Origin of the sequence: Shimia sp. R9_3, from assembly GCF_017743755.1 — a bacterium.
Classification (GTDB): Bacteria; Pseudomonadota; Alphaproteobacteria; order Rhodobacterales; family Rhodobacteraceae; genus Shimia.
In genome coordinates, this window is the sequence record NZ_JAGHRP010000002.1 from 55,918 (window position 1) to 515,576 (window position 459,659).

The window sequence follows — 459,659 nt, forward strand, 5'->3', positions numbered from 1 at the left end:
GGCCACACCGACAGCCGGGCGAGCGATTCCTACAACATGCGCCTGAGCTACAACCGCGCCAATGCGGTGGCCAAAGTGGCCCGTCAGAGCGGTGTGCGCGTTGCGGATGTGCGCGGTTATGGCGAGCGCCAGCCCCGTGCCACCAACAGCACTTCGGCGGGTCAGGCGGAAAACCGTCGCGTCGAAATCATCTGCCTGCGCTAAGGGGAGCGAATATGAAACTGATCAAAGGTGTTCTCCTTCTTGGGCTGGCCGCGAGCGTGTCTGCCTGTGTGGAGCCAAAAATTGACAAGACCGTGGACAATGGCCGCGACTCCGGCCACCTGAGCAACCTTGTTGCCGGTGTCTGGGTGGATCCAAACGGCTGTGACCACTGGATCATTGATGACGGTGTGGAGGGCTATCTGTCCCAGCGTCTTGACCCCTATGGCAAGCCGGTCTGCTCCGGTGCAGCCCCTCCCGGCGTTGCAACCGGGCCTTATAAAGAAGGCTCCGGCTTTGGCGATTGGATCTGATCGCAGCAAGCTGACATAATGAAATGGAGCGCCGTCTGCGGATTGCAGGCGGCGTTTTCTTTTGCGCGAGGAGGTTGGCAACGGCGCTGGCAGGTGGCGACACAGCGAGGTCAGCCGGTTGCGTTTGGGGTTTCAGCGCCTGTGCTGAAATTTGCCTGCGTCATGGAAAATTCATTGGCCTGCGCTTGCACGTGGCCGCGCAACTTGGCACGATAAAGACAGACCCTTCGCTACAGGAGATGTGATTGCCCACCGGCACCAAGTCCCAACCGCCCGCCGCCACCGCACCCAAGCCAACTTCGGTGGAGTTCCCAGACAACCGTTTGTTGATCGAACTCTGCGGTGAATATGATCGCAATCTCGCAGACATTGAGCAAAAGCTTGGGGTGCAGATCCTGCGCCGGGGCAATCAGCTTGATATTCATGGCGAAGAACCTGCCCAGGCGGAGGCCGTTGAGGTTCTGACCGGGCTTTACACACGTCTTGAGAGCGGAAAATCCGTGGATCCCGGCGATATTGACCGCGAGATTCGCATGGGACCTTCTGAGGCGGAAACCGGTGCACGGGATGGCGACCAGCTGGAGATGTTCAAAGGCGGCCCGGTTGAGATCAAGACCCGGAAAAAACTGATTGAGCCGCGCACAGACGCACAAAAAGCCTATGTTCTGTCGTTGTTTAACAACGAGCTGGCCTTTGGCATTGGCCCTGCGGGCACTGGCAAAACCTATCTCGCCGTGGCTGTCGGTGTAAGCATGTTTATCTCCGGTCAGGTGGACCGGATCATCCTTTCCCGCCCGGCGGTGGAGGCCGGTGAAAAGCTCGGCTATCTGCCCGGTGACATGAAGGACAAGGTCGATCCTTACATGCAGCCGCTTTATGATGCGCTGAATGATTTTCTGCCCGGCAAACAGCTCGCCAAGCTGATTGAGGAAAAGAAGATCGAGATCGCGCCGCTGGCGTTTATGCGCGGGCGCACGCTGTCCAATGCTTTTGTGGTGCTGGATGAGGCGCAGAACGCCACCACCATGCAGATGAAGATGTTCCTCACCCGTCTGGGCGAAGGCTCGCGCATGGTGATCACCGGCGACCGCAGCCAGATCGACCTGCCGCGCGGCGTGCCGTCCGGCCTGAAAGATGCGGAGCGTCTGCTCAAAGGCATTCCCAACATCAGCTTCAACTATTTCACGGCTGACGACGTGGTGCGCCATCCGCTGGTCGCGGCCATCATCAAGGCCTATGACGCCGATGCGGTGCGCGCTTTGGCGGAAAAAGAAAAGAAAGCATGAGCTCTTCTCATTCTGAAAATATCCACGGGGGTGCGGGGGCAGTCAGCCCCCGTGCGACGCCTGCATGCTGACCGACACCATCCTGGAAGACCCGCGGTGGGACACGCTTGATTTTGAGACCCTTGCCGAAACCGCCGCGCAGGCGACCTTGGCGCATCTTGCGCTCAAGGCGGAGGATTTCGAGATTGCGGTGCTGGCCTGTGATGATGCGCGCATTGCGGTTTTGAACGCGGATTTTCGCGACAAGGACAAAGCCACCAATGTGCTGAGCTGGCCAAGTGAGGAACGCGGCGCGGAGACTGACGGGGCAGATCCGCTGCCACCGGAGCAGAGCCTGCCGGGTATGGCGGAGGAGCTAGGCGACATCGCGATTTCCTATGACACCTGCCTGAGAGAGGCGGATGCGGCGGGCAAACCGCTGGCCGATCACTGCACACATCTCGTGGTTCATGGCGTGTTACATCTTTTGGGCTATGATCACATTCGTGACAAAGATGCCACTTTGATGGAAGGTCACGAGGTGGCCATACTTGGCAAACTGGGTCTGCCGGACCCATATGACGACACTTAAGGGGCAGAAAGCCTCCAGACACAGACCAATGACACCGATCATCGGAAAGGACAGATGGGCGACAGTATAGACGGGTCTTCTAACGCAGCGCCCCGCGCGCAGCCGGAAGGCCAGAGAACCGCGTCAAAAGGCTGGCTTGGCCGCCTCTTTGGCTCAAATGACACCGCAGAACCTGGTGCAGAGCGCCCGGTCGCCCCCTTGGCACCTGCTGGGCAGGTGCATGGCATGGTCAACCTGCGCCGCATGCGCGTTGAGGATGTGGCCGTTCCCAAGGCAGATATCATCGCGGTGCCCAACACCATCACCAAAGCCGAGTTGGTGCAGCTGTTTCGCGACAGCGGCCTGACGCGTCTGCCGGTCTATGACAACACGCTGGACACGCCGGTGGGCTTTGTCCATCTGAAGGACTTTGCCCTGCGTCACGGCTTTAACGGCAATGGCGACGGCGATTTTGACGTGACCCGCGTGCTGCGTCCGCTGCTGTTTGTGCCGCCTTCGATGACCATTGGCGTGCTGCTCACCAAAATGCAGACCGAGCGGCGACATATGGCGCTGGTGATTGATGAATATGGTGGTGTGGATGGTCTGGTGACCATCGAAGACCTGATTGAGCAGGTGATTGGCGACATCGAAGACGAACATGACATCGAGGAGGCGGACCTTTTTGTGGAGGAAAAGCCCGGATGTTATCTGGCGCTTGCCAAAACCCCGCTGGAAGATTTTGAGGCCGCCATTGGCCGCTCGCTGACCCACCACGAAGAGGTAGACCGCGAAGAGATCGACACCTTGGGCGGGCTGGTCTTTATGCTGTCTGGTCATGTGCCGGCGCGCGGCGAGGTTGTGGAAAGCCCTGACGGTGTGGAGTTTGAAGTGGTGGACGCGGATCCACGCCGGATCAAACGCCTGAGGGTCTTTGTGCCAAGCCCGTCGGTGGTTGTGCAGGATGGCTGACACCAACAGCTCGGAGGGGCGGCGCGGCTGGCGCGCTGTGCCCTTCCGAATTGCCGCGGGCGGGGCCATGCTTGGCTCCATGGCCGGGCTGGGCCATCCCCCCTTTGATCTTTGGTGGGCAACCCTTCTGGCTTTCGCGGCGGTCTTTTACCTGCTGCATGAAGTGCAGCGCGGACGGGAGACCGTCTGGCTCGGGCTGGGGTTTGGCACCGGCTACTTCGCCATGTCCCTGCATTGGATTGTCGAGCCGTTTTTTGTCGACCCATTGCGCCACGGCTGGATGGCGCCATTTGCCATTGTCTTTATGGCGGTGGGCCTGAGCCTGTTCTGGAGTGCGGCCTTTTGGCTGGCCAAGCGGTTGCATCCTTCAGGCTGGCCGGTTGTGCTGACACTGACCGGGGCGGAGCTGTTGCGGGCCTATGTGCTGACGGGCTTTCCCTGGGGAATGCCGTCTTATGCGCTGGTGGACCGGCTGGCAGGGCAAGGCGCGGCCTTTGTGGGGCCGCATGGGCTGAACCTCATGTTGTTTGCTGTGAGTTTGGCGCTGGGGCTGGCGGCGGTGGCAACACGCGGGCGTTTGCCATTGGCGGCGCTGGGCGTGAGCGGCGCAGTGGCTTTGGCCTTGCCGATGGCTTCGGCGGAGCCTGAGGCGCAATCGGAGCAGCCTCTGGTGCGTCTTGTGCAACCCAATGCCCCGCAGCATCAGAAATGGGATCCGGAATACACTGGCCTTTTCTTTGAACGGTTGGTGCGCGCCACGGCAGCGGGCGCGCAGCGCCCTGAACTGATCGTTTGGCCGGAAACAGCGGTGCCGGTTCTGTTGAATTACTCCGAGGAGACGCTGCAGATCATCAGCCGGTCGGCTGCAGGTGTGCCGGTCGTGTTGGGCATCAACCGTTTTGAAGGCACGCGCATCCACAACGCCGCGATCTTGCTGGATAGCACCGGTGAGGTTGCCGCCACCTATGACAAACATCATCTTGTGCCGTTTGGCGAATATATCCCGCTTGGCAATCTGATGGCGCGCTTTGGCATCACCGGTTTTGCAAGTCGCAGCGGGGACGGGTTCTCGCCGGGGCCGGGGCCTGCGCTGATGGATCTGGGAACGCTGGGCAAGGCGCTGATGCTGATCTGCTATGAGGCGGTCTTTCCGCAGGATGTATTTAACGCACCGGAGCGCCCCTCGTTCATTCTGCATCTGACCAATGATGCGTGGTTTGGCTCTTTCTCCGGCCCGTTTCAGCATCTGGCGCAGGCACGGATGCGGGCGATTGAGAGCGGCTTGCCGGTGCTGCGCGCGGCCAACACCGGTGTGAGCGCTGCGATTGACGCGCAGGGGCGCGTTTTGCAGGCGCTGGAGCTCAATACCGAAGGGTATCTGGACGTTGCCTTGCCCGCGCCGCGCCCACGCACGGTTTATGCGCGCAGCGGGGATTGGCCGATCATTGCAGTGGTGTTCTTGCTGCTATGCGCGACAAGCTTAACCCTGTGGCGTAAAAGCAATTGACCTGACATTTTTGCTCGGGTAGGGCGGAGGCCTATTTGTCGTCACAACGGCTTCCTGACGTGGCGATTGATCTTCTATTGGAGCATTTCATGACACGACAGAACTACACGTTTACTTCCGAAAGTGTTTCGGAAGGGCACCCAGACAAGGTCTGTGACCGTATCTCGGACGCCGTACTTGATGCCTTTTTGGCGGAAGAACCGGAGGCCCGGGTGGCCGCAGAGACCTTTGCCACCACCAACCGCGTGGTGATCGGCGGGGAGGTGGGCCTGTCAGATCAGGACAAGCTGCACGACTATATGGGCAAGATCGACGAGATCGCGCGCGCCTGTATCAAAGACATCGGCTATGAGCAGGAGAAATTCCACCACGAGACCGTGGAAATCACCAACCTGCTGCATGAGCAATCCGCCCATATCGCGCAAGGCGTGGATGCAGCCGCGGACAAGGACGAAGGTGCCGGGGATCAGGGCATCATGTTTGGTTATGCCACCACGGAAACCGAAGCGCTGATGCCCGCCCCTATTCAGTATTCCCACGCGATCCTGCGCCGTCTGGCGGAAGTGCGGAAATCCGGTCAGGAGCCAACTTTGGGCCCGGATGCGAAGTCTCAGCTTTCTGTTGTCTATGAAGGCGGCAAGCCGGTGGGTGTGAGCTCCATCGTGCTCTCAACCCAGCATCTGGATGAGAGCATGACCAGCGCCGATGTGCGCGCCGTGGTCGAGCCTTACATTCGCGAAACCCTGCCTGAGGGCTGGATCACGGATGCCACCGCATGGCACGTGAACCCGACCGGCAAGTTTGTGATCGGTGGCCCGGATGGGGACGCAGGTCTGACAGGCCGCAAGATCATCGTGGACACCTATGGCGGCGCTGCCCCACACGGCGGCGGTGCTTTCTCTGGGAAAGACCCAACGAAAGTAGACCGCTCGGCGGCTTATGCGGCGCGTTATCTGGCGAAAAACGTGGTTGCTGCGGGCATGGCGGAGCGCTGCACCATTCAGCTGTCTTACGCGATTGGTGTGTCTGAGCCGCTGTCGGTCTATGCTGACACCTTCGGCACCGGTGAGGTCGCCCCGGCGGACATCGAAAAAGCGATCCGCAAGGTGATGAGCCTGACACCGCGCGGCATTCGCGAGAAACTGCAGCTGAACAAGCCGATCTATCAGCGCACGGCAGCCTATGGCCACTTTGGCCGCACACCGGATGCGGATGGTGGCTTCAGCTGGGAGCGCACAGATCTGGTGGACGATCTGAAAAAAGCGATCTGAGCACTGCTTTGATCTGAAATTTGAAAAGCCCGCCGGTGATTTCGGCGGGTTTTTTTGTCGCGCTCCGGGGCAGGCAGGGGCCTGTGCAGCAGCTCTTCTAAGGAGCGCATTGGTTTTGCCGCGTTTTTGTGCGAGTTTTGCAAAAAACGAGGGAGGACAAAGGGATGCTGTTGGAAGTGGCACTGCCGCTGGCGCTGGCCATTATCATGTTTTCGCTGGGCTTTGGTCTGACTTTTGCGGATTTTGGCCGGGTGTTCAGCCTGCCGCGCGCGGTTTTGACGGGCATTCTGATGCAGGTGGTGGCCCTGCCTGTGGTGGCCTTTGTGTTGGTCAGCCTCACCAGCCTGCCGCCCGGTCTGGCGCTGGGGGTGATGATCCTGTCGTTCTGCCCCGGGGGCGTGACCTCCAGTATTCTCACCAAGCTCGCGGGAGGGACGGTGGCCCTGTCGATCACGCTCACAGCGGTGGTCAGCTTGCTGGCCGTGCTGACAGTGCCTGCGCTGGTGGGCTGGTCCACCCACTATTTCCTTGGCAGCGCGGCGCCGGAGCTCAATGTCACGGCGATTGGCATGAGCATGTTTGTCATCACGGCGGTGCCGGTGATGATTGGTGTGCTGTTGCGCTTTGTCGCGCCTGATTTTGCCGACCGTCACGAGGGCAAAGTTTCTTTGGTGGCGCTGGTGCTGTTTGTCATCATGGTGGCGGCGGCGCTGGCGGACAATTGGGCGATGTTTGCCGCCAATGTGGGCACGCTTGCGCCAGTCCTGATCGGGCTGAATGCGGTGCTGTTGCTGTTGGGCGTGGTCGTGGCGCGGGTGGTTGGCCTGTCCGGTGCGGACGGCCTCTGTATCTCGGTGGAGATGGCGGTGCAAAACGCGACACTTGGCATCACCGTGGCTGATATGGTGGCCGCGGTGGCAGGCATCCCGGAATATGCGGTGCCCTCGGCGGTTTACGGCATCACGATGTTTGTGGTGACCATCCCCGGTGTGTTCCTTTTGCGCCTGATCTTCGGCAAAACTTGACCTTTGGCGCGGCTTTGGGCAAAGGCTGCGCGCAAAGATCGAGGATCACGCTGCCATGTCTGACGACACCAAACCCACCAACCATCCCTCAGGCGCGCCCTGGCGCAACTTCTATGGCCGCTTCAAAGGCAAGGGGCTGCGCCCCAGCCAAGAGGCCTATCTGGATGAGGATCTGGCGGCTCTGTCGCCGGGCAAGGTGAGCTGGGAAGAGAACCCGGAACGCGCGCATATCGACTTGAAGGCGCTGTTTGGCGACAAAGACGTCTGGCTTGAGGTCGGCTTTGGCGGCGGTGAGCATATGGTGCATCAGGCGGTGCAGAACCCCGATGTGGGCATCATCGGCTGTGAGCCTTACATCAACGGTGTGGCGATGCTGCTGGGCAAGATCCGGCAGGCGGGGGCAGACAACATCAAGGTGCATCCCGGTGATGCGCGCGACATGTTTGATGTGCTGCCCGACCAGAGCCTCAGCCGCGCCTTTCTGCTCTATCCTGATCCATGGCCCAAGAAACGCCACCACCGCCGCCGCTTTGTGACACCTGACCATCTGGAGCCGCTGTCGCGCAAGCTCAAGCCCGGTGCGATTTTCCGCGTGGCCACAGACATTGAGGACTACGTGCGTCAGACGCTTGAGCAGGTGCCGCGCCATGGCTTTGAATGGCTGGCGGAAAAGCCCGCAGATTGGCGGGAGCCATGGGAAGATTGGATTTCCACGCGTTATGAGCAGAAGGCGTTTCGCGAAGGCCGCAAGCCGCATTATCTGACTTTCAGGAAGGTGTAAGGGGGCCAGCCCCCTCAGCCTGCGGCTTCACCCCCGGGATATTTTTTGAATGAGAAAGCCCCGTGCATTTACGGGGGGGCTTTGTTGCGCTAACAGCTTTGGCAACTGAACAAAGGATGACGCGCATATGTCCGGCCATGGCACCCCGATCCCGATGACTTCTTCCCCCTGCGGCCCGCTTTTTGGTGAGGCGCATGTGCCCGGTGACAAATCCATCAGCCACCGCAGCCTGATCCTTGGCGCGATGGCGGTGGGGGAGACCAAAATCAGTGGTTTGCTGGAAGGCGAAGACGTGCTGGACACCGGCAAAGCCATGCAGGCTTTTGGCGCGGAGGTGATCAACCACGGCGAAGGTAACTGGTCTGTGCATGGGGTGGGTGTTGGCGGTTTTGGCGAGCCGGACACGGTGATTGACTGTGGCAACTCCGGCACCGGCGTGCGCCTGATCATGGGGGCGATGGCCACCAGCGACATCACGGTGACCTTCACCGGAGATGCGAGCCTCAATGGCCGTCCGATGGCGCGTGTGACCGATCCGATTGCGCTGTTTGGCGCCACCTCAGTGGGCCGCTCCGGCGGGCGTTTGCCCATGACCATTGTGGGCGCGCATGATCCGGTGCCGGTGCGCTATGAGGTGCCGATGCCGTCGGCGCAGGTGAAATCTGCGGTGCTGCTGGCCGGGCTGAATGCACCCGGACAGACTGTGGTGATTGAGAAAGAAGCCACCCGCGATCACACCGAGCGGATGCTGGCAGGCTTTGGCGCGGAGATTACGGTTGAGGAAACCGATGAGGGCCGCGTGATTACCCTGACCGGTCAGCCGGAGCTGAAGCCGCAGACCATTGTGGTGCCCCGTGATCCAAGCTCGGCGGCGTTTCCCGTCTGTGCCGCGATCATCACGCCCGGCTCGGATGTGCTGGTGCCCAATATTGGCCTGAACGCAACCCGTGCGGGGCTGTTTTATGCGCTGCAATCCATGGGCGCGGATCTGACCTTTGAAAACGAGCGTGAAGAGGGTGGTGAACCTGTGGCGGATCTGCGCGCGCGGTTCTCGCCTGACCTCAAAGGCGCTGAGATTGACCCCCTGCGCGCGGCCAGCATGATTGATGAATATCCGGTGCTGTCTGTTGTTGCGGCCTTTGCCGAAGGCGACACGGTCATGAAGGGCGTAAAGGAGCTGCGCGTCAAGGAGAGCGACCGGATTGACGCCATGGCCAAAGGGCTGCGTGCCAATGGCGTTGAGGTGGAAGAAGGGGACGATTGGTGGATCGTCAAAGGGCGCGGCCATGGCAATGTGCCGGGTGGGGCGACCTGCGAGAGCTTTCTGGATCACCGCATTGCGATGAGCTTTATGGTGATGGGCATGGCCACACAGAAGCCGGTGAGCGTGGATGACGGCAGCCCGATTGCCACCTCGTTCCCGATCTTTGAGCCGCTGATGGCTGGGCTGGGTGCCGCAATCAAGCGGAGCTGAGGCGCGCGCACTGGCGCTCTACATTCGATAAGACACAAAAAGCGGCTCGGGTTTGCCGGGCCGCTTTGCATTTGGGATGTTTGCGTGAGGGCTGAAAGGCGAGGTGCCTGGCGTCAGCTTTCAGGCTCGTTCAGCATATTGTCGATCATGGTGAGATGATCGCTTTTGAGGGGCTTGTTGATATAGCCGCGGACAACCGGGAAAGATTTCGCGCGCTCCATATCGGCCTCAGAAATAGAGGTGGTGAGCATGATCACAGCGGCGCGGGCAAAATCATCGCCGAATTCTTGGCTGGCGGCTTCGAGGAATTCAAAGCCGTTCATGCGGGGCATATTGATGTCGAGCAGAATGGCGTCAGTTGTGATGCCATTTTTGGAGCGCAGGAATTCCAATGCGGACTCCGGCTCATAAAACTGTTCCAGCGAGCCGACGATCTGCGAGCGCTCCACAATTTTCTGATAGATTTTTTGTTCGACTTTGCTGTCGTCGATCATCATCAGATTGTTGATCATCTTAGCTTTCCTTAATGCGCACCCGGAACTGGCTGCCCTCTCCAAATTCGGACGTCACCTCAATTTTGCCGCCATGGTTCATCGCTATGCGTTGACATATCGCAAGGCCAAGTCCAGAGCCAGCATAGTCTTCTTGCGCATTAAGTCGTGTAAAAGGCGTAAATATCCGCCCCTGAAGCTCACTTCGCATGCCAATACCGTTGTCTGTGACTGTGAAAGCCACTTCGCCGCGCCGGGATCTCTCTGTGGTGACAGAGATTTTTGGGATCCGGTCGGGGGCACGGAATTTGATCGCATTGCTGATCAGATTTTGCAGAAGCTGCCGCATTTGTGCAGGGTGGGCGTTGATCTTGGGCAGGGGTGCGCGCTCGATTTCTGCACCGCTTGCGATGATGTCGGCTTTGAGGTCATCCAGAACCTCGCTCAGCAGCACATCCATATCCACCTCGGAGCGCTTCATCTCGCTGCCGATCGCGTTGGTGTATTCCAGCACATCGTCGATGAGCTGTGCCATGCGTTGGTTGGTGGCGGTCAGGTCTTCAAACATCTCCGCGTCATCTTCCGACATATGCGGGGCAAGGGCCTCACCCAGTTCAGAGATGAGCAGAGAGGTGGTGTTGGTGGGCGCCTTTAGATCGTGGGAGGTGGCATAGGCAAAGGCGCGCAGCTCGGCGTTGGCGGCACTCGCGAGGCTCACCTGCTGAAGCAGTTTGGCATTGAGGTTGCGGATTTCGGTCAGCTGGCGGCGGTCCTCTGAGACATCCGCGTAAGTGAGCAATGTACCGTCAGCGCCAAGAGGCAGCGTTGTGCGCACATAGGTTTTCCCGTCGGAGAATTTGAACTCATTGGTGCTATTCAGTTGCAGGCCGTCGTTGGATAGATGCCCCAGAAATTCCGTTTTTGTCCTGCCTTTCAGCGGTACGGTTCCGTTATCAATCAACGTTTCAACAACTTTCTGGAAGTTGTTGCCACGCTTAAGCAGGGCATGTCCGTTTGGCGCGCGGTCTTTGGCAAATTGATTGGCAAATTCGATCGCACCCTGTGGGGATACCAAAACGATGCCGAGCTGTATTTGATCCACCAGCGTTGAGGCGAATTTGCGGCGGGCCTGCGTGGTGCGTTTTTGGCGCCAGCGCGCCCAGGCAATAAAGAGGACCAGAATTGAGGCGGCACCAATGAGCAGCGCGTTTCGGACGAATGTGATGCGGCTGTCTGTCCAGAACACAGGCGTGCCGAAATATTCTTCGCGGATTTGAGTGTCCATGGAGGAGGCCAGATAGCCGGGGATCACCGCGTTGAGGCGCTCCCTTGTCTGACCGAGACCAAAGCGCAGGGCGATGGCGCGGTCGACGCTGTGGATCGGGGTTTCGATTTCGCGGATCTGATCCTGAACGCCGAGACCGGCTGCGGCCACGGTGATGGCGTGCCTTGGGTACAGGATTGCATCGACCTGTCCGACCAGAAGGCCATTTAGCAAAGCGTCGGGTCCGTCAAAGATGCGCAGTTCCAGACCTTCATGATTTTCCGCCAGTTGTCGGGCAACGCCAACGGCTTCGACGCCAAGCCGCGAGCCCACCAGGGAATAGAGGTCGGAAATTTGGCGACCTTCGCCAACGCGCGTGAAAACCGCAAAGGAGGCCCGATCAATCGGCGCGGTGAAGTCCATACGCAGGCGGGCTTCTTCGTTGATCGCTGCTTGAGGCAGAAGGTCATAGCGATCCGGCGCTGGACCAAGGGCGAGGCCCTCCTCGTCAATTTCAACAAACTCGATGGCGATCCCGGCGGATTTTGTAAGGTGGCGGATGGTGTCGACGGAAAACCCGGAAAAGGTGCCATCCGGATTGATCATGGAGTAGGGTGGGGCGTGAAACACACCCACTTTCAGCACGTCAGGCTCTAGAGGCGCAACAGAGACCCGGTTTATGTTGCGCAGCTCCTCAAGGGTGCCATCCGCCTCCAATTCGGCGATTGCCTGGTTGATGGCGGGCATGAGGTCTGAGAACTCGCGGCGCAGGGTGATGACACGGTCAAAATTCCGCAGCGGCGGGCCAACCGCAAGGATGCGGTGATCAAGACGGAGCGCATGGGCGTCTGCGAGCGTGACGTTGTCACTGGCAATCAACGCATCGACCGTACCGCGTAGCAGTTCCATGATGGAATTGGTCGAGACCGGAATTTCTACGGGGATGTTGCGCGCAATAAAGGAGGTGCCTTCGGTGCCAACCGAGACACCAGGAACAGCGATCTTAGCATCAGACATCGTGGCCGGGTTGAGGGTTTCCGCGTCTTCGGTGCGGATAAATATCCGCATATGGGTTTGGGCTATTGGGTCTGAAAAGATGTTGTTCTCAGCCAGCACCGGCAGCGCGGCAATGGCCGGCATCAAGTCGATATCGCCCAGAACTTGCGCCCGGATGAGATCTTCTGCGCGGGAGAATTTTCGAAACGCGATCTTGAAGCCGGCACGTGCCGCCACCTCTCGGATGACTTCGGCGCCGAAGCCGCCTGCGCTGCCATCCGGCTCAACGCGAAAGAGGGGGGCAATTTCAGTCCAGCCCACAACCAAAGACGCTTCAGAATGCTGAGCTTTCGTACGTTCTGCCATGCCAAACATCACCGGCAGCGCGAATACAAGGATCGCAAAGTATCTAGTCATAGTCGCTCTCGTAGTGCGCGAGTGTTCTTGGGAGGTTTAGTCTTTCGGCCGTTTCGCGATTTATTTGGGTAGATGATGTACGATACATGCATCTATCGCGACGATCTACCTTTGGGGGAGGTGTATACAACTTTCGGATAGTGTTGAATATGTCACATTTTTTGAATGGAGGCGCCAAGATTGAGGTTGGCTGCCCTATAGGCATTGATGAAAGGGTCATTGAAAATGGGGCTTATGTTCCGAGCAGTGCATTGAGCGTGGCGAGCAGAAGCGGTTTGTCCTCTTGCCAGTCCGCATCGGGGCAGTGTTGCAGGGTCTGCAGCGTGTCCCACATGTCGGTTTGTCCCAACACAGCGGCGGAACCAGAGAGCTTGTGCGCGGCGTCGCGGTCCGCTTCGGTCAGGTGCGATTTATGTTCAAGGGCTGCAATGAGTTGCGACAGATCTGCGTTCATTTCCGCAAGCGCCTTGGCAAAGCGCTCGGGGCCAAAGCGGGCGAGATATTCGTTTTCCGGCTCAGCAGGCGCGTTGGCGGGCTGATCGGTCAGCCGCATGTCAAAGACGCCCGCGAGGCATTGATGCACTGCGGCGCGGGAGACGGGCTTGACCAGCAGGTTGTGAAAACCGGCGGCGAGGATCTTTTTGTGATCCGCCGGTGCCGCGTGGGCGGTCACGGCGATTGCCGGGAGCGGCAGACCGTCCTCAGCGTTCTCGCGAATTCTGCGTAGGGTCTCGATGCCATCGATTTCCGGCATGCTGATGTCGAGCATCAGAACGTCAAAGTCCTGCGCCTCAACCTCGGCTATGGCATCAAACCCGTTGGAGACAGAGGTGACGGTGGCCCCAAGCTCTTCAAGGATTGCGGACAGGATGTTGCGGTTGATCTGGTTGTCGTCACAGACCAGAGCGTGAATGGCGCGCGGTAGGCTTGTAAGCGTTGACGGGGCGGAAGCGCTTTGCGGTGCGGTTTGCGCATCGGCAACGGGAAGCGGCAGACGCAGGACAAAGAGGCTACCTTCGCCCAAGAGGCTGTCTGCGTCGATGTCCCCGCCCATCTGGGTGATCAAACGCTTTGTGATCGCCAACCCCAGACCCGTGCCGGAGTTGGTGCGGGCAAAAGCGGTGTCGATGGTGACAAACTCTTCGAATATCCGTTCGAGATTTTCAGGAGCGATGCCCACGCCGGTGTCGGCAACGCGGATTTCGACGTCGCCACCTGAGAGCCGTTCGACCTCGACGTTGACGACGCCGTTTTGGGTGAACTTATTGGCATTGCCGATCAGATTGACCAGACAGCGCTGAAGCGAGCGTGGAGCGCCGCGCACATAGCCCAAGTTCTCGGACTGGAACGAGACTGAAAGCGTGTTGTTCTGCGCTTTTGCGCCGGGTTGAAGACTGTCCGTGACTTCGGTGATCAGGGCGCTCAGATCAAAGGTGGCGCTTTCATCGAAATTCGCGTCTGAGGTCAGCTTGGAGAAGTCGAGCACGTCGTTGACATGTGACAGAAGCAGATCGCCGGAGACGGCGATGGCGTTGAGATGCTGTTTTTGCCTGTCGCTCAGTGATGTCTGATCAATCAGGTCGAGCGAGCCGAGGATGCCATTGAGCGGGGTGCGCATCTCGTGGCTCATCACGGTGAGCAGGTTTGATTTGGCCTTCTCGCCAAGTTGGGCTTTTTCCAGCGCATCCTTGAGCGCTTCTTCGGCTTCAAGCTCGGCCGTGATGTCGCGCAGGTAGGAGACAAACACAGTTTCCCCCGCCGCTTGTGACAGGGAAATGGAGAGCTCGACCGGAAAGACCTCGCCGGATTTGCGCAGGCCCTGCAGGCGAACACGGCCCGCGTCGATGACTTTGCGGTCTCCTGTACGCAGGAAACGGGCCATGCCTTCGCGGTGGGCATCGCGCAGGTGGTGAGGCACGATCAGGTCTACCATGTCCTGACCAAGAACCTCTTCGCGTTGATAGCCAAAGACCGACTGTGCAGCGCCGTTAAACTCGATGATGTGACCCTTGGCATCCACAACCAAGACCGCATCAAGAGAGGAGGAAATGGCCGCCTCAAAGCGGGCGCGGGCGATGTCGCTGATCAGGGAAATGGATTTGCCCTGCCGATGCAATCCGATCAGCGTGGCAAGTGCGCCAAACAGCACGGTGATCAGGACAACGATGCCAATGGCAAGGCTGCGCAGGGTGTCAGAAAAGGTTTCGCGACGGGCGGTTTCTTGCGCCGTGAAGCTAGCGATGCCGGAGTGCGCCAGGCTACGCACCGCTGGGGCCAAGGCGGTGATGTCCTGATAGATGCCATCAAGTGCTGCGCGTAAGGCCGCATTGTCCGCGTCGATGGCGGGGGTGGTCTTGTCCAGAAAGTCGGTGGCCATCTTCAACTGGCCGACAATTTCGGGCTCGTCTTTGAAGGATTGATACAGCGCGCTTTGCCGCAGGGTGGTGATGCGGCTGTAGAAGATGTCATAGCGTTTGCGCAGGACATTCAGCTCTGCCTGGGGGCCGTTCAATGCGTCCAGCGTGACATTCTGCAATCGCAGGAGTTCGACCTCCAACTGCGACATACGCCAGCTGACGTCATCGTGCTGCGCGGTGGACAGCACGCGCAGGTCGGTGGTCACAGAGCGGCCAAGCAAGCCGATGATAATCAGACTTGCGATCAAAAGCGCGCCAAGCGCTATGAGTGGCCACCGCCCCAGCATCAAAGAGTGTTGATCGCGTATCGTGCCTACCCCGGATGGTTAATTGGCAACCACTTCAATCTGACTGAGCTGCCATATGCTGCGAGAATAATATTCTTCAGACTTATACGCTGCGTTGCCTGCGAATGGGTAAACGATCCAAAGTGGCCCTTTGTCGCGCAGAGACATTTCTTCGCCGTTGCGCAGATAGGCCACGATGGGGCCATTGGGCACCGCGTCACTTGTCGGGATCGATACAGCATAGTCATTGGCAGCAATGGCAATCAATTTGCCGTTGCTGGCACCGACATGTTCCAGAAGGCTGTGAAGGGGGACGCCCACAAAGGTTTGTTCGCCTTCGGTCCAGATGGTTTCGGTCTGAAAGCTCTCGCTGGGCAGGGTGCGCAGGTCTTCGGCGCTGAAGCTCCAGGCACCGCCATCAGAGGATGTGGCAACATCGCCGTAAACTGCAAGGATGGTTTCGCTGGCCGCCGAAGTGGCAAGGCAGGCTGCAGCGGCGGCAGAGAACAAAACGGATTTAAACATATTCATGGGGCCGACTCCTGTGGATTTCTTACATCGCAGAAGTGTTGTGCCACGGCTTGATTTTGGGCGGGGACGCGCATTGGGTTACGCGACTAACCTTTCGTATAGTCGCCCATACCATTCGCCGCGCGGGCGCACCGGAAGTGTGCCTCGCCATGGCGCAATCTATGCGGGTTTACTCAAACCTATCGAATTTGCGTTGTTTTTGACCTTGGGTCATTAGGGGAAAGGTAAGATTACCATGCCATTTGAATTCTATAAGGATAAGGGAGCGCTCTCTGGTTCTGGCACCGCTTGCGAGTTAGGCTCGGGTCAGGCCAATCACATAGGGCGACCGGTTTCGATGCGAATTTTACTTGCTGATGATCATGGAATGGTTCGGGAAACCATTTCTGCCTACCTCACCTCTGAGGGGCGTGCGGCCGTTGTTGCGGTGTCTGACTACTTTGAAGCCATGAAGGCGCTGGAGCAGAAGGGGACCTTTGATCTCGTTTTGCTGGATTTCAGCATGCCCGGCATGAACGGGCTTCAGGGATTGACCGACGCTTTGGCCAAATATCCGGAACAGCCCATAGCGATTGTCAGTGGCACCGCCCCCAACAAGGTGGCGCAAGAGGCGCTGGATGCGGGCGCGATCGGGTTTCTGCCCAAAACCATGGGGGCCAAATCCTTGGTGAACGCGGTGCGCTTCATGATCGCGGGAGAGAGCTTTGTGCCGCCCAGCGTGATGGCAGGGGGCGAAGCGGATGAGGAAACCGCTTTTGCCAAGCAGTTCAGCCAGCGCGAAAAAGAAGTGCTGACCGGGCTTTGCAAAGGGCATTCCAACAAGGAGATCGCGCGGGATCTGGATCTTCAGGAGGTCACGATCAAGCTGCATGTGCGTACCCTTTGCAAAAAGCTGAATGCGAAGAACCGCACGCAGGCGGCGCTGATCGCGAAAGAGGCGGGCTTTGAGTAGGGGCTTGCGCCCCCAAGCCCACCTCTAAGAGCCTGTCAGAACAGGATGGTGTCATAGAGATCGCCGAGATCGGCGGCCGTGCCGTCCAGCACCAGCGTGGTGCTGTTTGACAGGGAGATCTGCAGATCATCGCCAGAGCTTGTGACATGCGTGGCAAACCATTGCAGATGTTCCGCGTCACTTGCGCCCAACTCCAGGCGGCGGAAGTCCAGACGGTCGCCCTCATCGGTGTCGTAATCCAGAATGCGGTCGGTGCTGCCATCCAGATCATCGCTGCGGAAGATGAAACGGTCAGCGCCGCTGCCGCCGGAGGCGAGGTCTGCGCCAGCCCCGAGGTATAGCCGGTCGCCGCCTGCGCCGCCGTCCAGAGTGTCATTGCCTGACGCGCCGCTGAGATAGTCGCGATCATCGCCGCCATTGAGCACGTCGTTGCCGCTGTCGCCGCGCAGGCTGTCGCGACCCAAGCCGCCGGTGAGCACATCGTCGTTCAAACCGCCGCGCAGATCGTCACTGCCCTCGCCACCATCAAGCTGGTCGTCGCCGGACCCACCCCGGAGGGTGTCTGCGCCATCGTCGCCGTTGAGCGTGTCATCGCCTGATCCGCCCACAAGACTGTCATCGGCTGCGCCGCCTGAGAGTGCATCGTGGCCACTGCCGCCTTCGAGCGTGTCAGCATCTGCGCCGCCGTTGAGGGTATCGTAGCCGGACCCGCCGCGCAGCAGATCACTGCCTGCGCCACCTGAGAGCGCGTCGTCGCCTGAGCCGCCATCTAGGGTATCCGCACCGGTGCCGCCCTCCAGCGTGTCGTCTTGGCCGCCGCCTGACAACAGATCGTCGCCGGTGCCGCCATAGAGGGCGTCTGAGCCGGAGCCGCCAATCAAGACATCATTGTTTGCGCCGCCATCCAGCGTGTCGTGGCCCGCGGAGCCTTCCAGTGTGTCGTCTCCGGCACCGCCAAGAAGCAGGTCGTCATCCTCTGGCAGGAGGTTGCCGTACTGGTCATAGCGCAGCCCGCCGTCGTAGTCGGATATGATGCTGCTTTCATAGTTGGGACCAGCCCCGCCGTGCAGATAGTCGTTGCCGTCGTCACCGCGCAGCGCGTCTCCGGCGCTGCCGCCAAAAAGGGCGTCTGTGCCGATGCCGCCGTTGATGGTGTCATGCCCCGCATTTCCGGAGAGATGGTCATCATAGGTCAACGCGCCTTCGGTGGTGGCCACAAGCTCCAGATCGCGCAGCAGCACAGAGGAGCTGAGATCCACCTCGGCAAAGGGGCTTTCTGCGGTCGGGTCAGCGGCACCATCGTTGGAGTAAGACCGTGGTGCGTTGGTGATCAGATGCAGGGCCGCTTCGCCGGTGTCCGGATCGATGATGACCTGATAGATGCCGCCTGAGCTGCGGGTGCTGTTGTTCATATCGTGATCACCGGAGTTGCCGCCCACATAGAGCGTGCCATCGGCATCCACGATCGCAGCACCAAAGGTTATGGCCGGTGCGCCAGCAAGGGTTTGCCCATCCACCACGGTTGATGTGACCGGAACGGTGGAGAAGGTGGGCTCACCAGAAGAGATGTCCACGACCAGAAGGATGGTGTCTTGACCTTCCCCCGGTGGGCGGGCAACGCCGTAGAATTTCTGGCTGCCGGCATCGTAGGCCACGTCATAGACGCGATGCTGCACCAGAGAGCGGGGCAGGTGATGCACGGTAACCTCAGGGTTGCCGTTTTCGTCAAACGTATCGACGTCGATCACCGCGATGCGGTCCATGCTGGATTCAAAAGACCAGAGATTGCCCTGATCGTCAAAATCCCCAGTCCAGGAGCGGTAAGGCGTTTCACCGATCCGGTAGCTGTGGCCTTCGGCATCGAGCATGATCAGATCAGAGCGCTGAACCGCATTGCCAAGGCTGTCGACACCGTTGCTGACCGCAATCGCATAGAGCAGATCGTCTTCGGCGTTGTAGCCCATGGAGTTCACATTGACCGTGCCTGCGGCGCCTGCGATCTCATAGCTTTGGGTTTCCACGTCAAAGACATGCAGTGTGCCGTTGAGCACCTGATAGAGATTGGATTGGCCATCCGCAAAGGCCGCAACTGTCACTGTCTGCCCGCCGATCTCCATCTCTTTGTCATAGTGGAAAGCAGGGCCTGAGGTGTCGATGACCGGGCCTTGGCCTTCGCCCTGAACCGAGCGGATGGTGATTTCAGGCGCATCGCTTTGTGCCGTAAAGGTGGTCTCGAAAGTGGAGAAGGCCCCGCTTTCTGAAGAGAAGTCGCCGACCACCACTCCGTCGACCAGCACCTCGATTGAGGCGTTGGTCAGGCCGGCAGAGAAGTTGGCCGCGAGATCAAAGCTCAGGCGGTAGACGCCGTTTTCAGCCAGCGAGAGGCTTTGGCTCATGGATTGGTGGCCGCCATCCAGGTCGGTGATGGCCCAGTTGCCGCTGTTGGCATAATCCTGAAAGCCGGAGGCGCCAGAGGTGCCAGACAGCAGGTTTTCCTGAGCGTGATCGCCGTGGATGACATCGTTTCCAGCAGAGCCGGTGAGCGTGTCATCCCCGTCCAGCCCGACCATGAGGTCGCTGGTTTGCGTGCCATCAAAGGCGTCGGACAGAATTGTCCCGATGAGTGTGTTTTCTGTTGGATCAGGCATAGCCGTTCCTTTCCTGTTTCTCGGAGGCGTGTGGGCTTACCAGCCGATGCCGTTTACGGCGATGTTGCGGGGAGCGGTGTCAAAGAGGCGCACCACGTCGATCACCTCGATATCCGGGTGGCGGGTGACGGCCTCGCGATAGGTGTCGCTGGCGTGGCAGACGATCACCGCATCCACAGATTGCATCAGCTGATCGATGTCGTCACACAGCATGTCTTTGAGCTGTGCCGAGAGGGTCGCCAGACCCTGACTGCCATGTTTGGTATAGCTGGCGAGGCCTTCCAAAGGGGTGTCTTTGGTGACGGCGGCGTCATGGGCCAGCAGCTCTACGCCTTGGCCTTGCAAAGTGGCCATGGCCTCAAGGATCGGACTTTCGCGCAGATCGTCGGTGCCCGGCTTAAACGCAAGACCGAGGACGCCGACGCGCCGGGCACCTGTGGCCAAGGCCATTTCGACTGCGCGGTTGATCTGTTCCGCGTTGGAGCTTTCCAGATTGCCGATCATGGGCAGCGACACACCGTGTTTTTCCGCCACATATTGCACCGCGCGCACCTCTTTGGGCAGGCAGGAGCCGCCGTAGGCAAAGCCGGGTTTGAGGTAGTAGGAGGACAGGTTGAGTTTCTGATCCTGAGTGAAAATGTCCATCACGGCGTGGCTGTCGACACCAAGCGGTTTGCACAGACGACCGACCTCATTGGCAAAGCAGACCTTGGTGGCGTGCCAGACGTTGTCGACGTATTTGATGGTTTCCGCCACTTCGATGGTGGTGAGGATCGGATTGTCATCCACAGGGGCATAGATCCGGCGCATGATTTCCGCGGTGGCAAAATCAGTGGTGCCGATCACGGTTTTGGGCGGGTGATGGAAATCAGAGATTGCCACGCCTTCGCGCAGAAATTCCGGATTGAAGCAGATGCCGAAATCGCGGCCCGCTACTTTGCCGGAGACCTCCTCCAGAATGGGGGTCATCACAGACATGGTGGTGCCCGGCGGGATCGAGCAGCGCATGGCAAAGACGTGAAACCCCTCTTTGTCGCGCAGCCCTTCGCCCATCGCGCGGGAGGCAGCCCGGATGTAGGTGTCGTCACAGCCGCCATCAGCTGCGGTTGGTGTGCCAACAGAGACAAAAGTCACATCCGTCTCGCGCACAGCGGCGGTGAGATCGTCGGTTGCAGAGATCAGCCCATCGTTGACGCCCTGTGTGAGGGTTTCGCTCAGATCCGCCTCATGGATCGGGCTTTTGCCGCGGCCGATTTGCGCCACTTTGCCAAGATCCAGATCGACGCCGATCACACGGTGCCCAAGTGCTGCGAGGCAGGCGGTGGACACCGCGCCGACATAGCCGAGACCTACGATGCTGATGCTGGCCTTCTCGCTTGGGATGGGGGTAACAAGCTCAGCTGGTTGGTTTGAAAAATCGCGGAATTCCATAAAAACGTCCTCCTGTTTGAATTGAGCTTAGGAGGAAGCCCGCAGTCTTTTTGCTGGCGTTAGATCAGGTGGGGATGGCTTTGGGTCACGTGGCTATCCTTTTGATAAAATTGGAAATATCTCCAAAAACGACAAAGCCTGCATGAGGGGACATGCAGGTTTGCCGCGTGGGCTGTATTGGGGTCGGCGTTGCCACAACCCACGTTGTGTTATTCACTTTAGGGCAGGGGCGGGCCAAGCGGATTTGCGCGAAAGGATAGGACGCGCCTCAAAACGGCAGCTCGATCAGCCCGACGTATATCATCAGCAAAGTCAGGAAGCCTGCGACCGCTGTGACCAGCTGGAACTTGGCAAAACCGTTGCGCAGCTGCTCCAGAAGACCATCGCCATCGCCTGCGCTTTGATTGCCCCGGTTGGACCATTTCTGCTTGGAGAGATGGAAGATCATGTAGATTTTGACCGACGCGTTGATGACCTGGTTGAGGTAGAGAATGAACGGCCAGGTCATGTCAGCGCGGCGGCTGTAGCCAAACAGGAACATGCAGAGCACGACGCGGGAGAAGATCACCCAGATCAGGCAGTTCCATATGTAGCCGGGGGCCACGATGCTGCCGAGCACGGCCATGAAAGGGCTCACCATCATGGTCCACATGGCGATGCGTTGATCGACCACGCACCACCAGATGAAGAACGGCATCCGGCGCGGGCCAAGCGCTATGGCGCGGCTGCCGTTGCGCAGCATATTTCCGGACCAGCGGCGGAAGTTCTGCACCATGCGCAGCAGGCCGTTTTCTTTGATGACTTCGATGGTGTAGACCGTGGCATCCGGCACATAGGTCATCTTGGCGCCCACGCTCAGCAGCCGGTACCAGGTGGATTTGTCATCCCCTGACAGGAAGCGGAACCGCCCCCAGAGCCAGTGATTGAGGTGGTCGGCTTCAATGGTGCGGATGAACTTCGGATCGACGATGTGGCGGGCGCGAAAAACGCTCATCCGGCCGGTGAGGGTGAGCACACGGTTGGACAGGGCGTGGCTCTGCATGGCGAGGCGGCGCTGGGCAAAACGCATGTCGAGCCATTTGGCGATCCATGTGGGGCCGTAGCAGATCACCTCTTCGTCGGTGGTGAGCGCCTGAAGCTCCGGATCATAGGCAAACATCGACAGGGTTTTCTTGAGCACATCCTGCCCGTAAAACGCGTCGCCATCCATAAAGATGACCATATCGTCGGGGTCCGCACCAGCCCGCGAAATGGCGCGCAGGATCAGCCCGATCGCCATGCGCTTGCCCGGTTGGTTTTGCCGGATAAAGACCAGCTCGGCCAGATCATCGGGGATGTCCTGGGCATAGGTGTTTACGAACTGGCGGATGATGTTTTCATCATAGGCGCTGCCGGTGCCGATGTAGAGCGTGGTGGGAATGCGCTCGCGTTTGATCTGGCCAAGGATGGAGCCAATCACCCGTTTGGTGATCGAAGGTTCCTCGTAATAGGTGGTCATCTGGATGTGCAGGCGCTTGGGGCGCCAGCCTTCCTGCCAGAGCGCATCGGCGCGGGCGCGTATGTGGGGCCACTTCAGGCGGGCATAGATCATGGCGCGCACCGAATGGGTGAACCACCAGCCAAAGCGCCACAGGCCCAAAGCGCCGAGGATCACGGTGATATGCAAAGCGTTGGGATCGACAAAGCGGTTGGGGACATTCACCAGCAGCCAGAGCAGCGCCGCGATCACCGCCATGAGGGCAAGGATATTGGGCAATGTCCAGCGCGCCCAATAGGGTTTGATCGGGGTCTGCAGATCGCGCAGCTTGAGGGTCAGATCCTTGTCAAAGGCGAACTCGGACAACTCACTCATCGCGGCTCACCAGAGATTGAATGCGGGCAATCATGCGCTGGCCAACCGCGCGGCGGGTCTGGATATTAACCGGCGCGTCGCGGCGCAGCAGGGATTTGGTCTGCGCCGGAGTGATATCCTGGGGGGTGACGGTGACGATGATGCCAAATTCGCCGGGGCGGCGGGGATCGGCGCCCGCCCGCACATCGGTGACGGTGCCGGCGATGGTGGTTTTCTGGCCAAGGCTGTTGACGCCGATATGCGCCTCCATCCCGATGAAGATGGCCTCGGAATACCGTTCGGAGACCCAGCCCATGGCCACGCGCGGTGTGTCAGACTCAAAAACAACCGCGAGATCATCGTGGCGGTAAGGTTGCCCCTTGCGCACCAGAACCTCGTGCACCACCCCATCTGAGGGCGCGCGCACGTGGCTCATGGAAATCGCTGATTTGTTGGCGTCGCGGGTGGCGCGCAGGCGGCGCACCTTGGCGTTGTGTTCGAGTTCCAGCTCTACGAGTTTGTCCAGCGCAAAGGCAAAGGGGTCAAAGGCTGTGGCGGCTTCGGGATCATGTGTTTGAATATCGAGCCAACGCTTCCAGAGGGCGTCAAAGCCGCGATCGCCGATGAACTGCGCATAGATCTGAGCCGCAAGTGCGCCCCGCACCTGAAGGGGCTGTGTTTCATCTAAGGCTTCAAGCATGGCGCGGGCTTCAATGACGCGGTCGAGCTCCTTCTCTGCAAGGTTCAGGCGGGCGCGGGTCTGGGACAGTTCTGCCTGTGCGGCCGGATCGCGCAGACGCACCATGACTTCGCCTGCCTCAACCCGCTGGCCGGGGACCACGTGGATGGATTTCACAAAGCCCTCACTGGCGGGGAGGTCTTCGGCGATGGGGGCGACGACGCGGCCGTGCTGGATATTGATGCGGGTGAGGCCGTTGAAGAGGGCAGAGCCAAGCACCGTGGCGATGAGGGCTGCCAGCAGCAGGTAGATCACCACATGGATCACCGCACGCACAGAGCCGGGCATCTTGGATTGCTGGTTGGTGGTTTTCTCTTCTTCGGTCTCTTCCATGGGCACGAGATCAACGGGCGTATCAAGGCTCATGATCACGTCTTCGCTGCTGGCCATGCGACCGGACAGGATGGAACGGTAAAATAGCGCTAGCGTTTCACGCTGACGCCCGCTGAGGCCTTCAAAGGCCACTGTGCCGTCGGCATCCGGTGCCGTCAGACGCACGTCAAAGCGGACATCGACCCCCTGAAAAGGCACGCTGAGGGTGCCGGATTGCGGGGGTGATCCTGCGTCCTCGGGCCAGTCAAAGCCAGCAAGCGACCACGCCTCAATGCGGATTTGGTCGCCGTTCGGCGTGTCCAAAAACAGCGGGGCGTGCACCTTCCAGCTGAGCTGGGCGCTGGGGTTTTCATGGCGGATTTGCACGGGCACTCTCACAGGTTGAATGCCCAGAAGGTAGCTGGCCGGTGGCGCAAGTGCGCGCCGCGCTCAGGTATGGTTGAGGTGGCAAAAGGCAGCGCGACTATACGCAGGTATAGGCCTGCTCACTTTGGTTGCGACAAGGTCGGGTGTTGCGGCTCAGCGGGACAGTCCGGCGTGGGTGTTGAGGAAGAACTGCGAGAATATCGGGCCGCTGGCGGCGCCAATTTCGCGGGCGTCCTGACCCACCACAGCCTCTTCGATGCGCGGCACGATCAGGCCGCGTGTGTCCTGATTGACCAGATAGCGCCGGACCCGCTCCACCAGCTCTTGGCGGACATCGGCGGGAAAAGCGCCGTCGATCAGAATGGCCTCAAAATCGACCACGGAGCAGACCGACAGCGCGGCCTTGGCGAGCTCCTGCGCGGTCTGGCCCAGCCAAGGATCGACATAGCGGCTGAGCACCGACCAGTCTTGTGGCTGGCTCCAGAGCATGTCGGGGTTGAGGCCGGCCTCAATCAGCCGCGTTTCCAGAAGGTGGATCGAGGCCACATCAATGAGCTGGCGGCTTTCGCCCATAGGGCCTGTGGCGCGCATGGAGCCAAGCGCGCCTGCGTTGCCCTGATTGCCCTCAAACACACTGTCATTCATCACGATGCCGCCGCCAACAAAGGAGCCGACAAAGAAATAGGCATAGTCGCGGAACTCTTTGCCACGGCCATAGAGATGCTCGGCGCGGCAGGCTGCGGTGGCGTCATTTCCAACAAAGATGGGCAGGTCGCTGAAGTGCGCCACCTCTTCGGCAAAATCGATGTCTTTCCAGAGCTTGAACTGCTCTGCGGCGGGGCCTGCCAGATCGCTCCATCGCCAGAGCTCAAAAGGGGCGGCGACGCCGATGCCGCAAATGCGCGCGACCTCCTCGGCGCTGAGAGCGGTGAGCAAAGTCTCAAGGCTGTCGTGCAGGAAAGAGAAGACATCTGCGGGCAGCGGGTAGTCGTAGGTGGTGTGCTCTGAGGCACGTACATTGCCCGCAAAATCCAGAAGCAAGAGATCTGCAGTCCGGCGGCCGATCTTCAATCCCAACGCCAAGACCCCGTCGGGGTTGAGAAGCATGGGAATGGAGGGCTTGCCCACCTTACCGCGTGTGGGTTCGCCGCGTTGAAGCAGGCCATCGCTTTCCAGTTTGCGCAGCATGGTGGAGATCGCCGGTGGCGTCAGCCCCATGCGTTTGGCGAGGTCGATGCCAGGCAGGGCGCCCTGCCGCTGCAGGATGGACATCAGAAGGCGTTCATTGTGGTTGCGGACGCGCCGTTGATTCACGCCGCCGCTGAGTGCTCTGATTTTTCCGCCATCCATATGGCTGACCATAAAAGGCTCCTCCCAGCTTTGAAAGATAGGGCGCTTCGATTATTTAATAAAGTTAATTTATTTATTGACAGCTCTTGGGGAATCGCCGTTACCTATGGGGGCATCCTGCGTCACGAATTAGAGGCAGGCCTGGAGCTGGAGGGAGCCAGATCCAAATATTGCGAACCTTGGGAGGACATTATGAAAAAGCTACTTGCGACATCGGCCCTTGTTTTGGCCGGAATGACGGTCAGTGCGGCGGCGGATGTGAGCGCGTGCCTGATCACCAAAACAGACACCAATCCGTTCTTTGTGAAGATGCGCGAAGGCGCGACGGCAAAGGCCGAAGAACTGGGCATCACGCTCAACAGCTATGCGGGCAAGGTGGATGGTGACCACGAAACTCAGGTGGCGGCGATTGAGACCTGCATTGCTAATGGCGCGAAAGGTATTTTGCTGACAGCCTCTGACACCAGCTCGATTGTGCCAGCGGTGCAGCAAGCGCGGGATGCGGGCCTTTTGGTGATTGCACTCGACACGCCGCTGGAGCCGATTGACTCTGCGGATATGACCTTTGCCACCGACAACTTCCTGGCTGGAGAGCTGATCGGAAAATGGGCGGCAGCGGCGCTGGGCGATGAGGCGGCCAACGCAAAGATTGCGATGCTCGATCTGGCGGTGAGCCAGCCCACTGTGGGTGTTTTGCGCGATCAGGGCTTCCTGAAAGGCTTTGGCATTGAGCTGGGCGATCCCGGCAAATGGGGCGATGAGACCGATCCACGCATCGTGGGCAATGACATCACCGCTGGCAACGAGGAGGGTGGCCGCCGCGCCATGGAGAACCTGCTGGCCAAAGATCCGATGATCAATGTGGTCTACACCATCAACGAGCCTGCCGCTGCGGGCGCTTATGAAGCGCTGAAGGCGATTGGCCGTGAAAATGACGTGCTGATCGTGTCTGTGGATGGTGGCTGCCCCGGTGTGGACAACGTCAAGGACGGCGTTATCGGCGCGACCTCGCAGCAATATCCGTTGTTGATGGCGTCCAAAGGCATTGAGGCGATTGCCGCCTGGGCCAAAGACGGCACCAAGCCGCAGGCCTCTGACGGCAAGGAATTCTTTGACACCGGTGTGTCGCTTGTCACCGATCAGCCGGTTGATGGCGTGGACAGCATCGACACCGCCAAAGGCACCGAGCTTTGCTGGGGCTGATCGCGGCCAAGTCGTGTTAACCTGACGCGAGAGGGTGGGGGCAGCCTCACCCTTTTGCACAAGATCAGACAGAATGCCGGGGGAGGGCTCACATGTCTCAGTCGGAGAATTATGAGGCTGTGGTGACAGATTCAGCGTCCGAAGTGGCTCATTTTGACGAGGGCAAAAGGGGGATTGTCGGGCGGTTTCACCACGCCTTGCACACCACGCCCGCGCTGGTGCCGCTGATCGTTCTAGTCGGTGCGGTGGTGATTTTTGGCCTGCTGCTGGGCAGCCGGTTTTTCTCACCCTTCGCGCTCACCCTGATTTTGCAACAGGTGCAGATCGTCGGCATTGTGGCGGCGGCCCAAAGTCTTGTGATCCTGACCGCGGGCATCGACCTGAGTGTCGGGGCCATTGCGGTGATCTCCTCTGTGGTGATGGGGCAATTCACCTTTCGCTATGGCTTGCCACCTGCGGTGGCTGTGACCTTCGGACTGGCATTTGGCACCGCGATTGGCGCGCTTAATGGCTGGCTTGTGGCACGCATGAAGCTGCCGCCTTTCATTGTCACGCTGGGCATGTGGCAGATCGTACTGGCGGCGAATTTCCTCTATTCGGCCAATGAAACCATCCGCTCACAGGACATCGCCGGAGAGGCGCCTTTGTTGCAGCTCTTGGGGGCAAAGTTCAAACTTGGCGGGGCCGTGTTTACGCTGGGCGTGGTCTTCATGGTGCTTCTGGTTGTCGTGCTGGCCTATGTGCTGAAGCACACGGCCTGGGGCAGGCATGTCTATGCGGTGGGCGATGACCCTGAAGCGGCGGAGCTGTCGGGCGTGAATGTGAAGGGCGTGCTGATCTCAGTCTATGCACTGGCCGGGCTGATCTGTGCCTTTGCGGGCTGGGCGTTGATCGGGCGGATTGGTTCTGTCTCGCCGACATCGGGGCAACTTCTGAACATCGAGAGCATCACCGCGGTGGTGATCGGGGGCATATCGCTCTTTGGCGGGCGCGGCTCCATTCTGGGCACATTCTTTGGCGCGCTGATTGTGGGGGTCTTCACACTCGGGCTGCGTTTGGCCGGGGCGGACGCGCAATGGACCTTCCTGCTCATCGGCGCGCTCATTATCGGCGCGGTGGCCGTGGATCAGTGGATTAGAAAGGTGGCGGCATAATGGAACCGATTTTGAAAGGCCGTGGGTTGGTCAAACGCTATGGCCGTGTGACGGCGCTGGATCATTGTGACTTTGACCTGATGCCGGGCGAGATCCTTGCGGTGATCGGCGACAACGGCGCTGGGAAAAGCTCACTGATCAAGGCGGTCTCCGGTGCGGTGATCCCTGATGAGGGCACGGTGACGCTGGAGGGCAAGGAGGTGCGCTTTACCTCCCCCATTGAGGCGCGTGAGGCGGGGATTGAGACGGTTTACCAAACCCTTGCGATGTCGCCCGCGCTGTCGATTGCCGATAATATGTTCATGGGGCGCGAGCTGCGCAAACCCGGCTTTCGCGGCAAATGGATGCGCCAACTCGACCGGCCCGCCATGGAGAAATTTGCCCGCGATAAGCTGAGCGAGCTGGGGCTGATGACCATTCAGAACATCAATCAGGCGGTGGAAACCCTCTCCGGCGGTCAGCGGCAAGGCGTGGCTGTGGCGCGCGCGGCGGCGTTTGGCTCCAAGGTGATCATTCTGGATGAGCCCACCGCGGCGCTGGGCGTGAAAGAGAGCCGGAAAGTGCTGGAGCTGATCCAGGATGTGAAGGCGCGCGGTATCCCGATCATCCTGATCAGCCATAACATGCCGCATGTGTTTGAGGTGGCTGATCGCATCCATGTGCACCGTCTGGGCAAGCGGCTCTGTGTGATCGACCCAAAGGATTACACCATGTCAGATGCGGTGGCCTTTATGACAGGGGCGAAGGCTGCGCCATCGGAGGCGGCGTGACCCGCGTGATGCAGGATCTGGATGCGCTGGTTGCGGCCATAGCGGCCGCGCCGCACAAAGGCGCGCGCCGGGTTGTGGCGGTAGCGGGCGCCCCGGCGAGCGGGAAATCCACGCTGGCAGAAGAGATTGCCGCGCGGTTGCGTGCCGTCGGATCGGCGCCGCAGGTTGTGCCGATGGACGGGTTTCACATGGACAACCAAGACCTCGTGGACCTTGGGCTTCTGGCGCGCAAGGGCGCGCCAGATACCTTTGATGCAGAAGGGTTTGTGGCCTTGGCGGGCCAGCTGTCTCAAGGCGGGGTTCTGGCCTATCCAACCTTTGACCGCGCCCGCGATGTGACCATACCCGGGGGCGGCGCGGTGTCGGCGGATTGCGATACGGTGGTGGTTGAAGGCAATTATCTTCTGTTTGACGCGCCTGTCTGGCGGGCGCTGTCAGACATTTGGGATGTGTCGGTTTTTCTATCGGTGCCAGAGAAAGAACTGCGTCGGCGTCTGGTGGAGCGGTGGTTGACCCACGGGCTGTCACAAGAGCAGGCAGTGCAGCGCGCAGAGGAAAACGACCTGACAAACGCGCGTTTGGTGCAAAGCCAGCGCCTGCGCGCGGATATCGAGTTTCAAAACACCGGCGCTTTTTAAGGCGGGGCCTTAGCCGCGCGGAACGTCATAATCAGAGATCAGGCGGAGCCCGAGATGAGCAGGCGGGGAGCCGACAGCGCATCCACCGCGGGCCGGATCGCGTATCAGATAAGACATCGCTGCGACGTGTTCACCGCCGACAAAATAGGCCGGGCAACGGTCGCGGTCGATACCTTCCTCGGCACCAGCGTAGCATTCCATGGTCCATTCCCAGACGCTGCCATCCAGATCAGCCACCCCCTCGGGAGAGGTGGAAAAGCTGCCTTGAGGTTTCAACGCGCGGGGTGTTGTGCCTTCCGTCAGGTAGGTTGAGGCCCAGGTGAGCGACGGATCAGTGAAGAGCGGATCGGGTTCTTCTGGTAGAACATCGACCGCCATATGTTCCCATTCCGTGGCGGTGGGCAGGCGAAAGCGCTGTCGGGTCTGCGTGTTGAGCCAGCTGATATATTGCTGCACATCTTCGTAGCTGAGGCCTGTGGCCGGTGTGGTCTCGGGCTTTTGGTCCGGCCGCACCCGCAACGACACCGCGCAGCGGCCTTCTGCCGCGCATATGTTCCACTCAGCAACGGAGACCTCAAAGCGCTGCGCAAAAAACCGTTGCCCGTCGGGCATAACAACCGCATGGGCGGCCATCTGCGGCAGTAGTTCGGGCCGCAATGGTGATTTGGGGGCAAATTGCAGGGCAGCAGCCCCCAAAAGAGCCGCCGCCAAGACACCAAAACCGGCAAGACGAAGGGAGGGTCCGCTTGTGAGGTTCGGGCGCTTGGCGGCGGGCATGGGTTTATCCTTTCAGGTCAGGTTTCAAAGTATCTGGGAGCGACCACCTGCTCCATCAGTTCGTTGTTCCATGTGCCATCGACAACAAAGTGGGCCGTGGCACCAAGCATGACACCTTCGATCAGGTTGTGGTTGACGTAGGCATAGACGCCCGGTTGCTCGAACGTATACATCGCTGCCACCGCGCAGCCGCCACGCACGAACCAGGTTTCCATGTCCTGCAAGGGCGCATCGGTGAAGGAACTTTCCCAGACATAGTTGCCGTGCCCGCCGATCAGGTGCGGACGGGAGTCGCGGTTGGCCTGATTGTGGATCATCAGGACCGTTTCACCCACCTCGGCTTTCAGGGCATTTTCGCCGGTCAACGCGCCCACCGCTCCGTTGAAGACAGAGTGCGTCGGGATCAGGGTGCGCATGGCGTCAAGGCTGTCAGAGAAGTCTTCGCCTGCTTGCTCATACTGAATGAAGTCGCCGTTTTCGTCTTGTGGCAGATAGTAGTCCTGCTCCCCGATGTAGGCAATGCGATCATAGCGCAGCGGATTGCCGTCTTTATCCTTCAGCCCGTCTCTTGGCAGCACCATCACAGCGCCGTTCATGCCGTGTGTGACGTGGTAGGGGATCATCGCACCGCCGGGGGCACAGTGATAGGTGAAGCAGCCAGGTTTGGTGGCCTTCCATCGCAGCACAACCTCTTCGCCGGGCAGAACATGGGACAGCCCGCCACCGCCAAGCGCCCCGGTGGAGGCGTGGAAATCGATGTTGTGCTCCATCATACTGCTCTCAGGATTGCGCAGAGTGAGCTCGATCATGTCGCCCTCGTGGCAGATGATCAGCGGGCCTGGCACCGAGCCGTTATATGTCAGCGCCCAGATGCTGGCGCCGGTGTCTTCGTCCACCACCATCAGACGCTCTTCGGTGATCATGGTGATTTCGATGATTTTTGGCCCGCCAGTGGCGACCTGCTCATGTTCCGGTGCAAAGGGCGGCGCGACCAGCTCCTGTTTCACACGGGTGTAGCCGGACAGATCTGCTGGCTTCGCGGTGCTTGCTGTCTCTTGTTTGCCAGCTGTTTTGTAAAGGTGTGTGGAGGTTGCATTGATCGCGTCGATTTTGGGCGCACGTGGTGTCGCTTTTACCGAGGCACCTGCCATAACGGCGGCCCCTGCGAGCATGCTGCCGCGCAAAACATTGCGGCGGCTTGTTTTCATGAGACCGGGATTGATGATTTTGGCCATTTTACCCTCCATGAGGTGGTTGCTTGGCACCGGGTGGTCGACCCATGTGCTGCTTTTGAAAAGAAACGCGCAGTCACGCCTTGAAAGTTTTTGCAGTGTTCAAAGTGGGCTGTGTGTTGCGGCGAGATTTAACGGATTTGAAAATCTGAACTTTGTTCCAGCGCAAAGAACTTTGGTTTTGTCGGCGCGCGGGCCTTGCGGCAGGTGGTCTTCGCCTTGGTGTTCTGGCACAACTCATGCATGGACCGTACGCCGCCGCATAAAACGCTGCCTAGGCTGGATGAAAGCCTGCTCACGCACTTGCCGCCGTTTTCCGAACTTGAAAAACGGCAGATCCGCAGGATTTTGGATCAGGCGACCTCTAAGCGATATGAAGCGGGGGTGGCGATTTTTGACGAAGGCGCTCCGGCAGAGCGCTTTTATATGCTGCTCGATGGGTATGTGCGCGTTGTGCGGATCACGGCGACCGGCGAGCAGGTGACTTCCCTGTATATCCCGTCGGGCCAGCTGCTCGGGATTGCAAAGGCCATTGGGCGCGAAACCTATCCCGCAACTGCAGTGACGGCGACGGAGTCGATTGTGCTAAGTTGGTCGATGGGGCTGTGGGAGAGCTTTGTTTCCGACTATCAAGGGTTTGCCGTGAACACCTATAAGACGGTGGGCAAGCGCGTGGGGGAGCTGAACACCCGTATTGTGGAGCTGGCCACGCAGCAGGTGGAACAACGTTTGGCCAATGCTTTGCTGCGGCTGATCAATCAGACCGGACGCAAGACACCCGACGGCATTGAAATAGACTTCCCGATCACGCGGCAGGATCTTTCTGAGCTCACAGCGACCACGCTGCATACGGTTAGCCGTTTGTTGAGCGACTGGGAAAAGCGTGGGCTGGTGCAGAGCAAACGCAAACAGATCAAGGTGCTTGAACCCAGTGCGCTTGTGGATTTGAGCCAGACTTAAACGCGGCTTTGGCCTTTACTGGCGCGCCTGCGCAATCTGCAGCGTTCTCTTCTCGTCCGACATTTTCTTCGCAGGCATTTGCGTGCTGCGTTTTGAGAGCAGGTTTGCCCCAATAACCGTTTCAAAGGTTGTGCTGGCACAAACTTCCACGTGAGCTGCACCGCTATGACAAGGCCATCCCGAATCCAAGGAGGCCGGCTCATGGCTGAATTTCTGACAAAGTCGCGGGCGCGAAACATCTTCTACGGAGGTTCGATCTTTTTTGTCGTGATCTTCGTGGGGATGACCGTCCAATCGCACAAATACGTGGTGAACACCTCGACCGCCGGAATGGCGCTGAGCGAGGCGGTGATCCACGGCAAACATGTCTGGGAAGAGAACTCCTGTATCAATTGCCACACCCTGCATGGCGAGGGTGCCTACTTCGCGCCTGAAGTGGGCAATGTGATGACCCGCTGGGGTGTGCAGGACAGCCCGGAAGACGCCTTTGAAACGCTTAAGGGGTGGATCGAAAGCCAGCCCAGCGGAATCGCAGGGCGCCGCCAGATGCCCGGCTATGAGTTGAGCGATGAAGACATCCGCGGACTGTCTGAGTTTTTGCGCTGGGCGGATCAGACAGACACGCAGGGCTGGCCGCCCAATGACGCCGGATAAGGAAGCGAAACCATGAAATATCAATCTCAAAAAGTGGCCCTTTACTATTTCGCCGCAGCGCTGGCGCTGTTTGGCGTGCAGGTATTGGGCGGTCTGCTCGCAGGTTGGGTTTACGTTTCTCCCAACTTCTTGGCGGAAATCCTGCCTTTCAACGTGATCCGTATGATCCACACCAATGCGCTGGTGGTCTGGCTGTTGCTAGGCTTTTTTGGCGCGGCTTACTTCCTTATTCCCGAAGAATCTGAGCGCGAGCTTTGGTCACCCAAATTGGCCTATATCCAGCTGATTATTCTGACAGTGGGCGCGCTGGGCGCAGTCGGCTCTTACCTTGTGGGCATCCACGGTGGCCGTGAGTTTCTGGAGCAGCCGCTGTGGGTGAAATTCGGCATTCTTGTTGGGGCGCTGATCTTTCTGCTCAACATCTCGATGACTGTGCTGGCGGGGAAGAAAACCGCGATCACCAATGTGCTCCTGATGGGGCTTTGGCTGCTGTCGCTGTTGTGGGTATTTGCCTTCATCAATCCGGCCAACTTGAGCCTCGATAAAATGTACTGGTGGTTTGTGATCCACCTCTGGGTGGAAGCCACCTGGGAATTGGTGATGGCCGCAATCCTCGCCTTTCTGATGCTGAAGCTGACCGGCGTTGACCGTGAGGTGGTTGAAAAATGGCTCTATGTCATCGTGGCCACGGCACTCTTCAGCGGCATTCTTGGCACCGGGCACCATTTCTACTGGATTGGCTTGCCGGGCTATTGGCAGTGGGTTGGTTCGATCTTCTCCACCTTTGAGGTGATCCCCTTCTTCCTGATGATGTCCTTTGCCTTTGTGATGGTCTGGAAGGGCCGCAAGAACCACCCCAACAAAGCCGCGCTTCTGTGGTCTTTGGGGGCAAGCACCGTCGCCTTCTTTGGCGCGGGGGTCTGGGGCTTTTTGCACACGCTGCATGGTGTGAACTTCTATAGCCATGGCACGCAGATCACCGCAGCTCACGGTCACCTGGCCTTCTACGGTGCCTATGTTGCGCTCAACCTTGCGGTCTTTACCTATGCGATGCCGATGCTGCGCAACCGGATGCCGTATAATCAGGTGCTGAACATGGCGTCGTTCTGGCTGATGACCGGTGGCATGGCCTTCATGACATTTGTGCTGACCTTCGCAGGTACGATCCAGACCCATATGCAGCGCGTGGTTGGCGACTACTTCATGGACGTGCAGGAGAGCCTGTCGGTCTTCTATCTGATGCGCTTTGGCGCGGGTGCCGCTGTGGTGATTGGCGCGCTTCTGTTCATCTACTCGCTGGCCGTTGTGCGTGAAAAAGAAATCATCGCACCGGGCTCTGCCAAAATTGTTGCAGGAGAATGAGTATGAATATCGCAACTGTTCCTTCGCTGCCGTTTTATCAAGAAACCGGCCGTGAGTGCGATCTGTTTGAGACCGCTTATGACAATGGTTTGCCCCTTCTTTTGAAGGGGCCGACCGGTTGCGGCAAAACCCGTTTTGTTGAGCACATGGCCGCCAAGCTGGGCAAGCCGTTTTATACGGTGGCCTGCCATGATGATCTCTCTGCGGCAGATTTGATCGGGCGCTATTTGCTCAAAGGGGGCGAGACTGTCTGGGTCGATGGCCCGCTGACACGCGCAGTGCGCGACGGCGGGATCTGTTACCTTGATGAGGTGGTTGAAGCCCGTAAAGACGTGACTGTGGTGCTGCACCCGCTCACAGACTCGCGGCGCGCCTTGATGATCGATCGCACCGGAGAGGAGCTGGTGGCGCCCAAGGACTTCATGTTGGTCGCCAGCTACAACCCCGGCTATCAGAATGTGCTTAAGCGGTTGAAACCCTCTACACGCCAACGCTTTTTGTCGATCTCCTTTGACTTTCCGGATGCGGAAACCGAAATCTCGGTGGTTGCGCAGGAAAGCCGTCTGGAAGTGGGGCGGGTCGCGCCTCTGGTGCGGCTTGCCGGGCATATCCGAAAGCTTTCCGGCATGGACCTTGAGGAAGGCGTTTCGACCCGTTTGCTGATCTATGCCGCCAGTCTGATGGCGGGAGGCATGGGCGTGGATCGCGCGCTTGAGGCGGCGATCATCGAACCTTTGAGTGATGAGCCAGATGTGCAGCAGTCCCTCAGGGATCTGGTTGCAACGATCTACGGGTGAGCGGAATGCGACTTCTCGATTTGATGGAGCCGGAAGAGACCGTGGGCAACCTCTGGCATGAGATGGCCAGCGGATTGGGTGCGGAGGCACATTATCCGGATGCGGCGGTCACGTTGGCGTCTGTGCGCCCAAGCCTTGCGGTTTTGTTTCGTGCGCTGGGCGGGGATGCTGCGGTGGAGCTGGGGGAGGCACCTGCGACCGTGATGCGGCATCGCCGCCCGCTGCGCCGCAAGTTGGGTGCGGAGCGCGAGAAGGAATATGTGGCGCGTTTTGATGGCGAGCGGTTGGCCCTGCCGCCACAGATCGCGGTCTTTCCCGAGAAGTGGTTGAATCGCGCCGCCTATTTCTGGCTGACCGCGCTGGCGGCCAAGGCAGACATCACCCCAAACACATTCTCTGGCGATGGTACCGCACTTGATTGCGCGCAAATCCGGGCAAATGCGCAGGCCGCAGATGACGCCTTTGAGGCCTGCCCGGGATTGCGCAAGGGCTATGCCCAGATGGCGCGGCATTGCCTGAATATTCGGCCCGAGGTTGCCCGACCCGCGCAGGAGGCCGCCCTTGAGCAGGCTATCCGCGATCAGCTGTGCGGCACGCAGGCCACTCTGGAAGCTGGTGTCGCAACGCGGGGCTATATGCCCTTTGCGCCAGTGCCAATTTGGTTGCGTTTTGCGGCCCCCGGCACAGGTGCGGCGGCTGGCGAGGAAGACGCTGCGGATAAGGCACCGCCAACGGCAGCGGCCTATTCAAAACGCAAAGCTGGTGAGCGCAAAGATCAGGAACAGCAGAACCGCAAGGACAGTTTTATCATTCACCGTTTTGAATCCATCCTGTCCTGGGTGGAGTCGATGAACATCAACCGCAGTGTGGATGATGATGACGATGAAAACGCACAGAAAGCCGCGGATGATCAGGATCGCATCACCCTGTCCAAACAGAACCGCAAGGCAGCGACGCGCTTGCGCCTGCACCTCGACTTGTCCCCCGCGGATGCGGATCATGAGGCGCTTGCGGGCGTGCATACCTATGACGAATGGAACCACCGGGCGCGCAGCTATATGAAGGATCACTGCCGTGTGCTGGAAGCGCCTGCGCAGCCTGACGGCACCCAATTCATCCCCCATGCACGCACAGTGCGCGAGGTGCGCAGGCAGTTTGAAGCCCTGCGACCGCGCCGGATTTTGCAGGCCCGTCAAATCGACGGCAGCGAGCTGGATCTGGAGGCTGTGCTGACGGCGAAGGCGGATCTGGCGGCCATGGGGCGCGGCTCTGATCGCATCTGGCAAGCCGCGCGCAAAGTTGAACGCGATGTCTCGGTTGCCTTCTTGATTGATGTGTCCCGCTCGACTGAGGCAGCGATTGGCGACACCAGCGTGATTGAAGTGGCCCGTCAAGCCATGGCCGCTTTGGCTGTGGGTGTGGATGCTGCCGGTGACCGGATCGGCATCTGGGGCTTTTCCTCCCTGCGCCGGGATCGGGTGTTTTTGACGCGTTGCAAGGATTTTGAGACGCCGATGGCCAGTGCAGTAACCGACAACATAGGCGCGTTGAAGCCCGGCCATTTTACGCGTCTGGGGGCCGCGATACGGCATGTGACCGCGCAGCTGGTTGAGGAGCCGAGCGCGCATAAGCTGTTGATCGTGCTGACCGATGGCAAGCCCAACGATCTCGATCACTATGAGGGGCAGCATGGCATTGAAGACAGCCATATGGCCGTGCGGGAAGCGCGGGACTTGGGGCTGAACCTGCATGGTGTGATCATTGATGAAGACGGCCAGGATTGGTTTGCCCGCATTTTTGGGCGCGGCGGCTTCACGCTTTTGCCAAATCCGATGCGATTGTCGCGCGCCTTGCCCGACATTTACCGCAGTCTGACACAGGAGACTTGAGATGAAACATTTTGTCGCTCTTTTTGCATTGATGGCTTCGCCTGCAATGGCAGAGGCGTTTGACCGCCCGATCCCGCAGGCGCAATCTGCCACAGCGGAGTTCTGGTATGCGCTGGCCTGTCTGACGCTGGTTGCGTCCATGGCTGCGGTGCAATGGCTGGTGTCGCGGCGATGACACAAGCGGGCTGGTCAACACAGAGAATTGCGCTGGCGCTGTATCCGTTTGGGGCAGGGGCCGCAGCAGTGAACGTGTTTTTCCTATCTTTGATCTTCAGCTGGGTGGGTGGTCCGGTGGTATCGACCGGTCTTTCGATTTTGCTTGGCGCGCTGATTGGTGCACCTGCGACATGGTACTTTGCCCGCCACATTCGTCATCTGATGGATGTGGCCGACGGCACGGATGCGCGTTGAGCGCCATCTACCACATAAGGAGGCCGCAACATGGCCCTGTCTTCTTCTGAACAAATGCGCCGCTGGTCGGGACCGGCGTTGCTGAGCTATGGGTTCCGCCCGTTCTTTCTGTTTGGCGCGCTGTGGGCGGCGCTGGCGATGCCGGTCTGGATTGCCGCGCTGAGCGGTGCCTTGGAGCTGCCGTCGCGCTTTGACCCGGTGACATGGCATGCACATGAATTTCTCTTTGGTTATCTTGGCGCGATCTTGGCGGGGTTCCTGCTCACAGCGGTGCCCAATTGGACAGGGCGTTTGCCTCTGGTGGGGTGGCGGCTGGGCGGGTTGTTTGCACTTTGGGTGGCAGGGCGCGTTGCAGTGCTTTTCTCAGCGAGCTTACCACTAGGGTCAGCTGCAGCTGTTGATCTGGCTTTTCCCATCGTTTTGGGCGGCGTGATTTTACGAGAGATCATTTCTGGTCAGAATTGGCGCAACCTGATCGTGTTGGCGATGCTGGCCGTTTTCACACTTGCGAATGGGGTGTTTCACCTTAAGGCGCTGGTGGATGGCTTTGCCGCGCAGGGGCTGGGCCTGCGTTTGGGGCTCGCGACCGCTGTGATGATGATTGTCGTGATCGGTGGGCGCATCGTGCCGTCGTTCACGCGCAACTGGTTGGTCAAACAGGGCAGCGATGTGCGCCCTGCACCTCCGATGCAGCGCTTTGACAAGTTTGCGCTGCTGACAACGGTTGCGGTGCTTCTGCTTTGGAGTTTTCAGCCAGAGAAGGCTGTCGTGGGTGTGCTGTTGCTTGGATTGGCGGTGCTGCATGTGGCGCGCCTCTGGCGTTGGAAGGGCACGCATACGCTGGCTGAACCGTTGCTGTCGGTACTGCACGCTTCCTATGCTCTGATCCCGCTGGGAGCCTTGGCATTGGGAGCCTCCATTCTGGGAGCCGGGGCAGGGCAGGCCGCCGCGCAACATATATGGATGGCAGGTGCGATCGGCGCGATGACGCTGGCGGTGATGACACGGGCGACGCTGGGCCATACCGGGCGCGCGTTGAAAGCGGATGGGCCCACACTTGCGATCTATCTCAGCCTCTTTGGCTCTGTTGTCGCACGGTGGTTGGCGGGCGAAGTCTCTGTATTTCTAGAGATTTCCGCCGTGCTTTGGGTTGCCGCATTTGGCGGATTTGCGCTGTGCTATGGCGCTGCGCTGGTGCGGCCAAAACCGCCCAAAGAAGGGTAGACTCCCTTCCCCCAAAAAGAAGCCGCCGCAGAGGGTGTCTGCGGCGGCTTTGTCTTTCGCTAAGCGCTGGGCTTAGAGGTTCGGGTAGAGCGGGAAGCGTGCGCAGAGATCTGCCACTTTGGCTTTCACAGCCTCTTCCACTTCGCCGTTGCCCTCTTCGCCATTGGCGGCCAGACCGTCGACCACTTCCACAATCATGTCAGCAATCGCGCGGAACTCTTCCTCGCCAAAGCCACGGGTGGTGCCAGCCGGGGTGCCCAGACGGATGCCGGAGGTGACCATCGGCTTTTCAGGGTCAAACGGGATGCCGTTTTTGTTGCAGGTGATGTGCGCGCGGCCGAGAGCTTTCTCAGTGGCGTTGCCTTTCACACCTTTGGGGCGCAGGTCGACCAGCATCACGTGGGTGTCGGTGCCACCGGTGACGATGTCCAGACCACCTTTGACCAGCTGATCTGCCAGTGCCACAGCGTTGGCGCGAACCTGCTTCTGGTAGGCTTTGAACTCAGGACGCAGCGCTTCGCCAAAGGCGGCGGCTTTGCCTGCGATCACATGCATCAGCGGGCCACCCTGAATGCCTGGGAAGATCGCGGAGTTGACCTTCTTGGCAATTGCCTCATCGTTGGTCACGATCATGCCGCCGCGCGGGCCGCGCAGGGTTTTGTGGGTCGTGGTGGTCGCCACATCCGCATATGGGAATGGGGATGGGTGCTCACCTGCGGCCACGAGACCAGCGAAGTGTGCCATGTCGACCATCAGGTAGGCGCCAACGGAATCCGCGATTTCACGGAATTTTGCGAAATCGATCTGACGCGGGATGGCGGAGCCGCCTGCGATGATCAGCTTTGGCTTGTGCTCGTTGGCCAGCTCCTGAACCTGATCGTAGTCCAGAAGGCTGTCTTGCTTGCGCACGCCGTACTGCACCGCGTTGAACCATTTGCCGGACTGGTTCGGCTTTGCGCCGTGGGTCAGGTGGCCACCTGCGTCCAGGGACATGCCAAGGATGGTGTCGCCAGGCTGCAGCAGGGCGGTGAAGACACCCTGGTTGGCCTGGGAGCCGGAGTTTGGCTGTACGTTTGCATACTCAACGCCAAAGAGCTCTTTTGCGCGGTCGATGGCGAGGTTCTCTGCCACATCCACGTGCTGACAGCCACCATAGTAGCGGCGGCCTGGGTAGCCTTCTGCGTATTTGTTGGTCAGCACAGAGCCCTGCGCTTCCATTACGGCCGCAGACACGATGTTTTCAGACGCGATCAGTTCGATCTCGTCGCGCTGGCGGGCCAGCTCATCTGTGATGGAGCCAAACAGCTCCGGGTCGCGGGATGCGAGGGTTTCTGTGAAAAAGCCAGAATCACGGGAGGTGCTCATGGACGTTTGCTCCTGTTGAACGGTTCGTGTTGCGAGTTTCCTAATGGAAACATGCCCGGCTTGAAAGGTCCCAAAGCGACGCAACACCTTGCCTGAGCGCCGCAGATGGTGCAGGGGGTAAACATATGCCGCTATCGGAAACCTTTGGCGGCGCAGGGAAACCTGCTTTTTGGGAGTTGGGAGCATGAGCGACGATGTCTGAAAGAATCGCTTTTATGGCCAGCGATGCGCCAGTTGCGCAGACCGCACGCGCGGCCCTGATCGGGCGTTACGGCAATGTCGCGCCTGAGGAGGCGGATGTGATTGTCGCGCTTGGCGGGGATGGTTTCATGCTTCAGGCCCTGCATATGACACAAGCGATGTCTGCGCCCGTCTACGGCATGAACCGCGGCACGGTGGGCTTTTTGATGAATGCCTATTCCGAAAGCGATCTGCTGGAGCGGCTGGGGGCCGCAGAAGAAGAGATGCTCAATCCGCTGGCGATGCGCGCCACAGCTGCGGACGGATCAGTGCATGAAGCGCTCGCCATCAACGAAGTCTCGCTTCTGCGGGCAGGGCCACAGGCGGCCAAGCTGAAGATTTCGATTGATGGGCGTCTGCGGATGGAAGAGCTGGTCTGTGACGGGGCATTGATCAGCACCCCTGCAGGCTCCACAGCCTACAATTACTCAGCCCACGGACCCATTTTGCCGATCGGGTCGGATGTGCTGGCGTTGACGGCGATCGCGCCGTTCCGCCCGCGGCGCTGGCGCGGGGCGCTGCTGCCAAAATCGGCGGCGGTGACCTTTGACGTTCTGGAGCCGCAGAAACGCCCGGTGATGGCCCATGCCGACAGCCGTGCGATTGAGAATGTGTCGCGGGTTGAAATCCGCTCGGACGCGCAGATCGCGCACCGCATTCTGTTTGATCCGGGCCATGGGCTCGAAGAGCGGCTTATTCGCGAGCAGTTTGTCTAAGGACAAAAGAGGCGCGCGAGCGGGGTGCGCGCCTCTCTGACACGGGTTACGCGGATGCGTAGCCTATGGTTTTCAGGGCCTCGGTGATTTCATCGAGGATGACTGGATCGTCGATGGTGGCGGGCATTTTCCAGTCAGTGCCATCTGCGATGGAAACCATGGTGCCGCGCAGGATTTTGCCCGAGCGGGTTTTTGGCAAACGATCCACCACAACCGCGAGCTTGAAGGCGGCAACGGGGCCGATTTTCTGGCGCACCAGAGCGACAACCTCTTTGACTACCTCGTCATGGGCGCGGTCGTTACCAGCGTTGAGGCAGAGGAAACCGACGGGCATCTGGCCTTTGAGCTGATCCGCCACGCCAATCACCGCGCATTCTGCCACATCCGGGTGCCCGGCAAGCACCTCTTCCATGCCGCCGGTGGACAGGCGGTGGCCAGCGACGTTGATGACGTCATCGGTGCGGGCCATGATATAGACGTAGCCGTCCTCATCTTTCATGCCCGCATCGCCGGTCTCATAGTAGCCCGGGAAGTGGGTGAGGTAGGAGGATTTGAAGCGCTCTTCGGCATTCCACAGCGTGGGCAGCGTGCCGGGTGGCAACGGCAGCTTGATGGCGATGGCGCCAAGTTCGCCCGCCGCGACAGGGTGGCCGCCTTCGTCCAGAATTTCGACGTCATAGCCGGGCATGGGAACGGTTGGGGAGCCCAGTTTGATGGGCAGCTCTTCGATGCCGAGCGGGTTGGCGGCAATCGACCAGCCGGTCTCTGTCTGCCACCAGTGGTCCACGATTGGTACGCCCAGTTGCTCCTGCGCCCAGACGATGGTGTCTGGATCAGCGCGTTCCCCCGCGAGATAGACCTGCTCAAGGCAGCTGAGGTCGTATTTCTTGACGTATTCGCCTGTTGGGTCTTCGCGCTTCACGGCGCGGAAGGCGGTGGGGGCAGTGAAGAAGCTTTTGACGTTATGCTCTGAAATCACGCGCCAGAAGGTGCCTGCATCCGGCGTGCCAACCGGTTTGCCCTCAAACACAATGGTGGTGTTGCCATGGATCAGAGGGGCGTAACAGATATAGCTGTGGCCCACGACCCAGCCCACATCTGAGGCCGCCCAGAACACATCGCCGGGGTCGACATTGTAGATGTTTTTCATGGTCCAGTTCAGCGCGACCAGCTGACCTGCGGTGTGGCGGATCACGCCTTTGGGCTGTCCTGTGGTGCCGGAAGTGTAGAGAATATAGGAAGGATGGTTGCCTTCGACCGGAACACACTCGGCCGGCTCCACGCCATACTGAAAGCCGTGCCAGTTGACGTCCCGGCCCTCGACCAGCTGTGCAACCTCTTGTTCGCGTTGGAGGATCACGCAGAAATCAGGCTTGTGTGTGGAGAGGTCGATGGCGCCGTCGAGCAGAGGTTTGTAGTGCACCACGCGGCCCGGCTCCAACCCGCAGGAGGCGGCGATGATGGCTTTGGGCTTGGCGTCGTCGATGCGCACCGCGAGTTCGTTGGCGGCAAATCCGCCAAACACCACGGAATGGATGGCACCCAAGCGGGCGCAGGCCAGCATGGCCTCCAGCGCCTCGGGGATCATCGGCATGTAGATGATGACGCGGTCGCCTTTCTCAACGCCTTTGGCGCGCAGGGCGCCGGCAAGTGTGGCGACACGGTTGCGTAGCTCAACATAGGAGATTTCGCGTTTGGTGTGGGTGATCGGGCTGTCATAGATGATGGCCGTCTGTTCGCCGCGCCCGGCTTCGACGTGGCGGTCCACCGCGTTCCAGCAGGTGTTGACCTTTGCGTCCGCGAACCACTCATAAAGATGGTCGCCTTTGTCTGTCAGCGCCTTGCTGGGCGGCGTATGCCAATCAATTGCTTCTGCCGCCTGCATCCAGAAAGCTTCCGGATCATTTTTCCAGCGTTCGTATACGTCTTGATATGACATGTGGTCCTCCTCTTCCTGCCAAAAGCCATAGAGGAGGTATTGCCGTGGCGGCAAGTCCGGGGCGAAAAAGCGGGACAGATTATCGCATTTGTCGGGCCAGTTTTCGGGCTTTGAAATTGCAAAGTTTAGTAAAGTCGCCAATTTTTGCAGGAAAAATTGAGAAATTCGGTGTTTTTGCAAATTTGCAAATTTTGCGACTCTGGCTGTTGGCCAGCTCACCTTTTCTCGCAGAAACGTGCAACTCTGTAACGGTTTTCTCTGCCATACTGAGGGGGACTAGCCCATGCGGGACTGTGAACTGGGAGGAAGATCATGATTGGGACATTGGTTAGCGTCAAAGGAAGACGTCATGGTCTTTGGAGTGGATTGCGTGTTTTGGCGGCTGTGACACTGCTTGGTGGGGCTGTTGCGCAGCCCGCGCAGGCGGCACCCGTGCAATATGAGCTTGATAAATCGGCCAGTGTTGTTGGCTTCACCTACTACTTCAATCAGGACGGCACAGAAGGTCAGATGCCGGTTGAGGCGGCGGATCTGCAGTTGGATCTGGGCAATGTCTCCCGCAGCAAAATTGATGTGACCCTGAGCCCCAAGCGGGCAAAGGCTGGGTTCCTGTTTGCCACTGAGGCGCTCAAGGGGGCGCAGGTGCTTGATGCCAGCAACCACCCCACTATCCGTTTTGTTGCGCGCGAGATTTCGGGCACGATCCACGGGGCGAAGGTGCTGGGGGATCTGACGGTGCGGGGCGTGTCGCGTCCGGTGACGCTGGCGGCGCAACTGTTCCGTCAGCGCGGCACCGAGGCCGGAGATCTGGACAAGCTGTCGATTTTGCTGACGGGCAGTCTGGATCGGCGGGAGTTCGGCGCGGATGGCTATCCCGATCTGGTGGGGCCAACCATTGATTTGCGCATCCTTGCGCGAGTGAACCGCTCAGACAGTTGAGCGGTACGGCGGGCTTTGGGTGCCCGCCGTTAAGTGCTTCAAGTTTTATCCGTAGTGGGTGACCGGAGAGCCAGCAATGGCGGCCATGTTCAGCAGGCCGCGCGCCGTGATCGATGGGCTGACAATATGGGCGCGGTTGCCCATGCCCATCAGGATCGGCCCCACTTCCAAGGCATCGGCGCGCATTTTCAGGATGTTACGCACCCCTGACGCCGCATCGGCATGGGCAAAGACCAGCACGTTGGCAGCCCCTTCAAGGCGTGTGCGCGGGAAAATGCGGCTGCGCAGCTCCGGGTCAAGCGCGGTGTCCACGTTCATTTCACCTTCATAGGCAAAATCGCGCGGCTTGCTGTCCAGGATTGCGATGGCTTCGCGCAGACGCTTGCCGGAGCCCTGACGGTGGTTGCCAAACTGGCTCTGCGAGCACAGCGCGATTTTTGGCTCCAGGCCAAACCGGCGCACATGGCGCGCGGCGCCTTCCGCGATGCGGGCGATATCCTCGGGGCTTGGCAGCTCATGCACCTGCGTGTCAGCGATGAAGAGCGGACCATCCTCCAAAATCATCAGAGACAGCGCGCCATGCGGAGAGAGAGTGCCTTTGCCCAGCACCTGTTCAACATAGTTGAGGTGCCAGCGGTATTCACCAAAGGTGCCGCAGATCAGGCTGTCGGCCTCCTCGCGGTGCACCATGATTGCTCCGATTGCCGTGGTGTTGGTGCGCATGATGGCCTTGGCCAGATCAGGCGTGACCCCCTCGCGCTCCATCAGCTCGTGATAGCTGTTCCAGTAGTCGTAATACCGCGGATCGTTTTCCGGGTTCACAATCTGGAAATCACGGCCGGGGCGGATCGACAGGCCCGCGCGTTCACAGCGGGCTTCGATCACCTCGGGACGGCCTATCAGGATCGGGGTTTCGGTGGTCTCTTCCAGAATTGCCTGCGCCCCGCGCAGCACTCGCTCATCTTCGCCCTCGGCAAAAACGATGCGGCGGGAGGCTTTCTGGGCGGTTTCAAACACCGGGCGCATCAGCAATGCGGATTTGAAGACCGATTGATTGAGCTTGTGGACATAGGCGTCGATGTTTTCAATCGGGCGGGTCGCGACGCCGCTGTCCATGGCCGCCTGGGCCACGGCGGCGGACACCACACCGACAAGGCGCGGGTCAAACGGTTTGGGGATCAGATACTCTGCGCCAAAGGTGAGCTGCTCGCCTTTGTAGGCGGCGGCTGCCTCTGCCGACGTGGTGGCGCGGGCCAGTTCGGCAATGCCGTTCACGCAGGCGACGCACATTTCATCGTTGATCTCTGTGGCGCCAACATCAAGCGCGCCGCGGAAGATGAACGGGAAACAGAGGACATTGTTGACCTGGTTTGGGAAATCGGAGCGGCCGGTTGCGATGATCGCATCGGGTGCCACTTTGCGTGCCAGATCCGGCATGATTTCCGGGGTTGGGTTTGCCAGAGCAAAGATGATCGGCTGGCTGGTCATCTTTTCGACCAGTTCAGGTTTGAGGACGCCGGGACCGGACAGGCCGAGGAACATATCCGCGCCGTCGATCACCTCTTCGAGCGTGCGCAGCTCGGAGTTTTGAGCAAACTCGGCTTTTTGCGGATTCATATCCTCTTCGCGGCCCTCATACACGAGGCCGTGGATGTCGCAGAGCCAGATGTTCTCGCGTTTGACGCCCAGCTTCACCAGCATGTTGAGGCAGGCAATGCCCGCCGCGCCACCGCCGGTGGAGACAATTTTGATGCCTTCAAACTTTTTGCCTGCCACGCGCAATGCGTTGGTGGCTGCGGCACCGACCACGATGGCGGTGCCGTGCTGGTCGTCGTGAAACACCGGGATGTTCATCCGCTCGCGGCAGATTTTTTCCACGATAAAGCAATCGGGGGCTTTGATGTCTTCAAGATTGATCGCACCAAACGTTGGCCCCATGGCGCAGACGATGTCCGCCAGTTTTTCCGGGTCTGCTTCGTCCAGCTCGATGTCAAAGCAGTCGATGTTGGCAAATTGCTTAAAGAGAACAGCCTTGCCCTCCATCACCGGCTTGGAGGCCAGCGCGCCAATGTTGCCGAGCCCAAGCACGGCGGAGCCGTTGGAGACCACCGCCACAAGGTTTTGACGCGCAGTATAGAGTGCAGCATTTGCCGGATCGTCTTTGATCTCAAGGCAAGCCTCGGCCACGCCGGGAGAATAGGCACGTGACAGGTCGCGCCCATTGGCGAGCGGTTTGGTCGCACGGATCTCCAGTTTGCCGGGTTTTGGGTTGGCGTGATAGGCCAGCGCCGCCTCGCGCAGGGATTGGTTGCGATTTTCAGACATCGGAGACCTCTGTTTGGCACTTTGGGTGCGGTCAAAAAGAAATTAGTTCAGCCTTAAACCAATTTTCTCCCAGTTGAAATGCACAAATCTGACGCAACGGCACAAGCTTGTATTTTTGACCATTTGGTCTCAATCTCGCGCAATCAAATGAGCGGAGAGTGACACCTTGGAGATCAAAGCCGAATTTCGCCTGCCAACACAGGAATTGCGCGACGATATCCCGTTTTACACCAAAGTGCTGAAAATGCGGATGGACATGATCTATCCCGCGGATGACCCGACGATTGCGGTGTTTTCCGGCCATGGGCTACGGCTGCGGATTGAGAAGGGGGCTGAAGAAGCGCCGGGCACGCTGCGGATCTTGACCGATGATCCGGACGGGTTTGCTGACGGGCAGCGTCATCTTACCGCGCCCAATGGCACAAAAATCGAGATCGAAGAGCTGAACCCGCCTTTGGTGTTGCCCCCTGTGCAGCATTCCTTTGTGGTGCGCCGTCTGGCGGATCAGGCCCCTTGGGTGATCGGCCGGGCCGGAATGCACTATCGGGATCTGGTGCTGGATCGGTTGGGCGGCGCAATGATCGCCAGCCACATCCGCATTCCTGACGGTGGGCCGGTGCCGGATATGGTGCATTATCATAAGGTTGGTTTTCAGCTGATCTTCTGCGTCAACGGTTGGGTTGATGTGCTTTATGAAGATCAGGGGGGCATGCGCCGCCTGAATGCGGGGGATTGCTTTATCCAGCCGCCAGAGATCCGCCACCGGGTTTGCGAGGCGAGTGATGATCTGCAGGTGATCGAGATTGGCGTGCCAGCCGATCATGTCACTGAGATTGATCATGAGATGGAGCTGCCAACACCCCATGAGCGGCCTGAGCGTGAATGGGATGGCCAGCGTTTTGTGCACAATCTGGCAGAAGGTGCGGCGTGGGAGCCGTTCCGCCTGCCCGGGTTTGAATGCCGCGACACCACCATTGCAGCCAACACCAAAGACGTCGCCGGCGTGCAGGTCGTGCGCCGGGGTCAAGGCACGCCGCAGTGGAGCCGCCATGACGCGGATATCCACTTTACCTTTGTGATGAAGGGCACGATGCTTTTGGAAGGGGAGGAGCGCGCGCCATTCCCGCTTGAAGCTGGTGATGCCTTTGTTATCCCGCCGGGCATGAAAACCCGCTACGCCGAGCCAAGCGACGACATTGAACTGTTGGAAGTGACCTTGTCAGGTGCGTTTAAGACGAAAGTGATCGAGACATGAGCCAAGACAAAAGCCTTGAAACCCTCGCCTTTGAGGTGCGTGAAAACGCCTATGCACCTTATTCCAACTTCAAGGTTGGGGCGGCGATCCTGTCTGAAGGTGGCGTGAAATACGCAGGCTGCAATGTGGAGAACATTGCCTATCCTGAAGGCACATGCGCGGAGGCCGGAGCCATTGCGGCCATGGTGGCGGCAGGAGAGACCCGCCTGACCGAGGTTTTTGTGGTGGCCGATAGCAAACAACCGGTCAGCCCCTGTGGCGGATGCCGTCAGAAACTGGCAGAATTTGGCGGCAAGGACACCAAGGTCACTTTGGCCAATCTGGAAGGCGTGCGGGTTTCCATGACCATGGCAGAGCTGTTGCCAGGTGCTTTTGGCACAGACCATATGGACGCTGACCACAAGGACCGCGACTAAATGGACGCGCGGGCGATTATCGCGCATCTGCGCCGCGGAGAGACGCCAAGCCGAGAGGAATTGGCGTGGTTTGCCAAAGGTCTGGCGGATGGCACCGTGTCTGATGCTCAGGCTGGGGCCTTTGCCATGGGTGTTTGCCTGCGGGGGCTTTCGGAAGAAGGTCGTGTGGCGCTGACACTTGCGATGCGCGACAGCGGCGACCGAATGGCCTGGGATTTGCCTGGCCCTGTGTTGGACAAGCACTCTACCGGCGGCGTTGGCGATTGTGTTTCGCTGGTGCTTGCCCCGGCTTTGGCGGCTTGCGGGGCCTATGTGCCCATGATTTCCGGGCGCGGTCTGGGGCATACAGGGGGAACGCTCGACAAAATGGAAGCCATTCCGGGGCTGTACACGTGCCTGACGGAAGAGCGCTTCAAAGAGGTGGTGGCCGATGTGGGCTGCGCCATTGTTAGCGCCACGGCGGAGATCGCTCCGGCTGACAAGCGCCTCTATGCCATCCGCGATGTGACCGCGACCGTGGAAAGCCTCGATCTGATCACCGCATCCATTTTGTCAAAGAAGCTTGCGGCGGGGCTTGAGGGCTTGGTGCTTGACGTCAAGGTCGGCTCTGGCGCGTTTATGAAGTTCGTTGAGGATGCGCAGGCCTTGGCGGACTCGCTTGTCAGTACGGCGAACCTTGCGGGCTGTCCCACAAGTGCGGTGATTTCCGACATGAACCAGCCCTTGGCGGCGTCACTTGGCAATGCGCTTGAGGTTGCGGAATGCATGAAGGTGCTCTGTGGGCAAAGTGGCGGGCCGCTCGCAGAGCTGTCTGTGTCACTTGGCGGCGTGCTCTTGGCCAACGCCGGGTTGGCGGCGGATGCAGAAGAGGGTGTCGCGCGGATGCTTGGCGCGCTGTCCAGCGGGAAGGCCGCAGAGATCTTCGGGCGCATGGTGGCTGCAATGGGTGGCCCGATGCGGTTTACGGAAGAGTGGCAGAGGTTCCTGCCGGAAGCGCCGATCATTCGCGAAATCGTGGCACCGCACGCTGGCGTTGTGCAAGCCATTGATGGCGAGGCGCTCGGGCTGGCTGTTGTTGGTCTGGGCGGTGGCCGTCAGGTGGAAAGCGACGTGATTGACCCTGCGGTTGGCCTGTCGGACGTGGTGCGGCTTGGCGAAACAGTGCAGGCAGGGCAGCCTCTGCTGCGTTTGCATGCGGCGCGTGAGGATGCGGCGGCAGTGGCGGAGGCGGCTGTGCGAAAGGCCATTGTCATTGGCGAGGGAATGCCCGATATACCCCCGCTTATTCATGAGAGGAGCCGGTAGGGCGATGGCACGTGTGTTTCTGGTGGTGATGGATTCCGTTGGCTGCGGCGGGGCAGTGGATGCTGCGCGGTTCTTCAACGATGATCTGCCGGACGCGGGCGCGAACACGGTCGCGCATATCGCGCAGGCCTGCGCCAAAGGGTTGGCAGAGGATGGGCGGTCTGGTCCATTGACCGTGCCACATCTTGATGCGCTTGGCTTGGGAGCGGCGGTGCGGTTGGCCTCCGGCGATGAGACGCCCGGATTGGACGCAACGCCAACTGGCTTCTGGGGTGCGGCCAGCGAGCAGAGCCCCGGCAAAGACACACCATCAGGTCATTGGGAACTCGCCGGTCTGCCTGTGCCGTGGGATTGGGGGTATTTTCCCAAAGGCGCGCCATGCTTCCCGGACGAATTGGTCGCCAAAGTGTGCGAACTGGCAGGCACCGATGCGATCTTGGGCAATTGCCACGCTTCCGGTACGGTCATCATCAGCGAGCTTGGGGCCGCGCACGTGAAAACCGGCGCGCCGATTTGTTACACCTCTGCGGACAGCGTGTTTCAGATCGCGGCGCACGAAGAGCATTTCGGGCTGGAGCGTTTGATTGATCTGTGCCGCGATCTCGCGCCGATCCTGCACGAGATGAAGATTGGCCGCGTGATTGCGCGCCCGTTTGTCGGCAATGCGGAGGAGGGGTTCACCCGGACCACCAACCGGCGCGACTTTGCGATTGCGCCGCCAGCGCCGATCCTGACCAACTGGGTGCAGGACGCGGGCGGTGCGGTGCTGGGAGTTGGAAAAATTGGTGACATCTTCACCATGGCTGGCATCGACAGCTGCACCAAAGGCAGTGACGCGAAGCTGATGCAGGATTTGCATGGGCTGGCCGAGACCGCACCAGAGAGCAGCCTGACCTTTGCGAATTTTGTGGAATTTGACAGCCTTTATGGGCACCGCCGCGACGTGGCGGGCTACGCCCGTGCGCTGGAATGGTTCGACCGGGAGATTGGTGCATTCATCGCGAAGATGCGAGAGGAGGATTTGCTGATCCTGACTGCGGATCACGGCAATGACCCGAGTTGGCCGGGCACAGACCACACCCGGGAGCGCGTTCCAGTGCTCTGTGCCGGTGTCGGCTCCGGAGAGGCTGGATTGATTGATTTTGTGGATGTGGCCGCGACCGCGGCGTCCCATCTTGGCGTGACACCGCCGCGTGGAAGGAGTTTCCTATGACAGTGGCAGACCTGAAAAAGATCGAGCTGCACATTCACCATGAAGGCGCGGCTCCGCCTGCGTTCATCAAGCAGCTGGCGCATGAAAAGAAGATGGACCTGAGCAAAGTCTTCACGGACGACGGTGGCTATGCGTTTGAGAACTTTGTGCATTTCCTCAGCGTCTATGAGGCGGCAACCAGTGTTCTGACCGGCCCGGAAGAGTTTGCACGGCTGACATCTGCCTGGCTTGAGGAAAGCGCAGCGAATGGCGTGGTCTATACCGAGAGCTTTATCAGCCCCGATTTCTGCGGAGGCGGCGATGTGGGCGCGTGGCGTGAATATCTGCACGCCATTGAAGAAGCGGCCAATGCGGCGGAGGCCAAGCATGGCATCACGCTGCGTGGAGTTGTGACGGCGGTGCGCCACTTCGGTCCAGAGAAATCCCGTGCCTCTTCGCTCTGTGCGGCGGAAACGGCGGGCGATTTCATTGTCGGCTTTGGTATGGGCGGTGACGAAGGGCAATTCACGCAAGGCGATTTTGCTTATGCCTATGATCAGGCGCGTGAGGCTGGTTTGAAGCTCACCACACACGCGGGCGAGTTTGGCGGGCCGGAAAGTGTGTGGGATGCGATCAACGACTTGAATGTCGAGCGTATCGGCCATGGCGTGCGCTCGATCGAAGATCCTGATCTGATCAAGGAACTGGTGGCGCGTCAGGTGACGCTTGAAGTGTGCCCCGGATCCAATGTGGTGCTGGGTGTCTATCCTGATTTTGCCTCTCACCCGATCCAGAAACTGCGGGACGCGGGTGTGCGGGTTACTGTCAGTACGGATGATCCGCCGTTCTTTCACACCACCATGCGGCGCGAATACGAGATGCTCGAAAAGGCCTTTGGTTGGGGGGAGGCAGATTTTGCCGAGATCACCAAAACCGCGCTTGACGCCGCGTTCTGTGACGCAGATACGAAGGCAATTGTGGCCAAGAGACTGGAGAAAACCTGATGGATCATTTGACCGTAGTGAACCACCCACTTGTGCAGCACAAGCTCACGATCATGCGGGATGAGGCAACCTCAACGGGCGAGTTCCGTCGCTTGCTGCGCGAGATCAGCCAGCTGTTGGCCTATGAGGTGACACGCGAGTTGCCGATGACAACCAAACGCATCAAGACGCCTATGGTCGAGATGGATGCGCCGACACTGGATGGGCGCAAATTGGCGCTGGTGTCGATCCTACGTGCGGGCAACGGCCTGCTGGATGGCATGCTGGAACTGGTGCCTTCTGCACGTGTTGGCTTTGTTGGTCTTTACCGCGACGAAGAAACGCTGGAGCCGGTGCAGTACTATTTCAAAGCGCCTAGCGAGCTGGGCGAGCGCCTCGTAATTGCTGTGGACCCGATGCTGGCAACCGGGAACAGCTCTGCGGCAGCTATTGATCTTCTGAAGAAAGAAGGCGCGACCAATATCCTGTTCCTTTGCCTGTTGGCGGCCCCTGAGGGTGTAGAGCGTATGAAAGAAGCGCACCCTGACGTTCCAATCGTGACAGCAGCGCTGGATGAGCGTCTGAACGAAAAAGGTTACATCCTGCCGGGTCTTGGCGATGCGGGCGACCGCATGTTCGGCACAAGATAGGCAGAATTTGGGCTTTTCAGTGGTTTACTCACTGTAAAGATTTTGGCTAATGTACCCCTACATCTTGTGGGGGCAAAATGACATTAGGCAAATTTCTTGCGATTGCTGCAATCGCAACCGCTTCTGGATTCGGCGCAGCCCATGCGCAATCGATCAGTGACAGACAAACACCGGCGGAGTTTCCGCCGGCGAATTTCCAGGGCAAGCAGTTCGTTGATAGTCGCGGCTGCGTTTACATCCGCTCAGGTGTGGACGGGGTGACCACATGGGTGCCCCGCGTGACCCGCGACCGCAAAGTGATCTGCGGGTTTAAACCGACCTTTGACACCGCGACCCGCCCGACCAATGCAGCGCCGCAGCTTGATGGCGACGTGGTTCAGATCGAGCCCGCGGCGCCGCCGACAGAGCGGCCTTCGCTGTTTGGCAATGCGCGGCCCACGCCTCAGGCGGCACCCACGACGGCGCCAAAAGCACCAGCGGCGACAGTAGCGGCCCCGGCACCCAAAGCAGCGCCGGTTGTGATCCAGCCCAAAGCGCAGCCTGCGCCCACCAAATCGACCGCGCAGGCTGCCCCCAGCACGGCGAAAGCTGCACCGGCAAAAACCACTGCAGCAGCTGCGGCGCCATCACCTGCGCCTGCAACAACAGTGATTTCAATAACGGTACCGGCACAAACGGAGCGCCGTACCACCGGCCAGGCCCCTCGGGCCTCCGGTATTATCTCGCCCTGTCGCGAAGGCGTGACCCAATACAAAGGGTCCACCGTGCGCTGTGGTCCGCAGGCGCAATCGCCTGTGACGCCCGGTGTCGGCGGCCCGATTGCGACCCCACCGCAAATCAATCTGGAGCAAAGCAGCGCGCTGCCGCGCCCGCCTGTGGGCACTGTGGTGCGCGTTGGTGAAGCGGCGCCGGACGTGCGGATTGTGCCCAAGCATGTCTATGAGGCGCGCCTGACCAACGCGGTGTCCTCCTATGTGCCGGAAGGCTATCGCCGCGCCTTTGAGGATGGCCGTCTGGACACCGAACGCGCGGTGATGACCTTTGCCGGGCACGCACAGACCAACCTGATCTGGACTGAAACAGTGCCGCGCCGTTTGATCCAGGTGACGCTGGAGTCTGATGCGCCGGAGCAGACCACCACCAGAGTGAAAACCGGTGAGCGGGTTCAAACCAATACGGTGTCCACCAGGTCGGAAGCCCCGCAGAAGTCTCTGCGTCTTGCGGGCACACCTTATGTGCAGGTGGCGCAGGCCACTGATGCGGCGCAGGCGCAAGCTTTGGCGCGGGATGTGCGCAAGCTGGGCGTACCGGTGCGGATCGGGCGGTATGAGCGCAACGGCGCAACCCAACGGATTGTGCTGGCTGGGCCTTTTGCCACACAGGCAGAGGCGGCCTCTGCGCTGGCCAAAGCCAAAGGTGCCGGGTTTGGCGGCGCGTTCATGCGCAAGTAAATTGACAGTCTCTGAGATTTGCGGCGGTCAGCTGTCGCAAATCTCCTGAAGCGCCACCCAATAGCGGTCAATCAACACCGGCTCTGGCAGATTGTCTGTGAACGGAGCCGCTTCAATCAGCGCCAGCGTGCTTTCCCCTGATGGGTCTTGGGCCAAAGCATAGGGTTTGAGACGCACGCGCTTTTCCTCAAAGGCAGCAATCAGAGTGTCATCCGGTGCCGCCATTGGCGGAGCGCTGATCAGCTCTTCAATGTGGCTGCTGAGCAGCGTGTCTGGCAATGTGCCGGTGGTGAGCAGGCGCAGGCTTGCGCGAATGCCACCGCTCTCCAGAAGGCCACGGAGCGGGTCTGCGACCGCGGCTTGCGCGGCAATCACATAGCCTGCCGCCACATCCGGCTCCTCAAAGTCTTCCACCGCGTCGCGCCCCAAAAGCACGATGTTGCCGGGCAGGGCGACCGCGTCCCGCAGGGCGCTTGGCACCACGGTGATGGCGCGGACCTGCAGACGTTTTTGAAAGGCATCAAGCGCAGGTAATGCTTGCGGGCCGGTGCAGGCTTTGCCGGTCAGCCGCAGTGCATGGGTCTGCATCTCCTGACCAATTGTCTGGCGGGTCACATTGGGCACAACGCGCAGCGCGTGGTTGACCAACGCATTTGGCAACCAGAACACGCCCAAGGCCACAATTGCGGCCACCGACCCGCCCAGAATGAACTTGCGCAGCCTGCCTGTGGCCTGACCCGGGTTGGCCACCGCTTTGCGCAGCTTCTCGATGGCTTCGACCACCTCGGGGTGATCTGCACCGATTTCCAAGGTCTCGCTTGGGTCGCCGTCCGGATAAAACACGGCAGGCCGTTCGCCGGGGTTGAGCCTGCGCACGGCGGGAAGGGACCAATGGGTCAGCGCCCGATCATTGCTGTCTTTGATCACCAACGTCGCATCTCCCAGCGACACAATCACATCCCTGCGTTGTGCGTCAGGTGTCTCTCGCCACAGGGCTGTGGCTTCCAGACGTTGGAATTTTTCAAGTGCAGTGCTCATGGTGGGTCTGCTCAGGCCTCTGATTGGCTCAATCCCTAGCATGGGCGTAAAGGGCGGGGCAATCACTTGCCCTTTGAAGGCGAGGCATAAAAAAAGGCCCGCGCGCGATGGCGGGCCTTGATGGTTTTTGCTGCTGATCCTGGATCAGAGGATTTTGATGTCCGCCGCTTTGATGTCTGCGAGGAAGGCATCAAGACCTTTGTCGGTCAGCGGGTGGTTGATCATGGATTTGATCACGCCGGGAGGGGCGGTCATCACGTCTGCACCCACCAGCGCACATTGGGTGGCGTGGTTCACGGTGCGCACAGAAGCTGCGAGGATTTCGGTTTCAAAGCCGTAGTTGTCGTAGATCTGGCGGATGTCGGCGATCAGGTCCATGCCATCAAGGTTGATGTCGTCCAGACGGCCGATGAAAGGCGAGATGAAGCTTGCGCCCGCTTTGGCGGCCAGCAGCGCCTGATTGGCGGAGAAACACAGGGTCACGTTCACCTTGTGGCCCGCATCGGTCAGGGTTTTACAGGCTTTCAGACCGTCCCAGGTCAGCGGCACTTTGACGGCGATGTTTTCTGCGATCTCAACCAGCTTGCGGCCTTCAGCGATCATTTCGTCAGCGTCGGTTGCGGTGACTTCGGCAGAAACCGGGCCTTCGACCAGATCACAGATCTCTTTGGTCACTTCGAGAATGTCGCGGCCGGATTTTTTGATCAGGGAGGGGTTGGTGGTGACACCATCCACCATGCCTAGGGCGTTGAGCTCGGCAATGGCGTCGATTTCGGCAGTGTCTACAAAGAATTTCATGTCAGGTCCTTTGCTGGGTTTGACAAGTGCATGGATGATAGGTGCAACTGCGGGATTGCGCTGCGGCTGTGATGGCTTTACCCGATAGAGGGCCGCGCCGAAAGCTGTAATGCGCCATTTGGGCGCAATTGTCGTTAGCGATAACGGCATTTGGTGGGCAAAGCTGGCAAGAGGGTCTGTTGAGCGACGCAGAGTTTTATCCCGAAGGGGCTTTGATTGCGGTTCTGACCACGCAACCGCTGGACCGGGTTTTGGATTACAAAGCGCCGGAAGGGGGCGTTTTTGCGGGCAGTTTTGTCGAGGTGCCACTGGGGCCGCGCAAAGTGCTTGGTGTGGTCTGGGGGCCGGGCAAGGGCGACTATGACATCTCCAAAATTCGCGCCGCCAATAAGGCGCTGGATGTGGCGCCGATGCGGGCCGATATGCGCAATTTCCTGCAGCGCGCGGCCGATTACACTCTGACGCCGCTGTACGCGATGTTGCGGTTGGCAACCCGTGCGCCGGGCCTGAGCGATCCGCCCTCTATGCGCAAAGTCTATCGCCGTGGCACAGGGGAGCCTGACCGTCAGACCGATGCGCGGCGGCGGGTGCTGGCGACATTGGAAGACTACGGCGGGCTTGCCTTCACGCTGGGCGAACTTGGCGAGATGGCGGGGGTCACAAATTCCGTCATCAAAGGGCTGGTGAAACAGGGCGTGGTGCTGGAAGAAGCCGCGCCCCGGGACACACCATATTTGCTGCTTGATCCGGACTACGGCGGCAAAGAGCTGACGGCGGATCAGGAAGCCGGTGCGGCAGAATTGCGCGCGGGTATTCAGTCAGGGGTCTATGGCACCACTCTGCTGCGCGGGGTCACAGGCTCCGGCAAAACAGAGGTTTACCTTGAGGCCGTTGCAGAATGCCTGCGCAAGGGGCGGCAGGCGCTGGTGCTCTTGCCGGAGATCGCGCTGACCGCAGAGTTCCTGACCCGCGTTGAGGCGCGGTTTGGCGCTCGGCCCGCAGAGTGGCACTCCGGCGTGACCATGACCGAGCGTCGTCGCGCCTGGAAAATGGTGGGAGAGGGCGGCGCGCAGCTTGTGGTTGGCGCGCGCTCTGCGCTGTTTTTGCCGTACCGCGATCTTGGTCTGATCATTGTCGATGAAGAGCACGACACCTCCTATAAGCAAGAGGACGGCGTGCTTTATAATGCGCGCGATATGGCTGTGCTGCGCGCAGCGATGTGTGATGCGCAGGTGGTGCTGGCCTCAGCCACCCCTTCGCTCGAAACCTGGGCCAATGCGGAAGCGGGCAAATACAAACGGCTTGAGCTGACCAGCCGCTACGGCGCGTCGGTTTTGCCGGAGATGCGGGCAATTGATATGCGCACGCAGGAATTGCCGGCCAGCCGTTGGATTTCCCCGGCATTGAAACAGGCGGTGGACGCGCGCATTGCCAAAGGAGAGCAGGCGCTGCTGTTCATCAATCGGCGTGGCTATGCGCCGGTGACAATCTGCCGGGCCTGTGGGCATCAGATCGGCTGTGATCATTGTGACGCGCGTATGGTGGAGCACCGCTTTCTCAAGCGTTTGCTGTGCCATCAGTGTGGCGAGACAAAACCGATGCCGGAGGCCTGCCCGAGCTGCGAGGTCGAGGGCAAGCTGGCCCCGGTCGGGCCGGGGGTTGAGCGGCTGGCTGAAGAGGCGCAGGGGCTTTGGCCGGAGGCGCGCCAAGCGGTGCTGAGTTCGGATCTCTTTGGCTCAGCGCGTGCGCTGAAAGAGAGCATTGAGACCATCGCGAATGGCGGCGCGGATATCATCATCGGCACCCAGCTGGTGGCGAAGGGTCACAATTTCCCGCTGCTGACGCTTGTGGGCGTGATTGATGCTGACCTTGGCCTGCAAGGCTCTGACCTGCGCGCAGCAGAGCGGACCTTCCAGCTCATGCGGCAGGTTGCCGGGCGGGCAGGGCGCTCTGAGCGCGCGGGGCTTGCGCTGTTGCAGACCTTCCAGCCGGAGCACCCCGTGATCCGCGCGATCCTGACCGGCGATGAAAACGGCTTCTGGCGGGCTGAGGCGGATGAGCGGCGTCACGCTGTGGTGCCGCCTTTTGGCCGCATGGCCGGGATCATCCTTTCAGGCAGCGATGTGGGGCAGGTGTTTGATCTGGGCAATGCGCTGGCGCGTAATTCGGAGGCTTTGCGGGCGATTGGCGCTGAAGTTTACGGCCCGGCCCCGGCCCCGATTGCGCGTGTGCGCGGACGGCACCGGGTGCGGCTTTTGGTGAAAGCCGACAAATCCGCGCCGCTGCAAGCGGCCTTGGCACGTTGGATTGGCCAGTTCCGCCTCAAGGGTGATCTGCGTCTCGCCGTCGATATCGACCCGCAGAGCTTCTATTAAGCGCAGGGTTTCCTCTTGCTGCCCATATCCCGGAGCGCGAGGCAGAGCCTCGCATCTGTCTTGCGTGCAAATACGCAGCCCAACCTGTGCGTCCATTCGCTCTCGCCTTTTGGGGCGTTTCCCCGTATGCGCTAGGCATGTTCGAAAAAATTGCCATTGATGACGCGCAGGCTTTGCCGTGGTGGCGTCGCCCGATCGCGCTTTTGGTCCTGATGGCGCTGGCCATGCCCATCGCGTTCAACACTTGGAGCGCGCTGCTCAACAACTTTGTGGTTGAGGTGGCAGACTTTGACGGCTCCGACATTGGCCTTTTGCACACTGTGCGGGAAATTCCGGGCTTTCTGGCGATTGGCGTGATCTTCCTGCTGCTCTTCATTCGCGAGCAGGTGTTGGGCATGATCTCCCTCCTGCTCTTGGGCGTTGCAACTGCGCTGACCGCCTATTTCCCCAGCATGGGCGGCATTCTGATGATCACGCTGCTGAGCTCGATCGGGTTTCACTATTATGAAACCGTGAACCAGTCTTTGCAGCTTCAGTGGCTCGACAAAAAGCGCGCCCCCAAAGTGCTGGGCTGGCTGGTGGCTGCAGGCTCTGGCGCAACGCTGCTTGCCTATGGGCTGATTGTGCTGAGCTGGAAGCGGTTTGATCTGAGCTATGAGCTTGTTTACCTCGCTGGCGGCGGCATGACCGCGCTGATCGCGCTCTACTGCATTTTTGCATTCCCGCAGTTTGAAGGCCGCACGCCACAGGCACGCAAGATGGTGCTCAAAAAGCGCTATTGGCTTTATTACGCGATGCAGTTCATGGCCGGCGCACGGCGGCAGATCTTTGTGGTTTTTGCAGGTTTCATGATGGTCGAACGCTTTGGTTTCGACGTGCATGAAATCACCGCCCTCTACCTCATCAACCTTGTCGCCAATATGATTTTTGCCCCGATGATTGGCGCGGCTGTGGCCCGGTTCGGGGAGCGGCGCACCCTCATCTTTGAATACGCAGGTCTGGTGATCGTGTTCCTCGCCTATGGTGGCATCTACTTCTTCGGTTGGGGGCTTGTGCTGGCGGCCACTCTCTATGTGGTGGACCATTTGCTGTTCTCCCTTGCACTGGCGCTGAAGACCTATTTCCAGAAGATTGCCGATCCTGAAGATATGGCACCGACCGCTGCTGTGGCCTTCACCATCAACCACATTGCCGCGGTGTTCCTGCCGGTGCTGCTGGGTTTGCTTTGGCTGGCCTCCCCGGGGGCGGTGTTTGTGCTGGCGGCGTCTATGGCGGCGGTGTCGCTTGGTCTGGCCTGCCTGATCCCGCGCCACCCTGAGAAGGGCAATGAAACCCGCCTGACACGCCCTTTGGCCGCCGCTGCAGAGTAGTTTGCGCCCGTCAGGCTTGACGAAGCTGGGCCAAGACCCTAGGCCCGGCACAAAGTTTCTGGAGATCTGTTATGGCCACATTCACCGCGCTGACCACGCTCGTCGGGAAATCCCAAGCTGAGGCGCTTGGCGAAGCCATGGAGCGTCTGGTGCCGGAGCCCACCGGTGTGGGCGTCTTTGAGATCGAAGACGGCTCTGGTCTCTGGGAAGTGGGCGGCTATTTCACCGAGGCGCCTGATGAGGCGGGCCTTGCGGTTCTCGCAGCTGCTTTTGAGGCAAAGCCCTTTGTGGTGTCTGAGCTTCCGGAAACCGACTGGGTGGCCCATGTGAAGCGCGAGCTGGCCCCTGTGGAGGCCGGTCGATTCTTTGTCTACGGCAGCCATGATGCGGACAAGGTGCCGGAAGGCGCAGAGCCTCTGTTGATCGAGGCGGCGATGGCCTTTGGCACCGGTCACCACGGCACCACGCTGGGGTGTCTGAAAGCGCTGGACCGCCTCGCCAACGAAGGTTTTGTCGGCGAGAACGTTGCTGACATCGGCTGCGGCACTGCCGTGCTGGCCATGGGGGCTGCGCGCATCTGGCCCAACAAGGTGCTCGCCAGCGATATTGACGAAGTCGCCGTGGATGTGGCGAAGGCCAATGCGGTTGCCAATGGTCTGGAAGACAAGCTGATCTGTCTGGAGGCGGCAGGCTTTGGCCATCCGGATCTGGCAGCAAAAGCGCCATATGATCTGGTGTTCGCCAATATTCTGAAAGCGCCGCTTGTGGATCTGGCACCCGACATGGGCGCCAATATCGCGCCACAGGGTCACGCGATCCTGTCCGGTATCCTGAATGAGCAGGCGGATGAGGTGGTTGCGGTCTACGAGGCAGCGGGCTTTGCGGTGCATACGCGCGAAGAAATCGGCGAATGGACCACATTGACCCTGACCCGCAATAACGCAGGCTAACACTTCCAGGCAGATAAGGCGGGTTGAGAAAAATTTCGCAATCAGCCCTTGTCGAATCATGAATAAGGCGTTCCGCGACGGAGCGCCTTTTTTGTATGTTTTTGCGAGATTGTTTGCCTTGCGGGGATAGTCAGGATCGCCGCTCTGCGACTGTTTCCAAATGAGCGTGATCTGTTAAGCATAAAAACAAGTTTTGTCTCGAATTTGCCTTATTTGTCAGGGCTCGCCTTGATTTTAGGGCAATTTTTGGTCAATTTTATTCGAGTTTGGTGGGGGCCAAACCTGAGTATTTGCTATGAGTGAATCCAACGCTGAGTTTCATGAGCGTCTCGCACGGATTTACCGCAATCAAGCGGAAGCCGGGCCCAAGGCGCGTGAGGCAGTTGCTATTGACCGCAATGGCTACGTCATCGTGCGGGGTGCAGGACGCAGACGCACGATCCCGTGGCACGGTCTGAGCATGGTTGCGGTCTCTTTTTTCGTCATCAAAGGCTTGATGATGTCCCAGCTTGGTCCTGACTTCTATTCGCAGGATGTGGCGCGTTTGAGCGGTGGAAACGCCGTGGAGAAAGCCGCAGCCTGGACCATGCGCCCTGATCCGGTGTCGCGCTGGATCGCGCTCAAGATCAATTCACTGGGCTAACACCCTTCTTTTTCATGGATCCCTCCAAGATCCTTGCGGCCTCGGGTTCTCTCCCCCGGGGCCGCGTTTGTTTTGGGCACTAAAAAACCGCAGCCTCCCCAAGCAGGCTGCGGTTTCCGACCCGAAGGCCCGACCATGTGAGTGGTGACTTGCCAGACTCAGCGATAGCGGGGGATGTCGGCACGAGACATGCCGATGTCCTCCAGCTCGCGATCGCTGAGCTGTTCCAGGGCTTTCCGGGTCAAACGTTTCTCGTTCCAGTCTGCAACCTGAGCAGCGAACACAGTGAATGTGTCGCGGATACGGCCAGCAAAACTGGGGGTCGACGTCGTTTCAAAAGAGGCCATATCAGTGTTCCTTCTGCCAATTTGGTATGGTCTATTCTTCAAGATGGACGGCAAATATGGAGGTCGATCAAAGCTCACAAGACGGATTCCGGCATAGGTCCTATGCAGGTTGTGCATGGGTCGGATCGGCTTGGAAAAATGCGCGTTGGTTCGGTTTTTACGACATTTTTGAGGATAAAAACGACCGCTTTGTAACAGTTATGTAACGAGTGCAAGGCGGGGCTGCAGAAATCGCATGCAGCTATTGGAATGGGATTGGCCTTGGCGTTTGTTCTCGTTTCGTGCTACTCCGGAGCACAACAGAACAAAAAGAGCAGAATGGGGCGGCAGATGCGCGTATTGGGAATTGATCCCGGCTTGCGGAATATGGGCTGGGGCGTGATCGACGCTGATGGCAGCCGGTTGAGCCATGTGGGCAATGGAATCTGTCATTCGGTTGGCGAGGATTTGGCCGCGCGCCTGCTGTCTTTGCATGAACAGCTGACGGATGTGGTGGCTCGGTTCCTGCCAGATCATGCGGCGATTGAGCAGACCTTTGTGAACAAGGATGGCGCGGGGACGCTGAAGCTGGGGCAAGCGCGCGGGATCGCCTTGCTGGTGCCTGCACAGGCCGGGCTGATCATCGGGGAATATGCCCCCAACAAAGTGAAGAAAACCGTGGTGGGCGTTGGCCATGCGGAAAAGCATCAGGTGGAGCATATGGTGAAGCTGCAACTGCCCGGTGTGCAGATTGCCGGGCCTGACGCCGCAGATGCGCTGGCCATTGCCATGTGCCATGCGCATTGTGCGCGGGCAGGGGCCGGATATGCGGCCGCATTGAAAAAGGCGCAGGCATGATAGGCAAGATTTCTGGAACGCTGGAATACCGCAGCACGGATCACGTTCTGATCGACGTGCGCGGGGTGGGCTATATGGTCTACTGCTCTGACCGAACGCTGGCGGCGATGCCGGCCGCAGGGGAGGCTGTGGCGCTTTATACCGATCTTTTGGTCCGCGAAGACCTTTTGCAGCTCTTTGGATTTGGCAGCCTGTTTGAAAAAGAATGGCACCGGCTTCTGATGAGTGTGCAGGGCATCGGCGCAAAGGCCAGTCTCGCCATTCTGGGCACGCTTGGGGCGGAGGGTGTCAGCCGCGCCGTGACGCTGGGCGATGTGGCGGCGATCAAGGCGGCCAAAGGGGTTGGCCCCAAAACCGCACAGCGGGTTGTCATTGAGCTGAAAGACAAAGCGCCTGAAATCATGGCGCTGGGCGGCAGTCTCAGCAATGCGATGGCCACAGCAACTGGCGAGACAGCACAGAGCGCGCCGGAGGAAGGTGACGCAGTGCTGGAAGATCCGGCACATGCACCGGTCACGCCAGGTGGCGCTTCCGGGGCGAGCGGCTCGGCGGCAGCGGCATCCATGAGTGTGCAGGCGGACGCTTTGTCCGCACTTGGCAATTTGGGTTACAGCCCCTCAGATGCGGCAACCGCGGTGGCACAGGCGGCGGGCGAAGATCCCGAGGCGGATACGGCAACCTTGATCCGCACAGCCCTCAAACTCTTGGCGCCGAAGGGATAATCTATGGATCAGCCAGACCCGACATTGCGCCCAGAGTCGCGACCTGAAGATGCGGATCGCGCCCTGCGCCCACAGGAGCTTGACGCCTTCATTGGCCAAGCCGAGGCGCGGGCAAACCTGCGGGTGTTCATTGAGAGCGCCCGGCGTCGCGGTGAAGCGATGGACCACACGTTGTTTCACGGACCTCCGGGGCTTGGGAAAACAACCCTCGCCCAGATCATGGCGCGCGAGCTTGGCGTGAACTTTCGGATGACTTCCGGCCCCGTGCTGGCCAAAGCAGGCGACCTTGCGGCGATCCTGACCAATCTGGAAGCGCGCGATGTGTTGTTCATCGACGAAATCCACCGTCTGAACCCGGCGGTGGAAGAGGTGCTGTATCCGGCGATGGAAGACTTTGAGCTTGATCTGGTGATCGGGGAGGGCCCTGCCGCGCGGACCGTGCGCATTGAGCTGCAGCCGTTTACCCTGGTTGGCGCAACCACCCGATTGGGGCTTTTGACCACGCCGCTGCGCGACCGTTTCGGCATTCCGACACGTCTGCAGTTTTACACCGAAGATGAGCTCAACGAGATCGTCACCCGCAATGCACGCAAGCTTCATGTGCCGGCACAGGATGGCGGTGCGCGTGAAATTGCGCGCCGGTCGCGTGGCACGCCTCGGATCGCAGGGCGGCTGTTGCGCCGGGTGGTGGACTTTGCTCTGGTGGAGGGCGACGGCGTCATCACCAAGGCGCTTGCGGACGGGGCGCTGACGCGGCTTGGGGTGGACAACCTCGGACTGGACGGGGCGGACCGCCGATACCTGCTTTTCATTGCAGAGAACTACGGCGGTGGCCCTGTCGGGATCGACACGATCAGCGCTGCGCTGAGCGAGAGCCGCGATGCGATTGAAGAGGTGATCGAACCGTTTTTGCTACAGCAAGGTCTGATTCAGAGGACACCGCGCGGCCGGATGCTGGCGCAGAAAGCGTGGCGACATCTGGGGCTTTCGGCCCCCAAACGCCCGGATCAGAAAGATTTGTTCTCGCCCGGTAAGGGGTAAGAGAGGTCTTTGAGAGCGCGAAGGTGGTGCAGCTGTTCAGATCTGTGGAGTGTGTGAATGAGTGAATTGGATCGACCCACAGGGCGGAGTGTCTCGGATTTGACGGCTCGGGCCAAACAGGTCAGCGACATTTATGCTGAGACCTTTGAGATCACGCGCGACCCTGCTTGGTATCTTGCAAAACTGACGGAAGAGCTGGGGGAGATGCAATCCGCCTATCTCGCGTCCATTGGCAATCAGCGTGGCAGTGGCTCCGATCAATGTGCCAAAGAGGCTTTGGCGGACGAAGCCGCAGACCTGTTTGGGTTTCTAATGGTCTTTGCCCAATGGCAGGGGATCGATCTGGAAGCCGCCTTTGAGCGGAAGTGGGGGAAGTATCTGAGTGGTGCTCCCGGCACGCAGGCTACACCAGATATCCTTCAACCAGCCGTCTGACGCTTGGCTTTTGCCTGCAAGCTCGGAAGCGCTGCGGAGAGCACGCCGGCGCTCAGGATCAGTGCCAGTCCGAGCCAGGTGAGGGTCGCGGGCAAGGTGCCAAACACCACCCATCCAAGTGCCGTAGCGCTCAGCAGTTGAAGGTAGACCAGAGGCGCAAGCTGTGCGGCCTCGGCGCGGCGATAGGCGAACAACAGGAGGAGGTTTCCTCCCATCGAAAAGGCCGCGCTGCCAAAGGTGAGTGCGCTGAACTCCAGTGAGGCGGTGGTCGGCAGATACGGCAGGCCAAAAGGTGTCAGGATCAGAGCGCTGAGCGCCAGTTGGGTGACAAGCAGGTCCGTGGCGCGCACCGTGCCTGAGAGCCAGCGCGAGGCTGTGAGAAAGGCGCCGTAGCAGAGGCCAGCCGCCACCGCGTAGAGAAGACCGGCAGACATGTCGGCGCTTGGCCGCACCACGAGCAGAACACCGAGAAATCCCAGCGCCATCAGAAGGTTGCGGCTGCGCGTTGCGGGCTCTTTGAGCAAGAGAACGGACAAGATGTAGGAAAAGATCGGCCCGATGAAAAACGCGGCAAAGACGTCGGCAATGGGCGCGGTCTGCAGGGCGTTTTGAATGCAGAAGATACCACAGCTCATCAATGCGGCGCGCAGCCAGATCGCCCAATGGCCAAGCGCGCGCAGGGTTGTTGGCCGCAGCAAAGGCAAGGCCATCAACGCGCCAAGTGCAAAGCGGGACCAGGCGACAAATATCGGGCTGGCACCATGGGTCTGCATCATGAGTTTGCCCGCCGTGTCCCCTGCGGGGATCATGGACATGGCGACAAACATCAGGGCAAAGACTTTCCACATGGCACAGCGGTAACATGTTAACAGCCTCACCAAAAGCCCGCTGATTTTTGTATATTTTGTGAAGTCGCACGAGCACTCTGCCGGTTGAACCATCAAGCGGTTCAGAGGTACGGTTGCGACTATGAAAAAGAGCTTCACACGCCGGTCGTTTCTGACCTTGAGCGCCGCCAGTTTGGGGACACCTCTTTGGGCCAATGCGCCGAGCCGATCATTGCGGCCCGTGCTGCGCCCGGATGCGCAGAGACTGATCAACAGTGCGCCTTCTGCAGAAAGCCTGATCCGCGACAGTGGCCTCACTGGCAAGGTGAGCTACGCCGTGGCGCGCGCCGGAGATGGCGGCATTCTGGAAGGGCACAATGCGGCCTCGGGGTTGCCACCCGCCAGCGTGACCAAAGTGCTGACCGCGCTTTATGCGTTGCACTATCTGGGGCCAAACCACCGCTTTCTTACAAGCCTGGTGGCTGTTGGGACGGTGGAGAACGGTGTTCTGAATGGCGATCTTGTGTTGCGCGGCGGCGGGGACCCGACGCTTGACACAAACGGGCTGGCGGACTTGGCAAGAACGCTGAAGGCCTCAGGCATTCGCGAGGTGACTGGCCGCTTCCTGGTGTGGGGCGGGGCGCTGCCATCGGTCAAAAGGATCGACAAGAAACAGCCCGATCATGCGGGCTACAATCCAGCGGTCTCCGGCATCGCGTTGAATTATAACCGGGTCCACTTTGAGTGGAAGCGTGGCGCAGACGGTTATGGCGTGACCATGGATGCGCGCAGCAACAAGTACCGTCCTGCCGTGACCGTGGCGCAGATGAAAATCGTCAACCGTGCGGTGCCCGTTTACACCTATAAATCGGCGGGGCAGACGGATCAGTGGACCGTCGCCAAAGGCGCGTTGGGACAGAGTGGCGCGCGCTGGCTGCCGCTGCGCCAGCCGGAGCTTTACGCAGGTGAGGTGTTTCGTACATTGGCGCGCGCGCACGGCATCGTGTTGCAGGCGCCCAAGGTGGCGCAGGGCGCACCACGTGGCACGATTGTCGCCCGCCAGCAAAGCCCTGATTTGAAGACCATCCTCACCGGCATGCTGAAATACTCCACCAACCTCACCGCGGAGATGGTGGGTCTCGCGGCCTCTCAGGCGCGCGGCGCGCAACCTTTGACATTGAAGGACTCTGCTGCGGCGATGAATGCCTGGGCCAAGGAACAGCTTGGTATGCAGGCGGCTGCATTGGTGGATCACTCCGGTTTGGGCGAGGCATCGCGACTGCGTGCGGATGAAATGGCTTTGATGCTGGCACAGGCGGGGCAACATGAGGTGCTTCAGCCGATCCTGAAAGACATACCTGTGAAAGACGCCAAGGGGCGACCGATCAAAGCCCATCCGGTCAAGGTCCGCGCCAAAACCGGGACGCTGCATTTTGTGAGTGCGCTGGCAGGCTACATCAACGCGCCTGACGGAAAAGTTCTGGCCTTTGCAATCTTTGAGGCCGATGTCAGCGCGCGCCAGCGTCTGATTGGCCCTGACCGCGAACGCCCGAAAGGCGCGCGCACCTGGAATGGGCGAGCCAAGCGGTTGCAGCAGGCGCTGATTGCGCGGTGGGGCACGGTCTACGGGGCGTAGAGCGGGCAGGATTAGCGCTCTCTCTTATATAGGGGGGCTGATGGGGCTCAGAAAGCGTTTGACCGCTATGACGTGGCACACAGCCGCCAAGGCTCTTCTTTGCGTAGTAAAGATCTACGGCGCGTGCGGGCGTATGTAGAAATACGGCGCGTGTTGTATTTGGCGTTTGGTAGCAATAGTTTCGTAATTATTGCTAAGTAAATGATTTTGTACCCATGTTTTGGAAAGGGCTGTTGCTCTAACGTGATGAATACCCCCAGGAAGCCCAGTAATCTCTCGAACCATTTCGCGTTTCTAGACGCGGCTCAGGGTGCGATCTTCGTCTTGGAGGTCGGTGCTGATGGTATGCCGCGCTATGTGAAGGTCACCAAAGAGTGGGAGCGACGCACAGAGGTCGCCGCCAAGGATGCGCTCGGCAAGACCGCCCTTGAGATTTTTGGCGGTTGGAATGGGGAGCGCGGGCTCGCGCTCCATCTTGAGGCTGTCAAGGCGCAGACCGAAAGCGTGCATTTTGTGACCATCCCGTTTGATGATCGTATCGCTGATTTTCGGACGACACTGAGGCCGGTGTTTGATGACGCCGGGCAGCTGACGCATATCGTTGGCACCACAGAAGACATCACCTCGCAGCGGGAGCGTGATCAGGCGCTTGAGCTGAACAAGCTGGCGCGCGAGGAGGCAGAGGAAGCCAATCGCGCCAAAGAACGCTTCTTGGCAAATGTCAGCCACGAAATACGCACGCCGATGAATGGGATCATGGGGATGTGCGAGCTGTTGTCGGAGACGGAGCTGGACGACCACCAGCGCCTCTGCGCCAACACCATCTACAATTCCGCCAACGCGCTGCTGACCATCGTCAATGATGTGTTGGATTTCTCAAAGATTCAGGCGCAGAAAATCTCTCTGACGGATGAGCCGTTTTCTTTGCGGGAGCTTGTGCGCGAGTGCTGTGCGCTTCTATCGCGGCATTCTGATGCCAAGAAGCTGGAGCTGGTCTTTGATTATCCGGAGGATATGCCGAGCAGCTTTGTCGGTGATATGAGCCGCGTGCGTCAGGTCTTACTGAATCTCATTGGCAACGCGGTGAAGTTCACAGAAGTGGGGCGCGTGTCTGTGAAGGTTTCTTTCGCTTCAGGCGCGGATGAGATGCCGCTTAAGATTGCCGTGTCAGACACGGGTGTCGGCATCGATCCGGCCCAGCTCGAGATGATCTTCACAGCCTTTGAACAAGTGCACGAAGATGGCAAATTGCGCGGCAAAGGCACCGGGCTTGGCTTGGCGATCAGCAAGGCTCTGGTGGAACGTATGGGCGGAAAACTCTCGGTTGAGAGTGTTCCGAATGAGGGCACCACCTTCCTTGTGGCCTTGAACTTGACCCCGACAGATGCGGTGACGCCCAAAGTGGGGGCAGGCCAAGAGATCCATTCTGAGCCGACCGAGAACGTCATCTGGGACAGTCGCAAGATTGCCCGAACCGATGCGAGCCTGGCTGTCGGGAAGGGGCCGCTCTCAGGGCGTCAAATCCTAGTGGCGGAAGACAACAAGACCAACCAGATGGTTGTGCGGAAAATGTTGGAGCCTACCGGTGCCGATATGCGCTTTGTGCAGGACGGGTTGGAAGCCTTGGAGTGCTGCCGTAATCAGGTCTACGATGTGATCCTGATGGATCTGTCGATGCCGGTGATGGGCGGGCTACAGGCGACGCGGGAAATCCGTCTCTTTGAGAAGGAAAGCGGGAGAGTGCCTTGCCGTATCGTCGCGTTGACGGCAAATGCGCAGCCCAGCGATACAGAGGCCTGCTTTGAGGCCGGAATGGATGGGTTTCTCAGCAAGCCGTTCCGCAAGCAGGCCCTGATCGACATCCTTCAATAGCCGCGCAAGCGTGTTACCTGCGCAGCTCATGTTGTTACCGGGCTCGGCTTAGGTCATGTGACGCGCGCGCGCACCGCGCTCAATTGCGGCAGCGTGCAGGCGGTCGATGTTCAGCTCATAGCGTATCTCTTCAAGCAGGCGCAGCTCTGGCTCAGCCAGAGTGCCATCCGCAGCCCCAACATCACAGGCCAGCGCATAAGCGGTTTCAAAGAGCCGTTCATCCAGATTGTCGCGCACCAGACCAAACAGCGCGGCGAGACCGTCTTCCTGTTCAAACAGGTCAAACACCAACTGGCTGATGACCTGCATTCGGTCCACATCATATTCCGCAAATACCGGCAGGTGGTTCACGGCCGCCTGAATTTTCACGAGTTCAGCGGTGCGGATGTTCTCGTCAGACGCGGAGACAGCCACCATCACCAACACCAAGCAGTCCTGCGGGGTGAGCGGGTGTGGAATTTCTTGGGTCACTTGCAAATCCTTTGCATTGCTGTGTTGCAGTGCAGAATATTGACTGCCAGTCTCAGGAGCAATAGGAAGCGTCGGATTGTCACGTGCAATGAGGCGCTTGGCATACTTTCGCTGAAACCCGATCCTGAACCGGAGATGGACAATGTCTGACCTGCGCGCAGCAGCCCTCGAATCCAAAGCTTGGCCCTTTGAAGAAGCCCGCAAGCTTCTCAAACGCTATGCAAAGGGTGCGCCAGAGAAGGGCTATGTTCTGTTTGAAACCGGCTATGGCCCGTCCGGCCTGCCGCATATCGGCACCTTTGGCGAGGTGGCCCGGACCACAATGATTAAGGTGGCCTTTGAGGCGATCAGCGATATTCCAACCAAGCTGATCTGTTTCTCAGACGATCTGGACGGGCTGCGCAAAGTGCCTTCCAATGTGCCAAATCCGGAAACGCTTGAGCCTTATCTGCAGATGCCGCTGACCGCGGTGCCCGATCCTTTTGGCACCCATGACAGCTTTGGTGCGCATAACAACGCCATGCTGCGCCGCTTCCTTGATACCTTTGGCTTTGAGTATGAATTCTACTCCGCCAAGGAATTCTACGAAACCGGCCAGTTTGACGAAGTGCTGAAACGCGCGGTCGACAATTATGATGCCATCATGGCGATCATGCTCAAATCCCTGCGCGAAGAGCGCGCCGCGACCTATTCGATCTTCCTGCCGCTGCACCCGGAAACCGGCCGCGTGCTGTACGTGCCGATGAAAAAGGTCTGTGCGGAAACCTACACCGTCACTTTTGACGATGAGGACGGCAAAGAATGGACCGTGCCTGTGACCGGCGGCAATGTGAAACTGCAGTGGAAGCCGGACTTTGGCGCCCGCTGGGCGGCTCTTGGCGTGGACTTTGAGATGTATGGCAAGGAGCACGCCACCAACGAGAAGATCTATGACGCGATCTGCCGTGCACTGGGCGGGCGTCAGCCCAACCACTTCTCCTACGAGCTGTTTTTGGATGAAAACGGGCAGAAGATTTCCAAATCTTCCGGCAACGGCGTGTCGATTGACCAGTGGCTGACCTATGCCTCTACCGAGAGCCTCGCATATTTCATGTACCAGAAGCCCAAAACCGCAAAGCGGATGCATTTTGATGTGATCCCCAAAGCGGTGGATGAGTATCACCAGCAGCTGCGCGCCTATCACACTCAGGACATCAAGGCACAGCTCAACAACCCGGTGTGGCACATCCACGGCGGTGACGTGCCGCAATCCGATATGGTGGTGCCATTCAGCATGCTGCTGAACCTGGCCTCTGCGTCTTCTGCGGAAGACAAAGAAACCATGTGGGGTTTCATCAACAAATACGCACCTGATGCGACGGCAGAAACCCATCCGGGCATGGATGCGGCGGCTGGCCATGCGGTGCGCTATTTCAATGACTTCGTGAAACCGGCAAAGGTCTACCGTGCCCCAACAGAGCAGGAGCGCCGTGCGCTGGAAGATCTGGCCGGCGCTCTGAGCTCGCCTGAGACCGCACTGGCGGTGATTGCGGCCAAGAACGCGCTTGTTGGCAATGACGATCCGCTTCCGGAACCGGATTTCACCGATGAAGAGTTCCTGCAGTCCATCGTCTTCGCGATTGGCAAAAACCACGAGTTCGAGCCGTTGCGCGATTGGTTCAAGGCGATCTATGAGGTGCTTCTTGGGGCGTCTCAGGGTCCGCGCTTTGGCGGCTTCATTGCGCTTTATGGCGTGGAAGAGACTGTGACGCTGATCCACAAGGCGCTTGCCGGAGACCTCGTTTCAGGCGCGTGATCCGCAAATGTGTTTGACGTTTCAAAAGGCTCTGCTCCGGCGGGGCCTTTTCTTTTGGTGGCACCTCTCAATGCATCGGCTCGCCATAGGGTTCCAAAGTCTCCGTGTGATCTGTAGCCCCGCATTGGCCGTAGCCTCCTAAAGGGAGGACGTAAGATGAAGCACGTTTTGCTCGCCTTTGTGGTGGTTTTGGAGTTTGCCCGCTCGGGGGCTGCGCAAGCACAAGAGAGCGCCAAGGCGGAGATCGAAGCCGTGATCAGCGCGCAGATAGAGGCGTTTCGCGGCGACGATTTTGTAACGGCCTTTGGGTTTGCCGCAGACAATATCCAGCGCATGTTTCTGACGCCTGAAAATTTTGGCGCCATGGTGCAGCGGGGCTACCCGATGGTCTATCGGCCTCAAACAGTGCAGTTCGGATCGCAGACTTTGGAAGGCGCGGCTGTTTGGCAGCGGGTGCTGATGAAAGACGCCAAGGGTGTGACCCACGCATTGGATTATCTGATGGTGCCCCAAGGGGGCGTTTGGCGGATTGCGGCTGTGCAATTGCAACCCGCGCTGGATGCTGCGGCTTAAGCGTCGGGCCTGTTGCGGCCTTCGCGCCAAACCAAAATGGCTGCGGCGGTCAGGATGACACCCGCACCAACCCAGCTCACCACATCGGGCAACACCGAAAAGACCAGCGCATCATAGAGCGCGGCAAAGGCCAGCGTGGCGTAAAAGAATGGCGCCACAAAACTCGCATCTGCAAGCCGCATTGCGTTGATGAAGCAGGTCTGGGCAGAGGCCATCAACAGCCCAATCCCGGCAAGGGCTGCCCATTGGGCAAGTGTTGGCACTTGCCAGACAAAAGCGGCGGCCGCCGTGGATATGGCCAGACCAATGGCATTGTTGATCAGCAGAATTTGAAACGGGCGCTCGCGGCCTGTGAGCTTCTTGATGAAGATCAGCTCGCCGCCCATGGCAACGGCGGCACATAGCGCGAGGACCGCGCCAAGCTCCAGCGCTCCGGTGCCGGGGCGGGTCAGGGTCATCGCGCCACAAAACGCCAATGCCGCAGAACTCCAGCGCCAGGGGCCGATTTTTTCACCAAGAAACGGGATCGCCAGCAGCATGCCCACCACGGGGTTCAGAAAGCTGATCGCTGTGGCATCCGAGAGCGGGATGAACGCCGCCGCCGCAAACATCAGCGTCACGCCGCCCCAGCCAAGTGTGGAGCGACCAATATGGAGACCCCAGTGAATGCGCTCAATTTGCGGGCGCAGGATCATCGCCGCAGTGGCAAACCCAATAAAGGCAAAGAGGAAGCGCCCGTGACTGATCTGCAGCGGGTGCAGCGCAGGCCCCAGTGTTCCGGTTCCAAGCGCTTTGGCCAGAAGCGTTGTGCCAGCGGCAAAGGCCGATGCGGCCAATGTCAGCGCGGCAGCAAGTGCGGGATTCGTCTTGGGGGCGGTGATGGGGTGCATAAGAGGGTTATGGGGGCAGTGCTCACGGCTGACAAGCGGCCGATTTACGCAGCACAAAATCCGCCGCGTGTCAGTCCGAAATGATCAAAAACCACAAAAATCATCCATAGTGGAAGTTTGGGGTTCCCATTCGTCGATTGCCGCATTAGGGAGAGGATATGAACAAGTGCATCCATATCTCTTTGCTGCGACGCCGACGCTTTATCGCGTAACAGGCGCGTAAGCCTGTGTTTGTTCTGATGCGTTAGAAAGTGACGCAAACCCCCTCAAAAACATTGACCTAAATGCCTTAAGTGATGCAGTCACTGAGGCTCATGATCTGAAAAAGGAAGATCGCAATGATCCCGTCCATTCTGCCGACATACAACCGTGCGCCTCTCACCTTTGAGAAGGGCGAAGGAAGCTGGATGATCGAGGCGGATGGCCGACGTTTTCTGGATCTGGGCGCAGGCATTGCGGTGAACGTGCTGGGCCACGCGAACCCTGTTCTGGTCAATGCGCTGACGGAGCAGGCTGGTAAGCTCTGGCATGTCTCCAACCTTTACAACATCACCCAGCAGCAGGCGCTGGCGGACAAGCTGGTGGCGCATACCTTTGCTGACACCGTGTTTTTCACCAACTCTGGCACCGAGTGCTGTGAGTTGGCTGTCAAAATGGCGCGCAAGTACTGGAACGACAAAGGCCAGCCCGAGCGAGTGGAGATCATCGCCTTTGAAGGAGCGTTCCATGGCCGGAGCTCTGCGGGCATTGCCGCTGCGGGTTCTGAAAAACTGGTGAAAGGTTTTGGGCCTTTGCTGCCGGGGTTCCATCAGGTGGCCTGGGGCGACGTGGACGCCGCCAAGGCGCTGGTGGGTGATCAGACCGCTGCGATCATCGTAGAGCCTGTCCAAGGTGAGGGCGGCATTCGCCCGCTGCCGGACGCCGACCTGAAGGCGCTGCGGGCCATTTGTGATGAGGCGGGCATCCTGCTGATCATGGATGAGGTCCAATGCGGCGTTGGCCGGACAGGTAAGCTCTTTGCCCATGAATGGGCGGGCGTGACGCCTGACATCATGATGGTGGCAAAAGGCATCGGTGGGGGCTTCCCGCTGGGCGCGGTGCTGGCGACGGAAGAGGCCGCAAGCGGCATGGTTGCGGGCACCCACGGCTCCACCTATGGCGGCAATCCTCTGGCCTGCGCTGTCGGTGGCGCGGTGATGGGTGTTGTGGCGGATGATGCCTTTTTGAGCGACGTGAACCGCAAGGGCGGACTTTTGCGTCAAAAACTTGAGGGGCTGGTTGCGGCGCATCCGGATGTCTTTGAAGAGGTGCGTGGCGCGGGGCTGATGCTGGGGCTTAAGTGCTCCAAAGCAGCCTGCGGCGATGTGGTCGCGGCGGGATATGACCATGAGGTTGTGACCGTGCCAGCGGCCGACAATGTGGTGCGCCTGTTGCCACCGCTGAACATTACAGATGAAGAAATTGCCGAAGCCGTCCAGCGGCTGGAGAAGGCGGCAGCCCAAGTGGGCGCGCAGGCGTAAGGACCAAAAAAAGATGAAACATTTTCTGGATATCCACAAAACCGAAGTCGCCGATTTGCGCGGCATGATCGACAGTGCCAAAGCGATGAAAGATGCGCGCAACGGCCGCCCCAAAGGCGCGCTGGACGATGATCTTCCGCTGAAAGATCACATGGTTGCGCTGATCTTTGAAAAGCCCTCCACCCGGACCCGCGTGAGCTTTGATGTGGGTGTGCGCCAGATGGGCGGGCAGACCATGGTGCTGTCTGGCTCTGAGCTGCAACTGGGCCATGGCGAGACCGTTGCGGACACGGCCAAAGTGCTGAGCCGCTATGTGGATCTGATTATGATCCGGACCTTTGAAGAGGCCACGCTTCTGGAAATGGCGGAAAATGCCACGGTGCCGGTGATCAACGGTCTGACAAACCGCACACACCCGTGCCAGATCATGGCGGACATTCTGACCTTTGAGGAAAAGAACGGCCCGATCGCGGGCAAAAAGGTTGTCTGGTCTGGCGACGGCAACAATGTGTTTGCAAGCTTTGCCCATGCGGCGGGTCAGTTCGGCTTTGACCTCACGTTCACCGGCCCCAACACTTTGGACCCGGAGGCCGTCTTTATCGAGGAAGCGCGCGCCAAAGGTGTGAAGGTGGAGATTGAGCGTGATCCGGTGAAAGCTGTACAGGGCGCGGATCTTGTCGTCACCGACACATGGGTCAGCATGCATGATGCGGTCTCGACACGTGAGCGCCGTCACAATCAGCTGCGCCCTTATCAGGTCAATGAAGAGCTGATGAGCCATGCTGCGGACAATGCGCTTTTCATGCATTGCCTGCCTGCCCACCGCAACGAGGAAGCCACGGATGCGGTGATGGACGGTCCGGCCTCAGTGATCTTTGACGAGGCGGAAAACCGGCTGCACGCGCAAAAAGCCATCATGAAATGGTGCCTAAGCTAACGCTTGGTTCCGCACATTGCATAGGAAAGGCGCTGGCTTCGGCTGGCGCTTTTTTGTTGGGCACCACTGCGTCGTCCGCTTGCGTTTTGGCGCTCGCATGTCTGTTGCCGTAGAATTGCCTCAAATTGTCTATACTGGCAGAGCTGGCGCAACAGGGGACAGAACACATGAGCGATGCGGAACGCAGCGCGATCTATCCACGTATCGTGGTGGCAGGGGCGGGCAGTATTGGCTGTTTTGTGGGCGGCATGCTCGCACGCGCGGGGCGCAATGTGACGCTGCTGTTGCGGGCAGGAACCTTTGAAGAAATCAGCCATCACGGCCTGTCTCTGACCGACTATGACGGCATGGATGAGGCGCTTTCTCCTGACAGTTGTGCCATGCAGACGGATCCCTCCTGCCTTGCTGAGGCTGATATTGTGCTGGTGACCGTCAAAAGCGGTGCAACCGCCCAGATCGCTAATGATATTGCGCGCCATGCCCCCAAAGGGGCGATTGTGGTCAGCTTGCAAAATGGCGTGGAGAACGCAGACACACTGCGCAGGGTCTTGCCGGATCACGATGTGCGCGCAGGCATGGTGCCGTTTAACGTGGTCTGGGTCGGTGGTGGGCGCTTTCACCGGGGCACCAGTGGCCAGATCGCGATCGAGAAAGGGGCAGGGCATGTGGCGCGGCATCTGAGCTGCCTTGGGCTTGAGGTGCATGAGAAGCGCGATATGGCTGCTCTGCATTGGGGCAAGCTGGTGATCAATCTCAACAACGCGCTCAATGCGCTGTCAGGTCTGCCCTTGCGCCAGCAGATCGGCGACATGCGGTGGCGGCGCTTGATGGCGGCGCAGATGTCTGAGGCACTGACGGTTTTGGAGGGGGCAGGGATCACCCCAAGCAATCCCGTTGCGGCCCTCCCCATGAGCGTTGTGCCGCGCGTGCTCAGGCTGCCAACATGGGCGTTTCGCTGGGTTGCCCGCGCGATGCTGTCGATTGATCCAAATGCCCGCAGTTCCATGTGGGAGGATCTTGATCGCGGGCGTCGCACCGAGATTGAAGAGCTGCAGGGGCAGATTGTGCGGCTGGCACGGCAGAACGGTCAGGACGCGGCGATCAACGGGCGCATCGCGGCGCTGATCCGTGCGGCGGAGGCGGAGGGTGTTGGGTCCCCCTGCCTGAGTGCCAAAGAAGTGCAAAAACGCCTGCGGGGCAGATGATCCCCACAGGCGTGTGCTTTTAGCTTGTGATGGCGTTGAGTAGCAGGAAGATCACTGCGGACATGGACGCTGCGGCAGGCACGGTGATGACCCAGGCTGCCACAATCGTCATGAAGTGGCTGCGGCGCACAAGCTTGCGGCGGCGGCGTTCTTCCGGTGCGATGCGCTTGGTGACCGGGCGCTGGCCAGCGTTCTTGCGCAGGCGGCGCTCCGCGTCCCATTCGCGATAGAAGCCGACGCCAAAGATACCGCCCACCGCAATGTGGGTGGAGCTGACAGGCAGACCCAGCCAGGAGGCCACAATCACCGTGATGGCGGCGGACAGAGCCACACAATAGGCGCGCATCGGGTTCAGCTTGGTGATCTTCTCACCCACCATGCGGATCAGTTTGGGGCCAAACAGGAACAGGCCGAAGGAGATGCCAAAGGCCCCGATGATCATGACCCAGCTTGGGACCGCCACTTTGGCTGCGATGTCGCCAAACTCTGCCGCGTGCACAATGGCCGCTAGCGGCCCCACCGCGTTGGCCACATCGTTTGCACCGTGCGCAAAAGACAAGAGCGCAGCGGAGAACACCAGCGGAATGCCAAAGAGCACTTTGAGAGATTTATTACGGTTCTCAAGCCCTTCGGATTGCTTGCGAATGAAGGGTTTGGACACCGCGTAGAGCAGCACGCCCGCCGCCGCGCCGATCAGCAGGGAGGTTTGGATGTCGATCTTGATGATCTTCTTCAGACCTTTGAGCGCTAGATAAGAGGCAAAGGCGGCCGCCATGATGCCAATCAACACCGGCACCCAGCGGCGGGCGGCGGCGATCTTGTCATCCTGATAGATGATCTTGGCTTTGATGAAGGCCAGGAACATAGCGGCAATCACGCCGCCCAGAACGGGGGAAATCACCCAGGAGGCGGCGATTTTGCCCATGGTGGGCCAGTTCACGGCGGCAAATCCCGCCGCAGCAATACCCGCGCCCATCACGCCCCCCACAACGGAGTGGGTGGTGGACACTGGCGCCCCGACCCAAGTGGCAATGTTCACCCACAGCGCGGAAGAGATCAGCGCGGCCGTCATGGCCCAGATGAAAATAGCGGTGTTCGCCATGCCCGAAGGATCAATGATCCCTTTGGAGATGGTGGAGACCACATCGCCCCCAGCCAGCAATGCGCCTGCGCTTTCACAGATCGCGGCGATGATGATGGCGCCGCCCATGGTCAAGGCGTTGGCCCCCACGGCGGGGCCCATGTTGTTGGCCACATCGTTTGCGCCGATGTTGATTGCCATATAGGCACCAAAGCCAGCGGCGGCGATGATGATCATGTTGCCTGAGTCAGCGCCGGTTAGCAGGCCTGCAAGCACAGCGGCAAGCACGATGAACGCCAGCGCAATGCCAAGACCCACCATGGGGCGGGAGACATAGAGCGTGGCGGCTTCGAGGTGAGAGATGCGGTGAAGGTCGCGATCCAGCGTGGACCATTCGTTGCCAGAGGTTGGCGAGGACATAACAGAGAATCCCAGTTTGCTTAGCGCTGGGGCCTAAACCCGATGGCGCTGCAATGCAAGAAACGGGTTATAAAACTGTTACATTTGTCGCAGGAGCGCCTGCAATTCGGGTTCATCGACCATATGCGCGGCCTCAGAGGGGGCCACCCATTTGCGGGTGCGCTCGTCTGCTTCGGGGAAGTCGTCCACCAATTTGGTCACTTCCGCCTCAAACACAGTGACGTCCACACCAACAGCAAGGCCGCCATCAAGCCGCTTGTCATAGGCATAGATGCCCAGAGGCTCGCGATTGATATTGGCGTCTTTCACCCCGGCTTCTTCCCAGGCTTCGCGCAGGGCCGCACCGGCGGCATCCAGCCCGTCAATCGGCCAGCCTTTGGGCAGAACCCAGCGGCCTGTGTCGCGAGAGGTGATCAGCAGAACTTCACGGCCCTGGCCCGATCCGCGCGTACAAAGCGCCGCCAACTGAATGCGGCGGGGACGGCGCCAAAGCGGCGCAATCACGCTGTCGTAAGCGGTTTTCAGGGCGTTGGTCATAGACGTCTGCTCAGCTTGTGGATAAGTCCGTATGGCGGACCTGTTGTTAACTAGGAAGTGTATATACGTTTTCCAAGCAGATAAATCAAGGTTTGGTAAATTTTCCGCTAATTTCCACGTCTTTTGGCGCGTAATGTCGGATCAGCTTGCGTCGGATCTTCGGGCCAGGGGTGCTTGGGATAACGCCCGCGCATGTCCTTGCGCACGTCCGCATAGGAGCTCGCCCAGAAGCCGGGAATGTCCATCGTGGTCTGCACGGGTTTCTGGCCGGGAGAGAGCAGGGTGACACGCAAAGGGGTGTTGCCGACCATCGGGTGGCTGGTTTGTCCGAACAGCTCCTGAAGGCGCAGGGTGATTTCAGGGTGCTCGCCACCGTAGTCGATGGGAATTTTGCGATCCAGTGGCGTGGTGAAATGCGCAGGGGCCAGGCGGTCCAGAAGCTGCATTTGGTTCCAATCCAGCCGTGCGCGCAGAGCGTCCAGTACGTCAAACTTCTTCCAGTGTTCAGCCGTTTTCACGCCGCCAAGATGTGGCAGAAGCCAGTCTTCGATGCGGTCCATTAGGGCATCTGGTGCCATGTCCGGCAAATCATGTCCCGCGTCGCGGATCAGGGTCACACGCGCAACAAAGCGTTGGGCGGCGGGTGAGAGCGTAAGGCCAAGGTCACGCACACCGTCCAGCATGGCATGTGCGATTGCCTCTGAGGGGGCTTCTTTCCAGATGCGGTCGTCCAGTGCGATGGAACCAAAGCGCTCCTGGCGTCGCGCAATTACGCGGCGCTCGCGCTTTGACCATGCGCAGCTGTCGACCCACTCTATATGCGGCTCAAACAGGCTGCGGACCTGTGCTTCGGTGATCTGGATGGCTTGCCGGATGCGGGCTTCACGCGGGTTGCCGTCGGTGTCGGTCACCACGATCAGGCGGCTTCCGGCAAGCGGGTCACCGTCTTCCATCACCGCGCCTTTGCCGCCGGAAAGAACAAAGCGGGGCGCGTCGCCTTTGCGGTGCAACCCGATGCGGTCAGGATAGGCGAGTGCGGCGAGTTCGGCGGGCGCATAAGCGGGCGCGTCTTTGGTCTGGCTCGATTTGGCGAGGCGTTTGGCTTCGTCTTTCAGAGTGTGCAGCGCTGCGCGGTTGACCCCGAAGGGCCGCCGGTCTGTGAAGGTTTTGAGGTCAGTGAGCGCTTCAAGCCGTAAGGCCAGATCTACAGGGGCGCCGCGGGTCAGCGGATCGCGCGCCGCCAGAAGCGCTGCCATTTGAGCGCCCTGCGGCCCGGCGATGGTCAGCATATGCGCAAGGCGCGGATGCAAGGGCAGCGCTGCGATGGCCTTGCCGTGTTCGGTGATCCGGTTGTTGTCATCCAGCGCGTCAAGCATGTGCAGCACGGCCTGCGCCTCAGAGAAACTCCCCGGATTGGGCTGAGACAGAAGCGCGAGGTCGCTGGGCGCTGCGCCCCAAAGCGCAAGCTCAAGCGCGAGGCCGGTGAGGTCGGCCGCTTCGATCTCAGCAGGCGGGAAGGGAAGCAATGCGCCTTCTTCGCCTTTGGTCCAGAGGCGGTAGCAGACCCCTTCGGCCACACGGCCTGCGCGGCCCTGACGCTGGGTGGCTTCGGTGCGGGTGACACGCTCTGTCACAAGGCGTGACATCCCGGAGCCGGGATCAAAACGCGCGCGGCGGGCGCGGCCTGCGTCCACCACCACACGCACGTTCTGAATGGTGAGGGAGGTTTCGGCAATGGAGGTGGCGAGCACTACTCTGCGGCCCTGTTCAGCGGGGCGGATGGCAGCTTGCTGATCCTTGAAGGGCATCGCGCCAAAAAGCGGATGCACGGTGCAATCATCTGGCAGTTTCAGCAAAGACTGCGTGCGCCGGATCTCCCCCTCACCGGGTAGGAACACCAGAACGCCGCCGGTTGTCTCGCTCACCGCTTGAGTGATCAGCCGCGCCGTGGCCTCTTCCAGCCGGGTGCCTTTGGCCAAGGGTTTGTCCAGCCAGCGGGTCTCCACCGGGAAGGCGCGACCTTCGGAGGTGATGATGGGGGCGTCCCCCATAAGCGCGGCCACAGGGGCGGCGTCCAGCGTGGCGGACATGGCTACAAGGATCAGATCGTCGCGCAGGGCCTCGCAGATCTCAAGGCACAAGGCGAGGCCCAGATCAGCGTTGAGAGAACGTTCGTGAAATTCGTCAAAGATCACCGCGCCGACGCCTGCCAGCTCCGGGTCAGACTGGATCATGCGGGTGAGGATGCCCTCGGTGACCACCTCAATCCGCGTGGCTTTGGAGATTTTGCTGTCGCCGCGCACACGATAACCAACGGTTTCGCCCGCTTTCTCGCCCAAGGTTTGCGCCATGCGCTCGGCAGCCGCGCGCGCGGCAAGACGGCGTGGCTCAAGCATCAGGATGCGGCCCTTGGTCAGACCTGCCTCCAGCATGGCGAGCGGTACCACGGTGGTTTTGCCAGCGCCGGGAGGGGCTTGCAGAACCGCGCGGTTGTGGCTGCGCAGGGCAGCGAGAAGCGGATCAAGGGCGTCGTGAATGGGCAGCTGCGTCATGGCGCTGTTATCGGCCAGCTGCGCCCGAGGGTCCAGAGGCTTACTCGCGCCGTATCAGCTTGGCCTTGCCATGTCTTGAGGTGAGCTGCACCTCACTCGCGCGCCACAGATCGCCGCTGCGCTCATAGGTCACCGACAGCGGCGATGTCTTGAGCTCTGCCAATTCTTCCTCGGAGTAGCCGCCAATGCGGTCATAGGTGCCCGAGCAGGTCACGCTGTTGCCCTCTGAGGCGCGGCTTTTCAGAGTGATGCGCACAAGGCGGGTGCCGTCAAACTGGGTCTGTTCGATCTGGCACAGTGTTTGATCCGTCTGGTCGCGCAGGCTCAGCCACATCATGCTCATCGGATCAAGCGCGCCTTTGGTGGCACTGGGCGCAATTGGCGTTGCGGGATCCTGCGCGCCTTTGGTTTTGATGAGCAGGTTGTTTTGCGCCTGAAGGCTGGTTTCAGACACCCGCTTGCCGGTGTTGATATAGCCGTCATAACGCGCGGGGCGCAGGTTTTGTCCCGCCTGCGTGCCTTGGCCTGAGACCGTGAAGCGAATGCTGCGCAGGATACCCGCGAGGCCGGTGGTGCGGAAGCTGCCTGACCCCTCATAAGCTTTGTCCGTTTCGTTTACGGCCAGCGTGAGCTCCCCCACTTTGATGCCAAAAGCATGCACCGACCAGAGCTGCGCGTGGCTTTCTGCCCGCGCTGCAGGTGCCGTCATCGCCGCCGCGCAGATCCACAGAGGCAGCAAATTGAAGCGGCTGACGTATCGCCGGACTAGACAAGACAGGGTGGGGCGCGGCATGTAGTTTTCCAAACAAGAAGCACGGGTTGTCGCCATGGATATCGCAGAACTGCGGGACAGAATACTGAAACAAGACCGCAGGGCTCTGGCGCGGGCGATTACATTGGTGGAAAGCGCACGGGATGACCACCGCGCACAGGCCAGCGCGCTCTTGGAAAGCCTGCGCGGCGCTGGGCGACAATCCTTGCGCATCGGTCTTTCCGGCACGCCGGGGGTTGGGAAATCCACGTTTATTGAGAGCTTTGGCATGATGCTGACCGCGCAGGGTTTGCGCGTGGCCGTGCTCGCGGTTGATCCCTCATCGGCCCGCAGCGGCGGCTCAATTCTGGGGGATAAAACCCGCATGGAGCGGCTGAGCCGGGAGAAAAACGCCTTTATCCGCCCCTCGCCAAGCCAGACCCATCTGGGAGGCGTGGCGCGGCGCACCAGAGAAGCGGTGGCGCTTTGTGAGGCGGCCGGGTTTGATGTCGTGCTGATTGAGACCGTTGGGGTCGGGCAGTCGGAAACGGTTGTGGCAGAGATGTCTGATCTCTTCCTGCTGTTGTTGGCGCCTGCGGGCGGTGATGAGCTTCAGGGCGTTAAGCGCGGGATCATGGAGATGGCGGACGTGATCTTGGTGAACAAGGCTGACGGTGCGCTCAAAACCACCGCCATGCGCACCTGTGCCGATTATGCCGGAGCGCTCCGTCTGTTGCGCAAGCGTCCGCAGGATCCGGAAGGGTTCCCAAAGGCAATGACCGTGTCGGCGCTCGAAGAGGAAGGGTTGCTGACGGCATGGTCTGAAATGACCGCGCTGACAGACTGGCGCAAGTCGGAAGGGCATTGGGATATCCGCCGCGCCACGCAGGCGCAGTTTTGGTTCCACGAGGAGGTGCGTCAGGGATTGCTGGCGCGTCTGCATAAAGAGCAAGCGCGCAAGGACTTGCAATCATTGGATGAAAAGGTGGCCTCTGGTGTCATCACACCGTCTCAGGCCGCGCAGGAGATGCTTGCGCGACTGGCCTAGCTGACGCATGGTTTTCTGAGAAAATTCAATTTTGAGCGCATGTTGGCGTTCAAGATAGAGGCAGAAAACCTATGGGGAAGAGGTCAATTGCACCGGCAAAGCGTCCGGAGCTTGAAAGGTTTGAGTGGCCCCAGCGCCGGTTGGAAGACGCCACCACTGCGTTTTCGCAAATGCCGGATGGTCGCCTTGAGCTGACGGTTGAGCATCAACGGCTGAACGGCATCAGCTGTGAAATGCTGTGCTGGTGGTTCGGTGTATATGCGTTCCTTGAAGTCGACTTGGGCCCGCATGTTGCAAAGGCGTTCTCGGTTTGGCATCCGCGAGATCACATAGACATCAGGCCTTTTCTGGCCACGCAGATGATGCCGAGCAATCCCGGCGATTATATCGTCATGGAAGAGGCTTACGGCGCAGAACCCTCTTATCGCTCCATCGAGAAGTTCAAGATCGTACAGCGGGATACCTCCAAATATGCCATCGAAGTCTATCGCGCTGGGCTTCGGGTGGCCGGACTTGAATATTCCTTTGAAGCCCACCCGGATGGAACGGAAGTGGTCTCCTGCCTTTGGGTCGGCGTTGACAAAGGGTGGTCCCGGATCCTGATCAACAATCTCGTCGTGCCGTTCCTGTTTGATGTGAAAAAGACAGAGGCATGGATGCAGCACAACGTAGAGGAGATTGGCGCCTTGGAGCACCTGCTGCCGATCCTCTATGAGCGGCGCGGCGAAGGTCGTCGCATCACTTGGCCCACGCCAACTGACGGTGTGTTTTAATCCCCCATATCCGCAAGACGACGCAGCGGGACTTTCGGAAAATCTTGCGTGGCTTGCCGAAAATGCGCAGCCTGTCCTGACAAATATCTGTTGTTTTTGTCAGTGGAGAAAGCAGAGGCGGGTTTGGCCTAAGATGAGCTGGGAGGGTGGTGCATGGAGTTTCCTGAGCCGCGAGACTTCGGATGGGACCTCAAGAGTTTTTGACAACGCGTTTTCGACTGTGACGCATCTGTCAGATGGGCGGACCCTATTTGAAATCGAGCACCCACCGGTTCGGGAAGTGACAGCAGAAATGCTCTGTTGGTGGTACGGGGTCTATGCGGATCTTTCTCTGGTGATTGATGGCACGACCTATCCGGCCTTTTTGGTGAGCCACCCCAAGGTCCATATCTCTCTGGAAAGCGAAAAGGCCGACAAAGAACGCCCGCTGACGGCAGGAGACTTTGTCACCATCGTTGAGGGCTATCAGCGCAACCCCGATTTCACGACAAATGAGCGGCTGGAGGTCGTGCGCAGAGATGAGACCCGTTTTGCCCTGCGCGCCACCAGAAGCGGCGTGACGGTTGCGGATGTGGAGTTTCACTATGAGGATGGACCTGAAGGGCTGAAGGTGCGCAATCTCTTGACCGTTGGTGTGGCCAAGGGGATTTTCAAACCGATTGTGAACCGGATGATCATTCCTTGGCTCTACTACGAGGATAAGAATTACGCTTGGCTCTTGCACAGCGTTGAGGAAATCGGCAATTTCGAGAACTTCCTGCCGGAGATCTTTGCCCGCCGTGATCAGGGCATGACGATCAGATGGGATCGCAACAGCCTTCCGTCTAAAAAGCCGCTCAGAGGGCCTTCCCCGGCGGATGTGTAAGGTTTAAACGCCTTTGCAGGCCATCAGAGTCATTATGTGATGTTGAATCACTTGACGGCCCTGCCAATTCCGCCTAATCACGCCAAACAAAATTCCGGGCGCGGCCTAGGCAGCGCCCTTATGCTTTGACGGGGCCGTTATCCCCGTGCACCGTAAAACGAGGATGAACCCATGTCGCGCCGTTGCGAATTGACCGGAAAAGGCCCGATGACTGGCAACAATGTCAGCCACGCCAACAACAAAACCAAGCGTCGTTTTCTGCCTAACCTGAACGACGTGACTCTGCAGTCCGAAACTCTGGGCCGTGGCGTGAAACTGCGCATCTCCGCAGCCGCGCTGCGCACCGTGGACCACCGCGGTGGCTTGGACGCGTTCCTGGCAAAGGCAAAAGACACTGAGCTTTCCGACAACGCTCTGAAAGTGAAAAAAGAGATCGCAAAGGCGCAGGCAGCAAGCGCCTGATCGCACTGATCTTTTTTGAGATTTTGACAGCCTCACCTTCGGGTGGGGCTGTTTCCTTTTGTCGTCTTCACAAAGCTTAGACGCCATGTCTATATGCGGGCATGACGGCAAACTTCCGCGCATATATCTCCGGAGTGCTCGCGCTCGTGCTGGTCCTGACAGGGCACAGCATGGCGATTGCGCGTGGCTTGCCCGGTGTTGCGGGCTATGCGGAATACTGCATCGGCGAAAATCCGGTGATGGTGCCTGTGGATGCTGATGGCAACCCCACAGGCCCGCCGCATCTATGCCCTGATTTTTCGGCGTCTTTGCTGACTTGGATCGCGGTGCCCGAGGTCGCAATAGAAGCCCATTTGGGGCAGGGCCGTATCGCGCGATTGGCTTTGGGCGACCATGTGGAGGCGATTCGCCAAACCTCCCCCAGCGCACGTGCGCCTCCGATTGATGTGTTCATTTTTTAATCTGACACATCAACTCACAGGGACAGGAGACCAATAATGTCCGTTAAAACCTTCACCCTCGCCGCCGCCGCTGCTGTGGCTTTCGCGCTTCCAGCATTTGCCGAAACAACCATTGCTGTGAAAGACGCCTACGCCCGCGTCGCCACCAAGATCTCCAAATCCGGCGCAAGCTTTATGGTGATCGAGAACACCGGCAGCGAAGATGACCGTCTGGTCTCTGTCAGCTCCGATGTGGCCAAGCGCACAGAACTGCACACCCACAAAGACATCGGCGACGGCAAAATGAAAATGCTGCACGTGAAAGAGGGCTTTGTGATCCCGGCAGGTGGCAAACACATGCTGCAACGTGGCGGCGATCACGTGATGTTCATGGGGCTGACCCATGGTCTGGAGCATGGCGACGTTGTGAATGTGACGCTGACCTTTGAAAAAGCAGGCGACATTACACTTGAGGTGCCTGTGGATCTGGAGCGTAAGCCCGCCGCAGGGGCGCATGGCCACGGCGAGATGAAAAAGACCGACGGCTGACCGCCGCGCATTGTTTATGTCTTTACATTGGGCCGCCGGTTGAGGTGGCCCTTATTGTTTGTGTCAGCTGTTGGTGCGGGCCAGCTCGCTCGCCACCCATTGCGGGACTGTTTCCGTGGCGGGGCCAAGATGCACTTCGGCGAAGCGGGATGCCCCGGCAGAGGGCTCCAAATTCAGCTCCACCGTATGCGCGCCAATATAGTCGGCGTGGGACACGAAGTTCGCCGCCGGATAAACCTCTCCTGAGGTGCCAATCGAGACGAATACGTCAGCCGCGGAAAGCGCATGCTCAATGCGCTCCATCTCGTAGGGAATTTCGCCAAACCACACCACGTCCGGGCGTGTCCGAGGCGCAGCGCAGGCCGGGCAGGGGTCTTCCTTGGCCATCACAGCCGGAGCCTCCCAGCGGTGATCGCATGCGGCGCACAGTGCTCCGGCAAGGATCCCATGCATATGCAGCACGTTCTTGCTGCCAGCTTTTTCGTGCAAGCTGTCGACGTTTTGGGTGACAATCAGCAGCGTGCCGTCAAGTTTGGCTTCAAGTTCCGCCAGCGCATAATGCGCGGCGTTGGGTGCCGCCTCCGCCGCATTGGCGCGTCGGGCGTTGTAAAACTCATGCACCAGATCGGGATTGCGGGCAAAGCCCTCTGGCGTGGCCACATCCTCAATCCGGTGCTGTGCCCAAAGTCCGCCTTCGTCTCGAAATGTGCCAAGGCCGCTTTCCGCGCTGATACCGGCGCCGGTCAGGATAACGATGTTGGTGGTCATATGCGCGTCTCGCTGGCTGCTGCTTGTGGTGCCTCTGTGTTGACTGTGGCAAGGTGCCGGGGTGCTGGCAAGATAAGGGGATGATCCGCCATGAAAATTTTGTTTGTCTGTCTGGGCAATATCTGCCGGTCCCCCACCGCCGAAGGTGTGTTTCGCAGCTTTGCACCGGAGGTGGATGTGGACAGCGCAGGCACTGGAGGCTGGCACGTGGGAGAGCCGCCCTATGGTCCGATGCAAGCGGCGGCCAAGGCGCGGGGCTACGATCTCTCAGATCTGCGCGCGCGCCAGTTTGACGTCGCAGACTTCTCGCGTTTTGATCTGATCATCGCAATGGACGGAGGCAATCTCGCCAATATTGAGCGGTTGCGTCCGGCAGGCAACGAAACGCCTGTGCAGCTTTTCACCGACTATGAAGACAGCGCCGCCGATGCGGTGCCTGACCCTTACTACACCCGTGATTTTGACGGGGCCTTGGATCTGATTGAAACCTGCGTGCGTGGTCTTGTTGCCGCGCTTTAGATCTGCGCAAATGGGGCGGTAGTTTCAGGAAAATGAAAAGTAGAGGCTGCTGTTTGCAAAGCAGCGCCGGGGCCTCTTGCTGACATGGGCGGTACCGGCAGACAGTAAAGCCGAAGTCATTTCGGAGCCTGACCTGTGCGGTGCCTATCGGTCCAACACACGAAAATCATCCTCCAGCCACGGGAGTTTCTCGATGGCCGGGGCAATCATGTGGCTGCTCAGCAGGTTGCGCATGGTTTGGGCCACGTCGCGCGGCACTGTGTCAGCCCAGTCTCCGCTTGCCAGAAGGGAAATAGTGCGGCTGAAAGGGGCAAACGGCAGCGGGTGTGCGGTGACGCGATCATGAAAGCGTGTCGCACGCAGGTAGCCCAGAGGCGTGGTGATGGCCCAGCCAATCCCGCGCGACACCATGGCAATGAGCGATGGGTTGGAGCCGATTTCAAACCGTTGCGGAATGTCGAGCTTGCAGCGTTTCAGGTGGGCTTCAATCTGACGGCCAATCAGTTGCTCCTGCCCGTAGCGCAGCATCGGCAGATCGGCCAGCGCCTCCATCACATCGCCTTTTGCAGGCACGCGACCGGCTGGGGCAATCAGAATAAACGGATCGCGGGTCAGCGGGTATTCCGTAATCCCGTCAATGACTTCTCCGGAGGAGGCAGTGATCGCGAGATGCAGATCACGGGCGCGAATGGCTTCGGTGATCTCATGGCTCGGCGCGGTGACAAGGCGGAACTGACAGCGGGTCATCGACTCTGCCAGCGTCGTGACAAGGCGCGGGGTCAGATCATTGTCAAAATCATCAATGATGCCCATGGAGAGCTGCGTCAGGTGGGTGAGGTCCATCACTGCCAGCTCAGACTGCGCCAGCCGCAATTGCGAAAGCACCGCACTGGCACGGATCAGATAAGCGCGCCCTGCAGGGGTGAGCTGCATCGGCCGTTTGCTGTGGTCCAGCAAGTCGGCACCAAGCGCCTTTTCGAGATTTCGGATCTGCTGAGACACCGCCGGTTGGGACAGCCCCGTGATCTCCGCCGCCTGCGCTACGGCCCCGGTCGCTGCGAGCGCTTCAAACACTTCCAACCCTCTGAGGGTGACACCTTTGTTCAACATTTTGGCTCTCCGGCAGATTTGCCTTTTGTGAATAGTCGCAGGGATTGGGTCAAGCCAAGAATAACATCGAGATATGGCAGGAGACTGACATGACTATCACTTATCTGAAGCGGGCAGACGCCACGATTGCAGAGGCCGGTACGGCGGATGCGCGGGACACCGTCGAAATCATGCTGGCCCGTATCCGGCAGGGCGGAGAAGCGACGGTGCGCGAGTATGCGCAGCGGCTGGATCGCTGGGATGGCGAGGTTGTGGTCGGGCGGGACCAGATGGCCGAAGCTGCACAGCATGTCACGCCTGAGCTGCGCGATGCGATCCGCTATGCGCATGACAACATTCGCGGGTTTGCCGAAGCGCAACGCAGCAGTCTCAATGAATTTGAAATCGAGTTGCGTCCGGGGTTGATGGCCGGGCAGCGGGTGATCCCACTGGATGCAGCGGGCTGTTATGTGCCCGGAGGGCGCTATAGCCACATCGCCAGCGCGTTGATGAGCATCACCACCGCGCGTGTGGCGGGGGTCGGGGATGTAACAGCCGCCTCGCCACCACGTCCGGGGGAGGGTATCCCGGCGGCGATCCTCTATGCGATGTGGCTTGCCGGGGCGGACCGTGCTTTGGCGCTTGGCGGAGTTCAGGCGGTGGCTGCCATGGCAGAGGGGCATTTCGGAGCTCGCCGTGCCGACATTCTGGTGGGGCCGGGCAATCAATATGTCGCTGAGGCGAAGCGGCAGCTTTTTGGCGAGGTGGGCATCGATATGTTTGCGGGCCCCACAGATGTCCTGATCATCGCGGATGAGACCGCCGACCCCGATCTTGTGGCCTGGGATCTGGTTGGGCAGGCGGAGCACGGCGGCAACTCTCCGGTCTGGCTGGTATGTGACAATCGGGCGCTGGCAGAGGCTGTGATGGCGCGGATCGCGGATTGCGTGGCACAGCTACCGGAGCCCAACCGAAGCGCTGCGCGACAGGCATGGGTAGAGCGCGGCGAGGTGATCCTCTGTGAGGGGCGCGAAGAAATGGCTTTGGTCTCAGACAGATACGCGCCGGAGCATTTGCATGTGCAGGCGGAGGATCTGGCATGGTGGAAAACGCGGCTGCGCAGCTATGGCTCACTGTTCCTTGGGGCGCGCGCCTGCGTGACCTTTGGTGACAAGGCCGCGGGGCCAAACCACGTGCTGCCCACAGACAGAGCCGCGCGCTACACCGGCGGGTTGTCGGTGCATAAGTTCCTGAAAACCGTGACCTGGCAGCGGGTTGCGGATGAGGCCCTGCCCGAGTTGGTGCGTGCTTCTTCTGTGATTTCACGCGAAGAGGGCATGGTCGGGCATGCCATCAGCGCGGAGATGCGGGAGGAGCATTTTCTGACGCCGCCGAGTCTGAAGCTGGTCAGCGGCGGTTAAGCGCGCCTTAGCGCAGGTGGTTGCAGCTGCGCGTGGCGTCTTCGCCAAAGGCCTTGTAGCGCTTCCAGAAAATCTCATGGCTGCGGCTGTCTGACTGGCGTATTTCCTGCGCCTTATGCGGCTCTTTGATGAAGCTTGCGGCCAGTCGCTGATCCGCACGGGACAGCGATCTGTTCGCCACTTTCTGAATGCAGCGGCACAGGCTGCGGTTGGCGGCGTCACGCTCCGATTGCTGACAGGCGCGGTTCAGCACGCGCGCGTCCGCCTGCTGTGGGATCGACGGGATCAGAAAAGCTGCCATCAGCAGCGCAAAAAGTGCTCGGGTCATTACTGCCTCATGTGTCTGCTCGGGCCCGCGGAAATTTTTTGCTCCGTCATTTGGCCTGTCCGTATTTGCGCCCAGTATGGGCCAGAGGCAGGTTTGTTGCAATCACAAGCGCGTGGGGTGCGGTTGCGTGGCGCAGCCCGACAGGCGCGGCTCTGTGCCGATGCGGCTTTATTCATTGGCCAATCGCGGCGTGGCTGCGCTAAGCTGAGGAAAAGGAAGGAGGAACTATGCCCAAAATCACCAAGGAGGCGGACCTTCAAACCGTCATCACGACATTTGAGATGACCCCCGGCACCTGTCAGGATCTGCTCGATGCGCTGACCGAAGCTTATGATCAGTTTATCTCAAAACAGCCGGGTTTTATCGCGGCTGGGTTGCATGTGAATGATGCGCAGACCCGGATCGCTAATTATTCTCAATGGCGTCGCCGCGAGGATTTTCAGGCCATGCTGCGGAGCGAGGAAATGCGGGAGCGAAACCGGCGCATCCATCAGCTTTGCCGCAGTTTTGAGCCGGTGATGTATGATGTTGTCGAGGCTTTTGATCGGGCCTAGTCTGGTTTGGGTTTCAAAGGCTTGGGAGAGTCACATGTATCAGCATATCTTGGTTCCCGTGGCCTTTGATGATGCGCATGATCCGAAGGAGGCGATTGCGGTGGCACGCCGCTTGGTTGCTGAGGATGGTCAGGTGACGTTGCTGCATGTGATGGCCAATGTACCCAACTATGTGATCAACTATGTGCCAAAGGGCTTTCAGGAAGAGGCGCAGGCCGCCATTGTTGCCAGCCTTGAGGCGATGGGGGCAGAGATGCCCAATGCGCGCGGGGTGGTAACCGAAGGTTCCGCAGGGAAAACCATTGTCAATTGGGCCAAAAACGAAGATGTGGACTGCATCGTCATTGCGTCGCATAGACCCGGGGTTCAGGATATTGTACTGGGCAGTACTGCGGCGCAGGTTGTGCGCCACGCCACCTGTGCGATTCACGTGACCCGTTAACAAGGAGCCCCGGCAAAATGATAAAGACTGTCAAATGGTTGCGCGGAGCCGCGATGGTCGCGGTATTGGCTTTGGCGGGCGCTGTTTCTGCGGAGGAGGACAATGGATTCTCCGAGCATCAAACCAAGCGGGCCGTTGACACGTTCACCTACGGTGCAGAGCAATGCGCCACCCTGGATCCGATCTATCGCGTGGACTGTCTGCGTCAGGCCTACAGCCAGACCGTGCGGGTGGTGGCCAATGCCTCCGTGTATTGGGAGGCCGAGGTTGCCCTGACCCGTGTAAATCGGGGGCTCTATGCCTTTGTGCGCGAGCATCTTGACAAGAATGTCGACCGGGTCCGGGTGAATGGCGGACGCATCAAGGCGGTCACGGCTGACTCCGTGCCCGTTGCGCAGGCGCTTTATGGCGATGGTGTGGACCGGGCCGTGGCCGCAATGCGGGGCGCGTCATCACTGGAAGTGCGCTACTTTGAGCCGATCGCTCAGGTGCTTCTGGCGTCCAAAGCTCTGATGCAGTGAAGACTGAGCAGTAGCGGCGCTCTTTGCATGCGCGCCACAGGCTAAGCCGGGCGAAGCTTCTCCGGCAATTCATCAATGTGAAAATCCACATGCAGATGATTGCCGTCTGGATCTTTGAGATTTACCTGCACAATCGGAAACCCTGGCGGGAAGCCGAGATAATAGTCGATTTTGCGGGATTTTAGCAGGTCGAGAAAAGCCTCCATGCCCGTAGCCCCAAAGGCGGCATGCTCAAGCGCCAGATCGCCATCGGTCTGCGGGCGGCCCTCCACCTCCACAAGATGCACCACCGCCTGCTCCCCCAGATACATCCACGCGCCGGGAAAACCGAAATCCGGTCTGGGGCCTGCCTTCATCCCCAAAACCTCCTCGTAAAAGGAGACCATCCTGCTGAGATTGCCGGTGCGGATGTTTGCGTGATCAAGCGAATGTAGGGGCATAGCTTGACGGTAGGGGCGGGCACGCCATGGGTCAAGCTGGGCTGGATGGCGCCAACATATCAGCCGGTGTCAGCTTGAAAGCTTTGCCAAATCCGCCGTTCAGAAGACCGCCTAAGGCTTCGAACCGCGCAAAGCTGAAATCACCAAAGTCCATATAAAGTCTCGCCTTGGGCCGCTGCGCCAGATAGTGGCTGCGCAGGGTTGTGTGCTCTTCACTGTCGCGTGGCACAAAACAGGCCTTGGCATGAACCGTCAGGCGCGGGTGGGTGAGGGGATCGCCCTTCTCGGCGGGCTCGCCCAGCAACAAGGCGCAGCGGGGATCGGCACGCAACGCTGCCGTGTGGCTGGAGAGGTCGGAAATCAAAGTGAGCGGCGCCGCATCAGGTGCAGTGGCGATGGCGATCCGCGTGACCGAGGGCGTGCCTTTGTCGGGATCTGTCACCGCCAGCGCGGCGAAGCGGGCCTCTGCAATCAACGCGCGTGCCAAGGCACGGGCATCTTCATCGGTCGGGCGGATCGGAGATTTTTCAGTCATGTCAGCACATTGCCAGCCTATGGCCCAAAACAAAAGCGGCGCTGGGGATTTTCCCTTGCGCCGCATTGTATCGCTGGCTTGATCTTTGCTGCCTACGTGCGTGGCTGGCTGTCTGGCTGGACCTGGCGTTTGGCTGGGCCTTGCTGGAGCGCTCGCTTCGTACGTGAGTTGCCGATCTGGCTCGCTGATGTCTTGAGTATTTATCTAGAGTGAGTCGCAGGGAGGTGCAAGAGAAAATCGTTTAAAAACATATAGTTGACTGGTTTTGTCGGAATTATAATTTGAGCGTTTCAGTCGGGTTTGTGCGAAATTTTGCGCGTGTGGCGCTATGTCTTTGCCTGCACTCATGAAATTTGAACGGTGCGTGCCTATCTCTGTCTCAGGAAACATAGGAGGAGTTCTTTGATGAAATGTCCGGTTGATGGCGCGACGCTGGTGATTGCAGATCGCAACGGTGTGGAGATTGACTATTGCCCTGAGTGTCGCGGCGTGTGGCTCGATCGCGGGGAGCTGGACAAGATCATTGAACGCGCAAGCGCCTACAGCCCGCCACCTCCTCCGCCTCAGCAGCAGGCCCCACAAGGCCTTGGCTATGAGAGCCGCGACTATGATCGCGGGCACGATCGCGATTACCACAGCAAACCGCGCAAAAAGAAAAAGATGAGCAGCTTTCTGGATGACATCTTTGATTTCTAAGCGTGCGCTCAGAAGGGATGACAACGGGGGCCAAGTGCCCCCGTTTTTGGTTTAGCCTTCGGGATAGGCCGCGAAGCACTGGTCCGACTGTCGCGCAGCCTGTGTGCGTGCAGCCCGTAGATCCCGGCGCAAGCCGTCGCGCTTTTCCCGCTCTGCCCGAATGTCGATGTCCACCGGCACTTCGACAGTGTGGTATTCCGTTTCATCACAACGATACCAACGCCCGTGTTCGTCGTGACAGTCTTTGGGTACCACAACCGGCTCCTGATACGTATGGATGGCATAGCCGCGCGAGATATTGCCCTCGGCTGTGGCGATGGCGTTCTGCAGCTGCGTCACCCGGCTGTTGGCGGTGTTGAGACAGCGCTCCAGCGGCGTGGCGCAGGCGGCAAGTGCATAAAGGGTGAGCAGGGCGAGGGCGCATTTTGCGTGCATGTGAGACTCCGTTTTTTCGGAGCCATGGCTTAGGGCGCTGTGACAGGCAAAAACGCGGCGGTGTTATCGGATAACGGGTGGCTCAGGAGAGTTGCGCGGCGGCGCAGTCACGAAATTTCTGCACTTCCGGCCCGGCCCCTTTAAGCGAGATTGGAACGGTCTGCGCTTGAGTGAACGCCACCGCGGTGTGGTTGAACTGCAACCCGTCCAGCACATTGCCAAACCCGCTGTCCGCCACATTGAGCGTTTGGTCATTGTCCGACAGCGCATGTTTCGGCGTGGAAATGGTGATCTCATTGGGGCCAAGGAACCGCATGGCGAACCAAGGCGCGGTCTGCCAAGGCGCGGACTTGCGGGTGATTGCGAGGGTGTAGAGCGGTTTGCTTGGATCGTAGGTGAGGTGGACGCGGGTGTCGGTGGTCTCATGCGTGAGGGTGCAGGTTTCGCCGGTTGTGGCCTGCCACGCCGTGGCCGGGGTGGCGAGGGTGACTAAGAAGAGAGGGATGAAGAGGATGCGCATGGGGGGAGGGTAAGAGGCGACTGGCTCTGCGTCGAGTGGGTGGCGCGTCACAAACGCATGATGCAGAGCATCATGCCGCGCCCGACCTCCCCCATGGGAGGGCGCGTTCGCTTCCTCCCGAGGTCGGACGCGGCCTATTCAGATAATGCATTCAATCTGAAGACCGGATCGCCGTAAGCAGCATCGCGGAAAGATGTGCGGTTTCGCCAATAAGGAGGTAATCAAGTTTTTCAGATGAACCATTGAAGGTATGGAGTTGCTTTCGTTAAATATCAAAAATTGAAAAACGCGTTTCGGGGCTTTTGTCAGAGAGAGCTTGATGCATAATCAGGCTTGCCATCTGTGCCTTAAGGCGCGAAAGCTTATTGTTATTTAGGAATAGCTTGATAGCATGGCGTTCGCCGTCAATTTCTAGGCCCATTTCTGGATTAATATGAAGCTTGAATTCATCGCGTGACCAATCTTCTTTTGGTGGATCGAACCAGCTGACTACCTCATTTTTTGAACGCCATTTTGTGTAGCAGTCTATCGTTTCTTGGAAGTTTTTTTGTTTTTTAGGATTTTGTGAATCAACGAAAGCCTCCCAGTCTGGTTCTTGACCTGTCTTCTCATAGTTGACGAGAAGTTGGCGGATTCTACGATGATAGTCCCTTTTGGGATCATAAGGTATGTTGCTTTGACGCCATGCTTGAAGAGCCGTTGTGGCTTTCGGTTCGCCGGTTTGGGCAACAAAATCTAAGAACTTGGTAAAGCTGACCCGTATCATTTATGTCCTCATAGGTTGCTTTGGACAACTTAGGGGTGTGTCTGATTCTTTCCAGTTTTTTTTGGAGGATGCCAAGAAAACACTAGATATACAGCGTATTGTGGCGACCTGCTGACCAAAGAGGTGCGCAAGGATTGCGCACCCTACGTTTTACCGCCCCCGCTTGCTTCTTACATTCCCGCCACGTTGCCCGGCACGGCCTGCCGTAGACCGTCCCTTGCTCTTCACCGCCTCTTCCTCAGCAGCTTTGATGGCGTATTGCCGTGCCATCGGATCATCCGCCACAGCCAGATCCACGGCTTCCAGACGTTTGATCTCGTCGCGCAGGCGCGCGGCCTCTTCGAACTCCAGGTTCTCCGCCGCCTTGCGCATATCGTCGCGCAGACCGTTGAGCACGGTTTCCAGATTGCCGCCGTGCAGCGGGTTGTCGATCTTGGCGGTGACGCGGGACTGATCGGTGTCGCCCTGATAGAGCCCGGCCAGCACATCCTCGACGTTCTTTTTGACCGTCGCGGGGGTGATGCCGTGTTCTTCATTATAGGCGATCTGTTTGGCGCGGCGGCGGTTGGTTTCGCCAATCGCGCGCTCCATGGAGCCGGTCATACGGTCCGCATACATGATCACGCGGCCCTCAGCATTCCGCGCGGCGCGGCCGATGGTCTGCACCAGTGAGGTTTCCGAGCGCAGGAAGCCCTCTTTGTCCGCATCCAGAATGGCCACCAGACCACATTCCGGGATGTCGAGCCCCTCACGTAGCAGGTTGATGCCAACCAGCACATCAAAGGCGCCAAGCCGCAAATCCCTCAGGATTTCAATGCGTTCCAGCGTATCGATGTCGCTGTGCATATAGCGGATCTTGATGCCCTGCTCGTGCAGATATTCGGTGAGGTCTTCGGCCATACGTTTGGTGAGCGTCGTCACCAATGTGCGGAACCCCTCTGCGGTGACCTTGCGGATTTCATCCAGCAGATCGTCCACCTGCATCTCAACAGGGCGGATTTCCACCTCCGGATCAAGCAGGCCGGTCGGGCGGATCACCTGTTCAGAGAACACACCACCGGATTGATCAAGCTCCCAGCCCGCAGGGGTTGCGGAAACAAAGACCGATTGCGGGCGCATGGCGTCCCATTCCTCAAACTTCAGCGGCCGGTTGTCCATACAAGAGGGCAAACGGAAGCCGTGTTCCGCCAGTGTGAATTTACGGCGATAGTCGCCCCGGTACATGCCGCCGATCTGCGGCACCGACACGTGGCTTTCATCGGCAAAGACAATGGCATTGTCGGGGATGAACTCAAACAGGGTGGGGGGCGGCTCCCCCGGCGCGCGACCTGTCAGATAGCGCGAGTAGTTCTCGATGCCGTTGCAGAAGCCCTGCGCCTCCAGCATCTCCAGATCGAAATTGGTGCGTTGCTCCAACCGCTGCGCCTCAAGCAGTTTGCCCTCGTCCACCAGCTGATCCAGCCGCTGACGCAGCTCTTTCTTGATGTTTACAATGGCTTGGTTAAGCGTTGGCTTGGGCGTCACATAGTGGCTGTTCGCATAAACGCGGATCTGCTCAAATGTATCGGTCTTCTCGCCAGTCAGCGGGTCAAACTCGGTGATGCTTTCCAGCTCCTCTCCAAAGAAGGAGAGCTTCCATGCGCGGTCCTCCAGGTGGGCCGGGAAGATCTCAAGGCTGTCGCCCCGCACCCGGAAAGAGCCGCGCTGGAAGGCGGCGTCATTGCGGCGGTATTGCTGGGCCACCAGATCGGCGATCACCTGCCGTTGGTCATATTCGCCACCCGCCTTCAGATCGAGGGTCATCGCGGAGTAGGTCTCCACCGAGCCGATACCGTAGATGCAGCTGACCGAGGCCACGATGATCACATCATCGCGCTCCAGCAGCGCCCGCGTGGCAGAGTGGCGCATCCGGTCGATCTGTTCGTTGATCTGGCTTTCCTTCTCGATGAATGTGTCAGAGCGCGGCACATAGGCTTCCGGCTGGTAGTAGTCATAAAAGCTGACGAAATATTCGACCGCGTTTTCTGGGAAGAAGCCCTTCATCTCGCCATAAAGCTGCGCCGCCAGCGTCTTGTTCGGCGCCAGAATGATCGCCGGGCGCTGGGTTTCCTCAATCACCTTGGCCATGGTGAAGGTTTTACCGGTTCCGGTGGCACCGAGCAGTACCTGATTGCGGTCGCCGTCATTCACGCCTGCGGAGAGTTCGGCAATGGCGGTGGGCTGGTCGCCTGCGGGCTCAAATTCTGTATGCATAACAATGCGTTTGCCGCCTTCAAGCTTGGGGCGGCGAGGGGCGCTGGGATCAGGGCCATTTAGGAGCGGAGCATTGGCGGCATCGGTCATTGTGAATATCCAGGCGCTGGGCAAACGTTCTGCGCGCGCGGGCGCGTCGGCCTCTGATGTTGGTCTCTTTTTGTTCTTATGCAAGGGCGAAATAGCAATTCAAGGGTGGTTGAAGTGCAATGCTGACAATAAGTGACAGGAGGGGAGGTTTCGCGCTTGCAGAAAAACAGCGCGATCTCCGTTTTGGCGCTGCAGCAATTTGGCTCAAATTGACCTTAGGAAAGCAGTCGGTGCGCTCCATTGAGTAAGTCGTTGTGCTTGCTTTTGAAATTTTAGAACAAAATTCCATCACTTTGCGTAATTAAATATATGTTGCACTTGCATATAAAGCGGCATGTTCGATATTCTCATTTCAGCAAGCAACCATGTGCAACGACCGTTTCAATCTGCACTTACACCCCTCGCTCCCCGCAGTTTGGAAAGGCGTTTTGGTTGCTTGCGAGCCTTTCCTTTCCAAAGATTGAATATTTGCAAGCGCTTCTGCGCTATTCTGCCACTTGTCGCAGCGTCCGGAATCCGTGATAAAGCGAACAGTCCAAGGAGAATGCGATGATTGCGCGTATCTATCAGCCAGCCCGGACAGCGATGTCATCGGGCACCGCCAAGACACACCAATGGGTGCTGGAATACGGCCCCTCGGAGGCCAAGGACATTGATCCTTTAATGGGATGGACCGGCTCCGGCGACACGCAGAGCCAGGTGCGCCTGAAGTTTGACAGCAAGGATGCGGCGCTGGCTTACGCGCGGGATCGCGGGATCGACGCACAGGTGGTTGAGCCGCAAAAGCGCAAGCCGAATATCCGCGCGGGCGGTTACGGCGAAAACTTTGCCACCAACCGCCGCGGGCCTTGGACACACTGAGGCAGGATCTGCCAAACCCCGTGCGGAGCTCTTTAGGGAATGTCGTGGGGTGAGTGTTGATGGAGGCGCCTGCGGGCGCCTTTTCTATGTTTGGAGGCCACATGGCTGCACCTGAATTTCTGATCAATCCGGCGGGTAGAGACGCGCCGACCTTTGTTTTTGCACATGGGGCAGGGATCGGCATGGACGCGCCGTTTATGACCACCGTGGCTGAAGGCCTCGCTGCGCGCGGTGTGCAGGTGGCGCGGTTTGAATTTGCCTATATGGCGCAGCGGCGCACGGGCGGTGCGAAACGGCCGCCGCCCAAGGTGGCGCTCTTGCAGGAGGAATATCTCGCGGCGCTTGCGACGCTGGCTGAAAGTGGTCCGGTGGTCATCGGCGGTAAATCCATGGGCGGGCGCGTGGCCAGCCTGATTGCAGATGACCTTTTGGCGGCGGGGAAGATCAAAGGTGCCCTGTGCCTTGGCTACCCGTTTCATCCGCAGGGCAAGCCGGAATCCCTCCGGGTTGCGCATCTGGAGGCGCTGCTGACGCCGACCCTGATATGCCATGGCACACGTGATCCCTTTGGCACCCAAGAAGAAGTTGCGACCTATGCGTTGTCAAAGCAGGTGGAGCTCGCTTGGTTTGAAGATGGCGACCACGATCTGAAGCCCCGCAAACGGGTGACAGGGCTGGATCACGCCGCGCATTTGGAGCGGCTTTGCAAGGTGGCGGCTGATTGGATCAAGCAGGTCTGTGCCCACGAATTAGCCGACGCTAGAGACATGTTGCGGGGACGTTGCGTAGCGACCCAATGCGCTGACTGGCGCAGTGCGAATGCAAGCTCTAGGGTGTCGCAAAATCCTCCTTTCCAAGCCAACGTGAGCGGTGCACATGACGGATCAAGAGATCGAAAACCTCGCTGATTTTCCAAACTCTTACTGGAAGCGGTTTCAGGTCACCAAAGAGGATCTGGACGGGTTTCACCACGTCAACAATGCGGTCTACCTGAAGTGGCTGGACGCCACCGTTTGGGAGCACACGCGCGCGGTTGGGTTGACGGAAGAAGTTTGTCTGAAGATGGAACGCGGCATGGCCGCTGTGCGCCATGAGATCAAATACTTGTCTTCCGCGTTTCTGGATGATGAGGTCGTGGTGTTTAACTGGATCCTGTCAAACGACGGGCGTTTGCGCTGCAGCCGACTGTTTCAGGTGGTGCGCCTGAGCGATCAGAAAACCATCCTGCGGGCGCAGTCTGACTATGTGAGCACTAATTTGACCACAGGCCGCCCTGTTAAGATGCCAGAGATTTTCAAAACCGACTACGCCGTGACTGTGCCGGAAGGGGCCAAGCTGGTCTGAGTTTTCACAGATTTTGGCCATAGAAAAAAGCCGATGCAGGAAGGTCCTTGCATCGGCTTTCTTGTCTTATTTGAAGACCGGTTTGCGCTTTTCGGTGAAGGCTGCGTAGGCCTCTTTGAATTCGTCCTTGTCCAGACCCGCGGCAAAGTCCGACAGCTCGTTGCTGACGCGGTCCCAAAGGGTGCCTTCCAGATCACGACGCAGGAACGCCTTGGTGAGGCGCATGGCTTCCGGCGGCTGTTCGCACAGGGCCTTGAGCGTCGCCTCAACCGTGGCCACCAGATCGGCCGCAGGCAGAACCTGATTGATCAAACCCGCCCTCAGCGCTTCGTCCGCGTCAAACATGCGGCCCAACAGGAGCAGTTCCGCCGCTTTGGCTTGGCCCATCAGACGTGGCAGCACGTAGCTCGCGCCGGCTTCGGGCACCAAACCGAGGTTGACAAAAGGCAGGCGGAAACGGGCGCCCTCGGCCACATAGATCAGATCGCAATGCATCAGCATGGTGGCGCCAATGCCGATTGCGACGCCTTCGACCTCGGCAACAATCGGTTTCGGGAATTCGATCAGCGCTTTCAGGAAAGCAGCCACCGGAGGATTGTCCCCTTTGGCGGTCTGATCAAAGCCAGAGACCACATTGCCGCTGGTGAAGTCATTGTCTGCGCCGCGCAGCCAGACGGCACGGATCTCGGAGTTGACAGCGGCCGCGTTGAAGGCGTCGGCCAGACCAAGGTACATGTCTTTGTCGATGGCGTTTTTCTTGCCCGGCGCGGTCATGGTGATGCGCATCACTTGGCCGAGCTGCTCGGTGAGAACGCCGTTTTCTGGTGTGGTTGTATCGGTCATTTTAGGTCCCCTTACGCTTTGCTGAAGCCAACAAGGCGCTGATTGATGATCTCATCAGCTTCCCGCATGATGCGCGAAATCAGTTCCTCGCAGGTCGGGATGTCGTTGATCAGGCCCGCGACCATGCCGCAGGACCATGCGCCCGCATCCATTTCGCCATCCTGCATAACACGCGGATAGACGCCTGCGACCTCATCAATGATGTCGTCAAACTGGATCGCGTCGCCTTTTTCTTTCTCTTTGGCGAGAACACGTTCCACCGCCTTGTTGGTCAGTACACGCTCGGTGTTGCGCAGCGGGCGCATGACGAGACGGGTGTCAAGCTCCGTGGCTGCAACCAGCGCGTCTTTGACGTTCTGATGCACAGGCGCGTCCTGCGTGGCCACAAAACGGGTGCCGAGGTTGATCCCTGCGGCACCTAGCGCCAGCGAAGCCACAAGCGAGCGGCCGTCTGCCTGACCACCGGAGGCCACAAAGGGGATCTCCAGCTCATCTGCGGCACGCGGCAGCAGGATCATGTTGGGTATGTCATCTTCGCCCGGGTGACCGCCGCATTCAAACCCGTCTACGGAGACCGCGTCGCAGCCAATCTCCTGCGCCTTCAGCGCGTGGCGCACGGAGGTGCATTTGTGGATCACTTTGATGCCCGCGTCCTTGAGATAGGGCATCACCTGCGCAGGGTTGCGGCCTGCGGTTTCCACCACGGTCACGCCGCCGTCGATGATGGCTTTGATGAGTGCGGGATAATCCGGTGCGTTGACGGTTGGCAGGAAGGTCACGTTCACCGCAATCGGCTTGTCGGTCATGTCCTTGCAGCGGGCAATTTCATTGGCCAGATCTGCCGGAGTTTTCTGGGTGAGGCCGGTGATGGTGCCAAGCCCACCCGCGTTGGAAACCGCCGCCGCCATCTCGGCAAAGCCTACATAGTGCATCCCGCCCTGAATGATCGGGTGTTCAATCCCCAACATTTCGGTGATGGCTGTTTTCATGAGAAGCCTCCTCTATCTCTTAAAATTCCGCTTGGCGCCTAACAACCATGGGAGGTACTTGGGATGAAAGCGCTGTTCTTGAAAACGTAGCGTCCTTGATTTTTTCGGCCATTTAGTGTGCCTTAATGGCCGGAAATGACAATTTTAAGGAGGCCGTTGAAGCCTTTATACCGGCGCGTCCGGAGCTGCGGCCATGAACGGCACGAGGCTGTCCGTGAAGGCCTTGATAAAATCAAAAACCAGCGGCGAGGCATTGGCTGTCACCGGGCGCAGAATGGTCAGCCGGTGGTCGATCTGTGGTGAAAAAGGCCGGATGGTCAAACCCTTGTTGCGATATTGCTCCGCGTCCAAGGCACTGACAATCGACACCCCATGGCCTTGGCTGACAATGGTGCAGGCAGCGGTGAACTGGCGCACTTCGATCCAGGATTTGAGCTGCTCGCCATGATCGGCAAAGGCACGCTCCACCCGACGAAAAAACGGGCTGTCGCGGCGCGAGTGGATCAGCTTCTCATCCCGAATGTCGCTGGGCGTGATCACCTGCTTGACGGTCAGAGGGTGGCCTTCTGGCATGATCAGCACGGAGCGGATGGAAATATCGGTCGCCTCCGTCGCCGGATGCCCGGCAAACCCGTCGGTGATGCCACAGTCATATTGCTCCCCGATGATCCACTCCAGAATGCGCTCAGGGCGATCCGGCTCCAAGGTGACGGTCACTCCGGGACGGTCACTGAGAAAGTCCACCAGCACGCCGGGCAGGTGGCTGGTCGCAAATCCGGGAAGGCAGGCAATGCGGATATGCCCCGTTTTCCGCTCGGCAATGTCGCGACGCAGATCATCCAGATGATCAAGCCGGTCCAGAATGCGGGTCACCTCTGCCAGCAAGTACCGCGAGTCGCTGGTGGGCTCGAGCACCCCGCGCCGCCGGTGAAAAAGCTCAAAGCCGACCGACTTGGAAAAGTCCGACATAAGCCGACTCACTGCCGGTTGAGAGACGCCAAGTGCCTCCGCAGCTTTGGTAATTGACCCGCTTTCCGCCACCGCGCGGAAGGCTTCGAGTTGTCTCATCTGAAATTTCACGGCACCCGAACCCTTGGTTTTTCTTATGTTTGTATCGTTTTATCGCACCTATATAACACTGAGTTATGTTTGTGTCTAAAAAGTTTAACTTGCATTATTTCATCTATTTTCGAATGCTTTGCCTGAAATTTGGTCAGTTCAGTGAGGGGACGAGAGAGATGAATTTTACCAAAGCAGCATTTTCCGGCGTGGCAATGGCGAGCCTGATGGCAGGAATGGGCATGGCCCAGACCGAGATCCAGTGGTGGCATGCCATGGGTGGCGCCAATGGCGAACGCATCGACAAGATGGCGGCAGACTTCAACGCCAGCCAGTCTGAGTACAAAGTGGTGCCAACCTACAAAGGCAACTACACCGAGACGATGACCGCTGCGGTCGCGGCTTTCCGGGCCAAAGAGCATCCGCATCTGGTGCAGGTGTTTGAAGTGGGCACCGCAACCATGATGGCGGCAAAAGGCGCGATCTACCCGATTGAGCGGATGATGGCGGATGCTGGCGAAGGCTTTGATAAATCCGACTATCTGCCAGCGGTGATTTCCTACTACCAGACGCCCGAAGGCGAACTGCTGTCGATGCCGTTCAACAGCTCCACACCGGTGCTGTGGTACAACGCTGATGCCCTGAAGGCGGCGGGTGTAGATGCACCCAAAACCTGGGATGATGTGAAAGCCGCCTCTCAGGCGCTGGTTGACAGCGGCATGGACTGCGGCGTGAGCTTTGGCTGGCAATCTTGGGTCATGATCGAGAACTTCTCCGCATGGCACGATCTTGAGATGGGCACCAAAGAAAACGGCTTTGCGGGCTTTGACACCGAATTCACCTTCAACAACGACAAGGTCGCGGCCCGTCTGGACGATGTTGCGGCGATGTCAGACGGCAACCTGTTCAAATATGGCGGTCGCCGCGGCGACTCCCTGCCGATGTTCACCAATGGTGAATGCGGCATGTGGATGAACTCCTCTGCATACTATGGCTCGATCAAATCTCAGGCGGGGTTTGAGTTTGGCCAGACCATGCTGCCGCTGGACACCTCCGTCGCAGACGCGCCGCAGAACTCCATCATTGGCGGGGCAACGCTCTGGGCGCTCGCAGGCCATGAGGCGGATGAATACAAAGGTCTGGCCCAGTTCATGACCTATCTGTCTTCTGCTGAGGTGCAGGCATGGTGGCATCAGGAAACCGGTTATGTGCCGATCACCACAGCCGCTTATGAGCTGTCCAAGGAGCAGGGCTTCTATCAGGACAACCCGGGTACAGACACTGCCATTCAACAGCTGAGCCTGAACACGCCTACCGCCAATTCCCGCGGCATCCGCTTTGGTAACTTCGTGCAGGTGCGCGACGTGATCAATGAAGAAATGGAAGCGCTCTGGGCTGGTGACAAAACCGCGCAAGAGGCACTGGACGCGGCGGCCGAGCGCGGCAACGCCCTGCTGCGCAAATTTGAGCGTGCAGCCAACTGATCAAGGTTAACTCCGGGCGCCTGGCGGTCTTTCATGGCTGCCGGGCGTTTTTTGTCGTTCAAAACGACCACAGGTTTTCAGGGGTGACATGCTCAAACGCGTCCATTTCCCATCCTCTGCGCTGCCCTTCCTTCTGGTGGCCCCGCAGATTATCATCACGCTGGTCTTTTTCATTTGGCCAGCCGCACAGGCGATCTATCAGTCGTTTCTGATTGAGGACGCTTTCGGGCTGTCCACAGAGTTTGTCTGGTTTGAGAATTTCCAGATCCTGTTTCAGGACAAACAGTATCTCGCAACATTCTGGCGCACGCTGTTTTTCTCCGCTGCGGTGGCGATCTTGTCGATGTCGATTGCGCTGATCCTTGCGGCCTTTGCCGATCGTGTGGTGCGCGGGGCGATGGCCTACCGGACGCTCATGATCTGGCCCTATGCGGTCGCCCCGGTTTTGGCGGGCGCGCTTTGGGTGTTCATGTTCAACCCGACGCTGGGCATCTTTCCGTTCCTTCTGGATATGGTGGGGCTGGATTGGAACCACTACCTCAAAGGTAGCCATGCGATGATGCTGGTGATCTTCGCCGCCGCGTGGAAGCAGATCGCCTACAACTTCCTGTTCTATCTCGCCGCCATGCAATCCATCCCGCGCTCGGTGATCGAAGCGGCTGCGATTGATGGGGCAGGGCCGGTGCGCCGGTTCAAGGATTTCATCTTCCCCCTGATCTCGCCCACGACGTTTTTCCTCCTTGTGATCAACGCGGTCTACGCCTTCTTTGACACCTTCGGCATCATCCACGCGGTGACACAGGGCGGGCCCGCCAACAGCACCACAATCCTTGTCTACAAAGTGTTCAACGACGGTTTTGTGGGCCTCGATCTGGGCGGCTCTGCGGCACAGTCCGTGATCCTGATGTTCCTCGTCATCACCATGACTGTGGTCCAGTTCCGCTACGTTGAGCGAAAGGTCGAATACTGATGGTTGAAAATCGTCCCATCCTGACTTTGGTCAGCCATCTGATCCTGATCTTCGGTGTGGTGCTTGTGGCGCTGCCGATCTGGATCACCTTTGTGGCCGCCACCCATGACGCCGTGCGCATGACCCAAGCGCCAATCCCGCTGCTGCCGGGCACGCATTTCTTGGAAAACCTCAAGGCAACGCTCTTTGGCTCTGGCCTCTCCAGTGCGGAGGCCGCGCCGGTCTGGCGTATGCTGCTGAACTCGCTGGCGATGGCGCTGATGATTGCGCTGGGCAAGATCATCATCTCGCTTTTGTCGGCCTTCGCCATCGTCTACTTCAAATTCCCCTTCCGCATGGGCTTTTTCTGGCTGATCTTCATCACCCTGATGCTGCCCGTAGAAGTGCGCATCCTGCCCACCTTTGAGGTGGTGGCCAATCTGGGGATGCTCAACAGCTATTGGGGGCTGACCGTGCCGCTGATTGCGTCGGCCACCGCGACCTTCATGTTCCGGCAGGTGTTTTTGACGATCCCCGATGAGATGCTGGAAAGCGCGCGGATTGACGGGGCAGGGCCGATGCGGTTCTTCATCGACATCCTCGTCCCGCTCAGCCGCACCAACATTGCCGCGCTGTTTGTGATCCTCTTCATCTACGGCTGGAACCAGTATCTCTGGCCGCTGCTGATCACGACGGACAACGACATGACCACGATTGTCATGAGCATCAAACAGATGCTGGAGGCGGCAGAGCAATCTCCGCAATGGAACATCATCATGATGACCGCGCTACTGGCGATGATCCCGCCGGTGTTTGTGGTGATCGCAATGCAGAAGCTCTTTGTGCAAGGGCTGACCGAGACAGACAAATAGGCAAACGACCATGGCATCCATTACATTGAAAGACCTTGTGAAAGCCTATGGCGACACCGAGGTGCTGCATCACATCGACGGCCAGATTGAAGACGGTGAATTTGTTGTGATCGTCGGCCCGTCCGGCTGCGGTAAATCCACTCTGCTGCGCATGGTGGCGGGGCTGGAAACCGTGACTGGCGGGGAAATCCAGATTGGCGACCGTGTGGTCAATAAGCTGGAACCCGCAGACCGTGACATCGCGATGGTGTTTCAGAACTACGCGCTTTACCCGCATATGTCGGTGCGCGAGAACATGGCTTATGGCCTGAAAATCCGCAAAATCAGCAAGGATGAAATCAACCGTCGCGTTGAGGAAGCTGCGGATATTCTTGAAATCCGTCCGTATCTCGAGCGCAAACCGCGCCAACTGTCCGGCGGTCAGCGCCAGCGCGTGGCCATGGGCCGTGCAATTGTGCGCGATCCGCAGGTCTTTCTGTTTGATGAGCCGCTGTCTAACCTCGACGCCAAGCTGCGTGTGCAGATGCGCCTTGAGATCCGCAAACTGCAACAAAAGCTGGGCGTGACCTCGATCTATGTAACCCACGATCAGGTCGAAGCCATGACACTGGGGGATCGGCTGATGGTGCTCAATGGCGGCTATGTGGAACAGTTCGGCACCCCCATTGAGCTCTATGACCGCCCGGAAACCATGTTTGTGGCTGGCTTTATCGGCAGCCCGGCCATGAATTTTCTGCCTGCCGAAGTGGCGAACGGGGTGACGACCCTGTCCAATGGGGCACAGCTTGGCGTTGCTCAGGGGCAGGGCCATGTGGTTCTGGGCGTGCGGCCCGAGCATTTGGAGCCCCAAGAGGACGGTGCAATTGAGGTGCAGGTGCAACTGATGGAACAGTTAGGTGCCAACACATTGTTACATGGCGCACTTAAAGGTACCGACACTGAAATGGTGGTGAGTCTGCCCGGACATGTGACGGCAGCACCCGGCACCGAAATGAAATTTGGTGCGGCGCCGGAGAATATGCACTTCTTTGCGCCGGACACGCAAAAACGGATCGAGTGATGCGTCAATATGGGCAGCTAGAAGGATTTCGCGCGGATGCGGCGGGACCCCGGATTTCCGGGCACCGCGGTGCGCGCGGGGTTTTGCCGGAAAATACCATGGAAGGCTTTGCCTTCTGCCAGCAGATCGGCGTGGCGTCGATTGAATTTGATGTGGTGATGACCAAAGACCGGGTGCCGGTTGTGGTGCACAATCACACGCTGGACGGCGCCTTGGCCCGTGGCGCAGATGGCCTCTGGCTTCCGGATCCCGGACCGCGCGTGGCCGAGATGACCCTGGCCGAAGTGCAGGGCTGCAATGTGGGTGCCGCCAATCGGGACACAGAATACGGCCGACGATTTTCGGATCAGGCGACACTGCCGTCAGCCAAAGCGCCCACTCTGGCCGACGTTCTGGCCTTTGCCGCCAAGCCTGAAAACGCATCGCTCTCGCTGTTGCTGGAGATGAAGACAGATCCGGATGCGCTTGATATGGCGCAGGAACGCGAAGAGATGGTTGCCGCCGTTGCTGCTGAGGTGCGCCGCGCCGGTGTGGTCGAGCGCACGGTGATGCACAGCTTTGATTGGGGCATTCTCGATGTGGCTCGCGCGCAAGCGCCGGAGATGCCGACCTCCTACCTGTCTTACCTGCCCAAGGGCTTCCCGGGTGAAAACGTCGACCGCACTGTGATGCCGCGCTGGAAAGAAATTCCGCCGTCCCTACCCAAAGCTGTTGTGGAGGCCGGCGGCCAAATGTGGTGCCCGCATTTTCTGGATGTGACCGCCGAGTTGGTGGAGGAGGCCCACGGCCTTGGCTTGGTTGTCGGCACATGGACCGTCAATGAGGTGGCAGACATCAACCGCATGATTGAATGCGGCGTGGACAGCATCGTGAGCGATTATCCCGGCCGCGTGCAGGATTGCCTGCTCCGCCGCGCCGCCGCTTAACAAGGCTTCCTGCTGCAAAGAACAAGGGCCGCTTGGGGATCTCTCCAAGCGGCCCTTCTTTGTTTGTTTAAGCAGCGCCGAAGCCGCCGCCACCGGGTGTTTCCATCACAAAGATATCGCCAGCGGTCAGTTCAGCCTGATCGTTCCCCGTGAGCTTTTCTTGGCTGCCATCGGTGCGGACCACGCTGTTGAGGCCCACTTTCCCTGTGCCACCTCCTGCTGTCCCATGGGGCGGGATCACGCGGTGTGAGGACAGCACCGTCACGGTCATCGGCTCATTAAACCGCAGTCGCCGGATGATGCCATCGCCACCTTGCCACTTGCCTTCACCGCCAGAGCCATGCCGGATGGAGAATTCCTCCACCCGCACCGGGAAGCGGGTTTCCAGCACTTCGGGGTCAGTCATGCGGGTGTTGGTCATATGGCTGTGCACCGCACTGGTGCCATCAAATCCGTCGCCCGCGCCGGTGCCACCACAGATGGTTTCGTAGTTCTGATAGGTGTCGTTGCCGTAGACAAAGTTGTTCATCGTGCCCTGGCTGCCCGCAATCACCCCGAGCGCGCCATATAGCGTGTCGGCAATCGCCTGACTGACCTCTGTATTGCCCGAAATCACGGCGGCAGGGAATTTCGGGTTGATCATCGAGCCTTCAGGCACAATGAGCGAGAGCGGTTTCAGACAGCCTTCGTTCATGGGGATGTCGCTGCCCACAAGCGTGCGGAAGACATAAAGCACCACTGCGCGGCAGATTGCCATCGGGGCGTTGTAGTTTGTCGCGCTCTGCTCTGATGTGCCGGTGAAGTCGATGGTCGCGGTGCGGTTTTCCTTATCCACTTTGATCGCGACTTCGATCTTTGCACCGCCGTCCAGCGGGTAAGAGAACGCGCTGTCTTTCAACACATCCAGCACCTGCCGCACGCTTTCTTCGGCGTTGTCCTGCACATGGCCCATATAGGCCTGAACGGTGGAGTGACCGAACTGTGCGGTGATCTTCGTAAGCTCGGAGGCGCCGGTGGCATTCGCGGCAATCTGTGCGGCCAGATCGGCCATGTTTTCATTCACGTTCCGGCAGGGATAACGCCCGGAGGTGAGCAGCTCGCGCGCGGCTGCCTCTCGCAAGCTGCCTTGATCCACCAGAAGGAAATTGTCGATCACGATGCCTTCCTCTTCGATATGGCGGCTGTCAGGCGGGGCAGAGCCCGGCGTTTTGCCGCCAATATCCGCGTGGTGGCCTCGCGAAGCGACGGTGTAGATGATGTTCTCGCCCGCCGCGTCAAACACCGGCGTGATCACCGTCACGTCCGGCAAATGCGTGCCGCCGTTGTAGGGGTTGTTCATCATGAACACATCGCCGGGGCGGATCTTGCCCGCGTTTTCGCGCAGCACCGTGCGCACGCTTTCTGACATAGAGCCGAGATGCACAGGCACATGCGGCGCATTGGCCACCAGATCGCCATTCTTATCAAAGATCGCACAGGAGAAATCATAGCGCTCCTTGATGTTGACCGAATAGGCCGTGTTCGCAAGCGTCGCGCCCATCTGCTCGGCAATCGACATAAAGAGGTTGTTGAACACCTCCAGCATCACCGGATCCACCGAGGTGCCAATCGCCTCCGAGCGTTTGAGCGGCACAATACGCTTCAGCACCAGATTGCCGCCTGTCGCGCATGTCGCCTGCCAGCCGTCTTCAATCATATTGGTGCCGGTTGGCTCTGTCAGAATGGCAGGCCCCGTCACCGATTGCCCAAGCGCCAAAGTGGCGCGGTCCACCAGCGGCACCTCTTGCAAACGCCCGCCTATATAAAGCGTCACATTGGGGGCCGCGCTGTCGGTGCCCTCAGGGGCTGGCATGGTCACCGCTTCGCCGGTCTGCCCAATCGCTTCGGCCACCACCACATCAATGATCAGATCATCGGTCTCCGGCGCAAAGCCAAAGCGTTGCTTGTGGGCGGTGATGAAATCCTCCCGCATGGTTTCGGGAGCGCCAAAGGCAACGGTGAGGCTCTGCTGCGCCCCTTTGGGGCGGATGTGCGCGGTTTGCGACACGCTGATATCCTGATCTGCAACGCCTTGCTCAGCCACTTCCGCATGCGCCGCAGCGGTGAGATCCTGCAAGGCCGCAGCGGCCTCTGGCGCGTCAAGCGCGCAGGCCACTTGGCTTTCCCGCATGGCGCGGATGTCCGCAAGCCCCATGCCAAAGGCAGAGAGGACGCCCGCAAATGGGTGGATGAAGATGCTTTCCATGCCCAGGGCATCGGCCACCAGACAGGCGTGCTGCCCGCCCGCGCCACCAAAACAGTTCATCGTGTATTTGGTCACGTCATAGCCGCGCTGCACCGAGATCTTCTTGATCGCATTGGCCATGTTTTCTACGGCAATCCGCAGGAAGCCCTCCGCGAGATCCTCCACGGATTTCTCGCTGCCAATCTCCGCCTTCAGCGCTTCAAATTTCACACGCACGGCATCCACATCCAGCGGCTGATCGCCGTTGGGCCCGAACACATGTGGGAAATGATCGGGCTGCAATTTGCCCAGAAGCACGTTGCAATCCGTCACCGTCAGCGGCCCGCCGCGACGATAGGCGCAAGGCCCCGGATTGGCCCCCGCGCTTTCCGGCCCCACCTGCATACGGCCATCGCGGAAGCTCAGGATCGAGCCGCCCCCCGCCGCCACCGTGTGGATCGACATCATCGGCGCGCGCATCCGCACCCCGGCCACCTCGGTCTCAAACGATCGCTCATATTCGCCCGCATAGTGGCAGACGTCTGTGGACGTGCCGCCCATGTCAAAGCCGATCAGCTTGTCAAAGCCAAGCTCCGCCGCAGAGCGCACCATGCCAACCACGCCGCCTGCCGGGCCGGACAGGATCGCATCGCGCCCCTGAAACAGTCGCGCATCGGTCAAACCGCCATTGGACTGCATGAACAAAAGCCGCTCACAGCCGCCTTTGGCGGTGTCCAGCGCGGTCGCCACCTGATCCACATAACGGCGCAGGATCGGAGAGAGATAGGCATCCACCACAGCTGTGTCGCCACGTCCCACCAGCTTGATCAGCGGGCTGGTCTCATGGCTCATCGAAATCTGGGAAAAGCCAACCTCCCGCGCAATTTTCCCCAGCGTCTTTTCATGTGCGGGGAAGCGATAGCTGTGCATCAACGCAATCGCCACAGAACCAAAACCCGCCGCATGCGCCGCCACAAGCGCGGCCCGCGCAGCCTCGGCGTTGAGCGCGGTGATCACATTGCCATCCGCATCCAGCCGCTCTTCAACTTCGATCACCTCATCATAGAGCAGCTCAGGCAACACAATATTGAGATCAAAAAGCGCCGGGCGGTTCTGGTAGCCAATCCGTAATAAATCGCGCAACCCTTTGGTGATCAGGAGTGCCGTGCGCTCGCCCTTGCGTTCCAAAAGTGCATTGGTTGCAACCGTTGTGCCCATTTTTACGGCATCGATCGCGCCTCTAGGAATCGCGTCGCCTTCAGCCAGATCAAGCAGCTGGCGGATCCCATGCACCGCCGCGTCTTTGTAGATTTCTGGGTTTTCTGACAAGAGCTTATGGGTTTTGAGCCCGCCATCCGGCGTCTTCGCCACAATGTCGGTAAACGTGCCGCCACGGTCGACCCAGAATTGCCATGCGCTGTCGTGCTCTGTGGTCATCGGTCTCTCCTAGAATCGAATTATTGTTGCTTTATGATGAGAACGCTGACAATTTGTCAACGTTATGTGAGCGTCAGATTCGACGTTCTGCAAAAACAGGGAGCACCAAAACAATGCGCAAAATCACATTTGCCGCCGCCGCCATGGCCTGTGCCACAATGGTCCACGCCGAAGGCTGGGATATGCCAACACCCTATGGCGACAGCACATTCCACACACAGAACATCATGCAATTTGCTGATGATGTACGCGCCGCCACTGATGGCGGGCTGGACATCACCATCCACTCCGCAGGCTCGCTGATCCCGCACGCGGAAATCAAAAACGCCGTGCGCTCGCGTCAGGTCCCGCTGGGTGAATTTTTCCTGTCGCGTCTGTCCAACGAAGATCTGGCCTATGGTCTGGACAGCCAGCCATTTGTCGCCACCAGCTATGATGACGCGCGCGCCCTTTGGGAAGCGCAAGAGCCGGTTGTGACCGAGCTTTTGGCAGAGCAGGGGCTGATGCCGCTCTTTTCCGTGCCATGGCCAGCGCAGGGTCTCTATACCAACGGCGAAATCGCCACCGTTGAGGATCTGAACGGTCTGCGCTTCCGCGCCTATAACGCCGCATTGGAAGAGTTTGCGACCCTCGCAGGTGCCGCGCCTGTTCAGGTTGAGGCGTCCGACATTCCTCAGGCCTTCACCACCGGTCAGGTTGCAGCGATGATCACCTCACCCTCCACCGGCGTGAACTCCACCGCTTGGGATTTTGTCAGCCACTACAGCCCGATCAACGCTTGGGTGCCAAAAAACATCGTTGTGGTGAACAAGCGCGTGTTTGACCGTCTGGATGCAGATGTTCAGGCCGCGGTTCTGGCCGCAGCAGACACCGCCGAAACCCGCGGCTGGGAAATGTCCGCCGCTGAAGCCGACGCCAAAACCGCAGAGCTCGCCGCCAATGGCATCACCGTTTATGAGCCAAGCCCGGCTCTGGTCGAAGGCCTGCAGGGCATCGGTGCCAAGATGCTGGAAAACTGGAACGCAAACGCCTCTGACGCCGCCAAAGCGGCGCTGGCGGATTATTCCAGCAAGTAAGCCCCATCGCGAACCGGCGGTGCATGTCATCGCCGGTTTTCATATGTGGCGAACAAGACCAGACCAAACAGGAGGGCAGGGCGTGAGCAGAGCTTTGGACGGAATTTACCGGGCCGCCGGATATCTCAGTGCCATGCTGATACTGGCGATCTGCCTCTTGGTCAGCGCGCAGATTGTATTGAACGGCATGGGCCGCGTGATGCCCGGCGTCTTGCCTTCCACCATCCCATCCTACGCGGATTTCGCGGGCTTCATGCTGGCCGGCGCCACCTTTCTGGCCATGGCCTACACCCTGCGTTCAGGCGGTCACATCCGGGTGACGCTGTTTGTGCAGCGCATGGGCCGCCGCGCGATTGTCGCGCTCGAAGCGATCACGCTTTTGGTGGCCATCGGCTTTGTTGGCTATGCGCTTTACTTCAGCGGCGCGCTGGTGATGGAAAGCCTGCACTACGGGGATGTTTCCAATGGCATCATTCCGGTGCCGCTTTATCTGCCCCAAGGCGTGATGACCTTTGGCATCGGTATGCTGTTCCTTGCGCTGGTGCAGTCCTTGGTGGAACTCATTGCTACTCGCAAGCCAGTGCTGCACGCCGCGGAGGAGATGTAATATGGCCGATCCAATGATTGCCGCGGTCCTCTTGGGGCTAATGCTGATCTGCCTCGCCGCCGGGCTCTGGGTGGCCATGGCGCTGGGCGTTGTGGCGCTGGTGGCGATGACCGCCTTTTCCAACGCCCCCGCCGGACTGGTGCTTGCCACCACGCTTTGGGGGCACTCCCACAGCTGGGCGCTCACCGCCCTGCCACTGTTTATCCTGATGGGGGAGATCTTGCTGCGCAGCCGCTTGAGCCAGGATATGTTCTCAGGCCTTGCTCCATGGCTCACCCGCGCGCCGGGGCGGCTTTTGCATGTGAACGTCTTTGGCTGCGCGATATTTGCCGCCGTCTCCGGCTCAAGCGCCGCAACTGCCGCCACCATCGGTCGCATGTCTGTGCCCGAACTCACCAAGCGCGGCTACCCCGAGAGCCTGATCATCGGCACTCTGGCAGGCTCCGCCACCTTGGGCCTCCTGATCCCGCCCTCCATCATCCTGATCGTCTATGGCGTGGCCACGGAACAATCCATCGCGCGCCTCTTTGTGGCGGGCATCCTTCCGGGCTTCATGTTGATTGCGCTTTTTGCCGGCTATGTCGCCGTGCGCGCGTGGATGAACCCGGCGCTGATCCCACAAGAGGTGCGGGATTTCCCGCTGCGTGAAAAACTCGCCGCCTCGCGCAATCTCATCCCAGTCGCGCTGCTGATCATCGGCGTGATCGGTTCGATCTACACGGGGCTTGCCTCGCCAACAGACGCCGCCGCCTTGGGCGTTGTGCTGGCCACCGTGCTTGCCTGGGCCTCTGGCAGCTTCAGCATCAAACTCTTCATGGACGCGCTGCTCTCTGCCACCCGCACCAGCTGTATGATCGCCTTTATCCTTTTGGGCGCTGCCTATCTTTCCGTGGCGATGGGCTTCACCGGCCTGCCGCGCAATCTGGCGGCTTGGATTGGCGCGATGGAGCTCTCCGTGCCCGCTCTTTTGGTGGCGCTGACACTGTTCTTCATTGTTCTGGGCTGTTTTCTGGATGGAATCAGCGTGGTGGTGCTCACCACCTCGATCATCATGCCGATGATCTCCGCTGTCGGCATCGACCCGCTGTGGTTTGGCATCTATCTGGTGATCGTGGTGGAGATGAGCCAGATCACCCCGCCAGTGGGCTTCAACCTCTTTGTCATCCAAGGCATGACCCGGCTCGACATCCTGCGCATCGCCAAAGCGGCATTCCCGTTCTTCCTGCTTTTGCTGCTGGGGGTTCTGCTGATCTGTGTCTTCCCACAAATCGTGACCTATCTGCCGGAGCTGATGAGCCGCTAAACCCAAAGCTGCCTTGCTGGATCAGAGCGAGGCAGCCGCCCGGCTGGCCTGATCATACTGCCCGGATAGCGACCGTAGAGAGGCCGCAATCTCGCGCATCGCTTCACCGGAGATATCCAGCCGTGGCAGCCCATCGATAAAGCACCGATTGCGCACCACACGGTAAGCTTCACAGACGTCCTTGCCTTCCGCCGATGTGCTATAAAACACCTCTTTGCCGCGTTTCTCCGATTGGATCAGCCCAAGCTTCAAGAGCTTCTTCAGCGCATAATTGACCGTATGGCTGTCCTCAATGTTGAGCAAAAAGCAGATGTCTGTCAGCCGCTTGTCCTTGTCGCGGTGATTGACATTGTGCAGCGCCAGAATCTCCAGCGGGGTCATCTCAGGATGTCCCGCCGCCGCCATGCACCGGGTCATCCAGCGCGAAAACGCATTGTAGGCGATGATCATCCCGTACTCGACCTCTGAGGCTTCCCAGCCATCCCCCTCAGCGAGGTGACGGGAGGAGACGATAGGGCGTTTTTCCATGGATTTGACCAATCATATCAGCGTTACGTCAGTAAATTGGTAGCATAATCCCTCGGATTTGCGAGGGAAACCCCGTGGTTCCGCCTCAGCGAAACAAAGCGTTTGGGGAATCCGCCTGTCGCCCGCTATTCAAAAAGCACCGCGCATTTTCGCGGGAAATTTGGAGGAAAGGGCAGAGGATGAGTTTGGACAAAGAGATGTTTGAAAAAGGTCTGGCCGCGCGCAAGGCGACGCTGGGGGCCGAGTATGTGGAAAAGACTCTGGACGGTGCAGATGATTTCAATCGCCCGTTTCAGGAGGCCATGACCGCGTGGTGCTGGGGCTTTGGCTGGGGCGATGACACCATTGACGCCAAGACCCGCTCGATGATGAACCTGTCGATGATCGCAGCCCTTGGCAAAATGACCGAATGGGAAATTCATCTGCGCGGCGCGCTTACCAATGGCGTGACGGCAGAGGAGGTGCGCTCCATAATCCATGTGATCGGGATCTATTGCGGTGTGCCGCAATCGCTGGAGTGTTTCCGCGTGGCGCGCCGCGTTCTGGAAGAAACCGGCCATATCTGAAGCATCGCGCTGAAAAGACGCCAGAAAAAATCGACCACGGGGGTGATCCGTCTTTTAAGCCCCCGCGTATTGGGGATATGGTGAGTGCAACACTTGATATTTCCCGCGACCGGGCGAACGCTCCGATAACGCGACCAAAGGAAAGGCAGCGCGTGACGCAAGCCAGAGCGGAGCCCTCACAAGAGACTCAGTGGATGATCGCCGTGCGCGATCACCGCGACAAGGCCGCATTCTCGCGGCTGTTTGATCACTTTGCCCCGCGTTTGAAGGGCTTTGTGATGCGCAATGGCACCTCTGCGGCGCAGGCCGAAGAGATTGTGCAGGATGTGATGCTGACGTTGTGGCGCAAGGCCCATATGTTTGACCCGCATCGTGCTCAGGTGTCCGCTTGGGTCTATCAGATCGTGCGCAACCGTCAGATCGACGTAGCGCGCAAAGAAAACCGCCCGATGCCGGAGGCGCTGAAGGAAGAACCTGATGCGGAGCCGGACGCCAGCCAGATCCTGGCCATCGAGCAAGAAACGGGACAGCTGCGGGCCGCTTTGCAAAAGCTGCGGCCTGAACAGCGGGAGGTGATTGAGCAGGCCTATCTTGGGGAGCTGACCCATCAGGAGATCAGCACAAAAACGGGCTTGCCGCTTGGTACTATCAAATCGCGCATCCGCCTCGGATTGCAGCGTCTGAGACACGAATTGAAAGACCTGAGTGAATGACAGCCATAAGCCATCATATCCCAGAGCCCATGTTGGCGGCTTACGCGGCGGGCAACCTGCCGCACGCCTTCTCCCTTGTTGTGGCCACCCATATCTCGATCTGCGCCGAGTGCCGTGCTGTGGTCGAAGCCCATGAAGCTGTGGGCGGTGTTGTGGTCGAAGACAGCGGCGCGTTTGCCGTGTCGGCCTCCATGAAAGCTGACCTATTGAGCCTTCTGGATGATCCTATTCCTGAGGCGCCAGTCTATGCGCGCAGCGGCCCCTATCCGGGCCCTGTTGTTGAAGCGCTCAAAGGGCGTGAACCTCGGTGGAAGAAACTTGGCATGGGTGTGCGCCAGGATATTCTCGCCGAAGACAAGCACGGCAGCGTGCGTCTGCTCTATATCCCGCCGGGACAGGCGGTGCCCGATCACGGCCACAACGGGTTGGAGCTGACACTGGTGCTGCAAGGCAGCTTCACCGATGAGACCGGCTTCTTCGGGGTTGGCGATGTGGAAGTCGCGGACGAAACGCTGGAGCATACGCCGATCGCCGGAGCAGGGGATGCCTGCATCTGCCTCGCCGCGACGGATGCCAGGCTGAAATTCAACGCCTTCGTGCCGCGCATGTTGCAGCCGATTTTCCGGATTTGAGCAACCTAGCTTTGGCTTCGCGCCTCTAGGTCTTTCCACCCCGGAAAGACCTCCTTTTGTTTCGGCGCTGCCGTTGCGCGCAGCATATCGAGACTGCGCTGCAATTCGGGATTGGTCATGTCTCGTGCAATCACCACGATGCGCGAGGTGGTGTCGCCGTCTGGCCAGTTGTTGAGTGGCTCCGGACGATCAAAGATGTGCTGCACACCATGAAAGACAAAAGGTGTTTTGAGCCCTTTGAGAAAGACGATGCCTTTTACTCGTAAAAGGTCTGGTCCCTTCAGCGCCACCAGCGTGTCCAGCCAGTGATCAAAAACCGAGTCTTCCAGTGGAGTCTCCAGCGTAATGGAAGCCGACTCAATGCGCGCATCATGCGGAGAGAACTTGCGCACCAGCTTGGTTGGCGCAAAGCCTGAAAGATTGACGAGAGGATCAGATGGCGCGGCCTCAGATGGCGCGCGTGTCAGCCAATTGAGCGCCTGAGTGGCATCAGCATTCCGGCGCAGCGCAGACAGGCCCCAAAGCCGCTTCGGATCTTCAACCGCCTCAGCGACATTCAGGATCTCCGCTGTGGGATTGAGCTTTTCCAAACGACGGCGCAAAGCCGAGGTTGCCTTGGGGGTGGCAATATCTGTCTTGGATATCAGGAGAAGGTCGGCCGTTGCGGCCTGCGATACCGCTTCAAACTGGGCGTCCAGTGTCGCCTTCCCATTGCTTGCATCCACCATCGTGACAACGCCGTCCATTCGCGTCGCCCGGGCAAGGTAGTAATCCCGCAACAAGGTCTGTCGTATCGGGGCAGGGTCCGCCAGCCCGGTGGTTTCGATCACCACACGGTCAAATTCCAAAGTCCCACGCGTGCGGCGCTCTATCAGATCTGCAAGGGTTTTGGAAAGATCATCGCGCATGGAACAGCACAGGCAGCCAGAAGATAGCAGCACCACCTCTTCGTCGGTGGCTTCGATCAGATCGTGATCCAACCCAACTTCCCCGAACTCGTTCACAATCACGGCAATTTTCTCTTTGCCAGTCTGAGATAGAATTTTATTGAGTAGGGTGGATTTCCCTGCGCCTAGAAATCCGGTGAGCAGGGTAACAGGTAAGCGTGAATCGGTCATGACGGGCCTTCAGATAGCTGACGGCTGCATATTTATTGATATGTTATAACATTTACAATGCGCTTCACTTCCCGCGATAAATCAGCCAGTCCGGCAGGTATTGCAGCAGGCGGATCACCCAGGAAAACGGCCTTGGAAAATCGGTGCGGAAGCGGCGCGATGTCATCGCTCGCAGAATGTGATCTGCGGCCACATCCGGTGTCATCAGCATGGGCATCTTGAAAGCGTTCTTGTCGGTCAGACGTGTCTTGATGAAGCCCGGATTGACCAATCGCACGATGATGCCGGTGTCCTTGAGATCGTGGCGCATGGTTTCCGCAAGGCTCACCAAGGCGGCTTTGCTGGCCCCGTAGCCGATGGCATTGGGCAGGCCGCGATATCCCGCGAGGGAACCGACAAGCGTGATGTCGCCAGCACCCCGTGCCGTGAAACCGGGCATAAGCGCGCCCAAAACGCGCATCGCCCCCATGAAGTTGACATCGGCTACGGTCAGCGCGCTGTCAGTCTCCCATTGAGTGGCCGCCATCGGTTCATAGGCGCCCGCGTTATAGATCACCCCGTCAATCTCACCCACGGATTTCGCGGCCGCTTTCACCGCCTTGCCATCGGTCACATCAAGCATCAGCACCCGCGTATTGGGCAGCTTTGCCGCCAGCGAGGCAAGCCGTTCGCCATTGCGCGCGGACACAATCAAATCCGCCCCTTCGCGGCTCAGCTTCTCAGCCAATGCGCGGCCCAAGCCTTCACTGGCCCCGATGAGCCAGAAAGTTTTGCCGGAAAACGCGCTCATTGGTTCTGCGCCGGGGCGGGGACATTGTCAGACAAGAGGGCTTCGGGCGCAGGCTGTTTCTTCAGGAACGGTGCACGTTTTGCCCACAAAATCGCCGCCTGCCAATGGATCAGAGCCACCACACGTGCCGCACCAAGGGGCCGGCGCACAGCTGCCCAAAGCAGGCTTGCGTTGCTCGCAGGTGTGCGCGGACCAAAGAGCGTGGCAATCACACCCTGATCCCCGTTTTCATAGGCAATGCGGATGTTCAGCGCGTCCGCACTGAACCCGAAATTGAAGCGGTAGCCGCCTTCGACTTTCTGAAACGGGGACACATGCATGAGTTTCTGGGTATGCATCTGGTCTGAGGCCGCAATTGGACGGAAATCGTCATGGGCGCAGAAGTAGCAGTGCCGGTCACCAAAGGTGTTGTTCACCTCAGCCACAAAGGCGCAGGGCTGATCGTCGATCAAGGCAATCCAGAAGCTCACTGGATTGAAGTGAAACCACAGAAAGCTTGGCTGCGTGAGCAGCACCAGCCGCGCGTTCTCCACCGGAAAGCCACGCTCGCGGAGCACATGTTTGAACCACTCGACCCCATCACCCGCGCCGCGTGTGCCTCCGTGGTGGCGATCCCAGATCGACCAGAGGTTAAAGCGGTTGCGCGACAGGAGGGCAGGCCTGCGGCTCTCGGAAAGGTCAGTCAGGACAAAATCCACGCCATAGCGAAAGGCGTTTTTCAGCTGTCCTCTGCGGGCGTGTGTTGTGTGGCCCTGTATGTGCTCTATCGTCATGGTCCCTTTACGCTTTTGTCTGCGTCACAGATCACACAGGTCAGGGTTTTCTGACCTTTTAAAGCGCCCGCGCTGTTGAGCGAGTTTTGCATGTCATTGAGAGTGAACCAAGGTTTAGTTCGCCGCGTATCTGCTTTCAAACGATCAATAAATGAGGGTTTCATGTTCGATCAGTCGATGAATGCACGCCGCAAGATTGCCATTGTCGGGGCCGGTATCTCAGGTCTCTCTGCGGCCTATGCTTTGTCGGAGCAGCATGATGTCACCATTTTTGAGGCTGAAGGGCGTCTGGGCGGCCATGCCCGCACGGTGCTCGCGGGGCTGAACGGTGATCAGCCGGTGGACACAGGGTTCATCGTGTTCAACTACGCCACCTATCCCCATCTGACCCGCCTGTTTGACGAGCTCGACGTGCCGGTTGCCAAAAGCGAAATGAGCTTTGGGGCCAGCATCGACAATGGCTGGCTGGAGTATGGCCTGAACTCCTTGGGGGCGATTGCCGCGCAGAAGCGCAACCTGCTGCGGCCCAAGTTCTACGGAATGATCGCGGATATCTTGCGCTTTGGCAAACGTGCAGAAGCCGCCGCGCAGGATGACGACAAAACCATCGGCGAGCTTGTGGATGAGCTGAAGCTGGGCCAATGGTTCCGCGAGTATTACCTCATGCCCATGTGCGGCGCGATCTGGTCCACACCGATTGCCGAAGTAGATCAGTTCCCGGCGCGCTCGCTGGTCCAGTTCTTCAAGAACCACGCGCTGCTGGCGGGCAACAAACAACACCAGTGGTACACCGTGGATGGCGGCAGCATCGAATATGTCAAACGGCTGGAAGCCGCGCTGGTCACACGCGGCTGCACCATTCGCCTGAATGCCCCCGTGGAGCATGTGAGCCGCGGGCTGAACGCCGAGCGCGGAGTGCCAGGCGTAACGGTCAAAGCAGCCGGCAGTGAAGCGCAGAGTTTTGATGAGATCATTCTGGCCTGCCACTCTGATCAGGCGCTGCGCATTCTTGGCAAAGACGCCACCGCAGCCGAGCGCAAGGCGCTCAGCGCAATCCGCTATCAGCCCAACCGCGCCGTGCTGCACCGCGATCCGGCGCTGATGCCAAAGAACCGCAAGTGCTGGTCAAGCTGGGCCTACCGCTCTCAGAACGGGGCGATTGGCGTGACCTACTGGATGAACCGGCTGCAAAACATTGACACCAAAGATCCGCTGTTTGTGACGCTCAACCCGACGCAGGAGATCGCTGAGGACGCCATCTATGATGACGTGAGCTTTGCGCATCCGGTGTTTGACAAAGCCGCTCTGGTGGCACAGCGCGAAATCCGCGAACTGCAGGGCCACAACCGCACCTGGTTTGCAGGGGCCTATAACCGCCACGGCTTCCATGAAGACGGTATCGACAGCGCCATGCGTGTGGTGGCGCAGCTTAGCGCCCAGCAGGAGGCCGTGCAAAACGCCGGTGCAGCGGCAGCGCAAATTGGTGAGGCGGAACGCGCCGCCAATGCCGTTCTGCTGCGTGACAGCGCATAAAGATCAATGGCTGAGGCAGCGGTCATAGAGCAAACGCGCGGCCTCTATCCGCGCGTCAGTCTTTATGCGTTGATCCTGGCTGCTGCAGGCATTCCGCTCTATATCCATTTGCCGCGCTATGCCTCGGTGGAACTTGGCATAGGTCTCGCCACGCTGGGTGGGCTTCTGCTGGCGATCCGTTTGGTCGATCTGGTGCAGGACCCGCTGATTGGCTGGGCCATAGACCGCTTCCCACGGTTTCAACTGGGCTTCGCGCTGCTGGCTGTCGGCGGGCTGGCCGTCGGCTTCCCGTTGCTGTTCACGCGCGCAGAGGCGCTGGCGCAAGGCGGCATGGCCGCACTTGCAGCTGTCTTGGTGCTGCTGTTTTCGGCCTATAGCCTTGGTATGATCCTGCTCTACGGGCGCAGCGCAACCCTTGCAAGCACCCCCACATCGCCAGAGCTGATGCGCATTGCCGCATGGCGGGAGGCAGGGATGCTCGCGGGCGTGATCATGGCCGCGCTGCTGCCCACGCTTTTGGTCGCCATGGGCGCGGCCGGTTCGGGCTACGGGGCCTTTGGCCTGACACTGGGGGCGGCTGCGCTGTTGGTCGGGGTGCTCACGCGGCCCATCTGGCAACGTCCGGTGATCCAAGGCGCGCGCTTTTCACTGGCGGATCTGACACAGGCAGGCGCCACCCGCCTGATCCTGCTCGCGCTGGTCAACAGCCTGCCGGTTGCCATCACCTCAACGCTCTTTCTGTTCTTTGTGGAAGACCGCCTGCAGCTCGCCAATGCCGCCGGGCCGCTCTTGGTGCTCTTCTTCCTCAGCGCCGGGCTCAGCGTGCCGCTTTGGGCGCGAGTTGCAGGGCATCTGGGCGGGCGCAAAACGCTGCTGATCGCCATGCCACTGGCCATCGGCGGCTTTGTCGGGGCAGCCTTTCTATCGGCAGGCAATCTGCTGGGCTTTGCCCTCATCTGTGTGGCCTCCGGCGCGGCATTGGGTGCGGATATGGTGATCCTTCCGGCGCTCTTCTCCGTATCTCTCACAAAGGCACGTCTGAGCGCGTCTTTGGCCTTCGGGATATGGTCTTTTGCCGGAAAACTGGCACTGGCTCTCGCGGCGTTTCTGGTTTTGCCAGCGCTGCAGACCAATGGGTTTGTGCCCGGAGAGACCAACACGCCTGAGGCCCTGAACGCGCTCAACATCGCATATGCGGTGGTGCCCTGTGTGTTGAAACTTGTGGCGCTGGCTATGGTGCTGGCCCTTCCTGCCGAGGAGGCAGAGTGATGAAACTACTGACTGTATTGTTGATTTTGGTATTGGGGCTGACCCTTGGCGTGGTCTACCTCAAAGGCCGCCTGTTCAGCTTCCGCTCTCAAGAGCCCTCTGACTATGCCGAACTCGGCCCCTTCATCTCGCTCAAAGAGCACCTGAACGGCCCCATCCTGTCAGAAGGCCTGATTTATGGCCCCAACGGACGTGTGGCCAACAGCTTTGTGGCCCGTATGGAAGGCAGCTGGGACGGCGACACCGGCACCCTGAAAGAAGCCTTCACCTACTCCAACGGCAAACAGCAAAACCGCCAGTGGAACCTCACAATCGTGGACGACACCACCTTCACTGCCACCGCTGATGACATCATTGGCGTGGCCAAAGGCAAGGTCTCCGGCGCCACCATCCGCATGGATTACACCATCGTGCTCACCGAGGAAGCGGGCGGTCACAGCCTCAACGTGACGGACTGGCTCTACATGACCGAAAGCGGCGTGATCATGAACCGCTCAGAGATGCGCAAGTTCGGCATCAAGGTCGCCGAGCTGATCGCCACCATGCGCCCGCAGCCCGAGGAAGAAGAACGCCGGGAGGCGGCGGAGTAGGGGGCAGAAGGTGGTGGCTTATGTTTGAACGGAGCGCCCCTTAGCTTCGACCATACGAATGACCGCTTCGGTGCACATATCTTGGCAACCAGATCGCCTGCGGGAACCGAGGCGAGGTTCAACTAGAAAGCAAAGACTCAGACGATTTTCGCGCTGGCAATATTACGACAGGGACGCTTGGGTCATGGCGATCCAACTCAGTGACTATGCGAGGCGCGACCTTTTTTTCGAACGTCCAGATATATGAAAGAAACTCTCGGTCGGGCAATTGTTCTGGACAGCCTGTGGCCATGTCGAAGCGCACCGATCCGTAATTTGAATATACGCGGTGAGCGATACCCATCAAACATACCCGGCGTGGTACGCGGAGCCATACCACCAAATCAGTTCGCGGCAGGCGAATGTCGAGTGTTGACGGAGTGTTGCCGTCCATCACCCATCGCTCGCGACCGACGAGGGCCAAGACGCGGGCGCGCTGCTCGGCGCGGTTCCGAACCTGCCAGCCGGGAAGCCAGCGCACATCTCTGTCATAGGATTGATACTCAAGTCCGTATCGTTCGGCGATCTTGAGTGACAAGGTGCTCTTGCCAGCACCCGAACAGCCAATCACGAGGACGCGATTGGCTTTCGCCAAACGCTTAGCAGCGTGGGGTATGGAAATGAAATTTGGCAAGGCAGTCCGTTCCTCGATCAAATACATCGATGAATGATGTATTCTCGAAGGGAATGCTCTGAAAGGCAACAGATCACAAAGGTAGACATCAGAAATCGCCGCGGCATCGGTCCAACCGGGCTCATAGCCGAACTAGCGCGCTCAACTTGCTCCTCACTTCACCCAAATCTCAGGCTCTTCCCCATTCCACAGGTTTCCGCAGCCCCGAACAAAAACACGCTTGAGCCTCAACACATTGATAGTTTAGCTAAATTTTACGTTCAAAAATATATTTAGAAAGAGCCTTTTAACTTCTGCTGATCTAAGGCTTGTACCCTACAGGCCGTAATGCAGGGAGGCTGTAGCGTGAGAGTGTCTCAGTTATTGAAGTCGAAGGACACGAACAAGGTCGAGGGCATTCGACCTCATTCGACGCTTCGGCAAGCCGCCAATGTTCTGATCGAACTCAAACTTGGTGCATTGGTCGTGACGGACGAAGTCAATACGATGGTTGGGATTGTCTCTGAAAGGGATCTCCTGCCTGTGGTGGCAAGTTGCGATCCCAAAGCCGCAGAGGCCTTGGTTTCAGACGTCATGACCCGCACCGTGATTTCTTGCGGCCCGGAGGACGAGGTGAGCTATCTGCTGCACCTCATGAATGAAAACGCGATCCGTCACATCCCTGTGCTTGAGGATGAGAAGCTTGTCGGCATTCTGAGCATCCGAGAGCTTACCAAAGCTTATGAGCTGCTTCAGATTGAGGCGAACACGGACCCGCTGACTCAGGTTTCCAACCGTCGGCCGTTTCTGAAAACACTGGAAACGCAATTTGATACGGCCCGGAAACAAGGTCTGCCCATGTCGGTGGCCATGCTCGATGTCGATCATTTCAAGCGGATAAATGACACCTACGGTCACGATGCAGGGGACAAGACCCTGCAACAGCTTTCAAGGATGCTGATACGCGAATTTCGCACAATTGACCTTGTTGGCAGACTGGGCGGCGAAGAATTTGCGCTGGTCTTTCCCGACACCGATTTGATTGGCGCATATGCGGCCTGTGAGCGGTTGCGATCCACCATCCAATCCAGCGAAATTGTAGCTGACGCCAACAAAATCCGTTTAACGGTGAGCATCGGGCTGACCGAGATTTGCGACCAATCCAGCGCCGCCGCGGCCCTGCTCAAGCGCGCAGATGAGTTGCTCTATATGGCCAAAAACTCTGGCCGGAACCAGGTGATGGTGGAAGGCGGGGTGAGGATACCTTCCACGCTCGAAAACGCGCTTACTTCGCCCCAATCTTAGGCTCTTCGCCCGCGCGCAGGCGCTCAATATTCTCGCGGTGCCGCCACATCACAATTGTTGCGAGCGCCAGCGACAGAAACACTGCGCTGCCGTAGCCCAGAACAAACATCCAGATGGCACTCGCGCAGGCGGCCACAAGCGCTGACAGCGACGAGATGCGAGAGATCGCAGCCGTCACAAGCCATGTCAGGCAGCAGGCGATGCCCACGGGCCACGCCAGCGCAAGGATTAGGCCAAGGAAGGTCGCTACACCTTTGCCACCTTTGAATTTCAGCCACACCGGATAGCAATGGCCTAGAAACGCCATCAGCCCGGCCAATTGTGCGGCGTCCTCGCCTGCCATGGCGCGCGCGATCAGCACGGCCACCGCGCCTTTGCCGCCATCCAGCAGCAAGGTCAGCGCGGCGGCTTTCTTGGAGCCTGTGCGCAGCACATTGGTTGCACCGATGTTGCCGGAACCGATGTTGCGCAGATTGCCGAGCCCCATCACGCGGGCCAGCACCATGCCAAAGGGGATCGAGCCCAAAAGATAGCCAATCGCGGCCCAGAGAAGCAGGACAGCGGGCGCAGTTTCCAAAATGGGCATCAGTCTCTCCGGTATACGGCCTCACCGGCCACGTAAGTTGCCTGCACCTTACCCTGCATGCGGGCGTCGTCAAACGGGGTGTTCTTGGATTTGGAGCGCAGCTTGAACCGGTCGAGCACGAAGGGCGCATCCGGATCAAACAGCACCAGATCTGCAGGCGCGCCTTCGGCCATCTGACCGCTTGCAAGCCCCAAACGCTGCGCCGGGTTCAGCGCCAGCGCGCGGAACAGCTCGGGCAGGGTCAGATCCCCGTTGTGATAGAGCCGCATCGCCGCTGGCAGCAGGGTCTCCAGTGCCACCGCGCCCGATGCCGCTTCCTCAAATGGCAGGCGTTTGCTTTCCTCATCCTGCGGGGTGTGCATCGAGCTGATCACGTCAATCAGTCCGGATTTCACCGCCGCAATCAGCGCAAGACGGTCATCCTCGGCCCGCAATGGTGGCTTGATCTTAAAGAATGTGCGGTAGTCAGCCACATCCAGCTCATTCAAGGTCAGATGGTGGATCGAGGTGCCCGCTGTCACGTCCAAGCCGTTGTTTTTGGCGCGTTCCAGCGCGGGCAGAGCGCGCGCGGTGGTGATCTGGTCCGCGTGATAGCGTGCGCCGGTCATCTCCACCAAGGCAATGTCGCGATCCAGCCCCATACGCTCCGCCATGGGCGAGACCGAAGGCAACCCGCGCAGCGCGGCAAATTTGCCCGCGGTTGCCGCGGCGCCTTTGGACAGCACAGGCTCCTGCGGGTGGGCAATCACCAGCGCACCGCAAGAGCGCGCATAGGTCAGCGCACGGGACAGCACTTTGGTGTCGCGCACCACATGGTCACAATCGGTGAAGGCCACCGCGCCCGCGTCCATCAGAAAGCCGATCTCGGTCATCTCGCGACCCTCGCGCCCCTTGGTCAGCGCGGCCATAGGCAACACATTGACCGGTGCGGCTTCATTGGCGCGGCGCGCGACAAATTCCAGCGTCTCCGGCGTGTCAATCGCAGGGAGCGTGTCAGGGCGCGTGACCATGGTGGTCACACCACCCGCCGCCGCCGCCAGACCTGCGGATTTGTAGCTTTCCTTGTGGCGCTCGCCGGGCTCACAGACTTTCACACCAATGTCCACAATCCCCGGCGCAAGGCACAGCCCGCCGCAATCGATGGACTCGTCTGCCGCTGGCGGCGTGTCTGTGCCAAAGCCCGCAATCTTGCCCTCCGCGACCAGCAGCCAGCCGGGGGCGTCCGTGCCCTCTGCCGGGTTGATCAGGCGGGCGTTGGTGAAAAGCGTGGTCATTTCTGCTCTCCTTAAAGGGCGCCGCTTTGGCGTTTCAGGGCGGCCACCGTGGCCTCTGGGTCGCTCTGATACTTGATCAGATGTTTGTCACCACTTTGGGTCACAACCTGCACGAAGCTGCCCATTTTGTTGATTTTTTCGATGTTTTCCAGCGCGATCATCCGGCCGCCGGGGCCCAGAAGGCGCTGATTTGTCAGGTCCCAACGCATCGCCAGTTCATCAGACATCAGATAAGCGCCGCGCACCACAATCGCGCCCAAGCCCCCCACAGCGCCGGTCCAGACATAGGGGTTGCCCAGCAGCCAAAGCACGACCATGCCGCCGAACATCGCTGCGGCTGCAAGCCATGTGTTGGCGCGGATATAGGTCGCGCGATCCGCAGAAAAACTCTGCTGCACGCTTTCGGCGTCAAGCAGCTCTGCATTGGGGGTCAGATGCGTGTTCATCCGATCATCCATAATATGAGAAAACCAAGCAGTGCCGCGCCAAGCGGCAAAGCAAAAAGCGCAACCAGCAGTGTGAGGTAAGGGCTGCGCGGGGCAGGGACGGGCTCCGGGGCGACCTCCGGCGGCAGCGGTGCGCCTTTTGCGGATTTGTCCGGCAGAGGGGCAAACTGCACCGGCGCGGTTTCTTCCTTATAGGTGCCGATCCAGCGCAGCGGAGATCTGGGGGAGAGGGTTTGCGCAGTGCCCTCAAACGCCGAGGACAGCACCACCAGCATCCAGCCCTTCTGGCTCGACAGCCGCGCCGCGTCCTCTTTCACATCGGCTGCGGCGATCCCAAGGCCTTCGACCATATAGCCTGTCAGTCCGAGATCATCGAGATCACGCAGATCAAACAGCTCGACAAAATCGGGGTCCAGCGTGCTTGCGCCCAGCGCTTTGGCAACCGGCCAATCCGCGCTGTCCTCCGTATCTTCGGGCATATCGCGAAAGCCCGGAATCTGCTCCGGCGACAGGTCGACGGCAAAGAGCCGCACCAGCCCGCGTTCGGAGTCAGACACCCGCACCGCGCTTAACCTCCGATCCAGATCATGAGGCCGACAAAGGCAAACATCACCAGAAGCGCCACCATGGCGACGCGGCCGGACATGCGCGGATCTTTGGGATCTTCCATAGGCTTAAACCTCCGCTTCTGCAGGTTGATTTGCCCGCAGGTTGCGTGCAAGCAGATCCATCGCCGCCATGCGCACCGCCACGCCCATCTCCACCTGCTCCTGAATAACGGAGCGGTTGATGTCATCGGCGATCTCGCCGTCAATTTCGACGCCCCGGTTCATCGGGCCGGGGTGCATCACAATGGCGTCGTCTTTGGCGTGCGCGAGCTTCGCGGCATCCAGCCCGTAGCGGTGATAATATTCGCGCTCGGAAGGGATAAAGCCGCCGTCCATACGCTCTTTCTGAAGGCGCAGCATCATCACCACGTCCACATCCTTAAGGCCTTCTTCCATGTCCTCATAGATTTCGGCACCAAATTCGGCAAAGTTGCCCGGCACCAATGTGGGTGGCCCGATCAGCCGCACACGGTTCTCCATCTTCCCCAGCAGGATCAGGTTGGAACGCGCGACGCGCGAATGGGCCACATCCCCGCAGATCGCAATATTGAGCCGGTGCAGACGGCCTTTGGCACGGCGGATGGTCAGCGCATCCAGAAGCGCCTGTGTCGGATGCTCATGTTTGCCGTCCCCGGCGTTCAGCACCGCGCAGTTCACTTTCTGTGCCAAAAGGTCCACCGCACCGGAATGCGGATGGCGCACCACCAGCAGATCGGGGTGCATGGCATTGAGTGTCATGGCCGTGTCGATCAGGGTTTCGCCCTTTTTGATCGAGCTCGCCTGCATCGCCATATTCATCACATCCGCGCCCAGCCGTTTGCCGGCCAGCTCAAAGCTCGCCTGCGTGCGGGTGGAGTTCTCAAAGAACATATTGACCTGTGTGAGGCCCTTGAGCGCATCAGAATGTTTGTGGGCGCGGCGGTTCAGATCGACATATTGATCGGCCAGATCCAGCACGGTGGTGATTTCCTCGGGCCGTAGCGGCTCGATCCCCAGAAGGTGCTTGTGGTCAAAGCGCATGGTCTGCTCCTTATGCCGATATTGGCCCGCTTATAGGTAGCCCGGGGGGGCGGGGCAAGCATGCGGTGTGATGCGCCCTTTTGTCTGGTCGGCCATAGGGATAGTCTGTGGCCATGGAATCGACTTTGGACCCCTCCGCACTGGATTATCACACGGCGCGTGCCCTGCTGGAATGGCAGGTGGAACTGGGGGCCACAGAGGCGATTCTGGATGCGCCGTTCAACCGCTATGAGGCCCCAAAAGAAGCGCCCAAAGCGAAGAAAAAGGCCGGACAGCCTGCGCAGCCGATGCCGCTTCAGCCCGTGCCACAGATCGATCCGGTCGCCGAGGCGCAGGTCGCCGCCAAAGCCGCAAAAAGCTTGGAAGAGCTGCAGGCCGCCATGGCCGCCTTTGAGCATTGTCAGTTGAAACGGGGCGCGCGCAATCTGGTGTTTTCAGATGGCAATCCCGCCGCGCGGGTGATGATCATCGGCGAAGCGCCGGGGCGGGACGAAGACCGCGAAGGCAAACCCTTTGTGGGCCGCGCCGGTCAGCTGCTTGATCGCATGCTCGCCGCCATCGACATGGGACGGGATGTGCCTTTGTCCAAAGATGCGGTTTACATCACCAATGTGCTGCCGTGGCGCCCGCCGCAAAACCGCGACCCCAAACCTGAAGAAATCGCCATGCTGCGCCCGTTTCTGGAGCGCCATGTGGAGATCGTCGCACCTGAGGTCATTGTGCTGATGGGTAACATCTCTTGTGACGCGGTGCTGGGTCGTCGCGGTATCACCCGCCTGCGCGGCAATTGGCAGGAGGCTTTTAACAAGCCGGTCATGCCGATGTTCCACCCCGCCTATCTGCTGCGCCAGCCCCACGCCAAACGCGAGGCCTGGGCAGATCTCTTGAGCCTGAAGGCCAAGCTGGAGGATATGTCGTGAGAATACTTGCTTTCTCCGATCTGCACCGGTCGCGGGTGCAGGCCGACCGCTTGGTTGAAGCCAGCAAAGAGGCCGATCTGGTGATCGCCGCAGGGGATTTTACCAACCACCGGCAGGATCTGGCAGGCGCGCTGGCGCTGATCGAGGGCATCTCGGCCCCCATGGTGATGGTGCCGGGCAACAACGAAAGCGAAGCTGAGCTGCGCGCTGCCGCACCCGCCAATGCCATTGTGTTGCATGGCGAGGCCTATGAGTTTGAGGGGCTTAAGCTTTTTGGTCTGGGCTACGCCGTGCCGGTCACGCCTTTCACCGACTGGTCCTGTGACCTTGATGAAGCCACTGCGGCCGGGATGCTTGCAAAATGTGAGGCCGCCGACATTCTGATCAGCCATTCCCCACCCAAAGGCGTGGTGGATGTTGCCTCAAATGGCATGTCGCTCGGCTCCACCGCCGTGCTTGACATCATCAAACGCATCGCGCCGCCGCTGGTGGTCTGTGGCCATATTCACGACTGCTGGGGAAAGAGCGCCATGGTCGGCAACACCCGCGTCATGAACCTTGGCCCGACCGGCACATGGCTGGACGTCACCCCGCAAAACTAGGAGCCGCTCATGGGCCGCATTGACGAAAGCAAAGATTTCATTCCTGTGCGCATTGCCGTGCTGACCGTAAGCGACACCCGCGCCCTTGAAGAAGACCGCTCCGGCGACGTGCTGGTCGGACGGCTTGAGGCGGCAGGGCATGTGCTCGCCGATCGTAAAATCATCCGCGACGAACGTGCTGAGATCGCCGATCAGCTGCGCGCATGGTGCGCAGACGAAGCGATTGATGTGGTGATTTCCACCGGCGGCACCGGTCTCACCGGGCGCGATGTCACGGTGGAGGCGCACCGCGATGTCTATGAGAAGGAAATTGATGCCTTCGGCACGGTGTTCACCATGGTCTCCATGCAAAAGATCGGCACCAGCGCCGTGCAGAGCCGCGCCACCGGAGGCGTTGCGCAGGGCACCTATCTCTTCGCGCTGCCCGGCAGCCCCGGCGCCTGCAAAGACGCCTGGGATGAGATCCTCGCCTATCAGCTCGACTACCGGCACCGTCCCTGCAATTTCGTCGAAATTATGCCGCGTCTGGATGAGCATCAGCGCCGCAAGTGAGCGAGCGCCTTCACGGCCCATCACATTTATCGGCAAAGCGTAAATTAAAGTGACGGAAACCTGACGGGCGTCCGTATCAACCATGCGTCGTCTTGGATTCTTCCCGGATCAGGCGCATCATGGGGTCAAGCCACGCACGGAGGCGCAGCGTATGAGATTTTTGCGGCAAAGTTTGACCGGGCTTTTTCTGCTCTCGGTGACCGCTGGATTTTTGCTCTACGCGGGCCATCTGGTGCGGGGCGCGGTCGAAGAGCGGCTCTCTCAGGATGCCAAAGGCCCACCGGCGCGTGAGCGTATCTTCACGGTCAACGTCAAGCGCGCCGAGCCGGGGGCAGAAATACCGGAGCTTGTTGCCTTTGGTGAGGTGCAGAGCCGCCGCTCGCTCGAAGTGCGCGCCGCTGCCGCCGGAACCGTCGTGCATCTCTCTGAAAACTTTGAAGATGGCGCGCGGGTCACGACTGGTGAAATGCTGGTTCAGGTCGACCCCACCAAAGCACGCTATGCGCTCGATCGTGTGGCCAATGATGTTCTGGATGCCGAGGCCGAGCGGCGCGATGCGGACCGCACGCTGGCGCTGGCCCGCGATGAGCTGAGCGCGGCGGAGGCGCAATACGCGCTGCGCCAGACAGCTTATGACCGTCAGGTGGATCTGCAGGAACGCGGCGTGGGCACCGCCGCTGCCGTGGAAACCGCAGAGCTCGCCCAAGCCTCCGCACAACAAGCCGTGCTGTCAAACCGCCGCGCCGTGGCGCAGGCAGAGGCGCGTGTGGATCAGGCCAAAACCCGGTTTGAGCGCACCTCCATCCTCTTGGCCGAAGCCCAGAAAGATCTCGATGACACGGTGATTCGTGCGGATTTCAGCGGCACCCTGTCAGAGGTGACCATTGTGCAGGGCGGGCTGGTGTCCATGAACGAGCGGCTCGCCACTTTGATTGACGCAAACGCGCTGGAAGTCGCTTTTCGGGTCTCCACCACCCAATATGCGCGGCTGCTCGACGCCACCGATCAGCTGCATCAGGCCGAGGTGCGGGTCTCGCTGGATGCGCTCAACACCGACCTCTCCACCACCGGCGTGATCACCCGCGATGCGGCGGCCGTAGGGGAGGGGCAAACCGGTCGGGTGCTCTATGCGCGGCTTGACAGCGCGCGCGGCTTGAAGCCCGGCGATTTTGTCACCGTGCGCGTGAAAGAGCCGGAGCTTGAAAATGTGGTGCGCCTGCCTGCGACCGCGCTGAGTGCCGCCAATGACGTGCTTGTGGTGGGCGAGGGGGATCGCCTTCAGGCCATGAAAGTGAACCTGATTCGCCGACAGGGCGATGATGTGCTGGTGCGCGCCCGTGGTCTTGCGGGCCAGAACGTGGTGACCCGACGCACCCCGCTCTTGGGCGAGGGGATTGCCGTAAAACCGCTGAGCGGTGACAGCTCCCAGATCGAAGCACCCGAAATGGTGGCGCTCAGTGACGAGGAGCGCCAGCGCTTTGTGGCCGCGGTCGAAGCCAATGGCCGGATGCCAAGTGATGCCAAGAAACGCATCCTTGAGGCGCTGGCCAAGCCGGAGGTGCCCGCCCAGATGGTCGAGCGCCTGCGTCGCCGGATGGGAGGCTAACCCATGCGTGAGATCGGAGCCCGCGCGGGCGGATTGCTGAGCTACTTCACCCGCCACCGCACAGCCGCAAATCTGCTGCTGGTGGTTCTGATCATCGCAGGCATCGCGGCCATGCCCCGCATGCGGGCGCAGTTCTTCCCGGATGTGGTGGTCGACAATGTCACCGTCAACATCACATGGGAAGGCGCCGGCGCCGAGGATGTTGATGCGGCGATTGTGCAGGTGATGGAGCCTGCCTTGCTGGCCGTCGAGGGTGTCGAGTCGACCGAGTCCCGCTCAACCGAAGGCTCCGCCCGCATCACCATGGATTTTGAACCCGGCTGGGATATGGCGCGGGCCACAGATGACGTGCAGGTGGCGGTGGATGCCGTGACCACATTGCCGGAAGAAGCCGATGATCCGGTGGTGCGGCGCGGCGCTTGGCGCGACCGGGTGACCGATGTTGTGATCACCGGCCCCGTTGACGTGGACCAACTTGCGCGCTTTGCCGATGAGCTTGTGGCGCGGCTCTACACCGAGGGCGTGACCCGCACGACCATACGTGGCTTGGCTGAGCGACAAACCATCGTTGAGGTGTCCTCCGTTGATCTGATCACCCATGATATCGCGATTGCAGAGATTGCAGATGCAATTGCGCAGGAGGTCAATGCTGACCCCGCAGGCGACGTCACCGGCGCTGTGGCGCGTGTGCGCACCGGCATCGAGAAGCGCGCACCAGATGAGATCGCCGGTATCGTTCTGCGCTCCAATCCTGATGGCACCAAACTGACGGTGGACGATGTCGCCTCCATCCGCCTTGAGGGGGTGGATCGCAACCGTTCCTACTTTGTGGGTGAAAACCCGGCTATGGCTGTGCGTGTCGATCGTTCAGAGGCAGGCGATGCCATCGGCATCCAGCGGCAGGTCGAAGACGTGGTGGCAGAGATGCGCGCCACCCTGCCTGAAGGCGTGTCCATCGATCTGATCCGAACCCGCTCTGAGGCGATCACCGGCCGTCTGAACCTGCTGTTGGACAATGGCATCGCCGGTCTCTCGCTGGTGCTGATCCTGCTGTTTTTGTTCCTGAACACCCGCACAGCCTTTTGGGTCGCAGCGGGTATTCCCACTGCGATGTTTGCCGCTGTGGCGCTCATGTATGTGGGCGGGCTGACCATCAATATGATCTCGCTCTTTGGCCTGATTATCACGCTTGGAATCGTGGTGGATGATGCCATCGTGGTGGGCGAACATGCCGATGCCCGCGCGCGCCGCTTGGGCGAACCAGCCCCCGTTGCGGCTGAGAACGCCGCGCGCCGGATGGCCATGCCGGTGTTTTCCTCCACCCTGACCACCGTGATTGCCTTTTTTGGCCTCACTGTGATCAGCGGGCGGTTTGGCGATCTGATCGCCGACATTCCCTTCACGGTGATCGTGGTATTGATCGCCTCGCTGGTGGAATGCTTCCTGATCCTGCCCCACCACATGTCACATGCCATCAAACACTCCGCCAAAGAGCATTGGTATGACGTGCCAAGCCGCGTGGTGAATCAGGGTTTCCGCTGGGTGCGTGAAAACATGTTCCGCCCCTTCATGCGCTTGGTGATCTGGGCGCGCTATCCGGTGCTCGCCGTGGCGGTTGTGGCGCTAGCGTCGCAGGCCGCACTCTTCATCAACGGGGATGTGAAATGGCGCTTCTTCAATGCACCGGAACGCGGCTCGGTCACGGGCAACTTCTCTATGCTGCCCAGCGCGACCCGCGCAGACAGCCTTGCCATGATGAAAGAGATGCAGCGCGCCACCGAAGAGCTGGGTAAGCAATTTGAGGAACGCTACGGTGAAAACCCGCTGGACTATGTGATTGCTGTGATCGGCGGCAACAGCGGACGGGCGCTGCCCGGCTCTGAAAGCCTTGATCCGGATCTTTTGGGCAGCATCGCCATTGAGTTGATTGACGCGGACCTGCGCCCCTATTCCAGCTTTGCCTTTGTGGGCGCCCTGCAAGACAGCGTTGCGCGCCATCCGCTGGTGGATCAGATCAGTTTCCGTGGCTGGCGCTCCGGCCCCGGGGGCGATGCGCTGGATGTGGAGTTCTACGGCTCTGACAGCCCAACTCTGAAAGCGGCCAGTGAGGCGCTCAAAACCGCGTTGGAAGAATTTCCTGAGGTCTCCGCCGTTGAGGACAACCTGAACTACGACAAACAGGAACTGATCCTAGATCTCACGCCGCAGGGCCGCGCGCTGGGCTTCTCCATTGACGCGCTTGGCCGCGAGCTGCGCCACCGGCTCAACGGGCTTGAGGCCGCCACCTTCCCGGATGGCCCACGCAGCGCGGCGATCCGCGTGGAACTGCCCGAAGGCGAGCTGACCGCTGATTTCCTTGAAGGCAGCCTGATGCGCACACCCGCCGGGGCCTATGTGCCGCTCGCAGATGTGGTGACCGTGCAAAGCCGCACCGGTTTCAGCACCGTGCGGCGCGAAAACGGCGTGCGGCTGATCAATGTGACAGGCGACATCTCCGAAGATGACCCCGCCCGCGCCGAGGCTATCCTAGAGCAACTGCGCGAAGACATCCTGCCCACCATCGCCAGCGAGAAACAGGTGGAATGGCGTCTGGCCGGTTTGGCAGAGCAGGAGGATGAATTCCTCAACGATGCACGCACAGGGCTTATTCTATGCCTCAGCGGGATTTACCTTGTGCTGGCATGGGTGTTCTCAAGCTGGACCCGGCCCATGGTGGTGATGGCGATCATCCCCTTTGGCCTCGTTGGCACGATTTTTGGCCACAACCTGCATGATGTGCCGCTCAGCATGTTCACCGTTGTGGGGCTGCTGGGCATGACCGGGATCATCATCAATGACAGCATCGTACTGGTCACCACGATTGACGAACACGCCAAGGACCGCGGCGTGATCCCCTCCATCATCGACGGCGCGGCAGACCGCCTGCGACCGGTGTTCCTGACCACCGCCACCACGGTTCTGGGCCTCGCCCCGTTGCTGTTTGAGCGCAGCGCGCAGGCGCAGTTCCTCAAGCCCACGGTGATCACGCTGGTCTATGGCCTTGGCTTTGGCATGTTGCTGGTGCTGATCGTGGTGCCCGCGCTGATGGCGATCCAGACAGATTTCGCCCGTCAGGTGCAAGCCTTTGGCCGCGCCCGCCGTGCGCGCCGGTTGCAGGGCGCGCTGTTACTGAGCGGGGCTGTGCTGACCGGCTGGCTGGTGATGACCATGGGCTGGATGGTGCTGCAGGGGCAGATGCACCCGCTGCTCGGTCAGATCGTGCCCGCGTTCGCAGGTGTGACCACGCCGATCATGGCACTCTTGGTGTTCATCCTGGGCGCTGGGCTGGTCTGCGTACTGGGCTATGGCGCTGCGGCGGGCTGGATGCTGTATCGCGCCCGCCGGTCCGGAGCATCGGCATAGGCTTTCGCCCCCTCGCTCCGGTTACCCTGTTTGCCCTGATTATCCGGTGCAGCCGTGAATATCGACCGCATCGCCGTCACTCAGCACGGTGAAGCGCAGATCTGAGCGGTTGATCAGGAACGACGCATCAGAGACATGCACCATCTCGGTCTCCGCAATCAGCGTGTCCCCGCTGCGCGTTGTGGTGCCTTCCGCAACCCAGATCTCAGGATTGGCGGTTTCAATCACCGCGACTTCTGCGCCACCGGCGCGGGGCATCTTGATCTTGGCCTGAAGCTTCACACCGCCGTTTGTTGGTGCAAGCGTACAGGTGACCTTGTAAACGCCCGCCTCATCTGCCGACAGCGGTTGATCCACGATGGAGGCCACAATCCGCGCGTCCCGCGTGCCGGGGGCCGCCAGCTCACCATCAAGGTGCAGCCGCTGCGGCACACAGATGTCGCGACAAACGCCAATATCGAGCACCGCCTTCAGCCGCACAGGCTTGTCTGATTTCTTCGGGTCGATCTTCACCGGCAGGATCAGCTCTTCGGAATACCCGATGGAGCGCATGCCGTTTTCATAAAACACATCCGGCGTCGGCCAGCTCACCGCAATATCGCGCGCATTGTGCGAGCCCTGCCAGGAAATTCGCGGCGGAATGCCCGCATCCCCGGGCGCACGCCAATAGGTCTTCCACCCCGGATTCAATGTGATCCGCAGCCCCGCCGTATGGGTCCCATCCGCATTGCGCCAGCCGGGCAGAACCTCGGCCTGAACCACTTGATCAAAGGACTGTGCCGTCGCCACAGCAGGCGCCACGGCAGGCGAAATCAGAGCGCAAAGCGCGGTGAGGGTACGTGCGGTTGTCTTGAACATGAGCTTTTGATGGGCCAGAATCGGCTGAAATCCAACTCACAATCGGGCGAGAAACCCGTGTGAGACTGAAACACAACGCTTACCACTTGAGTCTATGATGGCAGGCGCACATGTTGGATGTACAGACAGCGCGTCTGTTGAAGGAGGCGTCTTGAGCAGCGAAGAAAACAGCACCACCAAAATGGACGAGCTCGATTTCACCGGGCAGGTTCTGATTGCCATGCCGGGGATGGAAGACTCGCGCTTTGCCAATTCCGTGGTGCTGATGTGTGAGCATTCTGAAAAAGGCGCGATGGGGTTGATCATCAACAAATCCATCGACGGGCTGAAACTCACCGATCTGTTTGAGCAACTCTCGATTTCCACCCACCAGCCGGATGCACCCTCTGCGCTGCATTTCGGTGGCCCCGTGGAAACGGGGCGCGGTTTTGTGCTGCATTCGCCGGAATATAAATCCGGTCTCAGCCACATGCGCGTGGGCGCGGATTTTGCCCTGACCACCACACAGGATGTGCTTGAGGACATGGCCGAAGGGCGCGGCCCGCAAAAGGCGCTGACCATGCTGGGCTACAGCGGTTGGGGGCCGGGGCAGCTCGAGCGTGAAATTGGCGAAAATGGCTGGCTTGTGGCCGAAGCCGCACCGGATCTGGTGTTTGACGATCCGGACGGCGAGAAATGGGCCAATGCCCTCAAAAGCCTCGGCGTCGATGCGCTGACTCTTTCCGCCGCCGCCGGTCGGGCGTGAGGCAGGCCAACGCCCGCCTCAACGGCCTCTATTGCGCATAAACCGCCGTTTCAAACGCCTCATAGGTCCGCAGATAGGGCGCTTCCACAAAAGGCAGGGATTGCGTGAACACCAGACCAGCCACATCTGACGCCGGATCCACCCAGTAATGCGTGTTACACACCCCGGCCCAGCTTTGTGACCCGGCTTTGCGCCGCCCCGGAACATCGGCCTCAAAACGCACCGCCGCAAAACTGTGGGTGGTGCCTTCAGGCAATTCCACATCTGCCGTCACAGGTGGTGCAATGGTCACCATCTTCTGAAACGTCTTGCCCTCCATCTGGTCTTCCAGCATTTCGGCAAAGGCTTTTTCAGACAGAATGCGCTGCCCATCCAGCGCGCCTTTGTTCAGCAACATGCGGAGAAACTTCATATAGTCCGGCGCCGTGGAATAGAGGCAATGCCCCATGCCATAGACCTCTGGCTGAGGCGGCGGGGCCAAGTCAAACGGCACAAAATTGCCGTCCTCACCGCGGGCCCGCACCTCCGACAGCCGATCTGCAAAGGCGTCCGGTTCAAAGGCGGTGTCGTTCATCCCCAGCGGGTCAAAGATCTCCTCGCGGCAGAACTGGTCAATGCGCCGCCCGTCAAGCGTTTCCACCACTTGTCCCAGCCAGTCGATGCTTGGGCCATAGCCCCAGCGGTCGCCGGGATCATACATCAGCGGATAGTTGAGCGATGCTTTGGTGCCGCTCAACACACTGGGATGTCCGGTCGCCTCAAGATATCTGCCCACTTCGGGGTTCCAGAATTCATACTCCAGCCCGCTGCGATGGGTGGCCAGATGGCGGATGGTGGCGGTGGTTTTGGGCGCACGCATCACAGGCGTGCCGCCGTCCCAGCGCTCCAGCACCTGCAGCTTGTTCCAGTCGGGCAGGATATCGGCCACGGGGGTGTCCATCGACAGTTTGCCCCGGTCGATCATGATCATCGCGGCCACCGAACCGATCGCCTTGGTGGCAGAAAAAATCCGAAACACCGTGTTCTCTGAAGCGGGGCGTCCTGCGGCGGCCTCTCCTGAGCTTCCCGAGTAGGTAACGCCATCGGCGTTGGCGCTCATCGCCACAACAAAGGGCACATCCTGCGCCGCAACGGCATCCTTGAGGATGCGATCAAAATTCTCAGACGACATGTGGTTCCTCCCAAAACCTCGATTGGGAGAAAAGCTAGCTCAGGAGCCTTTTCAAAACAACTTTGCAGGCTTGAAGGGGCTAATCTCTTGGAGCTGCCGCCCGCTTCAGCCGGTCATTGATCGCCAGCCCAAGTCCGGTTTCAGGGATCGGGGACACTGCGATGGGCGCGTCTCCGTCCTGATCCAGCTGGTGCAAGTGGTGAAACAGCTTTGCGGCGGCCTCTGTCAGATCCCCGGAAGGGCTGAGGTTGAGGGTTGCGCCGTCAACCTTGCCAAAGCCCAGCAGCCGTTCCTCCGCACTGATCTCGGTGGCGTTCAGGCGGACCGTGGCACCGGGCGCGTAGTGTGAGGTCATCTGTCCCGGAGCGGTCAGCGGCGCGTTCTCGGCGCGCCCCGCCACCGGCGCACCAATTGCGGATTCCAACGCCTCCACCGGAAGCCCGCCGGGGCGCAGCAGGGTGGGGGTGTCAGACAGGCCAAGGATGGTGGATTCCACACCCACATCACAGGCACCGCCATCAACCACAGCTTCGATCCGGCCGGTGAGGCCAGCGCGCACATGGGCGGCTTCGGTCGGGCTGATCTTGCCGGAGGGATTGGCCGAGGGGGCGGCCACCGGCCCGTCAAACTGCGCCAGCAACGCTTTGGCCACCGGATGGGCGGGCACGCGGATCGCAAGGGTGGGCAGCTCTGCGGTGACAAGCGGGGACAGGCCCGAATCCGGGCGCAGCGGCAAGACCAGCGTCAGCGGGCCGGGCCAGAAGGCGGAGGCGATACGGTCTGCAAGGTCGCTCCAAATGACGTAGCGTTTTGCGGTCTCGACATCTGCGACATGCACGATAAGCGGGTTGAAACGGGGCCGTCCCTTGGCCTCAAAGATGCGGGCCACCGCATGATCCTGACGGGCGTCAGCCCCCAGTCCATAAACGGTTTCCGTTGGGAAAGCGACTAAGCCGCCACCCCGAAGAAGGGTCTCGGCCTCAACAAAGCCGGAGGCATCAGCAGGGAGGGTTTTGGTGTCCAAGATGGGGCTCTCCAGTGACGTCGCGTTCCGCTATGATAGGATCCTTGCTAACACTATCTTTGCGCTCAAAGCTGCATACATGCGGCGCTCATCAAAGCCAAGCCTGCCGGAGAGACAGATGCCCTTTCGTGCCCCAGTGACAGATTTCCAATTCCTGTTCGACCACGTGGTCGATTTTGCTCAGATCACTGCAACCGAGCGTTTTGCAGATGCAGACAACGACACCCGCGACGCCATTCTGTCGGAAGCCGGTAAGATGGTCGAAGAGGTCATGGCTCCGCTGCAGCGCGCTGGTGACCTTGAGGGCGCCGTGCTGGAAAACGGCATCGTGCGCACCACCCCGGGCTATGGCGATGCCTATAAGCAGATCGCGGAAGGCGGCTGGATCTCCATGAGCGCCCTGCCTGAGAACGGCGGCATGGGCCTGCCGATCTCCCTCACTGCCGCTGTGAACGAGATGATGGGCGCGGGCTGCCTGTCTCTGCAGCTCAACCCGCTGATGACCCAGGGCCAGATCGAAGCGCTGGAACACCACGCCTCTGACGAGGTGAAGTCCATGTTCCTGTCCAAACTGGTGTCCGGCGAATGGTCCGGCACCATGAACCTGACCGAGCCTGCCGCCGGTTCCGACGTGGGCGCGCTGCGCTCCAAAGCAGAGCGCAACGAGGACGGCACCTATTCTGTCACCGGTCAGAAGATCTACATCACCTGGGGTGACAACGACTTCACCGAAAACGTCTCCCACCTCGTTCTGGCGCGTCTGCCCGAGGGCGGCTCCGGCACCAAAGGCATCAGCCTCTTCCTCGTGCCCAAGCTGCTGCCGGATGAAAACGGCGACTATGTGGTGCCAAACTCCCTGAAAGTTGTGAGCCTTGAGCACAAGCTCGGCATCCACGGCTCCCCGACCGCCGTGATGCAATACGACGGCGCCAAAGGCTGGCTCGTCGGTCAGGAGCATGGCGGCATGAAAGCCATGTTCACCATGATGAACAACGCCCGCCTCGGTGTGGGTGGTCAGGGTGTGGGTGTGGCCGAAGCCGCTTACCAGCACGCGCTGGCCTATGCCATGGAGCGTACCCAGGGCCGCAGCATGATCGAAGGCGGCACCGGCACCATCATGGATCACGCCGATGTGCGCCGTATGCTGACCGGCATGAAGGCGGATATCTTCGCTGCCCGCGCCATCGAAATGGCCTGTGCCGTTGCGCTGGACATGGGCACCGCCACCGGTGCGAAAGAATGGAACGCCCGCGCGGCCTTCCTGACACCGATCTCCAAAGCCTTTGGCACCGACGTGGGCATCAAAGTGTCTGAGGACGGCGTTCAGGTCCACGGCGGCATGGGCTTCATCGAGGAAACCGGCGCAGCACAGTTCAGCCGCGATGTGCGCATCACCGCGATCTATGAAGGCACCAACGGCATTCAGGCGATGGACCTCGTGGCCCGTAAGCTGATGGACGGTGGCGATGCTGCCTATGCCATCCTTGATGAGATCGAAGATTGCGCGGAAAAAGTGCGCGAGAGCATGGCAGATCTGGCAGAGCCTCTGTGGCAGGCCACCGAAACCCTGCGTGAAGCCACCGAATGGATGGTCGCACAGGGCGATCTGAACGACCGCTTTGCTGGCTCCGTGCCGTTCCTGCGCGGCTTTGCCCGCGTGCTGGGTGGCTACTATCACCTGCGCGCAGCGATCGCGGAAGGTGGCGAAGGCCCACGCTCCAAGCTGGCCAAGTTCTACATCAAGCGTCTGCTGCCAGAGCACGCAGGTGTGCTGGCCCACGCCATGGAAGGCGCTGGCGACCTCTATGCGCTGAGCCCTGAAGAACTGGGCGCAGCCTGATGCACGACGGCGCGGCAGGCATCCGCTATCCATGGGAAACTCCCCCTGCAGAGGGGGAGGCCATCGAGGTGGCCGAAGGGGTTCTTTGGATGCGCTTGCCGCTGCCGATGAAGCTGGACCACGTCAACATCTACGCGCTGGATGATGGCGACAGCTGGACGGTGGTGGACACCGGTTTTGACAGCAGAAAGTCCCGCGCCATTTGGCAAAAACTTCTTGATGGCCCGCTCGCTGGAAAACCAGTCGGGCGGGTTGTCGTGACGCACCACCACCCGGATCACGTCGGTCTTGCCGGCTGGTTTCAATCCGAACATGGTGCGGAACTCTGGACAACCCGCACCGCTTGGCTGTTTGCCCGTATGCTGCAGCTCGATGAGCAGGCGGTGCCCCGTCAGGAAACCCTCGATTTCTACCGTGCCTGCGGCATGGATGAAGAGATCTTCCAGAAACGCGCCAGCGAACGCCCCTTCAACTTTGCGGATATGGTTGCGCCCATGCCGCTTGGCTTTAAGCGCATCAAACAGGACGACGTGATCCGCATGGGCGGACGCGACTGGGATGTGCATATCGGCAACGGCCACGCACCGGAGCACGCCACCTTCTGGAGCCGCGACGACCATCTGGTGCTCTCGGGTGATCAGATACTGCCCTCGATCAGCTCCAACATCGGCGTCTACGCCACCGAGCCTGAAGCGGACCCCGTGGCCGATTGGCTGGAGGCCTGTGAGCGGCTGGCCATCTATGCACGCGCGGATCAGTTGATCCTTGGCGGACACAAACTGCCTTTCACCGGCGCGCCGACCCGCATGCGCCAGCTGATCGACAACCACCATGGCGCGCTCGACCGTTTGAAAGATCATCTCGATGATCCGAAAACCGCAGGCGAGTGCTTCCCGCCTTTGTTCAAGCGCACCATTGATGAAGGGGCCTATGGTCTCGCCTTGGTGGAGGCCCTTGCCCATTTGAACCATCTCTACCAGATTGGAGAGATAAACCGGACCAAGCGCGCAGATGGCGCCTACGTCTGGCAGAGGATCAAATAGGGCAGCTTTTATGAGCGAAGACATCAAGACCACAGCAGAGGCAGCCGAGGCTGCGGCTCTGCCGCGCCGCCGTGAGGTACATTCCAATCCAGAGGTGGCAGAGGTCGAGGTGCCTGAAAAGGTCGCCAAAGAACCTGTGCAATCCAAGAGCGCTGCCGAATGGGCCTATGAACGGCTGATCCTCTATATCCAGAACTTTGAAAAGCAGCTGGATGAAACCCATGAGGTGGCCATGGGCTTTGTCGGCGGGGAGGCCGGTGTGCTGCGGATCGAGGGTATGGGCTATTTTGATCCCGACATCGTGACCTTCTACGGCACCGACTCAAACGGCATCAAAACCCAGCTTGTCCAGCACGTCAGCCAGCTCAATGTGATGCTGCGGGCTTTGCCCAAACCCAGCGATGATGGCGAGGCGCCCACGCGCATCGGATTCCGTCTGGCGGAAGGGCTTAAGAAATAGGCCCGCAGGCAGTGCGGCATTTTGTGTCGCCTCTCTGGGGGCTTGCTCTGCGCAGGCAGGGTGACAGGTGATACTGAATCAGCTATCCAAGCACATAAGCGACAGGAGGAATGACCATGGCAGAACACAAGCACGGCTCGATGGATATCGAAGTTCAGGAAAAAACCTTTGCAGGCTTTATCAAAGCCTCTGTGTATGTGGCTTCTGCAAGCATTGGCATTCTGATCTTCCTGGCTCTCTTCAACAGCTAAGGCCAATAGGGCCACAGAGGTGCCCGACATGATCAGGACAATTCGTATGATGGCGCTGGCTTTGCTGGCGCTTTCTCTTGCTGCGTGTACCGTGCGCAATCCGGTTGAAACCAACGCGCTCGATCAGGAGGTCGCCGCAGCCCGCTATGCCCATGCCGGGCCAAAGCAGCTCACGCTCTTTACAATGATTTCCAATGACAACGGATCGGGCGCACATACCTCGCTTCTGATCAACGCCAGCGAACGGGTGGCCTTTGACCCGGCCGGGTCTTTCCGCACGGAAGGGATCACCGCGAAGAACGACGTTGTCTACGGCATGACGCCCTATCTGGTCGACCAGTACACCCGCTTCCATGCGCGCGAGACCTTCCACGTGGTGGTGCAGACTTTGGACGTTGAGCCGGAAGTCGCGGAGTTGGCATTGCGCAAGGCTCAGTCCCTTGGACCGGTGCTGGAATCACAATGCGCTTTGACCACCTCTCAGGTGCTGGCAGGCCTGCCGGGGTTTGAGGATGCGCCACGCACCTATTCTCCCCGCAAGCTGAGTGAGTATTTCGCGGCCAAAGGGGCGAGCTATGATCGCCTCTTTGAATATGACGACGCGGACAAATCCAAGGTTCTTGCGGCTTTTGTGCCGGAATATGAGCGCGCTGCGACCAACTGATCTGCGCACGTTAACCATGGTTTTTCGGGTGTTCTGTGCGTGAAATGCCACAGACGCAATACCGTAGGGATACCGACGCGATACAGACGTGAAATTTTCAGAGGATTTGGAGCCCGCCAAAAAGGGTTAACGCACCGACGAGGATCGCCCAAAGGATGTTTTTGGTGACATAGCCGGTGACCAGCGTCGCCGCTGCTGCGGCCATCCGTGCCGGGTCCGGTTGCCCCCCTGTGGCGCTTGGCCAGATCACCAGCGGGGCCACAAGACCGGGCAACACCGCAACAGCGGTATAGCGCAGGTGGCGCAGCACCCACTCGGGCATTTGCCGGTCGCCGATGATGCCCAAAAACACATAGCGCAGTCCGAAACTGCCGATTCCCATGCAAATGATGATGATCCAGGTTGTGGTCTCATTCATTTGGAATCCCTCGCTTTTTCCGCCTGGCGTTCAACTTCTGCACCGGTAATCATCCCCGCCGCAGCGGCCATCATCAGCCCGAGGTTCCAGGGCAGGAATGCAAATATCAGCGCCGTGATCACAGAGACCACAGCCGCCAGAACGTGGGCTTTCGTGCGCAGCATCGGCCCGATCATCGCCAAAAACGTGATAGGCACCGCAAAATCCAGCGCAAAGGAGGGTGGAATGGCTTGCCCCACCAACGCGCCCACCAGCGTCGCGGCATACCAGGCGGGAAAAACCGGGGTGATCGAGCCCAGAAAATATGAGAATTTCTGCCCCAGAGACAGCCCCGAGCGTTTCTCAAATTCAATGATTGCAAGGGCATAGCTCTGATCTACCAACCCATAAGCCACAAAAGCCCGTCGCCAAAAAGGCAAGGCTCCAAAGTAAGGCGTAATCGACGCGGAATACATCGCTAGGCGCAGGTTCACCGTCAGCGCAGAGGCAATCACAACAACCGTCGGCGCATTCTCCGCCATCAGTTGAAGAGCGGTAAACTGCGCCGCGCCAGCGATCACAACCACTGAAAAAGCAAGGGTTTGCACCACCGGCAAGCCCGCCTCGGTCGCGACCACGCCAAAGAGCAGGGCAAAGGGCCCCACCACCAGCAGAAACGGCAGACCATGGCGAACACCGCGCAGGAACTCGGTTCGATCAAAGTAGGATGTCATGAGACTCGCTCAAAAAATAAAGCCCTCAAGGCCTACCCAAGTCCGGTTGGGGATGCAATGCGTGGGGATAGCTGAAACGTGGTTGATTGGTGGTGGTCAAGGCAGCGAAAGCTGATTAGGTTTCAGTGCGATGTGGAGGAGGCTGCATGTCAGAAGCATCAGATTTGGCAGACTATTTGATCGCGCCCGACCCAAAGGCGCCACGGCTGACACGCGCCGTGGTGGGCACAGATCAATTTGGTCAACCCACCGAGATTTCGGTTGTCGAGGAGCGTCCTCTGACGATCTATCTCAACAGTCGCGAGATCGTCACCGCGATGACAATTGGGGATTACCCGGAATATCTCGGGCTTGGTTTTTTGCTCAATCAAGGAATGCTGAAGCCGACCGATGACGTGACCGGCGTGGACTATGATGAGGAACTCGAAGTTGTTGTTGTTCGCACCGCAACCGAGACGAACCACGAAGAGAAGCTGAAGAAAAAGACCCGCACATCCGGCTGTGCAGTGGGCACTGTGTTTGGTGATATGATGGAGGGGCTTGAGAATGTGACCCTGCCGCAAAGCACCATCCGAACTAGTGATCTCTATGCCTTGGCGCATAAGATCAACCGCACGCCCTCGCTCTATCTGGAAGCCGGAGCCATCCATGGCACGGTGCTCTGTCAGGGTGATCAGCCGCTGGTCTATATGGAAGATGTCGGGCGTCACAACGCGGTTGATAAAATCGCGGGCTGGATGTTTCAGGAGCAAGCAAGTGCCTCAGATAAGGTGCTCTATACCACGGGCCGGCTGACCTCTGAGATGGTCATCAAATGCGCTTTGATGGGCATACCGGTGCTGGCCTCGCGATCCGGGTTCACCGCCTGGGGCGTTGAAATTGCACGACAAGTCGGGCTGACGCTGATCGGACGCATGCGCGGTCAGCGGTTTGTTTGCCTGAGCGGCGAAGACCGCCTGCTGCGGGATGTTGATCCCAACCGCGTGCCGGAGGAAGCGCGCAAACACGGACGCAAGAGCGGAGCAAAAACGTGAAGCAACCACTCGGAGTGATCCTTGCAGGAGGGCAGGCCACGCGCATGGGCGGCGGCGACAAAGGGCGCTTGATGCTTAGTCAACGCAGCATTCTGGAGCATGTTATCGAGCGGCTCGAGCCCCAGGTTGCCGGATTGGCGCTGAACGCCAATGGCGATGCTGCGCGGTTTGATGATCTCGATTTACCTGTGTTGCCGGATTCTCTCGAGGGCTATCCCGGACCTTTGGCCGGGGTGCTGGCAGGTTTGGATTGGGCGGCAGAGCAGGGGTCGGATGCCATTGTGACCGCCGCTGCAGACACGCCGTTTTTCCCGTGTGATCTGGTGCCGCGTTTGTTGCTGGCCGCAGAAGGCAAACCGCATGTGCTTGCACTCTCTGCGTCGCGCGAACCGGACGGCAAAATATGGCGCCAGCCCACATTCGGCCTTTGGCCTGTGGCGCTTAGGGATGATCTGAGGGCGGCTTTGCAAGAGGGGCTCAGAAAAGTTGTCCTGTGGACGGATAAACATGATGCAGGTCAAGCCATCTTTGCCCAAACCGGGATAGATCCCTTTTTTAACGTGAATACCCCGGACGATCTGCAAGAGGCGCGCCGGTTGGCAGGAGACCCCACAAAGTGAAGCAGGTTTATGGCGTTGTCGGCTGGAAGAACTCTGGCAAAACTGGATTGATGGAGCGCTTGGTGACGGAAATCACCAGCCGGGGCTTGACGGTTTCCACGATCAAACACGCGCACCACAGTTTTGATGTGGACCAGCCGGGCAAAGACAGCCATCGGCACCGCGAGGCGGGGGCAAGCGAGGTCTTGCTCGCCAGCCGCGCGCGTTGGGCCTTGATGCGTGAGCTGCGAGAGAAAGATGAACCGTCGCTGTCGGAGCTTCTGGAGAAGCTCGCTCCGGTGGATCTGGTCCTGATTGAGGGCTATAAGCGGGACAAGCATCCGAAGGTAGAAGCCCATAGAGCCGTGACGGGCAATGCGCTGATCGCGCCGGAAGATCCAACCGTGCGCGCCATTGCTTCGGACACAGCATTGGAAAGCGATCGGCCGGTGATGAACCTTGATGATACCAAAAAGATCGCAGATTTCATTCTGTCAGACCTTGGAATATAGCCTCTTTATCAGCCGTTTACACAAAAGAGCAGAGCAATGGTGCAAGACAACAAACTGGTGCCGCCACCGCTGAAGAATGATTGTTTTGCCTTGCCTGCAGACACCCACTGGACGCCGGTTTCTGAAGCTTTGAAGCGCCTGGAAGAGCGGTTGCATGTTTGCGTGCCGGTCGAGCAAGTGGCGCTTTCAGAAGGTTTGGGACGTATTCTGGCGCAGGATGTTGTTGCGCAACGCTCCAATCCGCCGCAGCCTAATTCTGCGGTTGATGGCTACGGTCTAAATCATGCGGATATCGTTGATGGCGCACAAAGCCTGCCGCTCGTAGAGGGGCGGTCCGCCGCTGGGGAACCCTTCGAGGGGGCGGTTCCTGCAGGCCATGCGGTGCGAATCCTCACCGGAGCCACGATCCCTGAGGGAGTGGACACGGTGATCCTGCAGGAAGACGTGAGCACGGATGGCACGGCGATTGCTTTTCACGGGCCGCTCAAGAAAGCAGCGAACACCCGAAAGGCCGGAGAGGACGTTGCAAGCGGTGATGTGATCCTGCCCAAAGGGCGGCAAGTGACGCCTGCCGATCTGGCGTTGATCGCGGCAACCGGCTGCTCCGGTTTGAGTGTGTATGCACGTTTGCGCGTGGCTGTGATCTCTACAGGTGACGAACTGGCGGAAGCCGGGTCTGAGGCGCGGGAAGATCAGATATTTGATGCCAATCGGCCAATGCTGTTGGGCATGATCACGCAGTTTGGCTTCACCCCGGTGGACATGGGGCGGGCGCCTGATGATCGTGAGGCTCTAAAGAATTTCTTGGATCAGGCCGCAGAGCAGGCTGATATGATCCTGACTTCCGGTGGCGCGTCTGCAGGGGACGAAGATCACATGTCCGCGCTGTTGAACGAAACCGGCTCCATGACCCTGTGGCGTCTGGCAATCAAGCCGGGCCGTCCGCTGGCGTTGGGCGTGTGGAACGGAACGCCGGTCTTTGGGCTGCCTGGCAATCCGGTGGCGGCAATGGTCTGCACCTTGATTTTTGCCAAGCCTGCCATGAGTGCGTTGGCTGGCGCGGGTTGGAAAGCGTCGGAACCTATCTGGGTGCCTGCCGCGTTTGAGAAAGACAAGAAGGCCGGTCGGCGCGAGTATCTGCGCGCGCGACTTGTTGCCGGACGGGCCGAGGTGTTCAAATCTGAAGGTTCGGGCCGGATCAGCGGTTTGAGCTGGGCAGAAGGGCTTGTGGAGCTTCCTGACGAGGCCATGCAGGTTGGCGAAGACACACTTGTCGCCTACTACCCCTACGCTGCCTTTGGGCTGTAAAAAAAAGCGCCACCTGGGCGCCTGTTTTGCTTAGTCAAATATGCCGGCAACACGTCCCAGAAGCATGAAGGCTCGGGCTGTGCGCGTGTCAGATAGTGCGGCGATATCCGCGTCGGTGGCTGTCTCTTCAAACTCAACGAAGCTCTTGTCAAAGCGGCGCAGAAAGTGATGCGCTGCGTCGCGGAAAATCGCATCTTGTTTCATGCGACCAGCGGCCAGAGCCAGAGAGCTGCGATCACGCACTCCCCCCAATGCTGCGATGGCTTTGCCACGTTCGCCTGAGGCAAAGCGACGCCAGATTTCTGGACGCGCCAGATCAGGACGCAAGTCATCCATGTAGATGCCGTCTTGGCTCAGCAGGGTGAGAACGTCTTGGCTCGCCTGAATGAGATGTGCAGCTTGCCGGTCCCGCAACGCCTTGCGCAGAGCGGCAAAGCCTTCGGCGTCTTCTGCGTTTTCGGGGAAATTGAGCGCTTGGATAAAGTCTGCACGGGCGAGAGGCGGGGACAGCTCCTCAGCAGGTGTGCCAAGTGCCAAAGTGCCCTGATCGGTCAGATCTTCCGCAGGCGCGTCAGTTGTGGGGGCCTTGCGAATACCGTCCTCACGGTCCCGGCTGGTAGAGAACGTGGCCAGCGCGGTTTCAGTCTTACGTGTGGCCGCAGCAATCTCATCGAGCTTTTTGGTGACGGAAGGCTCTACACCCTGCGCAGCCTGTGCGCCTTGTGCCTGCAGCACATAGGTGCGGCGCATGGCATCTATTGCCGCCTGAAGGCGTGCGCTTTCTTCGCGCATCACGCGGGAGGAACGGGCGGCGGTGGCCGCCACCCAGATCATCGCAACTGGCATGAATACGGCAAAGAGCGTCATCAAAAACGCCACGCCGTCAGCTTGTTCTACTGGATTTGACGGAAGGATCAGAAAGAAAATGACGGCGCCAAGCAGCCAGATAAAACTGAGACCGACCGCAATCCATTCGATTGCGGTGATCTTGGGCTGCTGAGGTTTGTCGTAAATACCCAGCGGTGTTGACTGGGATTCGGTGTCGTCTTTCATGCCAGTGCGTGTGGTGGCCATCGGGTTACTTGTACGCGATACTCAGGACTTCGTAGCTTTTCTCACCGCCGGGGGTGCGGACTTCGACGCTATCGCCTTCTTCTTTGCCAATCAGCGCCCGTGCAATCGGGGATTTGATGTTGAGAAGGCCCTTTTCAACATTGGCTTCGTGCTCGCCTACGATTTGCCAGGTTTTCTCTTCGTCTGTGTCTTCGTCAGCCAGAGTGACGGTTGCACCAAATTTGATGGCGCCAGAGAGGGTTGCGGGGTCAATGACCTCGGCAAGACCAATCACGCCTTCCAACTCTTTGATACGCCCTTCAATGAAGCCCTGTTTTTCACGGGCTGAATGGTATTCCGCGTTCTCTTTCAGGTCGCCGAGCTCGCGCGCAGAGGCGATTGCCTCGATGATCGCGGGGCGTTCCACCGTTTTGAGTTGCTTCAATTCCGCTTCGAGCGCCGAGTGACCGGCGCGAGTCATTGGTATTTTTTCCATGGGTGCGGTCCCGTTGGTCCTTGGCCGCCTTAAACACAGGGCGGCAGTTCTGTTTCAACTGTTGCGGTGCAGAATGCACTGAGGCCTCTTTCAAATGCAAGTGGCGCACCCTTTGCAAGAAGAAATATCCGAGCGTGCCGCAAAAACGCGCTATTGGGGCGAAATGTCGTTGGGTTCCGATTGACGGATCGATTAAAGACACGTTAGCAGATGCGAAAGAAAATTACCCAGCGATCCGAAAGGGGAAGCCAATGTCGGAAATCGAACGCGAAGCCATGGAATATGACGTTGTCATCGTTGGCGCGGGCCCTGCGGGTCTGTCTGCAGCGATCCGTCTGAAACAGCTAGATGCGGACCTTGACGTTGTTGTGTTGGAAAAGGGCTCTGAAGTCGGGGCGCATATCCTGTCCGGTGCTGTTCTGGACCCTTGCGGGCTGAACGCGCTGATCCCTGATTGGAAGGAAAAAGGCGCGCCGCTGAACACCCCGGTGAAAGAAGACAACTTCTACATGCTGGGTGAAGCCGGTGAAATTCGTATCCCGAACTTCCCGATGCCACCGCTGATGAACAACCACGGCAACTACATTGTTTCCATGGGCAACGTCTGCCGCTGGATGGCGGAGCAGGCAGAAGAGCTGGGCGTAGAGATCTTCCCAGGCATGGCATGCTCAGAGCTGGTCTATGGCGACAATGGCGAAGTCAAAGGCGTTGTGGCTGGTGTCTTCGGTCTGGAAGAAGATGGCTCTTACGGTCCTGGCACTGAGCCAGGCATGGAGCTGCACGGCAAATACGTCTTCCTGTCGGAAGGTGTGCGTGGGTCGCTCGCGAAAGAAGTGATCGCCAAATACAATCTGCAGGACGGCAAAGAGCCTCAGAAATTCGGCGTTGGCATGAAAGAGATCTGGGAAATCGACCCGGCGAAACACAACGAAGGTGAAGTCACCCACACCATGGGCTGGCCTCTGGGCAGCAATGCGGGCGGTGGTTCCTTCATCTATCACCTTGAGAACAATCAGGTGTATGTGGGCTTCGTGGTGCACTTGAACTACAAGAACCCGCATCTGTTCCCATACATGGAGTTCCAGCGCTTCAAGCATCACCCAAAGGTGGCCAAGCTGCTCGAAGGCGGCAAACGGGTCGCTTACGGCGCACGCGCTATTTCTGAGGGTGGCTATCAGTCCATGCCGAAGATGGTGGCGCCTGGTGTTGCGTTGCTTGGCTGTTCGGTCGGTATGGTCAACGTGCCGCGCATCAAGGGCAACCACAATGCGATGCTGTCCGGCAAAGCCGCGGCGGAAGCTGCCTTTGAAGCCATCAAGGCAGAGCGTTCTGGCGACGAGCTGAGCGCATATGAAGAAGAAGTGCGCACCGGTGCTATTGGTCAAGACCTTAAGAAGGTTCGCAATGTGAAGCCGATCTGGTCCAAATGGGGCCTCACCGCGTCCCTGATGCTGGGTGGTTTGGACATGTGGACAAACACTCTTGGGTTCTCCCTGTTTGGCACCGTGAAGCACGGCAAAAACGATGCGGAGGCCACGGAAGAGGCCAGCAAGCACAAGCCGATCGATTATCCGAAACCAGATGGGAAGCTGTCATTTGACCGCTTGACCAACGTGAGCTTCTCCATGACGAACCATGAAGAAAGCCAGCCTTGCCACCTGCGTTTGACCAACCCTGACACACCAGTGTCTGTGAACTTGCCGAAGTTTGCAGAACCAGCGCAGCGCTACTGCCCTGCGGGCGTTTACGAAGTGGTTGAAGAAGAGGGCAAAGATCCGCGCTTTGTTGTGAACTTCCAGAACTGCGTGCACTGCAAAACCTGCGACATCAAAGACCCAAGCCAGAACATCACTTGGGTCACGCCGCAAGGCGGCGACGGGCCAAACTACCCGAACATGTAAGCGAAACTGGCCCAACCAAGGCCGCAGTGTATGAAATCGCCCCGATCAGCAACCGCTGGTCGGGGCTTTTATTTGCCGCGCGGAATTGCATAAAACCCGGCGCATCCCTCAAAAACTTGATCTGTTTTGCGCGCATTCTCGCCGGTGCGCCATTGCGCGTGGCAATGGGCGCGACTAGGTTCAAGGGAAGGCATGAACATGGGAGTTTCACGTGGCCAATAAGCTTTTCAGATCGGTTGCCATTTCGGCGGTTTTGGCGGCGATGGCGCTCCCAGTTCAAGCAAATGGCTTGGCGGGGTCTTATCTCGCGGCGCGGCAAGCAACCTATGAGTCTGATTACAGCCAAGCCGCGCGGTATTTCACTCAGGCGCTGACCCGCGATGCCGGCAATCCAATGCTGCAGGAAAACGCTGTTCTGGCGTTTCTGTCTTTGGGGCAGATTGATCGGGCGATGCCGATTGCACGCAAGATGATTGCGGAGGGCAACCACAGCCAGCTTGCGGAAATGGCACTGACCACAGGGCTTGTTGAGGATGGGAACTTCTCCGAGCTGATCGATCGTCTGGAAAAGGGCGGTGTTGGTCCTCTGGTGGATGGGTTGTTGAAGGCCTGGGCCGAAATTGGCCGCGGCGAGATGTCTGAAGGACTTGCCGCATTTGATGAGGTGTCCAAAGAGCCGGGGCTTGGCGGGTTCGCAGAGTATCACAAAGCCATGGCCTTGGCATCGGTTGGCGATTTTGAAGGAGCGCTCGCGGTGTTTGACGCGGGCACTATGGATGGTCTGCAGCTGACCCGTCGTGGTGTGATGAGCGAAGTTGAGGTGCTGTCTCAGTTGGATCGCACTGAAGATGCGATTGCGCGCATTGACGAAGCCTTTGGCAACGATCTTGACCCGGCCTTGCGCCAGATCCGCGATCGCCTGGTCGCCGGGGAGACCTTGCCATTCACGCATGTAACAAGTGCGGCGGACGGCATTGCAGAGGTTTATCACTCTATCGCAAGCGCGCTGCGCAATGAGGCCAATGCGGATTACACGCTGCTCTATGCCCGGATCGCTGAGTATTTGCGCCCAACGCATACTGAGGCTTTGTTGATGACCGCGGAGCTTCTGGAAACGCTTGGTCGTTATGAATTGGCCTCCCAGACCTATCAGAAGGTTCCTGCGGATGATCCCTCGTTTCACGCAGCCGAATTGGGGCGCGCAGAGGCCCTGCGGGAAACGGGTAAGACTGAAGCCGCGCTTGAGGTGCTTGAGCAGCTGACGCGCAGCCACGGGGATGTTGCCTATGTCCACACCGCATTGGGGGACCTGCGCCGTCAGGAGCGCGATTTTGCGGGCGCCGTTGCCGCCTACAACGACTCGATCAATCTTTACGACGAACTAGAGCCGCGCCAGTGGTTCCTGTTCTACGCACGTGGCATCAGCTACGAGCGCTTGGGGGAATGGGAAAAGGCAGAAGCGGATTTCCGCAAGGCTTTGGAGCTGAACCCGGAGCAACCGCAGGTGCTGAATTATCTGGGCTACTCTCTGGTCGAGAAGCAAATCAAACTGGACGAAGCGCTGGATATGATTGAGCGCGCTGTCGCGGCCCGTCCTGATAGTGGCTATATCGTGGACAGCCTCGGTTGGGTTTTGTTCCGTCTTGGACGCTATGACGAAGCTGTGGCTCATATGGAGCGCGCGGTGGAGTTGATGCCGGTCGACCCTGTGGTGACCGATCATCTGGGCGACGTCTATTGGGCAGTCGGGCGTAAGCTGGAAGCTCAGTTCCAATGGCGCCGAGCCTTGAGCTTTGTCGATGCAGATACCGTGGAAGAGGCCGATCCGGAGCGCATTCGCCGTAAATTGGAAGAGGGCCTGGATGCTGTTCTCGAAGAAGAAGGGGCTGCGCCTCTGACGGCTGCCAATGAAAATTGAGGCATTTGCGCCTGCCAAGATCAATCTGACCTTACATGTGACCGGCCAACGCGCTGACGGGTATCATCTATTGGATTCCCTTGTGATGTTTGCCGACTTCGGGGATCGGATCTGGGTCGAAAAAGCAGGTGAGACCACGATGGACGTGACGGGGCCTTTGGCAGGTCCAGTCCCGACCGACAGCAGCAACCTTGTTAGAAGAGCTGCTGATTATTTGGGGGTGACCGCCAAAATCACGCTGGAAAAGAACTTACCGGCTGCGGCAGGTATCGGCGGGGGGTCTTCGGACGCAGCAGCAACGCTGCGCGCTTTGTGCGCGCTCTACGATCTGCCGTTGCCTTCCGAAGATGCTGCGCTCGCGCTTGGGGCGGACGTACCGGTGTGCCTGAAGGGCGGCTGGGCGCGGATGAGCGGTATTGGTGGCGATGTAGCGCGTTTGGGCGCAGGCGCTGCGTGGCCCATGCTGCTGATCAATCCGCGCGTTGCGGTCTCCACTCCGGAGGTGTTTCGTGGACTAAATGCGAAAACAAACGCGCCAATGCCGGGTCGGATGCCAGCATGGAGTGATAGGGAAGCCGCGCTTGAGTGGCTCGCTGGTCAGCGAAATGACCTGCAGGCCCCTGCCATAGCGCTTGAGCCGATTATTGCAGAAGCGCTTCAGCTGCTGGGAGACAGCGATGGCTGCCAGCTGGCCCGAATGTCGGGATCTGGCGCAACTTGTTTTGCAATTTTCACAGATGGGATGGCGCGTGATGCGGCAGCGGAAAAAATCCGTGCGAAACGGCCAGACTGGTGGTTTCAACCGGTCCAGGACTGCGGAAAGAGCTGGCGCTAGAAACGCCAGTTTTCGGCTCAGTTGAGGCGCTCCACCACGTAGTCGGCGATGCCAATTAGCAGGTCGCGGATGGCGTGCTCCGGAAGGTGTTCCATCGCGGCTTTGGCCTTTGCGGTCCAAGCGTATGCATCATCGCGCGTTGCTGTGAGCGTGTCATATTTGGCCATCAGCGCGAGGGCATGCTGGAGGTCGCCGTCTTCTTGGCGGCCCTTCTCAATGGTCCGCACCCAGAATTCCCGCTCTTCTTCTGTGGCCTGAGCGACCGCTTTGATCACCGGCAGGGTGAGTTTGCGCTCGCGGAAATCATCACCGATGTTCTTGCCAGTCTGAGCGGTGTCGCCTTGATAATCCAGCAGATCGTCGGCGATCTGGAATGCGATACCAAGCGCATCACCGTAGTCAAAAAGTGCTTTGACCAATTTCGGGTCCGCGCCTGCGATCACGCCGCCAACTTCGGTCGCAGCGGAGAAAAGCGCCGCTGTTTTACCGCGCACAACTTGCAGATACACGTTTTCGTCGGTGCGAAGATCGGTGGCGGCAGTGAGCTGCAGCACTTCACCTTCTGCGATGGTTGCCGAAGCATTGGACAAAATCCGCAGAACGTCGATTGATCCGGTTTCTGTCATCAGCTGAAAGCTGCGGGAGAAGAGATAGTCGCCAACAAGGACAGAGCTTTTGTTGTCCCAGAGGAGATTCGCTGTTGGGCGGCCGCGGCGCTGGGCGCTTTCGTCGACCACATCGTCATGTAGAAGCGTCGCTGTGTGGATGAACTCCACAGTGGCTGCGAGATGTACATGAAAGGGGCCTTCGTAGCCACAGAGGCGCGCTGCGGCGAGGGTGAGCATCGGGCGCAGGCGCTTGCCTCCCGCGCCAACCAGATGCGCTGTGACCTCAGGAATTCGTGGCGCATGTTCAGAGGCCATACGCTCCTGGATCAGGCCGGTCACGGCCTCCATATCGTTGCGCAAAAGAGTGGCGAGGGCTTCATGCGGTTTACTTGCTGCGTGATCGAGGCTCATCTGTGACTTCCTGATGTGAGGGGTCGACATTCGGCGATCCCTGACTTTACATCCCCATTATGAAAGAGCTTTTGCGCAGCACAGATCCGACCATCATCGCATTCGCCACAGCCCTGCTTCAGGGGGAGGGTATAGACTGCTTTGAAATGGACGTAAATATGAGCATCCTCGAAGGCGGGATCGGAATATTCCCGCGTCGTTTGATGGTGCGATCAGCAGATTTGCAGCAAGCAGAGCGGGTTATGCGCGATAACGAGATCGCGCTGGGCCGGCCAGTATGAGCCGGGCGCTCACCAAAAACGCCTTTTTGAATGGTCGTGTGCAACTTTGGCAGCCCAAAGATGGCTATCGGGCCGGCGTGGATCCGGTTCTCCTGGCAGCCTCTATCCCGGCCAAGCCCGGTGATCGTGTCCTCGAGCTGGGCTGTGGGGCGGGCGCCGCGTTTTTGTGTTTGTACAAACGGGTTGATGGCCTGGCCTGTGACGCCGTGGAGATACAGCCTGTCTATGCAGCTCTCGCGCGAAAGAATGTTCAGGAAAACGATGTGGATGCCACGATCTGGGAAGCTGATTTGGCGGCGCTCCCAGAGGAGCTTAGACAGCGGCAGTTTGATCACATTTTTGCGAACCCACCCTATTTTGATCGGGCAGCGGGAACACTGGCTCAGGACATGGGGCGCGATCTGGCAAGAGGCGAACTGACACCTTTGAGCACGTGGGTCTCTGTGGCTGCGAAGCGGTTGGCTCCCAAAGGCACAGCAACCTTTGTGCACCGCGCAGAGAAGATGCCCGAGCTGCTTTCAGCGATGATGCCGGTGTTGGGTTCATTGGAGGTTTTGCCGCTTCAAGCGCGGGCAGGGCGCGCCGCAGGCTTGGTGTTGGTGCGCGGGCGCAAAGGTGGGCGCGGGGCGTTTAAGCTGCATGCGCCTTTGTTGATGCATGAGGGGGCGGAACACTTGCGAGATGGGGAAAGTTATACGCCTCAGGTGCGGGCTGCTTTGCGAGAAGGCGCTCCGCTCCCATTTCCAAAAAAATAGTCTTCTTGCCAGAAATGATTCGAGGGGAAATCGGCGCGGTTTTGCGTCAGTTTTGCGAAGGTTGGGCCGCGCGTTGGCGGAAATTTTCCTGTGTTTCGAATGCGACACAGTCGGGGCGTGACAGGCGATAAATTCTGTGCTGCACTGTTTGGGCTAAAGATCGTTTGGATAGGAGACCAAGATGAGCGTAAGCGCACACCTGCAAGAGCTGAAACGCAAACATGAAGCCCTCTCTGATCAAGTCGAACAGGAACAACGTTCGCCAGGCAGCAGTGACCTCGCCATCGCCGACCTAAAGAAGCAAAAGCTCCGACTTAAAGAAGAGATCACGCGTCTCTCGATATGAGTTCTAGTTAGATTTTAGACTGGCGCGCGCGGCGAGTATGGCGCCGCCAGTCACAAGCAAGGCAGCGGCCACCAAGTGTAAGGTCGGTTCTGCAAAGCCAAAACCCACCAAAGCCAAGGTCGACAAGATAGGTGCCGAATAAGACGCGGTACCCAAGAGTTGAATGTCGCCGCGCTTTACTCCGATGTCCCAAACATAGAAGGCCAAGCCTACCGGGCCCAGACCGAGCGCTACGACGGAGCCCCAGCCCAAGGAGCTGTCCGGCCAGGCAGTGTCTTCAAAGAGGATATGGAGGCCGGCGGAAAGTACCGCGGTGGCAAGGCAAAACACCACAACAGAAACGGTAGGCACATCGCCGAGGCGGCGGGAAAACACTGAGTAGCCCGACCAGGTGAAAGCGCAGGCAAGAGCCAATGCGTATCCGGGTAAATGTTGTGGGTTAAAGCCGATCCCGCCACCGCCAATGATCAAGGCGGCCCCGACAAACCCCAAGAGCGCGCCGAGCAGGTGGCCCGCCCGTAACTTTTCACTGGGCAGCAGGCCTGAGAGCAGCACAATGAGGAGCGGCCAAAGGTATGCAATTAGTCCGGCTTCCGCGGCTGGTGCCAAGCGCAGAGCGCCGAAATATAGCGCGTGATAGCCAAAGAGGCCGATTGTCCCAAAGAGGTAGACTCTGAACGGTACCTTCGAAAGTGCGCGCCATTCGCCTGTGACCGCGGCCCATACAACGCCAAGGGTGCCGCCAATGGTGAAGCAGAGCGCGTTCAGCAACAGAGGCGGCGTGGGGGCGCTGCCAACGGTGAAAAGCGCCAGCAACGCCCAGAGCAGAACTGCGATGAAACCCGTGGCGGTGGCTTTGCTGCGCGTCATGCGGGGAAAATCTCTTCAATGGGTGTCAGGGTTAAGGCTTCCGTCACTGCGGCTGTCTTTTCAATCTCTTTCATCATCCATGCGTGGAATGCAGCAATATGCGGGCGGGTCTGAGTGCCTTCGCAGCAGAGAAAGCGAAACCCAGCTTTGAGGGAAATGGCCTGTCCGTATGGGGCAACGAGGCGTCCTTCATAGATGTCTTTCACCACCAGCGCACGTCGACCCAAAGCAATTCCTGCTCCTGCTAGCGCAGCGTCGATACTATGATCTGCGCCGGTGAAGCGTGGGCCATGGCTGGTGTCGATATCGAGGTTCATCAGGCGGCACCATGCGGCCCAATCTGCGCGGGGCCGCAGGAAGTCTATTGATTCATCGTGGATCAGCGTGGCGCCAGAGAGGCTCTCTATAGTGGGGAACCGCTCTGCCAACTCTGGCACCATAACCGGGGTGACCCATTCACGGGCCATCGGGAAGGACCAAAGGCCAGCTTCCTTGCGATCCTCGCCAAAGCGGATCGCGACATCCACCTCATCACGGTTGAAGTCCAGATTGCGTAGGGTTGCGGAGAAACGCAGGTCGATCTCTGGGTGCGCGCGTGCAAATTCATAAAAGCGCGGGGCAAGCCATTTGGCAGTGAAGGCAGGACCGGCGGTGACCATCAAAGTCGCGTCGTCGGTCTGGCGTTGCGCGCTGCGCCAAGCTGAGGATAGGGTCTGAAATCCTTCCTGAACGCCGGGAGCAAGGGTCTTGCCGATTTCCGTGAGTGCGACAGCGCGATTGAGGCGGTGGAACAGCGGTGCCTCCAAATGCTCCTCAAGAGATTTGATCTGATAAGAAAGCGCGGCTGGAGTCACGTATAATTCCTCTGCGGCTTTCGCGAAGGACATATGGCGCGCAGCGGCCTCAAAGGCGCGTAAGGCGGTGAGTGGGGGAAGGCGATCCGACATCTTCAGTTAAGTACAGCTTAACTGAACTCTTGAAAAGTCTCGTTTGTCGGGAACTACGGATAAAGCGATATTGGGTGCAGTTAGACATTCCTCCAGTAGCAAGTGAGAACGCCATGATTGAAACTGCTTACAATGCCCGCACCCGCCAAGCTTTCGAGGCCGCGCACGCAGAGCGCAGCAAAATCTTCGTTGGCTTCTTCAAATCCTTGTTTGGCACCAAAAAAGTTCCGCTGAGCCAGATGGCACTTACGGAACCGTCCCGCTGTGCATGAGATGTGAATTTCAAACACTTACGGGGCATAAAGAAAGGGCCGGTCCTTGTGGGCCGGCCCTTTGCGTTTGGTAGAGATCCAGAGATCAGACGAAGAATTGACCACCGTTGGCGGAAATCGTGGAGCCATTGATGAACCCGGCATCTTCAGAAGCCAGGAAGCTCACGCAGCGCGCGATTTCTTCGGGTTCACCCAAACGGCCTGTTGGAATTTGACCGATGATGGATTCGCGTACCTTCTCCGGCACAGCCATCACCATCTCTGTGGCGATGTAGCCGGGGCAAATGGCATTTGCGGTGATGCCGGCACGGGCGCCCTCTTGCGCGAGAGATTTCACAATGCCCAAGTCGCCCGCTTTGGTGGCAGCATAATTCACCTGAGCGAACTGACCTTTCTGGCCATTGATCGAGCTGATCACAATGATGCGGCCAAATTTGCGCTCGCGCATGCCAGGCCATACCGGGTGAACAGTGTTGAACACACCGGTGAGGTTTGTATCCACAACCTCTTTCCATTGTTCCGGGGTCATCTTGTGAAACGGCGCGTCGCGGGTGATGCCCGCGTTGGCGACCACGATGTCAATTGGGCCCAGATCTGCTTCGACCTGTGCGATGCCCGCAGCAGAAGCCTCATAGTCTGCCACGTTCCATTTATAGGTCTTGATGCCGGTGGCTTCTGTGAATGCGGCTGCCTTCTCATCGTTGCCAGCATATGTGGCTGCAACTTCATAGCCATCCGCTTTGAGTGCTTTAGAAATGGCTTCTCCAATGCCACGGCTGCCGCCGGTGACGAGTGCTACTCTTGCCATAGTGGTCCTCCAGTCCAAATTTACTTAGTAACTCTGTTACGTATTTATGTATTAATTCGCAAGAAAATTGCGCAATGAAAATGCCGCACCGCAGATATTTTTTCTGCTTGTGCGAAAGTGACCTCCCTAAGGCACAAAAAAAGGGCGCCGGATAGGCGCCCCTTCGCGTTGTAAAACGTGCTGGGGCGCAGACTTAGGGGCGCTCAAGGCACATAGCCACGCCCATGCCACCGCCGATGCAAAGTGTGGCGAGACCTTTCTTGGCATCACGGCGCTGCATTTCAAAAAGAAGTGTGTTCAGAATGCGCGCACCAGAAGCGCCAATCGGGTGGCCGATTGCGATTGCACCACCGTTGACGTTTACGATCTCGGGATTCCAACCCATGTCCTTGTTCACGGCACAAGCCTGTGCTGCGAAGGCTTCGTTGGCTTCCACAAGATCAAGATCTTCGGCGGACCAACCTGCTTTGTCCAAAGCTTTGCGGGATGCATAAATTGGACCAACACCCATGATCGACGGGTCGAGGCCAGCGGTCGCATAGGATGCGATGCGGGCGAGAGGCTCGATGCCGCGCTTCTCGGCTTCGTCTGCGGTCATAAGCAACGCGCCAGCTGCGCCATCGTTAAGGCCGGAGGCGTTGGCCGCCGTGACAGAGCCATCCTTGGTGAAGGCCGGACGCAGCTTCTGCATGCCTTCGATGGTCGCGCCGTGACGGATGTATTCGTCTTTATCGACGATGATGTCACCCTTGCGGGTCTTCACGGTGAAGGGGATCACTTCATCTTCAAATTTGCCGGCTTTCTGAGCCGCTTCAGCTTTGTTTTGAGATGCGAGCGCAAATTCGTCTTGCGCTTCGCGGCTGATTTGCCATTTCTCGGCGACGTTTTCGGCGGTCTGGCCCATGTGATAGCCGTTGAATGCATCCCAAAGACCGTCGCGGATCATGCTGTCGATGTACTTGACATCACCCATTTTGGTGCCAGCACGCAGGTGTGCCACGTGGGGAGAGAGTGACATGCTTTCCTGACCGCCTGCGGCCACGATGTTCGCGTCGCCAAGCTGAATGTGCTGTGCGGCGAGGGCGACAGCGCGCAGACCGGACCCGCACACCTGGTTGATACCCCACGCGGCGCTTTCGATCGGCAGGCCCGCATTGATATGTGCCTGACGAGCCGGGTTTTGGCCTTGGCCCGCGGTCAGCACTTGACCCAGAATAGTTTCAGAAACGTCTGCTTTTTCGATGCCTGCGCGGGCCACCAGCGCTTCCAAAACCGCAGCGCCAAGATCGTGAGCTGGGGTGTTGGCGAATGATCCGCTGAAGCTGCCGACTGCGGTGCGTGCCGCGGAGGCGATCACTACGTTTGTCATTTGAAAATCCTCTACCAAATTCTGGGTGAAGGGTGCGCCCGGTTCTCCTCAACCAAAGGTGCAATCTTCCTCTCCAATGGCTGAATAGCGCATTTGCCGCACTGCGGCAACGGTGAGGGTATTGGGGTGTCAAAGTGGCGCGGACGGTTGGCAAGGCTTCGCCTGCCAAACTGAGCCAACAGGTTTTCAGATGGTAGTGGGTGCGTCGGGCTATGCAGCGCTGCGTTTTTCTTTGCGCGATTTCCAAGGTGGGGAGATCGTTGGGGCGCCAAAGGCAAACCCCTGCAAGCAATCAAAGCCAAGATCTGTCATCATCTGTGCATCTGCCGGGCTTTCGATGCGGCTTGCAACGGAGTGCATGTCAAAGCGCTCGCAGATCGCAGCGACAGCACTCGCAAGCACTTGGTTTGCCGCGTCGTTGGCAATGTTACGGCTGAAAGAGCCGTCCAGCTTGATAATGTCAAAATCAAAATCACGGAACACAGTCAGAGTGGTGAGCCCGCTGCCGTAGTCGTCCAGGGCAAAGGACATACCTTTGATCTGCAACTCTTCCATGAACCCTTTGACGATTTCGGGCACTTGGACCACCGATTTTTCGGAAATCTCAAAAATAAGGCGCTCAGGAATCGTTGCCGAGCGGGACAGGCCGCGCTGCAGGCAATCCATCCAAGGCGCATAGCCAATGGAGCGGGCGGACATGTTGATGGAAAGGCGTAGCGCGGGCTGTTCTGCCAGCGCCTTCAATCCAAGCTCCAGTGCAAGAACATCGAGTTGTCGACCCAGTTCGCTGTCCTCAACAGCTCCCATGAAATCCTTTGCGGGAATGATCCGGCCGGTTTCATCCAGGACCCTGACAAGCGCCTCATAGAATGCGGGACGTTTGGTATTAGAAGCCTGCACCACAGGTTGGTATGCGAGCATCACCTGTTTGTGCGCTATGGCCTCTCGCACCATATCCAAGGTCGAGGAGTCTCGCGTGTCAACAGCGTAGGCAAGCGGGCTGCGATGCTCTCGCGGCGTCCCTGCAGAATTTTTCTTGGTCGGGCGACCCATGGCAGACTCCCGGTTTCCCAATAGTGCGTCCGTCATCTTAGGCGTGGACAAATGAAACAACGCTTAAACTGCTAAGCAGAAAAATGCTTTGCTAGTGGGTATTTACGCTCGATTTTAGCCAATTTGCATGGACACGGTGCGTGGCCGCTACTTTCCATTGTTTTCCTGTCGGTTCTGGGCGGATGGCAAAGCGAGCGCTTCTTCTGTGAAATTTTCCTAAAATCTCTGGAGACCTCAGCAAAACTGGTGGTGGCTAAGTAAGCCTTGCAAAGAGGGACGTGGCTATCAGCGTGATAGGTGGATAAGGCGGCATCCCTGCCGTGAGGGAGCTGCCACCACAGGCTTCAATAGTTTTGGCACATCACGCATCAGTTTAAGGGCGGATTTCGCACAGCGTTTCAGCGCTTCTTTTTCAGCGAAATCGCGTGAAGGCTCGGCCCAAGAATAGCCAACCGCACCATTGTCCGATACCGCAAAGGCGCCAAACCGTTTGCCATTCTGCAGGCGAAGATATTCCTTGAATTCGCTATTGGCGTCGCGCGAAAGAGTTTCACCATTTTCGGGAGGCGTAAAATTCTTTGGTGTTACGCGGGCGTATAGAACGCAGTGCCGCGGGTTTTTGGATTTCGCATGACAGGCCGCGCGCGCGTAGTAGTCAGCAAGTTCAATGGAATTTACGTTTGAGAAGCTTCCAGCGAGGCGCTCCGGGCGATTCACATAGATGCTGCCGAAGTATTCAGCCTTCCGGCGAAACTGTCTGAAAGATGACTTCGCATCGCCTTTCAGCGAGAAGTCCTTGAGTTGCTCGAACTTACTGCGATTGCTTTGAGGCATGACATCTTCGGCGGTCAGCAATTGAGCTGGCAGCAGTAAACTTAGTGTCACAAGCAAGAGCAAACTAAATCGGGTCATCTGGCGGCCCACACTAAATCGTCAAAGTTAAAAAAGCCCGCCTTTTCGACGTCAGTGCATCAGCCTCGCGATCAGCGATCACGGCAAATGCTTCGAAATTTATCAATATCTTGGGAGTTTATCGCGAAACCCAATACGGGGTTTCGCAATTTGCTTTATTGAGCGGTCAGCTCGATCACGCCTGAGAGAATTGCACGGGCAGTCTCGCTGGACCAATCGGCATCGCCATGAAGGCGCGCGATTTCATTGCCTTCGCGATCCAGCAATACAGTCGCTGGCAAGCCCAAAACCCCCATGTCGCGCGCGACGGCGCTTTGAGGATCGCGGTGAAGTGGCAGGTTGGAAACATTGATCTCTTCAAAGAACTTTTCCATTGCCGGCACCAAGTTACGTCCGGTCGCCAAGGTTACCACTTCAAAGTCATCACCGGACAGCTGTGATTGCAACTCAGACAGCATGGGCATTTCATGACGACAGGGTGCACACCAGGTTGCCCAGAAGTTCAGCAACACAACCTTGCCTTCATAGCCTTGCAAAGTTGCCTCAGTGCCTTCCCCCGTAACAAAGGACTTTTCAGAGATCTCCTTTGGCTTGGGGTGGAAGATGAGCTTGCGCATATCACCTTCGCGCAGCTCCTTGACGGCTGTGTAATCCAGCTCGGCGGCCTGTGCTGGGGCGGTGAATGTGACAAAGGACATGGCGGCAATTGCGATTGCTGCCAAGCCTGTATAAACCGACGCGGACCTATTTCGTTTCATTTTCGCTCCAAAAGGGCTGCTCATGACCAAAGATACCTCGAACCAGATGTGGGGCGGCCGTTTTGCCGCTGGACCGGACGCCATCATGGAAGCGATCAACGCTTCTATCGGGTTCGATCAGCGAATGGCAGCGCAGGACATTGCTGGCTCTCGGGCCCACGCGGCGATGCTCGCCAAGACAGGCATCCTGACAGATACCGATGCGGAAGCCATTCGGGAAGGCCTGCTCACGGTCTTGTCAGAGATTGAAAGCGGAACGTTTGAATTCTCCACCGCGCTGGAAGATATCCACATGAATGTGGAGGCGCGCCTGAAAGACCTGATTGGGGAGCCTGCCGGGCGTCTTCATACGGGTCGTAGCCGCAATGACCAGGTGGCGACGGATTTCAAACTCTGGGTGCGCGATCAGATTGACGCCGCCATTGGTGGGATCGAAGCGTTGATCCGCGCCTTTGTTGCACAAGCCGAAGTGGGTGCAGATTGGGTGATGCCGGGGTTCACGCATCTGCAGACCGCCCAACCGGTGACGTGGGGCCACCATATGATGGCCTATGTAGAGATGTTTGGGCGCGACCTGAGCCGCTTCAAAGATGCCCGTGCGCGTATGAACGAATCTCCCTTGGGTGCAGCGGCGCTTGCCGGAACTTCTTTTCCGATTGACCGTGAGATGACGGCTGCGGCGCTGGGTTTTGACCGCCCTGCGGCCAACTCATTGGATGCTGTTGCAGATCGAGACTTCGCGCTGGAGTTTCTGTCTTCTGCCAGCATCTGTGCGATGCACCTGAGCCGTTTTGCCGAAGAGCTGGTGATTTGGTCCTCTGCACAGTTCCGTTTTGTCACGCTCTCTGACCGCTTCTCCACAGGCAGCTCGATCATGCCGCAGAAGAAGAACCCAGACGCAGCCGAGCTGATCCGCGCTAAGGTTGGTCGGATTTTTGGAGCCAACACCGCGCTTCTGATGGTGATGAAAGGCTTGCCGCTGACCTATTCCAAGGACATGCAGGAAGACAAAGAGCAGGTCTTTGATGCAGCGGATAACCTGATGCTGGCGCTGGCGGCGATGGAAGGCATGGTCAAAGATATGACCGCCAACCGCGAAAGCCTTGAAGCAGCTGCGGGCAGCGGTTTTTCCACCGCGACCGACTTGGCAGACTGGCTTGTGCGTGCGCTGAATATGCCGTTCCGCGATGCCCACCATGTGACCGGTTCACTTGTTGCGATGGCGGAAAGCAAAGGCTGTGATTTGCCGGATCTGACCTTGGCAGACATGAAGTCGGTACACGACGCCATCACCGAAGATGTCTTTGGTGTGCTGGGCGTGCATAATTCAGTTTCTTCGCGCAGGTCTTACGGTGGTACTGCACCCACACGAGTGCGTGAGCAGATCGCTTACTGGCAGGCCAAGTTGGGCTAAATCAGCTCTAACGTCTTGGATGCCCCGGCTTTTGCTGGGGCATTTTGTTTGAGGGAATGTTTCCAATCGCTTTGCGCTATGGCGCTTGATGCGATAGAACGATCCTCGCTGATTTAGGAGACTGCGCCGATGCTACGGATCTATTTTACAATGCTGAGCCTGCTTGTGATCGCTGCATGTGGCGCAGATGGCGAGCCGTTTAAACCGCGTGCAAATGCCAATATTGGTATCGGTTCTGATGGTGTCCATACCTCCGGAAACGTTGGCATCAGCAATGGCACCGTGAGCATCTCGATTGGTGGCGGCTGCCGCTGGTACGGGTGCTGATACTCTGCAGATTACCCTCAGGTGCTTGAAATCGCGCCAATAATCGCACCATTCTGATCTGAAACCTTCAAGCGCGCGTAGCGTTTGCAGACACAGTGGAGCGCGCAACGGCGCGAGTGGGGAGGAATGATGTCAGCAATGCGGTGGATTTTTCTGGGATTGGCAATCTGGGGCGCAATTATGCCAATGCGGTATTTTGGGCCTTGGATTGCTGAAAATGGCTTTGATCTCCCGGCATTGGTCGCCTTGTGGAAAGCAAATCCAGCGGTGACCGGCATATATTGGGATCTGGTGATCTCAGCGATTGTGCTCACGGTATGGGTGGTTTTTGAAGCGTTCGCGCGTCGCAACTGGCTTGGGCTGCTCGCTATACCAGCGACCTGGATGGTTGGTGTCAGCTTTGGTTTGCCATTGTTCCTATTCTTGCGCTCAAAACCGCAGAGCTGAGATCTTTCCGATGAAAGCGCGCTTGGCAGGATTGAATGGTCATTGCCTGCCGCGTAAGAGGGAACGGTAGCGACGCAAAGGACTTCAGGAGAGCTCGGCCATGGATCATTTTCTTTATCGTGACGGCGTGTTGCATGCCGAAGATGTTCCAGTCACTGAGATTGCAGCACAGGTTGGTACACCCTTTTATTGCTATTCCACCGCGACGCTTGAGCGCCATTTCAAATTGTTTGATGAGGCGCTGGAGGGCACCGAGCATCTGGTTTGTTATGCGATGAAAGCTGCCTCAAACCAGGCAATCCTTAAAACCCTTGCGGAGCTGGGCGCAGGTATGGATGTGGTCTCAGGCGGCGAATACGCGCGGGCGAAGGCCGCGGGCGTGCCCGGTGATAAAATCGTTTTCTCAGGTGTCGGCAAAACCGAAAAAGAGATTGAGGCGGCGTTGACCGGCGGGATCCGCCAATTCAATGTGGAGAGCGAGCCAGAGATGTCGGTTATCAGCGCAGTCGCAAGCCGCTTGGGCGTTGAGGCTCCAATCACCATTCGCGTGAACCCAGATGTTGATGCCAAGACACACGCCAAGATCGCAACCGGCAAATCCGAGAATAAGTTTGGAATCCCGATCAGCCGCGCGCGCGAGGTCTACGCCTTGGCGGCGTCGCTTCCCGGCCTCAAGGTCGTAGGCATTGATGTGCACATTGGCAGTCAGTTGACACAGCTGGAACCGTTTGCGGCGGCTTATCGCAAGGTCGCCGAGCTGACAGAAGTGCTGCGCGCAGATGGGCATGACATCAAACGACTGGATTTGGGTGGAGGACTGGGCATTCCGTATGAACGGTCCAACACAGCCCCACCGTTGCCGGTCGAGTATGGTGCCATGGTCAAGCGGGAACTTGGGCATTTGGGCTGTGAGATCGAGATTGAACCCGGTCGTTTGATCGCGGGCAATGCCGGTATCATGGTCAGCAAGGTGATCTACGTGAAATCTGGCGAGGATCGGGAATTCCTGATCGTGGACGGCGCGATGAACGATCTTATCCGCCCAGCGATGTATGAGGCACATCACGATATTGTCCCTGTTTCTGAGCCTGCTCCCGGAGAAGAGCCCGGTAAATACGACATTGTTGGTCCGGTGTGTGAAACCGGTGATACCTTCGCCAAGGAACGCGAGATGGCCAAGCTGGCCGCAGGCGATCTCGTTGCGTTCCGCAGTGCGGGGGCCTACGGCGCGGTGATGTCCAGCGAATACAATACCCGGCCTCTGATCCCGGAGGTTTTGGTTCATGGCGATCAATTTGCGGTTATCCGCCGACGCCCGAGCTATGAAGAGATGATAAATCGCGATAGCATTCCAGAGTGGTTGTAGGGCCAGACGGCCCAAGGCAGTGCGGATGGGAGTGACGTGGCTTTAAAAAACAGGTCTGAAGCTACTCTAAAACGTCTTGGCAGAGTGATTGCTCTGACACGCGCAGGCCTGTTTGCAGAATCAATCACCCGCGCGTTCTGGCCGGTTTGGTCCATTCTCTTTGTTGTTCTCGCAGCGCTGATGATCGGCCTGCAGGATGTATTGCCGCTTGAGGCGACTTGGGTTGGGGGTGTTCTGGCGCTTTTGGCGCTGGTGGCGGCTCTCGTGATCGGTGCGCGGCGCTTTGAAGTGCCGACGCAGGAAATGGCCATTGCACGTTTGGATGCCACCTTGCCGGGGCGGCCCCTTCAGGCATTGAGAGACACACCCGCCATTGGCAAGGGAGACGCCGCTTCCGAGGCGCTATGGCAGGCGCACCAGACGCGCATGGCGCAACGAACGGAACGTGCCAAGGCGGTTGAGCCGAATTTGCGGATTTCCTATCTGGATCCTTTTGGCCTGCGCTATATAGCAACCTTGTTCCTGATGGTCGCTTTCGTTTTTGGTTCCGCAGCCAACATCTCTTCGGTGAAAGATATTGGAGCGCCGGGCGGGGCTGCGCTGGCCAGCGGCCCCACTTGGGAGGGCTGGATCGAACCGCCTTCTTACACAGGCAAACCAGCGCTTTATCTGAATGACCAACCTGAGGGGGGCTTGGAGCTTCCTCAAGGCAGCCGCGTTGTCTTGCGCCTCTATGGTGAGGTCGGCGCGCTGACGGTGGCTGAGACCGTCTCGGGTCGCACCAGCGCCGTTGAAAGTGCGGCAGATGCGGAACAGAGCTTTGATGTCGTTCAATCTGGCGTGCTTGAAATTTCCGGGAACGGCGGTGCCAGCTGGGGCATCGCGGTGCTGCCGGATGGCGCGCCAACTGTCATGGCCACACAGCTTCCGGAGACGTCGGGCCGTGGAGAGATGACACTGCCGTTTGAAGCGACGGATGACTATGGCGTCGTTGGCGGAACCGCTGTCGTGCGCTTGGATATGAGTGCGATTGAGCGCGTCTACGGACTGCGGGTGGCACCTGAAGAGCACCCTGAGGTCGAAGTGCCACTGCCTTTGCCGATTTCGGGAGACCGGGCCTATTTTCAGGAAGTCCTGATCGAAGATTTCTCCAAGCATCCTTGGGCGCATCTGCCGGTCGAAGTCACTTTGACCGTCGAGGACGATGCCGGGCTGACGGGCACAACAGGCACGATGCGGTTTGCGTTGCCTGCGCGCCGATTCTTTGACCCGCTCGCCGCAGCGATAGTTGAGCTGAGGCGTGATCTCCTTTGGTCGAAGGAGAACGGTGCCCGTGTTGCGCAGTTGATGCGCGCGATTTCGCATCGTCCGGAAGAAGGCGTTTTTAAGCAGGAAACAGATTACCTGCGGTTTCGAACCATTTTGAAGCGGCTTGAAACCAATGTGTCCCACGGGCTGACCGGCGAGAAACGTGACGAGTTTGCGGAAGCGCTCTGGGCCTTGGCGCTTGATCTGGAGGAAGGCGATCTCGGGAGTGCAGCAGAACGGCTGCGCCAAGCGCAAGAACGCCTGTCAGAAGCGATGAAAAACGGCGCCAGCGACGCCGAGATCGCGCGATTGATGCAGGAACTGCGCGAGGCGACCGAGGATTATCTGCGCGAGTTGGCGCGGCGCGATCAGCAACAGGGCGACGGTCAGGAAAATCAGGACACGGCGCAGAACAATATGCAGCTCAATCAAAATGATTTGCAGCGCATGATGGACCGCATCCAGGAATTGATGGAGCAGGGCCGCATGGCGGAAGCGCAGCAGGCCTTGGAAGAGTTGCAGCGGCTCATGGAGAATATGCGGGTCACCCAGGGCGAAGGACAGCAAAGCCCGGGTGAGCAAGCGATGCAAGGCTTGGCAGATACACTACGCGAACAGCAGGGGCTTTCTGACGAGGCCTTCCGTGAACTGCAGGAGCAGTTCAACCCTGGTGCCCAAAGTGGCCAATCGAGCGAAAATCAGGGCTTCAGCGGCGGTGAAGGACGTGGGCAAGCCCATGACGGCACTGGCGGCGAAGGGCGCGGAGAGGGCGAAGGCGGGGGGGAGACAGGTCAGTCCGCTGGTCAGCAGCCCGGCCAATCCGAGGCACTAGAAGACCGCCAGCAAGCGCTGCGTCAGGAACTTAATCGTCAGCTTGGCAACCTGCCAGGCCAAGGAACGCAGGAAGGCGATGCCGCGCGCGAAGCGTTAGGACAGGCCGAGAGCGCAATGGAAGGCGCAGAGGAGGCCCTGCGCCAAGATGATTTGGCCACCGCAATCGATCGGCAAGCTGAGGCGATGGATGCGCTGCGCGAAGGCATGCGCAATCTGGGCGAGGCGATGGCGCAACAACAGCAGGAAGGTCAACAGGGTACGGCAGAGGCGCAGGGTAGCGGGCAAGATCCCCTGGGCCGCAGTCAGGGCAACCGTGGTGCAGCTGGCACCCAAGAGGGTTTGTTGCAGGGCGAAGATGTTTATCGTCAGGCGCGACGTTTGCTTGACGAGATCCGCCGTCGCGCAGGCGAGGCCGAACGGCCTGAGATTGAGCGCAACTATCTGGAGCGTCTGCTCGATCGCTTCTGAGGTCGATCTCCGAAAGTGAGAAACGGCCCAGTTGTCAACAGCAAGCTATCGCGCGGCTTAGCCTGTCATCTCATTTAGTTTGAGAAACAGCTGGGTCACTTTGTCATCCAGCCAGATGCGGGTGTCATTGGCTGATGCCATAAAGCCTTCAATGAAGGGCGCCGCTTCTGGATAGCGCAAACTTAGGGTGTCATGTGAGCTGTAGACAAAGATCGCTGCCGCAGCGAGCATGAGCACGACGCAGAACCCTAGCCGGAAACCTCTGCCACGCCGCAGTCGTTCGTCAACCGCCTTGCGTGGGTCAGCCTTTCGTTTGGGCATTTCCGTACTGCGTAAAGTTGAGTTTATTTCCTCAATGTCCGGCAAAAGATCACGACGGGTAGAGCGCCGGTCCTTGACCTTTGCTTTCCGAAGTTTCGGCTGCTCTTGGCCCCGTAGTCGATCTACACGGGCGGCAACCGGATCTGACGCTTCAGGGGTGTCATCATGACCGGCATCATCGAGCCCTAGGTCACCCTGTGTCTCCAGACTCTGAGGCTCCTCAGCAGCGCGGGCTTGGAACTCATAAGCAGCTTCTTCACGCAGAATATCGGCAACGTCTGCGTCAAGTCCGCGGCGGGGGCGGTCCGAGCCGGTTTGCGCAGGTTCAAGTTCCTGGTCTTCATCTTCGGAGGTTTCCTCCAAAATGTGTTCATCCTCAGCGGCCTCATCCTCGAGATCTTCGTAGAAATCCTCGTCATCCGGCTCCTGGGCTGAATGTGCCGCAACCTCGGCTGCATTGGGTTCGGTCCAGGCTTCGTCGGTCTCCAGATCCCAATCCGTACCGCCCAGATCAATATCGTCCGAGTCGGCCTCTTCCTCCGCGGAAATGTCCTCCGCAGTCTCTGGTGAAATCGAAATTTCCGGTGGTTCGATTTCTTCAAAAGGCTCAGCTTCGGGGGAGTCTTCTACAGGCTCAGCATTCACGTCCTCCTCTGAGGGCGTCTCAGCGGGTAGCGTCTCTTCCTGCGTGGCTTCGAGTTCCACGGGGTGGTCGGGATGCGTCTGGAACCAAGTGTTGCCGCAGTTAGAGCATTGCACATCACGCCCCGCAGTGGGGATGATGTCGTCTGGTACCTCGTATTGTGCTCCGCAATTTGGGCAAGTCAGCCGCATAGTCTTCCCCTGCGCTCCCAATTCTTATCTTTGTTTGTGAACCATATTCTGTAATCAGGCTTTGCGAAAGTGCAAAGCCGGACCAGAACGGATTGCAACCAAGACGATGCTCGTGCACAACAGCCAAGACAAATGAGGCCCGCAGTGATCGAACTTGATAACATAGCCTATAGCTACGGCGGTGGAGAGCTGCTGAGCGATGTTTCCCTTAAACTTGCGCCGGGGTCATTCCACTTTCTCACCGGCCCGTCAGGATCAGGCAAAACGACGTTTCTGAAGCTTTGCTACGGTGCGCTGACCCCGACTTCGGGCCAAGTGCAGCTGTTTGGAAAAGATGTCCGCAACATGACGCGGGATGATCACGCGATGACCCGTCGTCAGATCGGTGTCGTGCATCAGGACTGTCAGTTTCTGGATCACCTCCCGGTGCGAGAAAATGTGGCCCTGCCTCTGACGGTGTCTGGGCGAGACACGCTTGAGCAACACTCCAACTTAAAAGAGCTGCTCAGTTGGGTGGGCCTTGGCCATCGCGCCAATGCTTTGCCGCCAGAGCTGTCTGGTGGTGAGCGGCAACGCGCAGCACTGGCGCGTGCGGTGATCATGTCGCCTGATGTGGTGCTCGCGGACGAGCCCACAGGCAACGTGGATTGGGAAATGTCACAGCGGCTGCTGCAGTTGCTTGTGGAGCTTAATAAGATGGGCAAAACTATTCTGATTGCGACCCATGATCTCAATCTCATTCGGTCCGCCAAACATCATGTGCAGGCCCGGGTGCTGCGCATTTCCGGTCGGAAACTGCAACTGGCAGGAGCGGACCTATGAGCAAGAGACTCCGGCTTTCTTCTCTCATTGTTGGCGATGCGCAAGCGGACCGAGTTGTTCCGCCAACAGGGTTTACCGCGCGTTTGACGTTGTTTGCCGCTGGTGCGATGGCTTTTTTGACCGTTTTTGCGCTCGCGCTTTCGCTTGCAAGCGGCCGGTTGGCCGCGCGTTGGGGAGCGGAGCTGGCGCAGAGCTCCACACTTAGAATTTCCGCACCCGCTGAACAAGTTGGGGCGCAGACGGCAGTTGCGCTTGCTGTGTTGGAAAGCACGCCGGGTGTGGCCTCTGCAAGAGCACTGAGCGCGGAAGAGCAGCGCGGGTTGCTTGCTCCCTGGTTTGGGCCTGATCTTCCGATTGACAGCTTACCAATCCCACAGTTGGTCGAAATTGTGGAGACCGAAGAGGGTTATGACGCAGCGGGCTTGCGTTTGCGCTTGCAGGCAGAGGTGCCTGGCGCTGTGCTGGACGACCATACACGATGGCGCCGACCGTTGGAGCGGGCCGCAGAGCGGTTGCGTTTGCTTGGCTTGGTGTCGATAGGTCTCATTGGAGCGGCTATGGCGGCGATGATCACGCTGGCGGCCAACGCTGCCTTGGCTGCCAATTCTCAGGTGATTTCGGTGCTGCGCTTGATCGGTGCACAGGATCACTACATCGCGTCCGCCTTTGTGCGCCGCTTCACCCTGCGCGCGTTGAGTGGCGCGTTTTCTGGCACCGCCTTGGGGGCGCTGGCGATCTACCTGTTGCCTTCCGCGCAAGAGGATGGCGGTTTCCTGACTGGATTGGGATTTGAGGGTGCAGGTTGGTTCTCGCTCATCTTGATCCCGATTGTGGCTGCGGTTGTGGCCTATTTTGCAACGGGGTCTGCCGCGCGCAGAACCCTGTCGGAGTTGACCTGATGCGGCTGGCTATTCAATGGATACTCTCGATCATTTACGTGCTTCAAAACGCGGTGATGATGTTGCTGATGGGCATTCTTTTCTTCCCGTGGGCGCTTGTCTCTCCCAAGGGGGCAATGACGGCCTGTAAGTCTTACGCAACTTGGGCGATCTGGAGTGCGCGCTGGCTGGTGGGTATCCGATCTGAGGTACGGGGACAGATCCCGACAGGAGCGGTATTGGTTCCCGCAAAGCATCAGTCTTTTCTGGATATCATGATGATCTTCAAAGCGGTGCCTCAGCCCCGATTCATCATGAAGTACGAGCTTCTGTTCACTCCGATTATTGGTGTCTACGCTTGGCGGCTTGGCTGTGTACCGGTGCGGCGTGGCAAGCGGGGCGCGGCCATCAAATCCATGTTGGCGGATGTGGAGAGCGGACGTGTGGCTCCGGGGCAGCTTGTGATCTATCCTCAAGGCACGCGGGTGCCGGTCGGTGAGTACGTGAAATACAAGATTGGTCCCTTCGCGCTTTACAAAGAAACAGGTCAGACTGCGGTACCTGTCGCAACCAATGCAGGAATGTTCTGGCCCAAAGGCACAATGTTGCGCAAACCTGGATTGGCCGTGGTTGAATTTCTTGAGCCTATTGCCCCAGGTGCTGCGCAGAAGGATTTCATGACACAGCTTGAGACGGTCATTGAGGATCGTTCCAATGCATTGATGCGCGAAGCAGGGTTTGATCCAGATGGAGTACGTCACTGATATTGCGGAGCTTGAGGCGCTCTACGGCGCGCCGGGGTCCGCTTCTTTGCACAAAGTGGCGCATCAGATGACGCCGCTTTATCGCAAATGGATCATGGCTTCGAGGTTCTGTGTTCTGTCGACAGTTGGGCCGGATGGCACAGATGGCAGCCCGCGTGGTGATGATGGCCCGGTGGTGCGGGAATTGGATGCCCAGACGCTGCTGATGCCCGATTGGCGGGGCAACAACAGGATTGATACGCTTCGCAATATTGTCGCCGATGGACGCATTTCTCTGATGTTTATGGTGCCGGGATCTAACAATGTGGTGCGGATCAATGGTCTCGCTAAGGTGACCACCGATCAAGAGTTACGCGAGAGCTTTGAGGTGAAGGGGCAGCATCCGCGGTCAGTGATAGTGATCAAGATTGGCGAAATCTATTCGCAATGCGCGCGAGCGGTCATGCGGGCGGGGCTTTGGTCCGCAGGTGACGGGAGCGCTCAATTGCCAACCGTTGGCGAAATTCTGGCTGAACAGACCCGCGGCGCGGAGGGCGGCCAGAGTTACGATGATGGCTGGGCCGCACGGGCGGCAAAGACCATGTGGTGACGTTTGCATAGAAAAAGGGCGCCTGATGGGCGCCCTTCGTCTTTTTGATGTCTGACAGAGACTTAAGCGTGGATCGCACCGTCACCACAAGCCAGAGCGGCTTCGCGCACGGCTTCAGAATAGGTTGGGTGGGCGTGGCAGGTCAGGGCAATGTCCTGAGCGGATGCGCCAAACTCCATTGCGACACAGATTTCATGAATCATGTCACCGGCTGCCGGACCGATGATTGCTGCGCCAAGAACGCGATCGGTCTCCGCATCGGCAATGAGTTTCACAAAGCCATCGGCCTGATGCACGGCTTTCGCGCGGCCGTTGCCCATGAAGTTGAACTTGCCCACTTTGATCTTGCGGCCTTCGGCTTTCAGAGCGGCCTCTGTGGCACCAACGGTGGCCACTTCTGGTGTGGTATAGACCACACCTGGGATCACGCCGTAGTTCACGTGGCCATGTTTGCCAGCGATTACTTCAGCAACCGCCATGCCTTCGTCTTCGGCTTTGTGCGCAAGCATCGGGCCTTCGATTACGTCGCCGATTGCGTAGACGCCTGGCACATTGGTGGCCCAATGCGGGTTGGTTGCAATCTGGCCGCGCTCGGTCAGTTTGACGCCAAGGGTGTCGAGGCCCAGACCTTCGGAGAATGGCTTGCGTCCTGTGGCAACCAGCACCACATCCGCGTCCAGTGTTTCCTCCGTATCCGGGGATTTCTTCAGCGCGTATTTGACCTTAGCTTTGGACTTGGTTGCTTCCACACCGGACACAGCAGCGCCCATGATGAACTTAAGACCCTGCTTTTCCAGAATGCGTTTGAAGGTACGCTGAACGTCCGCGTCCATGCCTGGGCAGACCGCATCCATGTACTCAACCACAGTGACTTCGGAGCCGAGGCGCGCGTAAACAGAGCCAAGCTCCAGGCCAATCACGCCAGCGCCGATCACGGTCATCTTCTTTGGAATCTTTGGCAGATCAAGTGCGCCAGTGCTGTCCACCACGATGCCTTTGGCGTTGTCGACTTCAACGCCGGGCAGGGAGGATGGTACGGAGCCGGATGCGATCACGATGTTTTTGGTTTCGTGTACGTCGTCGCCTACTTTGACTTTGCCGGCCTCCGGGATCGAGGCCCAGCCTTTGAGCCAGTCGATCTTGTTCTTCTTCATGAGGAACTCAACACCGCCGGTGTTCTGGCCAACCACCTCGGATTTATAGGTTTTCATCTGATCCCAGTCGACCTTCACAGCGCCGGTTTTCAGACCCATACCTGCGAAGTTGTGCTCAGCTTCGTGCAGTTCGTGGGTGGCGTGAAGCAGGGCTTTGGACGGGATACAGCCAACGTTCAGGCAGGTGCCGCCGAGGGTTTCACGGCCCTCTACGATGGCGGTTTTCAGGCCCAGCTGAGCGCAGCGGATCGCAGAGACATAGCCGCCCGGGCCAGCGCCGATGATGATGACGTCATAAGTTGCCATTTACGGGGTCCTTTTGATTTTAGGGAACCGGGCATTGTGAAATTTGCCGCCACAGTTCGAAGATTATGTTATTTGTCAGTTAGATAAGTGCTGCGACAAGCATCGCCATTGTGGCGAAGAAGCTCACCAACCAGATGACTGTACGCCAAGGCTGCCATGCCAGAGCATACGCTGGGACATAGAGCAGTCTTGCGCCAAGATAGATGCTCGCGCAAGTCGCGGTGAAGCCTGTGGACTGGCCGGAAACTGAGACCACCAATGCGGCGGTGGCAAAGAGTACCAAGCCTTCTGTGTGGTTGGCCAGCGCACGGTGCATACGCCCAACAGCGCCGGGGCGTTCGCCTTCCTGATCACGTGGTCCCATAGCCCAGTCGAGATCCATCTTGCCGTGCCCAACCGCGAGATACGCGAGGAACTGCAAGCCCCAGAGCAGGCCTGCGTAGGTCAGGATTGTCAGTTCGTGGGTCATGGGGAGCGTCCTGTTGTGGTGATTTGGTCTTTGTATCGGGCTTTGGCAGAGGCCTCAGGTCAAGCGAAATTTCGGGTCGGTATCGCGTCGGTATTGCAGCTGTATAGCGTCGTTAAAGCGGGTGTGCTTTTGTCGGTAAAAGAACATGAGCTTTGATGCGAGTAGGGCATGGGTGCTGACGCATTTTAGATGTGCATGCTCCCCGACATCTGGGGCGAGCGGAATGGAGGCGATCTTGTTCAAAGATCATTGTCTGCCCTCTGTGTGTGCCCTGAGTTGACAGCGAACCATCGCCACGCTCAAGAGCGGCCGTTAACGAATGCGGGGCTGGAGTGTGTTCCAGCCCCGCAATTGTCTTACAGATCCATCAGCAGGCGACGGGGATCTTCCAGCGCTTCTTTGACGCGTACGAGGAAGGTCACAGCACCTTTGCCGTCAACGATGCGGTGGTCATAGCTGAGCGCCAGATACATCATCGGGCGGATCACCACTTGACCGTTGATCGCCATTGGACGGTCCTGAATTTTGTGCATGCCCAGGATGCCGGACTGCGGTGGGTTCAGGATCGGGGAAGACATCAGGGAGCCGTAAACACCACCGTTGGAGATGGTGAAGGTGCCGCCCTGCATCTCTGCCATGGAGAGCTTGCCGTCGCGTGCGCGTTTGCCTTTCTCGGAAATCGCTTTCTCGATGTCGGCAAAGGACATGCTGTCCGCATCACGGATCACAGGCACAACCAGACCGGTTGGGGTGCCTGCCGCAACGCCCATGTGTACGAAGTTTTTGTACACGATATCGGTGCCGTCGATCTCTGCGTTCACTTCAGGCACTTCTTTCAAGGCGTGACAGCACGCTTTGGTGAAGAAGGACATGAAGCCCAGACGCACGCCATGTTTCTTTTCGAACTGGTCTTTGTACTGGCTGCGCAGGGCCATCACCTCGGTCATGTCCACCTCATTGTAGGTGGTGAGCATGGCGGCGGTGTTCTGGCTGTCTTTCAGACGGCGCGCAATGGTCTGACGCAGACGGGTCATTTTTACGCGCTCTTCGCGAGAGGCGTCCTCTGCCGCAACAGGGGCGCGCGGTGCGGCTGCTGGGGCCGGAGCTGCTGCTGCCGGTGCCTGAGCAGGGGCAAGAGCGGCTTTCAGTACGTCTTCTTTCATGATGCGGCCGTCGCGACCGGAGCCGGTCACAGCGGCTGGATCAATGCCTTTTTCTGCCATCAGTTTGTTGGCGGAAGGTGCATTTTCCACATCCGCAGAAGAGGCCGGTGCTGCCGCTGCTGGGGCTGCTGCAGGCGCTGCTGCTGCGGCACCCGCTGCGCCGCCGATAACGGCAAGCTTCGCGGAGGCGTCGACAGTGGTGCCTTCTGGCGCGAGGATTTCGCTCAGCACACCTGCGGCAGGGGCTGGTACTTCAACGGAGACCTTGTCGGTTTCCAGCTCACAGAGCATTTCGTCTTGGGCAACGGTGTCACCCACAGCTTTGAACCATGTGGAAACGGTTGCTTCGGTCACAGACTCACCCAGAGTTGGGACCATCACATCCACAGCGTCGCCTCCGGCTGCTGCAGGTGCGGCTGCTGGAGCTTCCGCCGCTGCTGGGGCAGGGGCTGGTGCAGCGCCTTCACCTGCGGTGATGGTGGCCAGCAGGGCGTCAACACCTACGGTGTCGCCTTCGGCTGCAACGATTTCGCCCAGAACGCCAGCCGCTGGCGCAGGCACTTCGACGGTCACTTTGTCGGTTTCCAGTTCGCAAAGCATTTCGTCCACGGCAACCGCATCACCCGGCTTTTTGAACCAGGTGGCGACGGTCGCTTCGGTGACGCTTTCGCCAAGAGTGGGGACTCGGACTTCGGTCATGGATTAGTTCCCTTCCATGGTGAGCGCGGCATCGACCAGCGCTGCTTGTTGTGACTTGTGTTGGCTTGCCAGACCGGTGGCGGGCGACGCGGATGCTGCGCGGCCTGCGTAGATCGGGCGGGTGTGTTTTGCTTTGATGCGGGTCAGCGCCCATTCGATGTTTGGCTCAATGAAGCTCCAAGCACCCTGGTTTTTGGGCTCTTCCTGACACCAGACCATTTCGGCGTCTTTGAAGCGTTCCAGTTCCTTGATCAGCGAGTGCGCCGGGAACGGATAGTATTGCTCAATCCGCATCAGGTAGATGTCATCAATGCCGCGTGCGTCACGCTCTTCGAGCAGGTCAAAGTAGACCTTGCCGGAGCACATCACGACACGTTTGATGTCTTTGTCTTTCTTCAGCTCAGTGTTGGAGTTGCCCTTTTCGGCGTCATCCCACAACACGCGGTGGAAAGAAGACCCATCAGTGAAATCTTCGGCTTCCGAAATGCAGAGCTTGTGACGCAGCAAGGATTTTGGCGTCATCAGGATCAGCGGTTTACGGAAGGTGCGGTGCAGCTGGCGGCGCAGGATGTGGAAGTAGTTCGCCGGAGTCGAGCAGTTCGCCACGATCCAGTTGTCTCCACCACACATCTGCAGGAAGCGTTCCAGGCGGGCGGAGCTGTGCTCTGGACCCTGACCTTCAAAGCCGTGTGGCAGCAGTACGGTCAGACCGGACATACGCAGCCATTTGCTTTCGCCGGAGCTGATGAACTGGTCAAACATGATCTGCGCGCCGTTGGCGAAGTCGCCAAACTGGGCTTCCCAAAGGGTCAGCGCGTTTGGTTCTGCCAGCGAGTACCCATATTCAAAGCCGAGTACGGCGTACTCAGAAAGTGCGGAGTCGATGACTTCGTATTGGCTTTGACCGGCGCGGATGTTGTTGAGCGGATAGTAGCGCTCTTCCGTTTCCTGGTTCACGATGCCGGAGTGGCGCTGAGAGAAGGTGCCGCGTGTGGCGTCCTGGCCGGCCAGACGGACCGGGTAGCCCTCTGTCATCAGGGAGCCAAAAGCCAGCGCCTCAGCGGTGGCCCAGTCAAAGCCTTTGCCGGTTTCAAACATCTTGCCACGGGTGTCGAGGAGACGGCCCACGGTTTTGTGCAGCGGGAAGCCCGCGGGCACAGAGGTCAGGGCTTTGCCGATCTCTGCAAGAGTGTCTTTTTTGATAGATGTCTGACCGCGCTCGTAGTCCTCGCCGCGTTTGTCGAGGTGGGACCAGCGGCCATCGAGCCAATCTGCTTTGTTGGGCTTGTAGTCTTTGCCGACCTCAAACTCTTCGTTCAGATGGGCCTGGAACGCTGCCTTCATATCCTCGATTTCGCCTTCGGGGATCAGGCCGTCCTTCACCAGACGTTCGGTGTAGAGCGTCAGCGTGGTCTTCTGCTTCTTGATGCGCTTGTACATCACCGGGTTGGTGAACATGGGCTCGTCGCCCTCGTTGTGACCAAAGCGGCGGTAGCAGAAGATGTCGAGCACGACGTCTTTTTGGAACTTCTGACGGAACTCGGTCGCGACTTTCGCGGCGTGTACCACGGCCTCTGGATCGTCCCCGTTGACGTGGAAGATCGGGGCTTCAACCACCAGAGCGTTGTCTGTTGGGTAAGGCGAGGAACGGGAGAAGTGCGGCGCGGTGGTGAAGCCGATCTGGTTGTTCACCACGATGTGCATCGTGCCGCCGGTTTTGTGGCCGCGCAGGCCGGAGAGGGCAAAACACTCCGCAACAACACCCTGACCGGCAAAGGCCGCATCGCCGTGCAGCAACACAGGCATCACCTGAGTGCGCTGCGCGTCGTTCAGTTGGTCCTGCTTGGCGCGGACTTTGCCGAGCACAACAGGGTTCACAGCTTCAAGGTGAGACGGGTTCGCGGTGAGCGACAGGTGAACTGTGTTGCCGTCAAACTCGCGGTCAGAGGATGCACCGAGGTGGTACTTCACGTCGCCAGAGCCGTCGACGTCTTCGGGCTTGAAGCTGCCACCTTGGAATTCGTTGAAGATGGCGCGGTACGGCTTGCGCATCACGTTGGCGAGGATGTTCAGGCGGCCACGGTGGGGCATGCCGATCACGATCTCTTTCAGGCCGAGGTTGCCGCCGCGTTTGATCACCTGCTCCATGGCAGGAATGAGGCTTTCGCCACCGTCCAGACCAAAGCGTTTGGTGCCCATGTATTTGACGTGCAGGAATTTTTCAAAACCTTCGGCTTCAACCATCTTGTTCAGAATGGCTTTACGGCCCTCACGGGTGAAGGTGATCTCTTTGTCATAGCCTTCGATGCGCTCTTTCAGCCAGCCCGCTTCCTCGGGGTTGGAGATGTGCATGTATTGCAGCGCGAAGGTGCCACAGTAGGTGCGCTTCACGATGGCCATGATCTCGCGCATGGTGGCGATGTCGAGACCCAGCACCTTGTCGATGAAGATCGGGCGATCCATGTCGGCGTCGGTGAAACCGTAAGACTTTGGATCAAGCTCCGGATGCGGGGTCTGATCGCGCATGCCCAATGGGTCGATGTCGGCAATCAGGTGGCCGCGAATACGGTAGGCACGGATCAGCATGAGGGCGCGGATCGAATCCAGCACCGCGCGTTTGACGGCCTCGTCAGAAACAGTAACGCCCTTTTCAGCGGCCTTGGCTTTAATCTTGTTGCCTGCGGCTTTGGCTTCGGCAGGCTCTGCCCATTCGCCTGTCAGCGAGGAGGTCAGATCATCATTGGGCTGCTGTGGCCAGTCGGTGCGCTGCCAGCTCGGGCCTTGGGCCTCGGCTTTGACATCAAGCTCCGCATCGCCGAGCTGACGGAAGAATTCCTGCCAAGTTGCGTCAACCGCATTCGGGTCGGCGGCGTAGCGGGCGTACATCTGTTCGAGGTATTCCGCGTTGTGCCCCTGCATAAAGGAGGAGGCGTGGAAGATGTCGTTAGGCGACTGTTCGGTCATGATGGCACCTCATGGAGAATGGGACCGGTTTTGATATTGGCCCCATGTAGGGCGGGGTTGGGGTAGATGAACGCGTGAACGTTTCAAAACACTTAGCGCGGTTCGCTTTGAAACACAGAAATTCGCGTTCACCTTTCAGTTATCTGCGCGACGCTGATGCGGGACAGCGCCCGAACCCATGAGGCTCGGACGCTGAACGTTTGCATATGTGCCGTGCGAGCGGACAATTTAGCCCAGCTCGATCGCTTTGAGCACAGCTTCGCCAAGGCCGGCTGGGCTGTCGGCAACGATGATGCCTGCTTCTTGCATTGCGGCGATCTTGTCTTCTGCGCCACCTTTGCCACCGGCAACAATCGCACCGGCGTGGCCCATGCGGCGGCCGGGAGGCGCTGTGCGGCCAGCGATGAAGCCAGCGGTTGGCTTCCAGCGGCCTTTCTTGCGCTCGTTGGCCAAGAAGTCTGCGGCTTCTTCTTCTGCAGAGCCACCGATTTCACCGATCATGATGATGGACTGGGTCTCGTCATCAGACAGGAACATATCCAGCACGTCGATGTGCTCGGTGCCTTTGATTGGGTCGCCGCCGATGCCCACAGCTGTGGACTGGCCCAGACCGATGTCTGCGGTCTGTTTCACCGCTTCGTAGGTCAGAGTGCCGGAGCGGGACACAACGCCCACGGAGCCACGCTTGTGGATGTGCCCCGGCATGATGCCGATTTTGCAGGCGTCAGGTGTGATGACACCTGGGCAGTTTGGACCGATCAGGCGGGAGGAAGAGTTTTCCAGCGCGCGCTGAACTTTCATCATGTCCAGCACAGGAATGCCTTCGGTGATGCAGATGATCAGTTCCATTTCCGCGTCAATCGCTTCGAGGATCGAGTCTGCCGCGAAGGGGGGCGGAACATAGATCACGGAAGCATTGGCTTCGGTTTTTGCCTTCGCATCATGTACGGAGTCAAAGACCGGCAGGCCCAGATGCTCCATGCCACCTTTGCCCGGGGTCACGCCGCCGACCATTTTGGTGCCATATGCGATGGCTTGTTCAGAGTGGAAGGTGCCCTGAGAGCCGGTGAAGCCCTGACAGATGACCTTGGTGTTTTCGTCTACGAGGATTGCCATGGGTGTTATCCTTTCACCGCTTTGACGATTTTCTCTGCGCCGTCAGACAGGTTGTCAGCAGCGATCACGTTCAGGCCGGAAGTGTTGATGATCTCCTTGCCTTGTTCCACGTTGGTGCCTTCAAGACGCACAACCAGCGGAACCTCAAGGCCAACCTCTTTCACTGCGGCCACAACGCCTTCTGCGATCACGTCGCAGCGCATGATGCCGCCGAAGATGTTTACCAGAATGCCTTTGACGTTTTTGTCAGAGGTGATGATCTTGAACGCTTCGGTCACTTTCTCTTTGGTCGCACCGCCACCTACGTCGAGGAAGTTGGCAGGCTCTGCGCCGTAGAGTTTGATGATGTCCATGGTGGCCATCGCGAGGCCCGCGCCGTTCACCATGCAGCCGATTTCACCGTCCAGAGCGATGTAGTTCAGGTCGTACTTGGACGCCTCAAGCTCTTTGGGGTCTTCTTCGGTTTCGTCGCGCAGCTCGGCCACGTCTGGGTGGCGGTACACGGCGTTGCCGTCAAAGCCGACTTTGGCGTCGAGCACTTTGAGCTTGCCGCCTGGCATGACGATCAGCGGGTTGATCTCCAGCTGCTCCATGTCTTTTTCCATGAAGGCTTTGTAGAGAATGCCCATCAGCTTCACGCATTCTTTGACCTGTGCGCCCTCAAGGCCCAGAGCAAAGGCAACGCGACGGCCGTGGTAAGCTTGGTAACCGGTGGCCGGGTCGACGGAGAAGGAGAGGATTTTCTCTGGAGTTGCAGCTGCAACTTCTTCGATGTCCATGCCGCCCTCGGTGGAGCAAACGAAAGACACGCGGGAGGTCTGACGGTCCACGAGCAGGGCCAGATACAGTTCGCGCTCGATGTCAGAACCATCTTCGATGTAGATGCGGTTGACCTGCTTGCCCGCTGGGCCGGTCTGGTGGGTCACAAGGGTGCGGCCCAGCATCTTTTTGGCTTCTTCGGCGGCTTCTTCAACCGACTTGGCAAGGCGGACACCGCCTTTTTCGCCTGCATCAGCTTCCTCAAAAGTACCTTTGCCGCGGCCACCTGCGTGGATCTGTGCCTTTACAACCCAGAGCGGGCCGTCAAGTTCACCAGCGGCGGTTTTGGCGTCTTCTGCTTTCAGAACAACGCGGCCTTCGGACACCGGAGCGCCGTAGGAGCGAAGCAGGGCTTTCGCCTGATATTCGTGGATGTTCATGGAACTGTCCCATCTTGCTGCGATTGGCGGCGTTTTGACACAGACCAAGGCGGCCGATAAGCAAATTCTGCGAAGAAGGTGGATTTTTCGTTATTTGTGATCACAGGTGGAAAATGTGTGATCACAAATTGGCGGCGAGCAATTCTGCCAAAAACAATTTTGTTAAATTGTCAGTGAAATAAGGGCGCTGCGGGTTTGAGTCGATGCGCGGGGTCCGTTATCGCAAACGGTCCCCACGAGTGCTGACCAAGGGTGCGGGCCTCAGGTGGCCTGAGTTTCGTCGCAGCGGGATATCAGGTGAGGTCTTCTTCGAGAGCTGCCTCGGCGGATGGCCATGTGCCGTTGTAAGGCACTGTGTTGTTAGGGCCCGGGGTGATTGGTGCCTGCGTCTGCGGCCCGCTGCGGATGTTGTAGTCGGCAGTGTCACCGGGTTGGTTGCGCACGGCGGAGGATGTGCAGCCGGCAAGGGCGATCAGCGCACCCAGTGTGAGGCCTTTTGCGAGTGGATTGGTCATTGTGTCTCCAAGTTTATGAATTCAAAAGAAATATGGCGCGGTTGGTCCGGCACCGTCGGAGATGAGTTAACCCGAACTCAGGCAAAAAGATCAATGATGTGTTACGTCTGGGCATAGAAAAAGGCCTGCGAAACATGTCGCAGGCCCTTCAATTGCGTATCGCTTGGCTTATGCCAGAGAGCTGTCGATGCCTTTGCAGGCGTCCACGAGGCCCTTCACAGCGTTGACAGAGGTGTCAAACATCTCTTGCTCTTCTTTGTTGAGCTTGATGTTCACAACTTTCTCAACACCACCTGCGCCGATCACGGTTGGCACGCCAACATACATGTCTTTCACGCCGAGGTCGCCGTCACAGTATGCGGCACATGGCAGAACGCGCTTTTGGTCTTTCAGGTAGGCTTCGGCCATTTCGATAGCGGAGGCGGCAGGTGCGTAGAACGCGGAGCCGGTCTTCAGCAGGCCAACGATCTCTGCGCCACCGTCACGGGTGCGCTGTACCATTGCGTCCAGTTTCTCCTGCGTGGTCCAGCCCATCTCGATCAGGTCTGGCAGAGGAATACCTGCAACGGTGGAGTAGCGCACGGAAGGCACCATGGTGTCGCCGTGGCCGCCCAGAACGAATGCGGTTACATCACGCATGGATACGTTGAATTCTTCTGCCAGGAAGTGGCGGAAGCGTGCGCTGTCCAGAACACCTGCCATACCGCACACTTTGTGTGTTGGCAGGCCGGAGAATTTCTGCAGTGCCCAAACCATCGCGTCCAGCGGGTTGGTGATGCAGATCACAAATGCGTCCGGTGCGTTGTCGCGGATGCCTTCGCCAACGGATTTCATCACTTTGAGGTTGATGCCCAGCAGGTCATCACGGCTCATGCCTGGCTTACGTGCCACACCTGCGGTCACGATGCAGACGTCTGCGCCGGCGATCGCGGAGTAGTCGGAGGTGCCGGACATTGCGGCGTCGATTTTCTCAACAGGGCCGGATTCTGCGATGTCGAGCGCCTTGCCCTGGGGCAGGCCGTCTGCGATGTCGAAAAGAACGACGTCGCCAAGTTCTTTGATTGCAGCGAGGTGGGCGAGGGTGCCGCCGATGTTGCCTGCGCCGATGAGGGCGATCTTAGGTCTGGCCATTGGATCTGTCTCCGGTCCGGTTAAATATCGCGGGTGGCTTAAGTCGAAAACGGCTTTGACGCAAGCCTTAGGCCAAGAGCTGTTAGGAAGTGTCGCAGGGTTAGGTCACCTGTTGCGGGGGTTCTGCCTATTGGTTTGGCATGGGCGCGCACGCTTGAATTGTGCGCAGTCGTGGGGCTAAGTTTGAGGTAAGACACAAAAAAATGCCGAGGAGAATTGGCAATGACGACAGTGATGAAAACCCTGATGGCGCTGAGTTTGGCAGCGCTAACGCTTTCTGCATGCGGTGGCGGCAATGCGAATACTACGACAACGGTGCAAACCGCGACGGTTGGCGAACAGCTCGCATCCCTTGAAGACGCCTATGCGCAAGGCCTGCTGACAGACAAAGAATACAAGCAGCAGCGCAAGAAGATTTTGGACGGCGAGTAAGCTGCCCGCGTCTTGTCTCTGACATTGAGGCGCGGCGGTGATGCCTGATTCTGACGGAAAGTCATGACTGATTCTCTTGCGTTTCTTGTTGTTGCGCCGCTTGCGGTGGTTTTTGCAGGGATTTCGAAGGCTGGATTTGGGTCAGGCGCCGCTTTTGCCAGCGCCGTTTTGCTTGCGCTGATTCTTCCGCCCGCGCAGGCCTTGGGGCTGATGCTGCCCCTATTGATGCTGATCGACCTCCTGACCTTACGCCCCTATTGGAAGCGGTGGATCTGGCCTGATGCCAAGGTTCTGATTTTAGGCGGTTTGCCGGGAGTAGCCCTTGGCGTTGCACTGTTCAAAGTGGCCAATGACGATGTGCTGCGCTTGCTGATCGGCGCGGTTTCTTTGGGGTTTGTCGCTTGGCAGCTTTGGCCGCGCAAAACCGCGGCCCGCCAATTGCCTGCTGGCGCCGGGTTGCTCGCGGGCGGTGTGGCTGGTTTCACCAGTTTTGTCAGCCATGCAGGCGGTCCACCAGCCGCCGTCTATCTGTTGTCTCGCGGATTGAGTAAGACCGGATACCAAGCCACATCGGTGCTGGTGTTTTGGGCGATCAATATCGCGAAGTTTGTGCCCTATGCCTTCTTGGGCGTCTTCACCTATGAGACATTTCTGGCAGGCCTGCTGCTTGCGCCGTTTGCTTGCCTGGGGGCGTATCTTGGTGTGAAAGCGCATCACGCCGTTTCAGAAAAGGCCTTCTTCGTGGTGACCTATATTCTGCTATCCGTGACCGGCGTGAAGCTTATTTTTGACGCGCTGACATAGGATGACACGTTAAGCATCATCCCCTTTGGTCGGGAGCACTTCGGCAAGTGTTTCAAACGCTTGACCCGTCGCCATCAGGCAAGTTGCGCCATTGGGCATGGTCATGGTGATGGTCCAGCTGCCGGAAACCTCAGAGGCAAAGATCTCAACCATTGCGCCCTGCGCTCCAAGGCCGAGGGCCTGGCGAGATTCACCGTATTTGTCGGCCAAACGCTCAACCACTTTGTCGCGATCCGCGCAATTGCGCGCCGTCTGTGCCTCCGCCAGAGGGGCAGAGAGTGTGAGCAGGGAAAGACCGGTCGTCAGGGTCAGAAGCAGGGATTTCATATGGTTTCCTTTCAGGAAAATCTTGTCACGCAGCGGACGTTTTCCCGCCAATGCGCGCCATGTGTGTCTAGTTGCTTCGCCTCTTATTATTAGTGTTGCAGCCCTTTCTGTCTGCGTTCGCTCCTCCCCAGGAAGCGATAGAGTTAATCTGCATCCAAACTGGAAAACAAATGGTTAACGGTGTGGATCAAAAGTGTTAACGGATCGTATCTGCTCATAAGACGGCGCGTCATTTCTGCGTTGCGGCAAAAATGCGCTTGAAGTTTTCTGAGAAAAATGCCCCATTCTGCGCAACAAAATTACAGATGGAAATCGGAGAACATCCATGGATCAGCGCGCGCGCCCTTATCGTTCGGTTCTGTACATTCCCGGGTCCAAGGACCGGGCGCTGGAAAAGGCGCGGGGCCTGCCGGTGGATGCCATCATCTTTGATCTTGAGGATGCCGTTGCTCCTGACGAGAAGGAAAACGCACGGGCCATTTTGGCGGATGCGCTCTCCCAAGGCGGGTATGGCAGCCGGATGCGGATTGTGCGGATCAATGGTCTCGATACCCAATGGGGAGAGGCTGACGCCAAGGCCGCCGCCGCAATGGATTGCGACGCAGTGCTGTTGCCCAAGGTGGAGAGCACTGCGCAGCTGGATGCATTGGCGGCGCTGGTCGGTGACAAGCCGATTTGGGCGATGATGGAAACCCCACGTGGGATGCTGAATGCTGCAGAAATTGCAGCGCATCCGCAGCTCACCGGCTTTGTGATGGGCACAAATGATTTGGCAAAAGAGCTTCAGACCCGTTTCCGTGCTGACCGTTTGCCGATGATGGCAGGGCTTGGGCTGTGTCTGCTTGCGGCCAAGGCAGAAGGCATCGTGATCGTGGATGGCGTCTATAATGCCTTCAAAGACGCGGATGGCCTGAAAGCGGAATGTGATCAGGGCCGTGACATGGGCTTTGATGGCAAAACCTTGATCCACCCGGCGCAGGTGGACGTGGCCAACGCGGCATTTGCCCCATCAGAAGCTGAGATTGATCTGGCGAAGCGGCAGATCGCAGCCTTTGAAGAATGCGAAGCCAGCGGCCAAGGTGTGGCCGTGGTGGACGGCAAAATTGTCGAAAATCTGCACGTGGTCACCGCACGAGAGATTCTCGCAAAGGCGGATGCAATCGCTGCGCTTGAGGGGTAACCTCTGCCCCAACAACCAACAATCCAGCGGAGAGCGAGATGATATTATTGGTTCTTGGGGTTTTGCTTTGGGCGGCGGCCCATTTTTTCAAGCGGGCGATGCCGGGTGTGCGGGAGCCATTGGGTGACAAGGGGAAGGGCTTGGTAGCTATAACGCTGGTCCTCTCCATTGTGTTGATGGTGCTCGGCTACCGCGCGGCAGAAATTGAGGATGTGCTTTGGATTGCGCCAAGCTTTGTCTATCACATCAACAACTTGCTCGTGCTCATCGCGATCTTCCTGATGAGCCCTGCGCCTCGCAAGGGCAAGCTGTTTAACAACATGCGCCATCCGATGTTGATCGGGTTTTCGCTCTGGGCGGTGGCGCATATCTTGGTGAATGGCGATGCGCCGTCGGTCGTTTTGTTTGGCGGCTTGCTGGCTTGGGCGCTTGCAGAAATCGTTGTGCTCAATCGGGTCGATGGCCCTTGGCAGCCGACTGAACGCGGCACCATCGCAAAGGATGGCATGTTCTTTGCCGCTTCTATAGTCCTGATGGGTGTGATCGGTGCCATTCACGGCATGATCGGACCATCGCCATTTGGAGGCTAAGAGCATGAAACTTTACCGTTTTCTATCAGAAGAAGACACATCGGCATTTTGTCACAAGGTGACGGATGCGCTTAACAAGGGGTGGGAGCTTCATGGCTCTCCGACACAGACTTTCTGTCAGGCGACAGGCGTGATGCGTTGTGGTCAGGCGGTCGTGAAGGAAGTGGAAGGCACCTACACCCCGGAGACCAAACTGGGAGAACATTAAATGGCCAAGACCAATCCGGGCCGGTTTTTTGAAGACTATTCGCTGGGGCAGGTGATTGAACACGCTGTGCCACGCACTGTCGGGGCAGGGGAGCGCGCACTCTATCATGCGCTCTACCCAGCGCGTCATGCGCTTTATTCCAGCGATGAATTTGCGCGTGCCTCTGGCTTGCCGCAGTCGCCGCTGGACGATCTCGCGGCCTTCCACGTGGTTTTTGGAAAAACGGTTCCGGATGTGTCGCTGAATGCGGTGGCAAACCTTGGGTATGCCGAGGGGCGTTGGCTGAAGCCGGTTTATGCCGGCGATACTCTGCGCTCCACATCCGAAGTGATTGGTCTGAAACAGAACTCCAACGGCAAGACCGGGGTGGTTTACGTGCGCACGCGCGGTATGAACCAGCGCGACGAGGTCGTCATGGAGTATGTGCGCTGGGTGATGGTGCGCAAACGCGACGCAGACGCGCCCGCACCTGAGGCCGTGGTGCCAGAGCTTTCCAAGGTGATCGATCCTGCGGACCTTGTGATCCCGGAAGGGCTCGACTTCAGCGGCTATGACTTCTCTCAGGCTGGGGAAAGCCATCGTTGGGGCGATTATGAAATCGGCGAGACCATTGACCACGTCGATGGTGTAACGCTGGAAGAAGCTGAGCACATGATGGCGACACGGCTCTGGCAAAACACCGCGAAAGTGCATTTTGACGCGACCTTCCGCCCCGATGGACAACGCCTGATTTATGGCGGCCACATTATATCCCTGGCGCGTGCGCTGAGCTTTAACGGGCTGGCCAACGCACAGATGATTGTGGGGCTGAACGGTGGCGCACATGCCAATCCGGCCTTCTCTGGTCTGACGGTCAAGGCTTGGTCTGAAGTGCTTGATAAGGCAGAAACTTCCGCGCCCGGTGTAGGGGCAATTCGCCTGCGGCTGGTGGCCACAAAAGGTGGCGAGCCGTTTGCGTTGAAAGGCGATGATGGCAAATACCTGCCCGAAGTGCTGCTTGATTTGGACTATTGGGCATTGATGCCGATGTAAGGAAACGCGATGCCGCGCGCGATTTACCTGACCCATCCCGAAGTGCACATCGATCCGCATATAGCTGTGCCGGATTGGGGGCTGAGCAAAGTGGGGCAGGCGCGCGTGGATGCGCTTGCGGCGCGCTGTGCCGAAGGGGGCTGGCGCGTTGCATCCACTACAGAGCGCAAGTCTTTGGAAACCGCTTGGCCACTGGCGGCAAAATTCGGCTCAACGCCTGTGGCCATCCGAGAGGGGCTTGGCGAGAATGATCGTTCAAGCACAGGGTTTCTAACTGAGCAGGCATTTCAGCGCGCGGCCAATGCGTTCTTTGGATCGCCTGAGGTGTCCTTCGAAGGTTGGGAGCGCGCTGTGGATGCGCAAGCGCGGATTCTCAGCGAGGTGCGCGCGCTCCTAGCGGCTTTTCCATCCGAGAATCTTCTCATCTGTGGCTATGGCGGTGTCGGCACCTTATTGTACTGCGCTCTTGCAAGGCGCAGGATCGACCGAAAGTGGGATCAAGCGGGCGGCGGTTATTGGTTCGCGTTTGATACACTCAGCATGGTGCCAGAAAACCACTGGCAGCCGATGGAGACGTTGAGTTTCAATTAGCGCTCGACACCAAGGTGCACTGCCGCTCTAGTGCGCTTATGAAACGATATTTACTCCCCGTGGTAATCTGTGGTGCAGCCTCTGGCGCTCAAGCCGAAGTGCAGTTTGGCCATACATCCGAAGACACGCTTGCCTATGTTGAGGGCAATCTGCTCGGGATTTTCTATCATGAGCTTGGTCACGCTCTGATCGATCTTCTGGGGTTGCCGATCTTTGGGCAGGAGGAAGACGCAGCGGACGTGTTATCGATCTTTTTGATTGATGCATTTTACGAGGAAGAGGCGGCTGTTCAGCTGGCCTATGACGCGGCGTTTGGCTTTTTGGGCGAGGCTGAAGCCACGTCTGAAGTGGCCTTCTGGGACGTGCATGGCCCGGATTTGCAGCGTTACTACAATACGGTTTGCTTGTTTTATGGGGCCAATCCGGAAGAACGTGAGGATGTCGCGGAAGACCTCGGCTTGCCGGAAGAGCGAGCAGATTATTGTCCATCAGAATATGATCAGGCTGTTGCCAGCTGGGGTGGCGCATTGGACGAAGTTGCCCATGGTGGTGGAGGCGAGACGCTGGTGATGGGCGAAGTTGTCGTCGAAACGGATGGTGCACAGCTCACCGAAGAAGTGATCCAGGCAGAAGTCACGGCGCTGAACGAAGAGTTCCGTCTACCGGAGACTTTGACGATTTCGGTTGTGCCCTGCGGTGAGGCAAATGCCTTCTACGATCCTGAGCGGATCGAGATCACTATGTGTACTGAGTTTGCGGACGCATTGGTGGAGATGGCGCAGGAGTTTTAAGCCCGCACACGCGGAGTTGATGACGCAGGCTGCCGGATCGCGCTAGGCTGCGGTTTATGCGGTTTATGCGGTTTTTGAGTGTCTTAGCAGCGGGAACTTTGTGTGCGCCAGCGATGGCGCGCGCCTGTGATCTCGCGCTTTTACTGACGGTCGATGTGTCCGGGAGCATTGATGCCAAAGAGTACCGTGTTCAAATGGATGGGCTGGCAGCGGCGTTGCGCGACGGGATTGTCGTAGAGGCGCTGATAGACCAAAGAGCATCGGTTTCCCTAATGCAGTGGACCGGAGAAGGGCGACAGCATGTCAGTGTGCCCTGGACCGAGGTGACTTCCGCCGAGCAGGCTGAGGCTTTGGCCATCGCCGTGGAGGAAATGCCGCGCCAATGGAGCCAATACTCTACAGCGATAGGGGATGCGCTGCTGGCGTCCGCAGAATTGATCGAGACAGCGCCTGACTGTAAGCGCAAGGTGGTCGACGTCTCAGGGGACGGCATTTCCAATGAGGGTCCGCTGGTGGAGTATGGGCGCAAACGGCTTGCCGGTCAGGGCGTGACAGTCAACGCCGTGGTGATCGAAACCGACGATACGGACCTGACCGGGTATTTCTGGGAAAATGTGATCACGGGACCCGGGGCTTTTGTTGTGACGGCTGCAGGTTTTGAAGAATACCCGCTGCGCATCCGCCAAAAGCTCATTCGGGAAGTCGCCAAACAAGTGGCGGAAGGCCCTGAGGTGGAGCGTTCTTTGTTAGATCGAATGTGAGCGCCAACACGTAAGGGGCCTGTTAAGCAATGGTGTGGTAACCTCTTGGGGTGAATAATTCCTGACAAAAAAACTTGAATTGCAAAATGTGATCACGAATAAAAACGTGTGATCACAAAATTAAAAAAATCCCTCAGATTGGGTCAAAAAACCGCGTGAATTAAGCTTTCGCCAAGGTGACACATCGCAAAAAACCGTTAGAAGACATCAAGGGAACCTGAAAGGATTCATTATGGCTGACGTGAAAAGGATTGAGCGCCCGCTCTCCCCACATTTGCAGATCTATCGCCCGCAGATGACCTCCGTGTCTTCGATCATGGTGCGTATCACCGGCATCGCCCTCATTCCGATTGCGGCAATTGTTGTTTGGTGGCTTTTGGCGGCTGCAACCTCTGAAAGTGCCTTTGCTTTCATCGATGGGTTGCTGCGCAGCTTTATCGGCGATGTCTTCCTGTTCCTCGCTTCCTGGGCAGTGTTTTACCATATGCTGGGGCGTCTGCGTCACGTGATCTGGGACTTCGGCTACTGCCTGGACATCGACACCGCTGTCACGCTTGGCAAAGGCATGTTCATTGGTGCCACTGTGTTGGCCATTCTCACCGCGCTGATCGTGTAAGGAGCTGAAAAGATGAATTTTCTGACTGACCGCAAACGCGCGCACGGCACTGGGGCTTCCGGCAAGGGCACCGAGCATCACTGGCATATGATGATCAACTCATCCTTGCTTGTTGTTTTGGTCCCGCTCTTCGTTTTGACTTTCGGCTTTGGTCTGGGTGGCACCCATGAAGAAGTGCTGGCCTATTTCGGCAAGCCGTTCCCGGCTATCATTTCCGCGCTGACCCTGATTGTGGGTATCATCCACATCAAAAATGAAGCGCAGGACGCGATCGAAGATTACATGCACGGCGTCGCTGAGAAGCTGACCTACATCGCTGCTGGCGCTGTTTGCTACACCATTATCGCTGTGGGCCTGTTTGCCCTGATCAAACTCGCTCTCTAACGCTGTTGCGCCCGGCCTCGGCTGCGGCGCCAGCGCTTTTCCCGTGAACAGAACGCCCTGCATAGCGGCGGCAAGGATGAAAACCGATGACAGCAGCATACGAATACGAAACACATGAATATGACGTGGTCGTGGTGGGCGCCGGTGGCGCTGGTTTGCGCGCCACTCTTGGTATGGCCGAGCAGGGCCTGCGCACGGCCTGTGTGACCAAAGTCTTCCCGACCCGGTCTCACACCGTTGCCGCGCAGGGCGGCATCGCGGCATCCCTTTCCAACATGGGCCCTGATAACTGGCAGTGGCACATGTATGACACCGTCAAAGGCTCTGACTGGCTGGGCGACACCGACGCGATGGAATACCTCGCGCGTGAAGCACCCAAGGCGGTTTATGAGTTGGAGCACTATGGTGTGCCGTTCTCCCGGACCGAAGAAGGTAAAATCTACCAGCGTCCGTTTGGTGGCCACACCACCGAGTTTGGCGAAGGTCCCGCCGTGCAGCGGACCTGTGCCGCCGCGGACCGGACCGGTCATGCGATCCTGCACACGCTTTATGGCCAGTCGGTCAAGAACAACGCGGAATTCTACATCGAGTATTTCGCGATTGACCTGATCATGTCTGAGGACGGCCAGTGCCAGGGTGTTGTCTGCTGGAAGCTTGATGACGGCACTATGCATGTCTTCAACGCCAAGATGGTTGTGCTGGCGACTGGCGGCTACGGCCGTGCCTACTTCTCCGCAACCTCTGCGCACACCTGCACCGGCGACGGTGGCGGCATGGTGGCCCGCGCAGGCCTCGCTCTGCAGGACATGGAGTTTGTGCAGTTCCACCCAACCGGCATTTACGGCTCCGGCTGCCTGATCACGGAAGGCGCGCGCGGCGAAGGTGGTTACCTGACCAACTCCGAAGGTGAGCGCTTCATGGAGCGTTATGCTCCGCAGTATAAAGACCTCGCACCACGCGACTATGTTTCGCGCTCCATGACCATGGAGATCCGTGAAGGCCGCGGTGTGGGCGAGAATGGCGACCACATTCACCTCAACCTGAACCACCTGCCTGCCGAAGCGCTGGCGGAACGTCTGCCAGGTATCTCTGAATCTGCAAAGATTTTTGCGGGTGTGGATGTGACCAAAGAGCCGATCCCGGTTCTGCCAACCGTGCACTACAACATGGGCGGTATTCCGACCAACTATTGGGGCGAAGTGCTGAACCCAACCGCAGAAGATCCAACCGCGGTGGTCCCCGGCCTGATGGCTGTGGGTGAAGCGGGCTGTGCCTCAGTTCACGGTGCGAACCGTCTGGGCTCCAACTCTCTGATCGACCTTGTGGTGTTTGGCCGCGCTTCCGCAATCCGCGCCGGCAAGGTGGTGGATGCAGATGCTCCGAACCCAGTTCTGAACCAAGCGTCGGTGGATGCAGCATTCGCGCGCTTTGATGGTCTGCGCTACGCCAAAGGCGGCGCGCCGACTGCTGAGCTTCGCCTTGAAATGCAGCGCACCATGCAGGCGGATGCGGCGGTGTTCCGTACCGACAAGACGCTGAAAGAAGGCGTTGAGAAGATGACGGCGATTGCGGGCAAGATCGATGATCTGAACGTCACCGATACCTCGTTGGTCTGGAACAGCGATCTGATGGAAACGCTTGAGCTGACCAACCTGATGCCAAACGCACTGGCGACGATCCACGGTGCGGAAGCCCGTAAAGAAAGCCGCGGTGCGCACGCACATGAAGACTATTCCGAGCGTGATGACGCGAACTGGCGGGTCCACACGGTGAGCCGCGTAGAAGGCGATAAAGTTGAACTATCTTATCGCCCTGTGATTGTTGACCCGCTGACCAAAGAAGAGGAGGGTGGAATCGAACTTAAAAAGATTGCACCTAAAGCGAGAACCTTCTGATGAAACGAATTTGCACTGGCGTCATGATGGCAGCAATTGCCGCAACTCAAGTTATGGCGGACGAAACACTTGTTGTTCAACAAATTAGCCAGTGCATTGTCGATACAGGTTCCCAAGGTGCCTATAAGGTTACAGAGTTCGACAAGGTGCCAGTGGTCGTCGCAGATGCGGGTGGCACCGAACGCGGTGCGCGCAATGTGAATGACTGCCTCCAGGACAACTACAACGTCCAATATGACAATGGTGCATTTGGTGTTGCAGATGGCAACAAGGTGGCGAGCGGACCTGATGTCTGTCAGCAGGAACGTATTCAGGGCTTTGTCATCGGCACTGTTGTCATTGGAGCCATAAACGCATCTCTCGGCGGCAACTTTTTCGCAGGTGCCGCTCTTGGTAATGCGCTGACGTGGGGAACCATCCAGCGCGACTACCGTGAATGTGTGCGTCGTGAAGGCGGAGCAAAATATGCTGGTGTTGAATTCCATTCCGGCTGCTCTCGTCATTCCGATGTGTTGCACGGTGGGGCTCAATACTGCCGCTAAGGAGCGGAAACGTGGCCGTTTAGGCCAGGTGATCAGAAACAACCGAATGCTCCGCGCATGTGTGAATGCGGCATCAGAGTGTTTGAACAGGAACGAAGGTAAGCGCAGTTTGCGCGCCCACGTGTAGGAAGGAAAGACGATGGTCGAATTTGCCCTCCCCAAGAACTCCCGGATTATGACCGGCAAAACCTGGCCAAAGCCGGAAGGCGCTACGAATGTGCGCAAGTTCCAGATCTACCGCTGGAATCCGGATGACGGCAAAAACCCTCAGGTGGATACCTATTTCCTGGACATGGACAAATGTGGTCCGATGGTTCTGGATGCGCTGATCAAGATCAAGAACGAGATTGACCCAACCCTGACCTTCCGTCGCTCTTGCCGTGAAGGCATCTGTGGATCCTGTGCGATGAACATCGACGGGATCAACACGCTGGCCTGTATCTATGGTCTGGACGAGATCAAGGGCGACGTGAAGATCTACCCGCTGCCGCATATGCCGGTGGTGAAAGACCTGATCCCGGATCTGACCCATTTCTATGCGCAGCACGCGTCGATCATGCCGTGGCTGGAAACCAAGACCAACCGTCCGGCAAAAGAGTGGCGTCAGTCGATCGAGGACCGCAAAAAACTCGACGGTCTGTATGAATGTGTGATGTGTGCATCCTGCTCCACTTCCTGCCCAAGCTACTGGTGGAACGGCGATAAATATCTCGGCCCAGCAGCGCTGTTGCACGCCTATCGCTGGATCATTGACAGCCGCGATGAGGCGACAGGCGAGCGTCTGGATGAGCTGGAAGATCCGTTCAAGCTCTACCGCTGCCACACCATCATGAACTGTGCAAAGACGTGCCCGAAGGGTCTGAACCCGGCGAAGGCCATTGCAGAGATCAAGAAGATGCTGGTGGAGCGCCACGTCTGATTTCAGGCACATGCGACTTTGACGAGGGCCCGTTTCGGGCCCTTTTCTTTTGTTTGTTGGGACGTTGCCTCTGCGCAGATTGCATGGCGCCTTTGCCATTTGAGCAGTTCTTTGACTTTGTTGGCTTAGCTATATGAAGGAGCAGGGAAGGAGGTCAGATGTGAATACGGAGACTGCCCATGTCCGCCCTAGAGACAAACACCCCAGAAGATTTTGCAGCGCGCGCCCTGGAGGTGCTGGAGCAAGCCTACGCATATTACTCCGAGCCGCCACGCCGCCCGGTTTTGGTGCAGGACAGCGATGAAGAAACCTACTTCGAGTATGTGAAAGCAGCCTAAGCCTGCACATAGAAGCTTGTTGAAAGCGCCTCCTGGTTGGGGCGCTTTTTGCGTTTCTCCCTCAGGGCTTGATGGCCTTATGTTTACGTAAGGTCGGTCTTGGTCCTTGGCTGGCCGCTGGCTAGCCTTTGCCAAAGGGGAGGAAGCACAATGACCGATGTGATCATCGTAGGCGGCGGGCTGGCTGGGATCGTAGCGGCGCGTGAAGCTGCGCTGCGGGGGCGAAAGGTTCTTTTGCTGGATCAGGAGGGAGAGCAGAGCCTAGGAGGGCAGGCTTTCTGGAGCCTTGGCGGCCTCTTCATGATCGATACTCCCGAGCAGCGGCGCATGGGGGTCAAGGACAGCGCAGAGTTGGCCTACAATGATTGGATGGGGTCAGCGCAGTTTGACCGTCCTGAAGATGCCAACCCCCGCAAGGTGGCCGAGGCTTATCTCTCGTTTGCAGGCGGGGAGATGCGCAGTTGGCTCCACAGCATTGGAATGCGGTGGTTTCCTGTGGTTGGTTGGGCCGAGCGCGGCGGGGCTATGGCGCATGGTCACGGCAATTCCGTACCGCGGTTTCACATCACGTGGGGGACCGGCCCGGGCGTTGTTGCGCCGTTTGAGCGTGATGTGCGCAATCTGTCAGCGGAGGGTAAGATTGAACTGCTCTTTCGCCGAAAGGTAACTGATCTCATTGTGGAAAATGGCACGGTTAAAGGCGTGCGCGGCGAAGTTCTCGCCGACGACGATGCAGAGCGCGGCCGCTCTACCACCCGTGACGTCGTGTCAGATTTTGAACTGCGCGCTTCGGCTGTGGTTCTTACCACCGGTGGGATTGGTGGCGACCACGATATGGTGCGGCGCTATTGGCCTGAAGGCCGGTTGGGCAAGCCTCCTAAGCGTATGGTGGCCGGGGTGCCGGACTATGTCGATGGGCAGATGCAGCGGTCGGCAGAGGCCGCGGGTGCGGCGATCATCAATGGGGATCGGATGTGGCACTACACTGAAGGGCTGGCCAATTGGGATCCGATCTGGCCAAACCATGGCATTCGGGTGCTGCCGGGGCCGAGCTCTATGTGGTTTGACGCCTTGGGCTCCCGTATGGAAGCGCCTTATTTGCCAGGGTTTGACAGCCTCGGCACCCTCAAGCGTATTCTTTCCACGGGGCATGAGCACAGCTGGTTTATTCTTACACAGAAGATCATCGAAAAAGAGTTCGCGCTGTCAGGTTCTGAACAAAACCCGGACCTGACATCCGGTAAGTTTATCGAAGTGCTCAAAGGGCGGTTGATGTCCAAGGGGGCGCCAGCTCCGATTGAAGCGTTCAAGCGTCATGGAGAAGACTTTGTGGTCGCTGATGATCTGGAAGCGCTGGTGGCGGGAATGAATGCGCTCACGCCGGAAGTTCCTGTCAACCTTGATAAAATCCGGGATCAGATTGTTGCACGGGATGCCCAAATCGAGAACCCGTTCAGCAAGGATGCGCAGATCACTGCGATCCGGGGAGCACGCGCCTTTCGGGGGGATCGGCTGATCCGCACGGCGAAGCCGCACCGTATTCTCGACCCGGCCAATGGCCCATTGATCGCTGTGCGGCTCAATATCCTTACGCGAAAATCTCTCGGAGGACTGCACACGGATGAAACCGCGCAGGTTCTGAAACCCGATGGGAGCGCCTTTGTGGGGCTGTTCGCGGCGGGGGAAGTGGCTGGTTTTGGCGGTGGCGGCTATCACGGCTACAATGCGCTGGAAGGTACTTTCTTGGGCGGATGCATATTCTCTGGGCGTGCAGCGGGACGTGCGGTTTAGCGTTAGGCCTGTGTGATTTGCCATGTTAGGCTCCCGTTGTTTTAAAGAGTTATGGGAGGAATTGGTATGAAACACTTGTTCGCTGCAGCGTTGATAGCCTTTGGTTCTCAAGCACTTGCCGGTGGTGCGCCATCGCCTGAAGGGGCGGAAGTTTACTTCATCAATATTGAAGATGGCGCCTCGGTGCAGTCTCCGTTTGTGGTGCAGTTTGGCTTGTCCGGCATGGGGGTGGCGCCTGCGGGGACGGAAGTGGAGAACACTGGGCACCACCATATTTTCATCAATCGCCCTCCTTTGGGAGAGGGGGCTGAGGATGCCGATCTGCTCGAAAACGGTGTGCCGACAGATGACAATCACCGCCATTTCGGAGGCGGGCAAACCGAAGTGAGTTTGGACCTTCCGCCGGGCACACATACGCTGCAGCTCGTGTTGGGAGACGAGTTCCACGTGCCGCATACGCCACCTGTGGTATCAGATGTCATCACGATTACTGTGAACTAACTCCGGCGTGCGTTGCGGATAGCCATTGCAACGCGTTAACAATTGGGGGCAGGATCGCGCCATGACTGAGACGATCCTGCCCCCCGCCGATGCCGAAGACCGCCGCGCCATCAAGCCGGTGATCTGTTATCCAAACACCACTTTGCCGACCCCACCGCTGGCGCTTTATCAAGCTGCCAGAGAAGGGGCCAAGAAGGTGGATGAGGTGCTGATCCCGGCAAGGGATGCGCGGTGTTTTGAGGTGCCGGCCGGGCATTTCTTTCGCATCACCTCTGTTGAAGGCCCGCAGGTGGGGGATCTCAATCTGTGGAACCTCAATGATTTGAGTGAGCGGTTTTTCTCGGGAAAAACAAGAGCTTTACACGGCACCCATATCACGACGGGTGAACGCATGTGGTCAAGCCTGCCAAGCCTGCGCCCCATGGCGACGATCGTTACTGATACGCTTGGCTGGTACGGGATCGACGCTTATGGTGGCTCCGTACATGACGTGATTGGTACGCGCTGTGACCCATACACCGGCAATTTGCTGAGTGGTGACCAATATCATTATTGCTGTCATTCCAATCTGACCCGCGCCCTGGCGGCGCATCAGGGGATCAGCCTTGAGGAGGCGGAGCCTCATGTGCACGACGTTCTTAACGTTTTCATGTGCACGGGGTTCACGCGTGACACTGGTCAGTACTTCATGAAGGCAAGCCCGGTGCGCCCCGGAGACTATCTTGAGGCCTTTGCTGAGATCGATCTGTTGGGCGCTTTGAGCGCTTGCCCGGGCGGCGATTGTTCGGCGGAACACAGCAGTGATGTCGCCGCATGTCACCCGCTACTGGTAGAGGTTTTTGCCCCCGCTGAAGGGGCGCTGGGCGGTTGGGAAAGTCCGGCTCTCAACGGCTATGATCGCAGCCACGGCAGGGCGCGTTAACCATTTTTTTTGAGCGTCGGTATCGCGTCTGTATTGCGACGTTATCGCGTAGGTGCCGAATTTCGGTGCCCAAACGGCGTTAACCATTGTGGCAAAGGTGTTTTGGACCGCCGATTGGGGCGGTTTGGCCCGTGCCAAAAGCGTGGATGAGGACGGTAAACTGATGAGGCGTCGGGAGATGATTTTGGCAAGTGGCGCGGCGGGGCTGACCAGCCTTTTCGGGGCCGCCGGTGGTGCGGCTGAAAGCCGGTTTTATGTGCCGCCTGAGGAGGCACCGCACCAGCGGACGTTTATGCAATGGCCGGTCAATCGGCAGGTGCATTCAGATCCAGTCTTTCGGGAGATGACCCAGCAGACCATTGCGGACATTGCCAATACGATTTCCGAGTTTGAACCGGTTGTGATGCTGGCGGCCAAAGAGGATCATAGCGGGGCGCAAGCAAAGTTGTCTGACGCAGTCGAGCTTTGGGACATTCCCACTGAGGATCTTTGGTGTCGGGATTCCGGTCCGATCTTTGTGGTGGACAGCCAAGGTGGTTTGGCGGTGAGCCACATTCAGTTCAATGGTTGGGGCGAGAAGCAGCTCCATCGGCGCGACGGCCAGATCGCGGCGCGTGTGGCCGAGAGGCTCGGGCTCTCGCTTCTGCCGTCTGGTCTGCGTGGCGAGGCGGGAGGTGTTGAGCAGGATGGTCACGGCCTACTTATGGCACATGAGAGCAGTTGGGTGAATCAGAACCGCAATCCCGGCCTTTCACGGGGTGAGATCGAACAGAGGCTGCTGAGCGCCTACGGCGCCGAGAGGATGATCTGGTCTGAGGGTGTCTGGGATGAGGACATCACGGATTACCACATCGACAGTCTTGCGCGGTTCACGGGGCCGGGGCGGGTCTTGATGAACCTCCCCGACGCGCCGGATCTGCGCGACCCGTTTCACGCCGCTGCGCTTGATACGCATGATGTGCTTGTTGCTGCGGGGCTTGAGGTTGACGTGATCCCGGAACCTTATGACCGCCGTGTGCAAAGTCTCGATTTTGTGGCGTCTTATGCGAATTACTATGTGTGTAACGGCGCAGTCATTGCTGCGGAGTTCGGCGACAGGGAAACCGCCGCGATCGCCCGCGCTGCGCTGGCGAAGCACTATCCCGGACGCGAGATTGTCATGTTGAACGTGGACCCGTTGGGAGAGCTTGGCGGCGGTATTCACTGCGCGACACAGCAGATGCCTGCTGTATAGCGGACACTCTGTCTGAGCAAGTTAAGGGGTTTTATGCCTGTAGTTCGGCATCCCAATAGAGGTAGTCCATCCAGCTGTCATGCAGGAAGTTGGGGGGGAATTTACGCCCCACATTGCGCAGCTCCTCAGAGCCGGGCTGGCGTGGGGGCTTGCGTAGGCTCATATGTGCCTGACGCAGGCTCTTGGAGCCTTTCTTGAGGTTGCAGGGCGAACAGGCCGCGACCACATTTTCCCAGCTTGTGACGCCACCTGCCGCACGGGGAATGACGTGATCAAAAGTCAGATCTCCGCGGGCGCCACAGTATTGACATTGGAATTCGTCCCTCAGAAATAAATTAAAGCGCGTGAAGGCCACGCGCTTTTGCAGTTTTACATAGTCTTTGAGAACCACAACCGAGGGGATACGTATCTCGGTGGAGGGGCTGCGGACCACATGGTCATATTCAGCCACGATGTCGACACGGTCCATATAGGCGGCTTTGATGGCATCTTGCCAGGGCCAAAGGGAAAGCGGGTAGTAGGAGAGCGGGCGGTAGTCGGCGTTGAGGACAAGGGCAGGGTGGTGTTTCAACCCGCCGGGACTTCGTGTGAATTCTGTCCTGAAATCGCCGTCCATCTTAGCTCTCCCTATGCGCCCATTGGCCTTTCGGCCGACCTGCTTACAACCACTATATCTCGTGTCTTTGATCTGACAAGCCTCACGATATACGTGATTTTCGCCAATGCTGAGACAGCTGCAGGATGCCAGCGCCCAATGACGCTTTGATGACAGGCCTGTGGATAAAATGTAAGCGCCGCGCCTGAATATCAAGCGCGGCGTAAAGGGGGGCTTGGCAGAAGGAAGTTGCCTGCTGCGTGCTGGACCTGTTTCGCTGTTGCGAGGCTTAGCCCAATGGTCGGAGCGGCAAAGCGGATCGTGGCCTTAAATTTGGCGCGAGTAGCGCGCTTTAGTAGAACTTCAGTCCGTTGAGATCGAAGGTTTTTGACAGGGTGAGCGCGAAGCGTGTGTCGTCCTGTGCGACCATACTGCCAATGCCGTGACGGCCAATGGCGTTGGTGGCTTGGGCGTCCACGGTGAAGCCGGATTTGCCAAGGTGATAGCGCGCACCGGCGGCCCATGTGGCTTCATCGCCATCGCGACCGATCGGCGTGACTTCGGCGATCAGTTCCAGGCCGTTGTCAAAGCCGTAGTTCACGCCCATGCCAAAGCCGACCAGTTCGTTGTTGCCAAAGGCGCCGATCTTGGGGCTGGCGGTGAAGGAGAAGCCGTTTCTGGTTTTGTAGTTGGCGATCAGATCGGTGTAAAACACGCCCACCTTTAAGGGGGCAGAGTCTATCTGACGGCCAAAGAGCATGCGTCCGGTGAGGGAGAAGGTGTTGCCGTTGTTCTGATCCATGAAGCGCAGTTTCGGGCCGACCATGTAGCGCACGCTGGTGGTGGGCACGAGGTCCTGATCTGCGGTGGGGTTGTCTGAGTATTTTTCAAAGATGACCTGAATTTCGCCGTCGCGATCTGGGCTGAAGCTCAGCGAGACGCCTTGGTTGTTGTCGTTGCCTCCCCAGACATCGGTGCGCAGCCTGCCGGGCTCAAGCGTGTCGGCGCTGCCAAGCGTGAAGCCGTCCTGTTGCAGGTTCACCTGACGTGTGGTCGGCGGCAGGGACAAGCTGCGATAGCTGACCGGGCGATTGGCGCCGGGGGTGTAGATCAGGCGGGCGCCGGCGAGGACGTCATCGCCATCGGGCCAGAAGGTCATGACACTGGTGGCCGGTGTGTTGCCCCATCCGTTGGTGAGGTACCCCTCAAGTCCAAGGCGTGGAGTGACATTGTAGCGCCCGCCCACGGTCCAGACCGGATCGCTCTCAAAATTGCCATCGCTGTTGATGGTGTTGTCGCCGGAGATAGCTGTTTCGACGGTCCCGAAAATCAGCACGCGGTTGGAGGCGCGGTAGCTGACCCCGGCGCCGAGGCTGACGATGGTGCCGTAAAATTCGTCGCCAGCGATGTCGTCAGGGGCGAGGGTGACACCCGGGGTCAGGTGCAACTGGAGCTTAGGCGACACGCTGTAGGTGATCGGTGCTTTGATTGCACCGACGAAAACCCCATCCTGATTGGTGTCAAATCCGCCCCAGAAATCGGAGCGCAGCGAGACAAAGTTCTCAACCGAGCCAAGGGCAGCAACACTTAGGCGGCCGTTGTCGAAGAGCTGGTACTTGCCCCAGAGTGCGACTTCGGTGGTTTCGATCTGCGGGATGGTTGGAAAACCTGCGACCGGGCCGCCGATGGGATCTACAAAGTTCTGGACGTCGATGCCCATAGTAAAGCGGTCAGTGAAAGCGTAGGAGCCGCCGCCATTGTAGATCTGGTTGCCAGTTCCGGGACGGTCGCCTGGTGAGTTCTGGCGCGCGCCGATGTTGAACTCCACCGTGCCTGCGTGGTTCACGTTGGCCGTTTCAAAGCCCACGATCCGCGTGGGAGGGCCTTCGACCACTGAAGGGCTGGTGGATTGCGCGGCAGCAAGGGCCGGAATAGCGGTGGCAGTGGTCAAGCTCAGTGTCAGAACCAAAGGGGAAAAGGGGCGCGCCTCAGAATTGTGATGGCTCACGGTGGGCTCCAGTAACAATAGGGTTAGTACGAAAGGACAGTATCTTGGGCGTCGGGGCGACCCAAGCGAAATTGGGTTTCAGCCGCGAATTTTGTGAGAGTTTTTAAAAGGCGTGGCCTTGAGGCATCGGCCTCATTAATACGGATGCACTCAACCAGCAATTTACAGAAGAAAATTCAAGGTTGAACTTCTCAAAGGGTTTTCTTCTTGAACTGCATTTTTATCTCAGCCCCTTTGGCAATAACAAACCGTGACGTTTTTCATTTTGCCCGGGGCTGAGATGGAGCAGGCTTTAGAGGCCCAATTTGTCGCGCATAAAGGCGAGGGCGACGCCGAGACCATCTGGCGCGATGCCGTGGGCGGTGCCTTTCATGATGTGGGCGTAGACATCTGTAAAACCGGCTTCTTGAAGAGCCTCAGCGGCTTCGGGAAGAGATTGCGGCGGGACCACATCGTCCTGATCTCCGTGAATGAGCAGGACCGGTGGTTTGCTGACCGCTTCGTCCTTGAGCAAATCAGGCTGCAGCAGGCGGCCGGAAAAGGCCACCACACCTGCGACCGGATCTTCGCGACGCGGCGCAACGTGCAGGCTCATCATGGTGCCCTGAGAGAAGCCCAGCAGCACAACCTGCTCCGGCAGCAGATCTTCGTCCACCATCACGGCATCCAGAAAGGCATTCAGATCATCGACCGCTGCCATCATGCCGCGTTCGCTTTCTTCTTCCGAGGAGCCGTCGATCCAAGGGATGGGGAACCACTGGCGGCCCATAGGCATGCCAGGAATTTCTTCGGGCGCGTCAGGCGAAAGGAACAGCGTGTCGTGGAGGTGTTCCGCCAGCGGATCGGCCAACCCCATCAGATCGGCGCCATTGGCACCATAGCCATGCAGGAAAATCACCGCGGAACGGGTTTCGCCGGAGGCGGGTTCTTTGCGGAGGGTTTGCAATACGCGCGTCATGTCATGGCCTTATGTGATCTCAGAAGGGGCTTTGTTCTGGGATGTGTGTGGCATGTCAGGGCGCGGGTCGCAAGGAGGACGCGGGGGCGCAGTTGCGCCCCCGGTCAAATGTGCAGACTTTAAGCGAAAGCCGCTTCCAGTGCGATTTCCACCATATCGCCAAAGCTCTTCTCGCGATCCTCGGAAGGCAGGGCTTCGCCTGTCAGCAAGTGGTCGGACACGGTGAGCACCGCCAGAGCGCGGCGGCCATGGCGGGCCGCAAGATTATAAAGCTCTGCCGCTTCCATTTCGACGCCAAGAATGCCGTGGCGTGTCATCTGCTCGTTCAGATCAGGGCGTTCGTCATAAAACACATCGGAGCTGTAGATGCCGCCCACATGAGTAGGGGTGCCTTTGGCGGTGGCCGCATCTGCCGCCGCACGCAGAAGACCGTAGTCTGCACAGGGGGCAAAGTTGATCTCTTTGAAGATGCCGCGCGACGGAGTGGAGAGCGAGGTGGCTGTCATGGCGATGATGACGTCGCGCACTTTCACGCTGTCCTGCATGCCGCCACAGGAGCCGATGCGGATCAGGGTCTGAGCGCCATAATCTTTCATCAGCTCATTGGCGTAGATTGACAGGGAGGGCATGCCCATGCCGGAGCCGTGGATGGTGACGCGATTGCCTTTCCACATTCCGGTGAAACCGAGCATGCCGCGCACTTCGTTGACGAGCTTCACGTCACTCAGGAAAGTTTCTGCTGCCCATTTGGCGCGATAAGGGTCGCCAGGCAGCAGCACTGTTTCAGCAATATCTCCGGGCTGGGCGCCGATATGGACGGTCATGCAGGTATCCTTTCAAGCATCAAAGCGACGGCAGAGCGGTCGCTGTCAATAAAGAGCCTTGATGCGCAACCGCGTGGGCAACATCAAGACGGAATTCAGGGAAAGTGCTTAATTGAAAGCAATAAAGCCGGGGCCTCTGTCAGATCAACCTTTGTGAGGTGTCTGCGGAGGTCCCGGCTTTCAAAAGCGGTCGTCTCTGAACCGAAAGTCGTCGATCAGACTTCCATTTGATCAGGCGTGATGCCCGCGGCCAGTGCCTGATCAAACCATTTTGGCTTGCGGCCTTTGCCCGTCCAAGTTTGGGTCTTGTCCTCGGGGTGCGCGTATTTCGGCACGCCTTTCATAAAGCCGTTCTTTTTCTTGCCGGTCGCAGTTGCCAGTTCTTCCAGAGAGAAGCCGTATTTCTCAGCAGCTTCTTCGACAGCTTTCAGCGCGTCTGTTTTGCGCTGTGCTTCGCGCTTCTCCAGTTGAATGTCAATTTGCGCGCGCAGATCAATAAGTGCGTCGCGGGACAATTCTTCCAAGTTCATTTGTGTAGTCTCTATTCATGTGGTGGTGGCGACTTTTCGCCGATGCTGCATAGAGATTGCAAGTGTAATATCTATTAACCGGGTGAAATTCCGAGAAATTGCACGAATTAGTTGCGGGAAAGAGTATTTCTTTCCCGCTTAAATCTGTTTCTTTCTCAATAAAGAGTTGAGGCGCGATTTCTTACGCGGCGGCAGATTCCGGGGCGGCCAAGGTCACGATATCGCGCATGATGGTGTTCAGTTCGAAGTCTTTCGGGGTGTAAACCCGCGCCACGCCCATCGCCCGCAGACGTTCCGCGTCGTCATCCGGAATGATGCCACCCACGATCACCGGCGTATCGCCAAGGCCCGCGGCAGACATGCGTGCCATGAGGTCTTCGACCAGCGGGATGTGCGAGCCTGACAGAATAGAGAGCCCGACAACATGCGCCTCGTCTTCAAGCGCCTTGGCCACGATCTCCTCCGGGGTAAGGCGGATGCCGTCATAGGTGATGTCCATGCCGCAATCGCGTGCGCGGAAGGCGATTTGCTCGGCGCCATTGGAGTGACCGTCAAGGCCCGGTTTGCCAATAACAAACTTCAGGCGGCGGCCCAGACGGTCGGAGACCGCATCCACGGCATCACGGATGTCATCCAACCCTTCGGTTTTGTTGGACGGCGCGCCTGATACCCCGGTTGGGCCACGGTATTCGCCATGCACCACCCGCATCTGCGCGGCCCATTCGCCGGTTGTGACACCGGCTTTGGCTGCCGCAATAGAGGCGGGCATCACGTTTGCGCCGCTGGCTGCTGCTTCACGGAGATCTTTCAAGGCTTTCTCCACGGCGGCCTGATCGCGGCTGGCGCGCCACTCGTTCAGACGGCCGATCTGATCCTGCTCCACAGCGGGGTCCACCACCATAATGCCGCCATCGCCGGTCATCAGCGGGGAAGGCTCGCCTTTCTGGAATTTGTTGACCCCGACCACAACGGTTTCGCCTGCCTCGATACGGTTGAGGCGGTCGGCGTTGCTGTCTACGAGGCGGGACTTCATGTAGTCGATCGCGCCAATGGCACCGCCCATGCTGCCGAGGTTGGCCAGCTCGCTGCGGGCACCTGACTTGAGCTCTTCGACTTTGGCGTCCACTGCGGGGTTGCCGTCAAACAGGTCGTCATATTCCAGCAGATCGGTTTCAAACGCCATGATCTGTTGCATGCGCATAGACCACTGCTGATCCCAAGGGCGGGGCAGGCCGAGGGCCTCGTTCCAAGCGGGCAATTGCACCGCGCGGGCACGGGCTTTCTTCGACAAAGTCACCGCCAGCATTTCGATCAGAATGCGGTAGACGTTGTTTTCAGGCTGCTGCTCGGTCAGGCCGAGAGAGTTCACCTGCACCCCGTAGCGGAAGCGGCGCGATTTGGGATCGGTCACACCATAGCGCTCAACCAGAATTTCGTCCCAGAGATCCACAAAGGCGCGCATTTTGCACATCTCGGTGACAAAGCGGATGCCGGCATTCACAAAGAAGGAAATACGGCCGCAGAGGCGCGGGAAATCTTCTTCGGGAACGCGGGGCTTTAGGGCATCAAGCACGGCGATGGCGGTAGCGAGGGCAAAGGCCAGCTCCTGCTCGGGCGTCGCGCCTGCTTCCTGCAAGTGGTAGGAACAGACGTTCATCGGGTTCCACTTGGGCACATTGGTGTAGCAGTACTCCGCCACATCCGCGATCATCTTCAGGCTTGGCTCGGGCGGGCAGATATAGGTGCCGCGCGACAGGTATTCCTTGATCAGGTCGTTTTGCACCGTGCCTTGTAGCTTAGTGACGTCAGCGCCCTGTTCTTCGGCAACTGCAATATAGAGCGACAACAACCATGGCGCGGTGGCGTTGATCGTCATGGAGGTGTTCATCTGCTCGAGCGGGATCTGGTCAAACAGAGTGCGCATGTCGCCAAGGTGACACACAGGCACGCCCACTTTGCCAACTTCGCCACGTGACAGAACGTGGTCGCTGTCATAACCGGTCTGGGTCGGGAGATCGAAAGCCACGGACAGGCCGGTCTGACCCTTTTCCAGGTTGGAGCGGTAGAGCGCGTTTGAGGCTTTGGCGGTGGAGTGACCGGCGTAGGTCCGAATCAACCAGGGACGGTCTTTGGTCGGGGTTTGCTGCGTCTGCGACATGGGGCTTCCCTCTGTTCGGCGGCCAAGACAGGGCTCGGCAATAATCTTGCGCTTGAGCGTAGATATGCGAAACATCATGCGCAAGTCAATTCGCTGCGTTGCGGCAAATACGTTCCGTCATTCCGGCAGGCGGAGGCGGGCATGCAGAGATACCTGTTTACCTCAGCAGGCGCTGTTGCCAGACTCCGCGCCATGACATCGACCGTAGAACTCCCTCTCTGGCTGTTTGTGCTGATCCTGCTGTTTGCGATTGTAACAGCCGCGAGCCATTTGCTTTTTCCCTCTGTGCGCTGGTTTTTCCGGCGGCGGATGGAGCGGGCTGTGGCGCAGTTGAACGAGCGCCTGCAGCGACCGATTGAGCCGTTCAAGCTGGCACAGCGTCATGACATGATCCAACGGCTGATCTATCAGCCGGACGTCACACGCGCGGTGTCGGAATATGCCCGTGAGAAAGGTATTCCCGACGCGGTGGCCTTTGAGGAGGCTCGCCGGTACGCGCGGGAGATTGTGCCGTCTTTCTCGGCGACCATGTATTTTGGGGTCGCTATTCGCCTGACGCGTTTCTTCAGCCGCGCTCTGTATCATGTGCGTGTGGGCTTTGCCGATGAGGCTGCCATCAATGCGCTGCCCAAAGATGCCACGGTGGTCTTTGTGATGAACCATCGCAGCAACATGGATTATGTGCTTGTGACTTATCTGGCGGCGCAACGGTCGGCGCTGACCTATGCTGTCGGGGAATGGGCGCGTGTTTGGCCGCTGAGCCGTCTGATCCGGGCGATGGGGGCCTACTTTATTCGGCGGCGGTCACAAAGTGATCTCTATCGCCGGGTTCTGGCAGCCTATGTGCGGCTGGCCACCGAGGCCGGGGTGACACAGGCCATGTTCCCTGAAGGTCGCTTGAGCCTTGATGGTGCCCCGCAGGAGCCGAAGCGCGGGCTGCTCAAATATATCACGGATGCCTTTGATGGTTTTGAGGAGCAGGGGCATGATGTGGTGTTTGTACCGGTGGCCCTGAACTACGACCGTGTGCTGGAAGACCGCATTTTGCTGGAAGCCAAGGCGCGTGGAGGGAAAGGGTTCCGCGCGCGCATCAGCGTGATCCTCGGCTTTTTTGTGAAGCAGATCCTGCTGCGCTTCGTTGGGCGCTATCGCAAATTTGGCACCGCAGGGGTGCGGTTTGGCCATCCGCTGTCGCTGACGGAGTTTGTGGCAGGGCAAGCGCGGCAAGAGAGTGAAGACCTTGCCGAACCGCTGTCTTTGGAGCTGATGGAGCGCATCAATGCGGTGGTGCCTGTGCTATCTGTGCCGCTGGTGGCCGCGATTTTGCAGGATGCCGAGGCTCCGATGACCCTCGATGAGGTCAAAATGGTGTATGATGGCCATATGGTCCGGCTGGGTGACGCATCGGAAGCGGCGCAAGACGCCGGAGATGAGGACGCAACGGAAACCGGACTGCGTATTTTGGTGGGCCGCCGGATGATTGCCCAAGAGGGTGACCGCTACTTTAGGAAAGAAAATCAAGATGATGAGCTGGCATTCTATGCCAATTCAGTACGTCACCTATTGAATTAATTTCGCATACGCAGCGTGAAATGCTGCAGCTGCTGGGTCATAAAATTACAAAAAGCAACCGGAGATGGTTGCAATGTTACTTTGTCGCCGGTATCTCGGTGGTGGAAACGCGATTCTGCATCGCGGCAATATGACCAAACAGGAGGCGAAAATGGCTCTGGATACCGAAAACAGCATTTTGACCTACGATGCGCCCAAGAAGGATCTCTATGAGGTTGGCGAGATGCCTCCCATGGGGCACGTTCCAAAGCAGATGTATGCTTGGGCCATCCGCCGTGAGCGTCAGGGCGAGCCGGACAAGGCGATGCTTCAGGAAGTTGTCGACGTGCCAACGCTCGACAGCCACGAGGTGCTGGTTTTGGTGATGGCCGCCGGTGTGAACTACAACGGTGTTTGGGCAGGCCTCGGTGTGCCTGTGTCCATGTTCGATGTGCACAAGCAGCCTTACCACATTGCTGGTTCTGATGCGTCCGGCATCGTTTGGGCCGTGGGTGATAAGGTGAAGCGCTGGAAAGTGGGCGACGAAGTTGTGATCCACTGCAACCAGGATGACGGCGACGACGAGCACTGCAACGGTGGCGATCCGATGTATTCCGACAGCCAGCGCATCTGGGGCTATGAGACACCTGATGGGTCTTTCTCTCAGTTCACACGGGTGCAAGCACAGCAGTTGATGCCACGCCCCAAGCACCTCACCTGGGAAGAGAGCGCGTGTTACACGCTGACGCTGGCAACCGCGTATCGTATGCTGTTTGGTCACGAACCTCATGACCTGAAGCCGGGTCAGAACGTGCTGGTTTGGGGCGCGTCCGGTGGTCTGGGTTCCTATGCGATCCAGCTGATCAACACCGCAGGTGCCAACGCCATTGGTGTGATCTCTGACGAGAGCAAGCGTGACTTTGTCATGAGCCTCGGCGCCAAGGGTGTGCTCAACCGTAAAGACTTCAACTGCTGGGGTCAGCTGCCGACAGTGAACACGCCGGAATATGCCGAATGGTTCAAAGAGGCGCGCAAGTTCGGCAAAGCCATCTGGGACATCACCGGCAAAGGCGTGAACGTCGATATGGTGTTTGAACACCCCGGCGAAAGCACCTTCCCTGTGTCCACCTTCGTGGTGAAAAAGGGCGGCATGGTTGTGATCTGCGCCGGCACTTCCGGTTTCAACTGTACCTTTGACGTGCGCTACATGTGGATGCACCAGAAGCGTCTGCAGGGCTCCCACTTTGCGCACCTGAAGCAGGCCTCCGCTGCCAACCAGCTGATGGTGGAGCGTCGTCTGGATCCGTGCATGTCCGAAGTGTTCCCATGGGCAGAGCTGCCGGATGCGCACATGAAGATGCTGCGCAACGAGCACAAGCCGGGCAACATGTCTGTGCTGGTGCAGGCGCCCAAGACCGGTCTGCGCACCCTGGAAGACGTGCTTGAGGCTGGTAAGTAACAAGATTGGTCCAACGGTTTCCCCCGTTTTCCTCCTGCCCCCGGATCAGAGATGGTTCGGGGGTTTTTTGTTTCTTTGGACAGCTTGTGCGTGGTGTGGTGCGCAGAGATTGCGCACCCTACGGGGTGGTCCATTGGGGGCTGGGGCGTTAGGGATCTAGATCAAGAGGGGGGATGGCCATGGCAAAACTAGACACAGTGACTTTGCGGGTCTTGGATCCGGACCGGCAAAAGCAGTTTTATTGCGACGTGCTGGGCATGCGGGAACTGGGCGCTGGGCGTATCGGCTACGGTGGCGAGGAGGCGGCGCTGGTTTTTGAGCAGGCTCACGAGGGCTATCAGGCGACGCGCGGCGACCTCTACTGGAAGATCGCGCTGTCGGTGCCGGATATTGAGCTGGCCTGCGCGCAGCTGGCCAAGGCTGGTGTCGCGGTCTCTGAGCCGCACCAATTTGAAGATGTCGGCTATCTGGCGCATTTTGCGGATCCTGAAGGGTTTTCAATTGAGCTGATTGATCATGCCTTCAAAGGCGCGCGGGGCCCGGTTTCCAGTGATGCGGCGCTATTGGGAGGCGGGGCACATCTGAGCCTTGTGACCTTGCGGATCGCGGATCTTGAAGCAGTGGAGCCCACGCTTCTGCGCTGGGGAATGCGCAAATTGTCGGTGCAGCCGCTGACGGACTACGGCTTTACCCTGCATTTTTACGCCTTCACAGAAGAGCAGCCGCCGGAAGCGGATCTGGTGGCTGTGGCCAATCGCACGTGGACCTATCAGCGTCCCTATACGGTGCTTGAGCTGCAACATGTGGCTGCGCTTGAAGCGGTGCGGGTGCCTAAGCAAGGCGAGGCTGGGTATGTTGGGGTGACGATTGCCTCTGACGCGGATGCGGGTTTTGCGGATCTGGAGCGTTTGAAGATACGATGGGCTGGATAGAGCTGCGCGGAGATCGCGTGCTTGACGGGGGGTGGTGAACGAAAGCTGCTGGCTCCTGCGGACTGCCCGCTATAGGGTCGCGCCATGAGCAGTACATCCATCACTTTCAGCCATGATCAGGCTGACGCCTTTGACAATATTTCCACCCTGCTCAAAGGGCTGGGGGTGGATCTGGACGAGGGGCTGTTGAGCCCGCCCACAGAAGGCAAACAGGCCATCGCGGCTGTGACCGGCAAGGCCGGGTCGGGCAAAACCCTGCTGCTTTCGGAGCTTGTGAAGGCGCTGGAAGAGGCTGGCGTTGACATCGTTTCCGGTGATTTTGAGGGCAAAAAGAAGAAAGATCGCCGGACGCTGGCGGTTTTGGCGCCGACCAACAAGGCGGCCAGTGTGCTGCGGATGCGCGGGGTGCCTGCGACCACCATTCACCGCATCATCTACACCCCGGTCTATGATCCTGAATATGAGAAGATTGCGGAGTGGCTGGCCGAGAACGGCGAACGCCCGGAGATTGAAGGCCTTACCGATGAGGCGCTGGACCGGGCGCTGGAGTTCTACAAGGTGCATAAATCCATTCCCGGCGCGCTGGCGGCTGCAGGGCTGCGGGGCAGTGATTTTATCACCGGCTGGAAGCGGCGCGATGAGCCGCTGGATATTGGCTTCATCGATGAAAGCTCGATGCTGGATGACAAGCAGTTTGATGACCTGAAAGAGATTTTCTCCACGCTGGTGTTGTTTGGTGATCCTGCGCAGCTGGCACCGGTGAACCAATCCGGGGCGATGGTGTTTGATAAGCTGCCCGCGCCGTCGGTCTATAATCTGGAGCGTATCCACCGTCAGGAGGCGGACAACCCGATCCTTGATCTGGCTCATGCTTTGGCCGACCCGCAGATGCAATTTCATGACTTTGAGCGCATGGTGGAAGAGACCGCGCGCAAGGATGATCGGGTGCAATATGCGCAGCGGGTTGAGGTGGATCTGATGGCGCGCAGCCCGGTTCTGGTATGGCGCAATGCGACGCGCATCCGGCTGATCCATGCGTTTCGCCATGTGCATGGCGCACCTGAAGATGAATTGCTTGAGGGCGAGCCGCTGATTTGTGACGGGATCGAGCTGCCGCTTAAGCACCGCAAGAAGCGGCTGGATCTGGAGGCGCGGGGCCTGATCAAAGGCGCGCAGGTGATCTATCTCGGGCCGGGGCGTAAGCCGGGCTTTTCGCGGCTGCATGTGATGGGCGCGGAAGATCCGCGGGTCTCGGCGGCCTCGATTGTGAAGATCGAAGCACCGGAGGAGGAAGAGCCGTTTATTCCTTATGCGGCGCGCATGGGGGCAACCTTTCTGCACGGGGCGGCGGTGACCATTCACAAGGCGCAGGGTTCTCAGTGGGAGAATGTGCAGGTTTTTGCGCCGGACCTGTTTGTGGCAGCAAGAATGAACCGGATGGAGGCCGGGCAACCATTGTGGAAGCGGTTGGCCTATGTGGCGATCACGCGGGCCAGCGAGCGCCTCTATTGGGTGGTGCGCAACCGGTTGGCCAAACCGTCAGACGGGCTGCGAGTGGATGATCTGATCACCGCGCCAGCCCCATTGACGTTGGAAGCGCAGGAGGAGAGTGCATGAAGAGCATCATTGTGACCGGCGCAAGCCAGGGGATCGGGCGCGCGACAGCAGAAGTGTTCCTGAAGGCGGGCTGGCGCGTGGGTGTTTTGGCCCGCAGCGAAGCCAAGCTGCAGGAGCTGGCCAGCTCCTATGACACTGCGGTGCCGCTGGTGGCAGATGTGACAGATGCCGCAGCCATGGAGAGCGCTTTTGCACGGTTTGTCGCCCGCACCGAACGCCTTGATGCATTGTTCAACAACGCCGGTATGTTTGGCCCCGTGGGGCCGATTGATGAGATTGATCTTGGCGGGTTTGATCAAGTGCTGGATGTGAACGTGCGTGGCATGTTCATTGCCGCGAAACTGGCCTTTGCGCAGATGCGGCGTCAGTCGCCGCAGGGTGGGCGGATCATCAATAACGGTTCGCTGGCCGCGCATGTGCCGCGTGAAGGCTCGGTGTGTTACACGTTGACCAAACACGCGATTACGGGGCTGACACGGAGCCTGTCGCTTGATGGGCGCGCCTATGATGTGGCTTGCGGGCAAATTGATATTGGTAACGCCGCCACCGATATGGTGACAGGCATCAACGCGCGCCTGATTGCGGAGGGCAAAACGCCCAATCCGTCGATGGATGTGGAAGATGCCGCCAAATCGGTGTTGCATATGGCGGAGCTGCCGCTGAGCGCAAATGTGCAGTTCATGACCGTAATGGCGACCAAAATGCCCTATATCGGGCGCGGCTGAGATCGTCGCCGCTTTCGCGGTCACTACCGCCAAATAGGAGAGCCCCCGACCAAAGTGAGATCGGGGGCGAATGTATTGGTGCTAAAAAGCGTTTTGGTAGTCAGAATAGGCGTTGTCGTTATCCGATCAGGCCGCCGTCGGTGCGACGGACTGCAAATACACCGGACCGTGGCACAGAGGTGCCGCCGTCAGGGAAGTGAGAGTCGCCGCGCTCGCCAGGATGCTGAATTCCGACAAACATGGTGCGGCGGTCCGGGGACCAGCACACGCCGGTGACTTCGCATTCTTTTGGCCCCACCAGAAAGCGGCGGATTTCGCCGGTTACGGTGTCGCCTGCGAGCATCTGGTTGTTGCCCATGCCCGCAAAGTCTTCGGCATTAGAATAGTTGCCGTCGGTCTGGATCCACAACAGGCCGGTGCTGTCAAAGGCCATGCCGTCAGGTGAGTTGAACATATTTCCGGCATTGATGTTCTCGCTGCCTGCATATGCATCGCTGTGAACATCCGGGTTGCCCGCAAGCGCGAACAGGTTCCAGCTGAAGCCGGTGGATGTGTGGTCCTCATCATCCGCCATCCAGCGCGCGATTTGGCCATAGTGGTTTTCAACACGCGGGTTGGGGCCGTTTGCGGAGGTGTCATCGCCACCTGCATTTGGCTTCACGCCGCGGTTCTTGTTGTTGGTGAGGGCGACATAGGCCTCGGTCTTGGTGGGGTTCACCGCCACCCATTCCGGGCGGTCCATGGTGGTGGCACCCACTTTAGAAGCCGCCTGACGGGTGTGGATGCGGATTTCCGCTTCGGTCATGCCGGTGGTTTCCGGTGTCAGCGCCAGCCATTCGCCGCGCATGTCATCGTGGAATTTGGCCACAAACAGATCGCCGCTTTCCAGAAGATCCGAGTTGTCGCCTACGCCGGAATATGTGCCTTCGGAGACAAATTTATAGAGGAACTCACCACGTTCATCATCGCCCATATAGACGACAACCTTACCATTGGCGGCAACAACCACGGCGGCGTTTTCATGTTTGAAACGACCAAGTGCTGTGCGCTTTTTCGGGGTTGAGGTCGGGTCAAACGGGTCGATTTCCACCACATAGCCCGCGCGGTTGGGTTCGTTTGGATCTTTGGCAACATCAAAGCGCGGGTCGACTTTGGCCCAGCCATAGCCCCAGTCTTTGGAAGACACGCCGTAGCGCTTGAGCTCTGCGCTGACCTCATGGGCCTCATCTTCTGCGGAGAAGTAACCGTTGAAGTTTTCTTCGCAGGCCAGATAGGTGCCCCAAGGGGTTTCGCCGTTGCCGCAGTTGTTCCAAGTGCCTTTGCAGGTGGTGCCGGTTGGGTCGGCGGTGGTTTTCATGAGGTCGTGGCCTGCTGCAGGGCCGGTGATCTCCATATCGGTTTGCGGTGTCACGCGGCGGTTCAGGTCGCTGTCGATCACAACTTGCCATTTGCCATCATCCCCGCGCGCCACTTCGACCACAGACACACCATGGGCCATCATGCCTTTTTCAACATCGTCATCCGTGACCCAAGCGCCGTCCGGGTTGTTGCCCCAGAGGATCTTGCGGTTGGTATATTCATTGTTGATCGCCATCACATGACGGCCACCTTTGGTGAAGAAGGCCATGCCATCGTTGTTGTCGCCAAAGGCACCGGCCTGAGAGGCGGCGGTGCCACGGGTGGCTTCGTCAAACGCCGGGGTGCTGCTGAAAAGCGGATCGCCCCAGGTCACAACCTGTTCCCACTCAAAACCTTCGGGCACGGTGATCGTGTCCTCGGAATTGGCAGGGATTTGGTGGAAGCCAAAGCGGTCAGCGTGGCCATGACCGCCTGCTTGTGCATCGCGGGTCAGAGCCGTGGTGCCGACAAGGAAGGAGCCCAGACCAAAAGTCATCACGCCGCCAAGAAAGCCACGGCGAGACAGGGCGCTTTCGACCACGCGATCAAAATCAGTTTCTTCGGCGCGGGGGGAAATCAATTCGTCAATCTCGTCAAACGACAGGTCATCGTGGGACATGGCTGGCTCCTTAAGCTGGCTGGGGCGCACCCCAAGTTAATACTAGGTAAAGAAGCTAGGATGCGTCCGATTCAGTTTTGTGACAAGAAATACTCATCTTTATGACAGTGCGGCTGACGTAGATTTCCCTGAGATTTCGGCATGTTCTTGCCGGCACATGGATGGCTATCGTGCCTCTGACAGGAGTTGCTCCAAGGGCAATGGGCGGCTGTACATCTGCAAAGAGCCGTCTTCATGGCGGGGCCATTCTGCGGGGTCGCGGTCGCAATAGAGCTCGACACCATTGCCGTCGGGATCGTTGAAATAGATGGCTTCTGAGACGCCGTGATCAGAGGCGCCCACCACCGGAAAGCCCGCATCTATGACGCGCTTAACGGCGGTGGCGAGATCCGCGCGGGAGGCATAGAGCAGGGCAGTATGAAACAGACCCGTGTGGCCCTCAGGCGCAGGCGTGCCGCCTTTGCTGCGCCATGTGTTGAGGCCGATGTGGTGGTGATATCCATCCGCCCCAAGAAACGCGGCCTCACTGCCAAGGCGAGCTTGTACCTCAAAGCCCAGCACATCTGCATAAAAGGCAATGGCGCGTTCTAGATCGGCGACTTTCAGATGGACGTGGCCGATGCGTGCTGAGGGGGCGAGGGCTGCTGCGGGCTGTGTCATGGGACTCTCCTTTGCTTAGGGAGAGTTTAGGAGCGGGCGGCGGGGGCGAAAACTCGCGTTTGGGCGCGAAGCCTGTGCGTGAACGCGCAGAGCAGCGCTGAGCGGCAGGCAAAAAAGAAGGGCCGGAGCTGCTTGGCAGTCCGGCCCTTTGGGCGATGCTATGTCAGGAAAACTTAGCCTGCGACGACGTTTTGTTTCTGCACACCGAGGCCTTCGATGCCCAGCTCCATTTTGTCGCCCGGCTTGAGATAGGTCTGCGGGTTTTGGCCCATGCCCACACCCGGAGGGGTGCCGGTGGAGATCACGTCGCCCGGCTGCAGGGACATGAACTGGCTGAGATGTGAGATCACGGTGGCCACGTCAAAATGCATCGTCTTGGTGGAGCCGTCCTGATAGCGGTGGCCGTTGACCTCAAGATACATCGGCAGGTTCTGCGGATCTGCCACTTCGTCGCGGGTCACCAGCCAAGGGCCGATGGGGCCGAAGGTGTCGGCGGATTTGCCTTTGACCCACTGGCCAGAGCGGTGCAGCTGGAAGTCACGCTCAGACAGGTCGTTGACCACGCAGTAACCTGCGACATGGTCCAGCGCTTCTTCTTTGCTGACGTATTTGGTGTGTTTGCCGATCACCACGCCCAGTTCAACCTCCCAGTCGGATTTCACCGAGGTGCGTGGGATTTCAACATCGTCGTTGGGGCCGGAAATTGCCGAAGTGGCCTTAAAAAAGATCACCGGCTCCTCTGGCAGGGCCATGCCGGACTCCGCAGCGTGGTCGGCGTAGTTCAGACCGATGCAGATGAATTTGCCAACATGGCCCACACATGCGCCGATGCGTGGCGATCCTTCGACCACCGGAAGGCTGGCCGGGTCGATCGCGCGCAGTTTGGCGAGGCTTTCGTCGCTGAGCGCCGCGCCTGCGATGTCATCCACATGGCCGGAAAGATCGCGGATATTGCCCGCATCATCCTGCAGGCCGGGTTTCTCTGCCCCGACCGGGCCGTACCGTAGAAGCTTCATTGAGGTGTCCTTTCTCGCTCAGATCGTCCAGCCGCCATCGATGGCGAAGGGCTGGCCGGAAGTGTATTTGCTGGCCTCGCTGGCCAGATAAAGCGCCAGCTCTGCGATTTCATCTGCGGTGCCGATGCGGCCCATGGGCTGGCGGGCAATAAAGTCGTTCATGGCCTGCTCATAGTCCCCTGTAGCGCGCAGGCGGTCATGCAGGCTTGGGCTGTCCACAGTGCCCGGGCAGATGGCGTTGCAGCGGATGCCCTGCGCCACGTAATCGGCTGCCACAGCTTTGGTCAAGCCGAGAACCGCGCCCTTGGAGGCGCAATAGGCAAAGCGGTTTGGCACGCCTTTCATGGAGGACGCCACCGAGGACATGTTGATGATAGAGCCGCCGCCGTTTTCCAGCATGGCCGGGAGGGTCAGCTGGATCAGGCGGTACATTGCCTTGACGTTGAGATCGAAGCTGAAGTCCCAGTCTTTCTCCGAGCACTCCAGAATGGTGCCACCTGCGACATAGCCTGCGCAGTTAAAGAGCACGTCCAACGCAGGCAGGTCGGCGGCGGCCTTTGCCACCGCAGCACCATCGGTCACATCAAGCTTGAGCGCGGTCACCCCGTCGATTTGGGCCAGCTCGGCCAGCGATGCATCGTTGATGTCGCTGGCAATCACTTGCGCGCCTTCTGCCACAAAGAGCTCTGTGGTGGCGCGGCCAATGCCTTGGCCCGCCGCCGTGATGAGCGCTGTTTTGCCAGCCAGTCGGCCAGTTACCTCAGTCATTTGTTTGGTCCTTATACCTGTTCAGGCAACAGCTCTGCCGGAATGTTCTGATAGCAGACCGGGCGCAGGAACCGGCGAATGGAGAGCGTGCCCACAGAGGTGGCCCCAAAATTGGTAGAGGCCGGGTAGGGGCCGCCATGTACCATCGTATCGGAGACCTCAACGCCGGTTGGGAAGCCATTGGCGAGTACGCGGCCGGCTTTGCGCTCCAGCAGCGGCAGCAATGCTTGCGCTTCTTGGGTGTCGCCCGCGTCCATTTGCAGGGTGCAGGTCAGCTGGCCTTCAATCGCCCGGGCGACCTCGTGCATTTGTGCGGTGTCACGCACGCGCACGATGATGCCCATCGGTCCAAAGACTTCTTCTTGGAGGTGGGTATCCGCGAGCCAATCTTCGCCCGCAACGCTAAAGAGATAGGGCTTGGCTGCGCGATCCGGACAAGAAGAGCCCATGACTTCAGTCACACCTTTGCTGCCCGTCACACGCGCCACGCCGTCGCGATAGGCAGCGGCGATACCGTCTGTCAGCATGGTTTGGGCGTCGGTGGCTTCGAGTGTGGTCTGCGCGGCCGCTTGAAGGGCGTCTGCCTCTGCACCGTCGATCACCACGGCGATCCCGGGGTTGGTGCAAAATTGTCCTGCGCCCATGGTCAGGGAGCCTGCCCAGCCCGTGCCGATTGCGGCTGCGCGGGCGCCTGCAGCGGCGGGCAGAACAAACATTGGGTTTACAGAGCCGAGTTCGCCAAAGAAGGGGATTGGCTCGTCGCGCTGAGCGCAAAGGTCAAAGAGCGCACGGCCCCCGGCGAGGCTGCCGGTGAAACCCACGGCGCGGATCAGGGGATGTTGTACGAGACGGGTGCCCACATCGCGTTTTCCGCCCTGAACAAGCGAGAAGATACCCGGATGCATATCGAGTGCCTTCAGTGCTGCATCAACCGCCTGCGCAACGATTTCGCCTGTGCCGGGGTGGGCGGAGTGGCCTTTGACCACAACGGGGCAGCCAGCAGCAAGTGCGGCGGCGGTGTCACCCCCAGCGGTCGAGAAGGCCAGTGGGAAGTTTGAGGCACCAAAAACGGCCACCGGGCCAATGGGGCGCTGAATCATGCGCAGCTCCGGGCGCGGCAAAGGCGCGCGATCGGGCAGAGCTTCATCATGGCGCAGGTCAAGGTAAGTACCCGCTTCAATGTGATCGGCAAAAAGGCGTAGCTGGCCAGTGGTACGGCCACGCTCGCCTTCCAGACGCATCGCGGGCAACCCGGTTTCTTGAGTGCCTATTTCGGTGATAGCGTCGCCACGTGCGTCGATTTCTTTGGCGATTTTGCGCAATAGCGCGGCGCGTTCACTGCGGGGGGACCAGCCGAAGCTGGCAAATGCGGCTTCAGCCGCTTCCACGGCGGCATCCACATGTACAGGTGTGCCTACAGCAAAATCATGGCTTTCGCCGGTGGCGGGTTCAGAGGCAAAGGTTGCGTCGCCTGCGACCCAGTCGCCAGCAATTAGGTGTTTTCCGGTCAGCATATCTTTCGCTTTCTTAGAGCAGGCCACGGTCGGCCAGGTTGCGCATTAGGTGAGAAGCGCCAAAGCGCCACTCGTCACATTCGGTGGACAGGCGCACGGTGTTGGTGAGCTGTCCGAGTTGGTTGTTTGCGATGGTCACAACATCGCCAAGCTTGTGGGTGAAGCCTCCACCGGGGGTGTCGCGGTCTTGGGTGGGGGCAAAGAGCGTGCCCAAAAACAGCATCAGCCCGTCCGGGTATTGGTGATGCCGGCCAATGGTTTGGCGCACCAGATCTGCCGGATCACGGCTGATCTGTGCCATCGAAGAATGGCCTTGAAGCTCAAATCCTTCCGGCCCGGAGACGGTGAGGGTCAGTTCTGCCTGGCGGACATCATCCAACGTAAAGCGCTCGTCAAAGAGGCGGATCATCGGGCCGATGGCACAGGAGGCGTTGTTGTCTTTAGCTTTGCTGAGCAGGAGGGCAGAGCGGCCTTCCACATCGCGCAGATTGACGTCATTGCCGAGGGTCGCGCCTTTGATCTCTCCTTTGGAGGTCACGGCGAGCACCACTTCGGGCTCGGGGTTGTTCCATGTGGAGATCGGGTGCAGGCCGATGTCGGCACCAAAGCCCACAGATGACAGAACCTGTGCTTTGGAAAACACTTCGGCGTCCGGGCCGATGCCGACTTCAAGATATTGGCTCCAGAGGCCTTCTGCGATCAGGGCTTGCTTGACCTCTTCTGCGGCATCGGAGCCGGGAACGATGTTGGAGAGGCTGTCGCCAATGCGCGCGCCAATGCGTTTTCGGATGGCTTCGGCTTTGGCGGGGTCGCCGGCAGCCTGCTCTTCAATCACACGCTCAACCATGGAGCCTGCAAAGGTCACGCCACAGGCTTTTACGGCCTGCAAATCACACGGCGCGAGCCAGTTGTGGTCTTCTGTCACCGCGCCCAAAGAGGTGCCGGAGGCAGAGCGGGTGTAGTCTGCAGCGTCCTCACTCTCCAGAATATCGCGTACGGTGGGGGCGGTTTTGGATGTGATGTCCACCAGTTGCCCATCACGGATGGTCACAACTGCCGGGCCGATACCGGGGCGTTCTACGCGGCCGAGCCAAAGCCCGGAAGGATCAAGGGAAAGATCAGTCATATCAATCTCTGAGGTTGTAGGCCCGTGCGGCGTTGCCGCCCCAGACAGCCTTGAGTTCGGTTTCTGTCAGTGCGCTCAAAAGGTCGTTGCTGGTGTCGACCCAGCGCGCATATTTGCTGGCCAAGGTGCAGACCGGCCAGTCGCTGCCCCAAATCAGGCGTTCAGGGCCAAAGGTTCCGAGCAGATGATCCACATAGGGGCGCAGATCCTTGGTGGTCCAATCGCTTGCGACCTCGGTGACCATGCCGGAGAGCTTGCAGAACGCTTTGGTCTCGCTTGCCAGGGCGACCATGTCTTCGGCCCAGCCTTCAATCACACCGTCTTTGATGAGGGGTTTGGAGGCATGATCGATCACCACACGCATGTCGGGATGACGCGCGAGCAGTTTGTGCAAGTTGCCCAGATGTTGGGGCAGGGTGAGCGCATCAAAGGTGAGATCCTGTGCGATCAGAGCCTCAAATGCCGGGGTGAGCGTATCGCGCAGCATCCAGTCGGGATCGGCGATGTCCTGTATCATCGGACGCAGGCCAACCAGCGCCGGATTGCTCGCGAGCGTCGCGATCTGATCGGCGGCTTCTTGAGCCTCGAAATCAACCCAGCCGACAACACCTTTGATGAAGCTGTTTTCTGCGGCCAGCGAGAGCATGAATTCGGTTTCTGCCACTGTGGGGGCGGCCTGAACCAGCACGGTGCCTTCGATATCGGCAGCCTTGAGCAGAGGTGTCAGGTCGTCAGGCAGAAAGTCGCGGAAGATCACACCCAGTTCCGGCGTGAGCCAACCATAGTCTCCGCGCGCGATCGACCAAAAGTGCTGGTGGGCGTCAATCCTCATGAAATTACACCCTTCTTGAGGATGATGTTTCCATAGAGCCGACGTTCGCCGGTTTGTACGATGGCAAAGGCCGTGGCCGCGCGGTCGTAGAAGGCGAAACGCTCAAGCGTTTGGATTTGCACCGGATTATCGGCTGTGGCCTCGATGATGCTTTGAAAGTCGGCAACGGCTTCGGGGATTGCATCTGGATCACCCACCACCTGCATGGTTAGGGCGGGGTCAGGCACAAAATTATCCAGAGGCATGATCGAGAGCACGGCTTCCAGTATTTCGCTCGCTGTGGAGCCGTCGGCACGGATGCAGGCGGGGCCGGTGCTGGTGCCGGGGAAATTGGCATCTGCGATGACGATCTCATCGCCGTGCCCCATGGCGCGCAGCGTGTGCAGCAGGTCGGGCGACAGCAGCGGGTTGATATTACGCAGCATCAGAACGCTCCGAAGGCAGAGGGGCATCGGGGCGGATCAGCCCTTCACCGCGCAGATCGGACCAGAGCGCATCCGGGATGGCGCGTTCCATCAGGCGGGCATTGGCCTCGACTTCCGCGCGGGACACCGCACCTGGGACCACGGTTTTCACGCAGGGATGCCCCAGCACGAATTGAAGTGCCGCAGCGATCAGGGGGGTGTCATGGGCAGCGCAAACCGCTTCGATTTTGCGCACGCGCGCCATGATCTCTTCGGGGGCGTCATCATAGTTGTACTTCGCGCCTTCCACGGCCCCAGTTGCCAGAATGCCGGAGTTGTAAGGGCCGCCGAGGATGATGCCGACGTCGCGCTTTTCACAAAGAGGCAGGAAGCTGTCGAGGGCTTCTTGTTCCAGGAGAGTGTAACGGCCCGCGAGCAGGAAGCCGTCAAAGTCACCCAGCCCCAGCAGCTTTTCGCAGACCTGCCATTCATTTACCCCTGCGCCGATGGCGGCAATTTCGCCTGAGTCGCGAAGCTCTGTGAGGGCGCGATAACCGCCTCCGTCAAACAGTTCGCGCACTTTGGCATCCGATGCTTCCTGGCTGCCTTGGCTGAAAACGCAGACGTCATGTACCAGCAAAATGTCCGCGTTCTGAATGCCGAGGCGTTCTTTGCTGGCCTCATAGGAGCGCATCACCCCGTCATATGTGTAGTCAAAGACAATGCGTTTTTGCGGCACGTCGACAAAGGCCTCAGGAGTGACCTCGTGAGGCTCGCAGTCCAGAAGAAGCCGACCAATTTTGGTGGAGAGTTGAATGTTGTCGCGCCCGAAACGCTTCATGCCTTCGCCAAAACGCATTTCGGAGCGGCCAAGCCCGTATTGCGGTGCAGTGTCAAAGAAGCGCACGCCGACGTCATATGCGGATTGCAACGCATCTTGTGCGTCTTGCTCTGAAACCTTGCGGTACAGATTGCCGAGTGGCGCACCGCCAAAGCCCATTTGGGTGAGGGGCACCGGACGGGACGTTCGGTTGTTTAGAGGACGTGTTTTCGAAACGGACATGGCAACTCTCTGGTCTCGCGCTGGGCGGTTTAGGGGGTGTTGAACAATTCGGGTTTTGTGTCGTGCAGGGTTTCAATGCGGGGCATGAGCTGGCCAAGGTGGTGGCGCATCTGACTCTGCGCTGCGGCTTCGTCTCCGGCGCAAATGGCGTCAAAAATCGCGCGATGCTCTACCAGAGTTTCTGAAATTCGACCGGGTGTGGGCAAAAGCAGAAGGCGCGCGCGCCGAACCTGCAGGGAGACCGACTGCGCCACCGCTGGGAGTCGGTGGAAGCCCGTGAACTCCATCAGCAAATTGTGGAAATCCTCATCGGCCTGATAAAAACCTGTGATGTCCTCATCCTCGATCATGAGTTCCTGCAGGCGCATGTTGCGGCTCAGTAGCTTGCGCTGTTCAGGCGTAAGGTCGCGCGTGACCTTGGCAACCGTCGCAAGCTCCAGCGCTTCGCGCAAAAACACGCCTTCGCGAATCTCTGACATGGAAAAATAGGACACGTGGGTGCCGGACTGGGGCACGACGTCGACCAGGCCTTCGGCCGCCAAGCGGGCGATGGCTTCGGTTACTGGCGCACGGGACACGCCGAGGCGCTCGCAAATTGGCGCTTTTCTCAAGTTCGCGCCGGGCGGGAAGTCCAGCGCCAAAATGGCTTCTTTTACGGAGAGATAAACGCGCTGAGCGAGCGACCCTTCTGAAGGGACTGTTTCGCGCAAAAGACTGGCGTCGATATCAATGATTTGGTTCATGCTAAAATTTCTACCATGCTAACATGTTAGTTGACAAGTGGCGAATTGCGGCCTAGCAAAATAGGGAAAGCAAGCGAGAAGACGATGCAAGCACCGCATAAAAATCATAATTTACAAAGCTCTAGTGGCGACGTGCTGCGACTCAGCCCGTCTGACAATGTCGTGATTGCGCTGCGCGAGATCGCAGCTGCGGAGCAGTTGGATTTGGTTCCTGTGCCTTTGGTAGGCTCTGTCACACGGGGGCATAAAATCGCTGTTGCGCCGATCGCCAAGGGTGAAAACGTGATCCGATACGGCCAGATTATCGGGCAAGCCAAAGCGGATATCGCACCGGGTGAGCATGTGCATGTGCACAACCTTGGGATGGGCGCACATCAGCAAGACTATGCTCATGCAAGCGCGTCTTACCCTTTGCAGAGCATTACCGACGCCCGGACGTTTCAAGGGTATCACCGCAGCAACGGTAAAGTGGGTACACGCAACTACATCGGCATTCTGACGACGGTGAATTGCTCCGGTTCTGTGGCGAGATTTATCGCCGAAGCGGCTGAGAAATCGGGGTTGCTCGAAGAGTTTCCGAATGTGGACGGGGTCGTGCCGATTGTGCATGGCACAGGCTGTGGCATGTCGAGCGACAATGAAGGATATGCCACTTTGTTCCGCACCCTGGCGGGCTATGCGCAACATCCGAACTTTGGCGGCATTCTGTTGATTGGGCTTGGCTGCGAGGTGATGCAGGTCGCCGATCTGGTGGGCGGTCAGCCGATCCGCGCAGATGGCGCGCTGCGCTATATGACCATTCAGAACGAAGGTGGCACCCGTAAGACAATTGAACGCGGGCTTGAGCAGCTGCGCGGGATTGCCGAGATGGCCAACAAAGCTGAGCGGGCACCTGCGCCCATCAGTGAGATCACTGTGGGCATGCAATGTGGTGGCTCAGATGGCTATTCCGGTATCACTGCCAACCCGGCGCTGGGCTATGCCTCTGATCTGCTGGTACGCCACGGTGGCACGACTATTTTGTCTGAAACGTCGGAGATCTACGGCGCTGAGCATCTTTTGACCCGGCGAGCGGAAAGCCTTGAAGTTGGGGAAAAGTTGATCGAGCGCGTGCGTTGGTGGGAAGACTACACCGAGCGCAACGGCGGCGAGATGGACAACAACCCAAGCCCTGGCAACAAGCGCGGCGGGTTGACCACCATTTTGGAAAAATCGCTGGGGGCCGTTGCTAAAGGCGGAACAGCGCCAATGCGCGATGTCTACCAGTTTGGGGAAATCATCGACAAACACGGCTTTGTCTTTATGGACAGCCCCGGCTTTGACCCATGCTCTGTAACGGGGCAGGTGGCCTCCGGTGCAAACCTGATCGTGTTTACCACCGGTCGCGGCTCTGTGTCCGGCTATCAGCCGACGCCCTGCATCAAGCTGTCCACCAACTCAGAAATGTATGCCCGCATGTCAGAAGACATGGACCTCAACTGCGGAGACATCGTGACCGATGGCGTGAGCATCGAGACTAAGGGCGAAGAGCTGTTTGAGATTTTGATCCGTGTGGCCTCGGGCGAGCGGACGAAGAGTGAGGAACTTGGCTTTGGCGGGGTCGAGTTTGTCCCCTGGCAAATTGGCGCGGTGATGTAACGCTGCGCTGACTGCTTGGGAGGGCGGGAATTTGGGAGGAACCATGAATAAACTGGTCGAAATGACGGGGATCGATAAATTTTTCCCCGGCGTACATGCGCTCAAGCGGGTGCAGTTCGATCTGATGTCGGGCGAAGTTCACGCACTGATGGGCGAGAACGGGGCTGGCAAGAGCACATTGATGAAAATCCTTTCGGGGATCTATCAGCGCGATGGCGGTGTTCTAAAGATTGACGGGCAGGAAGTCAGCCCGACGACGCCAAGCGAGGCGCAGGATCTTGGGATTGGGATCATCCACCAAGAGTTGAGCCTGATGAATGACCTGACGGTCGCGCAGAACATCTTTATCGGGCGGGAGCCGCGCAAGAGCTTTGGGCGCTTGGATGAGGTGGCGCTGAACGCGCAGACGGCCGAGATCTTTGCGTCGATGAACCTTGAGCTCGATCCTAAGACGATTGTGGGCAGCCTGACTATTGCCAAACAGCAGATGGTGGAGATCGCCAAAGCGCTGTCTTTCCGCTCCAAGGTTCTGATCATGGATGAACCGACTGCGGCGCTCAATGATGCGGAGATCGCGGAGCTGTTTGTGATCATTCGCCGTCTGAAATCCGAAGGCGTAGGTATTGTTTACATCAGTCACAAGATGGATGAGCTGAAGCAGATCGCGGACCGTGTGACCGTGATGCGCGACGGAGAATATGTTGGCGTGGTTGAGGCCGCGGAGACACCGATCAGCCAGATCATCTCAATGATGGTGGGCCGAGAGGTGACCGAAGAGCCGCTTGAAGTGCCGGATTTGACTGGTGCTGAGGTGTCGCTTGAAGTGTCCGGCCTGAGCCGGGGGCGCGAAATTCAGGATGTGAGCTTCTCCGTGCAACGCGGTGAAATCCTTGGTTTTGCCGGGCTGATGGGGGCCGGGCGCACCGAAGTTGCGCGCGCGATTTTTGGGGCTGATGTCAAAGAGGCCGGGGAGATCAGAGTGCATGGCCAAAAGGTCAGCATCAAAACCCCAAGCGACGCTGTGGAAGCGGGCATTGGCTATCTGTCGGAGGACCGCAAACACTTTGGTCTGGCGACCGGAATGAATGTACGGGACAACGTTGCGCTGGCATCGATGGATCTGTTCTCGACCTCTGTGGGGGTGCTCAATGATGCGGGCATGGCGGAGACGGCACAGAAATACATCAGCCAGCTGGGCATTCGCACACCGTCTGATACGCAGGAAGTGCGCCTGCTGTCTGGCGGCAATCAGCAGAAAGTGGTGATCGCCAAATGGCTGCTGCGCGATTGCGATATTTTGATTTTTGACGAGCCGACCCGTGGCATCGACGTGGGGGCGAAGTCGGAAATCTACAAACTGCTGGAAGAGCTCGCCGAGGACGGAAAGACGATTATCGTTATCTCCTCTGAGCTGCCAGAAATTATGCGCCTCAGCCACCGGATTGCGGTGATGTGCGAAGGGCGGCTGACCGGGATTTTGCCCGGCGGCAAGGACACCACTCAAGAAGACATCATGCAATTGGCGACCCAGCGCGAGGCGGTCATGCATGTAACGGAGACAGTACAATGAGCACCGCAACCGACGTAAACGAAAAATCGCCCTTGTCCGGGCTCGGAGATTCCGGGGCGTACCAAAAGCTTCTGGCGTTTGCGAGTTTGATTGTGTTGTTGATCGGCTTCTCGATTGCGTCGCCGAACTTCATGCAGACATCCAATATGATCGCCATTTTGCAGGCGACTTCGGTGAACGGCGTGCTGGCCGTGGCGGCCACGCTGGTGATCATCACCGGGGGCATTGACCTGTCGGTGGGCACATTGATGACCTTCTGTGCGGTGATTGCCGGGGTTGTGCTGACCTATCTGGGAATGCCGCTTCTGCTGGGCGTTGCAGCGGCGATTGGGGCCGGGGCGCTCTGTGGTCTGTGCTCGGGCACCTTCGTGGCCAAGATGAAGATCCCGCCGTTTATTGCGACACTTGGCATGATGCTGATCCTGAAGGGCCTGTCGCTGGTGATTTCGGGCACACGGCCAATCTACTTCAACGACACACCGGGCTTTGATCAGATTTCCCGTGGTTCGCTGATTGGAGAGATCTTTCCGGCCCTGCCGATCCCCAATGGCGTGCTAATCCTGTTCCTTGTGGCTGCGGCGGCGTCCTACATTCTGAGCAAGACGGTGCTGGGGCGCTACACCTTTGCGCTGGGCTCCAATGAAGAAGCGGTGCGCCTGTCTGGCGTAAACACCGATCGCTGGAAAATGCGCATCTATGCGCTGGCCGGCGGCATCTGCGGCATTGGCGGCATTCTGATCGCATCGCGCCTGAACTCTGCACAACCGGCACTGGGCCTTGGCTATGAGCTGGAAGCGATTGCGGCTGTGGTGATCGGCGGCACCTCACTGTCTGGCGGACGCGGCACCATTCTGGGCACTCTGATCGGCGCATTGATTATGGCGGTGCTGACCAATGGCCTGCGCGTGCTGTCGGTTGCTCAGGAATGGCAGACCGTTGTGACCGGCGCGATCATCATTCTGGCGGTTTATGCCGACATGGTGCGCCGCAAGAAATCGGGCTGAGGCCTGACGCGAGGGGCGCACATGGGGGCGCCTCTTGCACCTCGAACTAAGAAAAAAGCGTGACCAATATGGAGGAGAATATCATGCTAACACGTCGTTTTATTTTGGGGGCCTTGAGCGCCGCCGTGATGAGTGCGCCAGCCTCTATGGCAGTGGCCGAAGATGAAATGTATATCCCGCTGGTTTCCAAAGGTTTCCAGCACCAGTTCTGGCAGGCGGTGAAGCTGGGCGCTGAGCAGGCAGCGGATGAGTTTGGGGTGCGCATCACCTTTGAAGGTCCAGACAATGAGACCATGGTCGACCGTCAGATCGACATGCTGGCAGCGGCGCTGGCCAACAAGCCTGCGGCCATCGGCTTTGCGGCTCTGGATAGCCAGGCGGCGATCCCTCTGCTGCGTCAGGCCAACGACGCGGGCATTCCGGTTGTGGCCTTTGACAGCGGTGTAGACAGCGACATCCCGCTTTCCACAGCGACCACCGACAACGCACTGGCAGCTGGCATGGCCGCAGACAAAATGGCGGAGCTGATTGGCGGCAAAGGCAAAGTGGCCGTTGTTGCACACGACCAAACCAGCCGCACCGGCATTGACCGTCGCGATGGTTTTGTGAACCGCATCGAGGCGAAATACCCAGACATCGAAGTTGTGACTGTTCAGTACGGTCAGGGCGACCACCTGAAATCCACAGAGGTGACTAAGGCGATCCTGACGGCGAACCCTGATCTGAACGGTATCTTCGGCACCAACGAAGGCTCCGCAATCGGTGTTGTGAATGGTGTGCAGGAGCTGGGCACCGAAGGTCTGGTGATCATTGGTTATGACAGCGGTAAAGCGCAGAAAGATGCGATCCGTAGCGGTCTGATGGCAGGTGCGATCACGCAGAACCCTGTGGGCATCGGTTATGAAACCGTGAAAGCGGCTGTGATGGCGACCAAAGGCGAAGAAGTGCCTGCGCTGATCGACACAGGCTTCTACTACTACGATGCTTCCAACATCGACGAGCCAAAGATCCAAGCGGTTCTGTACGATTAAAAACATCACTTTGACCCGCCCCTCTTGGGCGGGTCTTCTTTCACCGGGCCAGTCGTATATGTGATGTGTCCCAAGGTCCGGTGAAATCCTCGCCCTAGGATCTTAATATGGGCTTCCTGCGAAAATCAGACCGCCCCTTTGGGTATCAATTGTTTAGCCGCCCTGTGGCATCGGCCTCTAGGATCTTCACGAGGCTTTGGCTCCGGAAATGGTTTGGGCGATGGCGGCTTGCAGTTCTGAGCGCTGCACGGGTTTGGTCAGGCGCAGGTCTTCAGGATCTATGTTCTCCGCTTGCAAGGCTTCTGAGGCATAGCCCGACATGAATATCGCTGGCAGATCCGGGACCTTTTCTCGCAGCGATTTGACAAGCGTGGTGCCCTGAAGTGTGCCGGGCATAACGACATCTGTCAGCAGCAGGTCAAATGCAGGATCGCTATCAAACAGAGTTTTGGCCTCATCAGCGGTTTTGGTGGTGACGACCTTATGGCCATCCGCTTGAAGCATTTCCTGAAGCACCTCGCGCACTTCGGCTTGGTCCTCGACTAGCAAGATGCGGCAATCTCTGGTGATGATAGGTGCCTCCGGGTGGGTAAGGTCTGACTGCATTAGCTCCTGAGTGCTATCGGTTGCTGGGAAATAGAGCTCGAAGACTGTGCCTTCCTCAGGCGTGGAATGAACGAGCACCACGCCGCCGGATTGCTGCATAAACCCAAGGACCATAGAGAGCCCAAGTCCGGAGCCTTTGCCGGTGGATTTGGTTGTGAAGAATGGTTCAAACACTCTTTTCAGCGTTTCGACAGGCATGCCTATGCCGGTATCATGCACGGAGACCATTACGTATTGCCCAGGCGTAAGAACATTGCCTTGCGCATCTGAGATTTGGTGGTTCGCGGTGATGTTCTCTGTCTTCAGCGTCAATGCGCCGCCATCTGCCATCGCGTCCCGGGCATTCAGGATGAGGTTGATCAAAGCGCTTTCCGCGGCGCTTTGGTCGGCGTTGACCGGCCAGAGAGCATCCTCAAAGATGGTGTGGACCGCGATGTTTGAGGGCAGGGTGCGGCCGGTCCAGGAATGGGTTTCCTTTACGAGTTCGTTGAGATCGAGGCGGCTTGGCGACAAAGGTGCGCGGCGCGCAAAGCTGAGCATATTGCGGGTCAGATCTGCACCGCGTAGGGTGGCATCGATGCTTGGCTTCAGCAAACGCAAATGGCTGGGGTCGTCGGTGCGCTCGCGCAGAAGCTCTAGATTGCCAAGCACAATGGCGAGCAGGTTGTTGAAGTCGTGGGCAACTCCGCCTGTCAGTTGGCCGATGGCCTCAAGTCTCTGAGAGGCTGCAAGGCGGTTTTGCAATTCCTCGCGTTGCGCCTGTTCCGCCAGACGGCCAGAAATATCCACGATGGAGGCACGCACCAGTTGCTCTTCAAATGGCGGGATGCGCGACAGTGAAATCTCACAGGGGATCTCTTTGCCCTCTGCATTAAGATGGGTCCATTGAAACGTAGGATGTTCTCCGGTCAGGGCTTGTTTTAAAAGCAACTGCGCCCGTTTTTCGGAGAGCTGGCCAGAAGGCTGATATTCCGGGCTTATCTCTGCGAAGACCGGGCTTCCGACCAGTTTTTCGCGTGGCATGCCAAAGAGGGCTTCGGCTTTGGAATTGGCTGCAATGAAATGTCCAAGTTCGACATCCATTATGACAATCGCCTCGTGGGCATATTCAAACAGCGCTTCAAATTGTGAGAACTTTTCAGATGATTCGCTGTCGGTGTCCTGCCAGGACCGTTTCAGGCTGTGAATCAGCAAAATCATCAGTTGGCAGAATACGAGCGTTATAAAAAGAGTGACCACCCAATTGCCAAAGGCGATATTCCACTCACGCATAGTGATTTCGGGGGCTTGCAATAGGCCTGTAAGGAAAAGGCCGGCAATGGTCAGCAAGGTGAGTGCTGTGGCGGCCAGGATTGACTGAATCGCCTTTGGGTTGAATACAGCGGCGCCCAGAGCAAAGAAGAACGGGGTGGCGATCATAGAGGTGGCAACAACGCCGAGGGTCATGACGGTAAAGCCTATGCCCAGCAGATTGCCTGCGATCATAATTGCTGCGCGCAGTTTGATGTGTTCGTCCTTACGCAGCACGAAGAACGGGATAATGCAGGTGCCAACCAACAACACAACGAGGGTCAGAAAACTCGGCCCGAATTGTTCAACTCGCACCATGGCGATGAGAACGGAGACCGTTGTCGCAGAAGCAAGGACATCCATGATCATGTGCATGGCACCACGTAGGCCAGCGCTATAGCTGTGATGCGGTTGAAGAGTCTTCAGTGTCATCTTGGGGTGCCCAATCAATCTGTGTTGTTTCGCAAAGACTTGCCCGTGGGTTCTGCGCAGCGGGGACTTGGCACTCAAAGCTCCGCCAAAAGTCATAGGCAGCGCAGCATACCTGGGTGAGGCAAATGTCCTGATTTTCCCTAAGCTCGCAAAAGCGAGGCTGGATATACGCCCATGATCTCGTTAGCGCAAACACCTTTGGGTTGTTGGGTTGGGGTATACTGGGAAGACTTTGTCGAACGGGGCGAAGATGGCGAAAATTCGCCAAGAGTACCGCGCGCGACTTCTGTTAATCTTTATTACCCGAGGCATTTGTTAACGAATGAAGGGGCTGGAATGACTCAGGCCGTGACTGCGCCTCTTGACACCACATCTTTCAAGTGTAGTGAGCGCCTTTGTTTTGTCGGGTGGACATAAGATGCGGTTATATATTGCCGACGATAATGCTGATTTTGCGGAGTTCTGCTCTGAAGTCGCCATTTTGGAAGGGTGGTCTGTGACCATTTGCCAAAATGGGGTGGAACTGCTTGCAAAAGTCCGGGAAGAGCGCGGCCCTGCGCTGCTTTTGGTGGATATTCAGATGCCGGTGATGGACGGTATCGAAGTTATTCAGTCGCTCAACAAAATCGATCGCGATTTGCGTATTCGCTTCATTACGGGTGGGCCGAGTGCTTCCGCGCATGCCGCTCAGTTGATTGCTGGCGCGCGCGCCTTGAACGTGGGCGAAGTCCTCAGCAAGCCGCTGTCTTTGCAGGACTTGCGAGGCGTGCTGAAGACCGAGATCGAAGATCAAAACGGTATCTTTGCAAAAGCGTCTTAAGCGTACCGCTCCCCCTAAAGGTCTTTAACTGCGATAGACCAGCACTGAGCAGGCAGCATGGCGCACCACCCGCGCCGCGGTTGATCCAAGCAGATAATCAGAGAAATCAGGCTTGTGAGAGGCCATGACGATACAGCCGATGTCATTGTCTGCCGCATATTCCACAATTGTGCGGTAGCTGTGGCCGGTCACAATCACCGGTTTAACCTCTGGATGTGCTGAGGTCTTTTCTTCGAGCAGGGCTTTGGCGGTGTCAAAACCCTGTCGCAGCATCTTCTCTCCCAATGCGGCTTTGGCCATGCTGTGGGGGGCTTCATAGACGTGTAGCGCAATGATCTCGCCACCCGGTTTGCTGAGCGCTTTCGCTGCGGTGAGAGTTTCCGGCGAAATGTCGTGGTTGAGTGCCATGGGCACGAGGATTTTGTCGTACATCGTCATCTCCTTTGCGCTGCCCCAAAAAGACCGGCGTAGGTGCCTAATCCCAAGGAGCCAGTATCACTTTTGGCGCGGCGACGTTTCCGGCCTGTAACGCTTCAAAGGTGGCTGGGCCGCTTGCCAGTGGCCGTTCCTCAAACCATTCCAATGCGCCGAGTTCGCCAGCAAAAAGAGCCTGTGCTGTGTCGCGGAAATCCTGCATCGAATAGGTGTAGGTCCCGATGAATGTCACTTCCTGAAGCGTCATGCGCCGGATGTCCAATCCGCCTGCATCGTCTCCTAATCCGATATGCGTGACGACCCCGCCGGGTTCAACGTGGGTTGATGCCGCAGCCCGCGTGGCCGCGATGCCAACTGCGTCCACCACGAGGGGTGCGGCCCGATCTGGTTTTGTGAGGATGCGCGCATCGCAGTGTGCGCTCAGGAATTCTGCGCGCTCGGGGTTGGGCTCGACGATGTCCACCGTGGGCAGCCCTTGGGCGCGCAGGCATAGATAGCTCGCTAAGCCGATCGCACCGCCGCCAAGCACAAGGGCGCGTGGCTCCATTGCCGGATGAAGGGCTTCGAGCCCCAACCGCGCAGCGTGCCAGCCCACCGCCAAAGGCTCTGCCAGAGAGGCCTTTGTCAAAGCAATATCCTCCGGCACGGTGACAAGATTGCTCGGCGGGATGGCGACAAATTGAGCGAAGGCCCCCTCACGCGGGGGCATTGAGATGATCTGCCGCTGCGGGCAGAGGTTTTCCCGGCCGGTGTGGCACGCGGCACAGTCGCCACATGACACCAGCGGATTGATTGTGACCCGCTGGCCTTTCTCAGGCCCTTCTTCAATCACGCCCGCGGCCTCATGGCCAAGGATCAGCGGGGCTGGGCGGCGACTATCATGACCGAGGAATGCGTGCATATCAGAGCCGCAGATCCCGACGGCTTCGACACGGACCAGCACATCCCTTTCCTGCATCGCGGGCATGGGGACGTCTTGAAAGCGGAGCGTTTGGGGCGCGTCGTAGATCAGGGCTTTCATTTTGCGGTGTATCCTCCGTCGACCATCAGGACCTGTCCGGTAGTATAGGCGGAAGCGTCTGAGCAAAGAAACAAAAGCGGGCCGTCGATGTCAGTTAGCTCGCCGTTGCGCCCGATGCAGGTTTGAACGGCGTAGCGGGCTGCGCGGTCGGGATCGTCAAACACCGGCTGTGTGAGTTCCGTGGGAAAGAAGCCGGGACCGATGGCATTGGCGGTGATGCCGTGGCGCGACCAAGCCTCTGCCATGGCGCGCGTAAGCTGCGCGACACCTGCTTTGCTTGCGCCATATGCAATGCCACCGGGGAAGGCGCGGGTGGTTTGCAAAGAGGCAAAGGTGACGATGCGCCCCCAGCCCTTGGCCTTCATGGCAGGCGCAAAGGCCTGGCTGAGGAAGAAAGGGGCGGTCAGGTTTAGGTTCAGCGTGACATCCCAGCCTTCCGGGGTCACCTCGTCTGCGGCCTGGCGCGTGTTGATCCCTGCAGCGTGTATGAGGATGTCAGGCGGCCCGAAGGGGGCTGAGACGGCTGTTCTGAGTTTGGAGAGATCGTTCCGGCTTGTGATGTCAAACGCGACAAACCCAGCTTGTTCGCCGATCTCTTCTACCAATGTCAGCAACTCTGTTTGGCGGCGGGCAACGCCAATCACGTTTGCCCCAGCAGCTGCGAGGGCAAGTGCTGCGCGGCGGCCAAGGCCGGAGCTGGCGCCCGTGATGCAGGCGGTCTTGCCTGTCAGATCAAAGAGCGCACGCGGGTCATCCATTGGCAGAGAGGTCGAAGTTCTCACCGGGGAAGTATTTGGCAAGTCGGGCGTCTGCGGCGCGGGCGTGGCCTTCCATGCCTTCAAGGCGGGAAATGCGCGCGGTGGCTTCTGCCACTGGCCGCGACCCCTCGCGGGTGGCGCGTTGCCAAGTCACGATCTTCATATATTTGTGCACAGAAAGTCCGCCGGTGTAGCTGGCGGCGCGGGACGTGGGCAGCACATGGTTGGTGCCTGCGGCCTTGTCGCCGTAAGAAACAGTGGTTTCTTCGCCCAAAAACAGCGAGCCGTAGCTGGTCAGGCGATCGAGCCACCAATCGGGGTCAGCGGCCTGCACGGTGAGGTGCTCAGGGGCGTATTCATCCGAGGTGGCGGCCATGTCTTCGCGATTTTCACAGAGGATAACCTCAGCATAGTCTCGCCACGCCGCTGTGGCGTTGTCGCGGTTCACTTCAGGCAAGGTGGCGATCAGATCGGGCACACGGGTGAGCACCTCTTCGGCCAAGGTGCGGTCATCGGTGACCAGCCAGACCGGAGAGTTGTAGCCATGCTCCGCCTGGCTGACGAGATCTGTGGCCACGATATGAGGATCAGCGGTGCTGTCCGCGAGGATGAGGCTGTCGGTGGGCCCTGCGATCATGTCGATGCCAACGCGGCCAAAGAGGATGCGTTTGGCTTCGGCCACAAACTGGTTGCCGGGGCCGACGAGGATATTGGCTTTGGGCAGGCCAAATAGGCCAAAGGTCATGGCTGCCACGCCCTGCACGCCGCCCATGGCGAGAATACGGTCTGCGCCGCAGATATGGGCGGCATAGGCAATGGCCGGGGCAACACCGACCCCCGGCTGGGGCGGTGAACAGGCGGTGATATGACGGCAACCGGCGACCTTCGCGGTGGTGACTGTCATGATGGCGCTGGCAATATGGCTGTAGCGCCCGCCGGGCACGTAGCACCCTGCGGCGTCGACGGGGATGGCTTTTTGCCCGGTGATGAAACCGGGGATCAGTTCCGTTTCAAAGTTTTGCACCGTGCCTTTCTGCATCTCAGCAAAGCGGCGCACGTTGTCATAGGCAAAGAGGATGTCATCCTTGAGTTTGTCCGGCACCAGTTCTGCTGCGCGGTCAATGTCGGCCTGTGTCATCAGAGTTGGACCGTCGTATTGATCAAACTTGGCCGCATACTCCAGCGCCTTCGCATCGCCCCCGGCCTCAATGTCATTCAGGATCGTTTTCACGGTTTCATGCACGTCAGAGGCATCGGATTTGGGGGTCAGCGTTGCTTTCTTCAGATAGGTGCGAGCCATTGATGGGATCCTCATGAGCGGGAAAGTTCGTTGTTTTCGCGTTGGTTGTGTCTGATGGAGGAAAAGAGCGCCAAGCCGATCATCATCACCCCCACGCCGCCGGTTATCATCTCGGGAACATGCCAAAGCGATTGCATGAACATGATCAGGGCGAGAGCGAAGATCGAGTAAAAGGCGCCGTGTTCGAGGTAGCGGAAGTGCTGCAGAGTGCCTTTCTCCACGAGCATGATTGTCATGGAGCGCACATACATCGCGCCGATGCCAAGGCCGATGGCGATCAGGATGATGTTGGAGGTCAGCGCAAAGGCCCCGATCACGCCGTCAAAGGAGAAGCTCGCGTCGAGGACCTCAAGGTACATGAACGCGCCAAAGCCGCCTTTTGCTCCGGCGTTGATCATGGCTTTGTTGGAGTTGTCGAGGAATGTGCCGAGCCCGTCCACCATGGTGAAGACCAAGAGGCCCATGATGGCGGAAAAGAGGAAGTTTGTGCGTTTGTATTCCGGCAGCGCCATGGAGATCGAAACGACGATCACCAGAACCAGCGCGATTTCAAAGCCGCGGACGGAGCCGCATTTTTTTAGACGGCATTCTAGGCCTTTGAGCCAGTCCACGGATTTGTCCTCATCCACAAAGAAGGTGAGGGACACCATCATCAGGAACGTCCCGCCAAAGGCCGCGATAGAGCTGTGGGACTGATGCATGATGTGGCTGTATTGCTCTGGTGCGATCAGGGCGAGGCGCAGGGCTTCAAGGGGTGTGAGCCAGGCAAAAACGGTGACGATCAGGAGCGGGAAGACGATCCGCATGCCGAAGACGGCGATGAGGATGCCCCAAGTGAGGAAGCGGCGCTGCCAAACCGGGGTCATGTCTTCGAGCTTGTTTGCGTTGACGATGGCGTTGTCAAACGAGAGGGCGATTTCCAAAGCTGCGAGCACAGCTCCGATCAACAGGAAAGAGATTATCCCGTTGATGGTGCCTTCGGTTTCCCAGCCCAGCCATGCGGAGAGGAACAAGCCCACCACGGTGACAATCAGCGCCCACTTCAGATAGGCCAAAGGAGATTTCTGTGCCTGCATGGTTATTGCCCGTAAATGAAGTTGGGCAGCCAGAGGGCGATTTGCGGGAAGAGGAAGATCAGGGTGAGGCCAATCAGCTGGATCACCATGAACTGCATCATGCCGAAGTAGATGTCCCGCAGGTCCCACTCCGGAACGACGCCTTTGAGGAAGTAGGCCGAGAGCGCCACGGGTGGACTGAGCCAGGCGGTTTGCAGGTTCACGGCGACGAGGATGGCGAACCAGACCAGTAGGTCATTGGTGTTTTCAAAACCGAGGTCTAGTGAGGTGACCGTGGGGATCAGGATCGGCACGATGATAAGCACGATAGGCACCCATTCCAGAGGCCAGCCCAGCAGGAAGATCAGCGCCATGATCAGCATCAGGATCAGAACAGGGCTCATGTCGAGGGACAGGAGCAGCTCGGTCAGCATCTTGGGGGTGCCAAGGTTGGAGAACACCGCGCCAAAGAAGTTGGAGGCTGCCACGAGGAACATGATGAGCACGGTGATCTCAAGACTTTTGAGCAGCGCATCGTAAAGTCCCGGAAGGGTGAATTTGCGATAGAGCACGGAGAGCACGATGGCCCCAAAGGCTCCGCAGGCCGAGGCTTCCGCAGGGGTGGCCCAGCCCGCCAGAATGGAGCCAAGCGCGAAGGCGATCAGAACCGTGGGCGGCACAAGACCCATGAAGAATTCATACCAAAGCTCTGAGAAGTAGAAACCGCCGGGGCGTACTTTGTTGAGCCAGCCATAGACGGCGAACATCACGCCGACCCAAGCGCAGGGCACCACAAGCGCGCCAAGCGGGAAACCGAAACCTTCAATCAGCCCGCGCGTGATGAGCCAGATCAGGAAGACCAGTGAGGCCATCACCAACACCACTTCAAGCAGGTAGTAGGGCGAGGTTTCCGGCTGTTCTTCGGGCGGCAGAATAGGGCCGAGATCTGGGTTGAGCCAGCAACGACCCAAGGAATAAAGGAGATACAGTCCGGCGAGCATGATCCCGGGTATGATGGCTGCGCGGAAGAGGTCTGTGACCGGCACTTCGAGCACCGGCCCCATCACGATCAGCATGATGGACGGGGGGATCAGAATGCCAAGCGTGCCGCCTGCGGTGATGGTGCCTGCGGCAAGGCGCACGTCGTAACCTGATTTGTTCATCGTGCGTGCCGCCATAATGCCGAGAATGGTGACCGAGGCACCAACGATGCCGGTGGCCGCGGCAAAGATTGTGGAGACAAACAAGACGGCGATGAAGAGCGCGCCACGGGTGCGGCTCATCATCATCTGAACCGCTTGAAACAGGCGCTCCATCAGACCGGCTTGCTCCATGACAATGCCCATGAAGATGAAGAGTGGGACGGCGACCAGTTGATCAGACAGCATCACGGAGTTGGTTTGCAGCGTCATCAGGAAGGTCGCGAGTTTGAAATTCGCGCCCCATGTGCCGAAGACAAAGCCAAGAAAGATCAGCGTGAATGAAATCGGGAAGCCGACAAAAATGGCGAAGAGCATCACTGCCAGCATGATCAGGCCGATGGTTGGTTTTGCGATGCCGGGGCCTTTGCCAAACACGCTTTCCCAGACGTCGCCCAGTGGCAGGATGTCAGGGAAGAACACACCCACGGTGACGGTTGCGAGGGCGATGACGTAGAAGGGTAGGATGCGCAGGAAGACGCGCTCCCGCTCTTTGCCCATCTGGTGGAACGCGCGGAAGAGTTCGGGGAAACCTTGCAAGAATAGAAGCGCCGCACCGACGGGCATGGCAAGGCGTGCGGGCCAGAGAATGGGCGCCCATGTGCTGTCCGCAGCGGTCTCGTTCACGAGGAAGGCTTTGAGCCAATACTCGGTCGACACCCATGTGAAGAACAACATCGCAGGCAGGTAGAACGCCATGTAGAGTGTCGCGTCGACGGTGGCCTGGGTCTTGGGGGACCATGTGCGGTAGAGAAAATCAGCGCGGATATGTACCCCGCGCAGGAGGGCGTAACCCGCGGCGGCCATAAAGAGCACCCCACCGATCATTCGGCTGATGTCATATACCCAAAGCGTTGGACCAAGGCCCCAGGCGGTGGCGACGTCGTGCATGCCATTTTGGGTGAGGATCGCGAACATGTTGCGCGAGAAGACCTCAAACACGATGGCCAGGATCAGCGGGATCATCAGCAGACAAATCAGACGGCCCGCCCACATGTTGAGAACGTCAATGGCGGCTGTGATCGGCCTTTGCCATGGGGTCATGTCTTCGGGTGTTTCGCCCGGCTGCTCTGTTCGTCTTTCGGCAATCAACTCGTCTGTGATGTCGAGTTCGTCCGGAATCACCTCTTCGGCCATGAGACCTGCCCTTGTTGGAAGTTCTGGATTTCTGAGTGCTTTGGAAAGCCCCGAGCGTGGTCAGGGCTTCCCAGTCGCGTGTGGCCAGCCTTACTTCAGGCTGTCAGCAAAGGCCTTGCCGAGGTTCGCATTGGAGGTCTGTGCCCCCGCCCAGAATGGGACGGCGATTTCTGCAAAGTCCTTTTGGGACTGCCAGACTTCTGCGAAGAACTCATTTTCCGCAGCAGCCGCTTCCAGAGAGGCTTGGGCGGCGTTCATGTATTCGGTGAAGTAATCTGTTGGCGTGTCGTGCAGCTGCACGCCGTGGTTTTCTGTCAGATCCTTCAGCGCCTTGCCATTTTCATAGATGCGGTAGGACATCGCTTTGGAGAGTGAGGCGTTGGCCGCAACTTCCAGCGCTTTCTTTTCGCCATCGGTCAGCCCGTCATAGACGTCGCCGTTGATGTAAAGGTCAGCGTTCACAACGACCTGGTGCAAGCCTTGCAAGTAGTAGTGCTTCAGCACCTTTTGGAAGCCAAAGACGGAGTCAGGCTTGGGGCAGCACCATTCGGCCGCATCAATCGTGCCTTTCTCAAGGGCAGGCAGGATGTCCCCGCCACCCATGGCCACGGCGGCAACGCCAATGTCGCTATAGGCTTTGCCAACCATGCCGGGAGGCGCGCGGAAGCGCAGTTTGCGGAAGTCGTCCATGGAGGCAATCGGTTCCGGGAACCACCCCAGTGCTTCCGGGCCAACCGGCTGAAGCATGAAGCCCTTCACATTCACACCCATTTCATCCCACAGGCGGTCATAGAGCTCTTTGCCGCCGCCGTATTGGAACCAGGACATGAAGGCGATGTTATCCAGGCCGACACCTGCGCCCGCGATTGGAGCGCCAAAGAGGTTGGCCGCAGGGTGCTTGCCGCCCCAGTAGTGGGTCCAGGCAAAGCCGCCTTCGATCAGGCCGCTGTCCACCGCATCCAGTGTTTCGCGCACGCCGACCACGGCGCCGGCAGGCAGCACTTCGATCTTGACCGATCCATCGGTCAGCGCGGCGACATCTGCGGCAAATTCATTCAGCATATGCACTTCATCCGCCTGCGCCGGGATCACGGATTGGACCCGGATCACGGTTTCAGCGACCGCCGTCGAGGCGGTTAGGGCGAGGGTAGCGACCCCCACCGCAACGGATTTCAACTTGAACATCATGTTTCCTCCCTAGATGTGTGCCTTCTGGACGTGTTTTTGTCTCACCAGGGCCGAAGGCACTAACCTGGTGTTGTCTTTGGTGGCATGTTGCCCTTCCTCTTCCGAATTCTGGTCATGGCGCCGCGTCCTCCAAAATGAGGTCGCTGGCTTTCTCGCCAATCATGATGGCGGGTGCATTGGTGTTGCCGCTGACAATGCGGGGCATGATTGAGGCGTCCGCAACGCGCAGGCCGTCGACCCCAATCACCCGCAGACGCGCGTCAACCACGGCCATGGGGTCCGTGCCCATTTTGCAGGTGCCTGTGGGGTGATAAATTGTGACGGCGGTGTTGCGCGCCCAATCCAATGTGCCGGCCTCATCGTCATATGCAATTTCGCGGCCCGGTGCGTATTCTTCGGTAATTTGCGATTTTAGCGGCTCGGTCTGCGCTATTTTGCGTGCGATCTGAATGCCCTTTACGATGGTGTGGCAATCGGTGTCGGTCGCAAGGTAGTTCGGATGTATCTCCGGGTGATCATCGATATTGGCGGATTTCAACTCCAGATGTCCGGCACTCTCCGGGCGCAGTTGCAGCACCGAGGCTGTGAAGGCGGAGAACTTATGAGCACCCTCGGCGGGGCTGTCTGCGCTAAACGGTTGAATATGAAACTGGATGTCCGGCGTTTCAAGGTGTTCAGCGGTTTTGAGGAAGCCCGTGCCAAGGCTTGCGGCCATGGTCATCGGGCCGCGCTGGGTGGCTGCGTATTGCAGGGCGATGGCGGCTTGCTTGAGGATATTGCTGGCCTCAACATTTATGGTGCTGAGGTGGGTTTTGAAGACGGGGCGTGCCTGCAGATGATCCTGCAGGTTTTTGCCGACCCCCTTCAGCGCAGCTTTGGGCGTGATGCCATGGGGTGCGAGCGCATCCGGATCTCCTATACCGGAAAGCATCAGTATCTGCGGGGAGCCAATGGCCCCGGCGCTGAGGATGACCTCGCCGCGCGCGGTTATGTCTTGCGGCTTGCCCTTCAGTCGCGCCCGCACGCCAGTGGCGCGGCCATTTTGAAAGAGTACTTTTTCGGTCTGCGCCTCGGTGAGTATCTCAAGGTTGTGCCTATGGCGTGCAGGCGCGAGGTAGGCAACTGCCGAGGAGCACCGTCGCCCACCTCGCATGGTGAGCTGAAAGTAGCCCACACCTTCTTGATCTGCGCCGTTGTAGTCGGGGTTGCGTCGGTAGCCTGCTGCTTCCGCCGCGTCGACCCAAAGATCGACAACCTCCCGTGTAAGGCGGGAGTTTTGCACAGACAGAGGCCCGTTTGTGCCGCGCAGGCCGGAGCAATCTTCGCCTTCCCACCGCTCTGAGCGTTGAAAATAGGGCAGCACATCATCCCAGGCCCAACCGGTGCAGCCGAGCTGCGCCCATCCGTCATAGTCCTGCGCCTGTCCGCGAACATAGAGCAATCCATTGATGGAGCTGGAGCCACCCAGCACCCGCCCGCGCGGCCATGGAATAGATCGCCCCGCGATGCCGGGATCTGGTTGTGTTTGATAACGCCAGTCGGTGTTTGGGTTCCCCATGGTGCGGAAATAGCCGACGGGGATATGTATCCATGGGTTACTGTCACGCGGGCCAGCCTCCAGCAGCGCAACGGTGTACCGTCCATCTGCTGACAGCCTGTTGGCAAGGACACATCCGGCTGAGCCGGCGCCCACTACAACGTAGTCAAACTCCAATATTCCTCCCAAAAGTCAAAAAATGAGACTTTTTGTCTTGTTTTTTGCTCAATTATTGACGCTACAGTGATTCACGCATAAATCAAAACCTTTCTTACCTAAGGGAAAGATGACCGAGACTGACCGCATACCGACCAATCTGCGCACGCTGATGATCCTTGAGATCCTCGGGCGTAGCGATCAGGCGATGACCGCGACGGAGATCAATGCCGCGCTTGGCCTGCCCAAGCAGACTGTGCATCGCCTTTGTGCAACGCTGGAGCAGAACGGATTTCTAACCCGCCAAGGCAACTCGCGCCGCTTTCAGGTGGCGCGCCGATTGCGCGAGCTTGGGGCAGGGTTGCTCTATAATTCTCGCGACCACATCGCCCGGCGGCAGATCCTTTTGGATGTGGCGCATCAGATCGGTGAGACGGTGAACTATGTGGTGCCGGAAGATGCGGGTATGAGCTATCTGGATCGCGTGGAGACCGATTGGGCGTTTCGAATTCAGCTGCCGATAGGCACGCATGTGCCGTTTCACTGTACCGCAAGTGGGAAAAGCTTTCTGGCGAGTCTGGCCCCTGCCGCCCGCAAGAGATTTGTTGCGACGCTGACCTTGGAAGGCATGACGGAGGCAACACATACGTCGCAGGAAAGCCTGCTCGAAGAACTCGCTTTGATCGCGCGGCAAGGCTACGCGCTGGATCAGGAGGAGTTTTTGGAAGGTATGGTGGCACTGGCTGTGCCGGTGAAAGATCCGGCTGGACGGTTTGTCTCCGCCCTCGCATTTCATGGGCCGACGCAGCGGGTCAAACTTTCGGAGGCTGTAGAGCGGGTTGATGTGCTTCACGCTGCGGCCAAGCGGCTGAGCGCAGCGCTTTTTAAGCAATCGTAATTTTCCGGCGTGCTGTCAAAGCGGTGACTGCTCAATCGTTGGCGTTGGTAGCTGGATCTGTGGGCGTGCTCTGAGCGAACTTTTGAATGATTGGTTTCCACCCTTCCGGCACCGCGGCATTGCCTGACAGAACATCAGAGAGTTCTCCTGTCTGGGCTTCCAACTCTGCGGCAAGGGCTTCGAGGTCTTTCTCGCCATTGTCCAATAGCGCCTGCAGAACCTTGGTATAGCTCTGGTCGGAGACAAGATTGCCATTCTGGAGCGGGGGAGGAGGTTCCACCTCTTGGTTCGGGTGCGGACGCAAATCGGTGAATAAGGTCTCGACCGGGCGGCGCAGCGCCGCGGCGATGAGTGTCTGATGTTCCGGTGTTGCCGGGCTTTCCCCGCTCAAGATGCTTTGCAGGTCTGAGGGATGGATGCCGAGGATGGAGGACAGGTCATCGGGGCTGAGACCTTCGCTCTGCGCAATGGCTTCCAGCCCAATCCCCCAGCGGGTGATGTCATCGGAAGCTTCAAAGAAGCGATGACCAATCTGGGCCATGCGCGCATAGGCGCTTTCGGAAAGCAGACCGGATATGATGCCCAGAAAGGAAATAAAAAACGGATTGAGTGAGCCCGGGTCGATCCCTGTTGAGAGCGTGATTTGCCCCGCTTTGGCAAACACAAGGATGACGAAGGCGCTCATACAGCCAACCAGAGGCAACATGGCCAAACTACGAATGCTTAGTTTGTCACTGCCAAGCAGTTTCCAGGTCATGGTAATGACGCTGCCCAAAATGCCCATCGACATGGTCAAAACCATCACCATGACTGGGCGTGGCAGGTAGATCAGATAGGTGTAGCCCCAGCGGTAGAAAAACCCGATTGCCGTGATGTGTTGGCTTAGGGGGTGTTCATTTCGGATTGTCGTGGCTTTTTTGTAGAGGTTTTCGCGATATGCCATGAGATCGGAGGTCTCTATATCGAGCCGCATGCCATAGAGGCGATCATTCTGTTCATCGAGATTTTCGATTTCCCGGCAGAACCGATTGGTGATTGAGTTCGCATCTTTGCCGTCTGTCTGGCACTCCGCTTGGGCCATGTGGAACAGGTCTGTCTCAACAAACTCCCAGAGCGCAAGTGAGGCGTAGTAGTCGATGGATTGCGGAGACGTCGCGCTATGAAAATCGATATATGAGACCCAATCATCAGAAGTCGCGAAATTCGCTGACCTTTGGTTGGCGCTAAATTCAAGGTTTTCGTAGTGATCCACCTGATCCAGTTGTCGCCAGATCGTTTCCTGCTGCATGACGACCTGCTGTTCGGCCAAGGCGATATCCTGAAAGGTGCCTTCAATCCCTGCGGCGACAAATTCATCATGAAGCAGGATTGTGCTGAGGCTGCCCACGACCATCCAGATGGTGAAGGCATAGAGCACGAGAAGCCAAGTGATCGCGAGGCAGGTCCCGATAAAGGCACGCGCCATTTCAGCGATGTTCAGAACGCCTTCTTGGGAAGGTGTTATCCGCTGCAACACATTGGCAAATCCACTCATAAGAAAACCGCAACAAAACCAATCAACAAATCGATCCCGTCAATATAGCACAAACGCCGCAATCTCACGACGGATCTATTTGACGGTATGCTTGCGTTGGCTCGAGAGGGGAGTACCGAGAGGCGCTGCGCCCTCTCTGTCGCGGGGTGCCGCGTGGAGCAGTCTTGAACAAAATAGGGGCCCGCCAACGCTGGCGAGCCCCGAACTGGTTGCACGGTCTGATCTAGCGCTCAGGCGCCGACCATGCCGACAATCTCATATGTTTTCTTCAGGATCGGTGCGGCGAGCTCGCGGGCCTGGCCTGCACCGTGGGCAAGGATTTTGTCGATCTCTGCCTGATCCTGCATGAGACGCGCCATCTCGGTGGAGATCGGAGCGAGCTTCTCAACAGCCAGTTCGGAAAGCATCGGTTTGAACTCCGAGAACTGCTTGCCGCCGATTTCTGCGAGCACCTGTGCAACGGTCTGTTCTGACAGGGCTGCGTAGATGTTCACCAGGTTGCGGGCCTCTGGACGATCTTCCAGGCCCTCCGTCTCAGAAGGCAGGCCTTCCGGATCGGTTTTGGCCTTGCGGATCTTTTTGGCGATGGTGTCCGCGTCATCGGTCATGTTGATGCGAGAGGCATCTGACGGATCAGATTTGGACATCTTTTTGGAGCCATCGCGCAGAGACATGACGCGGGTGGCCGCGCCTTCGATCACCGGCTCGGTGACCGGGAAGAAGTCCACGCCATAGTCGTGGTTGAACTTGATCGCCACGTCGCGGGTCAGCTCAAGGTGCTGTTTCTGGTCTTCGCCCACCGGCACGTGGGTCGCGTGATAGATTAGAATGTCCGCCGCCATCAGAGCAGGGTAGGCAAACAGGCCCAGCGAGGCGTTCTGCTGGTTTTTACCTGCCTTGTCTTTCCACTGCGTCATGCGCTGCATCCAGCCCATACGGGCGACACAGTTGAAGACCCAGGCAAGCTGTGCGTGCTCAGGTGCGGCCGACTGGTTGAACAGAATAGATTTCTGTGGGTCGATGCCGGCGGCGATAAAGCCTGCACAGAGCTCGCGGGTCGCATGGCGCAGCTTCTCCGGATCTTGCCAGACGGTGATCGCGTGCAGGTCAACCATGCAGTAGACGGTCTCATGCGTACCGGCCTCTTGCATGTCGACAAAGCGCTTCATCGCGCCAAGATAATTGCCCAGCGTCAGGCCGCCCGAGGGTTGGATCCCGGAAAAGACGCGTGGGGTAAAGGTGGAGGACGTTTGGACCGCCTCGTTCATAGGAATACTCCGTCTGGATTTGTTAACGCGCTTGGCTTACCTACGAGGTCAAACCCCGTCAAGAAGTACGGGCAAGGAGTACAGGCATGTCACATCCCGACGATCAAAGCCCTATCAACCCGCTGCCGCCCGTTGTGACGGCATTGTTCCTCATTCTGGCGGGTGTGGAGGCCGTGTTGTGGCTGGGCTTGCAAGGGATTGTGGGCGGACCAACGGCGGTGGGCTGGCGTCTGGAAACGATCCAGCGCTATGCGTTTTCAGCTGAAATCTTTGACTGGATGATGACCACCGGTAACTGGCCGTTGGAGCATGTTGTGCGCTTTGTCAGCTATCTGTTTGTGCATGGCAACTTCACCCATGCGTTGTTTGGCGGTGTGTTGCTGCTGGCGATGGGAAAGATGGTCGGCGAGGTGTTTTCTGGCTGGGCGACCTTGGCAATTTTTGTGATCTCCGGGGCCGTGGGCGCGCTGGGCTACGCGGTGATTTTGGACAGTGCCGTTCCGTTGCTTGGCAGCTATCCCGGTGTTTATGGCCTGATCGGTGCGTTCACATTCTTGATGTGGACACGGCTTGGTGCCGTTGGTGCGCCTCAGGCCCGTGCCTTTTCCCTGATTGGGATGTTGGTTGCGATCCAATTGGTGTTCGGGCTGATTTTTGGCGGAGCCCCTGATTGGGTTGCGGATGTGATCGGGTTTGGCGCGGGCTTCACGATGTCTTTTGCGCTGACGCCGGGGGGCTGGCAGCGGATCGTTGAGAAAATCCGCCGCCAGTGAAGCCCTTTTAGGCAGCGCATTCGTTTTCCAAGTTGCGCACGGCCAGGCCGAGCGCAATGGCGCTGATCCCGTTGGACAGCATTTCGACGGCCAGAAGCAGGCCCAGCAGTACAGATGCGGATTGCGGGAAATTGTTGAGTACCATCAGGCCCAGTACCACCGAGATGGCGCCTGACAGGACCAGTGCCAGCCGGGCGCTACCCTGAAAGCTCACCACCCCAAAGACCAGTTTGAACGCACCTGAAACGAGAAACAGGATGCCCGCGATCAGGGTCAGAGACAGCAGGCCGCGCAGGGGCTCACCAACGATGTGCACCCCCACAGCAGCCGCCACAACACCAAGCAGCCCCCCGGCTATTTTTGCGCCTGTTGAGTCTGCGCGAAAAGCTGCAAATATCTGCAACAATCCCATCAGGACAAAGCTCCAACCCACAAACAGGGTGGCTGTCAGTGAGGCAGCAAAAGGATAGGCCAGCGCGACAATGCCAAGAACAATGGCCAGTGCGCCAACGATCATCAAAAGGATCGACGTCTTCATTTCGCTCTCCATAAATTAATCAATGGAGCGATCTAAAGGCGAGCGATGCGGTTTAAGCAACCGTTAATCGTTAGTTTTGATGTCTATTGCGGCGGGAGGCATTTCGCAGATCCTTGATATCGAAGGCTCCAATCACACGGCCGACCAGGAAATAGACCAGAGATCCGAGCAGGATTAGGGCCAATAGCGCAAGATAGCGCCAACCTGCGGTGCCAAGCCAAGGCGAAAGCGCAACAGCCAGCCACCAGAGAGCGCCGCCCATAGCAGCAGACGCAGCGCATATGCGCCAGAGCCGCTGCCTCAGGCGGGTGTCAAAGCGTGCCACGTCGCCAAAGCTGCGCGCGCCCAAGGCCAGTTGGAGGACCATGATCCATGAGGCGACCGTGGTTGCAATCGCCGGTGCGAGCCACTGCAGGTAGGGCGCTAGACCGATTGCGATGCCCGCGTTGATGACCATGGCCCAAACCGCATAGTGGAAGGGGCGCTTGGTGTCTTCACGGGCGAAGAACAGGGGCTGAAGAAGCTTTTGCAGAACAAAAGCGGGCAGGCCGACGGCGTAAATGGCAAGAGCGGTTGCGATGGCTGCGCTGTCGTCCGCGCTTGTCGCGCCGCGTTCAAAAAGGACCGACACCAGCGGCAATGGCACCACCAGAAAAGCCACCGCGCAAGGGATTGTCAGGAACATGGAGAATTCGCCTGCGCGGGAAAACGCGTTGCGGGCGCCATCGGAGTCGTTGGCTTTCAGGCGGCGGGACAGGTCGGGCAACAAGACGATGCCCACAGCAATGCCAATCACGCCAAGGGGGAGCTGATAAAGCCGATCTGCGGCATAGAGCCAGCCTACCGAACCGGTGAAATCGGACGCAACGCGCTGCCCCACCAGAAGATTGATTTGAACCACTCCGCTGGCCAAGGCGGCGGGGACTGCCACCCGCACCATTTCTGACATCTCCGGCGTGTAGCGCGGAAGTTTGAGGCGAATGTTGAAGCCAGCCTTGCGAGAGGCGATCCAGACCAAGCCCAGCTGCAAGATACCGCCAACCGGGATCGACCAGATCAGCCAGTTGATCACCGGACCGCCGACCCAATGCCCGATCACAAGTGCCGGGATCATGACGATGTTGAGCAGCGCTGGCGCTGCCGCGGCGGCGGCAAAGCGCCCTGAAGCGTTCAGAACGCCGGAAAACAAAGCGGCAAGCGACAGGCACACAATGTAAGGAAAGACGATACGGCCATAGCCCACGGTGAGGTCAAAACGCTCATCGCCCGAAAACCCATCGGCGGTCAGCCATACCATTGCGGGCATGAAAATCATGGCTGTGGCTGTCAGAGTGAGGACAGCCGCGCTCAGCAGGCTCAGTGCGTCGCTGGCAAACCCTTCGGGATCCTCGCCGCCTTCGTAGCGCTTGGAGAACATCGGCACAAACGCGGCGTTGAACGCGCCTTCGGCAAAGAAGCGGCGAAACATATTGGGCAGACGAAAGGCTGCCACAAATGCGTCCATCACCGGACCGGGACCGATGTAGCTGAGCAGGAGAATTTCACGGGCAAACCCCAGAATGCGGCTTGCCAAGGTCCAGAACCCGACGGTCAGAAACCCGCGCATCAGGCGGATCGGCTTCATGCGTTGGCCCTCTCAGCGCCTTTTTTGATGGCGTCTCGCAACTTCTTCTCAAGACCCTTCTGTTTGCCATCCGCGTGGAACTTAAGACCAAACATGTCTTTGACATAGAAGGTGTCGACGACCTGCTCGCCATAGGTCGCAATGACAGCTGAGGCAATGTAGACGTTGGCGTTGGCCAAGGTGCGGGTGAGATCAAACAGAAGTCCAGCACGGTCGCGCGTGTCGACTTCGATAATCGTATAGATCTCAGAGCCTTCGTTGTCGAAGTTGATTGTGGTTGGTACGTTGAAGGCGCGTTCGCGTTTCTTGATGACGTCGCGCGATTTGATGGCTTCCGTGGTGACCACTTCGCCCGCCAGCGTCTTTTCGATCATTTGCCGCAGACGCGGCAAACGGCCCGCTTCATAGGGCTTGTCTTCAGCGTCCTGAATCCAGAAAGCGGCGGTGGCGTAGCCGTCTTTAGAGGTGAAGGTGCGGGCATCCACGATGTTGGCCCCCACAAGCGCCAGTGCGCCACACATGCGGGAGAAAATCCCCGGGTGATCCGCCATGGCAAAGCAAACGCGAGTGGCGTCGCGGTCCTCATCAGGGTGCAGGTCTATGCGGACTTCATCATCCGGAATGTCGCGCAGCAGCTCTGCGAAGACTTTATGCGCGGTGATGTGCAGGCCCTGCCAATACGGTTCGTAGTGACGGCCGGTTTCTTTCTTGAGCTCTTTGGATGGCCAATCCGCCAGCTCCTGCCGCAGCAGCTTCTTCGCTTGCGCGCCGCGGTTTTCGCGGGTGATGGATTCCATGCCGTCCTCAAGAACAAGCTTGGTCTGCCCATAAAGCGCGCGGATCAGCACCGCTTTCCAGTTGTTCCATGTGTCCGGTCCAACACCACGGATGTCGCAGACCGTGAGAACGGTCAGCAGGTTCAGCCGGTCGACGGTCTTCACGGCCTTGGCAAAATCACGCACCGTACGTGGATCGGCGATGTCGCGTTTCTGGGCCATATCCGACATCAACAGATGATAGCGCACCAGCCATTCGACGGTTTCGCTTTCCGCCTTGTTGAGGCCCAGCCCCGGAGCCACTTTGCGGGCAATTTGTGCACCCAGAACGGAATGGTCGATGTCACGGCCTTTGCCGATGTCATGCAGCAGCATGGCGACCATCAGAACCTTGCGGTTGATGCCGGTTTTCAGGATTTCGGAGCTGAGCGGCAGCTCCTGTTGCAGCTCTTCGCGTTCGATCTCGGCGAAGTTTGAGATCACCTGAATGGTGTGCTCATCCACGGTATAGGAGTGATACATGTTGAACTGCATCATCGCCACGATGGGTTCAAACTCCGGAATGAAGGCGGACAGAACTCCAAGCTCGTTCATCCGACGCAGCGCGCGCTCCGGATTGCCGTGCTTGAGCAGCAGGCCGAGGAAAATGCGCTGGGCTTCCTTGTCTGAACGGACCTTGTCATCGATCAGGTGCAGGTTGGCTGTGACCAGACGCATGGCATCCGGATGGATCAACATGCCGGTCCGCAAACCTTCCTCAAAGATCCGCAATAAATTCAGCGGATCTGCAAGAAAGGCTTTCTCATCAGGGACATCCAGACGGTTGTGGGTGACGACATATCCTGCCTTCACGCGAGGGCGGCGGCGGAAAATGCGCTCCAGAAGCGGTTCGCCCTTGGCGTGAATCGCTTCCAGTTTGGTCAGCAGAATGCGGGTGAGATCGCCGACCGAAGTGGTGTGGCGGAAATAGTCCTGCATGAAATGCTCAACCGCACGCCGACCACCTTTGTCCTGATAGCCCATGAACTCCGCGACCTCGACCTGAATGTCGAAGGTGAGTTGCTCCACCGGGCGTCCGGCGAGAAGGTGAAGATGCCCGCGCACGGCCCAAAGGAAATCATCTGCGGCAACAAACCGCTTCAGCTCATCTTTGCGCAGAACATCCTTGGCCACGAGTTCAGAGACATCGGTGATGCGATAGACGTATTTCACGATCCAGAACAGCGATTGCAGATCGCGCAGACCGCCTTTGCCTTCTTTGACGTTGGGCTCCACCACATAGCGCTGGCCTTGCTTCACATGGCGGGCATCCCGTTCATCCAGCTTGGCTTCGATGAATTCGCGCTCGGTGCCTTTAAAAAGCTCCTCTTCAAGGCGCGTGTTGAGTTCCTGTGAAAGCGGCTCATAGCCACGCAGGAAGCGGTTCTCTAAAAGTGCCGTGCGGATGGTGAAATCTTCACGCCCCAAACGGAGGCAGTCTTTCACAGTGCGGGAGCTGTGGCCTACTTTCAGGCGCAAATCCCATAGGATGTAGAGCATGGATTCGATCACGCTCTCCGCCCAAGGCGTGATCTTGTAGGGTGTCAAAAACAGCAGATCGACGTCTGATTGGGGGGCCATTTCACCGCGCCCATAGCCGCCTACGGCAAAGAGCGCGATGCGCTCGGCTTCGGTCGGGGTGGCAAGGGGGTGAAAGCGTTTTGTGGCCGCGTGAAAAGCCGCTGCCACAAGGCAATCTGTGAGCCAAGTGTAGGAACGGGTCATCGCCCGCGCGGCGCGCGGACTTGCACGGAAAGCCGCCGTGATCTGCGCCATGGCAGCTTTGCGGCGGGCCATCAGAAGGCCCACCAGCTCTTTGCGCAGACCGGTTTCCTTGCCTTCCTGTTTCAGGATTTCGGCAAGAGCCTCAGCAACTTCTGATCGATTGAAGATTTCATCTGCGTCGCAGATCAGCCCCGCCTCTGGCGGAGCTGGAAAGATGTCGTTGACGTCAGAGGCCAGCGCCTGCAAATCTTGTTGGGGCAGGGTCAATGATTACCACCTTTTTGTCGCGGATTGTGGCCACTGCCAGCCCGCGTTCGTTTGTTCCGTCTGTCCGCAGGCGGAAGATGCCGTTCACACCTTGGAAGCCTGCGCCCTGCGTGAGGGCTGATGAGGTAAGCGCATTGGCATTGCCGGATTTGACCAGCGCACCAATGGCCGCGATGCCGTCATAGGCAAGTCCGCCAATCGGATGGGGCAGACCACCATAGGCCTGTGCATAACGGCTCTGGAACTGGTCTGTCAAAGCAGGATCGGGCAGGGCAAACCAACCGCCCTGCACACCCGGCAGTTCAAGGGTTTGCGCAGGGATGTCCCAACGGGTGAGGCCGATGAATTGCGTGGTTTCAGAGCTCAGGCCAGATTCGGGCAAAAGCTGTGTGAGCAGAGGCAGGGCGCCGGAGGTGTTTGATGTCAAAAACAGCGCATCCGCCAGATTTTGCTCTGCAGTGAGTTTGATTTGGCTCACCGCAGCGATCACGCCTTCCTGGGAAAACTCATAGCCAACCGCACCTGCAGAGCGCGCACCCTGTGCGGCGATGGCGTTGCTGATGGCGGTATTGCCAAGCTGCCCCGCGCTGTTTTGGGAATAGACGGACATGATGCCGTCTTTGCCGTTTGCCCGGGCAAAGGCCACGAGGCGATTGGCGGTGTTGTCAAAAGTCGGCCCCAACACGAAGAGATTGCCACCCGCGATGGTGGTGTTGTTGGAGAACGACAGCACGTTGACGTTCTGTGATGCAACGGCGGTTGCAGCGGCGTTTGCGGCTTCCCCAAAGACCGGGCCAAGAATAATTTTGGCACCTTCGTCGACGGCTTTGAGTGCGGAAGCCTGCGCAGTGGCAGGATCACCCGCAGTCGGATAGACACGCAGGTCGATTTGCACGCCTTCCAGATCCGCGATTGCCAGCTTTGCTGCGTTTTCAAGGCTTTGTGCCAGAAGCGCATCGCCAGAGTTGCTGGAGCCTGCAGGCACGAGCAGAGCCACAGGAACCGGAGCCGTGGTCGAAATGCGTTGGCCGGTGTTCAGGCCGGATGGATCACATGCTGCCACAGCAAGAACCGCTGCGCTGAGCGCGGCCCCTTTCACAAAGCGCGTGGCAGGTTTAAGAAAAGACAAAATCGGCAAAGCTCCACTCCCGTTGGGGTCGCGCCCGTGATTGCGCCCGGGCGGCGTTGGTGCGAATAATAAACGAGTGGAAAGGCGGGTCTACCCATGAAATTTCAATCGGTTAAATTGCAGCCGGGGTTGTACTTTGTCGCCACACCTATCGGGTCGGCACGCGACATCACCCTGCGCGCACTGGATATTCTGGCCTCTGCGGATGTGATCGCTGCAGAAGACACAAGGTCCATGAAAAAGCTCTTGGAAATTCACGGGGTGGCGCTGAATGGGCGTCCGCTCTTGTCTTATCACGATCACTCGGGAGAAGGCGCGCGCGCCAAGCTTCTGGCGCATCTGGAGGCAGGCCGGTCAGTGGCATATGCTTCTGAGGCTGGTACGCCGCTTATTGCCGATCCGGGCTATCACTTGTCTGTGGCTGCGGCCGAGGCCGGGCATCTGGTGACAAGCGCGCCGGGACCCAGCGCTATTATCACAGCGCTCTCTCTCGCAGGTTTGCCGACAGATTCGTTTTTCTTCGCCGGTTTTTTGCCCAACGCCAAGAAAGCGCGGCAGACCGTCTTGGAGGCTCTGCGTGAGGTGCCCGGCACATTGGTGTTCTACGAATCTCCCAAACGTGTCGCTGCGATGGTCGCCGATGCAGCCGAAGTTTTGGGCGGGACGCGGCAGGCGGCAGTAGCGCGGGAATTGACCAAAAAATTCGAAGAAGTGCTGCGTGGCAGCCTGTCGGATTTGGCGTCTGATTTGCCTGAGCGGCAGATCAAAGGCGAGATCGTCGTTTTGATTGATCGGCAACGCGGGGAAACAGCCAGCGAGGACGATGTTGAAAGCGCACTGAAAGATGCGCTTGAGGCGATGTCGGTGCGCGATGCGGCCGATACAGTCGCCAAAGCCTATGGCATCAATCGGCGTAAAGTGTACCAATTGGCGTTGAAGCTGCAGAAAGCTGAGTAAAAATAGATGTGACCCAGCGGTTTGGGCGCATGAGGTTTGGTATGAGTGATGGGCATAAAGCAGATGCCGGACGCCGCAACTATTGGGCGGGGCAAGCGGCGGAAGACGTGGTCTCTCGCTAGTATCTTTCGCTCGGAGTGACCTTGGTGGAGCATCGCTGGCGGGGAAAAGTTGGCGAGATTGACCTGATCTTTCGTGACGGCGATGCGCTTGTTTTTGTAGAGGTCAAGAAAAGCCATTCGTTTGATGCTGCGGCAGCGCGCCTTTTGCCAAGCCAAGTTCGACGCTTGAGGAAGGCGGCGGAAGAGTTTGCTGGAAGAGAACCGGCTGGCTTGTTGACCGAGATGCGCTTTGACGTTGCGCTCGTGGATGGCCAAGGCCGTGTTCACATCCTTGAAAATGCGCTGTGGGAGATGTGAGCCCCCATTGCAAGCCGCCGGTGCATGGGCCATGTAGTTTGGGCAAATCAAGAGGTCTTTGACATGAAAATTGCCTTCCAGATGGATCCGATCACCGGCGTGGATATCAATGCGGACAGCTCTTTCCGTATCGCCGAAGAAGCGCAGGCGCGTGGCCACGAGCTGTTTTACTACTCCCCTGATCATCTGGCCTATGAAGAAGGCGAAATTACAGCGCGCGGACATTCAATGGTGGTGCGCCGCGAAGAGGGCAATCATGTGGACCTCGGCCCGTTTGAGCGCGTAAATCTGGCAGATTTCGATGTGGTCTGGCTGCGTCAGGATCCGCCGTTTGACATGCACTACATCACCAGCACGCATCTGCTGGATCGGCTGGCGGGCAAAGCTATGGTGGTGAATGATCCCTTCTGGGTGCGCAACTATCCAGAGAAGCTGCTGGTGCTGGACTTCCCAGAGCTGACACCGCCCACGACGATTGCGCGGGATCTGGAAACCATCAAGGAATTCAAAGCCAAACATGGCGATGTGATCCTGAAGCCGCTTTATGGCAACGGCGGTGCAGGGGTGTTCCGTCTGGACGCCAACGACCGCAATCTCACGTCGCTGCATGAGCTGTTCACCGGGTTTAGTCGGGAGCCTCTGATCGTTCAGAAGTTCCTGCCCGATGTGAGCAATGGCGACAAACGTGTGATCCTTGTGAACGGGGAACCTGTCGGTGCCATCAACCGCGTGCCAGCTGCCGGGGAAACCCGCTCCAATATGCATGTGGGCGGGCGCCCCGAGAAGATTGGCCTGACTGAGCGGGATCTGGAAATCTGTGCCGCGATTGGTCCGCTTCTGCGCGAAAAGGGTCAGATCTTTGTCGGGATCGATGTGATCGGGGACTACCTCACAGAGATCAACGTCACCTCGCCAACCGGTATTCAGGAGCTGGAGCGTTTTGACGGGGTGAATATCGCCGAGAAGATCTGGGAAGCGATTGAAGGCAAATTGGCTTAACCCCGCAGAATGGGGGCGCTTCTCTTGGTTTTGACGGAGAGGTATCAGCTCAGCCACAGAATTTGATTTTTGCGAGGCTCAGCGACTGCTGGGCCTTGTTTCTTTGATCAGCTGTCAGGTGCGGTTGACAGGCGGAAGCTGATAGCCTCTGCGAGGTGCGGGCGCCTTATGCTGTCGCAGCTGTCGAGATCGGCAATGGTGCGCGCCACCCTTAAGACCCGATGATAGCCGCGGGCCGAAAGGCCAAAGCTCTCCGCCACTTGAGAGAGCAATTGCCGCCCTTCCGCATCCAGAGTGGCGATCTCTTCGAGCTGCTGACCGTGAATATCGGCGTTTGCGCGGATGGTGCTATCCTCACCAAAACGATGAAGCTGTCGCTCTCTGGCTTGTGCAACGCGCGCGGCCACGGTTTGCGATGTGTCGCCGTCTGCGGGCAGGTCAAGATCGCGGTAGGCCACAGGCGGCACTTCGATCCTCAGATCCAACCTGTCCAACAACGGGCCGGACAGACGCCCCAGATAATCCTGTCCGCAATCGGGTACCCGTGCACAGGCTTGGGAAGGATCAAACATATGGCCACAACGACAGGGATTGGCCGCGGCAATAAGCATGAATTTGCAAGGGTATGTCACATGGGCGTTTGCGCGGGCGATCATGGCTTGCCCGGTTTCTATCGGTTGGCGCAGGGTTTCGAGTACGGCACGAGAGAATTCCGGCATCTCATCCATGAACAGAACGCCATTGTGGGCGAGCGAGATTTCTCCGGGGCTGGCGCGGCGCCCACCGCCGACAATCGCTGCCATGGAGGCTGTGTGATGCGGTTCACGGAACGGCCGGCTGCGTGAAATGCCGCCCTGATCCAGCAGGCCCGCGATGGAATGGATCATCGAAGTTTCCAGCGCCTCTGCCGGGCTGAGCGGAGGCAAAATCGTGGGCAGGCGCGCTGCCAGCATGGATTTCCCGGACCCCGGCGCGCCGACCATAAAGAGATGGTGGCGCCCCGCCGCTGCGATTTCCAAAGCGCGTTTAGCGCGTTCCTGCCCTTTGACGTCCCTGAGGTCGAGGGAGCTTTGGGGGGCATGAACTTCGCCCGGCTCTGAGGGCTGAAGCGGCGATTGTCCGCTATAGTGTCGCACAACATCCGCAAGTGTCGCGGCCCCAATGACCTGCGTTGCGGCGACCCAAGCGGCCTCCGGGCTGGAGGCGGCGGGGCAGAGCAGGGTGCGGTCGTCCTCGGCGGCGCTCATCGCAGCCGGCAGCGCGCCTGTGACGCCGACGAGCGAGCCGTCCAGCGAAAGCTCTCCCAAGCTGACAGTGCTTTCAGAGGCATCTTCAGGGATGATTCCAAGCGCCGCAAGCAACGCCACCGCGATCGGCAGATCAAAGTGACTGCCTTCTTTGGGCAGATCTGCGGGAGAAAGATTGATGGTGATGCGCTTTGACGGCAAAGCAATTGCCATGGCGGCAAGTGCCGAGCGGACCCGGTCTCGCGCTTCAGATACCGCCTTGTCCGGCAACCCGACAATTGAGAAGGCTGGAAGTCCCGGCGTGAGGGCGCATTGCACCTCGACCTGATGGGCCTCAACCCCTTCAAACGCCACCGTATATGCGCGCGCAACCATGGCACACCCCGCCACCAAACCAATTAACAAAACCTAAAGAATTGGTAGCGGGGGATGGTTAGCGAAAGGTTAATTGCCCTCTACAGTAGGGCCATGAAGGCGGGCCAGGCCTCTGGATCGGCGACAGTTTTATCGCGGCAGAAGGCGTTGCAGAAGCCAAAGATGCGGCCTTCCATTTCCATGAAATGGGTGACAGGTTTGCCGGAATAGGGGCAGTTGGCATTCTCAGCACTTGTGGCTGCGACAGCTACGGCCTTGCGGGGCGCCGGGCCGGGCCAAGTGCGGGGTGGGTAGTCTTTGGCATACCAAGGCAGGGTTTGCCCATGCACGAGCCCCATGGCGCGCCACCGGCGAAATGCGGGATCGGAGAGATGGGCTGCAACATAGGCCTGCGCCACGTCGCCAACGGGAAGATTGTAGCCTGCAATCCGCCCGGCAACCGGAGCAAAGAACGCATCCGCTGCGCTATAGCTGCCGCAGAGCCATGGGCCGCCTTCTCCATATGAAGTGCGAGCGTGTTCCCAGATGGTTTCAAGGCGGGCGAGATCCGCCAGGACAGCTTCTGAGGGCTGAGCATCTTCATAGGATATGCGCAGGTTCATCGGGCAGTCATTGCGCAAGGCAAAGAACCCGGAGTGCATCTCTGCGGCCAAATTGCGTGCTGTCGCACGCGCGCCGGGGTCGGTCGGCCAGATCCCGGCGTCCGGATGCTGGGTTGCCAATTCCTCGGCGATGGCAAGGCTGTCTGAGACGACCGTACCTTCGGGGAATTTGACCGCTGGCACCGTGCGTGCCGGGGCGATTTTAGTGAGCTGCTCAGCCACCGATTGGTCTGAAAAGTCCACCAGCGTTGTGTTGCGGGCGATGCCGAATTTTTCGAACAGAAGCCAGCCGCGCAGGGACCACGAGGAATAGGCGTAATCGCCAAGATAAAGATCATACGTCATGGCGGTAGGCTAGCAATTGGTGATTAATCGTCAAAACGAAACATTTTGACGATATCCATCACAGTAATTGATTTATTTGCTGCGTGGCCCAGCCGGTGTCTGCGATTTTGAAAGAGGTGACGGAGAGATTGTCGATCCGATGGGCAAAGGCCTCTTCGGCTGTCAGGAGCTCTGCACGCTGCACTTGGGTGAGGATCACGCCAAAGTGCACAACCACAATCAGCTTGCCACCACGATGCGTGTCGATCAAGTGGTCTATGGCGGGATTTACACGCGCGCAGACCTCGTTCCAGCTTTCGCCATTTGGCGGTCGCACATCGCCGGGGTTTTCCCAATAGGCGCGGGCGAGGGCGGCATCCTCGGCTTCGATCTCTTTGAAATTCTTGAGTTCCCAGTCGCCAAAGTGGATTTCTCGCAGCTTCGGGTCATGTGGAAGGCGGGTGCGACTGCCCTGAATGGCGTCTGCTGTGGCAACGCACCGCTGCAGATCAGAGCTGATCACCAGACCGTCTTCGGGCAGGTGGTTTGAGAGCCGGGAAAGAGCGTCGGTATCGGAAAGATCTGCGGGCAGGTCTGACCAGCCCACCATGGATTTCGCATGGGTTGGTCCATGGCGCACAAGATGCAATTCGGTCATGGCAATTTCCCCTTCAAGACCATGGGCAGTCCGGCCACCACCAGAACCGCAAGGTTTGCCTGTCGTGCAAGTGCTTGATTGAGCGAGCCTTGGGCGTTGCGAAATTGGCGCGCGAGTTTGTTTTCCGGGACCACATCAAGGCCCACTTCGTTAGAGACCACCACCACCCGTGCAGCACAGTCTGTGAGCGTATTCAGGAGTTTGTCTTGCTCCGCCACAAGATCGCTTTCTGCCAGCAAGTGATTGGAGAGCCACATGGTCGCGCAATCCAGAAGCACGACAGACTCCGCTGGCAGGTCTTTAAGCGCTTCGGCTGTTTCATGAGGCGCTTCAATGGTTTGCCAGTCAGGGCCGCGCTGAAGCAGATGTTTTTCAACCTTGGCTTCCATCTCTCCATCAAATGCCTGCGCCGTGGCGAGATAGATACGGGGCTGCCCGGTATCCATTACCAATTGTTCTGCAAAGACAGATTTTCCTGACGCTGCGCCGCCAAGAATAAGGCTCAGTTTGGGCAGCATTAATGGTCCTTTCGACTGGTTGGCGCGCACCCTGCGGGAAACAGCGGGCGAGGGCAAGTCGGAAAGCGGATGAGGCAAAACCACACAGCCAAGATCGCTTGCATCCCCGGATCAGAGGCGTATTGGTTAATCTATGAAGTATATGGTGAAAGCGGGTGCTCTGGCGTTTGCGTTGGCAGGTGCTGCAGCAGAGGCGGAACAGCTGGATCTCAGCCTCCTTAAAGGGGTTGATGTGGTGTTCCTTGGCGAAGTGCATGACAATCCGGTGCATCATGGCACCCAAGCGCAGGCCACGTTGTCGATTGGCCCCAAGGCGATTGTGTTTGAGATGCTGACCCCATTTCAGGCTGCCGTGGTGGCGCCTGATCTCCTCGACAATGCTGAGGCGCTGGAAGAGGCCCTGGGGTGGGATGAGAGCGGTTGGCCCGATTTTTCAATGTACTACCCGATATTTGCGGTTTCTGAAGGGGCGCGCATCTATGGTGCACAAGTGCCGCGTGAAGTGGTGCGCCGGGTGTTGTCAGATGGTGACTTCAGCGCTGCAGTGGGCGGAGAGGCCGATCTCTATGGCCTGACAGCCCCTCTGCCAGAGGCGCAGCAGGCAGAACGGGAAGAGATGCAGATGGCGGCGCATTGTGATGCTTTGCCGGAGGAGATGTTGCCGATCATGGTGACCGCGCAGCGGGTGCGGGATGCGCGACTTGCGCAGGCGGCCACGGAGGCGCTCCGTGACACCGGCGGGCCCGTCGTGGTGATCACCGGCAACGGCCATGTGCGCAACGACTGGGGGGCGCCCTCGCTGATGGATCCGGGTATTTCCGTGGTGACCTTTGGGCAGCTTGAGGCGGAGCCTGAGGGTGTGCCGCCCTATGACGCCTGGATTGTCACCGAAGCGGCGGAGCGTGAAGATCCCTGTGCGGCCTTCAAATGAGCTTACTACGCCATTCGGCGGCTTGAGTCTGTGAGCGCGGCGGCCTAACTTGAGCCAACCCGGCATCAGAAAGGCCTGCTAAATGCTGACAGACAAACGTATTCTTCTGATCATCGCAGGTGGAATCGCGGCATATAAATCGCTTGAGCTGATCCGGCGGCTGCGTGAGCGCGGCGCCTGGGTGACCCCGGTGCTTACCCGCGCTGCAGAAGAATTTGTGACGCCACTATCGGTGTCCTCACTCGCAGGAGAGAAGGCCTATCGGGATCTTTTTGATCTGACCGATGAAGCGGACATGGGGCATATCCAGCTGTCCCGCTCGGCAGATTTGATCGTGGTCGCACCGGGCACAGCCGATCTGATGGCGAAAATGGCGCAGGGTATGGCCAATGATCTGGCCTCCACGCTGCTGCTCGCGACAGACACACCGGTGCTTGTCGCACCCGCGATGAATGTCCGGATGTGGGATCACCCGGCGACACAACGCAATCTGAGGCAGCTGAAGGCTGATGGGATTGCCTTTGTCGGCCCCAATGAAGGGGATATGGCCTGCGGTGAGTTTGGTCCCGGCCGCATGGCTGAGCCAATGGGAATTGTGCAGGCAGTTCAGGAGGTTCTGGCCGAGGGGCCGCTGCAGGGGCGGCGTATTTTGGTGACCTCAGGGCCGACGCATGAGCCAATTGATCCGGTGCGCTACATTGCGAACCGCTCGTCTGGTGCGCAGGGCAGTGCGATCGCGCAGGCGCTCATAAAATTGGGGGCGGAGGTGATCTTTGTCACCGGCCCGGCGGATGCGGCGCGGCCAGAAGGCGCGACGTTGATTGAGGTTGAAACGGCGCAGGAGATGCTGGCGGCTGTGCAGAAAAACCTGTCGGTTGATGCGGCCGTATTCTGTGCGGCAGTGGCGGATTGGCGGGTCGCAAGCGCTTCTGACAGCAAGATAAAAAAGACCAAAGGCGGATTGCCTGTCCTGGAGTTCGCGGAGAACCCGGACATTCTCGCGACCGTCAGCCAAATAGGCGACGGGCGGCCACCGTTGGTTGTGGGATTTGCGGCGGAAACCGATGATGTGATCGAAAACGCCACGGCCAAACGTATCCGTAAGGGATGTGACTGGATTGTCGCCAACGACGTGAGCCCTGCGACAGGGATTATGGGCGGCAGAGAAAATGCGGTGACCTTGATTTCTGATGCGGGATCAGAGGCTTGGCCGCGTATGGGTAAAGTTGAGGTGGCCGAGAAATTGGCTGCCCGGATAGCGGAAACACTGGTTGGCTGACGCGCTGCCGCGCGGCCTCCGGCGGGGATATTTGAAGAATGAGAAGATCATGGGACGCGTGAACATTAAGCTGAAGTGGCTTGACGGGGCGGATCAATCTGTTGGCCTGCCGTCTTATGAAACAGGTGGGGCGGCCGGTGCGGATGTGCGGGCAAATTTTCCGCCTGAACAACGCGCAGGGCTGCGACTTGCACCGGGATTGCGTGCTCTGATTCCAACGGGTCTTTCTCTCGAAATACCAACGGGTTATGAAGTGCAGATGCGGCCGCGATCCGGGCTTGCGCTGAAGCAGGGCCTGACATTGCCAAACTCGCCTGGAACAATTGACAGTGACTATCGCGGCCCGCTTGGGGTGATTGTGTTGAACGCTGGGCTGGAAACCATTGAGATCAGCCATGGCATGCGCATTGCGCAGATGGTGGTTGCGCCGGTGGTTGTCGCAGATTTTGAATTGGATCAAGAGCTTAGCGAGACTGAACGCGGCACGGGTGGCTTTGGCTCCACCGGGGTGAGCTGATGCTGCTGGTTCTGGCGATGGCAGCGATGCTTTGGGGGATTGGCCTTTTGATGGGCGCTCCGAAGTCTGCCCGTTGGAGCATGATTTTTGTTTTATATCTGGCGGTTATTGGCGTGCAGGTGGTGTTCCCAGCTGATCACCCGCTCGCGATTGCCACCGGTGGCAGCCTTGCCATGTGGCTGATGATCGGCGGCGCGGTAGCGCTGGTGCTGGCCTATTCTACAATGTTGCAGAAACTGCGCGTGAAAGCTGAGGCTCGGGCTGCCGAGACAGCGCAGGAAGAAGCGGCGCAGGAGCTGTTTTCCGACACTGAACTCAACCGCTATGCGCGCCATATCGTGCTGCGCGAAATTGGCGGGCTGGGGCAGAAAAAACTTAAGGATGCCAAGGTCTTGGTGATTGGCGCAGGGGGGCTTGGATCGCCGGTTCTGCTCTATCTTGCGGCGGCGGGCGTGGGGCGCATCGGGGTGGTGGATGACGATGTGGTCGACAACTCCAATCTGCAGCGTCAGGTGATCCACAAGGATGAGGCCATTGGCACGCCCAAGGTGCTATCGGCAGCGGAGGCGATGGTGGCGCAAAACCCCTTTGTGCAGGTGGTGCCTTATCCGCGCAGGCTGACCGTTGACGATGCGGAGGAGATCATCGGCGAGTATGATCTTGTCTTGGATGGCACGGACAATTTTGACACCCGTTATCTGGTGAATGAAGTCTGTGTGGAGCAGGGCAAGCCTCTGATTTCCGGAGCTTTGTCGCAGTGGGAAGGGCAGCTCAGCGTGTTTGATACAGCCCGGAAAACGCCGTGCTATCAGTGCATTTTCCCAGAAGCGCCTGCACCGGAGCTGGCACCGAGCTGCGCCGAAGCGGGGGTGATTGGTCCGCTGCCCGGGGTGGTGGGCACCATGATGGCAGCGGAGGCGGTCAAGGTCATTACCGGAGCCGGTGCGGCTTTGCGCGGCGAGATGATGATCTATGACGCACTGTGGGGAGAGACCCGCAAAATCACCCTCAATCGCCGCGCGGATTGCCCGACTTGCGGGACGCGTTAACCTTTGAAATCCGCGTCGGTATCGCGTCTGTATCGCGGCAATAACGCGTCGGTGTCATTTTCGGCACAAAATCAGCGTTAACCATTGTGGCAAAGGGCCTGTGTGCCAGCCGTGGCGGGAGATTGCGGCCCCGGCATGCGGTGCTAAGATCGCGCCCAAAGGAGATTCCCATATGACCAATCCGCTGTTGTCCACCTGGGACACACAATTTGCGCTCGCGCCGTTTGACAAGATTTCGGATGCCGATTTTGCGCCCGCCTTTGAGGAGGCTTTGCTGGCGCACAAAGCTGACGTGGCGGCGATTGCCGATAACGCCGAGGCGCCGACATTTGCCAATACGATTGAAGCGATGGAGGCCGCGGGCGAAGGGCTTGATAAGGTGCTCTCTGTGTTCTTCACGGTGGCGGGTGCGGACAGCAATCCTGCGCGGGAGGCTTTGCAGCGGGAATTCTCGCCAAAACTGGCGGCGCATAGCGCGGAGATTTCCGCAAACAAGGCGCTCTTTGGTCGGATCAAGTCGATCTGGGAAGCGCGCGACACGCTGGACCTCACCGAAGAGCAGCAGCGGGTTCTTATGCTGACACATCGGGGTTTCGTTCGGGGTGGGGCAGCGCTTGAGGGCGCTGAGGATGCGCGCATGAAAGAGATCAAATCGCGACTGGCTGTTTTGGGGACAGAGTTCACTCAGAACCTGTTGGCGGATGAGCGCGAGTGGTTCATGCCGCTGGCCGAAGTGGATCTGGAAGGGCTGCCCGACTTTGTGGTGGATGCGGCGCGCGCGGCTGGCGAGGAGAAAGAGGTAGGCGGGCCCGTTGTGACGCTGTCGCGTTCGTTGATTGTGCCGTTCCTGCAGTTTTCACCGCGCCGCGATCTTCGGGAGAAAGCCTTTGCGGCCTGGGCTGCGCGCGGGGCCAATGGCGGTGCAACTGACAACCGTGAGATTGCTGCGGAGATCCTGTCGCTGCGTGAGGAACGCGCCAAGCTTTTGGGCTACGCGAGCTTTGCGGATTACAAGCTTGAGACCGAGATGGCCAAAACGCCCGGTGCGGTGCGGGATCTGTTGATGGCGGTCTGGGAGCCAGCCAAGGCGCGCGCGGAGGCGGATGCGGCTGTGCTGACAGAGATGATGCATGCGGATGGTGTGAATGGTGATCTGGCTCCTTGGGACTGGCGCTACTATGCGGAGAAGCGGCGCAAGGCGGAGCATGATCTGGATGAGGCGGCGCTGAAGCCTTACCTGCAGCTTGATCGGATGATCGAAGCGAGCTTCGCCTGTGCAACCCGCCTGTTTGGGTTGGAGTTCAAAGAGCTGGATGTGCCGCTTTATCACGAAGATTGCCGGGCCTGGGATGTGACGCGCAACGGTGAGCATGTTGCGGTGTTCATCGGCGATTACTTTGCGCGCGGGAGCAAACGCTCGGGTGCCTGGTGTTCTGCGATGCGGGCGCAGGCGAAATTTCCCGAGGTGCAGGCGCCTGTGGTGATCAATGTCTGCAATTTTGCAAAGGGTGATCCGGCGCTTCTGAGCTATGATGATGCGCGTACGCTGTTCCATGAGTTTGGACATGCGCTGCACCAGATGCTGTCCAATGTGACCTATGAAAGCATTTCAGGCACCTCTGTGGCACGGGATTTTGTGGAGTTGCCCAGCCAACTTTATGAGCATTGGCTGGAGGTGCCAGAGGTGCTGGCGGAATATGCAACGCATGCAGAGACCGGTTCGGCGATGCCGAATGAGATGCTGGAGAAAGTGTTGGGGGCGGCGAATTTCGATCAGGGGTTTGCCACGGTGGAATATGTCGCTTCGGCTTTGGTGGATCTGGCGTTCCATGAGGGGGCTGCGCCAAAGGATCCGATGGCCAAGCAATCCGAGGTTCTGGCAGAACTAGGTATGCCCGCAGCGATCACCATGCGTCACGCCACACCGCATTTTGCCCATGTCTTTGCCGGGGACGGCTATAGCTCCGGCTATTACAGCTACATGTGGTCGGAGGTGATGGATGCGGATGCGTTTGAAGCCTTTGACGAGGCTGGTAGTGCCTTTGATCCGGAGACGGCCAAAGCGCTGGAAGCGCATATCCTCTCCACCGGGGGATCGGTGGATGCGGGGCAGCTTTATGAACGGTTCCGGGGGCGTTTGCCTGGTGTCGAAGCGCTTTTGAAGGGGCGCGGTCTTGCCGCCTAAGGCTTTTCAATAAAAGCAAAAAGACCCGCGCTGGCAAAGGCTTGCGCGGGTCTTTTTATTGGCGAGGTAAGCCAAGAGGAAGCTTTAGCCAATCACGCTGTGGCCGCGATTCTGCATACAGCGGATCAGCACGTCACGGCGGGTGTGGTCACGCTCTGAAGCGGCTTCGGCGGAGCCGACCAGCCCGCCCACGGCGGCGCCAACCACGGCACCTTCGAGTGCATCATCTGCATCAGCCGCCCCGATCAGCCCGCCGACAACTGCGCCGGTGGCGGCATATTCCGTGCCGGTGCCGTCTTTGAATGTTGCGGCCTGGGTGTGGCATTCTGCGTAGTCGTCATTGAAACTTGCGTTGCGGGTGCCATCCACTGTCAGCGGGCGGTCAACAGGCGCCGTGCAGGCGCCAAGCGCCATGGCAGAGCACAGGCAGGCGATCAATGCGTTGTGGGACAGTTTGCGGTTGGTCATCATTCATTCCTTTTTTGAAAATCGGTTTGTCTTGATGGCGGCTACCTAAGAGGAGTCGTTTTTCAATTCAAGAGAAAAGTTTTATGTTTTACGTAAAAGATTGCATGTTTAGCTTAATTGAATTACTGAGGGGCAATAACTTTGGGAGCAAAAACATGAAATTAGTCGCCCGCCTCGCCATGCTGATCACCCTTGTTTATTTCACCTTCGGGTGGTCGGTTTTGTGGATCGGCGCCTTTCTGGGGCATGCAGAGATGCTGGCGGACACATTTGATCTGCCCCTTGATATGGCGGTGCCGCCGCATTGGGCGCTGATTGTGGGAATGACGATGATGTGGCCCGCGCTGTTCAGCCTTGGGTTGGGGTTTTGGGCGCTGGACCGGATTTTGATGCTGCGTGATCCGCAGGATTTCGCCCGCATGGGGCAACATCTGCGGCTGTGTGCCTGGGCATTTTTGGGGTTCTGGTTGCTCAACGCGCTCAATGTCGCGATGCAACCCGTGGTTTTGAGCGCCCATCTGGCGGAGGCGCTGCGACCGGAGATTGAATATATCGACATTGATATTGATGTGGTTTTCCTGGTGCTTGCGGCGGTTTTCTTTGCGATCAGCCGATCTCTCAATCAGGCGCAAGAAATTGCTGACGAAAACAGCCAGTTCCTGTAGGAGGCCGCATGCCCATACGCATCAACCTCGATCTTGAACTGGTCAAACGCAAAATGACCTCGCGCGAACTGGCGCAGGCGATTGGTTTGACGGAAACCAACCTGAGCCTGCTGAAATCGGGCAAGGTGAAGGGCATCCGGTTTAATACTCTGGAGGCGATCTGCGCCCATCTGGGCTGTCAGCCTGGTGATATTCTGGAGTTTGTACCGGAGGAGGAGTAGCGCGTTTAGGGGCGCCGCCCTCGCCCCAACAGGTTGGGGCTTCACCCGGGATATTTGACGAATGAGAAAAGCCCGAGCGGTGTGGCCCGGGCTTTCTGTTTAATTGGTGATGCGTGGCGCGTGCGCGTCAGATACTCTGGTCGTAGTCGCCAACACCGCGCTCGGTGCGGATCACCGCGTCGATGTCGGCAAAGATGGCGCGCATTTCTGCTTCGCTTTCGGCGCTTTCAATCACCACCACAAGGTTGGGAGTGTTTGAAGAGGCGCGCACAAGGCCCCAGCTGCCGTTGTCGAGAATGACGCGGGCGCCGTTGACGGTGACCACCTCTTTGATGGCGCGGCCAGCGACGGTTTCACCAGCCTCATGTTTGGCAACAAGCTTCTCCACCAGACGTTCAAGAATGTCGTATTTCTCAGTGTCGGCCGCATAGGGGGACATGGTCGGGGTCGACCAGGTTTTGGGCAGGGCCTTGCGCAGGTCAGACATCTTCATGTCCGGGTTGCGGTCGAGCATTTTGCAAACCTCAACGGCGACGCGCATGCCGCAGTCATAGCCGCGGCCAATTGGTTCGGCGAGGAAGTAGTGGCCGGATTTTTCAAAGCCCGCAAGCGCGCCGAGTTCATGTACACGGCGTTTCATGTGGCTGTGGCCGGTTTTCCAGTAGTCGGTTTTGGCACCGGTGGCGAGCAGATCAGGGTCCGCCGCATAAAGGCCGGTGGATTTTACGTCAGCCACAAAGGTTGCGTTGGGATAGATCTTGCCCAGATCTTTGGCCATGATCACGCCAACCTTGTCGGCAAAGATCTCTTCGCCTTCGTCATCCACCACCCCGCAGCGGTCGCCGTCGCCGTCAAAACCCAGCGCCAGATCGGCGCCGGAGGCCTTCACGCTGTCTGACATGTCGTGCAGCATCAGCATGGCTTCGGGGTTGGGGTTGTAGTTGGGGAAGGTGTAATCAAGCTCGCAATGGCTTTCGACCACTTCAACGCCGATGCGTTTGAAGATTTCCGGCGCAAAGGCGGCGGCGGTGCCGTTGCCGGTCGCGCAGACCACTTTCAGTGGGCGGGACATTTTGAAATCGCCCACCAGATCGTCGATATAGGCCTCGCGCACACCGTCCGCGACCTCATGTTTGCCGCCCTCATGGGCGTCAAAATCACCATTGAGCACGATGTCGCGCAGCTCGGCCATCTCATCCGGGCCATGGGTCAGAGGCTTTTCAAAGCCCATTTTCACGCCGGTCCAGCCATTGGGGTTGTGGGAGGCGGTCACCATCGCGACGGCAGGTGTGTTCAGATGAAATTGCGCAAAATAGGCCATGGGCGAAAGCGCGGGGCCGATGTCTTTGACATGGATGCCTGCTTTCATGAGGCCCACGATCAGCGCCATTTTGATGGCCACGGAGTAGTCGCGATAGTCGTTGCCCACAGCGATCACCGGCTCGATCCCGCGACGGCGCATTTGGGTGCCCAGACCAAAGCCAAGCGCGGTCATGCCGGGCAGGTTGATCTCCTCGGGGAATTGCCAGCGCGCGTCATATTCGCGAAAGCCGGTGGGCTTAATCATCGGGTCGCGCAGAAATTCCCAAGTGTTGGGGCGCACGTCGGCAATCGGTTTCATCATATCAAATACTCTCTAATAAAACGTGGTCCGTGGTCGTCAAAAAGGAGGCGATCATGTGATCAGATTGAGATCGGGTTGGCCTTTGCCAAAGCATCAAATTGCATCAGGGAGGTGACAAGCGCGCCCATTTGATCCAGCGGGATCATATTGGGACCGTCAGAGGGGGCGGTGTCCGGGTTTTCATGCGTTTCGATGAAAACAGCGGCGGTTCCGATACTCACGGCAGCACGGGCCATCACCGGTGCGAACTCACGCTGGCCGCCGGAGCTGCCGCCCTGACCGCCGGGTTGTTGCACGGAGTGGGTGGCATCCATCACCACCGGATAGCCGGTTTTGGCCATCTGCGGGAGCGAGCGCATGTCCGCCACAAGGGTGTTGTAGCCAAAGGAGGTGCCACGTTCGGTCAGCAGGATGTTTGTGTTTCCGGTGCTTTCGATCTTGGTGACAATGTTGCCCATTTCCCAAGGGGCGAGGAACTGGCCCTTCTTGACGTTGACAGCCACGCCGGTATTGCCCGCTGCCAGTAGCATGTCTGTCTGGCGGCAAAGGAACGCGGGGATTTGCAGAATGTCCACGGCCTCAGCCGCAATGGCGCATTGCTCCTCGGTATGAACATCGGTCAGCACGGGCACGCCAAAATCCTTGCGGATGCCATCCAGCACGGCGAGGCCCGCCTCGATTCCCATGCCGCGAATGCCGGAAAGCGAGGTGCGGTTGGCCTTGTCGTAGCTGGCCTTAAAGACATATTGCGCGCCGGCTGCCTCGCAGGATTCTTTCATGGTGCCGGCGATCATCTCAGCGTGGTCTTTGCTCTCCAGCTGGCAGGGGCCTGCGATGACGGTCAGCGGGAGATCGTTGCCGATGGTGAGATTGCCGACGTTTACATGTTTCATCACGAAGATACCTGTTCTCTGAGGATGGACGCTGTGAGCGAGATCATCAGATAGATGCCTGAAAAGATCAGGAAGGCCAAGATCGTGTTTTCAAACTTGCGCGGATAAGATGGATCCTCTGAGGCGACAGGCACAACAGACGTGGTGAGATAGCGCACCTGGCGGTTTGCCTCGAGCTCCGTCTGTTTGAGGGTTTGCAGCGCGGATTGCATCAATAGGTCAGCGGTGGCCAGATCAGCTTGCGCCATCTGGATTTGTGCGGTCTGCTGGGCCAGAGAGCTTTCGCCTTGTGTGGCCTCGGTCATCTCGCTTTGCAGTCGAGCAAGGAGCGCATTGAGGCGGCGGATGTCACCGCGCACACCGTCCACACGCGCCTGATTGGGGCGGGGGTTGTCTTCGAGAGCGGCGAGTTGCAGCTCTTTTTCCTGCAGCTGGATCTGCATGTTGGAGATCTGCTGGCGCAGGGAGCCTATCACGCCTTCGGGGTCAAGGATGGTGGTTTCCTGCAGGCCAACCATGGCCGCCTGAGCCTCGCGCCGTTCGGCTTTGGCCTGCTCAAGGCTGGCGCGGGCATCGCGCAGTTGGTCTTCGCGCTTGCGCTGGGAAAGGTCATCAACCCGTTGTTCCGCATAACCAATCAGCGCCTCGGCAAAGCGGGCGGAGGTTTGCGGATCGGGAGTGGCGATTTCCATGCGGATCACGCCTTCCGTAGGGTCGTAGCCGATTTTGACGTATTTCTTGTAGAGCTTATACGCTTCCTCATTGGAAGCGTCTGTGTCCAGCCGTTGGATCGGATCGACGTTTTGCTCGCTGAAGGTGGCCTTGAAGCCCTCATCGGCATCCAGTCGCAGCATCGCGTCTTTGGAGGCGAGGTAACTCTGGGTGGCGATGCTGTCCTGATTGGTTGCAAATTGCGTGCCCGAAAGCAGCCCGCCAATACCGCCTGAACCGCCGGCGGCGTCGGCCTGCAAAATCAGGAACTCGGATTTGGTGGAGTACATCGGTGTGGCCACCGAATAGAAATACCATCCGGCAAACAGCGTTGGCAGGAACACAAAAGCGGACAGGCGCGCCAGCAAGAGCAGCATACGCTTGCGGCGGCGGCGCGCGATGTCTTTCTGAATTTCCCCAATTTCCAGCGCCCGCATTTCGGAGGGTGACATGGTTTCGGTGGAAGGCAGATTGGATTTGCCGACAGGCATGGTTTGCGGGAGTTGCACGCGGCCACCGGCAGGAGCTTTCTCGCCTTTGGAGGTGGGCATCAGATCCAGCATATTGGTGCGCTGGAATGGGTCGATGCCAGCGTTGCGCAACACGCGCACGGCGTCATAGTCCGAGGTGGCGGGCAATTCGTTCTTTTGCGCCATGCGGCGGGCCATGCGCAGCTGGCGGCCTGTCAAACCTTCGCGTTTGATGGCGTCGATTTCAGCCTCTGCGCCCTGAGGTGTGGGCTGTTCAGGCGCGGCTTGTGCTGCGGGGGCGGCGGCGCTGTTGTCAGGGGCGGATTGCGCGGCACCTGCCGGATGCATTCCCTTTTTCACCACCTGAACCGGCGGGCGCGTGGGGGCAGCCCCCGGCGCGGCATTGTGCTGGGCGCCACCTGCTGCGGGGACATCCAGGGACTCTGACCGGCGGATGCGGAATTTCTTAGCCTTGGGTTTGGTAGTCATAGAGCTGTTTTGCCTCTTCCAAGGTGTCGAACATATAGAGCTTGCCATTCAGCAGCACGGCGGCTGAGCGTGCAAATTTTTCCAGCACCTGGGGCTGGTGTGACACGATCACAATTGTGGTGGTGCGCAGGCGTTCGCGCAGCACATCACCGGCTTTCTTGTTGAATTCCACATCGGTTGACGAGGGCATGCCCTCGTCGATCAGATACATATCAAAATCCAGCGCGAGCATCAGCGCGAAGGTGAAACGCGAGCGCATGCCGGAGGAATAGGTCCCCAGCGGCTGGTCAAAATATTCACCCAGATTGCAGAGCCAGCGGCAGAAGGCCTCTACGTAGTCCGGATCAAGACCGTAAAGTCGCGCGATATAGCGGCTGTTTTCCACGGCGGTGTGTTTGTTCACCACGCCGCCCATAAACCCAAGCGGGAAGGAGATGCGACATTCGCGGCGGATCACACCCTCATCGGGTTTCTCCAAGCCTGCCATCATATTGATCAGAGTGGTTTTGCCGGTGCCATTGGGCGCGAGAATGCCGAGAGAATTGCCCAACTCCACGCGAAAAGACACCTGCTCAAGGATGACCTTGCGCTGCGTGCCCGTCCAAAAGGACTTACTCACGTTGTCGAACTCGAGCATCGACTGCTCCCGGTACTGCTCAAATATGCGTATACTTGGGTAAGTATAGCGCATGATTGTTAACGCTCTGTCGGCGATTTGCTCCAATATGGAGGATTGTGATGTCTATTAGCAACTATCTGCGGCAAGAATTGGGCAATAAACACATAAAACTGCAGCGGAATTCGCACAGTTGTGAAGGCACGCCAGCGGGGGCCGACAGCGGGATGAAAAAATACCGGCACCGCGAGGGGCAGCGCCGGTAGATCGTCTTGATGGAAGCGGGCTTTAGGCGACCGCTTGCCAGATGGAGCCTGCTATCAGCGCGCCAAGCATGGCATAGCCGAAATAGGCGACGAAGACGCGGGGTTTGACCAAGGCCCAGACAGCGATGGCCGCAGGGATGCAGCTGACGCCGCCCGCAATCACAAAGGACATCGCCGCTCCGTTGGACATGCCTTGCTCCACCAGACCAGCGACCAGCGGCACGGCGGCGTAGCCGTTGAGGTAAGCCGGTGCGCCGACCAGAGCGCCCAGAAGGATTGGCATGAAACCCTCGCCGCCCAGAATGCCTGCGATCCATTCTGCGGGCACATAGTGGATCATCAGCGCCTCAATCACATAGGCCAGCAGCAGCCATTTCAGCAGAAAGAGGCCGTTTTCAAGCGTGGTTTCGCGAAAGGTCACACGGCGGTCGGCGTCTTGCCAGAACTTCCTCTCGGGCTTGCCTGAGAAGGGCTTTTGTACGCCACAACAGCCACCTACCTGAGGTTTTTCACGTAGCGGGTCTGTAAACACAGGCGTGGATTTCAGTACCATAGTGCCAAAGCCGCCCAGAAGCCCGAGCCCAATGGCTGAGAGCGCCTTGGCTATGGCAAATTCATAGCCCAGCGTACCGGAGGTGATGGCAAACATGGCCGGATCCATCAGCGGGGAGGCCAGCCAGAAGGCCATAACTGCTGACAGCGGCGCGCCGACGGCCAAGAGTGCTGCGATGAAGGGGATCACCTCGCAAGAGCAGAAAGGTGACAGGCCTCCGAGCAGGGCTGCGAAGAAGATCATGCGGGTCTCGCGCCCTTCAAAGGCTTTGGCGAGAAGGTTCTCCGCCCCGGTTGCCTTCAGATAGCCAATGGCAAATACCGCAAACAGAATGAAAGGTGCGGTGTGCAGCAGCGCATCCTTGGTGAAAATCACCGTTGGCAGAAATTGCGGCCAGTCCAAGAGGGCAACCAGGAGCAGGATCACCGCGCTGGCGGCCCATGCAGCGTCGATCCGCGCCAAATGGCGGCGCAGTGGGGAAGGCGTGTGCGTGAGGTCAGCCATGGGTGTGGTCCTTATCTGGGCTGGGGCTGTCGGCGCAGCATTCTTCCAGAAGAAACGCCGAAAGATCGCGCACCGCGTCATAGGCGACAGCGGCGCAAATGATTGAACGGCCTTGCTTTTCCTGGGTCACAAGCCCGGCTTGGGCGAGGATCTTCATATGATGGGTCAGGGTGGAGCCGGTGACGCCGGTGCGTTTGCCAAGTTCGCCAATGGACAGGCCATCTGTGCCCGCGCGCACCAAGCAGCGCAGAACGGCCAGCCGTTGCTCAGAGCCAAGAGCGGCAAAGGTGGAGGCGGCAATCTCAAGAGAGATATCGGAGGGATCAGTGTGTTTCATATTTCTAAAAATATCGAAATAAATCCTTCGTGCAAGGCTTATTTCGAATATTGTCGAAATAAGCTGTAGCGGCTATCTCTAAACCCATGCAATTGATTGAAGATATTCGGGCCTGCCAGATCTGTGTGGAACGCTTTGCCAAGACTGCCACGGCGCATGAGCCGCGCCCGGTGGCCTGGTTTCAGCCCGGCGCACGCATTTTGGTTGTCGGTCAGGCTCCGGGGGCGCGGGTCCATGAAAGTGGCAAGCCCTTTACCGATCCCTCAGGCGATCGCCTGCGCGACTGGATGGGGATTGGGGCGGACGTTTTTTACGACCAATCAAAGGTGGCGATTGTGCCGATGGCGTTCTGCTTTCCGGGCTACAACGCCAAAGGCAGTGATCTGCCGCCGCCGCCCATATGCGCGAAAACATGGCGGCATCAGGTGATGGATGCGCTGGGTGAGGTGCCGCTGACGCTGGTGATCGGGGGCTATGCGCAGAAGTGGCATCTGGGTGTGAAAACCGGCGTGACCGACACGGTGACGCAGTGGCGCGACCATGCGCCGGACGTCTACCCCTTGCCTCATCCGTCCTGGCGCAATACGGCATGGCTGAAGAAACATCCGTGGTTTGCCGAGGAGCTGTTGCCCAGCCTGCAGGCCCGCATCAAGGAGGCTCTGGCGTGAGCGACATGACCCCACTGGATCAGGCCCATATGGCCATGGAAGCGGCCCCGCAGGATGACGGGGCGCGGCTGAGGTTCTATGAGCGGCTGGCGGATGCAGAGCTGTTCCTTCTTTTGGAAAAAGAGCCTGAAGGGGATCGCATCGCGCCTGAAATCTTTGAAACCTCGGATGCGCGCTTTGTGCTGGTGTTTGACACCGAAGAGCGTCTGGCGGAATTTGTTGGCCGAGTGGCCCCTTATGCGGCGCTCTCAGGTCGGATCATTGCCACTATGCTGGCAGATCAAGGCATTGGACTGGCTGTGAATCCGGAGGTGGCGCCGTCGTCCATCTTGATTCCAGGAGAGGCGCTTGGCTGGTTGTCTGACACGTTGACCCATGCGCCGGATGAGGTTGAGGCCAAGGTGGAGAGCTTTGCGCCGCCGGCAGGTTTGCCGGAACATCTGATCACCGCCTTGGACATGAAGCTGTCCACGGCTGCGGGGCTTGCAAAAATGGCCTATCTGGTTGGCACCACCTATGAGAATGGCAGCCGATCCCACATGCTTGGGTTTGTGGACACGCTACCGGGCTCGGAAGGGGCGTTGGCCAAAGCTGTGAATGAAGCGCTGACGTTCTCCGGTATCGAAGCCGGATCGCTGGATGTGGGCTTTTTTGCCGCCAAAGATCCGGTGGCGGCACAGCTCGCCAAATCCGGTCTGCGGTTTGATTTGCCCGAACCGCCAAAAGCGCAGGAATATAAACCGGTTGCGCCGGGAAGCGACCCGGATGCGCCGCCCCGCCTGCGCTAAACGCGCCTTTCCTCTTGCCCAAACTATCCCGGGGTGAATGCCACAGCTTGCTGTGGCAGAGGGGCTGGCCCCTTCACCGCCGAGATAAATCTGCGCTTAATACCCGGCCGCGCGATCCACGAGGTGCAAAAACGGCTCGCCAGCTTCGCCGCGCCGAATGTTTTCCACCACCACCTGACTGGCGGTTTCTGTGCGGGTTTCTGAGGCAATGTGGGGGGTGACCGTCACATTGGGATGGGCCCAATAGGGGTGATCCGCGGGCAGGGGTTCTATGCGAAAGACATCGAGGGTGGCCTGGGCGATATGTCCGCTATTGAGGGCGGCCAGTAGGGCCTCGTCGTCAATCAGTTGACCACGCCCGGGGTTCACGATGATCGCGCCCGCTGGCATCTGCGCGAGGCGTTTGGCGTCCAGCAGATTTTCCGTGGCCGGAGTCTTGGGCAGAAGCAACACAAGAATATCGGCGCGGGAAAGCGCTGCGGTCAGGCCATCGTCACCTGCGAGACATGTCACGCCCTTCACGTCCTTGGGGCGGCGGCTCCAGCCAGCAACGTCAAAGCCCAATTGGCTGAGCTTGGTTGCGCATGCGCTGCCCAATTCTCCCAAGCCCAAGACCGTGACCCGACGGTTTTGCGCCAGCGGAGGAATGTGCGGCTCCCAGGTGCCGTCTTGGCCAAGAATATTGCGGTCCATGCCAAGATGATGGCGCATCACATGGCCAACGACCCACTCGATCATGCCCTGCGTCATGCCCGGATCCACCATGCGGGCGAGGGGCGCTTTGAGTGTGGGGTTGCCCACCACGTTTTCGACACCTGCCCAGAGATTCAACACGGCCTTCAGCCGCGTGTAGGGTGTGAAATCCTGCACCGCGCTGTTGGGGGCATAAATGATGTAGTCGACCTCTTCTGGCGGAAGTTCCGTGCGCAGGTCCGCTTTTATGCCGGCGGCCGCGAGCCCGGACTTGAGGTGAGGCTCATAGGCCGCCCAACGGTCAGCTTTGGCGGCGAAGAGAACGTTGATCATGTGGCAAACACTCCGGACATGTCGGCAAAACCTTTGATTTCGATCGGGTTGCCGAACGGATCGGTGAAGAACATTGTGCTCTGTTCCCCCGGCTCTCCGGCAAAACGGGTGAAGGGCGCCAGCACAAATTCGACGCCCGCCTCTGTCAGTTCGGTGGCCAATGCATCCCACTCGGCTTTGGGCAGGATCACTCCGAGGTGGGGCATGGGCACGAGATGCTCGCCCACATGGCCCGTGGCAGCCGTGGCAAAGGGTTCGCCAAGATGCAGCGAGAGCTGATGGCCAAAGAAGTTATAATCCACCCAGGTTTTGGTGCTGCGTCCCTCTGCACAGCCCAGCAGGTCGCCATAAAAAGCGCGCGCCTGATCGAGATCGCGGACGTTATAGGCCAGATGAAAAATGCTCATTGTGGGCGCTCCTTTGCGCAAGAGAATAGGGATCTGGCCTCTGGGTAAAAGATGAAAGAGGCTTAGGGTAGCTTATTTTCCTTTCTTTAGACATAAGGTTTTCTATGGATGTGAGATTTGTGGAAACCTTGCTCGCGGCTGTGGAAGAAGGCTCGCTTGCGGGAGCCGCGCGACGGCTTGGGATCACGGCAGCAGCTGTGTCACAGAGGGTGGCGGCGCTTGAGGCTGAGCTGTCGGTGCCTTTGTTGGTGCGGGCGGGGCGGCAGATGGCACCGACGCCGGATTGTGAGGCATTGTTGGCGGATCTGCGCCAGATGGTGGCGCTGCATGCTGGTCTGGCAGCGAACCTGAACGCAGAGCAGCTGCGCGGCACATTGCGGCTTGGGGCGGTGTCCACAGCGCTAAGTGATTTTGGCCCGCAGCTTGTTAGCGCGTTGGAAGTGCATGCGCCAGAGGTGGCGCTGTCGCTGATCCCGGCACCATCAGATGAAATTTACGGGAAATTTGTCGATGGGCATCTGGATGCGGCGCTGATCGTGGCGCCGCCCTTCACGCTGCCCAAAACCATGACGTTTGAGCGGCTTGCGCGCCAACCTGTCGGGCTTTTGCGGCCGCGCGATGCGCAAAAATCACTGCCCTATGTTCTGTATAAGCGCTCAGCCTGGGGCGGTGCTCTGTGTTGGCAGGCGCTGCAAGCCCATGATCCGGCTCCGCGCATTCTTTGCGAAATGGATGCGGTGGAGATCATCGCGCAGATGGTGGCGGACGGGCTGGGGCAGACGGTTTTGCCAAAATGGGCCGGGCTTGCCCGCTATCAGCAGGAGCTGGATTTTGTGCCGTTGGGCGGAGCCTACCGCGACGTAGGCCTGCTGACATGGCGCAGAGATGCACGCCGCCCGGTGATCGCCCTCATGCGCGATATTTTGCGGCAGAAGCCTTAGACTTGGGGGCGGAGTGTTAGCGCGGGCGGTGGACGTGGGCGCTTTGGATCAGGCCGAAGCCCACCATCAGAACCAGCATGGCCGAGCCGCCATAGCTCACCAGAGGCAGGGGCACCCCCACCACAGGTGCAAGGCCCATCACCATGGACATATTCACTGCGAAGAACAGAAAGAATGCCCCGGCGATGCCAAGCGTTAGAAGGGCGGCGTAGCGGTCGCGGTTGGAAATGGCGGAGGCAATGCAGAAGACAATGATCAGCCCATAGATCGACAGTAGGGTGACCGCGCCGACATAGCCGAACTCTTCGGCCAGCGTTGTGAAGATAAAGTCCGTGTGCTTTTCCGGCAGGAAGTTCAGCCGGCTCTGGGTGCCTTGCATAAATCCGCGTCCGGTCCAGCCGCCGGAGCCTAGGGCAATTTTGGACTGGGTGATGTGATAACCAGCCCCCAAAGGGTCCTGAGAGGGATCCAGAAAGGTATCAATGCGGCGGTATTGGTAGTCTTTCAGAAGCTGCCAAGGAGTGCCGCGGGATTGGAAGACGGCCACAACCACCCCCACAGCCATGCCGATCACGGTGACAAAATAGCCCCAATGCACACCGGCAAGGAACATCACGATGGCGCCGCCGGTGATCAGCAGCAGTGAGGTGCCAAGGTCCGGTTGGCGCAGCACGAGTGCTGTGGGTAGCAGGATCAGGAAGACCGGCAGGATCACCCAGATCAGGCGTGAGGTCTTTTCGGTGGGCAGCCAGTCATAATAGGCGGCAAGACACATCACGAGGGTGATTTTCATAAGTTCCGAAGGCTGGAGCCGCATAAAACCAAGGTCGATCCAGCGCTGGGCACCCATGCCGACGCTGCCCATCACCTCCACCGCCACCAGAAGGATCAGGCTGACAAGATAGGCAAATCCGGACACGGAACGCCAGAACCAGATCGGCACCATGGCGACGGTGAACATCACCGCGACGCCGAGCACATAGCGTTTCATTTGAGGTTCTGCCCAAGGGCGGAAAGAGCCTCCAGCCACGGAATAGAGCATCAGAAAACCTGCGCCTGCGACAGTGGTCACAAGCAGGAACAGCGCCCAGTTCAGATGCAGAATCTTGCGAAACCCGGTGGGCACATGTTTGACGTTATACTCTAGATAGCTCATGTCCGTGCGCGTTCCTGATCAGGCCCGATTGCGGCGGGTGATTTCCCGACCCGGTGCGAGTTTTTGAAGCTCTTCCTGCTGTGCTTCGATTTTATCGCGGTCTTTTGCCGGATAAGCAGCGAGCGGCGGGGTGCCGTTATAGAGCGCCTGCAGCGTGATGTCGCGTGCGATGGGGGCTGCGGCTTTGGATCCGCCTCCGCCGTGTTCGACCACCACCGCCACGGCAATGCGTGGGTTCTCATAAGGCGCAAAATTCACAAACAGTGCATGGTCTCGGCGGTTCCACGGCAGGTCTTCGTTGCGGGTCACGCCGCGGGCACGTTCGGCTGCGGTGATGTTGCGGACCTGAGAGGTGCCGGTCTTGCCTGCCATGCGATATTGATCTTCGATGATGCGGCTGCCGTAAGCGGTGCCGCGGCGGTTGTTTGAAACCGCGTACATGCCGCGCTGCACCTCTTTGAGGTGTACGGGATTTACCTCGATGTCTGGCGCGTCAGCCGTGGGCTGCTCCACACCGTTCACAGATTTCACCAGACGCGGCGAGAGCGCCTTGCCTGTGGCCAGACGGGAGGTCATGACCGCAAGCTGCAATGGCGATGTCAGCACAAAGCCCTGACCGATGGAGGCGTTGACCGTGTCGCCGACCACCCAATCCGCGCCGCGCACAGAAGACTTCCAGTCGCGGGTTGGATTAAGACCGCGCGCCACACCGGAGAGGGGCAGATCATATTTCTCCCCCAATCCGAACTTGGCGGCAACTTCAGAAATCTTGTCGATGCCGACCTGAACGGCGAGGTCATAAAAATAGACGTCACAGCTTTCGCGCAGCGCTTGGGAGAGATTCACGTGCCCGTGGCCTGCGCGTTTCCAGCAGTGGAAGCGCCGGTTGGAGACAGACAAATGCCCCGGGCACCAGACGGTTTCTTCCGGCCCGACAATGCCCGCTTCCAGAGCGGCCAGCGCCGTAATCATCTTGAAGGTGGAGCCGGGCGGGTAGGTGCCTTGCACGGATTTAGCCGCCAGCGGGCGGTATTCGTTGTTAGTGAGCAGGCCATAGTCGGCCACCGAAATACCCTGCACGAAGAGATTGGGGTCAAACGTTGGGGCCGAGGCAAGCGCCAGCAGATCGCCTGTCTGGCAGTCCATCACCACCGCAGCTGCGCTTTCTTCGCCAAGGCGGGCCTGCGCATAGGACTGCAGATCCTGATCGATGGTCAGCTGGACGTCGTCACCCTGTTCGCCTTCGCGCCGGTCCAGCTCGCGCATGACGCGGCCCACGGCGTTGACTTCGACCCGCTTTGTTCCGGCAGCGCCGCGCAGATCGTCCTCCATGCGGCCTTCAAGACCGACTTTGCCAATCTGAAAGCGCGGGATGCGCAGCAGTTGGTCAGGGTTGTCGATCTTGGAAAGGTCATAGTCCGAAATCGGGCCAACATATCCGAGCACATGGGCCAGATCGCCTTTGAGCGGGTAGTAGCGCGACAAACCCACCTCTGGCGTGATGCCGGGCAGGGCCGGGGTGTTGACGGCGACGCGGGACAGCTCCTCCCAGCTGACGCGATCAGCAATCGTGACCGGCAGGAAGGGCGGGGAGCGGCGCATTTCGGTCATGGCACGGTCAAGCTCGTCCGGATCGAGCTCCACCAGCGTGGCCAATTTGGCGATCACGCGGTCCACGTCGTCTGTGTCCTCTGGCACGAGGATGATGCGATAGGAGGGCTCGTTTCGGGCAAGCAGGATGCCGTTGCGGTCAAAGATCTCGCCGCGTGCAGGTGGGATCAGGCGGATGTTGATGCGGTTTTCCTCGGCGAGCAGACGGTATTCATCGGCCTGATCAAGTTGCAAATGGCGCATGCGGAAGCCGAGGCCGGTCATGAAGGCGGCCATGCCGCCGCCCAAAAGCAGGGAGCGACGGGAAAAACGGGTGTGGACTTCGTTGATCTCGGTTGGCGTTTTGCGCATCAGTTTGCCCCTAATCCGCCATCTTGCGCATGGGTGCGTCGGATGCCGAAGAGAAAGTGCGAGAGCACCACAATAACGGGATATACGGCGATGTTCATGATCACCTGCATGAGCATAAGTCCGAGTGAAGGCTGCGGCAACAGCATGACCGCCCCGATCACGCGATATCCAACAGCGATCAGCAACATAAAGGCGGCCGCCGTGAGCCACTCATAGGCAAAGGTGGCCTCGCGCAGGCGGAAGGCGCGGTTGCGTTGTGCTTCGACGGTCAGAACCATAATTGCGGCCGCAAGCCCCGGTGGGCGCAACAGCAGGAAATCCGCGAGCAAAAACATCAGCGCCACAAGCCATGTGGGGGTGTAATCGGGCTGGCGCACTGACCAGACGAAGGTGAGCACAACCAGAAAGTCCGGCCCTGCCCAGCGGCGCGGAGTGGTTTCAAGAGGCAGGAGCTGTGCAAAGATCAGGGTCAGGCACAACAGCGCAAAGACACCGCGCATCACCCATTTGCGGGATTGCGCGGCATCAGCCATCGGTCTCCTCCACGAAGACTTCCGGCGTCAGCGGAGAGATCAGCGTGCCGGTGGTGTCGGGCGTCTCCTGACCGTGGTGTCGCAGTACCCGCAGGAATTCGAGCCGCTCATAATCTGCCGCAAGCCGCACACGCAGGCGACCGCTTGGATCTGTTGCCACTTGCCCAATCAACAGACCGCCGGGAAAGACCCCGCCATCGCCGGATGTCACAACCCGGTCGCCGGGGCGCACCAGATCAGGGGTTTCCAGAAAATCCACATGTGGTGCAACGGAGTTGTCACCCACGATCAGAGCGGTTTGGCCTGAAGGCTGGATGCGGGCGGGGATGCGGCTGGAGCTGTCGGTCAAAAGCATCACGCGGGAGGACGACTGCCCCACACCGGAGATGCGGCCCACAAGGCCGATCCCGTCCATGGCGGCCCAGCCATCCACGATGCCGTCCCGTGCGCCGATGTTCAGAAGGACGGACTGCCGAAATGGCGAGCCGCTGTCGGCCAGCACGACGCCGGTCACATAGGTGAGCTGAGGATCAAGGCGCACATTGTTGAGATCCAACAAACGCGCGTTTTCCTGACGCAGCTGGATGGCCGCTTCTTTCCAGGCTTTCATCTGCTGAAGTTCGCGCCGCAATTCGCGGTTTTGCTCTGCAATGCGCTGATAGCTCTGGAAGTTGCGCAGCAGGTTCACGGTGCCGGTGACAGGGGCCATGGCCCAGTCGAAATTTGGCACAACAGCATCGGTGATTTGTGCGCGGAAACGCTCCACGCGCGGGCTGTCGATGCGCCAGACCAGAAAGATGCCCAGCAGGACCAACAGGATGACACCCAGAATGAGCCGCCGAAGCGGTGCGGAAAAATCCTCGCCCTGATTGCGGTCTCTGGCCAAGATGCCTCCGATGCCTTGGGATCAGCCCTATGCTACACCGCCGGTAGGCGTAGGCCAAACCGGCAAATGCGTCGCAAATGATCAGCTGTCGTAGTCGATCGCGTGGCGCAGCTGTTTTTCGTATTCCAGCGCTTTGCCGGTGCCCATGGCCACACAGTTGAGGCTTTCATCGGCGATGGACACGGCCAGGCCGGTCTGTTCGCGCAGCGCGAGATCGAGATCACCCAGCAGCGCGCCGCCGCCGGTGAGCATGACGCCGCGGTCCACGATGTCGGCGGCGAGATCAGGCGGGGTGGCTTCGAGAGCGGTCATGACTGCCTCGCAGATCTGCTGCACCGGCTCAGCCAAGGCTTCAGCAACCTGTGCCTGGCTGATTTCGGTCTCTTTTGGGACGCCATTGAGAAGGTCACGGCCCCGAATTTGCATGGATGCACCGCGGCCATCGTCAGGCATGCGCGCCGTGCCGATGGAGGTTTTGATGCGTTCTGCTGTGCTTTCACCGATCAGCAGGTTTTGCTGGCGGCGCAGGTAGTTGATGATGGCTTCGTCCATGCGGTCACCACCCACGCGCACGGAGCGGGCGTAAACGATGTCGCCCAGGGACAGAACGGCCACCTCGGTGGTGCCGCCGCCGATGTCGACAACCATGTTGCCGGTCGGGTCGGTGATCGGCATGCCTGCACCAATCGCTGCGGCAATTGGCTCTGCAATCAGGCCGGCGCGGCGCGCGCCTGCGGAGAGCACGGATTGACGGATCGCGCGCTTTTCAACCGGAGTGGCGCCATGTGGCACGCATACGATGATCTTGGGTTTGGAGAAGGTGGAACGGCGGTGCACCTTGCGGATGAAGTGCTTGATCATCTCTTCGGCGGTGTCAAAATCTGCAATCACACCGTCACGCATCGGGCGGATGGCCTCAATGCTGCCTGGCGTGCGGCCCAGCATCAGCTTGGCGTCTTCGCCCACGGCGAGGACTTTCTTCACGCCGTCTTTGACATGATAGGCCACCACAGAGGGTTCACTGAGAATGACGCCTTTTCCTTTGACATAGACCAGCGTGTTCGCCGTCCCAAGGTCGATAGCCATGTCAGATGTAAACAGGCCGCCCAAATTTCCCAGCATATGATTTCGTTCCCCAGAAATTCCCTTCGTGCGCGACTCTCTTACGGAGCGCAGGCGCCTTCTTATAGGAAGTGGTTACGCTTTATTAAAGGCCTCGGTTGAAGCAAAGGCGACATTCTGCCGTGGAAGCGGGCCCAGTGCCGGTCTGATGGGCAGGGGAGGCCGAGATTTGCGACTTGGGTTTCAGGGTTTGGAACCTTGGTTGGCGACAAGGGAGGCCCTGCCACCAGACAGAGGGAGCCGCTATGGTGTGGCGTCTTCGCCTTGATGGGCCTCATAGCCCGCTTCGAGCTCGCTCCTCAGAAAGTCCCCAAAATTGAGCGGCTCAAATTTGGCGGGGCCTGTACCGGCAAGCGGTGCGATGTCGGTGGACACATGCGGGTCAAAGAAGAAGGGCACCGAGTAGCGCTCGCGGCCTGAGGCGTTGATCACCCGGTGCGGCGTGGACAGGAGTTTGCCGTTTGACATCCGGTGCAGCATATCCCCGACATTGACCACAAAAGCATTTTCCATCGGCGGGGCGTCGACCCAGTTTCCGGTAGGCGTCTGGACCTGCAAGCCCCCCACATCGTCCTGTGCCAGAAGGGTCAGGCAGCCGAAGTCTTTATGCGGGGCAGAGCCATACAGATCCTCTGGCGCCTGCGGTGGTTGCGGGGGGTAATGCAAGAGGCGCAGCCATAGGGTTGGCGTATCGAAGGCCGCGAGAATACTGCAATCTGTCACGCCGATGGCTTCCAGTGCCAGCGCCATGAGTTTCTGGCCAAGGGCCGTCATGGCGGCGGCATAGGCTTCACAAGCCTCGCGAAAACCCGCGAGCTCCGGCCATTGGTTGGGGCCGGACAGGTAAACGTCCGGATCAGCCGCAGCATCTTCGCGCATCATCATGAAAGACGCTGATTGGTTCGGTTTTGTCACCTCGGCCAGATCGGAATTGATGTCGGTGGAGGTGTTGATTGCGATATAGCCGCGATGGCTTTGGTTCAGCGCAATGGCCTGTTTTTGCGCCTCAGGCAGCGCGTGAAACCGCTCTGAAGCCGTAAAAACAGCGGCGCGCAACGCGGGGTCAATGCCGTGGTTGATCACATAGCCAAAGCCGGTTTCGCCGTAAGCTTTGGCAAAATCGGCAGCAAGTTTGCGCGTGTCACCACCGGCCATCAACGGTGCAAGATCAAGGACGGGAATTTCCGTGAATTCAGTCATCTGAAGACTCCATTCTGTTGTGTTTTAAGACGTGAGAATGGGGCGCAGCTATCCGGCAAAGCGCTTTCTGCGGTGGGCGCTGTGCCGTTCCAGAACGACGAGATGAAGAAATTCAGACATGCGGGGACGCTACCCCTGAGACCTGGAACAATCAAGCGGTGTTGTTGGTGGAGTTGCCTACGCAGGAACGTGTTGTTTGGGTGGCAACATAAGGACCTGCCGGAGTGGGACTCCGGCAGGTGAGGGGCGCGCAAAAGGCACCTTGTTGTTAGGGAAAAGTGGCTTCAGCAGAACATGCCGTAGACATCCAGGTCGGAGGTGTCGGTGACGCCGGTTAGGGTCAGCGTGTTGCCTGCGCCAAAGTCAATCACAGCGTTACCGTCTTCGATTGTGACGTTGTTTGCGAAGGCTGACAGTGGGTTTTCTCCGCCTCTCCAGAGGCTGGCGCTGAGCACGAGCGTGTCTTCACCGACGGTGAAGTCGCTGATGGTGTCGTCGCCTTTGGCAAATATGAAGACATCGGCACCTGTGCCTCCTGTCATCACGTCGTCACCAGCACCGCCAACCAGATAGTCGCGACCGGTTCCGCCATCCAGATTGTCATCGCCGCGACCGCCCATCAGGAAGTCATTCCCGCCGCCGCCAAGCAGCATGTCATCGCCTTTACCGCCGTTGAGGTAGTCAAAGCCATCCTGCCCGATTACCGTGTCATCGCCGCGACCGGTGAAGACCATGTTCCAAGACCCGGTTGTTGTGAGGGTGTCGTCACCTCTTGTGCCATAGGCGAAGCCGGATACGGCGACCGCCGGTGCAGGCTCAGGAGTTGGTTCCGGTGTCGGCTCTGGCATAGGTTCAGGTTGCGGCTCAGGCTGCGGCTCTGGTGTCGGTTCGGGCGCAGGCTCCGGGGTGGGCTCTGGTTCTGGAGTGGGGGCTGGTTCCGGCTCCGGGGTAGGCTCGGGTGTCGGCTGTGGCGCAGGTTCCGGAGCTGGCTCAGGCGCGGGTTCAGGTTCGGGCGCTGGCTCAGGCGTTGGTTCCGGTTCCGGCACAGGTTCCGGAGTGGGCTCCGGCTCCGGTTCTGGTTCTGGTTCCGGAGAAGGGTCTGGCGTAGGCTCGGGAGTGGGTTCAGGTTCGGGCGCTGGCTCAGGCGTTGGTTCCGGTTCCGGCACAGGTTCCGGAGTGGGCTCCGGCTCCGGTTCTGGTTCTGGTTCCGGAGAAGGGTCTGGCATAGGCTCGGGAGTGGGTTCCGGTGTAGGCGCAGGTGTTGGTTCTGGTGTCGGCTCTGGGGCCGGTTTGGGCGCGGGAGTGGTCTCTGGCTCGACGGATCCGGATGTGTCGCCGTCCGTGCGGGCAAAATTCTGTGTCACGACCACAGCGTCATAGCCGCGAAAATTGCCGCGCTCGATGCCGATGCCGATTTCGGTGAAGTCCGGGTTCAGAATATTTGCGCGGTGCCCCGGGCTGTTCATCAGCGATTCATGCAGCTGGCGCACATCATCCTCGATGCTCTCTGACCCGCGCTCTGACTGCCATGCGATGTTCTCGCCGGTGCCCCAAGAACCTTCGAGCGGGTAGCCCGAAGCGTCGATGCGATCGGTTGCCGAGGAGCCGCCTTCGCCGGTGTGGGAGAATGTATCCGTCTCCAACATCCAGTTTGTGTGCTCTTCGCTGGAATCGTTCAGAAGCGTGTTCAGGCGCAGGGGATCTAACCCGGCATTCGCCCGCTCCTCATTGATCAGTTCAAGCATTTGCCGCTCAAAACTACTTGCTCGTACCATGTGCAGTCCTTTCTTATTGCATGGTGCCGAGCAGGAAGTGATGGATGCACCGCCTTTGGGGCAATCCCAAGCAAAAAGGCGCTGATATTTCAGTGTGTTTTTGCCAAATTGGCAGGTGCTCTGTGCGAAAAAATGCTGAGAGCGGAAGATGTCTCAAATTGAAGGAATTTGGCTGGTTGTCAGGGCGATTGCTGGCCGCTTTCATGACCGCCTGCCTTGCGAAAGCAGGGGGTGACGCGCAGCCGAATGCTGTCTCTGGGCAAAGCTGGGCGCGTCGTCTAAAGAAGGCGTCATGCTGTCTTATCAACATATTTACCACGCCGGAAATCTGGCAGATGTGCAAAAGCACGCGCTGCTGGCTGTGATGCTCGACTACATGGGGCAAAAGCCAAAACCCATGAGCTATCTGGAAACCCATGCGGGGCGCGGGGTCTATCAACTTAACGCTGAAGCAGCGGTGAAGACCGGAGAAGCCGAAGCCGGTATCGGGCGTGCGGAAGACTGGTTTGACGCAGATCATCCCTATATGCGGGCACTGACGGCAGTGCGGGCCAAACATGGCGCGCAGGCGTATCCGGGCTCGCCCGCACTGGCAGTAGCACTGACACGGGCAGAGGATACGCTGCAGTTTTGCGAGCTGCATCCTCAGGAAGCCGAGGCCCTGCGCGGCGCGATGCGCGGCAGCGGAGCGAAGGTGCACCAAAAAGACGGCTATGAGACGGTCATGGGGATTTGCCCGCCGACACCCCGCCGCGGTGTGCTTTTGATTGATCCCAGCTACGAGATCAAAAGCGATTACAAGACCTTACCCAATATGATCGCGCATGTGCACCGGAAGTGGAACGTGGGCGTGGTCGCGCTCTGGTATCCGGTTTTGCGCGACGGTTTGCACAAGCCGATGATCACAGCGCTCAAGGACAAGAACTTTCCCAAGGTCCTGCATCACGAAGTCAGCTTTCCGGCGGCGCGCGAAGGACACCGGATGATTGGGTCTGGTATGTTCATTTTGAACGCGCCCTATGGTCTTGAGCAAGAAGCCGCCCATCTGACGGCGTGCTTTGCCGAGATCAATTCGTAAGACTCTGCAAGCCGACAGCCTCTTCTGTGCCAAGTAATACAACTACTTGGCGTGTGTTTCTTGTGATTTGGTTGATTTGGTGGGTGAATATATGCGTCTAGTGGTTGTATTCCTTACCTCTGCTTCCAGATAATTCGTTTGACAATCAGAAGCTTATCAACGACTCTCTCGCGCGTTGCACCTGCCTGATTTTTTTGAACTTTTTCTTGAGATCTCCGTTTCTTGGTTTGCGGGTGCGTTTTATTTAGGGAGTTCAGAGCGATGCCATTATCGCCGCTTAAGACCGTCAGGGCGCTATCGACGGTCGCAGCAGTTCTAACAACAGTTGCAACAGCTGTATCAGCGCAAGATAAACCTAATATTCTGGTCATCTGGGGTGACGATATCGGTCAGTCCAATATCTCCGCCTACACCATGGGCATGATGGGCTACCGCACGCCCAACATCGACCGTGTTGCGGACGAAGGTATGATTTTCACCGACTACTATGGTGAGCAATCCTGTACCGCCGGTCGTGCGTCCTACATCATGGGCCAATCCGTGTTCCGCACCGGTTTGTCCAAAGTTGGCCTGCCGGGCGCCGAGCTTGGCATGCAGGAAGAAGATCCAACCATTGCGGGCCTGCTGAAATCCGAGGGTTACCTGACCGGTCAGTTCGGCAAGAACCACCTTGGCGACAAGGATGAGCACCTGCCGACAAACCACGGGTTTGACGAGTTTTTTGGCAATCTCTACCACCTGAACGCCGAAGAAGAGCCTGAGAATGTCGACTATCCGGGCGACACCGTGCTGCCGGACGGCCGCACCTTCCGCGAAGCCTTTGGCCCGCGTGGTGTGATCAAGTCTTCTGCGGATGGCGAGATCGAAGACACCGGCCCGCTGACCAAGAAGCGTATGGAAACCGTGGATGAGGAAACGCTGGCGGCTGCCATCGACTTTATCAAGCGCGCCAACGATCAGGGCAAGCCTTTCTACGTTTGGTGGAACGGTACACGTATGCACTTCCGCACACACGTGCAGGAGACCATGCGCGAGAAAGCCAACCAGATCACCGGCAAAACGCTGGATGAATACTCTGCGGGCATGATCGAACACGACATGCATGTTGGCCAACTGCTGGACCTGCTGGACGAGCTGGGCATCGCAGACAACACCATCGTGCATTACTCCACCGACAACGGCCCACACTACAACACCTGGCCGGATGCAGCCTCCACTCCGTTCTTTGGTGAGAAAAACACCAACTACGAAGGTGGCTGGCGTGTGCCATCCATGGTGCGTTGGCCTGGCAAAATCGAAGCGGGTTCTGTGAGCAACGAAATCGTGCACCACATGGACTGGTTCCCAACCCTGCTGGCGGCCGCCGGTCGTCCGGACATCAAGGAAGAGCTGAAAGCCGGTGGCGTTCAGGCGATTGGTCGTGAGTATAAGGTGCATCTGGATGGCTACAACATCCTGCCGATGCTGACCGGTGAAACCACCGAAAGCCCGCGCAACGAGATTTTCTACTTCTCTGACGATGGTGACCTGACCGCGCTGCGCTATCAGGACTGGAAGTTCATCTTCATGGAGCAGAAAGAGTACAAAACTCTGCGTGCATGGATCGAACCTTTCACCGTGCTGCGTCTGCCGCTGATCATGAACCTGCGTCGCGATCCATACGAGCGCGCGTACCAGACCTCCAACACCTACTATGACTGGCTGCTGGACCGTGCGTATTTCCTCGTGCCTGCGCAGCAGTATGTGGCTCAGTTCCTGGCCACCTTCCAGGAGTTCCCGCCACGCCAGAAAGCGGCGAGCTTCAGCCTGGATCAGGTGATGGAAAAAATGTCCTCGCCAATCGGCGACTGATCCTGAGGTGATCAGAGTTTGACAAACCGCCATCCCGCCCTTGCGGGGTGGCACCATGATTATCACTAATTTTTCGTTGGAGTGATTGGGTAATGCGACAGCTTGCGCATATGGCCGCCTTTGTTGTGAGTGGCGTTGGAGTAACCTCTGGAATGGCGCTGGCAGATCCTTTGCCGTCGTGGAACGACACCGACGCCAAGGCGCGCATTATTTCCTTTGTTGAGGCCGTGACGGATCCGGCTTCCGAAGAGTATGTCACCCCGGCAGACCGCATTGCGACCTTCGACAATGACGGCACGCTTTGGGCGGAACAGCCGGTTTATTTCCAGCTGATCTTTGCCGTTGATCAGGTGGCCAAGCTTGCAGAACAGGACCCCTCCATTCTCACCACCGATGCGCTGCGTGCGGCGGCGGCAGGGGATTATAAGGCGCTGGCGGCCACGGGCAAAGAAGGGCTTGTGGAAGTGCTGGCTGCGTCCCATTCCGAAGTGTCGCTTTATCAGTTCAAACAGGATGTGGCTGCCTGGCTGGAAGAGGCGCGCCACCCTAAGACGGGCCTGCGCTATGATCAGATGACCTATCAGCCGATGGTGGAGCTGCTGCGCTATCTGCGCGATGAGGGGTTCGCCACATACATTGTGTCCGGCGGCGGTATCCAGTTCATGCGGGTCTTTGCCGAAGACGCCTATGGCATCCCGCCGCAACAGGTCATTGGCAGCTCCATCACCTCGACATACGAGGTTGTTGATGGTGTCCCGCTGATCATGAAGGGCGCGGATTTGTTCTTCAACGATGACAAGGCAGGCAAGCCCGTGGGCATCAGCCATCATATCGGCAAGCAGCCCATTCTCGCGGGCGGCAACTCTGACGGCGATTTTGAGATGCTGGAGTTCACCACGGCGGGCGAGGGCGCGCGGCTGGGGCTTTATGTGCATCACACCGATGCGGAGCGTGAATGGGCCTATGACCGTGAGGGGCACATCGGGGTTCTGAACCGTGGGCTGGATGAAGGCCCAGAGCGCGGCTGGCTGATTGTGGATATGGCGCAGGACTGGTCCAGAATTTTCACGGCAACCCCGGCTGAGTGAGCAAACCCATGACCCCAAGAGAGCAGATTGAGCGCCTTGCGGCCCAGATGGGTGAGAGCATCATCGGGCAGCGTGATGTGATTGACCGTTTGTTGATTGGCCTTCTGGCTAACGGCAACCTGTTGCTGGAAGGCCTGCCGGGGCTCGCAAAAACGCGCGCGGTCAAGGCGTTGGCGAAGAATTTGGAATGCGACTACGCGCGTATCCAGTTCACGCCAGACCTGTTGCCTGCGGATGTGACCGGCACAGAGATGTATTTCCAAAGCGAAGGCGGTGGGCATTTCAAATTCCAACCCGGGCCAATTTTTGCCAATCTGGTGCTGGCGGATGAGATCAACCGTGCCCCGGCAAAGGTGCAGGCTGCGCTCTTGGAAGCCATGGAAGAGCGGCAGGTGACCGTTGCAGGCACAACCCACAAGATGGCACCGCTGTTCATGGTTCTGGCGACCCAGAACCCTGTGGAGCAGGAGGGGACATACCCGCTGCCAGAAGCGCAGATGGACCGTTTCCTGATGCATGTGCGCATTGATTACCCTCCGCTGGAGGATGAGGTGCAGGTGATCCGCCTTGTGCGAGCTGAAGAGCAGGCCGCATTGGCTGAAGCTCAGGCAGAGAAGACCGCAAATTTGGTGGACCCCATGTCGCAAGAGGTGGTCTTTGCCGCACGCCGCGAGATTGCGACGCTGCACTGTGCCGAGGCCATGGAAACCTATATGGCGACCATCGTGCAGGCCACACGGACGCCTGCAGATTTTGATGGCGACCTTGCGAAGTGGATCGACATCGGCGCGAGCCCACGGGCCTCGCTGGCGCTGGACCGTTGCGCGCGGGTGCATGCCTGGCTCGCAGGTCGGGACTATGTTGACCCCGAAGATGTGCGTGCGATTGCCCCGGATGTGCTGCGCCACCGTTTGACGCTGAGCTATGAGGCGCAGGGCAACGGAGTTTCCGCCGATCAGGTGAGTGCAAGGGTGCTGTCTGTGGTGGCTTTGCCATGACGGGGGCGCACCGCCAATGAACCGCCGCGCCAGCATATCACGCATGGGGCTTGCGCCTGCCGCGGCACCATCAACCGACAGCTGGGATTTGCGGGTGCATGTGACTTTGCCACATTTGCAGGGTTTTCGCGCAGCTGCACGGGCAATTTCTTTCCTGCCCAGACAGCCTGCGCGTTCAGCCCTGCAAGGGCGGCATCGGGCACGCATCCGGGGAAGGGGGCTCGATTTTGAGGAATTGCGCAACTACCTGCCCGGCGATGATGTGCGCGCCATCGACTGGAAGGTCACAGCGCGGGCTGGCGCACCCTATGTGCGGGTTTACAACGAGGAGCGCGACCGTCCGACACTGATTGTGGTCGATCAGCGCATGTCGATGTTTTTTGGCACGGTGCGGAACACCAAATCCGTCACCGCGGCGGAGACCGCGGCGATTGTGGCCCATCGCGTTATCTCGCAAGGAGACCGGCTGGGCGGCATTGTGTTTGGCGACCAATGTGTTGAAGAGCTGCGCCCGGGGCGGGGTGCGCCGGCGCTCACCCGGTTTCTGAGCGTGCTTACACATGCCAACCAGCGTTTGCGCGCGGATGCAGCCAAAGTGCAGCCCATGGCCATGAACGCTGTTCTGCGGGCCGCCGCAAAGCTTGCAACACGCGATCATCTGGTGATTGTGATCAGCGATTTTGATGCGGCGGACGCAGAGACCGAGCGTCATCTTGGTGCAATTGCACAGCACAATGATGTTGTTCTGGCGCTGGTGACAGACCCGACCGCCGAGAAGCTGCCCGAGCAGGGCGCCGTGACCGGCACAGACGGGCAGCAGCAGGCGCGATTGGATATGGCGGCTGCGGATGTGCGCGCCGGTGTCCTATCTGTGGCGGCGGACCGGACGGAGCTTGTGGAAAGTTGGCAGCGCAAGATGAAGCTTTCTGTGCTGCCGGTGACAACGGAACATGAAACCCTGCCGCAGATCGTTTCCCTCATGGGAGGCGCGCGGCCATGAGCGAGAACGCGGAGGCCAATACGCCGGTGCAGGCGGACGGCCTTGTGGGATTGATCAACCAGTTGGCGGAGGTGCCTGAGCCCGTCCCGGTTTCGATGATCCCGCAAACGGTCGGTTGGGCCGTGCTGGCTGGCGCATTGGGACTTGCCTTGCTGGGCTGGGTCTGGCGGATTTGGCGGCGCTATCAGGCCAATGCCTACCGCCGTGAGGCGCTCGTAGCTTTGGACGCGGCGGCGACTGACGCGGCAGCGATCTCAACGATTTTGAAACGTGCTGCACTGACCGCCTATGGGCGCACATCTGTAGCGGCTCTGAGCGGGGATGATTGGCTGCGCTTTCTGGACAAAACCGGGGGCGCTGTTGAAAGCGGGTTTACCGAAGGGGCCGGGCGTAGTTTGGCAGCTGCCGCATATCGTCCCGGGCCGGTGGCCGCAGGCCCTGATCTGCAGGCCTTGGCGCGGCACTGGATACGGAACCACCCCACAGCAGAGGCGTTGGGAGGGGATGATGTTTGAGCTGACCCATCCATTTGCCCTTCTGCTTTGGCCATTGCCGCTTCTGGTGCGTTGGCTGGCTGCGCCGTATCATCAGCGGGAGTCTGCTGTGCGGTTGCCATTCTTTGAGGCTTTGGCGCGGGCGGCAGGTGTGTCTCTGCGTGACGGGGCCATGGTTGTGGCCCATAAGCGTTGGGCCTTGGTTGCGGGCTTTGTGATGTGGATCCTCGTTGTAGGGGCGTTGAGCGGGCCGATGCGGCTTGGCCCGCCGCAGGAAATCACCAAAGCCACGCGCGATGTGATCCTGGCCATTGATATCTCCGGTTCCATGGACACGGTTGATTTCCCCGGAGAAGACGGTGCGGCGCAGCAAAGGTTTGCTGCAGTGCAAGATGTGGTTGGCGCGTTTCTGGAAGGGCGTGAGGGCGACCGCGTGGCGTTGATCGTATTTGGCTCGCGCGCCTATGTGCAGGCACCCCTGACTGAGGATTTGGCGACTGTTTCGGCGATGCTGGCGCAAACTGAGGTGGGGATGGCAGGGCCTCACACGGCGCTAGGCGATGCCATCGGGCTGGCGATACGCACCTTTGAGGCAAGCGAGATAGAGGAACGCCTGCTTATTTTCCTGTCTGACGGGAACGACACCGCAAGCCGGATGAGCCCGATCAACGCAGCCGAGATCGCCAAGGAGAATGGCGTGCGCATGTTCGCCATCGGTGTTGGGGACCCCGACGCCAGCGGCGAGGATCAACTTGATATGGGCCAGCTCTCCGATCTGGCTGAGCGCACTGGCGGACAGGCGTTTTTTGCTTCGGATAGAGAAGCGCTTGATCAGATTTATGCGGAAATTGACGGGCTCACCCCCCGTGAAGAAGACAGCATCAGCTGGCGGCAAAAGGAGCCTCTGGCGCATTACCTGTTGCTGGCAGCGGTTTGCGTGGGACTGGCGCTGTTGATGTCGGCAGCGATGCGGATGCCGCGAAAGGATGCGGCATGAGCGGATCGGTGTTCTGGGTCTATCTTGAGGCGTTTCATTTTCTGCGCGGCTGGGTGTTTGTGGCGGCTGTGCCTGTCTTGTGGATCTGGTGGCAGATGCGGCGCAGGCAAGGGGCAAACGTAAGTGATGCGGGCTGGATAGCGCCCCATTTGGCGCAAGCGCTGACTGTGCCCGGCACAACGCGCCGAGGAGTGCAGCCCATTGATGTGATTGCACTGGTGATGCTGCTGTTGATCGCGGCGACCGCCGGGCCAAGCTGGACACGCGCTCCGGCGCCGTTTGCCGCGCAGACCGCACCGTTGGTGATTGCTTTGCAGGTGTCACCGTCAATGGAAGCGACGGATGTGGCACCTGACCGGCTTGAGCGCGCGAAACAGAAGGCGCGGGATTTGCTGGAGCTGCGGGCCGGTGCGCGCACGGCTTTGGTGGCCTTTGGTGGCAGCGCCCATGTGGTGGTGCCCATGAGCGAAGATCCGGGTGTGATGCAGCCCTATCTCGAAGGTCTGCGGCCTGATGTGATGCCAATTGAAGGGCAGGATGTGCTGGCGGGCTTTGACGTGGCGCAGCAGCTTTTGGCGCGGGAGGCTGCGGCTGGCGGGGTTGTGTTCTTGCTGGATGATCTGTCCGCAGCGGATGCCTCCGGCCTTGAGGAGGCATGGCGCGCGGGTGGTGCGCGAGAGCAGGCGGACGCGGCTGTGGGCGCAACGGTGGCGTCGATGAGTTTTCTCTATCTGCTCCCAGATGGAAGCAGTTTGCCGGTCGGGCCGGACGGCAGTTTTGCCCAAGGAGTGACTGCGGACGGGAGCGATGTGGCGGCGATTGAGCGCTCTCTGGCGTCTGCCTACCAGCGCGCGCAGCTGAGCAATACTGCGCAGCCTTGGGAAGATCGCGGACCTTGGCTCGCCTGGCCCGCAGCGCTGTTGCTTCTGGTCTGGTTCCGGCGGGGAATGGCCGTGCGCTGGGCGGCACAGATGGCGCTGGTCTTGTGGTTTGTTATGCCCACAGAGGTGCAGGCAGAAGGCTGGCGTGATTGGTTCTTAACAGCGGATCAGCAGGGCTGGCTCGCGTATCAGCGGAAAGACTATGAGACCGCTGCAGCGCGTTTTGCAGATCCCTACATGCGCGGAGTGGCACTCTATCGCGGCGGACAATATGAAACCGCTGCGCAGGAGATGGCCCGGATTGAGACGGCGGATGCCGCTTTCATAGAAGGCATGGCGCGGCTTAAGTCGCGGGGATATCGCGATGGCGTGCGCGCCTTTGAGCGGGCTTTGCAGATTGATCCGGACCACGCGGGCGCGCAGCAGAATTTGCCGATCGCCAAGGACATCGTGGCCTATGTGGAAACCGCACAGGCACAATCGGACACTGGCGAGGAGTCCGGCATCGGCGCAGATGATGTGGTCTTTGACAACGAAAACGGACAGGGCGCGGAGACCCAGATTGAGGCCCCAGAAGAAGAGGCCGCAGGCGGGCATCTGTCAGCCGAACAATGGATGCGCACGGTGGACACGCGCACCGAGGACTTTCTACGACAGCGGTTTCGCCTCGAAGCCGCACAACGAACTGGAGACTAGAAACAGTGCGGTTTTGGGGATGCGTAATTGGGATTTGGGTGGCTTTGGCAGGGGCGGGGCTGACGCAGGACAAACCCCAGCTCGATGTGGTGTTTGAAGAAACAGAAGCGATCCCCGGACAACCGCTGACCCTCAGACTTACGGTTCTAGTGCCGACTTTCATGCCCGAGCCGCCTGTCTGGCCGGATCTGGAAAGTCCGAACCTGATGGTGCGGCTGCCGGAGAAAGCGAGCTCTCCCACCAGCAAAACGGTGAACGGAGAGACCTGGTCTGGCATTTCGCGGCGCTATCAGATCACACCTATGGTGCTGGGCAGTTTTCAGATTGCGCCGGGCTCGGTGCAGGTGACTTACCGGGATGCGACTGGCGGCGAGCTTTTGCAAGAAGTGCTGCCTGTGCCGGAAATCTCGGTCGTAGGCATTTTGCCTGAAGGGGCCGAAGGGCTTGATCCGTTTATTGCGGCACAGGAGCTGAGCCTCACCCAAACCATTGACGGGGAAACCGAAGGCCTCGACGCTGGGGCGAGCTTTAGCCGTGTTCTGACGGCCAAAATCAAGGGCGTGTCTCCGATCTTTGTGCCGCCAATGACGCCACAAGAGGCACCAGACGGGCTGCGGGCTTATCCGGAGAACCCCGTGGTAGAAGACAAAGAGGATCGCGGCATCCTCTCCGGAACGCGCAGTGAAAAGACTGTCTATGTCGCGGAGAACGCGGTCGATGGGATGCTGCCTGAGATCACTATTCGGTGGTATAATTTAGCATCCAACACCATCGAGGAAGCAACGGTGCCAGCTGTGAACGTGCAGGCAGAAGCGCCTGCAGGAAGTGTGAATGTCCTTGGCGAAGATGCACGCGCTAACATTGACCTGCGCGTGTTGGTGGCGGCGGGCCTCTTCATAGTGGCTCTCGCAGTGCTATGGTTTGCGCGTGGTTTGATTGCAGCAAAGCGCGCGGGGTTTATTGCCCGCTGGCAGGTCTCTGAAGCCTATGCTTGGAGGTGGTTGCTCACCGCGGTGCATGCCCGGGATCTTGGCGCTGCACGTCGGGCCTTTGACATTTGGCGGGCGCGGGCGGGTACGGGCGCAATTGAGCTGGATGGTTCGGTGGAGACGGCGTTTTTGGGGGTGGGCAGCGGGTTTTTTGGTCAGCAGGCCTCCGCTGAGCTGGGGCCGCAGTGGCGCGCCTTGGAGACAGACCTGAAACAACTGAGACGCGCGTTGCATGGGCAACGTCCTTTAAAGTACCAAGCTTTGGCAGCACTTAATCCGGTGTCTGCGGCCAGGAAGTAAAGAGAACTCTATGATCTATTCGCTCCGGGCGCCGAGCGCCTTGTGCACCTATTTGGCCGCCATCTGTGTGGCCTACCTCGTTTTGAGCTCAGCGAGCTTTGCGCAGCAGGGGGACCGCGCTGCGGCGCAGGGTGCGCATGCACCAGCCTATGTCGGCTCACAGCGCTGTGTCTCCTGTCACGAGGATGAGGCTGAGGCCTGGCGCAAGTCTCACCATGCGCAAGCCTGGCGGATGCCGAGCGATGAGGTGTTGGTCGGGGCCTTTCAGGGCGAAGTGTTTGAACATGACGGAATGCGCGCGCAGTTTGACACCAAGGATGGTGCGCGGGTTGTCACTGTGGTTGAGAAAGACGGGGTGGAAACCGTCTATACTCTGCATTCAGTGGGCGGCACGGAACCATTGCAGCATCTGATCCTAGAGACCGGTCGCGGGCGGCTGCAGAGTTTTGATGTGGTTTGGGATGTTGAAGAACAGCGGTGGTATCATCTGTATCCGGATCAGGATTTGCCCCCGAAGGACGCGTATCACTGGTCCGGGGCTTACAAGAACTGGAACGCACGCTGCGCGGAATGCCACGCCACCGGATTTGAAAAGAACTACGATTTTCAGCGCAAACGCTATGCGTCCACCCAAATTGAGATTGGTGTGGGCTGTGAGGCCTGTCACGGCCCCGGACAGGCGCATCTGGATCTTGTGGCAAACCAGCCGACGCAGGACTACGCGGTGGCTTTGACGGATTGGGGCTTTACCGCAGATACGTCGGTGCCGGAGCAGGCGATGGAGCAATGCGCCGGGTGCCATTCACGGCGCGAAGCCTTTGGTGATGGCAATCCACTACCAGGCACAGCCTTTGCCGATGCTTACAATCTCGCGCTGTTGCGGCCCGGATTGTATCACGCAGACGGCCAAATTCAGGATGAAGTCTACGTCTACGGCTCCTTCTTGCAGTCCAAGATGCATCAAAAGGGCGTGACCTGTGCAAACTGTCATGCGCCCCATGATGCAGAGGTGATCGCTGAGGGAGACGCGGTGTGTACGCAGTGCCATTCCGAGGCAGGAAATCCGGATTTTCCGAGTCTGCGTTTGGCGGCCTATGACACAGTAGAGCATACCCGTCATCCGGAAGGCAGCGCAGGCGCGCAATGTGTCAATTGCCACATGATGGATCAGGTTTATATGGGCAATGACTGGCGGCGTGATCATAACTTCCGTGTACCGCGCCCGGATGTGTCTGCCCGCCTCGGGACGCCGGATGTCTGTACAAGATGCCATGAAGATCAGGAACCAGCGTGGGCAGCGGCGCAGATCGAAGCGTGGTTCCCGGAAGGCCGCTGGCGTGAGGCGCATTACGGTGACATTCTGGCCAGCGGTCGGGCCGATCCGCGCGCGGCGGCTGATGATCTTTTGGCCTTGGCGCAGGATGAGACACAGGCTGATCTGGTGCGCGCAACGGCGCTTTGGCTTTTGGGGCCTGGGGCCACCAGTCTGAAGCTGCAAGACATTGCCGCCTTTATGGAGGATGATGATCCGCAAGTGCGCATCGGGGCGCTTGAGGCGCTGAAATCCCGAGCGGTGGTGGCGGCGGCGCCGTACCTGATCCAAGGCTTGCAGGATGAGGTGCAGGCGGTGCGCGTGGCTTCGGCACGCGCCATCATGAGCCAACCTGCACATCGTTTGCCAGACAGCCTGCGGAGCCATATGCGCCAAGCTTTCCAAACCTTTGGCGCCATGATCCGCAATCAGATGGATTTTGCTGAAGCGCACCTGCAGATGGCCGGATACGCTATGGTCGCTGGGGACATGCGGTCTGCCGCCGGGGCATTGACCGAAGCGGTGCGGATCAATCCGCAGAACGTTCAGGCGTGGCAGACTTTGGTGCGTTTGACCGCTGAGCTGCAGGGGCGCGAGGCCGCCAAATCAACGCTGGAGCGCGCCTTGGAGTGGAACCCAGGAGACCTCACCTTGTTGTCACGTGCCAAGCAATTCTGAGCAGGTTTTTTGCATCTGTCTGCCCGCCAGTAGAAATCAACAGGTTTTCAGCGGGTTATTTATGTGCTCCCATTGTTTCGTGACGCTCGGATGATTATCAATGTCTGTTAACGAACGGGAGGGCAGTAATGCACGACGGCAGTGTGCTGGCGATCATCGCCATTTTACCTTTTCTGGGCGCTTTGCTGCCCGGGGTGATGATCCGGGCCGGGCGCAATGCATGCGCCAGTTTTGCCGCGGTGCCCACGGCCTTTGCGCTTCTTCTGCTTCTGACCCAAGCGCCTGCTGTGATGCGCGGCGAGGTGGTGACCACCTCCATTGAATGGCTGCCGCAGCTGGGTCTGTCGGCATCGTTCTTTCTGGATGGCTTGGGCCTGCTGTTTGCAATGATGATCCTCGGGGTCGGGCTGTTGATCACGCTCTATGCGCGGTTCTATCTGTCCGGCGATGATCCGATGGGGCAGTTTTACACCTATCTGCTGTTGTTTCAGGGCGCGATGCTGGGCATCGTTTTGTCTGACAACATCCTGCTTTTGCTGGTGCTCTGGGAATTGACAAGCCTCTCTTCCTTCTTGCTCATCGGCTATTGGAAACATCTGCCTGAAGGCCGTCAGGGCGCGCGCATGGCGCTCACCGTGACCGGGGCAGGCGGGCTGGCGATGATTGGGGGCATGCTGATCCTTGGAAATATTGCGGGCAGCTTCAATCTCACCGACATTCTGGCGCAGGGGGATGCGATCAAAGCGAGCGAATGGTATCTGCCCGCTCTGATCCTGATCCTGATCGGCGCGTTTACAAAATCAGCCCAGTTCCCGTTCCACTTCTGGCTGCCGCACGCGATGGCCGCGCCAACGCCGGTCTCGGCATATCTGCACAGTGCGACGATGGTCAAGGCCGGTGTGTTCCTGATGGCGCGCATGTGGCCTGCGCTGGCAGGAACCGAGGCCTGGTTTTACATCGTGGCGACCACGGGTTTGATCACCATGGTGCTTGGCGCGCTGATTGCGCTTTTTAAAGATGATCTGAAGGCGCTTCTGGCGTTTTCAACCGTGAGCCATCTTGGCCTTTTGACCATGCTTTTGGGCTTTGGCACCAAAGCTGCGGCGATTGCGGCCGTGTTTCACATCATCAACCATCTGACCTTCAAAGCCGCATTGTTTATGACCGCGGGGATCGTGGACCATGAGGCTCATACCCGCGACATAAAGCGCTTGGGCGGCTTGGCAAAGCTGATGCCGATCACCGCAGTTATTGGCACCATCACTGCGCTCTCTATGGCAGGGCTGATCCCTCTGAATGGCTTCATCTCCAAAGAGATGATGCTGGAAGAAGCGGCACACACGAAGTGGTTTGAGAACCCTTGGCTTGTGCCTGTGCTGGCAACGGTCGGGGCTTGCCTGTCGGTGGCCTATTCCTTCCGCTTTGTCTTTCACGTGTTTGGCGGGCCGGTACGGGATGATTATCCTGCGAAACCACATGATCCGCCTTTCGGGCTTTACGCCTCGCCAGCATTGCTGACCGTTCTGGTGGTGGCGCTGGGGCTGATGCCACATCTTGCCGAGCCTTTGGTAACCGTGGCGGCCAATGCGGTCACGGGCTATGACACCCATCCACATCTGAAACTCTGGCACGGCGTGACACCTGCGCTTTATATGTCGGCCATTGCCTTTGTGGTTGGGGCTATCCTGCTCTACCTGCATGGCGGGTTGGAGCGGATCTGGAACGCGATGCCACGGCCTGAGGCGAAGGTGATATTTGACCGGCTGTTGGCGGGCGCTGTGCAGTTTGCCCAAGCGGTTGTCTTCAGCATGCACAATGGCGCCATGAGCCGCTATCTGGCGATCATGGTCGTGGTGACCATTGGACTTGGGTACCACGCCTTTGCCACTGGGGGCATGCTGCCGCCGACGCGTGACATGCTGCCTGTGCCACCTCTGGTGTTTGTAGCCTGGATTGGCCTGGTTGTGGCGACGTTTCTGGTGGTCACCCAACACCATAACCGCTTCCGGGCGCTGGTGTTTATCTCGGTCATCGGTCTGTCGATTTCGTCCGGCTTCGTCTATCTCTCCGCACCTGATCTGGCGCTGACGCAGATTTCGGTGGAGACGGTGACCATCCTTCTTTTGTTGCTGGCACTCTACTTCCTGCCCAAGGAAACCCCGCGTGAAAGCAGCGCGGCGCGCAAAATGCGCGACGGTGCCATTGCGATTACCGGTGGTCTTGCAGTCGCCGCGCTGGCGATGGTCTATCTGACCCGCGATTTCAGCTCGATCTCGGCCTATCATCTGGCCAATTCCTATAAGGGCGGGGGCGGCACCAATGTGGTGAACGTGATCCTTGTGGATTTCCGGGGGTATGACACCTATGGCGAGATCATCGTGCTGGGGATCGCCGGTTTGACGATCTACGCGCTGATGGACTCCTTGCTGCGGGGACCAGCCGCCAAAAAGCTGCGCGACCGCGTGTTTGCACCGGACCGGTCGCGGGATCGTCACCCGCTGATGATGGTGGTGGCCACACGGGCGATGCTCCCGATTGCGATGATGGTCGGGATCTATATCTTCCTGCGCGGGCACAACCAGCCTGGTGGTGGCTTTATCGCCGGGCTTGTGATCTCCATTGCGCTTTTGATGCAGTACATGGCCTCTGGCTTTGCCTGGGCGCAAATGCGGCAGCGCACGGAATACCACACATTGATTGGCTGGGGCGTTCTGATTGCCGGTTTGACCGGCGCAGGTGCGTGGCTTGCGGGCAAACCCTTCCTGACAAGCGCATACGGCTATCTGCATTTCCCACCAATTGAGGAATTTGAATGGGCCACCGCCATTGCCTTTGACCTTGGGGTGTTCCTTGCCGTGCTCGGCGCGGTGATGCTGATGCTCTACAGCCTGTCGCGGATTGCGCGCTTTGCCGGTGAGACGGTGAACATCAACCCGATGGACCACGACCCATCCGCAGCACGGGTGGCCGAAAAAGCAGACCAAGATTCCGCAAAGGGAGGGCAGTGACATGGAGATGATCGTGGCCAGCACCATTGGTGTTTTGACCGCAGGCGGGATCTATTTGATTTTGCGCCTTCGGGCCTTTCCCGTGATCCTTGGCATTTCGCTACTGTCTTACGCGGTGAATATCTTCCTGTTCTCAACAGGTCGGTTGGCAACCAACGCGCCGCCCATCCTCAACAAATACGGGGATGCAACCTATACCGATCCTCTGCCACAGGCGCTGGTGCTGACAGCCATTGTGATCAGCTTTGGCATGACAGCGGTTTTGGTGATGATTGCCCTTGGAGCTTATCTGGAAGCCGACAGCGACGAGATGGCGCTGATCGACGAGGAGGCTCCGCCGGATGCCGAGTTTGAGGTGGAAGCTGCGGCTGCGGAGGCCGCTGCCAAGTCCAGTGCATTGGACCTGTCTGACGAGGAAGAACTAAAAGGGTTGGGCGTATGAACCACTGGATTATTGCGCCGGTCATCCTCCCTGCGTTGCTGGCCCCGATCATTGCGTTTGTGATGCGGCATGACATCGTGCTGGCGCGCTGTTTTTCCGCTGCCGGTGCACTGGCGTTGTTGCTGATTTCCATCGGGTTGACGGTGTTGGCCGCTGGCGGCGACACGCATGTCTACTACCTTGGCGATTGGCCCGCGCCATTTGGCATTGTGCTGGTGCTCGATCAACTGTCCGCTCTGATGGTTCTGCTGACCAGCATTCTGGCGGTCTGTGTGTTGGGGCATATGATGGCGACCGGCCGGGATCAGCGCGGTCGGCATTTCCATGCGCTGTTTCAGTTCCAACTCATGGGCGTGTGCGGCGCGTTTCTGACAGGGGATGCCTTCAACCTCTTTGTGTTCTTTGAGGTGCTGCTGATCGCCTCATATGGGTTGATGATCCACGGCGGCGGGCGCGTGCGTTTGCGTGCGGGGCTGCAGTATGTGGTGATGAACCTTGCAGGCTCAACGCTGTTCCTCTTTGCTTTGGGCGCGCTTTATGCGGCGACTGGCACGCTGAACCTCGCCGATCTTGCGGTGAAGGTGCGTGAAATGCCAATCGAGGAAGCGGCTCTGCTGCGGGTTGCCGCTGTGCTGCTGCTCATGGTTTTTGCCATCAAAGCGGCGCTGTTTCCGGTGCACTTCTGGCTTCCGGGCACCTATTCGAACGCGCCTGCACCCGTGGCGGCGCTGTTCGCGATCATGACCAAAGTGGGCGCCTATGCGATTATCCGCATGTACACGCTGGTGTTCGGCCCTGATGTGGCCGCCACACAAGAGCTGATCACAAACCTGCTGGTGATCGCTGCGACGCTGACACTGGCGGTGGGGGCAATCGGCGCACTGGCGGCCAAACGCTTCATGCCGATGCTGTCCTTTGCGGTGATCGGCTCTATGGGGACGCTGACCTTTGCCATCGCAGGCATGACCCCGGAGGCCACCACCGCTGCGCTTTACTATCTGGTGCATTCAACGTTTTCCGCAGCCGCCTTGTTCTTGTTGGCAGATCTGGTGATCCGGCGGCGCGGCAATGACGCGCTGTCGCCGCAGTTCGCCACGGAGCGGCACGGGCTGTTTTCCGCCCTGTTCTTTGCAGGCGCCATTGCGATGACAGGCATGCCGCCGCTCAGCGGGTTCTTCGGGAAACTGCTGGTTCTGGATGCGGTGCGCGAGGCGCCTTGGATGACGGTGGCCTGGGTCGCGATCTTGGCAGGCTCGCTGGTGACCATCGTTGGTTTTGCCCGCGCGGGCAGCACGCTGTTCTGGAAAGCGCGCCAACCCAAGAAAGGTGATGTGGCCCTTCATATGGCGGTGAGAAGCGACCAGTCTCCGCTCAATGCGCAGAAACTCACCTCGATCTTTGTGATGCTTCTGATGATGGGGCTGCTGGTGGCCACCTCTGGACGGGTTGCAACCTATCTGGAGGGCGCGGCATCCCAACTTTATGACGTGAACGGATATGTCGAAGCGGTGCTTCAGCCAAGTGAGGAGGTGCTGAAATGATGCGCAGACTGCTCCCCCACCCATTTTTCAGCCTGACGCTGGCAATCGTTTGGCTGATGTTGGTGAACAAGGTCACCGTGGGCAATTTGATCCTTGGCGGCTTCTTTGGTGTCGTGGTGCCGATCATCACCGCGCCTTATTGGCCGGGACGTCCGGACATCCGCAAACCGTTCCATGTGACAGCCTATTTCGCCGTGGTGCTTTGGGACATTGTGGTGGCCAATTTTCAGGTGGCCTTCATCATTTTGTTCAAGCGCGACAAAGACATTCATTCGCGCTGGGTCTGCGTGCCGCTGGATATGACTTCGCCAGAGGCGATCACGGTTCTGGCCGGTACGATCACCATGACCCCGGGCACTGTATCCGCGATGTTGAGCGCGGACAGCAGCAGCCTGCTGGTGCATTGTCTGCACACCGATGATCCAGACGCGGTGCGCGACCACATCAAACACCGCTATGAGCGCCGACTGAAGGAGATTTTCCGATGATCACAGCTGCGCTTTATTTCGCCTTTACCTGCTTTGGTCTGGGGCTGCTGCTTTGCCTCTGGCGCGTCGCGCGGGGGCCGTCAGCCGCGGATCGCATCCTCGCGCTGGATACGATGGTGATCAACATGATCGCGGTCCTGATCCTTTACGGCATCCTGCGCGGAACCGCGATCTACTATGAGGCAGCGATGCTTGTGGCAATGGTTGGCTTTGTTTCTACCGTGGCCTACTGCCGCTTCGTGCTGCGCGGCGACATTATTGAGTGAGGAGAGAGCGAGATGTTGGCTGAAATTCTGGTTTCCTTTTTCCTCGTTCTGGCAGGCTTCTTTGGTCTGGTGGGCAGCTTCGGGCTGATCAAACTGCGCGACAGCATGCAGCGGCTGCATGCGCCCACAAAGGCGACGACATTGGGGGTGGGCGGTGTGCTCGTCGCCTCGATGCTCTACTTCCTTCTGGTGAAGGGGCAGGTGTCCTTTCATGAGCTGTTGATCACGCTTTTCCTGTTCATCACAGCCCCGGTGGCGGCGCATTTTGTGGCGAAAGCCTATATTCAGGCATCCCTGAAACCCGAGGATTTGCCGGATTGTGACGGCGAATATGGTTGGGCGCTGTTTGATGATCCGCCCAGTGCCTTTGATCAGGACTGACATAGGCGCTCAGGCCGTTCCCGGATGAAAGCAAGCGTGCAAGCTCCTTTGCACGCTTATTTTTTGCCGAACTCAACGGAAGCCTTTTGAAAACCTTGCCCCTCGCGCAGGGGCGTGTTTCTATTGTTCGAATTCTGTTTCGATCAGCGTGCAACTGTAAATAGCGCTGCTCGCAATATCATTTTGGGAATATCACATGACCTTTCTACAGTTTTTGCGCACGGCATCCGTGGCTTTGCCGATGACTCTGGCTGCTTCTGCAACATTTGCGCAGGACGCCCCGGCTCCGAAAGTGGCCGTCGCGGCAGCCTATATCGAAGAGTTGGCGGATCAGGCGATTTTCATCGGCAAAGGGGAAGCGGTCGATAAGGTGGATCTGGTCGCGCGGGTCAGCGGCTTTGTCGACAAGATCCATGTGCGCGACGGCGATGAGGTCGCAGCTGGAGACCTTTTGTTTGAAATTGAACCGGAGGTCTATCAGGCGGCTCTGACAGCGCGTCAGGCGGATCTGGCGCAGGCTGAAGCGAATTTGCGCCTGTCTGAGGTTGAGCTTGTCCGGAAAACCGAGCTGTTTGAGCGTGATGTGGGCACGGAAGCAGATCGTGACGTGGCGCTGGCCAACAATGAGGTGGCCAAAGCGCAGGTAGCGATTGCAAAGGCCGCGATTGAGCAGGCGCAACTGGATGTGGATTACACCAAGGTTCACGCCCCGTTTGAAGGCCGTGTTGGCCGTGTGGCCGTCAGCGTGGGCGAATTGGTTGGTTCGGGGTCAGTGCCATTGATCAACATTGTGCGCACAGCGCCGATTTATGCGGAATTTTCCCTGACAGAGAAGCAACTGGTCAGCGTGATGGAGCGCCACGACGCTGAGGTCGCTGAGCTGGCGGATGAGGGCAAGGCACCGGATGTGTTTGCCATTCTGCCAACGGGTGACGAGCTGGACGAGGTCGGCCGAATTGTGTTTGCCGACAACCGGATTGACCCGACCACCGGCACCATCACTTTGCGTGCAAAATTTGAGAACCAGCGCGGGCTGTTGCTTGACGGGGCTTTCCTCAATCTGCGCATTGCCAGCGCGGAGCCTTCGAAAGTTCTGATGATCCCGCAAGCCGCTGTGCAGCGTGATCAGCGCGGTGATTTTGTGTTGGTTGTTGGCCAGCAGAAAACGGTTGAGCAGCGCTATCTCACGCTGGGGCGTCAGGTCGAGGCTGCGGTTGTTGTCGAAGACGGGATGCGTGAAGGCGAAACCGTGATTGTCGAAGGTCTGCAGCGCGTGCGCCCCGGTGTCGAGGTCGATGCGGTTCTGGCGGGCCAGCCGACAGAGGAGCAATAAGCCGTGTTTTCAACGATCTTTATTAAGCGCCCCAAAATGGCGTTTGTGATCTCATTGGTCCTCACCATCATGGGGGCCATTGGGTATAACGCGCTGCCGGTTGAACAGTTCCCCGACATCACGCCGCCGGTGGTGAATGTCTCGGCCAACTACACCGGTGCAAACTCCGAAACCGTTGAAAACACGGTTGCCGCGCCGATTGAGGCGCAGGTGAACGGTGTGGATGACATGATCTACATGTCCTCAGACAGCACCGACACCGGGTCTTACAACCTGGCGATCACCTTTGAGGTGGGCACCGATCCGGACATTGCCTCTGTGAACGTGCAAAACCGCGTGGCGCAGGCCACATCGCAGTTGCCGACCGAGGTGACAGACAGCGGCGTCGTGACCCAGAAATCCTCCACCAACATGCTGTTGATTGTGACGCTGAACTCACCCAACGGCACTTATGACGAGGTGTTTCTGTCCAACTATGCCTCCATCAACATTCGCGACGCGCTGGCCCGTGTGAAAGGTGTTGGCCGTGCGGATGTGATGACCAACTTTGAATATGCGATGCGGATGTGGATGGATCCGGACCGTATGGCCAGCCTTGGCCTGACACCTGCCGATCTGGTGGCTGCCATTCGCGAGCAGAACCTTGAGGTCTCCGCCGGTCAGATCGGCACGCCGCCAATAAGATCCGGGCAGCAGTTTCAATATACCATCAAATCCAAAGGCCGCCTGACCACGGTGAAGGAGTTTGAGGACATTGTGCTGCGCACCGGCGATGCTGGCAGCATCGTGCGCATCAAAGATGTGGCGGAAGTGGAACTTGGGTCCAGCAACTACAATGCATCGGGCCGTGCAGACGGCAACCCGGCAACCGTTTTGGCGGTCTATCAGGCGCCGGGTGAAAACGCATTGGCAGTGGCGGAGAAGGTGATTTCCGAAATGGATCGCCTGTCACGCGCCTTCCCGGATGATGTGACCTATGAGATCCCCTACGACAGTACACTGTTTGTGGAGCAATCCCTCAATGATGTGGTCTCCACGCTGATCCTCACCTTCATTCTTGTGATCTCCGTGGTGTTCATCTTCCTGGGCAACCTGCGGGCCACAATGATCCCTGCGATTGCCATCCCGGTGTCGCTGATTGGGGCTTTTGCCTTCCTTCTGGCCTTTGGCATGTCGCTCAACACGATTTCGCTGTTTGCGCTGGTGTTGGCAATCGGGATCGTGGTGGACGACGCCATTGTGGTGGTTGAAAACGTCGAGCGCCTTATTGCAGAGGAGGGGCTGCCCGCGGCAGAAGCCACCCGCAAAGCCATGGGGCAGATCACCGGGCCGGTGATTGCCACGACGCTGGTGTTGCTGGCGGTGTTTGTGCCGGTGACCTTCATGCCCGGCATCACCGGACGCCTATACACGCAGTTTGCTGTCACTATCTCCGTGGCCGTGGTGATCTCGTCAATCAACGCGTTGACGCTCTCTCCAGCGCTTTGTGCGCTGATCTTGAAGCCACGCAATCCGGAAGGGCCCAAGGGACTGCTGAAGGTTTTTGAGAGCGGTGTGGACGGCGCGCGCAACGGCTATGTCGGCATCGTGCGGCGGCTCGTACGTATCCCGCTGATCGCGGTGGCGATCCTTGTGGCGCTTGGCCTGAGTTCGGGCACATTGATGAAATCGCTGCCCGCCGGGTTTATCCCGCTGGAAGACAACGGCACCTTGTTTGTCGATGTTCAGCTGCCGGATGCGGCGTCTCTGGAACGTACAGAGAATGTGGCCTCTCGCCTCAATGAAAAGCTCATGGCAATCCCCGGCGTTGTTGGATCTGTTCAGGTGAACGGCTTCAGCCTGCTGACCGGTTCTGGCTCCAATGGGGCGATGATCATTCTGAACCTCGCGCCCTGGGATGATCGCCAGACCGACGAGCTGAGTGCGGACGGGATTTTGCAGAAGGTCTACGGCATTGCCAATCAGGAGATCGCCGCGAGCGTGATCGCATTCAACCCACCGCCGATTTCAGGTCTTGGCCTGAGCGCGGGTGTGGAGATGAAGGTGCAGCAGACCGGCGGTGGCACCGCGCAGGATCTGGCCTCTGCGGTTGGCTCTCTGGTTTATGCTGCCAACCAACGCGATGAAATGGCGCAGAGCTATTCAACGTTCCGCGCAAATGTGCCCAAGGTCTATGTCGATCTGGACCGTGAAAAAGCCAAGTCGCTGAACGTGGCGATCTCGGATGTATTCATGACATTGCAGGGCTACATGGGGTCGATTTATGTGAATGACTTCAACCTCTTTGGTCGTGTCTACCGCGTGATGATCCAGGCGGATGGCGACTATCGCACGCAGGTCGAAGACATCAATTCGCTTTATGTGCGCTCCCAAACCGGAGACATGGTGCCGATGGGCACGCTGGTCACGGTCAGAAACGAGCTCGGACCGGTGGCGCTAAACCGCTACAACATGTTCCGGGCGGCAACTGTGACAGGCGTGCCAAAGGAAGGCCTGTCGACCGGCGACGCGATCCGAGTGCTGGAAGAAGAGGCCAAGACGGCACTGCCGCCAGGGTATTCCTATGAATGGACCGGCACGGCGCAGCAGCAGCAATCGTCTGGTGGTCTGGTGATCCTGATCCTCATTATGGCGGTGGTGTTTGGGTATCTCTTCCTTGTGGCTCAATACGAGAGCTGGACCATGCCGGTGGGCATTCTGCTCTCGGTCACGGTCGCCCTGTTTGGGGCTTTGACTGCGGTGGCGGTCTCTGGTGGAGATGTGAACCTCTACACCCAGATCGGGATGATCATGCTGATTGGGATGGCCTCCAAAAACGCCATTCTGATCGTAGAGTTCGCCATGGAGCGGCGGGCCGCAGGGATGACCATTCGGGAGGCGGCGATTGAAGCGGCCAGCCAGCGTTTCCGCGCGGTGATGATGACAGCGTTGTCGTTCCTGCTGGGCGTTGTGCCTTTGCTTGCCGCGAGCGGGGCCGGGGCAGCCAGCCAGAAAGCCATCGGTGTGGCGGTCTTTGGCGGGATGCTGGCGGCCACGGTGATTGGCGTGGTGATCGTGCCGATCCTCTATGTGCTGCTGCAGGGCATGCGCGAATGGATCAAGGGTATTGGCAAGAAAAACGAGCCAAGCGAAGCTGCGTAAAATCCCCGTTTGGAAAGATCAAAGGGCCGGAGTTTCTCCGGCCCTTTTTGTTTGAACTATGCGGCTTCGGCGCGCTTCAGATGACGTGAAACCAGGTCTTCATGCCTGCGGCCTGGTGTGAAAGCATGTGGCAGTGAAACAGCCATTTCCCCGGCGTTTCAGCGACAAAGGCGATTTCGCGAGTTTCACGGGGCTGCACCAAAAGCGTGTCTTTGTGCGGGCCAAATCCGCCGTCGGGCAAGACCTCTTGGAAATGGGTGCCGTGCAGGTGCATCGCGTGGGCAAAGGCGGTTTCGTTCACGATGGGGATGCGTATGAGCTCCCCTTGCCGCAACTCTGCGAGAGGGGCTGTGGGCATGCCCACAACGCCGTTGAACGCCCAGACCTTGCCTTGCTGCACCAAGTCGCGGGTGGACATCTCCTGACCCTGCCAGATGGCGCTTTCCATGCGGCCCATTGCGCCGCCGGACATGACCAGTGGGATCTCTCGCGCACCTGAGAGATCTGTCAGATACCGCATTGGATTGGCTGGCAAGGGCTGGATGGGCGGCCTGAGATCTGATCTGCGGCCTGAGAGGGGAATGTCGTGCAGCAGGTATCCTGTGTCACGCTCGACAAAGACAATTTGAAGGGGCTGTGCTTCAGATGAGGTGATGTCCACAATCACGTCTGCGCGTTCTGCCGGGGCAAACACCAGCGTATCCAAATCCTCGGGCGTGCGCAGAGGCATGCCGTCTCTTGCCACCGCTTTTCCGACGGCACCCTTCACCGCGATGGTCATGATCCGGTCGGTGGCGACATTGACAAACCTTAAGCGCACACGCGCGTTTTCCGCCACAGAGGCGGGCGACGGTGTGAGGTGGGCATGCACATAATTTCCCATGCGGCCAGCGTGGGTCCAATCATGCATGGCGCCGAAGTCCTCGGTGATCTGTGCGGTTTCATCCAGTCGCCAGTCGTCAAGAACCACCACGATGTCATGGTCCACATCGGGCGGAGTTTGCTCCTCAACAACGATCACACCGTAAAGGCCGCGCGCGACCTGCACGGTGGAGTGATTGTGGGAGTGATACCAATAGGTTCCGGCGTCTTTCAGCGGGAAGGCATAGTCAAAGGTTTCGCCGGTTTGCACCGCTTGTTGAGTGAAGCCCGGCACGCCATCCATGGCATTGGGGAGCCGTAATCCATGCCAGTGAATGGACGTCGGCTCAGGCAGGCTGTTGCGCAATGTTTGCTGCAGCGTCTCTCCCTGTCTGAAGCGCAGAAGCGGGCCGGGGACAGTGCCGTCAAACGCCCAAACCTGCGTTTCCGGATAGTCGCCAAATTCCGCGTCGATCAGTTGCACCGCTGCGGCTTTGGCTTCGAGCACGTTGCTTGAGGCCTGCGCGAGGGTGGGAGCGAGGTAGAGCGCCGCTGTGCTTTTCAGGAAGTGCCGTCTCGTGAGTGTCATCGTCCGCTCCGCTGTTTGGGTGGGGCCGGTTTAGGCGTGTTTCAATCAGGCTACGTGAAAGCAGGCCCTCGGGGCCACAAAAAGGGCTGTGAGCTTGTGAGCGCTGCGGTTGTGGTGATGTGGGCAAAGAGAAGGGCCGGGGAGTTCTCCAGCCCTTCGTGTTGGTTTTGGGTGCGTTTTCTTAGAGCTGTATGCGGAAGCGGGCGAAGCCGTCTGGGCCTTCTCCAGCGGCCTCAATAGAGACCCCTTCGACGCTGTCGCTGTACCCGGCAGCCTTGGGGCCGGTGTCGAACAACACCGAGGTGTCAGGCAGGGGCGCGAAGGTCCAATTGGCATCGGCGCGGGGGCTGATGGTGCCTTTTTCGACGATGTAGCGCACGATCACATCGCGGTTGGTGTCCGGGCCTTCAAACACGATGGTGTCGCCCATCGCACCGGGGAATTTGCCGCCGCCGCCCGCGCGGTAGTTGTTGGTGGCGATGATGAATTCCGCATTCATATCAATCGGTTTGCCCTCAAACATCAGATTCACAATCCGGTTGGCATCGGCGTTGATCAGCGCGCCTTTGGGATCAAACTTTGAGGGTTGGGACAGGTCAATCTGATAAGAAACACCGTCCATCACATCAAAGTTGTAGGAGGGGAAATCCGGGTTCAGGAGAAGTTGATCGGCTTTGCCCGGTTCCACCTGATTGAAGATCCCTGCAGAGCGCTCGAGCCAGTCTTTGACCTCCTGACCAGTCACTTTCACCGCGCGGGCGGTGTTGGGATAGAGGTAGAGGTCGGAGACGTTTTTGATCGCCACGTCGCCCTTGGCCACGTCTGTGTAATATTCCGGGCCACCGCGGCCGCCAGCCTTGAAGGGCGCGGCGGCGGAGAGGATGGGAAGGCCTTCATATTCGGTGCCTTTCATCATTTGCTCGATATACCAAAGCTGCGCGATGGAGACGATTTGCACCGAGGGATCATCGGCCACGAGCGCGAAGTAGCTGTGCAGCGGGGCGTCGGTTTTGCCAACGGCGCGGCGTACATAGGCGAGCGTTTCGTCATGCTCTTTTTGTACGGATTTCAATACGTTCTGCTGGCTTTCCACCAGCGCGGTGATGGAGCGATCCTCGTTGCGTTTGGAGATCGGGCGGGCCTCGGTGCTGTGGCTGACGATGCGCCAAGAGCTGCCGTCGCGTTCCAGCATGAGGTCGATCAGACCGAGGTGGGAGCCCCAGAAACCACCCATGGCGGCGGGCTTGCCCATGAGGGTGCCAGCGGCGACGTCGACGCCTGCCATGCCCTCGTATGCGGAGGAGGGGAAGACGCGGTGGTGGTGGCCGGTGAGCACGGCGTCGATGCCATCAACGGCGGCCAGTGGGACGGAGGCGTTTTCCATGCCGTCAGAATGATCGGCTGCACCGATGCCGGAGTGGCTGAGGGCGATGATGATGTCGGCACCTTCTTCTTTCATTTGCGGAACAAAGGCTTGCGCGGTTTCAACGATGTCGCGGGCCTGGACATTTCCCTCAAGATGACGGCGATCCCAGTTCATGACCTGGGGTGGTGTGAAGCCGATGACGCCAACTTTGATCTGGTGTTTCTCCCCTGCGCCATCGGTGATTTCACGCTCCAGAATGGCGTAGGGTTTGAATAGGGTTTTGTCCTCCCGAGGGCTTGCGCCTTGCTCCAGAGAGATGTTGGAGAGCACGGTTTCAAAGCTCGCACCAGACATGGATTTCATAAGAAAATCAATGCCGTAATTGAACTCGTGGTTGCCGATAGTGGCGGCGTCAAAACCGACGGCGTTCATGGCGGTGATAATGGGGTGGCTGTCGCCTTCTTTCATGCCACGTTCATAGGCGATGTAGTCGCCCATCGGGTTGCCCTGCAGGAAATCGCCGTTGTCGATCAAGAGCGAATTGGTGGCCTCGTCGCGGATCCCTTTGATCAGCGAGGCGGTGCGGGCAAGGCCGACTGTGTCGCGTGGTTTGTCGGCATAATAGTCATAGGGGAAGACATGCACATGCAGGTCTGTGGTTTCCATGATCCGCAGATGTGCTTGATTTGTCGAGGCTTTTGCCGAGAACGGATGCAGCGCGATGAAGCCTGCGGTGGCACCGAGGAAATGACGGCGGGACAGGGTGAATTGAGACATGGGACCCTCGCTGTTGGAAATGAATGAGGCCCGCCGGTTGGAAGTGAAGGCGGGTTTGGAAGGCAATCAATGGGATGACTGTAACAGCAATTTGACCGGGTGGATAAACTTCTGCGACGGCGGCGGATGTTCGCGCGTTAACACTTAAATTTGCGGCGGATTCCACGTCGGTATCGCGTCGGTAATGCGGCTGTATTGCGGAGGTGCGATTTTCGGGCGGCGCGGATTAACGCGGCGTGCGGCGCAACGGGGGGAGCGCGCAACAAAACGCGGGGTGCTGAGCGGCGTTACAGGCTTACGATTTCGCCGGGCTGGCGAGCCACCAGATGTTGCCAAAGGGATCGGTGATCCCGGCCATATGCTCGCCGTGCGGGCGCAGGTTCGGAGACATGAGCGAGGTCGCCCCCAGCTCCAGAGCCTTGGCATGGGCCGTCGCCGCATCAGACACCTGAATGTGCATCTGGGAGATGTTTGCGGGATAGTCTGCCGTGGCCTGATTGAGCATCAGAACCGAAGTGCCGATCCGCAGGCGGGCGTGCTGGACCGTGCCATCGCCATAGCGGGTTTCTTTGATCAGCTCTGCGCCAAAGAGGGCGTTCAGGAAAGTGATAAACCCATCCGCGTCCGGCACCGTGAAATATGGGGTCACGGTGCTGAGACCTTCAGATGGGTTTATCGGCTCGCTCACGTATTGCCGTTGCCGGTGAAGCGCGCGGCGTCTGCGGCGGCGCGGCGGATGGCGTTGGATTTGTGGACGGTCTCCATGTATTCGGCCTCCGGGTCGCTGTCATAGACAACGCCGCCACCGGCCTGAATGTAGAGCTTTTCGTCTTTCACAATCGCCGTGCGCAGGGCGATGCAGATGTCCATGTCGCCGCCGGAGCTGAAGTAGCCCACGCCGCCGCCATAGATGCCGCGTTTTTCCGGCTCCAGTTCGTCGATGATTTCCATGGCGCGCACTTTGGGAGCGCCGGAGACGGTGCCTGCGGGCATGCCAGCAAAGAAGGCATCCAGCGCGTCTTTGTCGTCCGCCAGTTCGCCGACGACGTTGGAGACGATGTGCATCACGTGGCTGTACCGCTCGATGATGAATTTCTCGGTGGGGCGCACGGTGCCGACCTTGGCCACGCGGCCGGTGTCGTTGCGGCCCAGATCGAGCAGCATGAGGTGCTCGGCCAGCTCTTTCTTGTCGGCCAGCAGATCTTCCTCAAGCGCCTTGTCCTCTTCGGGCGTTGCGCCACGGGGGCGGGTGCCTGCGATGGGGCGGATGGTGACTTCGTCGCCAAAGACCCGCACGAGGATTTCGGGGCTCGCGCCGACCACCTGAAAACCGCCGAAGTTGAAGTAGAACATAAACGGCGAGGGGTTGGTGCGGCGCAAGGAACGGTAGAGCGCGAAGGGCGGCTGCGGGAAATCCTGTGTCCAGCGCTGTGCTGGGACCACCTGAAAGATGTCGCCTGCACGGATGTAGTCTTTGGCCTTCTCCACGGCGGCCATGTAGCCTTCCTTGGTGAAGTTGGAAGTGGGCGGGGCCACCTCGCGGGCTTCGCCCAGATCGCGTGCGGCCTGTGGCATGGCGCGTTCCAGATCGCGCACCGCATCCATCACACGCTCGGCCGCCTGTGCATAGGCGGCCTTGGCGGATTGGCCTTCGCTCACCCATGCGGGGGAGACCACGGTGACCTCGCCTTTGACACCATCCAGCACGGCGACCACGGAGGGGCGCAGCATGCAGGCGTCGGGCAGGCCAAGCGGATCAGGATTGATGTTGGGCAGGTGCTCGACCAGCCGGATCATATCGTAGCCGAGGTAGCCAAACAGTCCGGCGGAGGCCTGTGGCAGGTCTTCGGGCAGGTCGATGCGGCTTTCCTCGATGAGGGCGCGCAGGTTGGTGAGCGGGTCCCCCTCCTGCGGGGCAAAGCCCTCGGGATCAAACCGCGCAGAGCGATTGATGCGGCTTTCGGTGCCGTGGCACTGCCAGATCAGATCGGGTTTCATGCCGATGATGGAATAGCGCCCGCGCACTTCGCCGCCGGTGACCGACTCCAGCATAAAGGCGTCTTTATGCGCGCCGGTGAGTTTCAGCATCAGGGACACAGGGGTGTCCAGATCGGCGGCAAGCCGGGTGTAGACAACTTGATTTTTGCCCGCCTCATAGGCGGCGGCAAACTCGTCAAAGCTCGGGGTCAGGTCCACCTTGGCGGCCTTTCTTATTGGAACTGCGCGTGCACTGCGTTGAGTGCCTGCTGATTGATTTCTGCCGGGTACATCGCCTGCAGCGCTTCGGCATAAGCCTGGAACATGTCCTGAGACACGCCGCTGGCCAGCTGCTCGGTGATGCGCGCTTTGAGGGTGGCGATTTCCGGATCAGAGGTGTCTGGCATGGTGACGGCGTTCAGGCGCACGAGGATGACGCCATTGGCGCTTTCCAGTACGCGCAGCTCGCCGGGTCCCATCTCAAAGACATCATTGAGGAAGGTTGCCGGGGTGCCGGGAATGAAGCCGCCGCGATCCATGCCGGTTTCCTCCACAGCGGTGAAGCCGAAGGAGGCAAATTCGGTGCCTTCAGACAGGCGTGGCATCAGGCGCTCCACCAGCGCGTTCAGCGCCTCGGCAGTGCGTTCGGCGACAACCGCAGCAGCGGCTTCGTCTTTCACATCTGCCAGCGGGGCCGGGTGGGCCTCGGTTTCGCCCTCAAGACGCAGGGCATAGATGCCGCCGTCCTCAAGCACTTCGACCTGTGGGAAGTCGCTGTCGGTCACGGCCGCAGCGGTGGCGCGGAAGCCTTCATAGCCTGCGAGCGGGTGGTCAACAGCGGCGTGCCAGTCAACAGAGCCAAGCTGCATGTCGGTTTCATCGGCCACCTCTTCGAGGGTGGCGCCACCGGCCAGCAGGTCGTCGATGTCGCTGATTTGGGCGTCGATCAGGCGGCGGGCGCGGTCGGCAGCCAGCTCATCGCGCAGCACGGCGCTGGCCTCTTCAAAGCTGGTGCTTTGGGCGGGCAGAATGCCGTTGACGCGGAACAGGGCCGGGCCGAGGTCGGATTGCACCGGACCGGCGATGCCTCCTGCCGGGGTCAGGAACACGGCTTCGCCTGCGGCGCTGAGTTCGGCTTTGGTCACGTCGCCCAGATCCACATCGGCGAGCTGGAGGCCGCGGCCTTCGACCAGCGCCTCAAAGGTGGTGGTGCCTGCGGTGATCTCTGCCAGAGCAGCTTCGGCGGCGGCCTGATCGCCAAACGCCAGACGCTCCACCAGGCGGCGCTCCGGGCGGTTGAACTCGGCGTCGCGCTCTTCATAGAGCGCCTGCAGCGCGGTTTCGTCGATCTCGACCTGATCGATGATCATGTCGGGGCTGAGCCAGGCATAGGTGATCTGACGGGTGGCCGGAACCATGAAGCTGTCCTGGTTGGCGTCATAGTAGGCGGCGATGTCCGCGTCTGCGGGTGTTTCGACCGGGCGGGTCAGGTTGTCGCCGGTGAGCTGCGCCCATGTGAAGTCGCGCTCTTCGGCGATGTAGGTGATGACCGCATCGGCGTAGGCGTCAGACATGTTGAGGCCGGAGACAATCGCGCCCTGCAGCAGGCTGCGGGCGGTGTCTTCGCGCACGCTGTCTTCAAATTCGGACTCGCTCATGCCGGCCTGATCGATGGCGAAGGTGTAGGCGTCGCGGTCAAAGGAGCCGTCTAGGCCCTGGAAGGCTGGGATGTTGAGCAGCTCGTCGCGCAGGTTTTCGTCGCCTATGGAGAGGCCGAGGCGGTCGTTTTCTGCATCCAGCGAGCGGGTGGTGGCGAGGCGGGAGAGCACGAGGCGGTCGATGCCGAAGGCCTGGGCCTGCACAAATGGCAGAGACTGGCCGGTCTGGGCCTCAAGCGCGCGCAGTTCTTCCTGCAGGGCGCGGGCGTAGTCATCGACAGAGATGTCCTTGTCGCCCACGGAGCCGACAGAATGCACGGTGCCCGTCAGGCTGGTTGCGCCAAAGCCACCCAAGCCCAGAATGAGCAGGCCCATGAGAATCCAGACCGCTGTTTTAGAGGTTTTGCTCTGCGCCATGTCGGTTGTCCGCCCTGTGATCGTTCAAGTTTCTGAGGGCAAGGTCTACGCGGTTGGGGCAGGGGGGGCAAGCCGCTTTGGCCTGCCCTTTGGCTCTGCCACACAGCGCTGTGAGCGCGCTGTGCGGGCGGCTTAGTAGGACACGGCTGCGAGGCGGTCAAACAGCACGCCAATTTCGGCGCGGTTCACGTTGGCAAAGGCGATGCGCAGGGTGCGTGCACCGGCGGGATCACCTTCCGGCATGAACATGGTGCCGGGCAGGGTCAGGATGGCGTGATCGCGCACCAGATTTTGCGCCAGTTGATCGCTTGGCATGTCAAACGGATGGGCAAAATAGGCAAAATACGCGCCTGCGCCCTGCAAAACCCAGCCTTTTTTTGTGAGTTTGGGCAGGTTGTCTTCGATCGCGGCGCGGCGGTCGAGGATCTCAAGGCGCTCGCCTGCCAGCCAGTCGGTGAGGTTCTGCATGCCCCAGAGGGCGGCGTGTTGGCCAAGCTGGTTGGGGCAGATGGTGACGGTGTCCAGAAACTTCTCCGCTTCTGCCAAAAGCGCCGCGCTGCTGATCATCGCGCCGACGCGGTGGCCGGTGAGGCGGTAGGCCTTGGAGAAGGAATAGAGGTGGATCAGCGTGTCCGGCCACTCCGGATCGGAAAAGAGATCATGGGGCGCGCCGTCGCGGGAATCAAAATCGCGGTAGGTTTCATCCACGATCAGACGCAGCCCGTGGGCTTTGGCGAGATCATACATGGCGCGCACCAGATCGGCGGAATATTCCACCCCGCCCGGATTGTTGGGGGTCACAAGCGCAATGGCGCGGGTGCGCGGGGTGATCAGGGCGGCGGCGGCCTCTGCTGTGGGCAACAGATCATCGCCGGTATTGAGCGGCACTGCCGTCACGCCCTGCATATCGAGCCACATTTTGTGGTTGAAATACCAGGGGGTTGGCAGGATCACCTCATCCCCTTCACCAGCGATGGCGGCAAGGGCCGCGCTGAAGGCCTGATTGCAGCCTGAGGTGATGGCAACCTGATCTGCCGCTATAGGCGCGCCGTAAGCGCTGCTCCATTGGGAGGCCACTTCGCTGCGCAATTCAGGCAGGCCGAGCACGGGGCCGTAAAGATGCGCCTCCGGCACGTTGATTGCGGTGTCGGCAATGTGGCGGCGCAGAGCCTCAGGTGGCGGGGCCACCGGGGCGGCCTGACTGACATTGATGAGCGGCTTTTCATCCGTGAAGGCCACACCCTCAAGCCAGCGCCGGGCCTCCATCACGGGAGGAGCAAAAGTGGCGGTGGTGCGGGAGACGGTCATGGCGGCATCCTGAGATCAGAGGTGGGGCCAACCAAGGGGCGCAGAGCGCGGAGGTCAGCGGCTTTCCCCGCAGAAAAGCCGCCAATTCAAAGATGTGCAAGCAGATGTTTGCTCGAGTGTCGTATCGGGAAGGGGCCAGCCCCTTCTTGGCTGCGCCAATTCATCCCCGGAGTATTTTTGGCAGAATGAAAGGGGTTTCCTCTTGCCGAAAATATCTCGGGGGTGAACCGCGTCTTGGAATGTGTCCAGTGGACACATTCAGCGGTGAACGGGCGGAGCCCTCAAAAACTCCCCAAGCGCGACAGGCGTGATCAGTCTGTGCCGCGATAAGGCTCGACGTATTGCAGCGCCATATCCCACGGGAAGAAGATCCATGTGTCCTGGCTCACGCCGGTGATGAAGGTGTCGACCTGCGGCTCGCCCTGTGGCTTGGCGTAAACGGTGGCAAAATGCGCCTTGGGGTAGGTCTCGCGCACCAACTCAAGGGTTTTGCCGGAATCCACCAGATCGTCGATGATCAGCACACCTTCGCCGTCGCCCATCAGCTCGGCATCCGGCGCTTTCAGGATCTGCGCTTCGCGGCGCTGATCGGCTTTGCCGCCGCCGGAGTGGTAGGATTTCACGGAAATCGTGTCGACCACGCGGATGTCGAGTTCGCGCGCCACGATCATCGCTGGTGCCATGCCGCCGCGGGTGATCGCGACAATCGCGCGCCATGCGCCGTCATCGGGGCCTTTGCCGTCCAGACGCCATGCCAATGCCCGGCTGTCGCGGTGGATTTGATCCCAGCTGATGTGGAAGCCTTTTTCGTGTGGCAGACGCTCGCTCATGGTGGACTCACCCCTTTGTCGCAGATTTCGGGTCTTCTAGCAGAAGCGCTTTGTTGCGCAAACTGTTTGATGGTGCGGGCTATGGCGTGACGACATAGCCGCCATTTTGCACGGAGATGCGCGGCGGTTGCCCGGTTTGGGCAAAGGCGTGGTAGGCGGGGGCGAGGCTTTGCCAGTAGTCATGCCAGCGGTGATCACTGGCTGCCTGCATACGCGCCTTGGTGGGGCGGAAGGGAAAGGCATGCACCGGCACAAAGGCTTGTCCGCCGTTCAAAGCGGCCTCCACGGTGACGTAGATTTCCTCGATCATCGGATCGGTCATGGCGTAGCAGCCGATGGAGACGCAATCGCCGTGCACCATGAGATAGCTGCCGGTGCGCCCCTGTGCGCGGTCATAGGTGTTGGGGAAGCCGAGGTTGAAGGAGAGGTGAAATCGGCTGTTCGGGTTGAGCGCGGCTTTGCCCACGCGGTAGAACCCTTCCGGCGATTGCCGGTCACCTTCCTTGAGCTTGGGGCCAAGCGCGCCGGAGTGGTTGCAGATCGGGTAGGTTTTAAAGAGCTGATAGGGGCCGCTGTCTGATTGCAGCCAGAGTTCGAGCTCTTGCTCTTCTTTGAAGATGCGAATGTAGCTGGGCGCGCCCAGATGGCTGCCAGCCTCGGCCATGGCTGCAGCGAGGCGCGGCGTCTGGTAGCGGCGGATTTCGGAAATGCCGGAGCGGGGGGAGCGCAGATCCGGTTGACTGCCTGGCACAGGAAGCAGTGAGAGGATCTGGGGTTTGAAGTGTAGGGCAAGCAGCGCAAGCGCGCTGCATGCCACAAAGATTGCAAGCAGGCGGCGCATCAGAGCGCTGCGATTTTCACGCCCAGGGCTGCGAGAAGCCCGCCAAAGATACGGTCGATCCAGTGTTTCAGGCCGACATAGACCTCGCGGGTTTTGCGCAGGGAGAACAGGCGCGCCACCACGGTATTCCAGAGAAATTCGCCAAGGAAGATGCAGATCAGCAGGAGCACCAGAGCCGGGGTGGTGGTGCCCGCAGGCACGGTGCCCACAAAGACCGCGCCAAAGAAGACTGCAGGCTTTGGGTTGGCAAGCTGGGTCCAGATGCCAAGACGGAAGGCTGACCAGAGCGTGGGCAGGGCGGCTGCGTCTTCGGTGTCCTCCAGAGGCACATCTGCAGCACGCCACATCTTGATGGCGGTCCAGATCAGGAAGGCGGCGCCACCGATTTTCAGGGCGGTCAGCAGGAAGGGGGCGTATTCAAACAGAAGTGCCAGACCAAAGAGCGCGGCGCTTGCCCAGAAGACCGCGCCAAGGCCAATGCCTGCGGCCAGCGCGGCACCGGTTTTCAGACCGTCGCGCAGACCGACGCGGGCAGCCATGAGAACAGCGGGGCCGGGGCTGATGGCGGCCATGAGGCAGAGCGAGATGGTCGCGATAAAGGCCGTCAGGCTCATTTGCGGCCCACCACTGCGTCGATGTCAGGGGCATCAACGGCCTTCATGCCAACCACATGATAGCCCGCATCCACGTGCAGGTTTTCACCGGTGACGCCGCTGCCGAGATCAGACAACAGGTAAAGCGCGGAGTTGCCCACATCCTCAATGGAGACATTGCGGCGCAGGGGCGAGTTGAGCTCGTTCCATTTCAGGATATAGCGGAAATCGCCAATGCCGGAGGCCGCGAGGGTTTTGATGGGCCCGGCGGAGATCGCGTTTACGCGGATGCCGTCTTTGCCAAGGTCTTCTGCGAGGTACTTCACGGAGGCTTCCAGCGCGGCTTTGGCCACACCCATCACGTTGTAGTGCGGCATGACCTGCTCGGCGCCGTAATAGGTCAGCGTCAGGGCAGAGCCGCCCTCCTTCATGAGCTTCTCAGCGCGCTGCATCACCGAGGTGAAAGAGTAGACCGAGATGTCCATGGTCATCAGGAAGTTGTCTTTGGAGGTGTCGACATAGCGGCCGCGCAGCTCGTTTTTGTCCGAAAAGCCGATGGCATGCACAATGAAGTCGAGCTTGCCCCATTTGGCCTCGATCTCGGCAAAGGCCGCATCAATGGAGGCCGCATCAGAGACGTCACAATCAATCAGCGTGTCCACGCCCAGCTGTTCCGCCAGAGGGGCCACACGTTTTTTGAACGCGTCCCCCATGTAGGAAAAGGCCAGTTCCGCGCCTGCGTCGGCGCAGGCTTTGGCGATGCCCCAAGCGATGGATTTGTCGTTGGCCAGGCCCATTATCAGGCCACGTTTGCCCGCCATGAGGTGATTTGACATACCGCACTCCCAGTCCCAATTCGTTATTGCTGACCTTTAGGCGATTGCCCATGGTGCATCAAGAGCTTCACAAAGCATCTAATCGGCACCATATGCGGTGTGGCCCAAGGCGAGCGGAGAGGGAATATGACTGATCGTACCGGGATATTTGCGGGGGATGACCCGTTTGAGATTGCGCGGTCCTGGCTGAAAGAGGCCGAGAAGAGCGAGCCCAATGATCCGAATGCGATTGCGCTCTCGACGGTGGACGCAAGCGGGATGCCCAATGCGCGTATGGTGCTGCTCAAAGACATCGAGGATGCGGCTTTTGTGTTTTACACAAACTACGGCAGCGCCAAGGCGCAGGAAATCGACAGCGCGGGGGCGGCAGCCTTTGTGATGCACTGGAAATCCCTGCGCCGTCAGATTCGGGTCCGAGGACACGTATCGCGCGAAGAGGGACCTCAGGCGGATGCTTACTTTGAGTCGCGCAGTTTGAAGAGCCGACTGGGGGCCTGGGCCTCCAATCAATCCCAACCGCTCAATTCTCGCGCAGAATTGATGGCAAAAGTGGCAAAAGTGACCGCAACCCATGGCCCAAGCCCCAAACGCCCTGATTTTTGGGGTGGTTACCGCATCATACCGACCGAAATCGAGTTTTGGGCGGATGGGGCGTTTCGTCTGCATGATCGCTTCCGCTGGACCCGTGAAGCTCCTGAAAAACAGTGGGAAATTGCCCGTCTCAACCCGTGATGAATTTTTGCCGCATCTGGCAAGCGCATGAAATGCAAGATATTTTTGAGCTTGCCGATTTGGTCCTGATGCAGCAATGATGAACCTCATCATGGGGATGATACAAACTAAGGTTGAGGCATTGAGTACTCTAGAGAAAGACACCACACGTATCTTTGGCGTGGTGAAATGGTTCGATCCGGTAAAAGGATTCGGCTTTATCGTATCTGACGATGGTGGTCCGGATATTTTGCTTCATGCGAACGTTCTGCGCAATTTTGGTCAAAGCTCTGTCGCCGACAATTCGGTGATCGAAGTTTCGATCCAGGTCACCAACCGCGGCGCACAGGCCGTCGAGGTGCATAAGATCGAAGCCCCCGAAACCGAAACCCCCGTTGCCCTGGCAGATTTCGAAGGCATGGACCTGAGCGAGATTCGCTCCACGCCTCTGGAGCCGGCACGTGTGAAATGGTTCGACAAGGGCAAGGGCTTTGGGTTCGCCAATGTTTTTGGCAATTCTGAAGACATCTTTCTGCATATCGAGGTGCTGCGCCGCTCCGGCCTGGCAGACCTCCAGCCAGGTGAAGCCTTGGCGTTGCGGGTGATCGACGGTAAACGTGGTCGCATGGCAACCGAGGTATTGGCGTGGGAAAACGCAGCGTTAGAGCTCTCCTAAGACCAACTGGCGCCGGACGTAGGGTCGGCGCCGTTTTGATCGCATTGGCAGTGGCTGGCATGATGCCAGAGCGGGCCGATGCACAAAGTGCCTGTCGAGAAGACACCCTTTGGCTGAAAGGGGACTGGGGACAGGCGCGATTCTCCGTAGAAGTGGCAGATACGTTTGATGAACGTGCGGTGGGGCTGATGAATCGCCGCGCCATGCCTGCGAGTGCGGGCATGATTTTCATTTATGAGCAGACCGGCCCGGTGGCGTTCTGGATGAAGAACACGCTGATTCCTCTCGATATGCTGTTTGCGGATGAGACAGGTGTCATTCAACACATCCATCACGAGGCGATTCCTCTGGATGAGACCCCGATTCCGGGTGGAGAGGCCATTCGTTACGTCTTGGAAATCAATGGCGGAATGGCAAAATCTCTAGGAATTACAAAGGGAAGCGTGATGCGGCACCCAAATTTTTTACAAGAAATCGCAAAGTGGCGTTGTTAGGGGTTTTCATTCCCGAACAGTGGGGGTAAACGGTGCTCCACGGTCCGGGGCGTAGCGCAGTCTGGTAGCGCACCTGTTTTGGGTACAGGGGGTCGCAAGTTCGAATCTTGCCGTCCCGACCATGTTTCCTCTGAGAGGAAAAGAAAAAAGGCGTCACCTTCGGGTGGCGCCTTTTTCTGTTTGAGGCCTGCGGGGATCGTGCTGCCTGTGGCCTGCAATCTCGGGCGCGAAGCCTGCTGTTGCCGCCCCTTGAAGCGCAGGGCGCTTTGCCTAAGCTCCGGTGCATGAGTTTTTTAGAGATTTTGCCCGCGCTTTATTTTGCCGCCTGTCTGGCGGTGATCGGATTTCAATTTGCGCTGCTCTTTGGAGCGCCCTGGGGGCGGATCACGCAGGGTGGTCAGCATGAGGGCGCTTTGCCTCTGTCCGGGCGGATTGCGGCGGCGGTCTCTGTGGTGATTCTGCTGGGGATGGCGGTGGCCATCACCTCCGCTGCGGGTTGGCGGCCCCAATGGCCGATCTGGACAAGTTGGGTCGCACTGGGCGTGCAGGGGCTTTCCTGTCTGGCCAATTGGATCACACCATCAGCGCCGGAGCGGCGGCTGTGGGGGCCGATCACCTCAGCGATGCTGGGGATGGCCGCAGTGATTGTCTGGGTGCAGTAAACAGACCTTAGATTTCATCTGTTGAGCATCAAGCCCGCTCCCAATGCGCCGAGGGCAACAGCGCTGAGACGATCCAGAGGCCGCTTGATAGTGCGGTAGCCGTCGCGCACCTTTTGGCGGCTGAGACCAAAGGCCATGGCGGCATAGAAGCTCAGCTCAAAGAGAAAGTGGTTTGCAATGATGAGGGCGGTCTCTGATCTGCTCAGCGCTGGCGGGAAGATCGTGGCCAGAATGGCGGCGGCGAAGACCACGGTTTTGGGGTTGAGCGCGTTGATCATCACGCCCTGGCCAAAGGCTTGGGATGCGGGTTTAGCGACGGTCGCCAACGGTGCGCCCGCACCGCGCCACATGTGGTAGGCGATATAGAGGATATAGAGGCCGCCGCAGGCGCGCACGGCGGTATCGGCCCATGGCATCCAGTTGAAGACAAGATCCAGCCCCAGCAGGGCGGCCGCGGTCCAGAGCGCGCCAACCAGCCCCAGCCCTAGGCCGGTGGCGATGCCCGCCCGGATGCCGGAGGACAGGGTGTTTTGCATGGCGACAACGAAGGCCGGGCCAGGGCTGAGGATTGCGGCCAGCAGGGCGGCGTTGAAGAGGAGCAGATGTGAGAGGTCCATGGGCTTTGCTTTTGGTCTGAGTGCGCGGGGCGGTTTTATCGGAGAAGCTTCAGCGCGCCGGTGAGGGACTTCACAAGTTTTGTGGGGCCGCAGAGGCCGACGCCGCTGAGCGGTTCGGTGGCAAGGGCGCGCTGGGGGAATGCCGCCTCATAATCGGCACAGGAATGCAGCTTGCGGGCAAATTCGGGGAAGGCCACCAGCGTAAGGTTCGCGCGGTGGGCTTGCGCCTTCTGGATGATCTCAAACATCTGGGCCGCACTGGCCTGAAGGATCGGAATGGGGCGGTCGGCGGAGTTCAGGATGGTCACGCCATTGGCATCTGACAGCGGGACGTTGCCGATTCCCGGGTGTGTCGCGCCGAGGCCTGCGGCAATGGTGGCAACCGTGTTGGCGAGGTGCCCGGTTGGCAACTCGGGTGAGGCGATGATGGCAAGGCGCAGATCGCCGGTGCCATGCAGGGGGAGGGCTTGGACTGGGAGCGGCGTGGTGTCGTTTGGCATGGTGTCTTCATGATATTTTCCGGAAGAACAGCATCATTGAGGCGGGTGATCTGCATCTGATTGTATTTAGGTTTGTGGGTTTTTGGGTAAGATCTACCTTTTATGGGCAGCATCGGGTAGGAAATGCCAAAAGGAGTGAAAGCATGGGACAGGGGCAGGATCCGCTTGATGCGGCGGACAAACGGATATTGGCAGCGCTGCAGGCCGAGGGGCGGTTGAGCAATGCGGATCTGGCGGAGGCGACGGGCATGTCCACTTCGCCGTGCTGGCGGCGGACGCGGCGGCTTGAGGAGCAGGGCTATATCAAGGGGTACCGCGCCGATATTGACCGCAAGCAGATCGGGCTGGGCGTGCTGGTGTTTGTGACCATTCAGATCGACACCCATTCAGCAGAAGAGGCCAGCGCTTTTGAGAAGGCGGTGGCGGATTATCCGCAGATCGTGTCGTGCCATTCCATCGGCGGGAATGCGGATTTTCTGTTGCAGGTGGTCTGTCAGGATCTTGATGCCTATGCGGAATTCTCGATGACGCATCTGCGCCGGATGCCGGGGATCAAAGCGATGGAGAGCAGCTTTGCGCTTAAGGAGATCAAGCCGCACAGCGGCTGGCCGATGTTGTGATCTGTGCGCGCGTTGAGACTCAGCTGCCCTCGGGCGGCACAGCGCGCTGATAGAGGTGCCATGTGGTGTGACCAAGGATCGGCAGGGTGACGATCAGGCCGAGAAAGGCAGGAAGCAGCGAGAGCAGCATGGTGGCAGAGATGATGGCCGCCCATGTGAGCATGACAAGTGGATTTTCCGTGACTGTGCGCACCGAAGTCAGCATGGCGGTGACAAAATTTGTCTCACGATCCAGCAGCATGGGCATGGCCACCACGGTGACAGCAAAGAGCGCGGCAGAGAGGCCCGCGCCGACACAGCTGCCCACGGCCAGAAAGGTCCAGCCTTCCGGCGTGAAGAAGACCGTTGTCAGAAAGCCGTTGAGGTCTGAAAACGAGGCGTTTTTGAGGATGATCGCCAGCCACAGCCGCACCTGATAGACCCAGACCCAGAAGATGAAGAGGGTGACAAAGGCCATCCATCCCATCTCGCGTTTGCGCTGATGGGCCATGACGGTGAGGATGTCGGACCAGCCAAAGGGCTCTCCCTTCTGTCGGCGGCGGGAGATCTCGTAAAGGCCTGCGGCTGCGAAAGGTGCCACCAGCGGGAAGCCGACAATGGCGGGGATGATCATCCAGATCTGGTTGAGCCAGAGCAGGCACCAGACCATCAGCAGGCCAAAACCCACATAAAACAGCCCGAAGAAGCCGCTGAGGAGCGGTTGGGCGCAAAAATCGGCGTATCCAGCTTTGAGCGCGGCGGTGATGTCGGCTGCGGTCACCTTGTTGACCTTGAGCACGCTCTGCGGGCGCGGTGCCAGATTGCCCGGCGGGGTGGGGTCTGCGGTTTCGGACGTCATGACACACTCCTCCCAAAGCTTGCCTTTGTGCCGGGTGGTCTGAGGACCGCTCCGGCAGTGACGCGGTGATCCTCCCAGTCGCGCGCCTATAGGAAGAGTGTGCATGAGGGAGGCGTTTGGAGCAAGGGTTGGGGGAGGCGGGCCCGCGAAGAGTCTCAGATAGATGGCAGGGTTAACTGTATCCGGGGACAGTAGGCATTGAATTTTGCGATCTTGCTAAATGCCGAGATCTAGAACAGCTCCGGATATAGCAGAGACCCCTGAAAAGAAAGATATCAGGGTTAACACAGCGAGAAGTAGGGCGAGTAAATGGAGTGTTGTGCGCACTCGCAGCAACCACTTTTGACTTGGCTGAGCTTCTACAAAGGGGTTTTTCCAAGTGTATCTGGTGTCGCTAAGCAGGTCAGTGTCGAGCATGTTGATGAGGTAGGCCAACGCCGCTGTGGTGGCAGCAAATCCGACGCCGTATGAGAACAGTCTCAGGGCGGCAACAAACTCAATGGCGTTCACCGCTTCGCTATTTCCGCTTTCGATGGTTCCGATAAATGCCAGTAACGCGACGACGGCGCCCCCGTTGACCAAAAGAATGGATCTGATGGCAATATTGGCCGACTCGATCGCCGCCTTGCGTGAATCAGCGATCATGCTGTCGTTTCGATCGTGTGCGCGGAGCGCGTGCTCCAATTCGATTTCAGTTGTTTCTTTATTCACTTGCATTTGACCTTTCATGTGGTTGCAGAGCGCTTTCAGGCCACGCGCGCGCCAGTCAAGCTCACTCCCCCCCCAAAAAAAACAAAAAAGGCGCTGCGGATGCAGCGCCTTTTTCACCATAAGGTGGCAGCCTTAGAGCAGTGCCAGATCTACGGCGCTTTCGCGGCCGTCGCGGCCTGCGCGCAGCTCGTAGCTGACTTTCTGATTGTCAGCCAAACCGGTCAGCCCGGAACGCTCTACAGCAGAAATGTGCACGAACACATCTTTGCCGCCTTCGTCCGGTGCAATGAAGCCGAAGCCTTTGGTGGTGTTGAACCATTTGACGGTGCCTGTGGCCATCGTCGTCTCTCCTGATCTTATGCTGTCCACGGAATGCAACAGCGCGGCTTGGTCACATGATCGAATGACTGAGCCAGATAGCGGAGCAGAAGGTCGAAGATGAAAACTTAGCACGTCCATCTGAAGGGGGTATCGCCGTATTGCAAGGATTTTCGTGTAACAAGCCAATGAAAACAGGGTCTTTTTAGTGATATTTTGCCGCCTGTCGGCATCTTTGCGCTCAAAAGCAGGAAAATTTCCCTCTTGAGTTGAGTGTCTGTATTTTGGGCGGCTGCGTAAAAAATGCACAAGCACTGGGGAGGTGCTTCTTAAATTTGACCGCTCGGTAAAAAATGATTGATTGATAAAAAAGCCTGTGCCAGCCTGATTGCGTAGCCAAATAGGTGTCTGGGGAGGTTTTATGTCCAACACACTGTTCAGCAACGGCATCCAAGCAGGGCGTTTGAACTCTGCGGAACTGGCCGAAAATTTTGGGGATTTGCACCCCCGCTTTGACGATCACGAGGCGCTTGTCGCGGCGGATCGCTGTTATTTCTGTCACGACGCGCCCTGCATGACGGCCTGTCCGACAGACATCGATATTCCACTGTTCATTCGCCAGATCGCCACCGGCACGCCGGAAGCGGCGGCCAAGACGATCTTGGATCAGAACATTCTGGGCGGCATGTGCGCCCGTGTGTGCCCGACCGAGACACTCTGTGAGCAGGTCTGTGTGCGCGAGACAGCGGAGGGCAATCCGGTGGAGATTGGTCGCCTTCAGCGCTACGCCACAGATGTGCTGGTGGATGCGGGTGTGCATCCGTTTGAGCGTGCAGCCTCCACCGGCAAGAAAGTGGCCGTGGTGGGCGCGGGGCCTGCGGGCCTGTCGGCAGCGCACCGTCTGGCGATGCATGGTCATGACGTGACCGTTTATGACGCGCGCAATAAAGCGGGTGGTCTGAACGAATTTGGCATCGCGGCCTATAAGTCTGTCGACAGCTTTGCGGAGCGCGAAGTGGATTGGCTGCTGAAAATCGGCGGCATCACCATTGAGACCGGCAAGAAGCTGGGTGAGGGGCTGTCGCTCGACGGCCTGAAGGACGAGTTTGACGCGGTGTTCCTTGGCATTGGTCTGGGCGGCGTGAACGCGCTGGGCGTGGATGGCGAAGACAAAGACGGCGTGGATGATGCGGTCGATTTCATCGCGGAGTTGCGTCAGGCCAAAGATCTCACCCAAATGGAAATCGGGCGTGATGTTGTGGTGATCGGCGGCGGTATGACGGCGGTGGATGCCGCTGTGCAAGCCAAGCTGCTCGGCGCGCTGAACGTGAGCCTTGTCTATCGCCGTGGCAAAGACCGGATGAATGCCTCGGAATTTGAGCAGGATCTGGCGGCTTCCAAAGGGGTGCGGATCATCACCAATGCCTCGCCCAAGGCGGTGATCGGCAATGGTGCGGTGCGCGAGATCGAGTTTGAGTACACCGACAATGACTTGAAGCCGACCGGCCAAAGCGTGCGCTTGGTGGCGGATCAGGTGTTCAAGGCGATTGGTCAGACACTGGAAGGCGACGGCCTGCCAGCGCTGGAGTGGGGCAAGATCAAGGTTGATGAAACCGGTCGGACCTCTGTGGAGGGCATCTGGGCCGGTGGCGACTGTGCCACGGGTGGCGATGACCTGACCGTGACCGCCGTAGCCGAGGGCCGCGATGCGGCCGAAGACATTCACGCTGCACTGTCGGCGTAAGGTAGGAGATAAGCGATATGGCCAATCTCGAAAGTGATTTTGTAGGGATCAAATCCCCCAACCCGTTCTGGCTCGCGTCCGCGCCGCCAACGGATAAGGAATACAACGTGCGCCGCGCCTTTGAAGCAGGCTGGGGTGGCGTTGTTTGGAAAACGCTGGGGGCGGAAGGCCCGCCGGTGGTGAACGTCAACGGCCCGCGTTATGGGGCTATTCACGGCGCAGACCGGCGCCTGCTGGGGCTCAACAACATCGAGCTGATCACCGACCGTCCTCTGGAGGTGAACCTTGAGGAAATGGCGCGGGTGAAGCGGGACTATCCTGATCACGCGCTGATCGCCTCGGTGATGGTGCCGTGCGAAGAAGATGAGTGGAAGCGCATCCTGCCGATGATCGCGGAAACCGGCTGTGACGGGTTTGAGCTGAACTTTGGCTGCCCGCACGGGATGGCCGAGCGTGGCATGGGCTCCGCTGTGGGACAGGTGCCGGACTACATCGAGATGGTGTCGCGCTGGTGTAAGGAGGCCACCGACCTGCCGGTGATTGTGAAGCTGACGCCCAACATCACTAATATTCTTTACCCAGCCGAAGCGGCGCTGCGCGGCGGGGCGGATGCGGTGAGCCTGATCAATACGATCAACTCCATCACCTCGGTGAACCTTGATGCGATGAGCCCGGAGCCGATGATTGACGGCAAAGGCACCCACGGCGGCTATTGCGGCCCGGCGGTGAAGCCGATTGCGCTCAATATGGTGGCGGAGATTGCCCGTAACCCTGAGACGGCAAAGCTGCCGATCTCCGGCATTGGTGGCGTGACCACATGGCGCGATGCGGCAGAGTTCATGGCGCTGGGCGCGGGCAACGTGCAGGTTTGTACAGCGGCGATGACCTATGGCTTTAAGATTGTTCAGGAAATGATCTCTGGTCTGTCCCAGTGGATGGATGAGAAGGGCTATACCTCCACCGCGGATTTTGTCGGCATGGCGACACCCAATGTCACCGACTGGCAGTATCTGAACCTCAATCACGTGACCAAAGCGGTGATCAATCAGGATGATTGTATCAAATGCGGTCGCTGCTATGCGGCCTGTGAAGACACCAGCCACCAGGCGATTGAGATGTCTGAGGACCGTGTGTTCACCGTGAAGGATGATGAATGCGTGGCCTGTAACCTCTGCGTCAATGTGTGTCCTGTGGAGAATTGCATCACCATGCGCACGCTGGATGCGGGCGAGATGGATGAGCGCACAAACACGCCGGTTGCTGCGGAATATGGCAACTGGACCAGCCATCCGAACAACCCGACCGCGACGGCTGCTGAGTAAGGCGTTAAGTCCATATAAAAATAAGCGCCGCTGCAGGAGATGCAGCGGCGTTTTGCGTTTGGTGTGAAGGATTTGCGCGGGCGGCGTGCGGCCTCAGACCGAGAGGAGTTTGCGAAACATCTGGTCGAGGAAAGCGTCTGCGCCGTCGAGCACATTGGTTTCGCCTTCGGTCAGCACCCGCACCTGCGCGTCAAAATCGGCGTAGTGCTGCGTGGTGGCCCAGATCGAAAACAACAGGTGGCGCGGCTCAACCTGTGCCAGACGGCCCTCTGCCACCCATTTGCGGATCAGGGCAGTTTTGCTGTCAAAAAGCGGTTTCAGACCGGTTTGCAGATGCGGCGCCATGCGCGGGGCACCTTGCAGGATTTCATTGGCGAAGAGGCGGCTTTCACGCGGGAACTCGCGGCTCATTTCCAGCTTGCGGTGGACGTAGCTCATGATCTCTTCGAGCGGATCACCATCGGCGTCCATATCCTCAAGCGGATCGAGCCAGGTTTCCATCAGCTGGTTGAGCAGGGTGACGTGAATGTCTTCTTTGCCGCTGAAATAATAGAGAATATTGGGCTTTGACAGACCGGCCTCATCGGCAATCAAGTCGAGCGTTGCGCCGCGATAACCGTGGCTGGAGAACACTTCGAGCGCGGCATCGAGGATGCGTTTGCGGTTGCGTTGCTGGATGCGGCTGGGTTTGCGCGTTTGGGCCTCAGGCATTCGTGATGTTCCATTGCTCTTTGCAAGTGAGGCTACTGGAGGGCGCGGGCGCGGTCCAGTAGGGCAAAGGTTTTGCCGTGCGATTGGTCAGGAAATGGTGCCGATACCGCGCAAAATGATGGCTTTTATGGTGCTTTTTGCCTCTTCCCATTGCGCGTCCGAGAGCGGCGCGCCGTGGTTGAGGGTTTCGATCTGATGGCCGAAGTCGGCGTAATGCTGGGTTGTGGCCCAGAGCATATAGAGCAGCTGGCGCGGATCGATCGGCTGCATGCGCCCCTCAGCAATCCAGCGTTCGATCACCTTGATTCTGCCGTTGGTCCAATCGGTGAGCGTGGTTTCCAGATAATCCTGAATGACCGGCGCGCCGTGCATCACTTCGCTGGCCCAGACCTTGGAGCCGTCCGGGTGGCGGCGCGAGATTTCCATCTTGGCATCAATATAAGCGCCGATGCCGTCTTCCGGCCCTTCGGCGTTGTCAAAGGAATCGGCTGCCTGAAGCCAGATTTCAAAGATGTTCTGAACCACCTGCCGATAGAGTAACTCCTTGGTAGGAAAGTAATAATGCAGGTTTGCCTTGGGCAGACCGGCCACATCGGCAATCAGCTGCATGGTGGCGCCGCCAAAACCCGCCTCGGCAAAGACTTTTTCTGCTGCTGATAAAATCAGCGTTTCCGCCTCTTTGCGACGCAGTTTTTTGCTGTTGGTTGTACGTGTGGAGGTCATGAATGGGGCCTTGAGAAATTTCTTGACCGAATGGTCAGGCTGTGGTGCTCTGAAATTGACCATACGGTCAGGATGGCCGTGAAAGCAAGAGCCCCGCCAGTGAGGGACCGACCCACAAGGGTCAGGAACCCGGGCCGAAAATAGGGAGTGAAATCATGAGTGCACCCGGTGAAAACCTGAAGGTGAATGGCGACCGTCTTTGGGACAGTCTGATGGAAATGGCCAAGATCGGCCCCGGTGTGGCCGGGGGCAACAACCGCCAGACGCTGACCGATGAAGATGCCGAAGGCCGCGCGTTGTTCCAGACATGGTGTGAGGATGTGGGCTGCACCATGGGGCTGGATACCATGGGCAATATGTTTGCCACATATCCGGGCACGGACCCTGAGGCGCTGCCGGTCTATGTGGGCAGTCACCTTGATACCCAGCCCACGGGCGGCAAATATGACGGTGTGCTTGGGGTGCTGGGCGGTCTGGAGCTGCTGCGCACGATGAAGGACCTTGGCATCAAGACCAAACACCCGATTGTTGTGACCAACTGGACCAATGAGGAAGGCACGCGGTTTGCGCCGGCGATGCTGTCGTCGGGTGTGTTTGCGGGCGTTCACACGCAGGATTGGGCCTACGACCGCGAAGATGCGGAAGGCAAGAAATTCGGCGATGAGCTGGCGCGTATCGGCTGGCGTGGCGATGAGGAAGTGGGCGCGCGCAAGATGCACGCGATGTTTGAGCTGCACATCGAGCAGGGGCCTATTCTGGAAGCGGAAGGCAAGGACATCGGGGTTGTCACGCATGGGCAGGGCCTGAGCTGGACGCAGGTGACCATCGAAGGCAAGGATGCGCACACCGGATCGACCCCGATGCCGATGCGCAAGAACGCGGGCCTTGGCATGGCGCGGATTTTGGACAAGGTGGATGAGATCGCCTTTTCCCATGCGCCCCATGCGGTGGGCGCGGCGGGTCATATCGATGTCTACCCGAACTCGCGCAATGTGATCCCCGGCAAGGTGGTCTTTACCGTGGATTTCCGCAGCCCGGAGCTGTCGGTGATTGAGGACATGGAAGCTCGCCTGAAGGTGGAAGGTCAGAAGATTGCCGATGACATGGGCCTCACGATCTCCTTTGAGAAGGTGGGCGGCTTTGATCCGGTGAAGTTTGATGAGGGCTGCGTGACAGCTGTGCGCAATGCGGCGGAGCGTCTGGGGTATAGCCACACCAATATCATTTCCGGTGCGGGCCATGATGCCTGCTGGATCAATCAGGTGGCGCCAACAGCCATGGTGATGTGCCCCTGTGTGGATGGTCTGAGCCACAATGAGGCCGAAGAGATCTCCAAAGACTGGGCGGCAGCGGGCGCGGATGTGCTGTTGCATGCGGTGCTCGAGACCGCGGAGATCGTGGAATAAGCACGGAAGTGCCGGGGGCGCTGTCTCCGGCCACCAAAAATGTGCGGGGGCACTCTCCGCACAGTGATTTGAGTGGGGGCCAGCCCCCACACCCCCGGGATATTTCCCGCAAGAGGAAGCCGGGGGGGAATTGAGCGCATCATGCGCGGGTTATTCAGGGAGTGAAGACATGGCGACGAAAGTCATTAAAAACGGCACCGTTGTGACGGCGGATCTGTCTTATGAGGCGGATGTTCTGATCGAGAACGGCGTGATCATCGAGATTGGCAAAGGCCTCAAGGGCGACGAAGAGCTGGATGCGACCGGCTGTTACGTGATGCCGGGCGGGATTGACCCGCATGTGCATTTGGAAATGCCATTTATGGGCACCTATTCCAGCGATGATTTTGAGAGCGGCACGCGCGCCGGTCTGGCAGGCGGCACCACCATGGTGGTGGATTTCTGTCTGCCCAATCAGGGCGAGAGCCTGCTGGATGCGATCAAGCGCTGGGACAATAAATCCACCCGCGCCAACTGTGACTACTCTTTCCACATGGCGGTGACCTGGTGGGGCGAGCAGGTCTTCAACGATATGAAAACCGTGATCGAGCAGCGCGGCATCAACACGTTCAAGCACTTCCTCGCCTATAAGGGCGCGTTGATGGTGAATGACGATGAGCTGTTTGCCTCTTTCAACCGTCTCGCGGAGCTTGGCGGGATTGCCATGGTGCACGCCGAAAACGGCGATGTGGTGGCGGAGATGACCGCCAAGCTGCTGGCCGAAGGCAATGTGGGGCCGGAAGGCCATGCCTATTCGCGCCCGACACAGGTGGAAGGCGAAGCCACCAACCGCGCGATCATGATTGCTGATATGGCCGGTGTGCCGCTTTATGTGGTGCACACCTCCTGTGAGGAAGCGCATGAAGCGATCCGGCGCGCGCGGATGCAGGGCAAGCGCGTTTGGGGCGAGCCGCTCATTCAGCACCTGACACTGGATGAGAGCGAGTATTTCAACCCGGATTGGGACCATGCGGCACGCCGGGTGATGTCACCTCCGTTCCGCAACAAGCAGCATCAGGACAGCCTTTGGGCGGGTCTGCAATCGGGCAGCCTGAGTGTGGTGGCCACCGACCACTGCGCCTTCACCACCGAGCAGAAACGCTATGGCGTGGGCGATTTCTCCAAGATCCCGAACGGCACCGGCGGGCTTGAGGACCGGATGCCGATGCTCTGGACACATGGTGTGGAAACCGGCCGTCTGACGCCAAATGAGTTTGTCGCCGTGACCTCCACCAATATTGCGAAAATCCTGAACTGTTATCCCAAGAAAGGCGCGGTTCTGGTTGGGGCGGATGCGGACCTTGTGGTCTGGGATCCAAAGAAGACCAAGACGATTTCCGCAAGCAGCCAGCAGAGCGCGATCGATTACAACGTGTTTGAAGCGCAAGAGGTCAAAGGCCTGCCGCGCTTCACCCTGACACGGGGCCATGTGGCGGTGCATGACGGCGAGATCCGCACGCAGGAAGGCCATGGCAAGTTTGTGGAGCGTGAAGCGAACACCACAGTCAACAAGGCGCTGAGCACGTGGAAAGAGCTGAGCGCGCCGCGCCCGGTGCAGCGCAGCGGCATTCCGGCGACGGGCGTCTGATGCGCTTAGGCGGGCACCAGATCCTCAAGCTCGGGCAGGAGGCGCACGCTTTCCTGCTCGTGCGGGTCGGTGCGCGCGATGATGGCGACAGCCTCCACCGTGCCGGTGTTGATCGGCAGGTGGGGCACGCCCGCAGGGATATAGACCAGATCGCCCGGATCGGTTTCCATATAGTGCTCAAGCTTTTCGCCCCAGTACATCGCGGCAGAGCCTTCCATCACATAGATCGCCGTTTCATGGCTTTCATGCAGATGAGCTTTGGCGCGACCGCCGGGCGGGATGCGCAGGATGTGCATGCAGATGCCCTGAGCGCCGGTGGTTTCGCGGGCAATGCCCTCAAAATAGCTGAACCCCTGTTTGCCGGCATAAGTGCCGCCTGGGCGCAGCTTTTGGCATTTGGTGGGCATGGAAGAAGATGTCATGGGGGCGTGCTCCCGAAAAAGGCAATAATGATATGACTATGACAGATGGGGAGAACGGTGTGTCAACCGTGATCAGCGCCAAGAACCTGAGCCTGACCTTTGAGACCAACGATGGTCCGGTGCATGCGCTCAAGGATGTGAACCTTGATATCAAGAAGGGGGACTTTGTCTCTTTCATCGGGCCTTCGGGCTGCGGGAAGACCACGTTTCTGCGCTGTATGGCCGATCTGGAACAGCCCACGGCGGGGGAGATCACCGTCAATGGGGTGAGCCCTGAAGAGGCGCGCAAGAGCCGCGCTTATGGCTATGTGTTCCAGCACGCGGGGCTTTATCCGTGGCGCACCATTGGCGGCAACATTCGCCTGCCGCTGGAGATCATGGGCGTGGACAAGGCCGAGCAGGACAAATCCGTGAAAGAGGTGCTGGAGCTGGTGCATCTGGAGGGCTTTGAGAAGAAGTTCCCTTGGCAGCTCTCCGGCGGGATGCAGCAGCGGGCCAGCATTGCGCGCGCGCTGGCGTTTCACGCTGATATCCTGTTGATGGATGAGCCTTTTGGCGCGCTGGATGAGATTGTGCGCGATCACCTCAATGAGCAGCTTCTGGAGCTGTGGGCGCGCACCAATAAGACCATCGGTTTTGTGACCCACTCCATTCCTGAGGCGGTGTATCTGAGCACCAAGATTGTGGTGATGAGCCCGCGTCCGGGCCGTATTCACGATGTGATCGAGAGCACGCTGCCAAGAGAGCGGCCGCTGGATATTCGCGACAGCCGGGAGTTCATCGATATTTCGCATCGCGTGCGGGATGGCCTGCGGGCGGGGCATGAAAATGACTGAGCTGCACATCAGACGGGCGACGCCTGAGGATGTCGGGGCGATGGCGCAGATTGTCTGTGACTGGGAGGCTGCGACGGAGTGGATGAGCTCGCCTTATGGGCCGGAGGACATCTCCGGGTTTATCCGTGAGGCCATGCCAGAGCGGGAGATGTGGGTCGCGGGGGAACCGATTGAAGGCTATCTCTCCTATGATCCCAAAGCCACCCGCGTGGGCGGACTCTATTGCCGCAAGAGCGGGCAGGGGCTGGGCAAAGCGCTGATGGACAAGGTGAAAGAGGGGCGGGATTTCCTCTGGCTCACCACCCATGAGCCAAATCTGAAGGCGCAGAAGTTCTACAAACGCGAAGGTTTTGTCGAGGTGAGCCGCCATGATGCGGAGCCGCCCAACACGGTGCGTGAAGTGCGGATGGAGTGGCAGCGATGAGAAATCTACTCCCGATTTTGACCGTACTGGCCGCGATTGTGGGCATCTGGTGGTTGGCGGTGGCGCCGATGAATGTGCGCCCGGCGCTGGATATTGCCGAACGGGGCGGCGCGGTTGTGGTGCCGGAAGGCTCGGTGGAACGCCGCGATGTGTCGGTTTTCAAGCTGATGCTCGACAACCCGTCGCTGGTGGCGGCGGGTTATGATCTGAAGCGGCCGCGGCTGCCGACACCGGCGCAGGTGGGCGAGGAGCTGTGGAAGACAACCGGCGCGATGGTCGCGAAAGGGCGGACATGGTCCAAACGCTCGCTGATCTATCATGCTTGGGTGACGCTGCAGTCCACCCTGTGGGGGTTCCTGCTGGGCACCACCGTGGGCATTCTGGGCGCGGTCGCCATTGTCTATAGCCGTGTGGTGGACCTGAGCGTGATGCCTTGGGCGATCATCAGCCAGACCGTGCCGATTGTGGCGCTGGCCCCGATGATCATCGTGGTCTCCAATCAGGTGGGCATCGAGGGACGCGGCGTACCCAAGGCGATCATCTCGGCTTACCTGTGCTTCTTCCCGGTGCTGGTGTCCATGGTGAAGGGCTTGCGCTCTCCGACAGGCGAGCAGCTGGATCTCTTAAAAACCTATAACACCAGTGGGTTGCAGAGCTTTCTAAAGCTGCGCTTGCCGGCAAGTGTGCCCTATCTTTTCACCGCGCTGAAGGTCGGCATTGCCGCTGCGCTGGTGGGTACGATCGTGGGCGAGCTGCCAACAGGTGCGATCAGCGGGCTGGGTGCGCGCATCCTGATCGGGGATCAGTTTGGCACGCCGCTGGCGATCTGGTCAGCGCTGGTCTGTGCCGCTGTGCTGGCCGGTATTCTGGTCACTCTGATTGACATCACCCAGCGGGTCACGCTGCGCAAGATGGGGTTCAACTCATGATCTGGATTGTTGCAATGCTGGTGTTTTGGGCGGCTGCCTGGCGCACCAATGTTTGGCTCGCAAACTCGGCTTATGCGGATATGACAGCGGTGCGCATCTCGGTGCCGGTGCTGTTTGGGATCACCATACTGGTGCTCTGGGAATGCCTTGTGCGTGGCTTTGGGGTCAGCCAGGTGATCCTGCCACCGCCTAGCCAGGTGATGGTGGTGTTTGCCCAATCCACAGACCTTTTGTGGGTGGATTTTGTGCAGACCGTTGTGAAAGGCGCGTTGCGCGGCTTTCTGATGGGGGCGGCGGCGGCCTTTGTTGCGGCGCTGCTGATTGACCGCAGTGCGTTTCTGACCCGTGGTCTGCTGCCGATTGGCAACTTTGTCGCCGCTTTGCCGATTGTTGGCGTGGCACCGATCCTGGTGAACTGGTTTGGCTTTGACTGGCATTCCAAAGCGGCCGTTGTGGTGGTGATGGTGTTCTTTCCCATTCTGGTGAACACCGTGCAGGGCTTGCGCGCCACGGACGCGATGCAGCGCGATCTGATGCGCACCTATGCGGCGGGATATTTCCAGACGTTGCTGAAGCTGCGTATTCCTGCCGCACTGCCTTTCATTTTCAATGGGTTGAAGATTGCCACAACCCTTGCTTTGATCGGTGCCATTGTTGCGGAGTATTTTGGTTCGCCCACGCGGGGCATGGGGTTTCGTATCTCGACCGGCGTTGGCAGTCTTTCAATAGATTTGGTCTGGGCTGAGATTTTTGTCTCAGCACTTGTGGGCAGCGCCTTTTATGGGGTTGTCGCATGGATCGAAAAACGGGTGACCTTCTGGCACCCATCACAAAGAGGTTGAACAACAACCCAAATGATATTCAACAAGGAGAAACTTGCATGAAACTCTCGACTTCCTCTCTTACGGCCGCGGCCTTTTCCCTGCTGGGGTCTGCCGCACTGGCCGCAGATGATGTGACCCTTCAGCTGAAATGGGTGACCCAATCCCAATTTGCGGGCTACTATGTGGCGCTGGAAAACGGGTTTTACTCGGACGAAGACCTGAATGTGACCATCAAGCCGGGTGGTCCGGACATTGCGCCAACACAGGTGCTGGCTGGTGGCGGCGCTGACGTGACCGTGGAGTGGATGCCTGCGGCGCTAGCGGCCCGCGAAAAAGGCCTGCCGATGGTGAACATTGCGCAGCCGTTCAAATCTTCGGGCATGATGCTGACCTGCCGCAAAGATGCGGGCGTGGCAACCACCGATGACTTTGCCGGTAAGACGCTGGGCGTTTGGTTCTTTGGCAACGAATTCCCCTTCCTGAGCTGGATGTCGCAGCTGGAGCTGAGCACCGATGGCGGCGACGCCGGTGTTGAGGTGCTCAAGCAGGGCTTTAACGTGGATCCGATCCTGAACGGTCAGGCGGCCTGCGTGTCCACCATGACCTACAACGAATACTGGCAGGTGATTGACGCGGGTCTGACCCCGGATGATCTGACCACATTCAAATACGAAGATCAGGGTGTGGCGACGCTGGAAGACGGTCTCTATGCGCTGGAAGAAAACCTTGCCGATCCGGCCTTTGAGGACAAGATGGTGCGCTTTGTGCGCGCGTCCATGAAGGGCTGGAAGTGGGCCGAAGAGAACCCTGAAGACGCGGCCATGATCGTGCTGGAGTATGATGAAACCGGTGCGCAGACCGAAGAGCATCAGGTGCGGATGATGGGCGAGATTGCCAAGCTGACCGCTGGTTCCAACGGCGCGCTTGATCCGGCGGACTATGAGCGCACGGTGGCAAGCCTGATGTCTGGTGGCTCTGATCCGGTGATCACTGCGACCCCAGAAGGCGCATGGACCCACGCCATCACCGACAAAGCGCTGAAGTGATTGATTTCAGGGCGTTGTGAATGAGGAAGGCCGGGGAAACCCGGCCTTTTTTGCGTTTAGCGGCTGGGGCGTAGAGCCGTAAGCAGGTATTTCGGCAGACGCAGCAGCAGACGACGGGCGAGCTCGGGGTATTCCACCTGACCGGCCAGCAGCTGCATATACATCATCCGCATGGTGCCGGAGCGGCGGAAGCTGGCCATCAGTGTCTTCTGCCAGCGCGGGCCAAAGATCACATGGCGCAGGGCACGGGCGATGCGCAGGTTGCGGTGCATGTCCTTGAGCGCTTTTTGATAGCGAGCCAGCGCAGTCTCCGGTGCCTGTGCCGCAAGAGCGTCGCAAGCGGCCTGTGCGGCGAGTTGGCCGCTTTTCATGGCGAAAGCGATGCCCTCACCGGTGATCGGATCCACCAGCCCGGCTGCGTCTCCGGCCAGCAGCACAGAGGCGCGCCCGGGGTGGGGGCGGAAATCGCCAAAAGGCAGGTGGTGGCCTTTGACCTTCACCGCGTCAGTCGGCAGGCCCAAGGTGGTGAGATATGTGGCCATCCGCGCCTTCATATCCGGGTTCTCAGCCCTTAGGCCGCCGATGCCCACGGTGGTGGAGCCCTGTTTGGGGAAGGACCAGCCATAGCCCCATTGGGCGGCAGCAAAATCAATGCGCAGGGGCTGGGATTGCGGGTCTTGCAACGCCAGCGGAGCCTCGATTTCAAGTCCAAAGCCGATGGTTTTTGTGTCAAAAGCCGCGCCAAAGAGGTGTTTGGCGACAATCGAGCTGACCCCATCCGCGCCGATCAGCACGCGGCAGGTGAGGGTCTCGCCATCGCGGAAGGTCACGGAGCTGTCGGTGAGCGTCGCCACGGGGCAGCTGGTGAAATCCACTGCGCCTGCGGCCAGCGCGTGGCCAAACATCTGGGCATCAATGTCCAGCCGCATGGTCAGATGCAGGGGCGGGATGTCTTCGAGCTTGGCCAGCTCTGCGCCCTGATACCAGAGGGCGCAGTCATGGCGGGTGACGGCTTGGGACAGGTCAGGATCTTGGCAAAAAATCTCGCGGAAATAGCTGCGGCTGCGCTCTGTGAAGAGGCCGCCACAGAGTTTGCTGCGTGGAAAACGCGACTTGTCCACCAAGGCCACCCGCTGGCCTTGTCTGGCCGCCCAAGCGGCCGCCGCACTGCCTGCCGGACCGGCACCAATGATGATGATGTCAAACTCTGTCATGCTTTATCCCTCGGTTTGCTTCTATCAGCTTTTCCCTCCGAGGCCAGACGGATACGGTGGCGCAGCAAGTGAAAGGACCAGCCATGACCGAAGAGAAACAGCCCGCGGGCGAAGCGACATTGCGGGTGCTGGCGATGCCGGCGGATGTGAATGTGAACGGGGACATCTTTGGCGGCTGGGTGTTAAGCCAGATGGACATCGCGAGCGGGATCATCGCGGCGCAGCGGGCCAAGGGGCGCGTGACCACGGTGGCGGTGGATGCGATGAAATTTATCCGCCCGGTCGGGGTGGGGGATATCCTCTGTGTCTGGGCCTGGGTCGAGCGGGTTGGCCGCAGCTCCATGGCGATCAAGATCGAAGCCTGGGCGGTGCGTCACCGGCAGGGGATTTCGGAAAAGGTGACTGAGGCGGTCTTTACCTATGTGGCGATTGACGAGGATGGCAATCCACGGCCGGTGCCCGAGGAAGAGACGCCTTGGCCGGGTGCTTGAGCGGCGCTTCCATCTGAGACATGGGCGTTTGCCGCGTGAAGGCGGGGTGGCAACGGGCGGCGCGCGGTGGATTGGCCGCGCGTTAAAGGCTTGGCGCTGACATGGGCGCAAAGGAGAGCGCCATGTCAGAAGAGATCCGCCCGCCACATCGACCCAGCCGCCGCGCCGCCCAAAGCGCGGTGATCAAAGGCACCAAGGCGCAGCGACAGGCGCGGGCGGCATTGGGGCGGAACCTCTTGATGCTGACCACGGAAAGCTGGGTCACCTCGGCGCTACGGGAGGCGGTGCGGGGGCGTGGCATCATCTGGAGCAGGATCTGGAGGTGCAGGAGCGCAAGGAGAAGGTGACGCTGTACCTCGATAAATCCGTGGCGCGGTTTTATCGGGCGATGGGCAAAGGCTATCAGGCGCGCATCAACCGGCTGCTGGCGACCTGGGCGCAGATGAAGATCGCCGAAGAGCTGCATATTGATGCGGCGATGGACGATCAGGGCGACAGTGCAGAGGCGGCGCAAAGCCAGTTGTTGGGGCCGCAGTCAGCTGGGCCGGAAACGAACGCGCCGTGAGTGGTGGCGAGATCAGGCTTTGTGCAGCGTGATCTCTTCGCGTTCGTCTTCGGAGCGGCGCAGGGCGCAGGCGAGATAGGTCAGGGCAAACACCGCCAGCGGGAAGCCCAGGGAGAAGCCGAAATAGGTGGCGATACCGGTCCAGACACCCGCTCCCAGCACAAACACCTGGACCAGGCCAATAATGAAACCTGCGATACTTCCGGGGATGAATAGTGCGAGTGCCATGGGGTGTCCTATCACGGTGTGCCTCGTCATTGTGTCGGTTAAATAGGGCGGAAGTAGGGCCTGGCAAGGGCTTTGATTTTCCCGGTCGGCGCAAAATTGCCCAAGTTTTCCGAGCGTCAGATTTTCCTTATTTTACGCAATGGGTTGGCGGATGAGCGGATTGTTGCAGCCCAGGTGTCGATCAGAGTGGCGGCGGCTGCGGTGAGGGTGGCGGCGGTAAAAAGGCCGGTGGCGATCCAGCCAAAATGCCAGAGCTGCCCGGCAAGCTGATCTTCGGCATAAGAGGCCGCAAACTGGTGCTGACCGTATTTGGCCGCCCCAAAGGCAAGCGCCGTGGCGAGCAGGAAAGCGACCGTCAGCGGGAGCGTGTTGAGCCGCAAGCCCGCCAATGTGGCCAGCAACAGACCAAGGGGCGCGCCAATCAGTAGGGTCTGCTGGCTCCACCACGGATGGGCGCCGAGCGGGCGGGCCACATCGACGAGGATGAGCACGGCCATGAGGAGGGTGGCGGCGAGTGCAGGGATAAGGTGGCGCATGGTGTGTCTCCGATGTTGGCTAGGAGATGGGGATGCGCGGGGGAGCGGGGAAGGGTTGTTACAGAGGGATGGCGGGGGTGTGATGGGGTGTGTTTTGGTTGCACGCGCGCGGTGCGCAGCGAGTGCGCACCTTACGGGGTAGGGTTTGGTTATCCAAGATTGGGCAGACTTAAGGGATGTCTTGTTATGTGCGGCCCAGGGTTCCGGGCGCGACGATTTTCTTTACCGTGAATATCGCCCAACGTGGTGGCGACCTGCTGGTGAGCCATGTTGAGGCCTTGCGCGATGCGGTGCGGCGCACGCGGGCGGAGCGGCTGTTTTACATTGATGCCTGGGTGGTCTTGCCCGACCACATGCATGCGGTCTGGACCTTGCCGCCGAGTGACAGCGAATATGCTACGCGGTGGCGGTTGATCAAAGCGCGGTTTTCACGACATGTGCCGAAAGGCAAGCTGCGGCCAAGCCATATTGCGTGCCGGGAGCGCGGGGTGTGGCAGCGACGGTTCTGGGAACACCATGTGCGCGGTGAAAAGAGCTATGCCGCTGCGGTTCGGTATTGCCATATGAATCCGGTGAAACATGGGTTTGTGGCGCGGGCGGAGGATTGGTCGTTTTCCTCCGTGCCTCGGGAGATTGCCGCAGGGCGGTGGGGGTAGGGTGCGCGGTTCCCGCGCACCTTTGTTGTTTGTGGCGTTGGGGGGCGCAGAGGGCGTTGGGGCGGTGGTGCGCAGTGAATGCGCACCCTACGGGGATTGCCTGTGGGGGCGAACGAAAACACCCGCGCGGGGGCGCGGGTGTATTTTGTCTATGTCACTCAGCGTTTTTGTGCCGTCTCACCGGGGCGCGTACGGGTTATTGGCTGCGCCAAAACCCTACCACGCGCTGTAAGTGTTTGACTGCGCCAAACACTTACCTTGTGAACTTCTTATGCTTCAGGCGCTTGGGTTCCAGGGCATCTGGGCCGAGGCGGCGCTTTTTGTCTTCTTCGTAGTCTTCAAAGTTGCCTTCGAACCACTCCACATGGGCGTCGCCTTCGAACGCCAAGATGTGGGTACAGATCCGGTCGAGGAAGAAGCGGTCGTGGGAGATGACCACGGCGCAGCCGGCGAAATCCACAAGCGCGTCTTCAAGCGCGCGGAGGGTTTCCACGTCCAGATCGTTGGTAGGTTCGTCGAGCAGCAGCACGTTGCCGCCTTCTTTCAGCAGACGCGCCATGTGCACACGGTTGCGCTCACCACCGGAGAGCAGGTTCAGTGGCTTCTGCTGATCGCCGCCTTTGAAGTTGAACGAGGAGCAATAGGCGCGGGAGTTCACTTGCGCGTCGCCCAGCTCGATGATCTCGGCCCCGCCGGAGATCGCTTCCCAGACGGTGTCTTTGTCGTTCAGATCATCGCGGGACTGGTCCACATAGCTGAGCTTGACGGTGTCGCCATATTCCACGGTGCCCTCATCGGGCTGTTCCTGACCGGTGAGCATCTTGAACAGCGTGGATTTACCGGCGCCGTTGGGGCCGATCACGCCAACAATGCCGCCCGGCGGCAGGGAGAATTCGAGGTTTTCAATCAGCTGCTTGTCGCCAAAGTGCTTGGACAGCCCGTTGACCTCGATGACCTTGGAGCCAAGGCGCGGGCCGTTTGGAATGACGATCTGTGCACGGGTGATTTTCTCGCGCTCAGACTGGCTGGCCAGATCGTTGTAGGCGGCGATACGTGCTTTGGATTTCGCCTGACGGGCTTTTTGGCCCTGACGCATCCACTCAAGCTCGCGCTCAAGCGTTTTCTGCTTGGATTTGTCTTCGCGGGCTTCCTGCTCCAGACGTTTGGCTTTCTGCTCCAGCCATGCGGAGTAGTTGCCCTCGTAAGGGATGCCGCGGCCACGATCGAGTTCGAGGATCCAGCCGGTGATGTCATCCAGGAAGTAACGGTCGTGGGTGACGCAGAGGATGGTGCCTTTGTAGTCGATCAGGTGCTGTTGCAGCCAGGCGATGGTTTCCGCATCCAGGTGGTTGGTCGGTTCGTCCAAGAGCAGCATGTCGGGCGCTTCCAGCAGCAGTTTGCAGAGCGCGACACGGCGTTTCTCACCACCGGAGAGATCGGCAACATTGGCGTCATCAGGCGGGCAGCGCAGGGCCTCCATGGAGATGTCGACCTGGCTGTCCAGATCCCAGAGGTTTTCGCTGTCGATGGCGTCCTGAAGGACGGTCATCTCTTCCATCAACTCGTCGGTGTAGTTCTCCGCCATTTCGATGGCGATGGCGTTGAACCGATCAACTTTGTCTTTCTTTTCCTTCACACCCAGCATGACGTTTTCACGCACGGAGAGGCTTTCATCCAGCTGCGGCTCCTGTGGCAGGTAGCCCACTTTGGCACCCTCGGCGGACCACGCCTCACCGGTGAAGTCTTTGTCGAGACCCGCCATGATCTTCATCAGCGTAGATTTACCGGCGCCGTTGACGCCGACCACACCAATTTTCACGCCCGGAAGGAAGGACAGGTGGATGTTTTCAAAACATTTTTTACCACCGGGGTAGGTCTTGGACACACCCTGCATGTGGTAGACATATTGATAAGATGCCATGGGAGCCGACTCCGTTCGCCAAAATCACGTTAGAGCGTGTGATAGCGGAGGGCGCGGGCGGGGGCAATGGAGGTTGGTTAGGTGGTGTTGCATTCGACTATCGGTCGAACTGGAACTGCGTCAGCTGTTGAACTTCAAAGACATCAAGTCTTTCCTCTAGGAGGTGTTTGACGTAGTTGGCATCATATCCTTTCGCAAATAGGGCATTTCCAATTCCCATCACAATGGCAAAGCGCGCGTCTGATGTATCCTCATAACATGCCCACCAAGCCGCCCAATTTGTTTGATGTTCATAGCTGTCAGTTGTGTCAGGGTCCTGTAGTTTCAAAGCTACCGAAATATCGTTCATATCGGCGTCCAAGCGTCTTATTTTTTGTATGACGTTCGGCGAAAAAGCTTCGAGTAACAGTAAGCCTGAAACTAAGGCGGCCTCGAAATGATCTCGGTTTCGTGGGAGAGGTGTAATTGCTAATCTGCGCAACAAGTGATGAAGGCTTCGAATTGAGAACTCTTGTTGAAACTGCATGTTGAGCAGATATTGCTGAAGCGATTGCAGGTAAGGGCTTTTCCCAAGCCCCATCTGAATTGCTGTTTTCTCGAAATACCTAGAGATTGGATTTAGTGAAGGATCTGAAGGGGACTTTTGATTGAGTTTTATGGTTAGGCTAACAAAACGTTGGAGGTATCTTTCTGCCTCGTAGTCCTGGCCATACCGTGACTTCACAGAGAATGCCAAAGCATCCATGTTGCACCCAAGTACGAAATGTACGCCATCTACATCAAAAAAATGCTTTGCGATTTCCAATACCGAGAGTGCGTAGTCGGGGCGACAGCGGTCTAATTCGTCGATGACGATGACCAGCTTTTGAGTTGGCGATCCTTGCTCATCAGGGGCAGTAAGCTGGACAAGCGCGCTCCGGAAAGCTTCCATTGCGGCGCGTTTGCCGTCTTCTTTTTTCCAAAAGTCATCCAGCGATTTGGCGATGTCGCCGCCTTCCTCTGAAAGCTTGTCGCCAATGTCATTGAGAGCGCCATCTTCGTCTCCGGTCAAAGAGATTGCTTTGCCCACAAGTGCAGCGGTGCCGAGCCGGAGCGCGGCTTTGCCTAGGAAAGGCGCGGCGTTCTTTGCGATGCGCCATGCTTTTGCGGATTTGCTTTCGGGGTTTCGCTCAATCCGCTCCGAAATTGCACTGGTCAATGCAATCAGCGGGTCGTCGAGATAGTCGTGTTGAAACGCATCGAAGTAGACTGTCTGTGTTTTATCACCATGATGCTTAAGATGCTCCCCGACCCAGCACTTCAGGAACACCGATTTGCCGGAACCCCACGCACCGTCCAGCGCGATGACCAGCGGGTCGTCTATGCGCTCGACAAGATCGGAGAGTTTGTCGCCCGTGGTTTTGCGATCAAGCTTATCGTGTTCTTCAAAGCCATCTTCGTAAAGCTTGATCTTTGGTTCGGGAATGTAGAGGCGCGCCATGGGGAAATCCTTGGGGTAATCGCCTTATACGTGCGTTTGGATTTCCCGATTGTCCAGCGTTATCCGCTTCTACTCAAACTCCACCAGCCGTTTGCTCTGGCCACCGCTCACATAAAAATATTCGGTCAGCGTGCGGCCGTCGGGCAGGCGTTCGTGCTCGACCGAGAGGCGCTCTGTGCCGTCAAAACGGGCGGCAGGGCCTGCGGGGCAGGTGGTGCGGAAGTTTTTCAGGGTAAAGCCGCCCTTGCGGTGGGTCTTGGTGGCCAGCGCAAAGGGGCCGATCTTGCCGCCACAGTTTTTTTGAACAAAGGCGATCACCTGTTTCACGCTGTAGCCCTCATGCAGCATCACACCGCGCACGTCCGGTGACTGCGTGGTGATCGTGTAGCCCACAAATTTCTTGTCCTGCGCCAGCGCCGGGGTGGCGGCGGCCAGAAGGGTGAGCGCGGCTAGGGCGGCTTTGGGTATCATGCTGTGCCTCAGTTTTTTCGCCGACGTTAGTGGCTGTGCGCGGCCAGTGCAATACGGGGTGCTTCACAGCGGCGATAGGGGCGCGCGGGTGCGCCGGGCGGGCTTGACAGCCGGGGCGGGAAAAGGTCAGGAGGCGGGGTGCCTTACGGATTGCCATATGTCGCGCGCGGCCAGCGCATTGGCCTGCTGGGGGGATCGTTTGATCCGCCGCATGCGGGGCATGTGCATATCACGCTGGAGGCGATGAAACGCTTTGGGCTGGATCAGGTCTGGTGGCTGGTGAGCCCGGGAAACCCCTTGAAAGCGCACGGCCCGGCGGGGCTTGGGCGGCGTTTGCTGGCGGCGCGGGCGCTGATGCAGCATCCGCGGGTGTTTGTGAGCGATTTTGAGACGCAGGCGGGCACGCGCTACACTGCCGAAACCATTGCCAGATTGCAGCAGGCCGTGCCGCAGGCGCAGTTTGTCTGGCTGATGGGCGCGGATAATCTGGCGCAGTTTCATCGCTGGAAAGACTGGCAGGAGATCATGGCGCGGGTGCCGGTGGGCGTGCTGGCGCGCCCGGGAGACCGGATTGAAGCGCGCACTGCCAAGGCGGCGCAGGTGTTTCGCAAGGCGCGCCTGAAGCCGCGTGAAAACCGGCTGTTGAGTCGTTCAGCGGCGCCGGCCTGGGGCTTTGCCAATGTGCCGATGCGCGCAATCAGCTCCACTGAACTGCGCAAAAATGGTGCCTGGCCAGACGCTTAGGCGTTAGTTCAAAACCCATCTTTCTGCCCGAGCGCCTGTAAGCAACTGTTAACGCAACTTTCCTACGGTGAGCGCAACAGGACAGGGCTGTCTTGTGCTCAAAACCGTCTGATCCCCTTGGTGCGCAAAGGCGCCGTGGCGCGCAGATGAGTGCGGTCACTCACCCGCCAAAAGGCACAGATGCCCCCCTGAGACTATGGCAATGACCTCTCTTGCAGAGGCAAACTGGGGGCCGCTTAGCGGATCGAGGCAATGGCCTATTTGGTAAACTTTCTGACGCGTCTGCTCGACCGTTTCTTGGGATTTTCGATCATGGGGCGGCTGCTGCTGCCCATCGTCGGCTGTATCGTGGTTTTCTTCACCAGCTCCACCGTGTGGTGGATGAATTTGCAAACCAGCACCTTGCAGCGCGCGTTTGAGAACGAAGTGGTGATGGCGCAGACCTTTGTTGCGCCGCCTGTGGCTGCGGCGGTTTGGGATTTCAACACCGATGGCGCGGAAGGCGCAATCGCGGGCATCGTTGAGATCGAAGATGCGATGTTTGCCAAAGTCTTTGTCGATGGTGAGATCTTTGCGGAGGTCGCCTTGGACGGGGCGGACACTTCCGGCTGGGACGACGGCGTTGCCGAGGTTCTGGCGCTGGAAGCGGAAAGCGCCCGCCTGTCTGTTGGGGACGTTGAATACATCAAATTCCCGGTGCACCACAGCGATGGCACGCTGGTGGGCGAAATGGTGATGGGCTTTGACCACAGCCGGGTCGTGGCCGTTGTGAACCAGCTTTACATGCAGTCGCTGGTTGTGGGGCTTGCCATGGTGCTGGTGATGGCCTTTATCGTTTACATTATCGCGGCCAGTGTGACCCTGCCGCTGGGTGGCATCATCGAGCGCATCGACAGCCTGCGGGAAGGCGACACCGAGGGCGAGGTGCCGAGCGATCGGCGCAAGGATGAGCTGGGCCGTCTGGCGCGCGCGGTGGTGGAATTTGTGCAGACCATCAAGGCAAACAAGACCCTGGAAGAGCAATCCCGCAACACCGCACGGGAGCAGACCGAGGTGGTTGGCGAGTTGGCGGATGGTCTGAACCATCTGGCGCAGGGCCTGCTGAGCCACCGGATCACGGCGGAAGTTGGCGAAGATTATGAAATGCTGCGCGCGGATTTCAACAAAACCGCGGAAGCGCTGGATGATGTGATTGGCCGGGTTCTGGCAACGATCTCCCAGATCGAGGAAGAGACCGGCTCGATGGCGGAGGGCACGCACAACCTCTCCAAACGCACGGAGAGCCAGGCGGCGACGCTTGAGGAAACCGCGGCGGCGATCAGCCAGATCACCGAAAGCGTGCAGAACGCAACCAACCAGACCAAATCGGTTGAGGCGACGGTGGATGCCACCAAAGCCGAAGCGCTGCGCGGCGGGGACATTGTGAAACGTGCGGTTGGCGCGATGCAGGACATCGAGGATTCCGCAGGCAAGATCTCTGAAATCAACCGCGTGATCGAAGACATCTCCTTCCAGACCAACCTGCTGGCGTTGAACGCCGGCGTGGAGGCGGCGCGTGCTGGGGACAGCGGCCGTGGCTTTGCGGTTGTGGCCTCCGAGGTGCGCTCGCTGGCGCTGCGTTCGGCCACAAGTGCGAATGAAATCAAGGAGCTGATCGACAACTCCACCGACAAGGTGCAGGTTGGCGTGGATCTCGTGGATGCGGCCGGTAAGGCGATTGAAGAGATCATCAAGAAGATCGAGGACGTGAGCAAACTGGCGGTGCAGATTGCCGAAGGCTCGCGCGATCAGTCCACCGCGATCACTGAGATCAACTCCGGTGTGATGGATCTGGATCGGGTGACCCAGCAGAACGCAAGCCTTGTAGAGCGCTCCAGCGCGCAGGGCCGGGCGCTGCAGGCGGCGGCCGGGGAATTGGCCGAGCTGGTTGCGAGCTTCCGCCCGTCCTCTATTGAGGCGCAGCAGGAAGCCTCTGACACGGACGACTGGGACGAAGATGAGAGCGATCTGAGCTTCCGCCAGTCCGCCTGATCGTTCGAAAAACCAAAGACCGGAACGCGCCCATGTGTTCCGGTCTTTTTTTGCTCATTGCAGACAATTTCAAACAAATTAACCTCTCAGGACGACTCCTATGGTAACCTGGATTCGCGAGAGTCTTTTGGCCCCAAGGGGATGGGAGCGACGTCATGAGTAAGTCAGTTCAACACTTCTTTGCATTGGTTCTGCTGTCTGTGGTCGTGCTGAGTGCGACCAGTTGGTTGGGGGTTTGAACCCACCCACGTACTTTGCGGAAAAAACGCCCTTTTAAAAGGGTTTATCGCATGGCGTTGAGGTTGCCGCGACCTGTTTGAGCGCTGGGCATCTGGGCCAGAGGGATAAACCGGATGTCGGTTACAAAGGCGGACGCCGTGGTTTGCGCCTTTGCCTCACCGGCCCAATCTTTAAGGCTTTTGTCGACTGCCCAGAGATTTGCAAAAAGGTAGCCTGCCACCTGCGGCAGCGGGGCCTCCTCTGCGGTGACCTCCAGCAACAGATGATCCCCCGCGAACCACCGCAACCGGTCCGGATGCCACTCAAAGGCATAGCGCGCTGCGCGCTCTGCCGCATCAAAGCCCAGTGGCACTTTGCGGTCATGGAGTTGGCCATCCACAAACCACGCGAGATTGATGGTTGTGGTGTCCTGTCCCAGAAATTCGATGTCGATTTCGTCGTGGCGCGCGCCGTAGTAGGGGCCGGTGTAGGTGAAGAAACCGGTCACGACACCGTCGCCCTTGGCTGGCCGGATGGTGGCCTCATAGCGCCCGTAGTGGCTGAGGGATGTGTGGCGGATGGAGCCGCCGGAAAAGCGGTTTTCACAGGCTTCTTGCGGCGTCAGCGTCAGGTGAAGCCCCTTGTCAAAGGCGACATTCGCGCGGGACCAATCGGTGTCAAACATCGGATGCGAAAAGGCATAGTACGCCACTTGCCAGTTGGGCGGCGCGGCGGCCTCAAAGCGGACCTGAAACCCGTTGGCTGGGTCGCCCGGTGGCTCGGCTGCGTGTAGCGAGGTGGGGGCCAGCCACATCAGCAAGGCGCCGAGCGCAACAGAAGAAGAGATGGCCCAGCGGGCCCGCAGAGAAGGCGCGATGGTCGATGAGGCAGCATATGCGCCGCTGAGATGCGGTGCGCCTTTGAACCACTCATACAGTTGCCCCCAGATCCGCACCCCGTCTCCACCCCGCATTAAGGTTAATAGTCGTTAACCTTAATGTATCCGAGGGGGCACCGGTGCTCGGCAAGGGAAATTTACATTTATGGTTTATTTGAGGGGGCGGGTTGAGGACGCGGTCGTGCAGCGTGTGCGATCGCGGCCGAAGGTTCAAGCCCGTGGCTGTGGTTGCCGTGTCAGCTTTTTGGTCGTCAAATAGGGGGTGAGCTACCTCGCGCTGCCTATGACGACAGCGAGCAAGGGCAGGGGGACGTCACGGTCTATCCGTTTGACCCACCTGCATGCGCTTTAGGGGCATGTTTTGGCACGGATTTCCACACGCCGGTTCAGAGGGGAACTCCCCGGCAGGCTGTCCAGCGGTTGGCTTTCCCCCATTGAAATGACCTCTTTGATCCGGCTGCCATCCGACATGGAGGCCCTGAGGGAGGCGGCCACCACCTCTGCGCGTTTGAGCGCCAGGGCCTGATTGGCGTTTGCGGCGCCGCTGGTGTCAGAATGGCCGATCAGGCGCAGACAGGCGGTTTGCATCGGGGCCGCATTGAGAACAGCGGCCAAGGTGGCCAATTGCAAGCGGGCGTCACCATCCAGCACGGTGCCACCTTTTTCAAAGAAAATATGGCTCTCCAGAATGTCCGCTGACAGCTCTGTTGTTACACCGCGCTGCGGCTGCGCATCGGGCGCATCGGCGCATTGATCCGCACGCACACCATATTCCCGCATGATTTGTGCACAAATCTCTGACTCACTCATCGCCAGAACCGGTGAGCAAAACCCAATCGCCGCCAACAGGCAGACATAACCAAACAACCGCATAACGAGCACTCCTTGGATAAATTGTCCCGCCAAGTCGTTGAATTTTTGTAAATCCCCGAAAGGGGTGCCGCGCGCGGTGAAATTACATATGTTTATGTTTTGTTCACGCCTCTTGCGCAGTATGGACCCTGTTGTTTGTTTGTATGGGTGCGCTGCATGGTTGCAGAAGGTCAATTGGCCAACCGGCACACGTGGATTGACGCGATGCGTCTCTTTGCCGGGCTTTCAATGGTTGGATTACATGTCACCGCGGATGCCCACGGGCAGCCGTTTCCGGATGCGACGCCGTCAGAACGGGTTGCCCCGATGTTGATCCGTGCGGTGCTCTATACGGCGCGCACAGAGCTCTTTTTGATGATCTCGATCTTCCTGCTGTTGATGGCACTTGAACGCCGTCCGCGCGGCTATGGTGCGACCATAAAGGAACAGGCGCGCAGGTTGCTGGTGCCGTTCGTTTTCTGGACCGTGATCTTTGCGTTTTACGGGCTGATCAAAGCTGACGCGCTGGGGTATTTTTCGCCCGAATGGGCGGAGCTCGTGGCCTGGCAAAGCTGGGTTGGTTTTCTGCTGCTCGGCAATGTGAAGTATCACATGCATTTCATCCCAACGCTGTTTGCGCTTTTGCTGTTTTACCCAGCTTACCGCGCGGCCGAGAAAGCACCGATTTTTGGCCTGTTCGCAGTGGTACTTTTGTTGATGAAACAGGTGCTAGACCCGGTGATCTTCAAGATGTTCTGGGGCGCGGATATCCTGCCCTACATCGTGCGCTTGGCCAAAGTGGCGACCTATACCGGCTATGGGCTTGCGGCGGCTGCGATTTTGGGACTCTGGCGGCGGTCCGAAGCGCCTGAGCGCGAGGGGTGGCTTGGGCCGGTGCTGCTTTTTGCTGTGGGGCTTTTTGCGTTCAAACTGGTGGCGATTTCCGATGTGATCGTCACGGGGCAATGGGATTTTGCCTATGCGCCGGGCTTTTGGGCCGACTATCTGATGCCGATTGCGCTGCTGTTCATCTGTATGTGCCTGGGGCACAGGGCTTGGCCAAGCTGGATTTCCAAGGTCGCGAAATACACCTTTGGCATCTACCTGTGTCACCCGATCTTTCTCGACCTCGCAGAAGTTGTGTTGAAAGACAGCCACCTGCCACCCATCGCGTTGATCGGGGTGGAGTTCCTGTGGACCTTGCCGATGACTCTTGGGTTTGTCTGGCTGCTTGGACGCTCCCGATGGCTGGGATGGACCATTGGTCTGGGTCGATTTCCCCAAATCTCGCGTGCTGCGCGCTCACAACCGATTTGATCAAGGAGGCAAACATGCTCACAACAAGCGAAGACCTTGGCATGATTTCCGTGATGAAAGTGGCCACAAGCCGTTTGACCTCAGCCGATTTTGCCGCCCTGCAAAAGGCACAGACGGCGGCGGAAGAGCGCGGGCGGTTTGCCCATTTGGTGGATCTGAGCGGCGTGCGCCGCGCCGCTGTCTCCGGCCTCGCAGCGCTTTTGGAGTTTCAGAGCGCGGCCAAATCCAACGGCAGCATTGCCTTTTTTGGCGCGCAACCTGCGGTGAAAGCCGCGGTCACCGAGCTTGGCACAGCGCCACTTCTGAGCCTGTTTGACACGCGCAAGGAGGCCTTGGCCCATCCCGCGTTTCGCGCTTGCCAATTGGCCGGTGTCAAATCGGTGCTGCTTGTTGCGGGCGCTGGCAGCCGGATGGCGCCGATTTCACATGACACGCCAAAACCGTTGGTGGATCTGCTTGGACAGCCGGTGATTGAACATGTGATGCGGCATTTGGAGCGCTTTGGCCTGCGGGATTTCATTCTCAACCCGTGCCATCTGGGGCCGCAATTCCACACCCGTTTCAAAACCACTGCCCACCGCAGCATCCAGTTCTTTAACGAGGGGCAGTTTGTCAATCAGCGCTGGCAGCCTGCGCCGCTGGGTTCTGCCAGCACGCTTTTGGCGTTGCAGGCGCAATGCGCTGCTTTTGAAGAGGATTTCTTTGTCTTTTGCGGGGACGCGCTCATCAATATTGATCTTGCAGAGATGATGGCGCAGCACCGCGCGAGCAGGGCGGAGGTCACGGTGGCGGCCACGTCTGTGCCACATGGGGAGGTGCAGAAATACGGGATCATTGAAGCGGATGTGCGCGGGCGCATCACGCGTTTTGTGGAAAAGCCAGCGCCGGAGCAAACGCAATCACGGCTGGCAAGCACTGGCATCTATGTCATGAAACCCAGCGCGCTGCGCCATCTCATCTCCTCTGGCGTTTCTCCGAAGGGGCTTGATATCGCGCAGCACCTTTTGCCGGAAATCTTGAAATCAGGCGCAGCGCTGCAGGTGTATGAGGCCCCATTTGACTGGGTTGATATCGGCTGCCCCAAGGACTATTTCGCCGCCGTCTCCAAAGCCTTGCGCGGCTTGATCGCGGGCCTGTCTCCTGAGGCCCAAGAGGTGCGGCGCCATGTCTGGCTGGCGCCGGGGGCGGAGCTGTCTGCGCGCGCGGTGGTGGTGGGGCCCTGCTACATCGGCCCCGGTGCAAAGGTTTCGGCATGCGCGAAACTTGACGGGCCCACGGTGGTCGGCGCAGGGGCCAGGGTCGCGCCCCGCGCGCTGGTACAGCGCTCGATCCTGATGCCGAACACTGCCGTCGCCCCAGGGACCTGGCTCAGCGATATGATTGTCTCGGCAGGTTGGGCCATCGATCACCGCTTTGCAGATGGCGGCACAACAACCGCCGCGTCGATGGAAGGGGTTACCCACGCCGAAGTCGCGCAAGCCCCTGCGGACTTGCCGCGCGTCGGGAGCTTGTGATGACATTGTGGTCCGACTCGATCCTGCGCGCCGCGGTGCTCAGCTGTCTCTTGTGGGGCGCATTTGCGCAGCCGGTCAGCGCGCAGTCAGGCGTAGGTGCCCCAAATCCCGCGCTTACGCAGGATCGGTTCTGGCTGTTGTGGGAGCGGGTCAAATTCGCCGGACGCCATTGTCCGGACGGTGCGCAATGCGTTGAACTCAAAAGCTATTCCAGCCGCCCCCTGACCACCAACAACACCGGCTTCATTTACCGGTTGTTCGGATTGCAAGGTGGCCTGCACAAAGCTGCCGAGCTGCCAAAAGATCACGCAGAAGCCCCCAATATCTGTCGCAAAAATCAGATTGAGGCGGCGCTTGGATTTGATCCCATGGCCTTGCCCAAATCTGAGAAGGGCGAGGTTTTGCGCGGCGTTGACGCGCTGCATCTTGATTTGACCGGGCTGAAAGCCCCCCCCGGGTTTTCGTCAGATTTCGGGCCGTCACTGCACAAGACGTTTGTGCGCAAGCTGCAGGCCGCGGGGATAGAGGTGGTCGACAAAGACGCGCTTCCTTCGCTGGATGGGCAGCCCACACTGAACCTCTATTTCTCGTTTTCTGATCCGGAGGACCTGTGTGATTACCAGTACTCGGTGTTTGCCTCTCTTTCTCAGGATGTTCTGCTGACCCGCGATCCGCGCATCAAGGTGGCGGCTGGCGTCTGGTCCTTTTCCACAGGCTCCTCCGCGCGTGATCACAGCGGCAATGAACGGGATGCCATTTTGCGCGTGGCAGAGGCCATTGTGCGCGACCATCAGAAGGTCAATGGCCGCTGAGCCCCAAGAGACGATGCGCAAAGCGGCATCCAGTCGCTTGAGCCAAACCAAATGATCCAAGTGAAGGTGTAAGGCCCTGATGACGCGCCCGTATTTTACTGCTTATGAGAGGCGCAAACCGCCAGCGTTTGCCCCGATGTCCGCCCGCCAGCGCGCGATCTGGCATTTTTTGGCAGGCTGCGCTGTCGCCGCCGGAGCCTATTATCTGCAGTGGCGCTGGAGCGCGTCTTTGAACGCGGATGCGCTGGGGTTTTCAGTGCTGGTGGTCGGGGCCGAAACACTGTTTTTTCTGGGAACTCTGCTGTTTTACTTCGATTTTTGGGACGAAGGGGACACGCCCGCTAAGCCTTATGATAGCGCAGCGTTTGAGGCGGCATCAGGTGCTCCCGCGCCGCAAAGCGTCGATATCTTTATCACGACCTATGATGAGGATGTGGCCGTTGTGGCTCCATCGATATCGGATGCAAAGGCGGTTATCGCGCCCGAGGATATGCGGGTGCAGATCTGGTTGCTGGACGATGGGGATCGGGCCGAAATGGCGCAATTGGCCAAGCACCACGGCATCGGGTATTTTGCGCGAAGCGAAAACCTTGGGTTCAAAGCGGGCAACCTGCGCAATGGGCTGCTGCGGACGTCGGGCGACTTTGTGGTCATCTGCGATGCGGATACGCGGCTGTTGCCGGGCTTTCTTCAAAACACGCTGGGCTATTTTTCTGATCCGCAGGTCGCCTGGGTGCAGACGCCCCATTGGTTTTACGATGTGCCGCCGGGGGAGAGCTGGTCTGACTGGATTGTCAGGCGCATAGGAAGCCCCCCTGCACATCGCTTGGTCAGGCTGGCCGCAGCTGTGCTGACTTGGGTCACCGGGCGTGGCCGGATTGGGGCAGACCCTTTCCTCGCAGATCCCTCCGTGTTTTTTGACGTCATTCAACGCCTACGCAACCGGAACAACGCCGCATTTTGTTGCGGGGCGGCCTCAATCCACCGGCGCGAAGCGGTGTTTGCCGGGGCGATAAAGCGCAAATCGGCTGCGGTGGGGCGGTTGCAAACACGTTTGAGGCAGCCCGTGGCGACCTGCCTGCGCGCGCTGCCTTTACAGCCATACCGGTTTCACGTGTCAGAGGATCTTTATACCTCGATCCTGCTGCATGAGGATGCGACGGCAGGGTGGAAAAGTGTTTACCACCCGCAGGTTGAGGCGCGGATGTTGTCGCCCATGAGCCTGACCGCCTGGGCCGCGCAGCGCCTGAAATATGCGGGCGGCACATTTGATATTGCGGCGCATGACAACCCGATTTTCCGACGGGGCCTGAGCTGGCGTCAGAAGCTGCACTACGGTGCGACCTTCTGGTCCTACCTCAATGTCCTCTGGGCGCCGATACTCCTGCTTGCGCCGATGGTTTCCCTGACCACCGGTGTGACGCCGGTGAAAGCTTATTCGCTCGAATTTTTTATGCATTTCCTGCCCGCGGTGGTGCTGGGGGAGCTCGCGATGCTGGCGGCCTGCAAAGGGTACCCTGTCGGGCCCGGGCGGGTGCTTGGCGTTGCCGCGCTGCCTGTGCATTGGCATGCGCTAATCTGCGTGCTGCGCGGGCAAAAGCCGCGATTTGCACCCACGCCCAAATTGCCGCTGGTTGGCGGCGGGCTGCGGCATGTTTTGCCCCATCTCGTGCTGCTTGCCCTGATGAGCGGGGCCGCGGCTGTTAGCATTGTGTGCACCGCGCTCGGCCACACGGGCTTCAGCGCGCCGTTGTTGTGGGTCAACCTGTTTTGGCTTGGGGTCAATATGACGCTGATTGCACGGCTGGTGCCGATGGCCTGGTGGACCCCGCCAACGGCGCGCCACACCGAAGAAACGCAGACAGAACCGGAGACCGCCCATGGCGCATGTCAGCTTGCAACCTGAGAAGACCCGCAATTCCAACCGCATGAGCTGGGCCTTTGTGGTCGGGCTCTTGGCCACGGCGGGGCTTGCGGTTGGGACCGATGGCTGGGGGCAGGTGATGCGGCAGAACACGCTCGCCACGCTGTCCGAGGAGCTGCGCCATGTGCCGCAGCCAGCCCGCGGGTTGACCGCACAGGATTGGCAGGATGCTGAAACCGCTTGGCGGTATTTCCAAGCCAATTTCCGCGCAGAAACCGGATTTGTCGATGCGGTTGACGGCCACCCCAATGCGACGATGTGGGATCAGGGGTCCCATTTGCTGGCGTTGATGGCGGCAGAGGGGCTTGGGCTGCTGTCACGGCAGGATTTCCTGACGCGGAGCGAGGCCTTGATGGCGGGGCTTGAGCGATTGCCGCTGTTTGAGGGCCGTTTGCCCAACAAGGCGTATGACACGCGCAGCCTGGTGATGGTGGATTACGCCAATACCCCGGTGGCAGAGGGCGTCGGCTGGTCGGCGCTGGATGTGGCGCGCATGTTGATGGCCCTGCGGGTGTTTGAAATCGGCGAGCCGGCCTACGGGCCGCGTATTCGGGCGCTGCTGGCGCAGTGGGATTTGAGCGCGATGACGGTTGATGGGCGGCTTTGGGGCGCCACCCGCGAAGATGGGGTGACGCAATACACGCAGGAGGGGCGCATCGGTTATGAGCAATATGGCGCGCGCGCCGCGGCGCTTTGGGGGTTGGATGTGCTTGAAGCCAGCACAGCCCGCCCGATCCTGGCCTGGGAAACGGTCAGTGGGGTGGAGGTTGCGGCGGACAGGCGGCGCGCAAGCAGCTTTGGCGCGATCACGCCGGTTCTGAGTGAACCCTATCTCTTGCAAGCCTTTGAGGTCGGGCTGAACAGTGAATCGCGGCTGCTGGCGAGCCGGGTCTATGCGGCTCAGGAAGCGCGCTATGTGCAGACCGGGGCGGCGACGATGGTGTCAGAAGATCACATCGATCAGGAACCGCATTTTCTCTATGGCGCGGTTTATGGCAACGGGCGTGATTGGGCCGTGGTTGCAGAAGACGGCAGCCTGCATGACGATCTGCGCACCGTGAGCCTAAAGGCGACCATCGGGTGGGATGCGCTTTATGGCACGGCTTACACGGAGAACCTGAGGGAAGAGTTGTCGGATTTGGCCGGGCCAACGGGCTGGATGGCCGGTCGATATGAAGCTGATGGGCGCACTAATTCTGCCTTGACGCTCAACACCAATGCGGTGGTTCTGGAAGCGCTTCACTATAAGCTCAAGGGGCCTCTGCTGCGCTGATGGCCGCGGGCAGTGACAATGATCGGCGTCTAAGCTGACAAAAGGCCCCGACTTGAGGGGGAGCATACCCACATAGCGGGGGTGCGCAGCTTTGCGCGGCGCCAGATATAGCTGGTGTGAAGGCGGTTGGCGTGCAGGCCTGATCTTTTAAGCTGTGCTGCGGTGATCAGCGGTTTCCTGGGGCTTTTGCTCCTGCTCGTCAGAAACTTTGAAGGACTGCTTTCGCCGATCCCGACAGAATGTCTGTGAATGAGCGCTCCGGCACTGTCACCTCGATCGCGGCGTGGGTGCCAGCGGGCAGATCTTCCAATGTGCTTTGAAGCAAGTGGTCGGCTTTCTGCGGGCGCAGTTCCAGCTCTACCTGTACCAGCGTCGCGGCCTGTTGCGCGGGCGTGATCTGCTTGATCTGACCTGATATTTGCGCCTGGAGTGCCCCCATGTCCAGCAGGCGGACGGGCAGGTGGTCGCCCGCTTTCAACTGAGCGGCCTGTTCTTCCGGGGGCGTGATTACCGTATGAAACACCTTGTTTTGCGGCTGGTGAATTTGCGCGAGCGTCAACGCGGTGTCTGAGGCCGTTTCCGGTGACAGCTGTCGCAGACGCAGGAGCTGGCCGGTGCCGGGAGAAATCAGCCAAGGCGCGTCGATCAGGGCGGACAGAGCGGTCAGCTCTGCTTCGATTGTCAGCGCGTCCTGCTCTAGACGCTGCACCTCATTTAAAACAGTTTTTCTTTGGGTTTCCTGCAGGAAGGCCAGATCAAATTCCAATTCGCGAATGGAAGCCTCAAGCGCTTCTTTCTCGATTGCGGCGCGCAGTTTGAGCACGCCCTGTGCCGACGGTTTGGCCAGGGCGGCCCGGGCTAGCAGCTCCTGTACCGCCAAGGCACTTTTGCGGCGCAGGCTATCGCGGCGCTGTTGCAGCTTGTCCCGGGCCAGACGGTTGAGGCGATGGGTGTTGTGACACCGCGCCAAAATGCTTTCCTTGCGCAGGTCCAGGGGTAGATCCGTTTCTGCTGAACGCGCATCCGTGGAATTGGCGGGTGCTTCGGAGACAGGCGTGCCGGTATTTTCTTGCATAAGACACCAGCGGTGCTGTCGGTTCAGGGCCAGCTGGTTTGAGAGCTCTATACTATGCTGGGCCATCGCGCCCCGATCATATCGGGCAAGTTTCTGCCCTTTGGAGACGTCATCGCCATCTTGGGCCAGTACGGATTGCAGGACGGCGCCCGCGGGCAGCACCACGGGGAGCGTGCGCGCCTGGCTGACAAAGGTGCCGGTGTAGCGCTGTGTTGGCGTGATGGTGATGTGCTGGGAGAGTGACCAGGCACTGACCCCGAGCAGGGCGCAAGAGGCCGTGGCCCAGCCCAGCCAGACCAGCGGCATCCGGTGAAAACGGCGCGACGGTTTGAGATCAACGCTGACGGGGCGCATCATGGCTCACCTTGCGAGAGGACAGCAGTCGTGGATCATAGGTTTTGATCGCCACAAGCAGGATGCCGCCGCCATCAGAGGCGCTGCTTTCCACATCAAGCGAGTCGCGCATGATCTTGGCCAGCGGGGACAGGCGCTCCCCGTCCACCGAGGTGTCTGCGGCGGTTTTGGCTTTCTGGATCGCACCAGAAGAAAGCGCGAGGCGGCTGTCGATCATCCGGATCTGGCATTTGCCGACAAAATGCTTGAATTCAAAGGATAAGCTGTCTGCCTCTGTTTGTGTCTCAATCCCCGATTGGCAGGCCAGACTGAGCATTTCATTGGCCACCATACAGACAGCGCGGCGGTTGGCCTCGTCCCTCTCGCGGCGGAAATGGCTGCAGATCCAGCCATCCAGCGCCTCTTCGCTTTCAAGGCTGCGCGGGGTGACAAAGCGGTGCCAACCGGAGGCCTGCCTTTCGCGAATGTCTGAGGTGGCGGCAAATTCGATGATCCGCCCGTTTTGCATCATCAAGAGTTGGTCACATTGTTCCAGCAATTGCCGGTTTTCGGTGATCATCAGCGTGATATGGCCAAGGCGCGCGTCAGATTTCAGGCGCTGGCCCAAGGCCACCAACAGGCTTTCGCTGGCGCCATCTTCGGGGCGGTCGAGCAGATAGAGGCTGGGCCGCAGCGCCAGCGCGCGCGCAAGTGCCAGCGCTTTTTGTTCGGTGCAAGACAGCTGCGTGACGTCGCTGGCGTTTTGGATGCGATCCACAGTATCGGCGGTGAAGACGAGATTTTGCAGCGCTTTTCGCGCGCGCTGCAACTGCAAATCGCCAATGAAACAGCTGAGATTGTTCGCGCCGCCGCCGGGGACCGAAAGCGGCATTGGCCCCACCAATGCAGAGGATAGGGCGCGGGCCTCTGCCTGACGCGCCCAAAGCTCTGTGCCCTGTAGAGCGACATGGCCTTCCACCAAAAGCCCATCAAGATCATGGGGGGCATGCAGTGCGCGCAGCAGCAGGGATTTTCCGGAAAAACTGTCCCCAGACAGGCCAATGATGGTACCCGGCTCTGCCCGAAAGGAGACATCGGACAAAAGAGGCGTGCCATCCGGCGTGCGCACAGAGAGATGGCTGACGATCAAAGCTGTGTCGTCTCCCTCGGCGTCTGCGGAATAGGGAGCAGGCAATTGGCGCACCTCGGCCGCGCGGTGCTGCAGTTCCGGATCGGCGCGGGATATCTGGCGAAAGAAAGTGGCGAAAGCGTCGGCTGACCAGCAGGTTACGAGGGCGATGGTGGCGACCGCGGCGACGTTGAGCACATCTTGGGCCACAAGCCAGGAGGCCATGGCAAAGCCAGCGATCAGGCCGCACAACGCGAGCGCGCTTTGTGTGGCGTCCAGAAAGGCGCTATCTCCCCGCGCGGCATTTGCGAGATCAACCGCGCGCTGATCACGCCCAGACAGAAAGGCGACGGCCTCCTGCGGAAGAAATTCCCACATCGGCTCAGAGCGCATTCTTTGCGCAACGACCCCGCAGAACAGCCAGCTGAGCGCGGCGGTGAGCACAAAAGGCACTGCCAAATAGGGGGAGAACACAGCAAAGATCGCGCAGGCAAACAGCCCGACAACCGCCCGCCCGGTCACCGCATGGCGCAGCCGCATATAGCGGTATCCGGCCAAGGCGCGGCTGTGACCCACTTCAAAGATGATCATCCCCAAAAGCGGCACGACAGCCCCCACGGCCAGCAGGGCCGCCAGAAGTGTCTGCCCGTTCAGTGCAACCTGCTCATAAAAAAACACCACAAAGATCGCGACCGAGAGCAAACACAGGCCGCTGCCCAGAGAAAACAGGATGGAGATCGCCGTGGCCCACATCGGGGTGGCGCGATCCCGAAAAGGCACCGGCTGCGCATCGGTGGGGCCAGAAGACCGTCTGGACGCTTCCAAAGCGTTTTGGGTGGGAGACATATCGGACATAACCAAGGAAACCTTCACTACAAGCCTTTGTTTTAGCGCGCAGAAGTTAACAAAAGCATTGCATGGTAAGGTGTTTTCAATTTTATGTTCTTGTTTTGTTCAAATTGGTAATTGGCGGCGTTGGTTGCCAATTGTTAATAGCTTTGTCGTTTCATGGTTGCATTCCGTTTGGAGTGTGTTTGATGAAGAGTGCTGTTGGTTCTGGCAAGCGGTCGCCGCTACGGGGCGTTGTTATATTCTTTGCTGCCGTGCTTGTGCTGAGCGGGGCCGGATATTCGGTTGGTCTATCTGCGCGCAAGGTGTTTCTGGCGCAGGAAGAAGAGATCATTCCGATCATTGCCGGCGGTGAGCTGGATGACATTCCCGCGCTGATGCGGGGGAATTTGCCAAGCGTGACAAGCAGCATGCTCTCGGATGTGCCACGTCGCAAAAAACCGCCTTGAATGTGTGAAATGCCCGCGGATTATTTTGACACTTTGGAGCGCGGCCTGAACGTGCCGCATGGTTATGATAGGCACAACGCATATGTGCGTAAGTATCGGGCAAGGCGTGGTTTTCTGAATGAACGGGAGCTGCGGGTGGCGCGCGTGGCCTGGCACTATTTTGAGAAATTCACGCAGGAGACCACGGGGCTTGCCAATTCGGTGGGCAACTACCCTTCCACCACGCTTTGGGACACAGCCTCTTACATGGCGGGGTTGGTGTCTGCCTATGAGCTGTGTTTGATCGAGAAGCCGGAGTTTGATCGCCGGATCACACAGCTTCTGACAACGGTGAAAGGGCTCGAGCTGTTTCGCAAAGAACTGCCCAATAAAGTGTATCACACCAAAACCGGCGCGAAGGTGGATTATACGAATAAGCCCGGTGAAATCGGATTTTCCGCTTTGGATATCGGGCGGTTTCTTGTGTGGCTTCGTATTTGTAAGAATCGCTACCCTTATTTGGCAAATACAATTGATTCCGTATTGCTAAAATGGGATTTTCGTAATGCCATTGACTCTGAAGGGTTAATGTTTGGCGCTTATATCGACAAGGAAACCGATGAGACCGTTTATGCCCAAGAAGGGCGCCTTGGTTATGAGGAATATGCGGCCAAGGGATTTGCGCTCTGGGGGTTTCAGCCGCGTCTGGCCCATCGGGCGGAGCCGTTTCTGACAGCCTCGATTTTTGGCATTCAGGTGCCCTATGACGGGCGTGACCCGCGGGTGTTTCATTCCCAAAACTATGTGGTGACGGAATCCTACCTGCAAGACGGGCTGGAGCTGGGGTTTGACATGCCCCATGACGACAGCAGCCCGGAATGGGTGCACACGGATGGCTGGCGGGCGGAGTTTGCAGACCGGATCTATCAGGTGCAGGAAAACCGCTGGCGGCAGACCGGGTTTATGACGGCGCGCTCTGAGCACAATGTCAAAGGCCCGCCGTATTTCACCTATGATACCATCTTCTCGGATGGCTACCCATGGAACACGGTGACGCCGCGCGGCGACTATGTGCCGGATCACTCCGCCGTGGCCGCAAAGGCGGCGCTGGGCCTCTGGGCGTTGTGGGAAACCGAATATACCGATGTGCTCTATGAGGCGATCATCGAGCTCTATGATCCGGAAAACGGCATGTATGAAGGGCTTTATGAGCGTGGGCAGGGGCGTGTGGCGATCTATACGGCCAACAACAACGGCATCATTCTCACCTCCCTGCTGCACAAGGTGCAGGGCACCATTCTGACCCCTTACACCGGCGACACCGAGGTCTGGTACACCGCGTTCCGCGAGCAGGACATCCGGCTGTTGCGGAATTACCCGGACCCTCCACAGAAAGACGACTGGCTCCCGGCGCTGCGTCATTCCGTTCAAGAGAAGGCTGATTACTGATGCGATATTTTGTTCAAACCTTTGCTGCAGCGGCTGGCGCTGCGCTCTTGGCGGCCACATCAGCCGGCGCACAGACGGTTGGCGCGCCTGAGCGTGGAGAGGAGGCTTTCGCCTCGGAAAATGCGATCTTGGATACCTCCATTCCCTTCGCCATTGGCGCGCGGGAGGCGCGGCAGGCTTTGCGCGGCGCTTTTGGCTGGCCCAGCTTTCAGGAAGGCTTGGTGGAAGGGGTCTATTTTCGGTTTGATCCGGATGGCTATGCCCGCTTTGCGCCCACGCCCCGACTGGATGTGGATGTTTTTGAGGTGATTTGCCGCCCGCGCACCTATGCCTGTGCGGCGCGAAAAGAGGGGCTTGAGGCTTTCCTGACGGATCGCGGGCAGCTGCAGGTCAAGCTTGAGAACGCGCTGGCCGGGGACCAGTTCTTTGTTTCAGAAGGGGTGTCTGAAATTCAGGTGCCGGAGCGGATTTTGCAGCCCTTGGATGTCCCGCTTGAGTTGCTTTTGGGATCGGGCGGCGAGCTGATTGTACGCCGCGGGGGATCTGAGGTGTCGCGTGTGTCACTCAAAGGGTTTTCGGCGGTCACCGCCTATCTGCGCTGGATCGCGGCGCGGCAGGATTATTCTGTTTTGCCAAGGGGCTGGCCGGTGCCAAATGCCGACGGGGCAGGGGGCGCGGGATCCATGACACAACCTGCCGCCTGGAACTCGCCCATGCCGCAGCCACAGGTGCTTGCGCCTGAATATGCCAGTGCGCTTGCCGCTGGAATTGCGCCTGCGACCACGGTGAGCCCGGTGACGTTGGCGGCGCCCACCGCCACAGCCCAGCCACAAGCCGGGTCTGCGCCGATGGCCGACACGGTCAGCGGGCAAGAGCTGCGCACAGAACTTGAAACGCTCAAACGGATCATTTTGCAGGCGCAGCTTGGGCGGGCCGCAGAGGTGCCTGATGCGATCCCTGCACCGGCATTTCCGCCGCAGGCTGAGATGCCCGCGCGTGGGGCAGGGGGCATGCAAGCAGAGCCCAGTCTGGCGCAACTGCTTGCGGCGGTTGAGGGGCTGCAGACCCAATTGGATGGGCTGCAACAAGAGCCTTCTCTTCCTGTTACTGCGGGGGCTCCTGGAGCCGGAGTGCAGGGCTCTCTAGTGTTGAGCGCGCAGCCTGAGGTGATGCCGCAAAGCCCCGCCGTTCAGCCACAACCTGACCATCGGGCGGATACAGTGAAGAAGCTGGATTACCTGATTTCCGATCTGGGACTGGACCCACAAGCCGCGCTGCGGGTGCTGCAGATGGCGGCCAAAGACACAGCCCAAGGCGTGGGAGCACATCCGACCACTCCGGTTGCTGCTGAAACACTCAGCACCTCCGCGCCACTTGCGCCGGAGCCTGCTGCCAAACCGGTGCTCTACCAGAATGAGCTGGTGGATCAGATACTTGCTGAGCTTGAAACGGATATGATGGCCGCAACAGGTGGTGGCGAACCTGCGGAGCCAACCGTCAGTCAGGTGACTGTAGAGGACTACATATTGCTTTCGCGCTACTTCAAATCAGCTGTTCTGCCGGATCTCGAAGCCATGGCCGCACAGCAAAACCCTTAGTGGGAGCGCAGTGACGCGGATCGCGACAGGATGGGCTGTGAGGCATTGAGGGCATCGCGCTCAAACCCTGCGGCGGTTTGATAGGCGCGCATAAAACCGGCGCGCTTCTTGGGAGAGATCACCGCGTCAATGTCATCAAATTGCCCACCGCATAGCTGGTCGAAATGTTTGAGGAGGCCAAAGGGGCCGTCTGCGCGGTTGCGCAAAACCAGCTTGGCCACGGGATCACAAAGTTTGTTGTTGTAGTCTGCAAGCGCGGCGGGGGTGACGCCAAGATCGCACAGGCTTTTGCCAAGTTCGCGCGTGTCGATGATGGCTTGCGTCGCCCCGTTTGAACCCGTCGGATACATCGCGTGGGCCGCGTCGCCCAAGAGCGCCACGCGATTTTGGTGCCAATGCGGCAAGGGATTGCGATCTATCATCGGGTTCTCAAAGGCGGTGGGCACGGCAGCGATCAGGGCAGGGACATCCAGCCAATCATATTTCCAGTCTGCAAAATGCTCCAAAAATTGCGCCGGGGACACCGGCGAAAACCAGCTGTCTTTGGGCCAGTCAGCATCGCCATCAAGGGTGATTTCAGCAATCCAATTGATTTCGGCCAGCCCGGTTTGCGCATCCGCTGCAGAGATCGGATAGAGCACAACGCGTTTGTCGTGCGTTCCCAGCCCGATGAAGGATGCTTTTGTACGTAAGGGCTTTGCCAGACTGGTGCCCCGCCACATGAGAACGCCGCCCCACTGAACGCCACCGTCGTCGGGGTGCATTTGCGCGCGGACCTTGGAATGGATGCCGTCAGCACCAATCAAAAGCGCAGCTTTGGTCTCCCCGGTAAGGCCGCTGCGGGTCTTCCAATGCGCCGTAACATCTTCTTCTGATTGGGAATATCCGAGCACTTGGCGATCTGTGATCAAGGCGTCAGGCCCTGCTTTCGCCAGAAAGGCGTCGCGCAGCATCATATGAAAGCGTCCGCGATGCACCGCGTATTGCGGCCAATGATAACCTGCCGCTTCGCCGCGCGGTTCGCTGTAAATGTCTTTGCCGTTCAGACCGACTAAGACCCATTCGGTGATGGGCAGGCCAATGGCGTCAAGATCGTGCCGTGTAAAACTGAGCCCAAGCAACTCGCGCACGGCGTTGGGTTGCAGATTGATGCCAACGCCGTGCGGACGGATGGTCTCCACTGCTTCGAGAACAACCACCGGCTGGCCGATCTGGTGCAGGGTCAAGGCGGTGGCCAGCCCGCCGATGCCGCCGCCGGCGATGACAATTGGTAGATCAGAGGCTGTTGGCATGGCACTTCCCGATTGTTTGCGCCACAGTAGCAGCGGGGCGGTGTCTGACAAATCCCAAAGACCTTGCCTTGTGGGGGGCGCATTCGGTATCCCCATGAAAAGACGGTGAATTGTCAATGGAACTCCATGCGGCGTAACGCTCTGCTTTCTGGTGTCAAACACGCTGCCTGCGCGGCGATGCTGGCGCTTGCGCCTGCCGGGGCGCAGGCCGCAGAGGTCTCTATTTTTGCGGCCGCCAGTTTGGCGGAGGTCTTGAAAGACTTGGGCGATGCCTTTGAAGCTGTGAGCGGACATGAGGTGGTTTTGACGCTGGCAGGGTCTTCGGCGCTGGCGCGGCAGATTGAGTATGGGGCGCCTGCAGATGTGTTTGTCTCCGCCAATGCGGCTTGGGTGACGCATTTGGAGGACCGCTCTGTGTTGGCGCAGGGGCAGACAAAATCCTTATTTGGCAATGACTTGGCTTTGGTTGTTGCTGCGGATGATAGGGCCGCGCCTGTTGAGATATCTGACGTCGACTTTGACGCTTTGCTGGCGGACGGGCGGTTGGCGATGGCCTTGGTGGAGGCTGTGCCTGCCGGGATATATGGACGCCAAGCGATTGAAAGCATGGGGCTTTGGCAGGATGTAGCTCCGAAGGTGGCGCAGGTGGATAATGTGCGCTCGGCCCTTGCGTTGGTGGCACTGGGCGAGGCGCGGGCCGGGGTTGTCTATGTGACAGACGCTTTGGCGGAAGAGCGGGTCCGCGTTTTGTCGGTCTTTCCGTCGGAATTACACGATCCGATTGTGTATCCTGCGGCTGTCGTGGCCGGGCAGGATCGTCCTGAAGTGATTGAATTTATGAAGTTTTGGCAAGGCGAAGCCGCAAAGGCCGCCTTTGTCGAGCGGGGCTTTCGGGTGCTGGAGGGCGGTGAGTGACGGAGTGGCTGGGGCCAGAGGAGTGGGCTGCGGTGGCGCTGTCGCTGAAAGTGGCGTTTTGGGCCACGTTGGGGGCGCTGATTCCCGGTGTTTTTGTGGCCTATGCGCTGGCGCGCTGGCAGTTTTACGGAAAACAATTGCTCAATGTTTTTGTACACTTACCGCTTGTCCTCCCGCCTGTTGCGACGGGGTATCTGTTGCTTGTGACCTTTGGCACCCAAGGGGCCTTGGGCGCAGCACTGAAAGAGGTCGGGATCGTCTTTGCCTTCCGTTGGACCGGCGCGGCGCTGGCCGCGGCAGTTATGGCGTTTCCGTTACTGGTGCGTTCGATCCGGCTGTCGATTGAGGCGGTGGATCCGAAATTGGAGCAGGCCGCCGCCACTTTGGGCGCAAGCCGCTTTTGGGTGTTCACAACCGTGACCTTGCCGCTGATTTTGCCGGGCATATTGGCCGGGATGGTGCTTGCCTTTGCCAAGGCCATGGGCGAGTTCGGCGCAACCATCACCTTTGTCTCCAATATCCCCGGACAAACCCGCACCGTGCCCTCGGCAATCTATGCGTTCCTGCAGGTGCCGGGCGGGGAAACGGCGGCGATCCGGCTCGTCATTGTGGCCATTGTGGTGGCCATGGGCGCTTTGATCCTGTCGGAAGTTCTGGCGCGACGGATTGCGCGGAAAGTGGGGCAGGCATGAGCCTGTCCGTGGAGATAAAACAGCGCTTTCAAGGGTTTGACCTTGATGTGCAGTTTGATGCCCCACCGGGTTTGACGGTGCTGTTTGGCAGCTCAGGCTCGGGCAAAACATCGGTGATCAATGCGGTGGCGGGGCTGAGCCGCCCAAGCCATGCGCGCATCACGGCTGCGGGGCGCAGGCTGGTGGACAGCGACGCAGGCCTGTGGACGCCACCGCACAAACGCGCCGTGGGATATGTCTTCCAAGAGGGGCGTTTGTTCCCGCATCTGAATGTCCACAGCAATCTGCTGTACGGGGCGGGCTATGCCAAAGAGCGGGCCGAGGTGGCGGGTTTTGATCAGGTGGTGGAGATCCTTGGGATCGGGTCGCTTTTGGAGCGGCGTCCTGCGGCGCTTTCTGGGGGGGAAAAACAGCGGGTGGCGATTGGCCGGGCGCTGTTGGCGCGCCCTGAAATGATCCTCGCAGATGAGCCGCTGGCCGCTTTGGATGAGCCACGCAAAGCGGAGATCCTGCCGTATTTTGAAAGGCTGCGCGACGAATTTTCGCTGCCAATACTGTATGTTAGCCACTCAATTGCGGAGGTTGCGCGGCTGGCGACAACGGTGGTTGCGATGGAGCAGGGGCGTGTTGTGCGGGTTGGACCTGCGGCGGAGGTGCTGTCTGATCCAAGCTTTACGCCGTTGGGCGTGCGGGCCGTGGGGGCGGTGCTGGAAGCGGAGGTTGCGACCCATCATGCGGACGGGTTGACGGAACTCAGCGCCAATGGGGTGCCATTGCTGTTGCCCAAAGTGGCACATCCGTTGGGCCATTCAGTGCGCGTGCGGGTTGCCGCGCATGATGTGATCCTGTCGCGAGAGGAACCTAAGGGATTGTCCGCGCTCAATATTATCGCGGGCACTGTGCAGTCTGTGCGGGCCGGAGGCGGGCCAGGGGCCATTGTCTCGGTGGACACAAAGGCCGGGCGTGTGCTGGCGCGCATCACCCGCCGCTCTGCTCAGGCGCTGGCGTTGCGCGAAGGTGTTGCGTGCTATGCGGTGATCAAGTCGGTCTCGGTCGCGCCACAGGACATTGGCACGCGGTAACGCGGTTTTTTCGGGTTTTGAGTCGCTTTGTTAACGCGGACTCCCCGACCAAAAAGCGCCTTCGGTATCGCGTCGGTATCCCTACGGTATCGCGTCGGTGTTAAAAGGTGTCACACAGCCAGAGCGAGTAGTTAACGCGGCGCACGGCAACCGCGCCCTAAAGCACACCGATTTCGGCCAAAGCGCGGTTTAAGTCGTCAGGCAGCACGTCGTCGTTTTCCCGGCCTTCCGGCAGATCGGCTGGGGCATCTTCGGGCTTCAGATAGCGCCAGCCCTGAAACGGGCGTTTGAGTGCGGCCTGCGTGAGGTGGACCTGCGGGTCCAGCACAATGGCGCAGCGGCGGATGCCATCTGATCCAATCACTTCGTCCAGCCGTATGATCTTCTGACGGCACTGGATCGACCCTTTGATCACCCAATAGATTGATCCGCCGTTGAGGATTTCAGCCTCGCGTTTAGGCCACATGCGGGTGACGTGACGGGGCAGCCCATCGGGAAAACGATGCGCATTTGCCTCTTGCCAAGCGGCCAGAGTTTCGGGAGTTTCCGACCCGACGGACAGTTTTACAAGATGGACTGATTTATCCACAGCTTTCCCACAGGGTTATGCACTGAACCTACATTATATAGTGGGTTCATTAACCTTCAACCCCAAAATCATGTGGCTTTTCTTTGCGCGGGACTCTATTTGCCCGTTGCCACCATACACGGGTTTGTTATAGGTTAAGAAACCCTGAACATCATAGCAGAACAGTTGAGGACGCCACGATGAGCCGTTTCGCCGCCCCTATTGCCGAGCAAATCTGGGATATGAAGTATCGTTTCAAAGGGGCGGATGGCACGCCGATTGATTTGTCGGTGGAGGACAGCTGGCGGCGGATTGCACGTGATCTTGCGCGCGTGGAAAAAGACCCGGCCAAGTGGGAACACAAATTTTACGCTGCGCTGGAAGACTTTAAGTATCTGCCAGCGGGCCGCATCACCGCAGGTGCAGGCACCGCGCGTCAGGTGACACTGTTCAACTGCTTTGTGATGGGAACGGTTCCTGACAGCATGTCCGGCATCTTTGACATGCTCAAAGAGGCGGCGCTGACCATGCAGCAGGGCGGCGGCATCGGCTATGATTTCTCCACCATCCGTCCGCGCGGCGCGGATGTGAAAGGTGTGGCGGCGGATGCTTCTGGCCCGCTGTCGTTCATGGATGTTTGGGATGCGATGTGCCGCACCATCATGAGCGCGGGCAGCCGCCGTGGCGCGATGATGGCGACCATGCGCTGCGACCACCCCGATATTGAGCATTTCATCACCGCGAAGTCCGATCCGGCGCGCCTGCGGATGTTCAACATGTCCGTGCTGGTGACGGATGCGTTCATGGAAGCGGTGAAGGCGGATGGCCCCTGGGAGCTGGTCTTCAAAGACCGCGTGTATCACACGGTTCAGGCGCGTGATCTGTGGAACAAGATCATGCAGAGCACCTATGATTATGCCGAGCCGGGCGTGATCTTCATTGACCGCATCAACCAGCGCAACAACCTGAGCTACGTCGAAGAAATCGCGGCGACCAACCCGTGCGGGGAGCAGCCGCTGCCGCCTTATGGCGCGTGCCTGCTGGGGTCGATCAACCTCGCGCGTCTGGTGACCGATCCGTTTGAGAAGGCGGCCGAGCTGAATGAGGCGGCGCTGACCGAGCTGGTGGCGACCGCTGTGCGGATGATGGACAATGTGGTGGATGCCTCCAAGTTCCCGCTGGAGCAGCAGGCGCAGGAAGCCCAAGCCAAGCGCCGCATTGGCCTTGGTGTGACCGGTCTGGCGGATGCACTTTTGATGTTGGGCCTGAAATACGGCACCGAAGAAGCCGCAGCTCAGACCGAAGCCTGGATGAAAGCGATTGCGCGGGCGTCCTATCTGGCCTCTGTGGCGCTGGCAAAAGAGAAGGGGGCCTTCCCGCTCTTTGACAAAGAGAAATACCTCGCCGGCGGTATGGTGCAGGATCTGGATGAAGATGTGAAAGCGGCGATTGCAGAGCATGGCATCCGCAACGCACTGCTGACCTCGATTGCGCCAACCGGCACGATCAGCCTTTATGCGGGCAACGTCAGCTCTGGCATCGAGCCGGTGTTTGCCTATGCCTACACACGTAAAGTGCTGCAGAAAGACGGCTCCCGCACAGAGGAAGAAGTCGTTGATTATGCTGTGCAATTGTGGCGCGATAAGTTTGGCGACAAAGAGCTGCCAGACTACTTCGTGAACGCGCAAACTCTGGAGCCAGCGGCGCATGTGCGCATGCAGGCGGCGGCGCAGAAATGGATCGACAGCTCGATCTCCAAGACGATCAACTGCCCCGAAGACATCAGCTTTGATGCGTTCAAAGACGTCTACATGCAGGCGTGGGACACCGGCTGCAAGGGCTGCACCACGTATCGTCCGAACGACGTGACCGGCTCGGTTCTGACCGTATCGGAAAGCGATGAGAAAGCGCCGGGCGAACAGCCAGCCGATCACGTGGCCGACAGCGGTGAAGTGATCTACATGAGCGAGCCGCTGGAGCGCCCGCAGAGCCTTGAAGGCGCGACCTATAAGCTCAAGTGGCCTGACAGCGAGCACGCGATTTACCTGACCGTGAATGATGTGATCATCAACGGCCACCGCCGCCCGTTTGAGGTGTTCATCAACTCCAAGAATATGGAGCACTACGCCTGGACCCTGGCGCTGACCCGGATGATTTCGGCGGTATTCCGTCGCGGCGGCGACGTGTCCTTTGTGGTGGAAGAGCTCAAAGCGGTGTTTGACCCGCGCGGCGGTGCCTGGATGGAAGGCAAATACATCCCGTCCATTCTCGCAGCCATCGGCGGCGTGCTGGAACGCCACATGATCGCGATCGGCTTCATCGAAGGTGAAGGCATGGGGCTGAAATCCGACCCGAAGGCCGAGGTTGTGGCGGTGGGCGAAACCCCACGCGGCAAAGCCTGCCCAAGCTGCGGAGACTTCTCGCTGCAGATGGTGGAAGGCTGCATGACCTGCACCAGCTGCGGGTACAGCAAGTGCGGGTAAGGGTGCTGGGGTAGAGGTTTCACCGCCCCCGTGAACCTAAAGTTTAAGGCGGCGCGTATTGCGCCGCCTTTCTTTTTGCCTGTTCGATTTTCCCGTTCTGAGTCAGAAGCATGTCAGTTAGACAAAATCAAAATTGTAGATCTCAAAGCTGTCGATCTCCCCATCCAGATAGGATCTGAGAAGTGTGGCGCTGTCATTGGCGCTGCGGACCTGGCTGGCACCCAGAGTGAAGGGTTCGGTGTTGTTCATCAGACCCACCGGATCGTCATTGAGGATCGGCTCCTCGTTGAAGCCGAGGAACACAAAGTCATCGCCGTGTCTCTCAAAAAGGGTCATGCCGTTCACGTCGCTGACCTGATAGACCAGCGTGAAGGCCTCACCAGCGGTCACGGTTCCGGCAGCTGTTTCAATGAGATAGCTCTCTGTGGCGCTTTGATGCCGGATCAGGATCGAACCGTCGCCATCCACCAGCGCTGTCAGGTGGTCACCGTTGTCAAACCCGCGAGAATCGCGCGAGAAGAGCGCCTGCCAGGAGGCGCCGTTCACATTGGTTCCGCTGTCCGTTCCATCCAGCGCGTCAATCGTAAAGGTGATCTGGATCTGGGCGGTTTTGACCAGATAGGGCGCGATATTGGCAATTTCGACGTAGTCGTTGACGCCGTCCAGTTGCACCGCTCCCATTTCAACCTGCGCCCCGCGCTGCAGCAGTGCTGTATTGGCATTGGCAGATCCGTCAAACCCCTGCAGGTTTTCATTGTTAAACAGCCATTGGCCGAGCAGGGACGCCGGGGGTGGGGCCTGGGTCACATCGATTGTCACAGTGGCAGTGTCGCTGCCGCCATTGCCGTCTGAGACGCGGTAAACAAAGCTGTCCTGACCAAAGAAGTTGTCATCAGGCACATAGGTGAACCGCCCGTCGGACTGCAGGACAAGAACGCCGTTGCTGACATCGGTTTCAAGGCCGACCGACAGCGGGTCATCCTCCGCGTCACTGTCAGCACCCGCGCCATTGTCCACAAGCACGTTGCCCTGCACGGATTGATCCTCCTCCGTTTCAAAGCTGTCGTCCGCAGCCACAGGTGCGGTGTTGAGCGCGGCGAGACCGTCAAAAATTTCAAACCGGTCAATGGCGCCTTCAAAGAAGTTCAGTAACGGATCAGCAGTGTCATCGCCACTGATCACTTGGCTAGCGCCCAGGGTCCAGGGCTCTTCATTGCCGATCAGGCCCACCGGATCGCCCCTTGTCACTGGGTCGGTGTTGGTCGCAACCAAGCTTGGGGTCGCGCCGTCGACGCCGACCAGAAGCTGCAAGCCTTCGGTGGGATCAAAGATATAGGCGATGGAAGCGGCGACGCCCGCAGTGATCGTGCCTGCTTCGGTTTGCAGATAATAGCTTTGTGACCCGCTTTGATGGCGGACAAGTAGAGAGCCATCACCGTCCACCAGCGCGGTGATGTGCCCGCCTCCGTCAAATCCGCTGGAGTCGCGAGAAAAGAGCGTCTGATAGCTGGTGTCTTTGATGCGGCGGCCGCTGTCTTCCCCGTCCAATGCGCTGACGGTGAAGTCCATTTCTATTCGGCCGGAAGTGAGGGTTTCATAAGGCAGAATACTCTCGATTTCCACGTAGTCACCAACACCATCCAACAAAGCCGCGCCAGCAGGGGCGGACACGTCATCGCGCAATTGCGCCGTGTTGTTGTTGACGGTGCTGTCCAGGCCCTCGTTGCTTGGGTCATCAAACAGCCACCGCCCGATTGATCCCCCGCCAGAAGAGGGCGGCTGCACAGTGACCGTGACGGTTGCTGTGTCTGTGCCGCCGTTGCCGTCGTTTATGGTGTAGGTGAAGCTGTCTGATCCGCTGAAGCCGTCATTGGGGGTGTAGCGGATGGTGCCGTCGCTGTTGATCTCGGTGGTGCCGTTGGCTGCGTCGCCCACCTCGGAGATGGTCAGCGTGTCGCCCTCCACATCGCTGTCGTTGTCGCGCACGGCGATGTCGATGGCGGCGGCTGCGCCGGTGCTGGCGCTGTCATCTGCGGCCACAGGCGCATCATTCACGCCGGTCACGGAGATGGTGACGGTGGCGGTGTCTGTGCCGCCATTGCCGTCTGAGACAGTGTAGGTGAAGCTGTCGGTGGTGCTGTCGCCCACGCCAAGGCTTTCAAAGGCGCCGTTTGGATCATAGTCAAAGGTGCCGTCGCCGTTGTTGGTGACCGCGCCCAGAGTGCCTGTGGTGTCAAGCCCGCTCACGGTGAGCGTATCACCATCCACATCGGCGTCATTGCCGAGAACAGAGGCGGTGACAAAGCCCGTGTCCTCATTGGTCTCAAACCCGGCCCCGCTGTCATCCATGGCAACCGGCTGATCGTTGGCGCCGGTGATGGTGAGGGTTGCGGTGTTGGTGGTGCTGTCGCTGCCGTCGGAGACGTCATAGGCGACGGTGACCTCAAAGCTCTCATCCTGTGCGAGGTCTTCGAACTGGCCGTCATCCAGGGTGAGCTTGCCGCTGTCCGGATCGAGGCTGGTGCCGAGCACGCGGCCGTCTTCGGTGGTGATCAAGACATTCTCCACCATCAGCGGATCGCCATTGGGATCGGAAACAAAGGCCGGATCGAGCAGATCGACCATGCGGCCGGTCTCATCTTCGCCAAAGCCAGCGGTGATCGCGGCGACCTGTGGCGGCTGCTGGGGATCGGGGGCGACAGTGACCGTGACGGTTGCTGTGTCTGTGCCGCCGTTGCCGTCGTCTATGGTGTAGGTGAAGCTGTCTGATCCGCTGAAGCCGTCATTGGGGGTGTAGCGGATGGTGCCGTCGCTGTTGATCTCGGTGGTGCCGTTGGCTGCGTCGCCCACCTCGGAGATGGTCAGCGTGTCGCCCTCCACATCGCTGTCGTTGTCGCGCACGGCGATGTCGATGGCGGCGGCTGCGCCGGTGCTGGCGCTGTCATCTGCGGCCACAGGCGCATCATTCACGCCGGTCACGGAGATGGTGACGGTGGCGGTGTCTGTGCCGCCATTGCCGTCTGAGACAGTGTAGGTGAAGCTGTCGGTGGTGCTGTCGCCCACGCCAAGGCTTTCAAAGGCGCCGTTTGGATCATAGTCAAAGGTGCCGTCGCCGTTGTTGGTGACCGCGCCCAGAGTGCCTGTGGTGTCAAGCCCGCTCACGGTGAGCGTATCACCATCCACATCGGCGTCATTGCCGAGAACAGAGGCGGTGACAAAGCCCGTGTCCTCATTGGTCTCAAACCCGGCCCCGCTGTCATCATTTGCGGTCGGCGCCATATTCGCATCTCCAAAGACAATGTCGTCCAAGATGATGCCATCCCCGTCGCCGCCCGCATTCAGAACCACGATCCGCGCTATCGGGACGTCAGAGGAGAGGCCGCAGAAAATGCGATTGTTGGCGCCAGAGCCGATGATCCCATCAGACGCCTGTGTAACGGTGTCTTCAAACAGCACTATTCCTGATGCGGACAAAAACTGGATGGTGGTCGGTGTGGTCGGGTCGTTGTTGCTTGCGCCCAGATTGCCAATCCAAAGCCCTGCGACTTCGGCAGGTTCGTCAAACACGATTTCGAAATTGTCATCACCGTTGTCAAAGCCGATGGCGCTGGAGGAGGTCTGGAAGATTGAGGCGGAAATGCCGTTGGGCGCTGAGTTGACGTTTATGCTTCCGGTCACCAGTCCGAGAGATGTCGGGTCGATCACGTTGATGTCGCGCGCAACAATGGTCACCCCATCAAACTCGGTTCCGCTCAGGGTGTCCTGCGCATTAAACTCATCAAAGGTGAGCGTCGTTGCGTTGCCGATGTTCATTTGGAATTCGGCAAAGTCGCGGAATGCTTGCTGGTCTCCAACCTCGACGGACACAGTGGCGGTGTCGGTGCCGCCGTTGCCGTCTGACACGGTGTAAGTGAAGCTGTCGGTCCCCGTGAAACCGTCATTGGGAGTATAACGAATGGTGCCGTCTGGAGTGAGTTCGGTGGTGCCATTGCTGGCGTTGCCTACCACAGAGACGGTCAGTGCGTCACCATCGATGTCTGCGTCATTGCCCAGCACATCAAGTTCGATCGCTGCGCCTGTGCCGGTTTGGGCGGTGTCGTTTGCAGCAAGCGGGTCATCGTTTGCTCCTGTGATGGTGATGGTGGCGGAGTTGCCAACTGAGTCACCGCCATCGGTCACATCGTAAGACACCGAAATGTCAAACGTTTCTCCCTGCGCGAGATCCTCAAACTGCCCGTCGCCCAGCACCAGCAAGCCGGTTTCCGGATTGACGCTGTTGCCGACGGTGCGCCCATCCTCCGTAGTGATCTGAACATTCTCCACGTCCAGATCGTCGCCATTGGGATCAGAGACAAAAGCCGGGTTGAGTAAATCTACCAGACGCCCTGCCTCGTCCTCACCAAAACTCGCGGTGATCGGTGCGGCGACAGGGGGCTCCGGTGGGGGCGGCCCGTTTTCAATGATTGTCGCCGTCCCGACGGTCCCCGCGTTTCCGCTGGCGAGATCAGCGGTTGGCGTGATGTCCAATGTGAAGGTTTCATCCAGTTCGTCGATCAGATCCGCCACAATCGGCACACTCACAAAGGCGCGGGTTTGGCCTTCGGTGAAGGAAATCACACCTGTTTGGGGGGCGTAGTCCGCATTCGCGGTGGCCGTGTCCGCGTTGGTCTGAAACGGGAAGCTCAGATCTTTGTCGGCCGGGCGTGACAAGGAGATATCAAACACCGCAATGGCGCCGCCCGGAAGGTTTTCGATGACTTCAGGAGAAGACACAAACAGCGCGAGGTTGTTGCCGGTGCCGTCGTCATCAAGGATCCAGCCAGTGGTGCGGATCACCGGGGCGTGACCTGCGAGCGCGGCGCCGCTGGGGTCAAAGAGCTCAAGCACCACGGCTTCGTCGGTCTCATCCACCGCATCCGCATCGATGCGGTAGCTGACGGTTTTGGAGGTCTCGCCGGGGGCAAATGTGAGGGTGTTTTCCAGGGTGCCATAGGCATCGGTCTGCCCGGTGTTGGAGCCGCTGGAGCCAACCCCGCCGGTGCCCGCCAGCAGGCGGAAATCCACGGTGACCTCATTGGCCGAGGGCCCGTCCAGAGAGACAGTCCAGCTCAGGAAGTTGGGATCCACGCCGGAGGTGGCTTCAAAATTGGAGGCCGCGCTGACGTTGATGGTGGGGGCGCTGCCGCCCGCATCATCGTCAAAGATCTCCGCAGACCCGAGGGAGACATTGGCCACCGGAGCGGGCTTGGTGAAATCCAGGGTGAAGAGCTCGGATGGCTCGATCTTGGTGTCGCCAAAGACCGGCACGGTGACCGAGGCGGAGGTCTGCCCGGCGGCAAAGGTGAGGGTGCCGGAGGTGGCGGCGTAATCCTCACCGGCCAGGGCGGAACCGTCGATTGTGGTGTAATCAACGGTGAAGCTTTCCGGCGCCGGGCGCGACAGGGAGATGTCAAAGGAGGCCTGCGTCTGGCCGCTGTCCCCTTCGAGCACCACCGGGCGGGAGACAAACAGCGCGAGGTTGTTGCCGGTGCCGTCGTCATCGAGGATCCAGCCTGTGGTGCGGATCACCGGCGCGTCGCCTGCGAGCGCGGCGCCGCTGGGGTCAAAGAGCTCGAGCACCACGGCTTCATCGGTCTCATCCACCGCATCCGCATCGATGCGGTAGCTGATGGTTTTTGAGGTCTCGCCGGGGGCAAATGTGAGGGTGCCTTCCAGGGACCCGTAGGCATCGGTCTGCCCGGTGCTGGAGCCGCTGGAGCCAACCCCGCCGGTGCCCGCCAGCAGGCGGAAATCCACGGTGACCTCATCAGCAGAGGGCCCGTCCAGAGAGACGGTCCAATTTAGAAAATTAGGATCAACACCAGATGTTTCCTCAAGGTTGGAAACAGCTTCAACCGAAATAAACATTTCGAAATACCCTGAAATACAAATTAACCAAAACTAAGCTGAAGGTTGTGGTGAGGTTGCCGTATCGTCAAGGGGGTGTTTTTTGGTGGGTGGGTAGCTGTTTGATTTTAATGAAATATTAATAAATGACCGAGAGGTGTGACTAATTGATTGGCAATCAAATGTTGAAATTACAGGCGAATTCGTTGAGAGGATTTTGATGAATGGCAATAGTTTCAATAGGTAAAGGTGCTTTCTTTTTGAGAATCACATCGCCTGTTTCCATCAAATTGCTCTCTTTCGGTTTCTTCTCTTTGTTGATTTGGAAATTGCAGAATTAACCAATTCGTAAAAGGAAAATGAGCCGCAGGTTCTCTGCGGCCCTTTGCGTTGACAGTTTGTGTTAACCCGTTTGTAGGTCTCAGGCGGTAGCGGTTTGCTCGTCGGATTGATGCAGGCCGACCACCAGCAGTACGGTCAGGCCGAGGACGGTGTAGTACCAGAACTCAAGGCCGGTGAAGCCGAGCAGCATGGGGGCGGCTACAAAGACCACGCCGACAAGGCCGTCGACGGCGAGGTGCACGCTGTAGGGCAGCACGCGGATGAGGCCGAGGTGGTGGTCGGTCAGCACGGTCAGAACGAAGGCGGCGATGCCGGTCAGGACCGAAAGCCAGAAGGCCAGCGGGGCGGTCTCGCCCAAGCCAAACAGAAACGGCATGGCGATCAGGCCGAAGGCCACAGGGTAGTCGAGATATGCATGGATGTTTTTGGTAATGAAGCGTGGAAACATGGGTATGTCTTTCTCTCTTTTGGGCGCTGATCATCAGCGGCGATAGGGAGAGGTTAGACGCAGGTTTCAGCCTCATGAATGCTCGGAAGTTCGCCTATATGTGCAGATCGTTCAAATATGCGAATGATCTGCTCTTTCGGTCCGGCGGAACTCGGCCGGGGTGACACCGATCTCTTTTTTGAAGGCGCGGGTGAAGGCGGAGTCCGAGGCATAGCCTGCGCTTTCGGCTGCATCCGTCAGTGAGGCGTCGCCCTGTTTGAGCACGTTTTTGGCAATTTCCATGCGCCAGCCGGTGACATATTCCATGGGCGGCATCTGCATCTGCTCGCGAAATTGCACGGCAAAGCCAGTACGGGACATGCCTGCGGCGTGGGCGAGTGTCTCCACCGTCCAGCTGTCAGCGGGGGCCTTGTGGAAAGCATCCAGCGCCTTGCTCAGGTGTTTGTCGGAAAAGCCCCCCAGCGCGGAGTCCTGCGCGGCATCGCTTTCAAGATAGCTGCGCACAGCCTGCGCCAGAATGGCCTCCGACATTTTGAGGGCAATCAGATCGCCGCCCATTTTGTGCCCGCCCGCTTCCTCGCCGATCACCCGCAGGGTTGCCTCCATGAACCGCCCGGCGGTTTCGCCATAGTTGGTGAGGTGAATGTAGGGGGGCAGCCGTTCCATCAGGATGTGGCGGGATTTGGGATCAAAGGCGAAGTGGCCACAGATCAGTTGGGTCTCGCTTTGTGGCTCCTCGCCGCCATAGACCAGAACGCCTGATCCATCAAAGCCGGAGCGCTCCAGCACCGTATCGAGCGGCATGACCGTGTGCTCGGGATCGTGCCCGCAATAGAGATCATGTGACGCGCCATGGGGGATGATGACCAGATCCCCCTGATTGAGGGCGATGGGCGCATCGACACCGTTGACCCGCACGAGGCAGGCGCCGCGATGGGCAAAGTGAAACCGGGCCACGTTTTCATAGCTCGGCACGGCCACGCCCCAGGGCTTGGTGAAGGAGGTGCGGAAGTAGAGCGTGCCGCGCATGGAGAGTTTGTTGAGGATGTCACTGAGCAGATCAAGCATGTGTCCACCATAGAGGGGCCAGCGCTTCTGTACAGACAACTGAACGATCTGCATGAAACTTAGGACGTTCAAGCATATATCGCGCGGTTTGCTTCCGATTACTCCTGTTTTATCGCAACACCCTATGGAGTTCTCAAGATGAAGAAACTGATTTCCGCACTCGCCGTGGCGCTGGCCATGACTGGGGTTCAAGCCGCTGCGCAGGACGTTGCCGAGATGAGCGACCTGGAATATGCGCATATTGCCTATACGGCGGACAACATCGACATTCGCTATGCCCATCTGGCGCTGGCGCTGTCGACCAACCCTGAGATCCACGAATTTGCAAACACCATGATCCGCGATCATACGGCGGTGAATGAAGCCGCGCTGGGGCTGCTGGATAAGCTTGGTGCAACGGCGCAGGACAATGCCTTCAGCCAGACCTTGAATGCCAATGCAGAAGAGATCATCGCCGGCTTTGTGAAGCTGCGCGGGGCGGAGTTTGATGCGGCTTATGCAGCCAATGAGCTGGCCTACCACAAGGCGGTGAATGAGCTGGTGGAGAACACCATGATCCCCAATATCGACAATGCCGAGGTGAGGGCGCTGTTTGAGCAGGGACTTGAGATCTTCAAGGCGCATGAGGTGCATGCAGAGATGATGGTGAAGGCGCTGCAGTGATGGGACGTGCGTTGTCACGCCGCGCCTTGATGGGAGGAGCGGTCGCGTCAGCGGCCGCTCTGACGATTCTGCGCGCCAAGACCACAGCGGCGAAACCCATGATCCATGAGGTGCGGATCACCTCCTTTACCTTTGAGCCGGAGCATCTGGAGGTGTCGGTGGGCGACATCATCCGCTGGACCAACGAAGATTTGGCACCGCATACGGCAACCGCGCTGGAGTTTGGCTGGGACACCGCCGAAATCGAGAAAGGCGCATCCGCGGAGGTGACCGTAACGGAGGGGATGGAGACATCCTATTTCTGCGTCTTTCATCCGCATATGACTGGCACGCTTTCGATTTCCTGATCCGCTGACAAGGCGCTCGCCTGAGGCGCAAAAGAAAACCCGCGCCGAAGGAGGTCTCCGGCGCGGGTTTGTTTTTCATTTCAGACCCTTATCAGGCGAAGTAGACGCCGGATTCTGCCATTGGCAGCTCTGCGATCAGCTGACTGTCATCTGTTAGAGCGGCAATCGCATTGGCCAGCGCTGGTGCGGAGGGCGGGGTGCCCGGCTCACCAATGCCGGTGGGCGCTTCGGCTGAGGCGATGATGTGGGTTTCAATCGCCTTGATGTCGGAAATCCGCAGGGGCTCGTAATCCGGGAAGTTGGATTGCTCCACAGCGCCGCCATCCAGCGTGATCTGGTCGCGCATGGCGTGGCCGATGCCGTAGCCGATGCCGCCTTCGATCTGCGCGCGCACGGTGTCCGGGTTGACGGCGATGCCGCAATCCACGGCGGCGGTGACTTTCTCGATCACGATGCCGTCGTCGTTGTTGCCCGAAATTTCCACCACTTCTGCCACGTAGGAGCCGAAGGATTTGTGCACGGCGATGCCCTGGGTACGACCGGCAGGAGCATTGCCCCAGCCCGCTTTTTCCGCAGCCAGTTTCAGTACGGCCGCCTTGCGGGCAGCGTCGCCTTCACCGGTCAGATAGGACAGGCGGAAGTCGACCGGATCCTGACCAGCGGCTTTCGCTGCCAGATCCATCATCACTTCCATCACATAGGCCGTATGCGTGTGGCCCACAGAGCGCCACCATAGAACGCTGGTCGCCTTTTGGGTGTCGGTCAGGCCGACAAACTGGCCGGGGATGGTGTAGGGGCTGTCCGCCACGCCCTCAACCGAGGAGTGGTCGATGCCGTCATGCACCAGCGCCGCTTCAAAGGCGGTGCCTTTGATCACAGACTGGCCTGCGATCTGGTGATCCCAGCCCACAATTGTCCCGGCATCGTCCAGACCCACGCGCACCTTGTGGCCAAAGGCCGGGCGGTAGTAGCCGCTGCGGATGTCATCTTCGCGGTCCCAGACCAGTTTCACCGGGCGGGAGCGATCGGTCATCACAAACGACAGGCCTGCTTCGACCTGATAGTCGGCATCAGGTGTCGCACGGCGGCCAAAGGAGCCACCAGCCAGCATGCTGTTGATCTCGATCTGTTCAGGCGGCAGTTGGAAGATCTGCTGATAGGCCATGTGGGTGCCTGTCGGCATCTGTGCGCCGTCATGCAGCACGATCTTGCCCTCAGCCGTCTGCTCGATGGTGCAGTTCAGCGGCTCCATCGGGGCATGGGCCAGAAGCGGGAAGTAGAAGGTTTTCTCTACCACTGTGGCCGCACCATCAACGGCGGCTTGCACCGCAGAGCGTTCGGCTTTGTTGACGTTGTAGGTTGGCTCAGCATTGAGCGCCGCCATGATCTCGTCTTTGATTTCCGCAGAGGAACGGCTCTCAGCGGCGGAATTGTCCCACTCAACTTCGATGGCGTTGCGGGCCTGCATGGCTGCCCAGGTGTTTTCGGCGTAGACCGCGACACCGTGTTTGGTGGGCAGGGCCTGCGCCATGATGAAGCCTTTGACGTCTTTGGCTGCACTGTCATCAAAGCTTGCCACAACGCCGCCTTTTTGCGGGGTGCGTTTGATCATCACAACCATCTGGTTGTCCAGATGCACGTCCATGGCGAATTGAGCCTGACCGTTGACCTTGATCGGGCTGTCCAGACGGCGGGTCGCGTCATTGCCGATGAGCTTCCACTCAGAAGCGTCGCGCAGGCGTGGCTCTGCGGGTACGTCCATTTCGGCAGCAGTGGCGACAAAATCGCCCATGGAAGCAGAGTTGCCACCACCGGTCACCATGCCATCCACGATGTCCAGAGAAGCGGCATCCACACCCCATTCTTTGGCGGCGGCGGAGATCAGCATCTCGCGCGCAGCCGCACCGGCATTGCGGTACTGCATCCAGGAGTTGGCCATGGCGGTGGAGCCGCCGGTGCCCTGGAAGGGGCCAAAGAACAGGTTGTTATAGACCTGCGGATCAGAGGGCGCGAACTCATAGGTGATCTGATCCATGGTCACGCCAAGCTCTTCGGCGATCAGCGTGGTTAGACCGGTGGCCGGGCCTTGGCCAAATTCGACGTGTTTGATGAGCGCGATTGCGCGGCCATCAGCGCCGATTTTCACAAACGGGTTGAGCGCTGCGTCCGCAGAGCTGGCAGCGGCCATAACGCCTTTGGCATTGGCACCGACATAAAGCGCGGCACCTGCGGCGGCGGCGGATTTCAGAAAGCCGCGACGAGAAAGAGTAGCAGTCATTGTCTTATGCCTCCAGAATTTCGGCTGCACGCTGCACACCAGCGCGGATGCGCTGGTAGGTGGCACAGCGGCAGGCGTTGCCATACATGTAGTCGTCGATTTCTTCGGCGGTGGGCTTGGCGTTTTCGCGCAGAAGGCCCACGGCGTTCATGATCTGGCCGGACTGGCAGTAGCCGCATTGCACAACGTCAAGCTCCAGCCATGCCTGCTGCACAGCCGCGCCGACTTTGTCTTCTTCCATCTTTTCGATGGTGGTGATTTCGGCGTCTTCCACATCTTCGATGTAGGTCTGGCAGGAGCGCACAGGCTCGCCGTTCAGATGCACGGTGCAGGCGCCGCAGGAGGCCACGCCGCAGCCAAATTTGGTGCCGGTCAGTTTCAGCTCATCGCGGATCACCCACAGCAGCGGGGTGCCCGGTTCAGCCTCGACCTCATGGGTCTTGCCGTTCAATTTCAGTGAGATTGCCATAGCTATCAGGTCTCCCTCTGGCTCAGTTATCAGTCTTTTGGTTGTTCGAACTCTGCAAATTGCTCTGCATAGTCCGGGTGCCACCGCGACAGGGCGGGGCGGTTTTCAAGGATGTCCCCCAAGGCCCAGGTCACGCGGCGCATGTCGCGTGCTTGGGATACGTCGTTGTCCGGGCAAAGGATGTAAAAATCCCCTACCGTCATGCGCGTTATCAAATGATCTACGGTTTGCTCAGATGTCCAAGCGCCGGCCGGTTTTTCGGGGATATGGCGCGAAATCATGCCGGTGTAGGTGAAGCCGGGCACAAACAGATGGGCGGAAATCGGCGCGCGGGCTTCGCGCAGCTCATGGGCGAGGCTTTCGGTGGCGACTTTCACGCCCGCCTTGGACACGTTGTAGGCCGGGTTGCCCGGTGGTGTGGTGATGCCCTGTTTGGAGCCTGTGTTGATCACAACAGCCGGGCGGTTTGCGGCCACCATGCGGGGCAGGAAGGCCTGCAGGCCGTTGATCACCCCAAAGAGGTTGACCTCCAGCGTTTTGCGCCAGGCCTCGGCGTGATCCCAGCTGCTGCTTGGCAGGCCGATGCCTGCGTTGTTCATCAAGACCGCCACATCGCCAAGCGCAAAGGCCGCGTCTGCAAGGGCCTGCACGGCGGTTGCATCGCTCACGTCTGTGGGCAGGGTGGTGACCTCGGCGCCTTCGGCTAGCAGATCGCCGATGGCCTCCGCCGCCTCAGAGAGCGCCTCGCCGGGCAGGTCCGCCAGCAGCACGCTCAGGCCATCCTGCGCAAAGCGTTGCGCAGCTGCAAAGCCGACGCCGCTTGCGCCACCAGTGACAACGGCCCAGCCGCCTGCCTGAAGTGCGTCTTGATACATGGTGTCTCTCGTTCCTGCGTCAGAGCTGCGATAAAAGGCGCTGAAGTGGCATGAGTTTCGTGAGCGGGAAAAGTGATGTTCGCGCTCACAAGATAGCACAGGGCGGGGCAAAGAGGTTGCCTGTTTCTCCAAATGATCTGCCTAATCCTCCAGAGCGGCGGCTTTTGTGTATTTTTCTGCAGCGTGACAGCCCTATATTTGTGGGGCAAAGGAGGCCCCGATGATCACAAAAGATTTTGTGCAGGACGTTTTTGACCATGTGGCGGAGCAGGGCGCATTGGGCGTTGGCTGTGTCACCGGGGTGGACGGGCTGTTTGCCTTTGCGGACCCGAATGTGAGCGATTGTACGCCGGGGTTTTATGAGCCGATCATGTGTCTGGTGTTGCAGGGCACAAAAGAAGCGCAGATTGGCGGGCGGGTGATCCGCTACACCGCGGGGGACACGCTGGTGGTCAGCCATGCGGTGCATGTGGAGTCTGCGGTGATACAGGCCAGCGCGGAGGCGCCTTATGTGGCGCTGGCACTGAAACTGGATCTGGCGTTGGCGCGCAGTCTATACGATGAGATTGGCGGGATCGGAGAGCCGAGCAAAGAGCTGCATTCGATGAATGTGGACAAGGGCGATGCGGCGCTGGTGGATGCGGTGGTCCGGCTTTATCAGCTGTCACGCGATCCGGTCGAGGCGCGGGCATTGGCGCCATTGGTGCTGAAAGAAATCCACTTCCGCCTGCTGCGGGCCCGGCATGGGGCGATGCTGCGCCAGCTTTTGCGCCATGAAAGCGCGGCGAGCCGGATTTCCAGGACCATTGCCTATATTCGCGCAAACTTCAAAACCCAGATCCCGGTGGCGGATCTGGCGGCGGAATCCGGCATGAGCGCATCGGCGTTTCATGAGCATTTCAAAGCGGTGACCTCGACCACGCCGCTGCAATACCAAAAAGAGCTGCGTCTGTTGGAGGCGCGGCGTCTGCTGTCGATCGGCAGCCTGACAGTGGCGGCGACGGCCTATGATGTGGGCTATGAAAGCCCGACACAGTTCAGCCGCGAATACTCCCGCAAGTTTGGCATTTCGCCAAGTGATCAGCGCAGTTCAGCGGCGGTTGCAGTCTGAGGCGGCTTTCAGCGGCCACAGGTCTTTGAAAAACCTGAAAAACACGCAGGTTGTGTCGGAAAAGCGCTTGCGGTGGCGGTTTTGCTTTCCCACTCTCCACGTAAAGGTTGAGGAGAGGGAGCCACAGGATGAAGACGCGGACCAAGGTTGTTGTGATTGGGGGCGGCATTGCGGGCTGCTCGACGCTCTATCACCTCACGCAGGAGGGCTGGAGCGATGTGATGCTTCTGGAGCGCGATGAGCTGACCTCCGGCACCACATGGCACTCTGCCGCGCAGGTCACCAATTTTGGGATGACGCAGACCATGGTCGGCTTGAAGAGCCATTCGATAAGGCTCTATCAGGAGCTGGCCAATGACCCTGAGTATCCGATCAACTATCACCACGGCGACGGTGGCATCCGGCTGGCCAACACTGAGGCGCAAATGGAGGGATACCGCCATTTTGCCTCCATGGCGCTGGGAATGGATGTCGATTTTGAGGTGATTGATGCGGAGGAATGCGCGCGGCGGCATCCGCTGATTTCCACAGACAACCTGCTGGGCGGGCTTTGGGACCCGATGGATGGGGACATTGATCCGGCGCAGCTGTGTCAGGCGCTGGCGCGGCGGGCGCGGCTTGCCGGGGCGGAGGTGCACCGGCACACGCCGGTGACAGCGTTGCGGCAGCTCAAAGATGATACTTGGGAGGTGGAAACACCCAAGGGCACGATCCACGCGGATATTGTGGTGAACGCCTGCGGCTACCGCGTGAATGAGGTGGGCGCGATGATGGGGGTGCATCATCCGGTGGCCTCTATGGAGCACCAGTATTTCCTGACCGAGGAGATCCCGGCCATTCGGGATGCGGGGCACCGGATGCCGCTGCTGCGCTGTCCGATCAGCGATTATTACTGCCGTCAGGAAAAGAACGGCCTGTTGCTCGGATTTTATGAGCAGGACTGCAAGACCTGGGGCATGGATGGGATTGATCCGAATTTCACCAACGCCCTTTGCCCGGATGATCTCGATCGGGTGACCGACGTTTTGGAAGGCGCCTTTGCGCGGATGCCCGCGCTGATGGAGGCGGGGATCCATACGGTGATCAACGGGCCGATCACCTACACGATTGACGGTGCACCGCTGGTGGGGCCGATCCCGGGCAAGCGCAACGCCTATTGCATCATTGGCCTGCGGGCCGGGCTGGGCGAGGGCGGTGGCCACGGTTGGCTGCTGGCGCAGCAGATCGTGCATGGAGAAGCCTGCTATGACACCTGGGTGATTGATCCGCGCCGGTTCACGGGCCATGGCAATGTGGAGCTGACCGCGCTGAAGGCGATTGAGGATTACCAGAACGAGTTCCGCTTTCACTTCCCCCATGAGCATCGTCCGGCGGGACGGCCGATCAAGACCACGCCTTTGACGCCGGTGCTGGCCGCAGAGGGCGCAGCATTTGGCGTGGTGAACGGCTGGGAGCGGATGGAGTACATCAAGCCGACCGCGGATTTTGAGGAAAGCCACAGCTTCGGGTTTACCGAGGTCGAGTCGCTTGTGGCCAAGGAGGTGGCTGCGGTGGCAAGCGGCGTCGGGCTGACCGAGGTGAGCGGGTTCAACAGGTTTGAGATCACCGGGGCGGATGCGCAGGGCTTTCTGGATCGGATGATTTGTGGCCGACTGCCGCGCAAAGAGGGGCGTGTCGGGCTGGGCTATCTGCTGAACGACAAGGGCATGCTGAAGAGTGAGGCCACGGTGGCCAATCTGCCTGCGAGCGCCACGGGGCCAGCGCGGATCTGGTATGGCTCTGCTGCGGCGGCGGAGTATCACGATATGGACTGGTTACGCAGCCATATCGGGGCCGATGAGGATGTGCATATACGCTCGCTGACCAATGATTTCACCATCCTTGTGCTGGCGGGCCCCAAGGCGCGGGACGTGCTTGCGGCGGCGGCGCGTGGCGATTGGTCAGCGGAAGGCTTCCCGTGGTTGTCCGTGCGCGAGACATTTGTGGGCATCGCGCCAGCGGTGGTGATGTCTGTGAGCTTTTCCGGGGAGTTGGCTTATGAACTTCATGTGCCCAACAACCAGCTCTATGCGGCCTATCTGGCGCTGCGCAAAGCAGGCGAGGCGCATGGGCTGACCCTGTTTGGCAGCCGCGCGGTGGAGGCGATGCGGCTAGAGAAAGGCTATCTGCATTGGAAGGCGGAGATCCTTACTGAGTTTGATCCCTTTGAGGCCGGTTTGGCGCGGTTTGTGACTTTGGACAAAGGGGCGTTTGTGGGGCGTGACGCCTTGCTGGCACGACAGGACGACGGGCCGCAGCGGCGCTTGGTCACGCTGAAGGTCGACACAGACGCGCTGCCTGCCCATGGCGGGGCGTCACTGATGGTTGAGGGCAAAGTTGTTGGCACCGTCACCTCGGGCGCATGGGGTCACCGCGTGGGGATGAACCTTGCCATGGCCTATGTGCTGCCGGAGCTGGCGAAGGTTGGCACGCGGATGCAAGCGGACCTTTGCGGTGGGCTTTACAACGCCGAAGTGATCACGCCGTCCCCCTATGACCCGGAGCTGACCAAGGTGCGCAGCTGAGGCGTCAGCCACTGTTTTTGAGCACATCAGCGGCGCGTAGCAAAAGGTCCTGATTGCCGGAGACAATGTCGCGCCGTGTGGTGAGATGCAGAAAGTCAGGGCGTGCGCCGAGGCCTTCAAGCGGGAGGCCGTCATTGTCGCCCACCCGCAGAGCCCGGCGCACGGCGATATTGGCCTCCACACCGGCAGCAAGCGGCGGCATGGGCGGCGCGCCTGCAGCCTGCGCGAAGCGGTCGATTTGGTCCAGTGACCAGACATTGGCCCCGCCCGCGCCGGTGGTGGGGTCAAGGCCGATGATCTTGCCGATCTTGTTGTCCTCAAACCCGGCGGCAAAATAATCGGTGGTGGAGTAGCTGAGTGCGTCGATGATGGCGACAACGGGGCCGGTGTAGCTGCCTTCCAAGCCCTGCCAGTGGGCGTCTTCGACGAGCTGGAAGCCTTGCGAAAACATCTGGCCGGTTTCCAGAACCATGTCGAGCGAGCGTTTCCAGCGGTGGAAAAACTCTGCGCCGCCAGAGAGTTTGCGGGTCGCGGGCGTGGCGAGGAAGGTGTTGCGGCTGAAGCTGACAGGTTTATCGGTGAGCAGGCGCAGGAGCGCTTCGCCTGCGGGGATGGTGCCGCCGGGGTTGGCACGCACATCCACGATCAGACCGGATTGTGGCATCTGCGCCAGGATGTTGGCCATATTCTCCACAAAGGCGCGGATGTTGTTTGTGTGAAAGGAAAAAATCCGCAGCACACCGTAGCTCTCCCCACTAGGCAGGGTGAGGATCGAAGGACGTATGCCGGGCGCGGCCTGCGTGGACCCCTGCAACTCATCCACGCGCAGGCCGGTGTCTGCGGCGGTCAGGCCCAGCACCTGACTGCGGGCGCGCAGCGGGCGGGAGAAGAGCGCCTGAAGCCCCTGGTTGATCACATCGGTGCCTGCGTCGAGCCCGAGCAGGGGCGCGCCACTCTCGGTGGTCCCTTCTGCCGCGCCGCCCTGTGCGCCCGCACCAACCGCAGGCGCGCTTGGGGCGATGACCACTTGCCACTGAAAAGTGGCGTTGCGCTGTGCGCCGGTGCCGTCGATGAAAGTGAGCGTGACCCAATCCTCATCAGGCGGTTGAGCATAGGCCATGGGGCGCAGGGTGAGCGCGCGCAGGGCAAGCGCGATGCGCGCCCAGGGGTTGGAGCCATTGGTTTGCCAAGAGAAATTCTCGATGAACGTGCGGATCGGGACGCCGTTCCAATGGGTGATCTCGACCCCGATATTGAAGTGGGGATCATCCGGCGCATTGATCAGCTTTGTCACAATCAACTTGCGCCGCTGATCCTCATAACAGCTCTCCAGCACAAAGGGCAGGAACGCGATCATCTGGTTCCAAGGAGCGGGCATGCGCACGGTGGTGTGGCGGTCCCGCAGGCTGGTGAAGATGCTCAGCAGACGGCGGAAGAAAGCGTGGGAGGAGAAATAAGCATCGGCATCATCGGCCAGCAGTTCGAGCTCGCGCACGGGGTTGATCGCCATGGAGCCGACCTTTTGTGGCAGATGCACGTAATAGTCACCCAAGACCTCGCGCAGGCGGTTGGCGATATCGCGACGCTCATCGGCGGGGATGGGCGTGTCTTGATTGCGGACGGCCCAGAGGGCAAGGGGCGGGTTGTCAGAGGGTTGTGGCATCAGGCGTCTCCCGGACCGGACAGGGCGAACTCGCCGATGGAGCCTTCCACATGAGGGTCCTGACCGGTGAGCTGGGCAAAAAGCGCGGCGTTGCCAAGGCCAAGGCCGCAGGGAGAGAGGCCCATGGCGGTGGCGGCGAGGTAGAAGGCCATATAGGCCGCACCGGTGGTTTTGAGCTGTGTGGCATAGGCCATGCCGGAATATTTCCACTGCATGCGCTGAAAGCGGCTGCCAAAGGTCAGCACTGCATCGGGGGCAGAGGTCATGGCCATGGCGGTGAGCGCATCATTGGCCAGCGCAGCGCAGGCGGCGTCCCAGTCGCGCAGCAAGAGGAGCTCGTGGCTGGCTGCCGCATAAAAGTAGAACCCGGGGCGCAGGCCGGCGACGTTTTGTGCGGTGATGTAGATTTCAGACTCATAGGCGCCACCACCGGAAGGATAGGGGCGGGAGGTGAAGCTGCCGAGGTCGGTTTCAAAATGTGATCGGATGCGGGCGGTGCGGTAGAGAAAGACGCCGAGTTCCGTCAGCGTCAGAGCGCGGCGCATGCGCGGGCGTCGCGAGCTGCGCAGCTCCACTGCTTGTGTCAGCGGCAGGTCGGTGGCCGAGAGCGCGGCCAGATCTGCTGCCATCAGCGGAACGCGGCCAAGGTTTTCCGGCTCCGGATGCAGGGCGGGCTGGGCGTAGATGTCGTCTTTGAACTGGAAGGTTGCGCCGATGGGATCATGGGTGAACCCCATGCGGGAGCGGGCGTGAAAGGCGAGGTCTTGCGGCTCCCACTGGCGCAGAGTGTCGTTGTGATCCTCCGCCAGTTTGCCGTCCTCATCCACCGCGCCGATGATGCCCGCAACAGACAGCATGGCGCAGATGGTGTCGCGCTGGCTGGCCGGGATGCGCCCCTGAGAGAGGCCTGCGGCGGTTGCGCCTTCGGTGAAGAGGGCGATGAGCTTGGAGCCGGTGACGGTGTCGGTGCGCAGGCTGGCGCGATAGCCTGAGAGCGGGCGCTCCAAGATCAGAGTGTCGCCTTCGCGCCGGATGTTTGTGAAACGCGACAGCCGGTAGGGGGTCTCCGGATCCGGTTCAGGCTGCAGCGGGGGAAGCACGTATTGCTGGATCGGCCAGATGGTGATGACGGCCTCGTCGCGCTCCTCTGAGCCGTAGCGCAGACACCCCATCGCGCCGAGGGTCAGGAGCGCGCTTTGCAACACGTCCTCAGCCATGGACTGGCCCGCGTCGCGCGCCTCAATGCTGGCTTTGGCGATGGCCGCTGTTGGCGTGCCGTCCGGATCTGAAAGCAGCGCGCGCAGGGACTCCACGAAGTCGGGGGCATTCACCGAGTGCGGCGTAAGCGCGGTGTCCAGCAGCGTTGCGGTGTCTTGATCCTGAGGGGGATCTATCCAGAGGTGCATGGCGGCCTCCTTTCTCAGAGGAACATCGCAATGGGGTTGAGCTGTTCCTCGGTCAAAGCGCGCTCTATCCGGCCCATTTTGACCGGCACGTCATAGAGACGACCGGGGGCGTAGCGCGCCCAGAAATGGCGCAGGCCGGGGGCGAAGACACGCACCACCGGGAGGCCAATATCGGCGCGGGTTTGGTTGATCACCAAGACCTCATGGCCTGCATTCTCGACGCGCGAGATGGCGTCGCGCAGCGTGTCGGTGATGCGGGGGGCGGAGATCTGTGGATAGTCTGCGAGCTTGCGCGGTGTGCCGGTCGGCACGAGGTAGGGCTGGTTTTCATAGGTGGCGGTTTGCCACCAGTTCAGGCTGTCGGGATCGTCAAAGGCATAATGCGTGCGCCCGTCCACGCCGACGCTGAGCACAGCGGGCATGAACTGGTTCATTTCGGTGAGCGCGCGCAAGATGCCCACGCGGGCGTCCAGATGTGCACCAAAGCCCATGACGATGTCCTCTGTCGGCCCGCCGACGCGGCGGTTGATGGCGACAAATGAGGGGATGCCAAGATCGGTGGTGATGTCGAGCACGTGGAACTCGCGCTTGTGCTGGGCGTAAAAGGCGCGGTTCTCGGCCACAAACGCATCATCCAGACCGGCAAGATCAACCTCGGCCATGGGCAGGCGGTTGTACCACCAGATGGCCACGGAATCCCGCTCAACAAGCTCCATCAGCCCTTGCAGAAAAGCATCCTCATAGCTGGAACCCGCCGCCGCACCGTTGCTGTCAGCCCAGGAGGTGAAACGGTTGTTGGGCGCGGGGTAGGAGTAAAACAGCAGGGAGGTGGGCAGGTATTTCATGCGCTCTTCGGTAACGGACCAGACCGGGGTCCAGTCGACCACCTCATCTGCGGTTTGCTTTTCCGGGACGATCTGGAACTGGCTGCCGCGGGCGTTCCATTCCTCGCGATCCTGATATTGCTTGTCGGAATAAAGCATCAGGTCATTGGGGTGCAGCGCGCTGTCGCCCAGCATTTCAAGGGAGGCAGGAACGCGCAGTTCCTCGCCGCGATACTTGCCGGAGTAGCGCTCCAGCGCCTCACAGAGCGCGGAGGTGCGGGCCTGCTGATCGGTGCGTCCTTTGCCGGAGGACACCGAGCGCAGGTTCTGCTTGAGGCCCCAGAGGCCATTGGGTTTGACCGCCAGATTGTTGCCCGCAGAATAAGTGCGCAGCGGGGTGACGCCATTGTAGGGCGAGGGAGTGAGCTCTTTGATGACGCCGGTGAGCGGGCTGATGTGGATGGCGTATCTCTCAAAGGTTTGCGCGGCACTGGCGGCGCGTTCGCCATTCTCGACCCCATCGGCGGCGTCGCGGTCCTCAAACTGTTGCGGAGCGCCGCCCACCATTCCGAGGCTGGGGGTGCCGCAACAAGCACATTGCGGACGTTTGAGCAGGCGGTGCGGTTTGCGCTCCAGCGTGAGCGGCATGAGCTGGTTGAGCACGCCTGCAACTTCGGGGTTCTGGCCGGACACGATGTAGCGCATCAGCTGGGTCGTGGCTGAGGCAAGCGCTTGTGCATAAAAGGCATCTGACTGCACCACAGGGCGCGGAGGCGCGCCTTTGATGGCCATGCGGCCCGCGAGCATCACCTCGACATCGCGGTTTTCCAGAAGGCGGCTTTCCAGACATTCCCAACATCCTGTTGTACCGGGGATGAAGAGCGGCCCGACCAGCGGCGCCAGCCCCCAGGGGCGCACCAGAAGCCAGGGCTGGCCATTGGCCTGAAGCCGCGCGTTGAGCGGGCGCAGGGTTTCGTCGAGGTAGTCTTCGACCACAACAAGCGTGATGCGTCCGGCCTCCTGATCCACAGAAAGACCTGCGGATTGCGCCCAAGCGATGGCATTGGCCTGCTCGCTGGCATTGGGGGCCACAACCGTGACCGGGAATTGCGCGAGCTGTGCGCGGGCGGCCTGACTGTTCATGCCAAGGGACGACCAGAAAAGCGCCTCCTCGGGGCTGGCTTCAGGGTCGGCTTCGCGCAGATGGCCGGCCTGCGTGAGATAATCCAGCGCGGCGTAGACTTCCTCAGGAGTGGCAATGGAGGCGAGCAGGGCGGCAATGTCCTCGCGGCTGTTCTGCCCGTTCAGAAGCGGAAGCAGATGGGAGAGGATATGCCCCTCAAGCGCAAAACTGTCGGAATCTGAGAGCAGTACATGGCCTTCGCCATAGACGGTATAGGCTTGATAATTTTCCTTCAGAATTGGGCGGATGAGCATGAGAGACCTCAGGGATTGTGGGCAAAGCGCTGAAATAAAATGAGAGCGTGGCATCGCCCGCGAAATGCGTGCGGGCGATGCAGAGGACTAAACCGGGGCGGGCTTAGCCGTAGGGGTAGGTGGCCACAGTGGCGCCACAGCCGTAGCTGGCCGCGCCGCCCATTGGTTGCAGCTCCATCGCGGAGCGCAGCGTGGAGACAGTTGCGTGGCTCATGGCGGCGGGGGTGAGTTCCATGGTGAGCGAGTCCCCCGCGCAGCCGTAGCAGGCGGCGCTGCCCACGGTGCCTGCAGTGCCACCAAAGGAGCCTGCGCTGCCGATGGTGCCTGCGCTGCCCCAGCAACCGCCCATCATCGGATCCTGCAGATCCCCCATATCCGCGACACAGCCGCAATAGGTGGCAAAGGACCCCATGGTGGCTCCGGACAGACGGGTTGAGCTGATGTCAGCCATATTGGCCTTGAAGGTCCCTTGGGCGGTGGCCGCTGTCATCGTTGTTGGCTGACATGGGCCAAAAGGGATCATATTGGCGCGCTCGGTCTGCAGATCGGCGACAATGCCTGCGGACCCATAGGTGCCCACGGTGCCTGCGCTGCCTGCTGTGCCGCCGACGGAGCCAAGGCATCCGACGGTGCCGAAGGTGCCATTGCAGCCGCCTGCCATGGGCTCTGCGGAAAGGGGCGCAGGTTGCGAGACCAGCGAGCCGATGGTTTTCAGCGACGCGGTGGTTTGTTGCGTGGCGACGGTTGGCTTGATTGACGCTTGTGTGAGGCGGGAGGCCACGGTTTGCAGCGTCGCTATGGTTGGTTTGACCGATGCGATGGTGGGCTGTGTCACCACACTGCCGGTGCAGGGATCCACGGGGGTGAGCTTGGCGCTATCCCCAGCACTGCCGTAGCAGGCTCCCGTGCCGACAGTGCCAGCGGTGCCGCCAAAGGTGCCTGCGCTGCCGATGGTGCCGGCGCTGCCCCAGCAGCCGCCCATCATCGGATCGCCATAGGTGCTGCCGGAAAGGCGGGTGGAGGAAATGGGGGGCGGCTGGCTCACCAGACTGGCCTGTGATTGCAGTGAGCCGATGGTGGGCTTGATGGTCGCGTCGGTTGGCTGCGTCGGGATGCATGGCTGAGTCGGCACGCAGGGCTTTGTCAGGATGCAAGGCGGTTGGCTTGGCAATGTGGGAATGCACGGTTGCGTGGGTTGCGTAGGGACGCAGGGCTGTGTGGGCTGCGTTGGGACGCAAGGTTGCGTGGGTTGTGTTGGAATGCAGGGCTGTGTTGGTCGCGTGGCGACAGTGGGTTGCGTCGGAACACAGGGGCGGCTGACCAGCGAGCCAATGGTGGGTTTGATGCTTGCGATGGTTGGCTGGGTCTGAATTGTCGGCTGGGTCGGCTTTGTGAATGCGGTTGCGGCGGGGCCTTCGGGATCGGGTATCCCGGCTGAGCCGTAAGAGCCGACAGTGGCCGCGGAACCCGCCGTGCCGCCAATGGACCCAAGTGAGCCAGCGGTTCCGAAGGAGCCTACGCAACCGCCCATATAGGTGGCCGTGGTGCCTGATTGATCGGTGTACATTTGGGGTCCTCCTTGAAAATCACTTTGGTCTGAACTGTCTTGGGATGCGTCGCCCTGATCCGGGCTTTCGGCGGTATCGACGGCGGTTTGCGAACACTGGCTTCCTTGGTCGGCGGGGGCGGCGGCATAGGTGCCGTAGGAGTAGCCGTAGGCCACCATGCCCTGCGCCGCCTGTTCCTGCGCTTTGAGATTGAGCGCACCGGTGACCATGCGCTGGGCATCCGGCAGGGCGGGGACAAGATCCTTGTCCATATCGACGCCGGAGATGTCCTCAATGCCGATGTCTTTGAAGGCGGAGGCCAGATCCGCGAAGGCGCTTTGGGCGTAATTGGCGTCCTGTGAGGCGGTGGAAATGATTTGCGCCCAGGCGAGCTGTATATCAGGCGCAGGTCGGGATGTATCGGGGGGCGGGGTCTCTGCACCTTCGGCGGATTCAGCGGAGTCGCCTTTGGGTGATGAGTCTGGTTTCTTGGCCATCTCAACTCCATCAATTTGAAATTTGAAATTTGCGGCGCCCGTATTGGTGAAATTGAATGGGTATTCAGGCGCGGTATTTTTGGAATGCTATTTTTTATATCACTTTACGGTGATGTGCATAAGTCAGATATCCACGACTTTGCGTGGATTTGAGGTCTGTTAATTTTTACCAATACACGTAAATGGGTATTCGTGATGTAGATTATGATATTGATTTTGTGTATTTATTTTAGGTTTGAATTGTCGAGTTTGGTGTGAAGTTTTTTGTCTAAACACTTTTAAATAAAGTCCACATCGGCATTAATTTGCATTGTGCGGGCTTATTTGAGCGGTAATTCGCGCAGTAACGGGTGTTTTGTATGAGGTAAAAAAAAGAGCCCCGCCATTTGCGGAGCTCTTTGTTTTGAATATGAGTTTCTTATTTGGGGGCGTTTTTGCCGCGCTTCTTTCTCAGTTGCGCGATTTTTTTGCGTTCCCATTCTGCGCCGTGGCTTTCCACATGTTCCTGCGCAATTTGCAGAGCGCCCAGCCCCTTGCGGTTGCGGAAGAAGAAATCGATGCCCAATTCGGCAAGCTCTTCCATATGGCGGATCAGAGCGGCTGGTTTGATGTCCTGATCTTCGGCGATCAGATGGGCGACTGTTTCGCCGAGGCCTGTGCGCCAGTTGATGTCGCAGCCTTTTTCCAGCAGCACCTGAATGAGTGCCATGCGGCGAGATTTGCCCATGGAGGCCACATGCAGCGCATTGTGGTTGTCCGCGTTGCGGGCGTCTTTGTTGGCGCCAAGATCGCAGAGCTCGGCCAAGGCCTCTTTCTTCTCTGCTTTGGCTGCGAGATGCAGGGGCGTGTTGTTGTTCGGATCGGTCACATTCGCACGCGCGCCGAGCTTCACAAGGGCGCGGATGTTGGAAGCGTGGCCGGAGGCGGCGGCATAGTGCAGGGGAGTGAGGCCGTTGCTGTCGATCTCGTTGACCTCTGCGCCCATACCCACAAGCGCCTTGATGGCTTTGGTGCCCTCAGAGCGGCTCGAGCCAGCTGCCAGATGCAGCGGGGTGACGCCTTCGCGGTCTTTGGCAACAGGGCTGAGGCCCATGTCATAAAGCGCGTTGATGCCCGGCATGTTCTTGGCGTCGGCAGCAGAGTGCATGGCGGTGCGCCCGCGATCATCCTCTGCTTCGATTTCCGCGCCCAGCAGGCTGAGGATATCCAGCTTTTTCTTGGCCAGCGGAGAGCGGGCGGCGTAGTGAAATGCGCCTTCGCCGATTTCGGAGGTGGCGTTGACGTCCACGCCTTCCTCGATCACCTTTTCAAAGATCTCAAGGTCGGAGCAGCGCGCGGAGGAGTGAATCAGGCCTTCGCCAAAGCGGTTCAGGGTTTTGGTGTTTGCGCCAAGCTGGGAGAGGGTGGCAAAGGATTTGCGGCCCAGAGCCTCCATGGTGGAGTTGATCGGGGTTTCGCCCTGTTTGTTCTCCATCTCCAGATCAGCGCCGAACTCATGCAGCTTTTTGATCACTTCGATATGGCCGAATTTGGCCGCGAAGTGCAGCGGGGTTTCTTCGAACTCGTTCTTGCAGTTCACGTTGACGCCGCTTTCCAGCAGGGTCTGCAGAATTTCCATGCGCCCCCAGCGTGCCGCATCATGCAGCAGGCTGGTGCCGTAGCTGCGGTGTTTGGAGAGATCCGCGCCCAGTTTTTCAAGCGCGCGGAAGGAGGCGGGGTTTTCGGCGTTGATGGTGAGGAAGATCGGGGTTTCTTGACGGCCGTTGGTGGCCTCAAGATCTGCGCCAAGGCTTTGCAGTTTGCGCATGGCGACAAGCTGGCTGGCCGCAGAAGCTGCGTGCAGCGCGGTGTTGCCTTTGTTGTCGCGGTCCTCAAGGCCGATGCCGAGGCCCACAAGGCGGTCAAACAGGCGCACATCGCCCAGAGCCGCAGCCTTGTGCAGAATGGTGCCACCATCAAAGCGGCGGGCATCCGGTTTGGCGCCCATTTTGATCAGCGCATCAAAGATCTGTCCGCCGTCACGCGACGAGACATAAAAGAGCGGGGTTTCACCGCGGTTGTCAGTCACTTCGAGGTCGGCGCCGGCGGCGATGAGGGCCTCAACCGTGTGCAGTTGGCCGGATGTGACGGCCATATGCATTGGCGTCATGCCGCTGTCGCCGGGGGAGGCGAGGTCCAGCCCGAAGGCTGCGAGCTTGGTGATCGCGGCCACGTTGCCTGCGCGGGCGGCCACATGCATGGGCGTCAGTTTCTGCGGGCTTGGCAGGATGAAATTGAACCCAAAGCCGACGAGACGATCGAGTTTGGCCTCGGGGGCGTCAGAGCGCACCGCGCCTTCGAGCGCTTGAAAGAAGATCATGTGGCTGCGGTCATCAGAGGCCAGCGCGGCATTGATCACATGGGACATGGTGGCGAGGCTGCCGTAGCGGGCAGCCCATGTGACGGCGGAGGCCTCAGCGGTCAGTGCGAGGTCGATGCGCGCGCCGCTGTCGATCAGGAAGGCAAACACATCAGGGCGCTGCAGGGTGGCGGCAAAGAGCAGGGGGCTTGTGCCGTAAGCACCCTGAAAGTTCACACCGCTGCCGACACGGGCATTTTCACGCACGGTGGCAAAATCGTCGGTGGCAATGGAGATCATCAGTTCCGAGATGTCGCCATCGCGCAGAAGATCAGCAACCGGGCCGCTGGGGTCATCTGCCGGAATCGTCTTAATAAGGGCAAAGATGTCTTCGGCTGTTTCAGCCTTCACGCGTTGATCCAATTTTCGGCTCCCATCGGTTGATGGCTTATTCGAGTAGAGGCTAGAAGTTGACGGTTTCTGAAAATCAAACAGAGGTTCGATAAAATGCCGGGTATCTGGCGCGTGCTGACGTTGCGGGACAGGGCTTGAGGGCGGCGCAGCGGTCTTCAGAGGAGCTCCATGCGCGCTGTGAAACGGATTTTCGGGGGCGATGTGGCCGAATTTTCCAGAAAAATAGCGCGGTGCTGGAAAAACTAGGCCAAAATTACACCTTTGATGGCCGAATTTGTCAGAGTTTCATAAAAACAAATACTTATGCGGAAAACTGCTTAGAATTTTAGGCGTCATTTGCGCAGGAAACGTCCCGGTTTAAGAGGCTCTCTTCACATTTTTGAGAGCGCTGGCCGGAACTGTCAGCGAGTTGTCCGGCGCGAACATGTTGGGCTTATGCAAAGTTACCCATATTGGCCTCACAGGGCGGGCCGCAGGGTTCGTCAAAGCTTAAACACCAAGCCCGAAACCACAGAGCTTTAGGAGGATGCGATGACTGAGTTCACAGTGACCACACCGTCGAATTTGCGCGCTGCCGTTTGCCCTAAGCCTGCGATGACGGGGTTGGTCACTTCACTTGTTTTCCAGTTGCGACGGGACACCTTACTTTAAGCCGCAACTGAAATCCCCGGTCGTCTGCGTAACCCCCTCTCCCTCCTCCCCCCCCACACGCAGATGATCGGGGACTCTATTTTTAAAGACCACCACTCACCCAAAACGGCGCCGGTCGCGTGCTGCCTGTCTGGCTGAATTTGCCAAAAACCACCACTCACACTCTCTCAGGCGCTGGCAGCCAACGACCGGCGAAAGGCGTGCGGATGATGCGTACGACAGCAAATTTTGCAGGGCAGGCACAATGTATCTGGCGGCCAAGCGGGGACTGATCAGGCCGGACTATCGTTAAGGGTGTGTCCGAAAGTGTCAGCGGGTTGTCCGTCGCCGACATGTAGAAAACGCTTGCGATGTTGCATTAAGTTGGGGAGCGAAAGCACTTAGCTTTGCAATACCAACCTACCTCAGCGCCTTAGGAGGATGCGATGAACGCAAAAGACGTTATGGAAACCGACAGCACAGGGACAACCCTGCGTGCGTCTCTGGATAAAATTCGCGCAGCCTATACCCGCTCCCCGGCACCGACACGGGAAGAGCGTAAGGACCGCCTGAACCGGTTGCACAAAGGCATCATCGAATACAAAGACCGGCTGGTTGCTGCGGTGGACAAGGACTTTGACGGGCGCGCGCCGGCAGAGACCATGATGGCGGAAATCCTGCCTGTTCTGGAAGGTATTCACTACAACAAGAAGAACCTCCGCAAATGGATGCGCCAATCCCGCCGCGATGTGCCATTGGCGCTGATGGGGGCCAAGACCAAGGTGCATTACCAGCCGCTGGGCGTTGTGGGCATCGTGGTGCCATGGAACTTCCCGATCTTCCTTGGTCTGTCGCCGATGGTTGGCGCCTTTGCGGCGGGCAACCGCGCGATGATCAAAACCTCTGAGTTTGCACCGGAAACTGCCAATGTGCTCACCGAGATGCTGGGCAAATACTTCTCTGATGAGGAAGTTGCGGTTGTGAACGGCGGCGTTGAGGTTGCCACAGAGTTCACCAAACTGCCGTTTGACCACCTTGTTTTCACCGGCTCCACGCAGGTGGGCAAGATCGTGATGCGCGCGGCTGCCGAGAACCTCACTCCGGTGACGCTGGAGCTGGGTGGCAAATCGCCTGCGATCATCCACGACAGCTTCCCGGTGGAAGAAGCGGCCAAACGGATCGCGTTTGGTAAGGGTCTGAACGCGGGTCAGGTCTGTGTGTCCCCGGATTACATCATGGTGCCGCGCAGCAAGATGAACGCCTTTGTGGAGGCCTTCAGCAAGGCGATTGCCAAGCATTACCCGACGCTGGCGTCCAACTCGGATTACACCTCCATAATCACCGAGCGTCAACGCGACCGTCTGGTGGACAACATCCGTGACGCCGAAGAAAAAGGCGCGACCATCAAGGTCATCAACCCAAGCAACGACAGTTTTGAGGGCACCCGCAAGCTGCCGATGCATGTGATCACCGATGTGTCTGACGACATGCGTGTGATGCAAGAAGAGATCTTTGGCCCGCTGCTGCCTGTTGTGCCTTACGACAAGCTGGAAGACGCCATCGACTATGTGAACGACCGGGACCGTCCGCTGGCGCTTTACTACTTTGACTGGGACACCGCGCGGGGCGAGAAGATCCTGAACGAGACTCACTCGGGCGGCGTTTGCATCAACGAAGTGATGACCCACACCATGGTCGACGACATGCCGTTTGGCGGGGTTGGCCCGTCTGGTATGGGCCACTACCACGGCAAGGAAGGCTTCCTGAACTTCTCCAAAGCCAAGGCGGTTGTGCGCAAGGGGCGTTTTGACGGCAACGCGTGGGTCGCAGCCCCCTGGAACAACATGTTCTTCAACATCATGGTCAAATTCCAGCTGTGGCGCTTCAAAAAGCCCTAAGCTGATCAGGCTCAGGCCAAAGGGATCATCTGAACATTGCGTTTCCTCCCCGCACAGATGATCCCGCATCGACCACACCGAAGCGCGACGTGCGCGCGCTTCGGCTCTTTATCTCTCCCAGCGCCTCTGATGACAGCTGGGCCCATGCCTTTCTCCGAGATTGACAGATGATGAGCTCCCCGATCACCTATGCTCTGCGCGCGCTTTCCACGTTTTTTTCGCCACAAAAGCCGCTGATTTTCTCAGGGCAGGGGGCTGTGTTGAAGCTGGCGGATCTGATGGTGATCAGCGGGCAGAAACGCCCTTTGCTGGTGACCGACAGCTTCTTGCTGAAGAACGGGATGCTGGATGAGTTGATCGCCTTTCTCGAAGGGGCGGGCTGCACGGTCACGGTATTCGACGGCATCATCCCGAACCCGACCTTTGCCGTTGTGGAGGCTGGATTGGCCGCAAGCCGCGCGGGGCAATGTGATGCGGTTTTTGCCGTGGGCGGCGGCTCTGCCATTGATGCGGCCAAAGTGATTGCGGCGGCCAGCACCAGCAAAAAGTCCCTGGCGCAGCTGACCGGCATTTTGAAGGTGAAACAGCCACCGCTGCCGTTTTACGTGGCGCCCACCACCTCCGGCACTGGCTCTGAGGTGACAAGCGCGGCGGTGATTTCGGACACGGAAACCCACAAGAAGACGTTTTTTGTGGACCCCAAATATATTCCCATCGCAACTGCGTTTGACACGGGCCTGCTGAAGTCTTTGCCCGGCCCGATGACGGCCGCGACCGGAATGGACGCGCTGACCCATGCGATTGAGGCCTATACCTCGCGCAACCGCTTTGCTGACACAGACCGGGATGCCGCCATGGCGATCAAGCTGATCGTCAAGTTCCTACCTGTGGCCTATGAGGACGGGGCGGATGAACATGCCCGGGAAATGGTTGCGCTGGGCTCCTTTCTGGCGGGCTATGCCTTCAGCAAGGCGAGCCTTGGCTATGTGCATGCGATTTCCCACCAGATCAGCGCGCATTACAACACGCCGCATGGGCTCGCGAATGCCATCCTGCTGCCGCGGGTGCTGCGGTTCAACAAGACCGCCTCGGCGCAGCGATATGCCAAGCTGGAGCGGATGCTGAGCGGCACTGAGGGCGATGCTTTTGCGCCTGAACAGGTGGATCAGTTCATTGCCCGTGTCGATGCGTTGGCGGAGCGTGTGGGCATCCCTGTGAACCTGAAAGATGTGCAGCCTGCGGATTTTGACGCGATTGCAAAAGAGGCGCTGGCTGAGGCGCGCAGCTCTTATGCGGTGCCACGTGTGATGCGCAAAGCGGATGTGGTCGCGATCCTGAAGTCTGTGGAAAGTGGCGACCGCTCCGTGCGTTTTGTGTGAAGGCATATGCCTTCCAATGAGGAATTGGTGAATGATTTCAGTTATGTGTGTTGTTCAAGAAGGGCAAATCTCTACGGAGGTTCAATTCGCCCTAAGAGCAGCCATCAGTGCATTCACGCAGCGCGCCTTTGCTGCGGCAGCAGATATCGACTGGATCGTGGTGCCACAGGGCAGCGGGTTTACCGCCGCTGCGCCCTCCACTGCGATGGTTGCCTCGATGCACGCAAACCGCAGCTTGAAACGCGGCGAGCGCACCGCGCTGCTGCGGGAGTTGGGAGAGATCTGCATGGAGCGGACCGGGTTGTCGCCAAATGAGGTTGTGACCTCAATACGCGACCCGCAATAGACTGAGATTTTGTGCCCCCTTTGGGAGGGGCGCGTTTTAAACTAGGATAGGGCCGCGCATTGGGGGCCGGAAACACAAGCCCCCTTCGGATCGCGCTTTGGGAAGGAAGATCAAATGCCTCTCTATATGTGCAATGCCGTTCACGGTGTCATTTCAGCACACGCCAAAAAGCGCATCGCCGAAGACGTTACGGACATTCACTGCGATGTCACCGGTGCGCCGCGCGCGTTTGTGCATGCGTTCTTTTTTGAGGATGCGCCGCAGCTGGCGATTGATGGGAAAGCCGTGTTTCTGTTTGCCAGCATTCGCGAAGGGCATAATGAAGCGCAGAAGGCCGCGCTTGTGAGCCGGATCACCGCGTCGATCCATGCCCATGTCGGGATCGATATGAGCCAGATTGTCATGGACATCACGGATGTGCCGGCAAGCTGGGTCATGGAAGGCGGAGAGATTCTGCCGGAACCGGGAGAGGAAGGCGACTGGATCAAGCGGCGCTATCCGGTTGGGGTCTGATCGCGGCAGGCTCACCTTTTCATAAAACCAATAAGCCCCGCAGGTGCGCAACCAGACGGGGCTTTTTCATGTGTTATGAAGCGCGTGTGGGCGTCTGTCAGGCGACGCGCGGCACGTTGGAGCGGCGCACCTCGCCCGGTGTCTGGCCAAACTTTTTGGAGAAGGCGCGGGCAAAGCTTGCGGGCTCAGAATAGCCCACCCGCCAGGCCACGGTCTCCACGTTGAGGCCCGCGGTTTGCAGCAGCTCATGCGCCAGTGCCATGCGCACATCGGCATAGAGCTCGCGGAAGCTGGTGCCTTCTTCGGTGAGGCGGCGGCGCAAGGTGCGCTCTGTCACGGTGAGCCGTTCTGAAATCTCTTCGATCTTATGCTCGCTGGAGATATTGTCCAAAATCGCGTCGCGCACTTTCTGCGACCAGGGCGGCAGGATGTCTGCCGCGTTCTGGGAGAGGGCTTCGCATTGCTCCAGACAGAAGCGCAGCGAGACCGGATCGGATTTTGCCAGCGGCTGATCCAGCAGGGCCGACGGGAACGACAGTGCGTAGGCGGGTTGGCCGGTCAGCACCGGCAGATTGCTGATCATGGAGAGATCGAGGCCATAGCTCGCCTCGGGTTCAGGCGTTTCGATCTTGAACCCGACCTGACCCGGCGCCAGCAGAATTTCCTGAATGAAGTTGACCGAGATGGCGCAGTGGCGCTCCAGAATGAACCGCTGTGCGGTGTCCGGGATGCCGTCCATGTTGATGGTCAGCTGCGCGCGCTCGCCAAATTCCTCAAGCCTGTAGTCGGCAATCGAGGAGGAGAGGTTGATGTAATCAAGCGAGGTCTCAATGGCGGAGCGCAAGGTGGGGCTTGTGAGAATCGCAAAGCCCCAGATGCCAAAGGCATGCACATGCATGTCGCGCCCGACAATCCAGCCAAGGCCCACGCTGCGTGGCGCAAGCCGCATGAAGTTCGTGATGATCTGCAGCTCTTGCTCGGTGTTGTGCAGGGCCTGCGGATCGGACACTTCGTCCTGGCTGATGCCGGAGCCTTCCAGACAGGCATCCACATCGACGCCAAGTTTTTCGGCGTGCTCGCAAATGACCTTCAGAATGGTCGCGGATCGAGTGTTGGCTCTGACTATCATGAGACCGAAAATAGAGGCTTGTCCGAAAAAATCAAACTCCCCTGAGTGTAAAACTCATGTGATGAAACTCACCATGAGGCGAGGGGGATGGGCAGCTTTGCACGCGCTGACAGCAAGAGAGAGCGTGGCGTGCAGTGTCGTGCGAGAGGCTAGGCGCCGAAGACGCGGGCGAAATGCGAGGGATATCCAACCTGAGTTGGCTGCATGCTGTGTCATTCTTTCAGTGTGGAGTCCGGTCTGAAACCGAGTCTTTTCTATTCTCAACACACTGATAATGCGCAATTTTTCCGCAGCTGTCCGTATGGAACCCCAACTTCATCCGGGTTAGATGCGAGTCTTGTGGGCGTGAAGGCAAACAAAAGGCCGCAGGAAGCGGCCGGAAATAGCATAGAAATTTTGACTTAAGATTAGAGGCTTAGCAGTTCGGGTGCCGGATATACCGGCAGACCACCAGCATCTGGAGACGGACAAATCCCTACTTCATTGATGCGTTTCTGGAGATCGCTTTCCTCAATCTGCAACACACTCGCTGCACTGCGCACCGTTTGAAAACGCTCCAGAAACTGATCGAGAATTACAACGCTCACACTGTTCCGAATTCTCCGTCGGCAGCCGGATGGCGTTGGATAGCATGGCAATAGATTGAGCTTATTCAACTGTTTGAGCTCAGCGTATTTTAAGCCAAGCTGCTTGGTCAGATCATGTGGAGTGATGTGATCGCTGGTGAAAATGGGTAGCTTGGCAACAAGTTCAGACCTGCAAACACGGATGCCAGTAATGCCATCTTCGGTTTCATGCTGATACAAGCTAGTCAATTGGTTGGTCAGGATGAGCCGAATGACTTGCGGTGTGGTGCATCCGTAAGCAAAGCACGCTTGATGAATGCTGCAATAAGCTTCGTCGTCAGCGGGGGTGTTGCCAGCAATACGCTCACGGACCCGGGCTGAAAAGCCCTCAATACCTTCTCGCCGAAACCGTCGTTTCTTGTGGGCAGTGCTTCTAATCGGCCTGAGCAGGCCATCATTCACCAGCGCTTCAAACCCTTTTGTGCCAATGCCAAGAAGCTTAGCACCCTTGGTCGTATCCAGGCTTTTTACTAAGTCTTGGATGTGGGCCAAGCATTTTTGCATGTGAACCTTTAGGTTCTGTTGTTGAGGGTTTCCACCTTCGGGCAGCAATCCGTCACGTACCAGTGCCATCCTGACCCAGCTGTGGTGCCGATTTGCTGCCTTGGCAATGGCAACGATGTTGGCGTCGACATATCGTTCAACACTGACCTTTTGCGAGATACTGTTCAGACAAAAGTGGCCTTGGTCGGCGCATAGTTGCCTCATCAACTCCCGAAAGAACGAGCGTTCCTTTGGCTTGACGGACAGCAATGCCCAGTTGTGCAGCCAGGTTTTGCTCAATCGTAGACGATGCCTGCAGAGGGCCTTATCGACAGCTTCAAATACTGAGGACGCGCCCTGTTCAGTAATTGCAAAGCCAGCGTTGATCGCATTCCGCTGCTGTTCACGAGTTAGGTCAGCTGGATGACCGGTGCCCCTTTTGACGAACTGCCCTAAACCGAGGCACCAACGCTCCACAACGTCGATCTGAACATCACCGATCCAACTGCACATTGGTGTTTCACTTTCAATTTGGAAGATAGCGGCGCGCTCGAAGGGACTTTGACGCATGGGCTGCACATATCGTGGCAGCCGATCAAGCCAGCCGGGCTCGAAGCGGGCACGCATGATATGGTCATAGCAAGAGGTGTAGTCCGCATACGGCAACGGTATCAAAGCAACCTTGTGAATCGGACAGGTCTGTATTGGGCGAGGAAGCCAGTTTCGGCGGAGATGTAGCTTTGATTTGTCGGATGTTCCCGTCTCCAGCCAGCAAACCGGACAGATCGCAAGGTCTTGCTTGCGCAACGACCGCGTCAGGAACTGCTGTCCGTGCAGGCGTGAGTAGGTTCGTGACAATTGTTCTGGGCTGTTTCGCGTCAAGCTCGATCGCTCCGAGGCCGTAAGATCGGCCAAGCGATCAAGTTCGGTCTGACGGCCGGTGCAGACATTCGCCTTCGACAGTCCTGTCGCTGTACAGAATTCTTGTGTGGTGTCGGATGCGTTGATGGCGGTGTTCCGGGAAAGTAGTGAGAATCCGGGTTCGTCGGCTAGCGCCGATGTCTTTAATGGTAGAACTGTGATCATTTTTCTGCTCGTTGTTGGGCCGTCTTGTGCGACAGCTATTCTTGGGGTTTGATTTTTATGGTTTCGAAGTCGTCGGCGATAAACGGGTTGAGTGCGGGAACGCAGTCTTCTTCTTGTCGGTAGCAGTCTTGGAAATGTGCGATGACAAGCTCATCTGCATCGCTCCGATATGCTTTTGATGCGGCACGCTGACACCAGACGCAGATTTCGCCAAAGGCATACATACCTGCGTGCATGAGACGTGCTGCGAAGTTCTGGGTCATTACGCTGGCACCCAAGGCGATACCGGTATTTTCAGCTACTATCTTCAATACCCGTATCGTCCGTGCGAGGTCTAACGCTGGATCAAAACACGACATTCTGACCTTTCTGTATCGTCGATCCAACTGACCGTCTGATGCGAGGACATCGTTAAATTCGGGCATGCCAATCAGGATTGGAATGATCTGACCAACGCGCGGCTTTACCAGCGATTTGAGAAAGTCCTGCAGATCCTCTCGATCTTGTTTTCCCGTCGATCTGATGTGTTGGATTTCGTCGATCACCAAAATCTTGGTGTTAAGTTTAGCCATGTAATTGCGGCTCGAGCGCAGCAAGGCTTCGGCGCTATCTTTCTGGCGGGCCGGCCAACCGAGCTCTTCTAACAGCGCCGCGCTGAGCGATTTCAATGTCGCTCTCGCTCCAAGGTCGAGTTTCAGGAATGGTCTTTCTGGGTCCCCTGCGTTGGTTTCGGCCATCCCGAGTGCCTCTAGCGCCTGCATAGTGCCCTCAGATTTTCCGGTTCCGGTCGAACCCAGAATGGCAATCCCGCGCGCCTCGAAACGTCGGCCGGATCTAGTTGCCATTACGAAGTCCTCGTACGTCTCTGTAATCCGTTCCCTGATCCGTTTGGCGTCGCGGCTGTCTATGAATAGTGGACCGGCATTGGTCATAGTGGAAACATGATCAGACATCGTCGTCGTCCCCCTGCCACCAATCAGTGTCGTAATCGACACCGCTATCCCCAGCGTCGGGCTCTACTATTGGCGTGTCGTCAACGTAAATCGGGGTGGCTTTCTCTGCAGCAATGTCTCGTTCGATGCCGGGTGCTGGCTCGCCTATTATGAAACCCAACCCGTTGTCAGCGCTCGGAAGCCCATCTAATTGGTCAACAGTATCATCGAAGATCGATAGGCCATGCCACAGATTGTTCTCAAGTCGACTGAAATCTGCTGAAGTTGGCGCCTGCGGCAACGTGCCTACAATCTTTTGCTGATCCGTCACGCGTGATCTGATGTTGGTGAGAGCTGCCAAAATGACGGAGAAATTGACCCTGGCTTCGGCGGCGTAACGCTGCCTTAGGGTCGCACCGACCGCGTTCCATTCGACGACAGAGATGCCATCGAAGTTTTCAATGCTGTTTGGAACCTCGATCCATTTTCCTTTGACATAGACGCTGATCGCTCCAAGCGAGTCTGGGTCAACATAAACGGGGCACTTAGGGCTGCCATATTGTTTGCGTGCTTCAACGATTTCCTCGCTGTTGAAATCAATACCAAGAACTCGAACACCTCGCCGTGTAAGTGTGCGTTCGATCCTAATACCAAAGGCATGTCGACGGATGTGTTTTGGTAAGTCAGGTGGCTTGCCTACCGTCCCGACAAGGCGATTGAGCGCGTTTTGTGGCGTCTCGTCAAACAGGCCGAAATGGCTGGACTGATGATATACGTCGACGATGTAGCGGATAAATATCAATGCCAGTTGATCATCTGTCAGCGTAACCCGCTCCTCAGTCTTGTAGTCGCCTCGCTCCTGCGGGTTGCTAAAGGTCCGCGCCGGGATCAAAGGCATGGCACAGTCGATAAAGGTGCCAAAAACCCGTTCAATAATGCCGCGTAATTGAGGTTCGCCAAGCGTCGGATAGAAGTAAGTCCCAAATGCTGTGTTGACGGCGCGTTGCGTGAACTCGGAAAAGAACGCTGAGCCGGTGTCGGACTGCAGGCTTTCAAATTGCATGCCAGCCCAGCCGTTCGTGGCACCAGCCGCTTTCGCAAGATGATCCTTATTCTGCGTCGCCATCCGCAAGGCGCGTACGGCAGCCTCTGGGGTTTGGGACGCGGACAGAGCAAAGCCAACGATATATCGTGTGGCCACGTCAATGACGATGTACATCCAACGTCGTCCACGCGGTAAAGCTGCAAGGGTCTTCTTGTCTAGACCTTCACGCAATGGTCCAGCCATCATGAACGTGCGAGCATCTATCTCCCATTCGTCAATTTGAAAGCATTCACCGGGACGCGTTGCGCGCTCTGTCTTTCCTATGCCTCCATACTCATGTTTGGCTGCGGTCAGTCCGTCTCGCCCCGCCTTGATGGCAAAGGGGCCGAATTTCTGAAGCCACTCATGCAGAACGGATCTACATCGTGTTTGTATCTTCGGTTCACCAGTAGCCAGTCGTCGCTCGTTCTCTTTTTCGATATCCATCAGGGTTTCACGAATGACCCCGTTTCCAGAGTATTCCTGATCATTGAGGTACTTCCGGAGCCTTGCATTGATGAACGCAAAGCTCTCCTGATCGATGTCGATTGATGAGAATTTTCCGCGGCGGTCCACAAGTGCCTCAATCCGGCGACCTGAGTTCCGATATTTACGTTTCCAAAGCAAAATAGTGCAGGCGTTTGGCCAGCGCGGAACCTTTTCGGTTTTTGAACTGAAGTACTGTTTACCAAATTCTCCCTCGAATGCGCGACGCGCAATGCTTGCTTCCTTGAACAGAATGCCCTCATTTTCTTGGACACTCTTTGGGGTGAACTTGAGTTTCTTTTGCGCGTAGAGCTTCTCGACAGCGCTCACGATGAACCATCGGTTCAGCACCAGTGTTCTTTGAGTATCCGGCAACTCCCAAACGAACATGTAGGGATCTTGCGAATAAGTCGCTTCGATGATGTTTGCGGGTCGACGTTTGATGTCCCATTCCTTGCTCGCCACGGCTTCGTGGATATCTGGCCAGGAGAAGCGTTCAATGGCATCGGAACCATCAGCGCGCTTCATGTAAGCGAATTTTTCGTCGCTCATCATGAACTGGTACGAGACGCCGCCCCAACAGTAGAGGTCGACGGTGTTGAAATGGAATTTTTGGGTCATCAAGCTGCCCTCACCATCGTGAAGAAGTTGATGCGACCGGGGCTAACCTTTGCTAGCACTCCTTCATACATGCCTCGGACTATGCACCGAAACCCGCGACCTCCTGCACGGCATAGACGCGTCAGGTCACAAATCGAGATTTCTCCATGGACGCTTTCCAAAACTTCAGCCAATCGTGTATCGACGTCATGATCGGGACAGAGGGCAAAACGCTGATACATGATCGCGTTGAAGGCTTGGACGCGTGAAATGCAGTGTTCCGTAACAAGACGAAGTTCATCTGCAATCCTGGGAACAATGCTTGCTCTGAGGCACTCAAGCTCCCTAATGAAACGACCAGATGCTAGCCGTTCCGTTGGTTTAACGGCAACGGCAATACGACGGCCGTCCCGATTCTGGATCAATAGATCAATGAAGTGCTTCGCAGCCTTTCCAGTTTCGTCAGTGAAAGGCAATGGGCCAACCTGCTCACGAACCTGCACGACCGACGGATTAACAAGTGTCAGTGCGAGGTGATGATACTCAAGCTGGCTATCCAAGCCGTATCGTCTTGGCAGTCCTGTTTCCAGATCCAAAAGGATCGCAAGGATTCGGCATGATCCACGAGATCGTACATTGATTGGACGGTTGCCACGATACGGGAGCGGTGTAACGTCCAGCATTTCAATAGGGCCAAAATCATCTGGAAATGGCTCTGTAGGCCCAAAGGCGCGCTGGAACGCCCCCGGCAACCCTGACAAATCGATAGGTGGAGTCGATGCGATCTCCATCACCGCGTGATCGAGTAGCATATTCATAGCAAAGCATCCCTGTTTCCGAACACGACCGCGTCGGATTTTTGAGCGCAAGTGATCAGCCGCTTGCGCGAGTATGTTGACTTTCAAATTGTGAGGTGGGATGAATAAGGTGTATCAAGCGGGGTCTGGATTGCGAAAGCATCCGGGCCTTTGCTTATTCAGCGCATACCTCTTGCTGAAGCTGGTTGATTGCTAGTTCATGCGGCGTTCTCCTGATCGATTGAAAGGTGTTTTGAAGTGGCACGAGCGGCTTCCAACGTCTCCGCGATCTTAGCCATGATCCGAGCGCTGGTTCGTCTGCGATGGATTACCATACTGACTGTGGACGGATGCCGGTTTATCGTTGCGGCGAATTGCGCAATGGTGAGGCCCGCCTCAGTTGCCAGGCGAAATTTTATCTCAGCCGCGCTCATCTTACATTGCATCAAACGGAGTCCACTTTCCTATACGACATGGTCGTATTTTGAATCGCCGTGTGTTTCATTGCAATCCCTGATATAGCCTTAAATTGGCTTCTGTGGGTACTATAATACCTCAAGAAAGTCCTTAAGTTAATAGTAGAATCAATATGTTACGTGATTTCACGAAACGAGATGATCATTGGTCCGAATAGCTCAATTGGGATTTACTGCCTCAGCTAAATCGACAAAGGTGGTGAGAAATTCGGGAGCCGGAAAATGGCCAATTGGTACACTGCAGATACGCATTTCTCGCATGAGAATGTAATCGCTCATTGTGATCGTCCATTCCGGTCGGCAGCCGAAATGGATGCCCTCCTCATCGAAAACATGTGGAAGGTCGTGAAGCCGGATGACGAACTATGGATAATTGGTGATTTTGCCTTTGGTCCAAAAGCGAAAGAGGCACCATATTTGGCGGGTGTTTTCAGCCAGCTGCCCGGAGCGAAAAAGCACCTTGTTGTTGGGAACCATGACCTCAGTCCTACTTTAGAACTACCGTGGGACAGCATACATTATTTGGTCGAGGTCAAAGATGGGCCTCAAAACCAGGCTCATACACTTTGCCACTATCCAATGATGACTTGGAACCATGCAAGGCGCCAAGCGCTTCATCTTTTTGGTCATGTTCATAACAACTGGAAAGGAGCAAGGAACGCCGTCAATGTCGGCGTCGATGTGTGGGACTTCACGCCGGTTTCATTTCGGCAAATTGCAAAACGGGCGAAGTCGTTGCCTGTTAATAAACACTGGTCTGATGTTGAGCCAAGGTCTTCCCTACTCTAGTTCGGTTCGTCAACCACTACGAAACAGCCTGGTAAGTTTGGAGTAAAAATGTGGCGCAATTCTTGGTATGGAGCGATTTGCATGACGAGTTCTGGGATGGTTTTGAGCTACCCGACCTAGCCTCTCCGATAGACGGAGTGTTGATCGCAGGCGATACCAACACGATGGGACGCCACTTGGATATCCCGGCTCGGGCCGCGCGCAAATACGGGTGCCCGGTTGTTACCATTTGGGGAAATCATGAACCTTATGGGTCAATCTGGTCGGAACTACTGGCCGACGAAGAGCGACAGCTAACTGATCTTTGCGCAGAAGGCCTCGATATTCGGGTCCTACATGGTGCGGTAACGGAAATTGCTGGTGTTCGTATCATCGGAGCTACACTTTGGACTGATCTCCAGCTGTTTCCAGGATCGGACACGCAAACGCAGATTATGCTGTCTGCACACCTTCAGGACTATCGAGAAATACGAACCGCGCCTGATACAAGGTTTACAGTTGAGGACATGCTGGAACGTCATAGAACCGACAAAGTTGCGCTGTTTGAAGCGCTGCACCGGCCTCATTCTGGCCCAACGGTTGTAATGACACATCACTTGCCAGTACGGGAGCTACTCACGCCTTGGCGCACCCACCAAAGCAACCCGGAGCGTTTGCTGAGCAACGGTTTTGCAAGTGATTTGTGGGATGAAGTGCGAAAGCTTAAAGTCCACACCTGGATATGTGGGCACAGCCATGAGCAATTTTGCTGGGTGGGAAAAGGCGATCATGGATCGATGCGCTTTGTTTCCAACCAAAGAGGTTATCCAGGAGAGAGAACAGCATTTGATCCTTCGGGTTTGATGGCAGTTTGACCCATTCGATCGCCAAACGTATCAATTGTACATGCTTTGCAGAGAAGCTTGGTGGTAACCATAGAGCCACAGTCGTGTTGCTGTTTGGACACGACTTGCGGTCAGCCAAGTTCAAAACTGTTGAGGGAATCAACAATCCCGCTTATCCGACGTTCTCCAATTGGTCCATCGGACCCAAATCGTAACCCCCAACAAGGAAAGGGACATACATGCTTATTCGTCATTTCGCCCTTTCGGGGCCGATCAACACCTAAACTGAAATCAGATCAGGTTTGATCCAGTTCGCCGGCTCGTAGCTGGCGCATCTATATACGTTTATTGGGTACTATCTTATGGGCAATTCTGTCTTGGATGGTCGCGCGTCAGCTGTGTCCAGCGACGGCGTCATCACGAAATTCTATACATCTGCGGCCTGGATCGAAGGACGGGCCGAAGCGCAACTCGAAGAAATCTCCGGCTGGACCGGCGTGCAAAAAATCGCGGCCTTTCCCGATTTGCATCCGGGCAAATACGGGCCGGTTGGATGTGCCGTCCTGGCGGACCGGATTTTTCCGCAACTGATCGGTAACGATATCGGTTGTGGCATGTCTCTGTTCCAGCTTGATCAGCCTGTGCGAAAGCTGAAGCTGGAGAAAGCGCTGCGCCGGATGCGTGTTCTTGGAGCACCTGTATCTGAAGATCAGCGCTGGCGACTGGAAGATGCTGGCCTGCCGACCGATGTGTTTGCCACATCGCTCGGTACGGTTGGTGGCGGCAATCATTTCTGCGAAGTGCAAACTTTGGCCGAGGCGGGTGACGGCATCCGCCTCGATGCATCACGCCTGTATCTGCTGGTTCATTCCGGATCGCGCGGATTTGGCAATGCGGTTCTTGGTTCGGTACCGGATGGTACCCTCGCGGGCCTTGATCCCGAGAATGACACCGCGTTGGCTTACTTGCGGGATCATGACCGGGCCGTTCGCTGGGCCAGCCTGAACCGCCATACCATCGCTGAACGCGCGGCGGAGGCGCTGCGGGCAGATCTGATGCTGTTGGTTGATGCCCCGCACAACTTACTTGCGCGGCATAGCGATGGCTGGCTGCACCGCAAGGGCGCGGCAGTCGCCGAGCATGGATTTGTTCCGCTTGCCGGATCGCGGGCTAGTGCGAGCTATCTGATGTCCCCCATGGGCCATGTTGATGCGCTTGGCAGCCTCGCTCATGGGGCGGGGCGGCGCTACGACCGATCCTCTATGCATGGTCGAGTACGGGCCAAGAAATCCGATATTGAGGCCATGCAGCGCACATCCTTTGGCGGGCGTATTCTGTGCGAGGATCGCGACCTTCTGATTGAAGAAGCGCCTTTGGCCTACAAATCGGCCAAGTCCGTCGCCGGAGACCTGGAACGAACAGGTGCTGCGCGTTCTGTGGCGAAGTTCCATCCGCTCCTGACCTTCAAGAAAACGCGTGACGGGAGGCCGTCATGACTGCATCCCGACATATCTCACTTTTGGTCACCAGTGGCAGCGGTCCGGCGGAATGCCAGCAAGCCGTTGCAGGCGTGTTGGAGGCAATGCGCAACGAGGCCGAGCTCATCGCCGTGGACTTCGACAGCAATGGGGTGCGTGCAAAACATGGCTATAAATCCGCAGTGGTTCTGATCAGCGGCGCCGATGCGGAGGCCTTCGTCAAGAATTGGCGCGGTACGATCCAGTGGCGGGCGCAAAGCAATCTGCGGCCGACGCATAAACGGGCCAATTGGTTCATTGGGGTGTTCGACTTGCCTGCACCGTTGCAAACACCTGAACGCATTCAAGCGAGCGACGTAACATTTGATACTTTCCGTGCCGGTGGCCCCGGCGGGCAGCACCAGAACACCACCGACAGTGCCGTGCGGGCGACACACAGGCTGACTGGCCTTTCGGCGGTGGCGCGCGAAGAACGGTCGCAACATCGCAACAAGTCATTGGCCCTGGAACGCCTTCAGCATCTGATGGCCGCCCAAGCCGCAGCGGATGAAGCCGCACAAAAGGCGAGCCGCAACGCGCTGCACTATGCGCTTGAACGCGGCAATCCGGTGCGGTGCTTCAAGGGCCGCGATTTTCGCGAAGTGAAAGTGGGTTAAGATGGAAGCATTCGATCAATTCCTGACCAGCGCCCTGACCAGCGATTTCTTCGCGGGCGGTTTGGCGCTCGGGGCATTCGGGGTCGCGGCAGCTTTTCTGCGCATCGCGTTCATGGCGCTGTACCGCGTGATTGTTCGTCGCGTCTGGGTCAGCCTGACACTCGATAACCGAAGCGCGGCGTATCGCCATTTCTGTATCTGGATGGAGCAGAACAACGTCCTGTCCCATTCGCGCCATGTGCGCATGACGGACGACAAGTGGGCGCGGGGAACAAAGGGCTATGCACCGGCTCCGGGTCGGCATTGGTTTTTCTGGCGCGGCCACCTTTGTCGCCTGGAGCGCGATATCAATGAAAAGTCAAAAGTGGGTGCGTCGCACAATCAGCGGCCGATGGAAGTGCTGAATGTCACTGTCCTGTTCGGGAAAGTCGAGACAATTCTGGGCTGGATCGCTGAGGGACGTGTACTGTCTCAGACCAGAGATCGCATCGGCCCCGGCCTCCATATTCTGAAGGGGGATTGGTGGGATCATGTCGGCGATGTCCCGCGCCGCTCCGTCAATACGGTACTGGTGGATGACGATCGCATCGAGAAAGTGCTGGAGGACATGTGTTGGTTCTATGGCGCCAGCAACTGGTGCGCGGACCGTGGTGTTCCCTGGCGGCGCGGGTATCTGTTTTACGGTCCTCCGGGCACCGGCAAATCGAGCCTCATTCGCGCACTGGCGTCAGACCTGTCATTGGATATCGCGTCGCTGGATATCGGGCGCGTCACGCTGACGGATGATGATCTGCGTGAAGCGATGATGTGTGCCCCCAAGGGGTCGCTGATCGCAATCGAGGATGTGGACGCCGTGTTTACGCAGCGCGAAGGTGGTGAGAAACGCTCGGGCGTCAGCTTCTCGGGCTTGCTCAACGCCATCGATGGTGTGGCCGCTCAGGAAGGCCGTGCTCTGGTCATGACCACAAACCACAAGGAAAAGCTGGACCCGGCCTTGATCCGCCCCGGCCGGGCTGATGTGCATACCGAACTTGGATTGGTAAACGCGGCCACGGCTCGTCGGCTGTACATGCGATTTTTTCCTGGTGAACACGACTTGGCTGGGGTGTTCGAGCAGCAGTTGGGACATCAAAGGCACAGCCCTGCCCAGATACAGGGTTGGCTTTTGGCCAACAGCGCCGACGCTTGGTCCGCTGCGCAGGCGTCGGGGTTTGAATGCCTTCTGCAAGATATCGCCGCTGAATGATGCACATCCACCTGATCAAATTGCCCCCAGTCCAAACCAAATTCCCCAAGATATTTTCGCAGCCTATCTGCGTCGTTCTGGGTTTTGCGTTTACTATGGGCGTGAATTGCAGCCCATAGGAGAGATCCAGCCGCCCCCGTTGGACCGGACTTTCGCGGCGACCGCAAATTCAGAGAGGTTGCGAACTCACAGATCGCGGATTTTGCTACGATTCGAGCTTCGGCTTGTGACGACGTGCAATCGGAGCGATAGCGGTTCCCAAAGCGGTATCTGACCCGCGTTCAATAATGCGAGGCTGACTCAGTCGTCTGTCTCGAGACCAGTAAGGTCAGAAATACCAAGGACTACTTCGCCGCCGCCAAAAGTACAGGAGGTCATTCCTAATCCGAGACAGGCAAACATGCACTTGCACGCTGGTTTCAGGTTGACACGGTCGGGACAGATATTGACCCTACACCGGAACCCACATTCCAGCTAACATGCTCTGGTGATATCTCATTTTGAATGGTTCTTTTAAAGTTTTTAGGTGGTCCGATATTGTATGAACGGGTGTCCAAACTGATAGCAAGCTTGGTGAAGTTTCCTCGCACACTTGTTGATGCCTTGTTCGGTTATGACTTTTTCATTTCTTATGCCCATGCGGATGGCACAGACTACCCAGAAAAACTGAGCCAAGATCTGACGAAGCTCGGGTTTCAAACCCACCTTGACACGCGTGACTATCATGTCGGCGCGGATCTTGGAAAACTCACGGAAATCAGGCTGAAGAACTCGCGCAATCTTGTGGTGGTGTGCCGGCCAATGGCGCTGGAACAATCCATTTGGGTTCGTCGGGAAATTGATGCGTTCGAACAACGTGGGCAAAGTGTAAGGCTGATCAACGTCGAGAATGCCGTCGAAGAAGCACGCGATGATCCACCGTCTGACACGGTTGCTGCTTGGCTGTCAGAGCCTATGGAACCTGGGGGTGAAAAGAGCCGTGCCGAGGTACTGCTGCGTATCGAGGACATTTCTGACGCACCAGATCACCAGCAGCGGGTGCCAGGGTTCGACATCGCCGAAAGGCTTCAAAACGCGTTTAGAGATCGTCGCCAACGCACCAAACGGCTGCGCGTACTCACCGGCGCATTGGGACTGTTTGTGGTGCTCTCAATCGGACTTGGCATTGCGTCAGTCTTTGCAGTATCTGCCGCCGACCGTGCTCAACGCGAAGCGCTTGCAGCGCGGCTACAGTTCAGCGCTGTTGAAGCAGAGCGTTTGGCGACAACGCCGGACACAATCCTGGCGCTGCGCAAAATCTTGGATGATGTTGCTGCCGCGCAGGATGGTTTGGGGTATGTGCCTGTAAGCACGAGGCGCGCGCTTTGGCGTGTTCTGAACACGACGAGAGACCTCCGGATTTTTGATGTCGAAACCGCACAGGTCTATGATGTCGGATGGGACGCGGACCGAGAACTGGTCATTACTTTGGAACGCGACGGGGGGGTCAGTGGCTACAGCAAGCTCGGCGCGCGGGAGCAAATCCTCGCGCCGTTAGGTGAAGACAATGCAAGGCTGTCGTTTACGCATTCTGGCCTCTTCATTCAGCGTGCTGAGGGGGAAACTTGGGCGATCTACAGTTTGGATGGCGCTCTTTTGCTGCGCCTTGACCCGCGAAGCGATAATGCAGTGGACCACGCCCTGCACGACATCGCACCAACAAGGGCCCGACTTCTTTGGGTTAGCGATGATGCATGTCTGCGAGTGACTGCATTGGATCAATTTCCCGAAACGACGACGCCGATCTTTTGCGTTGATGAAGATGAGATTGACTTTGCTATCTTTGCAGATGGGCAGGACAAGATTTTTCTCACAACAGAAAGCGGCTTCGCACGGATACTAGACACAAACACAGGAGATGTGCTGGCGGAAAATAACTTGGGGTCACTTTTTCACACTTGGCGGTTGCGCGCAGATGGGCAGGCACTTGTCGGATTTCATCCAGAAAAGATTGTTCGCTTGAATGGCGCCTTGGAGGTAGTGTCTAGCAGGAGCCTTGGCGCAAAAGATGACGTCGAAATGGTGAGTGGCGAAGTTATTTGGGAAGAGGACCGCATCCTAGCCATTTCCAACGAGAATACACAGATGATGCAGGTGTTTTCACTTGCACTAGAGCCAGATGGCCCGCCGTTTCGCCTCCATTCGTCGACAGCGTTGGGAGTGGCGCCAAGTATAGGTGCTTTCGTATCGGTAGGGTATATTGATAGAAAGGTGCGCTTGATTTCGGCGCGGCCTCACGGCAGTCAATTGCTTTTGCAAAACTCTGCGTTAGAACTTTCCAAAGTCGCCTATTGCTCCGACTCAAAACGCCTGTTGCTGGGGGACTTCAACGGAAACATCACCCTTTTTGATCCTGAAACCTCGTCACAGCTGCAGAACATGGTCTTGTATTCCGACGAAATGGTGAGGGATATAACGTGCTTGGAAAACGGCCGCTGGGTTGCTGTAGCTGGTGGCCGGGTTTTTTCATCTGACACGTTTGATGCTGACGACCTCACCACAATTGACATATCAGACGAGTACGCCTTTCGACTCGCGCCCTTTGGCGACGGCGTCATCGTGACGACGCTCGGCCAGGCGTACTCACTTGGCCGCTTAGCATTGGACGAAAACGCGGTACTGAACGCGCAGGACGCTTTGCCGATCACCATTCCTGGCACCGAGCATTCGATGATTTTTGTGATTGCCGTAGACAAGAACGATAGCCGTCTCGTGATCGGGGTCAAACATAGCGAAGACGATGCCAGTCTTGTTTTTGTCGATTTGAGGGACGGCAAAGTTATTGGGTCGGTGGTGCAGCAAACGAATGAGATGGACACCCCAGAAGCGTTGGCCATTTCACCCAATGGAGAACAGATAATATCGGCAGGTTCAATGATGCGGCTAGAAGCTTTTGACAAGGATGGGCAAAGCACATGGTCGGTGCGCGGAGCTGACAATCCCTTTGTAACCTCGCTGGCATATGCCGATGATGATTTTTTTGTCGGAGGTGGATTTTGGGGCAACATTTCGCTCTGGTCACGGGATGGCACCGTTGAGTATTCAAATTTCGACCCTGATTTGGGGGCCGCAAGTGTTAGCCTCGCAGCTGGAGGCCCCAGAGAGGTATTTGCCACCGATTCCGATGGAACGTTGAAACGCTTGACCTTCGATGTTGACGAATTGGAGGCATTGGCGTTGCGTGTGTTTGGTCAGTTGACCAACCCCAATTGAAATCATCCTTCCGAGTTGTGTAAGTCGGGCGCAATGGCCTCGGTGCATATTTTGGCTAAGTCAGTGAAGGGTTAGATAGAGTCGCAAAAGGAATTGCGATGACAATGAAGCGATCGAAACGTTTCTCAAAACCATTAAGGAACCGTCTCAATGACCCGGCATAAGTTATTCATCAGCTATTTTCACAACGACGATCAAGTGTACAAAAATGCGTTAGAACGAGATTTTGGGCATCTAGTGATTTCGAAATCAGTTGGGCCCGGAGAGATAAAGTCGGACAATTCTGCCGACTACACCAAACAGCTCATTCAACATGGCTACCTTGCGGACACTTCCGTTCTTGCAGTTCTCGTCGGGCCAAACACCTTCAAAAGGAAACATGTTGATTGGGAGATTTCGGCGGCACTCATGGCCAAAGTTGGCGGGCACTCAGGTTTGATTGGTGTGTTCCTGCCAGAAATGAGGACGAGCGAGAACGGCGGCTGGTTCTATAACGAAATGCCGCCTCGTCTCGCCGACAACATCAAGAGCGGTTACGCTTCATACTGTAGTTGGGATAACTTCACCAAAAACTTTTCTTCTAAGGTAGAGAGCGCCTTTAATAACAGGATATCGCTGAAAAACAAAATTGATAACTCTCGGGTACAGATGACGAGAAATCTTAAATCATGAGGGAAATACTGGCGACAAGAATAGCTGGACCCGAGAAAAACCGACGCCGCGAGGTTTGTCTAGAGATAACCGACCCATCGGAGAAATGACCAATGTGTTTGCAACTCGTGCACATCTATACCGATAGGCTCGTTCCCTAAGAGTTTTCCGCGATTGCGAACGAATTTGCACTGCTTTGCCTGCCTCCCACGATCTTAGCGCTTCATCCTCTCCACCTTAGTAGAGCATCTGCCCGTCTACTGAGAAGTGGAGTGCATTGATCGCCCCTCCGTGACCCTCGAACTTTGCAACGAGATCGAGCGTCGTGGAGAACAGAGAGACGACGCCTTCGACGCCGGTGAAGCGCTGTGCCAAGCACTCATTGAAGCCAGAAAGGCGTCAGCGCTTAAGCTTGGCGAATGACCTGCTCCCCTGAAAAGTCCGGTATTTATGGCTAGTCTGTTCTACAGCTGAGGCGATACGCGCCATAACCCGATGAACTCTTGCGCTTGCAATAACAGCATCTCAGGGAGTACTCGGCCGGCCTTCTTTGGGCGAATGACAAACCACACGATCCATCGTATCCTTTCGGCAACGGAATACTCCCTGACCCGAGGCCGAAATGATTACGACCCCTTTGCAGGTTCTGATGTTCAGCGACAAAGGCTGCACGCTATCAGACGACTACCGAGAGGTCGCTACCGTTGCGTTTCAAGGCGGTGGCACGGGGTATTTGTCCGGTTCCACAGACACGGGTGTCCCCATTCGTGAATTTTTCGCGGTTCCCGACACGTCGGTCACCGACCTTCTAAAAGGAGCGCAAAAAAGCCTGATACTGATATTTCTCAGCAAGACTCTGTTGCAAAACAAGGAAATGGTTGCCAACCTAAACAAGCTGCTTTCGCGAAGGACTCGGCCAAATTTTCAGATCTTAATATTTGATCTTGAGCAGCAGAAGAACGCCTTGCTGAAACGCGCACCGGCGTTCGACCCTAACGACATCATCGACGTTCTTGGACTTGGCGAGTACGCGCTGCGCCGTACCGCAGTAGGTTTGATTGCCCTGCACATAGGCGTGGGGATTCTGTCTAAAGGCTCCAAACGGATCACGAAGAAGCCGAAGTTCTTTGTAAGCCACGCCAAAATCGACGGCCAATCCCTCGCCACGGTTCTTAGGACTCAGATCAAGGACCTACCCGGATTCCAAACATTCTATGACGACGATGACATCTCAGAAGGGGACGACTTGAAACAGGTCCTATCGAATGGTGTCGAAAACTCGGTTCTGATTGTTTTGCGGTCGGAGGTTTTTGAAGATCGCCCTTGGTGTCTGCAAGAAATGCACTGGGCCGAGGAATACGCCTCGCCTTACGTTGTGGTGGACCTTCGCCAAAAGGCGATCACGCCGCCGAGCGCAGTGTCTTTCGAACGCGCGCCCACGGTAAAAGTCGCGGATGGCAACCTTTATCGGATTGTCTTCATCGCCCTGCGTGAGGCTTTGCGCAGTCGCATCCACATTCGGATTGTCGAGGATTTGGCGGCTAGAGGGATCACCAAGACCAAGGGCCTGCACATCCTCGTACGCCAACCAACCATGCGTTGTCTTCACAAGATCTGTTCTGATTTGAAGCCGGGAGAAGAAACAACTATCGTATATCCCGATCCTTCAATGACGGAAGGCGACCGAGCGGCCGCCGAGGCGTTGGTTCGATCCATGTCGGCAAAATCGCTTATCACCACGCCGCAGACCCTAGTTCTGGACTGCGCGACACGGCGGGCATCTTAATGACGGACAACCATTCAACCCGTCCCCTTGAGCACGTGGCCTTGGGTATTTCAGCCTCGGAGAACGACGGGGCAAACGATCTCGGATTCACCAAGCGAGAGGTCAACCGATGCGTCCGCGAGGTTGCGAGCGCTGTGATGACGCAAGGAGGGTCGGTGGTCTTCGGCCACGACTGGCGCCCTGATGGCGTCATGAGCGAATTGTTGCATCTGGCCATTGCCCATCATTCATCCGACGCCATCACCACCCCAACCCGCTGCGCTTCGATGGTCAATTTTGTGCCCTGGCCATCTAGAACCACCGTCAGTGCAGATGACAGGCACCAGTACCGTGATGTCCTTCACATTATCGAAATGGAACGGCCAGATGGCTACCGCGCGCCCAGCGGTTACGCCGAAAACGATCCTGAACAGTTCGACATTGTGAACCGCGTGGCGGCCCTGACAGAAATGCGCCAAAAGATGGCGCAACTGACCTCAGCTCGACTGTGCATGGGTGGGCGTGTTTCAGGGTCCGGCGGACGGTATTCCGGCATCGCGGAAGAAGCGTTGTTGACACGGAACGCCGGGAAACCACTATATCTGACTGGCCTGCTGGGCGGGGCTACGTCAGAATTGATCGATGCATTCCATGGGACGCCGGTGTCAAAAATACAAGTCTTCCAACCCAGATCCGACGTGGCCCAAGCCATGTACACAACCGGTTTGCACAAGGAATGGGACGTTCCAAACTTTGGCCTCAATCAACTGGTCGACGGCAACGGTTTGACGCGCGAAGAAAACGACCAGCTGTTCGAAGCCAAACACCTAGGTGACGTTATTGGTCTGGTCCTGAAGGGCTTGGCGACACTTCGCAAAGCCCGATAGACCCAAAGATGGAAGAGGAACAGCCGCAACTAGACGCCCACACTCCAGAAGTATTTCTGTGTCACAACAACCTTGACGCCGACATTGTCCGCCACATTGCCGACGCGCTTGAATTGGAAGTAGGAACACCTTTCTTTCTGGACACCTTCGCCATTCCAACCGGCGTTGAATTCATGCCCGAGATCGAAGCGGCGATGGAAAAAGCCAAGGGGTGTGCGATCTTTCTTGGGGAAAACGGCTGGGGCCCGACCCATTTGTGGGAAGCAGGCCTAGCTCTGGAGCGTTACCGGCGCGACCCGGACTTCCGCCTGATCCCTGTCGTTTTGCCCGGTGCAACGGATGCCGGCATGAACCGTCTAGGCAATGGGTCGGTGTTCAAAGACATCAACCGTTCTGAATTGACCGGTCAGCCCTTGAACCAGGATCAGATCAAACGGCTCGCCGTAGCCTTGTCCGGCACAGCCGCCCCGCAATATCGGTCGCCTGCGAAGCTAACGCCCTATCAATTGCGACGCGACGCAGCACGCTGGAAAGAAGCCAAGGAAAAGTCCAAAAAGGCCGCAAAAGCTATTCTATATCGCGGCGCTGAACTGACGGAAGCGCAAGGCATAATGCTCGCCAACCCAGACTTTGCCGTGGTGGAAGAGGTTCAGCCATTCATCGCAGCCGCATTGGCGGATGAGCGCAACAGCCTTCGGCTTATCGCAGCGATTGCTGCAGCCGCATCCGTTACCTTCATCGTCATCGCGGCAGTCGCCTATTACAACGCAACAGTGGCAGAGACACGCAGGCTGGAGTCCTTGTCCCGTGCGCTTGCAATCCAGGCCCCGCAGGATGAGACACCGGGCCGCCAGCTTCTGATCGCGATGGAGGCCACAAAACGCTCCAACACGGCAGAGGCTCAAGGCGCGGTCCTGTCCTTACTGGAAGACTGGCGCTGGCTTTTGTCAGAACACAGCATCTTCAACAGCGCTACCGCCGCAGCTACCGCACCACGCGGCATCTCGACGATTGTCGGTTCCGATGATGGAACGGTGTATCGTGTCGCTGGAACCGATGGCCCGCAAATCATCGGCAGCGTAAGCGCAAGCATCACTGCCCTTGCCGAAAATCTAGACGTCATCCTTGTCGGCACATTGGATGGCACCATCGAAACCATTGATAGCCAAGGGCGCACAGAACATTTATTGGAAGGCTTCGGTCGACAGGCCTACATCACCGCCCTCGCGTCAAGCACCGACGGCCAGATCATGGCCGCCGGGGATCATGAAGGCCGAGTTCATATCTTGCGTCCTGGTCGCCCCGTAATCACTCATGACACAGGTGATCTGCTGCAGATCGACGCGCTTGCCATCTCACCTGACAAGACCCGCATTGTGGCCTTATCCGGCTTGCATCGTCTTGTTGTCTATGAGGGCCCAAAATGGAAGGAAACGCTTCGTTGGCCTCTGAACGCCAGTGCCTTGGATGCCGCCTTCCTAGACGACGGTCGCCTTGTTTGGATCACGACGAACGGCTTGATGCGCCAGGTCTCATTCGAGGATGGCGACATCACGATTGACGATAGCTACCAATTCAATGGTTTCTTCGCGCACGCCAGGATCGAACCAGGCAGCGGGTTGGTCGCCCTTGGCGAGGTTGGTGGCTTTGTCCAAATGGCGAACCTTTATGGGCACGAAATCGCCTTTGAACGGATCCGGGCACATTCTGATACCATCTCTGGGCTTTCCATTTTGAGGGACACGGGCACACTTGTTACGACCGCGCAAAACGGCAGCATTTCTACTTGGACTCTGGATGAGTTGGTGGGTTTCGGCCAACGGCTGCCGTCGCTGATTTCCGAACCCGTGGCACTTTTGGTGAAAGCCGATGGTACGGTCCTGGGCGCGACACGCAGCCAGCACGACGCCGTGGTCTGGCGACTCGATCAGGATCAGTGGGTTCAGATGTCAGACCTTGTGGCCGCAACCGTCGAGGTGCTGGGCGAGGACGTGGGCGTATTGCCCAACCTGGCAACTGACAGCGACGGGTTTGTGGATGTCTCGACTACGTTGATTGACCAGATTTCACTTCACAAGTTTGGCGTTGCCTGGTCTACTTGGAATGGTGCTGTTCTATGGCTGCCTTTCGCCAAGGATGCGCGTCCCCGACTAATTCGCGACGCGAACAACTACGGGCATATCTTGTTGGCCATCGCTCCGTCGGGCAGGAATATCGCCGTGACCGAGGCCGGTTCCGGCGAAATCCAAATTTTTGACACGGACACCGCGACTCATGCGTCATCGGTTTTCGCAGCAGAGCCTGTTGAGACAATGGCCTTCAACCCATCTGGAGACCAGCTTGCGATCGGAACAGCACGGGGCAGCGTTGCAATTGCCGCATTGACGCAAGAGACACCAACCGATTTACCCGACCTGCACGCAGCTCCCATCTCGGGGGCGATCTGGCTTGGTGAAGATGCCTTAGTGACTTACGCAAGCGGCGGCAGCAATGACCGTGGCTTGTTGTTCCATCTTCCAGGCGACGCAGACGCAACCCTTCGTGTGGCGTCGCGCAAGCCCGGAGGCGCGGTCACGGCCTCGGACTACAATTCGGCTTTGGACCTAATTGCCGTCACCGATCATGACGGCTTAGTGCACTTATGGCGCGCGAGCGAGCGGCGCTTTGTGCAGTCACTCTATTTCGGTGGGTCGTATTTGTCCGCCGTTGCTCTTGATCCAATGGAGCAGCGCGTCATCGCAACAGAGGGCAACGGAAATCTCTGGTCTTGGCCGCTGTCACTTGAACAATTGGAGGCCACAATCTGTGAAAAAGTAGGACGCGGATTGACCGCGGTTGAGTGGAGGGAATTGATGCCGGATGAGGATTTCGCGCCAGTTTGCACAACAGACTGACAACACAAATTTGCGAAGACTAAAGAAAGGTGATGCGATCAGGTAAATTCAAACCGAAATCACAATGGAAGTCCCAATTGTTCTGAGTGACGCAACTACCCTGTTTGGTGTAAGCTTAGAGGATACAATTGATAGAAGCCTTTTTCATATGATTCCGACATCCCTACAGGTTCTGACCTTATCTTGCGAGGATTGCCCGTCAGCCCGAGAGTAAAGGCGTGTTGTACCGACAACACACAGGAGACAAAGCCGATGGTCAAAAAAACTCGTCCGAATTATTCCGCTGACCAATTTGCGGCTCATGAGTTTTTGACAGAGTTGCGAACCCGTATCGCTACGCAACCTCTCCCGTTAAGACACGGAGATGAAGAAGCCGCACTTACAAGCCTGTACGATCTGTTCAAACTTGCACGAAAGGCCATCAAGAACAATCCAGGCTGCGATGCATTCGCCGCGAAAACAATAGAGATCCTTAACACTACATTGCGTCCTGTTACGGCCTTCTGGCATCGCAAGAAAATCGAAGGTGCGCTAAAGCAACGCGACGAGGCTATCGCGTTCCGTAACGCACTCGCCGACGTCCGGACAAAATTGCATGCGTTTGCGAATGAACTCCACATAATGGCATATGGAGAAGAGCTTAAAGACCAAATACAAAAAGAACCGCAGGCGGATCTAATTGGTGAGGAAACCCTAACATTCGGCATCCCAGAAACCGCATTGGTCAACAGGGAAGACGCCAAAAAAATTAACGCAGCGGAAAGCGCTGAAATCCTGGAAATACGGCGCGCCAATGGCAAACAGACCTCCTCGGAGATGGTAGAAGATGCTGCAGGGTTGGCTTTTTCGGGCGGAGGAATCCGCTCGGCGTCGTTTTGTCTTGGTGTGGCACAAGTGTTGGCTGACAAAAACCTTCTGCGCGATGTAGATGTCTTGTCCACAGTGTCTGGAGGAGGGTATATAGGAGCCTTCTTAAGCCAGCGCCTTGGCACTTCGTCAGTGCCACAAAACGACCCACCGAGTGTTCAGATAGCCAGCCCCAATGGCCCAGATACGGAGCCAGTCGCCTATGTTCGCAAACGTGCGGCCTATTTGTCGATGGGCTCGTTTTTTCCGACTTTTGTGGCTACCTGTCGGATCATCGCTGGCATGCTTCTGAACTGGACCGCTCCAGCTAGTTTAGTCTCGTTGATCGCTTTAGTCTGTGTCTTATTGATTCCAGATCAGGGCATAAACTGGGCGCGCGCTCCATATCTAGCTGCTGTGTGTTCGGTAGTGGGGTTGGCGTTTTATGCAGCATTGATGCGGTTCGCGCAGCATTGGGCCGAAAGAATCTTTGCGGGGTTATTTGGACTCAGTGTTTTAGTTCTCTTCGCGTGGTTGGTGCATCAGATATATGGTGTGATAGGCAACGGAGAACTAGGCGCTAAAGAGAAGTCCACATGGATTGCGATTACATCCGCGGGTGTCGTCTTGCCTACTCTGTCACGCGCCTTACCAATGTTACGCCATCCATTGGGACGTAAAGTCGTAACAGGTCTAGTATTAACAATTGCGGCGGTAGCAATCCCAATTCTGTCAATAGCTCTTGGAGTGATGTTGTTCGATTTGGGTAAGGCTGCTTATGACCCGATAGGCGGCGGTTTAACCGCATATGTGTCCGGCACTACTGCCCTGTCAATTATTACTGCTATGCTGCTGATTGCAGCGCTGTCATTGAATATCAATCTCACCGCTCCACACAGCTTCTACCGCGAACGCTTGGCGCGTACATTCATCGCGACAGACGATGGCAGCACAGAAACGGTTCTATTGCCGGAAATGAACGCAAACCATCGAGCACCGTATCACTTGATCAATGCGGCGGTGAACCTGCCTTCCAGCCGTCTTGTGAACTTGCGCGAGCGCGAGGGGGATTTTTTTGTATTGTCTAAGCTTTGGAGCGGTTCCCCTGCGACTGGTTACCTGCCAACAAGCGAATGGAAAACAGGCTCACAAGATATGGATCTCGCGACTGCCGTTGCGATTTCCGGAGCAGCGGTCGCGCCACATATGACCTTGTTAAATGTCAAATCAGTAAGGATGTTATTGTCGTTTTTGAATCTCCGTCTGGGTTACTGGATCAAAGCACCTGGTAGAGTTGGGGCTATGGGCAAGGTTGTGCCGGGTTTTTGGTGTCTGGTCAAAGAAATGATCGGCTTTGGTATGTCCGAAAACAGTAGCTGGTATTATCTGTCTGATGGTGGACATATCGAAAATTCAGGCGTTTATGAGTTACTGCGACGTCGCTGTAAATACATAGTGGCTATAGATGCTGGTGCGGATGGCGAGAACCGCTTTCATACGCTAACGACCTTAATCAGACATGCCCGTATCGATTTGGGGATCGACATCTCTCCCACACTAGATGACTTGCGTGTGAGCCCAGAAACGGGAATGTCGCCAGCCCATGGGGTGTTGTGCAAAATTGGATATCCGGAGGGCGAGGGGCTATTACTGGTGGTCAAATTGGCCATGACAGGAGATGAAAGCGAACTTGTCAAAGCCTATCATACGGACCATCCTGACTTTCCTCACCAATCCACCGCAGATCAGTTCTTCGACGAAGAGCAATTCGAAGCCTATCGCCAACTTGGCGCACATTCAGCGGAAGGATTTTTCAACCCGGCACTGACTGGTAGCACTTCACCACCAAAAAGCATCAGTGAATGGCTGCGTGCTCTGTCGGTGCGGCTTTTGCCTTGATATTGGCAGCGTCAAACTTGGTGTCTGAACTACGGGTTATGATCACGTATCCTGATCGTCATGGGAACCCCAGCACCGATCTTGCGCTCTGGTCATGACGGTGACGTCGCTGACATTGCCTTCTCCTATGTCGGCAATTTTCTATCCCCAGCTAGTTTGTCCTGGAACTCACCAGATAACCCTGTGCGGCTCTGGCGGCTTGATCCGTTATCTTCTGAAAGCTACTGAGAAGTGTTACTCCTATATAGTAATTGATTAGACCAAGTTGCAATCAGCAGGAATTGCCGCAATGGATGGGCGCTTTCGGTCCCGCAGTCAGAGTCGCGAATTCGACGACATTCGCGTATACTTTTACCATTACGATCAGATAGGGGGGCGAGATCGAACTGGCCCGTGAAGTCTAGTACCAGAGAACAGATCAATGGCTATTTTTCGTTGGATTATCGGCTTCCCGCAACGCGTGGTAAACGCCCTTTTTGGCTACGACTTCTTTATATCGTATGCGCATAAGGATGGAGTGGGCTATCCACAGGCGCTTGATCGCGCGTTGAGTAAGGACTTTACAACCCATCTGGACACGCGCGACTATCGCCTCGGGCAAGATCTTGGGCTCCTAACCAAAATTCGCATCAGAAACAGCAAGCATCTAATTGTGGTGGCCCGACCCCATGCACTCACCAAATCAATTTGGGTTCGACGAGAGGTCGAGACGTTCCAGAATAAAGGCAAAGCACCGATCATTGTGGACGTTGACCGTGCGGTGAAGCGGGCACTCGATCAACCGGTCTCAGGGGCGCTCAGCGCGTGGATAAAGGCGCAGCAAATTGTCCACGATGACGGGTCAGTCATTGATCCACTGTTGTGGGTTTCGGATGACGGGGAAGTAAATGAACGCAATGAGAGAGTTCCTGCCCCCAAAGTGATCGAGCGCATTCGAGCCAGCTTCACTGGAGCGAAGGTTGAAACAATGCGATTGAGGGTCGTGACGGTCGCTTTTCTTAGCATGATGCTATTAGCGACTTTGTCAGCCTTTTTCGCCTACAACTTCGATGTTCAAAGGAAGACAGCGATCGAACGCTCCTCCGAACTAGCCGCAAGTTCAGCGTTATACTTAGTTGATAACGATTTTGTCGCCGAGGCCTGGGAGCTTGCCAAAGACGCGCTGCCCGCCGATGCAGAAGGGTCTGATCCGCATGATCCGCTTGCGATTACCGCAGGGATCGCCGTGCTGAATGCAAGTTCCAAAGGTACGTCTGACAAGATGACAGACCACATTCTGGACGCGGATTTCAATGCAACTGGTGAATTAGTGGTAACGGGCCACCAGGACGGGCATGTGCGCATCTGGAATGTCCGGACCGGATCCCTCTTACACCAAAGAAGCGTTCATGGGGACAGTGCTTTCTCGGTCGAGTTTTCTCCTAAAGCAAAAGTCGTTCTCAGCGGTGGCTTCGAAAAAACGCTTTTTGCTTGGAATTACGTCGAAAACACAGTGGAGGAAGTAGTCCAGATCGATGGAAACGTCACTGAAATTGAAGCTGCAGCAGCAGCTGCACGGATTGCGTTCCTCAGCTCGAGAGGTCAAATCAGGGTTTGGGATTTTGATAGCAATAGTGTGGTTGGTGAGCCTATTTCTGGGCATGAGAACTATCACGACAATTCCTTTGCAATCGATCCGGGTGGTACGCGTGTAGCCCTTAAAAGAAGGGAAGCCATCGTGATTTACGACGTTCGCGAAAACCGGGAGCTCTGCAGCATGCCCATAGGCGAAAAGAAGGTGAAGTCTCTCTACTTTGACCCAAGCGGCAATCATATCGCCGCGCGCATTTCGATCGGGGAGCTAAAGGTCGATCAACAGGTCTATGCAGCAGAAATAGAAGCAGAAGGGGAATGCTCCGACATGACCATGGTCGATCAAGATCCATCTCGCCGAGACGGGCTCTGTGGTCTTGGGGCGGTTGATAAAGAAGGGCTCGCTTGGGTGCCGGGCACCTCGTGGTTTATCTCACTGACGAAAGAGAAGTACCGTGTCGAGAAATTGGTCTGCGCAACGCTGGTGGATTGGACAACTAGCGAGGTGCTGCAGGTATCACAGATCCTGCGGAACAATGCGTGGGATGAAGAAATCACATCTGAAATCAATAAACTGGTGGTTTCCAATCCGATAGCCTCACAAAACCTGGACCTGTTCGCCTATCCCCGCAGTTATCCAGGTGGCGAATTCATTCGAAATTCGTGGATGCGTATGAACCCAGAGGAGTTGGGGGCCGGTGGCTCAACTGATAAGAAATGGGTTGCAGTAGCCTCAAACACGGGAGCTGACACAAGTGCCATGGTATCGGACACCATCCTGCGCGTTGTTCATGACCAAACAGGGGACATGGTGGAGGTCCCCCTACAGAAACCGTTGGGTGGTTTCCTAGAACCCCAAGTCGCCATTGATCCGAACGGAAACTATATTGCTGTCGCAGCTGGTGAGTGGGTGCAACTATATGCAATTTCGCCGTTGCGGCATGTGGATACAGTAACGATACCCAAGGGTGGCGATGTCGTTCCAATCATCGGTGCCGCGCTTCAATCCGAACCATTCAGGCTCTCGGTACTGCACGGTAGAACCAAAATCACTTCTTTCGCATTGGATCGCGCAGGAACGAGCTTGGTACAAGACGTTGATGGCTTTGAAGTGAGGCGCCCGGTGCAGGCGATTTCACCTGGGCCTGACGGAAGGCTTTGGGCAGTGGGAATGGGCGGCAGCTTCCTGATCATCGATCCTGCCTCTGCCTCCGTGGAAATTGTAGGGGAACTGCAAGTCGGAGATGCTAGGCAGAAAAGGCTCTATGAAATCTCAAGCTCGGCTGACGGTAAGACCGTTGCCGCTGCAGGTTCTGAACTGGGGGTATTCCTTCATCACAAACGTGGCCCGCATGCCAGTTGCCCGCGGGTCCACGTCGGCAAGCCGGAAGGTCTACACCTCACATATGACGGCAGGTTCTTGCTGGTTCAGGAAGGTCAGCACGGCGTTCTTCTCTTTGATCTTGCCACATGCAGATCGATTGGAAACTGGCAATTTTCATACGTGAGTGGCGTGTCATTTGGTGCTTCTGAAGCCGAAATCCAAGTGCTGAGCAACGGGGTGATTACCTCCCTCTTGCTGCCTACGCACTTAGGTCCGGACGGGCTGGCTGCCCGTCTTCGAAAAGCGCTCGCCAATTAGCGCGTCTTAACGGCGCGAGTTTAGTTTCCACGTAATGGAGGAAACCCTCCGACTTCCAGTCGGATCTGCTTCAGCGCGAAGAATCGTGTTATGACGTTACCCTCTGGAAAATGAGCCGAAGGGGGTCGGATGTCTCATTTTCCAGAGGGTAACGTCATGCGATATGACACCGGCAAACACTGCGTTTTCTATCACCGATATCACATCGTCTGGTCGACCAAGTACCGCTACAAGGTTCTGACCGCCGGGGTGCGCCTGCGGGTGCGGGACGTCATTCGTCAGGTCTGTCGCGAGAACGAGGTCGACATCCTGCGCGGGGTGTTGTCGAGCGACCATGTCCACATGTTCGTATCGGTGCCGCCGAAGATTGCCATTTCCGATCTGGTACGCAGGATGAAGGGCCGTTCGTCCCACAAGGTGCAGCGGGAATTCCCAGCCTTGCGCAGGCGCTATTGGGGCCGCCGGTTCAGGGGCAGGGGCTATTTCTCGACCACCAACGGCGCCATCACCGAAGACATCGTCCTGCAATATCTCGAAAATCACATCGCCGATCCTACCGACGCCAGTCGGTAGTGGTTCAGTCTAGGATCGATCCAGATGGATAGGACGGCCACTCGCCGATGTCCGTCGGTTGTCGGCCTTTAACCGATCCATCTCGTCCGGCGAAACCAATTGAGCGATGCCTTGCGTCAGGTCACGACAAAGCATAATTGAAACATCTTCACCGTTGCGGTCAAGATCGCCGACGGCGACAAACTGGTAACAGCCAAGAATTTCGCCGAGCGGTGTTCCATGTGCTGCCGCACTCGAGAGCAAGAACGGAAAAACTCCCATCCGGTCTGGCATGGTTTCTTCCGCATCGCGGATCGCAGCTATAAGCCTACGCCAAACTGAATCCTCACCTTCTATGCTGGCAGAAATTTCAGTCCCGAGTAAAGGAACGACGACGACAAAGCTGGCACGCCTGGTGCCAAAAGGAGCCGGATTTTCTTCTGCGTATATCGGCCTTGGCACAGTGTCCTGACCTTCCCAGCCGACACTACGAAACACAACTTGGATTCTGTCTCCGATCATGCCGGAAAAGGTCGGACCGTGCATGAAATGATCAAAGAGTTTCCTTCGATCTTTCGGCGCCTTCCGTGTCATCAGGATGCCAGACAACAAATGTTTCCAAAATCGGCGGCAGCATCGGTATCCTTATTCGCGGTGCGCGCGCGAGTTGGTTTGGCAAATCGCACGTTTGTTGCGTTTTCCTTTACGCAAGACGTAACGGTCAGAAAAAGGTAGCATGGATGGCTATTTCTGCTCTATGTGGGTTGATCAATCATGTAGATGAGGACAACGTGTGGTTGTTATGGCTCACCGTATGTAGTATCCAAAACAAAGAACGCCTCGACATTTATGCGTAGGGGGGCATCAAATGGCCAACACCACCAAGAACGTATTCATAAGCCATATCCATGAAGATGACGCGGGACTTGGCGACTTGAAGAACCTGCTCAAGAAGCATGGTATGGACATCCGTGACGGGTCGGTTAACTCCGAGAACCCGAACAACGCGAAGTCTCCAGACTACATTAAATCACAGATACTGGCACCTAAAATAGATTGGGCAAGTACGATGATTGTGTACATAACGCCTGAGACCAAGGACAGCGAATGGGTCAATTGGGAAATTGAAAGAGCGTTCCAAAAGGATAAGACGATAGTTGGTGTTTGGGAGCAAGGCAGCAACGGTTGCGAAATTCCTGATGCCCTCAAAAAGTATGGTGATGCCGTGGTTGGGTGGGACGGAGGCCATATAATCGATGCAGTAAATGGCGACTATCGAGGATTCAACAACCCTGATGGGACTCCGAGTGTCCCTCAACCAATCAAACGACATGCCTGCAGCTAAAAAAGCAACTGAGCAGAGCCTCTACTCATACGTTGTTCGTTATGACAGCGGTTTTGCACCCAACCCATTCGGAGGCTATTGTACGCTGGCTACCTGTAAGCCCGGCATAAGAAAGACTGCGCAGATCGGTGATTGGCTTCTAGGCACGGGAAGTTCCAACCAAAGGGTGAAGCGTGGTGGGCACGTTGTTTATGCCATGCGAGTGCAAGAAGCTATATCCACGGCGGATTTTTGGAACGACACACGATTCCAAGCGAAAAAACCCATTATTCCAGGTAGTTGGAAGACGGCGTGTGGTGATAACATCTATCAACCCATGCCAGATGGATCTTGGCGTCAGTTGAATTCATACCACAGCCAGGACGATGGCTCACCGAAGGTCGAACACATAGCAAGAGACACTGCCGTGCAGCGTGTCTTAATTTCAAAGGATTTCGTCTTCTTTGGCGCAGAGGGTCCGTTACTTCCAAGCCCATTTCGTGAAGGCGGCGCAAACGATCTACTGAGATCAAAGAGAGGATATTCCCGCATACAGGATCAGCAGGTTATTGGCGATTTTGTGACGTGGATAACATCTCTTCAAGTTCAAGGAGTCCAAGGGCAACCTTGGGATTGGTTGCAGCATTTTAAGTGAGGAATTTATGGCTTTAACTATTTTGGAATACGAACAACGTATTGCACCAACTGATCGCCTAACGAGCGAAAGTTTAACACCAGTTCTTCTCGGCTTGTTTGGTGAAGTTGGAAGCATCATGGCCACTTCGAAGAAGCTACATCGCGAAGGCGAAGCGTATATCGCTTATCTTGACGCCGTAGAGGAGGAGTTTGGTGACGCGCTTTGGTATCTGTGCGCCCTTTGCCGCCGCATAGGAGAGCCGTTGGACCAAGTTATCAGCGATGCTTGCAATGATGAACATACGGATTCGATGACTGTTGCAAGTCTTCATTTGGCTGCGCCAATCGCAAAGGTTCATAAGTTTCAAAATCTTGAGATTATAGATGTCCTACTGAAGGATTTGGGTAATAAAGCAGCAAACCTCTTGAGTGCGGAAATTGGACAGACAGACTTGCGCGCCCGTGTTGTCGATTTTGCGGCGGCCTATCTCAAAGCGGTCCAATCATCAAACGTGCCTTTTGGTAGAATTGTGCAATCGAACTTGGACAAAGCTACTGGAAGGTTTGTCCCGTCAGACCCTTCGTCCCTTCCTAGGTTCGATGAATCTTTCACTGATGATGAAAGCCTCCCTGAGAAATTTGAGATTGAGATTCATGAACGCCCAAATGGGAAGAGCTACCTTCGGTGGAAAGGCGTCTTCATTGGTGATCCTCTAACTGACAACATTAGTGATCCGGATGGCTACCGTTTTCACGACGTTTTTCACTTCGCCCACGCAGCTATCTTGCATTGGTCCCCCACATTTCGCGCATTGATTAGGCACAAACGCAAAAGCAATCCGGACATTGACGAAGCACAAGACAGCGGGCGTGCGATTGTCATTGAAGAAGGATTGTCGGCTTACATATTCTCATGCTCCAAGGAGCTAAACTTCTTCGAAGGGCAGTCCACAGTATCTTTCGATATTTTAAAGACTGTAAGCAACTTTGTTCGAGGTTATGAAGTCGAAGAATGTCCGTTGTACCTATGGGAACAGGCCATCATACAAGGATATGATGTCTTTCGAAAAATCAAGAAAAATAATGGTGGCGTTGTGGTCGGAGACAAAACTAACAGAACTATTACATATCGGTCTTTGTCATGAGAAAACTGTTTAGTGCAGACCACATCGTTGCAGAATTGCAGAATTTTGAATTTGATAATGCATTTAACCCCTATCGCGACGTTTGCCAAGCATATGACCATGAAAAGTCTGCTGACATGCGAGCCGAAATCTTGTTCGAAATGCTTGTTCGGGCTGATGAAAAGGCAGTCGACGCGATCTGGATCGGACGTGACTTGGGATATCGAGGAGGTCGCAGGACGGGACTAGCACTGACGGACGACGTGCGTTTTTCCTCTCATTTGAAACGCTGGGGGATTGATGCATCTCGACCGACAAAAGGGCAACCAGTCGCGGAAAGAACTGCATCAATAGTTTGGGATTTCCTTGATCTAATCGAGAAGAATATTTTTTTGTGGAACGTTTTTCCATTTCATCCACATGCGCCTTACGACGAATTTTCTAATAGAACACATAACGCTGCAGAACGCCGCTTTGGAGAAAGAGTTCTCAAATGCATTCAGGAGTTTATCAGACCTGAGAAAATAATCGCTATCGGTAATGACGCATCGAAAGTTGCTGTTCGATTATTTCCTGAGCTTAAGGTTCACAGCATTAGGCATCCGAGCTATGGTGGTCAGGCTGAAATTGCATCAGGAATCTCAAAAATATATTCTATTGAAAAAAACGATAGACAGCCTCGATTGATTTGACTGTTGTCAAATCTCATATGAAGTTTTCTTCAGGGTTTGGCGTGGAGTCGTATTCTCGAGATATGCGCACTCGTGAACCGAACCCGATTTGCGGTTCCTATCATCCAACTTAGCACTTTCGCGCCGATTGCCAGCTTTAAGTGGCAGTCACTTCATGCTCGTTAGGTGGATTACCGTGGCCTTTCTGCCCATTCCTCCGCCAAGGCCTAGCCCTTCGTTTGCGGCTTCGTCCTCATTCGCGCTGAGATCTTCGTGAACGTCCGTTAAACAGGAACTATCGCCTGCGCATCTCCTCTAGGTCTCGCCTCGGTAAGAAGCTCGCCTATATCCATCGCATTGGAGCGGATTGCAGCCGCTCTAATTGCCCGTTTGTCAGCGGGCGTGTTCGCGCTATGACCTCTATTGAAAGTCGGCTCGCTCTCGCGAAGGCGTCCATACCGGTTCTTGGAGAGCGTTGAGTGATCCGGGATACGGTCCCTCAGATCGAGGCGGCGGAACCGCCGATATGCCAGATTCAGATGCGCCTCTTCGCACAGTCTTCACTTGGAACGGATGCCGAGCGATAGCCGACCAGCAGCATCCGGATCAGCAGTTCAGAATCGACCGACGGACGACCGGTGTTGCTGCAAAAGTCCGTGAGATGCGATCGAGTGCTGCTCAGATCAACAAAGCGATCAATCGACCGAAGCAAGTGATCTTGGGGAACGTGGTCCTCCAAAATACGCCCGAGGCATTAAATCTGAAGACACGCACCCGTTCATATTCGAGGCATGTCCTGAAATGTCGTACGGATAAGCTTTGTCCTGTTCAAACGGATCAAGAGAGACCAGAACGGCTCTAAGTTTGCTTCTTGCCCGACAAGAGTTGTGTTTCAAGCCGGACAAGTTTCGATTCATACCGGACGACACATTCAGAGGAAAGTGGCTGGGGTGGTAGGATTCGAACCTACGGTGCGCGGTACCAAAAACCGGTGCCTTACCACTTGGCTACACCCCAACTGTGTGGCGGTATTTACTTAGAGCGGCTGGGAGGTGCAAGACCCGAAATGAGCTTTTTGGCGAAAAAATTGCCACTCGGTACAAAAAATTTTCGCGAAAGAATGCGCGCCCAATAAACACTGGGTTTTTGAAGACCTCGCGTCATTTCCCGGTGCCTGTCGTGGACAAAGGGGGAGGGGCAACGACATGGTGGGGCAAAGCGATAGAGAGGAGAGAGCCAATGTTCCTGGGAATGCGGCCGGAGAATGAGGCCCTGTTGGCGCAGGTCAAAGAGATGATCCGTGATGAGGTCATGCCTTTGGAGGAGGAGTACCATGCGGAGATCGGCAAAGAGGAGCGTTGGGCCTATACCGCGCGGCAGGCGGAGATTTTGGAAGGGTTAAAAGCCAAGGCCAAAGAGCGCGGGCTGTGGAATTTCTGGCTGACGGATTCGGACAAGGGATTCGGACTCTCCACCGTGGAATATGCGTTTTTTGCCGAGGAGATGGGCAAGACGCCGCTGGGGGCGGAGGTGTTCAACTGCTCCGCACCGGATACCGGCAATATGGAAGTGTTTGAGCGCTATGGCACGGAGGCCATGAAAGACAGGTGGCTGAAGCCGCTGCTTAATGGGGAGATTCGCTCTGCCTATCTGATGACGGAGCCGGATGTGGCGAGTTCGGATGCCACCAATGTCTCCATGTCCTGTGTGCGCGATGGCGATGACTATGTGCTCAATGGCGAGAAATACTGGGCCTCCGGGGCGGGGGATCCGCGCTGTAAGGTCTATATCGTCATGGTGAAAACCGGGGGCGAGGAGCTTCCTGTGCATAAGCGGCAGTCGATGATTGTGGTGCCTGCGGGCACCGAGGGTATCGAGATTCTGCGCCCCATGATGGTCTATGGGCAGGATGATGCACCGCACGGGCATATGCACATCAAATTCACCAATGTGCGCGTGCCGGCGGAGAATCTGCTACTGGGCGAAGGTCGGGGCTTTGAGATCGCGCAGGGGCGGCTTGGGCCGGGACGCATTCACCACTGCATGCGTGCGATCGGGCAGGCTGAGGTGGCGCTGGAGCGCATGTGTAAGCGCGCGCTGAACCGGGAAGCCTTTGGCAAGCCGCTGGCGCATCTGGGCGCGAACTACGACATCATTGCCGAGTGCCGGATGGAGATCGAGCAGGCGCGGCTGCTGTGTCTGAAAACCGCATGGATGATGGATCAGGGGGATGCCCGGGCTGCTGCGCCCTGGATCAGTCAGATCAAGGTGGTGGCCCCGAATGTGGCGCTGAAGGTGATTGATGAAGCGGTGCAGATGCACGGCGGCACCGGGATTTCACAGGACACCCCGCTCGCGCAGGCCTGGACACATGTGCGCACATTGCGGCTGGCTGACGGGCCGGATGCGGTGCACCGCCGTCAGGTGGCGCGCAAAGAGCTGCGCCAGTACACGCAGGAAAAGGTCTGACACCGCGTTTCTGTATCAGACCTGCGGTTGCATGACGGCAGTGTTTGATCAGAGGTAATTTGGAAGGCGCGGCCCGGGAGGTTGCGCCTTTTTCATTGGGTTACGGGTGTTTGGGGAGGGGGCGGTGTTCTAACTTGTTCGCGGTTGTGTGTAGTGCAGGTTGACGAACCTCTCTGATGTTGAATAGTTTTCTTGGACTAGGGCAGGGGGTATTTTTTGAAGCGCTTTGTTATCTGGCTAGGCATCGAATTTCGGGGTAAGCATGAGTGGTGGTAACTCACTAGAAGCGTTCGGGAAGACTGCTCAGGGTCTTGCGAGAAATCCTCTTGGCATAATCGCGCTGTTTATTGTGCTGGTCTACGGTTTTGCTTCGCTTGTCGCTGCTTTCAGCTCTTCATTTTCTCCGGCAGAACGTGCTCCGCTAATTTACTTTCTTGTGGTGTTCCCTGTTTTGGTGCTTGGAGTTTTTGCTTGGCTCGTGCGTTGGCATAGCGAGAAACTCTTCGGACCCGGAGATTTTAAAGATGAAACAAACTACATAAAGATGCAGATGTCTGCCGTGGCTTCATTGAGTGCAGCAACAGTGAAAGAAAATCCCACCAATTCGTCTCAGAGCGATATCGATAAATTGGTGGAACTTGTTCTGGAAGCAATGAGGGGGCAAGAGGCTCGGGATCACGTTGACCATATCCTATGGGTAGATGATCGGCCCGACAATAACATTCATGAGAGACGGGCCCTCGAGGCGGTGGGGCTCAGATTTACTTTGGCACTTTCAACTGAGGAGGCTATGCGGAAAATCGACAAAGAGAGATTTATCGCAATAATCTCCGATATGGGGCGCCGAGAAGGGCCGCGTGAGGGATATGTGCTTCTAGACGAATTGAGGGCGCAAGGTAACAACACCCCCTTATTCTTCTACGCGTCCTCAAACGCTCCTGAGCACAAACTTGAAACCGCAAATCATGGTGGGCAAGGCTGTACCAATAACCCTCAAGAGCTATTCCAGATGGTTACACGCGCTGTAATTACTAACCGTTCAAGCTAACAAAGTTGGCCTGTTGGTAGCTAGAAATGCGTTTTGTATCGAAGTGTGCGAAACCTCCTAGCAATAGATGCGCGGGCATTTAATGCTCTGTCCGCCTGAGAGAGCGGAAAGGTCTGCGATGGGCGCATCTGATGGAGGTACAGGGCTGGCCATGAGACCTGCTTTGGGTTTCAGTAGCCTGGGTCAAAGACCTTGGTGTATCAGCCTCTTTGTTGGATGCTAAACGCGCAGTTCCGTGGCCCGCGCCAGCCCGTCTGCCACGGCGGTGAAGACCTCGGCAAAGGTGTGTTCTGCGTCTGGAAACACGGTTTTCATGGTGCCGGAGACCACGGTCAGGAGGCTTGAGCCGCCAACGTAAATCACGCGGTCTATGTCTGCTGGAGTGCAATTGGCCATAGCGAGGGTGTCTTCAGCGGCCACCTGCAGCTGTTTGGCGTGATCGGACAGGAGCGCGGTGAGAATTTCGCCGCTCACCGGCTGCTCAAGACCACGCTCGATTTCTGACAGGCTGATCTTGGCGTTGGCATCACCGTTGTTGGCGGAGATTTTGCCGCGCTCCACATCAAAGGCCAGCTCATGGCCGAGCTCATCGCGCAGCACGGTTTCAAGGCGGGTGAGCTTTTCCGGCTCTTCCGCCTGGCGCAGCATGTCCTCGACGGTGCGGCGGGTGCGTGCGTTGTAGAGGAAGGGGATTTTCTCCCAGGTGGCGAGATCGTGGAAGATGGCGTTGGGGGCGGGCAGGGTGCCTTTGCCAAAGGTGTCGCGCAGCGGGGAGCCTTTGCCCAGCAGCGGCATGACATGGTGAAAGCTCAGCGCGCGGTCAAAATCGGTACCGCCGATGCGGATGCCGTGGTTGGCGAGGATTTCCACACCGGTGTCGGTGGTGCGGAACACCGAGAAATCCGAGGTGCCGCCGCCGATGTCGACAATCAGGCCGGTTTCACCGCGGTGTTCATGGGCGCCACAGGCGATTGCGGCCGCTTCGGGTTCAGAGAGGAAAGTGACCTCGGAAAACCCGGCGGCGAGGTAGCAGGCGCGCAGGTCGTCTTCGGCCTGTTGCTCGCGCGGATCGTCACTGCCGTGAAACACCACGGGGCGGCCTGATATGGCGTGGGTGAAGGTGAGGCCGGTCTGGGCCTCCGCCTGATGTTTGATGTGGCGCAGGAAGCGGGCGATGATTTCGACAAAGGTCACGCGCTCGTTCAGGATCTGGCGCTTTTCATGCATGAGCGTGGTGCCTAGCACCCGTTTGAGCGCGCGCATGAAGCGGCCTTCTTCGCCCTCAAGGAGCGCATCATTGGCGGGCTGACCCAGAAGCGTGGCGCGGCTGTCGTAGTCAAAAAAGAAAGTGGTGGGCAGGGTGGTCTGACCTGCCTCAAAGGTGATGAGGTGCGGGGCACCCTCCACCATCAGCCCCGCGGCGGAGTTTGAGGTGCCAAAGTCGATGCCCAAAGTGTGTGGTTTGGTGCTCATGGTCCGGTCTCCGCTCGGCAGGGAAAGGCGCGGGTTTTAGGGAGCGGGCAAGCGCCTGTCAAGGCAAAGAAAAAGGGCAGCCAAATAGCCGCCCTTCTGGAGAATGTTTGAGGTGCAGGCGCTGCTCACCCTTGCAGCGAACGCACTTCCAGGTCGCCTTCTTCGCGGGCTTTCATGGCCCGTGCTGCCGCGTTGGAGGCGGCGGCGGTGGTGAAGTAGGGGATCTTGTCAAACAGCGCCACGGAGCGGATCTCGCGGCTGTCGTTGACGGCTTGCGCGCCTTCGGTGGTGTTCATCACCAGAGAGATGTCGCCGTCTTTGAGGTGGTCCACGATGTTTGGACGGCCCTCATAGACTTTGTTCACTTTGGTGCAATCCACGCCTTGCTCGCTCAGCCATGTGGCGGTGCCTGCGGTGGCTACCACAGAGAAGCCCAGTTCGATCAGGATGTTGGCTGCCTCGACCATCGCGTCGGTCTTGTCGTCGTCTTTGACCGAGATGAAGGCCTTGCCGGAGGTGGGCAGCTCCATGCCTGCGCCAAGCTGTGCCTTAAGGAAGGCGCGTGCAAAGCTGCGGTCCCAGCCCATGACTTCGCCGGTGGAGCGCATTTCCGGGCCCAAGATGGTGTCGACGCCAGGGAAGCGGGCAAAGGGCAGCACGGCCTCTTTCACGGAGAACCAAGGCATGTTCGGGTCCGCCAACGTCATCTGATCCGCAATCGGCTGATCCTTGGTGGCGTCGAGTTCCACGTAAGGGGCGCGTTTGGGGAAGTCCGCGAGTTTTTCACCCGCCATGATGCGCGCGGCGATGGAGGCGATGGCGCTATCGGTGGATTTCGCGACAAACGGCACGGTACGGGAGGCACGTGGGTTCACCTCGATGAGGTAGATTTCGCCGTCTTTCACAGCGAACTGTACGTTCATCAGGCCAACCACATTCAGGGCCAGCGCAAGAGCGCGGGTCTGACGCTCGATTTCTGCGATGGTCTCTTTGGAGAGCGAATAAGGCGGCAGCGAGCAGGCGGAGTCCCCAGAGTGAACGCCAGCCTCTTCGATGTGCTGCATGATGCCGGAGATATGCACGTCTTTGCCGTCACACAGCGCGTCCACGTCCAGCTCGGTTGCCCCGGAGAGGTAGCTGTCGAGCAGAACAGGGCTGTCGCCGGATACCACAACCGCCTCAGCGATGTAGCGCTCCAGCTGGCCCATGTCGCGCACGATTTCCATGGCGCGGCCACCCAGAACGTAGGAAGGGCGGATCACCAGCGGGAAGCCGATTTCATCTGCAATGGCAAGCGCTTCGGCGTCGGTGGAAGCGATGCCGTTCTTGGGCTGCTTCAGCTTCAGCTCATTGACCAGCGCCTGGAACCGCTCGCGGTCCTCAGCAAGGTCGATGGCGTCCGGTGTGGTGCCAAGGATCGGGATGCCTTCTTCTTCGAGCGCGTTTGCCAGTTTCAGCGGGGTCTGGCCGCCGAACTGTACGATCACGCCGTGCAGGGTGCCGTTTTCCTGCTCAACGCGCAGGATTTCCATCACGTGTTCAAAGGTGAGCGGCTCAAAATACAAACGGTCAGAGGTGTCATAGTCGGTGGACACGGTCTCTGGGTTGCAGTTGATCATGATGGTTTCATAGCCCTGCTCGGTCAGCGCGTAGCAGGCGTGACAGCAGCAGTAGTCAAACTCGATGCCCTGACCGATGCGGTTCGGGCCACCACCAAGGATCACGACTTTCTTGCGCTCAGAGGGGCGCGCCTCACATTCCACTTCGCCCATCATTGGGGTTTCGTAGGTGGAGTACATGTAAGGGGTTTGCGCCTCAAATTCGGCGGCGCAGGTGTCGATGCGCTTGAACACGGCGGTCACGCCGAGGTTCTGACGGGCGCGGCGCACGTTGTCTTCATCGCGGCCAGAGAGCTTGGCGAGGCGTGCGTCGGTGAAGCCAAGCATTTTGAGCGCGCGCAGCTCTTTTTCAGTGACCGGCAGGCCGTTTTTGCGCACGTCCTCTTCGGCGTCCACGATTTCGCGGATGCGATCGAGGAACCATGGGTCAAACATGGTGACGCCGTGGATTTCATCGTTGGTCAGGCCGTGGCGCATGGCTTGCGCGATGGTGCGCAGGCGATCCGGGGTGGCGACGCTGATCGCTTTGATCACAGCGGCTTTGCCCTCGGCGGTGTCATCCGCGCCTTCGATCTCGACCTCATCAAAACCGGTCAGGCCGCTTTCCATCGAGGCCAGTGCCTTCTGCATGGATTCGTGGATGGTGCGGCCAATGGACATGGTCTCGCCCACGGATTTCATCGCGGTGGTCAGCTGCGGCTCGGAGCCCGGGAATTTCTCGAACGCGAATTTCGGGATCTTGGTGACAACATAGTCGATGGTTGGCTCAAAGGAGGCCGGGGTGACTTTGGTGATGTCGTTGTCGAGTTCATCCAGTGTGTAGCCCACTGCCAGTTTCGCCGCGATTTTGGCAATCGGGAAACCGGTGGCCTTGGAGGCCAGGGCCGAAGAGCGGGACACACGTGGGTTCATTTCGATCACAACCATGCGGCCATCGGCTGGGTTCACCGCCCATTGCACGTTGGAGCCGCCGGTTTCGACGCCGATCTCGCGCAGCACGTTGATCGAGTGGTTGCGCATGATCTGGTATTCTTTGTCCGTCAGCGTAAGCGCAGGGGCCACGGTGATGGAGTCGCCGGTGTGCACGCCCATTGGATCGACGTTTTCGATGGCGCAGACGATGATGGCGTTGTCCGCTTTGTCGCGCACCACTTCCATCTCGTATTCTTTCCAGCCGAGCAGGCTTTCATCCACGAGGATCTGGTTCACCGGGGAGGCGTCCATGCCGGTGCGGCAGAAGTGGATGTAGTCTTCGCGGTTGTACGCTACACCGCCGCCGGTGCCGCCGAGGGTAAAGGCAGGACGGATGATGGCAGGCAGGCCGATGCTTTCCAGCTCTTCGAGCGCAAGGCGGATGCCTTCGTCCAGATCAGCGGAGCCGCCGTCTTTCTTTGGGGCGGTCACGATGGAGGCGCGGGGGTTTTCAATGCCCAGACGGTCCATGGCTTCGCGGAAGAGTTTGCGGTCTTCGGCCATTTCGATGGCGTCGCGTTTTGCGCCGATCATCTCCACGCCGAACTTGTCGAGCACGCCCATTTCCTCAAGCGCGAGCGAGGTGTTGAGGCCGGTCTGACCGCCCATGGTGGGCAGGAGCGCATCGGGGCGCTCTTTCTCGATAATCTTGGCCACAACCTCTGGCGTGATCGGCTCGATATAGGTGGCGTCGGCCAGACCCGGATCGGTCATGATTGTCGCAGGATTGGAATTCACCAGAATGACGCGATAGCCCTCTTCGCGCAGCGCTTTACAGGCTTGCGCCCCCGAGTAGTCAAATTCGCAGGCCTGACCAATCACAATGGGGCCGGCCCCGATGATCATGATCGAGGAGATGTCGGTTCTTTTTGGCATGATAAACCTCGGGCTAGAAGGGCGTGGTGGGAGACGCCGAATGCGCAAATTGTCGTGGGTTATACGCATCAGGCGACAACGTGCAAGAGGGATCACCTGGGGAGCGGGATTTTGTCATGATCTGCCGCTTTCACCACTGTCATTTGCCAAAATGCGCCGTATATGACCAAAAGATAACTTTCGCCGACAGGGGATACAGGTGCAGATTCGCTTTGATCACGGGCCAAACGGGCATGCGACGCTGTTTGATGCGGCGGAGCATGTGATTTCGGTGACGGAGCCACATGAGGTGGATCTGGCCTTTGATGTGCTGAGACAGGCGCAGGCGGCAGGGTTCTGGCTTGCAGGATATGTGAGCTATGAGCTTGGCTATGTGCTGGAGCCACGGTTGCGCCGGATGCTGCCCAAGGCGCGGCGGCTGCCTTTGATGCAGTTTGGTGTGTTTCGCGCGCCAACCGCGGCCAAGGCGCTTTCGACAGATGCGCGGTTTGAACTGGGCGCATTTGCGCCGCGCTGGAGTGCGGCCACCTATCGCGCGGCATTTGACCGGGTGCATGGCTACATCGGTGCTGGCGATATCTATCAGGCGAATCTGACGTTTCCGATGGATGCGGCTGTGTCCGGGGATGCCGAGGCGCTTTATGCCGCGCTCGCAGCGCGTCAGCCGGTTGGCCATGGGGCGTTGATCAAACAGGCGGGTCTGCCGACAATCCTGTCACGCTCGCCGGAGCTGTTTTTCCGCACCGATGCGGCGGGCCGGATTGAGACGCGCCCGATGAAAGGCACGCAGCCCCGCAGTGAAGACGCGGCAGAGGATGCGCGTCGCAAGGCATGGTTGGCGCAGGACGAGAAGAACCGCGCTGAGAACCTGATGATTGTGGATCTTCTGCGCAATGACATCAGCCGTGTGGCGCAGCCGGGCAGCGTGAAGGTGCCTCAGCTGTTTGAGGTGGAGAGCTATGCGACCGTGCATCAGATGACCTCCACCGTGGAGGCGCAGTTGCAGGAAGACGCGCAGCTTGCCGATATTTTGCAGGCGCTGTTCCCTTGCGGATCGATCACCGGCGCACCTAAGCTGCGCTCGATGGAGATCCTGCGCAATCTGGAGCCGTGGCCCCGTGAGATCTACTGTGGTGCAATTGGCTGGGCAGCGCCGGACGGCAGCTCTGAGTTCAGCGTGGCGATCCGCACGATGCTGCTTGAGGGCGGGCAAGCCGTGTTGAACGTGGGCGGCGGTGTTGTCTGGGACAGCAAGGCGCCTGATGAATATGAGGAAGCGCTGTGGAAAGCCCGCTTTGCCAAGACGTTCCAGCCGGAACCCGCCTGATTGAGACCTTTCGCTTTTTGCCGGGGGCGGGCGTGGCGCGGCTGCACCTGCATCTGGCGCGGCTGAAACACTCGGCGCAGGCGCTGGGCTTTGCTTTTTCCGAAACAGATGTGTTGCGCGCGGTTGAGGCTCTGGAGGCGACCACCGATTTGCGCTGCCGTCTGACATTGGGTGCGGCCGGGGATGTGGAGATCACCACCGCAGAGATGTCGGTAGCGGCCACAAAGCCCTGGGTGTGCCGGATACATCCGGACCGTTTGTCCTCCGTGGATCAGCTTTTGCAGCACAAGACCACGCGGCGTGCGTTTTATGATGCTGCGCGGGCGGAGTTGCCTGAGGGCGTGCAGGAATGGTTGTTTCTCAATGAGCGCGGCGAGCTGTGTGAGGGCACCATCACCAATCTGGTGTTGACCACGGAGGACGGTGTTCGGCTGACGCCGCCTGTTGCGTCTGGCTGTTTGCCCGGCGTGTATCGGCAGAGTTTGATTGAAGCGGGGGCGCTGCGCGAAGCGGTGCTGAGCGAGGCGGATTTACATGCGGCGGAAGCGCTGCATCTGACAAATGCTTTGCGCGGGGAAATCCCGGCGGTGGTCAAATAGGCGCGGGCCTGAGGTCTGCGATGGAGATGCTAGTCCTTACTCTGTCTTGAAATTGAAACATGCGCGCGCAATTCTCCGGGCAAAACCGATTGAGGACAGCAGTTTGCCCGCACAAAACACCACCCGGCTCTGGGCCGAGTTTCTGATCCTGTTTGTCCTTGCGCCGGTGCTGATTGCCACTTTGCTGCCGGCCACGGTGATGTTCTCCGCGCTTTTTGCGCTCACCGCGCTGGGCATCCTTCTTTTGCATCTGACGCCGGGCTTTCGCTGGCGGGCGCTGGGCGAGGGCATGGCGGAGATCAAGCTGCGGCAGATGCTGATCTATACGGCCCTGATGTTTGCGGCCTGTTTTGCGGTGACGATGCTGTTTGCACCGGAAACCTTGTTCTTTCTTATAAGGAACGAGCCGCAATTGATGGTGGTGATCCTGATCTTCTATCCGTTTGTGTCCGCATTGCCGCAAGAGCTGGTGTTCCGCCCGCTGTTCTTTCGCCGCTATAAGGCGATCCTGCCAAAGGGCGGGGCGGCGATCTGGCTGAATGCGGGGCTCTTTGCGCTGGCGCATCTGATGTATTGGAGCTGGGTCGTGGCCATCATGACCTTTGTGGGCGGGGTGATTTTTGCCCATGCCTATAAAGAGCGCGCCTCTTTCCCGTTGGCGGTGCTGATGCATGCGATTGCGGGCAATATCATCTTTCTCATGGGGCTGGGTGTGTTTTTCTACTCCGGCAACGTTGTGCGGCCGTTTTAGCGCCATTTCGCGCGGCGCGGACCTTGACTTTATGGCCTCAAAAAGGTGTATCGGCGCGACCATTGTTTTTCACCCTGAAAGAGGGGCCGCACATGCACGCCTATCGCAGCCATACCTGCGCCGACCTGAACAAATCCAATGTGGGCGAGACCGTCCGCCTGTCTGGCTGGGTGCACCGCATCCGTGACCACGGCGGCATTCTGTTTGTCGACCTGCGCGATCACTTTGGCATCACGCAGGTGCTTTGCGATCCGGACAGCCCGGTTTTCTCCCAAATGGAGAAGGTGCGCAGCGAGTGGTGTATCCGCATTGATGGCAACGTCAAAGCGCGTGACGCTGACCTGATCAACGACAAGATCCCGACCGGTGAAGTCGAGGTGTTTGTGCGTGATCTGGAGATCCTCGGCGCGGCGGATGAGCTGCCTTTGATGGTGTTTGGCGATCAGGAGTATCCTGAGGAAACCCGCCTGAAGTACCGCTTCCTCGACTTGCGTCGTGAGCAGATGCAGCAGAACATGGTGCTGCGCTCTGATGTGGTCTCCTCCATGCGCAAGCGCATGTGGGACAAAGGCTTCCGCGAGTATCAGACGCCGATCATCACCGCCTCCAGCCCGGAAGGTGCGCGCGACTTCCTCGTGCCGTCCCGTCTGCATCCGGGCAAGTTCTACGCGCTGCCACAGGCGCCTCAGCAGTTCAAACAGCTGATGATGGTTGCGGGCTTTGACAAATACTTCCAGATCGCGCCGTGCTTCCGTGACGAAGACCCGCGCGCTGACCGCTCCCCGACCGACTTCTACCAGCTCGACATGGAGATGTCCTTTGTGGAGCAGCAGGACGTCTTTGACACCATCGCGCCTGTTCTGGCCGGTGTGTTTGAAGAGTTCGGCGGTGGCCGCAAGGTGGACGCGCCAGAGAGCTGGCCGCAGATCCCTTATGCGGAAGCGGCGCTGAGATACGGCTCTGACAAGCCTGACCTGCGCAACCCGATTGAGATGCAGGTTGTGAGCGAGCACTTCGCAGGCTCCGGCTTTGCGATCTTTGCCAAGCTGCTGGAGCAGGAAGGCACCGAAGTGCGCGCCATTCCGGCACCGACCGGTGGTGGCCGCAAGTTCTGTGACCGCATGAACAAATTTGCCCAAGGCGAAGGCCTGCCGGGCATGGGCTACATCTTCTGGCGCGACAAAACCGCAGACAGCGTGGCGCAGGAGCTGGGCATTTCGGTGAAAGAGGCGCAAGCCAAGCTGAAATCCGGCGAAGTGGAAGGTGGCATGGAAGCCGCTGGTCCGCTGGCCAAGAACATCGGCCCTGAGCGCACCGAGGCGATCCGCCAGCAGCTGGGTCTGGGCGTGGGCGACGCGGCCTTCTTCCTTGGCGGCAAACCCAAAGCCTTTGAAAAGATCGCAGGCCGCGCGCGTGATGTGATCGGCAAAGAGCTTGGTCTGATCGACGAAGATCGCTTTGCATTTGCTTGGATCGTGGACTTCCCGATCTATGAAGCAGACGAAGAGACCGGCAAGATCGACTTTGAACACAACCCGTTCTCCATGCCGCAGGGTGGTCTGGATGCGCTGAACGGCGATCCGCTGGCGGTCAAAGGCTATCAGTACGATCTGGCGTGTAACGGCTATGAGCTGGTTTCTGGCGCGATCCGGAACCACCAGCCGGAAATCATGCTGAAGGCGTTTGAGATTGCCGGTTACGGCGAAGAGGAAGTGAAAGAGCGCTTTGGTGCGCTTTACAAAGCCTTCTCTTACGGCGCACCACCCCACGGTGGCTGTGCGGCCGGTGTGGATCGCATCGTGATGCTGCTGGCTGATCAGCAGAACATCCGCGAAGTGATGATGTTCCCGATGAACCAGCGCGCCGAAGACCTGATGATGAACGCGCCCAACGATCCGTCCAGCGATCAGCTGATGGAGCTGGGTCTGCGGGTGATCCCGCAGGAGTGATCCGCGGGGTAAGCTCACAAAGGGCCGCTTTCACGAAGGTGAGGGCGGCTTTTTCTTTTGGGGCGTCGTTCGTCTGGACTGTGAACAAAGGCTTGGCCAAGTCTGGGCGCTGTGCCACTACTTCGGGAAACGAAGGAATGCCAAATGACTGACCCAAGACCTGTTGGATTTGCCGTGCCGGATTGGCAGGCGCCACCGCGCCCAACAGGGGCAGTCTTGGAGGGGCGTTATGTGCGGCTGGAGCCTTTGAATGCGGAGGCGCATGCGGCGTTGCTGTATCGGGCCTATCAGTCTGATGAATGGGTTTGGGATTACATGCCGTATGGGCCGTTTCATTCCTCAGCCCAGTATCATCGCTGGGTGCGGGAGACGGTCGCGAACCCCGATCATTTTTTCTATGCGATCTACAGCAAAGCGGATCGGACGTTCACAGGTGTTGCCTCTTATCTGCGGATCGCACCGGAAGCAGGGTCCATTGAGGTCGGCAATATCAACTTCGCACCAATGATGCAGGGCACGCCTGCGGCGACGGAGGCGATGTTTCTGATGATGCAATGGGCCTTTGAGGCCGGATATCGGCGGTATGAGTGGAAATGCGACGCGCTGAATGCGCCCTCGCGGCGCGCGGCGCAGCGGTTGGGCTTCAGCTATGAAGGCGTGTTCCGTCAGGCGCTGGTCTACAAAGGGCGCAACCGGGACACCGCATGGTTTGCCGCTATTGATCAGGAATGGCCTGCGCTCAAGGCGACGTTTGATGTCTGGCTCTCTCCCGGCAATTTTGATGCGGCAGGGCAGCAGAAAGAGCGTCTGAGCGATTTGACGCGATTGGTGCGTGCGAGCGGAGACCCGACGCTGGGATAACCTCCCAGATCGACAGGCACGGGATGAGCTTCGCGGCGACGTGTCTTCACGCGCGGCGGGCGTTTTGGGTCTAACGCGCAGTGGCGGGAGATCAGATGGTGGCAGTTTGCGCCAGCCGGTCCTGCACCACGCCGGTGAGATGGGCCACATCTGCGGTTGGCATGTGACCTGCCTTGCGGGCACGTTCCACCGCTTGTACGGCACTCAGCAGGGATGCGTCCTCCGAGCTGCGCGCGATGCCGCCCAGGAATTGCGCCACATAGTCCACCACACCGTCTTTGAGAGCCTGTTCAGGGGTTTCCTGAAGGGTGTCGGCCGCGTGCATCAGATCATCGCGCAGCGCGACCGGATCGGGCTGGATAGCCTCATTGTCGGCGATGCGCGCGATGGTGGGGCGGTAGCCTTCGGTCAGTCGCGACAGGATGGCCTGCTGGAAAGAGGACAGGCTGCCGTAAGGCTTGGCGATAAATCCGTCTGCCCCTGCGGCCAATGCACTGTCTTCGGCAAAATCATCGCCTGACGTTCCGAGGATCAGCTCGACCCGTGGGGAGGCATGGTGCAGTTCTTCGATCAGTTCCGCGCCAGAGCCGTCCGGCAGGCCCATATCCACGATGATCACCGTGGGCAGATGGATTTGCAGGTGGCGGCGGGCGGAGGTCAGGCAGTCTGCGCGGCGGATGCGCGCGCCGGAGCGGACACACATGAGCCGCAGGGCATCAGAAGCGAAGCGGCTGTCTTCGACCACAAGCACGGTCATACCCAGAAGCGGCCGCGCAGCTGATGGCGAGGTCAATGGGGGGAATGGGGACTGGTCATTCATGGCTGAAATCCTCAACGAAGCAAACTAACTGAAACATTCACATGGACTCAGGCTAGCCAGCACATGACTAACGAAGCGTTAATCGCTGCCGCGACGCCCTGCCGCTTGCGCGCACGCGATGCAAATCCCATAACAGCGGTGAGCGGGACCAAAGCGATCCATGGAGGACAAAAATGATTGGACGACTGAACCACGTGGCGATTGCTGTGCCCGATTTGGAGGCTGCGAGCGCGCAATACCGTGATGCGCTGGGGGCCAAGGTAGGCGCGCCGCAGGACGAACCGGATCACGGGGTGACGGTGGTGTTCATCGAGCTGCCGAACACCAAGATCGAACTGCTTTATCCGCTGGGAGAAGACAGTCCTATCAATGGCTTCCTTGAAAAGAACCCGTCAGGTGGCATTCACCATGTCTGCTATGAGGTCGATGATATTCTGGCGGCGCGTGACCATCTGAAAGAGACAGGTGCACGGGTTCTGGGCAGTGGAGAGCCCAAGATCGGGGCGCATGGCAAGCCGGTGCTGTTTTTGCACCCAAAGGACTTCAACGGCTGCCTTGTCGAGCTTGAACAGGTCTGATCAAACCACATATTTGGGTAGGAAAGCGGGCAGTTTTGCCCGCTGACTTTTTTGGAGGAGCACACAATGGGGATCACCTCAGCCATCGTTTTATACGCGGTCATCTGGTTTATGACCTTTCTGATTGTGATCCCGATTCGCCTGCAAACCCAGGGGGATTTGGGCGATGTGGTGCCCGGCACCCACGCGGGAGCACCGGAGCATCATTATCTGAAGGCCAAAGCAAAGATCACCACCCTTGTGTCGGCGGTGATCTGGGCAATTGCGTTCTGGATCATCACATCCGGTATGATCACCGTGCGTGATCTCGACATGTTCAACCGGATGGGGGATGCGCCCGTGTCGGCTCCAGTTGATGGAACAGATGGGTAAAGGTCGCAGCCCCAAGGATTGGGATCAGCAGGTTCACCAGCGGGATTGAGAGCGGCATCGCCATCAAGATCCCTGCAAGCCAGATTGTGCCGCCATGTTTGCGGCGCAGCTTTTTGGCCTCCGCCCGGCCCACGCGGCGCATGGCGGTGAGCTGAAAATACTCACGCCCCAGCAGGAAGCCGTTCAAAGCCCAGAAGATGAACAGGGCAAACGGCGTGAAGATCGCATAGACGATCAGCGCCAGCAGGTTTGCGGCGATCAGCACTCCGAGAAAGTTCACCGAATCCTTCAGGCCTTCGCCAAAAGACACCGCAGGCACATCAGGCAGGTGGGGGTAATGGCGATCTTCGACCGCATCCGCCACCTCATCCAGAAACAGGGATGTGATGGCCGAAGCGACCGGCACCATCAGAAAGACCGACAGAAAGATCATCAGGAACAGCGAGGCGGCGGTGAAAAGATCGCCGACCCAGGAAATATTGCCCAGAAGTTCCTGCACCCAAGCGGCGGCCCCCAGCCAGTTCAAAAACATCAGGAACAGCGTGTAAACCGCGATGAGCAGGGCAAATGTCAGGCCAATACCTTTGAAGAGCACCCGGCGAAAACGCGGGTCTCCCAATTGGCCGAGAGTTTTGCCAAAGGATGAGAGGATCAATCCAACAGCCATGTGACCTTTGTCTCCATATTGGGGCGGGGGCGCTCTGGGGGCGCGACTTTTTCGGTGCCGATGTGGATGAAGCCTGCGACCTTTTCATGGGGCGTGAGGCCAAGGCCTTTTTCCACAAAATCACGATCATGGCTGGCCCAGCCGGAAAGCCAGTTGGCGCCCCATCCGGCAGCCAGAGATGCATTCAGAAGTTGCAGACACACGCAGGCGGCGGAGTAAGACTGCTCAATCGCTGGGACTTTCTCGCTCAGCACGGGGGATTCAATCACCGCGACTGCGAGATCTGCCTTGGCGAATTGATCCTGACCCTTGGTGATCTTGTCAGGTTCGATGCCTAGGGCAGCGCCGCGTTCGGGGATGAGATCCGCCAATTTTTGCAAGGCTTTGTGTTCCAAAACGATGAGCCGCCAGGGCTCCAGTTTGCCGTGGTCCGGGCTGCGCAAAGCGGCCTCCAGCAAGGGTTCCAGTTCGGCGCGTGATGGCGCAGGGCCGACCAGCGTTTTGGCGGGGCGTGAACGGCGGCTGAGCAGGAAATCCAGCGCGGCTTGGTTTGGTTGTGGCATGTCCTCTCCCTTGGGAGTTGAGTAGGTATGTTGGCGTGGCCCGGAGTGATTTCAACCGGGCGGGCTTGCGAATGTGGCGGCCATCTCATCAATGAGTGTGGCAAAGAAGGCCTCAACCCGGGCATTGGGCTGACGGATTTCAAGTGAGGCCGCCATCGGGTCTTCGGCGCGGATGTCAGAGCCGGCAAGCTCTTCGATCACCGCATGGCCGCAGAAGGGCACATAGGCCTCAGAATAGCCGCCCTCATGTACCAGCACGAGTTTGCCCTCACACAGTGTTTCGGCGGTGGTCACGACCTGTTTGGTCATCTGGCGGAAGGTGTTGGCGGTGGCGAGCATGCGGGAGAGCGGATCAAAGGCGGCGGCGTCAAAGCCGCAGGCCACGATGATGATGTCGGGTTTAAAGCTGTGCAGCGCAGGGATAACGATCTGCTGCATGGCATGAAGGTAGCTGTTGTGGCCCGCACCGGGCGGCAGGGGCACATTGATGTTGGTGCCAAGGCCCGCACCTTTGCCGCGATCTGCCGCGTCGCCGGTGTCGAGCGGGTAGTTCTTTTCCTGATGCAGCGAGATGGTGAGCACATCGCTGCGCTCATAATAGATGGCCTCGGTGCCATTGCCGTGGTGCACATCCCAATCGAGCACGGCGACGCGCTGGGCAAGCCCCTGTGCCTGTGCGGCTTCGATGGCGACTGCGATATTGGCGAGCAGGCAGAAGCCATTGGGCCAGTCGGGCAAACAATGGTGGCCCGGTGGGCGCGACAGGGCGTAGGCGTTTTGCAGCTCTCCTGCGGCAACAGCGCGGACGGCTTCGCTGGCAAGTCCTGCGGAGAGCGCTGCGATCTCATAGCCGCCTTTGCCGAAAGGCGTGCGCAAACCAATTTCACCACCGCCCGCATCAGAGACCGATTTGAACTTGCCAAGGAAGTCGCCGGGGTGCACGCGGGCCAACATTTCTGTGGTAGCCGCGGGGGCGCTCCGCACCTCAAGATCTGCGGTTAAGCCTGTGACATCCATGAGGTTTTTGAGACGGCGTTTGGTCTCAGGGCTTTCGGGAAGCCCGCCTGCGGCAAGCGGCTGTACCAGATCGCCAACGGGCAGGGTCAGCGCGTAGTTGCCACCTGTATGCCAGAAGCACTTTTCATCAAAAAAGAACCCGGTTTTGTTGCGTGCGGCCATTCAGCTTCCCCCGTTGCATTGCGAGGGCTACCCTATGCGGGGCATTTGTGGAATGTAAATCATTGTTCGCCCAACGGTTTTGCATCGGAGATCGAGAGAATGGCAAAGGCCCCTGAGATGTCCCTCACGCCGGGTGCGGAAATCGCGGTGCGCGTCACACCAAAAGCTTCGCGCAACGCGGTGGTGCAGGATGGCGATGTGTTGCGGGTCTATGTCACGGTTGTGCCGGAGGGCGGCAAAGCCAATGCGGCCGTTGCCAAATTGCTGGCAAAGACCATGGGCGTTGCCAAATCTCGGCTGACCCTTGTGCGCGGGCAGACGTCACGCGAAAAGGTCTTTCGACTGGACTAGCTCACGTTTTGTCGGGGTCTCGCTTGAGCATGTAAACACCCTCAGGCAAGTCCAGCGCGGCGGTGAGATCCTGCACCTGTGCTGTGGAAAGAGTGATTTTCTGCATGCTGTCGGTGCGCGGATCATATTGCTCGATGGTGACGCATTCTTCAAACATGTGGATCACCACATCTTCTCCCAGAGGGGCGGCGCCTTCATCGACAAGCGTGACAACGGTGGAGTCAAATTCGTGCTCGATGCTGAACATATTGTGAGCCTAGCGCATCGGGGACCGGGTGCAAGCATTTCCCTCTGGTCTCGGCCACAGCGGAGGCGTAAATTCGGGAAGACGACATATTTGTGAGCGCCTTAGAAGATTGGGGCGCTGGGAAGGACGACGGATGCAGGGGCTGAAATCTGGACAAAGACCGTGGCGTGCGATGGTGCTGGCCACTGTGGCAGGGGCGGCGTTGACGGCCTGTGAAGTCACAACCACAACAGCGCCGCAACAGCGCAGCGCGCCGCAGCCCAAGGCCCCGAAAATCAGCGTCTCACAGGCCGAGGCGCGGCTTGCACCGATCATTGCGCAGATGGAGCCTGTGGCTGAGCGGGAGTGCCGCGCAAGAGCGCCACGCGGCACCGATTGCGACTATAAAATCTCTGTCGATCCGCGCACCGATATTCCGGCCAACGCCTTTCAGACCATTGATAAGAACGGCCGCCCGCTGATCATTTTCACCGCACCGTTGATCGCGGAGACGCGCAACCAGCATGAGCTGGCCTTTGTGATGGGCCATGAAGCGGCACACCATATTGCAGGGCATTTGACCCGGTCACAGGCGGATGCGCTGACGGGGGCCGCATTGGGCGCCATTCTGGTGGGGCTCGCGGGGGGCAGCGCAAGCTCTGTGGACGCGGCGGCAAACCTCGGTGCCTCTGTCGGCTCACGGTCGTTTTCCAAAGAATATGAGCTGGAAGCGGACAGCCTTGGCACAGTTTTGACCAAGAAAGCGGGGTATGATCCGCTGATCGGGGTGGGCTTTTTTGAGCGCACACCGGATCCGGGCAACCAGTTTTTGGGCACGCACCCGCCCAACGCCTCACGTGTGGCGATTGTGAAGCGCACGGCGGCAGGTCTGTAGGCCATGTTGCAGCTGACCAATGTGGTCACCGATCGGGGCAGCAAATATGCGGTGTCCGGCGGCGCGGTGACTGATCGCGCAGAGGCGGATCGGTTCCTCAAAGATCTGAAGCGGAACAAGAAATTCGCCAAAGCCACCCACAACACCTGGGCGGCGCTGTTGAGTGACGGCACGCCACTGAAAGGCGATGACGGCGAAAGCGGTGCGGGATTGGTGATTTTGCGGATGCTGGAGCGCGAGGGGATCACGGATCATATCGTGGTTGTCACGCGCTGGTATGGCGGTGTGAAACTGGGCGGAGACCGCTTTCGTCGGGTGCAGGATTGCGTGAACGCCTATCTGGATGCGCAAAAAAGCTGAGATTGATGCACATCAAGGGACCATACGGCGAAGCCTGTTAGCTTGTTTGCAAGCGAAACAGGAGTTTTTCGTATGGATCGGCTGGAAAAGATCAAGCGCCACGCGGCTTTGTTTGACGATATGGCGTCCCACGTTGGGGTGGATTTGCAGGAGGCCGCGATCAAAGGCGCGTTGAGCTGTGATGAAATTTCTGACGCCGTGATCCGTTGTTCAGGATGTTTGCAGCCCGCGCGCTGTGCGCTGCGCATGAAATCGGCTGAGGCTCAGGATGATGGCGCGCCGATCTATTGTCGCAATGCGGAGCTGCTAAAGCGCTTGGAGGCGCAGGTCTGATGGGAGTTGTTGTGCCTTTGGGCGATCCGGCGACGCATTTCTGGCTGACGCGCAGCATGGGCCGCAAGATGGGGGTCTCCCTCAGCGAAATGATGGCTGAGGGGCGTTTGAGCGTGCAGGAGTACACAGGGATGGTCACGCGCTGCCGTACCTGTGCGCATGTGGCTGAGTGCCAATCCTGGTTGGGGGAAGCAGGGCAGCATAAGACGCCGCCAGAGTTCTGCTGCCATGCCGCGCTGATGGCACGTTTGGCACCGCACTAAGCCTTCCGGCTGCGCTTGAGATGCTTGCGATAGAGCCAGGGCGCAAGGATACGTTCATAAACCCCGTTGGACAGCTGCCAGATGCCCGGCAGACGCACAATTTTGGCCATCCAGCGATAGCGCGGCATTTCTGACCAGAGCGCGACAAAGGCGGCAACGCCGACGTATAGCTTTCCTTCTTTGACCACATGCAGACGCCGTGCGGCGGTTTCCGGGTCGATCTTCCAATCTGACAGCGCGTCTGAGTTCAGATCGTCATAGGCCACGTTAAGGCCGCGCGCCTTTGTGTAGGCGCGGTAGTGGCAGATTTCGGCGTTGCAGATCGGGCAGTCCGCGTTGAAAAGGACCCGCGTTTCGTCGCTCATGGGCGCTCCGGTTTTGTGGAGCGCCTGAGTGGACTGCACGGTGGTCAGCTTTGCTTCAGGCAACCCCAGAGGTCGTATTCCCCGGCTTCATCCACTTCCACCGTGACAATCTGACCGACAGAAAGCCCCTCGGTGCCTTCGTCAATGAACAGGTTGCCGTCGATTTCCGGGGCGTCGGCTTTGGTGCGGCAGGTGGCGATGCCATCTGCGTCAATGTCATCTACGATCACATCCATCACCTGGCCCACTTTTGCCGCGAGTTTTGCCTCGGAAATCGCCTGGGCCTTCTCCATGAAGCGTTCCCAGCGTTCTTGCTTCAGCTCCGGTGCGACATGGTCAGGCAGATCGTTGGAGCGCGCGCCGTCGACATTTTCATACTGGAAGCAGCCGACGCGATCGAGTTGTGCCTCGTCCATCCAATCCAGCAGATGCTGGAACTCTTCTTCGGTTTCGCCGGGGTAGCCGACAATGAAGGTGGAGCGCAGGGTGATGTCCGGGCAGATGTCACGCCATGCGGCGATCTCTGTCAGGGTTTTGGAGGTATGCGCGGGCCGCGCCATGCGTTTGAGCGTGTCCGGGTGGCTGTGTTGGAACGGGATGTCCAGATAGGGGAGGATCAGACCGTCTGCCATCAGCGGGATCAGCTCGCGCACATGCGGGTAGGGGTAGACGTAGTGCAGGCGCACCCAAGCGTCCAATTGGCCCAATTCGCGCGCCAGATCGGTGATATGGCTGCGCACCTCGCGGTCTTTCCACGAGTGGGTCGAATACTTGCGATCAAGGCCGTAGGCGGAGGTGTCTTGAGAAATCACCAAGAGCTCGTTCACGCCATTCTCAACCAGTTTTTCCGCTTCGCGCAGGACCGCATGCACCGGACGGGAGGCCAGTTTGCCACGCATGTCCGGAATGATGCAGAACTTGCACTTGTGGTTGCAACCCTCTGAAATCTTGAGGTAACTGTAGTGGCGCGGCGTCAGGGAGACGTTCTTGGCTGGCAGCAGATCAATAAAGGGATCGGGGCTGGGTGGCACGGCACCATGTACGGCATCAAGCACCTGTTCATATTGGTGGGGACCGGTCACGGCGAGCACTTTGGGATGGGTGCCGGTGATATACTCCGGTTCAGCGCCAAGACAGCCGGTCACGATGACCTTGCCGTTTTCCTGAATGGCCTCACCAATCGCCTCAAGGCTCTCGGCCTTTGCGCTGTCCAAAAAGCCGCAGGTGTTCACGATCACTGCATCAGCACCGGAATAGTCTGGCGAAATGCCGTACCCTTCGGCCCGCAGGCGCGTCAGGATGCGCTCGCTGTCGACCAGTGCTTTGGGGCAGCCAAGCGACACCATCCCGATGGTGGGCTGGCCGGGACGTGCGTCCCCGGTGAGGGTTGCGCGGGCGAGGTCGGGGCGGAGATCGGGCGGATTGCTGGACATGGCGTGCATATAGGGCAGCGCCGCGGGTTTGGCAAAGGGAGATCGGAGGCAGCTCAGTGGCAGAAAGCTCAGGCGCGCTTGGGGCATTGGGAACTTGCAAGCGTCCGAGATTGGCGCCTGTGTCGCGCTTTTTCCCACGTTGGTTTGAAGAAATTTGGGCCTGTCGCGCAGGAAGGGCCGTTGCTTGCCTGTTTTTCGCGCTCTAGGCTGGTTGCAGAGCAGTAGGGAGAGGTCTTCTGATGAAGGTGATCCGAGGGATTTTGGCGGCGGTGGTTCTGTTGGCGGTTGCTGCGGTGGTGCTGGTGGTGGCGTTGCCGGGCGAGAAGATCGCCAAATTGGCGGCAGATCAGGTGAAAGCGCAGACCGGACGGCAGCTGGCGTTTGAGGGCGAGGTTGGCATCAGCTGGTTTCCGGTGCTTGGGGTGCGCACGGAGGCCGTGACATTCGCCAACGCCGCATGGTCTGAGCAAGGGCCGATGTTTCAAGCGGAAAGCGCAGTGATCGGCGTGGATGTGATGGCCGCAATTGGCGGCGACATTCGCATCAAGACCGTGGAGCTTGTGGCTCCAGATGTGATTTTGGAAGTGGCGCAAGACGGGCGCGCGAACTGGGAATTGGACGCGGGTAGGGGCGCTGCGAGCGCTGAACCAACCGAGCCAGCAGCGGAAGCACCCACTTCAGGCGCCTCAAGCGCGCTCAGCCGGATCACGCTGGAACGTCTGGTTCTGAGTGAGGCGCGCGTGCGCTATGTGGAAAATGGTGCGTTGGTTCAGGATGTTGCCGGGCTGGCCCTTGAGTTGCGCTGGCCTCAGGTGACCGCGCCTGCACAGCTTTCCGTAACCGCGGCACCTTTCGGAGAGGAGATTGCTGTTGAGGCGACGGTGGCCGACCCGCTGCGGCTTTTGCAGGGGGGTAACACCCGTGTTTCACTCGCATTGGACGCGGCTGGAGGGCGCGCGGGCTTTGAAGGCCAGTTTGGTCTGGCACCGGAAGCCAGCGGGCGGCTGGAGGTTGAGGCAAGCGACGGGGCTGCCTTTCTGGCAGCTCTGGGAGCGGGGGGCATTGACGGGCCGTTGGCGGCCTCAGGAGATGTGACGCTGACCCGGGAGCGACTGTTTTCTCTGCGTGGCGGGAGTCTTGAGGCGCTGGGCAATGCGGTGACACTGCAAGCGGATGTGGACCTTAACGGCGTGCGCCCCAAAGTGGCGGCGCAGGTGGCCACAAGGCGGCTGCAACTGGCCAGCAGCGCGCAACCGGCAGAGGCAACCTCTGCTGGTGGGGGCGCTGAGACCGGCGGGTGGTCGAAGGATCCCATTGATGCAAGTGCGCTGAACTTTGTGGATGGCACAATCAGCTTTGCGGCGGAAGAAATGGACCTTGGCGGGATCGTGTTTGGCAAAACCCGTGCGACGGTGGAGATCGAAAACGCGCGCGCGGTGGCAACGATCAGTGAAATGGCCGCTTTTGGTGGCACGGTGCAGGGCACCTTTGTGGCCAACAACCGCAATGGTCTTTCGGTGCGCGGTGATCTGACTGCGGCCCAGATCGGGCTGAAGCCATTCCTGTCCGCCACTGCGGATATTGACAGGTTCACCGGATCAGCAGATGCGCGGGGCACGTTTTTGAGCTCTGGCAACACTCTGGACGCGCTGATGAATGCCATGAGCGGGGAGGGCAACCTCTCTGTCGGGCGGGGTACCATCGACGGGATTGATCTGGACCGTCTGCTGCGCGGGGATGTGACCGGCGGCACCACGGTGTTTGACAATATGGCGGCGAGCTGGACGATTTCAGAAGGCGTGCTCAGCAATCAGGACTTGGTCATGGGGCTGCCGCGATTGGCGGCGACAGGGGCAGGCACGGTGGGGCTTGGGCTGCAGACGATTGATTACCTCTTTACCCCACAGGTGCGCGGCCAAGATGGGCCTGCGCTGATGGTGCCGGTGAAAATCCGGGGCAGTTGGCACAATCCAAGCATTGTGCCGGATCTGGAAGCCGCCATCAAAAGCGGGTTTCAGGCGGATCTGGATGCCATTGAGGACAGTGTGAAAGAGGCTGTGGAAGGTGAGCTTGGGTTGCAGGCCGGAGAGGGCCAATCCACTGAAGATGCGATTAAAGACAAGCTGGAGAATGAGGCCAAGAAAGGTCTGCTGAACCTTCTGGGTGGGAACTGACGGGCGTGACGGATGATCCGGGGCGGAGCCCGCCACATCTGAACACACTGGTGCTGCTGACGGCCATGTCGGTGCTGTCGCTCAATATGTTCCTGCCCTCGATGGCGGCCATCGCCGCGGAGTTTGACGTGGACTACGCGGTTGCCAACCTCTCGTTGGGGGGCTTTCTGGCCATCACCGTGATTTTGCAGGTGGTGATCGGGCCGCTGTCAGATCGCTACGGGCGCCGACCGGTGATGCTGTGGGGGCTGGCGATCTTTACCTTCGGATCGGCGGGGTGCCTGTGGGCGGCAAGCATCGAAGGATTTCTCTTTTGGCGGATGTTGCAGACCGCGGGGGTGGTCGGCATCGCGCTGAGCCGGGCGGTGGTGCGCGATATGCACGGGCCGCAGGAGGCCGCCAGCAAGTTGGGCTATATCTCCATGGTCATGGCCATTGCGCCGATGTTGGGGCCAACGGTGGGCGGGCTGCTGCATGAGAGTTTTGGCTGGCGTGCGAGCTTTGTGGTTTATCTGGTGATGGGATTTGGATTGCTGGCGCTGTGCTGGCGTGATCTGGGCGAGACCAACACCGACCGCGCCGCGACCATGGGCGAGCAGTTTGCCACCTATCCCGCGCTTCTGAAATCCCGGCGTTTCTGGGGCTATGCCCTTTGCAGCGGCTTTTCTGTCGGGGCGTTTTACGTGCATATCACCGGCTCCGTTTTGGTTGGGGCCGAGGTGTTTGGTCTTAGCCCTTCTTCTGTTGGAATGTCGGTTGGGGCGATTGCGATCGGGTTTTCCTTTGGCTCCTACCTGTCAGGAAAACTGGCGCAGCGTTTACCATTGTGGATCCTTATTCTCTCCGGTCGGGTGGTTGGTCTGTTT

At 58.7% G+C, this 459,659-nt stretch carries 421 protein-coding genes, 2 tRNA genes, 2 pseudogenes and 1 riboswitch (2 of these 426 only partly in view); of the genes and pseudogenes, 243 read left to right on the forward strand and 182 right to left on the reverse strand.

Features of this window, described 5'->3' with window-relative positions; all coding sequences use genetic code 11:
- The 10 genes from J7412_RS04820 to aroA all read left to right on the forward strand — a co-directional run.
- A protein-coding gene (locus J7412_RS04820; RefSeq protein ID WP_247743774.1) for an OmpA family protein crosses the window boundary here: on the forward strand, positions 1–204 show its final stretch. The gene continues 303 nt to the left of window position 1, outside the view; the window shows 204 of its 507 coding nt (coding positions 304–507); the start codon falls outside the window, past its left edge; the stop codon is at positions 202–204.
- 11 nt (positions 205–215) lie between these two features.
- Complete coding sequence (locus J7412_RS04825; RefSeq protein ID WP_209061849.1) at positions 216–515, forward strand: hypothetical protein; 300 nt, start codon at positions 216–218, stop codon at positions 513–515.
- Positions 516–760: 245 nt separating this feature from the next.
- On the forward strand, positions 761–1,801 hold the full coding sequence (locus tag J7412_RS04830; protein ID WP_209061847.1) for a PhoH family protein: 1,041 nt from the start codon (positions 761–763) through the stop codon (positions 1,799–1,801).
- 64 nt (positions 1,802–1,865) lie between these two features.
- A complete protein-coding gene (ybeY, locus tag J7412_RS04835; protein ID WP_209077662.1) occupies positions 1,866–2,372 on the forward strand; it encodes an rRNA maturation RNase YbeY in 507 nt (168 codons plus the stop codon).
- 54 nt (positions 2,373–2,426) lie between these two features.
- Positions 2,427–3,323 carry a hemolysin family protein gene (locus J7412_RS04840; protein ID WP_209061837.1) on the forward strand — a complete coding sequence of 299 codons (897 nt, stop codon included), beginning with the start codon at positions 2,427–2,429 and terminating at the stop codon, positions 3,321–3,323.
- Positions 3,316–4,830, forward strand: coding sequence for an apolipoprotein N-acyltransferase (gene lnt, locus J7412_RS04845; RefSeq protein WP_247743775.1), 1,515 nt, complete (start codon positions 3,316–3,318; stop codon positions 4,828–4,830). The genes J7412_RS04840 and lnt overlap by 8 nt, the downstream gene beginning before the upstream one ends.
- Positions 4,831–4,865: 35 nt before the next feature.
- A riboswitch (SAM-SAH riboswitch) is annotated at positions 4,866–4,915 on the forward strand.
- Between the two features lie 4 nt (positions 4,916–4,919).
- The gene (gene metK / locus J7412_RS04850) at positions 4,920–6,101 is read left to right on the forward strand and encodes a methionine adenosyltransferase (protein ID WP_209077664.1); all 1,182 of its coding nucleotides are present in this window, start codon (positions 4,920–4,922) and stop codon (positions 6,099–6,101) included.
- Positions 6,102–6,229: 128 nt separating this feature from the next.
- On the forward strand, positions 6,230–7,126 hold the full coding sequence (locus tag J7412_RS04855) for a bile acid:sodium symporter (RefSeq protein WP_348540461.1): 897 nt from the start codon (positions 6,230–6,232) through the stop codon (positions 7,124–7,126).
- 55 nt (positions 7,127–7,181) lie between these two features.
- Positions 7,182–7,907, forward strand: a complete 726-nt coding sequence (gene trmB / locus J7412_RS04860) for a tRNA (guanosine(46)-N7)-methyltransferase TrmB (RefSeq protein WP_209077669.1) — start codon at positions 7,182–7,184, stop codon at positions 7,905–7,907.
- A gap of 127 nt (positions 7,908–8,034) precedes the next feature.
- Positions 8,035–9,381, forward strand: a complete 1,347-nt coding sequence (gene aroA, locus J7412_RS04865) for a 3-phosphoshikimate 1-carboxyvinyltransferase (protein ID WP_209077671.1) — start codon at positions 8,035–8,037, stop codon at positions 9,379–9,381.
- A 113-nt stretch (positions 9,382–9,494) separates the two neighbouring features.
- Here the strand turns inward: aroA and J7412_RS04870 are convergent, their stop codons facing one another.
- The 4 genes from J7412_RS04870 to J7412_RS04885 all read right to left on the reverse strand — a co-directional run bounded on the left by J7412_RS04870 (position 9,495) and on the right by J7412_RS04885 (position 15,784).
- The gene (locus tag J7412_RS04870; RefSeq protein ID WP_209077673.1) at positions 9,495–9,893 is read right to left on the reverse strand and encodes a response regulator; all 399 of its coding nucleotides are present in this window, start codon (positions 9,891–9,893) and stop codon (positions 9,495–9,497) included.
- Position 9,894: 1 nt separating this feature from the next.
- Positions 9,895–12,549: a transporter substrate-binding domain-containing protein gene (locus J7412_RS04875; RefSeq protein ID WP_209077675.1), complete on the reverse strand. Its 2,655-nt coding sequence runs from the start codon at positions 12,547–12,549 to the stop codon at positions 9,895–9,897.
- Positions 12,550–12,781: 232 nt separating this feature from the next.
- A complete protein-coding gene (locus J7412_RS04880; RefSeq protein ID WP_247743776.1) occupies positions 12,782–15,214 on the reverse strand; it encodes a PAS domain-containing hybrid sensor histidine kinase/response regulator in 2,433 nt (810 codons plus the stop codon).
- A 78-nt stretch (positions 15,215–15,292) separates the two neighbouring features.
- On the reverse strand, positions 15,293–15,784 hold the full coding sequence (locus J7412_RS04885; protein WP_247743777.1) for a molybdopterin-dependent oxidoreductase: 492 nt from the start codon (positions 15,782–15,784) through the stop codon (positions 15,293–15,295).
- 337 nt (positions 15,785–16,121) lie between these two features.
- Between J7412_RS04885 and J7412_RS04890 the strand changes: the two genes are divergently transcribed.
- The gene (locus J7412_RS04890) at positions 16,122–16,736 is read left to right on the forward strand and encodes a response regulator transcription factor (protein WP_209061821.1); all 615 of its coding nucleotides are present in this window, start codon (positions 16,122–16,124) and stop codon (positions 16,734–16,736) included.
- A gap of 35 nt (positions 16,737–16,771) precedes the next feature.
- Here the strand turns inward: J7412_RS04890 and J7412_RS04895 are convergent, their stop codons facing one another.
- The 5 genes from J7412_RS04895 to J7412_RS04915 form a co-directional block, all read right to left on the reverse strand.
- The gene (locus tag J7412_RS04895) at positions 16,772–19,384 is read right to left on the reverse strand and encodes a calcium-binding protein (protein WP_209077676.1); all 2,613 of its coding nucleotides are present in this window, start codon (positions 19,382–19,384) and stop codon (positions 16,772–16,774) included.
- Between the two features lie 36 nt (positions 19,385–19,420).
- Positions 19,421–20,815 (reverse strand): nucleotide sugar dehydrogenase, encoded by a 1,395-nt coding sequence (locus tag J7412_RS04900; RefSeq protein ID WP_209077678.1) that lies wholly within the window; start codon positions 20,813–20,815, stop codon positions 19,421–19,423.
- A 268-nt stretch (positions 20,816–21,083) separates the two neighbouring features.
- Positions 21,084–22,667 carry a glycosyltransferase gene (locus J7412_RS04905; protein ID WP_209077680.1) on the reverse strand — a complete coding sequence of 528 codons (1,584 nt, stop codon included), beginning with the start codon at positions 22,665–22,667 and terminating at the stop codon, positions 21,084–21,086.
- The gene (locus tag J7412_RS04910) at positions 22,660–24,084 is read right to left on the reverse strand and encodes an HlyD family efflux transporter periplasmic adaptor subunit (RefSeq protein WP_209077682.1); all 1,425 of its coding nucleotides are present in this window, start codon (positions 24,082–24,084) and stop codon (positions 22,660–22,662) included. The genes J7412_RS04905 and J7412_RS04910 overlap by 8 nt, the downstream gene beginning before the upstream one ends.
- Positions 24,085–24,237: 153 nt before the next feature.
- A complete protein-coding gene (locus J7412_RS04915) occupies positions 24,238–25,434 on the reverse strand; it encodes an ROK family transcriptional regulator (RefSeq protein ID WP_209078302.1) in 1,197 nt (398 codons plus the stop codon).
- A 192-nt stretch (positions 25,435–25,626) separates the two neighbouring features.
- Between J7412_RS04915 and J7412_RS04920 the strand changes: the two genes are divergently transcribed.
- The 4 genes from J7412_RS04920 to J7412_RS04935 all read left to right on the forward strand — a co-directional run bounded on the left by J7412_RS04920 (position 25,627) and on the right by J7412_RS04935 (position 29,199).
- Positions 25,627–26,637 (forward strand): sugar ABC transporter substrate-binding protein, encoded by a 1,011-nt coding sequence (locus J7412_RS04920; RefSeq protein WP_209061812.1) that lies wholly within the window; start codon positions 25,627–25,629, stop codon positions 26,635–26,637.
- 92 nt (positions 26,638–26,729) lie between these two features.
- Positions 26,730–27,791 (forward strand): ABC transporter permease, encoded by a 1,062-nt coding sequence (locus J7412_RS04925; protein WP_209077683.1) that lies wholly within the window; start codon positions 26,730–26,732, stop codon positions 27,789–27,791.
- Positions 27,791–28,561 (forward strand): ATP-binding cassette domain-containing protein, encoded by a 771-nt coding sequence (locus J7412_RS04930; RefSeq protein WP_209061808.1) that lies wholly within the window; start codon positions 27,791–27,793, stop codon positions 28,559–28,561. The genes J7412_RS04925 and J7412_RS04930 overlap by 1 nt, the downstream gene beginning before the upstream one ends.
- Positions 28,558–29,199, forward strand: a complete 642-nt coding sequence (locus tag J7412_RS04935) for a nucleoside/nucleotide kinase family protein (protein WP_348540462.1) — start codon at positions 28,558–28,560, stop codon at positions 29,197–29,199. Before J7412_RS04930 ends, J7412_RS04935 begins: the two co-directional genes overlap by 4 nt.
- A 9-nt stretch (positions 29,200–29,208) precedes the next feature.
- Here the strand turns inward: J7412_RS04935 and J7412_RS04940 are convergent, their stop codons facing one another.
- Both J7412_RS04940 and nirK read right to left on the reverse strand, forming a co-directional pair.
- The gene (locus J7412_RS04940; RefSeq protein WP_247743778.1) at positions 29,209–29,976 is read right to left on the reverse strand and encodes an SUMF1/EgtB/PvdO family nonheme iron enzyme; all 768 of its coding nucleotides are present in this window, start codon (positions 29,974–29,976) and stop codon (positions 29,209–29,211) included.
- Positions 29,977–29,993: 17 nt separating this feature from the next.
- Complete coding sequence (gene nirK, locus J7412_RS04945; protein ID WP_209077684.1) at positions 29,994–31,211, reverse strand: copper-containing nitrite reductase; 1,218 nt, start codon at positions 31,209–31,211, stop codon at positions 29,994–29,996.
- Between the two features lie 240 nt (positions 31,212–31,451).
- Between nirK and J7412_RS04950 the strand changes: the two genes are divergently transcribed.
- From J7412_RS04950 to J7412_RS04985, 8 genes are all read left to right on the forward strand, one after another.
- Entirely contained in the window at positions 31,452–32,168 is a 717-nt protein-coding gene (locus tag J7412_RS04950) for a Crp/Fnr family transcriptional regulator (protein ID WP_247743779.1), read from the forward strand.
- A 201-nt stretch (positions 32,169–32,369) separates the two neighbouring features.
- Complete coding sequence (locus tag J7412_RS04955) at positions 32,370–32,822, forward strand: cytochrome c (protein ID WP_209077685.1); 453 nt, start codon at positions 32,370–32,372, stop codon at positions 32,820–32,822.
- A gap of 12 nt (positions 32,823–32,834) precedes the next feature.
- Positions 32,835–34,184 (forward strand): cbb3-type cytochrome c oxidase subunit I, encoded by a 1,350-nt coding sequence (locus tag J7412_RS04960; protein ID WP_209061802.1) that lies wholly within the window; start codon positions 32,835–32,837, stop codon positions 34,182–34,184.
- 2 nt (positions 34,185–34,186) lie between these two features.
- Positions 34,187–34,981: a CbbQ/NirQ/NorQ/GpvN family protein gene (locus J7412_RS04965; RefSeq protein WP_247743780.1), complete on the forward strand. Its 795-nt coding sequence runs from the start codon at positions 34,187–34,189 to the stop codon at positions 34,979–34,981.
- Positions 34,982–34,986: 5 nt separating this feature from the next.
- A complete protein-coding gene (locus J7412_RS04970; RefSeq protein WP_209077687.1) occupies positions 34,987–36,870 on the forward strand; it encodes a VWA domain-containing protein in 1,884 nt (627 codons plus the stop codon).
- Position 36,871: 1 nt separating this feature from the next.
- Positions 36,872–37,045, forward strand: a complete 174-nt coding sequence (locus tag J7412_RS04975; RefSeq protein ID WP_209077688.1) for a protein NnrT — start codon at positions 36,872–36,874, stop codon at positions 37,043–37,045.
- A complete protein-coding gene (locus J7412_RS04980) occupies positions 37,024–37,281 on the forward strand; it encodes an NnrT protein (protein WP_348540463.1) in 258 nt (85 codons plus the stop codon). Before J7412_RS04975 ends, J7412_RS04980 begins: the two co-directional genes overlap by 22 nt.
- 30 nt (positions 37,282–37,311) lie before the next feature.
- Positions 37,312–38,505 (forward strand): NnrS family protein, encoded by a 1,194-nt coding sequence (locus J7412_RS04985; protein WP_209077689.1) that lies wholly within the window; start codon positions 37,312–37,314, stop codon positions 38,503–38,505.
- A 72-nt stretch (positions 38,506–38,577) separates the two neighbouring features.
- Here J7412_RS04985 and glyA read toward each other — a convergent pair whose 3' ends face one another.
- On the reverse strand, positions 38,578–39,870 hold the full coding sequence (gene glyA, locus J7412_RS04990; protein ID WP_209077690.1) for a serine hydroxymethyltransferase: 1,293 nt from the start codon (positions 39,868–39,870) through the stop codon (positions 38,578–38,580).
- Positions 39,871–40,064: 194 nt separating this feature from the next.
- Here glyA and J7412_RS04995 point away from each other — a divergent pair, with 194 nt between their 5' ends.
- Positions 40,065–40,826: an NAD kinase gene (locus tag J7412_RS04995; protein WP_209077691.1), complete on the forward strand. Its 762-nt coding sequence runs from the start codon at positions 40,065–40,067 to the stop codon at positions 40,824–40,826.
- Between the two features lie 46 nt (positions 40,827–40,872).
- Here the strand turns inward: J7412_RS04995 and prpE are convergent, their stop codons facing one another.
- Positions 40,873–42,765, reverse strand: a complete 1,893-nt coding sequence (prpE, locus tag J7412_RS05000; protein ID WP_209077692.1) for a propionate-CoA ligase PrpE — start codon at positions 42,763–42,765, stop codon at positions 40,873–40,875.
- A gap of 312 nt (positions 42,766–43,077) precedes the next feature.
- Here prpE and J7412_RS05005 point away from each other — a divergent pair, with 312 nt between their 5' ends.
- On the forward strand, positions 43,078–43,704 hold the full coding sequence (locus J7412_RS05005) for a YceI family protein (protein ID WP_209077693.1): 627 nt from the start codon (positions 43,078–43,080) through the stop codon (positions 43,702–43,704).
- A 45-nt stretch (positions 43,705–43,749) separates the two neighbouring features.
- Here the strand turns inward: J7412_RS05005 and J7412_RS05010 are convergent, their stop codons facing one another.
- Positions 43,750–46,029 (reverse strand): NADP-dependent malic enzyme, encoded by a 2,280-nt coding sequence (locus J7412_RS05010; protein ID WP_209077694.1) that lies wholly within the window; start codon positions 46,027–46,029, stop codon positions 43,750–43,752.
- A 166-nt stretch (positions 46,030–46,195) separates the two neighbouring features.
- Between J7412_RS05010 and J7412_RS05015 the strand changes: the two genes are divergently transcribed.
- The 7 genes from J7412_RS05015 (at position 46,196) to J7412_RS05045 (ending at position 53,281) form a co-directional block, all read left to right on the forward strand.
- Positions 46,196–47,284 carry a cupin domain-containing protein gene (locus J7412_RS05015; RefSeq protein ID WP_209077695.1) on the forward strand — a complete coding sequence of 363 codons (1,089 nt, stop codon included), beginning with the start codon at positions 46,196–46,198 and terminating at the stop codon, positions 47,282–47,284.
- Positions 47,281–47,700, forward strand: a complete 420-nt coding sequence (locus J7412_RS05020; RefSeq protein WP_209061775.1) for a cytidine deaminase — start codon at positions 47,281–47,283, stop codon at positions 47,698–47,700. The genes J7412_RS05015 and J7412_RS05020 overlap by 4 nt, the downstream gene beginning before the upstream one ends.
- On the forward strand, positions 47,701–49,005 hold the full coding sequence (locus tag J7412_RS05025) for a thymidine phosphorylase (protein ID WP_209077696.1): 1,305 nt from the start codon (positions 47,701–47,703) through the stop codon (positions 49,003–49,005).
- A gap of 4 nt (positions 49,006–49,009) precedes the next feature.
- Positions 49,010–50,218: a phosphopentomutase gene (locus J7412_RS05030; protein WP_209077697.1), complete on the forward strand. Its 1,209-nt coding sequence runs from the start codon at positions 49,010–49,012 to the stop codon at positions 50,216–50,218.
- Positions 50,215–51,201 (forward strand): adenosine deaminase, encoded by a 987-nt coding sequence (locus J7412_RS05035; RefSeq protein WP_209077698.1) that lies wholly within the window; start codon positions 50,215–50,217, stop codon positions 51,199–51,201. Before J7412_RS05030 ends, J7412_RS05035 begins: the two co-directional genes overlap by 4 nt.
- Positions 51,198–51,830 carry a uracil phosphoribosyltransferase gene (upp, locus tag J7412_RS05040; RefSeq protein ID WP_209062081.1) on the forward strand — a complete coding sequence of 211 codons (633 nt, stop codon included), beginning with the start codon at positions 51,198–51,200 and terminating at the stop codon, positions 51,828–51,830. Before J7412_RS05035 ends, upp begins: the two co-directional genes overlap by 4 nt.
- Positions 51,831–51,907: 77 nt before the next feature.
- On the forward strand, positions 51,908–53,281 hold the full coding sequence (locus J7412_RS05045) for an SPOR domain-containing protein (RefSeq protein WP_209077699.1): 1,374 nt from the start codon (positions 51,908–51,910) through the stop codon (positions 53,279–53,281).
- A 27-nt stretch (positions 53,282–53,308) separates the two neighbouring features.
- On the opposite strand, the gene J7412_RS05050 is transcribed toward J7412_RS05045, so the two are convergent.
- Positions 53,309–54,319, reverse strand: a complete 1,011-nt coding sequence (locus J7412_RS05050) for a hypothetical protein (RefSeq protein ID WP_209077700.1) — start codon at positions 54,317–54,319, stop codon at positions 53,309–53,311.
- Between the two features lie 144 nt (positions 54,320–54,463).
- Positions 54,464–55,117, reverse strand: a complete 654-nt coding sequence (gene fsa / locus J7412_RS05055) for a fructose-6-phosphate aldolase (RefSeq protein ID WP_209061765.1) — start codon at positions 55,115–55,117, stop codon at positions 54,464–54,466.
- Positions 55,118–55,296: 179 nt separating this feature from the next.
- On the opposite strand from fsa, the gene J7412_RS05060 reads away from it, so the two are divergent.
- The 4 genes from J7412_RS05060 to J7412_RS05075 all read left to right on the forward strand — a co-directional run bounded on the left by J7412_RS05060 (position 55,297) and on the right by J7412_RS05075 (position 60,455).
- Complete coding sequence (locus J7412_RS05060) at positions 55,297–57,492, forward strand: primosomal protein N' (RefSeq protein ID WP_209077701.1); 2,196 nt, start codon at positions 55,297–55,299, stop codon at positions 57,490–57,492.
- 137 nt (positions 57,493–57,629) lie between these two features.
- Entirely contained in the window at positions 57,630–58,862 is a 1,233-nt protein-coding gene (locus tag J7412_RS05065; RefSeq protein WP_209077702.1) for an MFS transporter, read from the forward strand.
- 71 nt (positions 58,863–58,933) lie between these two features.
- A complete protein-coding gene (locus tag J7412_RS05070) occupies positions 58,934–59,812 on the forward strand; it encodes a 50S ribosomal protein L11 methyltransferase (protein WP_209077703.1) in 879 nt (292 codons plus the stop codon).
- Positions 59,813–60,107: 295 nt separating this feature from the next.
- Positions 60,108–60,455 carry a hypothetical protein gene (locus J7412_RS05075; protein WP_209077704.1) on the forward strand — a complete coding sequence of 116 codons (348 nt, stop codon included), beginning with the start codon at positions 60,108–60,110 and terminating at the stop codon, positions 60,453–60,455.
- Between the two features lie 158 nt (positions 60,456–60,613).
- On the opposite strand, the gene J7412_RS05080 is transcribed toward J7412_RS05075, so the two are convergent.
- Entirely contained in the window at positions 60,614–60,802 is a 189-nt protein-coding gene (locus J7412_RS05080) for a DUF1127 domain-containing protein (protein WP_209077705.1), read from the reverse strand.
- Between the two features lie 330 nt (positions 60,803–61,132).
- On the opposite strand from J7412_RS05080, the gene ruvC reads away from it, so the two are divergent.
- The 4 genes from ruvC to J7412_RS05100 are packed head-to-tail and all read left to right on the forward strand — an operon-like array spanning position 61,133 to position 63,837.
- Positions 61,133–61,639, forward strand: coding sequence for a crossover junction endodeoxyribonuclease RuvC (gene ruvC / locus J7412_RS05085; RefSeq protein ID WP_209077706.1), 507 nt, complete (start codon positions 61,133–61,135; stop codon positions 61,637–61,639).
- The gene (gene ruvA, locus J7412_RS05090) at positions 61,636–62,361 is read left to right on the forward strand and encodes a Holliday junction branch migration protein RuvA (protein ID WP_209077707.1); all 726 of its coding nucleotides are present in this window, start codon (positions 61,636–61,638) and stop codon (positions 62,359–62,361) included. The genes ruvC and ruvA overlap by 4 nt, the downstream gene beginning before the upstream one ends.
- Before the next feature lie 3 nt (positions 62,362–62,364).
- Positions 62,365–63,402, forward strand: coding sequence for a Holliday junction branch migration DNA helicase RuvB (gene ruvB / locus J7412_RS05095; RefSeq protein ID WP_209077708.1), 1,038 nt, complete (start codon positions 62,365–62,367; stop codon positions 63,400–63,402).
- Positions 63,403–63,459: 57 nt separating this feature from the next.
- Entirely contained in the window at positions 63,460–63,837 is a 378-nt protein-coding gene (locus J7412_RS05100; RefSeq protein WP_209077709.1) for a hypothetical protein, read from the forward strand.
- On the opposite strand, the gene J7412_RS05105 is transcribed toward J7412_RS05100, so the two are convergent.
- A complete protein-coding gene (locus J7412_RS05105) occupies positions 63,822–64,715 on the reverse strand; it encodes a DMT family transporter (protein ID WP_348540464.1) in 894 nt (297 codons plus the stop codon). The genes J7412_RS05100 and J7412_RS05105 overlap by 16 nt on opposite strands.
- A gap of 91 nt (positions 64,716–64,806) precedes the next feature.
- On the opposite strand from J7412_RS05105, the gene dacB reads away from it, so the two are divergent.
- Together dacB and J7412_RS05115 are read left to right on the forward strand one after the other, a co-directional pair.
- Positions 64,807–66,300 (forward strand): D-alanyl-D-alanine carboxypeptidase/D-alanyl-D-alanine-endopeptidase, encoded by a 1,494-nt coding sequence (gene dacB, locus J7412_RS05110; protein WP_209077710.1) that lies wholly within the window; start codon positions 64,807–64,809, stop codon positions 66,298–66,300.
- 246 nt (positions 66,301–66,546) lie between these two features.
- Positions 66,547–68,172, forward strand: a complete 1,626-nt coding sequence (locus tag J7412_RS05115) for an ATP-binding protein (RefSeq protein ID WP_209077711.1) — start codon at positions 66,547–66,549, stop codon at positions 68,170–68,172.
- Positions 68,173–68,220: 48 nt separating this feature from the next.
- Here the strand turns inward: J7412_RS05115 and J7412_RS05120 are convergent, their stop codons facing one another.
- Positions 68,221–68,643 carry a tellurite resistance TerB family protein gene (locus J7412_RS05120; RefSeq protein ID WP_209061742.1) on the reverse strand — a complete coding sequence of 141 codons (423 nt, stop codon included), beginning with the start codon at positions 68,641–68,643 and terminating at the stop codon, positions 68,221–68,223.
- A gap of 142 nt (positions 68,644–68,785) precedes the next feature.
- On the opposite strand from J7412_RS05120, the gene J7412_RS05125 reads away from it, so the two are divergent.
- Entirely contained in the window at positions 68,786–70,438 is a 1,653-nt protein-coding gene (locus tag J7412_RS05125) for a lysine--tRNA ligase (protein ID WP_209061740.1), read from the forward strand.
- Positions 70,439–70,594: 156 nt separating this feature from the next.
- On the forward strand, positions 70,595–71,011 hold the full coding sequence (locus J7412_RS05130; RefSeq protein WP_209077712.1) for a DUF4864 domain-containing protein: 417 nt from the start codon (positions 70,595–70,597) through the stop codon (positions 71,009–71,011).
- Here the strand turns inward: J7412_RS05130 and J7412_RS05135 are convergent.
- A complete protein-coding gene (locus tag J7412_RS05135) occupies positions 71,008–71,901 on the reverse strand; it encodes a DMT family transporter (protein WP_209077713.1) in 894 nt (297 codons plus the stop codon). The two genes, J7412_RS05130 and J7412_RS05135, sit on opposite strands and share 4 nt — an antisense overlap.
- A 338-nt stretch (positions 71,902–72,239) precedes the next feature.
- On the opposite strand from J7412_RS05135, the gene J7412_RS05140 reads away from it, so the two are divergent.
- The 3 genes from J7412_RS05140 (at position 72,240) to J7412_RS05150 (ending at position 75,563) form a co-directional block, all read left to right on the forward strand.
- On the forward strand, positions 72,240–73,421 hold the full coding sequence (locus J7412_RS05140) for an aspartate aminotransferase family protein (RefSeq protein ID WP_209077714.1): 1,182 nt from the start codon (positions 72,240–72,242) through the stop codon (positions 73,419–73,421).
- Positions 73,422–73,434: 13 nt separating this feature from the next.
- A complete protein-coding gene (gene argF, locus J7412_RS05145; protein WP_209061732.1) occupies positions 73,435–74,358 on the forward strand; it encodes an ornithine carbamoyltransferase in 924 nt (307 codons plus the stop codon).
- 167 nt (positions 74,359–74,525) lie between these two features.
- Positions 74,526–75,563 carry a 2-dehydropantoate 2-reductase gene (locus J7412_RS05150; RefSeq protein WP_209077715.1) on the forward strand — a complete coding sequence of 346 codons (1,038 nt, stop codon included), beginning with the start codon at positions 74,526–74,528 and terminating at the stop codon, positions 75,561–75,563.
- A 19-nt stretch (positions 75,564–75,582) separates the two neighbouring features.
- Here the strand turns inward: J7412_RS05150 and J7412_RS05155 are convergent, their stop codons facing one another.
- The 4 genes from J7412_RS05155 to J7412_RS05170 all read right to left on the reverse strand — a co-directional run bounded on the left by J7412_RS05155 (position 75,583) and on the right by J7412_RS05170 (position 80,862).
- On the reverse strand, positions 75,583–77,064 hold the full coding sequence (locus J7412_RS05155) for an inorganic phosphate transporter (protein ID WP_209077716.1): 1,482 nt from the start codon (positions 77,062–77,064) through the stop codon (positions 75,583–75,585).
- Between the two features lie 78 nt (positions 77,065–77,142).
- A complete protein-coding gene (locus J7412_RS05160) occupies positions 77,143–77,601 on the reverse strand; it encodes an NUDIX hydrolase (protein WP_209061726.1) in 459 nt (152 codons plus the stop codon).
- 107 nt (positions 77,602–77,708) lie between these two features.
- A complete protein-coding gene (gene hrpB / locus J7412_RS05165) occupies positions 77,709–80,153 on the reverse strand; it encodes an ATP-dependent helicase HrpB (RefSeq protein WP_209077717.1) in 2,445 nt (814 codons plus the stop codon).
- A gap of 40 nt (positions 80,154–80,193) precedes the next feature.
- Positions 80,194–80,862: a DUF3108 domain-containing protein gene (locus J7412_RS05170; protein WP_209077718.1), complete on the reverse strand. Its 669-nt coding sequence runs from the start codon at positions 80,860–80,862 to the stop codon at positions 80,194–80,196.
- A gap of 118 nt (positions 80,863–80,980) precedes the next feature.
- Here J7412_RS05170 and meaB point away from each other — a divergent pair, with 118 nt between their 5' ends.
- The 6 genes from meaB to J7412_RS05200 all read left to right on the forward strand — a co-directional run bounded on the left by meaB (position 80,981) and on the right by J7412_RS05200 (position 85,041).
- Positions 80,981–81,952 carry a methylmalonyl Co-A mutase-associated GTPase MeaB gene (gene meaB, locus J7412_RS05175; protein ID WP_209077719.1) on the forward strand — a complete coding sequence of 324 codons (972 nt, stop codon included), beginning with the start codon at positions 80,981–80,983 and terminating at the stop codon, positions 81,950–81,952.
- Between the two features lie 71 nt (positions 81,953–82,023).
- The gene (locus J7412_RS05180) at positions 82,024–82,725 is read left to right on the forward strand and encodes a hypothetical protein (protein WP_209077720.1); all 702 of its coding nucleotides are present in this window, start codon (positions 82,024–82,026) and stop codon (positions 82,723–82,725) included.
- A gap of 133 nt (positions 82,726–82,858) precedes the next feature.
- Entirely contained in the window at positions 82,859–83,590 is a 732-nt protein-coding gene (locus tag J7412_RS05185) for a hypothetical protein (protein WP_209077721.1), read from the forward strand.
- Positions 83,591–83,761: 171 nt separating this feature from the next.
- Positions 83,762–84,052 carry a 50S ribosomal protein L28 gene (gene rpmB, locus J7412_RS05190; protein ID WP_209077722.1) on the forward strand — a complete coding sequence of 97 codons (291 nt, stop codon included), beginning with the start codon at positions 83,762–83,764 and terminating at the stop codon, positions 84,050–84,052.
- A 101-nt stretch (positions 84,053–84,153) separates the two neighbouring features.
- Positions 84,154–84,513 (forward strand): hypothetical protein, encoded by a 360-nt coding sequence (locus tag J7412_RS05195; protein WP_209077723.1) that lies wholly within the window; start codon positions 84,154–84,156, stop codon positions 84,511–84,513.
- A gap of 36 nt (positions 84,514–84,549) precedes the next feature.
- Positions 84,550–85,041, forward strand: coding sequence for a copper chaperone PCu(A)C (locus J7412_RS05200; protein WP_209061710.1), 492 nt, complete (start codon positions 84,550–84,552; stop codon positions 85,039–85,041).
- A 63-nt stretch (positions 85,042–85,104) separates the two neighbouring features.
- Here the strand turns inward: J7412_RS05200 and J7412_RS05205 are convergent, their stop codons facing one another.
- Positions 85,105–85,809 (reverse strand): NAD-dependent deacylase, encoded by a 705-nt coding sequence (locus tag J7412_RS05205; protein WP_209077724.1) that lies wholly within the window; start codon positions 85,807–85,809, stop codon positions 85,105–85,107.
- 90 nt (positions 85,810–85,899) lie between these two features.
- Here J7412_RS05205 and J7412_RS05210 point away from each other — a divergent pair, with 90 nt between their 5' ends.
- Positions 85,900–86,328 (forward strand): low molecular weight protein-tyrosine-phosphatase, encoded by a 429-nt coding sequence (locus tag J7412_RS05210; protein ID WP_209077725.1) that lies wholly within the window; start codon positions 85,900–85,902, stop codon positions 86,326–86,328.
- A 144-nt stretch (positions 86,329–86,472) separates the two neighbouring features.
- Here J7412_RS05210 and J7412_RS05215 read toward each other — a convergent pair whose 3' ends face one another.
- A complete protein-coding gene (locus J7412_RS05215; protein ID WP_209077726.1) occupies positions 86,473–87,438 on the reverse strand; it encodes a LysR family transcriptional regulator in 966 nt (321 codons plus the stop codon).
- A gap of 89 nt (positions 87,439–87,527) precedes the next feature.
- Between J7412_RS05215 and hisD (J7412_RS05220) the strand changes: the two genes are divergently transcribed.
- Positions 87,528–88,838 carry a histidinol dehydrogenase gene (gene hisD, locus J7412_RS05220; RefSeq protein ID WP_209077727.1) on the forward strand — a complete coding sequence of 437 codons (1,311 nt, stop codon included), beginning with the start codon at positions 87,528–87,530 and terminating at the stop codon, positions 88,836–88,838.
- A gap of 7 nt (positions 88,839–88,845) precedes the next feature.
- Here hisD (J7412_RS05220) and J7412_RS05225 read toward each other — a convergent pair whose 3' ends face one another.
- Positions 88,846–89,166 carry a hypothetical protein gene (locus tag J7412_RS05225; RefSeq protein WP_247743782.1) on the reverse strand — a complete coding sequence of 107 codons (321 nt, stop codon included), beginning with the start codon at positions 89,164–89,166 and terminating at the stop codon, positions 88,846–88,848.
- A 227-nt stretch (positions 89,167–89,393) separates the two neighbouring features.
- Here J7412_RS05225 and J7412_RS05230 point away from each other — a divergent pair, with 227 nt between their 5' ends.
- The 3 genes from J7412_RS05230 to J7412_RS05240 are packed head-to-tail and all read left to right on the forward strand — an operon-like array spanning position 89,394 to position 90,683.
- Positions 89,394–89,720 carry an antibiotic biosynthesis monooxygenase family protein gene (locus J7412_RS05230; RefSeq protein ID WP_209061698.1) on the forward strand — a complete coding sequence of 109 codons (327 nt, stop codon included), beginning with the start codon at positions 89,394–89,396 and terminating at the stop codon, positions 89,718–89,720.
- A gap of 34 nt (positions 89,721–89,754) precedes the next feature.
- Entirely contained in the window at positions 89,755–90,162 is a 408-nt protein-coding gene (locus J7412_RS05235; protein ID WP_209061696.1) for a universal stress protein, read from the forward strand.
- A 17-nt stretch (positions 90,163–90,179) separates the two neighbouring features.
- Positions 90,180–90,683, forward strand: a complete 504-nt coding sequence (locus J7412_RS05240; RefSeq protein ID WP_209077728.1) for a hypothetical protein — start codon at positions 90,180–90,182, stop codon at positions 90,681–90,683.
- 41 nt (positions 90,684–90,724) lie between these two features.
- Here the strand turns inward: J7412_RS05240 and J7412_RS05245 are convergent, their stop codons facing one another.
- Together J7412_RS05245 and J7412_RS05250 are read right to left on the reverse strand one after the other, a co-directional pair.
- The gene (locus J7412_RS05245; RefSeq protein WP_209077729.1) at positions 90,725–91,123 is read right to left on the reverse strand and encodes a VOC family protein; all 399 of its coding nucleotides are present in this window, start codon (positions 91,121–91,123) and stop codon (positions 90,725–90,727) included.
- Between the two features lie 31 nt (positions 91,124–91,154).
- The gene (locus tag J7412_RS05250) at positions 91,155–91,658 is read right to left on the reverse strand and encodes a pyridoxamine 5'-phosphate oxidase family protein (protein WP_209077730.1); all 504 of its coding nucleotides are present in this window, start codon (positions 91,656–91,658) and stop codon (positions 91,155–91,157) included.
- Between the two features lie 405 nt (positions 91,659–92,063).
- Between J7412_RS05250 and J7412_RS05255 the strand changes: the two genes are divergently transcribed.
- Positions 92,064–92,354 carry a zf-TFIIB domain-containing protein gene (locus J7412_RS05255; RefSeq protein WP_209077731.1) on the forward strand — a complete coding sequence of 97 codons (291 nt, stop codon included), beginning with the start codon at positions 92,064–92,066 and terminating at the stop codon, positions 92,352–92,354.
- Between the two features lie 51 nt (positions 92,355–92,405).
- On the opposite strand, the gene J7412_RS05260 is transcribed toward J7412_RS05255, so the two are convergent.
- The 4 genes from J7412_RS05260 to uvrB form a co-directional block, all read right to left on the reverse strand.
- On the reverse strand, positions 92,406–92,789 hold the full coding sequence (locus tag J7412_RS05260; protein ID WP_209061685.1) for a hypothetical protein: 384 nt from the start codon (positions 92,787–92,789) through the stop codon (positions 92,406–92,408).
- A gap of 82 nt (positions 92,790–92,871) precedes the next feature.
- Entirely contained in the window at positions 92,872–93,360 is a 489-nt protein-coding gene (locus J7412_RS05265; protein WP_209077732.1) for a hypothetical protein, read from the reverse strand.
- A 214-nt stretch (positions 93,361–93,574) separates the two neighbouring features.
- Positions 93,575–94,075, reverse strand: coding sequence for a hypothetical protein (locus J7412_RS05270; protein WP_209077733.1), 501 nt, complete (start codon positions 94,073–94,075; stop codon positions 93,575–93,577).
- 150 nt (positions 94,076–94,225) lie between these two features.
- Positions 94,226–96,418, reverse strand: a complete 2,193-nt coding sequence (gene uvrB, locus J7412_RS05275; RefSeq protein ID WP_209077734.1) for an excinuclease ABC subunit UvrB — start codon at positions 96,416–96,418, stop codon at positions 94,226–94,228.
- A gap of 549 nt (positions 96,419–96,967) precedes the next feature.
- Between uvrB and J7412_RS05280 the strand changes: the two genes are divergently transcribed.
- From J7412_RS05280 to J7412_RS05290, 3 genes are all read left to right on the forward strand, one after another.
- Positions 96,968–97,279 carry an ETC complex I subunit gene (locus tag J7412_RS05280; RefSeq protein WP_209077735.1) on the forward strand — a complete coding sequence of 104 codons (312 nt, stop codon included), beginning with the start codon at positions 96,968–96,970 and terminating at the stop codon, positions 97,277–97,279.
- A gap of 101 nt (positions 97,280–97,380) precedes the next feature.
- Positions 97,381–98,187, forward strand: coding sequence for an alpha/beta family hydrolase (locus J7412_RS05285; RefSeq protein ID WP_209077736.1), 807 nt, complete (start codon positions 97,381–97,383; stop codon positions 98,185–98,187).
- On the forward strand, positions 98,156–98,623 hold the full coding sequence (locus tag J7412_RS05290) for a thioesterase family protein (protein ID WP_209077737.1): 468 nt from the start codon (positions 98,156–98,158) through the stop codon (positions 98,621–98,623). The genes J7412_RS05285 and J7412_RS05290 overlap by 32 nt, the downstream gene beginning before the upstream one ends.
- A 66-nt stretch (positions 98,624–98,689) precedes the next feature.
- On the opposite strand, the gene J7412_RS05295 is transcribed toward J7412_RS05290, so the two are convergent.
- The 3 genes from J7412_RS05295 to J7412_RS05305 all read right to left on the reverse strand — a co-directional run bounded on the left by J7412_RS05295 (position 98,690) and on the right by J7412_RS05305 (position 101,535).
- Positions 98,690–99,466 carry an enoyl-CoA hydratase gene (locus J7412_RS05295; protein ID WP_209077738.1) on the reverse strand — a complete coding sequence of 259 codons (777 nt, stop codon included), beginning with the start codon at positions 99,464–99,466 and terminating at the stop codon, positions 98,690–98,692.
- Positions 99,467–99,477: 11 nt separating this feature from the next.
- Complete coding sequence (locus J7412_RS05300) at positions 99,478–100,455, reverse strand: nitronate monooxygenase family protein (RefSeq protein ID WP_209077739.1); 978 nt, start codon at positions 100,453–100,455, stop codon at positions 99,478–99,480.
- A 165-nt stretch (positions 100,456–100,620) separates the two neighbouring features.
- Positions 100,621–101,535, reverse strand: a complete 915-nt coding sequence (locus J7412_RS05305; protein ID WP_209077740.1) for a LysR substrate-binding domain-containing protein — start codon at positions 101,533–101,535, stop codon at positions 100,621–100,623.
- Positions 101,536–101,693: 158 nt separating this feature from the next.
- Here J7412_RS05305 and ugpB point away from each other — a divergent pair, with 158 nt between their 5' ends.
- The 5 genes from ugpB (at position 101,694) to J7412_RS05330 (ending at position 106,805) form a co-directional block, all read left to right on the forward strand.
- The gene (gene ugpB / locus J7412_RS05310; RefSeq protein ID WP_209077741.1) at positions 101,694–102,998 is read left to right on the forward strand and encodes a sn-glycerol-3-phosphate ABC transporter substrate-binding protein UgpB; all 1,305 of its coding nucleotides are present in this window, start codon (positions 101,694–101,696) and stop codon (positions 102,996–102,998) included.
- 88 nt (positions 102,999–103,086) lie between these two features.
- Positions 103,087–103,968 carry a sn-glycerol-3-phosphate ABC transporter permease UgpA gene (ugpA, locus tag J7412_RS05315; protein WP_209077742.1) on the forward strand — a complete coding sequence of 294 codons (882 nt, stop codon included), beginning with the start codon at positions 103,087–103,089 and terminating at the stop codon, positions 103,966–103,968.
- The gene (gene ugpE / locus J7412_RS05320) at positions 103,968–104,819 is read left to right on the forward strand and encodes a sn-glycerol-3-phosphate ABC transporter permease UgpE (protein WP_209077743.1); all 852 of its coding nucleotides are present in this window, start codon (positions 103,968–103,970) and stop codon (positions 104,817–104,819) included. Before ugpA ends, ugpE begins: the two co-directional genes overlap by 1 nt.
- 10 nt (positions 104,820–104,829) lie before the next feature.
- The gene (locus J7412_RS05325; RefSeq protein ID WP_209077744.1) at positions 104,830–105,879 is read left to right on the forward strand and encodes a sn-glycerol-3-phosphate import ATP-binding protein UgpC; all 1,050 of its coding nucleotides are present in this window, start codon (positions 104,830–104,832) and stop codon (positions 105,877–105,879) included.
- Complete coding sequence (locus J7412_RS05330) at positions 105,879–106,805, forward strand: glycerophosphodiester phosphodiesterase family protein (protein WP_209077745.1); 927 nt, start codon at positions 105,879–105,881, stop codon at positions 106,803–106,805. The genes J7412_RS05325 and J7412_RS05330 overlap by 1 nt, the downstream gene beginning before the upstream one ends.
- A gap of 67 nt (positions 106,806–106,872) precedes the next feature.
- Here J7412_RS05330 and J7412_RS05335 read toward each other — a convergent pair whose 3' ends face one another.
- Positions 106,873–110,466 carry a hydantoinase B/oxoprolinase family protein gene (locus tag J7412_RS05335; protein ID WP_209077746.1) on the reverse strand — a complete coding sequence of 1,198 codons (3,594 nt, stop codon included), beginning with the start codon at positions 110,464–110,466 and terminating at the stop codon, positions 106,873–106,875.
- Between the two features lie 113 nt (positions 110,467–110,579).
- Here J7412_RS05335 and J7412_RS05340 point away from each other — a divergent pair, with 113 nt between their 5' ends.
- The 3 genes from J7412_RS05340 (at position 110,580) to J7412_RS05350 (ending at position 113,452) form a co-directional block, all read left to right on the forward strand.
- Complete coding sequence (locus J7412_RS05340) at positions 110,580–111,542, forward strand: TRAP transporter substrate-binding protein (protein WP_209077747.1); 963 nt, start codon at positions 110,580–110,582, stop codon at positions 111,540–111,542.
- An 82-nt stretch (positions 111,543–111,624) separates the two neighbouring features.
- Entirely contained in the window at positions 111,625–112,149 is a 525-nt protein-coding gene (locus J7412_RS05345) for a TRAP transporter small permease subunit (protein WP_209077748.1), read from the forward strand.
- A 1-nt stretch (position 112,150) separates the two neighbouring features.
- Positions 112,151–113,452, forward strand: a complete 1,302-nt coding sequence (locus J7412_RS05350) for a TRAP transporter large permease subunit (RefSeq protein ID WP_209077749.1) — start codon at positions 112,151–112,153, stop codon at positions 113,450–113,452.
- Positions 113,453–113,473: 21 nt separating this feature from the next.
- Here the strand turns inward: J7412_RS05350 and J7412_RS05355 are convergent, their stop codons facing one another.
- A complete protein-coding gene (locus tag J7412_RS05355) occupies positions 113,474–113,980 on the reverse strand; it encodes a winged helix DNA-binding protein (RefSeq protein ID WP_209077750.1) in 507 nt (168 codons plus the stop codon).
- 179 nt (positions 113,981–114,159) lie between these two features.
- Between J7412_RS05355 and J7412_RS05360 the strand changes: the two genes are divergently transcribed.
- The 3 genes from J7412_RS05360 to J7412_RS05370 all read left to right on the forward strand — a co-directional run bounded on the left by J7412_RS05360 (position 114,160) and on the right by J7412_RS05370 (position 115,891).
- Positions 114,160–114,546, forward strand: a complete 387-nt coding sequence (locus tag J7412_RS05360; RefSeq protein ID WP_209061647.1) for a carboxymuconolactone decarboxylase family protein — start codon at positions 114,160–114,162, stop codon at positions 114,544–114,546.
- A gap of 194 nt (positions 114,547–114,740) precedes the next feature.
- Positions 114,741–115,259 carry a sigma-70 family RNA polymerase sigma factor gene (locus J7412_RS05365; RefSeq protein WP_209062073.1) on the forward strand — a complete coding sequence of 173 codons (519 nt, stop codon included), beginning with the start codon at positions 114,741–114,743 and terminating at the stop codon, positions 115,257–115,259.
- On the forward strand, positions 115,256–115,891 hold the full coding sequence (locus J7412_RS05370) for a ChrR family anti-sigma-E factor (RefSeq protein WP_209077751.1): 636 nt from the start codon (positions 115,256–115,258) through the stop codon (positions 115,889–115,891). The genes J7412_RS05365 and J7412_RS05370 overlap by 4 nt, the downstream gene beginning before the upstream one ends.
- A 5-nt stretch (positions 115,892–115,896) precedes the next feature.
- Here the strand turns inward: J7412_RS05370 and J7412_RS05375 are convergent, their stop codons facing one another.
- From J7412_RS05375 to J7412_RS05385, 3 genes are all read right to left on the reverse strand, one after another.
- Entirely contained in the window at positions 115,897–117,009 is a 1,113-nt protein-coding gene (locus J7412_RS05375) for a GTP-binding protein (RefSeq protein WP_209077752.1), read from the reverse strand.
- A gap of 64 nt (positions 117,010–117,073) precedes the next feature.
- A complete protein-coding gene (locus J7412_RS05380; protein ID WP_209077753.1) occupies positions 117,074–117,799 on the reverse strand; it encodes an SDR family NAD(P)-dependent oxidoreductase in 726 nt (241 codons plus the stop codon).
- A complete protein-coding gene (locus J7412_RS05385) occupies positions 117,796–118,572 on the reverse strand; it encodes a DUF1365 domain-containing protein (RefSeq protein WP_209077754.1) in 777 nt (258 codons plus the stop codon). The genes J7412_RS05380 and J7412_RS05385 overlap by 4 nt, the downstream gene beginning before the upstream one ends.
- A gap of 162 nt (positions 118,573–118,734) precedes the next feature.
- On the opposite strand from J7412_RS05385, the gene J7412_RS05390 reads away from it, so the two are divergent.
- The 3 genes from J7412_RS05390 to J7412_RS05400 are packed head-to-tail and all read left to right on the forward strand — an operon-like array spanning position 118,735 to position 121,964.
- Positions 118,735–120,105: an FAD-dependent oxidoreductase gene (locus tag J7412_RS05390; RefSeq protein ID WP_209077755.1), complete on the forward strand. Its 1,371-nt coding sequence runs from the start codon at positions 118,735–118,737 to the stop codon at positions 120,103–120,105.
- 6 nt (positions 120,106–120,111) lie between these two features.
- A complete protein-coding gene (locus J7412_RS05395) occupies positions 120,112–121,374 on the forward strand; it encodes an MFS transporter (protein ID WP_209077756.1) in 1,263 nt (420 codons plus the stop codon).
- Positions 121,374–121,964 carry a DUF3833 domain-containing protein gene (locus J7412_RS05400; protein WP_209077757.1) on the forward strand — a complete coding sequence of 197 codons (591 nt, stop codon included), beginning with the start codon at positions 121,374–121,376 and terminating at the stop codon, positions 121,962–121,964. Before J7412_RS05395 ends, J7412_RS05400 begins: the two co-directional genes overlap by 1 nt.
- A 118-nt stretch (positions 121,965–122,082) precedes the next feature.
- Here J7412_RS05400 and J7412_RS05405 read toward each other — a convergent pair whose 3' ends face one another.
- Positions 122,083–122,664 (reverse strand): hypothetical protein, encoded by a 582-nt coding sequence (locus J7412_RS05405; protein WP_209077758.1) that lies wholly within the window; start codon positions 122,662–122,664, stop codon positions 122,083–122,085.
- A 318-nt stretch (positions 122,665–122,982) separates the two neighbouring features.
- Between J7412_RS05405 and J7412_RS05410 the strand changes: the two genes are divergently transcribed.
- Positions 122,983–123,921: a diguanylate cyclase gene (locus tag J7412_RS05410; RefSeq protein ID WP_209077759.1), complete on the forward strand. Its 939-nt coding sequence runs from the start codon at positions 122,983–122,985 to the stop codon at positions 123,919–123,921.
- On the opposite strand, the gene plsY is transcribed toward J7412_RS05410, so the two are convergent.
- From plsY to J7412_RS05435, 5 genes are all read right to left on the reverse strand, one after another.
- Complete coding sequence (gene plsY, locus J7412_RS05415; protein ID WP_209077760.1) at positions 123,902–124,507, reverse strand: glycerol-3-phosphate 1-O-acyltransferase PlsY; 606 nt, start codon at positions 124,505–124,507, stop codon at positions 123,902–123,904. The genes J7412_RS05410 and plsY overlap by 20 nt on opposite strands.
- Positions 124,507–125,781, reverse strand: a complete 1,275-nt coding sequence (pyrC, locus tag J7412_RS05420) for a dihydroorotase (protein ID WP_209077761.1) — start codon at positions 125,779–125,781, stop codon at positions 124,507–124,509. The genes plsY and pyrC overlap by 1 nt, the downstream gene beginning before the upstream one ends.
- 11 nt (positions 125,782–125,792) lie before the next feature.
- Complete coding sequence (locus tag J7412_RS05425; protein WP_209077762.1) at positions 125,793–126,227, reverse strand: hypothetical protein; 435 nt, start codon at positions 126,225–126,227, stop codon at positions 125,793–125,795.
- Positions 126,224–126,784 carry a hypothetical protein gene (locus tag J7412_RS05430; protein ID WP_209077763.1) on the reverse strand — a complete coding sequence of 187 codons (561 nt, stop codon included), beginning with the start codon at positions 126,782–126,784 and terminating at the stop codon, positions 126,224–126,226. The genes J7412_RS05425 and J7412_RS05430 overlap by 4 nt, the downstream gene beginning before the upstream one ends.
- A gap of 117 nt (positions 126,785–126,901) precedes the next feature.
- Positions 126,902–127,855: an aspartate carbamoyltransferase catalytic subunit gene (locus tag J7412_RS05435; RefSeq protein ID WP_209061617.1), complete on the reverse strand. Its 954-nt coding sequence runs from the start codon at positions 127,853–127,855 to the stop codon at positions 126,902–126,904.
- 113 nt (positions 127,856–127,968) lie between these two features.
- Here J7412_RS05435 and J7412_RS05440 point away from each other — a divergent pair, with 113 nt between their 5' ends.
- The 5 genes from J7412_RS05440 to J7412_RS05460 all read left to right on the forward strand — a co-directional run bounded on the left by J7412_RS05440 (position 127,969) and on the right by J7412_RS05460 (position 134,937).
- Positions 127,969–128,775 (forward strand): uracil-DNA glycosylase, encoded by an 807-nt coding sequence (locus J7412_RS05440; protein ID WP_209077764.1) that lies wholly within the window; start codon positions 127,969–127,971, stop codon positions 128,773–128,775.
- Positions 128,772–129,377 (forward strand): metallophosphoesterase, encoded by a 606-nt coding sequence (locus J7412_RS05445; RefSeq protein ID WP_209077765.1) that lies wholly within the window; start codon positions 128,772–128,774, stop codon positions 129,375–129,377. The genes J7412_RS05440 and J7412_RS05445 overlap by 4 nt, the downstream gene beginning before the upstream one ends.
- Before the next feature lie 9 nt (positions 129,378–129,386).
- Entirely contained in the window at positions 129,387–129,929 is a 543-nt protein-coding gene (gene moaB / locus J7412_RS05450) for a molybdenum cofactor biosynthesis protein B (protein ID WP_209077766.1), read from the forward strand.
- Positions 129,930–130,080: 151 nt separating this feature from the next.
- Positions 130,081–131,535, forward strand: coding sequence for an HlyD family efflux transporter periplasmic adaptor subunit (locus tag J7412_RS05455; RefSeq protein WP_209077767.1), 1,455 nt, complete (start codon positions 130,081–130,083; stop codon positions 131,533–131,535).
- Between the two features lie 3 nt (positions 131,536–131,538).
- Positions 131,539–134,937 (forward strand): efflux RND transporter permease subunit, encoded by a 3,399-nt coding sequence (locus J7412_RS05460; protein WP_209077768.1) that lies wholly within the window; start codon positions 131,539–131,541, stop codon positions 134,935–134,937.
- Between the two features lie 39 nt (positions 134,938–134,976).
- Here J7412_RS05460 and J7412_RS05465 read toward each other — a convergent pair whose 3' ends face one another.
- Positions 134,977–135,795: a protein-disulfide reductase DsbD domain-containing protein gene (locus tag J7412_RS05465; protein ID WP_209077769.1), complete on the reverse strand. Its 819-nt coding sequence runs from the start codon at positions 135,793–135,795 to the stop codon at positions 134,977–134,979.
- Positions 135,796–135,976: 181 nt separating this feature from the next.
- Here J7412_RS05465 and J7412_RS05470 point away from each other — a divergent pair, with 181 nt between their 5' ends.
- A complete protein-coding gene (locus J7412_RS05470; RefSeq protein WP_209062069.1) occupies positions 135,977–136,540 on the forward strand; it encodes a YqgE/AlgH family protein in 564 nt (187 codons plus the stop codon).
- A 28-nt stretch (positions 136,541–136,568) separates the two neighbouring features.
- Here the strand turns inward: J7412_RS05470 and J7412_RS05475 are convergent, their stop codons facing one another.
- A complete protein-coding gene (locus J7412_RS05475) occupies positions 136,569–137,711 on the reverse strand; it encodes a serine hydrolase domain-containing protein (RefSeq protein WP_209077770.1) in 1,143 nt (380 codons plus the stop codon).
- Between the two features lie 79 nt (positions 137,712–137,790).
- Positions 137,791–138,735 (reverse strand): L-threonylcarbamoyladenylate synthase, encoded by a 945-nt coding sequence (locus J7412_RS05480; protein ID WP_209077771.1) that lies wholly within the window; start codon positions 138,733–138,735, stop codon positions 137,791–137,793.
- Between the two features lie 118 nt (positions 138,736–138,853).
- Here J7412_RS05480 and J7412_RS05485 point away from each other — a divergent pair, with 118 nt between their 5' ends.
- The 5 genes from J7412_RS05485 (at position 138,854) to J7412_RS05505 (ending at position 142,993) form a co-directional block, all read left to right on the forward strand.
- A complete protein-coding gene (locus J7412_RS05485) occupies positions 138,854–140,575 on the forward strand; it encodes an acyl-CoA dehydrogenase (protein WP_209077772.1) in 1,722 nt (573 codons plus the stop codon).
- Positions 140,575–141,618, forward strand: a complete 1,044-nt coding sequence (locus tag J7412_RS05490) for an MBL fold metallo-hydrolase (protein WP_209077773.1) — start codon at positions 140,575–140,577, stop codon at positions 141,616–141,618. Before J7412_RS05485 ends, J7412_RS05490 begins: the two co-directional genes overlap by 1 nt.
- Positions 141,619–141,628: 10 nt before the next feature.
- A complete protein-coding gene (locus J7412_RS05495) occupies positions 141,629–142,078 on the forward strand; it encodes a DUF6173 family protein (RefSeq protein WP_209077774.1) in 450 nt (149 codons plus the stop codon).
- A 116-nt stretch (positions 142,079–142,194) separates the two neighbouring features.
- The gene (locus J7412_RS05500; protein WP_209061573.1) at positions 142,195–142,329 is read left to right on the forward strand and encodes an aa3-type cytochrome c oxidase subunit IV; all 135 of its coding nucleotides are present in this window, start codon (positions 142,195–142,197) and stop codon (positions 142,327–142,329) included.
- Positions 142,330–142,357: 28 nt separating this feature from the next.
- Positions 142,358–142,993, forward strand: a complete 636-nt coding sequence (locus J7412_RS05505; RefSeq protein WP_247743785.1) for a hypothetical protein — start codon at positions 142,358–142,360, stop codon at positions 142,991–142,993.
- A gap of 97 nt (positions 142,994–143,090) precedes the next feature.
- On the opposite strand, the gene J7412_RS05510 is transcribed toward J7412_RS05505, so the two are convergent.
- Together J7412_RS05510 and J7412_RS05515 are read right to left on the reverse strand one after the other, a co-directional pair.
- Entirely contained in the window at positions 143,091–143,411 is a 321-nt protein-coding gene (locus J7412_RS05510) for an AzlD domain-containing protein (RefSeq protein ID WP_209077775.1), read from the reverse strand.
- On the reverse strand, positions 143,408–144,124 hold the full coding sequence (locus tag J7412_RS05515; RefSeq protein ID WP_209077776.1) for an AzlC family ABC transporter permease: 717 nt from the start codon (positions 144,122–144,124) through the stop codon (positions 143,408–143,410). The genes J7412_RS05510 and J7412_RS05515 overlap by 4 nt, the downstream gene beginning before the upstream one ends.
- 146 nt (positions 144,125–144,270) lie before the next feature.
- Here J7412_RS05515 and fdhD point away from each other — a divergent pair, with 146 nt between their 5' ends.
- Genes fdhD through glp form a run of 4 tightly spaced genes read left to right on the forward strand, consistent with a single transcriptional unit; the run spans position 144,271 to position 147,577 of the window.
- Positions 144,271–145,158 (forward strand): formate dehydrogenase accessory sulfurtransferase FdhD, encoded by an 888-nt coding sequence (gene fdhD / locus J7412_RS05520; RefSeq protein WP_209077777.1) that lies wholly within the window; start codon positions 144,271–144,273, stop codon positions 145,156–145,158.
- Positions 145,155–145,778: a molybdenum cofactor guanylyltransferase MobA gene (gene mobA, locus J7412_RS05525; RefSeq protein ID WP_209077778.1), complete on the forward strand. Its 624-nt coding sequence runs from the start codon at positions 145,155–145,157 to the stop codon at positions 145,776–145,778. Before fdhD ends, mobA begins: the two co-directional genes overlap by 4 nt.
- Positions 145,775–146,269: a molybdopterin-guanine dinucleotide biosynthesis protein B gene (gene mobB / locus J7412_RS05530; protein ID WP_348540465.1), complete on the forward strand. Its 495-nt coding sequence runs from the start codon at positions 145,775–145,777 to the stop codon at positions 146,267–146,269. Before mobA ends, mobB begins: the two co-directional genes overlap by 4 nt.
- A gap of 36 nt (positions 146,270–146,305) precedes the next feature.
- The gene (gene glp, locus J7412_RS05535) at positions 146,306–147,577 is read left to right on the forward strand and encodes a gephyrin-like molybdotransferase Glp (RefSeq protein WP_209077779.1); all 1,272 of its coding nucleotides are present in this window, start codon (positions 146,306–146,308) and stop codon (positions 147,575–147,577) included.
- 30 nt (positions 147,578–147,607) lie between these two features.
- Here glp and J7412_RS05540 read toward each other — a convergent pair whose 3' ends face one another.
- Together J7412_RS05540 and greA are read right to left on the reverse strand one after the other, a co-directional pair.
- On the reverse strand, positions 147,608–148,630 hold the full coding sequence (locus J7412_RS05540; protein WP_209078311.1) for a hypothetical protein: 1,023 nt from the start codon (positions 148,628–148,630) through the stop codon (positions 147,608–147,610).
- 25 nt (positions 148,631–148,655) lie between these two features.
- Positions 148,656–149,126, reverse strand: coding sequence for a transcription elongation factor GreA (gene greA / locus J7412_RS05545; RefSeq protein WP_209077780.1), 471 nt, complete (start codon positions 149,124–149,126; stop codon positions 148,656–148,658).
- Between the two features lie 251 nt (positions 149,127–149,377).
- On the opposite strand from greA, the gene J7412_RS05550 reads away from it, so the two are divergent.
- The 3 genes from J7412_RS05550 to J7412_RS05560 all read left to right on the forward strand — a co-directional run bounded on the left by J7412_RS05550 (position 149,378) and on the right by J7412_RS05560 (position 153,780).
- Entirely contained in the window at positions 149,378–151,027 is a 1,650-nt protein-coding gene (locus J7412_RS05550) for an electron transfer flavoprotein-ubiquinone oxidoreductase (RefSeq protein WP_209061559.1), read from the forward strand.
- A gap of 211 nt (positions 151,028–151,238) precedes the next feature.
- Complete coding sequence (locus J7412_RS05555) at positions 151,239–152,945, forward strand: tetratricopeptide repeat protein (protein WP_348540466.1); 1,707 nt, start codon at positions 151,239–151,241, stop codon at positions 152,943–152,945.
- A complete protein-coding gene (locus tag J7412_RS05560) occupies positions 152,935–153,780 on the forward strand; it encodes a 4-(cytidine 5'-diphospho)-2-C-methyl-D-erythritol kinase (protein ID WP_209077781.1) in 846 nt (281 codons plus the stop codon). Before J7412_RS05555 ends, J7412_RS05560 begins: the two co-directional genes overlap by 11 nt.
- A 17-nt stretch (positions 153,781–153,797) precedes the next feature.
- On the opposite strand, the gene J7412_RS05565 is transcribed toward J7412_RS05560, so the two are convergent.
- A complete protein-coding gene (locus tag J7412_RS05565; RefSeq protein ID WP_209077782.1) occupies positions 153,798–154,799 on the reverse strand; it encodes a polyprenyl synthetase family protein in 1,002 nt (333 codons plus the stop codon).
- A 59-nt stretch (positions 154,800–154,858) separates the two neighbouring features.
- Here J7412_RS05565 and J7412_RS05570 point away from each other — a divergent pair, with 59 nt between their 5' ends.
- The 3 genes from J7412_RS05570 to J7412_RS05580 all read left to right on the forward strand — a co-directional run bounded on the left by J7412_RS05570 (position 154,859) and on the right by J7412_RS05580 (position 156,181).
- Entirely contained in the window at positions 154,859–155,080 is a 222-nt protein-coding gene (locus J7412_RS05570) for a DUF2007 domain-containing protein (protein ID WP_209061553.1), read from the forward strand.
- Positions 155,077–155,835, forward strand: a complete 759-nt coding sequence (locus J7412_RS05575) for a methyltransferase (protein ID WP_209077783.1) — start codon at positions 155,077–155,079, stop codon at positions 155,833–155,835. The genes J7412_RS05570 and J7412_RS05575 overlap by 4 nt, the downstream gene beginning before the upstream one ends.
- Positions 155,836–156,016: 181 nt before the next feature.
- Positions 156,017–156,181 (forward strand): YdcH family protein, encoded by a 165-nt coding sequence (locus J7412_RS05580; protein WP_209061549.1) that lies wholly within the window; start codon positions 156,017–156,019, stop codon positions 156,179–156,181.
- A 3-nt stretch (positions 156,182–156,184) separates the two neighbouring features.
- On the opposite strand, the gene J7412_RS05585 is transcribed toward J7412_RS05580, so the two are convergent.
- Both J7412_RS05585 and gcvA read right to left on the reverse strand, forming a co-directional pair.
- Entirely contained in the window at positions 156,185–157,051 is an 867-nt protein-coding gene (locus J7412_RS05585) for an EamA family transporter (protein WP_209077784.1), read from the reverse strand.
- On the reverse strand, positions 157,048–157,998 hold the full coding sequence (gene gcvA / locus J7412_RS05590; protein WP_209077785.1) for a transcriptional regulator GcvA: 951 nt from the start codon (positions 157,996–157,998) through the stop codon (positions 157,048–157,050). Before gcvA ends, J7412_RS05585 begins: the two co-directional genes overlap by 4 nt.
- A 113-nt stretch (positions 157,999–158,111) precedes the next feature.
- Between gcvA and J7412_RS05595 the strand changes: the two genes are divergently transcribed.
- On the forward strand, positions 158,112–158,270 hold the full coding sequence (locus tag J7412_RS05595) for a hypothetical protein (protein ID WP_209077786.1): 159 nt from the start codon (positions 158,112–158,114) through the stop codon (positions 158,268–158,270).
- Between the two features lie 85 nt (positions 158,271–158,355).
- Here the strand turns inward: J7412_RS05595 and phbB are convergent, their stop codons facing one another.
- The 5 genes from phbB to J7412_RS05620 form a co-directional block, all read right to left on the reverse strand.
- Positions 158,356–159,078: an acetoacetyl-CoA reductase gene (phbB, locus tag J7412_RS05600; RefSeq protein ID WP_209061531.1), complete on the reverse strand. Its 723-nt coding sequence runs from the start codon at positions 159,076–159,078 to the stop codon at positions 158,356–158,358.
- A gap of 193 nt (positions 159,079–159,271) precedes the next feature.
- Positions 159,272–160,447 (reverse strand): acetyl-CoA C-acetyltransferase, encoded by a 1,176-nt coding sequence (locus J7412_RS05605; protein ID WP_209061522.1) that lies wholly within the window; start codon positions 160,445–160,447, stop codon positions 159,272–159,274.
- 210 nt (positions 160,448–160,657) lie between these two features.
- The gene (locus tag J7412_RS05610) at positions 160,658–161,500 is read right to left on the reverse strand and encodes an EAL domain-containing protein (RefSeq protein ID WP_209077787.1); all 843 of its coding nucleotides are present in this window, start codon (positions 161,498–161,500) and stop codon (positions 160,658–160,660) included.
- 285 nt (positions 161,501–161,785) lie between these two features.
- Positions 161,786–162,412 (reverse strand): DUF4189 domain-containing protein, encoded by a 627-nt coding sequence (locus J7412_RS05615; protein ID WP_209077788.1) that lies wholly within the window; start codon positions 162,410–162,412, stop codon positions 161,786–161,788.
- Between the two features lie 155 nt (positions 162,413–162,567).
- Entirely contained in the window at positions 162,568–163,170 is a 603-nt protein-coding gene (locus J7412_RS05620) for a TlpA disulfide reductase family protein (RefSeq protein WP_209077789.1), read from the reverse strand.
- 22 nt (positions 163,171–163,192) lie between these two features.
- On the opposite strand from J7412_RS05620, the gene argH reads away from it, so the two are divergent.
- The 5 genes from argH (at position 163,193) to J7412_RS05645 (ending at position 169,334) form a co-directional block, all read left to right on the forward strand.
- On the forward strand, positions 163,193–164,584 hold the full coding sequence (gene argH, locus J7412_RS05625) for an argininosuccinate lyase (RefSeq protein WP_209077790.1): 1,392 nt from the start codon (positions 163,193–163,195) through the stop codon (positions 164,582–164,584).
- A gap of 129 nt (positions 164,585–164,713) precedes the next feature.
- Entirely contained in the window at positions 164,714–164,911 is a 198-nt protein-coding gene (locus J7412_RS05630) for a hypothetical protein (protein WP_209077791.1), read from the forward strand.
- 84 nt (positions 164,912–164,995) lie between these two features.
- Positions 164,996–165,358, forward strand: coding sequence for a DUF2834 domain-containing protein (locus J7412_RS05635; protein WP_348540467.1), 363 nt, complete (start codon positions 164,996–164,998; stop codon positions 165,356–165,358).
- Between the two features lie 100 nt (positions 165,359–165,458).
- Positions 165,459–166,724 carry a diaminopimelate decarboxylase gene (lysA, locus tag J7412_RS05640; RefSeq protein ID WP_209077792.1) on the forward strand — a complete coding sequence of 422 codons (1,266 nt, stop codon included), beginning with the start codon at positions 165,459–165,461 and terminating at the stop codon, positions 166,722–166,724.
- A gap of 84 nt (positions 166,725–166,808) precedes the next feature.
- On the forward strand, positions 166,809–169,334 hold the full coding sequence (locus tag J7412_RS05645) for a TIGR02302 family protein (RefSeq protein WP_348540468.1): 2,526 nt from the start codon (positions 166,809–166,811) through the stop codon (positions 169,332–169,334).
- Positions 169,335–169,391: 57 nt separating this feature from the next.
- On the opposite strand, the gene J7412_RS05650 is transcribed toward J7412_RS05645, so the two are convergent.
- Complete coding sequence (locus J7412_RS05650; protein WP_209077794.1) at positions 169,392–170,489, reverse strand: zinc-ribbon domain-containing protein; 1,098 nt, start codon at positions 170,487–170,489, stop codon at positions 169,392–169,394.
- Positions 170,490–170,633: 144 nt separating this feature from the next.
- Between J7412_RS05650 and J7412_RS05655 the strand changes: the two genes are divergently transcribed.
- The 4 genes from J7412_RS05655 to J7412_RS05670 are packed head-to-tail and all read left to right on the forward strand — an operon-like array spanning position 170,634 to position 173,542.
- Complete coding sequence (locus J7412_RS05655) at positions 170,634–171,311, forward strand: ATP-binding cassette domain-containing protein (protein ID WP_209077795.1); 678 nt, start codon at positions 170,634–170,636, stop codon at positions 171,309–171,311.
- Complete coding sequence (locus J7412_RS05660; RefSeq protein ID WP_209077796.1) at positions 171,308–172,210, forward strand: FtsX-like permease family protein; 903 nt, start codon at positions 171,308–171,310, stop codon at positions 172,208–172,210. The genes J7412_RS05655 and J7412_RS05660 overlap by 4 nt, the downstream gene beginning before the upstream one ends.
- Positions 172,210–172,953, forward strand: a complete 744-nt coding sequence (locus J7412_RS05665) for a lysophospholipid acyltransferase family protein (RefSeq protein WP_209077797.1) — start codon at positions 172,210–172,212, stop codon at positions 172,951–172,953. Before J7412_RS05660 ends, J7412_RS05665 begins: the two co-directional genes overlap by 1 nt.
- Positions 172,937–173,542, forward strand: a complete 606-nt coding sequence (locus tag J7412_RS05670) for a pyridoxamine 5'-phosphate oxidase family protein (protein ID WP_209077798.1) — start codon at positions 172,937–172,939, stop codon at positions 173,540–173,542. Before J7412_RS05665 ends, J7412_RS05670 begins: the two co-directional genes overlap by 17 nt.
- 62 nt (positions 173,543–173,604) lie before the next feature.
- Here J7412_RS05670 and lpdA read toward each other — a convergent pair whose 3' ends face one another.
- From lpdA to mdh, 8 genes are all read right to left on the reverse strand, one after another.
- Positions 173,605–175,002 (reverse strand): dihydrolipoyl dehydrogenase, encoded by a 1,398-nt coding sequence (lpdA, locus tag J7412_RS05675; protein ID WP_209077799.1) that lies wholly within the window; start codon positions 175,000–175,002, stop codon positions 173,605–173,607.
- A 79-nt stretch (positions 175,003–175,081) separates the two neighbouring features.
- Complete coding sequence (locus tag J7412_RS05680) at positions 175,082–175,471, reverse strand: MAPEG family protein (protein ID WP_209077800.1); 390 nt, start codon at positions 175,469–175,471, stop codon at positions 175,082–175,084.
- A gap of 356 nt (positions 175,472–175,827) precedes the next feature.
- The gene (odhB, locus tag J7412_RS05685; RefSeq protein WP_209077801.1) at positions 175,828–177,333 is read right to left on the reverse strand and encodes a 2-oxoglutarate dehydrogenase complex dihydrolipoyllysine-residue succinyltransferase; all 1,506 of its coding nucleotides are present in this window, start codon (positions 177,331–177,333) and stop codon (positions 175,828–175,830) included.
- A 3-nt stretch (positions 177,334–177,336) separates the two neighbouring features.
- Entirely contained in the window at positions 177,337–180,297 is a 2,961-nt protein-coding gene (locus tag J7412_RS05690; protein ID WP_209077802.1) for a 2-oxoglutarate dehydrogenase E1 component, read from the reverse strand.
- A gap of 228 nt (positions 180,298–180,525) precedes the next feature.
- Positions 180,526–181,413 carry a succinate--CoA ligase subunit alpha gene (sucD, locus tag J7412_RS05695; protein WP_209061484.1) on the reverse strand — a complete coding sequence of 296 codons (888 nt, stop codon included), beginning with the start codon at positions 181,411–181,413 and terminating at the stop codon, positions 180,526–180,528.
- A 5-nt stretch (positions 181,414–181,418) separates the two neighbouring features.
- Positions 181,419–182,612 carry an ADP-forming succinate--CoA ligase subunit beta gene (sucC, locus tag J7412_RS05700; protein WP_209061479.1) on the reverse strand — a complete coding sequence of 398 codons (1,194 nt, stop codon included), beginning with the start codon at positions 182,610–182,612 and terminating at the stop codon, positions 181,419–181,421.
- Positions 182,613–182,905: 293 nt separating this feature from the next.
- The gene (locus tag J7412_RS05705; protein WP_209077803.1) at positions 182,906–183,127 is read right to left on the reverse strand and encodes a hypothetical protein; all 222 of its coding nucleotides are present in this window, start codon (positions 183,125–183,127) and stop codon (positions 182,906–182,908) included.
- A 168-nt stretch (positions 183,128–183,295) separates the two neighbouring features.
- On the reverse strand, positions 183,296–184,258 hold the full coding sequence (gene mdh / locus J7412_RS05710; protein ID WP_058241421.1) for a malate dehydrogenase: 963 nt from the start codon (positions 184,256–184,258) through the stop codon (positions 183,296–183,298).
- Between the two features lie 222 nt (positions 184,259–184,480).
- Here mdh and J7412_RS05715 point away from each other — a divergent pair, with 222 nt between their 5' ends.
- Both J7412_RS05715 and J7412_RS05720 read left to right on the forward strand, forming a co-directional pair.
- The gene (locus J7412_RS05715; protein WP_209077804.1) at positions 184,481–184,690 is read left to right on the forward strand and encodes an SHOCT domain-containing protein; all 210 of its coding nucleotides are present in this window, start codon (positions 184,481–184,483) and stop codon (positions 184,688–184,690) included.
- A 63-nt stretch (positions 184,691–184,753) separates the two neighbouring features.
- Positions 184,754–185,494 (forward strand): sulfite exporter TauE/SafE family protein, encoded by a 741-nt coding sequence (locus tag J7412_RS05720; protein ID WP_209077805.1) that lies wholly within the window; start codon positions 184,754–184,756, stop codon positions 185,492–185,494.
- A 9-nt stretch (positions 185,495–185,503) separates the two neighbouring features.
- On the opposite strand, the gene J7412_RS05725 is transcribed toward J7412_RS05720, so the two are convergent.
- A complete protein-coding gene (locus J7412_RS05725; protein WP_209077806.1) occupies positions 185,504–185,821 on the reverse strand; it encodes a hypothetical protein in 318 nt (105 codons plus the stop codon).
- A gap of 325 nt (positions 185,822–186,146) precedes the next feature.
- On the opposite strand from J7412_RS05725, the gene J7412_RS05730 reads away from it, so the two are divergent.
- The 17 genes from J7412_RS05730 to J7412_RS05810 all read left to right on the forward strand — a co-directional run bounded on the left by J7412_RS05730 (position 186,147) and on the right by J7412_RS05810 (position 200,116).
- On the forward strand, positions 186,147–187,001 hold the full coding sequence (locus J7412_RS05730; protein ID WP_209077807.1) for a CoA ester lyase: 855 nt from the start codon (positions 186,147–186,149) through the stop codon (positions 186,999–187,001).
- A gap of 38 nt (positions 187,002–187,039) precedes the next feature.
- A complete protein-coding gene (locus J7412_RS05735) occupies positions 187,040–187,591 on the forward strand; it encodes an NnrU family protein (protein WP_209077808.1) in 552 nt (183 codons plus the stop codon).
- Between the two features lie 4 nt (positions 187,592–187,595).
- Positions 187,596–187,799 carry a DUF1737 domain-containing protein gene (locus tag J7412_RS05740; RefSeq protein WP_209061465.1) on the forward strand — a complete coding sequence of 68 codons (204 nt, stop codon included), beginning with the start codon at positions 187,596–187,598 and terminating at the stop codon, positions 187,797–187,799.
- The gene (locus J7412_RS05745) at positions 187,800–188,831 is read left to right on the forward strand and encodes a MaoC family dehydratase (protein WP_209077809.1); all 1,032 of its coding nucleotides are present in this window, start codon (positions 187,800–187,802) and stop codon (positions 188,829–188,831) included.
- 9 nt (positions 188,832–188,840) lie between these two features.
- Positions 188,841–189,422, forward strand: a complete 582-nt coding sequence (locus J7412_RS05750) for a histidine phosphatase family protein (protein WP_209077810.1) — start codon at positions 188,841–188,843, stop codon at positions 189,420–189,422.
- Between the two features lie 38 nt (positions 189,423–189,460).
- Positions 189,461–190,213 carry a DUF4344 domain-containing metallopeptidase gene (locus J7412_RS05755; RefSeq protein ID WP_209077811.1) on the forward strand — a complete coding sequence of 251 codons (753 nt, stop codon included), beginning with the start codon at positions 189,461–189,463 and terminating at the stop codon, positions 190,211–190,213.
- Between the two features lie 113 nt (positions 190,214–190,326).
- Complete coding sequence (locus J7412_RS05760) at positions 190,327–190,974, forward strand: DUF1194 domain-containing protein (RefSeq protein WP_247743787.1); 648 nt, start codon at positions 190,327–190,329, stop codon at positions 190,972–190,974.
- A 232-nt stretch (positions 190,975–191,206) separates the two neighbouring features.
- Positions 191,207–191,590 (forward strand): succinate dehydrogenase, cytochrome b556 subunit, encoded by a 384-nt coding sequence (gene sdhC / locus J7412_RS05765; RefSeq protein WP_209061454.1) that lies wholly within the window; start codon positions 191,207–191,209, stop codon positions 191,588–191,590.
- Between the two features lie 12 nt (positions 191,591–191,602).
- Entirely contained in the window at positions 191,603–191,974 is a 372-nt protein-coding gene (gene sdhD, locus J7412_RS05770; protein ID WP_209077812.1) for a succinate dehydrogenase, hydrophobic membrane anchor protein, read from the forward strand.
- Positions 191,975–192,060: 86 nt separating this feature from the next.
- Positions 192,061–193,869: a succinate dehydrogenase flavoprotein subunit gene (sdhA, locus tag J7412_RS05775; RefSeq protein ID WP_209077813.1), complete on the forward strand. Its 1,809-nt coding sequence runs from the start codon at positions 192,061–192,063 to the stop codon at positions 193,867–193,869.
- Positions 193,869–194,411 carry a hypothetical protein gene (locus tag J7412_RS05780; RefSeq protein ID WP_209077814.1) on the forward strand — a complete coding sequence of 181 codons (543 nt, stop codon included), beginning with the start codon at positions 193,869–193,871 and terminating at the stop codon, positions 194,409–194,411. The genes sdhA and J7412_RS05780 overlap by 1 nt, the downstream gene beginning before the upstream one ends.
- A gap of 139 nt (positions 194,412–194,550) precedes the next feature.
- On the forward strand, positions 194,551–195,330 hold the full coding sequence (locus J7412_RS05785; protein WP_209061446.1) for a succinate dehydrogenase iron-sulfur subunit: 780 nt from the start codon (positions 194,551–194,553) through the stop codon (positions 195,328–195,330).
- A gap of 179 nt (positions 195,331–195,509) precedes the next feature.
- Complete coding sequence (locus tag J7412_RS05790; protein WP_209061443.1) at positions 195,510–195,668, forward strand: hypothetical protein; 159 nt, start codon at positions 195,510–195,512, stop codon at positions 195,666–195,668.
- Positions 195,669–195,818: 150 nt separating this feature from the next.
- The gene (locus J7412_RS05795) at positions 195,819–197,459 is read left to right on the forward strand and encodes an FAD-binding dehydrogenase (protein ID WP_209077815.1); all 1,641 of its coding nucleotides are present in this window, start codon (positions 195,819–195,821) and stop codon (positions 197,457–197,459) included.
- 66 nt (positions 197,460–197,525) lie between these two features.
- Positions 197,526–197,960 carry a DUF4399 domain-containing protein gene (locus J7412_RS05800; protein WP_209077816.1) on the forward strand — a complete coding sequence of 145 codons (435 nt, stop codon included), beginning with the start codon at positions 197,526–197,528 and terminating at the stop codon, positions 197,958–197,960.
- A gap of 61 nt (positions 197,961–198,021) precedes the next feature.
- Entirely contained in the window at positions 198,022–198,882 is an 861-nt protein-coding gene (locus J7412_RS05805) for a DUF1989 domain-containing protein (RefSeq protein ID WP_209077817.1), read from the forward strand.
- A 163-nt stretch (positions 198,883–199,045) separates the two neighbouring features.
- Positions 199,046–200,116 carry an agmatine deiminase family protein gene (locus J7412_RS05810; protein ID WP_209078315.1) on the forward strand — a complete coding sequence of 357 codons (1,071 nt, stop codon included), beginning with the start codon at positions 199,046–199,048 and terminating at the stop codon, positions 200,114–200,116.
- Between the two features lie 31 nt (positions 200,117–200,147).
- Here the strand turns inward: J7412_RS05810 and J7412_RS05815 are convergent, their stop codons facing one another.
- From J7412_RS05815 to J7412_RS05840, 6 genes are all read right to left on the reverse strand, one after another.
- A complete protein-coding gene (locus J7412_RS05815) occupies positions 200,148–200,732 on the reverse strand; it encodes an HNH endonuclease (RefSeq protein ID WP_209077818.1) in 585 nt (194 codons plus the stop codon).
- A gap of 331 nt (positions 200,733–201,063) precedes the next feature.
- Positions 201,064–202,719 carry a DUF1302 family protein gene (locus J7412_RS05820; protein ID WP_209077819.1) on the reverse strand — a complete coding sequence of 552 codons (1,656 nt, stop codon included), beginning with the start codon at positions 202,717–202,719 and terminating at the stop codon, positions 201,064–201,066.
- Between the two features lie 292 nt (positions 202,720–203,011).
- Positions 203,012–203,677, reverse strand: a complete 666-nt coding sequence (locus J7412_RS05825; protein ID WP_209077820.1) for an alpha/beta fold hydrolase — start codon at positions 203,675–203,677, stop codon at positions 203,012–203,014.
- 119 nt (positions 203,678–203,796) lie between these two features.
- Entirely contained in the window at positions 203,797–204,501 is a 705-nt protein-coding gene (gene deoD / locus J7412_RS05830) for a purine-nucleoside phosphorylase (RefSeq protein WP_209077821.1), read from the reverse strand.
- A 215-nt stretch (positions 204,502–204,716) separates the two neighbouring features.
- Positions 204,717–205,031, reverse strand: coding sequence for an H-NS histone family protein (locus J7412_RS05835; protein WP_209061427.1), 315 nt, complete (start codon positions 205,029–205,031; stop codon positions 204,717–204,719).
- 181 nt (positions 205,032–205,212) lie between these two features.
- Positions 205,213–207,267, reverse strand: coding sequence for a protein meaA (locus J7412_RS05840; protein ID WP_348540469.1), 2,055 nt, complete (start codon positions 207,265–207,267; stop codon positions 205,213–205,215).
- A gap of 63 nt (positions 207,268–207,330) precedes the next feature.
- Between J7412_RS05840 and J7412_RS05845 the strand changes: the two genes are divergently transcribed.
- The 5 genes from J7412_RS05845 to J7412_RS05865 all read left to right on the forward strand — a co-directional run bounded on the left by J7412_RS05845 (position 207,331) and on the right by J7412_RS05865 (position 213,473).
- Positions 207,331–208,761 (forward strand): 1-acyl-sn-glycerol-3-phosphate acyltransferase, encoded by a 1,431-nt coding sequence (locus tag J7412_RS05845; protein ID WP_348540470.1) that lies wholly within the window; start codon positions 207,331–207,333, stop codon positions 208,759–208,761.
- A gap of 151 nt (positions 208,762–208,912) precedes the next feature.
- A complete protein-coding gene (gene ccrA / locus J7412_RS05850; RefSeq protein WP_209077822.1) occupies positions 208,913–210,199 on the forward strand; it encodes a crotonyl-CoA carboxylase/reductase in 1,287 nt (428 codons plus the stop codon).
- Between the two features lie 179 nt (positions 210,200–210,378).
- Positions 210,379–211,131, forward strand: a complete 753-nt coding sequence (locus J7412_RS05855) for a VOC family protein (protein WP_209077823.1) — start codon at positions 210,379–210,381, stop codon at positions 211,129–211,131.
- A gap of 84 nt (positions 211,132–211,215) precedes the next feature.
- The gene (locus J7412_RS05860) at positions 211,216–212,748 is read left to right on the forward strand and encodes an AAA family ATPase (RefSeq protein ID WP_209077824.1); all 1,533 of its coding nucleotides are present in this window, start codon (positions 211,216–211,218) and stop codon (positions 212,746–212,748) included.
- The gene (locus tag J7412_RS05865; protein ID WP_209077825.1) at positions 212,745–213,473 is read left to right on the forward strand and encodes an SDR family oxidoreductase; all 729 of its coding nucleotides are present in this window, start codon (positions 212,745–212,747) and stop codon (positions 213,471–213,473) included. Before J7412_RS05860 ends, J7412_RS05865 begins: the two co-directional genes overlap by 4 nt.
- Positions 213,474–213,591: 118 nt before the next feature.
- Here J7412_RS05865 and J7412_RS05870 read toward each other — a convergent pair whose 3' ends face one another.
- From J7412_RS05870 to J7412_RS05915, 10 genes are all read right to left on the reverse strand, one after another.
- The gene (locus tag J7412_RS05870) at positions 213,592–215,490 is read right to left on the reverse strand and encodes a PhoX family phosphatase (protein WP_209061415.1); all 1,899 of its coding nucleotides are present in this window, start codon (positions 215,488–215,490) and stop codon (positions 213,592–213,594) included.
- Positions 215,491–215,655: 165 nt separating this feature from the next.
- Positions 215,656–216,150, reverse strand: coding sequence for a VOC family protein (locus J7412_RS05875; RefSeq protein WP_209077826.1), 495 nt, complete (start codon positions 216,148–216,150; stop codon positions 215,656–215,658).
- 173 nt (positions 216,151–216,323) lie between these two features.
- Positions 216,324–217,166, reverse strand: coding sequence for a fumarylacetoacetate hydrolase family protein (locus J7412_RS05880; RefSeq protein WP_209077827.1), 843 nt, complete (start codon positions 217,164–217,166; stop codon positions 216,324–216,326).
- 18 nt (positions 217,167–217,184) lie between these two features.
- A complete protein-coding gene (locus J7412_RS05885; RefSeq protein WP_209077828.1) occupies positions 217,185–217,934 on the reverse strand; it encodes an SDR family oxidoreductase in 750 nt (249 codons plus the stop codon).
- Between the two features lie 11 nt (positions 217,935–217,945).
- Complete coding sequence (locus tag J7412_RS05890; RefSeq protein WP_209077829.1) at positions 217,946–219,448, reverse strand: aldehyde dehydrogenase (NADP(+)); 1,503 nt, start codon at positions 219,446–219,448, stop codon at positions 217,946–217,948.
- Between the two features lie 13 nt (positions 219,449–219,461).
- Positions 219,462–220,574: a fumarylacetoacetate hydrolase family protein gene (locus J7412_RS05895; protein ID WP_209077830.1), complete on the reverse strand. Its 1,113-nt coding sequence runs from the start codon at positions 220,572–220,574 to the stop codon at positions 219,462–219,464.
- A 1-nt stretch (position 220,575) separates the two neighbouring features.
- A complete protein-coding gene (locus tag J7412_RS05900; RefSeq protein WP_209077831.1) occupies positions 220,576–221,406 on the reverse strand; it encodes an amidohydrolase family protein in 831 nt (276 codons plus the stop codon).
- Entirely contained in the window at positions 221,403–221,831 is a 429-nt protein-coding gene (locus J7412_RS05905; protein WP_209061400.1) for an RbsD/FucU domain-containing protein, read from the reverse strand. The genes J7412_RS05900 and J7412_RS05905 overlap by 4 nt, the downstream gene beginning before the upstream one ends.
- Positions 221,821–222,873 (reverse strand): aldo/keto reductase, encoded by a 1,053-nt coding sequence (locus J7412_RS05910; protein ID WP_209077832.1) that lies wholly within the window; start codon positions 222,871–222,873, stop codon positions 221,821–221,823. Before J7412_RS05910 ends, J7412_RS05905 begins: the two co-directional genes overlap by 11 nt.
- Positions 222,874–222,902: 29 nt before the next feature.
- Positions 222,903–223,616, reverse strand: a complete 714-nt coding sequence (locus tag J7412_RS05915) for a GntR family transcriptional regulator (RefSeq protein ID WP_247743788.1) — start codon at positions 223,614–223,616, stop codon at positions 222,903–222,905.
- An 84-nt stretch (positions 223,617–223,700) separates the two neighbouring features.
- Between J7412_RS05915 and J7412_RS05920 the strand changes: the two genes are divergently transcribed.
- From J7412_RS05920 to J7412_RS05935, 4 genes are all read left to right on the forward strand, one after another.
- Positions 223,701–225,254 carry an altronate dehydratase family protein gene (locus J7412_RS05920; protein ID WP_209077833.1) on the forward strand — a complete coding sequence of 518 codons (1,554 nt, stop codon included), beginning with the start codon at positions 223,701–223,703 and terminating at the stop codon, positions 225,252–225,254.
- Positions 225,255–225,297: 43 nt separating this feature from the next.
- Positions 225,298–226,824, forward strand: a complete 1,527-nt coding sequence (locus J7412_RS05925) for a sugar ABC transporter ATP-binding protein (protein ID WP_209077834.1) — start codon at positions 225,298–225,300, stop codon at positions 226,822–226,824.
- Positions 226,821–227,828, forward strand: coding sequence for an ABC transporter permease (locus J7412_RS05930; protein WP_209061384.1), 1,008 nt, complete (start codon positions 226,821–226,823; stop codon positions 227,826–227,828). The genes J7412_RS05925 and J7412_RS05930 overlap by 4 nt, the downstream gene beginning before the upstream one ends.
- 83 nt (positions 227,829–227,911) lie before the next feature.
- The gene (locus tag J7412_RS05935; RefSeq protein ID WP_209061382.1) at positions 227,912–228,859 is read left to right on the forward strand and encodes an ABC transporter substrate-binding protein; all 948 of its coding nucleotides are present in this window, start codon (positions 227,912–227,914) and stop codon (positions 228,857–228,859) included.
- 186 nt (positions 228,860–229,045) lie between these two features.
- Here the strand turns inward: J7412_RS05935 and J7412_RS05940 are convergent, their stop codons facing one another.
- On the reverse strand, positions 229,046–231,187 hold the full coding sequence (locus J7412_RS05940) for an ATP-binding protein (RefSeq protein ID WP_209077835.1): 2,142 nt from the start codon (positions 231,185–231,187) through the stop codon (positions 229,046–229,048).
- Between the two features lie 361 nt (positions 231,188–231,548).
- On the opposite strand from J7412_RS05940, the gene J7412_RS05945 reads away from it, so the two are divergent.
- Positions 231,549–232,007, forward strand: a complete 459-nt coding sequence (locus tag J7412_RS05945; protein WP_209077836.1) for a response regulator — start codon at positions 231,549–231,551, stop codon at positions 232,005–232,007.
- A 24-nt stretch (positions 232,008–232,031) separates the two neighbouring features.
- Here the strand turns inward: J7412_RS05945 and J7412_RS05950 are convergent, their stop codons facing one another.
- The 8 genes from J7412_RS05950 to J7412_RS05985 all read right to left on the reverse strand — a co-directional run bounded on the left by J7412_RS05950 (position 232,032) and on the right by J7412_RS05985 (position 241,814).
- Positions 232,032–232,439, reverse strand: coding sequence for a universal stress protein (locus J7412_RS05950; protein WP_209077837.1), 408 nt, complete (start codon positions 232,437–232,439; stop codon positions 232,032–232,034).
- Between the two features lie 43 nt (positions 232,440–232,482).
- Positions 232,483–233,463 (reverse strand): alcohol dehydrogenase catalytic domain-containing protein, encoded by a 981-nt coding sequence (locus J7412_RS05955; protein ID WP_209077838.1) that lies wholly within the window; start codon positions 233,461–233,463, stop codon positions 232,483–232,485.
- On the reverse strand, positions 233,460–234,221 hold the full coding sequence (locus tag J7412_RS05960; RefSeq protein ID WP_209077839.1) for an SDR family oxidoreductase: 762 nt from the start codon (positions 234,219–234,221) through the stop codon (positions 233,460–233,462). The genes J7412_RS05955 and J7412_RS05960 overlap by 4 nt, the downstream gene beginning before the upstream one ends.
- On the reverse strand, positions 234,214–235,521 hold the full coding sequence (gene hisD / locus J7412_RS05965; protein WP_209077840.1) for a histidinol dehydrogenase: 1,308 nt from the start codon (positions 235,519–235,521) through the stop codon (positions 234,214–234,216). The genes J7412_RS05960 and hisD (J7412_RS05965) overlap by 8 nt, the downstream gene beginning before the upstream one ends.
- Positions 235,522–235,532: 11 nt before the next feature.
- Positions 235,533–236,603, reverse strand: a complete 1,071-nt coding sequence (locus J7412_RS05970) for a DUF475 domain-containing protein (protein WP_348540148.1) — start codon at positions 236,601–236,603, stop codon at positions 235,533–235,535.
- On the reverse strand, positions 236,600–238,912 hold the full coding sequence (locus J7412_RS05975) for a TRAP transporter large permease subunit (RefSeq protein ID WP_209077841.1): 2,313 nt from the start codon (positions 238,910–238,912) through the stop codon (positions 236,600–236,602). Before J7412_RS05975 ends, J7412_RS05970 begins: the two co-directional genes overlap by 4 nt.
- Positions 238,913–239,002: 90 nt before the next feature.
- Entirely contained in the window at positions 239,003–240,100 is a 1,098-nt protein-coding gene (locus J7412_RS05980; RefSeq protein WP_247743789.1) for a TRAP transporter substrate-binding protein, read from the reverse strand.
- A gap of 112 nt (positions 240,101–240,212) precedes the next feature.
- On the reverse strand, positions 240,213–241,814 hold the full coding sequence (locus tag J7412_RS05985; protein WP_209077842.1) for a GMC family oxidoreductase N-terminal domain-containing protein: 1,602 nt from the start codon (positions 241,812–241,814) through the stop codon (positions 240,213–240,215).
- Between the two features lie 109 nt (positions 241,815–241,923).
- Between J7412_RS05985 and J7412_RS05990 the strand changes: the two genes are divergently transcribed.
- Positions 241,924–242,691, forward strand: a complete 768-nt coding sequence (locus tag J7412_RS05990; RefSeq protein WP_209077843.1) for an IclR family transcriptional regulator — start codon at positions 241,924–241,926, stop codon at positions 242,689–242,691.
- 31 nt (positions 242,692–242,722) lie between these two features.
- On the opposite strand, the gene J7412_RS05995 is transcribed toward J7412_RS05990, so the two are convergent.
- A complete protein-coding gene (locus tag J7412_RS05995) occupies positions 242,723–244,225 on the reverse strand; it encodes a helix-turn-helix transcriptional regulator (protein WP_209077844.1) in 1,503 nt (500 codons plus the stop codon).
- A 230-nt stretch (positions 244,226–244,455) separates the two neighbouring features.
- Entirely contained in the window at positions 244,456–245,493 is a 1,038-nt protein-coding gene (gene trpS / locus J7412_RS06000; RefSeq protein WP_209077845.1) for a tryptophan--tRNA ligase, read from the reverse strand.
- A gap of 86 nt (positions 245,494–245,579) precedes the next feature.
- Between trpS and J7412_RS06005 the strand changes: the two genes are divergently transcribed.
- A complete protein-coding gene (locus J7412_RS06005; protein ID WP_209077846.1) occupies positions 245,580–246,266 on the forward strand; it encodes a rhomboid family intramembrane serine protease in 687 nt (228 codons plus the stop codon).
- A gap of 7 nt (positions 246,267–246,273) precedes the next feature.
- Here J7412_RS06005 and J7412_RS06010 read toward each other — a convergent pair whose 3' ends face one another.
- From J7412_RS06010 to J7412_RS06025, 4 genes are all read right to left on the reverse strand, one after another.
- Positions 246,274–246,804, reverse strand: coding sequence for a DUF308 domain-containing protein (locus J7412_RS06010; protein ID WP_209077847.1), 531 nt, complete (start codon positions 246,802–246,804; stop codon positions 246,274–246,276).
- A 70-nt stretch (positions 246,805–246,874) separates the two neighbouring features.
- The gene (gene murJ, locus J7412_RS06015; protein WP_209077848.1) at positions 246,875–248,428 is read right to left on the reverse strand and encodes a murein biosynthesis integral membrane protein MurJ; all 1,554 of its coding nucleotides are present in this window, start codon (positions 248,426–248,428) and stop codon (positions 246,875–246,877) included.
- A complete protein-coding gene (locus J7412_RS06020; protein WP_247743825.1) occupies positions 248,425–251,214 on the reverse strand; it encodes a [protein-PII] uridylyltransferase in 2,790 nt (929 codons plus the stop codon). Before J7412_RS06020 ends, murJ begins: the two co-directional genes overlap by 4 nt.
- A complete protein-coding gene (locus J7412_RS06025; protein WP_348540484.1) occupies positions 251,195–252,334 on the reverse strand; it encodes a penicillin-binding protein activator in 1,140 nt (379 codons plus the stop codon). Before J7412_RS06025 ends, J7412_RS06020 begins: the two co-directional genes overlap by 20 nt.
- Before the next feature lie 126 nt (positions 252,335–252,460).
- Here J7412_RS06025 and rsmI point away from each other — a divergent pair, with 126 nt between their 5' ends.
- The 3 genes from rsmI (at position 252,461) to gshB (ending at position 254,739) form a co-directional block, all read left to right on the forward strand.
- Complete coding sequence (gene rsmI, locus J7412_RS06030) at positions 252,461–253,321, forward strand: 16S rRNA (cytidine(1402)-2'-O)-methyltransferase (protein ID WP_209077850.1); 861 nt, start codon at positions 252,461–252,463, stop codon at positions 253,319–253,321.
- 143 nt (positions 253,322–253,464) lie between these two features.
- A complete protein-coding gene (locus J7412_RS06035; protein ID WP_247743791.1) occupies positions 253,465–253,740 on the forward strand; it encodes a YraN family protein in 276 nt (91 codons plus the stop codon).
- A gap of 63 nt (positions 253,741–253,803) precedes the next feature.
- Positions 253,804–254,739: a glutathione synthase gene (gene gshB, locus J7412_RS06040; protein WP_209077851.1), complete on the forward strand. Its 936-nt coding sequence runs from the start codon at positions 253,804–253,806 to the stop codon at positions 254,737–254,739.
- 107 nt (positions 254,740–254,846) lie between these two features.
- Here gshB and J7412_RS06045 read toward each other — a convergent pair whose 3' ends face one another.
- The 4 genes from J7412_RS06045 to cobU form a co-directional block, all read right to left on the reverse strand.
- Positions 254,847–256,361, reverse strand: a complete 1,515-nt coding sequence (locus J7412_RS06045) for a YifB family Mg chelatase-like AAA ATPase (protein WP_209077852.1) — start codon at positions 256,359–256,361, stop codon at positions 254,847–254,849.
- An 80-nt stretch (positions 256,362–256,441) separates the two neighbouring features.
- The gene (locus J7412_RS06050; RefSeq protein WP_209077853.1) at positions 256,442–257,308 is read right to left on the reverse strand and encodes a glutathione S-transferase; all 867 of its coding nucleotides are present in this window, start codon (positions 257,306–257,308) and stop codon (positions 256,442–256,444) included.
- Positions 257,309–257,366: 58 nt separating this feature from the next.
- On the reverse strand, positions 257,367–257,945 hold the full coding sequence (locus J7412_RS06055; RefSeq protein ID WP_209061309.1) for a histidine phosphatase family protein: 579 nt from the start codon (positions 257,943–257,945) through the stop codon (positions 257,367–257,369).
- Positions 257,942–258,463 carry a bifunctional adenosylcobinamide kinase/adenosylcobinamide-phosphate guanylyltransferase gene (gene cobU, locus J7412_RS06060; protein ID WP_209077854.1) on the reverse strand — a complete coding sequence of 174 codons (522 nt, stop codon included), beginning with the start codon at positions 258,461–258,463 and terminating at the stop codon, positions 257,942–257,944. The genes J7412_RS06055 and cobU overlap by 4 nt, the downstream gene beginning before the upstream one ends.
- Before the next feature lie 133 nt (positions 258,464–258,596).
- Between cobU and J7412_RS06065 the strand changes: the two genes are divergently transcribed.
- The 5 genes from J7412_RS06065 (at position 258,597) to J7412_RS06085 (ending at position 264,424) form a co-directional block, all read left to right on the forward strand.
- Positions 258,597–259,394 (forward strand): ChaN family lipoprotein, encoded by a 798-nt coding sequence (locus J7412_RS06065; protein WP_247743792.1) that lies wholly within the window; start codon positions 258,597–258,599, stop codon positions 259,392–259,394.
- Between the two features lie 82 nt (positions 259,395–259,476).
- The gene (gene coaBC, locus J7412_RS06070) at positions 259,477–260,673 is read left to right on the forward strand and encodes a bifunctional phosphopantothenoylcysteine decarboxylase/phosphopantothenate--cysteine ligase CoaBC (protein ID WP_209077855.1); all 1,197 of its coding nucleotides are present in this window, start codon (positions 259,477–259,479) and stop codon (positions 260,671–260,673) included.
- A gap of 49 nt (positions 260,674–260,722) precedes the next feature.
- Positions 260,723–261,190, forward strand: coding sequence for a dUTP diphosphatase (gene dut, locus J7412_RS06075; RefSeq protein WP_209077856.1), 468 nt, complete (start codon positions 260,723–260,725; stop codon positions 261,188–261,190).
- On the forward strand, positions 261,190–262,239 hold the full coding sequence (locus J7412_RS06080) for a HesA/MoeB/ThiF family protein (RefSeq protein WP_209077857.1): 1,050 nt from the start codon (positions 261,190–261,192) through the stop codon (positions 262,237–262,239). The genes dut and J7412_RS06080 overlap by 1 nt, the downstream gene beginning before the upstream one ends.
- A gap of 172 nt (positions 262,240–262,411) precedes the next feature.
- Positions 262,412–264,424: a M3 family metallopeptidase gene (locus J7412_RS06085; RefSeq protein ID WP_209077858.1), complete on the forward strand. Its 2,013-nt coding sequence runs from the start codon at positions 262,412–262,414 to the stop codon at positions 264,422–264,424.
- A gap of 84 nt (positions 264,425–264,508) precedes the next feature.
- Here the strand turns inward: J7412_RS06085 and J7412_RS06090 are convergent, their stop codons facing one another.
- A complete protein-coding gene (locus tag J7412_RS06090) occupies positions 264,509–264,892 on the reverse strand; it encodes a glycine zipper 2TM domain-containing protein (RefSeq protein WP_209077859.1) in 384 nt (127 codons plus the stop codon).
- A 155-nt stretch (positions 264,893–265,047) separates the two neighbouring features.
- Here J7412_RS06090 and J7412_RS06095 point away from each other — a divergent pair, with 155 nt between their 5' ends.
- Both J7412_RS06095 and J7412_RS06100 read left to right on the forward strand, forming a co-directional pair.
- Positions 265,048–265,557, forward strand: a complete 510-nt coding sequence (locus J7412_RS06095) for a hypothetical protein (protein WP_209077860.1) — start codon at positions 265,048–265,050, stop codon at positions 265,555–265,557.
- Positions 265,558–265,565: 8 nt separating this feature from the next.
- Positions 265,566–265,778: a helix-turn-helix transcriptional regulator gene (locus J7412_RS06100; RefSeq protein WP_209077861.1), complete on the forward strand. Its 213-nt coding sequence runs from the start codon at positions 265,566–265,568 to the stop codon at positions 265,776–265,778.
- A gap of 127 nt (positions 265,779–265,905) precedes the next feature.
- Here J7412_RS06100 and J7412_RS06105 read toward each other — a convergent pair whose 3' ends face one another.
- From J7412_RS06105 to J7412_RS06130, 6 genes are all read right to left on the reverse strand, one after another.
- Positions 265,906–267,402: a phosphomannomutase/phosphoglucomutase gene (locus J7412_RS06105; protein ID WP_209077862.1), complete on the reverse strand. Its 1,497-nt coding sequence runs from the start codon at positions 267,400–267,402 to the stop codon at positions 265,906–265,908.
- 59 nt (positions 267,403–267,461) lie between these two features.
- On the reverse strand, positions 267,462–268,295 hold the full coding sequence (kdsA, locus tag J7412_RS06110; protein WP_209077863.1) for a 3-deoxy-8-phosphooctulonate synthase: 834 nt from the start codon (positions 268,293–268,295) through the stop codon (positions 267,462–267,464).
- Complete coding sequence (locus tag J7412_RS06115) at positions 268,295–269,965, reverse strand: capsule biosynthesis protein (protein ID WP_209077864.1); 1,671 nt, start codon at positions 269,963–269,965, stop codon at positions 268,295–268,297. The genes kdsA and J7412_RS06115 overlap by 1 nt, the downstream gene beginning before the upstream one ends.
- Entirely contained in the window at positions 269,943–270,602 is a 660-nt protein-coding gene (locus J7412_RS06120; protein ID WP_209061267.1) for an ATP-binding cassette domain-containing protein, read from the reverse strand. Before J7412_RS06120 ends, J7412_RS06115 begins: the two co-directional genes overlap by 23 nt.
- A 267-nt stretch (positions 270,603–270,869) precedes the next feature.
- A complete protein-coding gene (locus J7412_RS06125) occupies positions 270,870–271,904 on the reverse strand; it encodes a permease (protein WP_209077865.1) in 1,035 nt (344 codons plus the stop codon).
- Positions 271,897–272,241 (reverse strand): metalloregulator ArsR/SmtB family transcription factor, encoded by a 345-nt coding sequence (locus J7412_RS06130; protein ID WP_209077866.1) that lies wholly within the window; start codon positions 272,239–272,241, stop codon positions 271,897–271,899. Before J7412_RS06130 ends, J7412_RS06125 begins: the two co-directional genes overlap by 8 nt.
- Before the next feature lie 86 nt (positions 272,242–272,327).
- On the opposite strand from J7412_RS06130, the gene J7412_RS06135 reads away from it, so the two are divergent.
- Positions 272,328–272,909 carry a uracil-DNA glycosylase family protein gene (locus J7412_RS06135; protein ID WP_209077867.1) on the forward strand — a complete coding sequence of 194 codons (582 nt, stop codon included), beginning with the start codon at positions 272,328–272,330 and terminating at the stop codon, positions 272,907–272,909.
- A complete protein-coding gene (locus J7412_RS06140) occupies positions 272,906–273,697 on the forward strand; it encodes an SseB family protein (protein WP_209061260.1) in 792 nt (263 codons plus the stop codon). Before J7412_RS06135 ends, J7412_RS06140 begins: the two co-directional genes overlap by 4 nt.
- 96 nt (positions 273,698–273,793) lie before the next feature.
- Here the strand turns inward: J7412_RS06140 and J7412_RS06145 are convergent, their stop codons facing one another.
- Entirely contained in the window at positions 273,794–274,723 is a 930-nt protein-coding gene (locus J7412_RS06145) for a glyoxylate/hydroxypyruvate reductase A (RefSeq protein WP_209077868.1), read from the reverse strand.
- Positions 274,720–275,130 carry a VOC family protein gene (locus tag J7412_RS06150; RefSeq protein WP_209077869.1) on the reverse strand — a complete coding sequence of 137 codons (411 nt, stop codon included), beginning with the start codon at positions 275,128–275,130 and terminating at the stop codon, positions 274,720–274,722. Before J7412_RS06150 ends, J7412_RS06145 begins: the two co-directional genes overlap by 4 nt.
- Before the next feature lie 104 nt (positions 275,131–275,234).
- Between J7412_RS06150 and J7412_RS06155 the strand changes: the two genes are divergently transcribed.
- A complete protein-coding gene (locus J7412_RS06155) occupies positions 275,235–276,071 on the forward strand; it encodes a LysR family transcriptional regulator (RefSeq protein WP_209077870.1) in 837 nt (278 codons plus the stop codon).
- A gap of 16 nt (positions 276,072–276,087) precedes the next feature.
- Here J7412_RS06155 and rodA read toward each other — a convergent pair whose 3' ends face one another.
- The 7 genes from rodA to J7412_RS06190 form a co-directional block, all read right to left on the reverse strand.
- Positions 276,088–277,227 carry a rod shape-determining protein RodA gene (rodA, locus tag J7412_RS06160; protein ID WP_209077871.1) on the reverse strand — a complete coding sequence of 380 codons (1,140 nt, stop codon included), beginning with the start codon at positions 277,225–277,227 and terminating at the stop codon, positions 276,088–276,090.
- An 18-nt stretch (positions 277,228–277,245) separates the two neighbouring features.
- The gene (gene mrdA, locus J7412_RS06165) at positions 277,246–279,189 is read right to left on the reverse strand and encodes a penicillin-binding protein 2 (RefSeq protein ID WP_209077872.1); all 1,944 of its coding nucleotides are present in this window, start codon (positions 279,187–279,189) and stop codon (positions 277,246–277,248) included.
- Complete coding sequence (locus J7412_RS06170) at positions 279,189–279,722, reverse strand: rod shape-determining protein MreD (protein WP_209077873.1); 534 nt, start codon at positions 279,720–279,722, stop codon at positions 279,189–279,191. The genes mrdA and J7412_RS06170 overlap by 1 nt, the downstream gene beginning before the upstream one ends.
- Positions 279,715–280,608: a rod shape-determining protein MreC gene (gene mreC / locus J7412_RS06175; RefSeq protein ID WP_209077874.1), complete on the reverse strand. Its 894-nt coding sequence runs from the start codon at positions 280,606–280,608 to the stop codon at positions 279,715–279,717. Before mreC ends, J7412_RS06170 begins: the two co-directional genes overlap by 8 nt.
- Positions 280,609–280,689: 81 nt before the next feature.
- A complete protein-coding gene (locus J7412_RS06180; RefSeq protein ID WP_209061229.1) occupies positions 280,690–281,730 on the reverse strand; it encodes a rod shape-determining protein in 1,041 nt (346 codons plus the stop codon).
- A 243-nt stretch (positions 281,731–281,973) separates the two neighbouring features.
- Positions 281,974–282,930, reverse strand: a complete 957-nt coding sequence (locus tag J7412_RS06185; RefSeq protein WP_209077875.1) for an isopenicillin N synthase family oxygenase — start codon at positions 282,928–282,930, stop codon at positions 281,974–281,976.
- 284 nt (positions 282,931–283,214) lie between these two features.
- A complete protein-coding gene (locus J7412_RS06190) occupies positions 283,215–284,675 on the reverse strand; it encodes a CAP domain-containing protein (RefSeq protein WP_247743793.1) in 1,461 nt (486 codons plus the stop codon).
- Between the two features lie 322 nt (positions 284,676–284,997).
- On the opposite strand from J7412_RS06190, the gene rlmJ reads away from it, so the two are divergent.
- The 18 genes and pseudogenes from rlmJ to J7412_RS06280 all read left to right on the forward strand — a co-directional run bounded on the left by rlmJ (position 284,998) and on the right by J7412_RS06280 (position 307,667).
- Positions 284,998–285,783 (forward strand): 23S rRNA (adenine(2030)-N(6))-methyltransferase RlmJ, encoded by a 786-nt coding sequence (gene rlmJ / locus J7412_RS06195; protein WP_209077877.1) that lies wholly within the window; start codon positions 284,998–285,000, stop codon positions 285,781–285,783.
- Positions 285,784–286,044: 261 nt separating this feature from the next.
- Positions 286,045–287,634, forward strand: a complete 1,590-nt coding sequence (locus J7412_RS06200) for an arylsulfatase (RefSeq protein WP_209077878.1) — start codon at positions 286,045–286,047, stop codon at positions 287,632–287,634.
- 110 nt (positions 287,635–287,744) lie between these two features.
- Positions 287,745–288,722 carry an HAD family hydrolase gene (locus J7412_RS06205; RefSeq protein WP_209078322.1) on the forward strand — a complete coding sequence of 326 codons (978 nt, stop codon included), beginning with the start codon at positions 287,745–287,747 and terminating at the stop codon, positions 288,720–288,722.
- 8 nt (positions 288,723–288,730) lie between these two features.
- Positions 288,731–289,720 (forward strand): MoxR family ATPase, encoded by a 990-nt coding sequence (locus J7412_RS06210; protein ID WP_209077879.1) that lies wholly within the window; start codon positions 288,731–288,733, stop codon positions 289,718–289,720.
- 16 nt (positions 289,721–289,736) lie between these two features.
- Entirely contained in the window at positions 289,737–290,720 is a 984-nt protein-coding gene (locus J7412_RS06215; RefSeq protein WP_209077880.1) for a DUF58 domain-containing protein, read from the forward strand.
- On the forward strand, positions 290,717–291,235 hold the full coding sequence (locus J7412_RS06220) for a DUF4381 domain-containing protein (protein ID WP_209077881.1): 519 nt from the start codon (positions 290,717–290,719) through the stop codon (positions 291,233–291,235). The genes J7412_RS06215 and J7412_RS06220 overlap by 4 nt, the downstream gene beginning before the upstream one ends.
- Positions 291,228–292,211: a VWA domain-containing protein gene (locus tag J7412_RS06225; protein ID WP_209077882.1), complete on the forward strand. Its 984-nt coding sequence runs from the start codon at positions 291,228–291,230 to the stop codon at positions 292,209–292,211. The genes J7412_RS06220 and J7412_RS06225 overlap by 8 nt, the downstream gene beginning before the upstream one ends.
- The gene (locus tag J7412_RS06230) at positions 292,208–293,788 is read left to right on the forward strand and encodes a VWA domain-containing protein (protein ID WP_209077883.1); all 1,581 of its coding nucleotides are present in this window, start codon (positions 292,208–292,210) and stop codon (positions 293,786–293,788) included. Before J7412_RS06225 ends, J7412_RS06230 begins: the two co-directional genes overlap by 4 nt.
- Positions 293,789–293,793: 5 nt before the next feature.
- Positions 293,794–295,077, forward strand: a complete 1,284-nt coding sequence (locus tag J7412_RS06235) for a BatD family protein (RefSeq protein ID WP_209077884.1) — start codon at positions 293,794–293,796, stop codon at positions 295,075–295,077.
- A 10-nt stretch (positions 295,078–295,087) separates the two neighbouring features.
- Positions 295,088–297,067: a multiheme c-type cytochrome gene (locus tag J7412_RS06240; RefSeq protein ID WP_209077885.1), complete on the forward strand. Its 1,980-nt coding sequence runs from the start codon at positions 295,088–295,090 to the stop codon at positions 297,065–297,067.
- Between the two features lie 128 nt (positions 297,068–297,195).
- A complete protein-coding gene (locus J7412_RS06245) occupies positions 297,196–300,075 on the forward strand; it encodes a monovalent cation/H+ antiporter subunit A (protein ID WP_209077886.1) in 2,880 nt (959 codons plus the stop codon).
- A 1-nt stretch (position 300,076) separates the two neighbouring features.
- A pseudogene (locus J7412_RS06250) lies at positions 300,077–300,388 on the forward strand (Na+/H+ antiporter subunit C); the annotation flags it as partial.
- A 125-nt stretch (positions 300,389–300,513) separates the two neighbouring features.
- The gene (locus tag J7412_RS06255) at positions 300,514–302,058 is read left to right on the forward strand and encodes a monovalent cation/H+ antiporter subunit D (protein ID WP_209077887.1); all 1,545 of its coding nucleotides are present in this window, start codon (positions 300,514–300,516) and stop codon (positions 302,056–302,058) included.
- Positions 302,055–302,546, forward strand: a complete 492-nt coding sequence (locus J7412_RS06260; protein ID WP_209077888.1) for a Na+/H+ antiporter subunit E — start codon at positions 302,055–302,057, stop codon at positions 302,544–302,546. The genes J7412_RS06255 and J7412_RS06260 overlap by 4 nt, the downstream gene beginning before the upstream one ends.
- Positions 302,543–302,812, forward strand: a complete 270-nt coding sequence (locus J7412_RS06265) for a K+/H+ antiporter subunit F (protein ID WP_209061172.1) — start codon at positions 302,543–302,545, stop codon at positions 302,810–302,812. Before J7412_RS06260 ends, J7412_RS06265 begins: the two co-directional genes overlap by 4 nt.
- 12 nt (positions 302,813–302,824) lie before the next feature.
- Complete coding sequence (locus tag J7412_RS06270; RefSeq protein WP_209061170.1) at positions 302,825–303,193, forward strand: Na+/H+ antiporter subunit G; 369 nt, start codon at positions 302,825–302,827, stop codon at positions 303,191–303,193.
- 196 nt (positions 303,194–303,389) lie between these two features.
- A complete protein-coding gene (locus tag J7412_RS06275; protein WP_209077889.1) occupies positions 303,390–304,526 on the forward strand; it encodes an efflux RND transporter periplasmic adaptor subunit in 1,137 nt (378 codons plus the stop codon).
- 3 nt (positions 304,527–304,529) lie between these two features.
- Complete coding sequence (locus J7412_RS06280) at positions 304,530–307,667, forward strand: multidrug efflux RND transporter permease subunit (protein ID WP_209077890.1); 3,138 nt, start codon at positions 304,530–304,532, stop codon at positions 307,665–307,667.
- Between the two features lie 76 nt (positions 307,668–307,743).
- Here the strand turns inward: J7412_RS06280 and J7412_RS06285 are convergent, their stop codons facing one another.
- From J7412_RS06285 to fabI, 10 genes are all read right to left on the reverse strand, one after another.
- Entirely contained in the window at positions 307,744–309,117 is a 1,374-nt protein-coding gene (locus tag J7412_RS06285; protein WP_209077891.1) for a multicopper oxidase family protein, read from the reverse strand.
- 181 nt (positions 309,118–309,298) lie between these two features.
- Positions 309,299–311,260 carry a bifunctional 2',3'-cyclic-nucleotide 2'-phosphodiesterase/3'-nucleotidase gene (locus tag J7412_RS06290; protein WP_209077892.1) on the reverse strand — a complete coding sequence of 654 codons (1,962 nt, stop codon included), beginning with the start codon at positions 311,258–311,260 and terminating at the stop codon, positions 309,299–309,301.
- Positions 311,261–311,555: 295 nt separating this feature from the next.
- A complete protein-coding gene (locus J7412_RS06295) occupies positions 311,556–311,948 on the reverse strand; it encodes a VOC family protein (protein WP_209077893.1) in 393 nt (130 codons plus the stop codon).
- Positions 311,945–313,456 (reverse strand): anthranilate synthase component I, encoded by a 1,512-nt coding sequence (gene trpE / locus J7412_RS06300; RefSeq protein WP_209077894.1) that lies wholly within the window; start codon positions 313,454–313,456, stop codon positions 311,945–311,947. Before trpE ends, J7412_RS06295 begins: the two co-directional genes overlap by 4 nt.
- 14 nt (positions 313,457–313,470) lie before the next feature.
- On the reverse strand, positions 313,471–315,312 hold the full coding sequence (locus J7412_RS06305; protein WP_209077895.1) for a peptidylprolyl isomerase: 1,842 nt from the start codon (positions 315,310–315,312) through the stop codon (positions 313,471–313,473).
- A gap of 132 nt (positions 315,313–315,444) precedes the next feature.
- Positions 315,445–316,620, reverse strand: a complete 1,176-nt coding sequence (locus J7412_RS06310; protein WP_209077896.1) for an aminotransferase — start codon at positions 316,618–316,620, stop codon at positions 315,445–315,447.
- A 311-nt stretch (positions 316,621–316,931) separates the two neighbouring features.
- Positions 316,932–317,450, reverse strand: a complete 519-nt coding sequence (gpt, locus tag J7412_RS06315) for a xanthine phosphoribosyltransferase (protein WP_209077897.1) — start codon at positions 317,448–317,450, stop codon at positions 316,932–316,934.
- Positions 317,451–317,529: 79 nt separating this feature from the next.
- Entirely contained in the window at positions 317,530–318,291 is a 762-nt protein-coding gene (locus tag J7412_RS06320; protein ID WP_209077898.1) for a murein L,D-transpeptidase family protein, read from the reverse strand.
- Positions 318,291–318,905 carry a LysE family transporter gene (locus J7412_RS06325; protein WP_209077899.1) on the reverse strand — a complete coding sequence of 205 codons (615 nt, stop codon included), beginning with the start codon at positions 318,903–318,905 and terminating at the stop codon, positions 318,291–318,293. Before J7412_RS06325 ends, J7412_RS06320 begins: the two co-directional genes overlap by 1 nt.
- Positions 318,902–319,720: an enoyl-ACP reductase FabI gene (gene fabI / locus J7412_RS06330; RefSeq protein ID WP_209061147.1), complete on the reverse strand. Its 819-nt coding sequence runs from the start codon at positions 319,718–319,720 to the stop codon at positions 318,902–318,904. The genes J7412_RS06325 and fabI overlap by 4 nt, the downstream gene beginning before the upstream one ends.
- A gap of 126 nt (positions 319,721–319,846) precedes the next feature.
- On the opposite strand from fabI, the gene pdxH reads away from it, so the two are divergent.
- From pdxH to J7412_RS06355, 5 genes are all read left to right on the forward strand, one after another.
- A complete protein-coding gene (gene pdxH / locus J7412_RS06335; RefSeq protein ID WP_209077900.1) occupies positions 319,847–320,452 on the forward strand; it encodes a pyridoxamine 5'-phosphate oxidase in 606 nt (201 codons plus the stop codon).
- A gap of 97 nt (positions 320,453–320,549) precedes the next feature.
- A complete protein-coding gene (locus J7412_RS06340; RefSeq protein WP_209062042.1) occupies positions 320,550–321,107 on the forward strand; it encodes a cold shock domain-containing protein in 558 nt (185 codons plus the stop codon).
- Positions 321,108–321,166: 59 nt separating this feature from the next.
- Positions 321,167–321,601, forward strand: coding sequence for a DUF192 domain-containing protein (locus J7412_RS06345; RefSeq protein ID WP_209078323.1), 435 nt, complete (start codon positions 321,167–321,169; stop codon positions 321,599–321,601).
- A 45-nt stretch (positions 321,602–321,646) separates the two neighbouring features.
- A tRNA-Pro gene (locus J7412_RS06350) sits at positions 321,647–321,723 on the forward strand.
- A 162-nt stretch (positions 321,724–321,885) separates the two neighbouring features.
- Positions 321,886–322,263, forward strand: a complete 378-nt coding sequence (locus J7412_RS06355; RefSeq protein WP_209077901.1) for a hypothetical protein — start codon at positions 321,886–321,888, stop codon at positions 322,261–322,263.
- A 14-nt stretch (positions 322,264–322,277) separates the two neighbouring features.
- Here J7412_RS06355 and J7412_RS06360 read toward each other — a convergent pair whose 3' ends face one another.
- Positions 322,278–322,880, reverse strand: a complete 603-nt coding sequence (locus tag J7412_RS06360; protein WP_209077902.1) for a LysE family translocator — start codon at positions 322,878–322,880, stop codon at positions 322,278–322,280.
- Positions 322,881–322,915: 35 nt separating this feature from the next.
- A complete protein-coding gene (locus J7412_RS06365; protein WP_209077903.1) occupies positions 322,916–323,380 on the reverse strand; it encodes a DUF2000 domain-containing protein in 465 nt (154 codons plus the stop codon).
- Positions 323,381–323,523: 143 nt separating this feature from the next.
- Between J7412_RS06365 and J7412_RS06370 the strand changes: the two genes are divergently transcribed.
- Positions 323,524–324,000 (forward strand): Lrp/AsnC family transcriptional regulator, encoded by a 477-nt coding sequence (locus J7412_RS06370; RefSeq protein WP_209077904.1) that lies wholly within the window; start codon positions 323,524–323,526, stop codon positions 323,998–324,000.
- A gap of 19 nt (positions 324,001–324,019) precedes the next feature.
- Here J7412_RS06370 and J7412_RS06375 read toward each other — a convergent pair whose 3' ends face one another.
- The 3 genes from J7412_RS06375 to J7412_RS06385 all read right to left on the reverse strand — a co-directional run bounded on the left by J7412_RS06375 (position 324,020) and on the right by J7412_RS06385 (position 325,888).
- On the reverse strand, positions 324,020–324,838 hold the full coding sequence (locus tag J7412_RS06375; RefSeq protein WP_209077905.1) for a DUF2189 domain-containing protein: 819 nt from the start codon (positions 324,836–324,838) through the stop codon (positions 324,020–324,022).
- Between the two features lie 216 nt (positions 324,839–325,054).
- Positions 325,055–325,669: a hypothetical protein gene (locus J7412_RS06380; protein WP_209077906.1), complete on the reverse strand. Its 615-nt coding sequence runs from the start codon at positions 325,667–325,669 to the stop codon at positions 325,055–325,057.
- A 12-nt stretch (positions 325,670–325,681) separates the two neighbouring features.
- Entirely contained in the window at positions 325,682–325,888 is a 207-nt protein-coding gene (locus J7412_RS06385; RefSeq protein WP_209061130.1) for a cold-shock protein, read from the reverse strand.
- Between the two features lie 400 nt (positions 325,889–326,288).
- Between J7412_RS06385 and J7412_RS06390 the strand changes: the two genes are divergently transcribed.
- Both J7412_RS06390 and preA read left to right on the forward strand, forming a co-directional pair.
- Positions 326,289–327,611, forward strand: coding sequence for an NAD(P)-dependent oxidoreductase (locus tag J7412_RS06390; RefSeq protein WP_209077907.1), 1,323 nt, complete (start codon positions 326,289–326,291; stop codon positions 327,609–327,611).
- Positions 327,612–327,628: 17 nt separating this feature from the next.
- Complete coding sequence (gene preA / locus J7412_RS06395; RefSeq protein ID WP_209061125.1) at positions 327,629–328,933, forward strand: NAD-dependent dihydropyrimidine dehydrogenase subunit PreA; 1,305 nt, start codon at positions 327,629–327,631, stop codon at positions 328,931–328,933.
- Between the two features lie 93 nt (positions 328,934–329,026).
- On the opposite strand, the gene J7412_RS06400 is transcribed toward preA, so the two are convergent.
- Entirely contained in the window at positions 329,027–329,644 is a 618-nt protein-coding gene (locus J7412_RS06400; protein ID WP_209077908.1) for a TetR family transcriptional regulator C-terminal domain-containing protein, read from the reverse strand.
- 87 nt (positions 329,645–329,731) lie between these two features.
- The gene (locus J7412_RS06405; protein ID WP_209077909.1) at positions 329,732–330,367 is read right to left on the reverse strand and encodes a TetR/AcrR family transcriptional regulator; all 636 of its coding nucleotides are present in this window, start codon (positions 330,365–330,367) and stop codon (positions 329,732–329,734) included.
- A gap of 155 nt (positions 330,368–330,522) precedes the next feature.
- Between J7412_RS06405 and J7412_RS06410 the strand changes: the two genes are divergently transcribed.
- Together J7412_RS06410 and hydA are read left to right on the forward strand one after the other, a co-directional pair.
- Positions 330,523–331,773, forward strand: a complete 1,251-nt coding sequence (locus J7412_RS06410) for a Zn-dependent hydrolase (RefSeq protein WP_209077910.1) — start codon at positions 330,523–330,525, stop codon at positions 331,771–331,773.
- Positions 331,774–331,942: 169 nt separating this feature from the next.
- Complete coding sequence (gene hydA / locus J7412_RS06415; RefSeq protein ID WP_209077911.1) at positions 331,943–333,400, forward strand: dihydropyrimidinase; 1,458 nt, start codon at positions 331,943–331,945, stop codon at positions 333,398–333,400.
- A 5-nt stretch (positions 333,401–333,405) separates the two neighbouring features.
- Here hydA and J7412_RS06420 read toward each other — a convergent pair whose 3' ends face one another.
- Complete coding sequence (locus J7412_RS06420) at positions 333,406–333,822, reverse strand: cupin domain-containing protein (RefSeq protein WP_247738653.1); 417 nt, start codon at positions 333,820–333,822, stop codon at positions 333,406–333,408.
- Between the two features lie 32 nt (positions 333,823–333,854).
- On the opposite strand from J7412_RS06420, the gene J7412_RS06425 reads away from it, so the two are divergent.
- The 5 genes from J7412_RS06425 to J7412_RS06445 are packed head-to-tail and all read left to right on the forward strand — an operon-like array spanning position 333,855 to position 337,881.
- Positions 333,855–334,658, forward strand: a complete 804-nt coding sequence (locus J7412_RS06425) for an ABC transporter ATP-binding protein (RefSeq protein ID WP_247743795.1) — start codon at positions 333,855–333,857, stop codon at positions 334,656–334,658.
- On the forward strand, positions 334,651–335,082 hold the full coding sequence (locus J7412_RS06430; protein WP_209077912.1) for a GNAT family N-acetyltransferase: 432 nt from the start codon (positions 334,651–334,653) through the stop codon (positions 335,080–335,082). Before J7412_RS06425 ends, J7412_RS06430 begins: the two co-directional genes overlap by 8 nt.
- Positions 335,079–336,011: an ABC transporter permease subunit gene (locus J7412_RS06435; RefSeq protein ID WP_209077913.1), complete on the forward strand. Its 933-nt coding sequence runs from the start codon at positions 335,079–335,081 to the stop codon at positions 336,009–336,011. The genes J7412_RS06430 and J7412_RS06435 overlap by 4 nt, the downstream gene beginning before the upstream one ends.
- Positions 336,008–336,853 carry an ABC transporter permease gene (locus J7412_RS06440; protein WP_209077914.1) on the forward strand — a complete coding sequence of 282 codons (846 nt, stop codon included), beginning with the start codon at positions 336,008–336,010 and terminating at the stop codon, positions 336,851–336,853. Before J7412_RS06435 ends, J7412_RS06440 begins: the two co-directional genes overlap by 4 nt.
- Before the next feature lie 38 nt (positions 336,854–336,891).
- Entirely contained in the window at positions 336,892–337,881 is a 990-nt protein-coding gene (locus J7412_RS06445; RefSeq protein WP_209061106.1) for an ABC transporter substrate-binding protein, read from the forward strand.
- 56 nt (positions 337,882–337,937) lie between these two features.
- On the opposite strand, the gene J7412_RS06450 is transcribed toward J7412_RS06445, so the two are convergent.
- On the reverse strand, positions 337,938–339,095 hold the full coding sequence (locus J7412_RS06450; RefSeq protein WP_209077915.1) for a geranylgeranyl reductase family protein: 1,158 nt from the start codon (positions 339,093–339,095) through the stop codon (positions 337,938–337,940).
- Positions 339,096–339,178: 83 nt separating this feature from the next.
- On the opposite strand from J7412_RS06450, the gene J7412_RS06455 reads away from it, so the two are divergent.
- Positions 339,179–339,586, forward strand: coding sequence for an acyl-CoA thioesterase (locus J7412_RS06455; RefSeq protein ID WP_209077916.1), 408 nt, complete (start codon positions 339,179–339,181; stop codon positions 339,584–339,586).
- 82 nt (positions 339,587–339,668) lie between these two features.
- Here the strand turns inward: J7412_RS06455 and J7412_RS06460 are convergent, their stop codons facing one another.
- Entirely contained in the window at positions 339,669–339,890 is a 222-nt protein-coding gene (locus J7412_RS06460; RefSeq protein WP_209077917.1) for a hypothetical protein, read from the reverse strand.
- Between the two features lie 18 nt (positions 339,891–339,908).
- Here J7412_RS06460 and J7412_RS21805 point away from each other — a divergent pair, with 18 nt between their 5' ends.
- Complete coding sequence (locus tag J7412_RS21805) at positions 339,909–340,151, forward strand: BrnA antitoxin family protein (RefSeq protein ID WP_348540471.1); 243 nt, start codon at positions 339,909–339,911, stop codon at positions 340,149–340,151.
- Between the two features lie 12 nt (positions 340,152–340,163).
- On the opposite strand, the gene J7412_RS06470 is transcribed toward J7412_RS21805, so the two are convergent.
- Together J7412_RS06470 and J7412_RS06475 are read right to left on the reverse strand one after the other, a co-directional pair.
- A complete protein-coding gene (locus tag J7412_RS06470) occupies positions 340,164–340,379 on the reverse strand; it encodes a hypothetical protein (protein ID WP_209077918.1) in 216 nt (71 codons plus the stop codon).
- Between the two features lie 116 nt (positions 340,380–340,495).
- On the reverse strand, positions 340,496–340,915 hold the full coding sequence (locus J7412_RS06475; protein WP_209077919.1) for a hypothetical protein: 420 nt from the start codon (positions 340,913–340,915) through the stop codon (positions 340,496–340,498).
- A gap of 188 nt (positions 340,916–341,103) precedes the next feature.
- On the opposite strand from J7412_RS06475, the gene J7412_RS06480 reads away from it, so the two are divergent.
- Positions 341,104–341,571, forward strand: a complete 468-nt coding sequence (locus tag J7412_RS06480; protein ID WP_348540472.1) for a transposase — start codon at positions 341,104–341,106, stop codon at positions 341,569–341,571.
- A gap of 253 nt (positions 341,572–341,824) precedes the next feature.
- Here the strand turns inward: J7412_RS06480 and ettA are convergent, their stop codons facing one another.
- The 3 genes from ettA to J7412_RS06495 form a co-directional block, all read right to left on the reverse strand.
- Positions 341,825–343,492 carry an energy-dependent translational throttle protein EttA gene (gene ettA / locus J7412_RS06485; protein WP_209077921.1) on the reverse strand — a complete coding sequence of 556 codons (1,668 nt, stop codon included), beginning with the start codon at positions 343,490–343,492 and terminating at the stop codon, positions 341,825–341,827.
- 97 nt (positions 343,493–343,589) lie between these two features.
- Positions 343,590–344,972, reverse strand: coding sequence for a P-loop NTPase fold protein (locus J7412_RS06490; RefSeq protein WP_209077922.1), 1,383 nt, complete (start codon positions 344,970–344,972; stop codon positions 343,590–343,592).
- 69 nt (positions 344,973–345,041) lie between these two features.
- Positions 345,042–345,443 carry a hypothetical protein gene (locus tag J7412_RS06495; RefSeq protein ID WP_209077923.1) on the reverse strand — a complete coding sequence of 134 codons (402 nt, stop codon included), beginning with the start codon at positions 345,441–345,443 and terminating at the stop codon, positions 345,042–345,044.
- Positions 345,444–345,581: 138 nt separating this feature from the next.
- Here J7412_RS06495 and J7412_RS06500 point away from each other — a divergent pair, with 138 nt between their 5' ends.
- Both J7412_RS06500 and J7412_RS06505 read left to right on the forward strand, forming a co-directional pair.
- A complete protein-coding gene (locus tag J7412_RS06500; RefSeq protein ID WP_209077924.1) occupies positions 345,582–346,187 on the forward strand; it encodes a nicotinate-nucleotide adenylyltransferase in 606 nt (201 codons plus the stop codon).
- Between the two features lie 252 nt (positions 346,188–346,439).
- Positions 346,440–348,218 (forward strand): methyl-accepting chemotaxis protein, encoded by a 1,779-nt coding sequence (locus J7412_RS06505; protein ID WP_209077925.1) that lies wholly within the window; start codon positions 346,440–346,442, stop codon positions 348,216–348,218.
- Positions 348,219–348,501: 283 nt separating this feature from the next.
- On the opposite strand, the gene J7412_RS06510 is transcribed toward J7412_RS06505, so the two are convergent.
- Together J7412_RS06510 and J7412_RS06515 are read right to left on the reverse strand one after the other, a co-directional pair.
- A complete protein-coding gene (locus J7412_RS06510) occupies positions 348,502–349,392 on the reverse strand; it encodes a family 16 glycosylhydrolase (RefSeq protein ID WP_209077926.1) in 891 nt (296 codons plus the stop codon).
- A gap of 291 nt (positions 349,393–349,683) precedes the next feature.
- A complete protein-coding gene (locus J7412_RS06515) occupies positions 349,684–350,208 on the reverse strand; it encodes an OmpA family protein (RefSeq protein WP_209077927.1) in 525 nt (174 codons plus the stop codon).
- A gap of 156 nt (positions 350,209–350,364) precedes the next feature.
- Here J7412_RS06515 and J7412_RS06520 point away from each other — a divergent pair, with 156 nt between their 5' ends.
- From J7412_RS06520 to J7412_RS06540, 5 genes are all read left to right on the forward strand, one after another.
- Entirely contained in the window at positions 350,365–351,504 is a 1,140-nt protein-coding gene (locus tag J7412_RS06520; protein ID WP_209077928.1) for an acyltransferase, read from the forward strand.
- 14 nt (positions 351,505–351,518) lie between these two features.
- A complete protein-coding gene (locus tag J7412_RS06525; RefSeq protein ID WP_209077929.1) occupies positions 351,519–353,018 on the forward strand; it encodes a sugar phosphate nucleotidyltransferase in 1,500 nt (499 codons plus the stop codon).
- On the forward strand, positions 353,018–353,830 hold the full coding sequence (locus tag J7412_RS06530; protein ID WP_209077930.1) for a hypothetical protein: 813 nt from the start codon (positions 353,018–353,020) through the stop codon (positions 353,828–353,830). Before J7412_RS06525 ends, J7412_RS06530 begins: the two co-directional genes overlap by 1 nt.
- A 79-nt stretch (positions 353,831–353,909) precedes the next feature.
- Complete coding sequence (locus J7412_RS06535; RefSeq protein ID WP_209077931.1) at positions 353,910–355,736, forward strand: cellulose synthase catalytic subunit; 1,827 nt, start codon at positions 353,910–353,912, stop codon at positions 355,734–355,736.
- Complete coding sequence (locus J7412_RS06540) at positions 355,711–357,027, forward strand: DUF3131 domain-containing protein (RefSeq protein ID WP_209077932.1); 1,317 nt, start codon at positions 355,711–355,713, stop codon at positions 357,025–357,027. Before J7412_RS06535 ends, J7412_RS06540 begins: the two co-directional genes overlap by 26 nt.
- 199 nt (positions 357,028–357,226) lie before the next feature.
- On the opposite strand, the gene J7412_RS06545 is transcribed toward J7412_RS06540, so the two are convergent.
- Both J7412_RS06545 and J7412_RS06550 read right to left on the reverse strand, forming a co-directional pair.
- Positions 357,227–358,456, reverse strand: coding sequence for a hypothetical protein (locus J7412_RS06545; RefSeq protein WP_209077933.1), 1,230 nt, complete (start codon positions 358,454–358,456; stop codon positions 357,227–357,229).
- The gene (locus J7412_RS06550) at positions 358,437–360,419 is read right to left on the reverse strand and encodes an ATP-binding cassette domain-containing protein (protein WP_209077934.1); all 1,983 of its coding nucleotides are present in this window, start codon (positions 360,417–360,419) and stop codon (positions 358,437–358,439) included. Before J7412_RS06550 ends, J7412_RS06545 begins: the two co-directional genes overlap by 20 nt.
- A gap of 182 nt (positions 360,420–360,601) precedes the next feature.
- Between J7412_RS06550 and J7412_RS06555 the strand changes: the two genes are divergently transcribed.
- From J7412_RS06555 to J7412_RS06565, 3 genes are read left to right on the forward strand one after another with little or no spacing between them, the layout of a single operon-like run.
- Positions 360,602–360,862 carry a hypothetical protein gene (locus tag J7412_RS06555; protein ID WP_209077935.1) on the forward strand — a complete coding sequence of 87 codons (261 nt, stop codon included), beginning with the start codon at positions 360,602–360,604 and terminating at the stop codon, positions 360,860–360,862.
- Positions 360,863–362,290: a DUF3131 domain-containing protein gene (locus J7412_RS06560; RefSeq protein ID WP_209077936.1), complete on the forward strand. Its 1,428-nt coding sequence runs from the start codon at positions 360,863–360,865 to the stop codon at positions 362,288–362,290.
- On the forward strand, positions 362,290–363,888 hold the full coding sequence (locus J7412_RS06565) for a hypothetical protein (RefSeq protein ID WP_209077937.1): 1,599 nt from the start codon (positions 362,290–362,292) through the stop codon (positions 363,886–363,888). Before J7412_RS06560 ends, J7412_RS06565 begins: the two co-directional genes overlap by 1 nt.
- On the opposite strand, the gene J7412_RS06570 is transcribed toward J7412_RS06565, so the two are convergent.
- A complete protein-coding gene (locus J7412_RS06570; protein WP_209077938.1) occupies positions 363,885–365,180 on the reverse strand; it encodes a flavin-dependent oxidoreductase in 1,296 nt (431 codons plus the stop codon). The two genes, J7412_RS06565 and J7412_RS06570, sit on opposite strands and share 4 nt — an antisense overlap.
- Positions 365,181–365,306: 126 nt before the next feature.
- On the opposite strand from J7412_RS06570, the gene modA reads away from it, so the two are divergent.
- The 3 genes from modA to modC are packed head-to-tail and all read left to right on the forward strand — an operon-like array spanning position 365,307 to position 367,869.
- Entirely contained in the window at positions 365,307–366,095 is a 789-nt protein-coding gene (gene modA / locus J7412_RS06575) for a molybdate ABC transporter substrate-binding protein (RefSeq protein ID WP_209077939.1), read from the forward strand.
- The gene (gene modB, locus J7412_RS06580) at positions 366,092–366,787 is read left to right on the forward strand and encodes a molybdate ABC transporter permease subunit (RefSeq protein ID WP_209077940.1); all 696 of its coding nucleotides are present in this window, start codon (positions 366,092–366,094) and stop codon (positions 366,785–366,787) included. Before modA ends, modB begins: the two co-directional genes overlap by 4 nt.
- Positions 366,784–367,869, forward strand: coding sequence for a molybdenum ABC transporter ATP-binding protein (gene modC / locus J7412_RS06585; RefSeq protein WP_209077941.1), 1,086 nt, complete (start codon positions 366,784–366,786; stop codon positions 367,867–367,869). The genes modB and modC overlap by 4 nt, the downstream gene beginning before the upstream one ends.
- Positions 367,870–368,026: 157 nt before the next feature.
- Here the strand turns inward: modC and J7412_RS06590 are convergent, their stop codons facing one another.
- Positions 368,027–368,458 (reverse strand): DUF1489 domain-containing protein, encoded by a 432-nt coding sequence (locus J7412_RS06590; RefSeq protein ID WP_209077942.1) that lies wholly within the window; start codon positions 368,456–368,458, stop codon positions 368,027–368,029.
- Between the two features lie 179 nt (positions 368,459–368,637).
- Here J7412_RS06590 and J7412_RS06595 point away from each other — a divergent pair, with 179 nt between their 5' ends.
- Positions 368,638–370,920 (forward strand): adenosylcobalamin-dependent ribonucleoside-diphosphate reductase, encoded by a 2,283-nt coding sequence (locus tag J7412_RS06595; protein ID WP_209077943.1) that lies wholly within the window; start codon positions 368,638–368,640, stop codon positions 370,918–370,920.
- A 117-nt stretch (positions 370,921–371,037) separates the two neighbouring features.
- Here the strand turns inward: J7412_RS06595 and J7412_RS06600 are convergent, their stop codons facing one another.
- The 3 genes from J7412_RS06600 to J7412_RS06610 form a co-directional block, all read right to left on the reverse strand.
- Positions 371,038–376,827, reverse strand: coding sequence for an Ig-like domain-containing protein (locus J7412_RS06600; protein WP_209077944.1), 5,790 nt, complete (start codon positions 376,825–376,827; stop codon positions 371,038–371,040).
- Positions 376,828–377,227: 400 nt separating this feature from the next.
- Positions 377,228–377,596, reverse strand: coding sequence for a hypothetical protein (locus J7412_RS06605; protein ID WP_209061042.1), 369 nt, complete (start codon positions 377,594–377,596; stop codon positions 377,228–377,230).
- Positions 377,597–377,707: 111 nt separating this feature from the next.
- Positions 377,708–378,664, reverse strand: coding sequence for an AraC family transcriptional regulator (locus tag J7412_RS06610; protein ID WP_209077945.1), 957 nt, complete (start codon positions 378,662–378,664; stop codon positions 377,708–377,710).
- A 138-nt stretch (positions 378,665–378,802) separates the two neighbouring features.
- On the opposite strand from J7412_RS06610, the gene J7412_RS06615 reads away from it, so the two are divergent.
- Positions 378,803–379,327 (forward strand): DUF4142 domain-containing protein, encoded by a 525-nt coding sequence (locus tag J7412_RS06615; RefSeq protein WP_209077946.1) that lies wholly within the window; start codon positions 378,803–378,805, stop codon positions 379,325–379,327.
- Complete coding sequence (locus J7412_RS06620) at positions 379,327–379,674, forward strand: cupredoxin domain-containing protein (RefSeq protein ID WP_209077947.1); 348 nt, start codon at positions 379,327–379,329, stop codon at positions 379,672–379,674. Before J7412_RS06615 ends, J7412_RS06620 begins: the two co-directional genes overlap by 1 nt.
- A gap of 91 nt (positions 379,675–379,765) precedes the next feature.
- Here J7412_RS06620 and J7412_RS06625 read toward each other — a convergent pair whose 3' ends face one another.
- From J7412_RS06625 to J7412_RS06635, 3 genes are read right to left on the reverse strand one after another with little or no spacing between them, the layout of a single operon-like run.
- On the reverse strand, positions 379,766–381,952 hold the full coding sequence (locus J7412_RS06625; protein ID WP_209077948.1) for a molybdopterin cofactor-binding domain-containing protein: 2,187 nt from the start codon (positions 381,950–381,952) through the stop codon (positions 379,766–379,768).
- Positions 381,953–381,956: 4 nt separating this feature from the next.
- The gene (locus tag J7412_RS06630) at positions 381,957–382,421 is read right to left on the reverse strand and encodes a (2Fe-2S)-binding protein (protein WP_209077949.1); all 465 of its coding nucleotides are present in this window, start codon (positions 382,419–382,421) and stop codon (positions 381,957–381,959) included.
- 29 nt (positions 382,422–382,450) lie between these two features.
- A complete protein-coding gene (locus J7412_RS06635; protein WP_209077950.1) occupies positions 382,451–383,296 on the reverse strand; it encodes an SDR family NAD(P)-dependent oxidoreductase in 846 nt (281 codons plus the stop codon).
- Between the two features lie 220 nt (positions 383,297–383,516).
- Between J7412_RS06635 and J7412_RS06640 the strand changes: the two genes are divergently transcribed.
- Complete coding sequence (locus tag J7412_RS06640; RefSeq protein ID WP_209077951.1) at positions 383,517–384,407, forward strand: AraC family transcriptional regulator; 891 nt, start codon at positions 383,517–383,519, stop codon at positions 384,405–384,407.
- A gap of 128 nt (positions 384,408–384,535) precedes the next feature.
- Complete coding sequence (locus J7412_RS06645) at positions 384,536–386,971, forward strand: FAD-dependent oxidoreductase (RefSeq protein ID WP_209077952.1); 2,436 nt, start codon at positions 384,536–384,538, stop codon at positions 386,969–386,971.
- 4 nt (positions 386,972–386,975) lie between these two features.
- On the opposite strand, the gene J7412_RS06650 is transcribed toward J7412_RS06645, so the two are convergent.
- The 5 genes from J7412_RS06650 to J7412_RS06670 form a co-directional block, all read right to left on the reverse strand.
- Entirely contained in the window at positions 386,976–388,634 is a 1,659-nt protein-coding gene (locus J7412_RS06650; protein WP_209077953.1) for a S41 family peptidase, read from the reverse strand.
- Positions 388,634–390,040 carry a SagB family peptide dehydrogenase gene (locus J7412_RS06655; protein WP_209077954.1) on the reverse strand — a complete coding sequence of 469 codons (1,407 nt, stop codon included), beginning with the start codon at positions 390,038–390,040 and terminating at the stop codon, positions 388,634–388,636. The genes J7412_RS06650 and J7412_RS06655 overlap by 1 nt, the downstream gene beginning before the upstream one ends.
- A 14-nt stretch (positions 390,041–390,054) precedes the next feature.
- Entirely contained in the window at positions 390,055–392,301 is a 2,247-nt protein-coding gene (locus J7412_RS06660) for a TOMM precursor leader peptide-binding protein (protein WP_209077955.1), read from the reverse strand.
- 103 nt (positions 392,302–392,404) lie between these two features.
- Positions 392,405–394,345, reverse strand: a complete 1,941-nt coding sequence (locus J7412_RS06665) for a thiocillin family RiPP (protein ID WP_209077956.1) — start codon at positions 394,343–394,345, stop codon at positions 392,405–392,407.
- A gap of 418 nt (positions 394,346–394,763) precedes the next feature.
- A complete protein-coding gene (locus tag J7412_RS06670) occupies positions 394,764–397,106 on the reverse strand; it encodes an ankyrin repeat domain-containing protein (RefSeq protein ID WP_209077957.1) in 2,343 nt (780 codons plus the stop codon).
- A 1,067-nt stretch (positions 397,107–398,173) separates the two neighbouring features.
- Here J7412_RS06670 and J7412_RS06675 point away from each other — a divergent pair.
- The 4 genes from J7412_RS06675 to J7412_RS06690 all read left to right on the forward strand — a co-directional run bounded on the left by J7412_RS06675 (position 398,174) and on the right by J7412_RS06690 (position 401,863).
- Positions 398,174–399,625 (forward strand): coniferyl aldehyde dehydrogenase, encoded by a 1,452-nt coding sequence (locus J7412_RS06675; RefSeq protein WP_209077958.1) that lies wholly within the window; start codon positions 398,174–398,176, stop codon positions 399,623–399,625.
- 167 nt (positions 399,626–399,792) lie between these two features.
- Complete coding sequence (locus J7412_RS06680) at positions 399,793–401,004, forward strand: iron-containing alcohol dehydrogenase (RefSeq protein WP_209077959.1); 1,212 nt, start codon at positions 399,793–399,795, stop codon at positions 401,002–401,004.
- Positions 401,005–401,035: 31 nt separating this feature from the next.
- Positions 401,036–401,350 carry a hypothetical protein gene (locus J7412_RS06685; RefSeq protein ID WP_209077960.1) on the forward strand — a complete coding sequence of 105 codons (315 nt, stop codon included), beginning with the start codon at positions 401,036–401,038 and terminating at the stop codon, positions 401,348–401,350.
- 114 nt (positions 401,351–401,464) lie between these two features.
- Positions 401,465–401,863, forward strand: coding sequence for a tautomerase family protein (locus J7412_RS06690; RefSeq protein ID WP_209077961.1), 399 nt, complete (start codon positions 401,465–401,467; stop codon positions 401,861–401,863).
- Positions 401,864–401,960: 97 nt separating this feature from the next.
- Here the strand turns inward: J7412_RS06690 and J7412_RS06695 are convergent, their stop codons facing one another.
- From J7412_RS06695 to J7412_RS06715, 5 genes are all read right to left on the reverse strand, one after another.
- A complete protein-coding gene (locus J7412_RS06695; protein WP_209077962.1) occupies positions 401,961–402,992 on the reverse strand; it encodes an AraC family transcriptional regulator in 1,032 nt (343 codons plus the stop codon).
- 407 nt (positions 402,993–403,399) lie between these two features.
- Positions 403,400–405,187, reverse strand: a complete 1,788-nt coding sequence (locus J7412_RS06700) for a TniQ family protein (RefSeq protein WP_209077963.1) — start codon at positions 405,185–405,187, stop codon at positions 403,400–403,402.
- Between the two features lie 35 nt (positions 405,188–405,222).
- Positions 405,223–406,140, reverse strand: a complete 918-nt coding sequence (locus tag J7412_RS06705) for a TniB family NTP-binding protein (protein WP_209077964.1) — start codon at positions 406,138–406,140, stop codon at positions 405,223–405,225.
- Complete coding sequence (locus J7412_RS06710) at positions 406,133–408,310, reverse strand: DDE-type integrase/transposase/recombinase (RefSeq protein WP_209077965.1); 2,178 nt, start codon at positions 408,308–408,310, stop codon at positions 406,133–406,135. The genes J7412_RS06705 and J7412_RS06710 overlap by 8 nt, the downstream gene beginning before the upstream one ends.
- Positions 408,310–409,107, reverse strand: a complete 798-nt coding sequence (locus J7412_RS06715; protein ID WP_209077966.1) for a TnsA endonuclease N-terminal domain-containing protein — start codon at positions 409,105–409,107, stop codon at positions 408,310–408,312. The genes J7412_RS06710 and J7412_RS06715 overlap by 1 nt, the downstream gene beginning before the upstream one ends.
- 677 nt (positions 409,108–409,784) lie before the next feature.
- Here J7412_RS06715 and J7412_RS06720 point away from each other — a divergent pair.
- The 13 genes from J7412_RS06720 to tnpA all read left to right on the forward strand — a co-directional run bounded on the left by J7412_RS06720 (position 409,785) and on the right by tnpA (position 430,536).
- Complete coding sequence (locus J7412_RS06720; RefSeq protein ID WP_155148022.1) at positions 409,785–410,351, forward strand: metallophosphoesterase; 567 nt, start codon at positions 409,785–409,787, stop codon at positions 410,349–410,351.
- 50 nt (positions 410,352–410,401) lie between these two features.
- Entirely contained in the window at positions 410,402–411,205 is an 804-nt protein-coding gene (locus J7412_RS06725; RefSeq protein WP_209016274.1) for a metallophosphoesterase, read from the forward strand.
- 332 nt (positions 411,206–411,537) lie between these two features.
- Positions 411,538–412,671: an RNA ligase RtcB family protein gene (locus J7412_RS06730; RefSeq protein WP_209077967.1), complete on the forward strand. Its 1,134-nt coding sequence runs from the start codon at positions 411,538–411,540 to the stop codon at positions 412,669–412,671.
- Positions 412,668–413,309, forward strand: a complete 642-nt coding sequence (gene prfH, locus J7412_RS06735; protein ID WP_209077968.1) for a peptide chain release factor H — start codon at positions 412,668–412,670, stop codon at positions 413,307–413,309. The genes J7412_RS06730 and prfH overlap by 4 nt, the downstream gene beginning before the upstream one ends.
- Position 413,310: 1 nt before the next feature.
- Positions 413,311–414,555 carry an AAA family ATPase gene (locus J7412_RS06740; RefSeq protein WP_209077969.1) on the forward strand — a complete coding sequence of 415 codons (1,245 nt, stop codon included), beginning with the start codon at positions 413,311–413,313 and terminating at the stop codon, positions 414,553–414,555.
- 537 nt (positions 414,556–415,092) lie between these two features.
- A complete protein-coding gene (locus tag J7412_RS06745) occupies positions 415,093–417,807 on the forward strand; it encodes a TIR domain-containing protein (protein WP_209077970.1) in 2,715 nt (904 codons plus the stop codon).
- Positions 417,808–417,957: 150 nt separating this feature from the next.
- Entirely contained in the window at positions 417,958–418,479 is a 522-nt protein-coding gene (locus tag J7412_RS06750) for a TIR domain-containing protein (protein WP_209077971.1), read from the forward strand.
- Between the two features lie 628 nt (positions 418,480–419,107).
- Positions 419,108–420,244 (forward strand): TIR domain-containing protein, encoded by a 1,137-nt coding sequence (locus tag J7412_RS06755; protein ID WP_209077972.1) that lies wholly within the window; start codon positions 419,108–419,110, stop codon positions 420,242–420,244.
- On the forward strand, positions 420,244–421,110 hold the full coding sequence (locus tag J7412_RS06760) for a hypothetical protein (RefSeq protein WP_209077973.1): 867 nt from the start codon (positions 420,244–420,246) through the stop codon (positions 421,108–421,110). Before J7412_RS06755 ends, J7412_RS06760 begins: the two co-directional genes overlap by 1 nt.
- Before the next feature lie 8 nt (positions 421,111–421,118).
- Positions 421,119–424,004, forward strand: a complete 2,886-nt coding sequence (locus tag J7412_RS06765; protein ID WP_209077974.1) for a toll/interleukin-1 receptor domain-containing protein — start codon at positions 421,119–421,121, stop codon at positions 424,002–424,004.
- 252 nt (positions 424,005–424,256) lie between these two features.
- The gene (locus J7412_RS06770) at positions 424,257–426,749 is read left to right on the forward strand and encodes a hypothetical protein (RefSeq protein WP_209077975.1); all 2,493 of its coding nucleotides are present in this window, start codon (positions 424,257–424,259) and stop codon (positions 426,747–426,749) included.
- A 421-nt stretch (positions 426,750–427,170) separates the two neighbouring features.
- The gene (locus J7412_RS06775; protein WP_209077976.1) at positions 427,171–429,963 is read left to right on the forward strand and encodes a TIR domain-containing protein; all 2,793 of its coding nucleotides are present in this window, start codon (positions 427,171–427,173) and stop codon (positions 429,961–429,963) included.
- Between the two features lie 156 nt (positions 429,964–430,119).
- Positions 430,120–430,536, forward strand: a complete 417-nt coding sequence (tnpA, locus tag J7412_RS06780) for an IS200/IS605 family transposase (protein WP_209077977.1) — start codon at positions 430,120–430,122, stop codon at positions 430,534–430,536.
- Positions 430,537–430,545: 9 nt separating this feature from the next.
- Here tnpA and J7412_RS06785 read toward each other — a convergent pair whose 3' ends face one another.
- Positions 430,546–431,124 carry a hypothetical protein gene (locus J7412_RS06785; protein WP_209077978.1) on the reverse strand — a complete coding sequence of 193 codons (579 nt, stop codon included), beginning with the start codon at positions 431,122–431,124 and terminating at the stop codon, positions 430,546–430,548.
- A gap of 259 nt (positions 431,125–431,383) precedes the next feature.
- On the opposite strand from J7412_RS06785, the gene J7412_RS06790 reads away from it, so the two are divergent.
- The 4 genes from J7412_RS06790 to J7412_RS06805 are packed head-to-tail and all read left to right on the forward strand — an operon-like array spanning position 431,384 to position 434,291.
- A complete protein-coding gene (locus J7412_RS06790; protein WP_209077979.1) occupies positions 431,384–431,860 on the forward strand; it encodes a TIR domain-containing protein in 477 nt (158 codons plus the stop codon).
- Positions 431,823–432,494: a hypothetical protein gene (locus J7412_RS06795; protein ID WP_348540473.1), complete on the forward strand. Its 672-nt coding sequence runs from the start codon at positions 431,823–431,825 to the stop codon at positions 432,492–432,494. Before J7412_RS06790 ends, J7412_RS06795 begins: the two co-directional genes overlap by 38 nt.
- 7 nt (positions 432,495–432,501) lie before the next feature.
- A complete protein-coding gene (locus J7412_RS06800; protein WP_209077980.1) occupies positions 432,502–433,620 on the forward strand; it encodes a nucleoside triphosphate pyrophosphohydrolase family protein in 1,119 nt (372 codons plus the stop codon).
- The gene (locus J7412_RS06805) at positions 433,617–434,291 is read left to right on the forward strand and encodes a uracil-DNA glycosylase (RefSeq protein WP_209077981.1); all 675 of its coding nucleotides are present in this window, start codon (positions 433,617–433,619) and stop codon (positions 434,289–434,291) included. The genes J7412_RS06800 and J7412_RS06805 overlap by 4 nt, the downstream gene beginning before the upstream one ends.
- Positions 434,292–434,707: 416 nt before the next feature.
- On the opposite strand, the pseudogene J7412_RS06810 reads toward J7412_RS06805, so the two are convergent.
- Positions 434,708–435,012, reverse strand: a pseudogene (locus J7412_RS06810) (transposase); the annotation flags it as partial.
- A 200-nt stretch (positions 435,013–435,212) separates the two neighbouring features.
- Positions 435,213–435,287, reverse strand: a tRNA-Gln gene (locus J7412_RS06815).
- Positions 435,288–435,509: 222 nt separating this feature from the next.
- On the opposite strand from J7412_RS06815, the gene J7412_RS06820 reads away from it, so the two are divergent.
- Both J7412_RS06820 and J7412_RS06825 read left to right on the forward strand, forming a co-directional pair.
- Positions 435,510–436,739 (forward strand): acyl-CoA dehydrogenase family protein, encoded by a 1,230-nt coding sequence (locus J7412_RS06820; RefSeq protein WP_209077982.1) that lies wholly within the window; start codon positions 435,510–435,512, stop codon positions 436,737–436,739.
- 262 nt (positions 436,740–437,001) lie between these two features.
- Complete coding sequence (locus J7412_RS06825) at positions 437,002–437,787, forward strand: response regulator (protein ID WP_209077983.1); 786 nt, start codon at positions 437,002–437,004, stop codon at positions 437,785–437,787.
- Between the two features lie 219 nt (positions 437,788–438,006).
- On the opposite strand, the gene J7412_RS06830 is transcribed toward J7412_RS06825, so the two are convergent.
- Together J7412_RS06830 and carB are read right to left on the reverse strand one after the other, a co-directional pair.
- A complete protein-coding gene (locus J7412_RS06830) occupies positions 438,007–439,260 on the reverse strand; it encodes an Hsp70 family protein (RefSeq protein WP_209077984.1) in 1,254 nt (417 codons plus the stop codon).
- 125 nt (positions 439,261–439,385) lie between these two features.
- Entirely contained in the window at positions 439,386–442,727 is a 3,342-nt protein-coding gene (carB, locus tag J7412_RS06835) for a carbamoyl-phosphate synthase large subunit (protein WP_209077985.1), read from the reverse strand.
- Between the two features lie 199 nt (positions 442,728–442,926).
- Between carB and J7412_RS06840 the strand changes: the two genes are divergently transcribed.
- The 5 genes from J7412_RS06840 to J7412_RS06860 all read left to right on the forward strand — a co-directional run bounded on the left by J7412_RS06840 (position 442,927) and on the right by J7412_RS06860 (position 448,214).
- Complete coding sequence (locus J7412_RS06840; protein WP_209077986.1) at positions 442,927–444,054, forward strand: aminodeoxychorismate synthase component I; 1,128 nt, start codon at positions 442,927–442,929, stop codon at positions 444,052–444,054.
- The gene (locus tag J7412_RS06845) at positions 444,009–444,653 is read left to right on the forward strand and encodes an aminotransferase class IV family protein (RefSeq protein ID WP_348540474.1); all 645 of its coding nucleotides are present in this window, start codon (positions 444,009–444,011) and stop codon (positions 444,651–444,653) included. Before J7412_RS06840 ends, J7412_RS06845 begins: the two co-directional genes overlap by 46 nt.
- Positions 444,654–444,756: 103 nt before the next feature.
- Complete coding sequence (locus J7412_RS06850) at positions 444,757–445,404, forward strand: CPBP family intramembrane glutamic endopeptidase (protein WP_247743796.1); 648 nt, start codon at positions 444,757–444,759, stop codon at positions 445,402–445,404.
- A gap of 92 nt (positions 445,405–445,496) precedes the next feature.
- Entirely contained in the window at positions 445,497–447,353 is a 1,857-nt protein-coding gene (gene aspS / locus J7412_RS06855; RefSeq protein WP_209077988.1) for an aspartate--tRNA ligase, read from the forward strand.
- A 144-nt stretch (positions 447,354–447,497) separates the two neighbouring features.
- Complete coding sequence (locus J7412_RS06860) at positions 447,498–448,214, forward strand: GNAT family protein (RefSeq protein WP_209077989.1); 717 nt, start codon at positions 447,498–447,500, stop codon at positions 448,212–448,214.
- Between the two features lie 91 nt (positions 448,215–448,305).
- Here the strand turns inward: J7412_RS06860 and J7412_RS06865 are convergent, their stop codons facing one another.
- On the reverse strand, positions 448,306–449,034 hold the full coding sequence (locus J7412_RS06865; RefSeq protein WP_209077990.1) for a response regulator: 729 nt from the start codon (positions 449,032–449,034) through the stop codon (positions 448,306–448,308).
- Positions 449,035–449,207: 173 nt separating this feature from the next.
- Between J7412_RS06865 and mce the strand changes: the two genes are divergently transcribed.
- Positions 449,208–449,612: a methylmalonyl-CoA epimerase gene (mce, locus tag J7412_RS06870; protein ID WP_209060970.1), complete on the forward strand. Its 405-nt coding sequence runs from the start codon at positions 449,208–449,210 to the stop codon at positions 449,610–449,612.
- Positions 449,613–449,678: 66 nt separating this feature from the next.
- Entirely contained in the window at positions 449,679–449,984 is a 306-nt protein-coding gene (locus J7412_RS06875) for a DUF1467 family protein (protein ID WP_209060969.1), read from the forward strand.
- On the opposite strand, the gene J7412_RS06880 is transcribed toward J7412_RS06875, so the two are convergent.
- From J7412_RS06880 to J7412_RS06890, 3 genes are read right to left on the reverse strand one after another with little or no spacing between them, the layout of a single operon-like run.
- Positions 449,929–450,639, reverse strand: coding sequence for an EI24 domain-containing protein (locus J7412_RS06880; protein ID WP_209078328.1), 711 nt, complete (start codon positions 450,637–450,639; stop codon positions 449,929–449,931). The genes J7412_RS06875 and J7412_RS06880 overlap by 56 nt on opposite strands.
- On the reverse strand, positions 450,636–451,214 hold the full coding sequence (locus J7412_RS06885; protein ID WP_209077991.1) for a nitroreductase: 579 nt from the start codon (positions 451,212–451,214) through the stop codon (positions 450,636–450,638). Before J7412_RS06885 ends, J7412_RS06880 begins: the two co-directional genes overlap by 4 nt.
- A gap of 51 nt (positions 451,215–451,265) precedes the next feature.
- Complete coding sequence (locus tag J7412_RS06890; protein WP_209077992.1) at positions 451,266–452,393, reverse strand: class II histone deacetylase; 1,128 nt, start codon at positions 452,391–452,393, stop codon at positions 451,266–451,268.
- Between the two features lie 99 nt (positions 452,394–452,492).
- On the opposite strand from J7412_RS06890, the gene J7412_RS06895 reads away from it, so the two are divergent.
- The gene (locus J7412_RS06895; RefSeq protein ID WP_209077993.1) at positions 452,493–452,744 is read left to right on the forward strand and encodes a DUF167 domain-containing protein; all 252 of its coding nucleotides are present in this window, start codon (positions 452,493–452,495) and stop codon (positions 452,742–452,744) included.
- A gap of 1 nt (position 452,745) precedes the next feature.
- Here J7412_RS06895 and J7412_RS06900 read toward each other — a convergent pair whose 3' ends face one another.
- Positions 452,746–452,991, reverse strand: coding sequence for a hypothetical protein (locus J7412_RS06900; RefSeq protein ID WP_209060962.1), 246 nt, complete (start codon positions 452,989–452,991; stop codon positions 452,746–452,748).
- A gap of 133 nt (positions 452,992–453,124) precedes the next feature.
- Between J7412_RS06900 and J7412_RS06905 the strand changes: the two genes are divergently transcribed.
- The 4 genes from J7412_RS06905 to J7412_RS06920 all read left to right on the forward strand — a co-directional run bounded on the left by J7412_RS06905 (position 453,125) and on the right by J7412_RS06920 (position 454,821).
- The gene (locus tag J7412_RS06905; RefSeq protein WP_247743797.1) at positions 453,125–453,865 is read left to right on the forward strand and encodes a M48 family metallopeptidase; all 741 of its coding nucleotides are present in this window, start codon (positions 453,125–453,127) and stop codon (positions 453,863–453,865) included.
- A gap of 3 nt (positions 453,866–453,868) precedes the next feature.
- The gene (locus J7412_RS06910) at positions 453,869–454,225 is read left to right on the forward strand and encodes a YigZ family protein (protein ID WP_209060960.1); all 357 of its coding nucleotides are present in this window, start codon (positions 453,869–453,871) and stop codon (positions 454,223–454,225) included.
- Between the two features lie 72 nt (positions 454,226–454,297).
- Positions 454,298–454,558 (forward strand): DUF6455 family protein, encoded by a 261-nt coding sequence (locus J7412_RS06915; RefSeq protein ID WP_209077994.1) that lies wholly within the window; start codon positions 454,298–454,300, stop codon positions 454,556–454,558.
- The gene (locus tag J7412_RS06920) at positions 454,558–454,821 is read left to right on the forward strand and encodes a DUF6455 family protein (RefSeq protein WP_209060953.1); all 264 of its coding nucleotides are present in this window, start codon (positions 454,558–454,560) and stop codon (positions 454,819–454,821) included. Before J7412_RS06915 ends, J7412_RS06920 begins: the two co-directional genes overlap by 1 nt.
- On the opposite strand, the gene J7412_RS06925 is transcribed toward J7412_RS06920, so the two are convergent.
- Together J7412_RS06925 and rimO are read right to left on the reverse strand one after the other, a co-directional pair.
- Complete coding sequence (locus J7412_RS06925) at positions 454,818–455,186, reverse strand: DUF393 domain-containing protein (protein ID WP_209077995.1); 369 nt, start codon at positions 455,184–455,186, stop codon at positions 454,818–454,820. The two genes, J7412_RS06920 and J7412_RS06925, sit on opposite strands and share 4 nt — an antisense overlap.
- A gap of 44 nt (positions 455,187–455,230) precedes the next feature.
- Complete coding sequence (rimO, locus tag J7412_RS06930) at positions 455,231–456,619, reverse strand: 30S ribosomal protein S12 methylthiotransferase RimO (protein WP_209078330.1); 1,389 nt, start codon at positions 456,617–456,619, stop codon at positions 455,231–455,233.
- Between the two features lie 239 nt (positions 456,620–456,858).
- Between rimO and J7412_RS06935 the strand changes: the two genes are divergently transcribed.
- Positions 456,859–458,793: an AsmA family protein gene (locus J7412_RS06935; RefSeq protein WP_209077996.1), complete on the forward strand. Its 1,935-nt coding sequence runs from the start codon at positions 456,859–456,861 to the stop codon at positions 458,791–458,793.
- Positions 458,794–458,798: 5 nt separating this feature from the next.
- Positions 458,799–459,659 carry the 5' portion of a multidrug effflux MFS transporter gene (locus tag J7412_RS06940; protein WP_348540475.1) on the forward strand. 357 nt of this gene lie beyond the right edge of the window, so 861 of the gene's 1,218 nt are visible here — the first part of the coding sequence; it begins with the start codon at positions 458,799–458,801; the stop codon falls past the right edge of the window.

Bases quoted from the DNA above. Each gene is read 5' to 3' on its own strand.
- J7412_RS06130 (WP_209077866.1), bottom strand. From the start codon at position 272,241: ATGAAACACACTGATCCCTCCGATATCTCTCTTGAGATTGCCGCCTCC.
- J7412_RS05705 (WP_209077803.1), bottom strand. From the start codon at position 183,127: ATGACCAATCCACTCGCAAAAGGCCTCACACTGGGTGCGCTGATCGCC.
- gcvA (WP_209077785.1), bottom strand. From the start codon at position 157,998: ATGTCGGATCGCCTTCCCCCACTCACCGCCTTACGCGCCTTTGAGGCC.
- J7412_RS05580 (WP_209061549.1), top strand. From the start codon at position 156,017: ATGAGCGTAAGCGCACACCTGCAAGAGCTGAAACGCAAACATGAAGCC.
- J7412_RS06435 (WP_209077913.1), top strand. From the start codon at position 335,079: ATGAGAAATCTACTCCCGATTTTGACCGTACTGGCCGCGATTGTGGGC.
- J7412_RS04915 (WP_209078302.1), bottom strand. From the start codon at position 25,434: ATGGATGGCGGAAAAATCAGAGCACTCAGCGGCGGCGTGAATCAACGG.
- J7412_RS05285 (WP_209077736.1), top strand. From the start codon at position 97,381: ATGGCTGCACCTGAATTTCTGATCAATCCGGCGGGTAGAGACGCGCCG.
- J7412_RS06270 (WP_209061170.1), top strand. From the start codon at position 302,825: ATGTTGGCTGAAATTCTGGTTTCCTTTTTCCTCGTTCTGGCAGGCTTC.
- J7412_RS06755 (WP_209077972.1), top strand. From the start codon at position 419,108: ATGTTCAGCGACAAAGGCTGCACGCTATCAGACGACTACCGAGAGGTC.
- argH (WP_209077790.1), top strand. From the start codon at position 163,193: ATGACCAAAGATACCTCGAACCAGATGTGGGGCGGCCGTTTTGCCGCT.
- meaB (WP_209077719.1), top strand. From the start codon at position 80,981: ATGGATATCGCAGAACTGCGGGACAGAATACTGAAACAAGACCGCAGG.
- J7412_RS06010 (WP_209077847.1), bottom strand. From the start codon at position 246,804: ATGAAGACGTCGATCCTTTTGATGATCGTTGGCGCACTGGCCATTGTT.
- aroA (WP_209077671.1), top strand. From the start codon at position 8,035: ATGTCCGGCCATGGCACCCCGATCCCGATGACTTCTTCCCCCTGCGGC.
- J7412_RS06760 (WP_209077973.1), top strand. From the start codon at position 420,244: ATGACGGACAACCATTCAACCCGTCCCCTTGAGCACGTGGCCTTGGGT.
- J7412_RS05470 (WP_209062069.1), top strand. From the start codon at position 135,977: ATGGACGAGCTCGATTTCACCGGGCAGGTTCTGATTGCCATGCCGGGG.
- J7412_RS05755 (WP_209077811.1), top strand. From the start codon at position 189,461: ATGAAACGATATTTACTCCCCGTGGTAATCTGTGGTGCAGCCTCTGGC.
- J7412_RS05620 (WP_209077789.1), bottom strand. From the start codon at position 163,170: ATGAAACGAAATAGGTCCGCGTCGGTTTATACAGGCTTGGCAGCAATC.
- J7412_RS06305 (WP_209077895.1), bottom strand. From the start codon at position 315,312: ATGGCGCAGAGCAAAACCTCTAAAACAGCGGTCTGGATTCTCATGGGC.
- J7412_RS05610 (WP_209077787.1), bottom strand. From the start codon at position 161,500: ATGGGTCGCCCGACCAAGAAAAATTCTGCAGGGACGCCGCGAGAGCAT.
- J7412_RS06065 (WP_247743792.1), top strand. From the start codon at position 258,597: ATGAAGTATATGGTGAAAGCGGGTGCTCTGGCGTTTGCGTTGGCAGGT.
- J7412_RS05680 (WP_209077800.1), bottom strand. From the start codon at position 175,471: ATGACCCACGAACTGACAATCCTGACCTACGCAGGCCTGCTCTGGGGC.
- ugpB (WP_209077741.1), top strand. From the start codon at position 101,694: ATGAATTTTACCAAAGCAGCATTTTCCGGCGTGGCAATGGCGAGCCTG.
- J7412_RS06310 (WP_209077896.1), bottom strand. From the start codon at position 316,620: ATGACCGTCTCCCGCACCACCGCCACTTTTGCTCCTCCCGTGATGGAG.
- J7412_RS05800 (WP_209077816.1), top strand. From the start codon at position 197,526: ATGAAACACTTGTTCGCTGCAGCGTTGATAGCCTTTGGTTCTCAAGCA.
- J7412_RS05370 (WP_209077751.1), top strand. From the start codon at position 115,256: ATGACAGCCATAAGCCATCATATCCCAGAGCCCATGTTGGCGGCTTAC.
- ruvA (WP_209077707.1), top strand. From the start codon at position 61,636: ATGATAGGCAAGATTTCTGGAACGCTGGAATACCGCAGCACGGATCAC.
- J7412_RS06520 (WP_209077928.1), top strand. From the start codon at position 350,365: ATGGTTGCAGAAGGTCAATTGGCCAACCGGCACACGTGGATTGACGCG.
- J7412_RS05780 (WP_209077814.1), top strand. From the start codon at position 193,869: ATGAAACGAATTTGCACTGGCGTCATGATGGCAGCAATTGCCGCAACT.
- J7412_RS05785 (WP_209061446.1), top strand. From the start codon at position 194,551: ATGGTCGAATTTGCCCTCCCCAAGAACTCCCGGATTATGACCGGCAAA.
- J7412_RS06385 (WP_209061130.1), bottom strand. From the start codon at position 325,888: ATGGCCACAGGCACCGTCAAATGGTTCAACACCACCAAAGGCTTCGGC.
- J7412_RS04825 (WP_209061849.1), top strand. From the start codon at position 216: ATGAAACTGATCAAAGGTGTTCTCCTTCTTGGGCTGGCCGCGAGCGTG.
- rlmJ (WP_209077877.1), top strand. From the start codon at position 284,998: ATGCTGTCTTATCAACATATTTACCACGCCGGAAATCTGGCAGATGTG.
- modC (WP_209077941.1), top strand. From the start codon at position 366,784: ATGAGCCTGTCCGTGGAGATAAAACAGCGCTTTCAAGGGTTTGACCTT.
- J7412_RS05740 (WP_209061465.1), top strand. From the start codon at position 187,596: ATGAAACTTTACCGTTTTCTATCAGAAGAAGACACATCGGCATTTTGT.
- J7412_RS06885 (WP_209077991.1), bottom strand. From the start codon at position 451,214: ATGCCACAACCAAACCAAGCCGCGCTGGATTTCCTGCTCAGCCGCCGT.
- J7412_RS05690 (WP_209077802.1), bottom strand. From the start codon at position 180,297: ATGACCGAACAGTCGCCTAACGACATCTTCCACGCCTCCTCCTTTATG.
- J7412_RS05245 (WP_209077729.1), bottom strand. From the start codon at position 91,123: ATGCCCCTACATTCGCTTGATCACGCAAACATCCGCACCGGCAATCTC.
- uvrB (WP_209077734.1), bottom strand. From the start codon at position 96,418: ATGACCGATGCCGCCAATGCTCCGCTCCTAAATGGCCCTGATCCCAGC.
- J7412_RS06320 (WP_209077898.1), bottom strand. From the start codon at position 318,291: ATGCGCCGCCTGCTTGCAATCTTTGTGGCATGCAGCGCGCTTGCGCTG.
- J7412_RS05950 (WP_209077837.1), bottom strand. From the start codon at position 232,439: ATGTACGACAAAATCCTCGTGCCCATGGCACTCAACCACGACATTTCG.
- J7412_RS06225 (WP_209077882.1), top strand. From the start codon at position 291,228: ATGTTTGAGCTGACCCATCCATTTGCCCTTCTGCTTTGGCCATTGCCG.
- J7412_RS05650 (WP_209077794.1), bottom strand. From the start codon at position 170,489: ATGCGGCTGACTTGCCCAAATTGCGGAGCACAATACGAGGTACCAGAC.
- J7412_RS06550 (WP_209077934.1), bottom strand. From the start codon at position 360,419: ATGTCCGATATGTCTCCCACCCAAAACGCTTTGGAAGCGTCCAGACGG.
- J7412_RS06370 (WP_209077904.1), top strand. From the start codon at position 323,524: ATGGGACAGGGGCAGGATCCGCTTGATGCGGCGGACAAACGGATATTG.
- J7412_RS05895 (WP_209077830.1), bottom strand. From the start codon at position 220,574: ATGACTGATCTTTCCCTTGATCCTTCCGGGCTTTGGCTCGGCCGCGTA.
- J7412_RS04975 (WP_209077688.1), top strand. From the start codon at position 36,872: ATGAAACATTTTGTCGCTCTTTTTGCATTGATGGCTTCGCCTGCAATG.
- J7412_RS05125 (WP_209061740.1), top strand. From the start codon at position 68,786: ATGTCTGACCTGCGCGCAGCAGCCCTCGAATCCAAAGCTTGGCCCTTT.
- J7412_RS06895 (WP_209077993.1), top strand. From the start codon at position 452,493: ATGGCAAAGGCCCCTGAGATGTCCCTCACGCCGGGTGCGGAAATCGCG.
- dut (WP_209077856.1), top strand. From the start codon at position 260,723: ATGGGACGCGTGAACATTAAGCTGAAGTGGCTTGACGGGGCGGATCAA.
- J7412_RS06505 (WP_209077925.1), top strand. From the start codon at position 346,440: ATGGCCTATTTGGTAAACTTTCTGACGCGTCTGCTCGACCGTTTCTTG.
- J7412_RS04995 (WP_209077691.1), top strand. From the start codon at position 40,065: ATGTCTGAAAGAATCGCTTTTATGGCCAGCGATGCGCCAGTTGCGCAG.
- J7412_RS05660 (WP_209077796.1), top strand. From the start codon at position 171,308: ATGAGCAAGAGACTCCGGCTTTCTTCTCTCATTGTTGGCGATGCGCAA.
- J7412_RS05515 (WP_209077776.1), bottom strand. From the start codon at position 144,124: ATGACATCCTACTTTGATCGAACCGAGTTCCTGCGCGGTGTTCGCCAT.
- J7412_RS06765 (WP_209077974.1), top strand. From the start codon at position 421,119: ATGGAAGAGGAACAGCCGCAACTAGACGCCCACACTCCAGAAGTATTT.
- hisD (WP_209077840.1), bottom strand. From the start codon at position 235,521: ATGGCTCGCACCTATCTGAAGAAAGCAACGCTGACCCCCAAATCCGAT.
- J7412_RS06635 (WP_209077950.1), bottom strand. From the start codon at position 383,296: ATGTATCAAGACGCACTTCAGGCAGGCGGCTGGGCCGTTGTCACTGGT.
- J7412_RS05290 (WP_209077737.1), top strand. From the start codon at position 98,156: ATGACGGATCAAGAGATCGAAAACCTCGCTGATTTTCCAAACTCTTAC.
- J7412_RS04960 (WP_209061802.1), top strand. From the start codon at position 32,835: ATGAAATATCAATCTCAAAAAGTGGCCCTTTACTATTTCGCCGCAGCG.
- J7412_RS04955 (WP_209077685.1), top strand. From the start codon at position 32,370: ATGGCTGAATTTCTGACAAAGTCGCGGGCGCGAAACATCTTCTACGGA.
- J7412_RS05605 (WP_209061522.1), bottom strand. From the start codon at position 160,447: ATGACAAACGTAGTGATCGCCTCCGCGGCACGCACCGCAGTCGGCAGC.
- J7412_RS05405 (WP_209077758.1), bottom strand. From the start codon at position 122,664: ATGTATTTGATCGAGGAACGGACTGCCTTGCCAAATTTCATTTCCATA.
- J7412_RS06325 (WP_209077899.1), bottom strand. From the start codon at position 318,905: ATGAGCCTGACGGCCTTTATCGCGACCATCTCGCTCTGCCTCATGGCC.
- J7412_RS06515 (WP_209077927.1), bottom strand. From the start codon at position 350,208: ATGCGGTTGTTTGGTTATGTCTGCCTGTTGGCGGCGATTGGGTTTTGC.
- J7412_RS06495 (WP_209077923.1), bottom strand. From the start codon at position 345,443: ATGATACCCAAAGCCGCCCTAGCCGCGCTCACCCTTCTGGCCGCCGCC.
- J7412_RS05720 (WP_209077805.1), top strand. From the start codon at position 184,754: ATGACTGATTCTCTTGCGTTTCTTGTTGTTGCGCCGCTTGCGGTGGTT.
- J7412_RS06105 (WP_209077862.1), bottom strand. From the start codon at position 267,402: ATGATGAAACCGATTGCCGACGTGCGCCCCAACACTTGGGAATTTCTG.
- J7412_RS06570 (WP_209077938.1), bottom strand. From the start codon at position 365,180: ATGCCAACAGCCTCTGATCTACCAATTGTCATCGCCGGCGGCGGCATC.
- J7412_RS06890 (WP_209077992.1), bottom strand. From the start codon at position 452,393: ATGGCCGCACGCAACAAAACCGGGTTCTTTTTTGATGAAAAGTGCTTC.
- odhB (WP_209077801.1), bottom strand. From the start codon at position 177,333: ATGACCGAAGTCCGAGTCCCCACTCTTGGCGAAAGCGTCACCGAAGCG.
- J7412_RS05975 (WP_209077841.1), bottom strand. From the start codon at position 238,912: ATGGCCGAAGAGGTGATTCCGGACGAACTCGACATCACAGACGAGTTG.
- sdhC (WP_209061454.1), top strand. From the start codon at position 191,207: ATGGCTGACGTGAAAAGGATTGAGCGCCCGCTCTCCCCACATTTGCAG.
- J7412_RS05490 (WP_209077773.1), top strand. From the start codon at position 140,575: ATGCACGACGGCGCGGCAGGCATCCGCTATCCATGGGAAACTCCCCCT.
- J7412_RS05560 (WP_209077781.1), top strand. From the start codon at position 152,935: ATGAAAATTGAGGCATTTGCGCCTGCCAAGATCAATCTGACCTTACAT.
- J7412_RS05505 (WP_247743785.1), top strand. From the start codon at position 142,358: ATGATCAGGACAATTCGTATGATGGCGCTGGCTTTGCTGGCGCTTTCT.
- J7412_RS05185 (WP_209077721.1), top strand. From the start codon at position 82,859: ATGAGCTGGGAGGGTGGTGCATGGAGTTTCCTGAGCCGCGAGACTTCG.
- J7412_RS06430 (WP_209077912.1), top strand. From the start codon at position 334,651: ATGACTGAGCTGCACATCAGACGGGCGACGCCTGAGGATGTCGGGGCG.
- ruvC (WP_209077706.1), top strand. From the start codon at position 61,133: ATGCGCGTATTGGGAATTGATCCCGGCTTGCGGAATATGGGCTGGGGC.
- J7412_RS05010 (WP_209077694.1), bottom strand. From the start codon at position 46,029: ATGTCTGAAAATCGCAACCAATCCCTGCGCGAGGCGGCGCTGGCCTAT.
- J7412_RS06925 (WP_209077995.1), bottom strand. From the start codon at position 455,186: ATGAGCGACGAAACGCGGGTCCTTTTCAACGCGGACTGCCCGATCTGC.
- J7412_RS06875 (WP_209060969.1), top strand. From the start codon at position 449,679: ATGGGGATCACCTCAGCCATCGTTTTATACGCGGTCATCTGGTTTATG.
- J7412_RS06750 (WP_209077971.1), top strand. From the start codon at position 417,958: ATGACCCGGCATAAGTTATTCATCAGCTATTTTCACAACGACGATCAA.
- J7412_RS06910 (WP_209060960.1), top strand. From the start codon at position 453,869: ATGTTGCAGCTGACCAATGTGGTCACCGATCGGGGCAGCAAATATGCG.
- J7412_RS06525 (WP_209077929.1), top strand. From the start codon at position 351,519: ATGCTCACAACAAGCGAAGACCTTGGCATGATTTCCGTGATGAAAGTG.
- J7412_RS05030 (WP_209077697.1), top strand. From the start codon at position 49,010: ATGGCACGTGTGTTTCTGGTGGTGATGGATTCCGTTGGCTGCGGCGGG.
- J7412_RS05065 (WP_209077702.1), top strand. From the start codon at position 57,630: ATGTTCGAAAAAATTGCCATTGATGACGCGCAGGCTTTGCCGTGGTGG.
- J7412_RS05325 (WP_209077744.1), top strand. From the start codon at position 104,830: ATGGCATCCATTACATTGAAAGACCTTGTGAAAGCCTATGGCGACACC.
- prpE (WP_209077692.1), bottom strand. From the start codon at position 42,765: ATGTCATATCAAGACGTATACGAACGCTGGAAAAATGATCCGGAAGCT.
- J7412_RS05835 (WP_209061427.1), bottom strand. From the start codon at position 205,031: ATGAACTTGGAAGAATTGTCCCGCGACGCACTTATTGATCTGCGCGCG.
- J7412_RS05400 (WP_209077757.1), top strand. From the start codon at position 121,374: ATGAAACTACTGACTGTATTGTTGATTTTGGTATTGGGGCTGACCCTT.
- J7412_RS06555 (WP_209077935.1), top strand. From the start codon at position 360,602: ATGAAGAGTGCTGTTGGTTCTGGCAAGCGGTCGCCGCTACGGGGCGTT.
- J7412_RS06605 (WP_209061042.1), bottom strand. From the start codon at position 377,596: ATGTTTCCACGCTTCATTACCAAAAACATCCATGCATATCTCGACTAC.
- J7412_RS06455 (WP_209077916.1), top strand. From the start codon at position 339,179: ATGACCGAAGAGAAACAGCCCGCGGGCGAAGCGACATTGCGGGTGCTG.
- J7412_RS06115 (WP_209077864.1), bottom strand. From the start codon at position 269,965: ATGACTACCAAACCCAAGGCTAAGAAATTCCGCATCCGCCGGTCAGAG.
- J7412_RS05865 (WP_209077825.1), top strand. From the start codon at position 212,745: ATGAAGAGCATCATTGTGACCGGCGCAAGCCAGGGGATCGGGCGCGCG.
- rpmB (WP_209077722.1), top strand. From the start codon at position 83,762: ATGTCGCGCCGTTGCGAATTGACCGGAAAAGGCCCGATGACTGGCAAC.
- J7412_RS06685 (WP_209077960.1), top strand. From the start codon at position 401,036: ATGATTTCAGTTATGTGTGTTGTTCAAGAAGGGCAAATCTCTACGGAG.
- J7412_RS06220 (WP_209077881.1), top strand. From the start codon at position 290,717: ATGAGCGAGAACGCGGAGGCCAATACGCCGGTGCAGGCGGACGGCCTT.
- J7412_RS06290 (WP_209077892.1), bottom strand. From the start codon at position 311,260: ATGTCTCAATTCACCCTGTCCCGCCGTCATTTCCTCGGTGCCACCGCA.
- J7412_RS06610 (WP_209077945.1), bottom strand. From the start codon at position 378,664: ATGCTTGATCTGCTCAGTGACATCCTCAACAAACTCTCCATGCGCGGC.
- J7412_RS06700 (WP_209077963.1), bottom strand. From the start codon at position 405,187: ATGATCACAGTTCTACCATTAAAGACATCGGCGCTAGCCGACGAACCC.
- J7412_RS04980 (WP_348540463.1), top strand. From the start codon at position 37,024: ATGGCTGGTGTCGCGGCGATGACACAAGCGGGCTGGTCAACACAGAGA.
- J7412_RS06285 (WP_209077891.1), bottom strand. From the start codon at position 309,117: ATGACACTCACGAGACGGCACTTCCTGAAAAGCACAGCGGCGCTCTAC.
- J7412_RS06805 (WP_209077981.1), top strand. From the start codon at position 433,617: ATGAGAAAACTGTTTAGTGCAGACCACATCGTTGCAGAATTGCAGAAT.
- ugpA (WP_209077742.1), top strand. From the start codon at position 103,087: ATGCTCAAACGCGTCCATTTCCCATCCTCTGCGCTGCCCTTCCTTCTG.
- J7412_RS05135 (WP_209077713.1), bottom strand. From the start codon at position 71,901: ATGCACCCCATCACCGCCCCCAAGACGAATCCCGCACTTGCTGCCGCG.
- J7412_RS04925 (WP_209077683.1), top strand. From the start codon at position 26,730: ATGTCTCAGTCGGAGAATTATGAGGCTGTGGTGACAGATTCAGCGTCC.
- prfH (WP_209077968.1), top strand. From the start codon at position 412,668: ATGACTGCATCCCGACATATCTCACTTTTGGTCACCAGTGGCAGCGGT.
- J7412_RS05045 (WP_209077699.1), top strand. From the start codon at position 51,908: ATGACATTAGGCAAATTTCTTGCGATTGCTGCAATCGCAACCGCTTCT.
- sdhA (WP_209077813.1), top strand. From the start codon at position 192,061: ATGACAGCAGCATACGAATACGAAACACATGAATATGACGTGGTCGTG.
- J7412_RS05885 (WP_209077828.1), bottom strand. From the start codon at position 217,934: ATGACTGAGGTAACTGGCCGACTGGCTGGCAAAACAGCGCTCATCACG.
- J7412_RS05385 (WP_209077754.1), bottom strand. From the start codon at position 118,572: ATGACGATAGAGCACATACAGGGCCACACAACACACGCCCGCAGAGGA.
- J7412_RS06205 (WP_209078322.1), top strand. From the start codon at position 287,745: ATGGCCGCCTTTGTTGTGAGTGGCGTTGGAGTAACCTCTGGAATGGCG.
- J7412_RS06055 (WP_209061309.1), bottom strand. From the start codon at position 257,945: ATGACCGAATTGCATCTTGTGCGCCATGGACCAACCCATGCGAAATCC.
- J7412_RS05715 (WP_209077804.1), top strand. From the start codon at position 184,481: ATGACGACAGTGATGAAAACCCTGATGGCGCTGAGTTTGGCAGCGCTA.
- J7412_RS06535 (WP_209077931.1), top strand. From the start codon at position 353,910: ATGACGCGCCCGTATTTTACTGCTTATGAGAGGCGCAAACCGCCAGCG.
- rimO (WP_209078330.1), bottom strand. From the start codon at position 456,619: ATGTCCAGCAATCCGCCCGATCTCCGCCCCGACCTCGCCCGCGCAACC.
- J7412_RS06200 (WP_209077878.1), top strand. From the start codon at position 286,045: ATGCCATTATCGCCGCTTAAGACCGTCAGGGCGCTATCGACGGTCGCA.
- J7412_RS05335 (WP_209077746.1), bottom strand. From the start codon at position 110,466: ATGACCACAGAGCACGACAGCGCATGGCAATTCTGGGTCGACCGTGGC.
- J7412_RS06095 (WP_209077860.1), top strand. From the start codon at position 265,048: ATGAAATTAGTCGCCCGCCTCGCCATGCTGATCACCCTTGTTTATTTC.
- J7412_RS05805 (WP_209077817.1), top strand. From the start codon at position 198,022: ATGACTGAGACGATCCTGCCCCCCGCCGATGCCGAAGACCGCCGCGCC.
- J7412_RS05375 (WP_209077752.1), bottom strand. From the start codon at position 117,009: ATGACCGATTCACGCTTACCTGTTACCCTGCTCACCGGATTTCTAGGC.
- J7412_RS05840 (WP_348540469.1), bottom strand. From the start codon at position 207,267: ATGATGTTTCGCATATCTACGCTCAAGCGCAAGATTATTGCCGAGCCC.
- J7412_RS05250 (WP_209077730.1), bottom strand. From the start codon at position 91,658: ATGACTGAAAAATCTCCGATCCGCCCGACCGATGAAGATGCCCGTGCC.
- J7412_RS05130 (WP_209077712.1), top strand. From the start codon at position 70,595: ATGAAGCACGTTTTGCTCGCCTTTGTGGTGGTTTTGGAGTTTGCCCGC.
- J7412_RS05020 (WP_209061775.1), top strand. From the start codon at position 47,281: ATGAGCCAAGACAAAAGCCTTGAAACCCTCGCCTTTGAGGTGCGTGAA.
- J7412_RS05270 (WP_209077733.1), bottom strand. From the start codon at position 94,075: ATGATACGGGTCAGCTTTACCAAGTTCTTAGATTTTGTTGCCCAAACC.
- J7412_RS05595 (WP_209077786.1), top strand. From the start codon at position 158,112: ATGATTGAAACTGCTTACAATGCCCGCACCCGCCAAGCTTTCGAGGCC.
- phbB (WP_209061531.1), bottom strand. From the start codon at position 159,078: ATGGCAAGAGTAGCACTCGTCACCGGCGGCAGCCGTGGCATTGGAGAA.
- J7412_RS05360 (WP_209061647.1), top strand. From the start codon at position 114,160: ATGAGTTTGGACAAAGAGATGTTTGAAAAAGGTCTGGCCGCGCGCAAG.
- ettA (WP_209077921.1), bottom strand. From the start codon at position 343,492: ATGGCATCTTATCAATATGTCTACCACATGCAGGGTGTGTCCAAGACC.
- J7412_RS06825 (WP_209077983.1), top strand. From the start codon at position 437,002: ATGAGTGGTGGTAACTCACTAGAAGCGTTCGGGAAGACTGCTCAGGGT.
- J7412_RS05815 (WP_209077818.1), bottom strand. From the start codon at position 200,732: ATGGACGGCGATTTCAGGACAGAATTCACACGAAGTCCCGGCGGGTTG.
- rsmI (WP_209077850.1), top strand. From the start codon at position 252,461: ATGAAATTTCAATCGGTTAAATTGCAGCCGGGGTTGTACTTTGTCGCC.
- J7412_RS05235 (WP_209061696.1), top strand. From the start codon at position 89,755: ATGTATCAGCATATCTTGGTTCCCGTGGCCTTTGATGATGCGCATGAT.
- J7412_RS05980 (WP_247743789.1), bottom strand. From the start codon at position 240,100: ATGATGTTCAAGTTGAAATCCGTTGCGGTGGGGGTCGCTACCCTCGCC.
- J7412_RS06440 (WP_209077914.1), top strand. From the start codon at position 336,008: ATGATCTGGATTGTTGCAATGCTGGTGTTTTGGGCGGCTGCCTGGCGC.
- plsY (WP_209077760.1), bottom strand. From the start codon at position 124,507: ATGCCCATTTTGGAAACTGCGCCCGCTGTCCTGCTTCTCTGGGCCGCG.
- J7412_RS05615 (WP_209077788.1), bottom strand. From the start codon at position 162,412: ATGACCCGATTTAGTTTGCTCTTGCTTGTGACACTAAGTTTACTGCTG.
- J7412_RS05750 (WP_209077810.1), top strand. From the start codon at position 188,841: ATGCCGCGCGCGATTTACCTGACCCATCCCGAAGTGCACATCGATCCG.
- J7412_RS06620 (WP_209077947.1), top strand. From the start codon at position 379,327: ATGGGACGTGCGTTGTCACGCCGCGCCTTGATGGGAGGAGCGGTCGCG.
- J7412_RS05210 (WP_209077725.1), top strand. From the start codon at position 85,900: ATGAAAATTTTGTTTGTCTGTCTGGGCAATATCTGCCGGTCCCCCACC.
- mdh (WP_058241421.1), bottom strand. From the start codon at position 184,258: ATGGCCAGACCTAAGATCGCCCTCATCGGCGCAGGCAACATCGGCGGC.
- J7412_RS06265 (WP_209061172.1), top strand. From the start codon at position 302,543: ATGATCACAGCTGCGCTTTATTTCGCCTTTACCTGCTTTGGTCTGGGG.
- fdhD (WP_209077777.1), top strand. From the start codon at position 144,271: ATGTCAGAAGCATCAGATTTGGCAGACTATTTGATCGCGCCCGACCCA.
- J7412_RS05795 (WP_209077815.1), top strand. From the start codon at position 195,819: ATGACCGATGTGATCATCGTAGGCGGCGGGCTGGCTGGGATCGTAGCG.
- J7412_RS06345 (WP_209078323.1), top strand. From the start codon at position 321,167: ATGATGCCAGAGCGGGCCGATGCACAAAGTGCCTGTCGAGAAGACACC.
- J7412_RS06600 (WP_209077944.1), bottom strand. From the start codon at position 376,827: ATGTTTATTTCGGTTGAAGCTGTTTCCAACCTTGAGGAAACATCTGGT.
- J7412_RS05180 (WP_209077720.1), top strand. From the start codon at position 82,024: ATGGGGAAGAGGTCAATTGCACCGGCAAAGCGTCCGGAGCTTGAAAGG.
- J7412_RS05495 (WP_209077774.1), top strand. From the start codon at position 141,629: ATGAGCGAAGACATCAAGACCACAGCAGAGGCAGCCGAGGCTGCGGCT.
- J7412_RS06375 (WP_209077905.1), bottom strand. From the start codon at position 324,838: ATGACGTCCGAAACCGCAGACCCCACCCCGCCGGGCAATCTGGCACCG.
- J7412_RS05670 (WP_209077798.1), top strand. From the start codon at position 172,937: ATGGAGTACGTCACTGATATTGCGGAGCTTGAGGCGCTCTACGGCGCG.
- J7412_RS05925 (WP_209077834.1), top strand. From the start codon at position 225,298: ATGAATAAACTGGTCGAAATGACGGGGATCGATAAATTTTTCCCCGGC.
- J7412_RS04875 (WP_209077675.1), bottom strand. From the start codon at position 12,549: ATGACTAGATACTTTGCGATCCTTGTATTCGCGCTGCCGGTGATGTTT.
- J7412_RS06145 (WP_209077868.1), bottom strand. From the start codon at position 274,723: ATGATCAACGTTCTCTTCGCCGCCAAAGCTGACCGTTGGGCGGCCTAT.
- J7412_RS05365 (WP_209062073.1), top strand. From the start codon at position 114,741: ATGATCGCCGTGCGCGATCACCGCGACAAGGCCGCATTCTCGCGGCTG.
- J7412_RS04905 (WP_209077680.1), bottom strand. From the start codon at position 22,667: ATGAGTGAGTTGTCCGAGTTCGCCTTTGACAAGGATCTGACCCTCAAG.
- J7412_RS05005 (WP_209077693.1), top strand. From the start codon at position 43,078: ATGATTGGGACATTGGTTAGCGTCAAAGGAAGACGTCATGGTCTTTGG.
- J7412_RS06215 (WP_209077880.1), top strand. From the start codon at position 289,737: ATGAACCGCCGCGCCAGCATATCACGCATGGGGCTTGCGCCTGCCGCG.
- J7412_RS05100 (WP_209077709.1), top strand. From the start codon at position 63,460: ATGAGTGAATTGGATCGACCCACAGGGCGGAGTGTCTCGGATTTGACG.
- J7412_RS05075 (WP_209077704.1), top strand. From the start codon at position 60,108: ATGAGTGAATCCAACGCTGAGTTTCATGAGCGTCTCGCACGGATTTAC.
- J7412_RS05735 (WP_209077808.1), top strand. From the start codon at position 187,040: ATGATATTATTGGTTCTTGGGGTTTTGCTTTGGGCGGCGGCCCATTTT.
- J7412_RS05915 (WP_247743788.1), bottom strand. From the start codon at position 223,616: ATGAACCAAATCATTGATATCGACGCCAGTCTTTTGCGCGAAACAGTC.
- sdhD (WP_209077812.1), top strand. From the start codon at position 191,603: ATGAATTTTCTGACTGACCGCAAACGCGCGCACGGCACTGGGGCTTCC.
- J7412_RS06360 (WP_209077902.1), bottom strand. From the start codon at position 322,880: ATGGACCTCTCACATCTGCTCCTCTTCAACGCCGCCCTGCTGGCCGCA.
- J7412_RS05905 (WP_209061400.1), bottom strand. From the start codon at position 221,831: ATGCTGCGTAATATCAACCCGCTGCTGTCGCCCGACCTGCTGCACACG.
- J7412_RS04840 (WP_209061837.1), top strand. From the start codon at position 2,427: ATGGGCGACAGTATAGACGGGTCTTCTAACGCAGCGCCCCGCGCGCAG.
- kdsA (WP_209077863.1), bottom strand. From the start codon at position 268,295: ATGAAACATGTAAACGTCGGCAATCTCACCATCGGCAACGATCTCCCG.
- J7412_RS05745 (WP_209077809.1), top strand. From the start codon at position 187,800: ATGGCCAAGACCAATCCGGGCCGGTTTTTTGAAGACTATTCGCTGGGG.
- J7412_RS05230 (WP_209061698.1), top strand. From the start codon at position 89,394: ATGCCCAAAATCACCAAGGAGGCGGACCTTCAAACCGTCATCACGACA.
- J7412_RS05955 (WP_209077838.1), bottom strand. From the start codon at position 233,463: ATGAAAGCCCTGATCTACGACGCGCCCCAAACGCTCCGCTTTCAAGAC.
- J7412_RS05725 (WP_209077806.1), bottom strand. From the start codon at position 185,821: ATGAAATCCCTGCTTCTGACCCTGACGACCGGTCTTTCCCTGCTCACA.
- J7412_RS05240 (WP_209077728.1), top strand. From the start codon at position 90,180: ATGATAAAGACTGTCAAATGGTTGCGCGGAGCCGCGATGGTCGCGGTA.
- J7412_RS05050 (WP_209077700.1), bottom strand. From the start codon at position 54,319: ATGAGCACTGCACTTGAAAAATTCCAACGTCTGGAAGCCACAGCCCTG.
- J7412_RS06100 (WP_209077861.1), top strand. From the start codon at position 265,566: ATGCCCATACGCATCAACCTCGATCTTGAACTGGTCAAACGCAAAATG.
- J7412_RS06545 (WP_209077933.1), bottom strand. From the start codon at position 358,456: ATGCGCCCCGTCAGCGTTGATCTCAAACCGTCGCGCCGTTTTCACCGG.
- J7412_RS04940 (WP_247743778.1), bottom strand. From the start codon at position 29,976: ATGCCCGCCGCCAAGCGCCCGAACCTCACAAGCGGACCCTCCCTTCGT.
- J7412_RS05340 (WP_209077747.1), top strand. From the start codon at position 110,580: ATGCGCAAAATCACATTTGCCGCCGCCGCCATGGCCTGTGCCACAATG.
- J7412_RS06625 (WP_209077948.1), bottom strand. From the start codon at position 381,952: ATGACTGCTACTCTTTCTCGTCGCGGCTTTCTGAAATCCGCCGCCGCC.
- J7412_RS06900 (WP_209060962.1), bottom strand. From the start codon at position 452,991: ATGTTCAGCATCGAGCACGAATTTGACTCCACCGTTGTCACGCTTGTC.
- J7412_RS04985 (WP_209077689.1), top strand. From the start codon at position 37,312: ATGGCCCTGTCTTCTTCTGAACAAATGCGCCGCTGGTCGGGACCGGCG.
- J7412_RS06905 (WP_247743797.1), top strand. From the start codon at position 453,125: ATGCAGGGGCTGAAATCTGGACAAAGACCGTGGCGTGCGATGGTGCTG.
- hisD (WP_209077727.1), top strand. From the start codon at position 87,528: ATGACTATCACTTATCTGAAGCGGGCAGACGCCACGATTGCAGAGGCC.
- J7412_RS05280 (WP_209077735.1), top strand. From the start codon at position 96,968: ATGATTGCGCGTATCTATCAGCCAGCCCGGACAGCGATGTCATCGGGC.
- metK (WP_209077664.1), top strand. From the start codon at position 4,920: ATGACACGACAGAACTACACGTTTACTTCCGAAAGTGTTTCGGAAGGG.
- J7412_RS06400 (WP_209077908.1), bottom strand. From the start codon at position 329,644: ATGCCTGAGGCCCAAACGCGCAAACCCAGCCGCATCCAGCAACGCAAC.
- mce (WP_209060970.1), top strand. From the start codon at position 449,208: ATGATTGGACGACTGAACCACGTGGCGATTGCTGTGCCCGATTTGGAG.
- J7412_RS05475 (WP_209077770.1), bottom strand. From the start codon at position 137,711: ATGTCGTCTGAGAATTTTGATCGCATCCTCAAGGATGCCGTTGCGGCG.
- J7412_RS05195 (WP_209077723.1), top strand. From the start codon at position 84,154: ATGACGGCAAACTTCCGCGCATATATCTCCGGAGTGCTCGCGCTCGTG.
- J7412_RS06650 (WP_209077953.1), bottom strand. From the start codon at position 388,634: ATGCCACAACCCTCTGACAACCCGCCCCTTGCCCTCTGGGCCGTCCGC.
- J7412_RS05435 (WP_209061617.1), bottom strand. From the start codon at position 127,855: ATGCGCTTTGACCACAAGCACCTTCTGGGGATCGAGCCGCTACGGCCC.
- J7412_RS06135 (WP_209077867.1), top strand. From the start codon at position 272,328: ATGCAATTGATTGAAGATATTCGGGCCTGCCAGATCTGTGTGGAACGC.
- aspS (WP_209077988.1), top strand. From the start codon at position 445,497: ATGCACGCCTATCGCAGCCATACCTGCGCCGACCTGAACAAATCCAAT.
- J7412_RS06180 (WP_209061229.1), bottom strand. From the start codon at position 281,730: ATGCTGGGAAATTTGGGCGGCCTGTTTACATCTGACATGGCTATCGAC.
- J7412_RS05550 (WP_209061559.1), top strand. From the start codon at position 149,378: ATGTCGGAAATCGAACGCGAAGCCATGGAATATGACGTTGTCATCGTT.
- J7412_RS06675 (WP_209077958.1), top strand. From the start codon at position 398,174: ATGAACGCAAAAGACGTTATGGAAACCGACAGCACAGGGACAACCCTG.
- rodA (WP_209077871.1), bottom strand. From the start codon at position 277,227: ATGAGCTATCTAGAGTATAACGTCAAACATGTGCCCACCGGGTTTCGC.
- J7412_RS06645 (WP_209077952.1), top strand. From the start codon at position 384,536: ATGAAGACGCGGACCAAGGTTGTTGTGATTGGGGGCGGCATTGCGGGC.
- J7412_RS04900 (WP_209077678.1), bottom strand. From the start codon at position 20,815: ATGGAATTCCGCGATTTTTCAAACCAACCAGCTGAGCTTGTTACCCCC.
- J7412_RS05575 (WP_209077783.1), top strand. From the start codon at position 155,077: ATGAGCCGGGCGCTCACCAAAAACGCCTTTTTGAATGGTCGTGTGCAA.
- J7412_RS05890 (WP_209077829.1), bottom strand. From the start codon at position 219,448: ATGCTGACCGGAAAACACCTAATTGCTGGCGACTGGGTCGCAGGCGAC.
- J7412_RS06475 (WP_209077919.1), bottom strand. From the start codon at position 340,915: ATGCGCCACCTTATCCCTGCACTCGCCGCCACCCTCCTCATGGCCGTG.
- J7412_RS06800 (WP_209077980.1), top strand. From the start codon at position 432,502: ATGGCTTTAACTATTTTGGAATACGAACAACGTATTGCACCAACTGAT.
- J7412_RS05330 (WP_209077745.1), top strand. From the start codon at position 105,879: ATGCGTCAATATGGGCAGCTAGAAGGATTTCGCGCGGATGCGGCGGGA.
- J7412_RS05855 (WP_209077823.1), top strand. From the start codon at position 210,379: ATGGCAAAACTAGACACAGTGACTTTGCGGGTCTTGGATCCGGACCGG.
- J7412_RS04965 (WP_247743780.1), top strand. From the start codon at position 34,187: ATGAATATCGCAACTGTTCCTTCGCTGCCGTTTTATCAAGAAACCGGC.
- tnpA (WP_209077977.1), top strand. From the start codon at position 430,120: ATGCGATATGACACCGGCAAACACTGCGTTTTCTATCACCGATATCAC.
- J7412_RS05900 (WP_209077831.1), bottom strand. From the start codon at position 221,406: ATGAGGATTGACGCCCACCAGCACTTTTGGTCGATCGCGCGCGGAGAC.
- J7412_RS06090 (WP_209077859.1), bottom strand. From the start codon at position 264,892: ATGACCAACCGCAAACTGTCCCACAACGCATTGATCGCCTGCCTGTGC.
- J7412_RS05930 (WP_209061384.1), top strand. From the start codon at position 226,821: ATGAGCACCGCAACCGACGTAAACGAAAAATCGCCCTTGTCCGGGCTC.
- J7412_RS05140 (WP_209077714.1), top strand. From the start codon at position 72,240: ATGATCCCGTCCATTCTGCCGACATACAACCGTGCGCCTCTCACCTTT.
- J7412_RS05440 (WP_209077764.1), top strand. From the start codon at position 127,969: ATGGAATCGACTTTGGACCCCTCCGCACTGGATTATCACACGGCGCGT.
- J7412_RS06830 (WP_209077984.1), bottom strand. From the start codon at position 439,260: ATGAGCACCAAACCACACACTTTGGGCATCGACTTTGGCACCTCAAAC.
- J7412_RS06770 (WP_209077975.1), top strand. From the start codon at position 424,257: ATGGTCAAAAAAACTCGTCCGAATTATTCCGCTGACCAATTTGCGGCT.
- modA (WP_209077939.1), top strand. From the start codon at position 365,307: ATGCGGCGTAACGCTCTGCTTTCTGGTGTCAAACACGCTGCCTGCGCG.
- J7412_RS06935 (WP_209077996.1), top strand. From the start codon at position 456,859: ATGAAGGTGATCCGAGGGATTTTGGCGGCGGTGGTTCTGTTGGCGGTT.
- J7412_RS06640 (WP_209077951.1), top strand. From the start codon at position 383,517: ATGATCACAAAAGATTTTGTGCAGGACGTTTTTGACCATGTGGCGGAG.
- deoD (WP_209077821.1), bottom strand. From the start codon at position 204,501: ATGACCGTCCATATCGGCGCCCAGCCCGGAGATATTGCTGAAACAGTG.
- J7412_RS06660 (WP_209077955.1), bottom strand. From the start codon at position 392,301: ATGCTCATCCGCCCAATTCTGAAGGAAAATTATCAAGCCTATACCGTC.
- J7412_RS05080 (WP_209077705.1), bottom strand. From the start codon at position 60,802: ATGGCCTCTTTTGAAACGACGTCGACCCCCAGTTTTGCTGGCCGTATC.
- J7412_RS06390 (WP_209077907.1), top strand. From the start codon at position 326,289: ATGTCCAACACACTGTTCAGCAACGGCATCCAAGCAGGGCGTTTGAAC.
- J7412_RS06630 (WP_209077949.1), bottom strand. From the start codon at position 382,421: ATGGCAATCTCACTGAAATTGAACGGCAAGACCCATGAGGTCGAGGCT.
- J7412_RS06705 (WP_209077964.1), bottom strand. From the start codon at position 406,140: ATGTCTGATCATGTTTCCACTATGACCAATGCCGGTCCACTATTCATA.
- J7412_RS05920 (WP_209077833.1), top strand. From the start codon at position 223,701: ATGCAAGCACCGCATAAAAATCATAATTTACAAAGCTCTAGTGGCGAC.
- J7412_RS05860 (WP_209077824.1), top strand. From the start codon at position 211,216: ATGAGCAGTACATCCATCACTTTCAGCCATGATCAGGCTGACGCCTTT.
- J7412_RS06050 (WP_209077853.1), bottom strand. From the start codon at position 257,308: ATGACGTATGATCTTTATCTTGGCGATTACGCCTATTCCTCGTGGTCC.
- J7412_RS06560 (WP_209077936.1), top strand. From the start codon at position 360,863: ATGTGTGAAATGCCCGCGGATTATTTTGACACTTTGGAGCGCGGCCTG.
- J7412_RS06865 (WP_209077990.1), bottom strand. From the start codon at position 449,034: ATGAATGACCAGTCCCCATTCCCCCCATTGACCTCGCCATCAGCTGCG.
- J7412_RS06340 (WP_209062042.1), top strand. From the start codon at position 320,550: ATGATACAAACTAAGGTTGAGGCATTGAGTACTCTAGAGAAAGACACC.
- J7412_RS06210 (WP_209077879.1), top strand. From the start codon at position 288,731: ATGACCCCAAGAGAGCAGATTGAGCGCCTTGCGGCCCAGATGGGTGAG.
- sucD (WP_209061484.1), bottom strand. From the start codon at position 181,413: ATGGCAATCCTCGTAGACGAAAACACCAAGGTCATCTGTCAGGGCTTC.
- J7412_RS06860 (WP_209077989.1), top strand. From the start codon at position 447,498: ATGACTGACCCAAGACCTGTTGGATTTGCCGTGCCGGATTGGCAGGCG.
- J7412_RS06460 (WP_209077917.1), bottom strand. From the start codon at position 339,890: ATGATGCCACGCCCCCGCACCGCCTCCCGTAGCGCCGAGGTGACCCAG.
- J7412_RS05455 (WP_209077767.1), top strand. From the start codon at position 130,081: ATGAGATTTTTGCGGCAAAGTTTGACCGGGCTTTTTCTGCTCTCGGTG.
- sucC (WP_209061479.1), bottom strand. From the start codon at position 182,612: ATGAACATCCACGAATATCAGGCGAAAGCCCTGCTTCGCTCCTACGGC.
- J7412_RS06275 (WP_209077889.1), top strand. From the start codon at position 303,390: ATGACCTTTCTACAGTTTTTGCGCACGGCATCCGTGGCTTTGCCGATG.
- J7412_RS06790 (WP_209077979.1), top strand. From the start codon at position 431,384: ATGGCCAACACCACCAAGAACGTATTCATAAGCCATATCCATGAAGAT.
- J7412_RS05425 (WP_209077762.1), bottom strand. From the start codon at position 126,227: ATGAACACGCATCTGACCCCCAATGCAGAGCTGCTTGACGCCGAAAGC.
- J7412_RS06125 (WP_209077865.1), bottom strand. From the start codon at position 271,904: ATGGCTGACCTCACGCACACGCCTTCCCCACTGCGCCGCCATTTGGCG.
- J7412_RS05880 (WP_209077827.1), bottom strand. From the start codon at position 217,166: ATGAAGCTTCTACGGTACGGCCCGGTCGGGGCAGAGAAACCCGGCCTG.
- J7412_RS05485 (WP_209077772.1), top strand. From the start codon at position 138,854: ATGCCCTTTCGTGCCCCAGTGACAGATTTCCAATTCCTGTTCGACCAC.
- J7412_RS06425 (WP_247743795.1), top strand. From the start codon at position 333,855: ATGACTATGACAGATGGGGAGAACGGTGTGTCAACCGTGATCAGCGCC.
- J7412_RS06710 (WP_209077965.1), bottom strand. From the start codon at position 408,310: ATGACCCAAAAATTCCATTTCAACACCGTCGACCTCTACTGTTGGGGC.
- argF (WP_209061732.1), top strand. From the start codon at position 73,435: ATGAAACATTTTCTGGATATCCACAAAACCGAAGTCGCCGATTTGCGC.
- J7412_RS05350 (WP_209077749.1), top strand. From the start codon at position 112,151: ATGGCCGATCCAATGATTGCCGCGGTCCTCTTGGGGCTAATGCTGATC.
- J7412_RS04885 (WP_247743777.1), bottom strand. From the start codon at position 15,784: ATGAATATGTTTAAATCCGTTTTGTTCTCTGCCGCCGCTGCAGCCTGC.
- J7412_RS05935 (WP_209061382.1), top strand. From the start codon at position 227,912: ATGCTAACACGTCGTTTTATTTTGGGGGCCTTGAGCGCCGCCGTGATG.
- J7412_RS06445 (WP_209061106.1), top strand. From the start codon at position 336,892: ATGAAACTCTCGACTTCCTCTCTTACGGCCGCGGCCTTTTCCCTGCTG.
- J7412_RS06080 (WP_209077857.1), top strand. From the start codon at position 261,190: ATGCTGCTGGTTCTGGCGATGGCAGCGATGCTTTGGGGGATTGGCCTT.
- glyA (WP_209077690.1), bottom strand. From the start codon at position 39,870: ATGAGCACCTCCCGTGATTCTGGCTTTTTCACAGAAACCCTCGCATCC.
- J7412_RS06405 (WP_209077909.1), bottom strand. From the start codon at position 330,367: ATGACCTCCACACGTACAACCAACAGCAAAAAACTGCGTCGCAAAGAG.
- J7412_RS06450 (WP_209077915.1), bottom strand. From the start codon at position 339,095: ATGACAGAGTTTGACATCATCATCATTGGTGCCGGTCCGGCAGGCAGT.
- J7412_RS06530 (WP_209077930.1), top strand. From the start codon at position 353,018: ATGACATTGTGGTCCGACTCGATCCTGCGCGCCGCGGTGCTCAGCTGT.
- glp (WP_209077779.1), top strand. From the start codon at position 146,306: ATGGTGCAAGACAACAAACTGGTGCCGCCACCGCTGAAGAATGATTGT.
- J7412_RS05500 (WP_209061573.1), top strand. From the start codon at position 142,195: ATGGCAGAACACAAGCACGGCTCGATGGATATCGAAGTTCAGGAAAAA.
- J7412_RS06695 (WP_209077962.1), bottom strand. From the start codon at position 402,992: ATGATAGTCAGAGCCAACACTCGATCCGCGACCATTCTGAAGGTCATT.
- J7412_RS05295 (WP_209077738.1), bottom strand. From the start codon at position 99,466: ATGACCGATACAACCACACCAGAAAACGGCGTTCTCACCGAGCAGCTC.
- J7412_RS05825 (WP_209077820.1), bottom strand. From the start codon at position 203,677: ATGACGCGCGTATTGCAAACCCTCCGCAAAGAACCCGCCTCCGGCGAA.
- J7412_RS06155 (WP_209077870.1), top strand. From the start codon at position 275,235: ATGGATGTGAGATTTGTGGAAACCTTGCTCGCGGCTGTGGAAGAAGGC.
- J7412_RS05205 (WP_209077724.1), bottom strand. From the start codon at position 85,809: ATGACCACCAACATCGTTATCCTGACCGGCGCCGGTATCAGCGCGGAA.
- trpS (WP_209077845.1), bottom strand. From the start codon at position 245,493: ATGAACGAGGCGGTCCAAACGTCCTCCACCTTTACCCCACGCGTCTTT.
- lysA (WP_209077792.1), top strand. From the start codon at position 165,459: ATGGATCATTTTCTTTATCGTGACGGCGTGTTGCATGCCGAAGATGTT.
- pyrC (WP_209077761.1), bottom strand. From the start codon at position 125,781: ATGACCACGCTTTTCACCAACGCCCGCCTGATCAACCCGGCAGAGGGC.
- J7412_RS05875 (WP_209077826.1), bottom strand. From the start codon at position 216,150: ATGACACAGCCCGCAGCAGCCCTCGCCCCCTCAGCACGCATCGGCCAC.
- moaB (WP_209077766.1), top strand. From the start codon at position 129,387: ATGGGCCGCATTGACGAAAGCAAAGATTTCATTCCTGTGCGCATTGCC.
- J7412_RS05730 (WP_209077807.1), top strand. From the start codon at position 186,147: ATGGATCAGCGCGCGCGCCCTTATCGTTCGGTTCTGTACATTCCCGGG.
- J7412_RS04920 (WP_209061812.1), top strand. From the start codon at position 25,627: ATGAAAAAGCTACTTGCGACATCGGCCCTTGTTTTGGCCGGAATGACG.
- J7412_RS04870 (WP_209077673.1), bottom strand. From the start codon at position 9,893: ATGATCAACAATCTGATGATGATCGACGACAGCAAAGTCGAACAAAAA.
- J7412_RS05150 (WP_209077715.1), top strand. From the start codon at position 74,526: ATGAGCGATGCGGAACGCAGCGCGATCTATCCACGTATCGTGGTGGCA.
- J7412_RS06715 (WP_209077966.1), bottom strand. From the start codon at position 409,107: ATGAATATGCTACTCGATCACGCGGTGATGGAGATCGCATCGACTCCA.
- J7412_RS05355 (WP_209077750.1), bottom strand. From the start codon at position 113,980: ATGGAAAAACGCCCTATCGTCTCCTCCCGTCACCTCGCTGAGGGGGAT.
- J7412_RS05115 (WP_209077711.1), top strand. From the start codon at position 66,547: ATGAATACCCCCAGGAAGCCCAGTAATCTCTCGAACCATTTCGCGTTT.
- J7412_RS05585 (WP_209077784.1), bottom strand. From the start codon at position 157,051: ATGACGCGCAGCAAAGCCACCGCCACGGGTTTCATCGCAGTTCTGCTC.
- J7412_RS06085 (WP_209077858.1), top strand. From the start codon at position 262,412: ATGACCAATCCGCTGTTGTCCACCTGGGACACACAATTTGCGCTCGCG.
- J7412_RS06365 (WP_209077903.1), bottom strand. From the start codon at position 323,380: ATGCCAAACGACACCACGCCGCTCCCAGTCCAAGCCCTCCCCCTGCAT.
- J7412_RS04895 (WP_209077676.1), bottom strand. From the start codon at position 19,384: ATGCCTGATCCAACAGAAAACACACTCATCGGGACAATTCTGTCCGAC.
- J7412_RS06255 (WP_209077887.1), top strand. From the start codon at position 300,514: ATGAACCACTGGATTATTGCGCCGGTCATCCTCCCTGCGTTGCTGGCC.
- J7412_RS06245 (WP_209077886.1), top strand. From the start codon at position 297,196: ATGCACGACGGCAGTGTGCTGGCGATCATCGCCATTTTACCTTTTCTG.
- J7412_RS06260 (WP_209077888.1), top strand. From the start codon at position 302,055: ATGATGCGCAGACTGCTCCCCCACCCATTTTTCAGCCTGACGCTGGCA.
- murJ (WP_209077848.1), bottom strand. From the start codon at position 248,428: ATGAAGCCGATCCGCCTGATGCGCGGGTTTCTGACCGTCGGGTTCTGG.
- J7412_RS06410 (WP_209077910.1), top strand. From the start codon at position 330,523: ATGAGTGCACCCGGTGAAAACCTGAAGGTGAATGGCGACCGTCTTTGG.
- J7412_RS06730 (WP_209077967.1), top strand. From the start codon at position 411,538: ATGGGCAATTCTGTCTTGGATGGTCGCGCGTCAGCTGTGTCCAGCGAC.
- J7412_RS06820 (WP_209077982.1), top strand. From the start codon at position 435,510: ATGTTCCTGGGAATGCGGCCGGAGAATGAGGCCCTGTTGGCGCAGGTC.
- J7412_RS05395 (WP_209077756.1), top strand. From the start codon at position 120,112: ATGGCTGAGGCAGCGGTCATAGAGCAAACGCGCGGCCTCTATCCGCGC.
- J7412_RS05390 (WP_209077755.1), top strand. From the start codon at position 118,735: ATGTTCGATCAGTCGATGAATGCACGCCGCAAGATTGCCATTGTCGGG.
- J7412_RS05810 (WP_209078315.1), top strand. From the start codon at position 199,046: ATGAGGCGTCGGGAGATGATTTTGGCAAGTGGCGCGGCGGGGCTGACC.
- J7412_RS05225 (WP_247743782.1), bottom strand. From the start codon at position 89,166: ATGACCCGAGCACTTTTTGCGCTGCTGATGGCAGCTTTTCTGATCCCG.
- J7412_RS05760 (WP_247743787.1), top strand. From the start codon at position 190,327: ATGGCGCGCGCCTGTGATCTCGCGCTTTTACTGACGGTCGATGTGTCC.
- J7412_RS06240 (WP_209077885.1), top strand. From the start codon at position 295,088: ATGATCTATTCGCTCCGGGCGCCGAGCGCCTTGTGCACCTATTTGGCC.
- J7412_RS06915 (WP_209077994.1), top strand. From the start codon at position 454,298: ATGGATCGGCTGGAAAAGATCAAGCGCCACGCGGCTTTGTTTGACGAT.
- gshB (WP_209077851.1), top strand. From the start codon at position 253,804: ATGAAAATTGCCTTCCAGATGGATCCGATCACCGGCGTGGATATCAAT.
- mrdA (WP_209077872.1), bottom strand. From the start codon at position 279,189: ATGCGCAAAACGCCAACCGAGATCAACGAAGTCCACACCCGTTTTTCC.
- J7412_RS05630 (WP_209077791.1), top strand. From the start codon at position 164,714: ATGCTACGGATCTATTTTACAATGCTGAGCCTGCTTGTGATCGCTGCA.
- J7412_RS06680 (WP_209077959.1), top strand. From the start codon at position 399,793: ATGATGAGCTCCCCGATCACCTATGCTCTGCGCGCGCTTTCCACGTTT.
- carB (WP_209077985.1), bottom strand. From the start codon at position 442,727: ATGCCAAAAAGAACCGACATCTCCTCGATCATGATCATCGGGGCCGGC.
- hrpB (WP_209077717.1), bottom strand. From the start codon at position 80,153: ATGACGCAGCTGCCCATTCACGACGCCCTTGATCCGCTTCTCGCTGCC.
- J7412_RS06150 (WP_209077869.1), bottom strand. From the start codon at position 275,130: ATGAGCATTTTTCATCTGGCCTATAACGTCCGCGATCTCGATCAGGCG.
- J7412_RS05665 (WP_209077797.1), top strand. From the start codon at position 172,210: ATGCGGCTGGCTATTCAATGGATACTCTCGATCATTTACGTGCTTCAA.
- J7412_RS06230 (WP_209077883.1), top strand. From the start codon at position 292,208: ATGAGCGGATCGGTGTTCTGGGTCTATCTTGAGGCGTTTCATTTTCTG.
- J7412_RS05565 (WP_209077782.1), bottom strand. From the start codon at position 154,799: ATGAGCCTCGATCACGCAGCAAGTAAACCGCATGAAGCCCTCGCCACT.
- J7412_RS06665 (WP_209077956.1), bottom strand. From the start codon at position 394,345: ATGGCCAAGAAACCAGACTCATCACCCAAAGGCGACTCCGCTGAATCC.
- J7412_RS05995 (WP_209077844.1), bottom strand. From the start codon at position 244,225: ATGAGTGGATTTGCCAATGTGTTGCAGCGGATAACACCTTCCCAAGAA.
- coaBC (WP_209077855.1), top strand. From the start codon at position 259,477: ATGCTGACAGACAAACGTATTCTTCTGATCATCGCAGGTGGAATCGCG.
- lnt (WP_247743775.1), top strand. From the start codon at position 3,316: ATGGCTGACACCAACAGCTCGGAGGGGCGGCGCGGCTGGCGCGCTGTG.
- J7412_RS05070 (WP_209077703.1), top strand. From the start codon at position 58,934: ATGGCCACATTCACCGCGCTGACCACGCTCGTCGGGAAATCCCAAGCT.
- dacB (WP_209077710.1), top strand. From the start codon at position 64,807: ATGAAAAAGAGCTTCACACGCCGGTCGTTTCTGACCTTGAGCGCCGCC.
- cobU (WP_209077854.1), bottom strand. From the start codon at position 258,463: ATGCTGCCCAAACTGAGCCTTATTCTTGGCGGCGCAGCGTCAGGAAAA.
- J7412_RS06005 (WP_209077846.1), top strand. From the start codon at position 245,580: ATGTCACATCCCGACGATCAAAGCCCTATCAACCCGCTGCCGCCCGTT.
- J7412_RS04950 (WP_247743779.1), top strand. From the start codon at position 31,452: ATGGACCGTACGCCGCCGCATAAAACGCTGCCTAGGCTGGATGAAAGC.
- J7412_RS05260 (WP_209061685.1), bottom strand. From the start codon at position 92,789: ATGCACGCAAAATGCGCCCTCGCCCTGCTCACCCTTTATGCACTTGCC.
- J7412_RS05990 (WP_209077843.1), top strand. From the start codon at position 241,924: ATGACCGAGACTGACCGCATACCGACCAATCTGCGCACGCTGATGATC.
- J7412_RS06120 (WP_209061267.1), bottom strand. From the start codon at position 270,602: ATGCTCGAGTTCGACAACGTGAGTAAGTCCTTTTGGACGGGCACGCAG.
- greA (WP_209077780.1), bottom strand. From the start codon at position 149,126: ATGGAAAAAATACCAATGACTCGCGCCGGTCACTCGGCGCTCGAAGCG.
- gpt (WP_209077897.1), bottom strand. From the start codon at position 317,450: ATGAGCGAGCGTCTGCCACACGAAAAAGGCTTCCACATCAGCTGGGAT.
- J7412_RS06190 (WP_247743793.1), bottom strand. From the start codon at position 284,675: ATGCTTGAACTGATCAATGAGGAGCGGGCGAATGCCGGGTTAGATCCC.
- J7412_RS05540 (WP_209078311.1), bottom strand. From the start codon at position 148,630: ATGAAAGACGACACCGAATCCCAGTCAACACCGCTGGGTATTTACGAC.
- J7412_RS05025 (WP_209077696.1), top strand. From the start codon at position 47,701: ATGGACGCGCGGGCGATTATCGCGCATCTGCGCCGCGGAGAGACGCCA.
- J7412_RS04970 (WP_209077687.1), top strand. From the start codon at position 34,987: ATGCGACTTCTCGATTTGATGGAGCCGGAAGAGACCGTGGGCAACCTC.
- J7412_RS05215 (WP_209077726.1), bottom strand. From the start codon at position 87,438: ATGTTGAACAAAGGTGTCACCCTCAGAGGGTTGGAAGTGTTTGAAGCG.
- J7412_RS05155 (WP_209077716.1), bottom strand. From the start codon at position 77,064: ATGTCCTCGCCAACCTCTGGCAACGAATGGTCCACGCTGGATCGCGAC.
- J7412_RS06595 (WP_209077943.1), top strand. From the start codon at position 368,638: ATGAGCCGTTTCGCCGCCCCTATTGCCGAGCAAATCTGGGATATGAAG.
- J7412_RS05910 (WP_209077832.1), bottom strand. From the start codon at position 222,873: ATGTCCGTTTCGAAAACACGTCCTCTAAACAACCGAACGTCCCGTCCG.
- J7412_RS05510 (WP_209077775.1), bottom strand. From the start codon at position 143,411: ATGAATGAGACCACAACCTGGATCATCATCATTTGCATGGGAATCGGC.
- J7412_RS06565 (WP_209077937.1), top strand. From the start codon at position 362,290: ATGCGATATTTTGTTCAAACCTTTGCTGCAGCGGCTGGCGCTGCGCTC.
- J7412_RS06655 (WP_209077954.1), bottom strand. From the start codon at position 390,040: ATGCACCTCTGGATAGATCCCCCTCAGGATCAAGACACCGCAACGCTG.
- J7412_RS05960 (WP_209077839.1), bottom strand. From the start codon at position 234,221: ATGGATGACCCGCGTGCGCTCTTTGATCTGACAGGCAAGACCGCCTGC.
- J7412_RS05940 (WP_209077835.1), bottom strand. From the start codon at position 231,187: ATGACACTGAAGACTCTTCAACCGCATCACAGCTATAGCGCTGGCCTA.
- J7412_RS04890 (WP_209061821.1), top strand. From the start codon at position 16,122: ATGCGAATTTTACTTGCTGATGATCATGGAATGGTTCGGGAAACCATT.
- J7412_RS05570 (WP_209061553.1), top strand. From the start codon at position 154,859: ATGAAAGAGCTTTTGCGCAGCACAGATCCGACCATCATCGCATTCGCC.
- J7412_RS05790 (WP_209061443.1), top strand. From the start codon at position 195,510: ATGTCCGCCCTAGAGACAAACACCCCAGAAGATTTTGCAGCGCGCGCC.
- fabI (WP_209061147.1), bottom strand. From the start codon at position 319,720: ATGTCAAATCACCTCATGGCGGGCAAACGTGGCCTGATAATGGGCCTG.
- J7412_RS06045 (WP_209077852.1), bottom strand. From the start codon at position 256,361: ATGGTTGCGCGCGCATATACGGTGGCGTTTGAAGGGGTTGAGGCCCAT.
- J7412_RS05300 (WP_209077739.1), bottom strand. From the start codon at position 100,455: ATGAAAACAGCCATCACCGAAATGTTGGGGATTGAACACCCGATCATT.
- J7412_RS06690 (WP_209077961.1), top strand. From the start codon at position 401,465: ATGCCTCTCTATATGTGCAATGCCGTTCACGGTGTCATTTCAGCACAC.
- J7412_RS06490 (WP_209077922.1), bottom strand. From the start codon at position 344,972: ATGGCGCGCCTCTACATTCCCGAACCAAAGATCAAGCTTTACGAAGAT.
- lpdA (WP_209077799.1), bottom strand. From the start codon at position 175,002: ATGGCAACTTATGACGTCATCATCATCGGCGCTGGCCCGGGCGGCTAT.
- J7412_RS05870 (WP_209061415.1), bottom strand. From the start codon at position 215,490: ATGTCCCACGATGACCTGTCGTTTGACGAGATTGACGAATTGATTTCC.
- J7412_RS05845 (WP_348540470.1), top strand. From the start codon at position 207,331: ATGCAGAGATACCTGTTTACCTCAGCAGGCGCTGTTGCCAGACTCCGC.
- J7412_RS06185 (WP_209077875.1), bottom strand. From the start codon at position 282,930: ATGACTGAATTCACGGAAATTCCCGTCCTTGATCTTGCACCGTTGATG.
- ruvB (WP_209077708.1), top strand. From the start codon at position 62,365: ATGGATCAGCCAGACCCGACATTGCGCCCAGAGTCGCGACCTGAAGAT.
- ybeY (WP_209077662.1), top strand. From the start codon at position 1,866: ATGCTGACCGACACCATCCTGGAAGACCCGCGGTGGGACACGCTTGAT.
- J7412_RS06615 (WP_209077946.1), top strand. From the start codon at position 378,803: ATGAAGAAACTGATTTCCGCACTCGCCGTGGCGCTGGCCATGACTGGG.
- J7412_RS06540 (WP_209077932.1), top strand. From the start codon at position 355,711: ATGGCGCATGTCAGCTTGCAACCTGAGAAGACCCGCAATTCCAACCGC.
- J7412_RS06170 (WP_209077873.1), bottom strand. From the start codon at position 279,722: ATGGCTGATGCCGCGCAATCCCGCAAATGGGTGATGCGCGGTGTCTTT.
- J7412_RS06470 (WP_209077918.1), bottom strand. From the start codon at position 340,379: ATGGCACTCGCACTATTCATCCCCGGAAGTATCGCAGGTTTCATTATT.
- J7412_RS05465 (WP_209077769.1), bottom strand. From the start codon at position 135,795: ATGTTCAAGACAACCGCACGTACCCTCACCGCGCTTTGCGCTCTGATT.
- nirK (WP_209077684.1), bottom strand. From the start codon at position 31,211: ATGGCCAAAATCATCAATCCCGGTCTCATGAAAACAAGCCGCCGCAAT.
- J7412_RS05170 (WP_209077718.1), bottom strand. From the start codon at position 80,862: ATGACGGCACCTGCAGCGCGGGCAGAAAGCCACGCGCAGCTCTGGTCG.
- hydA (WP_209077911.1), top strand. From the start codon at position 331,943: ATGGCGACGAAAGTCATTAAAAACGGCACCGTTGTGACGGCGGATCTG.
- J7412_RS06775 (WP_209077976.1), top strand. From the start codon at position 427,171: ATGGCTATTTTTCGTTGGATTATCGGCTTCCCGCAACGCGTGGTAAAC.
- J7412_RS05380 (WP_209077753.1), bottom strand. From the start codon at position 117,799: ATGAGCGCGTTTTCCGGCAAAACTTTCTGGCTCATCGGGGCCAGTGAA.
- J7412_RS06720 (WP_155148022.1), top strand. From the start codon at position 409,785: ATGGCCAATTGGTACACTGCAGATACGCATTTCTCGCATGAGAATGTA.
- J7412_RS06420 (WP_247738653.1), bottom strand. From the start codon at position 333,822: ATGACATCTTCTTCCATGCCCACCAAATGCCAAAAGCTGCGCCCAGGC.
- J7412_RS05160 (WP_209061726.1), bottom strand. From the start codon at position 77,601: ATGACCAACGCCCTGAAAACCGCTTACGACAGCGTGATTGCGCCGCTT.
- J7412_RS05035 (WP_209077698.1), top strand. From the start codon at position 50,215: ATGACAGTGGCAGACCTGAAAAAGATCGAGCTGCACATTCACCATGAA.
- J7412_RS06380 (WP_209077906.1), bottom strand. From the start codon at position 325,669: ATGGTGAAAAAGGCGCTGCATCCGCAGCGCCTTTTTTGTTTTTTTTGG.
- pdxH (WP_209077900.1), top strand. From the start codon at position 319,847: ATGACTGATCGTACCGGGATATTTGCGGGGGATGACCCGTTTGAGATT.
- ccrA (WP_209077822.1), top strand. From the start codon at position 208,913: ATGGCTCTGGATACCGAAAACAGCATTTTGACCTACGATGCGCCCAAG.
- J7412_RS04930 (WP_209061808.1), top strand. From the start codon at position 27,791: ATGGAACCGATTTTGAAAGGCCGTGGGTTGGTCAAACGCTATGGCCGT.
- J7412_RS05200 (WP_209061710.1), top strand. From the start codon at position 84,550: ATGTCCGTTAAAACCTTCACCCTCGCCGCCGCCGCTGCTGTGGCTTTC.
- trmB (WP_209077669.1), top strand. From the start codon at position 7,182: ATGTCTGACGACACCAAACCCACCAACCATCCCTCAGGCGCGCCCTGG.
- J7412_RS06920 (WP_209060953.1), top strand. From the start codon at position 454,558: ATGGGAGTTGTTGTGCCTTTGGGCGATCCGGCGACGCATTTCTGGCTG.
- J7412_RS06740 (WP_209077969.1), top strand. From the start codon at position 413,311: ATGGAAGCATTCGATCAATTCCTGACCAGCGCCCTGACCAGCGATTTC.
- J7412_RS06355 (WP_209077901.1), top strand. From the start codon at position 321,886: ATGAGTTTTTTAGAGATTTTGCCCGCGCTTTATTTTGCCGCCTGTCTG.
- fsa (WP_209061765.1), bottom strand. From the start codon at position 55,117: ATGAAATTCTTTGTAGACACTGCCGAAATCGACGCCATTGCCGAGCTC.
- J7412_RS05460 (WP_209077768.1), top strand. From the start codon at position 131,539: ATGCGTGAGATCGGAGCCCGCGCGGGCGGATTGCTGAGCTACTTCACC.
- J7412_RS05255 (WP_209077731.1), top strand. From the start codon at position 92,064: ATGAAATGTCCGGTTGATGGCGCGACGCTGGTGATTGCAGATCGCAAC.
- ugpE (WP_209077743.1), top strand. From the start codon at position 103,968: ATGGTTGAAAATCGTCCCATCCTGACTTTGGTCAGCCATCTGATCCTG.
- preA (WP_209061125.1), top strand. From the start codon at position 327,629: ATGGCCAATCTCGAAAGTGATTTTGTAGGGATCAAATCCCCCAACCCG.